Here is a 461,373-nt window from a genome sequence, read left to right as displayed (position 1 = left end):
TATCGGCAACGACAGCACCATCAACCTGATCAACCAGCAAGGCATCCTGCTGGCCCAACAGCCGTTGCTGGAACGGGACATGATCGACAAGGACCTCAGCCAACGCCCCAACGTCGCGCGCATACTGAAAGAGCGCGATGGCAACTTTCGTGGCACGTCCAGTGTGGATGAGGAGAACCGCCTCTATACCTTCTCCACGGTGGGGAATTTACCGCTGATCGTCGTGGTGGGCCTGTCCACGGATGACATATTCGCACCCTGGCAGCGTGCGGCGCTATTGATCAGCGGGGCCACCGGGGTTTTGTGCATTGGCCTGCTGTGGCTGACCGGGATGCTTTGCATGGAACTGCGCAGGCGCCACCGCGCCGAGCAGGTGCTGTCAGAACTGGCAGCCACCGATGCGCTCACCGGCCTGGCCAACCGCCGCACCCTGGACCAGCGCCTGCGCCTGGAATGGGACCGCGCCCAGCGTTCAGCCGAACCGTTGACGGTGCTGATGATTGATGTGGACCACTTCAAGGCGTTCAACGACCGACATGGCCATCAAGGTGGCGACGAGGCATTGCGTACGGTGGCGCAGGTGATCGAGGGCAATATCCGCCGCCCTGCCGATCTCGCGGCCCGATATGGCGGCGAGGAATTTGCGGTGGTGCTGCCGCATACCGACAGCCAGGGGGCGCTGGTGATTGCTGAACATATCCGCAGCAGTGTCGAACACCTGCCGCGGGTGGGCGGGGATACGGTGCCGATTACCGTCAGCATTGGCCTCAGTACCTGGACCAAAAACAGCCGCACCACGCTGGAGGAATTACTGCTCAACGCCGACCAGGCGCTGTATGAGGCCAAGCATACCGGGCGTAATCGCGTTGTTGATGCCTGCGCGTTAAAGCCGTGACGCGGAGCGTCACAGGAGGCGTTCCCACGCAGAACGTAGGGAACGATCAGGCATAAAAAAAGGCCACCCGAAGGCAGCCTTTAAAAACAAAAGGAAAGAGAGTTGTTACTTACACCGCCGCGACGGGACGCATGTAAGAGATCGGTGCGGTGCTGGCATCTTCGAAGGTCACGACTTCCCAAGCATCTGTCTGCTCAATCAACTTGCGCAGCAGCTGGTTGTTAAGGGCGTGGCCCGACTTGAAGCCTTTGAACTCGCCTATCAGGCTATTGCCCAGCAGGTAGAGGTCACCGATTGCATCGAGGATCTTGTGCTTCACAAATTCGTCTTCATAGCGAAGGCCGTCTTCGTTCAGTACACCATCCGCGTCGACCACAATGGCGTTTTCAACGCTGCCGCCGAGTGCGAGGTTATGCTTGCGCAGGTACTCGATGTCACTCATGAAACCAAAGGTACGGGCGCGGCTGACTTCTTTTACGAACGAAGTGCTGGAAAAATCCACGCTTGCACTTTGTGTGCGGTCACGGAATACCGGGTGATCGAAATCGATCTCAAAGCTCACTTTAAAGCCTTCGAACGGGACGAAGGTGGCGCGCTTGTCGCCGTCTTCTACTGTCACTTCCCGCAGAATGCGAATGAACTTCTTGGCTGCGTCCTGTTCTTCCAGGCCGGCAGATTGAATCAAGAATACGAAGGGTCCGGCGCTGCCATCCATGATTGGGACTTCGGACGCGGAGAGCTCGACGTAGGCGTTATCGATGCCCAGACCGGCCATGGCCGAGAGCAAGTGCTCCACCGTGTCCACTTTGACGTCACCGTTGACCAACGTGGTCGACATCGTGGTTTCGCCAACATTTTCCGCGCGAGCAGGAATCTGCACCACAGGGTCCAGGTCGGCACGAACAAACACGATGCCGGTGTCGACAGGTGCGGGCTTGAGGGTCAGGTATACCTTCTCCCCGGAGTGCAGACCTACACCTGTGGCACGGATAATATTCTTCAGGGTGCGTTGTTTAATCATGGCTTGGACCGCTTCAGCGCAAATTGCGAACTGGTATCAACAAAGGCTGGCGATAATAGCAGACCAGACCTTTGCTGAACACCAATCACCTTCATAGCCCTGATACATTCCATTAATCGGCCTGACGACGCAGGAAAGCCGGGATGTCCAGGTAGTCCAGGTCATCTTGCGGATTCGGGCTACGGGATGCAGCAGCACCGGCCTGAGCCTGGTTGCGCATCACGGTCGGACGATCCAGGTCACGATAGTTCACAGACGGCAGTTCCTGGCGCGCAGGCGCTGGAGCGGCAGCTTGCTGGCTGGCGTGGCTGGTATGGACGGTATTGTCGATGACCTTTACAGGCTTCTCGATTTTTGCACCCAGGCCGGTAGCAACAACGGTCACGTGCAGTTCGTCGCGCATGTCCGGATCGATAACAGTACCGACCTTGACCATGGCGTGCTCGGAAGCGAAGGCTTCGATGATGCTACCCACGTCCGAGTACTCACCCAGGGACAGGTCAGGACCGGCGGTGATGTTCACCAGGATGCCGCGTGCACCTTGCAGGTTCACGTCTTCCAGCAACGGGTTGCGGATGGCCGCTTCGGTAGCTTCGCGTGCACGGTTCGGACCGCTGGCGCAGCCAGTGCCCATCATCGCCATGCCCATTTCGCTCATCACGGTACGTACGTCGGCAAAGTCGACGTTGATCATGCCCGGACGCTTGATGATGTCGGAGATACCGCGAACGGCACCGGCCAGTACATCGTCAGCCTTGGCGAAAGCCGACAGCAGGCTGGCGTCCTTACCGAGGATGGTCAGCAGCTTCTCGTTGGGAATAGTGATCAACGAGTCGACGCTTTCGGACAGCAGACGGATGCCTTCATCGGCGATCTGCATGCGCTTGCGACCTTCGAACGGGAACGGACGGGTCACGACGGCAACCGTCAGGATCCCCATTTCCTTGGCCACTTCGGCAATGATCGGCGCAGCACCGGTACCGGTACCACCGCCCATGCCTGTGGTGATGAACACCATGTTGGTGCCTTGCAGCACTTCAGCAATGCGCTCGCGGTCTTCCAGAGCGGCTTGACGGCCGACTTCCGGGTTCGCGCCGGCACCCAGGCCCTTGGTCACGGCTGTGCCCAATTGCAGGATGGTGCGTGCACCGATGCTTTTGAGGGCCTGGGCGTCAGTGTTGGCGCAGATGAATTCAACGCCTTCAATGTTGCTCTTGACCATGTGGTTGACAGCGTTGCCGCCGCCACCGCCGACGCCGATCACTTTGATGACCGGGCTTGCGGGGATGTTGTCTACGAGTTCGAACATTTTCCCTCTCCTTTCATTTCTCTAGTTTTTTCGCCTACTACTTGAAACGGTGTTGCGGTAAATCTTTAGAAATTGCCTTTCACCCAAGCCTGCAACCGCTCGAACAACGGTGCTTTCGCTTCGTCGTCGCTTCTGTAGCTGTCGCGGTTGCTCGGGCCCGACAGGGAAATGCCGTCGGTCTGCTTTTGCAGCCCGTACAACAGCAAGCCCACACCGGTGGAATAAATCGGGTTGCGCACCACGTCGCCCAGGCCTTTCACGCCATGGGGCACGCCCAGGCGGACCGGCATGTGGAAGATTTCCTCGGCCAGTTCGACCGCGCCTTCCATCTTCGAGGTACCACCGGTCAGCACGATGCCGGCCGGGATCAAATCTTCGTAGCCGCTGCGGCGCAGTTCAGCCTGGATCAGGGTGAACAGTTCGTCGTAGCGCGGCTCGACCACTTCGGCCAACGCCTGACGCGACAGTTCGCGCGGTGGACGGTCGCCCACGCTCGGCACCTTGATGGTTTCACCAGCACCGGCCAGCTTGGCCAGGGCACAGGCGTAACGGATCTTGATTTCTTCGGCGTACTGGGTCGGGGTGCGCAACGCCATGGCGATGTCGTTGGTCACCTGGTCACCGGCAATCGGGATCACGGCGGTGTGACGGATCGCACCCTCGGTGAAGATCGCGATGTCCGTGGTGCCGCCGCCGATGTCCACCAGGCACACGCCCAGTTCTTTTTCGTCGTCGGTCAGTACCGAGTAAGCCGAAGCCAACTGCTCGAGAATGATGTCGTCGATTTCCAGGCCGCAGCGGCGAACGCATTTTTCAATGTTCTGTGCAGCGTTGACGGCGCAGGTCACGACGTGAACCTTGGCTTCCAGACGGACGCCCGACATGCCCAAAGGCTCGCGAACACCTTCCTGGTTGTCGATCACGTAGTCCTGCGGCAGCGTGTGCAGCACGCGCTGGTCAGCCGGGATCGCCACGGCTTGCGCTGCGTCGAGTACCCGCTCCAGGTCAGCCGAGCTGACTTCGCGGTCGCGGATCGCCACGATGCCGTGGGAGTTCAGGCTGCGGATGTGGTTGCCGGCAACACCGACGAATGCCGAGTGAATCCGGCAACCGGCCATCAGCTGCGCTTCTTCGATGGCGCGCTGGATCGATTGCACGGTGGATTCAATATTCACCACCACGCCCTTCTTCAGGCCCCGGGACGGATGCGTGCCGATTCCGACGATTTCCAGCGTGCCGTCGTCCGCGACCTCGCCTACCAGCGCCACCACTTTGGAGGTGCCGATATCCAGACCGACGATCATTTTGCCGCTTTGCACGTTTGCCATGGGTCCTGCCTCTTCTTAATTCTTCGCGACAGCAGGTTGCGCTGCCGTGGGCGCCGCAGGGGCCCGCCAGCCGACGGCAAGGCCGTTGGCGTAACGCAGGTCGATGCTCGCAATGTTCGTAATCTGTTCTTTCAAGGTCTTTTCATAGATGGCGATAAAACGGCGCATCTTTTCCACCAGGTTGCCGCGTCCCAGCAACAACTCGATGCCCGGGCCGGAACTGCCTGCACCCGTGGTCAAAAACCAGCTCCCCCGCTCACGCAATTCCAGTCGCGCAATCGAGAAGCCCAACGGCCGCAGCATCTGGCTCAACGCCTGGTACTGCTGCATCACTTGCTGCTGCGCCCGCTGCGGCCCGAACAACTGCGGCAGGTGCTCGTAATTCGCCACTTCGCGAGGTGCAAACGCCTGGCCCTGGTTGTTCAACAACTGTCCATCGCCCCAACGGGCCACAGGCAGTTGTTCTTCCAGGCGGATCGTTACCTGATCCGGCCACACGCGACGAACTTCGGCGTGGGCAATCCATGGCATCTGTTCCAGCTCGGAACGCATGCCTGCCAGGTCGATGGTGAAGAAGCTCGACGCCACAAACGGGGCGATTCGCTGCTGCACGGCTTGCTGGCTGATGTAGCTCAAATCGCCCTGCACACTGATCTTGGTGATCGGCCGGTCGGCATACGGCAACAGACGCTGGGCGCCTTCGTACGTACCAAACCCCAACGCCACCAGGATCACCGGCCAGAACAAAGCCTTCAGAAAACCAAAGTTGGCTTTCGGCATGCGCGCCGACATCGGCTCTTTAGCCACCATTCGGCTGGCACCACGCGGCACCGGCTTGCGGCCGGGAGCGGGTTGCTGATGACGAAGCGATGCGCCGTTCATGGTCTTAGCCTCGAGGCTCAATGCTTGCTGCCAGGATCGCCAGCACCAACTGCTGGAAATCCAAACCGGCTGCACGAGCGGCCATAGGTACCAGGCTGTGATCGGTCATCCCGGGTGCGGTGTTGACTTCAAGGAACCAGAAATTCCCTTGGTCATCCTGCATCACGTCTGCCCGCGCCCAACCGGCGATACCCAGCGCCTCACAGGCTTTCGCCGTGAGGTCCATCAATTCCTGTTCCTTGGTTGCGTCGAGGCCACACGGGATCCGGTACTGAGTATCGGAAGCCACGTACTTGGCGTCGTAGTCATAAAAGGTGTGGGGCGTGCCCAATGCGATAGGCGGCAATACCTGGCCACGCAGCGTAGCGATGGTGAACTCGGGACCTTGAATCCACTGTTCCACCAACACTTGCGAATCGTAGGTACTGGCCGCTTTCCATGCGTCAATCAATTCGGCGGCTGAGTTCACTTTAGCCATGCCGATACTGGAGCCTTCATGGGCTGGTTTGACGATCAAAGGCAGGCCCAGTTCCTTGGCTGCAGAAATACAATCGTCTTCGCTGCACAGCACGCTGTGACGCGGGGTCGGAATACCCAGGCTGTGCCATACCTGCTTGGTGCGCAACTTGTCCATGGCCAGTGCCGAAGCGAGGATCCCGCTGCCGGTGTACGGAATGCCCAGGCACTCCAGCAGGCCCTGCATGCTGCCGTCTTCACCGCCACGGCCGTGAAGAATGATGAAGGCGCGGTCGATTTTCTCGGCCTGCAGGCGCGACAGGAAGTCATCGCCCACGTCGATGCCGAACGCATTCACGCCGGCACTTTGCAGCGCTTCCAGTACGGCATTGCCGGACTTCAGCGACACTTCACGCTCAGCACTCTTGCCGCCGAACAGCACCGCAACGCGGCCGAAGTCGGCAGGTTGAATGGTGGAGAACAGGGAGCCGTAGTCAGTGGTCATTTCGACTTCCCCTGTGGGGCGGCAAACAGCGGGCTCGCCAGCAATTTAGGGGCGAGGCCGCCGATATCACCGGCACCCTGGCACAGCAGGATGTCGCCGGCACGCAGCAGCGGTTTGACGATTGGCGCGAGGTCCACACCGCGTTCGATGTAGATCGGGTCCAGTTGGCCACGCTGACGGATGCTGTTGCACAGCTTGCGGCTGTCGGCGCCCGGGATCGGCTCTTCACCGGCCGGGTAGACTTCCATCAGCAGCAACACGTTGGCATCCGCCAGTACATTGACGAAATCGTCGTACAGGTCGCGGGTACGGCTGTAGCGGTGCGGCTGGTACACCATCACCAGGCGGCGCTCTGGCCAGCCACCGCGCACGGCCTTGATCACTGCGGCGACTTCGGTCGGGTGGTGACCGTAGTCGTCCACCAGCATCACGTTGCCGCCGTCCACCGGCAGTTCGCCGTAGACCTGGAAGCGACGACCCACACCGGCAAAACCCGACAGGCCTTCGACGATGGCTTCATCGCTGACGCCTTCGTCGGAGGCGATGCAGATGGTCGCCAGAGAGTTGAGTACGTTGTGGTTGCCCGGCATGTTCACCGAGACATCCAACGGCTCGCGGTCAGGGCGCAGCACGGTGAAGAAGGTCTGCATGCCCTGCTGGCGCACATTGATTGCGCGCACGTCGCAGTCTTCGCTGAAGCCGTAGGTCACGGTCGGACGCTTCACCAGCGGCAGGATTTCGCGCACCACCGGATCGTCCAGGCACACCACGGCCAACCCGTAGAACGGCAGGTTGTGCAGGAACTCGACAAAGGTTTTCTTCAGTTTGTTGAAGTCACCGTCGTAGGTCGCCATGTGGTCGGCGTCGATGTTGGTCACCACGGCCACCAGCGGTTGCAGGTGCAGGAAGCTGGCGTCGCTTTCATCGGCTTCGGCGATCAGGTAGCGGCTGGTACCGAGCTGTGCATTGGTGCCGGCTGCATTCAGGCGGCCACCGATCACGAAGGTCGGGTCCAGGCCACCGGCGGCGAACACCGAGGCAATCAGGCTGGTGGTGGTGGTCTTGCCATGGGTACCGGCGACGGCAATGCCGTGGCGGTAGCGCATCAGCTCGGCCAGCATCTCGGCGCGCGGCACCACGGGAATGCGGCGTTCAAGAGCGGTGGCCACTTCCGGGTTGGAGGTGTTCACGGCACTGGAGACCACCAGCACGTCGGCTTCGGCAGCGTTCTCGGCACGGTGACCGATAAAGATTTTCGCGCCAAACGATTCCAGGCGCTCGGTGACCGGCGACATTTTCAGGTCGGAGCCGGACACCTGATAACCCAGGTTCAGCAACACTTCGGCGATCCCGCACATGCCCACGCCGCCGATACCGACGAAGTGGATGCGACGGATGCGGCGCATTTCCGGTTGTGGCATGGCTTTCTGATTCTCAACCATGGGCCACCTCCAGGCAGATATCGACCACGGTGCGGGTTGCGTCAGGTTTAGCCAGGCGGCTTGCGGTGCTCGCCATGCTGTTCAGTCGTTCCGGTTGCATCAAAACCTCGGTCAGGCGTGCGGCCAAATCGGCGGCGCCAGTCGTTCTTTGCGGCAGCAGGAAGGCAGCGCCCTCCCCGGCCAAATATTCGGCGTTGCGGGTCTGGTGATCGTCGATCGCGTGGGGCAAAGGCACCAGCAAGGACGGCAGACCGGCGGCAGCCAGTTCACTGACGGTCAACGCACCTGCGCGACAGACCACCAGGTCGGCCCAGCCATAGGCTTGGGCCATGTCTTTGATGAAGGGCTGCACATTCGCCTCGACGCCAGCATCGCGATAACGCGTAGCGGTCACTTCATCGTGGTTCTTGCCGGCCTGATGGAAGATCTCGGGGCGCAGCTCCTCAGGGAGTTGCGACACCGCTTCAGGCAGCAATTTGTTCAAGGGCTCCGCGCCCAGGCTTCCGCCCAGGATCAACAGGTGCGCCTTGCGACCGGCCAACGGCTGGCGGGCGATGTCCATGAACAGTTCGGTACGCACCGGGTTGCCGGTGGTACGCAGCTTGTCCGCAGCCCCAAAGGTCTTCGGAAACGCCTCGCACACCCGGGCAGCCAAGGGCACCAGCAGGCGGTTGGCGGTGCCGGCCACGGCGTTCTGCTCATGGACGATCACCGGCACACCGGCGAGTTTTGCCGCGACACCGCCAGGGCCGGTCACGTAACCGCCAAAGCCCAGCACGCATACCGGCTTCACTTCACGGATAACCTTGCGCGCCTGCCACACCGCCTTGAGCAACACGAACGGCGCCTTGAGCAGGGACAATTTGCCCTTGCCACGCAGGCCGGTGACGTTGATCAAATGCAGTGGCAAGCCGGCATTCGGTACCAGATCGTTTTCGATGCCGCGCGGCGTGCCAAGCCAATGCACGGTGTAGCCGCGGTTCTGGAACTCGCGGGCACAGGCCAGCGCCGGGAACACGTGGCCACCGGTGCCGCCTGCCATGATCAGCACGTTAGCGCCCATGGTTTGGCTCCTCGGCGAAGTCGCTTTCGCTGAACTCCATCTCTTCGCTGCCCAGGTGGGTTCGACTCTCCCACTCGATGCGCAGCAATAACCCGAGACAGGCGCAGCAAATCACCAACGAACTGCCGCCATAACTGAGGAACGGCAAGGTCAGACCCTTGGTCGGCAGCAGGCCGACGTTCACCCCGATGTTGATCAGGAACTGGCCGATCCACAGGAACGACAAGCCGTACGCCACGTAAGCGGCGAAATACTGCTTGGCCTTTTCAGCCCACAAACCGATGTACATGCCGCGTACACACACGAATACGAACAGCGCGACGGTGCACAGCGAGCCGACCACGCCCAGCTCTTCGGCGAGTACCGAGAACACGAAGTCGGTGTGGGCTTCCGGCAGGTAGAACTGCTTCTGCACGCTGTTGCCCAGGCCAACCCCCAGCCACTCGCCGCGACCGAAGGCGATCAACGCCTGGGTCAGCTGGTAGCCGGAACCGAATTGATCGGACCATGGGTCGGTAAAGGTAATCAGACGCGCCATCCGGTAGGGTTGCGCCTGCACCAGAATCGTCACAGCGGCCACCGCCAGCACCACCATCAAGGTGAAGCGGAACAGGCCCACGCCACCGAGGAACAGCATCGCCGCCGCCGCCCCCATCATTACGACGGTGGCACCGAAGTCCGGCTCCATCAGCAACAGGCCGGCCATCGGCAACAGCACGATGAACGGCTTGAAGAAGCCCATCCAGCTTTCGCGTACTTCTTTCTGGCGCCGCACCAGGTAACCGGCGAGGTAGATCACCACGAACACCTTGGCGATTTCCGACGGCTGCACGTTGAACGCACCGAAGCCGATCCAGCGCATCGAACCGTTCACCTCACGCCCGATGCCGGGCAGGATCACCATGATCAACAGGCCGAACGCGCCCACCAGCATCAGCCAACCCAGGCGCTGCCAAGTGGCAATCGGGATCATCATGGTGACGATGCACGCACCGAGACCGATCACCAGGTACACCAGGTGACGGATCATCATGTACAGGGTGTTGCCCGACTGCACGGCGGCCACTTCCGAGGACGCCGAGGTAATCATTACCAGGCCAAGACCCAGCAGCGCGAGGCAACCGGCAAGCATCGGGAAATCCAGGTCGATACCGCGCCCGGTGATGATCGGCGACGGGTACGGCTTGATGATGTTCCGGAAATTGATACTCATGCCAAGGCCTCCACGGCGCGGGCGAACAGCTGGCCGCGCTCTTCGTAGTTCTTGAACATGTCGAAACTCGCGCAGGCAGGCGACAGCAGCACCACATCGCCCGGCTGAGCCAAGGCTTTGGATTGGGCGATGGCATCGTCCAGGGACTGCGCGCGCACCTGCGGTACGGCGTCGCCCAGGGCATCGGCGATCAAGCCGGAATCGCGGCCCATCAACACCACGGCGCGGCAGTGGGCAGCGACCGGGCCTTTAAGGTCCTTGAAGTCGGCACCCTTGCCGTCGCCACCGGCGATCAGCACGACCTTGCCTTGAATGTCGGCGCCCAAACCTTCGATGGCTGCAAGTGCTGCGCCGACGTTGGTGGCCTTGGAATCGTTGTAATAGCCAACGCCATCCAGCTCGCGAACCCACTGGCAGCGATGCTCAAGCCCAGCGAATGTGCGCAGGGCCGAGAGCATTGCGTCGAACGGCAAGCCCACCGCGTGACCGAGTGCCAGCGCCGCCAGGGCATTGGCCTGGTTGTGGGCGCCACGGATTTTCAGTTCGCGCACCGGCATCAGGTTCTGGAATTCAAAGGCCAGGTATTTCTCGCCGTTCTCTTCCCGAAGGCCGAAAGCCTTGAAGTCAGGTTTGTTCAGGCCGAAGGTCCAGCACGGCAGACCTTCGCCGATCAGCGGACGGCTCAGGGCATCCTGACGGTTCACCACCACTTGCCGCGCGCCACGGAAGATCCGGTGCTTGGCCAGGTGATAGGCCGGCAGGCCGCTGTAGCGGTCCATGTGGTCTTCGCTGACGTTGAGCACGGTGGCCACTTCAGCGTTGAGCTGGTCGGTGGTTTCCAGCTGGAAGCTCGACAGCTCCATCACGTACAGCTCGACGTCGTCGTTGAGCAGGTCCAGCGCCGGAGTACCGAGGTTGCCGCCCACGGCCACGCGCTTGCCGGCCGCAGCCGCCATCTCGCCCACCAGGGTGGTGACGGTGCTTTTTGCATTGGAACCACTGATAGCCACGATCGGCGCCTTCGCGTTACGCGCGAACAGCTCGATATCGCCGGACAACTTCACGCCACGGGCCGCCGCCGCTTGCAGGGCCGGGGTCGCCAGGGCCAGGCCGGGGCTCACGTAGAGCTCATCGGCACGGCACAGAAACTCGACATCCAGCTCGCCACAACGCACTTCCACGTGCGGGTAGTCACGGCGCAGCGTGACCAGCTCCGGTGGATTTTCCCGCGTATCGGCCACGGCAAACGACGTGCCCCGGTTCGCCAGGAAGCGAACCAGGGACATGCCGCTCTTGCCGAGGCCGACAACGATGCGGAAGTGGTCTGAAGCGATCAGGGACACTCGTTTCTACCTCAGTTTCAGGGTGGCAAGGCCGAACAGAACCAGAATCACGGTGATAATCCAGAAACGGACAATCACCCGCGGCTCAGGCCAGCCCTTGAGTTCAAAGTGGTGGTGTATCGGCGCCATGCGGAACACGCGGCGCCCGGTCAATTTGAAGGAGGCAACCTGGATCACCACCGACAGGGTTTCCATCACGAACACACCGCCCATGATGAACAGGACGATTTCCTGGCGGACGATCACCGCGATGGTGCCCAGGGCCGCGCCCAGCGCCAGTGCGCCGACGTCGCCCATGAAGACTTGTGCCGGATAGGTGTTGAACCACAGGAAGCCCAGGCCGGCACCGATCAATGCGCCGCAGAACACGATCAGTTCGCCCGCGCCCGGTACATACGGGATCAGCAGGTATTCAGCGAATTTCACGTTACCCGACAGGTAGCAGAAGATGCCGAGCGCGCCGCCCACCATCACCGTCGGCATGATCGCCAGGCCGTCGAGGCCGTCAGTCAGGTTGACCGCGTTGCTCGAGCCGACGATCACGAAGTAAGTCAGTACCACGAAGCCAACACCCAGCGGGATGCTGGCGTCCTTGAGCATCGGGATGATCAGGGTGGTCTCGACCGCGCTTGGCGCAGTCGTATAAAGGAAGATCGCCGCCGCCAGGCCGAACACCGATTGCCAGAAATACTTCCAGCGGCTTGGCAGCCCCTTGGAGTTCTTCTCGATCACCTTGCGGTAGTCATCCACCCAACCGATGGCGCCGAACAGCAGGGTCACCAGCAGCACGGTCCAGACATAGCGGTTATGCAGGTCAGCCCACAGCAGCGTACTGATGCCGATGGACGACAGGATCAACGCACCGCCCATGGTCGGGGTGCCGGATTTGGACAGGTGCGACTGCGGGCCGTCGTTGCGCACAGACTGGCCGATCTGCAGGTTTTGCAGGGTACGGATCATCCATGGCCCGAGGAACAGCGACAACGACAGCGCGGTCAGCACACCCAGAATCCCGCGCAGGGTCAGGTACTGAAAGACCGCGAAGCCTTTGTGGAACTGTTGCAGATACTCAGCCAGCAGCAGCAGCATTAATGTTTCTCCGTACTTGAGCCACACAAGGCCACGACGACGTTTTCCATCACCGCGCTGCGCGATCCCTTGATCAAAATAGTGGTGTGTTTGTCTTGTTCAGCTGCGCTCAGCGCCTGGATCAGCTCGGCCTGGCTGGCGAAATGCCTGGCGCCCGGCCCGAAGGTGTCCACGGCGTGAAGCATGTTCGGCCCAACGGCGTACAGGGCATCGACCTTGCCGGCCGCGTACGCGCCGACTTCACGGTGAGACTGTTCGGCCCACTCGCCCAGTTCGGCGATGTCCCCCAGCACCAGCACCTTGCGACCGGCGAAACCGGTCAGCAGGTCGATGGCGGCGCAGATCGAGGACTGGTTCGCGTTGTAGGTGTCATCAATCACGCGCATGCCGTTGCTGGCCAGTTGCGCGACGGTACGGCCCTTGACCGGTTGCACCGCACCAAGGCCGGTGGCGATGCCGAACAACGACACGCCCAGCACATGGGCAGCGGCGGCGGCAGCCAGCGCATTGGCGACGTTATGGTTGCCCAGCAGGTTCAGCTGTACGTGCTCGTCACCTTGCGGGGTATGCAGGGTGAAGGACGGGCAACCACGGGCGTCGGCCTTGATATTCGAGGCATGAAAATCGGCAGCGGCGTTGTGCACCGCGAAGCTCAAGACCTTGCGACCGGCGGCACGTACACGCCAGGTTTCGAAGGCCTTGTCGTCGAGGTTCAGCACGGCAGTGCCGGATGCGTCGAGGCCTTCGATGATTTCGCCCTTGGCTTCAACGATCTTTTCAGGGCCGCCAAACTCGCCGACATGGGCGGTGCCGGCGTTGCTGATCACCGCGACATGAGGCTTGGTCATGGCCACGGTGTAGGCGATTTCGCCGATGCGCGAAGCACCCAGCTCAATCACCGCCGCCGTGTGTTCCGGGGCCAGTTCGAGCAGGGTCAGCGGAGCGCCGAAGTCATTGTTCAGGTTGCCACGGGTCGCCAGGACCGGACCGCGCGTGCGCAGGATGCCGGCCAGCAGTTCCTTGACCGTGGTTTTGCCGCTGGAGCCGGTGATGGCCGCCACAGGATTGGTGAAAGCGGCACGGTTCAGCGCCCCCAGTTGGCCGAGGGCCAGGCGGGTGTCAGCGACCAGCAATTGCGGCAGTGTCGAGTCAGTAACTTCGCGCTGCACCAGAGCGCCGACAGCGCCTTTGGCAGCGACGTCATTCAGGTAGTCATGGCCATCAAAACTTGGGCCGGCCAAGGCGACAAACAGTTGTCCGGGCTTAATGGTACGGCTGTCGATGCTGACGCCATCAAAGCTGCAATCAGCCGACAGCACGCAGGCCGACAAGGCCTGGGTCAGTTCGCTGAATGTGAGCGCCTTAAGCATGGGCCACCTCCCATGCGGTCAAGGCGTGATCAGCCTCGACCAGATCCGAGAAAGGATGGCGTTCGCCGTTGATTTCCTGATAGTCCTCGTGACCTTTACCGGCCAGCACCACCACGTCGTCAGCACTTGCGCTGGCGATCAATTGAGCGATGGCTGCACCGCGACCGGCAACGAACGTCGCCTTGGACGCCTCTTGAAAGCCGACACGAATGTCATCGAAAATCTGGCTTGGGTCTTCGCTGCGCGGGTTGTCGTCAGTGACCAGGACACCATCAGCCAGGCGCTCGACGATTTCAGCCATCAGCGGGCGTTTGCCGCGATCGCGGTCACCGCCACAGCCGAACAGGCACAGTAACTTGCCCTTGGCGTGGGGACGCAGGGCTTGCAGGATTTTTTCCAGGGCGTCTGGGGTGTGGGCGTAATCGACCACTACCAGCGGCTGGGTGCCTCCGCCGAGGCGCTGCATACGACCGGCCGGGCCTTCCAGCTTCGGCAGCACGCGCAGGATTTCGTCGAGGGCGTAATCCAGGCCGAGCAAGGCACCAACAGCGGCCAATACGTTGCTCAGGTTGAAACGCCCGAGCAAGGTGCTGCGCAAATGGTGCTCGCCCTGCGGCGTCACCAGGGTGGCGCGCACGCCTTCGTCATCAAAGCTGGCTTCACGGCAATACAGGTAGGCGCTGGAATCTTCCAGGCTGTAGCTGATCAGGCGACCGTCGCCTTGGGCGGCGGCCAGCTGACGACCGAATTCGTCGTCCAGGTTGACCACCCGGCACTTCAGGTCATTCCAGGCAAACAGCCGGGCCTTGGTGGCGGCATAGGCCTCCATGGTCCCGTGATAATCCAGGTGATCCCGGGACAGGTTGGTCATCACCGCCACGTCGAACGCCAGGGCAGTGACGCGCCCCTGGTCCAGCCCGTGGGACGAGACTTCCATGGCAACTGCCTTGGCACCGGCCTTTTTCAGGTCGGCCAGGGTCGCCTGCACGGCAATTGGGTTAGGCGTGGTGTGCAGGCCGCTTTGCAGCGCGCCGTAGAAACCGGTGCCCAGGGTGCCGACGATGCCGCAATGTTGGCCCAGCAGGTCAAGCGCCTGGGCAACCAATTGGGTCACGCTGGTCTTGCCGTTGGTGCCGGTCACGCCCACCAGGTTCAGGGTACGGCTCGGGTCGCCATAAAAGCGCCCGGCGATGTCCGACAGCTGCGCCGCCAGGCCCTTGACCGGAATCAATGGCACGTCGGTGATCGGCAGCACAGTGGCGCCTTCCACTTCATAGGCCACCGCTGCCGCACCGCGTTTCAGCGCGTCGGCGATATGGTCACGGCCATCGAACTTGCCACCCGGCACGGCCAGGAACAGGTCACCGGCGCGCACATTACGGCTGTCCAGGGTCAACTCGCGAATCAGCAGATCGCGGCCAGCGTGGGCAAAAATCTTGTTCAGGCTAAGGGACATCAGCCGCGCCCTCCATTGGCTTTTACAGCAGCGGCCGGCGGTCCGGCGTTCGCTTGTTGGGTCGCCGGCAGGTTGTCCGGCGTGATGTTCATCAGGCGCAGCGTCCCGGACATCACCTTGCTGAACACCGGCGCCGATACCAGGCCACCGAAGTAACCGGCTTTGCTCGGCTCATCGATCACCACAACAATGGCGTAACGCGGATCGCTCATCGGGCCGAAGCCTGCGAACAGCGAGCGGTAGGAGTTCTCGGCGTAGCCCTTGGTGCCCACGGCGGTTTTACGCGCGGTACCGGACTTGCCTGCCACGTGATACGCCGGCACCTGGGCACGGAACACGCCACGCGGTGCTTCGATCACTTGTTGCAGCATGCCTTGCATGGTCTTGGCGACGTTTTCCGGGATCACCTGGGTCGCAGGCGGCGCCTCATCCAGGTGGATCAGGCTCAGCGGCACCATGCGGCCGTTGTTGGCCAATACCGAGAAGGCGTGGGCCAATTGGATGGCCGTCACCGACAGGCCGTAGCCATAGGAAAGCGTGGCAGTCTCGGCCTTTTTCCAGTCGCGGTAGTTCGGTAGGTTGCCTACACGCTCGCCCGGGAAATCCAGGCCAGTGGGTTGGCCCAGGCCGATTTTTTGCGCGAGGTGGTAGATGGCTTCGCCGCCGATATCGAAGGCGACTTTACTCATGCCCACGTTACTGGAGTTGATCAGGATACCTGTCAGATCCAGCACCGGACCTTCGGTGCGCGATACGTCACGAATGGTGTATTTGCCCAACTGCAGGGTGCCCGGGTAGACCTCGACCTTGTCGGAGGGCTTCCAGCGCCCGGTTTCCAGGGCGGCACTCATGGAGATGGCTTTCATGGTCGAACCTGGCTCGAACACGTCGATCATGGCGCGGTTGCGCATCATCGCCGGTTGCAGGTTGCGACGGTTGTTCGGGTTGTAGGTCGGCTGGTTGACCATGGCGAGAATCTCGCCGGTCTTCACGTCCATGATCACCAGGCTGCCGGCTTTCGCACCGTTCTCGATGATCGCGTTACGCAGCTCACGGTTGGCCAGGTATTGCAGGCGCAGGTCAATCGACAACGCCAAGGGCTTACCGGCCTTGGCGTTTTTGGTGACCTGGACATCCTTGATCAGTCTGCCGCGCCGATCCTTGATGACCTGCCGTTTGCCGGGGACCCCGGCCAGCCATTCGTCGTAGGCGAGTTCTACGCCTTCGCGACCGTGATCATCAATGTCGGTGAAGCCCACCATATGGGCAGTGGTTTCGCCGGCCGGGTAGAAACGCCGAAACTCCTCGATGCCGTAGACACCGGGGACTTTAAGGTCGAGCACTTGCTGGCCTTGTTCGGGGGTGAGGCCGCGAACCAGGTAGATGAATTCTTTGTTGGCCTGGGCGTCGAGACGCTCGCTCAGGGCTTTAGGGTCCTGGCCCAGGGCGGCAGCCAGTTCCGGCCACTTGTCCTTGGCGGTCTGCATTTCCTTGGCGTTGGCCCACAGGGTGGTCACCGGAGTACTCACGGCCAGGGGCTCGCCGTTACGGTCGGTGATCAGGCCGCGGTGCGCAGGAATCGGGATATGCCGCAGGCTGCGGGCGTCGCCCTGGCCGATCAGGAAGTCACGATCCACCACTTGCAGGTCGATAATCCGCCAGGCAATCGCGCCCACCATCAGTGCCAGCAACCCCAGCACTACGCGGAAGCGCCATGGGTAGAGTGCGCCCTCGAGTTTCATCATGGCGCCACCATACGAACTTCTGCAGCGCCCGGGATGTGCATCTTCAGCTGTTCAGTGGCCAGCACTTCGATACGACTGTGGGCCGTCCAGGTGCTTTGCTCGAGGATCAACCGGCCCCACTCCGCCTGCGCCTTGTCGCGCACGCTCAGTTCCCCGTACAGGGTATTGAGCAACTGACGGTTGTAGTGGGCGCTGTAGGACACCGCAATCGCGGATACCAGGACGCCAACAAACAGCAGCAAAATAAAGAAGCTGCCGCCCGGGAGGGGCTTGGCGAAAAGCTTGCTCACCGCAACTTCTCCGCAACGCGCATGACAGCGCTACGGGCACGCGGGTTGGCCTTGAGTTCGGCTTCGGAAGCGAACTGCGCTTTGCCATGGATTTTGATTTTCGGCACAAAGGCTTCGTAACGTACCGGCAGGTTGCGCGGCAGGTTGTCGGATTCGCCCTTGACCAGACGACGCATGAACAATTTGACGATGCGGTCTTCCAGGGAGTGGAAGCTGATCACCACCAGGCGACCGCCCACTTCCAAGGCTTCCAGAGCGGCTTCGAGGCCGGCTTCCAGATCGCCCAATTCGTTGTTGACGTGAATGCGCAGGCCCTGGAACGCACGGGTTGCCGGGTTCTTGCCCTTTTCCCACGCAGGGTTGGCGACTTTCAGCACTTCAGCCAGGTCGGCGGTGCGTTCGAACGGCTGGATTTCCCGGCGTTCGACCACGGCACGCGCCATGCGGCCAGCGAAGCGCTCTTCGCCGTATTCCTTGAACACACGGGTGATTTCTTCGTGGGGCGCGGTGGCGATGAACTGCGCGGCGCTGATGCCACGGCTTGGGTCCATGCGCATGTCGAGCGGGCCGTCGTTCATGAAACTGAAGCCGCGCTCAGGGTCGTCCAGCTGTGGCGAAGACACGCCCAGGTCCAGCAGAACCCCGGCCACCTTGCCCGCCATGCCGCGCTCGGCCACTTCTGCGCCGAGTTCGGCAAAGCTACGCTGCACAACGACAAAGCGGCCGTCTTCGGCCGCTAGCGCTTGCCCGGTGGCAATCGCTTGAGGGTCTTTGTCGAACCCGAGGAGCTTACCATCCGGACCAAGCTGGCTGAGAATCAGCCGACTGTGCCCGCCCCTGCCGAAGGTGCCATCCAAATAGCAGCCATCCGCGCGTACGGCGAGAGCCTCAACGGCTTCGTCAAGCAGTACGGTGATGTGGTTAAAGCCGCTATCAATAGTCACAGGATCAAATCACGCAGTTCATCAGGCATGGCGCCCGGTTGTTGAATAGCAGCCAGGTCAGCTGCAGAAACAGCATCCCAGGCATCTTCGTCCCACAATTGGAACTTGTTCAGTTGGCCTACCAGCATCGCGCGCTTGTCCAACTTGGCGTATTCGCGCAAACGCGGTGGAACCAGGAAACGACCACTGCCATCGAGTTCGAGGTCGACGGCATTACCAATCAGCAAGCGTTGCAGGCGGCGGTTCTCTTCACGCAGTGAAGGCAGTGCACGCAACTTGGTTTCAATCAGTTCCCACTCGTCGAGCGGGTACACGCACAAACAAGGATCAACGGCATCAATGGTGATGATTAATTGCCCGGAACTTCGCGAAATGAGCTCGTCACGATACCGGCTCGGCATGGCGAGACGGCCTTTTGCATCGAGACTGATAGCGTTAGCTCCGCGAAACACAGATGCGTTTCTCCAAATTTTAGCGTTTTACGTTCAAAAAACCCACTTTGTGCCACTTTCCGCCACTTGCGCACACTATAGGAATGCGCCCACCACACCGTCAAGGCGCGGATTCAAGGAAAAGCCTTACAGAACGGAGATTTAGGAAGGTAAAAGGAGGAGAAACGAGAGTTTGACGGCGATTTTGACTCAGCAACGCCAAATAGCTCAAAGAGCTAGGGCTTAAAGTTAAAGTAATTTATTAAGAGTAAGATTTTTTCGGTATTACGAAGACGCATCTGCTGATGATTCAGCAGGGAGGGATTCTCGCGTTACTACCAGATTCCTGCCCGAGATTCGGACAGAAGGAAAAAAGGTGGAGAGTCGATCTATAAGCCGGGTTCTGTCTTGAACAGTCATTCGTCTACGATGGCCATCACTGGACATCTTTAGCAACCTACCCGGTCCCAGCGCGGGCCACGCCTTGGGACCCTATTTGGTCTTGCTCCAAGTGGGGTTTACCTAGCCACGAACTGTTGCCAGTCGTGCGGTGCGCTCTTACCGCACCTTTTCACCCTTACCGGTACCGAAGTACTTAGGCGGTTATTTTCTGTGGCACTTTCCGTAGGCTCACGCCTCCCAGGCATTACCTGGCACTTCGCCCTATGGAGCCCGGACTTTCCTCCCCCCTCTAATTTTCATAGAAGGCAGCGACTGTCCAATCGACTCTCCGCCGCGAAGGTTAACGGCACGACGGCGTTAGAACAAGTATTAAAAGACACTAATGCCATCATGTTCAGACGGAGTGCAGGCTGGAGCCCGGAACTATTCGCCCTTTTGTTTATCCAGCGCGACTTGATACAGCACGTTCTTGCGCACACCGGTAATTTCCGCAGCCAGGGCCGCCGCGCGCTTCAATGGCATTTCCTTAAGCAGCAGATCCAGAATGCGCATCGCCTCACTGCCGACCGCATCTTCACTTTCCGGCGCCGACCAGCCCGCTACCAGTACTACGCATTCCCCGCGTTGCTGATTGCTGTCGCCCTCAACAAACGCACGCAGCTCTTCCAGCGGTAGACCTTTGAGGGTTTCGAAGGTCTTGGTGATTTCCCGCGCCAGCAAGGCCAGGCGATCGCCGCCGAATACCAGCTCCATGTCCTGCAGGCATTCAAGGATGCGGTGCGGGGCTTCGTAGAAGATCAGCGTGCGTGGTTCTTCCTTCACCAACTCCAGGCGCGCCCGGCGACCAACAGCCTTGGCCGGCAGGAAGCCTTCAAAGATAAAACGATCCGACGGCAAGCCGGCTGCAGACAATGCAGCAATCAGCGCGCACGCTCCCGGAACAGGCACTACATTGATACCAGCCGCCCGTGCCTGGCGAACCAGGTGATAGCCAGGGTCGGAAATCAGCGGCGTACCCGCATCCGAGATCAACGCCACGTCATCACCCGCCAACAAACGGGTGATAAAACGACTGCCTTCTTCACGTTCGTTGTGTTCGTGACACGCGGCCAGGGGGGTCGGAATGCCAAAATGTTGCATCAACCGCTGGGAGTGCCGAGTGTCTTCGGCGGCGATCAGCTTTACGTCACGCAGCACTTTCAGTGCCCGCGCACTGATATCGTCCAGGTTGCCAATGGGCGTCGCCACGACAAAAAGCGAGCCAGCAGTGGAATTCAAAGGACCTGGAGCAGTCAAAGCGCACACCTCGATGATTGGCAAAAGCCGCATTGTAGCGCGTAGACGCCTTGAATATATGCCCTCGGGGCAGGCTCCATTTCAGCCATCTGCAGGGTCTTGCAACATTTACACGACCTAAATAGACGGTTTCACGCCAGTAACATCGCGCCCCGGCCAGTGCTTGGGTACAATTCCACGCTAATTTGATCGGTATCAGGAACACTTACATGATCGCTTGCCTGCGGCTGTTCTCTGCCCTCTGCCTCGCTGCCCTGTTGGCGGCTTGCGCCAGCTCGCCGTCGTCCAGCCTTGGCGACCTACCCCGGCCCCCGAATGCCAGCATCGAGCAACTGCTCGAACAGGCGGCTTCGGCCAATACTCCGGAAAAAGCCGCGCTGCTGCGCTTGAGTGCGGCAGACCTGGCGTTCCACCAAAACAATCCGGGACGCTCGGCGCAGATTCTTGCCCAAGTGCCACTGGACGTCCTGAAGCCGGCCGCGCAGGTATTTGCCAGCACCCTGTCGGCCGAACTGGCGATGGCCCGCAACCAGCCCAAGGCCGCGTTGACGGCGTTGAACCACCCGAGCCTGCAAAGCCTGAAGGAGCTGCCGCCTGAACAGCAGATCCGTACCGGCACCGTGCATGCCCGTGCCTATGAGGCCGACGGCCAGACCCTGGCCGCCGCTCGTGAGCGTGTCGCCATGGCCCCGCTGCTGACAGGCGACGCCTACAACAGCAACCACGAAGCCATCTGGGCGCTGATTGCCGCCTTGCCTGCCGATCAGTTGCAAGCCAGCGGCAACCCGACGCTGGACGGCTGGATCAGCCTGGCCCAAGCGGTCAAGGGCGCCGGCACTCTGGAGCAACAGCAGGCAGCCATCGACACCTGGCGCGCCCAGAACCCGGGCCATCCGGCAGCCTCGCAATTGCCGCAGCCATTGACCAAGCTCAAGGAACTGGCCAGCCAGCCGCTGAACAAGATCGCCCTGCTGCTCCCGCAGGAAGGTCCGCTGGCCGGCGTCGCCAAAGCGCTGCGCGAAGGCTTCATGGCCGCACACTACCAGGCTGAACAAGCCGGGCAGAAGCCACCGGTGATCGAGTTCTACGACAGCTCGCGCCTGACCTCCATCGACGACTTCTATGCCAAGGCCCAGGCCGCCGGCGTGCAACTGGTGGTCGGCCCGCTGGAGAAACCGCTGGTCAAGCAACTCAGCGCACGCCCGCAATTGCCCATCACCACCCTGGCCCTGAACTACAGCGAAGCCGAGCAGAACCCGGCGCAACTGTTCCAGTTTGGCCTGGCCGCTGAAGACGAGGCCCGTGAAGTGTCCCGTCGTGCTCGCGCCGATGGCCTGCACCGCGCCGCTGCCATGGTGCCGAAAGGCGAATGGGGCGAACGTGTCTACAAAGCCTTCCGCCAGGATTGGGAAGCCAATGGCGGCACCGTGGTGGGCGTCGAGTACGTTGACCAGCCGGTAGCCCTGGCCCAACAGATCGCCGACCTGTTCCAGCTGCGCAAAAGCGAAGGCCGTGCGAAGAGCCTGCAAAGCACTGTCGGTTCGGATGTTTCCGCCCAGCCGTCGCGCCGCCAGGACATCGAGTTCATCTTCCTCGCCGTGACCCCGCAACTGGCGCAGCAGATCAAGCCAACCCTGAACTTCCAATACGCTGGCGACGTACCGGTGTATGCGACATCCCATGTGTTCAGCGCCAGTGGCGACAAGAACCAGTACCTGGACATGACCAACGTGATGTTCTGCGAAACCCCTTGGCTCCTGAACACCACCGACCCGCTGCGCAACCAGGTTGCCGCCCAATGGCCACAAGCCAACGGCAGCCTCGGTCGTCTGTACGCGATGGGTGTGGATGCCTACCGCCTGGCGCCGCGCCTGGGGCAACTCAAGGCACTGCCGGATACTCGTGTTGACGGCCTGTCGGGTAACCTGGGCGTCAGCGCCAACCAGCGTGTCGACCGCCAGATGCCATGGGCCAAGTTCGTGGGTGGCGAGATCCAGCGCCTGCCTGATACCCCGCGCTGATGCCCGAGCGGTCAAGCGCACAAAGCGGCAAGGACGCCGAACTTCTAGCTCTCGAGTACCTGCAACAACAGGGTCTGCGCCTGCTGGCGCAGAACTGGTTATGCAAGCGCGGCGAGCTTGATCTGGTCATGCTTGACGGCGATACAGTAGTATTTGTCGAAGTCCGCTACAGAAAACACGCACAATGGGGTGGCGCGCTCGCCAGTATCGACGGGCGCAAGCGTCAGAAGCTGATACTCGCCGCGCAGTTTTTCCTGCTCAAAGAGCGTCGCTGGGCCGATCACCCCTGCCGTTTCGATGTGGTTGCCATAGAAAGCACTCCCCGGGGAACAGCCGATCTGAACTGGCTGCAAGATGCCTTTGACAGCTGATTCGCCGGACATCTACACCGCACACTTTTGCTCTTTGCTTTGCGGGCTGCACATTCCTGTGCCAAACAGCCGCGCTACTTAAGGTCACACAGATGGACATGCAATCCCGAATTCGCCAGCTTTTCCAGGCCAGTATCGATACCAAGCAACAGGCGATGGACGTACTTGCACCGCACATCGAGCAAGCCAGTCAGGTCATGGTCAACGCCTTGCTCAACGAAGGCAAAATGCTTTCGTGCGGCAACGGCGGTTCGGCCGGCGATGCCCAGCATTTCTCCTCCGAGCTGCTCAACCGCTTTGAGCGTGAGCGCCCGAGCCTGCCGGCCATCGCATTGACCACCGACACCTCGACGATCACCTCGATCGCCAACGACTACAGCTACAACGAAATCTTCTCGAAACAGATTCGCGCCCTTGGCCAGCCGGGTGACGTACTGCTGGCGATCTCCACCAGCGGTAACTCGGCGAACATTATTCAAGCGATCCAGGCCGCACATGATCGTGAAATGATTGTCGTAGCATTGACCGGACGCGACGGCGGCGGCATGGCCTCGCTGCTGCTGCCCGAAGACGTGGAAATTCGCGTCCCGGCCAATGTCACCGCACGTATCCAGGAAGTCCACCTGCTGGCGATCCACTGCCTGTGCGATCTGATCGACAGCCAACTGTTCGGGAGTGAAGAATGACCGTTAAACGCCTTAGCCTATTGGCAATCACGCTGTGCCTAGGCATCAGCGGCTGCAGCTCGGTAATCGAAGCGAGCCGCGACACGCCTATCCAGGACGATAAAGGCACCCGCACTTTCGGCAGCAAAATCGATGACTCGCTGATCGAAACCAAGGTTTCCGTCAACGTATCCAAGGCCGCTCCGGACTTGGGCAACGGCGCCTCGCGCGTTGTGGTCGTCAGCTTCAACGGCGTGGTGCTGCTCACCGGCCAAACCCCGCGCGCTGACTTGAAGGCCCAGGCTGAACAAGCCGCCGCCACGGTTCAACGGGTCAAGAAGGTCCACAACGAATTGCAGGTGATGGACCCGATCACCCTGCTGGCCATCAGCAACGACGCCCTGCTGACCACCAAGATCAAGACGCAGATGCTGACCGACAGTGCAATCCCCGGCTCTCGGATCAAGATCGTCACCGATAACGGCATCGTCTACATGATGGGCCTGTTGACCCAGGCAGAAGCCACCCGCGCCGCCAACCTGGTACAGGGCGTGTCCGGCGTACAGAAGATTGTGAAGCTGTTCGAATACATCGACTGAGTCATCGGCAGCCACAAAAAAGGGCGCCGTGCATTGACTGCACGGCGCCCTTTTTATTGGCTGGCGGTTACTGGTACTGCTGGTACGGGTTGCCCTGGAACTGGTTGTTCTGCTGTGGCGCCTGTTGCTGCTGGGCACCTGGCTGACCGTACTGCTGGCCAGGGATCGGGCCCAGGTTGACCTCTACGCGACGGTTCTGGGCACGGCCATTGACGTCGGCGTTGCTGGCGATCGGGTTATCCGGGCCGGCACCGCGAGCACTCAGGTTGGTCGGGCTGACACCTTGGGAGGTCAGGTAATTAGCCACGCTCTGCGCACGGCGCTGGGACAGGTCCATGTTGAGCTGACGGCTGCCCGTGCTGTCGGTGTAGCCAACGATCTGAATGGTGTTCTGGTTGAACTGCTTGAGGGAGTTCGCCAGGTTGTTCAGCGGCGTGTAGAAGCTGCTGGAGATCGCGTCCGAGTTAGTGGCGAAGGTGATGTTACCCGGCATGATCAACTTGATCTGATCGCCCTGGCGCTGCACCTCAACACCAGTGTTGGCCATGCTGGCGCGCAGTTTCTTTTCCTGCTGGTCGGCGTAGTAGCCGTAACCCGCACCACCGATACCGGCGACGGCAGCGCCGATCAGCGCACCTTTGCCGCGGTTGTTGTGGTCGATGGCGGCACCTGCCAGTGCACCCGCCAGGGCACCCAGGCCACCGTACTTGGCGGTGTTGCTCACACCAGAAGAGCCACCGCCCTGTGCCTGGCTGCCGTCATAAGGATTAGGTGAGGCGCAGCCCGACAACAGGGCTACGGCGGTAGCGACAACAAGCAGACGACGAGAAGTGAACATGAAGGAAGCTCCTACTTTTGCATTCTGTGATGCAGAGGACATTGGCAATGGACCTGTGCCGAGGTTGGAACACGACAAACGGTAAAAATTCCATCTCCACACAAGCCCGGCCGCACTCAAACCCTAGCAGAGACTTGCTGAACGGTAATTGTCATTTTTTCTATAAGGTTCGTCCGATAGTCGCCATTTGGTATCCGAAAAACTACCCCAGTTTCCCTTCACGCCCGCACGAATGGATTCTCACGCATTTCATCTCCCAGGCGTGTATCCGGACCATGCCCCGCCACCACAACCGCCGCCTCATCCAGGGTGTAGAGCCGTTGCTTGATCGAACGCACGATGGTGGCTTGGTCACCGCCCCATAAATCGGTACGCCCTACCCCACGTCGAAACAGGGTGTCACCGGCAATCAACAACTTCGCATCGGCAAACCAGAAACTCATCGAGCCCGGTGTGTGTCCAGGTGTGTGCAAGGCCACCCCGCAACCACAGGCCAGCTCTTCTTCATCCTCCAGCCAACGATCCGGCGACGGCACTGGCGTATAAGGCACGCGGAACATCTGGCACTGCATTTCCAGGTTGTCCCACAGAAACTGGTCTTCCTTGTGCAAGTGCAACGTGGCACCGGTCTTCTCCTTCAACTGCCCGGAAGCCAGAAAGTGATCGAGATGGGCGTGAGTGTGAATGATGCTGACCACTTTCAGGCCCAGCGCATCGAGTCGCGCCAGGATCAACTCGTGGTTGCCACCCGGGTCTACGACGATGGCTTTTTTGGTGACGGGGTCGCCGATGATCGTGCAGTTGCACTGCAACGGACCGACCGGAAAGGTTTCGCGGATCAGCGCGGGGGACTGAATATTCATGGGCATTCCTGCAAATTCAAAGGCACACTCTTTTGTACTGCATTCTGGCGCACAGTATGTTCGAGCGTGCACCCGATCCGAAAGCGCTCGCGAGCGCACGGCTGTCAAACCCGGCAACTGCTAAGCTACTCTGGCGCCAGTCATACAACGCGTAACGTATAGCGCATGGAGTGGGACTTATGGCGACCCTCAGCCCATTGATCATCTGCGAACACTGCGATTGCGTGTATGAAAAAGTCACGCTCGCCAAACATCAGAAGACCCTCTGCACCCGCTGCGCAGGCGTGCTCCAGCGTTACAACGGGCTGTCGGTGGAACAACGCTTGGCCCTGACCCTGACCGCCGCCGTGCTGTGGGTCTTCGCCAACTTCTACCCGGTGATGAGCATCAGCCTCCAGGGCCTGAATAGCAGCGCCACCTTGTGGGACTCAGTAGTGGCGCTGGCTCAGGGGCCGATTACTTTTATCGCGCTGGTGGCGGCCATTTCCATCATCATCGCGCCGGTCTTCCAACTGCTGCTACTGATGTGGGTGCTGGGCTTTGCGATGAAGGGCAAACGCTCGCCGGCGTTCAAGCTGTGCATGCGCTGGCTCGAAGCGCTTCGGCCCTGGAGCATGCTCGAAGTCTGCCTGCTGGGTGCCATGGTGGCGGTGTTCAAACTCGCCGGCATGCTGGATGTATTGCCCGGCACCGGCCTGTTTGCCCTGGCCGCCCTCAGCCTGTTGCTGATCCGCATTGCCGGGCGTGATATTCGCGATCTGTGGGACATTTTATGAGCCGTCCACCAACCGCCAGCGAGCTGAACCTGTGCCTGTGCCACAGCTGCGGCCAGGCCTGCGACGTCAGCGGCAACCCCGACGAATGCGAGCGTTGCAGCGCGCCCCTGCACCGGCGCAAGGTCCACTCGTTGACCCGTACCTGGGCCTACATGCTGACGGCGCTGGCGTTTTATGTGCCCGCCAATCTACTGCCGGTGATGAATACCTCGATGCTCGGCTCCGGCGCCGACAGTACCATCATGAGCGGCGTGCTGGAGTTCTGGCAGCACGGCGCCTGGGACATTGCCCTGATCATTTTCATCGCCAGCATCGCGGTGCCGGGCATCAAGTTCGTCGCGCTGACGTTGCTGCTGGTTACCGTGCAACGCAATAACCAGTGGGCACGCAAGGAGCGCTCGAAGCTGTTTCGCTTCGTCGAAGTGATCGGCTACTGGTCGATGCTGGATGTGATCGTGGTGGCGCTGGTAGCCGCCTTGGTGCGGTTCCAGGCCCTGGGCACCATCGAGCCGCGCCTGGGCATTCTGTTCTTTGGCCTGGTGGTGGTGTTCACGATGCTCTCGGCCATGAGTTTCGACCCCCGCCTGATCTGGGAAAACCCACACAACGAGGAGATGCCGGATGGCGTCGCAACCCCCTGACAAACCGCTGCCGCCAGGCTCGCCGGCGATCAAGACGCGGCGCTTCAGCGTCTCGCTGGTGTGGATCGTGCCGATTGTCGCGGTGCTGGTGGGCATTTCGCTGGTGGTGCACAGCATCCTTCAGCAAGGGCCGAGCATTACCATTACCTTCAAGACCGGCAGCGGCCTGACCGCCAACAAGACCGACGTCAAATACCGCAACGTGGTGATCGGTCAGGTGACTGACGTGGAGTTGAGCGACGACCAGAAAAGCGTCAACGCCACGATCAAACTGTCCAAGCAGGCTGAAAGCTTCACCCGGGAAGACTCGCAATTCTGGGTGGTGCGCCCGCGTATTGGCGCGGGCGGCGTTTCCGGCATCGACACGCTGCTCTCCGGGGATTACATCGGCGCCGATATCGGCCAGTCCGATACCCGCGCCAACCGGTTCACCGGCCTGGAAAACCCGCCGCCCATCACCTATGGCGAGCCTGGTAAACGCTTCACCTTGCACACCCAGGATTTGGGTTCGCTGGACATCGGTTCCCCCGTCTATTACCGCAAAATCCCCGTCGGCCAAGTGGTCGCCTATGCCTTGGACGCCGATGGAAAAGGCGTGAACATCGACGTGTTCGTGCATGCACCGAATGATGCCTACGTCACCGAGAACACCCGATTCTGGAACGCCAGCGGGATTGATGTGAGTGTCGGCGCCAACGGGTTTGCGCTGAAGACCGAATCCTTGTCGTCCATGCTGGTGGGCGGCATCGCTTTCCTGGCTCCGCCCTACAGCCCCGACGACAAGCCGGCCAGTGAGGAGCATTCCTATGAACTGTTCGCCGACCAGCAAACCGCGCTGGCACCGCCCAATGGCAAGGGGCAATACCTGATCTTGCGTTTCGATCAAGCCTTGCGCGGGCTCACCGTCGGTGCGCCGGTGGAATTCCTGGGTATCGAGTTTGGCAAAGTGGTATCGATCAACCTGGATTTCGACGAGAAAAAACGTAGCTTCCCGGTGAACGTCGGCATCGTGATTTACCCGCAACGCCTCGGCGAAGCCAACACCAAAATGCTCACGGTCCTGAAGCATGACCCTAACGATGAGGCCGGCGGTGTACGCCTGATAGGCAGCTTCATTGAACACGGCCTACGGGCCCAGGCTCGCAGCGGCAACCTGCTCACCGGCCAGCTGTACATCGCCCTGGACTTCTTCCCCAAGGCCGACAAAGTCGTGTTCGACCCGAACCTGCGCCCCGTCAGCATCCCGACCATCCCCGGCAATCTGGAACAACTGCAGGAAAAACTCGAAGGCATCGTCAACAAGATCAACCAGCTGCCGATCGAGCGGATTGCCGGCAACCTGGACGGCAGCCTGGTGGAACTGCGCAAAGGTCTCGGCCAGTTCAACGCCAAGACATTGCCGGGCGTGCAGAACACCCTGGCCGACGTGAGTAAAACCTTGCAGTCAGCCAGTTCGACCCTGGCCGAAGATTCGCCACAGCGGGAACAGTTGACCCAGACCCTGGACGAACTAAGCCGCATGTCGCGCTCCCTGCGAGAGCTCTCAGACTACCTGGCACGCCATCCCGAATCACTGATTCGCGGTCGCCCCGACAACGCTGCGCCATCGGACCTGCAAGGGCCACCGCGCAAATGACCACTGGAGCAACCACCATGGCTTTCCCACTGAAGATCACATTGCTCGCCGGGTTGCTGCTGCTGGCGGCGTGCCGCAGTGAGCCGATTCAATTTCACACCCTGACGCCGGTCCATCGCAGCACTGCGTCACTGGCCGCCGGTGGTGAGATCCGCATTGAAAGCATCACGGTCCCGCCCCAGGTCGACCGGCCGCAGATTGTCATCCGCCAGGGCGACAGCGGCGTCGCGATTCTTGAGACGCAATGGTGGGCCGCCAGCCTGGTGGATGAGCTGCGCAGCGCGCTGGTGGATCAACTCGCCAGCAACCGGAAAAACCTGGCGGTGCGCATTGAAGTACAGCGCTTTGACTCGATTCCGGGGCGGTACGCGCTGCTCGACGTCAAATGGCGACTTCGCCAGACGGGCACAGACGAACGCACGCCGCTTACGTGTCGCACGGTGGTGCAGTCGCCATCCGGCCCAACCATTGATGACTTGGTGATCGCTCAGCAAAACAACGTCAAACGGTTTGCCGCATTGCTCAGCCAGGCCGCCGACAAGTCACCGAGTGAATGCCCTGCCGCGCAGTAAACATTGAGCCAAGGATTGAGCCATGCGCACATTCTGGAAGTGGTATTTGCAACTGCTGGAAAATGATTTCAGCACCCAGGTCTTCGACAATGTGAAGAACCTGCTGGTGTGTGCGCTGCTGTTTGCCGCAGGTACCAACGTGCTGTCCGAGAAGCGTGAACTATTCCTCGGTGTCCTGGCGTCAAGCGTGGCCGGGTGGGGCTTGATCGTAGTTTCAACCTTGCTGACGGTGCTGAATGTCAGCGACGGAATCCGCAGGCTGGCCAAGCTTCGTTATCACTTGGTGCTTCAGCTGCTGCTGATCCTGGTTTATGTGCTGGTAGCAGAGCGCGTGGTGGAAATCGTTTGGGGCTTCCGGTCCCATTGATCGAGATGCCTACCCCAACAACCCCATCTCTTGTGCCCGCGCTACCGCCTGCGTACGCCGCTCCACTCCCAACTTGCTGTTGATATGGCTGGCGTGGGTTTTCACGGTGTGCAGGGAGATAAACAGCTGATTGCTGATTTCCTGGTTCGAGCAACCCTGGGCGATCAGGTGCAGCACCGCCAGTTCGCGGGAGCTTAGGGTTTCAAGGGTGTGTGGGGCTTCAACCACCGCAACATCCGGCAAGCGTGCCAGCAGGCTCTGGTTCATCTGACCATGGGTATCCCGCAAAAGCTGCTCCCGCGTCCAGTCGGGATAGCGCTCCAGCAAGCGCTGGAAAGGCTGCATCGCGCCACCGGCAGCCGCATCCAGCGCGCGGGCAAATACCGGGCGGGCCAGCGCTTCCTGACCGCCGTCCAGCAGTAACTGCGCCTGCTGGGTCAGCGCCATCAGGCTGATCATCTGCCGGCCGCTGTTATGGGCCTGTTGCGCCAGTTCCTCGAGCCGTTGCAGTGAGGCCGCCGGCTGATGCCGGATGGCGTCGAGCGCTGCCTGTTGCAGCTCGATATGTTGCGGCAGGTGCGGGTGAAACTCCGGCGCGGCTGCGGCGTGTTCACCGTTGTAGGTTTGCCCCAGCCGTGTCAGCCAGGCATCGGCCAGGTCGGTGCGACCCTGGGCCAGCCAGAGTTCGCATTTGACCAGGGTAATCATCGCCAGATAGAAAATCGGCGGCACGTCCCAGATGTGCATCAAGCGCTCGGCCTCGGCCAGCTCGGCAAAGGCCGTGGGGAAGTCGCCGCGGCGACCTTCGAAGCTGGCGATCACGCAATGGCCGATCAACACGCTGATATCCCGGCAGGCTCGCGCCTCGGTCAACCCGGCGCGCAGTCGAGCGAGCCCGGCTTCTGGCTGGCAGCGCATCAGCAGCAGGTAGCCTTCGTACAATGCCAATCGCGCTCGGACCGCGTACAGCCGTTGCGGCGCCAGGCCTTGCAAACGTTGCAGGCCCTGGCGCACTTCATCCAGGGAACGCAGGATCTCGCCACGGGCCTGCAGCACCCGCGCGCGGTCGTAATGGGCCAATGCCTCGAACAACGGATTGCCAACGCGCTGCGCCAGCTCCAGGGACTCGCGATTCAAGCCACGGGCGCGCCATAGGTCAGCGTCGACGATGGACAGGTTGGACAGGGTCGACAGGCACATCAACCGCTGGCCATAGCGTTTGTGCGGCAGGCTTTCCAGGGCCTCGCTGCAATACAACTGGGTCAGCTCGCGATCGCCACGGCCCCGAGCGATGATCCCGCTGAGGGCCAGCCATTGGGCCAACATCGATTTTTGCGCAGTGGCCGATGGCGCCGGCAGAAAGCGGCTGAGATGGCTGGCCAACTCTTGCGCTGCGTCCAGTTGGCAAGCCAACCCCAATGCCCAGCTGTAGAGCACGATCAGACGTGGCGTGCTCATCAACAGACTGTCGGGCAAGTCCATTTTCCAGCGCAGCAGCATGCCGACGTTTTGCTCCGCCAGCAGTTGCTCTTCGGAGAGGTTCTGCACCAGGTTCGCCGCCACGTCCAGGTGGCCGGCACGCAGCGCCTGCTCCACCGCCTCATCGATCAAGCCCTGAGCATTGAACCAGCGACAGGCCCGCAGGTGCAGGCTCGCAGCCGGCAACACGGCATTACTCGCGCGCCGGGTACGCAGCAGGTCGGAAAACAGGTGATGATAACGGTACCAGTGGCCCTGTTCGTCCAGCGGCACAAGGAAAACCTGGTGAGCTTGCAGGTAGCGCAGGATTTCGCTGCTGTCGTGGGCTTCGCGCACGGCGTCGCACAGTTCGCTGCAAAACCGCTCCTGGGACGCGGTGTCGTAGAGAAACGCCTGGACTTCGGCTGGCAGGCAGTCGATGACTTCTTCGAGCAGGTAATCGCGGATCAGCCCTTCCCCGCCGTGCAGGCCTTGGGGCAAGGCGCCTTCGCTGCCAGCTTCGGAGGCCGCCAGCAGCCAGAAACGCAGGCCGGCCACCCAGCCTTCACTGCGTCGGATCAGGTTATCCAGGGCTTCGCCGCGCAATGAACTGCTGTGGCGATCCAGCAGGGCCAGGGATTCGGCGTGAGTCAGGCGCAGGTCCTGCTCGTGCAGTTCCAGCAAATGCCGGGACAGGCGCAGGCGCGCCAGGTGCCAGTCGGGGCGTTGGCGGCTGGTGACCAGTACCAACAGGCCGTCGGGCAGATGATTGAGGAAAAATTGCAGGCAGCGGTCGAGTACCGGGCCCTGGGCCAGATGGTAGTCATCCAGCACCAGCAACAGCGGCGCCTGGATCGACAGGTGCACCGTCAGTTCATCCAGCAGCCCGTCGAGCCACTCTTCAAACGCAAAGGGTTGATGGCGCTGGCGCATTTTCAGCAAGCCCAGGGACTGGGCGCCCAACTGCGGGAAGTATTGCTGCAGGCCGTCGAGCAGGCGTTCAAGGAAACGTCCCGGGTCGTTGTCCCGGGGGCTGAGCCCCAACCACAGGCTTTGCCAGTGGCCCGGCAAGCTCTGGCAGAACTCCACCGCCAGCGAACTCTTGCCAAACCCGGCCGGCGCACTGACCAGCAATAAGCGCCCGGCCAATCCCTCACTCAGCCGTTCGCACAGGCGCGGTCGCAACACGTAGCCGTCAGGCAGTGGGGGTCGATAGAAGCGCCCTTCCAGGGTCGGAATCACCGCGCTGGCAGGCCCTTGAATTCGGGACAGATCAGTCATCGCCGGGCTCTTGTAGAAGGCTGTTGTCGGCATTGCAGATGTCCGCAGACTAGCGGTAAAAGCGGCAGCTTTGTAGATCTTTGCAACAATTGTCTGAAAAAGACTACAACAAAAAATATCCGGCGGTCCTGGCTCAAATATTCCAAACACCCCAAATAAAATGTGGGAGCCGGGCTTGTGTGGGAGCGGGCTTGCTCGCGAAGACGGTGGGTCAGTCACACATGTATCGACTGACACTCTGCTTTCGCGAGCAAGCCCGCTCCCACACAAGCCCGGCTCCCACCTTCGAGGATGCGGCCTCTATTACAGCAAGTTAGCGAACACCATCCTGGCGCAGAGCCGCCGGGGTGAAGTCGCTGGTGGTGGCAGTGAAGCCGAAGTCATAGGCCTGTTTCTCTTCGTTCTTCATGCCCAGTGCCAGGTAGCGGCCGGACTGCAGGTCGTAGAGGGTTTCGAGGGCGTACCACGGCACTTGCTTGTCGTAGTAGTTCTCGGCGTGGGCTTCAGCCACGCGCCACAGTTGGCCACGACCGTCGTAGTGGTCGATGACCGCAGCTTGCCAGGTGTCTTCGTCGATGAAGAAGTCACGCTTGGCGTAGATGTGGCGCTGGCCTTCCTTCAGGGTTGCAACCACATGCCACACACGGCGCAGCTCGTAGCGAGCCAGGTCCTGGTTGATGTGGCCGGCCTTGATGATGTCGACATACTTGAGCTTCGGATCGTCGAGTTTGTAGCTGTTTTCGGCGATGTACAGTTCCTTCTTGCCTTCCAGTTTCCAGTCGTAGCGGTCCGGTGCACCGTTGAACATGTCGAGGTTGTCGGAAGTCCGCAGGCCGTCTGCGGCGGTACCCGGGCCGTCATAGGACACTTGCGGCGCCCGGCGCACACGACGCTGGCCGGCGTTGTAGACCCATGCCGAACGCGGCTCTTTCACCTGGTCGAGGGTTTCGTGCACCAGCAGCACACCACCGGCCAGACGTGCCGGCGCGGTCACTTGCTGCTTGAAGTAGAACAGGATGTTGCCCGGGTTTTTCGGGTCGTAGTCCTTCATCTTGTCGCGGAACACGAACTGGTCGCGGAAGTACACCAGGCTGAAGGAGCCGTTGGTTTGCGGCGTGGCCTGGGTCACCAGGCGGGTCACGCTGCCGCCGCGATAGCGAGTGATGTGGTTCCAGATCACTTCAACGCCGCTTTTCGGAATCGGGAACGGTACGGCGGTTTCGAAGTTTTCCAGGCCGTTGCCGCCGGACACCAGGTTGGTGCTGGTGGCGTTTTTCTTGATGGCGGCGAACACATCAGCCGGCACCGTGGCGCCGCGATGGGTCGGGTAGACCGGCATCTTGAAGGTGTCCGGGTAGCGCTTGAACATCGCGTACTGCCCCGGCGCCAGCTTGTCCTTGTACTGCTCGACGTTCTGCGCGGTGATGGTGAATTGCGGTTGTTCGTTGGCGTACGGGTTGGCCAGGAAGCCACGGGCATCCACGGCGCCGGCGTTGGTGGGCAGTGGCGACCATTTAGGGATGGTGCCGGCCGCGTTGCCGGCCATTTCAGCGCCCATCGGGGTCAGGGTCGTACCGAGCTTGGCGGCTTCATCGGCCGAGACTGCCGCCATGACGCTACCCGCCATGATCGACAGCCCCAGCACACCCACCTGCAACAGATTTTTAGTTATTTTCATGTTCTGGTTCTTCCTTAAAACATACTGCTTAAAGAGAGTGTGCTTAGAAGTTCACGCCGACGCTCAAGGCGACAAAGTCGCGGTCGTCCACGGTGCTGTAGTCGCCACCAAAGAAGTTGGTGTAGGCCAGGCTCGCGGTGTAAGTGTTCTGGTACTCGGCGTCCAGCCCGAGGCTGATCGCCTTGCGGCCTTCCTCGAAGTTACCGCCAGGGCCAGGCGAGTAACCCTTAACGTCATGGGACCAGGCCACGTTGGGTTTGAGGTTGACGCCGGCAAACACATCCGGGTATTCCCAGATCGCACGGCCACGGTAGCCCCACGAAGTTGCAGTAGTGAAGCCGTCGTTGTTGCAACTGGTGTTCAGGCCGTTAGCATTGGGAAGGCCAGCACCTTGGGCGGTAGAGTTGTTCAAAGCCGCACACGCGCCGTTAGGCAGGGTACCCGGGCCAAACACCGGATCACGGCCATAGCGAACCTTGGACTTGCTCTCCAACCCACCGACATAGGTCATACCGACCTCACCCACCAGCGTCAGGCGGCTGGCGCCCATGACCTGGTCAAAGAAGTGGGTGAACGTGGTTTGGAGTTGAGTGATTTCCTTACGGCGATAACCATGCAAATCCTGGCCTGGTACACCGCTTAACAACGAAGCATCCTTGAGCACCGGGAAGCCCAGAGGGCGAACGCCGGCAAACAGGATGTCGGTGGAGTTCAACTGCACAGGCGCGTTGGGCCGGTAGCTCAACTCGCCGCTCCATGCCGTGCCGGTAGGCAACGTGGTGGAGAAACTCAAGCCAAAGAGGTGGATGTCTTCCGGATACTCAACGAAGTATTGCGAGTTGCCCGCCACCACCAGTGCAGCTGCCTGACCCAAAGGCCTGGCTCTGTCGTAGACCGACTGAGGCGCGCCGGTTGCACTGAAAATCGGCGCACGGCTGTGGTAGTTCATGTAGTAGGCGCCGAACTCGGTGTCCAGCGGCTCAAAGTTGTAGTGCATTGCGACGCCGTATTGGCCGCCGTCACGTGCGTTACGGTTCGGACCGCGGCGCACCAGGACGCCCTCGTCATTAACGTCGACGCCCAAGGCGGCCAAGCTCGGCAAAGCGGCCGGGTTGATCGTGGAACGCTTGTTCAACACCCGCAAATTATCGTTACAGCCGGTGGTAATGATGTCGGGCTGCGAGAAAAACGTGCCGCAGTTATCGGTCACGGTCTTGTCCCAACCGATCTGATAGAAGCCTTCAGCCGACAGGTTGTCGGTCAGCGTTTGCGACAGGTAGAACATGTTGACCGGAATCAGGCCCTCCTTGATCTCGGCCCCCGGACGACGGAATGCAGCCACGTCGATCGGGTTGATGGCGTTGATACCGCCACCAATGAACGTGCTCTCACCCCAGCTCACTACCTGCTTGCCCAACCGTACGGAACCCGGTTCATCACCAATCGAGTAGTTGTGGTAGACGAAGGCGTCGAGAATCTGCCCGCCGGAAGATCGGGCGCCTGTTGGGCGGTTGTTGTCGCTGATGTTCTTGAAATCGAGGTCGTCGTCTTTAAGCTTGAAGTCATACCAGTACTTGCCCCGGACAAACACGCCGGTGTCGCCGTATTTCAACTCAAGGTCATGGATACCCTTGAAGATCTTCGAGAAGGAATCACCTTTGTCGAAGTTCAGGTGACCGTCATCCGAGGTTTGCGACAACCCTCTGCCGCCGTTGTTGGCACCGATCAGGTCCTTGTTGCGACCCGCAGTCGACCAACTCGCCCCTACCGACAGGGACGAGTCGAAGCTGCCTTCGATTTCACCGATGTTGAAACTGACGCCGAATGCGGGCCCGGCGAGCGTAGAGGCGAGGCTGACGGCCAAAGGCAGTTTCGCCCGGCGCCAGAACTGGTGTGCTGAGATCATCGACGCTACTCCATGTGCATTATTGTTATGGCAGTGAGTCGTTTCTAAGGGCTTGTAACGGCCGGAATACAACAATTCCAATGCCGGGCGAACAGATGAACCCGCCAGGTTCACAGCACCGCACCTTGAAAAACTCTGGGATGAACTATAGCCAGCAGGGGGTAGCGCTTGATCCCTCTAAAGTGTGATTTGCATCACCAACCCGTCTGCCACAACCCTTTCGCCATGCTGGCGAAGACCAGCGCGGCAAGGATGGCTGAAAATTGGTAAATCACAAGTGAAGGGTTGGGCTAGAGCGCTGCCGTGCCCATGAGGGCACGGCAACCAGCGTCAGAGGGTCGAGAGGAAGGTGCTGTTGTTGGCCTGCCATTCGATGATGTCGATACGGATACGTTTTTTGTCGAGCTTGCCTACGCTGGTCTTGGGAATTTCCGTAACAACGGCGATCTGGCTTGGAATCGCCCACTTGCTCAAGTGACCCAACTCCACGAATGGCTTGAGATGTTCCTTGAGCTCCTTGGCCCCTATCACATGGCCATCACGCACCACCAGCAACGCAAACGGGCGTTCGCCCCACTGCGGGTCGGCAATCCCGACCACCGCTACTTCGCGTACCGCCGGGTGACGGCTGACCAGGTCTTCCAGCGCCAGGGAGGAGATCCATTCGCCGCCGGTCTTGATCACGTCCTTGATGCGGTCGCGAATATCGATCACGCCGAAGGCGTCGAGGGTGGCCACGTCGCCGGTGTGCATCCAGCCGCCGGCCCACAGCTCGGCGCCCTTCTCCGGCTCGTTGAAATAGCCTTCGCTGAGCCATGGCGCGCGCAGCACCAGCTCGCCCTGGGATTCGCCGTCGGCAGGCAGGAAGTTGCCGTCGCCGTCGATGATCGCAGCCTCCACCAGCGGCCCGGGCACGCCGGCCTTGATGCGGTAGGTGGTGCGTTCGTCTTCGGTGCCGGCCATCAATTCTTCATTGAGGTGGGCGCAGGACACCAGCGGCCCGGTCTCGGACATGCCGTACGCCGCCGTCAGCTGAATCCCGCGAGCCTTCGACGCTTCATACAGCGAACGATTGAGCGCGCTGCCGCCGATGACGATTTTCCAGCCGCCGAAATCCACGCCCTGGCCAGCCTTGGCGTTGAGCACCATTTGCAGGATGGTCGGTACGCAATGGGAGAACGTGACCTTCTCTTTACGCCACAACTCCACCAGGTATTCGGGGTCGTAGCGGCCAGGATAAACCTGCTTCAGGCCGAGCATGGTCGCCACATAGGGCAAGCCCCAGGCGTGCACATGGAACATCGGGGTGATCGGCATGTAGACGTCGTTGGTGCCCAGCAGGCGCACGCTGTCGACGCTGCCCATGATGGTCGCCACGCCCATGGTGTGCAGCACCAGTTGGCGATGGGTGAAATACACGCCTTTGGGATTGCCGGTGGTGCCGGTGGTGTAGAAGGTGGTGGCGACGGAGTTTTCGTCGAAGTCCTGGAAATCGTAGCGAGGGCTTGCTGCTGCCAGCAGCGTTTCATACTCACCTACGAGGTTGGGCAGCTCGGCGGTTTTGTCCGCGCCATCAGTGAGTAGCAGGGTTTTGTCGACGGTGGTGAGGTGGCCGGCGATAGCTTGGTAAAGGCCCACAAACTCACTGTTGACCAACACAAAGCGGTCCTCGGCGTGGTTCATGGTGTAGAGAATCTGCTCCGGCGACAGGCGCACGTTGATGGTGTGGATCACCGCGCCAATCATCGGGATGGCAAACATGCATTCCAGGTAGCGATGGCTGTCCCAGTCCATCACAGCCACCGTGTCACCGGCCTTGACCCCGGCCTCGGTCAGCACATTGGCCAGGCGGGCGACGCGCTCGATCAGGGTCGGATAGGTGTAACGCAACTGGTCGCGGTAGACGATTTCCCGGGTCTTCTCGTAGCGTGTCCCGGACATCAACAGGCGTTTGATCAACAGCGGGTATTGGTAGGCGCCTTCGGCGGGCGGGATAACACGAGTCTGCAACATACGAATCCCTTATCTGACTGCACGGTCTTGGCTGAAACATCTGCACTTTAGAGCGCTTATGTTTCAGCCAAATCAGCCAAAGGAATGATTTGCAGAGCCCAATGAATGCTAGCTTTGCGCCAGCATCCGGCTTATTTCATGCTGGTAAACGCCAGCTTCACACCGATCGCAATCAGCACCGCGCCCATGGTGCGGTCGAACCAGTGGCCCATGCGTGCAAAACCGGCACGCACGCGTTGCTGGCTGAACAGCATGGCAACCAGGCAAAACCAGATCGCGGTCGCCACGGCCAGGTACAGTCCGTAACCGGCCTGGATCGCCAGCGGCGTGTGGGGATTGATCACCACGGTGAACAGCGACAGGAAGAACAGCGTGGCCTTGGGGTTCAAGCCGTTGGTGACGAAACCGGAGGTGAACGCGCCACGGGCGGTACGCTCACCCACTTCCAGGTGCAGGTCTTCTTCACTGGCAGGCTTGGCCGGCTGGGCGCGCAGGGCCTTGAAGCCGATGTACAGCAGGTAGGCCGCCGCCGCCCATTTCAATGCGTTGAACAACACGATGGACTGGGACACGATCAAGCCGATGCCCAGCAGCGAATACCCCACGTGGAGGAAAATCGCCGAACCGACGCCCAATGCCGTCCAGGTGCCGGCGCGCCGGCCATGGGTCACGCTTTCACGCACCACCACGGCGAAATCCGGGCCAGGGCTGGCCACCGCCAACAGGTGAATCAGTGCCACGGTCAAGAACTCGGTGAGGTACATGCACACTCCTGGAAGTAACTGATTATTTCATCTGATAGGCTCGGCAGATTACGCCTTCGAACCTCGCCGCAAAAGGTACAGTTGATAATGAACAATCGCCGCGCCGTCTTCCTTGATCACCCTTCCCTGGACCTCGGGGACCTGGACCTCAGCGGGTTGCGGGCACTCTTCAGCGAGCTGAGCCTGCACCAGCAGACCACACCCGAAAACATTATCGAACGCCTGCAAGGCGCGCAGGTGGCGATCAGCAACAAGATCGCGCTGAATGCCGAGACCCTGGCGGCCTGCCCCGAGCTGAAGCTAATCCTGGTGACCGCCACCGGCACCAACAACGTCGACCTCGCTGCGGCCCGCGCCCACGGCGTTACCGTGAGCAATTGCCAGGGTTACGGCACGCCATCGGTGGCGCAGCATACGATCATGTTGCTGCTCAATCTGGCGACACGCCTGAACGACTATCAGCGAGATGTGCAGGCGGGGCTCTGGCAACAAGCCAAGCAGTTCTGCCTGCTGGACTATCCGATCGTTGAGCTGGAAGGCAAAACCCTCGGGCTGCTGGGCCATGGCGAATTGGGCGGTGCCGTTGCGCGCCTGGCTGAAGCCTTTGGCATGCGCGTGATCCTGGGTGCGATTCCTGGCCGCCCGGCTCGTGCCGATCGCGTGCCGCTGGACGAGTTGCTGGCGCAGGTCGACGCGCTGACCCTGCACTGCCCGCTCAACGAACACACCCGCGACTTTATCGGTGCCCGTGAACTGGCGCTGCTCAAGCCCGGTGCGTTTATCGTCAACACGGCCCGCGGTGGCTTGATCAACGAACAAGCGCTGGCGGATGCCTTGCGCAGCGGTCATTTGGGCGGCGCGGCAACCGATGTATTGAGCGTGGAACCCCCGGTCAACGGCAACCCGTTGCTGGCCGGCGACATCCCGCGCTTGATCGTCACCCCCCACAACGCCTGGGGCAGCCGCGAAGCCCGGCAGCGGATCGTCGGCCAATTGATCGAAAACGCTCAGGGCTTTTTCAGCGGCGCCCCGCTGCGGGTCGTCAGTTGATAAACTGCGCCCCTTTTCAAGGAGCAGACCATGGATCCGCGCAGTGAAGTACTGCTTCGCCAGGCCGAACTTTTTCAAGGCGACGTGCTGCTGGTGGGCTTGCCCGCCGACGACCTGCTGGGCCGCCTGCCCAACGCCCATGGCTGGAGCTGGCACGCCGGCGACCAGGCCGCGCTGGACGCGCGTTTTGCCGAGCGCAGCCAGTTCGGCGTGAACGTGCCCGAGCGTTCGTTCGACACGGCGGTGGTGTTCCTGCCCAAGTCCAAGGACCTCACCGATTACCTGCTCAATGCCGTGGCGGCGCGTTTGCCCGGCAAAGAGTTGTACCTGGTCGGGGAAAAGAAAGGCGGTATCGAAAGTGCGGCCAAGCAACTGAACCCGTTCGGCAAACCGCGCAAGCTCGACAATGCGCGGCACTGCCAGTTGTGGCTGGTCACGGTGGCCAACGCCCCCGAGCCGGTTGAGCTGGAAAGCCTGGCGCAGGTGTTCGAGGTGCCGCTGGCTGAAGGGCCGCTCAAAGTGGTGAGCCTGCCGGGCGTGTTCAGCCATGGTCGTCTGGATCGCGGTACCGCATTGCTGCTGGAGCATCTGGACAAGTTGCCGAGCGGTCACTTGCTGGATTTCGGTTGTGGGGCGGGCGTGCTTGGAGCCGCCGTGAAACGTCGCTATCCGCATAACACGGTGACGATGCTCGACGTGGATGCTTTTGCCGCCGCCAGCAGTCGCCTGACCTTGGCCGCCAACGGTCTGGAAGCCGAGGTGTTGACCGGTGATGGCATCGACGCAGCGCCGATGAATCTGAACACGATTTTGAGCAACCCACCGTTCCATGTCGGAGTGCACACCGATTATTTCGCTACGGAGAACTTGCTGCGAAAAGCGGCCAAACATCTGGCAAAAGGCGGCGAACTGCGCTTGGTAGCGAACAGCTTCCTGAAGTATCAGCCGCTGATTGAAGAGCATCTTGGCGTCTGCGCAATCAAGGCAGAAGGCCAGGGTTTCCGCATTTACCGTGCCAAGCGCGGCTGAAATCTTTTTCCGAAAGAAGGCTTGCCGAATGGATTTTGCCTAGGCAGAATCCGCTCCGTCCTAGGGGAGTAGTCTCCCACGAGCGCCACGCTCGTCCGGCATACGTCAACATACTTGGTCAACAGACCATGGCGTATGCGACCCAGGAGTCCGCACAGACGGACCGGGGTTTGACAAGACCTATGACACGAACACCTTACCCGGGGCGGGAAGGCTGTACGTGTCATAGCCGTGTCGACCCGCCCCTGGAACTTACCTGATGCTGGATTCTCTGCTCGTCCCTACCGCAATCGTTGCCTTGGCCGAAATTGGTGACAAGACGCAACTGCTCGCACTCGTTCTCGCTGCACGCTTTCGCAAACCCTGGCCGATCATCGCCGGCATCATTGCCGCGACCCTCGCCAACCATGCGGCCGCCGGCGCCGTGGGGGCCTGGTTCGGGAGTTTCTTCTCGGATGCGGTGTTGCACTGGATCCTCGCGGCGAGTTTCTGTGCCACGGCGCTCTGGACCCTGGTGCCCGACAAACTCGACGATGACGAAACCAGTACTGCACGCAAGTTCGGCCCCTTCCTGACTACCCTGATCGCGTTCTTCCTCGCGGAAATCGGCGACAAGACCCAGATCGCTACCGTGATGCTCGCGGCGCAATACCCGGAACTGTGGCTGGTGATTATCGGCACGACCCTGGGCATGTTGATTGCCAACGTACCGGTGGTGCTGGCGGGGAATTTTGCCGCGGACAAACTGCCGCTGACGCTGATTCGTCGACTGGCGGCTACGGCGTTTTTCATCCTGGCCATTGTTGCGGTGTACAAGGCCATGCAGAGCAGCGGCTGGATCTAAACGCAACCCCATATGGGGGCTGGGCTTGAGTGGGAGCTGGCTTGCCTGCGATAGCATCACCTCGGTGCAACTGACACACCGAGGTGCCTGCATCGCGGGCAACCCCGGCTCCCACACAAGCCGGGCTCCCACATTCAGATTTGCATTTCAGTCTTATAAATCAGGATTTTTTCGCCTGCTGATACAACGGCATCACCTTCGGAATAGCCGCCTGCAAGGAGGCGATCCGGCTGCTGGAAGCCGGGTGAGTACTCATGAATTCAGGTGGCGAGCCTTCCGAAGCCTTGGCCATTTTGTTCCACAGGGTAATCGCCGCGTTCGGGTTGTAGCCGGCACGCGCCGACAACTCCAGGCCGATCAGGTCCGCTTCGTTTTCATTGCTGCGGCTGTTGGGTAAGGTCATGCCGTAGTTGGCCACGGTATCAGCCAGCGCCATGCTGTCCTGACCGAGGCCGAACAACGCACCAGCCCCCTGCTTCGCCATTTCGATACCGTATGCCTTGGACATGGCTTCGCGGCCGTGTTCACGCAAGGCATGGGCAATTTCATGGCCCATCACCGCGGCGAGTTCGTCGTCGGTCAGTTTGAGATTGTCGATCAACGCGCTGTAGACAAAGATCTTGCCGCCTGGCCCGCAGTTGGCGTTCATCTCGTCACTTTTGATCAGGTTCACTTCCCACTTCCACTGCGCTGCATCCGGGCGGAACGTGGGTGCCTGGGCGATCAAGCGGTTGGCAATCGCCTGCACGCGCTTGGCGTTGGCGCTGGTCTTGTCCACCAGGCCTTTGCCGCTGGCTTCACCCAGGGTCTGCTGGTACGACTGCGCATACATCTGGTCGACTTCCTGACTCGACAACATGCTGAACATGTATTGCTTGCGCTCAACGCCCACGGCGCCGCCGCTGGTGGTGTTGACCGACTGGCAACCGGCGAGCAATACCGACACGCCCAATGCACATACCGCTACTGTCTTTTTCATCAACCTTCTCCCTGAAAACATGGCGCGTATCGTAGTCGGCCAATTGTATCGGCGCCAGATACAACAGACGTGTAGCCGCCTGATTTCAGACATATCCCACACTGCCGCAAAAAATTCATAAACCGTTGGCGACCATCCCATTTGCGACATTCGCCAATCCGGCACAGTCATTTTGAGGGGATCGCCCTCATGTCTCCCCCGCTCGTGGCCGATATAAACAAGCAGCCAATCTCCCCTGCGCTCGGAGCCGTCATGAAGTTCAAGTCCATTCAATTTTCTGTCGCAGCCCTGGCCGGGGCCATTGTCCTGAGCGTGGTAGCGGTGTTGGTGCTGTACGCCTTGTTCGCCGGCGCGCGCACCCAAGACATGGTGCAGGAACGCACCCAGGGGCAATTCGAGCAGATCATCGAGCAGCGCCTGACCGCGCTGGCGCAAACCCAGGCGACGCTGATCCAGCGTGAACTGGAAGCGCCACTGGTGACGGCCAAAGGCCTGGCCACCACCAACGCCCTGATGGGCATGAAGGACGCCAGCGGCAACCCCCAACTGGCAGTTTCCCGCGAACAACTGATCAACCTGATCCACGAAACCGTGGTGCGCAACCCGAAGATTCTCGGCGCCTATATTGGTTGGGAAGCCAACGCCATCGACCACAACGACGCCGCCTACGTGAACAGCCCGGTAGTCGGTATCGAAACCAACGGTCGCTTCCTGCCCTGGTGGTTCCGTAATGCCGACGGCAGCCTGGGCCTGGATAAACTGGCTGACGTGGCGGACCAGACCATCCTGTCCACCGGTGTGCGCGCCAGTGAGTACTACCTGTGCTCCAAGGAAAGCAAAAAGCCCTGCGCCATCGACCCGGCCCCCTACAAGGTGGGCAACGCAATGGTGATGCTCGCTTCGTTTATCGAACCGATCATGATCGACGGCACCTTCCAGGGCATCGTCGGTGCCGACCTGTCGGTGAACTTCATCCAGGAAATGCTCACCAAGGCTGATCAGAATTTGTACAACGGCGCCGGTGAACTGGCGCTGATCTCGAGCAACGGCCGCCTGGTGGCCTATACCAAGGACGCCAGCAAGCTGGGGGAAAAAGCCAGCGACCTGCTCGACAGCAACGAGCTGTCCAACCTCGGCCAGTTGAAGATCGGCGAAGTACGTTACGACGTGGATAAGGAACACGGGCATATCGAGTTGTTCCTGCCGTTCAACATCGGCCAGACCGATGCCCGCTGGACCTTGATGCTGCAACTGCCCTTGAGCGCGGTAATGGCGGACTTGCAGGCGATGCAACACGACCTGGACGCCCAGCGCAAAACCGATATTTTCGGTATGGCCGTGGCCGGTCTGCTCATCGCCGGCATTGGCTTGCTGGTGATCTGGCTGGTGGGCCACGGGATTGCCCGGCCGCTCAAGCAAATGGTGGCGATGCTCAATGACATCGCCCAGGGCGAAGGTGACCTGACCCGGCGCCTGACCAGTGATCGCGCCGACGAACTGGGGGCGATTGCCAGCGGCTTCAATACATTCCTGGCCAAGTTGCAGGGAATGATTACCCAAGTGGTGAGTTCGGTGCAGAAGGTCAGCGACTCGTCGGAGCACACCGCCGACATCGCGATTCGCACCAACCAGGGCGTGCACAAGCAAATGATCGAGATCGACCAGGTAGCCACCGCCGTGCACGAGATGACCGCGACCGCCCAGGACGTGGCGCGCAACGCCACCCAGGCTGCACAAGCCGCCAGCCACGCTGATCAAGCGGCGAGCCAGGGCATGCAGATTGTGCGCGACACCTCCACCTCCATCGGTGCCCTCGCCGAGGAAATCGGCAAGGCGGTCGGTGTGGTGCAGGCGCTGGCCAAGGACAGCGAAAACATCAACGCCATCCTTACGGCGATTCGCGGGATTGCCGAGCAGACCAACCTGCTGGCGCTCAACGCAGCGATCGAAGCCGCACGGGCCGGAGAACAGGGACGCGGGTTTGCAGTGGTGGCCGACGAGGTGCGCAATCTCGCACAGAAGACTCAGAAGGCCACTGAAGAAATCCAGACCATGATCCAGCAATTGCAGCAAGGCACCCGCGACGTGGTGCAGGTGATGGAAGACAGCCAGAACCGTACCGATGAAAGCGTGCAACATGCGGCCAAGGCGGCTCAGGCACTGGAGACCATTACCCAGGCGGTGTCGGTGATCAACGACATGAACACCCAGATCGCCAGCGCCGCCGAGGAACAGAGCGCGGTGGCCGAGGACATTAACCGTAACGTGATCAATATCGGGCAGGTGGCCAATGAAGTGGCAGGCGGGGCGGATGAATCGAGTGCAGCCAGTGCGGACCTGACCAAGCTGGCGGAGCAGCAGCGGCGGTTGATCAATCAGTTCAAGGTTTAAGTCAAGCGGCGCCCTTTCGGGCGCCTTCGCGAGCAAGCCCGCTCCCACATTCGACCGCATTCCTTCAGTTGAAATGCAATCAAACGTGGGAGCGGGCTTGCTCGCGAAGAGGCCGGCCGATTCAACACAACGCTCAACCCGGAGTCAGGCACTCCGGTCCATTCAGCTTCGGATCGTTGACCATATTGGCCAGCACTCGCTCGCGCAACGCGGAGGGTTCACTGGCCAACAAAGCCTGCAAGGTGTGCAACGGCGTCTCGGGGTTCAACCAGGCTGCCTGCCCCGCCGCATCCAGAATCAACGGCCGGCGCTGACTCTGCGCCGCCTGGGTCACCACCGCCGTGCTCAGCCACACCTGTTCCTGCACCGGATACGCTTCCCAGATCGCCGCAAAGAACAGCGTGCTGCCCTCTCCCGGCGTCAGCCAGTACGGGCGCTTGCGCTGGGTGCCGCGCCATTCGTAGAACCCATTGGCCGGCAACAGGCAGCGGCGCTGGCGAAAGGCTTCGCGAAACATCGGTTGCTCTGCCAGGGTTTCTGCGCGGGCATGGGCAGGCGTGCGCGAGAGATCGGTCAACCAGGGCGGCGTCAGGCCCCAGCGCGCTCGCGCCAGGGTGTGCTGGCCGTCGCTGAGGCGCTGGATCAGCACCGAATCATTGGGGGAGATGTTCCACTGGGCCTGCTGGTCGGCCGGAAAGCCCGGCAAGGCAGCAAACGCAGGGTTCCAGCGAAACAGGGCATAACGTCCACACATGGGGCAACACGACTCTTGGAGAAACTGGCCGACAGCCTAACAGACCAACACGTCGGGGAAGCTGTCGGGTTCATCACCGGGCAGCGGTTGCGCACCGTTGTAGGCAGTGATCAGCTCACGGGCATAAGCGGCCTGGTCGTTCTCCACCGCCAGGGCCAGCAGGCCATAAATCGGTAATTCGCCAGTGCCACCGAGCAAATCGCGCCCTACCAGATGCGCGGTGATGCCCTCGCTTTCGAGCATGCCTTGCAGCAGCTCGCCTTCCATCAGGTTTTCCGGTTCGTAGATTCGCTGCATGGGCGTACCTTTATTCGTTCTCGCTGCGCACGTTGAGCATCCATTCGTCGCCATGAACCTGCAGTTCGAAAACGATGGGCCGGCAGCACACCGGGCAATCTTCTATATATTCCTGATCGCCTGCCGACAGGTCCAGTAACGCCGTGACTACCTCGCCACAATAAGGACATTCGTACGACTCCTCTTCCATCGCGGTCTCCAAGGTGACTTGTGCGTATAATCGCCGGTCTATTTACAGGGCTATTTTTCGTCCCGGTCAATTGCCCGGACCACGCCCTGATATTTATTGTTCCAAACCTTTACTTACCCTAGCCGTTTCTAACAAGAGAGCATGATGGGCGAATTCGATACCATCCGACCTTACAACGACAGCGAAGTCCCGGCAGTGCTGGCCCGACTGTTCAGTGACAAGGCCTTTCTGGACATCCTGACCCACTTTCGCTTTCCGCGCTTTGCTGGCGCCTTCGGCTGGCTGCTCAAGCCGATGATCGCCCATAAACTGCGCCGTGAGTTTGCCGGCGTCACCACCGTGGCCACGCTACAGGACAAAGTCGAGTTTTACGTCGACCACACCATCGAGCGCGCGACCGACGGGGTGACTTATACCGGCGTCGAGCAGTTCAAGTCCGGCAGCGCCTACCTGTTCCTGGCCAACCACCGCGACATCGTGATGGACCCGGCCTTCGTCAACTACGCCGTGTACCACGCCGGCCTGCCCACGCCACGTATCGCCATCGGTGACAACCTGCTGCAAAAGCCGTTTGTCAGCGACCTGATGCGCCTGAACAAGAGTTTCATCGTGCACCGCTCGATTACCGGGCGCAAAGAGAAGATGGCGGCTTATCAACTGCTGTCGGCGTACATCAACCATTCGATTCGCAATGACTGCCAGTCGATCTGGATCGCCCAGGCCGAAGGCCGCGCCAAGGATGGGGATGATCGCACCGAGTCGGCGATCCTCAAGATGTTCCACATGAGCCGCAAGGACGAGCCGTTCGCCGAGGTCATTCAGTCACTGAACCTGACGCCGGTGTCCATCAGCTACGAATATGACCCGTGCGACGCAGCCAAGGCCCGCGAACTGTACATCCGCGCCACCACCGGCACCTACAGCAAGGCGCCGGGGGAAGATGACGTGAGCATTGCCCTGGGTATCACCGGCTACAAGGGCCGGGTGCACGTCAACTTCGCGCCGCCGATCACCCAGGCTTTCGAAGACACCAAGCTATTGGCGATCGAAATGGACCGGCAGATTCTGGGCGGTTATCGGTTGTTCCCGGTGCATTACCTGGCGTACGCCCAATGGAGCGATGCCGACCCGCAATTGCAGGTGCCGACCGCAGCCGAGGTATTCCCGGCGGACGAGCTGGCCAAGGCGAAAGCGGAGTGGGAGCGGCGCTTGAATGCGTGCCCGGCCGAGCATCGGCCGTATCTGGTGCTGCAATACGCGACGCCGGTGAGGAATCAGTATCGGGTCAAGGCCGGGATTGCCCTGTAACCCGGTACCAGCAACAGCGCAAACCTAATGTGGGAGCGGGCTTGCTCGCGAAGGCGGTGGATCAGCCAATCATGTATTGACTGACACCGCGCTTTCGCGAGCAAGCCCGCTCCCACATTTGTTTTAGGGTGTTCTTACAATCGGGTACTGAACAAGGACACCAGCAACGCCAGCCCGAGCCAGACAAACCCCAGCCGGTAGAACAGGCGATGGGTACGCTGGGTCAGCACATCAAGAAACAGCATCGGTTGATCAATGGCCCGCAGTTCGCTTTGCGCGGCAAGCCTGGCTATCGCGCGCTGTTCCCGCAGGCGTGTGACAAACAGCAGCCAAGCCGCCGGGCAGGCCAGCAACAGGGCAAGGGAATTGAGCAGTAGTGCGGTCAGCGACATCGCAAACCTCGATGTATCAGTGTCTTGGTATCAATCCAGATACAAACCTGAATGATATGCGCCGCCTGCGCGTCATTACTCCTTCCCCATTGACGGCTAATGTATCCAGTAATTTACAGCGTCACCTGAACGTCACCTTAACAAGCCACTCTGTTGCCCTTCGAAAGCCCGGGAGCTTGTCATGTTGCACGCGCAGAACCAGGATCGGCTGTATCTGATTGCCCCAAGTGATGAGCAAGAGGCGCTGGTAGGCGGCCTCGCGTTCAATGTGCAGGACCGCCACTGGCTGGTGTATTGCGCCCTCGGCGGGCATCAGCATGCCGACCTGCCGGAGCTGGATTTGCTCACTGGAGTGAGTGTGCTGGACTTTTATGTCGAAACGGCTGCATGAAAACTACAGGCGTAAAAAAACCGGGCTCATCGCTGAGCCCGGTGATCGTTCCCACGCGCCGCAAAGGAATGCCGACTGGGGCGCTCCGCGCCCGCCTGACGGTTACTGCGAGCTGAGTAGCGAACCGATGCTCGGGTCCTTGAACAGGCGCGTCAGGGCATCGCTCAACACGTCGCTGACCAGCTTGGTGTTGGTTTCCTGGTTCGGCGCCATACCGAAGCGCTGGTCCAGGGAAGCGCCGTAACGGCCGCTGTAGCGACGGGTACCGGCAGTCACGTCGGACTTGAAGGTTGCGCCGATGGTGGCTTCAGTCACGTACAGGCCTTCCTTGGGCGACTGATACTTCAGCTCGGCCAGGGTGATGGTCAGTTGTGGAGCACCTGGCGAGTTGGACGGGGTGAAGCCCAACAGGCGCACGGCCGCTTCGGCCTGGGCTTGCAGCTTGGGCAGCACGTCCGCACCGGTCACCGTAATGGCGCTGGTTTCCGGGTACAGGCCGCCACGGGTGCCGAGGGTCGGCGACGGACGCCCATCAACCACACGCACCGACACCGGCTGGCCATGGCCGACAGGCGCCAACTGGGTGGTGATTTTCGGTTGCGGGCTGAGTTGTTGCGGGCTGTGGGCGCAGCCAACCAGGGTCAAACTGGTCACAGTGATCAAACCGAACAACAGGCGTTGCAACATACTCATTTCTCCAGGACTAGATGCAAACAGGGCGCCAGTATAACGGTGAGCGCTCGCCACTCACCAGAATTCCTGAACGGCGCCTGAACTGTCGGCGAAATTACAATTTTCACACAGAACCGTCACCCCACTGTCATGCCAGACTGCCAACCTTCGCAGCATGTAACGAACCGGGTACACAACCATGCGCCTTCTCAAATCTTTGTTCTTTTCCCATGCCAGTCATCGTCACTTTGCACTGCTCGATGCCCATGGCTGCTGCCAGGCTTTCAAACAGTGCAGCCTGCCGCCCGTCGGCGAAGGCTGGGTCGAAGTCGAAGAGACTCGCCTGAGCTGGATGCACCGCCCGCTGCCGGCCAGCGCCCGCATCAACCCACGGGTTTCGCAGCCACAGCAACGGCATGTGTTGGCCTCCTGACCAGACTGCTAATAAAAGTCATTAAACACGCCCATTTGCGCGCATTTCTTCGCTACAATCTCCCCCCGATTATAAGGACGTCTCCTGATCGGGCCTCGCAGCATCGCTAATGCACTTGTGTTAGCTCCCCGCACCGCCCACAGAGAGCCGCCCACACAGATCGAGTGAAGCTGGCGAGCTTGCTGTTTTCTCTGCAAACCATCGTCTTTACCCGAATCTGCCAGAGCTGCCATGCGCTCGGCCACTTGAGTTGTTTGCCCGTTTTGCCGCTTGCCGGCAGTTATTTCGGGCCAGGTGCCAGGCTGGGGCAGCCCTTTTTTGAGGTTCACGTCTTCAAAAGAGCGTGAAAAAAACGGGTTTTCACAACTTCACAAGAGTGTGGCGAGCAAATGAATAGTTTTGCGTTTGTACAAGCACCATCAGCGTCTGGAACAGCCCCACCACACAGGACCGAGCACTCCTCAAAAACCGGAGTTTGAAGCCTGTCCGCTACGGATTTGGTTGCACGATCGGACGAGCTTGACCATAAGTCGAATTGCCACAGGTGCCCTTAAATGCGTTCATACGCAGATCAGGCCCGGTCGGCAGCGTCCGCTTGCGATAAATTGCGAAGAATCGGACATGGCGATCCTGGCCATGGGTAACCTGGGGCATCACGTGAACCGCCCCGTCACTCCTGGCAGCCATGCCGTCAATTTGGTGCTGCAGATTTTGGAGACGCGTTAAATGGCGCATAACGAAGCAGTCGACGTAGTACTGGTAGGTGCGGGCATCATGAGTGCCACCCTCGCCGTACTGCTCAAAGAGCTCGACCCCGGCCTCAAGCTGGAAGTCGTTGAGCTGATGGATTCGGGTGCCGCGGAAAGTTCCAACCCGTGGAACAACGCCGGTACCGGCCACGCCGGGCTGTGTGAGCTGAACTACACACCGCAGGCCGCTGACGGCTCCATCGACATCAAGAAAGCTGTGCACATCAACACCCAATTCGAGGTGTCGAAGCAGTTCTGGGCTTACTTGACCAAGAAAGGCACCTTTGGCTCGTCCAAGTCCTTTATCAGCCCCGTGCCGCACCTGAGTTTCGTGCAGGGCGAGAAAGGCGTGTCGTTCCTCAAGAAGCGTTTTGAAACCCTCAGCCAGCACCACGCGTTCTCGGACATGTACTACACCGAAGACCGCAGCGAAATGGCCGAGTGGATGCCGCTGATGATGCCCGGCCGCCCCCTGGACGAAAAAATCGCTGCCACCCGCGTGATGAACGGCACCGACGTCAACTTCGGCGCCCTGACCAACCAACTGCTCTCGCACCTGACCAGCGCACCGGATGCCCAGGTCAAGTACAGCAAGCGCGTCACCGGCCTCAAGCGCAACGGCGCCGGCTGGACCGTGAGCATCAAGGACGTCAACAGCGGCAACTCCCGTGATGTGGACGCCAAGTTCGTGTTCCTCGGCGCCGGTGGCGCGGCCCTGCCGCTGCTGCAAGCCTCGGGCATCGAAGAAAGCAAAGGCTTCGGCGGTTTCCCCGTAAGCGGCCAGTGGCTGCGTTGCGACAACCCGGAAGTGGTCAAGCACCACCAGGCCAAGGTCTACAGCCAGGCGGCCGTGGGTTCGCCACCCATGTCGGTGCCGCACCTGGACACCCGTGTGGTCGATGGCAAGAAGTCCCTGCTATTCGGGCCATACGCCGGCTTCACCACCAAGTTCCTCAAACACGGTTCGTTCCTTGACCTGCCCCTGTCGATTCGCGCCGGCAACATCGGCCCGATGCTGGCCGTGGCCCGGGACAACATGGACCTGACCAAGTACCTGGTCAGCGAAGTGCGCCAGTCCATGGAACAGCGCCTGGAATCCCTGCGTCGCTTCTACCCTGAGGCGAAAGCCGAAGACTGGCGCCTGGAAGTGGCCGGCCAACGGGTGCAGATCATCAAGAAAGACCCGAAGAAAGGCGGCGTGCTGCAATTCGGTACCGAGCTGGTTGCGGCAAAAGACGGCTCGTTGGCCGCCTTACTGGGCGCATCCCCGGGCGCTTCGGTGACGGTGTCGATCATGCTGGAACTGATCGAACGCTGCTTCCCGACCAAAGCGGCCGGTGAATGGGCTGCCAAGCTGCACGAGATCTTCCCGGCTCGGGAAAAGGTCCTGGAGACCGATGCCGAGCTGTATCGCAAGATCAACACGCAGAACAACATCAGCCTGGAACTGGTTGAGCAGAGCAGCGAGACCGAAAGCTACGCTTGAGCGTCGTGACGCAGAGCGTCAGTGGATGCATTCCCACGCAGAGCGTGGGAACGAAAAAACGCCCCGAATGGGGCGTTTTTTTCGTCTGTAGCAATCAGCCGCGGGCTTGTTCGATCAGCTCGATGTACTCAGCGGCGTTGCGCTGGTCCTTGATCACTTCAACGAAGGTCTGGCCATGCTCATCCTTGCCATCGAGGTCCAGGCCGGCTTCCTTGAAAAACCCCAGGAAGCGTTCAAAGTCGTCGATACGCAGGCCACGGTAAGCCTTGATCAGCTTGTGCAGGGACGGCGAAGTGGCGTCTACCGGCTCGAAATCCAGGAACAGCTTGATTTGCTCGTCGCCGATTTCATCACCAATCACCTGTTTCTTATCTTTACGCATTACCGACTCCAGCCTGCAGACATTTACACGGGAAAAGCAGTTTACCTGCGGCACAGCGGCTTCGAAAGCTACGCGAACCAATGTGGGAGCTGGCTTGCCTGCGATAGCGGTGGGTCCGCTGGCCCATCTGTTACTGATGCATCGCTATCGCAGGCAAGCCAGCTCCCACATTGACTGTATTTACACCGCCGAATCCGCGTCGGCTGGATTATTTGGGGCGAACGGCGCCGGTGTGCAAATCGGCCCAGATATGGCCATTGGCGTAACTGAGGAACTGCACATACACCGTGTCGTTGCGCAGCAAATCGACGATGACCCGGTACTGGGTCATCGGGTACGACAAGGTCAGCGTTTTGCTTTTATCGTCGAACACCGGCTTTTTCAGGCTTTTGCTTTCGGCATCAAAGTTTAGGATCACCTGGGTGATGGTCGCGCCCTTGTTCAGGGACTTGCCCTTGAGGCGGATCATCAACGGTGAGGTCACCGGAATCGGCTGCTGGGTGGATTGGCGCTGGTTACCCACCACCACCGAATACTCGGTGACTTGCAGCAATTGTTGCTGGTCCGGAGCTTCGGCGCGCAGGGTCAGGTCGTCGGGAGGCAGGAATTGGCTATGCAGCGGCGCCGGAGCGGCCGCCAGGGGCAAACTGAGGGTCAGCGCCAGGGCGGCGCAACTGCGGATCAAAAGGCGCATGGGCCGCTCCGTGGAAGATGGCCCAGCACTTTAGCTCAATCGAACTGGGCAAGCATCCAGCGCTGATACTCAGCCACTTCAGCATCGCCTTCACGGGGAGCCCAACTGGCCAGCTCACCCTCGCCCACCGGTCGATACGGTCCGGCTTTGCATTCGAACATCAAGGTATCGGGCTCCAGCACCACCAGGCCGTGAAACACACCGGGCGGCAAATCGACACCCTGGCACTCACCGCCCGCCTGCATCACGCGCTTGGCCAGCACCTCGCCGGTCTCGCTGAAAATCAACAAGCCGAGACGGCCCTTGAGCACCAGCAAGGTTTCCGCCTTATCGGCACTCAAATGACGATGAGGCGGCACATAGGTGTTGGGCTGCATCGCGACGGCCATGCGATGGCATGGCTCTTCCATCTGGTGAAAGTTGTGGTGATGCCGGCCACGAGGACTGTCAGCCGCTTTCTCGGCCAACTCCGCAAACAGCGTTTGATCAAGAAAGCTTGCCATTGATTACATCCCCTTAACGGCGTAGATCCCATTGGCATTACGCCAGTAGCCTTTGTAGTCCATGCCGTAACCGAAGATGTAGCGGTCAATGCAAGGCAGGCCCACGTAATCGGCCTTCAGGTCCGGACGGGCCTTGCGGTCGTGGTCCTTGTCGATCAGCACGGCGGTGTGCACTTTCCGCGCGCCAGCGTGTTTGCAGAAGTCGATGATCGCGCCCAGGGTGTGCCCTTCGTCGAGGATGTCGTCGATGATCAGCACATCGCGGTCGATGAACGAGACTTCCGGCTTGGCTTTCCAGAACAGGTCGCCGCCGCTGGTTTCGTTGCGATAGCGGGTGGCGTGCAGGTAGGACGCTTCCAGCGGGAATTGCAGATGGGTGAGCAATTTACCGGCGAAAATCAGGCCACCGTTCATCACGCAAAAGACCACCGGGTTGGTGTCGGCCATTTCGCGGGAGATGTGCGCGCCGACCTTGGCGATGGCCTCTTCGACTTGCGCTTCGGTGTACAGGCAGTCAGCCTCGCGCATGATTTGACGGATATGCTCGAGATCAGCGGACATGGCGCTCTCCAAGGGGGTGCTGTGGCAAGAAAAGCGGGCAAAGGTACGCATGTGAGGCGCAACGTTCAAGCCTTAATGGACTAACGTACTAGATGTCTATAGGACAACACCCTCGGATAGATTAATCTAGGCCGGTTTTTTTGCCCGCCGCCGGAGCCTTTCCCCATGCCCATCCGTGAGATCCGCCACCCGCTGATCCGACATAAACTCGGCCTTATGCGCCGCGCCGACATTAGCACGAAGAACTTCCGCGAGCTTGCTCAGGAAGTCGGAGCGCTGCTCACCTACGAGGCGACCAAAGACCTGCCCCTGGAAAACTACGAGATCGCCGGTTGGTGTGGTCCCGTCCAGGTCGAGAAAATCGCCGGCAAGAAGATTACCGTGGTGCCGATCCTGCGTGCCGGTATCGGCATGCTCGAAGGCGTACTCAGCCTGATCCCGGGCGCCAAGGTCAGCGCCGTGGGCGTGGCCCGCAATGAAGAGACACTGCAGGCCCACACCTACCTGGAAAAACTCGTACCGGAAATCGACGAGCGCCTGGCGATGATCATCGACCCGATGCTCGCCACCGGCAGCTCGATGGTTGCCACCATCGACCTGCTGAAAAAAGCCGGTTGCAAGGACATCCGCGCCATGGTGCTGGTAGCCGCTCCCGAAGGCATCGCCGCCGTCGAGAAAGCCCACCCGGACGTGCTGATCTACACCGCCTCGATCGATGAACGCCTGAACGAACACGGCTACATCATCCCGGGCCTGGGCGACGCCGGCGACAAGATCTTCGGTACCAAGCAGAAGGACGCGTGACCATGCAGGATGAATTCAACGACCCGCTTTGGCGCCAGATCCTGTCTGGCGCACAGATGCTCTTCGTAGCATTTGGCGCGCTGGTGTTGATGCCGCTGATCACCGGTCTCGATCCAAACGTCGCCCTGTTTACCGCAGGCTTGGGCACCTTGTTGTTCCAAGTGGTCACCGGGCGCCAAGTCCCGGTGTTCCTGGCGTCGAGCTTTGCGTTTATCACCCCGATCATTCTCGCCAAAGGCCAATTCGGCCTCGCGGCGACCATGGGCGGCGTGATGGCGGCAGGTTTCGTTTACACCTTCCTGGGGCTGGCGGTGAAGATCAAGGGCACCGGTTTCATCGACCGGTTGCTGCCGCCGGTGGTGATCGGGCCGGTGATTATCTCCATCGGCCTGGCCATGGCGCCGATTGCCGCCAACATGGCAATGGGCAAGGCGGGTGACGGTAGCGAGTTGATCCACTACCAAACCGCCATGCTGATCTCGATGCCGGCGCTGCTGACCACGTTGATCGTCGCGGTGTTCGGCAAAGGCATTTTCCGCCTGGTGCCGATCATCTCCGGCGTGCTGGTGGGTTTCGCCATGTCGTTCTACTTCGGTGTAGTCGACACGGCGAAGATCGCTGCCGCACCGTGGTTCGCCCTGCCCCACTTCACCGCGCCGGAATTCAACTGGCAGGCGATCCTGTTTATCGTCCCGGTAGCCCTGGCCCCGGCCATCGAACACATCGGTGGTGTGATTGCAGTGGGCAGCGTGACCGGTCGCGACTACCTGAAGAAGCCTGGCCTGCACCGCACGCTATTGGGTGATGGTATCGCCACCACCGCTGCCGGCCTCTTCGGCGGCCCGCCCAATACGACCTACGCGGAAGTGACGGGCGCCGTGATGCTGACCAAGAACTACAACCCGAAAATCATGACCTGGGCGGCGGTATTTGCCATCAGCCTGGCGTTTATCGGCAAGTTCGGCGCGCTGCTGCAAAGCATTCCAGTCCCGGTAATGGGCGGGATTCTATGCCTGCTGTTCGGCTCGATTGCCGCGGTGGGGATGAACACCCTGATCCGCCACAAGATCGACCTCGGCGAAGCACGCAACCTGGTGATTGTGTCGGTAACCCTGGTGTTCGGGATTGGCGGTGTGCTGGTAGGTACCGGCACCGGCCCGGATGACTTTGGCCTGAAGGGCATTGCCTTGTGTGCGGTGGTAGCGATTGCGTTGAATCTGCTGCTGCCGGGCAATGACGGCTGGAAGAACAAGAAGCCGGATGAGCCGTTGCTGTAAGGCTTTAGCTTTTTGGTGTTGCTGATGGCCTCATCGCGGGCAAGCCCGGCTCCCACAGGGGACTGCATTCTTTCTGACAATGCATTCCAATGTGGGAGCTGGGCTTGCCCGCGATGGGGCCTGTTCAGTCAATGAAGATTACAGCTCGCCCAACGCATCGATCAGCGCCTGGTTCTGCTCAGGCGTGCCGATGCTGATCCGCAGGAACTGGGCAATCCGCTCCTGCTTGAAGTGCCGCACGATCACCCCTTGTTCCCGCACCTTGGCTGCCAGCCCGGCAGCGTCGTGCCGTGGGTGACGGGCAAAGATGAAGTTGGCCGCAGACGGCAACACTTCAAACTCCTTGACCTGCAACTGCCCCACCAGCTTTTCACGGCTGTCGATCACTCGCTGGCAAGTGTCCTGAAAGTGCTCACGGTCTTCAAACGCGGCGGCCGCACCGACAATCGCCAGACGGTCCAGCGGGTAGGAGTTGAAGCTGTTCTTGACCCGCTCCAGCGCCTCGATCAGGTCCGGATGGCCCACGGCCAGGCCCACCCGCAAACCGGCCAGTGAGCGCGATTTGGAAAGGGTTTGGGTCACCAGCAGGTTCGGGTAACGGTCCACCAGGCTGATGGCGGTTTCGCCACCGAAGTCGATATAGGCTTCATCCACCACCACCACCGAGTCCGGGCTGGCCTTGAGGATTTGCTCCACGGCATCGAGGGCCATCAAGCAGCCGGTCGGCGCGTTCGGGTTGGGGAAGATGATCCCGCCGTTGGGCCTGGCGTAGTCCGACACGCGAATCTGGAACTGCTCATCCAGCGGCACTGCATCGAACGTAATGCGGTAAAGCCCGCAGTACACCGGGTAGAAGCTGTAGCTGATGTCCGGGAACAGCAACGGCAGGTCGTGCTGGAACAAACCGTGGAAGATGTGCGCCAGGACTTCATCGGAACCGTTGCCGAGGAACACCTTGCCCGCATCGATCCCGTAATACTTCGCCACCGCCTGCTTGAGCAGGTCGCTGTTGGGGTCCGGGTACAAACGCAGGTTGTCGTTCAGCTCGGCCTGCATGGCCGCCAGCGCCTTGGGCGATGGGCCGTAGGGGTTTTCATTGGTGTTGAGTTTCACCAGCTTGGTCAGCTTCGGTTGCTCACCGGGCACGTAAGGCACGAGATCCTTGACGAGCGGGCTCCAGAATTTACTCATGTTTCAGTTCCCCTGCTTATCGTCAACGATGCGGTATTCGGCGCTGCGGGCGTGGGCGGTCAGCGACTCGCCACGGGCCAGCACGGAAGCGGTCTTGCCCAACTCCGACGCGCCCTGTGGCGAGCAGAAGATGATCGACGAGCGCTTCTGGAAGTCATACACGCCCAGGGGCGAGGAGAACCGCGCGGTGCCCGACGTCGGCAACACGTGATTGGGGCCGGCGCAGTAGTCGCCCAGAGCTTCGCTGGTGTGGCGGCCCATGAAGATCGCGCCCGCGTGACGAATCAGCGGCAGCCAGGCTTGTGGGTCGGCGACGGACAACTCCAGGTGTTCCGGCGCAATGCGGTTGGCCACCTCGATGGCCTGCTCCATGTCGCGGACCTGGATCAGGGCGCCACGGCCATTGATCGACTTCTCGATGATCTCGGCACGCTCCATGGTCGGCAGCAGCTTGGCGATGCTCGCTGCCACCTTGTCCAGGAATTCGGCATCCGGGCTGACCAGGATCGCCTGGGCGTCTTCGTCGTGCTCGGCCTGGGAGAACAGGTCCATGGCGATCCAGTCCGGGTCGGTCTGGCCGTCACACACCACGAGGATTTCCGAAGGGCCGGCGATCATGTCGATGCCGACCTGGCCAAATACATGGCGCTTGGCCGTGGCTACGTAAATGTTGCCCGGGCCCACCACTTTATCGACCTTCGGCACACTTTCGGTGCCGTAGGCCAGGGCCGCTACCGCTTGGGCGCCGCCGATGGTGAAGACCCGATCAACACCCGCGATGCAGGCCGCTGCCAGCACCAGTTCGTTGATTTCGCCGCGCGGGGTAGGTACCACCATCACCACTTCGGTCACGCCGGCGACCTTGGCCGGAATCGCGTTCATCAGTACCGAGGACGGGTACGAGGCTTTACCGCCCGGCACGTACAGGCCGGCGCGGTCCAGCGGCGTAACCTTCTGGCCCAGCACGGTGCCGTCGGCCTCGGTGTAGCTCCAGGAATCCTGTTTCTGTTTTTCGTGGTAGCTGCGCACCCGCGCGGCCGCCACTTCCAGGGCTTCGCGCTGGGGCGCGGTGATGCGGGTCAAGGCCAGTTCCAAGCGCTCGCGGGGCAGGATCAGGTCGGCCATGGAGGCAACGTCCAAGCCATCGAACTGCCGGGTGAAATCCACCAGCGCCGCGTCACCGCGTTCGCGCACGGCCTTGATGATGTCGAGCACCCGCTGGTTGACCGAATCGTCGGACACGCTTTCCCAGCTCAGCAGATGATCCAGATGATGGGCGAAATCCGGGTCGGCAGCGTTGAGTCGGGCAATTGCAGTGGACGTGGTCATAGCGAGGGCCTCAATAGAATTGGCAAAAACTCAGGCGCCCTAAACTAGCAGTCGTTTCCGCTTGGGCACCTGAGAATTCTGGCTATGAGGCGGATAGACGGGCGCGGCTTAGGGCCGCGCGGGTGAGTCAACCGCGGTGTCGAGACTCCACTGCCTTGCGCAGGGTGTCGATCAACGCCTGGATACGGGCGTGCTGCATTTTCATGGAAGCTTTGTTGACGATCAGGCGGGAGCTGATGTCAGCGATAAAGTCCTGGGGTTCCAGGCCGTTGGCGCGCAGGGTGTTTCCGGTGTCGACCACGTCGATGATCTTGTCGGCCAGGCCGATCAGCGGTGCCAGCTCCATCGAGCCGTAAAGCTTGATGATGTCGACCTGGCGACCTTGCTCGGCGTAGTAGCGCTTGGCAACGTTGACGAACTTGGTCGCCACCCGCAGGCGGCCCTTAGGCTCGACGTCACCGACACGGCCGGCGGTCATCAGCTTGCACAGGGCGATACGCAGGTCCAGCGGCTCGTACAGGCCCTGACCGCCGTATTCCATCAACACATCTTTGCCCGCGACGCCGAGGTCGGCCGCGCCATGCTCAACGTAAGTTGGCACATCGGTGGCACGCACGATCAGCAGGCGAACGTCGTCCTGGGTCGTGGGGATGATCAGCTTGCGGCTCTTGTCCGGATTCTCGGTTGGCACGATGCCCGCTTCAGCCAGAAGCGGCAAAGTGTCGTCAAGGATGCGGCCCTTGGACAGTGCGATGGTCAACATGGGAAACGTCAGTCCTTCATCAGGCTATTGCTGTCCGGTCGCAATCGGCGCCAGACACAGATCGAGGCCATTACAGCCTCGATTTGAAACAAATCAGTTAACAGCATACATCGTCCTGTGGCGAGGGCGCTTGCTCCCGCTGGGGCGCGAAGCGGCCCTGGTCTTTATTTAAAAAGACTGGGACTGCTGCGCAGTCCAGCGGGAGCAAGCTCCCTCGCCACAATGACCGTGTTTGCAGTTCCTGGAACTAGCCCGGTACGCGGCGGATTTTCGCGCCGAGCATCTGCAGCTTCTCTTCGATGCACTCGTAACCACGGTCTATGTGGTAAATGCGGTCGATCAGGGTGTCGCCGTCAGCGCACAGCGCCGAGATCACCAGGCTGGCCGACGCACGCAGGTCGGTGGCCATCACTGGCGCGCCCTTGAGCTTCTCGATGCCGGTCACGATGGCGGTGTTGCCTTCGACCTGGATCTTGGCGCCCATGCGGTGCAATTCATACACGTGCATGAAGCGGTTTTCGAAGATGGTCTCGATCACGGCACCGGTGCCTTCAGCAATCGCGTTCAGGGAAATGAACTGCGCCTGCATGTCGGTGGGGAACGCCGGGTACGGAGCAGTACGCACGTTGACGGCTTTTGGCCGCTTGCCGTGCATGTTCAGCTCGATCCAGTCTTCGCCGGTGGTAATCTCGGCGCCGGCTTCCTTGAGTTTTTCCAGGACGGCTTCAAGGATGGTCGGATCGGTGTCCTTGACCTTGACGCGGCCACCAGTGACGGCAGCAGCCACCAGGTAGGTACCGGTCTCGATACGGTCCGGCATCACTTTGTAGGTGGCCGAATGCAGGCGTTTCACACCTTCGATGGTGATGGTGTCGGTGCCGGCGCCTGTGATGTTGGCGCCCATGGCGATCAGGAAGTTGGCCAGGTCGACCACTTCAGGCTCGCGCGCGGCGTTTTGCAGGACGCTGCGGCCGTTGGCCAGGGCAGCAGCCATCATGATGTTCTCGGTACCGGTCACGCTGACGGTATCAAAGAAGAAGTTCGCGCCACGCAGGCCGCCTTCCGGCGCCTTGGCCTTGATGTAGCCGCCTTCGACGTCGATGGTTGCACCCATGGCTTCGAGGCCACGGATGTGCAGGTCCACCGGACGCGAACCGATGGCGCAACCGCCAGGCAGTGCGACTTCGGCTTCGCCGAAACGGGCAACCATCGGGCCCAGTACCAGGATCGAGGCGCGCATGGTTTTCACCAGCTCGTACGGCGCGATCAGGGTCTTGATGGTGCGCGGGTCGATTTCGACGCTGAGTTTCTCGTCGATCACCGGCTCGATGCCCATGCGACCGAACAGCTCGATCATGGTGGTGATGTCGTGCAGGTGCGGCAGGTTGGCCACGGTAACCGGGCCATCGCACAGCAAGGTCGCTGCCAGGATCGGCAGGGCGGAGTTCTTCGCCCCGGAAATACGGATCTCGCCATCAAGACGAGCACCGCCGGTAATAATCAATTTATCCATAAGAATCTCGACGCCTTGGGGGCTCAGGTGCGCTCGGCCCAGGCCGCGCGGCTGAAAAATTTCATAGTGACCGCATGGATGCTGCCATCGGTGATCCACGGGTTCAAATGGGCATAGATCTGCTGCTGACGCTTGACCGGGCTCAATGCCGCCAGTTCATCGCTAATCACGTTCAGCTGGAAGTTGCAGCCTTCGCCCTCAACTTCAACATTAGTTTGGGGTAGCTTTCCTTCAAGGAAGCTTTTAACTTCTAGGGCCTGCATGATCAACCTCTATGGGCGCCCAGTGCGCGCGGGTCGCACATCATACAAAAAAGCCCCGCGCCTGCGAACCCCGCATAGCAGGACTCTGACGGGGGGCTTCTTTAATAATGTGTATTAAGGATGCGCCAACAGCTCGGTCAGACCGGAAACTTCAGCGATTTCACGCATGTCTTCGGGCAGCGCACGGATGCTCACCGTTTTTTTGACAGCCTGCGCATCACGCATGAAACACAGCAGCAACGACAAGCCGACACTGCTGGACTTCACCACCGCCGAGCAATCCAGCACCAGCGCGGACGCAGTGCTGGAATTGATCAGCGCTTGGCCCTGCTTGCGCAGGGCTGGCCCGGTGCTGTAATCCAGCACGCCGCTGAGCAGCAGCTCACCGGACTCGCCAAGGCGAATGGCCGACTCGGTCATTGGGCAGACTTCCCGGCAGCTTTGTCGGTTTCTTCCTTGGCCTTGGCCACTTCACCGGCCCAACCATTGATGGTTTTGTCCAGGTCGTTGCCATTGCGCTGCATGGCATCCGCGAACTGGTCACGGAACAGCTTGCCAATGTTGATGCCATTGATCACGACGTTACGCAGTTTCCACTCGCCATTGATCTTCGTCAGGGTATAGGACACCGGATACACCGCGCCATTGGTACCCTTCACGGTCATGCCAACTTCGGCACGGTCACCCGTTTCGGACTTCGGCGCGTCAACCGTAATGCCCTGGTTGTTGTACTCAAGCAATGCGTTGCCATAGAACTGGAACAGGCCACGCTTGAAATTTTCCTGGAAGCGGGTCATCTGCTCCGGGGTCGCCTTGCGCGAGTACTTGACGGTCATGATGCTTTTGGAAATGCCTTCGGCATCCACCACAGGCCCGACAATCGTGTTCAGCGCGTTATAAAACTGACTCGGGTCTTGCTTGTACTTTTCCTTGTTGGCGCTCAGGTCAGCCAACATCTTGTTGGTGGTGTCCTGCACCAGGTCATGTGCAGAGCCGCCGGCAGCGGCGTTAGCCATCAACGGCAGTGCCGCGAGCAGTACCAACAGGCCACGTCGCAAAGTAGAGATCATCAACACATTCCTCATTTGGCGTCTTTATTGACGGTATTGAGCAGGAATTTACCGATCAAGTCCTCCAGCACCAACGACGACTGTGTGTCATGAATGGTCGAGCCATCCTTGAGCAGAGCTGTTTCCCCGCCCACGCTGATACCGATGTACTTCTCGCCCAGCAAGCCAGCGGTGAGGATAGACGCAGTGGAGTCAGTCGGCAGGTTATCGACCTTCTTGTTCACTTGCATCGTCACCCGGCCGGTGAAGCTGTCGCGGTCCAGATCGATCGCCGTGACCTTGCCGATGGTTACACCCGCCATGGTCACTTTAGCTCTGACAGTCAAACCGGCGATATTGTCGAAGTAGGCGTAAAGTTTATAAGTATCGGCGGTGGGGCTGGCCGATAGGCCGCTGACTCGCAGGGCGAGCAACAGTAAAGCCAGGATGCCAGCCAGCAAGAAAAGGCCGACACCGATTTCCACAGTGCGGTTTTGCATCAGAAATCTCCAAACATCAAGGCGGTCAAAATGAAGTCAAGGCCCAGTACCGCCAACGAGGCGTACACAACGGTCTTGGTGGTGGCGCGACTGATCCCCTCTGAAGTGGGCTCACAGTCGTAGCCTTGGAATACGGCGATCCAGGTCACTACAAAGGCGAAAACGATGCTTTTAATGATGCCATTGAGCACATCACCGCTGAAGGTCACGCTGTTTTGCATATTGCCCCAGTAGGAACCGTCGTAGACCCCCAGCCAGTCAACCGCCACCCATGAACCGCCCCAGATGCCCACCACGCTGAATACCATCGCCAGCAGTGGCAGGGAGATGAAGCCGGCCCACAGGCGCGGGGCAACAATGTACTTGAGCGGGTCGACACCGATCATTTCCAGGCTGGACAGCTGCTCGGTCGCCTTCATGTTGCCGATTTCGGCCGTCAGCGCCGAACCGGCACGCCCGGCAAACAGCAGCGCAGTCACCACCGGGCCCAACTCACGTAACAGCGTCAGCGCAACCATCTGCCCTACCGCCTGTTCGGAGCCGTAGCTGGAAAGGATATTGAAGCCTTGCAGCGCCAGCACCATGCCGATGAATACCCCGGAGACCACAATGATCACCAGGGACATCACACCCACGGAGTGCAGTTGCTTGATCAGTAGGCCAAAACCGCCGCCAATACCGCCGCGGCCGAGCAACGCATGAAACAGGAAAATCGTCGAACGGCCCAGCACACCGATGATATCGATGCCGGAGCGTCCGAAAAGGCGAACCTTTTCGAGTAAAGATGTCTTGCGCATCAGCGCTTCCCCAGAAGATCTGAGCGGTAGTCCGCTGCCGGAAAGTGAAAAGGCACCGGGCCATCGGGATCGCCGGTCATGAATTGGCGAATGCGCGGGTTATCAGCGTTCATCAGCTCTTCAGGCGTGCCCTGCCCCAACACCTGGCCATCGCCCACGACATAAAGGTAGTCGGCGATGCTCGCGGTCTCGGCCAGGTCGTGGGAGACCACGATACTGGTGATACCCAGTGCGTCGTTGAGCAGGCGGATCAGGCGCACCAGGACGCCCATGGCGATCGGGTCCTGGCCAACGAAAGGCTCGTCGTACATGAGAATTTGCGGGTCGAGGGCGATCGCACGCGCCAGGGCGACACGACGCTTCATGCCACCGGACAGCTCGTCGGGCATCAAATCGATGGCACCGCGCAGCCCTACGGCCTGCAATTTCAGCAACACAATGTCACGAATCATCTCATCGGACAGCTGTGTGTGCACCCGCAGCGGGAACGCCACGTTTTCGAATACGTCGAGATCGGTAAACAACGCACCGCTCTGGAACAGCACTCCCATGTGCTTGCGCGCATCGAACAGGTCGCTGCGCGAGAGGGTCGGCAGGTTCTGGCCATTGACCCAGACTTCACCGGCGGAGGGGCGCAATTGCATGCCCATCAGGCGCAACAGCGTCGTCTTGCCGCAACCGGAAGGCCCCATAATGCCCGTGACTTTGCCGCGGGGAATGCGAATATCCACATTATTGAAGATGCTGCGCGTACCGCGCTTGAAGGACAGACCCTTCAGCTCGACCGCGTAGGCGTTATCGGCACTCATCTAAACTCCTTGGGATGCAGCCTTTCACTCAGACACCTTGTTTTCGACAAATGCTTGCGCCGAATAGACAAAAAGGCTGCGCGGACCGAACTGGCGGCGAACTATATCACTGCTGGTGCAGCGCCCCCAAGGCCGGAACAGAGCTTGTTCAGAAACAGGACAGGTAATAAATCGCAATATTAAGGGTTGCTCAGAAGCTTGACTAAATAAAGGCTGACGAACTTACGTGAGCGATTCGATCATTACCGCTATAATCGCCGACTTTTCGTCAGGCTATACGATTTCAGACATGAGCCAATCCAGCGACCTTATTCAATCCGCACAACGCACCATCCGCCTCGAGCTTGAAGCCGTAGAAGGTTTGCTGGCCCATATCGACGCGGATTTCGTACGCGCATGCGAGATGATTCTGGCCAGCAAGGGCCGCGTTGTCGTGGTCGGCATGGGCAAATCAGGGCATGTTGGCAACAAGATCGCCGCCACCCTGGCGAGCACCGGGACCACCGCGTTCTTCGTGCATCCGGCCGAAGCCAGCCACGGCGACATGGGCATGATCACCCGGGACGACATCATCCTGGCACTGTCCAACTCTGGCACCACCAACGAAATCGTGACCCTGCTGCCGCTGATCAAGCGCCTGGGCATCCAGTTGATCAGCGTGACCGGCAACCCGGACTCGACGCTGGCAAAAGCCGCTGAAGTGAACTTGAACGTGCACGTTGCCCACGAAGCCTGCCCGCTGAACCTGGCACCGACCTCCTCCACCACCGCCGCCCTGGTCATGGGCGATGCGCTGGCCGTGGCCCTGCTGGAAGCCCGCGGGTTTACCGCCGAAGACTTCGCATTTTCCCACCCGGGCGGCGCCTTGGGCCGTCGTCTGCTGCTTAAAGTGGAAAATGTGATGCACGCCGGCGACGAGTTGCCGCAAGTGGCGCGGGGCACCCTGCTTAAAGACGCCTTGATGGAAATGACCCTCAAGCGCCTGGGCATGACCGTGATCCTGGAAGACGACGGGCGCCTGGCCGGGGTTTTCACCGACGGTGACCTGCGTCGCACTCTGGACCGCAACCTCGACATCCAGACCGCCACCATCGACGAAGTCATGACGCCCCACGGCAAGACCGCCCGCCCTGACATGCTTGCAGCCGAAGCGCTGAAGATCATGGAAGACCATAAAATCCTGGCGCTGGTGGTGGTCGACAGTGACGACCGCCCGGTTGGCGCCCTGAACATGCACGATTTGCTGCGTGCGGGAGTGATGTAAATGACCACCGACCTGTTGCAACGGGGCAAAAACATCAAGCTGGCGATTTTCGACGTCGACGGCGTGCTGACGGATGGCCGCCTGTACTTCCTGGAAGACGGCAGCGAATTCAAGACCTTCAACACCCTCGACGGCCAAGGCATCAAGATGCTGATGGCGGCGGGCGTGCAAACCGGCATCATCAGCGGTCGCAAGACCCCGGTTGTGGAACGCCGCGCACAAAACCTGGGGATTCCTCACCTGTATCAGGGCCGCGAGGATAAACTGGTGGTTCTGGACGAGCTTCTTGGCCAACTCAACCTAAGCTATGAGCAGGTTGCGTACCTGGGTGACGATTTACCCGACCTGCCGGTGATTCGCCGGGTCGGCCTGGGCATGGCCGTGGCCAATGCTGCGGCGTTCGTTCGCGAACACGCCCATGGTGTAACCACCGCCCGTGGCGGCGAAGGCGCCGCCCGTGAGTTCTGCGAACTGATTCTGCGCGCCCAAGGCAGCCTTGAAGCGGCCCACGCCGCCTACCTATAGAGCGTTTTATGCTGAGTAAAAAGATTCGCAATTTCCTGATACTTGCAGTCATCGCCGCGGTTTTTCTCGCGGTCGGTTATTGGAATATCAGCCCGGAGCGCTTCCTCGACAAGCCTGTTGCCCAGGTTGACGAGAGCGCTATCGACTATTACGCCATCAACGCCCACAGCATTCAGTACCTGCCGGATGGCAAGGTTCAGTATGAAATGACCTCTGACAAGGTCGAACACTTGAAGGCATCCGAGGTCACCTTATTGACCAAGCCGGACATGAACCTGTATCGCGGTGCCGAATTTCCGTGGCACGTCACCAGCGAGCGTGGCGAAGTCAACCCGGACGGCACCCAAGTGGAATTGATTGACTCGGTTCGCGTAGCCCGTACCGACGCCAAGGACCGCGAGACCATTATTACCAGCAGTCGCATGACCGTATTCCCACAGAAGCAATATGCGCAGACCGAGCAAGACGTTAGAATTGACGGCGCTGGCGGTGTATCGACTGGCAAGGGAATGAAAGCGTATTTGAAAGAAAGCAGGATACACCTGCTATCGAACGTAAGAGGACAGTATGAGGCTCGTTAAAACCCTCCCTATTTTGCTCGGCCTGGGCGCAGCACTGGGAAGCGTGAGCGCCTGGGCTCTGCCGAACGATAGCCAGCAACCGATCCACATTCAGGCTGACGATGCGCAGCTGGATGACAAGCAAGGTATCGCGACCTACACCGGCAGCGTGATCATCACCCAAGGCTCGATGAAAGTGACGGGTAATACCGTGACACTGACTCGCACCCCGGCAGGCGATATCGACGTGGTCACTTCGGTGGGCAACCTGGCGTATTTCGAACAGCTGCAGAAAGTGGGCGACCCTACGCCGGTCAAAGGCTATGGCAAGACGATCCAGTACCACGCCCAGCAAAACCGTATCGTGCTGATCGACCAGGCCCGCGTCATCAATGACGGCAACACCACCGACGGCGAAAAAATCGTCTACGACACGGTGAAGCAGATTGCCCAGGCCGGTCGCGCCACCGGCTCGAAAATCAGTACGCCGAAGCCGCGTATCGACATGGTTATCCAGCCGAAGCAGAAACCGGGCGCAGCCCAGCCGGCGCCGAAACCCGACGCGAAGAAGGCGAATTAATGGCAACCCTGAAAGCCCAGCATCTGGCCAAGGCCTATAAAAGCCGTCAGGTCGTGCGCGACGTCAGCCTGTCGATCGACAGCGGGCAGATCGTCGGCTTGCTCGGCCCCAACGGTGCCGGCAAGACCACCTGCTTCTACATGATCGTCGGCCTGGTACAGGCCGATCAAGGCCGCGTGCTGATCGACGACCTGGACGTGAGCCACCAGCCTATGCACGGTCGTGCGCAGGCGGGTATCGGCTATCTTCCCCAGGAAGCATCGATCTTCCGCAAACTGTCGGTTTCCGACAACATCATGGCCATCCTCGAGACCCGCAAGGAACTCGACCGCGCCGGGCGCAAGAAAGAGCTGGAAAGCCTGCTGCAGGAATTCCATATCAACCACATTCGCGACAACCTCGGCATGAGCCTTTCCGGCGGCGAGCGGCGTCGTGTGGAAATCGCCCGCGCCCTGGCCACTGCGCCGAAGTTCATCCTGCTGGACGAACCATTCGCCGGTGTCGACCCGATCTCCGTCGGCGACATCAAGCAGATCATCCATCATCTCAAGGCCAAGGGCATCGGTGTGTTGATCACCGACCACAACGTCCGCGAGACCCTCGATATCTGCGAAACCGCGTATATCGTCAACGATGGACAGCTGATTGCCGAAGGTGACTCCGCCACTATCCTGGCCAACGAACTGGTCAAGGAAGTGTATCTGGGTCACGAGTTCCGCCTGTAAACACGGTGGTATCAGGCCATTCGCCATGGAGCGCGGTAGTCAATAAAAACCTCATTATTTTTATTGTTACCGCGCTCTAGGCAAAGCCCCCGATATCAGGCATATAATTTGCTTATGTTTGGCGCTCACGCGCCCTGTCGTGGATGGCGCATTGCGCCGGCGAATAAGGTGTTAAGCCCCTGCCATGAAACCATCGCTAGTCCTGAGAATGGGCCAGCAGCTGACGATGACACCGCAGCTGCAACAGGCCATCCGCCTGCTCCAATTGTCGACCCTGGACCTGCAACAGGAAATCCAGGAGGCCCTGGAGTCCAATCCGATGCTCGAACGCCAGGAAGAAGGCGACGACTTCGATAATGCAGACCCGCTGGCCGACAACATCGAGCAAAAGCCCAACCCCGACGTACAGGAACCCTCCTACCAGGAAACCGCCCCCACGGTGGACAACCTTGAGGAAGGCGAATGGAACGAACGCATTCCCAACGAGCTTCCCGTGGACACCGCCTGGGAAGACGTCTACCAGACCAGCGCCAGCAGCCTGCCGAGCAATGATGATGACGAGTGGGACTTCACCACCCGCACGTCCGCCGGCGAGAGCCTGCAGAGCCATTTGCTCTGGCAACTGAACCTGGCCCCGATGTCCGATACCGATCGCCTGATCGCTGTGACCCTGATCGATTGCATCAACAATCAGGGCTACCTGGACGAGACCCTTGAGGAGATCCTCGAGGCCTTCGACCCGGAACTGGACATAGAACTGGACGAAATTGAAGCCGTCCTGCACCGCATCCAGCAATTCGAGCCCGCCGGCATCGGCGCCCGCACCCTCAGCGAGTGCCTGCTGCTGCAATTGCGCCAATTGCCGGCCAAGACTCCATGGCTGGCCGAAGCGCAGCGCCTGGTCACCGACTATATCGACCTGCTGGGCAGCCGCGACTACAGCCAACTGATGCGCCGCATGAAGCTCAAGGAAGATGACCTGCGCCAGATCATCGAGCTGGTACAGAGCCTCAACCCTCGCCCTGGATCGCAGATCGAGTCCAGTGAAGCCGAATATGTCGTGCCCGATGTCATCGTGCGCAAGGACAACGAGCGCTGGCTGGTGGAGCTGAACCAGGAATCGGTACCGCGCCTGCGGGTCAATCCGCAATACGCAGGTTTTGTACGCCGCGCCGACACCAGCGCCGACAACACCTTCATGCGCAACCAGTTGCAGGAAGCCCGCTGGTTCATCAAGAGCCTGCAAAGCCGCAACGAAACCCTGATGAAAGTCGCCACCCAGATCGTCGAGCACCAGCGCGGCTTCCTGGAATACGGCGATGAAGCAATGAAGCCGTTGGTTCTGCATGACATCGCCGAGGCGGTAGGCATGCACGAATCAACGATTTCCCGAGTGACCACACAAAAATTCATGCATACCCCACGGGGTATTTATGAGCTGAAATACTTTTTCTCCAGCCACGTCAGCACCTCCGAAGGCGGCGAATGCTCGTCCACGGCGATCCGCGCGATCATCAAAAAACTGGTTGCCGCGGAAAATCAGAAAAAGCCGTTGAGTGACAGCAAGATCGCTGGTTTACTGGAGGCACAAGGCATTCAGGTCGCCCGTCGAACCGTCGCCAAGTACCGCGAGTCCCTTGGGATCGCGCCTTCCAGCGAGCGTAAGCGTTTGATGTGACGGGCGGGCCATAGCGTTCCAGTGACGGGTATTCCTACCCGTCGCTTTATGCACTGGCAACGAAGGAGAAGCTGTATGCAAGTCAACATCAGTGGACACCATGTAGAAGTCACCCCTCCATTGCGCGAATACGTCGAGCTGAAGCTGAGGAAGCTTGAGGGCCATTTCGACAAGATCACCAACGTGCAGGTCATCATGAAGGTCGACAAGCTTCAGCAGAAAATTGAAGCGACACTTCAGATACCTGGTGGCGAAGTGGTCGCCAATGCCGAACATGAAGACATGTATGCATCAATCGACTTGCTCACAGACAAGCTTGACCGCCAACTTAAAAAGCATAAGGAAAAGCAGCAGAGCCTTCTTCAAGGCACTGGCCGCTAACACTCCCCACCCATGATCCGACTTGAAACCATCCTGACCCCCGGCCGTTCCCTCGTGAACGTGCCGGGCGGCAGTAAAAAGCGTGCCCTCGAACAAATTGCCAACCTGATCGGCCGCGAAGTGCCCGAAATGGATACGCAAGCTGTGTACGAGGCCCTGATTGCCCGTGAAAAGCTCGGCTCGACCGGCTTTGGCAACGGCATCGCCATTCCTCACTGCCGCCTGCAAGGCTGCGAGTCTCCAGTCAGCGCCCTGCTGCACCTGGACGCCCCTATCGACTTCGATGCCATCGACGGCGCCCCGGTTGACCTGCTGTTTGTACTGTTGGTCCCGCAAGCCGCCACCGATGCGCACCTGGAACTGCTTCGACAAATCGCCAGCATGCTCGACCGCAAAGAAGTACGCGACAAACTGCGCAGCGCCCCCAGCAATGAGGCGCTCTATCAGGTTGTCCTGGATGAACAAAACGGGCATTAATCATGCGTTTGATCATCGTCAGCGGCCGTTCCGGCTCAGGTAAAAGCACGGCCCTCAATGTTCTTGAGGACAACGGCTTCTATTGCATCGACAACCTGCCCGCTGGCCTGCTGCCGGAACTGGCGGAACGCGCCCTGATTCACACTGAGCTCGCGCAACCGCTGGTCGCCGTATCGATCGACGCGCGCAACCTGCCCAGCCACCTCACACGTTTCCCGGAACTGCTCGAAGAAGTACGGGCCAAGCACATCCACTGCGATGTGCTGTACCTGGACGCCGATGAAGAGACGCTGCTCAAGCGCTTCTCCGAAACCCGTCGTCGCCACCCGTTGAGCAGTCCCCATCGTTCCTTGGCCGAAGCCATCGAGGACGAAACCAAACTGCTGGGACCGATCATTGACCTGGCCGACCTCAAGATCAACACCACCAGCCTGAACCTGTATCAACTGCGGGATGCGATCAAGCTGCGCCTGCTGAATCAGCCGGAGCCGGGCACTGCTTTTCTAGTGGAGTCGTTTGGCTTCAAGCGCGGCATGCCTGTGGATGCCGACCTGGTGTTTGATGTGCGCTGCCTGCCCAACCCGTACTGGAAGCCGGAGCTGCGCGATCAGTCCGGGCTGGACCAACCTGTGGCCGATTACTTGGCGGCGCAACCGGATGTCGAGGAGATGTTCCAGGACATTTCCAGCTACCTGCTCAAGTGGCTGCCGCGTTTTGCGGCCAGCAACCGGGCTTATGTCACCATCGCCATTGGCTGCACCGGCGGCCATCACCGTTCCGTCTACCTGACCGAACGCTTGGGCCAGGTGCTGCAACAAACCCTCAAGAACGTCCAGGTTCGCCACCGCGACCTCAGCTGAAAGGAACACCTCCGCGATGCCCGCTCTGGAAATTGAAATCATCAACAAGCTGGGCCTGCACGCCCGGGCCTCGGCAAAGTTCGTCGGCGTCGCCGGGCAGTTCCCTTGCCAGATTCGCGCCGGGCGCACTCCCGAATCCATGGTCGACGGCAAAAGCATCATGGCCATGATGATGCTGGCTGCGGGCAAGGGCACGAAGATTCATCTGAAGACCGAAGGCGAGCAAGAGCAGGAAGCGATGGATGCGCTGGTGAAGTTGATCAATAACTACTTCGACGAAGGCGAGTAAACCCGCCTTCCTGTGACCGAGTGAAGCCGAATGCGGCTTCACCCCAATGCTGTATCCATCACCATCATCAAACAGAACCCGATGCACAGCCCCAAGCTGGCAAGCTTGTCATGGCCATTGCGCCGCGACTCGGGAATGACTTCGTGAGTCACCACCAGCAGCATCGCCCCGGCCGCCAGTGCCAGCCCCAACGGCAACAGCACCTCCGCCAGGCTCACCAGCCAGGCGCACAGCACCGCAAACACCGGCTCCACCAGGCCTGACGCCGCGCCGATCAGGAACGCCTTGACCCGCGACATCCCTGCCCCGGCCAGCACCAGCGCAATCACCAATCCCTCCGGCACATCCTGCAAGGCGATGCCCATGGCCAGGCTGTCGGCATCGGGCATGCCGCCGCCTGCCGAGACACCCACGGCCATGCCTTCGGGAATGTTGTGGGCAATGATGGCGAACACAAACAGCCAGATACGCGGCGGTATCACCGGGTGTTCCGGACTGCCCACCAGCATTTCCGGGCTGGCGCCGGAGACCTTGCGATCCACCAGGTACAACCCGAACGCGCCCAGCATGATGCCGAAACTGATCAAGCCACTGGCGGCCCAAGGCGTCAGCCCCAGGCTTTGCGCAGCCGCAATACCCGGCACGATCAGCGAAAACGCCGTCGCGGCCAGCATTACCCCGGCACCGAAGCCGAGCAGCGTGTCGCTCACCGCCAACGGCATTCGGCGGATCACCAGTACCGGCACAGCGCCCAAGGCGGTGCCAAGCGCGCAAATGGCACCACCTTGCAAGGCCCGCAGAATGCGGGGTTCCAGGTCAAGCCAGGCCAGCCCTTGGGCCACCAGCAACGCGGTTCCCGCCAATAGCAGCAGCGAGCCAAACGCATAACGAAACATTCGCACGCTGCTGATCGCCAGTGTTTCAGTGCCCATAGTCGGCCTTAGATCTTGTTATAGAGGAGTGTCAGCCCAGCGCCGCCTGGTAGCGTCCGGCAACTTCCGGCCAGTTGATGACGCTGTAAAACGCATTGATGTATTCCGGACGACGGTTTTGGTACAGCAGGTAGTAAGCGTGTTCCCAGACGTCCAGGCCGAGGATTGGCGTATTGCCGCCCATCAGCGGGCTGTCCTGGTTGCCGCTGCTTTCCACCACCAGGGTCTTTTGCGGGGTCACGCTCAACCACGCCCAGCCACTGCCAAACCGGGTCAAGGCAGCTTTGGTGAAGGCCTCTTTGAACGCATCGAAACCGCCCAACTGTTCGTCGATGGCTTTGCCCAGAGCACCGTCCGGTTTGCCGCCGCCCTTGGGCGACATCACTGCCCAGAACAACGAGTGGTTAGCATGACCGCCGCCCTGGTTGATCACCGCCGCCCGCAGCCTTTCCGGCAGTTGTTGGACGCTGGACACCAGTTTCTCCACCGGCCAACCGGCAAACTCGGTGCCTTCGACAGCCGCGTTTAGGTTGTTGATGTAGGTCTGGTGATGCTTGGTGTAGTGGATCTCCATGGTTTGCGCATCGATATGCGGTTCAAGGGCATCGTAGGCGTAAGGCAAGGCCGGCAAGGTGTAGGACATATCAATGAGCTCCATAAAAAGGGCTGTTACGGGTCGACGCATCCGATGGCGCCACATTGCTGCCCAGCAGGCGGTGGGTACGTGGGTACTCACCGTGATCGCTGATGAAATTCAGCAGTTCGACGTAGGTCTTGCTGCTCTGGCGCAGGGCCGCTTCCCGCAATTGCGGGTTCAGGCGAGTGTCCTGCATGGTCTGCAACAAGCGCTGGTGAATGGCGCAGAGGTATTCCGCGCTCTCCTCCGGCTGGTTCAGGCGCAGGTGCAGGTCGGCCAGGTTGTGATGAGAAATGACGCAAGCCGCCACCGCTTCGTCGGCATCCGCCCAGCGCTCAAACAACACTTGAGCCAGCGCCAGGGCTTGCAGATAGGCCTCGCGGGCGTCTACCAGCTCGCCCGCCATAAAGCAGCGATTGGCCCGTTCGATCGTGCGTTTCCAGTGCTCCATGGTGAGCCTCCAAAGCAGGGTCGGTGATTACACGCCGCCGGCCGTGAGCTTTTCCGGATCCAGCAGGATTTCCAGTTGGCTGCGGGGCAAGTCGGTGTGTTCGAGCGCCACGTCAATCACCGGGCGGCCTTGTTGATAGGCCTTCTTGGCGATTTCGGCGGCCTTTTGGTAACCGATGATCGGGTTGAGTGCGGTCACCAGGATCGGGTTGCGCGACAGCGCTTCCTTGAGCTTGGCTTCGTTGACCTTGAAGCTGGCGATGGCCTTGTCCGCCAACAGGCGGCTGGAGTTGGCCAGCAATTCCAGGCTGCTGAGCAGATTCTGGGCAATGATCGGCAGCATCACGTTGAGTTCGAAGTTGCCGGACTGGCCGGCGATGGTGATCACCGTGTCATTGCCGATCACCTGTGCGGCAACCATGGCGGTAGCTTCCGGGATCACCGGGTTGACCTTGCCCGGCATGATCGAGGAGCCCGGTTGCAGGCCTTCCAGCTCGATTTCACCGAGGCCGGCCAACGGGCCAGAGTTCATCCAGCGCAGGTCGTTGGCGATTTTCATCAAGGACACGGCGGTGGTCTTGAGCTGCCCGGAGACCGCGACGGCGGTGTCTTGGGAGCCGATCAATGCAAACAGGTTCTTGCCCGGAGTGAACTGAACGTGGGTCAGGCTGCTCAGTTGCTGGCTGAAACGCGCCGCAAACTCCGGATGCGCATTGATCCCGGTGCCGACTGCAGTGCCGCCCTGAGCCAGCGCCTGCAAACTTGGCAGCAGGTCTTGCAGATGGCCGATATTCGCCTTGAGCTGTTGAGCCCAACCATTGAGCACCTGGCTCATGCGCACCGGCATCGCGTCCATTAGATGCGTCCGGCCGGTCTTGACGAAGCGGTGCACCTCTTCGGACTTGTGTTCGATCACCTGTACCAGGTGCAACAGCGCCGGCAGGGTTTGCTCATGCAACACCAGCGCTGCGCTGACGTGAATGGTGGTCGGGATGATGTCGTTGCTGCTTTGGCCGCAGTTGACGTGATCGTTGGGGTTCACCGGCTCGCCCAGCAAACGGCTGGCCAGGGTCGCAATCACTTCGTTGGCATTCATGTTGGAGCTGGTGCCGGAGCCGGTCTGGAAGATATCCACCGGGAAGTGCTGCATGAAGTCGCCTTCCAGCAAGCCTTGGGCCGCATCGACGATGGCCTTGCCTTGGGCTTCGCTCAGTTGTTTCAGCTCAACGTTGGCCTTGGCGGCAGCAGCCTTGGCCAGGATCAGCGCACGAATGAACTGCGCCGGCATGCGCAGGTGGCTGATGGGAAAGTTGTTCACCGCACGCTGGGTTTGCGCGCCATACAAGGCCTCGGCGGGCACTTGCAGTTCGCCCATGCTGTCACGTTCGATACGGGTGTTACTCATCGGAAGATCCTTGCACCAAGTCGGAGTGAGAAATGGATGGAAGCAATTCGCAGGTCGCCAATTGCCAGGCAAAGGTCTGCCAGCGCTTGAGGCGGCAGGCACAGTGGGAAAGTTTTTCCAGGTCGCGCAACGGGCGCCAGGCCTGGTCCAGGCACATGGACCGCCAGTGCCAGGGCAAGGCGATATCGGAGGCGGTGTCGAGCAGCAGGCGGAATGAGGTTTCGCCGATGGTCCACGGGTGGGTCGCGGTGCAACAGGCGAGGTACCGGCCTTCGGCCAGGTAATGTTCGATCAGGCGGGGCTCGTCGGGATCAAGGCCGCAGCGAATCTGACGACTCATCCAACGCCAGCTTTCCAGGTAGGGATCCTCATGCAGGACAGAACTCATGATCCACACTCATTCGGTAATGATATTTATTATTAAATGATATTGAGAATCAAAACAAGGGCCTGAGGAAATCACTCGGAATTCCAGGCACAAAAAAAGGCGCGCTATCCAATGGATGGCGCGCCTTTTTTCAGCGTTTGTCGGCGGGTCAGCTGCCGGCGACGGTCATCTTCTCGATCAACACCGAACCGGTGCGGATGTTACTGCGCAGTTCCAGGTCATTACCCACCGCGACAATCTGCTTGAACATGTCACGCATATTGCCGGCGATGGTCACTTCCTGCACGGCGAACTGGATTTCACCGTTTTCCACCCAGAAACCCGCCGCGCCACGAGAATAATCCCCCGTGACCATATTCAGGCCATGGCCCATCAACTCGGTGACCAGCAAGCCACGCCCCATACGCCGCAACAGCGCCGCCTGGTCTTCATCCCCATGGGTGATGAACAGGTTGTGCACGCCGCCCGAGTTGGCTGTGCTTGGCAGTCCGAGCTTGCGACCGGCATAAGTACCCAGCACGTAGGACACCAACTCACCGTTCTCAACAAACGGCTTGGCATAGGTCGCCAGGCCATCACCGTCAAACGACGAACTGCCCATGGCGCGCATCAGGTGCGGACGCTCATCGATGGTCAGCCATTCCGGGAACAGCTTCTGGCCAATCGCGCCCTCGAGGAACGACGACTTGCGGTACAGGTTGCCGCCGGAAATCGCCCCAAGGAAGCTGCCGAACAAACCACCGGCCAGTTCCGCCGAGAACAACACGGGCACTTCGCAAGTCGGCACCGGGCGCGCGCCCAGGCGGCTGGCCGCACGTTGCGCGGCACGCTGGCCGATGAGCACCGGGTCCATCAGCAATTCGCCCTGGCGGTTCACGTCGTACCAGTAATCACGCTGCATCTGGCCGTTGGCTTCGGCGATCATCACGCAGCTCAGGCTGTGACGCGTCGAGGCATAACCGCCGATAAAGCCGTGGCTGTTGCCATACACGCGGCAACCCTGATGAGTGCTCAAGGTGGTGCCATCGGCGTTCTTGATCCGGCTGTCGGCATCAAATGCCGCCGCTTCACAGGTCAGTGCCTGTTCAATCGCCTGCTCAGGGGTGATGTCCCAGGCATGAAACAGGTCAAAATCCTTCAAGTCCCGAGCCATCAGGGCTGCATCAGCCAGGCCCGAGCTTTCATCTTCAGACGTGTGCTTGGCAATCGCCAGGGCTGCCGCGACGGTTTCGCGAATCGCTTCCGGGCCACTGGCGGAGGTGCTGGCCGAGCCTTTGCGCTGGCCCACGTACAAGGTGATACCAAACCCCTGGTCGCGGTTGAACTCAACCGTTTCCACTTCCCGCTGGCGTACCGAAGTCGACAACCCCTGCTCCAGGGACACCGCCACTTCACAGGCACTGGCCCCCTGGCGCTTGGCCTCGGCAATGATCTGCTCGACTTGTTCCTGCAGTGCCGGTAACGCTTGCGGACCGACGCTTTGGGCTGCACTCATGGTTTTCTCCACTCAAATTCTGCTTTCGGTTAAGGCCTTCTAGCGACCGGGCCGGACAAGCGGCCCCCGACTGGTTATCATGGCGGCGTTTCTTTGCGGACTGCCACCATGGTTGATTCTTACGACGACTCCCTCGATGGGGAGAAAAGCAAATCTCAGGTCAAACGCGAGCTGCATGCTCTGGTTGACCTCGGCGAGCGCCTTACAACACTCAAGCCTGACTTGTGTGCAAAACTGCCATTGACCGACGCCCTGCGCCGGGCCCTGAACGATGCGCCCAAGCACACCGCGAATATCGCGCGTAAACGGCACCTCATGTTTATCGGCAAACTGATGCGCGACCAGGACACTGACGCCATTCTGACGTTGCTCGATCAACTCGATGCCTCCACTCGCCAGTACAACGAGCGTTTCCATAACCTGGAACGCTGGCGTGATCGCTTGATCGCCGGCGATGACGCGGTACTGGAGAAGTTCGTCATCGAGTACCCGGATGCCGATCGCCAACAATTGCGCTCCCTGATCCGTCAGGCCCAGCACGAACTGGCGCAAAGCAAGCCACCGGCCTCCAGCCGAAAAATCTTCAAGTACATCCGTGAGCTGGACGATAGTCAACGCGGCCTGCGCTGACCCTCTTCCCCGGGTGGCGACCTTCGCCACCCGAAGCTCCCGTTCCTACGACCCCGTGCCACCCACGGTGATCGCATCAATTTTCAAGGTTGGCTGGCCGACACCCACCGGCACCGACTGACCATCCTTCCCACATGTCCCCACACCGCTGTCCAGCGACAGGTCGTTACCGACCATCGAGACCTTGCTCATGGCTTCCGGACCGTTGCCAATCAACGTTGCCCCTTTGACCGGCGCAGTAATCTTGCCGTCTTCGATCAAATACGCCTCGCTGGTGGAGAACACGAATTTGCCGCTGGTGATGTCCACCTGCCCACCACCGAGGTTGGCGCAGTAGATACCGCGCTTCACCGAGGCGATGATCTCGGCCGGGTCGCTTTCGCCACCGAGCATGTAAGTGTTGGTCATGCGCGGCATCGGCAGGTGCGCGTAGGACTCGCGACGCCCGTTACCGGTACGGGCTACGCCCATCAGGCGGGCGTTGAGCTTGTCTTGCATGTAGCCCTTGAGCACGCCGTTTTCGATCAGCGTGGTGCACTCGGTCGGGGTGCCTTCGTCATCGACGCTCAATGAGCCGCGGCGCCCAGCCAGGGTGCCGTCATCGACGATGGTGCAGAGCTTGGACGCAACCATCTCGCCCATGCGCCCGCTGTAGGCCGAACTGCCCTTGCGGTTGAAGTCACCTTCCAGGCCGTGGCCCACGGCTTCATGCAGCAGCACGCCGGACCAGCCGGACCCCAGCACCACCGGCAACGTGCCGGCTGGTGCTGGAATCGCTTCCAGGTTAACCAGGGCCTGGCGCAGCGCTTCACGGGCATAGCCCATGGCGCGGTCTTCGGTGAGGAAATAACGGTAGTCGGTACGCCCGCCGCCGCCATGGCCACCGCGCTCGCGGCGGCCGTTCTGTTCAACGATCACGCTGACATTGAAACGCACCAGTGGCCGCACATCCGCCGCCAGGCCGCCATCGGTGGAGGCCACGAGGATGCGTTCCCACACACCGGCCATGCTCACGGTGACTTGCTGGATACGCGGGTCCAGGGCGCGGGTCGCCGCGTCCACACGCTTGAGCAGCTCGACCTTTTCAGCGCGACTGATCACTTCCAGCGGGTTATCCGGGGCATACAACTGGGCCACGTCCTGGGTGCTGAACGCCTGCACCGTCCCGTTTTGACCGGCACGGGAGATCGAACGCGCCGCGCGAGCCGCCAGGCCCAGGGCTTCAAGGGTAATGGCATTGCTGTACGCAAAGCCGGTTTTTTCACCGGACTGCGCACGCACGCCCACACCTTGATCAAGGTTGAAGCTGCCTTCCTTGACGATCCCGTCTTCCAGGGCCCAGGACTCGGAAATCTGCCCCTGGAAATACAGGTCGGCAGCGTCGATGCCTGGCCCGGCCAGATCGCCGAGGACCGCTTGCAAGCTTTCGATGGTCACGCCACCAGGCGCCAGGAGGTGTTCACTGACTGAGGACAACAACTCGCTCATAGGTTTGGCCTTAAATTCATCGTTCTGAAGCAGGTCGCTGCGCGCCCTGCGAGAAAAAGCGCCGGTGGCCCGCCACCGGCATGCGCGTCCGTATCGACGCCTGTTCACTGCTATCGCGCTCGGCCAACAACACCGCTTCGCCTTGATCCTGTTGTGCCAACACGCGTCCCCATGGATCGATGATCGCCGCATGCCCGAAGGTTTCCCGGGGCCCCGGATGCACGCCACCCTGGGCGGCCGCCAGCAGGTAGCACTGGGTCTCGATGGCCCGGGCACGAATCAGCACATCCCAGTGCGCGGCACCCGTCACCGCCGTAAACGCGGAGGGTGCGGTAATCAGTTCAGCACCCGCCGCGCGCAATTCGCTGTAAAGCTCCGGAAAACGCAAGTCGTAACACACTGTCAGCCCCAGGCGGCCGACCGGCGTATCCGCCACCACCACCTGGCTACCATGAGCATAGTCATCGGATTCGCGATAACGACCCCGGGCATCAGCCACGTCGACATCGAACAGGTGCAGCTTGTCGTAACGGGCAACGATTTCGCCCTGATCATCAATCAGCAGCGAGCAGGCATTGGACTTGGCGTTCGGCTGATCCTTTGGAGGCAGCGGCAAAGTGCCGGCCACTATCCATAAGGTGAGGTCGCGGGCGGTCTGTTTCAACCATGGCAGGATCGGTCCTTCGCCCAAGGCCTCGGCGCGACCGATATCGGCCACATCGCGACGGCCCATGGCGGCGAAGTTTTCCGGGAGTACCGCAAGCCTTGCACCACCCGCCGCCGCTCGTTCCAGCAAGCGCCGGGCCTGGGCCAGGTTGGCCAGCACATCGCTTTGGCTGACCATTTGGATTACCGCAAAGGACATGGGCCTACACTCCAGAAAAGGCATGAGGCCATGCTACTCCACAGGTACTCAGTTTGGCTTTTCAAATGGCTTGTCGAAGGTGATTTTCGGGTCCTTCCACGGGCCTTCTACCTTGTACTGCACGCTGGCGAAACGGGAAACACGGTCGCCAATCAGCTTGTCGATCAGGAACAGCGCACCGCCAATGGCCGGCGCGCCGACGATCAGCGCGGCAATCGGCAGGTTGTTGGTGACCGGCAGCGTCACCAGCAGCTTGGCATCGACACGATCAGCCACCAGGTCCAGGGTGCCGTTGATCTCGAGGTTGCTCGACGGGCCGGTCATGGTGATCGGCTCACGGGTCACAAACACGCCATTACTGGCCGCCAGCAAGCCCTTGACTCGGTCATAGCTCAAGCCTTTGCCGAGCAAGTCCGAGAAGTCCAGGCGCAGCCGGCGACCGATGGAGTTGAAGTTCAGCAAGCCAAACACCCGAAGCGCCTGGGCGCCGCCTTCCACTTCAACAAATTGGCCTTTGCGGAAGCTTGCGTCCAGGCTGCCGGAGAAGCGCTTTGGACCGACCCAGGCTGGCGAGCCCGGCCAGCGGCCGTCCACGTCCACATGAAACTCTTCACTGGTCACACTCGGCGCAAACCCCCAGCCCTTGAGCACGTCCCCAATGTTCTTGCCGTCCAGGCGGCCCTTGTACCAACTGCTGCTGGCGCCGGGAGCGCCCTCCCAACCGCCGGCGCCCTGGAGCAGCATGCCCTTGAGCCCCAGGTTGAGGCTGTTGAACGCCATGCCCTTGGCCGTCGGCCGCACTTTCAACGACCATGCACCTATCAGGTCAGGGCCCTGGAACAACTGGGCAATCGCGATATCCAGCGCAGGAATATCCTTGGGATTAACGTCAGCCAGCGGGTCCGGCGCATTTTCATCTGCCTGCACCGTCGGATCCACAGCAGGCAACTTCACGTACTGCAAGTTGACCGCAATCGGCGCGCCCTTGGCATCCGGCAACCCCACGGTACCCTTGGCCTGCTGGCTGTCGAACTGCAAGCCCCAGGCGGCGGGTTTGCGATCCAGTTGCAGGTTGACCTGATCGAACTGGGTGCCGAAGCCCGTCAGCTTTCCAATCTTGAAGTCCGCCCCGCTCAACAGCTGCTTGGCACTGCCTCCCGGATCGTTGCCGGCGTAGCGGTCCACGAGTTTTTTCCAGGGATCGATATCCAGCTCCGACAACACACCGCGGATACGCAAGCCCTTGCCGGCCGGCAACACCGCATCGCCATCCCCCAGGAATAGCTCGCCACGGCCATCGGCAAAACTGTCGGCCGGGGCGGCGAAGGTGAAGCTGCCCAACTCGCCATAATCGAACCAGTAACGGCGCTCCTTACCCTGCAAGGTCATGCGGAACACGCTGTCACGGCCCTGGCTCGCTGGCATGCCGAACGGCGCCGGCAGGTCCACGGCCACACCCTTGAGGTTGGAACTGACCATCAACTGGCTGTCGGCGCCGTCGAGGTTGAGCTGCAATTGGTAGGGGATATCGCCGGACACCGGCAACGGCTGGCTGACCTTCAGCCAGTCAGTCAACCGCTTGACGGTCACCTGCCCTTTCGCGGTGACGCGGGTGTTGAGGTTGCCTGGCTTGCCATCGGCGAAAATCTGCGCGGTGATCGGCCGGTCGAAGGCCTGTGCGCTGATGTTCTGGCCACTCAGGCCCTTGGCGCTGTCGAAGCGGAAATCACCCTTGAGCTGGGTCAGGTCCAGCGCAGGATCGGCCAGTTGCAGGCGCGCCTTGTCGGTCTTGAAGTCCACCACAATCTTGGGCTCGGCGTCCTTGGCCAGGGGAATATCCAGGTCCAGCTTGCCTTGCAGGTCACCCTCGCCTTTCCAGCCGGCGAAGGTCGAAGCGGTACCGATCGGCGCGTCCTGAAGAATTTTCAGCCCATCGCCCAGGCCGCCAGCAAAGTTGCCGGTGAGCAGCAGGTGACTGTCCTTGCCTTCGGGCGCATGGGGAATGTTGACGTAGATGTCGTTGACCTTGGTGTCGAGCAACTGGCCCTTGCTGGCCAGGATGCGCACGCCGCTCTCCTCGACAAACACTTCACCCTTGACCTTGCTGACGTGCGGCCAGCCCGGCTGAAACGCCAGCTCGGCATCATGCACCTTGAAGAACAGGCTGATATTACGTGAGGCGGGCAGCGCATCGTGATTCAGCGAGCCCTGGTACTGGAAGAAGCCTTCGTCCACCGCGCCCTTGAGAATCGCGGTGCGCAACCACTCATCGAGTGCCGGGCTCAACACGGCCGGGAGGTATTTGGGGGTAAAGCGGCCATCGCCATCGACCATACCGACCCGCAGGTCCATATAGTCTTCCTGGCTATGGTCGAAATGCAGGCGAATCAGGAAGTCGGCGGCGACCTTGCCCTCCTCGCCCAGCACCTTGATATACGGCGCGATCAGGGTGAAGCCTTCCTTGTCCAGCTTCCACGTCAGGCGGGCGTTGGCCTGGATGTACTGCCAGGGCTTGGCGAAGATCGGAAACAGGTGCAAGGAGAAATCCTTGCTGTCCATGCGCAACTCGCCCTTGCCCAGGTCACCGCTGATGCTGCCGCTGACATTGCGGGCGGCCGGAGCGCCGAAGTAGGCGTCAAAGCCGATGCGGTCGAGGTTGGCCGCAAAGCTCACGCGCTGCTCGGTGGTGTCTTGAGGCCGGTAATCCAGCAATACGTTGCGCAGCGTGCCGGTAGCCTTTAGATGATCCAGGGTTGTGGCCACGGCTTCCGGCAAGGGCGCCAAGGCGTGCAGCAATGGCGTGATCGGCGTCAGGTCCAGGCGATCGGCTTGCAGGTTCCAGACTTCCTGGGCCTTGTCGGTCGCCAGGGTTTGCTGAAGTTGCAGGCGCGATTCCCAGCGGGTGTCGCCCAGGTTCATCGCCAGCGAGTCAAACAGCACCTTAAGGCCGCTGTCACTGCGTTGCAGGTAGGCGGTGAGGGCCAGGTTCTCGATGTGCGCCGGCTTGCGATCGGCATAGCTGCCTTTGAGTTGCGGGGCGTTGAGGCGTACGGCAGCACTTTGCACAGTACCCTTGGCCCAGGTCAGCCAGAATTCGCCGCCGGCCTTGAATTCGGTGAGTTTCCATTGCTGGAGCAGTTTCGCCGGGATCCATTTTGCCCAGTCACTCTGGGGCAAGCTCAGGTAAGCCTGGGCTTCGCCGTCTTTCCACTGGCTGGCACGGATCCGGGTGCTCAGGTTCAACGCCAGGGGCTGGCCGTCGGGCAGGGTCAAGCGCGCGTCCAGGCGCTGGCGGTTGGCCCCGGTCTGCAGGCTCACGCCGACATAGGTCAAGGTCAGCGGCGCCTGGTCGAATGGCTGCAGCGTCACCTGGCTGTCGAGCAATGAAACCTGCCCGACCATTTGCATGCGCGTCAGCAGTTGTTCGGGATCCAGTGGCTGGTCGTCCTGCACCGGCAGGCCTTGCAGCGCCCAATGGCCGTCCTGGTCCTCCTTCACGCTGACCTGCAGGCCGCTGACTTCCAGGTGGGCAATGCGCACTTCGCGCGCCAGCAGGCTGGCCCAGATGTCCGGCACCACCTGTACCTGGTCCAGGCGCAGGGCATTGGTGCCCTCGCCGACCATCACGTCGTGGGCCATCAATACCGGGGCGAAGCCGCTCCAGCGCCCTTCCAGGCTGCCGATACTCAGGGGCATATCCAGCGCCGTGCGAGCCTTGGCTTCGATTTCGCCACGGTATTCCGCCACCAGCGGCGTCAATTCACGGCCAAGGCTCACGTACACCGCTGCCAATACCAGCAGCAAGGCGCACAGGCCGAGGCCCCAGCGGGTCAATGCGGCAAAAAAGCGTATCAGACGCTCCATGTCAGGCGACCCTCAAAGGCAATAGTCGGACGGCAGATCAAGGTCTGTCCGTCTCGTTGATAAGAGCTAACGCGAATCAGAGCAGCACCACGTCATATTGTTCCTGGGAATACATGGTTTCGACCTGGAAGCGAATGGTGCGCCCGATAAAACCCTCCAGCTCGGCCACGTTGCCGGACTCTTCATCCAGCAACCGGTCGACCACCTTCTGGTTAGCCAGGACTCTATAGCCCTCGGCCTGGTAGGCGCGCGCCTCCCGTAGGATTTCACGGAAAATCTCGTAGCAAACCGTTTCCGGAGTTTTCAACTTGCCGCGCCCCTGGCAACTGCTGCACGGCTCGCACAGCACTTGCTCCAGGCTTTCACGGGTGCGCTTGCGGGTCATCTGCACCAGCCCCAACTCGGTAATGCCGATGATGTTGGTCTTGGCGTGATCGCGCTCCAGTTGCTTCTCAAGGGTACGCAGCACCTGGCGTTGATGCTCTTCGTCTTCCATGTCGATGAAGTCGATGATGATGATTCCGCCCAGGTTGCGCAGGCGCAGCTGGCGGGCAATCGCGGTGGCCGCTTCGAGGTTGGTCTTGAAGATGGTTTCTTCGAGGTTGCGATGGCCCACAAAGGCGCCGGTGTTGACGTCGATGGTGCTCATGGCTTCCGCCGGGTCCACCACCAGGTAGCCGCCGGACTTAAGTGGCACTTTGCGCTCAAGGGCTTTCTGGATTTCGTCTTCGACGCCATACAGGTCGAAAATCGGCCGCTCCCCCGGGTAGTGCTCGAGGCGGTCGGCGATTTCCGGCATCAGTTCGGCAACAAATTGCGTGGTGCGCTGAAAGGTTTCCCGCGAGTCGATGCGAATTTTCTCGATCTTCGGGCTGACCAGATCGCGCAAGGTGCGCAGGGCCAGACCGAGGTCTTCGTAGATCACGCTGGGCGCACCGATGGTCTTGATCTGCGCGCCGATCTGATCCCAGAGGCGACGCAGGTAGCGGATGTCCATGAGGATTTCATCGGCACCCGCGCCTTCAGCGGCGGTGCGCAGGATAAAGCCACCGGCCTCCTTGATTCCTTCCAGAGCCACGCAATCGCTGACCACCTTTTTCAGGCGCTCGCGCTCGGCTTCGTCTTCGATTTTCAGGGAAATGCCAACGTGGGCGGTGCGCGGCATGTACACCAGGTAGCGCGAAGGGATCGACAGTTGCGTGGTCAGCCGCGCGCCTTTGGAGCCAATCGGGTCCTTGGTGACTTGCACCACCAGGCTCTGCCCTTCGTGCACCAGGGCGCTGATGCTTTCAACCGCCGGGCCTTCGCGCAGGGAGATTTCCGAAGCATGGATAAACGCGGCGCGGTCCAGGCCGATGTCGACGAAAGCCGCCTGCATCCCCGGCAACACACGCACAACCTTGCCTTTATAGATATTGCCGACGATCCCGCGCTTTTGAGTGCGCTCGACGTGCACTTCTTGCAGAACACCGTTCTCTACCACCGCCACGCGCGATTCCATCGGCGTGATATTGATCAGAATCTCTTCACTCATGGCTGGGTCTCGTTCAGGCGTTTTCACAATAGTGACCGATCGCTTAAGGCTTGGCGCTGGAATACGGCGTTTAGCGCACGGTAAGGTTTTGCCAACAGGGTATGCCGAATTGAGCCAGCAGTTCTGCGGTTTCGCAGACAGGCAGGCCAACGACGGCGGAGTAGCTGCCATTGAGTCCGGCGACAAACACCGCCGCCAAGCCTTGAATAGCATAGCCGCCCGCTTTGTCCTGGGGCTCGCCGCTGTGCCAATAAGTGGTGGCTTCATCCGCTGAAATCTTGCGAAACCGCACGCGGCTGCTGACCAGCCGCGTTTCGCAACGCTGGCCGTCAATCAGGGCGATGGCAGTCAAAACTTCATGTTCACGATCAGAAAGAGCCAGCAACATGGCCAGGGCATCGGCTTGGTCCAGGGGTTTGCCGAGGATTTGGCCGTCGAGGATTACCGCCGTATCAGCGCCAAGCACGCAGGCCCCAGTGGCTTCGGCCAGAGCCGCGCGACCGGCCGCAGCCTTGCCGCGCGCCAGGCGTTCTACGTAGGAAGCGGGTGTTTCATTTGTAAGGGGAGTTTCATCAATGGCGGCGCTGACGACGGTGAACGGCACGCCGATCTGTGTCAGCAGTTCACGCCGCCTCGGGGAGCCCGAGGCCAGATAAAGCGAATTCATGCAGACTCTCCCTGTAGGGTTCGATAACCAGGCAGAGCCTCGCGATCCATTCAATTGATTTTATAGCGACGACGCAACCCACGCAGGCCAAAACTGACCCAAGGCCACAACAGCGCGCTGACCAGCGCCGGCAACACCAGCGCGAGGGTCGGTTGGCGGTTGCCGGTCAAGGCACTGAGCCACAGCTGTACCAACTGCGCCAGGCCGAAGATCACCAGGATCACCAGGCACTGTTGCCACATGGGGAACATGCGCAGACGCTGCTGCAACGACAGCACCAGGAAGGTGATCAGGGTCAGGATCAGCGCGTTCTGGCCGAGCAAGGTGCCGTAGAGCACATCTTCCATCAGCCCAAGGCACATGGCCGTGACCATCCCGACCTTGTGCGGCAGCGCTAGGGCCCAGAACGCCAGCAACAAGGCGAGCCACAACGGACGCAGGATTTCCATGAATTGCGGCAGCGGCGAAACGCTGAGCAGCAAGCCGATGGCAAAGGTCAGCCAGACAATCCAGCCGTTACGCGAATGAGTACCGGCCATTATTCTTCCCTCTGCCGAGTGGTTGCCGGGGCCGCAGCCGGTGGCTTGGTGGCGGCAGGCGGTTTGGCAGCGGCAGGTGTTGCAGCCGCAGGCTTGGCCGGACGTGCGCTATGGGCTACAGGCTTGACCGGCGTCGCGACCGGCACGGCTGGCATTGCAGGAACCGCTGCCGGTGCGGCGGGTGCGGCCGGCTTTGGCACGGTCGCAGGGATAATCGGCGCCGTGCCGTTTTGCTTGTCTTCCGCTTCCTGGGCCTGGGCGGCTTCGTTGGCGCGCTCTTCCGGGGTGCGGTTGTCGCTGAACACCAGCAGCAGGTAACGGCTGCGGTTCAACGCAGCGGTCGGCACGGCGCGCACGATGGCGAATGGCTGGCCGGAATCGTGGATCACTTCCTTGACCGTCGCAACCGGATAACCCGCCGGGAAACGCTGGCCAAGGCCCGAGCTGACCAGCAGGTCGCCTTCCTTGATGTCAGCGGTGTCTGCGACGTGACGCAACTCCAGGCGTTCCGGGTTACCGGTACCGCTGGCAATCGCCCGCAGGCCGTTGCGGTTAACTTGCACCGGAATGCTGTGGGTGGTGTCGGTCAGCAACAGCACGCGGGAGGTATAAGGCATCAACTCCACCACCTGGCCCATCAAGCCACGGGCATCGAGCACCGGCTGGCCAAGGACCACGCCGTCGCGCTCACCCTTGTTGATGATGATGCGATGGGTGAAGGGGTTCGGGTCCATGCCGATCAACTCGGCCACTTCGACCTTCTCGTTGACCAGCGCGGAGGAATTGAGCAACTCGCGCAGCCGAACGTTCTGCTCGGTGAGGGCCGCCAGCTTTTGCATGCGCCCCTGCAGCAGCAGGTTTTCGGTCTTGAGTTTTTCGTTCTCGGCCACCAGCTCGGTGCGGCTGCCAAATTGGCTGGCCACACCCTGATAGAGGCGCTGCGGCAGGTCGGTGATCCAGTACGTCTGCATCAGGACCAGCGACATCTGGCTACGCACTGGCTTGAGCAGTGTGAAGCGGGCATCGACCACCATCAGCGCAACCGATAGCACGACCAGCACCAACAGGCGCACGCCCAATGAGGGGCCTTTGGAAAAAAGCGGTTTAATAAGCCGCTCCTCCCAGGCAAATGTTTTCTTTATTCATACGGCATCAAACCGGCCTGGATGCAGATTGAAGAAGATAAACGCCAACAGGCAGCACTGCAAAGTGCTGCCTGTGAGCGAAACATGGGCAAACCAGCAAACGCTTATTCGCTGGAGAGCAGGTCCATGGTGTGTTTATCCATCATTTCCAGTGCACGGCCACCGCCACGGGCGACGCAGGTCAGCGGGTCTTCAGCGACGATCACTGGCAGACCGGTTTCCTGGGCCAGCAACTTGTCGAGGTCGCGCAGCAAGGCGCCACCACCGGTCAGTACCAGGCCACGCTCGGCGATATCGGAAGCCAGTTCCGGAGGCGATTGCTCCAGGGCGCTCTTCACAGCCTGAACGATGGTAGCCAGGGACTCTTGCAGAGCTTCCAGCACTTCATTGGAGTTCAGAGTGAAGGCCCGTGGAACGCCTTCGGCCAGGTTGCGACCGCGAACATCAACTTCGCGAACTTCGCCGCCCGGGTAAGCGGTACCGATTTCCTGCTTGATGCGCTCGGCAGTGGATTCGCCGATCAGGCTGCCGTAGTTGCGACGCACGTAGGTGATGATCGCTTCGTCGAAGCGGTCGCCGCCAACCCGTACGGATTCGGCATACACCACACCATTGAGGGAAATCAGGGCGATCTCAGTGGTACCACCACCGATATCCACCACCATCGAACCGCGCGCTTCTTCAACCGGCAGGCCGGCACCGATCGCAGCAGCCATCGGCTCTTCGATCAGGAACACTTCACGGGCACCGGCGCCAAGGGCCGATTCACGGATGGCACGACGCTCCACCTGGGTGGACTTGCACGGAACGCAGATCAGCACACGAGGGCTGGGCTGCAAAAAGCTGTTTTCGTGAACCTTGTTGATAAAGTACTGCAGCATCTTTTCGCAGACGCTGAAGTCGGCAATCACGCCATCCTTCATCGGACGAATGGCAGCGATGTTGCCCGGTGTTCGGCCAAGCATGCGCTTGGCCTCGGTGCCAACGGCAACGACACTTTTCTGATTACCATGGGTCCGAATGGCCACAACCGATGGCTCATTCAGGACGATACCGCGCTCGCGCACGTAAATAAGGGTGTTGGCAGTGCCCAGGTCGATGGAAAGATCGCTGGAAAACATGCCACGCAGTTTCTTGAACATGGGAAAGGGACCCTAGGCAACGCGTGGGTAAAAAAGTGCGGCAAACTCTAACAACGACAGGGATTTTGGGCAAGGCGCCAATGTGCTAAATTGGCCGACTTTCTGTGCACCAACCCCCACAATCGCGGCCATATGACCGTAGAAATGCGGTAGTGTTCCTACAATCTAACACACGGATAGCTTCCGTTCTGTTTTCCACTGGAGAATCCCATGGCGCTTGAACGCTCCGACGTGGAAAAAATCGCTCATTTGGCCTGTCTTGGCCTCAATGAAGCCGATCTTCCACAGACCACCGCAGCCCTGAACAGCATTCTCGGGCTGGTCGACCAAATGCAAGCCGTGAATACCGACGGCATCGAGCCCCTGGCTCACCCGCTGGAAGCCAGCCAGCGCCTGCGCGCCGACGTCGTGACCGAGCGCAATAATCGCGAGGCCTACCAGTCCATCGCGCCAGCGGTCGAAAACGGCCTGTACCTGGTTCCGAAAGTCATCGACTAAAGGGAAAGAGCCTGCAATGCATCAATTGACTCTGGCCGAGATCGCCCGCGGTCTCGCCGACAAAAAGTTTTCTTCCGAAGAGCTGACCAAGACCTTGCTGGCGCGTATCGCCGAGCTGAACCCCAAGGTCAACAGCTTCATCAGCATCACCGAAGAGCTGGCCCTGAGCCAGGCCAAGGCCGCCGACGTACGTCGCGCCAACGGTGAGAACGGCGCCCTGTTAGGTGCGCCGATCGCCCACAAAGACCTGTTCTGCACCCAGGGCATTCGCACCAGCTGCGGCTCGAAGATGCTCGATAACTTCAAGGCGCCGTACGATGCCACCGTGGTCGCCAAGCTGGCTGCTGCCGGGACTGTGACCCTGGGCAAGACCAACATGGACGAATTCGCCATGGGCTCGGCCAACGAGTCGAGCCACTACGGCGCGGTGAAAAACCCGTGGAACCTTGAGCACGTACCAGGCGGTTCGTCCGGTGGTTCGGCTGCAGCAGTTGCCGCTCGTCTGTTACCTGCCGCCACGGCCACCGACACCGGCGGTTCGATCCGCCAACCGGCCGCGTTCACCAACCTCACCGGTTTGAAACCGACCTACGGTCGCGTTTCCCGCTGGGGCATGATTGCCTACGCTTCCAGTCTCGACCAGGGCGGCCCTCTGGCTCGCACCGCTGAAGACTGCGCAATTTTGTTACAAGGCATGGCAGGCTTCGATACGCAGGACTCCACCAGCATCGATGAACCCGTACCGGACTACAGCGCCAGCCTGAACACCTCGATCAAAGGCCTGCGCATCGGCGTGCCGAAAGAGTATTTCAGCGCCGGCCTCGACCCGCGTATCGCCGAACTGGTGCACAACAGCATCAAGGCGCTGGAAAAACTCGGTGCCGTGATCAAGGAAATCAGCCTGCCGAACAACCAGCACGCGATTCCTGCCTACTACGTAATCGCCCCGGCAGAAGCGTCCTCCAACCTGTCGCGGTTCGACGGCGTGCGTTTCGGCTACCGCTGCGAAAACCCGAAAGACCTCACCGACCTTTATAAGCGCTCCCGTGGCGAAGGTTTCGGCGCGGAAGTACAACGCCGGATCATGGTCGGTGCCTACGCCCTGTCGGCCGGCTACTACGACGCGTACTACCTCAAGGCGCAAAAGATCCGTCGCCTGATCAAGAACGACTTCATGGCAGCCTTTAATGAAGTCGACGTGATCCTCGGCCCAACCACGCCGAATCCGGCCTGGAAGATCGGCGCCAAGACCGGCGACCCGATCGCCGAGTACCTGGAAGACCTGTACACCATCACCGCCAACCTCGCCGGTCTGCCGGGCTTGTCCATGCCTGCAGGCTTTGTCGACGGCTTGCCGGTGGGCGTGCAACTGCTCGCCCCGTATTTCCAGGAAGGCCGCCTGCTCAATGTGGCGCACCAGTACCAGTTGAACACTGACTGGCACACTCGCACCCCTACCGGCTTCTGAGGAGAACACTATGCAATGGGAAGTCGTGATCGGGCTGGAGATTCATACCCAGCTCGCCACCCAATCGAAGATTTTCTCCGGTAGCGCCACCACGTTCGGCTCCGAGCCCAACACCCAGGCCAGCCTGGTAGACCTGGGCATGCCCGGCGTGCTGCCGGTGCTGAACCAGGAAGCGGTGCGCATGGCGGTGATGTTCGGCCTCGCCATCGATGCCGAGATCGGCCAGCACAACGTGTTTGCCCGCAAGAACTACTTCTACCCGGACCTGCCCAAGGGCTACCAGATCAGCCAGATGGAATTGCCGATCGTTGGCAAGGGCTACCTGGACATCCCGCTGGAAGACGGCACCATCAAACGTGTCGGCGTGACCCGTGCGCACCTGGAAGAAGATGCCGGCAAGAGCCTGCATGAAGAATTCAACGGCGCCACCGGCATCGACCTGAACCGTGCTGGCACCCCGCTGCTGGAAATCGTTTCCGAGCCGGACATGCGCAGCGCCAAGGAAGCCGTGGCCTACGTCAAGACGATCCACGCGCTGGTGCGCTACCTCGGCATCTGCGACGGCAACATGGCCGAAGGCTCCCTGCGTTGCGACTGCAACGTGTCGGTACGGCCAAAAGGCCAGGTCGAGTACGGCACCCGCTGCGAGATCAAGAACGTCAACTCGTTCCGCTTCATCGAGAAGGCGATCAACACCGAAGTGCGTCGCCAGATCGAACTGATCGAAGACGGCGGCAAGGTGGTCCAGCAGACCCGCCTGTACGACCCGAACAAAGACGAAACCCGCGCCATGCGCAGCAAGGAGGAAGCCAACGACTACCGTTACTTCCCCGATCCGGACCTGTTGCCGGTCGTCATCGAGGACTCGTTCCTGGCTGACGTACGCGCCACCCTGCCGGAACTGCCGCCGCAAAAACGCGAGCGTTTCCAGGAGCAGTTCGGTCTTTCGGTGTACGACGCAAGCGTGCTGGCATCGAGCCGCGAGCAAGCCAACTACTTCGAAAAAGTCGTGAGCATCGCCGGCGACGCCAAACTGGCGGCCAACTGGGTGATGGTTGAGCTGGGCAGCCTGTTGAACAAACAGGGCCTGGAAATCGACGAAGCACCGGTATCGGCCGAGCAACTGGGCGGCATGTTGCTGCGGATCAAGGACAACACCATCTCCGGCAAAATCGCCAAGACCGTGTTTGAAGCCATGGCCGCAGGCGAAGGCAATGCTGACGAGATCATCGAAAAGCGCGGCCTGAAGCAAGTCACCGACAGCGGCGCGATTTCGGCCGTGCTCGACGAGATGCTGGCAGCCAACGCCGAGCAGGTTGAACAATACCGTGCGGCGGATGAAGCCAAGCGCGGCAAGATGTTCGGCTTCTTTGTCGGCCAGGCGATGAAAGCCTCCAAAGGCAAGGCCAACCCGCAACAGGTCAACGAACTGCTGAAAAGCAAACTTGAAGGCTAAACGCGGTGAAATGGTCGGAGCGGGACCTCACGTCCAACTCTGACCCCTTGTGGGAGCGAGCTTGTGTGGGAGCAGGCTTGCTCGCGAAAGCGGTGGATCAGTCAGCCTATTCGTTGCCTGACACACTGTATTCGCGAGCAAGCCCGCTCCCACCCAAGCCCGCTCCCACATTTGTAATGGGGAAACCTTGAAAATGAAGCGTCTACTCGGCCTGTTGGCCTTGTTCTCTCTGCTCGCCGGCTGCGCCAGCGGCCTCATCGACCCCAACGGCTACGACGAAACCGGCACCGCCTCTTACTACGGCGCCAAACACCACGGTAATCGCACTGCCAGCGGTGAACCGTTCAACCAGAATGCCTTGACCGCCGCCCACCGTCGCCTGCCCTTCGGCACGCAAGTGAAGGTCACCAACCTCGACAACAACAGAAGCGTCGTTGTCCGCATCAACGATCGCGGCCCGCACACCCGTGGGCGCCTGATCGACCTTTCGCGCAAAGCCGCCGCACAGCTGGGTATGATAGGCAGCGGCACCGCGCGTGTTCGCGTGCAAGCCCTCAGCAACTGACCGACGGAGCCCAGGCCATTTCCGCATTAACCGCCCTCTCGCCCTTTAGCGTGATCGAACTCATCAGCGGCCTGCTGCTGTTGATCTTCGGTGCCGAAGTATTGGTGCGCGCCGCCGTGCGCCTGGCGGCCAGCCTCAAGGTGCGCCCGCTGATCATCGGCCTGAGCATCGTCGCCTTTGGCAGCAGTGCGCCGCAGATGGCGATCAGCTTGCAAGCCACCTTGGCGGACAACACCGACATCGCCGTGGGCAGTGTGATCGGCAGCAGTATCTTCAATACCCTCGTGACCCTTGGCCTGGCAGCCCTGATCATTCCGCTGCGGGTTTCGCGGCAGCTGGTGCGCCTGGACATCCCGATGATGATCCTCGCCAGCCTGCTGGTGTTTGTGCTCGCCGCCAATGAAGAGCTGACGCCAGTTGATGGCCTGTTGCTGTTGGTGGCGCTGGTGGCCTACCTCGGCGTGTTGCTCTACCAGACCCGCCACTCCCGTCGGCCCCGCACCCGGGACACCGTGGTGCAAGCGCCGTGGCTGAGCAGCGTGCTGCTGATGATCGGCGGGCTGTTGATCCTGGTACTCGCCGGGCATCTGGTGCTGGGCGCTGCAGTGGATGTGGCCTCTGACCTGGGCCTGTCGGAGCGTATCATCGGCCTGACGCTGATTGGCGTCGGCACTTCCCTGCCCTGCCTGGCCACCTCGTTGATCGCCGCCCTGCGCGGCCAGCGGGAAATTGCGGTGGGCAACGTGATCGGCAGCAACCTGTTCAACCTGCTTGGGGTGCTGGGTTTTACTGCCCTGGTGGCGCCCTCGCCGCTGTCAGTGTCGCCCAACGCCCTGGATTTCGACTTACCGGTGATGCTCGGCGTGGTCGCCCTGTGCTTGCCAGTGTTTTATTCGGGCTACCGCGTCACTCGGGCCGAAGGCCTGGTGTTCCTGGGCCTGTACCTGGTGTACGGACTGCATGTGGTGTCGTTCACCTTCGGCATGCCGCTGGCCAACAAGCTTGAACAACTGATGCTGTATTACGTCCTGCCAGCGCTGGTGGCTTTCCTGTTGTTCACCTCGCTGCGAGCCTGGCGCCGCCAACACAAGAGGGAATCGCAATGACCGAACAGAAAAAGCCCGGCGTTGAAGTGCGCCGCCAGGTGATGGGTGATGTGTTTGTCGATCGGGCGCTGGGCAATGCCACCGAGTTCAGCCAGCCGCTGCAGGACTTCGTCAACGAGCATGCCTGGGGCAGCGTGTGGAACCGCGAAGGGCTGCCGCTGAAAACCCGCAGCCTGATCACACTCGCCGCGCTGACCGCCCTCAAGTGCCCGCAAGAGCTCAAGGGCCACGTGCGCGGCGCGCTGAACAACGGTTGCACCGTGGAGGAGATTCGCGAGGCGCTGCTGCATTGTGCGGTGTATGCCGGCGTGCCGGCGGCGATTGACGCCTTCCGCGCCGCTCAGGAAGTGATCGACAGCTACCAGAAAGACGCCTAGATCCAGCCGCCCGCCTGCAACACGAAAATCCCGATATTCGTGGTTACCGCCGCCATCAAGGTGGTGATCACGATAATCGCGGCCGCCAGCTCATGATTGCCCTCCGCCGCCCGCGCCATCACAAAACTGGCCGCCGCCGTGGGCGCTCCGAAGTACAGGAACAGAATCCCCAGCTCCGGCCCGCGAAACCCCAGCAGCCATGCGCCAAGGGTGGCGAGCACCGGTAGCCAGATCATCTTCATCAGGCTGGCACTCAGGGCCATGTCGCCGCTTTTGCGCAGTGCCGCCAGCGACAACGTGCCGCCGATGCAGATCAATGCCAATGGCAACGTCATGTCCGCCAGGTACTGCCCGGAGGATTCCAGCCAGCCAGGCAAGCCGATCTGGAAATACGCGAAGGGCGCCGCTGCGATCACGCTGATGATCAACGGGTTGGCCAGCACGCTCTTGAAGATGCTCCACGGGTCGGACTTGATCACCGGGCTGTACACCGCCAGCACAATGGTCGACAGGGTGTTGTAGAACAGGATCACCAGCGCCGCGAGCACCGCGCCCAGGGAAATCCCATAGTCGCCGTACATGCTGGCCGCCAGGGCCAGGCCGATCACCCCGTTGTTACCACGGAAAGCGCCTTGGGCGTAGATGCCACGGTCTTCCCGCGGGCATCGGAAGATCGCCCAGCCCCAGGCCAGGGCGAAGCTCAGCAGCGTGGCAACGGCGAAATAGATCAGCAGGCCGGGCTTGAGGGCTGAATGCAGGTCGGCATGGAGAATCCCGAGGAACAGCAACGCCGGCATGGTGACGTTGAACACCAGGGCCGAGGCGATGTGGATAAAGTTGTCGTTGATCCAGTTGATGCGCTTGAGCAGGACGCCCAGGAACAGCATGGCAAACACCGGCGCGGTGATGTTCAGGGTTTGTAGGAAGATAGCCAGCATGCCGGGGAGAACCTTGGGTGGGCGTCGGTAGGTGGCTAATGATAAGCCAGCATGGCCAGCTTCGTCTGGACTACCGCTTTCGCGAGCAAGCCCGCTCCCACATTTGACCGAGTTCTACCTTTGGAATGCAGTCAAATGTGGGAGCGGGCTTGCTCGCGAAGCAGGCGACTCGGTCTTAAGTAATCGGTGCCGGATTGAACAACGTAATGTCGTTGTGCAGCTTGTGCTGCTCCGCCCACGTCTGCTTCTTGCCGCTGGCCACATCCAGGTAGAAGTGGAACAACTCCCAACCCAACTCCTCGATCGTCGCCCGCCCGGTGGCGATCCGCCCGGCGTCGATATCAATCAGGTCCGGCCAACGCTGCGCTAGCTCGGTCCGGGTCGAGACCTTCACCACCGGCGCCATCGCCAGCCCATAGGGCGTACCACGCCCGGTCGTAAACACATGCAGGTTCATCCCCGCCGCCAACTGCAATGTCCCGCAGACAAAATCACTGGCCGGCGTGGCGCAAAAGATCAGGCCCTTGCGATTGAACCGCTCCCCCGGGCCGAGCACGCCATTGATCGCACTGCTGCCCGACTTGACGATCGACCCCAGCGACTTCTCGACAATATTCGACAAGCCACCCTTCTTGTTCCCCGGCGTGGTGTTGGCGCTGCGGTCCGCCTCACCCTTGGCCAGGTAGCGGTCGTACCAGTCCATTTCCCGCACCAGCTCCCGGGCTACATCCTGGTTTTCCGCACGGGAAGTCAGCAGGTAGATGGCATCCCGCACTTCCGTCACTTCAGAAAACATCACCGTCGCGCCCGCCCGCAGCAGCAGATCCGAGGCATAACCCAACGCCGGATTGGCGGTGATCCCAGAAAACGCATCACTGCCACCGCACTGCATGCCGAGAATCAACTCCGACGCCGGGACCGTTTCCCGACGACGCAGGTCGAGTTTCTTCAGGCGGGTTTCGGCCAATGCCATGATCTGTTCGATCATTTCGGTAAAGCCGTGGCTGGAGTCCTGCAACCGATACAGCCACGGCTCACTCAGATCCACCGAGCTGTCGTTGTCGTGCATCAACTGCCCGGCCTGCAACTTCTCGCAACCCAGGCTGATCACCAGGGCTTCACCGCCCAGGTTCGGGTTACGCGCCAGATTGCGCACGGTGCGGATCGGGATGTACGCGTCGGTGGCCGTAATCGCCACGCCGCAGCCGTAGCTGTGGGTCAGCGCCACCACGTCATCGACGTTCGGGTACTTGGGCAGCAACTCGTCCTTGATGCGTTTCACCGCGTGGTCCAGCACCCCAGTGACGCACTGCACCGTGGTGGTGATGCCGAGGATATTGCGCGTGCCGACGGTGCCGTCGGCATTGCGATAACCCTCGAAGGTAAAACCCTCCAGCGGCGCCTGGGTCTCGGGCACTTCAGTGGACAGCGGCAAGCTGTCCAGCGGCGGCGCCGTGGGCATGCGCAGTTGATCTTCCTGGACCCAACTGCCGCGCGGAATCGGGCGCAAGGCATAACCGATGGTCTGCCCGTAGCGAATGATCCGGCCGCCTTCGGGGATGTCTTCCAGCGTCACCTTGTGGCTTTGGGGAATGAAATCCACCGTCACCAGGCCGTCGGGAAACTCGGTCCCCGCCGGTACGCCCTGGTCGTTGACCACAATCACCACGTTATCCAGCGCGTGCAAACGGATGGAGCGTGGCGAATCGGCATGTTCAATCAACTGCATGACGCGGGCCCCTTCAGGAATGCGCTTGGGAAAGTTTAGTCAGCTCGGGGCCGTTGGCCGGCGGCTCTTTAAGCACCACACGTTTGATCGGACCGACGATCACCAGGTAGCTGAACACCGCCAGCAACGCGTTGGCACCGACGAACACCAGCGCCCACTTGAAGGAGCCAGTGGTGCTGATGATGTAGCCGATCACGATCGGGGTGCTGATGGACGCCAGGTTGCCGAACATGTTGAACAGACCGCCGCTCAAACCTGCGATTTGTTTCGGCGAAGTGTCGGACACCACCGCCCAGCCCAGTGCGCCAACGCCTTTACCGAAGAAGGCCAGGGCCATGAAGCCCACCACCATCCATTCGATGTCCACGTAGTTGCACGCGACGATGCTACTGGAAATCAGCAAGCCACCAATGATCGGCGCCTTGCGGGCGAAGGTCAGCGAATGGCCCTTGCGCAGCAGGTAGTCGGAAATTACTCCGCCCAACACGCCGCCGATAAAGCCGCAGATCGCCGGCAAGGACGCGATGAAGCCAGCCTTGAGGATCGTCATGCCGCGCTCTTGAACCAAGTACACCGGGAACCAGGTCAGGAAGAAATAGGTAATGCCATTGATGCAGTACTGGCCCAGGTACACGCCGAGCATCATGCGGTTCGTCAGCAACTGACGGATGTAATCCCACTTCGGCCCGTCGGTTTTCTTGCCTTTGCCCTTGTCCTGGTCCATGTCGACCATGGCCCCGTTGGCAGCGATGTGCTGGAGCTCAGCCTCGTTGATCATCGGGTGCTGGCGCGGGCTGTGGATAACTCTCAGCCAGATCAGCGAGAAGACGATTCCGATGCCGCCCATCACCACGAATACGTGCTGCCAGCCGAAGGTGTAGACGATCCACCCCATCAGCGGCGCGAACAACACCGTGGCGAAGTACTGCGCCGAGTTGAAGATCGCCGAGGCAGTCCCGCGTTCAGCCGTAGGAAACCATGCCGCCACGATGCGGGCATTTCCGGGAAAGGATGGCGCTTCAGCCAGGCCCACCAGGAATCGCAACATGAACAGCGCCACGATGGCCGTGGATACACCGAATTCACCGACATAGCCTTGCAGCACGGTGAACAGTGACCAGGTGAAGATGCTCAGGGCATAGACTTTTTTCGAACCGAATCGGTCCAGCAGCCAGCCACCGGGAATTTGCCCGGCCACGTAGGCCCAACCGAATGCGGAGAAGATGTAACCGAGGGTGACCGCGTCGATGCCGAGGTCTTTTTGCAGGCTGGAGCCGGCGATGGCGATGGTGGCCCGGTCGGCATAGTTGATCGTGGTCACCAGAAACAGCATGAGCAGGATCAAATAGCGGACATGGGTCGGCTTGGTCGCTTGCATGAAGATGTACTCCCACTAATTATTTTTTTTGCGGGTAAACAAATTGTAAGCCTGTGGCGGGCACGGACCCGCCACAGGGTGTTGCCGTCAGGAACCGATGTAGCTGGTTTTCACCACGGTGTAGAACTCTTGCGCATAGCGACCCTGCTCACGCGAGCCGTAGGATGAGCCCTTACGGCCACCGAATGGAACGTGGTAATCCACGCCGGCAGTCGGCAGATTGACCATCACCATCCCGGCCTGGGAATGACGCTTGAAGTGGTTGGCATACTTCAGCGACGTGGTAGCGATACCGGCCGAGAGACCGAATTCGGTGTCGTTGGCCATCGCCAGCGCCGCCTCGTAATCCGCTACGCGGACCACATTGGCCACCGGGCCGAAGATCTCTTCACGGCTGATGCGCATCGCGGCTTCGCTGTCGGCAAACAGCGTCGGTGCAAGGAAGTAGCCTTCGGTGTCGCACGTCACCAGTTCCCCACCGCTGACCAGCCGGGCACCTTCGCTCTGACCGATGTCGATGTACTTCAGGTCCTGGTCCAGCTGGGCCTGGGAAACCACCGGGCCGATGTCGGTGCCGGTTTTCAGGGCGTGGCCGACCTTGATCGACTTCATCCGCTCAGCCATGGCCGCGACGAACTGGTCGTGAATTCCGGCGGTGACGATAAAGCGGCTGGACGCAGTGCAACGCTGGCCGGTGGAGTAGAACGCGCTCTGCACCGACAACTCGACCGCTTGCTTGAGGTCGGCGTCGTCGAGAACGATCTGCGGGTTCTTGCCGCCCATTTCCAACTGCACCTTGGCCTGGCGCGACACGCAGCTGACGGCGATCTGACGACCCACGCCCACCGAGCCAGTGAAGCTAATACCGTCGACTTTCGGGCTGTTGACCATGGCATCGCCAACCACACGGCCGCTGCCCATTACCAGGTTGAACACACCGGCGGGGAAACCGGCGCGGGAGATGATTTCGGCCAGGGCCCAGGCGCAGCCCGGCACCAGCTCAGCCGGCTTGAGCACCACGCAGTTGCCGTAGGCCAGGGCCGGTGCGATCTTCCAGGCCGGGATGGCAATCGGGAAGTTCCATGGGGTGATCAGGCCAACGACGCCCAACGCTTCGCGGGTCACTTCGACATTGACGCCCGGACGCACCGACGGCAGGTAGTCGCCGGACAGGCGCAGGCATTCACCGGCGAAAAATTTGAAGATGTTACCGGCGCGGGTCACTTCGCCGATGGCTTCCGGCAGGGTCTTGCCCTCCTCCCGGGCCAGCAGGGTGCCCAGCTCTTCGCGACGGGCGAGGATTTCGGTGCCGACTTTATCCAGGGAGTCATGGCGCGCCTGGATGCCGGAAGTGGACCACGCCGGGAATGCAGCGCGCGCAGCGTCGATGGCCGCGTGGACTTGGGCGAGGTCAGCCTTGGCGTATTCGCCAATGACATCAGACAACTCCGACGGGTTGATGTTGGCCGAGTAGTCGGCGCCGGCAACCCACTGGCCACCGATGTAGTTTTCAAAACGCTTGGCTTGGGACACGAATTCTCTCCTGACGCAAAAAGCCGCTGATTACTCAGCGGCCTTGGTGATGGGTTATTGCGCGCCTTGCTTGTCGATCAGCGCGGCCAGGGCTTCGTATTCTTCCGGCAGCAGATCGGTCAGCGGCGTACGCACGGGGCCGGCGTCATAGCCGACGATTTTCGCCCCGGCCTTGACGATGCTCACGGCGTAACCGGCCTTGCGGTTACGGATGTCGAGATAAGGCAGGAAGAAGTCGTCGATGATCTTGCCGACGGTGGCGTGATCTTCCCGGGCAATGGCGTGGTAGAAATCCATCGCGGTTTTTGGAATGAAGTTGAACACCGCCGAGGAGTACACCGGCACGCCCAGGGCCTTGTAGGCAGCGGCGTAAACCTCTGCAGTCGGCAAGCCGCCCAGGTAGCTGAAACGGTCACCGAGACGACGGCGGATCGACACCATCAATTCAATGTCACCCAGGCCATCCTTGTAGCCGATCAGGTTCGGGCAGCGCTCGGCCAGGCGTTCCAGCAGCGGCGCGGTCAGGCGGCAGACGTTGCGGTTGTAGACCACGACGCCGATCTTGACCGACTTGCACACCGCTTCAACGTGGGCGGCAACCCCGTCCTGGCTGGCTTCGGTCAGGTAGTGCGGCAGCAGCAGCAGGCCTTTGGCACCAAGACGCTCGGCTTCCTGGGCGTACTCGATGGCCTGGCGGGTGGCACCGCCGACACCGGCAAGAATCGGCACGCTGGTGGCGCAGGTATCGACGGCAGTTTTCACCACTTGCGAATATTCGCTGGCCGCCAGGGAGAAAAACTCACCGGTGCCGCCAGCGGCGAACAGGGCAGTAGCGCCGTAAGGGGCCAGCCACTCCAGACGCTTGATGTAACCCGCCTGGTGGAAATCACCCTGGGCGTTGAAATCGGTCACCGGGAAAGACAGCAGACCGTGAGAGAGGATGGACTTCAGTTCTTGTGGATTCATTATTCGAACACCCTGGGCGAAGACTTTCTGTTGAGAGATTACGGACGGTTATCTTGATGTCGTACGTCATCGTACAACTATAAAAATATTCGTCAACTGCAATTCATCGACCTTCCTACGGGTTGAGGCGTCAACGCGACGTTCTTGACGTAGGAAATTATTCCTCTATGCTCGATTTAGCTGTATATGCATACAGTTATTACGGAAGATTCCTACAACATAGCAAGGAGCTAACATGTCAGATCTTGAACTCGCCACACCTGAAAAAAGACCACCCACCCTGCGCTTCGAAGGCGGAGAACACACGGCCATCGGCGACGATACCTTGTTGCGCTTCGTCAAGGACGCCCCGGCGATTCCCGCGCGGCAGGTCGAATTGCACCTGCCCAACGGCCTGGCCCTGAGCTACGGCCAGATCATTGCCCTGGGCGGTGATTTCTATGGCATTCCCGGGCGCCCCATCAACGAGGGCGCATCGCCTGCGGACCGCGTGCAGCGCTTTACCGATGCGTTCAACTCGTTGGCGGTATTGCCGGCATCACGAGAGGAAGCGGGCAAGATCCTCGCGGTGATGCAAAAGGAGATCAATGCAGTCAACCAGGCGATCAAGGATGGCAAGCAACCCCATGAAGCGTATGACGCACTGGGTGACACCTTGTCCGAGGAATGGAACCGCATCACCGGCGGCGGCAGTGCCGTGTCGGCTCTGATTCCACTCGGACGCTACCTGAAACTGGCGGCAGACAATGCCGACCACTTCGGCGAATGGGCGTTGGCGGCGTATCTGGCGGGCCATACGGCAGCCCTGCAACAAGCCGTCGTCGCTCATCAGACCGGCACCGACCAGGCGCTGGAACTGGCTTACGCCATGAACAGCTTTGCTGATCACTTTTTGACCGACCTGTTTTCCGCCGGCCACCTGCGGGTACCGCGCAAGCAACTGGCGGCGGTGGTGACCCCGGGTGAACTGGGCTCGCTGATCAGCCGCTTCATGCACGATGAAGACAGCAAGTTCGGGCTCAATGTGCGCAATGCCTTCGGCGATCAGTGGCACGCTTACGGTGATAAACGCTACTTCGACAGCAGCGACGCGGCCAACCGAGCCATGGTCAAACGTGCCGTGCAGGCCTCGGCGGATGAGATCTTCGAAACCTTTATCAGCGGCGTAGCGCCCTCCCCGGCCAACTTCAAGGCGCCGCTGTATGTGCCGGACCTGAACGCCGCGCAAAACCCGGCGAATAACTTCTCACCGCTGTTCAAGGCAGAAGGCGACAAGGTGCTGCGGCGCAAGGACGTCAACAACCTGAATGACAAGCAGTGGACCAATGACTGGTGGGGTTGGAGCACGTATCTGTTGCTCAAGGACTACAAGCCCAACCAACCGGCCAGCTAATAGTCCAGGCAACAAAAATCAAATGTGGGAGCTGTCGAGCCCCGGCGAGGCTGCGATGGGATCGACTCGCTGAACCTGCCAGACCTCAGCGCCGGCATCGCAGCCTCGCTGAAGCTCGACAGCTCCCACATTTAAATAGGCACTAGCCGCGCTGCGCTTCTGCCTCTTCATGGGCATGGCGCAGCCGTTCACGGCTGTTGGTCAGGTGCAACCGCATGGCCGCCCGTGCCGCATCCGAATCCTGGCGAGCGATCGCTTCATAGATCTGTGGGAGCTGTCGAGCCTTGGCGAGGCTGCGGTGGGATCGACTCGATGAACCTGCCAGACCTCAGCGCCTGCATCGCAGCCTCGCTGGGGCTCGACAGCTCCTACGTTTGAATAGGCACTAGCCGCGCTGCGCTTCTGCCTCTTCATGGGCATGGCGCAGCCGTTCACGGCTGTTGGTCAGGTGCAACCGCATGGCCGCCCGTGCCGCATCCGAGTCCTGGCGAGCGATCGCCTCATAGATCTCTTCGTGTTCGCGGCTCAGGCGGCTCATGTAGTGCTGCTGGTCATCATGGGCCAGGCGTGCCGAGTTCAGCCGCGTGCGCGGAATGATGCTGGTGCCCAGGTGGGTCATGATGTCGGTGAAGTAGCGGTTGCCGGTGGACAGGGCAATCTGCAGGTGGAACTGGAAGTCCGACGCCACCGCATCACCGGCGTGGGCCGCACTTTCGTTCAGGGCATCGAGGGCTGCACGCATGCCGGCCAATTGCTCGTCGCTACGACGCTGGGCAGCAAGCCCGGCAGACTCCACTTCCAGGCTGATCCGCAGTTCAAGGATGGCCAGTACATCCCGCAGGGTAACGACAGTGGCCGGGTCTATCCGGAAACCGCTGGGGCTTGGCGTATCCAGCACAAAGGTGCCGATGCCATGGCGGGTTTCCACCTGCCCGGCCGCCTGCAATCGCGAGATGGCTTCACGCACCACGGTGCGGCTGACCCCATGGGCGTCCATGATCGCCGATTCAGTGGGCAGTTTGTCGCCACGTTTGAGTTGGCCGTCGCGGATCTGCTCGGACAACACCGTGACCAATTCCTGGGCAAGGCTGCGGCGCTTGCGGGGAAGACGAGGGGCGGCGCTGGAGTTTTCCATGATGAATCATCTGTCTCGGCGATCTGAAGCACGCATGATAGCCCATGGCGGTTGTACGATCACCGTCCTGTCATGACTTTCATCTATAACCGGCGAGGTTTTCCCCAGACAAAAAAAAGCCCCGGCATCGCCGAGGCATTTTCAACACTGGCCCGAGGGCCCGCGTCTTGTTACTTCACCACTTTCAGACTCGGCCGACCGGTTGGACGCGGTGGCTCGGAATCCGGCGGCGGCACATCATCTTCGCCTTCGAGCTCGATCGCTTCGTCATCCGCAAGGGACGACTCCAGATCAAACACCATGCCCTGGCCATTTTCCCGGGCGTAAATCCCGAGGATGGCGCCGATGGGCACGAACAGCGTATGCGGCACACCGCCGAAACGCCCTTCAAAGCTGACCGCTTCATTGTCCATGTGCAGGTGTCGCACGGCACTGGGTGAAACGTTCAGGACGATTTGTCCGTCACTGGCAAAACCTTGCGGTACCTGAACCGCGGGAAACTCGGAATTGACCAGCATGTGCGGGGTGCAATCGTTGTCCACTATCCACTCATAGAGCGCGCGGACCAGGTAAGGTCGACTGGAGTTCATCAACGGCTCCTTAAGCCTTAGCGCATATCGCGTTCGACACCAGACAGACTCGCCTGGAAAGCCTCACGCGCAAACTGGCGCTCCATGTAGTCAAGCAGCGGCTTGGCAGGCCGCGGCAATTCAATGCCCAAAATCGGCAAGCGCCAGAGTATGGGTAATAGGCAGCAATCCACCAGACTTTGTTCCTCGCTGAGGAAAAAAGGTTTGTCGGCAAATAACGGCGAAACACCGGTCAGACTCTCACGCAATTCCTTGCGCGCCTGAACCCGGGCGGCTTCTTTGCTACGTGAATCCAGAATCAGGTCCACCAGGCCACACCAGTCACGCTGGATCCGATGGATCAGCAGGCGGCTGTTGGCACGCGCCACCGGATACACCGGCAACAACGGCGGATGGGGATAACGCTCATCCAAGTATTCCATCACCACGGTTGACTCCCACAACGCCAGGTCACGATCGACCAGGGTGGGCAAGCTGCCGTAAGGGTTCACTTCGATCAGTTTCGGCGGGTGACGACCAGCCTCCACAGTAATGATCTCTGCGCTGACACCCTTCTCTGCGAGCACGATGCGTACTCGGTGGGAATAGTGGTCGGCGGGGTCGGAGTAACAGGCCAACCGATTGGTCACGCCCATGGCGGTCCTCCTCGCTTGTTGAAATTATCGGAAGCTCAAAAACGAGCGCGCCCAGTGAGCATCTCCGTGACGCCTGGATAAACCAGACTTACCTTCAGAGATGCCGCTGGGCGCGCAAGATTAACAGCAATTACTTACGGTTGGATCAATGCACATCCTTCCAGTATTCGCGTTTCAGCAGATAGGCGAACACGAAGAGGAAGGCCAGGTACAGCAACACATAGGTACCAATGCGCTGATGCTGCAGCTTCACTGGGTTGGCCGAGTAGGCCAGGAAGGTCACCAGATTCTTGACCTTCTCGTCGAACTGCTCTTCGTTCAGCGCGCCGGTCTTCGGCACTATGGTCAGCTGATCGCACGCTTCATGAGTCAAAGGCGTACCGGTGAGCGGATCATACTGCTTCTTGCCGTCTTCGACGATTTGTACTTGCTTGCATCCTACCACTTGGCGGCCTTGCAGGCCGACCAGAACGTTCGGCATACCGACGTTCGGGAACACTTTGTTGTTCACGCCGTAGGGACGCGACGGGTCTTCATAGAAGGACTTCAGGTAGCCGTAGAGCCAATCGGTGCCCCGTACACGGGCCACCAGGGTCAGGTCGGGCGGTGCAGCCCCGAACCAGGTCTTGGCGTCGGCAGGTTGCATGCCGATGGTCATGTGGTCGCCGATCTTCGCACCGGTGAACACCGAGTGGCTGAGCATCACGTCATGGGGAATGCCCAGGTCGTCGGCCACTCGCTCGTAACGCTGGAACTTGGCGCTGTGGCAGCCCATGCAGTAGTTGGTGAACGTACGCAGCCCGTCCTGCATTGCGGCCTTGTCCGACACGTCGATGTCGACTTTTTCCAGCTCTGGGCCGTGTTCAGCGGCGAAAGACAGCAGCGGCAGGGCCGCAAGAATGAATGCAACGAATAATTTTTTCATCAGCCAGTCACCCTTTCCGGTACCGGTTTGGTCTTCTCGAGCCGGGTGTAGAACGGCATCAGAATGAAGTAGGCGAAGTACAGGAAGGTGCAGACCTGCGACAGCAACGTACGCTCCGGGGTCGGCGCCAGTACGCCCAGCACACCCAGGATCACGAACGCGATGCAGAACACCCACAGCCAGATCTTGCTCAGCCAGCCCTTGTAGCGCATGGACTTGACCGGGCTACGGTCGAGCCAAGGCAGCACGAACAGCACCGCAATCGCCGCGCCCATGGCCATGACGCCCATGAGTTTGTCGGGAATCGCCCGCAAGATCGCGTAGAACGGGGTGAAGTACCAGACCGGCGCAATGTGTTCCGGGGTCTTGAAGGCGTTCGCCTGTTCGAAGTTCGGTTTCTCGAGGAAATAACCGCCCATCTCCGGGAAAAAGAACACGATCGAGCAGAAGATGAACAGGAACACCACCACGCCGACGATATCTTTCACGGTGTAGTACGGGTGGAACGGAATGCCGTCCAGCGGTACGCCGTTTTCGTCCTTGTGCTTCTTGATGTCCACGCCGTCGGGGTTGTTCGAACCCACTTCGTGCAACGCCAGAATGTGCAGCACCACCAGGCCGAGAATCACGATCGGCAAGGCCACCACGTGCAAGGCGAAGAAGCGGTTCAGGGTGATCCCGGAAATCAGGTAGTCACCACGAATCCACTGGGTCAGGTCGTTGCCGATGACCGGGATCGCACCAAACAGCGAGATGATCACCTGGGCACCCCAGTAGGACATCTGGCCCCACGGCAGCAGGTAGCCCATGAAGGCCTCGGCCATCAGCGCCAGGTAGATCAGCATGCCGAACACCCACACCAGCTCGCGGGGCTTCTGGTACGACCCGTAGAGCAAACCACGGAACATGTGCATGTAGACGACGATGAAGAACGCAGAGGCGCCGGTGGAGTGCAGCAGACGCAGGATCGAGCCGTACTCGACGTCGCGCATGATGTATTCGACGGAGGCGAAGGCTTCTTCGGCCGACGGAGTGTAGCTCATCGTCAGCCAGACACCGGTAACGATCTGGTTGACCAGTACCAAAAGTGCCAGGGAGCCAAAGAAATAGAAGAAGTTGAAATTCTTCGGTGCGTAGTACTTGCTGAGATGGTCTTCCCACATTTTGGTCGCGGGGAAGCGCGCATCCACCCAATCCATGAACTTGCTCATCAGGCTTTCTCCCCCTCGTCGACGCCAATGACAATGACACTGTCAGTCTCGTAGTGATGTGGCGGAACTGGCAGGTTCAGTGGTGCGGGTTGTGACTTGTAGACGCGGCCAGCGAGGTCGTAGTGAGAACCATGGCACGGGCAGAAATAGCCCCCGACCCAGTCCTTGCCCAGGTCCGCAGGCGCCACTTCCGGGCGGAAGGTGGGAGAGCAACCCAAGTGGGTGCAGATACCGATCAGCAGCAGAATCTCCGGCTTGATCGAGCGAATTTCCTTATCGACGTAAGCGGGTTGGTCGGAATTCTTCGAGTCGGGGTCGGACAGCTGGCCCTCGATCTTCTTCAGATTTCCCAGGATTTCCTCGGTACGACGAACGATGAACACTGGCTGACCGCGCCATTCAGCAATCATTTGCTGGCCTGGGTCGATCTTGCTGATATTCACCTTCACCGGTGCACCTGCGGCTTTCGCCTTGGCACTGGGAAACCATGACCCCACGAACGGGACCGCAGCCCCCACCGCTCCTGCAGCACCCACCACGGATGTGGCTGCTACCAAGAAGCGACGCCGGCCTGCATTCACGCCGTCATTGCTCATTCAGTCCTCTCCCATCAGCTTTGTGGCCTGTTAAATCAGGCGTCTACTAAGTGTTAAATCTGAACTTATAAAAATTTTGCCGAATGGTAATGAAAAGCCCCACGTCTGACAAGGTAATTACCCCCGGCACTGGCTCCAAGCCTTTGAGTATAGGGGCTCTACGGATGTGGCAAGTTGTCACAGAGATTTTTTTACATAAATAGCAGGCAATAAAAAACGCCCAGCTCCGTGAGGAGGCTGGGCGTTTTCTGGAACGTAAAAGCGAATTAACGCTTCGAGTACTGCGGACGCTTACGCGCTTTACGCAGACCAACTTTCTTACGTTCAACTTCACGAGCATCGCGAGTCACGAAGCCAGCTTTGCGCAGAGCGCCACGCAGGGTTTCGTCGTACTGCATCAGAGCGCGAGTGATACCGTGGCGGATTGCGCCAGCTTGACCACTTACACCGCCACCGATAACGGTGACGTAGATGTCGAACTTTTCAACGGTCTCGGTCAATTCCAGCGGCTGACGAACTACCATGCGGGCAGTTTCGCGACCGAAGAAGTTTTCCAGAGTGCGGTTGTTGATCGAGATGTTACCAGTACCCGGACGCAGGAAAACGCGAGCGGTAGCGGTTTTGCGACGGCCAGTGCCGTAATTTTGAGTCGCCGACATAATGAACTATTCCGTTAAAACTTCAGTTCTTGGGGCTGCTGAGCAGCATGAGGGTGAGCAGCGCCCGCATAGACTTTCAGCTTGCGATACATGTCGCGACCCAGTGGGCCCTTCGGCAGCATACCTTTGACCGCGATTTCAATCGGGGCTTCAGGCTTTTTGGAGATCAGGCCTTCGAAGTTCGAAGACTTGATACCGCCTGGGAAACCGGAGTGACGGTAGTACATTTTGTCTTGCGCTTTGTTGCCGGTAACACGTACCTGCTCGGCGTTGATGATGACAATGTAGTCACCGGTATCAACGTGAGGGGTGTACTCAGGCTTGTGCTTGCCACGCAGACGGCTGGCGACTTCAGTGGCCAGACGACCCAGGGTCTGACCAGCGGCGTCGACGACAAACCAGTCGCGCTGAACTGTTTCTGGTTTTGCAGTAAAAGTTGTCATTCTTTAATAGCCTCAGGGGCCGCCCTGTAAATTAGACGGCGGATCTTACTGAATAGTGCGTACTTTGACAAGTCAAAGGCAGCCGGATACAGACGCTATCGGGGGCTCGGGTCGGCGCGTCCGTTCAACGGCAAGATTCTTCGGCAGGCGGCGCATCACTTCCACTGCAGAAAGAGGTGGGCAATTATGCAGATTGCCAAAAAAATTTCAACCTGCTTTTATGATTGTTTTCCCTGAAGGAGTACCCGATGGACTATCGACAGCTGGGCCGAACCGATCTGAACGTGAGCGCGATAGCCTTGGGCACCATGACCTGGGGCGAGCAGAACAGCGAGGCAGAGGCCTTCGCACAGATCGAACGGGCCAAGGCCGCCGGGATCAACTTCCTCGACACCGCGGAAATGTACCCGGTACCGCCCAAGGCAGATACCTACGCCACCACCGAGCGCTACATCGGTAATTACTTCAAAAGCCGCGGCGACCGTGCCGACTGGATCCTCGCCAGCAAGATCGCCGGCCCCGGCAACACCATCGACTACATCCGCGATGGCAGCCTCAAGCACAACCGCAAGCACATCGCCGAAGCCCTGGACGCGAGCCTCAAGCGCTTGCAAACCGACTGGATCGACCTCTACCAGCTGCACTGGCCCGAGCGCAGCACCAACTTTTTCGGACAGCTGGGCTACAAGCACAAGGCCGAAGAAGACCTGACGCCGCTGGAAGAAACCCTTGAAGCGCTGGATGAGCAGGTCAAGGCCGGCAAGATACGCCACATCGGCCTGTCCAACGAAACCCCGTGGGGCACCATGAAGTTCCTGGCCCTGGCCGAAGCCCGTGGCTGGACCCGCGCCGTGTCGATCCAAAACCCTTACAACCTGCTCAACCGCAGCTTTGAAGTGGGCCTGGCGGAAATCGCCATCCGTGAGCAATGTGGCTTGCTGGCTTATTCACCACTGGCGTTTGGCATGCTCAGCGGCAAATACGAAGGTGGCGCACGCCCGGCCAAGGGTCGCCTGAGTCTCTATAGCCGTTTCAGCCGCTACTTCAACCCGCAGTCGGAAGCTGCGTGCAGCCGTTACGTGGCACTGGCCCGTGAGCACGGCCTGGACCCGGCGCAGATGGCATTGGCGTTTGTGACCCAGCAACCCTTCGTGACCAGCAACATCATTGGCGCCACGACTCTGGAGCAGTTGGACAGCAACATCGCCAGTGCCGATCTGAAACTGTCGGATGAGGTGCTGGCGGGGATCGAGGCGATCCAGAAGGATCATCCGAACCCTGCGCCTTGATTGATTCCTAGACCGCCTTCGCGAGCAAGCCCGCTCCCACATTCGACTGCATTCCAAAGGTGGAACCCGGTCGAATGTGGGAGCGGGCTTGCTCGCGAAGAGGCCCTCAAAAACACCAAGAATTCAAAGCGCCCGCGCAATAATCTCCTTCATGATCTCATTCGTCCCCGCATAAATCCGCTGCACCCGCGCATCTGCCCACGCCCGTGCAATCGGGTATTCCCACATGAAACCGTAACCCCCGTGCAGTTGCACACACTCATCCAGCACCTTGCATTGCAGGTCTGTGGCCCAGTACTTGGCCATCGCGGCCGTCGGCACATCAAGCTTGCCTTCGAGGTGCAGTTCCATGCACTTATCGACAAACACCCGGCCAATCTGGGTTTCCGTCGCAATCTCCGCCAGTTTGAAGCGAGTATTCTGGAAATCGATGATCGCCTTGCCGAACGCCTTGCGGTCGCGGGTGTACTCCAGCGTCCATTGCAACGCCGCCTCAGCTGACGACAGCGCACCAATCGCCACCGTCAGACGCTCCTGCGGCAGCTCCTGCATCAGATAGGCAAAGCCCATCCCCGCCTGCCCCAGCAGATTCTCCTTGGGTACCCGCACATCCTGGAAGAACAGCTCCGACGTATCCTGGGCCTTCATCCCGACCTTCTCCAGGCGCTTGCCCTTGTCGAAGCCCGGCGTATTGGCTTCCACCAGGAACAGGCTCGTACCCTTGGCACCTGCCTTGGGATCAGTCTTGGCAACAACGATCACCAGGTCCGCCAGGAAGCCATTGGTAATGAACGTCTTGGAGCCGTTGATCACGTATTCATCACCGTCCAGTACAGCGGTGGTCTTGACCCCTTGCAGGTCGGACCCGGCCCCCGGCTCGGTCATGGCGATGGCCGTGACCATCTCCCCGGAGATCAGCTTGGGCAGGTACTTGTGCTTCAGCGCTTCACTGCCGTAATGCAGGATGTACGGCGCGACAATGTCCGAATGCAGGGAGAAACCAATCCCGGTCAGCCCCAGGCGGCTGATCTCTTCGATCACCACGGCGCTGTAGAGAAAGTCCGCCCCGAGGCCGCCGTACTCTTCCGGCAAATGCGAGCAGAGCATCCCCGCCTCCCCTGCCTTGTTCCACAGGTTACGGTCGATATAGCCCTGCTTTTCCCATTGCCCGTGGAACGGCGCCGCGTCTTTTTCGAGGAAGGTGCGCACGCTCTGGCGGAAGAGTTCGTGCTCCGAGCTGAACAAGGTTCTGGGAATCATGGCTCACCTGCGTGAATTGTCGGACAAGACCGGAATCACAGAGCCTAAGCCGCGAAGGCGTCACAGGACACTGGACACATGCGACAAAAAATAAGACGATCCAGCCGTCTGGTGACCACTTTCCCCTATAAGAATAAATGAAATTATGTCTAACCAAATCTCCACGCCCTTGCGGCGCGTCAGCATTTTGGCCATTGATCGGGTATTCGCTTCAACCCTCATGCAAGCCAAGGATTTCTTCCACCTCGCGAGCCTGCGCTACGGCAAACAGCTGGGCCAGGGCCTTACTCCCGCCTTCGAAACCCGCCTGGTCAGCCCCGATGGGCAATCGGTGCGCAGCTTCAGCGATGTGATCATGCCGGTGGACGGAGGCCTCGAAAACGCCGACATCATCGTGCTCCCGGCCTTCTGGGACGACTTCGACTCGTTGTGCCAACGCTACCCACAAGTGCTGCCCTGGCTGCGCGAACAACATGCCCGTGGCGCCGTGCTGTGCGGCGAGGCCACCGGCGTGTTCTGGCTCGCCGAAGCCGGCCTGCTGGACGGCAAGGAAGCGACCACCTACTGGCGCTTCTTCAACGCCTTCAGCGAACGCTTTCCCAAGGTGCAACTGAACCAGGACAAGCACCTGACCGACGCCGACAACCTCTACTGCGCCGGCGGCACCACCTCGGCCTGCGACCTCTACATCTACCTGATCGAACGCTTCTGCGGCGCCAACATCGCTCAGGCCGTGGCCCGCGATATCCTTTACGAAGTGCAGCGCAGCTATGCGCCCGGGCGCATCGGTTTTGGCGGCCAGAAGCTGCACCAGGACGTGATCATCCTGCAGATCCAGCATTGGCTCGAAGAGCACTTCGCCGACAAGTTCCGCTTCGAAGACGTGGCCCGGGAACACGGCATGAGCATCCGCAACTTCATGCGCCGCTTCCAGACCGCCACCGGCGACAAGCCGCTGCATTACCTGCAACGGTTGCGAATCGAGACGGCCAAGGGCTTGCTGTCCGGCAGCCGTAAAAGCATCAAGACCATCAGTTATGAAGTGGGTTACGACGACGCAAGCTTCTTTGCACGGCTGTTCCGGCAGCACACCGAGCTGTCGCCCAACCAGTACCGCCAGCAATTCCAGCAGGCCGCGTAGCCAAAGGATATACACAGTAAAAATGTGGGAGCTGGCTTGCCTGCGATGGCGGCGTGTCAGGCACCAGATGCATAGCTGACAGACCGCTATCGCGGGCAAGCCCGGCTCCCACAGTTGATTTCTGTTGACCTGGAAATTTTGCATAAAAAAGGCCCGCATCGCTGCGGGCCTTTTTATTTCGAACACATCGCTTAAGGCTTGTGCGCCCGCGACAGGAACTCGTGGGACTGCATTTCCAGCAAGCGGCTCAAGGTCCGTTGGAACTCGAAGTTCAAGCGACCGCCGGTATAGAGGTCCTTGAGCTCGACTTCCGCCGAGATGATCAGCTTGACGTTACGGTCGTAGAATTCGTCGACCATGTTGATAAAGCGCCGCGCGATGTCGTCGGTGGTGACGCTCATCTGCTCGACGCCGCTCAGGATCACCGCGTGGAAGATCTTGCCCAGTTCGATGTAGTCGTTCTGGCTGCGAGGGCCGTCGCACAGTTCGCGGAAGTCGAACCAGGCCACGTCGTCGCAGGTGCGCAGCGCGATGATTTCGCGGTTTTCGATGATCAACTTGTCGTTTTCCACCGCCTGGGTGCATTCCGGCGTCAGGGCACGGAAGCTCTTGCGCAGGCTTTCCTGGGCCACTTCATTGAGCGGGAAGTGGAACAGTTCGGCTTGCTCAAGGTGACGCAGGCGGTAGTCGACGCCGCTGTCGACGTTGACGATGTCGGTGTTCTGCTTGATCAGGGCGATGGCCGGCAGGAAGCGCGCGCGTTGCAGGCCGTCCTTGTACAGGCCGTCAGGCACGATGTTCGAGGTGGCGACCAGGGTCACGCCGTTCTTGAACAGCTCTTCCATCAAGGTGCCGAGGATCATCGCGTCGGTAATGTCGGAGACGAAGAACTCATCGAAACAAATCACCCTGGCTTCTTCCGAGAAACGCTTGGCGATGATGGTGAGCGGGTTCTTCTCGCCCGGCAGGGTCTTCATCTCTTCGTGCACGCGCTTCATGAAGCGGTGGAAGTGAGTACGGACCTTTTCCTTGAACGGCAGCGCTTCAAAGAAGGTATCGACCAGGTAAGTCTTGCCCCGGCCAACGCCACCCCAGAAGTACAAGCCCTTGACCGGCGTGTGGTCTTTCTTGCCAAACAACTTGCTGAACATGCCCGGCTTGTTCTGCGAGGCCTGGACCAGATCGTCGTACAGGCGCTGCAAATGGCGCACCGCAGTTTCCTGGGCAGCGTCATGGAAGAATTCAGGGCGTTTCAGATCAGCTTGATATCGTTCTAGGGGCGTCATAATTCGTTAGCAAGGCAACAAAAACGGGCCGCCACTGTAACGACGGCCCTGAAGAATGGCAATCAACCCTTGGTCGGGTCAATCCTCGATTGGGGTCAACGCAACGCGCAAGGCTTCGATCGCGGCATCCCGCGAGGCACTGTCGGCGAACGCCGGGCTATCGGCGACAGCAGCACCTTCCAGCCATACGCTGAAGCTCAGGGCCTCGCTGCGTACATCCAGCGCCTGACCCGATTGCAGCTGCTTGGTCACCGCACCTGCGGTTTTACCGTCGGCAAAGTTACGCGACAGCAGCAGTTGCTCACCTTCGGCCGCCAGCAAACGGAAGCGGAAGCTGCCGTCGTCTTCGCGGAAGCTGACAAAACGTGCAGCTTTCGCAGCTTTTTTCTTGGTGGTGGCGGCAACGGCGACCGGATTGACGAACGAACGCAGGCCCACCGCTTCACGCAGCTCGGCCAGGAACGGTGCAGCCACGGCACGGGCTTTACGGGCACCGATCAGCAGCAGGTCTTCCATGTCCGACGGACGCGACATCAACTGGTGGTAACGCTCGCGCGCTTCACCCAGTTGGCCGTCCAGCAGTTGGAACAGACGGTTCTTCGCCTCGCCCCAGCCCAGGCCTTGCAGCAGTTCGCCGCGGAACTCTTCTTCCTGAGCCTTGGTGGCAAACGCCTGGTACAGGGTGAACAGGTGCGAGTTGTCCGGATCCTTGGCTTCGCCCGGCGCGCGGGAGTCGGTGACGATCCGCGAGATCGCGTCCTTCATGTCCTTGGCGCTGGTGAACAACGGGATGGTGTTGTCGTAGCTCTTCGACATCTTGCGGCCATCCAGGCCTGGCAAGGTGGCGACGCTTTCTTCGATCAGCGCCTCGGGCATGGTGAAGAATTCTTTACCGTTGCCGAACAGGTGGTTGAAGCGCTGGCCAATGTCGCGGGCCATTTCCACGTGCTGGATCTGGTCACGACCGACCGGCACCTTGTGGGCGTTGAACATCAGGATGTCCGCGGCCATCAGCACCGGGTAGCTGTACAGGCCCATGGTGATGCCCGCATCCGGGTCTTCGCCGTTCTCCAGGTTCTTGTCCACCGAGGCCTTGTAGGCGTGCGCACGGTTGAGCAGGCCCTTGGCCGCCACGCAGGTCAGCAGCCAGGTCAGCTCGGGGATTTCCGGGATGTCGGACTGGCGGTAGAAGGTTACCCGGTTCACATCCAGGCCGCCGGCCAGCCAGGTCGCAGCGATTTCCATGCGCGAGCGCTGGATGCGCTGCGGGTCATCGCACTTGATCAGGGCGTGGTAGTCGGCCAGGAAGTAGAAGGAGTCGGCGTTGACGTCCTGGCTGGCAAGGATCGCCGGGCGAATCGCGCCGGCGTAGTTGCCCAGGTGCGGCGTGCCGGTAGTGGTGATGCCGGTAAGGATGCGGGTACGTGTCGTCATGGGTGATCGCTTGTCATCAATTCGAAAGACGTGGCAGCACAAGATCCTTGAGATCGGTCAGCTTGCCATGAAAAAAGTGTCCGCATTCTGCCACTTTCAGCAGCTCATGGGGGCGATTCAGGGCGGCGGACCAGTCGTAGACGAGTTGTGGGTCGACCACTTCGTCGGTTTCCGGCTGGATCACGGTCAATGGGCAGCCTTGTGGCAGCACGTCGTTATCCCGCAGGCGCATCACCGCCGCGGCCACCATAAACAGGTGCGCGAGTTTTTCGCCCTTGGCTTCCAGGCGGCCGCCGAGGGTGGCCGCCACAAACCCGCCGAAGGAAAAACCCAGCAGGGTGATCGGCAGGTCGGGATGTTTTTCACGCAGCCAGGTGGCCGCGGCTTCGGCGTCGTCGACTTCACCGGTGCCCATATCGTGCGTACCGGCGCTGGCGCCGACACCGCGATAATTGAAACGTAACGTGATCAAGCCGGCATCCCGCGCGGTGCGTTGCAGGGTCGATACGACTTTGTTGAGCATGGTACCGCCCTGCACCGGGTTAGGGTGGCAGATCAGCGCCAGGCCACGTGGCTCGGGGTGATCCAGATACAGGGCTTCCAGTTGGCCTACCGGGCCATCGATCAAAACGGGGGTTTCACGCATCAGCAAGGAAGGAACTCCGTGACCTCTCAAAGGGTCGACTCGTCTAGCTAAAAGTCTGTGCATGGCATCATTGCGAGCTTAATCGCGGTATACAGCGCAGGTCCGAGCCGTTAACGTAAAGCAAAGCCGTTTATAGAGGAAGGACTCGTGGAACACTCGCTCTTAGTTTGGTTGTTGCCGACTCTCGCCTTGGTTGCCGGTGTCGCCATTGGATTCCTGGTTGCCCGCCTGCTGCCGAATGCCGCGCCTAACCGCACGCAGCGTCAGTTGGATGACATTCAGGAACGTTTTGACAGTTATCAGAACGAGGTTGTTACCCACTTCAACAGCACCGCGACCCTGGTGAAAAAGCTCACTCAGAGCTATCAGGAAGTACAGGATCATCTCGCCGAGGGTGCCAACCGCCTGGCCCTGGACGACATCACCCGCCAGCGTCTGCTGGCCGCGCTGCATTCCGATGCACCGCAAGCGCCACGGGAACGCCTGACCCCACCCCGGGAAAACCAGGAACCGCCACGGGACTACGCGCCAAAAACGCCAAACGCCCCGGGGATGCTGGATGAGCATTACGGCTTGAAGAAGTAATACCTTTTCAAGCGACATGAAAAAGCCCGGCTGATCGATGATCAGCCGGGCTTTTTTGTTGGACGCAGGTCGACCAGACAACACTGATCCAATGTGGGAGCGGGCTTGCTCGCGAAGGCGGTGGGTCAGTTAATACATCGGGTGACTGACACACTGCATTCGCGAGCAAGCCCGCTCCCACATTGACCGCGCCCTGCCTCAGGACACGGGTTGTTCTTGTAGCTGCCCGTCCTGTATCCGCACATGCCGCCCATGGAAACGCTTGAGGCTGCTGCGATGCCCGACGCTGACGATGCTCAAGCCCGGCAACTCATCGATCAACGTCTGATACAGCGCTGCTTCATCTTCCTCATCCATCGCCGACGTGGCCTCGTCCATGTACAGCCATTGCGGTTCAAACAACAACGCCCGGGCAAACGCCAGGCGCTGCTGCTCACCCGGTGACAGCATGCGCTGCCAGTGATTGGCTTCGTCCAGGCGTGGGATCAGGTGCGCCAGGCGGCAGGTTTCCAGTACCTGTGCATAACGTTCCGCCGGATACGCGCCCTCCTCCTGTGGATAACTCAACACGCCACGCAGCGTACCAATCGGTAGATACGGTTTCTGCGGCAGGAACAAATAACGCTCGGCCGGCAAACGAATGTTGCCATGGCCGTTTGGCCACAAATTGCCCATGGCCCGCAGCAAGGTTGATTTGCCGCTGCCGGAACGACCGCTGAGCATCAGGCGCTCACCTTCGGCAACCGTCAGGTTGGCGCCTTCGAGCAGATGACGACCATCCGCCAGATCCAGGCTGAGGTTATTCACCTGCAAACCGCCGCCCTGGCGCTGCAACTCGATGCCCATGTTGCGGCCTTCGTTTTCTTCCATCGCCTCGCCGAAGCTCAGCAGACGATCACAGGTCGCACGCCAGCTGGCCAACACGGTGTACGCGTCGACAAACCAACTGAGGCTGCCCTGCACACTGCCAAACGCCTGGGCGACTTGCATCAGTACGCCCAATTCGATCTTGCCGGAAAAGTAACGCGGCGCTGCCACCACAAACGGGAAGATGATCGCGATCTGCGAGTAACCGCTGGTGAAGAAATTCAGGCGCTTCTTGAGCTGCATGATGCTCCAGAAGTTGCTCCACACCCGCCCGAAACGCGCACTCAGTTGCTGGTGTTCATTGGGCTCGCCATTGAACAGCGCGATGCTTTCCGCGTTCTCGCGTACCCGCACCAGGCTGAAACGCAAGTCAGCCTCGAAGCGTTGTTGACGGTTGCTCAAGCCGATCAGTTTTCGACCAATCAAATGGGTCAACCAACTGCCCAGCACCGCATAGACCAGCGCCGCCCAGAACATGTAGCCGGGAATCGTGATGCCCCACACTTCGATGCTGCCGGACACGCCCCACAGAATCACCGAGAACGACACCAGGCTCACCAGGTTACTGATGAAACCCAGGCCCAGGCTCAGGGTGCTGCTGGTGAAGGCGTTGAGGTCTTCGGAGATACGTTGGTCGGGGTTATCGGTGTAGCCGCCGTATTCCAGGTGGTAGTAGTTCTTCTGGCTCAGCCACTTGGCAAAATAGGTTTCGGTCAGCCAGCGCCGCCAGCGGATGGTGAGCATTTGCTGCAAATAGGAGGTGAACACCCCGGTGACGATCGCCACCACGGCGATCACGCTGAAATACATCAGCAAGTGGGTGAAGGCGTCGTAGTCCTTCTTTTCCAGGGCGTTGTAGAAGTCGCGGTTCCAGCTGTTGAACCACACCGACACCGCCACACTGAACAGTGACAGCCCCAGCACCACCAGCAGCAACAGCCAGGCCTTGCCCTTCTCCTCACTGCGCCAGTAAGGGGTGATCAGCGCCCACACTTTCCTTAAAAATTGCCCACGCACCGCGTCATTGACCGCGGAATACTCAGCGTTCTGATTCATTGTTCAGGCTCGGTAGGAAAAAAATAACAGGCGTTTGAACCGATCATAGACGATCGGTTCAGGGCTCCGTGCGGCCTGACGCAGATTGTTCAGTCGCCGTTCAACGTCGAACCGGGCGTTTCTGCAACTTGCGCTGCAACGTTCGACGGTGCATGCCCAGGGCGCGGGCCGTGGCGGAGATATTGCCTTCGTGCTCGGTCAGCACCCGCTGGATGTGTTCCCACTGCAGGCGGTCCACCGACATCGGGTTTTCCGGCACCAGGGTGTCGAGGTCGGCGTGCTCGGAGAGCAAGGCGGCCAGCACGTCGTCGGCGTCTGCCGGCTTGCACAGGTAGTTGCAGGCACCCCGCTTGATCGCCTCGACGGCGGTGGCAATGCTGGAATAGCCGGTGAGGATCACCACGCGCATTTCCGGGTCCAGCTCCAGCAGCTTGGGCAGCAGCACCAGGCCGGAGTCGCCGTCCATTTTCAGGTCCAGGGCCGCGTATTCCGGCAGGTCGGCCGTGGCGATGGCCAGGCCTTCTTCGGCGGATCCGGCGGTACTCACGCGAAAGCCACGACGGCTCATGGCGCGGGCCATCACGCGGGTAAAGGTGGCGTCGTCATCTACCAGCAGCAGGTGCGGCAGTTCTTCGCCTTCGACTTGGATCTCGTCACTCATCGATGTCTCCTCGTGCGACACGGGGCAGGCGCAGCTCGGTGAGCGTGCCGCCTTCCTCATGACTATAGAGTTTCACTGAGCCGCCCGCGCGAGTCACGCTGGCCTTGCTCAAAAACAGGCCCAGGCCGAAGCCTTTGCCCTTGGTGGTAAAGAAGGGCTTGCCGATCTGCTCGGCAATCGCCAGCGGCACGCCGGCACCGTGGTCGCGAATGCTGATGGTGAAGTCTTCCACGTCCCAGTCCAGGGTCACTTCCAACCCTTCCGGGCAGGCATCGGCGGCGTTGTTCAGCAGATTCAGCAGCGCCTGGGTCAGGTCCGGCGGCGGCGCCATGCGCGGCACCGTGCCCTGGCCCAGCAGGTGGAAACGGTAGCTGGCTTCGGGACGCATCAGGTGCCAGCGGTTCAGGGCTTCGTCGAGCCACTGGGTGACGTCCTGCATCTCCACTGCCAGGCGGCGATTGGCTTCGGCGGCGCGCACCAGTTGTTGCAACGTCAGCTTGCACTGCTTGACCTGTTCCTGCAGCACACTCAGGTCGTCTTGCAGGGCCGGGTCGTGGTGGTCCTGGGTCATTTCCTTGAGCAGTACGCTCATGGTCGCCAGCGGCGTGCCCAGTTCGTGAGCCGCGCCGGCGGCCTGGGTGGCGACGGCCAGCAACTGCTGGTCCCGCAGGCCTTCTTCACGGCGAATGGCGCGCAACTCTTCCTGGCGCCGCAGCTCTTCCGCCATTCGTGCGGCAAAAAAGGTGATGACCGCCGCCGACAGGGCAAAGCTCAGCCACATGCCGTAGATCTGCAGGTTTTCCCGGGCGATGGGGAAGGTCTGCAACGGGTAGAACTGCGCCAGCAGCAGGGTGTAGAGGGTCAGGGCGATGCCCGACAGCACCACCGAATAACGCCACGGCAAGGTCACCGCCGCGATGGTCAGTGGCACCAGGTAATAAGAAACAAAGGGGTTGGTGGAACCGCCGGAGAAGTACAGCAACACACTGTGGATAAATAGGTCGCAGGCCAATTGCAGGGCGTATTCCAGCTCGGTCACAGGCCACGTGGTGCGCAGCCGGATGACGGTAAATACACACAGCACCGTGGAGAAGCCCAGGGTCACGGCCAACTGCAACCAAGGCAGCGGCAGCAGCTTGAACCAATAGGCGAGCCCCACCGAACCGGCCTGTGCGGCCAGCACCAGGGTGCGGATGAACGTCAGGCGCCAAAGGTTCTGGCGGGTGGCGGAAGTCAGTTTTACGGCGGCGAGCATGAGCTCTCCCGATGAGCGCTGCAGGCGGATCGCACGGAGTATAAACGAAGCGACAGCGCTGGCACGGCGTGTGTGGCTCTTTGACGCAGGGGTCAGGATCATGACCGTTCGTCGGCATCCGCCAACTTGTAGCGAATGTGTAAACCCGAAGAACTGAAACCTTGCGTCTACAGTCTTACCGAACACGAACATCTCAAGGAGCTTACATGTCTCGTTTCATTCGCAGTGCAGCCACCCTCACCCTCGGCGCCGCTACCCTCGCCAGCCTGCCGGCCATGGCCGCTGACGAACTGCATTACAACCAGATTTCCCTGCGTGCCGAAGTCAGCCAGGAAGTGGCGCGCGACCAGATGATCGTCACCCTGTACACCGAGTCGCAGAACACCGACCCGGCCAAGCTGGCCGCCGAAATCACCACCACCATGAACAAGGCGCTGGCCCAGGCCCGCGAAGTCAAAGGCGTGACCCTGCGCCAGGGCAGCCGCAACAGCTACCCGATCTACGACAACAAGAACCAGAAAATCACCGGCTGGCGTGAACGCGCTGAACTGCGCATGGAAAGTGCCGATTTCGCCGCCCTGTCCAAGCTCACCGGCGACATGCTGACCAACCTGAAAATGGACAGCATGGATTTCGCCATTGCCAACCCGACCCGCAAAGCCAGCGAAGATGCCCTGCTTAAAGAGGCGGTCACCGCGTTCAAGGCCCGTGCACAACTGGCCACCGATGCGCTGGGCGGCAAGGGCTACAAGATCGTCAACCTGAACTTCAACACCAACGGTTATCCACAGCCCTACGCCCGCGGTGGGATGATGATGAAAGCCGCAGCGATGGATTCGGCACCCACGCCGGAAGTCGAAGCCGGCACCAGCCAGGTCAACATGACCGCGGATGGCGTGATCGAAGTCCAGATGCCCTGATTGAGCGGTACCGGAGTTGCAATGACGCTGCCTACGGGCAGCGTTTTGCGTTCAGGTGAGAACATATCCTGCAACTCACGTCTCAATTCACCACGGAATCGATATTCCGGTTTTCGACACCCATATATACCCCCCACGTTGACAGGGATTGCTCTGCGGGTATGTGTCCAAACCACTATCGAGTATCGCAACCATGTCCCATCGTTTGTACCCGTCCCTACAGAGCATAAATACCCGATTTCTGCAGCCAGCCGTTTCAATGACGGCGCCCCCCAATCCACACCCCAGCGTTCACAACACGCTCACCTCTACCCCAGCGCAACCGCAAGGTGAAGCCGCAGCTCCCGGGGACCCAGCCCTGGTTCAGGCCTACATCGGGGCGGTACAACGTAAGGTTGAAGGTCACACACCCGGCCTGGTCAAGGTCCCCTCCCAGACGGTGTTGGGCCAGTGGCTTGAGCTGCATCGCTCGCAACTGGAACACCCGGTTATCCAGGGCTGGATGCGCGAGCGGAACATCGCCCCGTCCACCCTGTCGGTCGTGCCCTCCACCGGTGCCATGTCCGCCAACGTCAACGGCGTGAAGAAGGACTTTTCACTGACCGACGGTTCAGGCTGGGCACAGGTCTCAGGGCCCCTTCTGGCGTCCGCCCAGGTTATCGCGCCCGGCGCCGGTCAGGCGTTACGCATACGCTCAGACGAGAATACGGTGAATGTCAGCGCGAAAGTGGTCGCAAACTTCTACGGTATACCGCTCCCCGCCAACCTTGCGCAGGGCAGAACACAGCTAAGGCAGCTTGAGCACAATCAATCTTTCGGCGCCATTGCCACCGATGACCGCCTGCGGCCCGCCAACCTGCGCTCGGCCCAGGCGCTGGAAACCCAGAAGGCCAATACCGAAGCCTTTAATAGCGTTGCACCGCAGAAGCTGGCCTATTCAAACCTGGCAAACGGTGTGGCTAATGCCTTTCCCAAAGTGCACAACGAGGCCAAACAGTGGACTAAGGAGCTGATCGAAAAAGCGACCGGACAAACCAACGTCGACCCCGACAGCCTGTATCTCAACCGCTTTCGCCATGGCCAGAGCGCGTCGCCCGGTACCGCGACCGGCGCGATGCACATCAATGAAGAACCGTTCTATTCCAAACGCCTGCCGGATGCACTGCTGGATAACTTTTCCGAACATGACGGCATCCCCGGCCAAATTGACGCTGAAGCGGGTATCTATACGGCGGGGCCCGGAGAAAGTACCAAGGGCGGCTATGGTGCCCACAACCAGTTCCCCCTTGCCCCGTCGACGCTGATGCACGAAAGCTGGAAAACCGACTTTCAGGGGCGCATGACCAGCAAAATAAATGACTTCTGGAACACCCATGGGGATGCCTATCGCACCACCCTCAAGGGACAATTCGTCCAACAGGCACGCCAGCAACTGAGCGCCTATGAAACCAAGCCCCCCGCCGAAAAGAAGCTGATGCCGCCTGAGCATCAGTTCACCCGGGATGACTATCGCCTGGTCATGAAGGCGGCGTCCAACCTTCCCCAGGCCGAAAACGCGCCGCTGACCGTCGACCAACTGAAGGCTGAAGCGCCGGCCAAAGATCAGTTGCGAGCGTACCCTTTCGATATCAACGGCTGGGGTTCCAGCGACATCATCCGGTTCGCCGTCCTTGATGACGGCCAGTACAACTACCAGAACAATCGGCGTGACGGCCTGCAGATTCTCTACATTCCCGGTGCCACACCAGCATTCCTGAGGTTCGCCTCCCTGGACAAAATGGATGAGTGGGTGGTCGAGCAGGCCAAGGATCCGAAAAAGCGCGAGGCCCTCGCTGGCCACTTCTCCAAGCTTGACCGCCAGGACGGCGGCCCGCTGGGCAAATCAGGGGTCGACACCTCATTGGTGCATTTGGCCAACGGCGATTGGTCGAAGATGGAGGGCGAAACGATTGATCGCAAACCCGTGCGCATCGAAGGCGACGTCTTCAGTCAGATGCGCGTCCAGGCCAAGGCGCGGATGACCAGTGATGCGGACACCTCGATCAAATCCAACAGCGAAGTGACCCGGGATACCTGGCTCAATGACGTCTCCACTGCCCTCAAGATATTCGCCCCCATGGCGCCTGGCGGACTCGCCGCTGCCACCACCGTCGGGGTCCTGGGCGTCACGGAGCTCGCGTTAGGCGCGGAAAAAACCGCGTCGGGCGACACCCAGGCTGAACGCAGCGATGGCGCCTGGAAAACCTTCGATGGTGCGCTCAACACCTTGTTTTCCGCCGGTGCGAGCGGGAAGGTCGAAGACCCGTTTGCAGCGCCACGTGAAAACGTGACTACGCTGCCCGGCCAGGGCAACACACTCAATACGCTTGATCAAAGCCGTGCAGGCCGTGGTTTGGCTGACCGGTTACAACCTTCGCAGGCGGGCAATGTCAGTGGCCATGCGGTCGCGGATGGCGAGCGCCTGATTGCAAACCGCACGCCCAACGCCAAGGGCGTCTATCAGGTCAAGGACAGCGACGGTGTTGACCAGTGGCTGATCCGCCACACCGACAGCAGTGGTATGAGCAAGGTTTACGAGATCAGAGGGGATTTCAAACTCAGCGACAACTATGTACAGATTATTGACCCTGCTACCCGCAAACCGGTGATGACGGTGCAGTCCAACGGTGACGGCGGATGGGTGCGCGATACGCTAAAAGGAGGCTGGCCCTGGTCCCGGTCGACCTCGAATTCCCCCAGCACCCCCACAGCACTTGAACCGAAGGTTTCCCAGCTGTTTGTGGACGAAAAGGGGATTAAAATCAGTGGCGCCGAAAAGTTTGATAGCTACCTGAACCTGGCGCTCGACAAGAATCTCTTGCCGACCGACAGTGTTTATGAAGATGGCTCCACGATGAAAAGGAAGCTCAGCGTTTCCTGGACAGTCGACGACAATGAGTTCGCCGTTACCGCCAATGAAAGGGCAAGGGAATCCCCCTATTCAAACACCCAATATTCCTCCAGCTTTGCGCCTGATCTGAATCGCGAAAACTATACGATTGTGAAAACCGAAGCCGGTGTGGAATCACGTACGGAGTTGAATTTCAGGGCAAAAGATAACGATGAACACGACACCCTCAGACACCGGTTTGCCACATTTGAGGCGCAGGTGCCTGACCCGGCGCTACGCGCTCGAATTTCCGAGGTGGCCCACCAAGGTTCATCGTTACCAGCATTGCTTGAACTGTCGCAACCGTTGTTGAAGGATGATTACAGCGTCGCCGCAGGCCCGAAGAACTTTACTATCAATTACAACCCGGCAAGCAATGAACACACCGTCATCGCGGAAACGAACTGGATACTTAAATATGCAACGGAAGATGGCATGGTTATCAATCGGGACCTGGATATAAAAAGTATCCGGACATTCACGATACGTGAAAGTAATGAGGTTGATGTGGACGATTACACTATCGACAAGTCGGCGCCGACCAAAATAGAAATCTCCATGCCAACGAACATCTGATCGTGTTCCTTGCCCGTCAGGTGATGAGCCCCTACCTGGCAGCACTAAACGGCGGTAACCTCGGTAACCGCCGTTTTGTGCTATCTCTGGGGTCTCCATGGAAAGAATCACCTTAAAACCGCTGCTCCTCGCTGCCGGCCTGCTGGCGTTCATGCCTCTGGCCCAGGCGGCCAGCACCCTGGTCTACTGCTCCGAAGCCAGCCCCGCCGGCTTCGACCCCAGCCAGTACACCAGCGGCACCGATTTCGATGCCTCCGCCGAAACCGTGTTCAACCGCCTGACCCAGTTCAAGCGCGGCGGCACTGAAGTCGAACCTGGCCTTGCAACCAGCTGGGATGTGTCCAAAGACGGCCTGACCTACACCTTCCACCTGCGGGATGGCGTCAAGTTCCACACCACCGACTACTTCACCCCGACCCGTGACTTCAACGCCGACGATGTGCTCTTCACCTTCCAGCGCCTGCTGGATCCCGAGAGTCCGTTCCGTAAAGTCTATCCGTCGGAATCGCCCTACTTCACCGACATGGGCTTGAACACCACCATCAAGAACGTCGAAAAACTCGACGAACACACGGTGCGCTTCAACCTGAATAACGTTGATGCCTCCTTCGTGCAGAACCTGGCCATGAGCTTCGCCTCGGTGCAGTCCGCCGAATATGCCGCGCAGTTGCTCAAGGAAGGCAAGGCCGCCGACATCAACCAGAAGCCGGTGGGCACCGGGCCATTTGTGTTCAAGCGTTACCAGAAGGATTCGCAGATTCGCTACAGCGCCAATAAACAGTATTGGAAGCCCGACGATGTGAAGCTCGACAATCTGGTGTTCTCGATCACTCCGGACGCCGCCGTGCGCCTGCAAAAGCTCAAGGCGGGCGAGTGCCAGGTCAGCGGTTACCCGCGCCCTTCCGACATCGAAGTGATGAAGCAAGACCCCAACCTGCGGGTCCTTCAGCAAGCCGGCTTCAACCTGGGCTTTCTCGCCTACAACGTGACCCATCCGCCCCTGGACCAGCTCAAGGTGCGCCAGGCCCTGGACATGGCCATCGACAAGCCGGCAATCATCAAGGCGGTGTACCAGAGTGCCGGACAATTGGCGCAGAACGCCCTGCCTCCGGCGCAGTGGTCTTATGACCCGACGATCAAGGACGCGCCCTACGATCCGGCCAAGGCGCGGGCGCTACTAAAAGAAGCAGGGGTTGCACCAGGTACCACCCTCAACCTGTGGGCGATGACGGTTCAACGTGCATCGAATCCCAACGCCCGGATGTCGGCGCAGATGATCCAGCAGGATTGGGAAAAGATCGGCATCAAGGCCAATATCGTCAGCTATGAGTGGGGCGAATACATCAAACGCGCCAAAGCCGGCGAGCATGACGTGATGATCTACGGCTGGACCGGCGACAACGGTGACCCGGATAACTGGCTCGGCGTGCTCTACAGTTGTGCCGCGGTGAAGGGCAGCAACTATGCGAAGTGGTGTAACCCGGCCTACGACAAACTCGTGCAGCAGGCCAAGGTCAGCAGCGACCGTGAACAGCGCATCAAGTGGTATCAACAGGCACAAAAAATCCTTAAGGAACAAGTACCTATAACGCCTATCGCAAACTCGACGGTTTTCCAGCCCCTTCGAAAGGAAGTACAGGACTTCAAGATCAGTCCATTTGGACTCACACCGTTCTACGGCGTCAGTCTGAATAAGTAACAGCGACGCCCCAACCGAGTGCGCCAGACGCCTCGGTTGGGCATTACTGGTGCAGCCCTCGCACCGAAAAAACCCCTCAAAAGTGCGTAAATGTGTCTGAACTTACACATATGCGACATTCGTGTACGTTCGTACCACTGTTTAGCCGTTGTAGGCTCTCAACATCTTGCATTGGGTATGGGCCCTGCATAGTATCCGCAGGTCGACTCACGAGGTCGCCCTCACTACCAAAAATGACAACAAATCATGAGGCCAACATGCTTAAACACGCAGTCATTCCGTTATTAGTCAGCGCCGGTTTAATGGCTGCTGCACCTTTCGCCCAAGCGGCGAGCAACCTGGTGTTCTGCTCCGAAGGGAGCCCGGCCGGTTTTGACCCAGGCCAGTACACCACCGGAACAGACTTCGATGCTTCGGCCGAAACCATGTTCAACCGTCTGACCCAGTTCGAGCGCGGCGGCACCGCTGTTGTTCCTGGGCTGGCCACGACCTGGGACGTTTCCCCGGATGGCCTGACGTACACCTTCCACCTGCGTGAAGGCGTCAAGTTCCACACCACCCCGTACTTCAAGCCAACTCGTGAATTCACGGCTGACGACGTACTGTTCACCTTCAACCGGATGATCAATAAAGACGATCCGTTCCGTAAAGCCTACCCAACCGAGTTCCCGTACTTCACGGACATGGGTATGGACACCAACATCAAGAACATCGAGAAAGTCGATGACCACACCGTCAAGTTCACCCTTGGCACCGTGGACGCCGCCTTCATCCAGAACCTGGCAATGAGCTTCGCCTCCATCCAGTCGGCTGAATACGCCGCCCAACTGTTGAAGGAAGGCAAGGCACAGGACATCAACCAGAAGCCAATCGGCACTGGTCCGTTCGTGTTCAAGAGCTACCAGAAAGACTCCAACATCCGTTACACCGGCAACAAGGATTACTGGAAGCCTGAAGACGTGAAGATCGACAACCTGATCTTCGCCATCACCACCGACCCGTCGGTGCGTATCCAGAAGCTGAAGAAAAACGAATGCCAGGTGACCCTGTTCCCACGTCCAGCCGACCTCAAGGCGCTGGGTGAAGACAAGGACCTGAAACTGCCGCACCAGGCCGGTTTCAACCTGGGCTACATCGCCTACAACGTAATGCCGGTCCTCAAGGGCCAGACCGCGCCTAACCCGCTGTCCGACCTGCGCGTGCGTGAGGCCCTGGACATGTCGGTGAACAAGCAGCAGATCATCGACTCGGTTTACCAGGGTGCAGGCCAACTGGCTGTCAACGCCATGCCGCCTACCCAATGGTCCTACGACACCACCATCAAGGATGCTCCGTTTGATGTGACCAAAGCCAAGGCTTTGCTCAAGGAAGCCGGCGTCAAGGAAGGCACCGAGATCACCCTGTGGGCGATGCCGGTCCAGCGTCCGTACAACCCGAACGCCAAGCTGATGGCTGAGATGCTGCAGAATGACTGGAAACAGATCGGCCTGAAAGTGAACATCGTCAGCTACGAGTGGGGCGAGTACATCAAGCGTTCCAAAGGCGGCGAGAACCAGGCCATGATCATTGGCTGGAGCGGCGACAATGGTGACCCGGACAACTGGCTGAACGTGCTGTTCGGCTGCGATTCCCTGGCCGGTAACAACTTCTCCAAGTGGTGCGACAAGAAATTCGACGGCATCGTGAAAGAAGCCAAGGCGACTTCCGACGTAGCCAAACGCACCGAGCTGTACAAGCAGGCGCAACATATCCTCAAAGATGCAGTCCCGATGACACCTATCGCGCACTCGACGGTGTATCAACCCATGCGCAACAACGTGCAGGACTTCAAGATCAGCCCATTTGGCTTGAACTCCTTCTACGGCGTGAGCGTAAGCGGCAAGTAAGGATCGCTGGCGGCGACGTTTCATAACGTCGCCGTTATTGCATCCGCCAAGGCCGTAGGAAACAGACCACCTCCGCACACGCCGCCGTCCTACGGCAGCTAACTGCGAATCGCGGCTCCGTTACCTACAAGGTCTGTCAGATTCGTTGCATTTACTGCCCGGCTCCCGACCCATAACGTCGTGGCACGGCAGAAGCATCGTCTCTGTGGGGCAACTGCCGTTGTGGGATCAGTGTTGTCGCAAGGCCCTGAATGGCCTTGCGATTGCTCACTGACGAAAACAACAAACAAGGATCGGGATTGTCATGCGCCATACCACCGTTCTATCCGCGATATTCGGCACCAGCCTGTTGGCTGTGGCCTCGATGGGCCAGGCTGCCGAGAAAAAGAGCCTGGTGTTTTGCTCCGAAGGCAGCCCGGCTGGCTTCGACACCGCGCAATACACGACGGCCACCGATAACGACGCCGCCGAGCCTATCTACAACCGCTTGGCCGAGTTCGAAAAAGGCGCGACCAATGTCGTACCGGGCCTGGCAACCCGTTGGGATATTTCCGAAGACGGCCTGACCTACACCTTCCACCTGCGCGAAGGGGTGAAATTCCACAGCAACAAGGACTTCAAGCCGACGCGTGATTTCAACGCCGACGATGTGCTGTTCACCTTCAATCGCATGCTTGACCCCGAACACCCGTTCCGCAAGGCCTACCCCACCGAGTTCCCGTACTTCAACGGGATGAGCCTGAACAAGAACATCGCCAAGGTCGAGAAAACCGACCCGCACACCGTGGTGATGACCCTGAACACGGTCGACGCCGCGTTTATCCAGAACATCGCCATGAGCTTCGCCTCGATCCTGTCGGCTGAATACGCCGACCACTTGCTCAAGGTCGGCAAGCCCAGCGACATCAACCAGAAGCCGATCGGCACCGGGCCGTTCGTATTCCAGCGTTACCAGAAAGACTCGCAGATTCGCTATACCGGCAACAAACAGTACTGGGACCCGAGCCGCGTGAAGCTCGACCAGCTGATTTTTGCGATCAACACCGACGCGTCGGTGCGGGTGCAAAAGCTCAAGGCCGGTGAATGCCAGATCACCCTGCACCCGCGCCCGGCCGACGTCGAAGCCCTGAAGGCCGACCCGAAGCTGCAACTGCTGACCAAGCCAGGCTTCAACCTCGGCTACATCGCCTATAACGTGCGGCACAAACCCTTCGACCAGCTCGAAGTGCGCCAGGCCCTGGACATGGCGGTAAACAAGCAGAGAATTCTCAACGCCGTGTACCAGGGCGCGGGGCAACTGGCGGTCAACGCCATGCCACCGACCCAGTGGTCTTACGACGACACCATCAAGGACGCCGCCTACAACCCGGAAAAAGCCAAGGAACTGCTCAAGGCTGCCGGCGTGAAGGAAGGCACCGAGATCACCCTGTGGGCGATGCCGGTGCAACGGCCGTACAACCCCAACGCCAAGCTGATGGCCGAAATGCTGCAAAGCGATTGGGCGAAGATTGGCCTCAAGGTCAAGATCGTCAGCTATGAATGGGGCGAGTACATCAAGCGCACCAAGAATGGCGAGCACGATATCAGCCTGATCGGCTGGACCGGCGACAACGGTGACCCGGACAACTGGCTGGGCACCCTCTACAGCTGCGACGCCATCGGCGGGAACAACTACTCCATGTGGTGTGACCCGGCGTATGACAAGCTGATCAAGCAAGCCAAGGTCGTGACCGACCGCGAACAAAGGACTGTTCTGTACAAACAGGCGCAGCAACTGCTCAAGCAGCAGGTGCCGATCACGCCAGTCGCCCACTCGACGGTCAACCAGCCGTTAAGCGCCAAAGTCGAAGGGTTCAAAGTCAGCCCCTTCGGCCGCAACGTGTTCTCGGGCGTCAGCATCAACCCATAAAAAGATAACCGGATTGCGCAGGGCGAGCACTCGCCTTGCTGCAAACGTGCAGCCTTATTTCGGGTTTTACCCTTGGGCAAACGTTTGCAAAGGCTTGAACGAGTTACACACCCAATAGCCGGTTCACCTAAAAAGACCGGCATTAAAAAGAGAACCAAAGGAGCTTCACCCATGAAACTGAGCAGCAACGCGCTACTGGCCCTGGCCATCAGCAGCATCACGGCTACCGCCTACGCTGAACCTGCAAGCCAGGACTTCGTTCCAACCACATTGGCCGGCACCAGCGCCCAAAGCGAGGCCAAAGGCTTTATCGATGGAGCAAGCCTGGGCGGTACAACCCGTAACTGGTTCTCCAACGAACAACGCTTCCGTGGCAGCAAGTTCACTTACCAGAAGCACGGCGAAGCCCGTACTGACAACTACCGTACCAACTGGGTGCAAGGCACCATCCTCAACGCTACCTCGGGTTTCACCCAAGGCACCGTTGGCGTGAGCACTGAAGTGGCGGTCTACAACGCTCTGGTCCTGGACCGCAGCAAGCGCGACATCAAGGGCGGCTCCAACCGTACCCTGGCTGATTCCGACGGCGACGCTGTAGACCAGTGGAGCAAACTGGGTCTGGCCAACGTCAAGTTCCGTGTCTCGAACACCACCTTGACCGCCGGTCGCCAGAACTTCAGCAGCGGCATCGTCGACACCATCGGCAACCGTGCACTGCCTTCGAGCTTTGAAGGTGTGAGCTTCAACAGCGAAGAGTTCAGCAACCTGTCGTTCCAGGGCGGCGTGTTTGACCGCGTTTCGCCACGGACCGAGCAGAGCCTGTCGAAATTCCGTACCGAATACGGCAACGGTCGCCAGGAAACCGACAAGGTCAACACCCTGGGCGTCAACTACCAGCCGTTCAAGAGCCTGAAGACCAGCCTGTTCGCCGCCAACGTGGAAGACTTCTGGAACCAGTACTACTTCGGTGCTACCCACGAGCTGGGTGACAGCCAGACCCTGTCCCTGACCACCGGCCTGAACTACTACAAAACCGTCGACGAAGGCAAAAAGTTGATGGGCAAGATCGACAACGACACCTACTCGCTGTCGTTCGGCCTGACCCACCAGGCTCACAGCCTGACCTTCTCGTACCAGGCCGTGAACGGCGACGAGTACTTCGACTACCTGCACGAAACCAACGGCATCTACCTGGCCAACTCCCTGACGTCCGACTTTAACGGTCCGAACGAGAAGTCCTTCCAGATCGCCTACGGCATCAACATGGCCGAATACGGCGTGCCGGGCCTGAAGTTCAACATCTACTCGGCTCGCGGCTGGGGTATCGACGGTACTCACTACACCGGCGACGGCGGCCGGGCTGGCTTTGCCTACAACGGCATTCAGGCCCAGGACGGCGAGAAGCACCAGGAATACGGTGTAGGCGCGGCTTACGCGATCCAGAGCGGCGCACTCAAGGCCACCACCATTCGTGGTACCTACGTGACTCACCGTGCCAGCGCCAACCAGGCTGACGGCAACCTGCGTGAGTTCCGCCTGGTGACCACCATCCCGTTCAACATTCTTTAATCAGCGCCAGGTAGGCGGCGGGCTCAGGACGGGCCCGCCGCCTACGCTTGTCTGGTCCAATCGATTGCAGAGGGCTCTTAGATGAAAATGCTCCCGTTACAAGCTGCCATTGCCGCTGCGCTGTTGAGCGTCGCTGTCGGCATCTCGGCCAAACCGTTGGTCGTCTGCACCGAAGCCAGCCCGGAAGGCTTCGATCCGGTCCTGTACACCACGGCTGTCACCGCCGACGCCGCGGCCGAAACCATGTTCAACCGTCTGGTGGACTTCAAGCCCGGCACCACCGAAGTGATCCCGGCGCTGGCCAAGGACCTGCCGGAAATCAGCGCTGATGGCCTGACCTATACCTTTCACCTGCGTGACGACATCAAGTTCCACACCACCGACTACTTCAAACCCACGCGCAACATGAACGCCGACGACGTGCTCTGGAGTTTCCAGCGCCAGCTGGACCCGAATCACCCGTGGCACAACAAGTCCAACGTGGGCTACCCGTACTTTGAAAGCATGGGCTTCAAGGAACTGCTCAAGAGTGTAGACAAGACCGACGACCACACCGTGGTCTTCACCCTGACCCGCCCTGAAGCACCGTTCCTGGCCGACCTGGCCATGGCGTTTTCCTCGATTCATTCCGCCGAATACGCCGACCAGTTGCTCAAGTCCGGCAAGACCGACGACCTGAACGCCAAGCCCATCGGCACCGGCCCGTTCATCTTCTCGCGCTACGCCAAAGACGCCCAAGTGCGCTTCAAGGCCAACCCGGACTACTTCCGTGGCAAGCCGCCGGCTGACCCGTTGATCCTGGCCATCACCACCGACAGCAACGTGCGCCTGCAAAAGCTCAAGGCCAACGAATGCCAGATCGCGCTGTATCCCAAGCCCGATGACGTGCCGAATGCCAAGGCTGATCCAAACCTGAAAGTCGCGGAACTGGCGGCCATGACCACCAGCTACACCGCCCTGAACACCAACCACAAGTACATGAGCGACGCGCGGGTGCGTCACGCGATCAACATCGCGTTCGACAAAAAAGGCTACAACGAATCCCTGTACGGCAAAGGCAACTCCATCGATGCCACCGGCCCATACCCGCCAACCCTGCTGGGCTTCAGCGACAAGCTGAAAAACCCGCCGCGTGACTTGGACAAGGCCCGCGCCCTGCTCAAGGAAGCTGGCGTACCGGAAGGCACCGAGTTCACCCTGTTCACCCGTAACGGCGGCGGCCCGACCAACCCCAACCCGATGCTCGGCGCCCAGCGCATGCAGGCGGACCTGGCGCAAATCGGCCTGAAAGTGAACATCAAGGTCATGGAATGGGGCGAAATGCTCAAACGCGCCAAGAATGGCGAACATGACATGGTCTCCGCCGGCTGGGCGGGGGATAACGGGGACCCGGATAACTTCCTCACCCCGAACTTGAGTTGCGATGCAGCGAAAAACGGCGAAAACTACGCCCGCTGGTGTAACAAAGAGTTTCAAGACTTGATCGACAAGGCGCGCGCCATCGCTGAACCCACCCAACGCGCTGCACTCTATGAACAAGCACTGGACGTTTTCGAAAAGGACCAACCATGGATTCCCATGGCTTACCCGAAAATGTTCACCGCCATGCGTAAAAACGTCGAAGGTTTTACCCAAAGCCCTCTGACTACAAATAACTTCGCCACCACCCAGGTGAAGTAGATAAGAGACGCTCGGCACCGTCGACATTGACGGTGCCGAACCTGCCTAACCGGCTGATTGAGGTACACAACAAGATGTTTAGTTTTATTGCCCGCCGATTGGGGTTATTGATCCCCACGTTTTTCGGCATCACCTTGCTGACGTTCGCGTTGATTCGCATGATCCCTGGCGACCCCGTCGAAGTCATGATGGGCGAACGACGAGTCGACCCCGAGATGCACGCTCAGGCAATGGAACGCCTTGGTCTGAACAAACCGCTTTACGCGCAATACCTGGATTATGTCGGCAAGCTCGCCCACGGCGACCTCGGCGAATCCCTGCGTACCCGTACCAGCGTGTGGACTGAATTCACCGCACTTTTCCCCGCGACCCTGGAACTGTCCATGGCCGCCCTGTTGTTCGCCGGCATCCTGGGGCTGTTAGCCGGGGTGATCGCGGCCTTGAAGCGAGGATCCCTGTTCGACCATGGGGTGATGGGCATCTCCCTGGCGGGATATTCGATGCCGATCTTCTGGTGGGGCCTGATCCTGATCATGTTCTTCTCCGTGAGCCTGGGCTGGACGCCAGTGTCGGGACGGATCGACCTGCTCTACGACATCGAGCCGCGCACCGGCTTCATGCTGATCGACACCCTGCTGGCTGACGAGCCGGACGCATTCTGGGATGCCCTGCACCACCTGATCCTGCCAGCCATCGTGCTCGGTACCATCCCGCTGGCCGTTATCGCCCGGATGACCCGTTCGTCGATGCTTGAAGTATTGCGCGAAGACTACATCCGCACCGCCAAGGCCAAAGGCCTGTCGCCGGCGCGCGTGGTGTTCGTCCACGGCCTGCGTAACGCCTTGATCCCGGTACTTACCGTGGTCGGCCTGCAAGTCGGCACGTTGCTGGCCGGCGCCGTCCTGACCGAAACCATCTTCTCGTGGCCCGGCATCGGCAAATGGCTGATCGAAGCCATTGGCGCACGGGACTATCCCGTGGTGCAAAACGGCATCCTGTTAATCGCCTGCCTGGTGATTCTGGTGAACTTCGTGGTGGATATCCTCTACGGCTTCGCCAACCCACGCATCCGTCACCAGCGCTGAGATCATGACCATGACCACACCTACTCCCGCGGTAGCAGTCGATCAAAGCCTGCTGTACCCGTCCCCGTACAAAGAATTCTGGCAAGCCTTTTCCAAGAACAAGGGCGCCGTTGCCGGCCTGCTGTTCATGTTGCTGGTGGTGTTTTGCGCGATCTTCGCCCCTTGGGTGGCCCCGCATAACCCGAGCGAGCAATACCGTGACTTCCTGCTGACCCCTCCGGCCTGGCTGGAAGGTGGGCAGATCCAGTTCCTGCTGGGCACCGACGAACTGGGCCGTGATCTGCTGTCGCGGCTGATCCAGGGTTCGCGCCTGTCGTTGCTGATCGGCTTGTCGTCGGTAGTCATGTCGCTGATCCCGGGGATCCTGCTGGGTCTGTTCGCCGGGTTCTTCCCGCGCCTGCTTGGCCCGACCATCATGCGTCTGATGGACATCATGCTGGCCCTGCCGTCGCTGCTGCTGGCTGTAGCCATTGTGGCGATCCTCGGCCCTGGCCTGATCAACACCGTGATCGCCATCGCGATCGTGTCGCTGCCGTCCTATGTCCGCCTGACCCGCGCTGCGGTGATGGGCGAACTGAACCGTGACTACGTGACCGCCGCCCGCCTTGCTGGCGCCGGCCTGCCGCGCCTGATGTTCGTCACCGTGCTGCCGAACTGTATGGCGCCGCTGATCGTTCAGGCCACCCTGAGTTTCTCCTCGGCGATTCTCGATGCTGCCGCCCTGGGCTTCCTGGGCCTTGGCGTACAACCGCCAACCCCTGAGTGGGGCACCATGCTGGCCTCGGCCCGCGACTACATCGAACGCGCCTGGTGGGTCGTGAGCCTGCCTGGCTTGACCATTTTGCTCAGCGTGCTGGCAATCAACCTGATGGGCGACGGGCTGCGCGATGCGCTGGACCCGAAACTCAAGAATGCCGCCTGAGGAGATTCCCATGTCACTGCTAGAAATCAAGAATCTCAATGTCCGCTTCGGCGACAAGACCGCCGTGCCGGTGGTCGATGGCCTCGACATCTCCGTCGACAAAGGCGAAGTACTGGCGATCGTTGGCGAGTCCGGTTCGGGTAAATCCGTGACCATGATGGCGCTGATGGGCCTGATCGAGCACCCCGGCATCGTCACTGCCGACGCCCTGAACTTCGACGGCAAGGACATGCTCAAGCTGAGCAACCGTCAGCGTCGGCAGATCGTCGGCAAAGACCTGGCGATGGTCTTCCAGGACCCGATGACCGCCCTGAACCCCAGCTACACCGTGGGTTTCCAGATCGAAGAAGTGCTGCGTCTGCACTTGAAAATGTCCGGCAAGCAAGCACGCAAGCGTGCCATCGAACTGCTGGAAAAGGTGGAAATCCCGGGCGCTGCCAGCCGTATGGATGCCTACCCGCACCAGTTGTCCGGTGGTATGAGCCAGCGTGTGGCTATCGCCATGGCCATCGCCGGCGAGCCGAAACTGCTGATCGCCGATGAACCGACCACCGCACTCGACGTGACCATCCAGGCCCAGATCATGGACCTGCTGCTGGCCTTGCAGAAAGAGCAGAACATGGGCCTGGTGCTGATCACTCACGACCTCGCGGTGGTGGCCGAAACCGCCCAGCGCGTGTGCGTGATGTACGCCGGCCAAGCCGTGGAAGTCGGCCAGGTGCCGCAGTTGTTCGACATCCCGGCGCACCCGTACAGCGAAGCGCTGCTCAAGGCGATTCCCGAGCACAGCCTGGGCGCCACGCGCCTGGCCACGCTGCCGGGTATCGTGCCCGGCCGTTATGACCGCCCGCAGGGTTGCCTGCTGTCGCCCCGCTGCCCGTATGTGCAGGAATCCTGCCGCGCCCAACGCCCGGGCCTTGACCCGAAAAGCAACAGCCTTGCCCGCTGCTTCTACCCGCTGAATCAGGAGGTGGCGTAATGGCCGTCGTACTTACCGCCCGCGACCTGACCCGTCACTACGAAGTGTCCCGTGGCCTGTTCAAGGGCCACGCCCTGGTGCGTGCGCTCAACGGTGTGTCGTTCGAGCTGGAAGCCGGCAAGACCCTCGCGGTCGTGGGCGAATCCGGTTGCGGCAAATCCACCCTGGCCCGCGCCCTGACCTTGATTGAAGAGCCGTCTTCCGGCTCGCTGAAAATCGCCGGCCAGGAAGTGGCCGGTGCCGACAAGGCCCAGCGCAAGCAATTGCGCAAAGACGTGCAGATGGTGTTCCAGAGCCCGTACGCCTCGCTGAACCCGCGCCAGAAAGTCGGTGACCAACTGGGCGAGCCGCTGCTGATCAACACCAACCTGTCCGCCGCCGAACGCCGCGAAAAGGTCCAGGCGATGATGAAGCAAGTAGGCCTGCGCCCGGAGCATTATCAGCGCTACCCGCACATGTTCTCCGGTGGCCAGCGCCAGCGGATCGCACTGGCCCGGGCAATGATGCTGCAACCGAAAGTGCTGGTGGCGGATGAACCGACCTCGGCGTTGGACGTGTCGATCCAGGCCCAGGTACTGAACCTGTTCATGGACCTGCAGCAGGAATTCAACACCGCCTACGTGTTCATCTCCCACAACCTCGCGGTGGTGCAACACGTCGCCGACGACGTGATGGTGATGTACCTCGGCCGCCCGGTGGAAGTGGGCCCGAAGGAAGACATCTACGCACGCCCGCTGCACCCGTACACCCAGGCGCTGCTGTCGGCGACCCCGACCATTCATCCGGACCCGAACAAGCCGAAGATCAAGATCGTCGGCGAGCTGCCCAACCCGTTGAACCCGCCGTCTGGCTGCGCCTTCCACAAGCGCTGCCCGTACGCGACCCAGCTGTGCAGCACCGATGAACCGGTGCTGCGACCACTGGACAACCGCCAGGTGGCTTGCCACTACGCGGAGCAATTTGTGGTCTGACGTGCAAAAAAAATGCTCTGGAGGGTGAGTCCAGAGCATTCCAGTGTTCTACAGCCCTTCTTGTCGGATAGCGCATCTGTCCGGCAAGAGGGGCTTTCTTTTGCCCGCGTTACTTACGTATCGCTGTCCCCATCGTTGTAGGTGTCGCTGTCTTCGCCGTCATTGTCCGGGTTCTCGGCATCGTCATCGTCCTTGGAGCCGCCCTGGTTTTCGTCACCGGGCTCGGATTCACTCTTGGCCAGCTGCAAGCCACCCGCCTGCACCGTCTTCACCGCCACAAAACCCGTGCCATGGCTCTGCACCGCCGTCGTGGCCCACGCGGAAGACATACCCAATGACAACATCACCAGCACTTTGAGCAACAGCACCACACGTTGAAAGATACTCATGGTCGAATTCCGCCCAGTCAGGAGTTGAATTGCGTACGACAGCTGTCCGCCGTCGCCTTGCTTCAAGCTAGTCCCGAACTGAAGTTTTCGCCAATGAAACAACCCGGATAGCAGCCAAAGAAAAAGGCGAAGCCATCACAGCTTCGCCCTCTCTTATATCCCTAACCCTTAGTGATGCTCACGGGTCGCGCGGAATTTCACATCCGGCCAGCGCTCTTCCATCAGCGCCAGGTTGACCCGGGTCGGGGCCAGGTAGGTCAGGTGACCACCGCCGTCGATCGCGAGGTTTTCCACGGCCTTGATCTTGAACTCTTCCAGCTTCTTCTTATCGCTGCAATCGATCCAGCGCGCGGAGTACACGGTGATCGGCTCGTAGGAGCATTCCACCTTGTATTCCTCTTTCAGACGGCTGGCCACCACATCGAACTGCAGCACACCGACGGCGCCGAGGATGATGTCGTTGCTGCGCTCCGGGAAGAACACCTGAGTGGCGCCCTCTTCCGCCAACTGCTGCAAACCCTGGCGCAGTTGCTTGGATTTCAGCGGGTCACGCAGGCGTACGCGGCGGAACAGTTCCGGGGCGAAGTGCGGGATACCAGTGAAGCCCAGCGCCTCGCCTTCGGTGAACGTGTCGCCGATCTGGATGGTGCCGTGGTTGTGCAAGCCGATGATGTCGCCGGCAAACGCTTCTTCCAGTTGCTCACGCTCGGAGGAGAAGAAGGTCAGGGCGTCGCCGATGCGCACGTCCTTGCCGGTGCGCACGTGGCGCATCTTCATGCCTTTTTCGTATTTGCCGGAGCAGATGCGCATAAAGGCGATACGGTCGCGGTGCTTGGGATCCATGTTCGCCTGGATCTTGAACACGAAGCCGGCAAACTTCTCTTCCACCGGTTCAACGGTACGCTCGTTGGCAACACGGGCCAGCGGCTTGGGAGCCCAATTGACCACGGCGTCGAGCACGTGATCGACACCGAAGTTGCCCAGGGCGGTACCGAAGAACACCGGCGTCAGCTGGCCGTCGAGGAATTCCTGCTGGTTGAACTCGTGGCAGGCGCCCTGCACCAGTTCCAGTTGATCGACAAACCGGTCGTACTCGTCACCCAGGTGGGCGCGGGCTTCGTCGGAGTCGAGCTTCTCGATGATTTTCACATCGGTCCGTTCGTGGCCATGGCCGGCGGTGTACACAATGATGTAGTCGTCGGCCAGGTGGTACACGCCCTTGAAGTCGCGGTAGCAACCAATCGGCCAGGTGATTGGCGCGGCCTTGATCTTCAGGACGGCTTCGATTTCGTCCAGCAGTTCGATCGGGTCGCGGATGTCACGGTCGAGTTTGTTGATAAAGCTGACAATCGGCGTGTCCCGCAGGCGGCAGACGTCCATCAGCGCGATGGTACGTGGCTCAACGCCTTTACCGCCGTCGAGGACCATCAGCGCCGAGTCAACCGCGGTCAAGGTGCGGTAGGTGTCTTCGGAGAAGTCTTCATGGCCCGGGGTGTCGAGCAGGTTGATCATGTGGTCGCGATACGGGAACTGCATGACCGACGTGGTAATGGAAATACCACGCTGCTTTTCCATTTCCATCCAGTCGGAGGTGGCATGGCGGTCGGATTTACGGGATTTCACCGTGCCGGCCACCGCGATTGCCTTGCCCATCAGCAACAGCTTTTCGGTGATGGTGGTTTTACCGGCATCGGGGTGGGAAATAATGGCGAAAGTGCGGCGTTTCGCGACTTCGGCGGCCTGGTGGGTCATGGGAAATCGCCTGGCAGGTGAGTCAAAAAAGGGCGGCGAGTATAGCGCAAACCCGGGGTTACAGACCACCGTTCACCCCATTGGGGGTGGCTAATTGCTGCCAAGTATGGAACCTTTTAAAAGGTAGAGACGTCCACTCCCCTGCTATCGCACTCGTAACAGGGGCTGAAAAATCAGCAAGTTAGCCTGACGAGGCTGCGCTCATGGCTCGACCGCATACCGCGTTGCCGGTAGGGGCGAGCTGCTATTCGCGACCACATTCGCCGACAGCCAGGAATGGCATTGCCGCTCGGAAATGTGTTCGCCGACAAAAGAAAAAAGGAGTCCGCCTGTGGCTATTCGCTATGGCAAAGGGCTGATAGGAGGAGCGGTTGTCGTCGCTCCCCTGGCCCTGCTGGTCCACTGGATCGGCATCAACACGATCGAACTGTACCGCGACGATTTGTTGTTTTACCTGCAAGCTCACTTGATCCTCGTCCTTGTTTCAATGCTGGCCGCCCTGATCGTAGGGATTCCCGCCGGTATCCTGCTCAGCCGACCCAACATGGTCGGGCGCGCAGAACGCTTCATGCAGATCTTCAACATCGGCAATACCGTCCCTCCCCTGGCCGTACTGGCCATCGCCCTCGGTGTCCTTGGCATCGGCAGCGGCCCCGCGATCTTCGCGCTGTTCCTCGCCTCGTTGCTGCCCATCGTGCGCAACACCTATGAAGGCCTGAAAAACGTTCAAGGTTCCCTGAAAGAAGCTGCCGTCGGCATCGGCATGACGCCGCGCCAGGTGCTGTTTCGCGTGGAACTGCCCAACGCCGTGCCGATCATCATCGGCGGTGTGCGCGTCGCGCTGGCGATCAACGTCGGTACCGCGCCCCTGGCGTTCCTGATTGGCGCCAACAGCCTGGGCAGCCTGATCTTCCCCGGCATCGCCCTGAACAATCAGCCGCAACTGCTGCTCGGCGCCGCGTGCACCGCGCTGCTGGCCTTGCTGCTCGACGGTCTGGTGACCATGGCCAGCCGCCTTTGGCTGGAACGCGGGTTGCGTCCGTCTTAAGGCTTTGGCCCCGTCTTAGGCCTGAAACAGGAATTCACATGAAAAAACTGACATTGATATTGAGCTGCGTCCTGCTGTTCGCAGGGTTTGCGCAAGCCGCTGAAAAACCGGTCATCCGCATCGGCGCCCGGGTGTTCACTGAACAGACCCTGCTCGCCGAAATCACTTCTCAGTACCTGCGCACCAAGGGTTACGACACCCGTGTGACCGGCGGCCTGGGCAGCAACCTGGCGCGCAGTGCCCAGGAAAGCGGGCAACTGGACCTGATCTGGGAATACACCGGTGTGTCGCTGGTGGCCTACAACCATGTCGACGAGAAGCTCGACAGCGAACAGTCCTACGCCCGAGTGAAAGAACTCGATGCGAAAAAAGGCCTGGTCTGGCTGTCCCCTTCGAAATTCAGCAACACCTACGCCCTGGCCCTGCCAGAGAACGTGGCCAAGGAATTCCCGCAGATCAACAGCATCAGCGACCTGACCGCGGCACTGGCCGAGAAAACCAAGGAAAACCGCCTGGTGGCCCTGGACACCGAGTTCGCCAACCGTTCCGACGGCATGGCCGGCATGGTCAAGCTGTACGACATGAACCTGACCCGCAAAAACACCCGGCAGATGGACGCCGGCCTGGTCTACACCGCGCTGCGTAATGGCCAGGTGTTTGCCGGTTTGGTTTACACCACCGACGGTCGCCTGAACGCCTTCAAATTGAAGCTGCTGGAAGACGACAAGCATTACTTCCCGGACTACACCGCCGCGCCGGTGGTGCGTCAGGTTTACCTCGATGCCCACCCGCAACTGGCCGCTGATCTCAAGCCGTTGGCTGCGCTGTTCGACGACGAAACCATGCGCCAGCTGAACGCGCGGGTCGACGTCGACCATGAAAGCCCGTCCGCCGTGGCCGCAGATTTTCTGCGCCAGCATCCGATCAACTAAGAGGAGAAGACATGGAATTCCTGAACGCCTTTTCCCATCTTGATTGGGCCCAAGTCCTGCACCTGACCTGGCAGCACATCACCCTGGTCGGCATTGCAGTGATCCTGGCAATCGTCGTAGGCGTGCCCCTGGGCGTGCTGATGACCCGCTTCCCGACCCTCGCCGGCCCACTGCAAGCCAGCGCCACGGTGCTGCTGACCGTGCCGTCGATTGCCTTGTTCGGCCTGCTGCTGCCGTTCTACTCCAAGTTCGGCCAGGGCCTGGGGCCGATGCCGGCGATCACCGCCGTATTTCTCTATTCCCTGCTGCCCATCATGCGTAACACCTACCTCGCCCTCACTGGCGTCGAGCCGGGCATCCGCGAAGCCGCCAAAGGCATCGGCATGACCTTCGGCCAGCGCCTGCGCATGGTCGAGCTGCCGATTGCCGTGCCGGTGATCCTCGCCGGTGTGCGCACCGCCGTGGTGATGAACATTGGTGTGATGACCATCGCCGCCACCATCGGCGCCGGTGGCCTGGGTGTACTTATTCTGGCTTCCATCAGCCGCAGCGACATGTCGATGCTGATCGTTGGCGCCGTACTGGTCAGTCTCCTGGCCATCTTCGCCGACCTGCTTCTGCAATGGCTGCAACGCACGCTGACTCCAAAAGGACTGCTCAAATGATCGAACTTCAAAACCTGACCAAGACCTTCCAAAGCAACGGCAAGACCATCACCGCCGTTGATTCCGTAAGCCTGACCGTCAACGAAGGCGAAATTTGCGTGTTCCTCGGCCCATCGGGCTGCGGCAAAAGCACCACGCTGAAAATGATCAACCGCCTGATCAAGCCGACCTCCGGCAAGATCCTGATCAACGGCGAAGACACCACCGACCTGGATGAAGTGACCCTGCGTCGCAACATCGGCTACGTGATCCAGCAGATCGGCCTGTTCCCGAACATGACCATCGAAGAAAACATCGTGGTGGTGCCCAAGCTGCTGGGCTGGGACAAGCAAAAATGCCACGACCGCGCCCGCGAATTGATGAGTATGATCAAGCTGGAGCCCAAGCAGTACCTGCATCGCTACCCGCGTGAACTGTCCGGTGGCCAGCAACAGCGGATCGGCGTGATCCGCGCCCTGGCGGCGGATGCACCGTTGCTGCTGATGGATGAGCCGTTCGGCGCGGTCGACCCGATCAACCGCGAGATGATCCAGAACGAATTCTTCGAGATGCAGCGTGCGCTGAACAAGACCGTGATCATGGTCAGCCACGACATCGACGAAGCCATCAAGCTGGGTGACAAGATCGCGATCTTCCGCGCCGGCAAGCTGCTGCAGATCGACCACCCGGACACCCTGCTGGCCCACCCTGCAGACGAATTCGTCAGCAACTTTGTAGGCCAGGACAGCACCCTCAAGCGCCTGTTGCTGGTGAAAGCTGAAGATGCGGCGGATAACGCGCCGTCGGTCAGCCCGGAGACGCCAGTGGCGGACGCCCTGGAGCAGATGGACGAACTGGACCGTCGCTACGTGGTGGTGACCGACGCCGAGAACAAAGCCCTGGGTTATGTGCGACGTCGCGACCTGCATCGTCAGACCGGTACCTGCGGCCAATACCTGCGCGAGTTCAACGCCACGGCGGCGTACGACGAGCATTTGCGCATCCTGTTGTCGCGCATGTACGAGTTCAACCGCTCGTGGTTGCCGGTGATGGATGCGGAGCGGGTGTTTCTCGGGGAAGTGACCCAGGAGTCGATTGCCGAGTACCTGAGTTCCGGTAAGTCCCGTGGGGGCAAGACCAGCATTGTGTCGCCTGCCGAGACAGCGCTGGCCTGATAGACCGCTATCGCGGGCAAGCCCGGCTCCCACATTGAATTGCATTCATCTGTTGGAATGCATTCCCCTGTGGGAGCCGGGCTTGCCCGCGATGAAGGCAGCACAAATCCTTCAGAATTACCCCTCCCGGGGAACATCAATCCGTCATACCGGTCGGTTACATAAGTAACTGCACGCGGCCTCACGACGAACGCGTGCAAAAACGCGACATTTTTAGTTGATCTATAGCCCCTCACGTCCTAAAGTTCGCGCCGAACGTCCATGCTGGAAACGATCCATCCGGCTCAAGTACTGACGACGAGACAGCAAGGCCAAGGGAAGCGGTTGATCCCATGGCCTTTTTGCTTTCGGCGACATGCCTTGGGAAGTAGGCGAACCAAAGTGGGGATACGGAGGACGTTCATTTGCACCCATTGATCAATCTAGTTTGCCAGTAGGAGTTCCCAGCATGTCGATCCAGGTCGAAGACTATTTCGCGCGCGCCACTTTTGACAAAATGAAGGCGTTCGCTGACACCCAGGAAACCCCGTTCGTGGTGATCGACACCGCGATGATCAGCCAGGCCTACGATGACCTGCGCGCCGGTTTCGAATTCGCCAAGGTGTATTACGCCGTCAAGGCCAACCCGGCCGTCGAGATCATCGACCTGCTCAAAGACAAGGGTTCGAGCTTCGACATCGCGTCGATCTACGAGCTGGACAAGGTCATGGACCGCGGCGTCAGCCCTGACCGTATCAGCTACGGCAACACCATCAAGAAATCCAAGGACATCCGCTACTTCTACGAGAAGGGCGTGCGCCTGTTCTCCACCGACTCCGAAGCCGACCTGCGCAACATCGCCAAGGCCGCCCCGGGTTCGAAAGTGTATGTACGTATTCTCACCGAAGGCTCGACCACGGCTGACTGGCCTCTGTCGCGCAAATTCGGCTGCCAGACCGACATGGCCATGGACCTGCTGATCCTCGCCCGCGACCTGGGCCTGGTGCCTTACGGCATCTCCTTCCACGTCGGCTCGCAACAGCGTGACATCAGCGTGTGGGACGCGGCGATTGCCAAGGTCAAAGTGATCTTCGAGCGCCTGAAGGAAGAAGACGGCATCCACCTCAAGCTGATCAACATGGGCGGTGGCTTCCCGGCCAACTACATCACCCGCACCAACAGCCTGGAAACCTACGCCGAGGAAATCATCCGCTTCCTCAAGGAAGATTTCGGTGACGACCTGCCGGAAATCATCCTGGAGCCGGGCCGTTCGTTGATCGCCAACGCCGGCATCCTGGTCAGCGAAGTGGTACTGGTTGCGCGTAAATCCCGCACCGCCGTCGAGCGTTGGGTATACACCGACGTGGGCAAATTCTCCGGCCTGATCGAAACCATGGACGAAGCCATCAAGTTCCCGATCTGGACCGAGAAGAAAGGCGAGATGGAAGAAGTGGTCATCGCCGGCCCGACCTGCGACAGCGCCGACATCATGTACGAGAACTACAAGTACGGCCTGCCGCTGAACCTGGCGATTGGCGACCGGATGTACTGGTTGTCCACCGGTGCGTACACCACCAGCTACAGCGCTGTTGAGTTCAACGGCTTCCCGCCGTTGAAATCGTTCTACCTGTAAACGCACGCCCTGATCGTTCCCACGCTCTGCGTGGGAACGCATCCGGTGACGCTCTGCGTCACGCCCTTAGAGCGGACGCAGAGCGTCCAGGGCGGCATTCCCACGCAGAGCATGGGAACGATCAAGTTCAATGGCATGCGCTTGATAAATCTCGGCCATCGCCCGTATCTGCGGATCATTGGCGGCACACAACGCCTTGTGCGCCACCCGCAAGAACTTCAAATTCCCGCCCGCCAGGGCCTTGCGCAACCATTCCAGTGCCGTTTCTATCTCGCCCCGGTCCGCCAACACCGCCGCATAACTGAACTGCCCGCGAAAATCCCCGCCTTCTGCTGACCGGCGATACCACGCCACCGCCGCCTCCAGATCCCTCGGGCAGTACTGCCCTTCTTCCAGATAACGCCCCAGCAGGTTCATCGACTTGGCATGGCCCGATTGCGCCGCCTGTCGATAACACGCGAGCGCCTGGGTTTGATCCTCGGCAACCCCGCGCCCGGTCGCCAACAGGTTGGCGTAGTTGTACAACCCCCAATCCAGACCGGCCTCCGCCGCCAGACGATATTCCCGCGCTGCCGCCACGGGATCCGCCCCACAGCCCCAACCATGCTCCAGGCAACGCCCGAGCATATTGCGCGCCATCAAATGCCCGCCTTGGGCGGCGATGCGGAACCAACGCACCGCCAGTGCTTCATCGCGTTCGATGCCGCGGCCTTCCAGCAGGATTTGCCCGAGCAGCGCCTGGGCATCCACAACACCCTCTTTCGCCGCGATCAAAATCGCCTGGGCGGCGCGCACCGGGGAATCGTCGAGCATAGCCTGCAATTGCTCAACGTTGAGGACTTCTTCACGGCGCAATAAAAAGCCCATGGTCAGACCTCAACCCAGCGGCGCAGCAGATTGTGATAGGTGCCGGTGAGCTGGATCAGCGCCGGGTGGTCGGGCACGTCCCGACTCAGTTGCTGGATCGCACCGTCCATCTCGAACAGCAGCGTGCGCTGGCTGTCTTCGCGCACCAGGCTTTGGGTCCAGAAAAACGAGGCGTAGCGCGCGCCACGGGTCACGGCGTTGACTTTGTGCAGGCTGGAGCCGGGGTATAGCACCATGTGGCCCGCCGGCAACTTCACCCGCTGCAGGCCGAAGGTGTCCTGGATTTCCAGCTCGCCGCCGTCGTAGTCATCGGGGTCGCTGAAAAATACCGTGGAGGAAAGGTCGGTGCGCACCCGCTCGTGGCTGCCCTTGGACTGGCGCACGGCATTGTCGATATGAAAGTCGAAACTGCCACCGGCGGTGTAACAGTTGAGCAACGGAGGGAAGACCTTGTGCGGTAACGCCGCCGACATGAACAGCGGATTTTTCCACAGCCGATCAAGGATCGCCGCGCCGATTTCCTGTGCCAGTGGGTGGCCTTCCGGCAGTTGCAGGTTGTGTTTGGCCTTGGCCGATTGATGCCCGGCAGTGATTTTGCCGTCGGCCCACTCGGTGTGCGTCAGGGCTTCGCGGATGCGCAGCACTTCCTCGCGAGAGAACAGGCCGGGAATGTGCAGCAACATGTAGGCATTACCTGAAAACAGTGAGGCGCCAATGGTAGTGATTCTTATTGACTGTGTACAACCCCACTGCCGCGCAATAGACGAACGAGAATGTAAAAACCGTAAGCAAAAAGTGTAAAGAACGTAAATTCAGTGCGAATAGTAATGTATCGCAATTGATATAAAGTCTTGTTCTCCCTATATTCCGCGGCCTCACCTCCTTGGGGAAAGGACACTTTCATGCCGCGCACTTCGATAAAAATACCTGCCAGTTCACCGCGTCTGCTGGCCTCGGCCATCGGCGTTGCCATCAGCGCCAGCTCTGCGGCCCAACTGGCGCAAGCCGCTGAAGACACCGAGCAGAAAGGCGAGCGCAACAGCATTTCCCTGGGAGCCACCAGCATCACCGGCCAGGAACAGGACAGCACGTCCTACCAGGTCGAAAAAGCCTCTTCTCAGAAGTACACCGCGCCGCTGGTAGACACCCCGCGCTCGGTCACCGTCGTGCCGCAGCAAGTCCTCAAGGACACCGCCGCCACCTCGTTGCAGGACGCGTTGCGCACCGTGCCGGGGATTACCTTCGGCGCCGGTGAAGGCGGCAACCCGCAGGGCGACCGTCCGTTCATTCGCGGCTTCGACGCCCAGGGCGATACCTACCTCGACGGCGTGCGTGACACGGGCGGCCAGAGCCGCGAGATCTTCGACATCGAGTCCATCGAAGTCAGCAAAGGCCCCAACTCGTCATTCGGCGGCCGCGGCTCGGCTGGCGGCAGCCTCAACTTGGTGAGCAAGACGCCACAGGCGCGGGACTTCACCAACGGTGGCTTCACCTACGGCTCCGACCAGACCCGCCGCTATGTGCTCGACGTCAACCGTCAGTTCCTCGACAGCGCGGCGTTTCGCCTGAACCTGATGAGCCACGAACAGAACGTCGCCGGGCGTGATGCCGTCAACTACGACCGCTGGGGCGTGGCGCCGTCGCTGACCTTCGGCCTGGGCACTCCGACCCGGGTCAACCTCAGCTACTACCACATGGAAAGCGACGACCTGCCGGATTCGGGGATTCCGTATGGGTATAGTTCGCCGACCACCACTACCCACGTGCATGACAAACCCACCGATGGCGGCGACAGCAATAACTTCTACGGCCTGAAGAGCCGCGACTTCCGCAAGACCCGCGCCGATATCAGCACGGTCTCCATCGAACACGACCTGAACGACAACATGACGTTGAAAAACACCCTGCGCCATGGCAACACCGGGCAGGATTACGTCCTCACCCAGCCTGACGACAGCCAGCGCAACGTCAACCGCTTCGGTACGGTCTGGCGCCGCGCCAACACCCGGGTTTCCACCACTGAAACCACCACCAACCAGACTGATCTGTTTGGTAGCTTCCAAGCCCTGGGCTTCAAGAACAGCTACTCCACTGGCCTGGAGTTCACCGGTGAAGAAACCCGCGTCAGCGGCTACACCGTAACACCTAACTCAAACCCGACCTGCACCGTGGCCAAAGGTAGCCTGGGTGGCCAGTGCACCTCGCTGAGCAACCCGAACCCGGACGATGCCTGGACCGGCAGCGTCGCACGCAACTACAACGGCACCAACACCAAGGCCACCAGTCGCGCCGCGTATGTGTTCGACACCATTGAGCTGGACCCGAAATGGCTGCTCAACGTCGGCCTGCGCTACGACACTTTTGATACCGAAGCCAACACCAAAGCAGCGACCGGTCGCAGCAAGGTCAAGGACGACAGCCACAGTTCTTCAATTGGCAGGCGGGCCTGGTCTGGAAGCCGCTGGATAACGGCAGCATCTATGCCTCCTACGCTACCTCGGCATCGCCAGCCGGCGGTATGGTTGGTGAAGGTGCAGATCCGAACTCGATCCCTACAGGTATTAACACCAGCGACCTGAAGCCCGAAGAAACCGTCAACTATGAACTGGGCACCAAGTGGGACTTGGTCCACAATCGCCTGTCCCTGACAGCAGCGGTGTTCCGTACCGAGAAGAAAAACGCCCGGATCCTAGTGGACTCCAACACTTACGAAACTGCAGGCGAATCTCGCGTCGACGGCCTAGAGTTGTCGGCCAGCGGCAAGATCACCGAACAATGGCAAGTTTTCGCCGGCTACAGCTACCTGAAAAGCGAGCTGGTTGACCCGGGCAAAAACGGCAACCGCCTGGGTGTGGTGACCGCCGGCTCAAACAAAGGCAACCAGATGCCCAACACGCCGAAGAACACCTTCAGCCTGTGGACAACCTATGACGTGACACCGAAGCTCACCCTCGGCGGCGGCGCGTTCTATGTCGACGAAGTCTACGGCGATGCGGGCAACACCGTTTACGTGCCGTCCTACACCCGCTACGACGCCATGGCCAGTTACAAGCTGACCAAGAACGTCGACCTGCAGTTGAACGTGCAGAACCTCACCGACAAGACCTACTACGACAAAGCCTATGCGGCACACTTCGCCAACCAGGCAGCGGGTCGTACGGCGATGCTGACCACCAGTTTCCATTTCTAAATCGATACAAATCACCGAAAAAACCCCACGCATCGGATGCGTGGGGTTTTTGCGTGTAAAAAAGAATGTTTCTCGACAACTCGCGGCATAATGCGCGCCGTGAAACACCTAACCTGATGACGAGGCCGCACGACGTGTTGAAGAAAACCCTGTTCCAGTTGCATTGGTTCTTCGGCATTACCGCCGGGCTGGTGTTGGCCTTGATGGGGATCACCGGCGCGACGGTGTCGTTCCAGGATGAAATCATCGAGGCGTTGAACCCGACGGTGTTGACGGTGGAAAAGCGTCCAGCCGGTGTACTGCCGCCGGCTGAACTGGTGCGCCTCCTGGAAGCCCGTGAAGGCAAAGCGGTGTCGATGCTCACGGTGCAACCCGACAGCACCGACGCCGCCAAGGTCTGGTTCACCCCGCCGCCCGGTGAACGTCGTGGGCAGATGCGCTACTTCGACCCGTACACCGGCGACTACCTGGGCGACGCCGTCGGCCAGGAGTTCTTCGGCTTCGTGCTGCAATTGCACCGCTTCCTCGCCATCGGCGACACCGGCCGGCAAATCACCGGTGCCTGCACGCTGATCCTGGTGTTCTTCTGCCTCTCGGGCCTGTATCTGCGCTGGCCACGCCAAGTGGCAAGCTGGCGTGCGTGGCTGACCCTGGACTGGCGCAAAAAAGGCCGCAGTTTCAACTGGGACCTGCACTCGGTGTTCGGCACCTGGTGCCTGTTGTTCTATCTTCTGGCTGCGTTGACCGGGCTGTTCTGGTCCTACGAGTGGTACAGCAATGGCCTGACCAAACTGATGTCCGACGCTCCGCAAAACGAACGCGTGCGCAAGCGCGGTCCGGCGCCGGAAGGTCCTGCGCCGGTGGCCAATTACGATGCGATCTGGAGCAGCATCTACAGCAACGCCGGGCCCGGTTTGAGCAGCTATAACATCCGTATGCCAGCGGTCGCCGGGCAACCCGCCACCGTCTACTACTTGCTGAAGACCTCACCTCACGACCGCGCACTGAACCAGATCAACCTCGACCCGGCCAACGGCGAGGTCAAATCCCATGACACCTACATCGGCAAAAGCTTCAAGGCACAGATCCTCACCAGCATCTATGCGCTGCACACCGGCAGCTATTTCGGCCTGGCCGGCCGCATCATCCTGACCCTCAGCGCGCTGCTCATGCCGCTGTTCTTTATCACCGGCTGGCTGCTGTACCTGGATCGCCGCCGCAAAAAGCGCCAGGTGCGCGATGCGCGTAAAGGCCTGACGGACAACCACAGCGAAGCACCTGCCTGGCTGATCGGCTTTGCCAGCCAGAGCGGTTTTGCCGAGCAACTGGCCTGGCAGACCGCCGGCCAATTGCAGGCCGCCGGCTTGCCGGTGAAGGTGCAATCGCTGGGCAGCGTCAGGGAGAAAGATTTGCGCCAGGCGAACAATGCATTGTTTGTGGTCAGCACCTTCGGCGACGGCGAAGCACCGGACAGCGCCCGTGGTTTCGAACGCAGTGTGCTCGGCCAGGACCTCTCTCTCAAGGGTTTGAACTACTCGGTGCTGGCCTTGGGTGATCGCCAGTATCAACACTTCTGCGGCTTCGCCCGGCGCCTGCATTTCTGGCTGACCAACCAGGGCGGCAACCCGTTGTTCGCCCCGGTGGAAGTCGACAGCGGCGACACCGATGCGTTGCTGCACTGGCAACAACAACTCGGCCAACTGACCGGCCATGCACCCGCGGCAGCATGGGCCAGCGCGACCTATGAAAACTGGACCCTGAAGCATCGTACCTTGCTCAATCCAGACAGCAGCGGCTCCGGCGTCTATTTGCTCGGGCTCACCCCGCCAGCCCCACGGGATTGGCTGGCCGGTGACCTGGTAGAAGTGCTGCCGCGTAATTGCCCATGGGCCATCGAACATTTCCTCGACGGCCTTGGACTGGCGGGCAGCGAAGGTGTGGTGATCGACGGCCTCGCACACACCCTCGACCAGGCGTTGGCCAGTCGTCAGCTACCGGACAACCGCGCACACCTGGTGGGCCTGCATGCCCAGGCGCTGGTCAATGCACTGGTGCCGTTGAACATGCGCGAATACTCCATCGCCTCGATTGCCAGCGACGGCGTGCTGGAGCTGATCGTGCGCCAGGAACGTCACCCCGATGGCAGCGTGGGCGTGGGTTCCGGCTGGTTGACCGAACACGCACCGTTGGGTTCGACCATCAGCCTGCGACTGCGGCGCAACAGTGGTTTCCATCTGCCGACCGAGCCCGTGCCGATGATTCTGCTGGGTAACGGCACCGGCCTCGCCGGGTTGCGCAGTTTGCTCAAGGCGCGAATTGCCGACGGTCAGCAGCGCAACTGGCTGCTGTTTGGCGAACGCAATATCGCCCACGACTACCACTGCCAGGACGAGCTGCAAGGCTGGCTGGCCAGCGGTGACCTGGCATTGCTGGACCAGGCGTTTTCCCGGGATCAGGCAGAGAAAATCTACGTTCAGGACCGCCTGCGTGAGTCGGCTGACGTGCTACGCAAATGGATCGCGGATGGCGCGGCGATTTACGTCTGCGGCAGTTTGCAGGGGATGGCGGCGGGTGTGGATCAGGTGCTGCACGAGGTGCTGGGCAGTGAGGCGGTTGAGCGGTTGATCGAGCAGGGCCGCTATCGCCGGGATGTGTACTGATTTCCTCCAGACAATGAAGGTCTACTGTGGGAGCTGGCTTGCCTGCGATGGCGGTGTATCAGTTAAAAATTATTGACTGACACTCCGCTATCGCAGGCAAGCCAGCTCCCACATGTTTAATTGCATTCCAAATCAGGCGGGCTGCAGTTTCTGTTCAAACACCGAAACCCCATCCAGGTCCCGCAAAATCACCGTCAGTTCCGCCGTCTGCCCATCAATCTGCACCTCGCCAAAAAACTGGAACCCGGCAAACGGCGAGCTGTTCTGCACCGTCGGTGCCTTCTCGAACACCACTTCCGGGCCAAAGGTTTTATCCAGCGGATTAGGCCCAAAACTCCCAGCGTTCAACGGCCCGGCGACGAACTCCCAGAACGGTTCAAAATCCTGAAACGCCGCCCGATCCGGATGGTAATGATGGGCCGCGCAGTAATGCACATCCGCCGTGAGCCACACGTGATTACGCACCTGCTGCGCCCGCAAAAACGCGAGCAATTCGGCGATCTCCAATTCCCGTCCCTGAGCCGGTCCCGGGTCACCGTTGGCGATGGCCTCCCAACGTGGCACGCCAGGGCTGACCTCACCGTCGGGTACGCCGAGGCCAATGGGCATGTCGGCAGCGATGACTTTCCACTGCGCCTGGGAGGCTTTCAATTCGCGCTTGAGCCAGTCCAGTTGTTCACGTCCAAGAAACGGTTTTTCGCCGCCAAGGTTGTCGTCGTTCGGCCCGCGATAGCTGCGCATGTCCAACACGAAAACATCCAGCAAAGGGCCGTAGCTGAGCTTGCGATAAATCCGCCCACCCTGGTCGGCGCTTTGCCGGCGCATGGGCGAATATTCCAGCCAGGCCTGGCGCGCACGGCCTACCAGGGTGTTGATGTCGCGGGTCTTGTAGCGCTCATCCAGCTGCTTGCTCGGCGACCAGTTGTTGATCACTTCGTGGTCGTCCCACTGCCAGATCTGCGGCACTTCGGCATTGAAGCGACGCACGTTTTCGTCCATCAGGTTGTAGCGATAGTTGCCCCGGTATTCATTCAGGGTTTCGGCGACTTTGCTTTTGGCTTCGGTGGTGATGTTGCGCCAGATGCGTCCGTCTTCGGTGGTCAGTTGCGCGGGCACCGGGCCGTCGGCGTAGATGGTGTCGCCGCTGTGGATAAAGAAGTCCGGCAGGCGCAAGCGCATGGCTTCGTAGATGCGCATGCCGCCGATGTCCGGGTTGATGCCGAAGCCTTGGCCAACGGTATCGCCGCTCCACACAAAGCGGATGTCCCGGCGCTGTTGCGGCACGCTGCGCAGGTGGCCGAACCAGGGCTCGCTGGCCACGCCGGTCTGGGCGTCTTCGAAGTGCACACGGTAGAAAATCGCCTGGTCGACGGGCAGTCCGGTGAGTTCGACACGGGCGGTGAAATCCGTGCGGCTGTCGACCAGGGGCGAGACGAATTTGCGCGGGTTGCTGAATACGCTACGGGTATCCCACTCCACCACCATCCGCGACGGGCGGTCGCTGCGGCTCCAGATCATCGCGCGGTCGCCCAGCAGGTCGCCGGATTGCACGCCGTCGGTAAGTTGCGGGCGATCCTTGACCGAGGCGATCACCGCAGGCGCGAGGCCCGGCAACAACAGGCCGGCGCCAACGGCTTGCATCACGCGGCGGCGACCGAGATTGAAGTGGCTCATGCAGGTTCCCTCTCGAGCAGCAAAAGGGAAACTTAAGCATGAAGGGATGAAGGGGATATGACACAGACCTTATTCATAACGAAGATCAAATGTGGGAGCTGGCTTGCCTGCGATCGCATCACCTCGGTTACGCTGATACACCGAGGTGCCTGCATCGCAGGCAAGCCAGCTCCCACATGAACCGAGTTATGCCTGGGCGGGTGCGACAGAAAGCTCTACGGTCTCCGGGCGTTTGAGGAAAGCATACACCACAGCGGTCAACAAACTCCCCGCCACAATCGCCAGCAGATACAGCAGCGCATGGTTGATCGCATTCGGGATCAGCATCACAAACAACCCGCCATGAGGCGCCATCAGTTTGCAGCCGAAATACATCGACAGCGCACCGGTCAGCGCGCCGCCAGCGATGCTCGCCGGAATCACCCGCAGCGGGTCCTTGGCGGCAAACGGAATTGCGCCTTCGGAGATAAAGCACATGCCGAGAATCAACGCGGCCTTGCCGGCTTCGCGCTCGGTCTGGGCGAACTTGCGCCGCGCCAGGAAGGTGGCGATGCCCATGCCAATGGGCGGCACCATGCCGGCGGCCATGGTCGCGGCCATGGGTGCACCGCTTTGCGCCGCCAGCAGGCCGACGGAAAACGCGTAGGCCGCCTTGTTGATCGGCCCGCCCAGGTCGACGCACATCATGCCGCCCAACAAGATGCCCAGCAGCACGGCGTTGGTGGTGCCCATGGTGCTGAGGAAATCCGTGAGGCCGGTAAGCATCTTCGCCACCGGCGGCCCCACCAGGTAAATCATCGCCAGGCCCGTGAACAGGCTCGCCAGCAACGGGATGATCAGGATCGGCTTGAGGGCTTCGAGGCTCTGGGGCAAACGGATCGCACGACTGATGAATTTGACGCAGTAGCCGGCCAGGAAACCGGCGAAGATCCCGCCGATAAACCCCGCGCCCAAGGTGCTGGCCAGCAGACCGCCGATCATGCCGGGAGCCAGGCCCGGACGGTCGGCAATCGAGTAGGCGATATAACCCGCCAACAGCGGCACCATCAGCATGAAGGCCTGGTCGCCGACGGTTTTCAGCGCGGCGGCCAGGGTGCCTTTTTCTTCAAAGGCATGAATGCCGAATACGAACGACAGGGCGATCAGCAGACCGCCCGCCACCACCATCGGCAACATGAACGACACGCCGGTGAGCAGGTGTTTGTAGACACCGGTCTTCTCCGGTTTGGCGGCCGCACCACTGGCAGCGGATTCCTGCTTGCCTTCGGCCAGCGCCTTGTTGAGGGTCGCCTCGGATTGCTTGAGCGCGATCCCGGTGCCACAGCGATAGATTTTCTTGCCGACAAAGCGCTCGGTGGCGACTTCGATATCGGCGGCCAACAGCACCACGTCGGCGTCACGAATCGCCTCGGGACTCAGTGGCGTGCGGGCGCCCACCGAGCCCTGGGTTTCCACCTGCAGGTCATACCCGAGGCGCTTGGCGGTTTGCTGCAACGCTTCGGCAGCCATGAAGGTGTGGGCGACGCCGGTCGGGCACGCGGTGATCGCGACGATACGCGGCGTGCTTTTCGCCGGTGCCGCATCAGCCTCCTGCACCTGAGCCTCTTCGACCCCGCGACGCAACACCGCGTCCACATCCTGCAGCGCCTGGGCCGGCGTGCTGCGGAATACGCGTTTGCCGACAAAACGCTGCATGTCCACCGGCGTGCTGCTGACCAGCAACACCCACTCGGCGGCTTCAATGGTGGCCGCCGACAATTGACGTTCCGGGTGTTGCACATCGACCACTTCGACGCTGGTGCTCCAGCCCTGGCGCTGGGCGGCGGCGTCCAGCAAGCGGGCGCACAGCACACTGGTGACCATGCCGTTCGGGCAGGCAGTAACAATGGCTAACTTCATGACCAACCCTCTTATTGTTCTGTCAGCGGGCGCACGTGGACGCCGCTCTGCAAAGTCTCAAGCTGTGCCTCATCGGTGATGCCAAAGCCGATTTGCGTGACCGCCATCGCGGCAATGGCAGTGGCGCGGCGCAGGGTCTGCTCCGGCGTATCGCCATTGAGCAAACCGTGAAGCATCCCGGCCAACAGCGAGTCGCCGGCGCCTACGGTACTGGCCACCGTTACTTTGGGTGGCGTGGCGTGCAGCGCGGCATCCGGGCTGTACCAGCTCACGCCTGCGGCACCGTCGGAGACCACCACATGCTCAACACCTTGCCGATGCAGTTGGCTGACAGCATCCGTGGCATGACCGAGGGCATCGGCCAGTTCTTCAGTATTGGGTTTGATCAGCCATGGGCCGGCGTTCAATCCGGCGCGCAGCGCTTCGCCGCTGGTGTCCAGAGCGACTTTCAAACCGAGGTTTTTCAGTTGCTGCAGCAGGCTCTGGAACCACTGAGGGGTGATGCCGCGTGGCAGGCTGCCGGCCACGACGACAGCGTCGTGTCCCGGAGCAATCCGCGCCAACTGCTCAAGCAGTGCCTGTTGCGCCTGCTCGCTGACCAGCGGGCCCGGGGCGTTGACGTCCGTGACCCGCCCGTCCTGTTCGGCGATCTTGATATTGCTGCGGGTTTCGCCCGGTACGCGAATAAAGGCATCGGTGAAACCGCGACGGGCAATCAGCATCTCGAACGCTTGGGGATTGTCCTCGCCAAGAAAGCCGCCCACGGTCACCTGATGGCCAAGGTCCGCCAGCACTTGAGCGACGTTCACGCCCTTGCCGGCAGCATGGGTGATCATCGCCTCACTGCGGTTGACCTCACCCGGTTCCAGGCGCGTCAGGCGCACCGTCAGGTCCAACGCCGGGTTCAGCGTCAGGCTTAAAATCCTTGCCATTTACACGGCCTCCACAAGCGCACGCACTTCGGCGGGGGAACCCACCGCCAGAGCTTTTTGGGCCAGGCCTTGGGCCTCGCTCAGACTGAATTCACGTACCCGTGCCTTGACCTCGGGGATGCTGCGCGCAGACACGCTCAGCTCATCCACTCCCAGGCCGACCAGCACCGGAACCGCCAACGGGTCGGCCGCCAACTCGCCGCACACCCCCACCCATTTGCCATGGGCATGGGCGGCGCGCACGGTGATGTCGATCAGTTGCAACACGGCCGGATGCAGGCCGTCAGCCTGAGCCGACAGCGTCGGGTGGCCACGGTCGATGGCCAGGGTGTACTGGGTCAGGTCGTTGGTGCCGACGCTGAAGAAGTCCACTTCCTTGGCCAGTACCGGCGCCAGCAACGCGGCCGACGGCACTTCGATCATGATCCCCAATTGCAGGTCGGCCACCGGGATTTCCAGGCGCAGGCGCTCGGTCATGTCCCGGGCCTGGCGCCACTCATCCACGCTGCCGACCATGGGGAACATGATGCGCAGCGGACGGTTGTCCGCCGAGCGCAACAGCGCACGCAATTGCGCTTCCATGATCTGCGGGCGTTGCAGGGTCAGGCGGATACCACGCACGCCGAGGAAGGGGTTTTCTTCCTTGGCGATCGGCCAGTAAGGCAGCGGTTTGTCACCGCCCACATCCAGGGTGCGCACCACCAGTGGCCGACCGCCGAGGCCGTCGAGTACCCGGCGGTATTCGGCTTCCTGGGTGGCTTCGTCGGGCGCTTGTTTGTGCGCCATGAAAATCAGTTCGGTGCGCAGCAGGCCGATACCTTCGGCGCCCTGCTCGACTGCGCTGGCAACCCCGGCGCTTTCGCCGATATTGGCGAACACTTCTACGGCATGGCCATCGCGGGTCAGCGCCGGTTCATGGCGTTGCGCGGCGGCGGCTTGCAGGCGTTGTTCGCGGGTGTCGCGTTCGACGGTGGCGCGTTGCAAGGTGGCGGCGTCGGCGTCGACATGCAAGCGACCGCGTTGGCCATCCAGCAGCAACGGCGTGCCCGAGGCCAGCAGCAACACCGCCGGGCCTGCACCCACCAGCGCGGGAATGCCCAGGGCGCGGGCGACGATGGCGCTGTGGGCGGTGGCGCCGCCACGGGCGGTGAGGATGCCGGCAACACGCACCGGGTCCAGGCGCGCCACGTCCGAGGGGCCCACTTCGTCCATCACCAGAATGTAGGGTTCGTCCGGCTCCTGGGCGGTTTCGACACCGCACAGTTGCGCCAGCACGCGGCGGCCAATGTCACGCAGGTCAGCAGCGCGCTCGGCGAGCAAGGCGTCCTGCAGCGATTCCTGCTGTTTGGCGGCGGCTTCGATCACGCTCATCCAGGCGGCTTCGGCGCTTTCGCCCTGCTTGAGACGCGTCTCGACTTCGTCGGTCAGTTCCGGGTCGTCGAGCATCTCCTGGTGGGTGATGAAGATCTCGCGGATGGCCTTGGATTTGCTGCGCTCGATCAGGCCCTGGATATCCCGGCGCACGTCGGTCAATGCCGCGTGCAGGCGTTGGCGCTCAATCACTGGCGACTCACCGCGCAGCGGGTATTCGAAAGGTTGCAGCACCTGGATATGCGCCGGGCCAATCGCAATGCCGGGGGCGGCGGCGATGGCCTGGATCAGGCTGCCGGATACCGGGGCGCTGATCACGGGTTCGATATCGACGACGACCTGCTGGGCGCTGACCGCTGGCAGCGGCTCGACTTCTTCACCGAGACCTTCTTCCACTGCCGCCAGCAAGGCGGGCAAGGCGTCACCGGCAATGGTTGGCTCAGCGACAAACTCCAGCACCTGGCCACGCCGTGCGCCAAGGCTCAGCAACTTGCTCAGGCTTTTTACCGACACCGCGCTGACATCACCATCCACGATGCGCACACGGATTTCACCGTCAAAACTTTTCGCCAATTGCGCGAGGATCTTCGCGGGGCGCGCATGCAGGCCGTGGGCGTTGGCCAGGGCGATGCGCACGCTGGGCCAGTCGGCCGGCAGTTCACCGCCGAGCACTTCCAGCACGGCCCGGCTGCTGGTGGCGCGGCCGAGTTCCTGGCCGCGGCCTTCGATCAGCAAGGCGCACAGGCGTTCGAGCAAGGTCTGGTGAGCCTCGCCGAGGCTGGCCAGGCAGAACAGGCCGCTCAATGGCTGGCCCAGGTAACGCATCGGTTTGTCCGGAGTGACAAAGGCCAGGCCGGGACGTTTCACCGTCTGCTCGCTGTGCAGCCACCACAGGCCATCGCCCAGGGGCAGCGCATCGACTTGTTGCAGCACGGCGGCAAACCCATTGCTTACGCAATCGGCCTGGCGCAGCAGGCGTGCGCCACGCCACACCAGCTCTTCGAAATCATCAGCCGACACGCCCAACCCGATCATCTGTGCGTCCAGCGCCAGCTCCTGCGGTGCGCCTTGCAGCAGTTTCAGCAAAGCTTCGGCGGAGCTGGCGCGGCGCAGGGCCTGGCCCAGGTCAGTCTCGCCGAGGGCTCGGGTCAGCAGTTGCAGCAGGCGCAGGTGTTCGTCGGATTTGGCGGCAATGCCGATCGCCAGGTAAACGATCTGGCCATCGCCCCAATCCACGCCCTCGGGGAATTGCAGGAGGCGCACGCCGGTGGCGAACACCTGGTCGCGGGTTTCGGGAGTACCGTGGGGGATGGCGATGCCTTGGCCGAGAAAGGTCGAGCCTTGGGCTTCACGCGCTTGCAAGCCACTGAGGTAACCCTCGGCGACCAGGCCATCGGCCACCAGTTTTTCAGCGAGCAGTTGCAAGGCAGCAGACTTATCCACAGCCGTCTGGCCCATGGATATCTGCTCGTGGGTGAGCTCAAGCATGCCGTTCTCCTAGTTAGTGCGGCGTGCGCACTAGGTATTATTTTGAATAAATCAGTGCAAATGCGTTCGAAAAAATTGACTGAGTGGTCAGTTGGCAGGACCACGTTCGTCGCGATAATCGTAAAAATACGCTTGCTGAAACGTTTAATCTAGAATTTATGGCAGATTACGCGTTAATTTCCCATGATTGAAGCGCCACTCGGCTGTTGAGTTGCGACAATGGTCGTCTGCAGTAATCGGTTACGATTGGACAAAGTGTCGGGGCAAGCTCTAAAAAACAAGGAAATCCCGGTTTGAAACTCAGTGATATCGCGCGCATTGCCGGTGTGTCTGTGACCACCGCCAGCTACGTCATCAATGGCAAGGCCGAACAGCAACGGATCAGCAGCGCAACCGTCGAACGGGTGCGTGCCGTGGTTGAAGAACATGGCTTTACGCCCAACCCCCAGGCCGCCGGGCTGCGCAGCCGGCATACCCGTACCCTGGGTTTTATCCTGCCAGACCTGGAAAACCCCAGTTACGCACGTATCGCCAAGCTCCTGGAGCAAGGCGCCCGGGCGCGTGGCTATCAACTGCTGATCGCCAGTTCCGATGACGACGCCAACAGTGAACGGCAATTGCTGCAACTGTTCCGCGCCCGCCGTTGCGATGCGTTGTTTGTGGCCAGCTGCCTGCCGGCCAGCGATGACAGCTACCGCGAGCTGCAAGCCAAGGGCCTGCCGGTGATCGCCATCGACCGGGTCATGGAGTCTACGCAGTTTTGCTCGGTGGTCAGTGATGATCGCCAGGCCTGCCAGCAATTGACCAGCAGCCTGCTGCAACCGCTGCCCAAGCAGATCGTGTTGATCGGCGCCCGGCCAGAGCTGAGCATCAGTCAGGAGCGTGCCACTGGTTTCAAGGAAGCGCTGAAAGACTTCAACGGTGAAGTGCTGATCGAACAAGGCGAGTCGTTCAGCCGCGATTGTGGCCGACAGTTGATGGAGCAATTGCTGCAAAGCCTGGGGCATTTGCCTGACGCGCTGGTGACGACGTCCTACGTCCTGCTGCAAGGGGTGTTTGATGCGTTGCATGACTTCCCGCTCAAATCCCGCCCGCTGCGCCTGGGGACGTTTGGCGACACGCAGTTGCTGGATTTCCTGCCGCTGCCGGTGAACGCCATGGCCCAGCAGCATCAATTGATCGCCGACACCGCGCTGCGCCTGGCGCTGGCGGCCGTTGAAGAACAGCACTACGCGCCAGGGGTGCATGCCATCGGCCGCACGTTCAAGCAGCGGATTCACTCGGAGTAAGCGGTGTGGAGCTGACCGACAGCCACACCCATCTGGACTTTCCGGACTTCGACGCTGATCGCGCCGAGGTCCTGAACCGCAGTCGCCAGTTGGGCGTGCGCAGGATGGTGGTGCTGGGGGTCTATCAGCAAAATTGGCAACGCTTGTGGGACCTGGTGCAAAGCGACGCGGATTTATTCGCCGCCTTCGGCCTGCACCCGGTGTATCTCGACGACCATCGCCCCGCCGACCTGACGGAACTGGGCGACTGGCTCACCCGCCTGAACGGCCACCGGCAACTGTGCGCAGTGGGCGAAATCGGCCTGGATTACTTCCTCGAACAGCTGGACCGCGAACGCCAGCAACGCCTGTTTGAAGCCCAACTGAAGCTGGCAGTGGATTTCCAGCTGCCGGCCCTGCTGCATGTGCGCCGCAGCCACGCCGCCGTGATCGCCACCCTCAAGCGCATTCGTCTGCCACGGGGCGGCATCATCCACGCGTTTGCCGGCAGCCAGGAAGAGGCCCGCGAGTACATCAAGCTCGGTTTCAAACTGGGCCTGGGCGGCGCGGCGACGTGGCCGCAAGCCCTGCGCATGCACAAGGTGATCGCGCGACTGCCGCTGGAAAGCGTGGTGCTGGAAACCGACTCACCAGACATGGCGCCCGTCATGTACCCCGGCCAGCGCAACAGCCCTGAACATCTGTCAGACATCTGTGCCGCCCTGGCGGAGCGCATGGGCATCAGCCCATCAACGTTGGCCGAGGCGAGTACCCACAATGCCTGCGAGCTGTTTAACTGGTAGGCCTTTTACCTCCCGCAGCGTCAGCGTCATCCGCTGCCGGTGACGGGCGTATCGCAAGGTCAGGCAGTAAATCAGCACCGCCATCAGCGAGACATTGAGCTGCCCGGTCACGCTGATCAGCCCTATCCACTCGGCTACCAACGCCACCAGCAGCGCCACGCTGGTCAGCACGATCATGCTCGGACGCAACAGGCCAAGGTTGTCCAGAGACTTGAACTGCTTCAACTGCTTGGGGCAACTCGGTTCCACGCCTTTGTGGCAATACGGGCACTCAAAGGGTTCATGGATAGCAATGGCATTGAGCTGCCAGGGCTTGAGCTCAAAGGACATATCGCAAAGGACGCAATGCCCTCTGACACCGACAATTGCAGCGGTCATCACCGAACCTCCGCGTAAATGGATCAGACAAATTCTCACCCATTTTGACAGCGGGAAAAGATCAACGCCAAAAACAAGACAAATGCTACGCCATCCAAGAAGTAATCCTACGGCCAGCCCTCACACTCGAAAGGCACCGATCAACTGCTTCAGCTCGATCACTTGCAAGGACAACTGCCGGCTGGCCTCTTCGGTCTGGTGCGCGCCCTGCGCCGCATGCTCTCCCGCACGGTTGATCTCGACGATGTTCTGATCGATATCATGGGCCACGGCAGTCTGCTGCTCGACGGCGGCGGCAATCTGCTGGTTCTGGTCGACGATCATGCCTACCGCGCCGAGGATATTTTCCAGGGCCTGCTGGACTTTCTCCGACTGCCCCACCGTGCCATTGGCCATCTCGTGGCTGGTGCCCATGGCCTTCACCGCTGCGCCGACGCCACTGTGGAGCTTGGCAATCATCTGCTCGATTTCCTCGGTGGAGTGCTGAGTACGCCGGGCCAAAGTGCGCACCTCATCGGCTACTACGGCGAAACCGCGTCCTTGCTCACCGGCACGCGCGGCCTCAATGGCGGCATTCAGCGCCAGCAAATTGGTCTGTTCGGCGATGCTCTTGATCACTTCCAGCACGCGACTGATGGATTGGCTGTCGATGGCCAACTGGTTGATCACCCGCACCGATTGATCGATCTCCGAGGCCAACGCCGCGATGCTGCCTTGCTGGGACTGCACCAGGCCGCGGCCGCTGACAGTTTCATCGTTGACGCTGTGGGCACTGCTGACCGCCGCCGCTGCACTGCGAGCCACTTCCTGGGCGGTGGATGACATCTGGTTCATGGCAGTTGCCACTTGCTCGATCTGGCTGCGCTGGCCGGACACGGCCTGATTGCTGCTGGCCGAGACCGATTCCACTTGCCCGGCCTGGTGTTCGACCTGGTTGACGGTGTGCCCTACCCGCTCGATCAGGTCATGGATTTTGGCCACGGTGGCGTTGAACACCTGACCCAAATGCCCCAGTTCGTCGCGGCTGTGGGCAATGAAGGTAACGGTCATGTCACCGGCCGCCACCTTGTCCATCGTCGCCCCCAGGCGGCGCAAGGTGGTGCGGGTGGAGGCGTAGAAACCGGCGTACAAATAGAAGATCAGCAAAAACACCGACGCCAGGGCCGCCACCAACCCGATCATGTGCGTGCGGTTTTCTGACAGGCGTTGCTCCAGTTGCTGCTCAAGAAAGGTCAGGGTGGCGTCGTCAAGTTGATAGGTCTTGACCATCAAATTGCTGACTTCGTCGTAGAAGCCTTGCCATGGAGCGTCGAGGGTTTCGGCCACGACGACCTGCTCTTCGAACAGCTCACTGCCTTGCTTGAGGCTCGCCTTGCTCGCGTCGGCCAGGCTCGCCAAGGCTGCGTGGGCGGGCTTGCTGGAGCCGAGGGCATCTTGCAGTTTCAGCCCGTATTCGGCCTGGAGTTTTTCCAGTTGCTGCAGTAATTCGTCAAAGCGAGTGCTGGAGGACGAGTTGAGAAAGCCCTGACCCAACGAATAAGCGCCCATTGCCCGGCCTTCGCCCAGGGTTTGGGTGACGTGCGGGGTGACGCTGGTGATCAGTTCGCTGAGTTGGCGCAGGTCGCCCTGAGGGTCGCGGCTCAAGCCCGACTGACTGGCGATGATCTGGCTGAGCATCTGCGCCTGGTTGAGGAGCTTGCCGATCAGCGCGCTTTTGCTGAGCAGCGAGGTTTCCTGTTGCTGGGCCTTGAAGGCGGTGATCATTTCATCGCGCTTGGCTTCGAAGGCGGCGGCTTGCTCGGGGTCGGCAGACAGGGCGTGGAAGCCTTGCAGGCGCTGCAGCAGGTTCTCTTCCAGGGCGACGATCTTGCTTTCAATATCACCGGCTTTGCCTGATTGGCCGAGGGTTGCGTTGATCTGGACCTGGTTGTTCAGGGTTTCCAGGTCGCGGCGCAGGGCCAGGCTGCTGCCCAGCAGGTCGAGGCTTTGCAGCTCGACACGGGTGCCCTGGAATTCACGCCAGGAGTCGCGCACCAGGTAATAGTTGGTGGCCAGCATCGGCAACAGGAACAGCACGCTGATAAGGCTGAACTTCATGCCGAAGGTCAGGCGGTTCATGAACGCGACGGCGGGATAGAGCAAGCTCTTCACAGGTGAACTCCCTTTTCTTTTATTTTTATTGAGGGCGCAGGGCGGCGGCAGATAGCCACTATTTGGCGCTCTGTCTGTATAGCTCAATTCGAAAAGGAGGTTTGTAACTTAAGGTTAACGGCAGGAGCGAGTTGCTCGCCCCTGCCGGTGTGGATCAGGGCAGCACAGTCCAGATGGCAAAGCCGGCGTACCACAGCACGGCGGCGCGCAGCAGCAATTCCCAGATACGGTCGAGGCTGTTGATACCGTCAGGTCCCACCACCGGCGGCGGGATTTCAGCGGCCACCAGGCCCACCTTTTCTACCAGTTGCGCCGCGCTGATGTCCCAGCTCAGCAACTCATGCAGCATCACCCGGCCGACCGCCACGAAGTTGCCTACCAGGGCAAAACTCGCCGCCAACAGGCGTACCGGCAACCAGTCGAAGGCATGGCGCAATTGCCCGGCACGCTCGGCCACCAGCGGGTTCTGGCTGTGCTCGGTCGCCAGCGCCAGCAACCGGTAGGCCAAGGCAGCCACCGGCCCGAGGAGGAAGTACCAGAAAATCACCGCGAAGAAGCTTTGGTAGGCCTGCCATAACAGATGGCCCTGGACCCGCTCCAGCAGTTGCTCGCCACTGTCGGCGCTGATGCTCAAGTCGCGCTCGGCCACATGTTCGGCCGCTTGCAGGTCACTCCGGCGCCAGGCATCACGGAACGGACCCAATCCGGCCAGTAGATCGCCACGGCCCAGGCTGTAGATCACCACCAGCAAATGCACCGGCAGCGCCAACAAGCCATAAGCCACCGGTTCCAGCACCAACAGCAACAGCGCGAGCAACGCCACCGGCAGCAGCACCAGCAGCGCGAGAATCAGCCATGGCCGTTTGCCCAGGCTGGCGCTTGATTCCAGCTTGGCCAGCTCCCGCAGCCAACCACCATCACGTTGTATACGCTGGCGCAGGGCCGAGAATTTCTCGATCCATACCGCCAACACCAACACCAGAAAACTCATTGTGCGTGTCCTCCATCCTGCAAGGCGCTGCGAAAGCGCGCCCAATCAAAAGCGGGTCCGGGATCGGTCTTGCGTCCCGGGGCGATATCGCTATGGCCACAGATGCGCTGGCGGGTAATGCCCGTGTACACCGCCAGCAACTGGCGCGTCAGGGCGATCAGGGATTGATACTGAGCATCGGTGAAAGGCAGGTCATCAGTACCTTCCAGCTCAATTCCCAGGGAAAAGTCGTTACACGTTTCACGGCCCTCGAAGCTCGATACGCCGGCGTGCCAGGCACGGTCCAGGCACGAAACAAATTGCGTCACCGAGCCATCACGCTCAATCAGAAAATGCGCAGAAACCCGTAGGTCGGCAATACCTTCAAAGTAGGGATGTTCCGTGACATCCAGACGATTCTGGAAAAACTCATGCACCTTGCCGGAGGCGAATTGCGCCGGTGGCAAGCTGATGTTGTGCACCACCAACAGGGAAATCTCGCCACCGGGGCGCTCGTTGAAGTTGGGCGAAGGGCAATGACGGATGCCCTGGCACCAACCGCTGGCGGGGTCCAACTGCATACAGGTTCCTTGAACGAGGCTGGGGTGCCTCAGTATGCCGCGTTCCGCTGTCCGGTTGCGATCACTTGGCGCGATGAAGTTGGCGCAGATTGCCAATCACCGAGGCCAGGGCACGGTCAAACAGCAGTGCATCATCCAGGGTTCGCACCGCGCCGCGCTTGAACTCCAATGCCAGTTCAACCGGACTTTTTTCCAGGACCTTGAGGCCGGTTCGATTGACGAAAATACAGGTATTGCCGGGCGCAATAATCGCCGTCAGCTTGCAGCGCAGGGTATTTTCAGCGTCCTCCTGGAATTCGACCCAGCAACCGACTCGCAGTTGGCGAACCTTGAGCAGGTCGGGGTCATCTTCCGGCAGGCTCACCGAAACGGCCGGTGCAGCAGGGCTGAGGACGAATGCCTCCCGCACCTCAACCTGCGACAGCAAAGACTGTCCATCTGGATTGCCCCGGAAAGACAGGACATGCAGCGTCTGCAACTGCGTGAAAAATTCCCGGGTGATGAAAGGATCAAACGCGGCGCCGCTTAACCCGTCGCGCAGGGCCTTGAGCAATTCAGGCAGCTGTTCCAGCAAGCGCCGCCCCGCTTCGGTGTCTTCGCTGAGGCCGACACTCCAGATCAACTCATCCATGGTGCGCAACCCGCCCGCCCATTGCGGCGAACGCTCGCCGTGCTTCAGGCAGGCCAGCAACAGCACCTGGCTCCAGGCCTGCTGCAGGAACTGCACCACCACCTCGGGGAGCACTTTACCCATCAGCCGCAGATTAAGGGCCTCGGCCACCCGCTGACGGGCGATTTCGGTACGGGCGCGCCCCTCCTCCGCATCACGGGTACGTTGCTCCAGCAATTCGCTACGGCGCCGCTCGTCATGGGTAAACGCAGTGAACTCCGTCAGGAGCTGGGAAAAGATCGCAGGATCATCCACAAAATCGGTCAACAACCGCTGCACTACCTGCTCGATGTGCAGGTAAAGGCTGTCGCGCTGATAATCGTCGCGCTGGCTCCAGCCCATGGCCGCCGCCGCGATTTCATTGAGCAGGCGCCGCGCGGGATGGCTGGTGCGACTGAAAAAGCTCTTGTCCAGCACCGCCACTTTCAGCATCGGAATCTGCAGGCGCGCAATCAGCGCCTTGAGGGATTCCGGCACCGTGCAGTCATTGAGGATGAACTCGAAGAGCATGGCGATCAGATTGATCACATCTTCGTCCGCATCCTCCACGACCCGCGACTTACCGCTCTTGACGCTGACCCGGGTCAGCAACTGTTCAAGCTGGTTGCGCAGGTCGAAATCATCCTCCACTTCGGGCTCAGGTACGTATTGCTGCAAATGGGAGAGCAGGCGCAGCAGGTCACGGGTGGAAATTGGCTGGGTCTCGGCGCTGGCCTCTAGAGTGGGCGCCACACTGCCGCGCACGGCGGACAGCAACTCTTGCAGTGCCGCGAATACTTCCTGCCCGCTGTCGTCTGCTGGACGGCCGGTAATCGGCGGTGTGTCTTCAGGCAAATCGGCGGGAGCGACCGCACGCCGCGAGGGTACCGCCTTGAGCTCAGGCAATACGCCGGTGGCAATCAGCAATTGATTGGCTTCGCCGTACAACAGATCAGCGTCACTGAGAACGTATTTTTCAAACAGCTTGAGGATGATCAGCTTGACCCGAATTTCTACGCCAAGGCTGCGTCCCGCTTGCAGAAAGAACGCACACAGCATCGCCGGGCCCAGAGGGTTGTCCCGATCATCCATGTGCTTGTCGAGCAACGCACTCAAACGCGCCGTCAACTGCCCAAGGGCCAGGCCATCGCGGCGCAGCACCTTGCCCAGCATGGCCTCGAGCGCAACAGCTTTTTCCAGCTCATCGCCGGATACGCCGGGCACCGCCGCGTAGGACACCACCGGAATCAATTGCAGCTCACCCCGCTCCACGTTGCCAAGATTGGCAAACGCCTCGTAGAGCTGCTCCATGAAGCCGCGCTCGAAATTCTTGCGCTTGAGGCGCAAGTCGCGCATGGCCTCAAAGAAAATGCCGTGGTCGACGTTGCTGCGGGACTTTTCGGCCATTTCGAACAGCGTGTCGTCGGCGTTATCAAACAGCTCCTGCAATCCCTGCCTGAGTTGCTGCGCCGCCTTGTCACGGACCTGGAGCAATACCACCGGCAGGCGGGCGAGCGGTGACGGCGTCGCCCGTGCCTTATTGATCGGCACCACCTTCCCGTCATTGTGCATCCTGGCCTCCTGAAACGGCGGTATTCGAGTGTGTGAAGATCGGTGCGGCAACGGGGCAAAGTACCCCGGAGCACTGCGAAAAACAGACTATCACGGCGACGTCAAAGCTATGACGCCAATTGCAAGGCGCGAGATTATCTTGCAAATGAGGGTTGTTGCGCCAGCAAACTCTGTGATCACTGGATAAATGAGCAGCGCCAGTGGCACCTGTCGCCTTGGGTTCAGGCCCGCCCTGCCCCTATAATCCAGGCACTTTGTTTGTGGAGCCTGTCATGCCCAATCTTCGTCTAGCCGACCTGACCGCCGAAATCGAAGCCAACGTGCGTCGCGCACTGTTGGAAGACATCGGCAGTGGGGATATCACCGCACAACTGATCCCGGCCGAACGCCTGGCCAAGGCCACGATCATCACTCGCGATGCCGCCGTCATCAGCGGAACGGCCTGGGTGGAAGCGGTGTTTCGCCAGCTGGACCCACGCGTCGCCGTGCATTGGCAGGTGCGCGACGGTGAGCGCGTCAGCCCGAACCAGGTGCTGTTTCACCTCGAAGGCCCGGCCCGTTCGCTGCTCAGTGGCGAGCGTTGCGCGCTGAATTTCCTGCAGTTGCTGTCAGGCGTTGCCACCCGTGCCCAATACCTGGCGGATTTTGTCGCCACCACCCAGGTCAAGCTGCTGGATACCCGCAAGACCCTGCCCGGCCTGCGCCTGGCGCAGAAGTACGCCGTGACCTGCGGCGGTTGCCACAACCACCGCATCGGCCTGTACGACGCGTTCCTGATCAAGGAAAACCATATCGCAGCCTGTGGCGGCATTGCCCAGGCCATCAGCGCCGCCCACAAGATCGCCCCGGGCAAGCCGGTGGAAATCGAAGTGGAAAGCCTGGAGGAACTGCGCGAAGCACTGGCGGCGGGCGCCGACATCATCATGCTGGATGAGCTGAGCCTCGATGATATGCGCGAAGCGGTGCGCCTGAACGGCGGCAAAGCCAAGCTGGAAGCCAGTGGCGGGATCAACGAAAGCACCCTGCTGCCCATCGCTGAAACTGGCGTGGACTACATCTCCATCGGGGCGATGACCAAGGATGTGAAGGCGGTGGATTTGTCGATGCGGCTCAGTCTCTGAGACACCGTTAAATGTAAGCGCTAGCTTTTGTGGCGAGGGAGCTTGCTCCCTCGCCACATTAAGCTCGTATCAGATCGCGAGGTTGTTCATCCCGCAATACTCGTTCCAGTCGACACCCAGCACCTCGGCCGCTTCCTTGTGCAACGCCAGGCGCGCCGCCTCGAACGCCTCGGGGGTGGAGGTGTACTTCAGGGTCAATTCCCACGGCTGCAAGCCCTGGGCTTCGGCCTCATCCTCAAATGCCCATTGGATCTGGTCCCTTTGATCATCGGCGCTCAGGTCCTTGATCTCATCCAGCAGTTCCGGCGACTCCGCGACGTACTTTTTGAGGGCTGCTTCCTGCCGCGCTTCCTGGGTCATTTCTTGTGTGGTCATGTCGTTCTCTTAGATCGAGGAATGGGGATGCATCTGGGTCATCAAGGTCGCGCAGATACAAAAGAACAGGCATGAATACCGGTTCGTCTGGCCTTCAGAACCATTCTGGGATCATCTGAAAACTGTGTTGCCTTTGTGCCCGAGACAGGAATCGAACCTGCGACCTTCTACGAGCTAGTTCGAGTCACTTTAGCCTACCCGCTAGTAAGCTGCCAGCAGCCCACAAACCTCTAGACACCAAACCCCTCAATTCGAAGGCGTATGGGCTAAAAGTCCCCCTCCCCCCAAAAAAACCTCGCCCTGCACCTCAGGGTGCAATACGAATGGCTCGGGGGTCTGATTGATTCGCCATTTTTTACCAGCATTGAGGCTTCATCAACTATCCCCTGCCAGCCTGAACCGACGCTCAAAGCATTCGGCAAAGTGACTAAACTTCGCAGGTACCTACGGCTTAATCACGTAAATGGGTGTGTAATTGGCTTGGGTAAGCGTCTGCCAAAGTCTTGCTCAAAGATCAGCGTCTGTCCGGGATCGGGAGATCCCGCTCAGGTATACCCCGGCCGAGAGGGTGGTCACGGGGGTTGTGACTGGCCTTAGGTAATTCAAATCCCATACATGGCAGCCACCATCGACTAAAGCGATGGCATTAGGAACGTGTGTTGCCCGGACGGTTACGATAATAATTTGCGAAACCGTAACAAAATCCAAGGCCCGCCCTATAAAACCCATACAAAACAGATCTTAGAACCAACGATATCAACAGCCCTATAAACTCTATCAAATAGCTCAAATATACAAAGCCGACCAAACAAGCCCAGCTATATAAAACCAACCCTACAAAAACAACTACACAAAACCAACCTGCTAAAACCAACCGCATAAAACCAACCACATAAAACCAACTCCGATTAAGTTTGACACCTTAAGGCTTCTAGAACAGCATAATCAGATTCTATATGCTAGGCACGATCATGTTCGAAACGGTTAAAATTGGGTACGCAGAATTTTCAAACTCCATCGATAAGTTTGTTTCTGGCATCGATACGCTCAGAGCAGAGGAACCCTCGGACGGCAGAGACATAGTTACCTACATCCCTTGTATCACCATTGATGGTGAGCCATGGGAAGATGGTATAAATTTTATCAAAAGCCTTATGAAACCGGAAAACGGGGGATTAACTAACTACGAAACACTAAAAGGAATTGCAGATGACCTAATCACGTTCCGTAAGTTTTGTTACTCCTACGACACCGAATACACATTAGATCACAGACTTAAACCGCTCCGCCCAACTTATGCCTACTGCGACCACCTAGAAAATAGCCACTACGCGCAAAGTACAAAAAAAAGAAAAATCAATCGGATGATTAGTTTCTACCGCTGGTTGATGACATCCGGCGTGCAGTTCAAATACACATTATGGATCGAGAAGAAAAAAATTCTGCGATACGACCAAAAGGTTGGCTTATCCAGATATAAGGAAATCACCACCACGGATCTCACGCCCAGATCTAGTGCTAAGAATTCAGAAAGAATCTACGTACTAGACGAAGTAGGACTTTTTCCGTTAGATGAAGACGAACAACAGCAACTCATACACTGCTTAAAAAAAATCGACAACTATCCAGTATTTTTGACGTTTATCACCTCCTTAGTTACCGCTGGAAGAATTCAATCAGTATGCACATTAAGATCCAGTCACTTTAGTCAGCATAACGTCAAAGACACAGATACTATAAACATAGTAACTGGGCCTGGAACAGGAATAGACACAAAACATTCCAAACCAGGGGTCTTAGAGTTTCCGGGATGGCTATACAACAAGATTAAAATTTATATTTCAAGTCCAGACTACCTGTCACGTCGCAACAAACTTGCATCACAAAAACATAGGTCGACGGACTATGTATTTGTGAGCACTCACGGAAATCCATTTTACGCAGCCCAGGATGACCTATTTTATGCAGCTAGCTCATGGTCTCCAAAAGGTAATTCTATTAGGACGTTCATTCATGATCAGCTCAAGCCCATATTGCTGCAAAATGGATTCAAGCGGGGCCTACGCTTTCACGATCTTCGGGCTACATCTGCACTAAACCTATTTATGGATTACCTTCCTATGCTGGAAGAAGGGGTGATTAGCTTGGACAATTTATTAAAAATGGCGCAAGAAAAACTTGGACATTCAAAGCTTGAGGTAACACTGCAATACTTATCTCTTGCGAAGAAACATGCGCAGAAAAAAAATATCCAAGCCGCATGGGAAGATAAGATCCTCCCGCGCATGGCTGCTGTGTGGGATGCGGTCAAATAGCATGTCGACCGACATTTCATACGACGTAAGGCTTGAGGACGCGACAATAACTTGCTTCGAGAGTATTGCTGCGGCTCAGTCACCTGAAAATTACCGTATTTTATCTCCTAAAGGTAAAGCGTCCTTAAGCATCGGCGCTATCGCATATCTGCTAAGAACGAAAGCTGAAGGGCAATACACGGTAATTGAAAGTAGTTTTAATCCAGAGCGTCGCCAAGTCATATCGAAGCTAGTAATCGGCTTTCTACAAAACATTGCTCAAAATAGGCACTCAGAGATAACTATCAGAAATCAAATAAAAGAAGGTATGTTATTTATAGACTGGGCAGACCAAAATAACTACCCCGACGTATTTTCAAATGTACAAAGCGCACGGAAGGCCTACCATGAATACATATTAGAATTACGCGATGAACTATTATATGCAGGTATGAAATCCCAGACTGCTTTATTAAGACAAAGTGGTGCACTGGCAATGCTGAATCAATGGTTTGAGCGCAAAACTGCTAAAATAAGTGCAGGCATTACACCGATACGTTTTCAGAATGATACAGACCACACGAAAGTCCCAGAAGATGAGGATGTAGAAAGTGCGCTTGATCTCGCGGACAAGCTATTCCATAACATCGGTAGCTTTCTATTAGACGCCCAACCCTTTCCATATCTTCTACAGTTACCGAATGAACAGGCGTGGACACTGCCATGCTCTTGCTGGATTCTACCGAAATGGAAACTCGCAAGACGGGAACAAATGAAAAATGGAAACTGGATATGGGACTATGAAAATGGGGTTTTAAACTCTCTTGAATATATCGCCAAACGCTTTAATTACACGCCAAGCGGGGCCCGATCTAATCGAAAACGAAGTGAGCAAAGCTTAGCTAACGCAAACACTGACCCTCGGCACCCATCTAGATTGAAAATGGCGTATTGGGCGGTAAGCTCATTCCAGCTGAAAATGTTCGCAGTAACTGGGATCAACCCATCTGATCTTGTCAAGCAGATTTGGGAGCCTGAAATGGAGAATAATCCAATAACGACCCGTCAACACTTCCGAAGCTTCAAAACGAGAGCAGGTCACTTCGTGGATTTCGAAATCCACGTAAAGTTTCTTAGAGAGTTTCAGAAATACTGCAAACTCAGAAACTTCCTTGCAGCAGACAGAAATACGAACTTACTTTTTTTTCGTGAAACAGGGTCAAAATTGGTACCTATCGACCCAAATTTTTTATATACATATTTTGATTTAGCAAAAAAACAATTCAATCCAGATCTAAAACCAGTAAACGCTCGTCAATGGCGGGTCTACAAATCCGAGTGGGTAGCTAATAACTTTGGAGTAGCGGCAGCCGCAGATCAACTGCAAAACGCCGAGCGGACCATTGAGCAAAGCTACACAAATGGTTCTGAGCAACAGCAAGGTAAAGAGCTATCAGAGTATTTTCTCCAGCTTGACTCCCGAATTAAACATCATGACGCAGAAAAAATATCACAGACACCAAGTGGTCAATGCAGCACCCCATTACAGGGTGAATCCGTACTTATCGCATCAGCGCCTATAAAGCCCGACTGTAAAAACATGATTGGATGCCTGTTTTGCAAAAACTACGCAGTAGACCCATCCGCGGAGGGCATAAAGAAGCTTGCAAGCATGCGTTACTTTATTAATGAGATAGAGCAAGCAACGCATTCCGACGTTCATTTTGAAACACTATACCAAAGCACCAAGATGGCGATCTCGCAACTTATTAAGTCTATCGGTGCAATTTCACCGGAGAAAAAAGCTCTTGTTTCTAAGGTCGAGTCGGAGGTAAACGACGGCCAATTAACCGAGTATTGGAACGCGAAGCTTTCTTTATTTATCGACCTGGGATTTATCCAATGAGTGCTCTTTTTTCTATTTTACCAGCCGCAACACCTTTTTCGATACCTGATATCTTCGAATGGCGCTTGCGATCAAACTCACGACCCGAAGTCCCAAAAAACTTTGTCATAAGCCGAGACATCGATGGGAACCCTCTGTCTCTAGCTGAGGATATGAGCTGGAAACTTGGGACCTATGACAATCGAACACGCTCATATAAAAAAATCAACTTCATTTCAAAGTCATATTCAAATGATATGAATTTAATTAGCCAAGTACAATGGATTCTATTTTTACTGATGTATACACGCGAAGGTGGCCCTTCAGGAGCGGGTATCAGCGTAGGTACCTTGCAGGCATACCATCGTACACTTGGAAAAATGTCTATCTTCTGTGAATCCAAAGAAGTGGATATTTTCTACCTATTCAATACACCAGAGACTTTAGTTGAGTTTGCCGAGACTATACATTATAAAGACGATCAGTCGAGGCTTTATACATTGGCAGATCATTTGAGCACTCTAGACAGTGAACTACTCGGGTTCGAGGCACTGTCGCCGCCTGCGTATAGCCAAAAAAGAAGTTACGACGACAACGATAATCAAACTGCTGTGATCCCACCAAGAATATTTTTGAGCGGCTTATCGTGCTTGAAAAATCGTCTCTCTGACTTTTTGGGACATAGCAAGAATATCTCTGCTTTTCTAATTGAAGTAGAAGATTATTTCCACTCTACTCCTCACGAACATGCTCGCTCGCAATGGTCACCAGAATTCGTAAGGTCCCGTGCAGAAGAATATGGTCTTGACATACTTTTCAAGAAAAACTATGTTTTTTGCATTGTAAGCTTAGGGCGATACTTGCGAAGCATCCAATTCGCGTCAAAGTGTACAATACATGCTTTTTCGGGTATGAGGGATGACGAAGCTTATAGCTTACGTTATAACTGCCTAACAACAAAAAAGATCAATAATAAGAAAGTGCTTCAGCTCTTGGGGATAACCACTAAACTTTCTCGTAGCAAAAAGAGCACTTACTGGATAACCAGCCCACAAGTAAAAATCGCCATTACTGCGGCGCAACTGATCTGTAAAATTGTATCCCATCGGAAAAATGTATCACCCGACTCACTATTGTTATTTCCCAACCTTAGCAATCTAAAATTTCACACCGCCCACACGAGATTTCAAGGGGATATCAATACACCAGCCAATTTGGTGCACTGGCATTTGAATTATATTTTCGATCATGTGGATATGGTTATAACAAATGAAGACTATACCAACTTAACAAACCTTGACTTTCAGAAAAAATGGGCTGCTGATGAGAGATTCCAGATCAATAAGCGTTGGCACTTTACAACTCATCAATTCAGAAGATCTCTTGCGTTTTATGCGATTCAAAGTAATTTGGTAACATACACCTCATTAAAACGCCAGCTCCAGCATCTCTCAAGGGCGATGACTCTTTACTATGCTAGAGGTCGGAACAAATTTTCAAAACTATTTGGGTCAGATATGAATCATTTTAAAACTGAATATCAGTCAATGGCGAAATTCGTAGAGGCTTTAAACTATGAGTCTGATTTCATTTCAGATGACATCAAACTATATGGAGGTCATGGCGCATGGGTTGAAGCTAATCGGACATCAACAAACCCAGTTAATATCATTGCTTCTGACTCTGAAACTGCTAAGTCTGCCATCCATAAAGGAAAAATGGCCTACCGTGGAACTATTCACGGAGGTTGTACCAGTATTACAGCATGCGACCGCATTATGCATGCGCCTCTAACATCCTGCCTTCGGTGTGCGGGGGCCGTTATCAAAAAAGAAAAAATCGAAAACGTTATTCGCGCTCAGCGGATTTTTCTTAATATGCTTGCCGTGGGGTCTCCTGAATACTTGACGGAACTTGAAGATCTTTTGGAGTTAGAAAAGTTTCTAGATTCAATCTTGAATAAGGGAATCGAAAAATGTTAAACAATGTACTAAAGTGCTTCGAAGCTTTAGCACGATTGCAGTCCGGAAAATGCATCGTCGTTCCTAATAGCAGTAAAATAAACTTGGACACTGTAGCTACGGAAGCAAATCTTTACAGAGGTTTTATCCGAAGCTCCAACCCTAAGTTTAAGCTTTTAATAGATGCCATAAATAAAGCCGAGCACTCTAATAAAAAAGAGAATTCAAGACAATCAGAACCTCTGATCAGGCAAAAAAAGGAGGTCAGCCGATACAAAGATCTATATGAAAAATCGTTAGCTAGAGAACTGAATCTTCTTGCAAAAATCAAAAATCTCGAAAGCTCCTTGACTAGTCTTTCAAAATCCAATGTTCTTGATTTTAACAAAAAAAAACTGTGAGACAAATTATACGGTGCTACTGCATTTTGAAGTATCTTGCATCCTGATCCAAGAAGAATGGGGCTATTGAAATATTCGTTACAACGCTAAGCTCATGCACTCCGAACCCTGCGTCCTATAAATGGCTTTATTCCCAGAATCCTTCCGTCAACCCTTAAATCCGCAGCAGGTCCGATCACTTGATAATTCGATTCTAAGTTGCACTGATTTGTTAACGATTTCGAGTTAGTAATACTATTCTTCAGAGATCAACTTTTGGTTCCGAAAGCTTAATAGGGAAGATTAAATTTCCGGCAGCAATTGGGCTATTACCAAGTTTTTTTGAGGGTTGATCCGGCACGGCATCGTTGCGAATCTCATGGAGCACTATCAATGGGAAGCTGACCAACCTTACCTAGGTACATGGCTTGCTCAGCGCCTGCAAACTTGGGCAACCACTCCTTGTCTGTTTTGATATCGATCTCATACTGATAGCTAGTGGTAGAGAAAATAACCTGGGCGTTGTTACGTAGAGCAACACCTTTTAACGCCTTGATATAGGCATCCAAATCTTCCCAGTGAATTTCCTGCTGACGAGGTGTGTCAAATACAAGCACTCTGAAGGGAGAGAGTGGATCGCTGGTGCACAGCTCAAATAATGCAGCATGAAACGCCAGAACTGTTCGAGCCTTTGAGCTGCCTTTGATAATTCCGAGTTTTTCAGTTCCTAGTATGGGCTTGAGGTCCGAATCGATTCGGATGTCCCTGGAAATATTCTTGGAGTTGAGCACGTCGAGCCATTCCGCCATTTTTTGTCCAAGTTCGATCCTAAACCGAAGGATGTCTGGGGATTGTTCACGTGAACTTTGCAACGAGTCCTCAAGTGTAAGAACGATCTCTCTTCTTTTTAATAGTTCGAGGTGAATATTTTTATGTTGTTCAGATTTTTCTAGCTTATTCTTTTCTAATCCGAGTTCAAAGATTTCCGAAGCAATTCTGCTAATAGCCTCAATGAATATTTCAATGCCTGCTTCCCGCTCCGCTAAGCCTCTTTGCTGAGCAAGTTGCGCGATTTGCGACTCAATAAATCGTTTCTCTGTGGATATCGCTTCCGACTTCTGTATATTTGAGGCAGTCGATATTTCGAGATCTTTGATTTGATCTTTCAGATAAAGCAAGCTCTTACCGTACGAGTCTGCACTTACCATGAATAGCCCACATGATGGCGAGATGCATATATCAGAGAAAGAAATAAAAGCCCGCTTAGCTTCTTCATTCAAGTTAAGCGTTTCAATCTCACTCTGTATCTCTTCCCGTATTTGCGTTGAACTGGAGATTTTTGATTCGAGACCAGCCTCCTCCGATTGCAACTCACGGTGCCTCCTTCTAAGATTTCCTATAACATGGTCCAAACTTGAAAGTGAATCACTTTTTATATCTTTAGATTTTTTAAGGTCTTCTAGACGTGACTTTGACTCAGAAATAAGGCGATCAATATCTTCCATTTTTCGCGCCGGCGATGGAAGCTCCTGAGCGATACGCTCCATCAGTTTGCGGCTATCAACGATTGTTGTATCCAAATAGTCTAAATCTTTTTTAACTTCAATCGCTTTTTTCTTTTTGTCATACGAGTTCTGGGGTGGAAAATTAGTAGCTAGCCTAACCATCTCAGAAAACTGATTTTTTATAAACCCTGGGCGAGGAGGAGCATAGTATTCAGAGTATCCTTGATCCTGATCCAGATAAAATAGGGGTAGCAGCGCCGAAAAATAAGGTGTAGTAGGCGTGTTGCCGTTTGTTACAAGTCTGTCACTTCTAAGATCGAGTGACTTCAACATAAATTTTGAAAAGTCATCTTCGTTGTAAAACCGATCCTCAGTTACGTTGTCAACTCTCACTGTCAGATCGAAGGAGTCTCCCATCATTCGATCTAGGGTAAACTGTTTCCCTTTTAGGACCAATTTTAAACGAGCTAGTTTGCAGTTTCGAACAATATCCTCTCTGAATTGAACATGCAGTCCAAGGCAGAACATCATCGCTTGGATCAGCGGGGTCTTTCCACTACCGTTCTTCGCATATAGTTGAGTGATGACATCGCCAAACTCAAGCTCACCTGAGCGCCACCCATCTGGATTGTTCTGAATAATTTCAAGCGATTCAAATTTCATTCAACTTAGCCTCAATAGCTCGTTCCTTACAAATGTTGCGGTAGGCACGCTTTATCATCAGTAATGCAATACAGAGCCTGCTTTCATCTTTTAAAATGGTATCGATTAGCTTTTTCCCCGCGTCAGTTGCTTCAATGCGGGAAGTTTCTTTGTTGATGACGATAAATCCAGTATTTTCCAAAAATGTAAACGCCTTTACGGTGCGGATTCTCAGGTTCGCAGACCACCCTAGCTCTTGGCTCGACCCTTTGAAACCCGCCAGGCTTTTTTCAAAACAAACTCCCACTAGCATTCCGATCTCATCTTGCTTGGGCTTAGCTCTTGAACGCGCGAGCAGGATGATGGTTAGCGCAATTAGCGGGGTATGAAATAGACTGTCATTGCCAAGCACATCTTGGCGTCCCCTAGGACTGCCTTCGGTCAACAAGGCTATGGATTCCGTCTTGGCATTCGAGACCGCCTCGCGGAAATTCATTGCGCCTCTCCTTTTACCAATTCAGATAGAACGGCGCCGAATGCCAATTCTTCTGTGAGGTCGGATCGTCCAAGGTCATTACTGATTTGGGCTGCCAAGCATGAAATTTCTTCAGTGATTGAGTTCATGTCGGTTTGACCGACAGAAATTTTTCTCGCCACCTGTATAATTTTGTTCTTTGCTACGGCTAAGCGGAACTCCAAAAGCGCATGCCTATTAGTCCTGTACCAGGCCTCCCAGTTACATTTAAATCCTGCAAATGTGTCCACTGTTTCATCTGAAAAACCGGAACGTTTCAGCATCCTTTGTAGAATCGAGACTGACTTTATAGCTTTATCATCACCTCCAGCCTTAAGAACATAATAGGCGGATCTGGAAATGCAGAGAATGTCTAGAACATCATCCAGATGGACACTCGCTTTTGCATCTAAATCTTCTTCGGTTATACCACTGGAAAGAGGAACGGCAGATTTGTCCTCAATCAAAGACAGTAGCTGGATAATTATCTTCTTAACCTCAAGAGGATTAAGATTTATTTCGCTATACTTAAATATCTGGCTAGATGCTTGGGAAACGAAAACATCCTCTTCCTCATTGAGGATCTGCTTTCGGGGTGCCAATACCAAGTGCGACAAAAAACCCATTACATCTTCGTCGCTCTTGGTGGCGAGGGAAGGTATTAGTTTTTTGGTCTCGCTGATAAGGCTTACGGTGTTCTTAGTTTGGCTGAGTCTGCCTTTAACTTCTTGGCAAATTCGTTCGACCTCATCATCAAAATTTACGTTTGTGCAAATTTCAATGGAGCTGCATGCTTCGCCAAACTCTTCAACATGAAGCAGTAACTTCCCCGCGAAGCTTCCAGCCAAGTCATGAATAGGAGCATTTTTCGGTTTTTTCTTTAGACCGAAAATTTCAAGTATATTGTACTGATGGTTTAGTTTGCTTTTTGTTTTTACTTGAACAAATCGATAGTGCGATTTTGAGTTAACTACGTACTTGACAACATAGTCCTCGTGTACATCGCAGTACACTCTGTTTATTTCCCCATTTTCCAATAGCGCCAAGCTTTCCAAACTAGCGGCCTTGAACTGCGCTTGAAAACGGTCAATTGTATCTCGTCCGCTTTGCTCCCTAGGACTGACTTCATGGAGTTTCATATTATATGTCTTTGCATATGCTGAGATATCAGCGCCAGAGAATAAGCAGGACTCATGAAGCAATCGTTGTCATTGAGTAGTGGAGAGGCGTTGAGGACAAAGTGGGCGCAGTTAATTGAATTTAAATTGAATGCATGCCTATAGGCATTTTTACGACTGTGATCGCGCTCGTCTACTAAACGACGTACTACAGAGCTTTTGACTCGAGCACGCATGGATGGCAAGCACGAAGCGAGCAACACGCCTTGATCATTTAGAATAATACTGTCCATGCGACCTTCCATTGCCGTCTTCCACCCGCGAGAGTATCCCTTTCTTGACTCGCTGAATAGTGGCGTGATGCCATCCACAATGCAAGTCAGGTTCGTAGTATTTACCCGCCTAATTCTTCACTAGACCTGCGCAGGGTCTTCCCTCACTGAGCATGGCAATGCAGCACTTGTGCAATGTAGATATGGGAGATAGATATCCCTGATGTACCTGTCGCTGTGCTTGTGCGCGCTGTGCTTTTGCGGCTTTGGCCCAAGCGCAGGGAACAAATTGATTTACTCCGATTAATCAAAATGAAGCTAGACAGATAGCCTCGAAGAGGAATGCCGGTCAGCCAACCACCATGCGATGCCAAAAAAATCGCACCATCACGGCTCTTGATCGATGGTATCCGCGAAATTTGCTTGCTCGGCAGCTCCACCCTATCCACCGCGGGCGTGAGTCGATCAGCAGAATTCAGCCATATACTGCATTCACTGAGCTTTTACTGATGATGTCATTGTGCTATTTTTTTTGCGAGGCATGAATTTTTTGCATAAATACTACTAAATTAACTAGGTGTAAAATGACAACAAAGGCGCTACATGCTTTCCTCCAAAAAATATCAAGCTTTGATGATGACTTAGCCCTTGTTGATGTAATAAGGATAGGGATGATTAATGGCGATTTATCTAGCTCAAACTCAAAAGAAATTTTAAAGAATGTTGATGCTTCAAGGCACCCACGACTTTACAAAAGAAAGAATTCTGATAAAAGTCGAGAACTGCTAGTAAATCACCTTAGGCAGACAGTTTACTCTTCTTATGTGAAGGATATTTATGAGGAAGTCACCCAATACTTGAAAATATTGCTGGAAAAATGTACGGAAAATGGATTTAGCCCTGGGCGAATCATTGGCGAACATGCATTTAAAGTGGACGCGAAAGACATCTTAAATGCTGGGAGTTGGGAGTCAATCTCTAGGATGCTTGCAGATTCCGTATTTCAAGCGTTAGAAGCAGAGAAAAGCACGCTAAAATTATTCCAAAAAATGTCAGACAAACTGGACTTAAAAATTGATAGGTCGCTCATAGATTCGGCGCTTCCCTATTTAGAGGTTCGGCACTTCCTTGTTCATTCAGATGGAAAAGTTAGTACTGAATTCAAGAAAAAGAATCCTGACATTGTAGTAAACAAAAACTTTTATGTGCAATTAAATTTTTCATTTGTGAATCAAATGAAGGAGAAAGTCGAAGCCCTTCTCATGGCGTTCGATACAGCGATTGTTGCTGGAAAGATGCTTAAATCTTGTGACTATCAGCCCTCAAGTGCTAAAGCAAAAAAAATAGACTCATCATCAAGTCAAAAATCATAAAATAAATACCGCACTTCGTTCAGCTCGAAGACTCTTCCTCAAGGAAGTGAATTCGGGCTAATCTTAACCTATACTTATAGACTCTCCTAGGCCCTCGCATATTGCAATCGGCCAGTAGCCAACCTACGAAGTTAGTTCGAAAGCTGATATTTGGCTAACATCGTTAAGGAAAATTACCTCGTGAGTACAAGCTACGGGGAGCGAAACCTTTCTTTATCTCATATACTGACTCAGCATGCGTTTTTCATGCTTGAATATGACCGAGCCTACGTTCTATGAAATGCCCTTACGATTTTAGTTATCCCATCAACGACTGTTTTTGCGATACTTCTAGAAACCTCAAGCCCCTCTCTAGAATGAACAATACCATTCCTCAACTCAATCCAATCTTGGAGGTTTGGTAACACATCTTCACTGATGACACCGCGACTAACTGCGCTTTTTATCATCCCAATCAACGACAAGTGAAGTTTTAACGCAGTTTCGTCATCCCCAATACGCAAAACTTTTCGCAGCTCGCCTTCTAAATATGTGACAGCGGAAACGATAGCTGCGCGGTATGCCTTAACGCCAAAAAGCCGACGCGCTTCATCTAGCTGGGATTCAGCGTCGGAGGGAAGTGCCTGCTCGAGGGTTGCGACCAACTTACGAGCAAAATCCTCTGATTGAGAAGTTAAAAGATCAGGTCGGTGGATCGTCACTACCCCTTCTATCGCAGTTGGTAATTGCTGCCCCTCTCTCGTGACTACTATGAGCGTGAGCGGCCTACCCTCAAGCCTCCTGGCTGCGGCACGGTTAAGCGCCATTTTCAGCTCCACTACTGTCCAGTTAGATGATAGATCAATAACCATTGCGATTGATCTATCAATCAGCGCATCCAGTTTGGCGATGACCATGTCAGTTGGGGAAATCACTCCATCCGCCGTTATTGGGACGAGGTTGATGTCTTCAAGGGCAGGGAATACTTGATCTTTATAAAACGGTAGAACTTCTAATGGCAATGAAAAGAAACAAAGCCGTGAGGATGCTGACCTCGGTAGCGACAGCTCCTGCATTGTCCTTTCCTCGGTCGCTTTCATCACCGTGAACGCTTTGTCCCTCAGAAGCTCCCGTAGCTCATCGAACGCAGCGGCAAGGATCTCTCCATATTTGTCTCGGGTGCCTGGCAGATTTATCACCTTCACCCCACGACGCTCAAATCGGGAGACATCGGATTGATTTGCACCGACAACAATGGTGTAGGCAAATCGCCTAGTACGCCCTAAACGCTGTGAGACAACATGCCAGATCTGTCGAAAATCAGGATCGTCAAGGCTGTACCCAACCAGTACAGCTGTCTTGGTGATCAAAAGGTTCGCTAGATATGTTGCGAAGAGCGGATAGTTTGCTAAGAAACCGTCATAATCGGCCTCAGTGACTACCATCCTTCTAGGGTGGTGAAGGTCCCCATGAAGTTTCAATAAGTTTACGCCAGCCTTGGACGAGTTCAGCGACAGCTGCTCCTCTTCAAGGATGGGGTAGACGGTATTCGGCCCCAGCCGGTACTCCTGTTCCAGTAAAAAATCAAAGTTCGTTGTGCAAACGATATCGAACGGAATAGAACAAAAGCTCTTGTGTGCTTTTCCTGGCTGCGCCTCGTGGATCAGCAGCACCTGCGAGAGCTTGTCCATTAGCCTCGCACGGCCAAGCTCATGCTCATACGCTGAAATTGCGTCTAGTGCACCACTGGAATTGAACTCAATCAAGTCGTCCTCTAGAAGCTTTCCTAGCTCTCCCCAAAGCGGCGGTCTCTGACCTGACGTGACGTGCGCATTGAGTGACATTCCGGCGCCGATAATTGGCAGCCATCTACCGTTCACTAGATCGTCTAGCACGGGTTTTGGGAAGTATTTGAGGTAAGTCATGGCCACTGCGAAATCCTTTCTTGAGCAGCGTCAGACAGTATCAGTAATGTCGTTCGGACGCCAAATAAGCCCCCTTCAAAGTTGCTTGGTTGACGAACGAAGGACCAAGATCAGCCTCTTCATCGGTTGAAGAATTTGCTGGTGGGGCCAGGGTGCAAAGTGTCTGCGACCTAATCAGAAATTTACCGGGATCTAAAGATATCACGGTGTTAAGCAGAGTTGATCCGTAAGCGATCGGCAAACACTCCTACCGAACGCCCAGATTAAGGGCGATGGTGTCCGCCTATCTTAAGCGGACGCGATAGCCCTTAAATGCGCCGACCAAGCTCCTACATCAAGTCGTTCAAAGCCCAGGTTGTTCAGAAATGCCTGCAACCCGGTGTGTCGATTTCCAGCGTTGCCATCAGTCACAGCATCAATGCCATTGTGATCCGCAAGTGGCCGCCGCTTTGCCGAGATCAGCCACCCGCAACGCTGCCGGCGTTTGTTCCGGTAAAGGTCGCCCCGAAAAGGCAGGCCGAGGGCTAGGCTGTCATCGAGCTGCCATTTGGCGAGCAAACTCTCACAGTAAAGTGGCCCTCTTCCGATCCCGAAGGATGTGCCCGTTTTGTCCGGGTACTTGCTTCAGGATCCGGATCGACGCGATCTGGCTGGCCACTGAACCGATGGACATGCGTTCCGGCACCGAAAAAGCGCTCGCCCGAGTCGTCGTCTTCGGTGCGGCGCAGCCGCACTGCGCTTATCTCTTTTCCAATCGTCGAGGCAATCGCATGAAAGTTTTGGTGCACGACGGGTGCCCGAACGCTTACGTTGATCCACAGTGAGAGGAGTTTACTTCCGACGAAGGTGCTTGCTGTAACCATAAAAGACAAGATCATGCGACCCCTACCTGAGTAGGCAAGCCTCGATACAAGCCAGCCGTATCGATCTGCTGACACTGCCATTTTCAGCAGCGCTTTCGAGGTTGCGCTGGCATAGTCGTATCAGTGATTCTGTCTGCTGCTTAGCATTCACGTGGATAGAACCACAGAGAAGATGGGTTTGGAGTGTGGAATGAACCAGTATTTATTAGAAGACCCATCGTGGAATGGACCAATTATTATTGCCCTACACAGGGCTATTATCAGCGCCTTTGTAGAATCAGACTGGCACGAGATTGGACACCTCACTGGTCAGTACTCATATATTACTGGTCACAAGCGCCTGCTGCGTAGCCTGGACTGGGGCGACACTGATTACGGTGATTGCGTGTTCGATGTGATAAACCGCTTGCAACATCACAGTCCACAAGGGCTGGCAGCGCTAATTGAACACCCCAAAGTATTACCGCTTTTAGAAAGTTCCGTTCCTGAACTTCTCGATCAATTAGGACGCAGCGTGGGCCACGTTCGAGCTGTAGCGCCTTCTCAAAACGCGTCTGAGGTAGTCCGCCGTGCGCTTTCTGACGCTGATCAACTTGTCGTAACGAATGGCGCACAGAGCGCCGTGGATAGGCTTCATACCGCTATGCATGGATACCTGAGGGCCGAATGCGCTGCCGTGAGTATCCCACTCCCGGTGAACGCAACCCTTACTCAGGCGTTTAAAGCACTCCGCTCCGATCACCCAGCCTTGAACGCCTTAGGCAACCACGGGGCCGAGGTTGGTAAAGTACTTCAGTCATTCGCTGCCGTCATGGATGCGCTCAACACCATCCGCAATCATGGCAGCGTCGCCCACCCAACAGAAAATCTCATCGAAGCAGCGGAAGCTTTCCTATTTGTAAATGCTGTGAGGACGATCTTCCACTATCTTAATAACAAGCTCGGGCAGTGAGGGTACTTAATCGGAGAAGCTAGAAAATCAGCCTCATATCACCGGCATTTGATGTGCAATGACCCAGTGATTAGAGGGACTAGCTTTTTGCCCCTTAGGGTTATTCGGGCTCTGATGGCTGCAAACCAGGGATGTCTGGGCAGAATGGAACCGGAAGGCAAGAGAAAGGAGAAATATTATGGATATAATCGCGTTATTGCAGCAAGCGTTAGACGCATCAAACAAACTTCGCGACTTAGCCACAAAGTTGGCGATGCTGATTTTAAAATGCTCGTTGCGGATCTGCACTCAGCTCTTGGTGACGCTAAGCTGGAATCTGGCGAACTCAAAATGAAGCTAGCTGTGGCACAAGAGCAGATTGTCCTTCTCCAGGAGCAAATCAAGCAGAAGACAATTGGGCAGCCTACCTATACAAGTGAAGGCGTCTACAGTTTTAATGGAGTGACTGGTAGATTTTGCACTTCTTGTTGGGATGTTGATGAGCGTCGTGTGAGACTGGCCAACGTGCCATCTGATTTTTATTTCGCAGGTAAATGGATGTGCCCCAAATGCAATGCGCACTACGCAGCTGAAGAATAGTCCGGTAGGTTATGAATTGACCGCCGCAAGCAACTGCTTGGCGACTGGGTATATTTAGGAAGGCGCTGATTTTCGCATTTGTAAAATAAAAGGAATCAACAATGGGCAGGCTAACGCTGACTGATTTTGATGAGTGGCTCGACGGTGCCGTACAAACAGAAGTCGAAGACGTATACGCCCTACATGAAGCCGTTGACGGCGAAACCGACTTCGCCCAATACAAAGCCGAGCGGGCACCTAACGGACAGCTCTTCGTCTCTTACGGTGACGATAGCCCTTGGCTGAGGCTCTCCACAAATGAGGCGAAGGAGGCGTTTCTCCGTCGTATTGGCGGTCGATACGTCGGGGAGGGGTGCATGGACATCGGCGCTTGGTATGCAATGCAAATGGGATTGGCTTCAGATTGACGGAGCGAAATCTCTCCTATCGATAGCCTGAATGAAAATGGTCGTAAGGCTGGGAGCGTTTGAGTGCAGCCAAAAATGCAGATTAACTCCATTGCTGTAACGCTAAATTTTTACGTAACGCACAATGCGTTACATAAAAATTTAGCGTTACAGAATCAAAACTCAACTGTAACCGTACGGCCAAGTCATCTAACCTCATGCATGAAGGCTCAGACATCAGCAGAGTGAATCGCCCCTAATTTTGCTTCCACTCAAAGAACGCTTTTGGCCGTTCACTGCCGGTTAGGGTTGCTATGGGGGGAATCCGCTGCAAATGGCTGGTTAGGTCAATTGCAAATGAGTCTTCAAGTCAGTACTAATACCCAGGTATCAGCGGGTCTGGTAAGTGACTTCAACTAGCGGCGTGTTCAGCTAGTCTTCCCACACCCGTTACTCAAGGACGATCCCCATGCCAGATAACTCTGAAGCTAACATAGCCACATCGGACGCTCTCACACTCCTCCTACACCACCAGCACGCCCTAGCAGCGGCCCTTGAAGAAGTGACCAAATGGATCTCAGAGAATGGAGTGGAAACTGTCTTGCCATGACTAGCTGTTATAATTGCGCTGGTTTAGTGATCAGATCCTTGAGAAGCAGCATGAATGAAGAATGGACCGAAGAAGAGATGCGCCAAGCGTTATTCGGCAACGCTGAAATATCTGCGCCGGTGAGCACCGCCCCCCTAGAAGAAATCCAGCTGGACGTCGCCGCCGCGCCCGTATCAAAAGTGGCTAAAAAGAAGGCTCCCAAAACCTTTACCCCGCGGCTTCTGGTGACTCTCCGTGTGAGCAATGAGTTTGAAGGAATGACGCTTGAGATCGTCCATGAAGCCGATACTCTGAGTACGCTGCTGGCAGAGCAGGAAGCCACCAAAGCAGCCAGGAAAAAATTCCGGTATGTAGAAGTGGTATCGGTCAAGTCGATGTAAACCATGTTTCCCAGCAGGCGCCAAGCCAGGCTGCTGTTGGCCGACTCCCGCCCATCGTGACCGGCAGAGGTCGTCCGAGGTGGCCCCGCGAGCTATGCCAGCATGTGGAGCATGTCCATGAACACCGGACCTGAGAGATCACGTATCTCTTCGTCGTCAGAAACCAAGCAACCTACGGCGCCAGCGCATGACTCTTGGTCATGCGCTGGGATGTCCAAGCTGCAAATGATTCTGTAGTGGAACAGCCAGCCGCAGGCGAAGCGACCCCACAGTTCTACCATTTGGTTTGAATGTCCGGCCATCAGCTCTGGGTCGGTTACGGCCCTCGCGACAGGCAGAGATCGACCAGAAGCGGCCCCTAGTTGAACGCGGCTAATGCCTCGTCACGAGCAGCAGTAACCGGCCAAAATAGGCAATGGACATGCTGCAAGCGACTTCGTAATCTGCGTGCAGGCTATGTCGCTTTTTCTTCCCGTCTCTTGTCGCGTTTCCACCACACCTTGAGGGCTACTGAAAGAGTTACGCATGGATAAGGAACGTTATCAGATACATATTACGTTAAAAATCACCCTGCTTGCGTCGTCTAATTATAGTGAGGCCCCTGGTAGAAAATGAGTATTAATCTATTTGAAACATTGCTAGATGAAAATAAATTACATCCGTACTTTAAAGAAATTAAGGACACTCCAGAGTACTCCGAGACTCATAAAATAATCAATGAATGGAGTGACGGGATTTTTGAGCGCCAAGGGGAAGCAGCTAAGTTTATCAATGAGTTCCAGACTAGCTTCAACTCTACTTACTGGGAAATCTATCTTAACAAAGCATTCAAGCTACTCGAATTTAAAATTGACTATACGAAGGCTAGCCCGGACTTCAATTTGCAGGACAAATACAAAAGGAATATTTCTGTTGAGGCAGTAACATCTAACCCTTCAGTTCTGCCAACATTGAAGCTTGATATATCAAGCATGCCCGCAGAAAAATTCCTCGACGATGCTACTCTGAAACTATCTGGAAAAATACGTGACAAACACCAACTTTATTTGGGTGATGGCAAAGGCAAATATTCATACTCGTCTTTAGAACACGTAAAGGGTAACCCTTTTGTTCTGGCGATTGCGCCATTTGATAGTAAACTATCACAAAGCCAAAACAATACAGCCATAAATAGAGTCCTTTATGGTCTGGAGCCTCCAGTTAATTATAATGAGCCACAAACTGTAATCGCTTCTGTAAAAAACAGAAATGGCAAAGACATTGATTTGGGAATTTTCACCAATGATAGCTACAAAGAAATTAGCGCTGTTATTTTTTCCACGACAGGTACCTTTGGAAAAGCAGTGGCTTTAGCTGGTACAGCAAGCTTCGTAAAAACCACTAGACTCAGGAAAATGGGAATAGTTGAATTCTTAGCTAAGGAGGGCCTAGAGAAAATTGGTAAGACCAGAACTAAAGTGTCCGACACCTACGATATTTTCTCTGAGCGCTTCTACTCTGGTAAAGAAGTCTGCGGGCATGACGTCCATATTTGCAGCGGAAGTGAGCATAAAGAAACCCATTTAGATGGATTACAGGTTTATCACAATCAGTTTGCAATGCATCCACTATTAGAAAATGATTTCACTGCTCAAGAAATTGTTCATTATTTCTACGACGTCGAGAATACGGCCATGATGATTAAATATAATGACAACGTGATGGTTTCAAGGAACACAGTGTCATCAGTTGCCTAACAAGAGGTTCAAGCCGCTAGCTCCGCTCACTGGGATGAGCTAGGCCGCCCCCTTAACCAAGAGCAGGCGTTTACCGTCTCTGGCCGATTTCCCTGGCGCGAAGGGCAGAAACCGGCCAATTTCAGCCATTAGAGACCGGCAGTTAAGGGAGTGATTGTCGCCCCGTAAAAATAGGGCACGATCCTCGAAAAGCGGCTTTGAACATATATCAACACGTCACATCACGAGCCTCAATGGACTAAACTGTTACGTGACTATCCCCGCAGCTAATAGCGTCATTGACAGTTTACAGCTCAGGCATTTTCGGCAAAATCTTTGTTAATTTACCTACTTGCTTGTTCAAAAGAGGCTTGTTCAATCTCAATATTAGAGATTCCACGTGACGGGGGTAATCTGAGTGATCCATTCCGCCCACGTCATATGCCGAGATGTAACGAACCACAGATTTTCTATTATCAGGCACAACAGCCGTCTTAGGGAAAGGCAAGTCCACCTCTCGGGCTATCGCGCTTGTAATTTCTTTCTTTAGAGAAGCATTTGCCTTCCCAATGTAAATCAAGTTGCAAAAACTATCATAAAAAGCATACACCCCCGGGTGATCAGCATGCCCGTTAAGCATTACATTGAGCTGAGGAGACAAACTTTCATTGCAATCGTACTGGGCGTGCTCACAAACAACCTGAAACTCTGGTATCAGCGCCACTGCCATCACGTACCTCGCAGTGGAGACCCTCGCAACGACCACGTCGTCTACCCAATTTTTTATCTGCGCGTGAGTGTAGCCGGTAGCGATTGCGGCTTTTGGCATTTTCCCGTCAAAATAATTTTGAACAGCAAAACGAATCACAGCATTGCTATCAGTTTTCATGTGAACCTATTTTTTAAGGAGAATATTTGAAGGTTTAAATAATCGAACCGCCCGAGTTCCAGACCAGGACTGCGGTTTAGCATGACACTTAAAAGGCAGCCCTTGATTCTGGGGATACGCTACCTATGCTGGCCTGTAAAGCGTTCTTATCAGCATTGGACTTCAGCTTGGTCCCTTAGGCACTACGAACAAGTAGGCCTGTGCCGGGCGCCTCAGGAGGCGGCATGCCTAATGGCAAATACTCACCCCATAGCAGATCTCCGTGAAGGGCTGATCTCTGCCGCTAGCAGCCCATTGTGACAGGAAGGAATCGGGCGAGACTGTGTCTAAACGTTTTTCAGCACGATTGATGCCCAGTGTTGGACCTAAAAACGCATTTCTACGCAAAATCCAGCTCGGCTGAGCTACCGATAATTTTCAGATTTCACATAAGCGCGTGACCTTTAGCTCTGAGGGAGCGCTTTTACACGCTGGGGCCGAAAGCTGCCAATCGTGACTGGCTGCTTTCGGCCGATTCTGTTGAAAAAGTCGGCATTGGTTTCCGCAGCAGAAAAGTACGCGTCCGAGATTGAAAACTTCACTTTCAGCAGAGGTTTCCATACGCAGATTTCACGTAGCAGCGTGTAAAAAAGGCGCTTTCACCGGTCAATGATCAGGCAGTTTTGGATTACCGACTTTTTCAACAGCATTGGCCAATAGCGGACTGTAGGCAGGTGGCCGCTGATGTCTCTACGCTGGTCGGGCCCAAGCTATTAATGAGAGGTAGTTGGTGTAGATAATGCTTATAACTGCCGTAATCGCATACGAATCACTCGCGAGCTAAGTTCCTAAATAACCGTCCTCGGAAAGCGCTAAAACTACGAAATGACTGCCGAGCGGTTTAGCCAGTCTGTTGTATCGATTGGCTCAGTCCAAGTTTATAACGTAGACACTCGCTTGGCGTCTGCCCTGCCGACTAAGCGTAGCCTTAGGTGTTTTCGAAATGGATGATGATTGAGGGAAGTTCTAGTAATGCCACCAGTCTCACACCATTTGTAGGTCGGATCGTTGCGCAATTTGCAGGATCGAATATCAGCCTTACCTCGTCCCTATATCCCGTTTCAAGTCCGGAGACGAGCGCCAGTATAAAGTCGCTACCACGTTCCTTCGCACGCTTGAACTCATTATTTGATAGCTCGATTTGAGATTGAGGACTACGAGCGGTCGCTTTCATTTCGACAAACGTTTTCCATTCGAACACTCCATCTGCTCCTACTCCTTGACGCTTACGAAAATCAACAAGGCGTCGATCTGCGGATGTCTCTAGTGCCTGTACGAGTATTTCCCAGCCGCGCTGCTCGAGGTCGGCATTCGTATATGCAGCAGGGGCACTTGGGCTTGATGACTCAATCGTATCGCTCGGGCTTGGTGGTTTAGTTTTCAAAATCCCCACAGGTTTAGCTGCGGGTTTTACCCGCGTGACACCAAGATTAATGGTAGCGCCAACGACAGCACCCACCGATTCTTTGAGCGTCCGTGGCTTGACATAGGCACCACTACTTTTAGGCTGCGTGACGATAATTTTTTCTTTGAGCGAGGCATTAATCGCGGCGGCCGCCTCCTGCATCGCATCGTTACGTTTTTCGTCGCTAGCCAGTCGAATCTCGGCAGTGACTATATCCCTGCTTTTCTGCCACGCGAGCACCCACTCAGCATCGATTCTTCGGCGTCCTTCCACTGGGAACATTGACGCAATAACTTTGCCTGCCGAATCCCGGTCACCGATGTCGTCGTCTCGAAAGTGGAATGCCGGAGGACTTTCCTGCATGAAAGCCCTTAGCAAAACCAAAACACCTGGCATCGGCAAATCGGGAGATGTCGCCATTACAGGTATTAACTGTTGGTAGACCATCAATGGCAACGCTTTAAGCTCGTCCCATCCGATTGCTATACGATCTCGCAGTGCAGGCGCGCTGCGTGCCAACTCAGTCGAAAGGTGATCAAGGGCGTGAAGGAAGCGCAGTCGCGTCTGCTCTCCATATTCGACCGCTTCTTCATTTTCTGCTTCGATCTTAAGGCTCGGGCTAAGCGTTACAATGGCCAAAAACTTCATAAGATGAGTTAGGTCGCGCACATCACATGGAGCAATCCAGAATTTCAATGACAGTATATTTTTCGCGAATTGATTACGTAGCTCGGAATTTTCTACATAAAAAACCGGTCGTGCTGTAGTCCAACCGTCTTCGCAGCGAACCGGTAAGGTGCGGAGTTTGGCGCGATGCCTGGGCTCAATTAAATCTTTAATGCCTTCCATGTATCGATAAACGTCCATTAGCACCGCTTCCGCATCTGGATCATAGGGGGACCCGGCTAAATCTCGGCAGAACTGGATGCAGTCGTCAAAATCTGGCTCTTCAACACCGAGCATCACCCACAGATTGGTACAAGCGATACCACCGGGCACAAATGACTGTCGATCATGAAATATGTCCATCCCCATCATGAGTTCGTTTGGTCCACGCCATTTACTCTCGCCTACATGAATCAAGCCCCCGTTGGCTAAAAACCTCTGACGAAGCTCTTGAACACTTAATTCACCGATCCGTGCATTGTAGCTGGTCACTGGTGGGCAGCGTTTAGCGATAGTCCTATAAAGAGGTAGCGTTTGGGCATGAGTTACAACCTCACCGCTATCACGTAACTTTTCAAGCGTCGCCAATAGATCCCCGATTCGAACATCCGTAATCAAATTCAGCGAGGCTACGAGGCTTGAATTGATTTCTCTACCAACGATATCGCAAACGAAAGTCGAATAAGTAGTCTGCGTCTCAGGCGTGCGCAGCACAGCCGACTGCGGCACAACTAATTCCCCACGTCCCACAGCAATCCATCGACTGTCACGTAGCTCATTGAGCCAAGCGGCACTGATCTCGCCGCGACTGTATGTGTATTTTATCGCCATGTGCTCAGCCGGTACCGCGCTTCGCGTCGAATACACACGGTCCCAATTTCGAGACAAAGTTCGTAGTAATGCAGAACTACGTACTCTTGCATCGCGCTTGCTGAGGGCGAGCAGGCTATGCAGTACGCGACTCAAATCGGGCGAGAGTTGATCATACCTAACCAGCTCTGCTCCTTTCTGTCGCAGGTCTGCCGAACGCCTTACGCCGCCCCACCGTACGCGCTCATCCAACCGCATGACACGTGGGGCACTCTCGCCCCCCAGTAGGCTTAGAAATTTACGCGGGCCTCGTGAGACGGAGCCATCTTCACGTTTGCGCTTAGCCCATTTTCCAGCTTCTGTTTTGAGCACAGCCTCGTATCTAGCCGAAATCCACTGGATGTTGGTCGTGGCTCCTGCGGCGTCAGGCCATGTGGAGTTTTCGCCGTCGAGGGTCTTACAAAGGTAGCTTTCGGCAAGCGATACCTTCTGGCGCGATGCTTTTCCGGACTTAAATACGTGGCCGTCAACTCGTAATACGGCACCAATTTCCAGTCCTAACGGCTCCGCTTGCTGGTCCGGAATCTCATCGAAACGCGCTCGAAGATTACGCAAGTCATCATCGGTTATGTCAATTTTCTGATCTTTAAATGCCTCAGCAAAAGCTGCAAGCTCTGTCCTGGCGTCGAGGGCAGTTACGAAAGCCGCATTGGTTTCCAGCCAATTAATGACTGTTTCGCCTACGTCACCCTGAGCATATGCCCAATGGAGACGTTCCAGGAGACCCCATCGCTCAGAGAAAGGTGAAGGAGTCGCACCAAAAACAAGAGGTCTAGCAGTCTCACCAAATTCTTTGCAGGACAATGCGAGATGACGATGGGACAACAAAAATGCCCTATCGAAAAGTCCATCGTCGGGGTGATGGAGCACAAGTCGTGATCCCGACTCCACCCACCAGGATGCCGGCTTACTCTCAAACGATCCGTTTTCCAGCGATTCCAACAGAGCCTCTGTACCAAGAACACGCGATACACCTAAGGCCCTCAAAACTTGTCGCCAACGCTCTTTTATATCGCGGATGTCAGCTTCTAGCGGGTTGAGGCCTACGACCATTCGGCCAAGATCCTCTTCATCAAGAAGTCCATCGAGCACTTCATCTTCATAAACGACATTCGCGAGCGGCGAGATACCGCTACGTAGGCAGATCAACGCCTCTCTTCCTAACCAATTGCGCGCAGCCTGAAGGCCCAAAGAAAAACGCTTATGCAGCCAGTAATCATTAGTCTCACCGACCCCTTCTTCAGCGAGTGGCACCATCGCCCACGCACGCTTTGGTTCGGACGCCAATAACCCTGCTGAAATGGTCGCTACCACATCGCAGGTTCGGTCAATTAGCCAGCTGTTCCAAGCGTTCTCAATGATTGCTTCTCGAGATGTGCTGGGGTCGAATTGGGCATCAAGCGAAAATGGGAGGGAGACGGTGACCTGAGTACGAAAGCCGATGAAAAGACCAGACATTCCCTCTTGTGCGCCCAATGCAATAGAAATATTCGTCTCATCGCTTCGTGCCTTATGTGCCGGGTGCAGGTGAGTCGGGACCTGCACAGTTGCCCTCCAGATGGTCCAGTTATTTTCTGGCCCAACGACATGCCTGGATTGCAACCGCATCATCCCTTGGTGGTGGAGCGAGTAGTCGGAGTTGACCCAGGGCGAAAAAACGAGAGAGCGTTCACTGCGTGTGGTCCCGTTGATTTCGCACCAACGAAATCTACTAACCGAAGCAAGGAACATAAGCCCTTCATCACGCCAAGTGTCGAACCAATCGGAGAGGCTTTCCTCTTCAAAGGTTTCGCTCAGATCAGCCACTAATAACGTTTCACTGCTCGGCTCGTAAAAACCTGTTATCTCTGGCTCGGCATCAATTCTACCGAAGCGCTGCTGATCGCTTGAGAAGTGGTATGGAGCAGAATGTACCGCAATGGCATCAGCGACACGTTTAAGCGTTTTCATCCCGATACCGAAACGTCCACGTTGATCCGTTCGCTCTGTCTTGGATGTCAGATACGGTAACGCCATACCGAGAACGTTGTGACAAGTGACCGGTTCACCATCATGCACAATGAGCAACTGCCGACCTCTTGGACCATCTCTGAGGGCGAATCGCACTTCATTGGCGCGAACATCATCGGCGTTCTGAATAACTTCGATAACGCCTTGAAACTGAGCAACAGCCAAGTCTTCTGCACCGGCCGTTGCGCGATCAATCATCTTTTTCAACAGGCCCTTCGAGTTTCGCAACTCCTCAACCGACGCATCGATCATCGCATGCGCGAACGCCGGGCTTCTTGGATCGACCAAGGCATTCGTCGTTGGATCATCTTCCCAAATTAAACGAGCAGCCTCTCTCCCCCTCTCAAAATCCAGCTGGTAGTTGCTTTGGATGGCTGCGTTTAGAGGGGTCATATGACAGTGGCCAGTGATCGATTGATTTATGCAGGCTAGCGTAACCCACCCATGGAGTCTTTTGATTTCATCTACATTTCGGCATTGGATTGATGTGGTCTGAGATATCGATTGTCGAGACTCAAACACTCGCTAACGGAGATTACGGCTGAAGGGCTGCGCTCTAAAAGTAGCAAATGCGCAAAAATGAACAGACAACACTTTTGCCATTTCCATTTATTCTGGCCTTCGGGTGACAGGCAATGCCGTCGTGGCCCGTGGTAGATTGCGGATCTTGAAAATACTGGAAAGGTACCAAAGGTGACATCAGAGTCGAATCGAATTTCTGCTGCAAGCACGGCCTATACCGATTCGGTTTGCCGTGCATGGGGTTGGTCCTGGCAAGAAATGGGGCAGGTCGACGATGACGGTGTGGATGGGCTGATTTACTTGCGTACCATGAAGGTGGACGAGGATCGGCCAGAAGATCGGAGGTCGTGGAAACACCTTTTCACCGGCGGTTTGATTCATGTGCAGATTAAGAGCGGGGCTAGCTATGTAGCCCGCAGGGAAGAAGACTTTATTGAAATTAAAATTCCTAATATCGAAACCAAGCGAGAGCTTTGGAAAAAATCTCCCCTGCCGGTTGCCTTACTTTACGTTAAGGAGGTGGGAGGTCTATGGAAGATACCAAGCCAAGCTTGGTGGGCCGATCTCAAACTGACCGAGTCTTACACCGACAGAGGCACGGTGATCGTTCAATTAAAAAACCGATTTCAGCCAGGCATTGAGTGCCTTCGCCCTTTTTCTCGACTCGCCACCGGCCAGCATCGAGCGCTGGGGCTGGCAGAGGTAGATATGTCGAGGCAGGGTAATCTGCCAAATCGTCTCAACCTATTCTCGAAAAGTCTCAAACCTGCTGCCTGGGACTTTTATCAAATTTGGAAGGCCGAAGGTGCCTCACATCCGACACTTGGCACCGTCACCATTAACCGAACTGGTTGGTCTCACATCACTCGAGTCGGACGCCCGCTCTCTCGCATACAGGCGAGCTTTGAATTGCTACCAGTTGCAGCGCGAATCATTGAGGCAGTTGACACTTGGCACAAGCTACGACAAGGCTTGAAAACTCGGCAGTTCACCGATGGCTCATGGGCGCAATACGATTACCTGGGCGTATCGGCTATGGTGAAATGGCCAGCACGGGAGGCTTCAGAGGTGATAGTAATCCTCAAGCGCGAGACCACCCTTATTGAAGATTCAAGCGTCGAAGGCTCGGAGAGGAAGGATCGAATTCGAATCGTAGGGACCAAAACATGGTTCTACTCCGTTTACGAGCCCGGTAGGCGGAAGGGGAAAATTTGACCGGTGCGTCACTCTCAGACTGATCCAGACGTACCAGAAAACTCCAGTACCGGCAGGCTAGGTAACGAGTTAGCCACTCTCTATTGTGTGCGCACCGATCAAACAAAACGGTACCATAACCCTATTACAAAAATCCATGGATAAGCACCACCGTCAGCATTAGCTCGTTTTCTGCCCCGTCATCTATGTGAATCATGCTAGTCAAATCTGATGCAAATGATTGGTCAGCTCGAATGCAAACGGCGGGCAAATCTGTGCAATTACCCAAGGCTCTCAGTACATGCACCAAAGCGGCCTAAGTCCTATTTTGAGCAGGGGGGCGCATGCTTGTATAGGTAAGGCCACTGATACGTGGCCCCCTTAAATCTACTCATTGGCCGATCAAATTGCTCTCAACCATTCCAAGCAGGCCTTCAGCAACGGCGCCCTTGCTTCAGTTGATGCGCTATCAGCGCCACGTAGAAAATCCTCTTGTTCTAGAATGGCTTCTTCGCCTTTTTCGTGAATACCGAATACATCCTCGATACAGCCGATAGGCCATACCCACGTATTTCGGGCCAGAAGCTCTTGGTGAACTGCTTCCGCTAATTTGAGGCCATCCGCGTCCTGCGCGAAAAGCGCCCAGGTATCCGCCGCTCTCAATCCACCAGCATTGACGGGCAGACCGTTCCCACCCAACGGCACACCTTGCTCTGCTCCAATTCTGGCCAACACGTCTCTTACTTTGGCCATATCCTCACCATCTTTTGATAACCAAGACTCGGCACCACTCCTGGCGTATGTGAAAGCAAAATCCAAGTCTGCAATCACTCCACAGGTGATACCCATAGCTGAGAGCACCGAAACGCCTTTAGGGATGCTGGAGCAGCTGCCTAGCGCCACAAAGCAGATGCGATCAAGTTCTGGCCTCGATCCATAAAGCCTTTCGTACACCAACGGCAGCAGACGTTGATCGGTTTTACCTTCACAAAGAATTACCTTCTCTGCGAAGTAGATGTCAGCAACGTTGCCTAACTCGAAAAGAGTTCGCGATTGAGCCTGAGCTTCCTCCATTGCAGCAGCAACCGCTTCGCGTAACTGTGCGCGGACGACAGAGCCATCAACGGGATGCCTACGCACGATGACTGTATCTGGAGCGTTATCCCTGCTGAGCATTAGGGGGGAGTGGGTAGTGAACACAACCTGAAAGCCCGCCACCGAAAGTTGTTTAAGCGCTTCTCGAAGCTTACGGGCTCCTTGTGGGTGTAAGAAAAGTTCCGGCTCATCAATCAACAGCATCCGCCTAGAAATTCCCTGGGCGGTGGCTTGGCGCAAATCCGCGAGCAACCGAATGAGCGCCATCTGAATCGCTCGTTGTGCGCCACTCCCCACCTGATCAAATCGTCGACGGTCACCAGACGCCTCGTCAGTAACGTGTAGATCTCCCAATTTAAAGAATTCTTTTACATCGATTGAGGGGACATCTAAATCCAAGCGCAATCCAGGGAAGAACTCTCCAAGGGCAGCCGTAGCGCTATTGTCAAAGCCTGCCAATACAGGAGATCTCTGATCACCATCAACCCTCAATATGCGTCGAACTGCTTCCAAGGCTTGCGTGACTTCGATATGTGCTGTGAGGATTGGCGTCATGATTTCATCGAGCAGCCCGCGAATAGTGCTGCCAGCTTTTCCTTTTCCTAAATCCTCCGGCACATCGTCCATGGCTTGAATATGAAGAGCTTCAGGAAGCAGAGCAGAAACAACTGACGGCAGTCCTGTCGGGTAAGCGCGCCAGGTGGTAGGAATGCCAGTGGCATCCTTGTCATCAGGTTGCCAAACCTCCTGAACCGGCTTTGAGGTGCCTGTGCCTGTGGTGCGGATCCATAGCTCTCCATTAACGCAATAGGGCTCAATAGCTAGGCGGTGTCTTGGCTCTGGAATTAACGCGATCAATTCCGGAGTAATCCCAGAAATACAGGCGCTGAGGACTATTGGCAACAACGGGTCAGAAGCATCATTTTTAGCGAACGCTTTCGGCGCCAGGACAATTCGGATTGCGTCTAGCACCGTGGATTTGCCAACGTTATTTTGCCCAACTAGGGGGGTAAAGCTGCCTAGGGATAAAGAGACGTTTTTACACGCCCGAAAATTCCGAATGTGGATCTGGGTCAGTCCATGCACTTCGATTTCTCCTGATTTGCCCTGACTCTGGGGGGCCGGGGCTTTGGAGGTGGAGCGTAGAACCCATTTCTCTGGTGTGCTTTATTGATGAGGGATTTTCGAGCCGAAAAGTCGTCGATCAGCACGGAGTATCTCGAAAAATTTTTCACGTGCGAACGGCACAAAACTCCCGAGTACTAACCAGTGATAGAAACACCTAGAGTTCCGGTGGATCCCAACCCTCAAAATGCTCCGAGCGTCGAAATCATCGATCAGATTCTTTACTCGGGCTAAGCGATCTAATACAGCTTGCCGCTTTCCTGATTCGAGAAACTTCGTTTGTGGACAATGTCGTCGAAGAAACCCCGAATGCTGTTCACTTTTGCCCAGGTCTGAACCGATTCGAGTCGATTGCGGCTGTCCTGGATCGCCTTTAGCCGGCGCTTTTACTCTTCCTTATGCCTCCACTCTTCCATCTCTAACTTGTGCCGCTTTCGTTCCTGCTCGTTCCGCACTCGTTGGGTCTCAACCTTGGCAGCCAGCATCGGAGCCTCGACGATAAGCGACCTTATGATGCTCGGGATTCCGCCGACCAAATCACCAAGCTCATCTTCAACCCAGCGCTGAACCCGCTCCACATCGTAGTACGGGGAGTAAACGCAAAAATCAAATTGTTGGGATCTTCGGCGAAATACTGCAAAAACCTCAAAATCAGATCATGGCTAATGGGCCTTGCATCAAGTATTTCATTCCGGCCTTGACATAGCGTAAAACGTATGGAGAAATGACGTAGTCGCGAAATTATGTGACATGCAAGGAATAAATCATGGGCGATTTAGTACAACTTCCGAGGAACGTTAGGCGCGAATCCGTCCAAACGGAACAGATTTCACCAAGTGCGCTTGTAAGAAAAATTCTCGTACCTGGTTATGACTCTGAGGAGTTAGACACGATAGCTCACATCAAAGGTTATCTGATTTCCAGGAAAATCAAATTTTCAGCCACTAGCAAGTTTGTGTTAATTGAAAAGTCCGCACAAAAACATACGTTAGTATTCGCAAAACAAAAGTTAGTGGTTGTTTTATTTTCGCCAAAGGGAAAGGTTGATTTGCTTCCAGGGTGGAGGAAGGTCGCCGTTGAGTTCGAGCCTGCGCACGAGGTAATCGATTATTCTTCCATAATTATTAACGCTATAGAGGAGAAAAATAATGGCTGAGGTCAAAACAGATTCGGTCGGTAACCCAGCGATAGCTGGCGCCAAAGCAGCAGCGCGGGAATTTATTGATGGTTTTGAGACGGGCACCAGCACCTTCAATGAAATTGGCGGTAACAATCTTCGCAATGGCGATGCCGCTGTAATTAATCAGATTAGACAGAATCGCCGAGATGCCAAGAAGGCTTATGAAAAGCTGGACGAACTTTGATGCTAGATAAAACCGAGGGCTGGAATTTTATTCAGCCCTAGGTTTCTTATGGTCGCAGAACACGTTTAAATGAAACCTGCTTGATACAGTTTTTTCAGCTAATAGACTTCTCAAATAGCTTTAACTCAGGCTTTCCCTCTGTACAAATTCCCGAATAGCGGACTAATTAGCGGACTAATTAAATAACACCAATCAGATACTGACCTTTAATATAAAGCAATGCTTCAGCATGCAGGCATCACTACGCGGTCAAACCGCTCCGCCACTAAACTCCCCCGCCAAATAGTTTTACATCGTAAACTGCGTCATCTCCAACGCAGTCCGAATTCTACGTCTCATCTATCTGCACCGCACTGCGCGACTGGAATTTATGTATGGGCGTCTTTAGTACCCCTTGATTTCGGATGTCCGCTCCTGGCCGAAAGCTGCCAGTCGCACATTAGTAGACGTAGGATATCGTCTAAATACTTCAATCGAGAATGGGCTAGAGTCTAATGAGTGATTCATTGCAAACGACTGTGATTGTCAGGTTCCAGCCGATGGCAGCAAGGATGTCATAATCGATCTCGCTCCGGATGTCCTAGCAGCAATGAACGTCGGCACTGGTGATTCTCTGAGCATCGAGCTGGTCGACGGATCGAAGTGCTAAAGCCAATTCGTGATACTAACACGCTGTCCTGAGACAGCTTTTAGCCGATTGTGCTGAAAAAGTCGATTTTCCCAAACACTCGAATATGATGGATGAAAACACCACAGTGGACGATAATGGCTAAGCGATTTTGTCCAGTTGCGTTGCCCACTGCTTGGCTTGCACCTGGCTTCCCGATGCCCCTAGCGATGGCACCGTAGGTCTTCTAAAATAATACTTAGTAATGTGCATTTTCTGCACATTACTATTCATCCGCCTCAAACTGCCGGATGGATAAGGTATGGGGTTCACATCGCACCCGCTGCCATCCATCGATATACAAAAGCCTGCCCTTTTCTCCACAAATCTCACAAGTATTTGTAGCGTGTCGTTCTGCAAACCTTATCCATTCGTTTGCATGAGGATTACGGATCGTTACCAAAATTCGTAACGTACCCATTTTCTCAAAGGCGCTAAGCATGTGCGTCGGGGCCTGGCCCGTACGCTGATTGGCTTCGCATAATAGTGAGCAAAGTGTCCCTACGATTGCATACCATCCTTCACCGCATCTAAATGTGAATGGGCGCGCAATATCATCTTGAAAAGCCTCAGGGTAGCGGCGCTTAAGATCTGACTCAAGATCAGCTAGCTTTGCCATTTCGAGCACCTGTTAAATTAAAGATCGTACAAAATTACGGTGCGTTGAGTGCTCGGTCATTCTTCAGTCCGAAAAGTTGTCACACCATTTCGTTCCAGAGTTTCAATCGTATCTTGAACAAATGCCTCCATCCGCTTCAGATATTTTGTGTCTCCCTCTGGCCCTAATAGCTCGTGCTTCCGAGCTTTTCGGCTAAGCGGTGCAAATTTGAGTTTGTTTTCTTCGCAGCGCTTCTTCACCAAACCGAATGTCTCTACGGTTGGCGATTGCATGTGAAAAACTGGCGTTCCTGGGGATTGCGGATCAAGCCGACGGTCAGCTTGGTAGAGGTCGGCCAAATAACGCCAACCAAGAGGCGTGAAGGAAAGAATGCCATAGTCGCTCCCACTCTGAGTGGTAATCCATAAGCTATCGCCACGGGCATGAATCTGGACAATATCTGAAGTCTCAATTCGGTGACCGTCAGCAAAACCCCCAAAACCATCAGCAAGCACGTGGCTCCAAACTTCACCCGTTAACATTGCCGGAGATTTAATTTCGGCATTTGAAACGAATCCGGTGAAAACCACCCCACCGGCATTTGCTTTCAGCTTAAATATTGCTGCTTCAATTCTGTCATCCATTAAATATCACTCAATATGTGAGGGAGTCCGAGTGTGCCCGCATAGCTTGGTACGGCGACGCTAGGGAAAAAAGCGCCTAAGACATCTGGCTATCACAAGCAATATCTTAAAGATATATCTTAACATCGCCTATCGTTGATTCCAAAATACCCCACATCTCTGTCCAATGCTAGGTTTAGGCTTGGGTGATGAGTGATGGATTTCAACCAGGCGGTCGGCCGCGCATTGCAGGCGTTACGCCTCAGCAAGGGACTGACGCAAAAGGATCTTCTTGGGGCCGTATCTTCTCAGTACTTAAGCGATATCGAGAGGGGTAAACGAGCACCGTCAATCGCGGTTTTAGCCCAGATTTGTGAACGGCTCGAAATACATGCGGCTGTGCCGGTGATCTTGGCGATGCACCTTATGAAACCATCAGAACCCCTGCACCATTCGCTGCAAGAGATTGAGAGACAGCTTCGTGCAGCAGGATTTGTAGCGCCCGACTAAGCTGTTCGATCTCATTAGGTTGCATCGTTTTTATAATCCAGTGCTGTCTCGCAATTAAGCACGGCAATGAAACGAGCGTTACCTATTAAATGTGCGGATTGATCGTGTCGGGGTCTTGGAGAGGCTGACTATGGCCGAAGCTGAGAGCTGTAGGACCGCCGTGTGATTCAGAAAAGGTCTACGCAAAAAAACTAAAAATGCGTAAATGGCAAAAAACCCTATGCAACTGAATTACATAGGGTTTTCTCTCACACATTTGGTCTAGCAAGCCAGTGACCTTCGCGTTACGAGTGCGCTGCTCTACCGGCTGAGCTACACGGGCGGTGGGCTAAAGCTAGCACTGCCTTGGACGTCCGGCAACTCACTGCTTTTCGAGGGCAATCACACCTTGCACCCAAAAGCGCGGCTGCAGGTGACCGTTGCTCAGGCCCATGTAGTGCTCGCTGCGCTCCGTGAGGTGGGGCACGTCACGAATCGCGACGAATACCAGCACGCCCACGGCCACGACACTCGCTGCCATCCACACGCGGTACAACGCCAGTACCGGGGCGACCGATGGAATGCGCCACATATGCAATGCCATCAGCCACCCGACCACCAGCGCCAGCCAGAGTTGCGACACCGGCATCACGATCACTCCATCCACCTGTGCCTGAGTCAGTGAGCCGATCAACGAGGCAAACAGGCACAGGCGCAGCAGGTCCACGGGCGCCAATGACAACGCACGCTCACGCAACACACCCACGGTTGCCCAACCCGCCCACGCAACCAGCGCAATCACGCACAGCGTCGACGGTACACCCCATTCGCTGGCCCACTGCAGAATCGCCTGGTGAGGGTGAGCGGCAATGTCGTTGGCGATGTCGGCAAAATGCATCGGCCCGAACCCCAGCCAAGGACGCTCAAGAATCATGTGCCAGGCCTGCCACCAGATAGGTCCACGCCCGGACAAACTGGTAGTCAGGCGGTCTACGGCAGCGTTGGAAATTTCAATCCCCAGGTACCTTGCCAACACGCTGAACACCAGCCAGTACAGCAACAAACCGCAGGCCAGTGCGGCCAACTGCCAGACCACCCAGCGGCGACCATGCAGCCCCAAAAACATCAAGACGAAGCCCGCAACGCCCATGCCGAGCCACGTGCCGCGGGTACCACCACTGATCGCGATCAGCCACCACACACAGAGCAACGCAAACACCGCGGCCCGCGCTGGACGAGCGACGTTTGAAACCAGCAAGGGAAGTGCCAGCAATGGCAGGGTGAAGGTCTGCAACTGACCGTAGAAGCGCTTATTGGAAAATCCGGACAACAGCAAATCGGGGTCTACAACTGATTCGCCGCTGGTAAAGGCGAGGACACCTGCGTGCAGATATTGAACACTTTTAATCATGCACAACAGCAATACGAACAGGATCAAGACGCGGTCCAGGGACTCATCTCCATTGCGCCTGGCCCGGCAGAAAGCCACGGCAATGGCGCCGCAACTGATGAGCAGCGCCAGTTCGGTCAACGCCCAGAGCGGCTGATGGGCCAACAGCGCCGAAACCAGGCCCGCCAACCCAATCAGCCACACCCCGAGCACTGTCGGCCTATCGACGCATCGCTCTGCCTGCGGCAGGCAGAGCCCATACACCACCGCACAGAGCGCCACTGATATCTGCACTGCACGTTGCCAGTCATGACTACTGAACGGCGCGCAGATAGCCAGCGTCAACAGACACATCACCACGAGAAGGAATGTGTTCCCTCGCTGCTGAACAGACAACGTCATCGGCAATTTCTACTTCCTTGTGGTGGCTGTAGAGCGGTTTACGCACACGCTCTCCATTGCTGCGTAAACAGTAGACGACCTTCGGATCAGGCGCCGCCGGAAGTACAACCTTTGGCAGCGTATTGGTCTTCTGCCGTGGTGGTGCACTTCCAGCCAGACGTCGCACTACGGGTCAAGGTGATGACTTTGCCCAGGACCGGCGCGGGTGCGTCGAGGATTTCACAGGCAATCGTGCCAGCGCCGGTGGCGATGTCGCCGGTCACGTCAATCTTGCAGTTGGCCGTTGGGCTGGTCCCGCCAATCAGCGCCAGGGTTGGTGGCGTACCTTGGTTCAGTGTGTCTTCAAAGCCCGCCTTCAACGCGGAGACCTCGGCCAACCCAGCAGTGAATTTGGCCTTGGCCTGGTGCTTGGTGTACATGGGCAGACCGATAGTGGCCAAAATGCCGATGATTGCCACGACGATCAATAATTCGATCAAGGTAAAACCTTTCTGACGCATCACATTCACTCTCCAGAATAAAACCTATCGCGAGGCGCATCCTGCACCCCGTCTCGGCAACCGCGCCAGTGTACTCACCCCCGCGCAGCCAATGCTGAACAAGACGCACAAACTGACATTTTTTCGCTCAAGGCGGCCCTGCCCGAATCCGTCACCTGACTAAGCTATAAATCTTCCACTGTCTGTGTGCGGAACTGCGAAATGAATGATGTTTCAGCGATCTATGCCTGGGAAGGCGTCAACCGCAAAGGGCGCAAGGTATCTGGAGAAACCAGCGGTCACAATCCTGCATTGATCAAGGCACTGCTGCGCCAACAGGGCATTAATCCGGGCCGCGTACGCAAAAAATCCGCGGGTTGGCCGAGACTCGCTCCGTTGGTCAAGCCTGCGGACATCGCCCTCTTCACCCGCCAGTTGGCAACGCTGTTGAAGGCCGGCATTGCGCTTTTACAAGCACTGGATATTATCGCCGATGGCTTCGAAAACCGTCATATGCGGGCGCTGGTACAGAGCCTGAAACAGGACATCGCCGCCGGCAGTAGCCTGGCTATCGCCCTGCAGAAACAGCCACGCTGCTTCGATGAGCTGTACTGCAACCTGATTGCAGCGGGGGAGCAGGCGGGGGCACTCGAAGCGCTACTGGAACGAGTCGCCACCCACCTGGAAAAAAGCGAGCAACTGAAAGCCAGAATCAAAAAGGCAATGACCTATCCCATGACGGTGCTGGCAGTCGCCACCCTTGTCAGTGCGATTTTGCTGATTCACGTTGTGCCACAGTTCCAGGGCCTGTTTGCCGGTGTGGATGCGCAGCTACCGGGCTTCACCCTGGGGGTCATCAGCTTGTCGGAGTTCATGCAGCACAACTGGTGGGTACTGATTTTGGTCGCGGGTACCGGTTTCGCCGGACTGCGCAAAGCCTATCGCTCGTCAACAGGCTTTCGCCACTGGCTCGATGCCCGTTTGTTGAAAGCCCCGGTGGCAGGCACACTGCTGAAAAAATCGGCGATCGCCCGCTACGCCCGCACGCTCTCGACCACCTTTGCAGCTGGCGTACCCTTGGTGCAAGCATTGGATTCCGTGGCCGGCGCTACGGGTAATGGACTGTTCAAACAGGCAATCAATCGTATGCGGCACGACGTATCCACCGGGACACAACTGAATGAATCCATGGCCGTAAGCGGCCTGTTTCCAGGCATGGCGATCCAGATGACCGCGATCGGCGAGGAGTCGGGCACCCTCGACAACATGCTGGAGAAAGTAGCCAGCCACTACGAGGCCGACGTCGACAACCTGGTGGACAACCTCACCAGCCTGATGGAGCCGCTGATCATGGTGGTACTCGGGGGCATCGTCGGGGCATTGGTGCTCGCCATGTACCTGCCGATCTTTCAACTCGGTACAGCCTTTTGAGCACACCACTGACTGAGATTCTTGTTTATCAACCCTGGGTGTTTGTATCTGGCGCGCTGGTGCTGGGCCTGATTGTCGGCAGTTTCCTCAACGTGCTGGTATGGCGCCTGCCGAAAATGCTGGAACGCGAATGGCGAGCCCAGGCCCATGAAGTCCTTGGCCTTCCCGCCGAGCCCATCGCGGCGCCCTATAACCTGATGCGCCCCAACTCCTGTTGCCCACACTGCAATCACCCGATTCGCCCCTGGGAGAATATTCCGCTGCTCAGCTACATGCTGCTCAAGGGGCGCTGCTCGAGTTGCCATCAACCTATCGGCGCACGTTATCCGCTCACCGAGTTGGCGTGCGGGTTGATCTCGGCGGTTGTCGCCTGGCATTTCGGTTTTGGCTGGGCGGCCGGCGCGGCAATGGTGTTTAGCTGGGGCTTGTTGGCGATGAGCCTGATCGACGTAGACCACCAGTTGCTGCCGGACGTGCTGGTGCTGCCGTTGCTATGGCTGGGCCTGATCCTCAACAGCTTTGGCGCTTTTGTGTCATTGCCCGATGCGCTGTGGGGCGCGGTAGCCGGCTACATGAGCCTGTGGTCGGTGTTCTGGCTGTTCAAGCTGATCACCGGCAAGGACGGAATGGGTTACGGGGATTTCAAGCTGCTGGCCATGCTCGGCGCCTGGGGCGGCTGGCAGATCCTGCCGATGACGCTGCTGCTGTCGTCCCTGGTTGGCGTGATGGGAGGCCTGATTCTATTGCGCCTGCGCAAATCCCAAGTATCGGTTCCAATGCCTTTTGGTCCGTATCTGGCAATTGCCGGCTGGATTGCATTGCTCTGGGGTGGTCAAATAACCGACTTCTATTTGCAGTCTGTCGGTTTCAGATGACCACTCCTGTTGCAACACCCTGGATTCTTGGCCTCACTGGCGGCATCGGCAGTGGCAAAAGCGCGGCAGCCGAACACTTCGTACGGCTTGGCGTGGACTTGATCGACGCCGACCACGCCGCGCGCTGGGTCGTCGAACCTGGGCGCCCGGCCCTGGCGCAGATTGCCGAGCACTTCGGTCCGAGCGTGCTGCGACCCGACGGGCAACTGGACCGCGGGGCGTTGCGCAAGCTGATCTTCGAAGTGCCCGGCGAGCGCCTCTGGCTGGAGGCGCTGCTGCACCCGCTGATCGCCGAGGAGATTCGCAGCCATCTGGCGCGTGCCAAATCGCCTTACGCGATTCTGGTGTCACCGTTACTGATCGAGTCCGGCCAGTACACCATGACCCAGCGGGTGCTGGTGATCGACGTGCCGCAATCGTTGCAGATTCAGCGTACCCTGCAGCGCGATGGCATCAGCGAAGATCAGGTACAGGCGATTCTCAAGGCCCAGGCCACCCGCGAAGATCGCCTGCGCCATGCCGATGACGTACTGGTCAATGACCAGGACTTGGCCCGACTGCATGCCGAGGTCGAGCGACTGCACCACTTTTACCTTACTTTGCGTGGAGGCCGATCATGAGCCAACCCTTGACCGTCGAATGCCCAACCTGCGGCGCACCCGTGGAATGGAAAGCGGAAAACCCCAACCGCCCGTTCTGCTCGGACCGTTGCAAACTGATCGACCTGGGCGCCTGGGCGTCGGAAGAACACAAGATCCCGGTCAGCCCGGACGCCGAGGACGAATTGTTCTCCGAAGATTTTCAGCCCAAACACTAAGGCCGCATAAAGCCATAGTCCTGCTGGTCGTCGAGATTCTCTGCAAGGTATTGCAGCTCGTCGGCCAGGTCTTCAAAACTGCGCACGCCCTTGCTCTGCTGCACCACCGCACTGAGCATGGCGCGCAGGGTCAAGCCCGGGTCAAAGCCGATTTCCTGCGCCGCGTCCTGGCTTCTGCGTAACTCCTGCCGTGCCCACTCGTACACACTCATGATTCCGTGCTCCTGGAAATTTTGCAGAGCATGCGACCACTGGCGTGTGCGGCATTTGACCTGGATCAAGGCCGCGGATCGTCATCCTTCCAGGGCGCCGAGAGGTAGCGGGTGCGGTTGAATGTCTCCAGCCACTCAGGGCAAAACACCACCAGGGCGCTGATCACCATGCCGTTGATAAAGGCCTCGGGGAAAATGATCAGCCATAGGTAGCCGACGAAATCCTCGATCCACTCCGGCATCGCGAAACGGCCGTCGAACCACAGCAAACCCAGGCCCGCCAGCAAGCACAGCAAGGCCGACAGCGCGGCGGCGAAAAAGCCCGAACAGAAGATATACACAAAGGGATTGCGCGGCTTCGCCCGTTCCACCAGCAGCGCACAACCTTCGGTGACCAGCACCGGCAATAGAACCAGCAGCATGCCGTTGATGCCGACGGCCGCCAGGTCCTGGCGACCAAGCAACACCAGGCCAAGCTGTGCGGCAAAACCACCGACGATCGCCAGGGGCCAATCAAGCAGCAAGGTCACGGCGGTCATGCCGATGAAGTGGTAGGACACCCCTGTATCGAAATCCCGGCGTACCAGCCACAACATAAACAGCGCGAACACTGTGCCAAACAGCAAGTGCTGGCGCCGCCGGTCGGCAAACAGCTCGACCCAGGGCGAACGCAGGAGCGCCCACATCACCACCGGCGCATACAGCAGCCAGCCGATACTGAGGGTTTCCGGCGCCAGCACCGCTGCGCTGATCACGGCTGCACCTGCTCCAGGGCCTGGCGCAGTTCAGCGGCGGAATCGTATTCGTGCTGCGCCACCAACTTCCCGTGATCCAGTTGCAGCCACAGCACTTTATCCACAGGTACTCGATAGCGCGGGGTTACACGGGCATCACGGTCGAGCATGACGCGATAGTTGTAGGCCTGCATGGCCGGTACCGCGAACATCTTCGCAATCAGCCGGGGCATACGCTGGATATCGGCGAGAAACACCGTGTGCCGTGCTTCCAGATAACCCTTGGGCTGACCCTGCAGCGCCGCGTCCACGATTTTGGCGGCGTCCATGCTGCGCGCCACCAGCAAGATTTGCGCCTGGTCATCCAGGGTGTAGGCCTGGTCGAACTGGTCAAGCAAGGTCCAGGGGGCAACACGCTCCCCCACTTCGACGGCCTGGGCCCATACGGGCAAAAGACTCAAGAACAGCACCACAAAAAACTTCACTGCATACTCCTTATGCCACGGGAAACTGTCGAATGGCCAGTCTACACCGACCTTTTGACGCGGGACTTCCTGCGGTCATCATTTGGACGCTAAGCTGGTGACATGGATGACTCAGATTATTTGCGCCTGCTCACCGTAGCGGCCGAACAAGCCAACGCGTTCCTGTCCAATGCCCGCAAATGGGAGCGTGAGCGATGGGTCTGCCAGCGCCTGCTACAAGGCTTGAACGTGCCCTACCGCGCTGAAGAATTCCACGCCGCCGGGCAAGAGCCGCCGGACGTGTTGTTTCGCGACGCCAGTTTCGAAGTGTTTTTCGTACTCGATGAAGGCCGGCGCCTGAACGATGAATGGCGCGACGAACTGCTGCGGCGGCGCAGCGCGTTCTCCCTGAGCCAACTGGTTCGGCGAGAAGCCAAGCCCCGGCGCATTCCCGCCCACGAATTCCTGTTGCGCTTGGCGCCCACCCTGCGCAAGAAGGCCCACAACTATAAAGAACGCGGGATGGACCTGGGGGAGCTGGACCTCATTGCCTTCGCCAGCCTCAAGCGCGAAGTACTGGACCTCAACAGTCATTTCCCGCCTCCCACCGAGTACCTGCGCCAGGGCTGGCGCTCGCTGTCCCTCGTGGGCCCGACGTTTGCCCGTGTGCTGTTCGCGCATCCGGACGCACCGGACTTCTTGCGCAACAATCTGGGGCGCAGCATAGTGTTTGATGTGGGCATCAGCCTGTGATCGGGTCAGCGGCTATGCTTCTGGCAATGCCGCCAATCACCTGACTGTAACGTGGCGCCCTTTAGCTACGTCTACCTGACGAGGCCTTTATGACCAGCCGCCTGAACCCCGACGACCAACAGCATGTCGAAGAGTACCTGCAGCTGTCCCAGAACCAAGTCGAGCGCAAGCCTTTCCGGCCCTGGCTGCTCCTTGCCGTGGTGCTGGTTGCAGTGATCGGCCTGGGTTTGCTGAGCCGCCTTTTGAGTTACCTGACGCTATGAGCTGCCTTGCGCTCGCTCGGGTAACCGCACCGATTTCTTTTAGCCTTGCGAGATATCCCCATGACCCATCGTATTATTATCGTCGGCGGCGGCGCCGGCGGCCTGGAGTTGGCTACCCGCCTGGGTAAGACTCTGGGCAAGCGCGGCACCGCCAGCATCACGCTGGTGGACGCCAACCTCACCCACATCTGGAAACCCCTGCTCCACGAAGTGGCGGCGGGCTCGCTGAACTCTTCGGAAGACGAACTCAATTATGTTGCCCAGGCAAAATGGAACCACTTCGAGTTCCAGCTGGGGCGCATGAGCGGGCTAGATCGCGAGCAGAAAAAAATCCAGCTGGCCGCCACTCTCGACGAAGAAGGCCGGGAACTGGTACCCGCGCGAGTGCTGGACTACGACAGCCTGGTGATCGCCGTCGGCAGCACCACCAATGACTTCGGCACCGAGGGCGCGGCGCAACACTGCCTGTTCCTCGACACCCGCAAGCAGGCTGAGCGTTTCCATCAGCAGTTGCTCAATCACTATCTGCGCGCCCACGCCGGGCAGACGGATGTGGTGGAGCAGATCAGCGTCGCCATCGTCGGCGCCGGTGCCACCGGGGTCGAGCTGGCCGCTGAACTGCATAACGCCGCCCATGAGCTGGCTGCCTATGGCCTGGACAAGATCAAGCCGGAAAACATGCACATCACCCTGATCGAAGCCGGCCCACGGGTGTTGCCCGCCCTGCCGGAGCGTATTGGCGGACCTGTGCATAAAACCCTGGAGAAACTTGGGGTGACCGTCCTGACCAACTCCGCCGTGAGTGAAGTGACGGCCGACGCCCTTATCACCAGCAGCGGCCAAGTGATTCCGGCCAGCCTCAAGGTCTGGGCCGCCGGCATTCGTGCGCCAGGGTTCCTCAAGGACATTGATGGCCTGGAAACCAACCGCATCAACCAACTGCAAGTGCTGCCGACCCTGCAAACCACTCGCGACGAAAATATCTTCGCTTTCGGTGACTGCGCCGCCTGCCCGCAACCCGGCACCGACCGCAATGTGCCGCCACGGGCCCAGGCGGCTCACCAGCAGGCGTCGTTGCTGGCCAAATCGCTGAAACTGCGGATCGAGGGCAAGGAGCTGCCGTCGTATAAGTACACCGACTACGGTTCGCTGATCTCGCTTTCGCGTTTTTCGGCGGTGGGTAACTTGATGGGCAACCTGACAGGCAGCGTGATGCTGGAAGGCTGGCTGGCGCGGATGTTTTATGTGTCGCTGTACCGCATGCACCAGATGGCGCTGTATGGCTTCTTCCGCACAGCGATGCTGATGCTGGGGAGCAAGATTGGGCGAGGCACTGAGCCGCGCCTGAAACTGCACTGACAGCACCTTCCCGGATAGGACTCGGTTAGTGTGGGAGCGGGCTTGCTCGCGAAAGCGGTGGTTCAGTGCCAGATGTACTGACTGACACACCACTTTCGCGAGCAAGCCCGCTCCCACACTTGTTTTGTGGTGCGGCCAGGATTCCGCGCACAAAAAAAATCCCCGTATCTTTCGATACGAGGATTTCTAATATGGTCGGGGTAAGGGGATTCGAACTCCTGACATCCTGCTCCCAAAGCAGGCGCGCTACCGGACTGCGCTATACCCCGGTAAAAAAAAGGCGACCTCTCAGTCGCCTTCTTCGATCAGCGCTTTTGGCCTCTGATCTTAAGATTCGATTCCAGCGTTAACTGGTCTCAAAAATGGTGGGTCGTGTGGGATTCGAACCTACGACCAATTGGTTAAAAGCCAACTGCTCTACCAACTGAGCTAACGACCCAAATATGGTCGGGGTAAGGGGATTCGAACTCCTGACATCCTGCTCCCAAAGCAGGCGCGCTACCGGACTGCGCTATACCCCGGTTTTGAAATTGGCTCCGTGACCAGGACTCGAACCTGGGACCCAATGATTAACAGTCATTTGCTCTACCGACTGAGCTATCACGGAACTACATATTTCAAAGTGTTACGTTGTTGCTTGTTACCTTCTCTTCGACGCTTCCGTATCGCTACGTTAGTGTCTCTGAGGCGCGCTATTCTACAATCTTAAAAACCCCTGTCAACCCTTTAAATTGCTTTTAAGACAATGATTTGCGCTTCTTTCTGATTTCTTCTTGGGGAGAAGAAACCGTTGGGCTGACGTTGCTGCGGGGCGCACTTTACAAGCCTTTGCCTTACAGTTCAACGCCCTATCGAAAAAAAAGGCCCCGCAATGCGGGGCCTCTTCTTATAGCAGTACCACTCGAGCTTAGTGGAAGACGATTTCGTCGTTCTCCACCGTCGCCTCGACGCTGGTGCCCGGCATAAAGCTGCCCGACAGGATGAGCTGTGCCAGCGGGTTCTCGATCCAGCGCTGGATCGCACGCTTCAACGGCCGTGCGCCATACACTGGGTCGTAACCGACGGCGATCAGCTTGTCCAACGCCTCGCGGCTCAGCTCCAAAGACAACTCGCGCTCCGCCAGACGGCTGCGCAGGCGGCCCAACTGGATCTCGGTGATGCCCGCGATCTGATCCCGCGCCAGAGGCTCGAAGATTACCACTTCATCGACCCGGTTGATGAACTCCGGCCGGAAGTGGCTGGTCAGCGCATCCATCACGGCTGCGCGCTGGGCTTCACGATCACCCACCAGTTCCTGGATCTGTACCGAGCCCAGGTTGGAGGTCATCACGATCACCGTATTGCGGAAGTCCACGGTACGTCCGTGACTGTCCGTCAGGCGGCCATCTTCCAGCACTTGCAGCAACACGTTGAACACATCCGGGTGGGCCTTCTCGACCTCGTCCAGAAGGATTACCGAGTAAGGCTTACGCCGTACCGCCTCGGTCAGGTAACCACCCTCTTCGTAGCCTACATAGCCTGGTGGCGCCCCGATCAAGCGGGCCACGGAATGTTTCTCCATGAACTCGGACATATCGATCCGCACCATGGCCTCTTCAGTATCAAAGAGGAACTCGGCCAAGGCCTTGCACAGCTCAGTTTTACCCACACCGGTAGGGCCGAGGAACATAAACGAGCCGCTCGGACGGTTCGGGTCGGACAACCCGGCCCGTGAACGCCGTACCGCGTTGGACACCGCAATCACCGCCTCGTCCTGGCCGATGACGCGCTGGTGTAACAGGCTTTCCATCTTCAACAGCTTGTCGCGCTCGCCCTCGAGCATTTTCGACACAGGGATCCCGGTCCACTTCGAGACGACTTCGGCGATTTCTTCCTCGGTCACCTTGCTGCGCAGCAACTGGTTCTCAGGCTTGCCGTGCTGGTCGACCATCTGCAGGCTGCGCTCCAGATCCGGGATCACCCCGTACTGCAACTCGGCCATGCGGTTCAGGTCGCCTTTACGACGGGCGGCTTCCAGCTCCTGACGGGACTGCTCGATCTTCTGCTGGATCTGCGCAGAACCCTGCACCTCGGCCTTTTCCGAGGTCCAGATTTCTTCGAGGTCCGAATACTCACGTTCCAGGCGAACAATTTCTTCCTGGAGTTTTTCCAGGCGTTTCTTCGCCGGCTCGTCCTCTTCTTTCTTCAGGGCCTGGGACTCAACTTTCAGCTGAATCAGGCGCCGATCCAGACGGTCCAGCACTTCGGGCTTCGAATCGATCTCCATCCGAATGCGGCTGGCCGCTTCGTCGATCAAGTCGATGGCCTTGTCCGGCAACTGACGGTCGGTAATGTAGCGATGGCTCAATTTCGCCGCCGCAATGATCGCGCCGTCGGTGATCGCGACTTTATGGTGGACCTCATACCGCTCTTTCAGGCCACGCAGGATGGCGATGGTGTCTTCTTCGCTCGGCTCTTCCACCAGTACTTTCTGGAAGCGACGCTCAAGGGCCGCATCCTTCTCGATGTACTGCCGGTATTCGTTCAGCGTGGTCGCACCGACGCAATGCAACTCACCCCGCGCCAATGCTGGCTTGAGCATGTTGCCCGCATCCATCGAACCTTCGCCTTTACCGGCGCCGACCATGGTATGCAGTTCGTCGATAAACAGAATGATCTGCCCTTCCTGCTTCGACAGTTCGTTCAGCAGGGATTTCAGGCGCTCTTCGAACTCGCCACGGAACTTGGCACCGGCAATCAGCGACCCCATGTCCAGGGACAGCAGGCGCTTGCCTTTAAGGCCATCCGGCACTTCGCCATTAATGATGCGTTGGGCCAGGCCTTCGGCAATGGCGGTTTTACCCACGCCAGGTTCGCCGATCAGCACCGGGTTGTTCTTGGTGCGACGCTGCAGGACCTGGATGGTGCGACGAATCTCATCGTCACGACCGATCACCGGGTCGAGCTTGCCCTCTTCGGCGCGCTTGGTCAGGTCGACGGTGTATTTGTCCAGCGCTTGGCGAGACTCCTCGTGGTTAGGGTCATTTACCGCTTCGCCGCCACGCAGATTGTTGATGGCATTTTCCAGGGCTTTCTTGCTCACGCCCTGGCCCAGCAACAATTTGCCAAGCTTGCTGTTGTCGTCCATCGCGGCGAGCAGCACCACTTCACTGGAAATGAACTGGTCACCCTTCTGCTGGGCCAGGCGGTCTGCCTGATTCAACAGGCGCGCCAAATCCTGGGACATGTTCACGTCGCCAGTAGGATTTTGGATTTTCGGCAGTTGGTCGAGCTCTTTGCTCAACTCCTTGCGCAGGCTGTTGACGTCAAAGCCCACCTGCATCAGCAAAGGCTTGATGGAACCGCCTTGCTGCTCCAGGAGCGCTTGCATCAAGTGCGCAGGCTCAATGGCCGAATGGTCCAGGCCAACCGCCAGAGATTGGGCGTCAGATAAAGCCAACTGCAATTTGCTGGTTAAACGATCAATACGCATTAGTCACCTTCCTTTTGAGCAGGCCGGAGCTATGAACAAACACATCCTGAATGAAGAAACCTGCCAGATACCCTTATAGATGGGGTGGATTCTGGAAGATTCAAGCTACGGATAGTTGACGCAGGTCAGGAGAGTCTAGCGTTCCAGCCAGATAAGGGAGGCAAACCGACCGGTGCGCGCGTTGCGACGGTAGGAATAGAAACGGGGATCGGTCACGGTACAGAAGCCGCCACCGTACACAGCAGTGACGCCGCGGGCGGCAAGGCGCAGGCGGGCCAGTTGGTAAATGTCGGCCATGAACTTGCCCGGGTTCTGACTGGGGACGAACGCCTCAATCGTTTCCGGAAGTTGCTGCATAAAGGCTTCACGCACTTCCGGGCCCACTTCAAAGGCTTGCGGGCCGATGGCCGGGCCAAGCCAAACCAGCACTTCACCAGGTTCGTCATCCAGGCTTTCGAAAGCGGCTTCCAGGACACCCGCAGCCAGGCCACGCCAACCGGCATGGGCAGCCGCGACGCGGGTGCCGGCGCGATTGCAAAACAAGGCAGGCAGGCAATCAGCCGTCATTGATGTGCAGGCGATGCCTGGGGTGCTGGTCCAACTGCCATCGGCTTCAGCAGTTCGGCCAGGATCAGCCTCAACCACAACCACACCGTGAACCTGACGCAGCCAGGCCGGCTGGATATTGAAGGCATCGGTGAGGCGACGACGATTTTCGAGAACGGCTTCGACGCTGTCCTCGACATGATCGCCGAGATTGAGGCTGTCGAACGGCGCCACACTGACGCCGCCCGCACGGGTAGTGACGCAGGCTTTCACCCCGGCCGGCGCGGGCCAGTCAGGAATCAGCCAGTCACTCATCCGATAAACGCCTCACGATCCTGCTTGAGCAGCGACAACAACCAGACAAAATCGTCTGGAAGTGGCGATTCCCAGCTCATCCGCTTACCGCTCGTCGGATGATCCAGTTCCAGGAAGCGTGCATGCAGTGCCTGGCGCGGGAAGGTTTTCAGCGAATCAACCATGGTTGCACTGGCCGCCGGGGGAATACGGAAGCGGCCACCGTAGGCCGGATCTCCGACCAACGGGAAGTTGATGTGCGCCATGTGCACCCGAATCTGGTGGGTACGACCGGTTTCCAGCTTGACCCGCACGTGGGTGTGGGAGCGGAAACGCTCGAGCACACGGTAGTGGCTGACAGCTTGCTTGCCGCCTTCCATCACCGCCATGCGCTGGCGCTGCTGGCCGTGGCGACCGATCGGGGCATTGATTTTGCCACCTGCGGTTACTACACCGATCACGATGCATTCGTAGATCCGGCTGACGCTGCGGCTCTGCAGTTGTGTGACCAACTGCGTCTGCGCCTGAATGGTCTTGGCCACCACCATAAGGCCAGTGGTGTCCTTGTCCAAGCGGTGCACAATGCCGCAGCGCGGGACATTGATGATGTCCGGCACGTGGTGCAACAAGGCGTTGAGCAGGGTGCCATCAGCGTGCCCGGCGGCCGGATGAACCACCAGGCCTGCGGGTTTATTGATCACCAGGATGTCGTCGTCTTCATAGACGATGTCCAGTTCAATGTCCTGGGCGATCCATTCTCCCTGGGCTTCCTGCTCGGCAGTCAGCTCAAGAATCGCACCACCATGGACTATGTCTCGCGGGCGGATAACCGCTCCATCCACAGTCAGGCGGCCGTCTTTGATCCAGGCGGAAAGGCGCGAGCGCGAGTGCTCAGCGAATAATTGTGCGGCGACTTGATCGAGGCGTTGGCCGCCCAATTCGGACGGCACCTCTGCGCGAAGTTCAATTTTATCGGACATGCTCAGACTAGGCGTGGCACAGCCTTTGGTTTCGGCTGCGCGCTTGTGGTTAAATACGGCGTCTTTTGCCCCGAGGCTTTCCAAGGGGCGCTCATCATAACAGGACGGCCCCGCCCAAGACAGCGGCCGTCATAGGGACGCAAGCCGCCATGCAAGTGAAACACCTGCTGCTGATCGCCATCCTCGCCATGACTGCTGCTTGCTCGTCAACAAAGGAAGTCGTCGACGAAAACCTGAGCGAGGTCGAGCTGTACCAACAAGCTCAGACCGACCTGAACAACCACAGCTACACCAGCGCTACGGCAAAGCTGAAGGCACTGGAGTCGCGGTATCCGTTCGGGCGCTACGCCGACCAGGCCCAGCTCGAGCTGATCTACGCCAACTACAAGAACGCCGAGCCGGAAGCTGCCAAGTCCGCCGCCGAGCGTTTTATCCGCCTGCACCCTCAGCACCCGAACGTCGACTACGCCTACTACCTCAAGGGCCTGACCTCGTTTGACCAGGACGTTGGCCTGCTGGCGCGCTTCCTGCCGCTGGACATGACCAAGCGTGACCCGGGCGCTGCCCGCGACTCCTATAACGAGTTCGCCCAGCTGACCAGCCGCTACCCCAACAGCCGCTACGCGCCGGACGCCAAGCAGCGCATGATCTATCTGCGCAACCTGCTGGCTTCGTATGAGATCCACGTAGCCGACTACTACCTGACCCGTCAGGCCTATGTCGCTGCCGCCAACCGTGGCCGCTATGTGGTGGAAAACTTCCAGGAAACCCCATCGGTGGGTGACGGCCTGGCCGTGATGACCGAGGCTTACCAGCGCCTGCACCTGGACGCCCTGGCGGCCACCAGCCTGGAAACCCTGAAGCTCAACTACCCGGACCACCCAAGCCTGAAGGATGGCCAGTTCGTGCCACAGGTTGCCGAAGCGGACAACCGTTCGTGGCTGAGCAAGTACACCCTGGGCCTGATCGAGTCCCGTCCACCGCTGCCGCCGGGCGAAACCCGCGCCAACCAGGACATCATCAAGCAATACCAGGACGCCAAGGATTCGATTCCATCGGACCTCAAGCCTCGCGACGAAAACGGCGACGTGATCGAAGAACAAGGGCCTCAAGCCCTGGGCAACAACGAAGACCGCTCGTGGTTCAGCTACATGACTTTCGGTGTCTTTGACTGATTGTTGACCGCGATGCAAAAAGGGAGCTCTTGAGCTCCCTTTTTTATTGCGCAAAATTGCGCTGTGCGCCTGTCACGTCCTTGGCTAAACTGCCGCATTCCTTGTCGAGAAGCTGCCCACCATGGTTCGTCTACTGTTCTGGATCGCCGTTATTGCTGCCGCGGTATGGTTTTGGCGCAAATTCAAAAGCCCGGCCGCCAAACAGCAGCGGCCCAGCGAGCAAGGCCCGATCCAAATGGTTCGTTGCGCCCACTGCGGCCTTCACCTGCCACAGGATCGCGCCTTGAGCCAGCGCCAGGAATGGTATTGCACCCAGGCGCATCTGGAGCAAGGGCCGAAATCTATCCAACGTTGATCCGGCCTGCTGGCGCGTACGGCGCCGGATCAATGATCGGCTTACGCTCCAGCAACAAATCGGCAAACAATTGGCAGGACGCCGGCGCCAGCACCAGGCCGTTGCGATAATGCCCGCAGTTGAGCCATAGCCCATCAAACCCTAGCACCTTGCCAATATAGGGAATGCCTTCCGGCGACCCGGGCCGCAAGCCGGCCCAATGCCCCACCACCTCGGCATCGGCCAGGGCAGGAATCAGCTCTACAGCAGAGGCTTTCAGGCTTTCCAGTGCGGAATCGGTGGGCGTCTTGTCGAACCCCTCATGCTCCAGCGTACTGCCGATCAGGATGTGACCGTCTCGCCGGGGAATCGCATAACGCCCCTTGGCCAGGACCATGCACGACAGGAAGTCCGACGCGCATCTGTACAAGATCATCTGCCCCTTGACCGGCTCCACGGGCAATACCAGCCCAAGGCTACCCAGTAACTCACCGCTCCAGGCTCCGGCAGCAAGCACGACCTGATCGCCACGGATCGGCCCGAGCGCCGTAGTCACCCCGACAACCTTACCGCCCTCCTGAATAAACCCTTGAACCGCGCATTGCTCGTGAATCGTCACTCCCGGCAGGGCCAACAAGGCCGCCTTGAGGGATTTGACCAACCGCGGATTACGCACATTGGCCACATCCGCCATATAGATCGCCTGGGAAAAACCGGCACCCAGCACCGGTACCGCGTCATGGGCAGCGGAAATATCCACCTTGCTCAGCGGGCGCCCTTCGCGGGCTGCCCAGGCAAGCGCCTCGGCCTCATCCTCCAGGTCCAGCCAATACAGGCCAGTGGTGTGGACTTCCGGGTCAACGCCGGTAGCCGCGAACAGACGCGCTGCCAATTGCGGGTAAAAATCCTGGGACCAGTGCGCCAGGGCCGTCACCGCCGGGCTATAGCGCCATGGGTACAGCGGGGAAACAATACCGCCGCCAGCCCAGGAAGACTCCTGCCCGACCGCGGAGCGATCCAGCAGCACAACCACCTGCCCCTGGGACGCCAGGTTGAACGCCGTCAACAAGCCGATTACCCCACCACCCACAACCACTACTTGCTGTTGCTTAGCCATTGTTCGATCCAGCCGATAAAAAGAAAAAGGCACGCCCGGCGCCCAATCGTCCAGCTTCCTCATCATTGCCCCCAGCACGCCTTGTGCGTCATATCAGGCGCGGCGCCCGGATTGCTTCGCGCACCGGCACTGGTGAGGCTGAAGGCTGCACAGGGATCGCCCGCCATCACCGAGTCAACTGCGGGCGTGGCAAGCAGAACGAAATCCTGAGGGTTCAATGCAGGAGTGATTCTATAGCGATCGTTGCCGGCGATGACGCCAGTTGCATCAATAAAAGTGCCATTCCTCGAGTAATAACGCTCAAGGTGCTGAGCTTGCTCGGTCAGCAACCCGGCAATTTCGGCGCGATAGACCTTTTTCATATGGCTCGTATAGCCGGGATAGGCGACGCTAACCAGAAGGCCGATGATCGCCACGGCGACCAATAATTCGATCAGGGTGAAACCAGTGCAATCCTTGCTCATCGTGCTGCTCACCTATTGAAGTTGTCGCCACATGATTCGTCGAAAACGCTCACCGGCGCCGCTGCCCACGCGCGCATACACCGTCTCCAGGACGGAACGCGAATGACCGCTGATTCCCACCGACGTCACTCGATAAAGGGTGGCTTGGGTCTCTGCCGGGAGATGAGCCAAGCCCATCCCCTGCCCCAGGTTTTGAATACCGTAAACGCCATCTTTCATCCCCACCCACGTGACAGCCGACACGGGGTTCGTCCCTGGTCCCACTACCGAAACCGACTCGGGAGGGGGTGCACACGCAACAGTTGAGTGGCAAGGACGCAGGGCAAAACCAGGCGCCTGCACCACGGACTCTCCAAGCCTGAGGCCGCTTTCGGCCAGCTGAAACGACTGATTGCGCTGTCGAACGCTGCCGGTCATTTTTTCTTGCGAGATGGCCCCCTGCATCGAAGATACCCCGAGGAGCGCCAACAACAGCAGGAACACCAGGCTGATCAGCAAAACCATGCCTGCCTGCCTCGAACGAGAGCGGTTATAACCCATGGGCGAGCTACTCCAGACGATTACGTAGCGCAGCTACAACGCTGTAGGTCTGGTCTTTCACGAGCCCATTTGGGTCTTGAAGCGTCAGCAGAACCCGCACACTGCGTATAAGCGACTCGTCACCGGGGCTAGGGTCGTATCGGCTGACAACCGTTGACCCCGCCTTCCCGGCCACCCCGAAACTGATATCGAAAGCCCCCACGTTATCCACCAGTACCGCCTTGCTCGGGGCTGCCAGTGTGCTGAGCTTCAATTGCCCGCCTTCGAAGGTGTAAGTCAGCTTGCGCAGTGGAAAGCGGATCTGCCCGGGTGCCGCTGCCGGCGGGCTTCCTCCATAGGCCTGGGCAGAACCGGTGCAATCGGAAAGCACCGTCCAGTCAGGCTTGCTGCCGCCCTCTCCGACGTCAGCGGTCACCAGTGTCAGGGACCGAGAGTTGCCGGTAGAGCTCCAACCGATGGGGCGGTCGAACCCTGCGGGAGCGTTGCTGATTGATGCGGTGGACAGGCAACCGAACATGCCTGCCTGGCGTATTTCCTGAATCAGTTTGCCCAGGACAAACCGTGCATCATCCTGCAACAACGAAGCCGCGCGCTGGCTGGCATGAGTGGTACGGGAGCTGAGCGCAATCTGGGTCACCCCCATGATCAGCAGCAGGCCGAGAGCCAATGCAAGCAGCAACTCCACCAGGCTGAAACCGCGAGCAGCGCCGGTCATGGCAACCCCCTCGGGTCGACGGCGACCCGGCTGGTCAGGGTGAACGTTTCCCGGGCGCCTTGAGCCTTGGCTCCACGGGAGTCGTCCCAACTGATACTGATGGTCACCTCTCGCTGATTGACCGCAACCGAACCCTTGGCGCTCTCCCCCGCAAATCCTGCGATGTTGGCTTCAAAATCGTGCAGGTCCAGATCACGGACACTCGCGACAGAAGTACTGGGGGGCGCACGCTCGCTCTGCCCCCAGGAGTAATCAGCGCCCGAGTTGGCGCGGATCCGGTCGAGCATGTCGTACGCGATGAAACTGGCCTGGCTGGTCATCCTGGAACTGTCGGTGTATTTCAGCGCATTGAGCTGAATCACCGCAGCCCCCAGCAGGCCGACGGCGAGGATCAGCACAGATACCAGGACCTCGATCAGGGTCATCCCGGCCTGGGTCGGTTGGTGGCGAGGTGTTACGGAGCAAGCGTTCATTACCATCGTCATCCGTGTCGAAGGTCATCAAAGGCAGCGGAAAATCTGCGGTGCGAGGCAAGATTAGCGCCGGTCTCGTCTGAGCGCTGCACCCCGGAACAATGGGAAATACTTTGGACAGGATGGCCATCATTCAACGCCCCAGCCTGGGCGCTATAACTATGTCTGCCATCCGGCACTGACTGAAAAAAGCACACCGCGTCCACGGAGGGACGGCATATGAAACAACGAGGTTTCTCGCTGATTGAGCTAATTCTGGGCCTGTTCCTGAGCGGCATCCTGGCCAATCTGGCAGTGCCGAGCCTCAAGGGGTTGCTTGAGTCGCAACGACGACAGAACGCCGCCGAATCCCTCGCCGGAGGGGTGCGTTACGCCCGTACGGAAGCCATCGCGCGCAATCGAACGGTGGTTATCCATGCGCTGGATGATGACTGGAGCCGGGGATGGAGGGTAATACTGGACCTGAACGGTCGCGGCCATCTGGACGATCAGAACCCGGTGCTGCTGGAGCGCCAGGACAATGGCCAGATACCGATTGTGGGAAATACGCCGGTGAGAACCCAGATACGCTTCAGCGGCCTGGGTGAACCATTGCTCTCCGCAGGGGCTTTCAGCGCCGGCACCGTTCACGTGTGTGCGACGGACCAGCAACTGAGCCTGTATCAAATAGTGCTGGCGGCCAGCGGGCGCATCAGCCTGCGCAGTAACAAAACCGAGCAGGCGCTGTGCCGGGGATACGCTGGCACCTTGGGACTCAGAGCAGCGAACGAACCCGCAGCTCCTTGGGCATGGAGAAAGTGATGTTTTCTTCACGGCCCGCCAGTTCATCAGCGCCCGTGGCGCCCCAGGCCTGCAGTTGCTGAATAACGCCACGCACCAGCACTTCCGGGGCCGAGGCACCCGCCGTGATGCCGATGCGCTCGACGCCATCGAACCAGCCGCGCTGCATGTCTTCGGCACCATCGATCAGGTAAGCCGGGGTGGCCATGCGCTCGGCCAGTTCCCGCAGACGGTTGGAGTTGGAGCTGTTTGGGCTGCCCACCACCAGCACCACGTCGCACTCGTCGGCCAATTGCTTGACCGCATCCTGGCGGTTTTGCGTGGCGTAGCAGATGTCGTCCTTGCGCGGCCCGCCAATCGCGGGGAAGCGCGTACGCAACGCATCGATGACACGGCTGGTGTCATCCATCGACAAGGTGGTCTGGGTAACGAAGGCCAGCTTCTCAGGGTTGTGCACCTGCAACGCGGCGACGTCTTTTTCGTCTTCCACCAGGTAGATCGCGCCGCCATTGCTGGCGTCGTACTGACCCATGGTGCCTTCGACTTCCGGGTGACCGGCGTGGCCTATCAGAATGCATTCACGACCATCACGGCTGTAGCGCGCGACCTCGATATGCACCTTGGTCACCAGCGGGCAGGTAGCATCGAATACCTTCAGGCCACGGCCAGCAGCTTCGGTGCGTACAGCCTGAGAAACACCGTGGGCGCTGAAAATGACGATAACGTCGTCCGGCACCTGGTCCAGCTCTTCAACGAAGATGGCACCGCGACTGCGCAGGTCTTCGACCACGAACTTGTTGTGGACGACTTCATGGCGCACGTAAATCGGCGGACCGAAGACTTCCAGGGCGCGGTTGACGATTTCAATCGCCCGGTCCACGCCGGCGCAGAAGCCACGGGGGTTGGCGAGTTTGATTTGCATGCTGTGCCTCGTGTCTTGCCCTGTAGGAGAGAACTTGTGTGGCGAGGGAGCTTGCTCCCGCTGGGCTGCGAAGCAGCCCCAACCTGGGCAATCGAGACACATCAGGTGTATCTCGATGAACAGTTTGGAGTGCTACCCACTCCAACGGGAGCATGCTCCCTCGCCACAACAAGCTCGCGCCTACAGTAGGCCGATTTCGTTAGTTACAGCGCTTTAACGTCGATGATTTCGACATCAAAGGTCAAGGTTTTCCCGGCCAACGGGTGGTTGAAATCGATGGTCACTTGCGCGTCATCAAAGGCCTTCACCACACCCGGCAGTTCGGTATTCGCCGCATCGTTGAAGATCACCAGCAAGCCTTCCGACAGCTCCATGTCCTGGAACTGCGAACGCGGGATGATCTGCACGTTTTGCGGGTTGGGCTGGCCAAAGGCGTTTTCCGGCAGGATCTGCAGGTTGCGCTTGTCGCCGGCCTTGAAACCGAACAGTGCCGCTTCGAAACCCGGCAGCAGGTTGCCGTCGCCGACCTTGAAGGTCGCCGGGGCCTTGTCGAAGGTGCTGTCGACCGTGTCGCCATTCTCCAGGCGCAATGCGAAATGCAAAGTGACTTCCGTGTTCTGGCCGATGCGTTGCTCAGCCAATACCTGTTCAGTCATGAACGGTCTCTCCGGTTTTCTTACTTTTGAACATATCCAACGCCAGCATGATTGCACCGACGGTGATGGCGCTGTCGGCAAAGTTGAACGCCGGGAAGTACCAGCGGTTCTGCCAATGCACCAGAATAAAGTCGATCACATGGCCCAGCGCAATACGGTCGTACAAGTTGCCCAATGCGCCACCCAGCACCAGCGCCAAAGCGATGGCCAGCCAAGTGTCGTTGCGCCCCAGGCGCTTGAGCCAGACCACCAGCACGGCACTGACCACTACGGCGATCAGGGCAAACAGCCAGCGCTGCCATCCGGAGCTGTCAGCCAGGAAGCTGAACGCAGCGCCGGTGTTGTAGGCCAGGGTCCAGCTGAAGTAGTCAGGAATCACCACGATCTGCTGGTACATCTCCAGGGCGCCTTCGAAGTGAGCCTTGCTGAGCTGGTCAATGACCAGCACCAGCACGCTCAACACGAGCAAGCCCAGGCGTCCAAAACGACTGGCTTCAGGCATAGTGACGAACCTCGCCAGCGCCAGAGATATTGTCGACGCAACGACCGCAGATTTCCGGATGCTCAGGGTTCACGCCGACATCTTCACGGCAGTGCCAGCAACGGGCGCACTTGGCGAAGGACGACTTGACCACTTTAAGCTTGAGGCCCGGGACTTCAGTCGCCACGGCGTCCGCCGGAGCCTGAGTAAACGGTGCCAAGCTGGCGGTGGACGTGATCAAGACGAAGCGCAGTTCGTTACTCAACTTGGCCAGGTCGGCGGTCAGGCCTTCCTCGGCAAACAGCGTGACTTCGGCCTGCAGGTTGCCGCCTACAGCCTTCGCCGCGCGCTGCACTTCCAGCTCCTTGTTCACGGCAACCTTGACGGCCATTACGCCTTCCCAGTACTCGCGGCCCAGTTCGAAGTCAGCCGGCAATTCGGTCAGGCCTTCGTACCAGGTGTTGAGCATCACGGACTCGTTACGCTCGCCCGGCAGGTATTCCCACAGCTCATCGGCGGTGAACGCCAGGATCGGCGCGATCCAGCGCACCAGCGCCTCAGAGATGTGGTACAGCGCGGTTTGCGCCGAACGGCGTGCCTTGCTGTTGGCGCCAGTGGTGTACTGGCGGTCCTTGATGATGTCGAGGTAGAAACCACCCAGCTCCTGCACGCAGAAATTGTGGATCTTCGAGTAGACGTTCCAGAAGCGGTATTCGCCGTAGTGCTCTTGCAGCTCGCGCTGCAGCAACAGGGTACGGTCCACGGCCCAACGGTCCAGGGCGAGCATTTCCTCGGCCGGCAGGATGTCGGTGGCCGGGTTGAAACCGGTCAGGTTCGAGAGCATGAAACGTGCGGTATTACGGATCCGGCGGTACGCATCGGCGCTGCGCTGCAAGATCTGCTCGGACACGGCCATCTCGCCCGAATAATCGGTAGAGGCAACCCACAGGCGCATGATGTCGGCGCCGAGGGTGTCGTTGACCTTTTGCGGCGCGATCACGTTGCCCAAGGACTTGGACATCTTGCGACCGTTCTCGTCGACAGTGAAACCGTGGGTCAGCAGCTCGCGGTACGGGGCGTGATCGTCGATCGCGCAGCCGGTCAGCAACGAGGAGTGGAACCAGCCACGGTGTTGGTCGGAACCTTCCAGGTACAGATCGGCACGCGGGCCGGTCTCGTGACCCATCGGGTGTGAACCACGCAATACGTGCCAGTGGGTGGTACCGGAGTCGAACCACACGTCGAGGGTGTCGCTGATCTTGTCGTACAGCGGCGCTTCGTCGCCCAGCAGCTCGGCGGCGTCCAGCTTGAACCAGGCTTCGATGCCTTCTTGTTCAACACGCTGGGCCACCACTTCCATCAGCTCGACAGTACGTGGATGCAGCTCGCCGCTTTCCTTGTTCAGGAAGAACGGAATCGGCACGCCCCAGTTACGCTGGCGTGAGATGCACCAGTCCGGACGGTTGGCGATCATCGAGTGCAGGCGCGCCTGACCCCAGGCCGGAACGAACTTGGTGTCTTCGATCGCCTTGATCGCGCGCTTGCGCAGGGTTTCGCCGCTGGTCGGCTCTTTGTCCATACCGATAAACCACTGCGCGGTGGCGCGGTAGATCAGCGGGGTTTTGTGACGCCAGCAGTGCATGTAGCTGTGGGTGATGGTTTCGGTGTGCAGCAGCGCACCGACTTCAGCCAGCTTGTCGACGATCGCCGGGTTGGCCTTGAAGATGAACTGGCCACCGAAGAATTCCAGGGACGGCGAGTAGACGCCGTTGCTTTGCACTGGATTGATGATGTCGTCGTTGACCAGGCCGTACTGCTTGCAGATCACGAAGTCGTCTACGCCATAGGCAGGCGAGCAGTGAACCACGCCGGTGCCAGCGCCCAGTTCAACGTACTCGGCCAGGTAGATTGGCGACAGACGGTCGTAGAACGGGTGACGGAAGTTGATCAGTTCCAGCGCGGAGCCGGTGGTGGTCGCGATCACCGAGCCTTGCAGGTTGTAGCGGGCAAGGCACGACTCGACCAGCTCTTCAGCCAGCACCAGCAGCTTGTCACCGACGTCCACCAGGGCGTAGGTGAATTCCGGGTGCACGTTCAGCGCCTGGTTGGCCGGGATGGTCCACGGGGTGGTGGTCCAGATCACGATGGAGGCTGGCTTGGCCAGGCTCGCCAGACCGAAGGCTTCAGCCAGTTTGGCTTCGTCGGCGATCGGGAAGGCGACGTCGATGGTCGAGGACTTTTTGTCTTCGTACTCGACTTCTGCTTCAGCCAGGGCCGAGCCGCAATCGAAGCACCAGTTCACGGGCTTGAGGCCCTTGAACACGAAACCGCCCTTGACGATCTCGGCCAAGGCGCGGATTTCACCGGCCTCGTTCTTGAAGTCCATGGTCTTGTACGGGTTGGCCCAGTCGCCCAATACACCCAGGCGGATGAATTCGGACTTCTGCCCTTCGATCTGCTCGGTGGCGTAGGCACGGCACAGTTCGCGGGTTTTGTCCGCGCCCAGGTTCTTGCCGTAGGTCACTTCGACTTTGTGTTCGATCGGCAGGCCGTGGCAGTCCCAGCCCGGGACATAAGGCGCGTCGAAGCCCGAAAGGGTTTTCGAGCGAACGATCATGTCCTTGAGAATCTTGTTCAGCGCATGACCGATATGAATCGTACCGTTGGCATAAGGAGGGCCGTCGTGCAGGACGAATTTCGGACGATCCTTGCCAATCTCGCGCAACTTTCCGTACAGGCCAATACTGTCCCAGCGCTGCAGGATCTGCGGTTCGCGCTGTGGCAGGCCGGCCTTCATTGGGAAGGCGGTGTCCGGAAGGTTTAGCGTGGCTTTATAGTCGGTCATTTAAGGCTCTTCATTAGCGATGGGCGCTAGGTGCGGCTAGTGCACGGGCGGCGGCGACATCCGCATTGATCGCCGTTTTCAACGCCTCCAGGGAGGCGAAACGCTGCTCTTCACGCAGCTTTTGGTGGAAAGCCACCGTCAAACGCCGGTCATACAAATCACCGGCAAAATCCAAAAGGTGAACTTCCAGGTGGGCTTTGCCATCACCTGCAACCGTGGGCCTGACGCCTATATTGGCGACTCCGGGCCACGATTGGCCGTCGATGTCGACACTCACCAGGTAAACCCCGGTCAGTGGCACACGACGGCGCTTGAGCTGCACGTTGGCGGTTGGCGTGCCCAGTTGGCGCGCCAGCTTCTGGCCGTGCAGGACCCGCCCGGCAATCCGGAACGGGCGACCGAGCAAACGCTCGGCCAAGGCGAAGTCGGCAGCGGCCAGGGCGTTACGCACCTGGGTACTGCTCACGCGCAGGCCGTCCATTTCGACGGTTTGCGCGGCTTCGACGGTAAAACCCTGGGTAACACCGGCCTGTTGCAGGAAATCGAAATCCCCTACCCGGTCGCAACCGAAACGGAAGTCGTCGCCGACCTCCAGGTGCTGCACGCCCAGGCCATCCACCAGGATACGGTCGACAAACTCGGCGGCGCTGAGGCTGCGCAAGCGCTGGTTGAAAGCCAGGCAGAGGACACGGTCCACGCCTTCTTCAGCCAGCAATTGCAGCTTGTCCCGAAGTCGGGCCAGACGCGCCGGCGCCGTCTCCGGGGTAAAGAATTCACGGGGCTGTGGTTCAAAAATCACCACGCAGCTGGGCACGCCCAACTCAACCGCACGCTCACGCAGGCGGGCCAGGATAGCCTGGTGGCCACGGTGAACACCGTCAAAGTTGCCAATAGTGGCGACGCAGCCCCGATGCTGGGGGCGCAGGTTGTGGAGACCTCGAACCAGCTGCATAACGCGCTTCTTGCTCATAAAGTGGTCGATTATAACCACACCCGGCCCCGGACGACAGGCAACAGCGCAGGCCATTTGCGCGAATCGATAAAACAACCGCCTTATCGACGAAAAGTCTCTAGCTCAGCGACTTGCGATTGAAATCCCGTAAACGGAAGCCCATCAGCAGCAACATGCCGAAGTACACCACCACGCCAGCGACCACCAATGCACCGAGGCGCATGAAGCGCTCCAGCATATGGCCCTGATCCCAGGCAGGCATGAAGTGCATCAGCCCCAGTAGCACTGCGGCCATCGTGCCCACCGCCACCACCAACTTGAGCCCAAACGAACCCCAGCCTGCCTGAGGCTGGAACATTTTCTGTTTGCGTAGCTGATAAAACAGCAGCCCGGCATTAATGCAGGCACCCACACTGATTGCCAGCGCCAGCCCCGCATGCTTCAGCGGACCGATAAACGCCAGGTTGAGCAGCTGCGTAACCACCAGGGTGAAGATCGCGATCTTTACCGGCGTACGAATGTTTTGTTGAGCATAAAAGCCGGGGGCCAGCACCTTGATCACGATAATGCCCAGCAGGCCGACGGAATAGGCGATCAGCGCACGCTGCGTCATCGAGGCGTCAAACGCGGTGAACTGGCCGTACTGGAACAGCGCAACCGTCAGCGGCTCAGCGAGCAACCCCAAGGCCACGGCGCACGGCAGCACCAGCACGAAGCACAGGCGCAGGCCCCAGTCGAGAATCCGCGAGTACTCGTGGCGGTCTTTGCTGGCATAGGTGCGGGACAGCGTTGGCAGCAGGATGGTGCCGAGCGCCACGCCCAGTACGCCGGACGGCAGCTCCATCAGACGGTCGGCGTAGTACATCCACGATACGGAGCCCGAGACCAGCAACGAGGCAAAGGCGGTATTGATGATCAGCGAGATCTGGCTGACGGAAACCCCCAGGATTGCCGGCAGCATGTTGCGCATCACCCGCCAGACCCCGGTGTCTTTAAGGTTCAGGCGCGGCAGCACGAGCATGCCGATCTTCTTCAGGTGCGGCAGCTGGTACAGCAGTTGCGCCAGGCCACCGGCCAGGACCGCCCAACCCAGGGCCATCACGGGCGGATCGAAATACGGCGTCAGGAACAGCGCGAAAATAATCATGCTGACGTTAAGCAGGGTCGGCACGAAGGCCGGCACCGAAAAACGGTTCCAGGTATTGAGGATCGCCCCGGCCAGGGACGACAGGGAAATCAGCAATATATAAGGAAAGGTCACCCTCAACAGGTCAGTGGTCAGGGCGAATTTTTCCGGTGTATTGGCAAAACCGGGGGCCGTGGCCCAGATCACCCAGGGCGCGGCAAGCATCCCGGCGATGGTCACCAACGTCAGCACCAACGTCAGCAAACCAGAAACATAGGCAATAAAGGTGCGGGTTGCCTCCTCCCCTTGCTGCGCCTTGTATTCCGCCAGAATCGGCACGAAGGCCTGGGAAAAAGCCCCCTCGGCGAAGATCCGCCGCAGCAGATTGGGCAGTTTAAAGGCAATAAAGAAGGCATCCGTGGCCATGCTGGCGCCAAAAATGCGTGCCAGCAGCGTGTCACGCACAAACCCCAGGACCCGGGAAATCATGGTGATAGAGCTGACAGCGGCCAACGATTTGAGCAGATTCATTGAAAGAGTTTTTGCCTATAGATAAAGAGCAGGCGAACAAACGGCCCACATATGCGATACTCCGCGCCTGCAACAAGCACAGAGCCAAAGCTCGCGAGTTTACAGGTCAAGCGCCGGAAATAAATCACCCGCCTCTTAAGATCGACCACTCAGCAGTTCGCATCACACGCCCTTGACAAGACTTCAACTCATCGGCATGATTCGCGGCCTATTTTGTTTGCTATTTCCTAAAAAGTCTTTCGAGGAGCTCGACGGTGGCCAACACACCTTCCGCCAAAAAACGTGCAAAACAGGCTGAGAAGCGTCGCAGCCACAACGCCAGCCTGCGTTCCATGGTTCGTACCTACATCAAGAATGTAGTTAAAGCCATTGACGCAAAAGACGCTGAAAAAGCTCAAGCTGCTTACGTTCTGGCTGTGCCAGTTATCGACCGCATGGCCGATAAAGGCATCATCCACAAGAACAAAGCTGCTCGCCATAAAGGTCGTCTGAATGGCCACATCAAGGCTCTGAACCTTGCTGCTGCAGCCTAAGCGATAAGCTTGTTAAAAAACCGACCTCAGGGTCGGTTTTTTATTGCCTGCAATTTGAGCAAGCCAAAAAAAAGAGCCGGCATGCCGGCCCTACTTGAGACTTACTGCGCAGTAGGCCACGGCAAGATCGGAATCGCCGTCACCGCGTTCTGCGGACTGCCTTCGATCAAGCGATCGCTGTAGACCAGATACACCAGGGTATTGCGCTTCTTGTCGAGGAAACGCACCACCTGCATGGTCTTGAACACCAGAGACGTGCGCTCCTTGAACACCTCATCCCCGTCCTTCAGCTCACCCTTGAAGTGAATCGCGCCCACCTGACGACAAGCAATCGACGCCTCAGCGCGATCCTCAGCCAACCCCAGGCCACCTTTCACCCCACCCGTCTTGGCACGGGACAGGTAGCACGTCACGCCATCCACCTTCGGGTCATCAAAAGCCTCGACCACAATCCGGTCATTGGGGCCGACAAACTTGAACACCGTCGACACCTGGCCAATCTCTTCGGCCGATGCCAGCAACGGCATCGCCAGCAGTAAACCGAGCAACCCCTTCATCACGCGCATCGAGAATTCCTTTTTACTTAAACCAGAATCAGGTTATCCCGGTGAACCAGCTCCGGCTCAGCCATGTAACCCAACAGACCGACAATCGCATCAGACGATTGCCCGATGATTTTCTGCGCCTCAAGGGCACTGTAGTTGGCCAGGCCACGGGCAATCTCGCGACCGTCCGGCGCCACACACACCACCATTTCGCCACGGCGGAAGCTGCCCTGGACCAGTTTTACACCCACCGGCAGCAAGCTTTTGTTGCCTTGGGACAACGCTGAAACCGCACCGGCATCCAACACCAGGGTACCGCGCGTCTGAAGATGCCCTGCCAGCCACTGCTTGCGCGCCGCCAGCATGCCACGCTCAGGCGACAGCAGCGTACCGATGCGCTCGCCCGCCTTGAGGCGATCCAGCACCCGCTCAATCCGGCCACCGACGATGATGGTATGCGCGCCGGAACGCGCTGCCAGCCGTGCCGCACGCAGCTTGGTCTGCATACCACCACGCCCCAGGGCACCACCGACACTGCCAGCCACCGCATCCAGCGCCGGATCATCGGCACGCGCCTCGTAAATCAGCTGCGCCTCAGGGTTATTGCGCGGATCAGCGTCGAACATGCCGTCGCGATCCGTGAGAATCACCAGCAAATCGGCCTCAACCAGGTTAGCCACCAGGGCCGCCAGGGTGTCGTTGTCGCCAAAGCGAATCTCGTCAGTCACCACGGTGTCATTCTCGTTGATCACCGGGATCACTTTGAGTTCAACCAAGGCGCGCAGCGTACTACGAGCATTCAGGTAGCGCTTGCGGTCGGACAAGTCGTCATGGGTCAGCAGAATCTGCGCCGTATGGCGACCGTGCTCGGCAAAGCTGGACTCCCAGGCCTGCACCAGGCCCATCTGACCAATGGCGGCAGCGGCTTGCAACTCGTGCATCGCGCTGGGTCGCGCGGTCCAGCCAAGGCGGCTCATACCGGCGGCAACCGCCCCGGACGACACCAGCACCAACTCGACTCCAGCCTCATGCAAGGCCACCATCTGGTCCACCCAGACGCTCATGGCCGCACGATCCAGCCCCTTGCCATCCGCCGTCAGCAGCGCGCTACCGATCTTAACGACCCAACGCTGCGCACCTGTCACCTTGCTCCGCATCATCTTCAACCTTAGATAGAGGGCCGCGCGACCCAGCGCCGCCCATAACGTTATTCGTGACTACCGATTTCCAGATACCAAAACGCCGCTCGATTGAGCGGCGCTTAAGTTTACTGCAACGAATCAGTCGCGCACGTAAATGATTTCCGGACCATCTTCATCATCCACGTCTTCTTCGTCCCAATCGTCGTCACCGATGTCATGGACCGACTTGACGCCACTGCGACGCAGGGCACGCTGGTCATCCAGCGCCTGCAGCTGGGCACGGGCTTCGTCTTCGATACGCTGATCCAGCTCGGCCAGCTCTGCCTTGTAGACAGGGTCGGCGGCCAAGCGGTCAGCACGATCCTCGAGGTAACGCATGATGTCGCGAGTCAGGCGCTCAGTGCCTTCTTTGGCAATGGCCGAGATCACGTACACAGGCCCCGTCCATTCCAGGCGATCAACGATTTCCTTGACGCGCTCTTCGTGCTCTTCCTCAAGGATCTGATCGCACTTGTTCAGCACCAACCAACGATCACGCTCTGCCAGGGACGGGCTGAACTTGGTCAGCTCGCTGACAATCACTTCAGCGGCGTCCGGCGCACTGGTGTCATCCAGCGGCGCCATGTCAACGAGGTGCAGCAGCAAACGGGTACGGGACAAGTGCTTGAGGAAACGAATCCCCAGGCCCGCGCCGTCGGAAGCACCTTCGATCAGGCCCGGAATGTCAGCAACCACGAAGCTCTTCCAGCGGTCGACACTGACCACACCCAGGTTTGGCACCAAGGTGGTGAACGGGTAATCGGCGACTTTCGGCTTGGCAGCAGATACCGAGCGAATGAACGTACTTTTGCCGGCGTTCGGCAAGCCCAACAGGCCCACGTCAGCCAACACCTTCATTTCCAGCTTGAGGTCACGCTGTTCGCCAGGCTTGCCCGGCGTGGTCTGGCGTGGCGCACGGTTGGTACTGGATTTGAAACGGGTGTTGCCCAGGCCGTGCCAGCCGCCATGAGCCACCAGCAGGCGCTGACCGGCTTTGGTCAGGTCGCCGATGACTTCCTGGGTTGCGGAGTCGATCACGGTGGTGCCGACCGGAACCCGCAGTACCAGCTCTTCGCCTTTTTTACCGGTGCAGTCGGTGCTGCCGCCGTTGGAGCCACGCTCGGCATCAAAGTGCCGGGTGTAACGGTAGTCCACCAGGGTGTTGAGGTTTTCGTCGGCGATCATGTAGACCGAGCCGCCATCACCACCATCACCACCGTTAGGACCACCGTTTTCGATGAATTTTTCCCGACGGAAACTCATGCAACCGTTACCGCCGTCGCCAGCTTTTACTCGGATCGAAACTTCATCAACAAACTTCATAACAAAACGCCTCTCGCCACACGGACGAGCTTAAGAAACCAAGACATAAGACTCTTGCAAAAATGAGCGCAGCGACCTCAAGCAACGACCGCAAATCCACTGCTTTCGCCCATCACAAACAGCTTTGCAAGAGACTCACCCCACAAACGAAAAAGCCCCGTCGCGAGACAGGGCTTTTCCAGCAACTACGTAATTATGCCGCGACGACTTCAGTCTTCGGGACAATGCTCACGTAACGGCGGTTGAAAGCGCCTTTTACTTCAAACTTGATCACGCCGTCGATTTTAGCGAACAGAGTGTGATCTTTACCCATGCCAACACCGTAACCGGCGTGGAATTGGGTGCCGCGCTGACGCACGATGATGTTGCCCGGAATGATAACCTGGCCGCCATACATCTTCACGCCAAGGCGTTTGGCTTCTGAGTCGCGACCGTTACGGGTACTACCACCAGCTTTTTTGTGTGCCATGAGTCAATTCTCCTAGTGAGGAATTAGGCTGAAATTAAGCCTGAATACCGGTGATTTTGATCTCGGTGTACCACTGGCGGTGGCCCATACGCTTCATGTGGTGCTTACGACGACGGAACTTGATGATGCGGACTTTATCGTGACGACCTTGGGAGATCACTTCAGCCACAACGGTAGCGCCTGCAACAACTGGAGCGCCGATGTTCACGTCATCGCCATTGGCGACCAACAGAACGCGATCAAAAGTGACGGATTCGCCAGTAGCGATTTCCAGCTTCTCGATCTTCAGGTATTCACCTGGGGCGACCTTGTATTGCTTGCCACCAGTAACAATTACTGCGTACGACATGGTATTTCTCCGATAATCCTGCTCACCCAGCGCTTTATAAGAAGAGGTATTGGCTGGCATGGCTGCATGGGATGGACGTCCCGAATGCAATTGCGTAAGGCAGGTGCTGCCCAGGAAGTTCAGGGTGCGCGATTGTACGCAAGCTATGGAGGTGTTGCAAGTGGCCGTCTATCGCGCCTTGACACTAGGGGACGCGGGTCCTAGCATGCCGCGCAACCCTTCTGGAGCGACTGTCGCTGATGCAACCCCAAGCTTTCTACCGCGCGGTGGCGGACGATTTTAGCGCCGTCGACGGCATCATCAAGAAGCAGCTGACTTCTAAAGTGCCGCTGGTCTCCAAAATTGGCGACTACATTACGTCGGCCGGCGGTAAACGCCTGCGTCCTTTATTAGTGTTGCTGTGTGGCAAGGCCCTGGGCCGTGAAGGCGATGATCTGCGCCTGCTGGCCGCGACCATCGAGTTCCTGCACACCGCCACCCTTCTGCATGACGACGTGGTCGACATGTCCGGCATGCGCCGTGGTCGCGAGACGGCCAACGCGATGTGGGGCAACGCGCCGAGCGTACTCGTGGGCGACTTCCTGTACTCGCGCTCGTTCGAAATGATGGTCGAACTGGGCTCGATGCCGGTGATGAAGATTCTTTCACAGGCCACGCGCATCATCGCCGAAGGCGAAGTGTTGCAACTGTCGAAGGTTCGCGACGCCAGCACCACCGAAGAAACCTACATGGAAGTGATTCGCGGCAAAACCGCGATGCTCTTCGAAGCCTCGACTCACAGCGCTGCCGCCCTGTGCGAAGCGACGCCCGAGCAGAGCGAAGCCCTGCGCACCTTTGGCGATCACTTGGGCGTGGCCTTCCAGTTGGTAGACGACCTGCTGGATTACCGCGGCGACGCCGAAACCCTGGGCAAGAACGTCGGTGACGACCTGGCCGAGGGCAAGCCGACCTTGCCGCTGATCTACACCATGCGCGAAGGTACGCCGGAACAGGCCGCCCTGGTGCGAAAGGCGATCCAGAAAGGCGGGATCGAAGACCTGGAAAGCATCCGCGAAGCCGTGGAAGCTTCGGGCTCCCTCGAATACACCGCGCAACTGGCCCGTGACTACGTCGCTCGTGCCATCCAATGCCTGGAAGCCCTTCCAGCCAGCGAATACCGGGACGCCCTGGTTGAGCTGAGTGAGTTCGCGGTCGCCCGTACTCACTGATTTGGCCGCCCTGCAGGAGCCTTCCCGGCTCCTGCAACGACCCGCACCGCCCTTCCCACGCTAAAACCCTATATAATGTGCGCTTTTTAGCCATCCTGAAACCAAAGGAGCTTTAGTGAGCACGTTGCCACCCTGCCCGAAATGCAATTCCGAATACACCTACGAAGACGGCGCCCAGCTGATTTGCCCGGAATGCGCCCATGAGTGGACCGTCGGTGGCGAAGCCGAGGCTGCCAGCGATGAATCCGTAAAGAAAGACTCTGTGGGCAATGTCCTGCAGGACGGCGACACCATCACCGTGATCAAGGACCTCAAGGTCAAAGGCACATCACTGGTGGTCAAGGTCGGCACCAAGGTCAAGAACATCCGCCTGTGCGATGGCGACCATGATATCGACTGCAAGATCGACGGTATCGGCCCGATGAAACTCAAGTCCGAGTTCGTCCGCAAGGTCTGAACCGGCGGCCTCCATCTCGTGCCCTGCACGGGATGGCGCTTCACCCTCCCCCGCGTCACTTCCGCACTGGCGGCAAAAGGCCAGGCCTTTTGATCAAAAACAATATCCACACAGAAAAGTCCGGAAATCGCCAATAGGGACTTGCTATTCTACGAATAAGAATTATTCTCATTGAAACCCATCAAGGAGATGCTTCCATGACTTATTTGATCGATGCCTGGCTGGACCGTCCACACCCTTACCTGCGAATCCTCCATCGGGAAACCGGTGAAGTCTGCGCGGTGCTGGAAGAAGAAGCGTTGAGCGAACTGCAGGATCAGGGCGACCTGGACGTCAATGGCCTGAGTTCCAGTGAACCTGGTGTGCTGAAGGAAGTGGTGAGAAATCTGTTTCTGTTCTGCTATGCCCGGGCGTTGCGCCCAGTGACGGATCTCAATGGCAAGTTTCATCCATGAGCAACCGCGCAAAACACTGCAGGAGCGAGCAGGCTCGCTCCTGCAGGTAAGGTCTTACAGAACGTCGAGCAGTTCGACGTCGAACACCAGAACGCTGTGCGGCGGGATGCTGCCAACGCCTTGAGCACCGTAAGCCAGTTCGCTCGGCACGTACAGGCGCCATTTGCTGCCGGCATTCATCAGTTGCAGGGCTTCGGTCCAGCCGGCGATCACGCCGCCAACCGGAAACTCTGCAGGCTGGCCGCGCTCGTAGGAGCTGTCGAACACAGTGCCGTCGATCAGGGTGCCGTGGTAGTGAGTGCGCACCTGATCTTCACGGGTCGGCTTGGCGCCGTCACCGGCAGTCAGCACTTCAAATTGCAGGCCGGAAGCCAGGGTGGTAATACCGTCACGCTTGGCGTTTTCAGCCAGGAAAGCCAGGCCTTCGCCAGCAGCCGCTTCAGCCTTTGCAGCGGCTTCGGCTTGCATGATTTCGCGGATGACCTTGAAGCTTGCGGCCATTTGCTCTTGGTCCACACGGCTAGGCTTGCCGGCGAAAGCGTCGGTCAGGCCAGCCAGGATCGCGTCCAGGCTGACGCCCGGTGGCGGGTTGTCGCGCAGCTGGTCGCCCAACTGACGGCCAATGCCGTAGCTCACGCGGGTTTCGTCGGTGGACAGATTAACTTCGGACATGGAAAGGCTCCGCTGTAGGACGACACAGGTGTCGTCCAAACTAAAAGGGCGAGCAGACTAGCACACAAGCCACGCCCTTGATGAGCCCTGCACCCGGGCAACGGGGAGCGTCGGGCGGCAATTAATGCTTGGTAACTTTATCCAGGTAACCCATGGCAAACGCCGACACCACAAACGTCATGTGGATGATCACGTACCATTTCAAATGCTCGGGATCGACGTTCTTGGCGTCCATGAACACCCGCAGCAAATGGATCGACGAAATCGCCACGATGGACGCCGCGACCTTCATCTTCAGCGACGAGGAATCCATGGTCCCCAGCCAATTGAGCTTCTCTTTGCTTTCGTCGATGTCCAGCTGGGAAACGAAGTTCTCGTAGCCGCTGATCATCACCATCACCAGCAGGCCGCCCACCAGCGCCATGTCGATCAACGACAGCAGCACCAGGATCACATCCGACTCACTCATGGTGAACACGATGGGAATCACATGGAACACTTCCTGGAAGAACTTCAGCCCCAGTGCCAGCAGCCCCAGGGACAACCCGAAATAGATCGGCGCCAACAGCCAGCGTGAGGCATACATTGCATTTTCGATAAAGCGTTCCATTGAATCTCACACAGCTTGGCTAAAAATGGCGGCGAGTATACCAGCCGCACCCAAACGCCAGAAACCGTCGATAAAACTGATCTGTACGGCATCTGTAAAAGATTTTTTCTGCTAGTGTCGAGCTCATCAACTCGGCTCGATGATGTCGGACAGGAAAACTCAGATAATGGATGTGCGATCCCCTTTGGCCAGCATTGGCCTGTGCGCGGCGTTGCTGGTGGGCGGCGGTTGCTCCCCAAGCGATGAACACAAGCAAGCCAGCCTTGAAGAGAAAACCGCCAAGTTCGAACAGTCCCTGGACGCGATCCAGGACCCCAAGCTCAAGGACGCCGTGTCCGAACTCGGTGGCTCGCTGCTGTTGCTGGAGCGGGCACGCGCCAAGCTCGCCACCAAGCCCATCGAGGCCGAGTACAGCGAAGACGCCCTGGCACTGCTCAAGCATTACCCCACGCCCCAGGCCCTGGTGGACACCTATATCAATGGCCTGTTTGTCCTGCGCAAGGCGTCCCATTCGGACTACCTGACGGACCTGCAGCCGATCTTCCCGTTCAACTTCAACATGCCCGACCAATTCCCCTTCCCCCACGGCCTGGAATGGCAGTCAGTGACCTTGAGCAACAACAAGGTCATCCCCTTCCAGCCGGAATGGTCGGAAACCGATCCGGGTATCCAACTGAGCCCCACCAGCTCCAACCTGACCAACCCCGATGACCTGACGGTGACCTACCCGTTCATCGAAGGCATCGAGACTGAAAACAAAAGCCAGCCGCAGCCCGTCACACTCAAGGGCAAGGTGGAAGTCATCGCGCCGCGTAAAGTCTTCACCTTCGACCTGTCGAAAAAGGACGTGGGCCGCAAACGCACTGAAGACAACGTCACGGTCACGCTGCTGACCCTCGAAAAGAACTACGCCGAAATCGAACTGACCAACAGCGCCCCGCTGGCACCGGAAGTCGTGGATGAATCGCCCAACCCGCTGCTGGTGCAGGCTCGCGACACCACCGGGAAATTTCTCTCGCGCTCGGGCTCAATCAACGAGAACGCCGCCCAACTGGCGTTTTACGAGAAACAACTGGCCAAAATGCAAAAGCAGAAGGCCTGGTCCGACGCCTTTGAAAAACAGTTGGAAGACGAACAGAAAGCCTTCGAACACAAGCAGAACAGCCACTACACCAAGGTGTACTTCAACGGCCTGATCGACAACGTGCAAGTCAGCGTCCTCGACTTTTCCCAGGCGACGGTGACCCGCAAGGACCTGGACCTGCCCGTACGGCGCTTCGACAAGAACAGCCTGGAGAAGACCGTACAACCGTTGCCGATGCCCGTCACTGTGTATGACGACCAGGCTTCGGACTGGCTCAAGGACGCCACGCTTTCTGAAGACCAGTTGAAGAAAAGCGTCACCATCAACCAATCGGTGGATGACGCCAGCGCAGCACACATCGAGTTCGATCACCCCTACACCTTCAACGACGACCTGCTGGGCGAAGACCGGGGCGGCGGCGATGCCCCCGTGACCTTCCTCACCGCCAACGACGAAGGCAAGCTCGGCGAGCCGATCGAACTGCCCGCCGAAGCCTACGAGGTCGACCCGGGGCGCGGCACCATCACCTATGACCTGAACCTGTTCCCCGAAAACCCCGGGTTTGCCGTCGGGTCAATGCCACTGTTCCTGGCCACCATCGAAAAAGGCAGCCTCACGGCCGGGCAACTGCCCAAGGGCCTGGAGCTGAAGGACAACGCGCTGATTGTCGACCAGAAGCTGTTCCCGTCGGATATCTGGCGGTTCTATGCCAAGGATGCCAGCGGCAACTACTTGAAAGAAATTCTCGGCGTCAGCCACCGGGCCGAGGAGTACGGCACGGCGCTGTTCGATGTGCATTACTTTTATGGCCAGCCGACCACGCTGGAAACCTACCAGCGCACCGGTCTGGACACGGTGCAATATGGGTTTGAGGTGAAGCTGGACAAACCCGAGGCGGCCCCTGCCCCCAAGCCATAGCCCCCCCGCCCCCGTAGCAGCTGTCGAGCGCTAGCGAGGCTGCGTCGGGTGCGAACGGGGCGCTGAGTCAGACACGATGTCGGCGGTGCGGCCGACGCAGCCTCGCTAGCGCTCGACAGCTGCTACGGGGAGTGCGGTCAGCGGATATCGCTTAGCACCGTCTGCCGCCCGCCATTGAGCTGTCGCAAGTGCGCCTGCAAGTGCAGGCACCAGATCTGCGGGTCGTCCGCCAGTTCGTACCCGTGCAGGGTCAGGCTTTCGACAATCGAATCAAGGATGGTTTGTGCCACGAAAGGTCCGTGAAACGGGCCTTGGGACTTGATGGTGGAAGGCTGTTCACCGGTCATTCCGGCAGCAAACAACAAGGTCCACATCCCGGTATCCCCCGCGAGAGGGCGAATGGAACATTCGATACGAGTAACCAGGCCCAGGCACTGGCGGGTGAGGCAGAGGTTGCGCGACATGGCGGCGACCCTCGGTAGATCCGGTATTCAGCCTCGCAGGGCAAGACTGTTTCTATCCAGCGACTCCTGTGGATATCCCTTGAGCTGAGAATAGAAGAAACCCGGTACAAACCAAGGCCGGGGGACCAACGGACGACTGCCGTCACGACGGCGTCAAAAATATGCCGAAGGGACCTGAAAACAGGCCCCTTCGGTAGTTATTACACCGGTTTTGCTTCTGCCAACGCCTCCTGCGCCAGCTCCTTCTCGGCTTCCTTCAGATCATCCTCACTGATCATCTCGGCAATCGCCCGCAGACGCTCCACCACCCGCGCATTGACGCTGCCTTCGGGGAATTGCCCCTCCTCGTCGGGCGAACCCGCAGGCTCACCCACCAGCAAGCTCAAGGCCTCGTCGGCCTGGCGCACAGCGTAGACGTGGAATTGCCCGTCGCGCACGGCTTGCAACACCTTCTCGTCGAGCATCAGCGTCGCGACGTTGGCCTGGGGAATGATCGCCCCCTGCTCGCCGGTCAGCCCACGGGCTTCACAGAGGCGGAAGAAACCTTCGATCTTCTCGTTGACCCCGCCCACCGCCTGCACTTCACCAAACTGGTTGATCGAGCCGGTGATGGCAAAGCACTGCTTGAGCGGCGTCTTCGACAACGCCGAGATCAAGGTGCACGCCTCGCCCAGGGAAGCGCTGTCGCCGTCGACATACCCGTAGGACTGCTCCAGGGCAATACTCGCCGAGATCGCCAACGGGAATTCCTGGGCATACCGGCTGCCCAGGTAACCGGTGAGGATCATCACGCCCTTGGAGTGAATCGGCTGGCCGAGGTTAACTTCACGCTCGATATCCACAATGCCGCTGCCGCCCGGGTACACCGATGCAGAGATCCGCGCCGGCACGCCGAATGCCGAGTCCCCCACTTCCAGCACTGTCAGCCCGTTGCACTTGCCCACCGCCGCACCGGCGGTGTCGATCAGGATCACCCCGGCGAGCATGTCGTCGAGAATCCGCGCCGACACCCGCCCGGTGCGCGTGGCCTTGGCCTTGAGTGCACGCTCGATGTGCCCGGAGTCGGTGCGCTCATCGCCCGCCAGGTGACGAATGAAGTCCGCCTCGCTGACCAGTTGGAACAAATCACCGATACGCGCCGACAAGCGCCCCTGGTTCTCCGCCAGCCGCGCGCTGTAGGTCGCCAGCCGCGCGACCGCATCCGAGGTCAACGGCGCCATGCCTTCTTCCGAGGTGCGGGTTTTCAGCAACTGGGCGAACTGCTCCAGGCTTTCATCCACCATCGGGATGTCTTCGTCGAAGTCCACCAGCACCCGGAACATCTCCTGGAAGTCCGGATCCGCGTCCTGCAACGCGTAGTACAGCTGGCGGGAACCAATGATGATGACCTTGAGCTGCAACGGGATCACTTGCGGGTTGAGGGTCACCGTGGCCAGGCGGCCCAGTTCGCCCAACGGTGATTCCATCTTCAGCTTGCGCGATTGCAGGGCACGCTTGAGGGCGTCCCACACAAACGGCTCGCTGAGCATCTTTTCGGCTTCAAGGATCAGGAAACCGCCGTTGGCACGGTGCAACGCACCCGGGCGCAATTGGCGATAAGTGGTGTAGAGCGCGCCTTGATCGGTGCTGTATTCAATACGGCCGAACAGGTTGTCGTAGGTCGGATGCGGCTCGAACACCACCGGCGCACCACCGTTGACCGGATGGCCCACCACCAGGCTCGGGCAATACTGCTCTTCCAGCAACTTGCGGGCCTGGGCATCGGTTTTCGCGTCGTCCACCAACTGCTCGACCACGGTTTTCAGCAGGTAGACCTGCATCGCCTGCAAGTAACCGCAAACGGCCGCGTTCTCCGCATACTTCTCGGACAGCGGCGCCAACAATGGCTGCAAGGCCAATGTGATGGTTTCTTCGTTGAACTGGCGCATCTGGTTGTTGGACTCGCGCTTCCACTGGGGCAGGCTGGCGAGTTCTTCGTTGAGGCGTTCTTCCAGTTCGGAAATATCGGTGTGGAAACGCTCGCGGTCAGCTTCCGGCAACTGCGAAAACTCGGCTTCGTCCAAGGCCTTGCCGTCGAGCATCGGGGTAAAGGCAATGTTGGTGCTGTCACGGTACAGCGCCACGTCCTTTTCCAGGGCCAGGCGCTCGATGACATCCAGGGCACGGTCGTAGCGCTGGTTGAAGGCGCGGTCGATGGCGCTTTTACGCTGTTGATAGGTCGGGTGTTCAAACACGGCCGGGAAGGTCGCGACCAGGTTGTCGATCAGGCCGTTGATATCGGAGATGAACGCAGCAGCACCGCCCGCAGGCAGCTCCAGCGCGCGGGGTTCGCGAGGCTCATCGAAATTATTGACGTAGACCCAGTCGGCCGGGGTCTGCAGGCGCTTGCCTTCGGCCTTGAGGTAGCGTTTGACGAACGAAAAGCGCCCGGTACCGGGCTCACCCATCACAAATACGTTGTAACCGGGGCGTGGCATCGCCACGCCGAACTGCAAGGCTTCGACCGCACGTTCCTGGCCAAGCACACCGCGAAAGGGCTCCAAATCATTGGTGGTCGAGAAGCTGAACTGTTCAGCGGAAAAAGGACGAGTCAGCGCTTCGGGCGCTAGACGCAAGCTGGCAGCAACAGGATCAGGCATCGGGCTTCCTTACATCAGGCGGGGCAGATGACGGCATTCTGGCGCCGGGTTGGGCCGGCTGGCAAGGACGGCTTAGGGAAAGCATAGACCCGTGTTCGGGGCTGCAAAAAAACCGAGTGTTTCCGGCTTGTTTCACAAAAAGTCACGGAACCCTTGGATCGTGCCTAAACTCCAACCTGCTGCGGGTTGGACTAATAACCGACCCCTAGGGTGCTGTCAGGCACCTGAACCCTTGTCCATTGGTTTGCACACAAAGAGAACAAAGCTATGAAACGGATCCTTCTCGGTACTCTCTTCACCGTCGTCTCCCTCAATGCAATGGCTGAAGCGCCAGGTGGCCCGAACTGCGGTTGGGGCAACATGTTGTTCGAAGGCCAACGCGGCACTCCGGCGCACTTCCTGGCCTCCACCACCAACGGTACCTCGGGTAACGCCACTTTCGGCATGACCTCGGGCACCAACGGTTGCAACACCAACAGCAAGCTGACCTACGGTGGCAAATCGTGGATTGCCATGAATGGCATGATGAACGAGCTGTCCGAAGACATGGCCAAGGGTAACGGCGAAGCGCTGACTACCTACGCCGTGGTACTGGGCGTTGCTCCTGAAGACCGCGAGCACTTTGCCGCTGTGACTCACGAGCATTTCCAGCAAATCTTCAGCAAGGCTGACGTAACTGCTGATGACGTGCACAACAACACCTTGGCTGTACTGAAAAGCGACACCCGTCTGGCGAAATACGCTACCCAGGCTTAAGCTCGACCCGCCCGTGCCTTTCGGGGCACGGGTTTTATTATTTTTGGACCTGCCTCCCCTTTGGGTCTTTTTATCTCGACTTAAGTTGCCCACATGCTCAAACGCCTTGCCTACCTGGCACTCTTCGCCTGCGCCCCGCTATATGCGGCACCGCACCTTGATGATCAACGTTTGCAGCAGCTGGCCAACGACCCGTTCTGGCTTTCGCTGGGGCATTACGAGTCCGGCAAGTTCAAAGGCTGGCGCAGTTATGTCAGCGACAAGAAATTCTTCCTCGCCCCCGATGGTGCCCACCATCCGGACCAGGAGCTGAAGGCCACGGTAGAGGCGCTGTATGCCCCGGCCAGCCTCGGCGAAAAGCACGCCCAATGCGTCTACCCGGCACGTACCCGTTGGCTCAAGGACCAGTTGCACCTGACGGACTTGCCGGCGCTGGACTGCAAGGAGTTCAAGCAATGGTTCAAGGACGTCGCCCCCCACAGCGCGGTAATGATCTTCCCGGCGGCCTACCTCAACAGCCCGTCGTCGATGTTTGGCCATACCCTGCTGCGTATCGACCAGGCTGACGTGCAGAGCAACAACACTGCCCTGCTCAGCTACGCGATCAACTTTGGCGCCTACATCGAAGGCTCGGACAACAGCATCCTCTACGCCTGGAAGGGCCTGATGGGCGGCTATCCCGGCCTGTTCGCGCTGGTGCCCTATCAGGAAAAGCTCTCGGAATACCGTAGCCTGGAGAACCGCGACCTGTGGGAATACCGCCTGAACCTGACCCAGGTCGAGACCGAGCGTATGGTCGAGCACGTGTGGGAACTCAAGCAGATCCAGTTCGACTACTTCTTCTTCGACGAAAACTGCTCCTATCGCCTGCTGGAGCTGCTGCAAGTAGCCCGTCCAAGCCTGCGGCTGACCGAGCAATTCCCGCTGACCGCGATCCCTACCGACACGGTAAAAGCCGTGAAAGAAGCCGGCCTGGTGGAGAAAATCGATTACCGCCCTTCCCGTGAACGGGAGCTGCTGGAACGCGCCAAGCCGCTGGGCAGCGACGAGCAGCAATGGGTGCTGAAGATCAGCGACGACCAGAAACAACTGCAGGACCCGGCGTTCAAGGCCATCGCCAAAGACCGCCAGGCCTTGATCATCGACGCCGCCTACCGCCTTGGCCGCTACCGCGCCAACGGCCTGGAGCGCGACACCGAACGTTCCCAGCGCAGCTTCGAACTGCTGCGGGCGATCAACCAGAACCCGGCGCCGGACCTGAAGATCGAACGCCCCGGCCTGCCCGAAGACGGCCACGAATCCCGCACCTGGCAAGCCGGCATCGGCACCCGGGGCGACAAGGCCTTCGGCGAATACGGCCTGCGCATGGCCTACCACGACCTGAATGACAACGCCGAAGGCTTCCCCCTGGGCGCGCAGATCGAAATCCTGCAAATGAAACTGCGCCAGTACGAAGGCAACCACTGGCAGTTACAGCAACTGGACCTGGCGACCATTCGCTCACTGACCCCGCGCAACGAACTGCTACAACCCTGGTCATGGCAAGTCACCGGTGGCCTTGAGCGCGTACCGGGCAAGCATGACGACGAGACCCTGGTCAGCCACGTCAATGGCGGCGCCGGCGGCACCTGGCAACTGCGCGACGACATGCTTGGCTTCGCCCTCGGCACGGTGCGCGTGGAGCACAACAGCGACTTCGGTGAAGCCATCTCCCCGGCTGCCGGGTTCAATACAGGTGTGTTGTGGCGCAACCCGCTGGGCAACCTGAGCCTGGAAGCCAAGGGTGACTTCTTCACCAATGGCGAGGTGCGGCGCAGTATCAGCCTGAATCAACAGTGGGAATTGTCACGCAACCTGGGGCTGAGACTGAGTGCGCAACGGGAATACAGCCACTTGGCGACACCAGTGAATGAGGTGATGCTAGAGGTGAAGTGGTATCACTACTAACCACTGAGCCGTAGATCGTTCAAATGTGGGAGCTGGCTTGCCTGCGATGCAGACACCTCGGTGTATCAGTTACACCGAGTTGATGCGATCGCAGGCAAGCCAGCTCCCACATTTTTTCAGCGCTGCTTCAGAAGAAGGAGTGCCAACAGATTAATCACAGCCCTTTCACATCCCCCCAACGAATCGCCTTCTAAACTTCCATCCATCAGCCGTTCAACGGCCAGGGAGCGAGCGATGTGGCGGTACGCAGTAACGCTGGGCCTGATGGCCCTGCTATCGGGTTGCCAATCAACCCATGAAGATTTGCTGGCCAAGGGTTACCCACCCGCTTTCGCCGACGGCTACGACGACGGATGCAGCAGCGGCCGCCAGGCCGCCGGGGTGATCACAGGGGAATTCCGCAAGAACGTCCCTCGCTACCTGAAAGACCGTACCTATGCCGAAGGCTGGGATGATGGCTTTCGCCAGTGCAAGGCCATGCGCGAGAACGAAGACCTGAACGACTACAAGAACCGCCACTGGGACGACCGCGAACGCGCCTGGCAGCAGGAAAAGGACCGCGACGCCGCACGGGCCTATCGCTCGCAATAGGTCGCTTTCAGACATCCAGCGAAACTTAACCCCTGCGACCATGGCCCAAACTCCATAGCAGGAGAACGCCATGAGTCGAGCTTTCGTCAACGAAGACAGCGCCGCTGCCCAGGCCAGCCAACCGGTGGAACGCCAGGTCAGCGAGCAGCCCAATCACCTCACTGTCCGTGGGCTTGCGCAGTTGCAGGCCAAAGTGGCGCAGTTACAAAGCGAGCACAGCGAAGAGTCCGTCAAGGGCGAGCAGGCTGATAAACAGCGCCAGGCCGACCTTGAGCGGGATTTGCGTTACTTCAACCAGCGCCTGCAAAGCGCTCAGGTGGTGGCGCCAGCGACCTCTACCGAGAAGGTGCAGATCGGCAGTTGGGTGACTTTCGCCAATGAACAGGACGAAGAGCAGCGCATTCAACTGGTGGGTGAAGACCAGGCCGATGCCACGGTGGGCCTGATCAACTGGGGTTCGCCCCTGGGCCGCGCGCTGCTGGGTGCACAGGTGGGCGACGAGGTGCTGTGGAGGCGCCCCGTCGGTGATCAGTTGATCGAAATCCTGCGCATCGAACCCGAGGGTTAAACGATGCCCTGGGCCAGCATTGCATCCGCAACCTTCACGAAGCCTGCAATGTTGGCGCCCTTCACGTAGTTGACCCGACCGTTTTCTTCGCCGTAATGCACGCAGGCATGGTGGATCGACTGCATGATGTTGTGCAGCTTGCTGTCTACTTCGCCAGCGGTCCACAGCAGGCGCATGGCGTTCTGCGACATCTCCAGCCCGCTCACCGCCACACCGCCGGCATTGGACGCCTTGCCCGGCGCGAACAGAATGCCGGCCTCGATAAAGATATCCACAGCCTCCAGGGTGGTGGGCATGTTGGCGCCTTCGGCCACGCACACGCAGCCATTGCGCAACAGGGTGCGCGCCGCTTCGGCGTCCAGTTCGTTCTGGGTGGCGCAGGGCAGTGCGATGTCGCAGGCCAGTTCCCACGGTGCTTTGCCGGCACGGAATTCCAGGCCGAAACGCGGAGCCAGTTCGCTGATGCGCCCGCGCTGGACGTTTTTCAGCTCCAGCAGCGCTGACCATTGCTCCTCGGTCAAACCGCTTTCGCAATAGAGGGTGCCTTCGGAGTCAGACAGGGAAATTACCTTGCCGCCCAGGTCCATGACCTTGCGCGCCGCGTACTGGGCGACGTTACCGGAACCGGAAATGGCCACACGCTTACCTTCGACACGCTCGCCGTTGCGCTTGAGCATTTCCTCAGCGAAATACACACAGCCAAAACCAGTGGCTTCCGGGCGGATCAGGCTGCCGCCGTAGCTCATGCCCTTGCCGGTCAGCACCGAGGTGAACTGGTTGCTCAGGCGCTTGTACTGGCCGAACAGGAAGCCGATCTCTCGGGCGCCCACGCCGATATCACCGGCGGGCACGTCCACGTCCGAGCCGATATGGCGATACAGCTCGCTCATGAACGCCTGGCAGAAGCGCATCACCTCGGCGTCGCTCTTGCCCTTGGGATCGAAGTCCGAGCCGCCCTTGCCGCCGCCCATGGGCAGTGAGGTCAGGGAGTTCTTGAAGGTCTGTTCGAAGGCGAGGAATTTCAGCACGCCCAGGTTCACCGAGGGGTGGAAGCGCAGGCCGCCTTTGTAGGGGCCGATGGCGCTGTTCATCTGGATCCGGAACCCGCGGTTGACTCGTACCTTGCCTTGGTCATCTTCCCACGACACCCGGAACACAATCGCACGCTCCGGCTCGCAGATGCGCTCCAGGATGCCCGAGGTCAGGTAATGGGGATTGGCTTCAAGAAACGGCCACAAGCTGCGCAGGACTTCTTCCACGGCCTGGTGGAATTCCGGCTGGTCGGGGTCGCGTTTCTTGAGACGGGCAAGGAAGGATTCAACGGATTCGATCATGAAAAGTCTCGGCAAATTTATTGTCATTAAAGGAGATTTGTCCCGGACTTTATCAATTCATGTCGCACCGTGACAGGGCGAAATGTCGCTTTTGTGAATTTAAATGGTGCATAAGATATAAATAAAGGCGTTTTTGTGCACCTTAATGAGGATTTCAATCCAGGTTTTGCACCAACAAATCAACCGCTATCGCAGGCAAGCCAGCTCCCACATTTGGCCGCGTACATTCAAGATAACGCGGTCGAATGTGGGAGCTGGCTTGCCTGAGATGCAGACGACGCGGTCCACCTGAAAACACGCAAAAAAAAGCGGAGCCCGAAGGCTCCGCTTTTTCATACCACCAACCCGAATCAGGCCAGTTTTTTGTGCCGTACACGATGCGGCTGGGCAGCTGCTTCGCCGAGGCGTTTCTTGCGATCGGCTTCGTATTCGGTGTAGTTGCCTTCGAAGAACACCGCTTGCGAGTCGTCTTCGTACGCCAGGATGTGAGTGGCCACGCGGTCAAGGAACCACCGATCGTGAGAGATCACAATGGCGGCGCCCGGGAAGTCCAGCAGGGCTTCTTCCAGGGAACGCAGGGTTTCAACGTCGAGGTCGTTTGACGGTTCGTCGAGCAGCAGGACGTTGCCGCCTTCTTTCAAGGTCAGGGCCAGGTGCAAGCGACCGCGCTCACCACCGGACAGGTCCTTGACGAACTTCTGCTGGTCGCCGCCCTTGAAGTTGAAGCGACCCACGTAGGTGCGCGACGGGATTTCGTAGTTGCCGATACGGATCTGGTCGGAACCGTCGGAAATCTGCTGGAACACCGTCTTGCTGCCGTCGAGGTCGTCGCGGCTCTGGTCAACGCAAGCCAGCTGCACGGTTTCGCCGACTTCGATGGTGCCCGAGTCCGGTTGTTCCTTGCCCATCAGCATGCGGAACAGGGTGGATTTACCCGCACCGTTACCGCCGATCACGCCAACGATGGCGCCTTTTGGCATGGAGAACGACAGGTTGTCGATCAACACGCGGTCGCCGTAGCCCTTGCAGACGTTCTTGAACTCGATGACCTTGTCACCCAGGCGCGGACCGGCCGGGATGTAGATCTCGTTGGTCTCGGAACGCTTCTGGAATTCCTGGGACTGCATTTCTTCGAAACGCGCCAGACGGGCCTTGGATTTCGATTGACGTGCCTTGGCGCCTTTACGCACCCATTCCAGCTCGTCTTTCATGGCCTTTTCATGGGCCGACTGCTGCTTGGATTCGGCCGCCAGACGGTCGGACTTGGCTTCCAGCCAACCGGAGTAGTTGCCCTCGTAAGGGATACCGGCGCCACGGTCGAGCTCGAGGATCCAGCCGGCGACGTTGTCCAGGAAGTACCGGTCGTGCGTGATCGCAACTACGGTGCCCGGGAAATCGTGGAGGAAATGCTCCAGCCAGGCGACGGAATCGGCGTCCAGGTGGTTGGTGGGTTCGTCGAGCAGCAGCATGTCGGGGGCCGACAGCAGCAGGCGGCACAGGGCTACACGACGCTTCTCACCACCGGACAGGTGTTCAACCTTGGCGTCCCACGCCGGCAGGCGCAGCGCGTCGGCGGCGACTTCCAGCTGGCGGTCCAGGTTGTGACCGTCTGCGGCTTGCAGGATGGCTTCGAGCTTGGCCTGTTCTGCCGCCAATTTGTCGAAGTCGGCATCTTCTTCAGCGTAGGCCGCGTAGACCTCGTCCAGGCGGGCTTGGGCGTTCTTGATCACGCTGACCGCTTCCTCGACCACTTCACGCACGGTCTTGGTCGGATCCAGGATAGGTTCCTGTGGCAGATAGCCGATGTTCAGGTCGGGCATCGGGCGGGCTTCGCCGTCGAACTCGGTGTCGACGCCGGCCATGATTTTCAACAGGGTGGATTTACCCGAACCGTTGAGGCCGAGCACGCCGATCTTGGCGCCCGGGAAGAAGGACAGAGAAATGTTTTTCAGGATTTCCCGCTTCGGCGGAACAACTTTTCCCAGCCGATGCATGGTGAAGACGTATTGAGCCATGGTGAACCTAGCGTCAGTGACTGATGAATTAAGCGGGCGAAACCCGTGCCAGGCCATGCGCCGCGCGGGCCGTTGATGTCTATCAATGCCTGCGTACGGTAGATGCCTGATTGTCTGGGGCTGGAACGCCCTCGCGTAACCGGCAAAGCTACCTGAATGCGGGTGGGCAGTCCAGCCAGGCGGGGCTGGCACTTTGCCACAACACAAGGCATGCTAGCCGCCCTCCGGGCGTCCGGCTTATAGTGCACGTCGCGCGCCAGTCCAGCCAAACCGCAGGATCACAGTTTGTCCAACGTAACGCCGCCAACTCCCCTGCGCGCCGCTCATATAGCGCCGGGAGCGCCCCTGCACGGAACCCTGAAGGGCGCATTGGCGACGCTGGTCCTGCTGCTGCTCGCGTTATTGTTCTGGCAACTGCTGGACCAGCTGCAGCAAAACCAAAAAAACCAGCAGCAATACACCATCGACTACAGCGCCGACCTGGCCGAACAGATCAGCCTGAACATGGCCCTCAGTGCGCAGATCGCGCTGAACCTGCTGCCGATCGTCGAGCCGCCACGGGACACCGAACAGCAACAAATCCTGATGCGCACCCTGCAACGCTCCCTGCCGGAGTTGCGCAGCGTCGCCCTGCTCGCCCCCAGCGGCGCGATGATCAGTGACAGCGCCAGTGACAGGCAGGACAGCGCCTGGCTCGAAGAGCTGGTCAAGCGCAGCCACGCCCAGTCCTATTACCTGAGCAACAACAACGATGGCACCGTCATCTACCTGCTGCTGCACCAGCCCAGCGGCGGCACCAAGATGTACTGGGCCTTGCGCCTGGCGCCCAATTACCTGGCCAACCTGACCCGCCAGGACGGCCAGGGCCAGCGGCCGATGTGGGTCATCGAAAACCGCCTCAACCACCGCGTGGTCAGCCGTGACAGCGGTATGCCGGCCCAATGGGCCTCGGCATTGACCCCGGACGAATTGAACAAAAGTGTACTGGTCACGCCCCTGAGCAAAAGCGACTGGCAACTGCGTGGCCTGTTCGACCGCGCCGCCGTGCTGGAACAACTGCTGCCAGCGTTTATCGGCAAATGCCTGCTGGGCCTGGCCTTCTCGCTGATCCCGGTCATCGTGCTGTTGAACATGCGCCGCCGCCAGCGCCAGGTGCACGAGGGGCGCCGACGCTACCAGGATATTTTCGAAGGCACCGGCGTGGCCCTGTGCGTGCTCGACCTGTCGGGCCTGCGCGCGTTCTTCGACAAGACCCACTTGCAAACCTGCGAGCAACTGCAACAGTTGTTGCAAGACAACCCGGAGCAACGCCAGCAACTGCTCAAGGAGCTACGCATCACCGAGGTCAATCAGGTGGCGGTGCGCCTGCTGAATGTTGCCTCTTGCGAACAAGCCTGGGAGCGCCTGATCGACGCCTGCCCGTCGAGCCCAACCGCCATCGGTAACCAGGTGATCGACGCGGTACTGACCCAGCAAAAACAGCTCGAACTGGAAATCCAGCTCAGCGATGTCGAAGGCAACGACCAATACCTGTGGCTGGTGATGCGCCTGCCGGAGCAACAGGACGACTTCAAGGCAGTGATCCTGAGCATCAGCGACATCACCAGCCGCAAGCTGATCGAATTGTCGCTGGTGGAGCGCGAGGGTTTCTGGTCGGACGTGGTGCGCACCGTGCCCGATCACCTGTATGTGCAGGATGTGATCAGCCAGCGGATGATTTTCAGCAACCACCACCTGGGCCACACCCTGGGCTACAACAAGCCCGAGTTGCAGCAGATGGGCGAGTACTTCTGGGAGATCCTGCTGCACCCCGAAGACGCCGAGCGTTACCACGACCTGCGCCAGCAACAGCGCCAGGCCGGCTACCTGAGCCAACTGCAGTGCCAGTTGCGCTTTCGCCACCGCAACAACCAATGGCGGCGCTTCGATATCCGCGAACAGGCCCTGGCCCGGGACAAGACCGACCAGGTCACGCGCATCATCGGCGTGGCCAAGGACATCACCGACCAGATCGAGGCCAGCGAATCCCTGCGCGACAGCGAACAGCGCTACCGCATGCTGGCCGAAAGTATCAGCGACGTAATTTTCTCCACCGACAGCAAGCTGGCCCTCAACTACGTCAGCCCTTCGGTGAACGCGGTGCTGGGCTACGACGTGGACTGGATCTTCGAAAACGGCTGGCAATCGACCATCGCCAACCCGCAGCAACTCACGGGCATCTACAGCCTGGTAGAGCAAGTCAGCCGCGCCCTGGACCAACCCGAATCCCTGGCGGCCTTGCGCAACGACGTGCAGACCCAGCTGTTCCTGTTCGACTGCCTGCGGGCCGACGGGCGCAAGGTCCCCATCGAACTGCGCCTGGTGCTGGTGTGGGACGAGCACGGCGCGTTCGAAGGCATCCTCGGCGTGGGTCGCGATATCAGCCAGCAACGCCGCGCGGAAAAAGACCTGCGCATGGCGGCCACGGTATTCGAACACTCGACTTCGGCGATCCTGATCACCGACCCTGCCGGCTATATCGTGCAGGCCAACGAGGCGTTCAGCCGGGTCAGCGGTTATGCGGTGGCGGACGTGCTCGATCAGTTGCCGAACATGCTCACCGTCGACGAACAGCAGGAAGCCCACCTGCGCTACGTGCTCAAGCAATTGCACCAGCACAGCACCTGGGAAGGCGAAGTGTGGCTCAAGCGCCGCAACGGCGAGCATTACCCGGCCTGGGTCGGGATTACCGCCGTGTTCGATGACGAAGGCGACCTGGCCAGCTACGTGTGCTTCTTCAGCGACATCAGCGAGCGCAAGGCCAGCGAACAGCGGATCCACCGCCTGGCCTACTACGACGCCTTGACCCACCTGCCCAACCGCACGCTGTTCCAGGACCGCCTGCACACCGCGTTGCAGTCGGCGGAGCGACAGAAGTCGTGGGTGGTACTGATGTTCCTCGACCTCGACCGCTTCAAGCCGATCAACGATTCCCTGGGCCACGCTGCCGGCGACCGCATGCTCAAGGAAATGGCCACCCGCTTGCTGGGCTGCGTGGCGGAAGACGACACCGTGGCGCGCATGGGCGGCGACGAGTTCACCTTGCTCCTGCAACCGCGGGTCAACCGTGAGATGGCGCTGAACCGTGCGATTCACGTGGCCGAGCAGATTCTGGCCAGCCTGGTGAAGCCATTCGTGCTGGAAGGCCGCGAGTTCTTCGTGACCGCCAGTATTGGCATCGCCCTGAGCCCGCAGGACGGCAACGAACTCAGCCAGTTGATGAAGAACGCCGACACGGCGATGTACCACGCCAAGGAGCGCGGCAAGAACAACTTCCAGTTCTACCAGGCCGATATGAACGCCAGCGCCCTGGAACGTCTGGAGCTGGAAAGCGACCTGCGCCACGCTCTGGAACAGAATGAATTCGTGCTGTATTACCAGCCGCAGTTCAGCGGCGACGGCAAACGCCTGACCGGCGCCGAAGCCCTGCTGCGCTGGCGCCATCCCCGTCGCGGGCTGGTGCCGCCGGGGGACTTTATCCCGGTGCTGGAGGAGTTGGGGCTGGTGGTGGACGTGGGCGACTGGGTAATCAGCGAAGCCTGCCGCCAACTCAAGACCTGGCACCAGAACAAGGTGCGGGTGCCCAAGGTTTCGGTGAACATCTCGGCCCGGCAGTTCTCCGACGGGCAACTGGGCGAGCGCATCGCCACCATCCTCAAGGACATTGGCCTGCCGCCGGCGTGCCTGGAACTGGAGCTGACCGAAAGTATCCTGATGCGCGAGGTCAACGAGGCGATGCAGATTCTCGCCAGCCTGAAAAACCTCGGCCTGAGCATTGCGGTAGACGACTTCGGCACCGGGTACTCATCGCTGAACTACCTCAAGCAATTCCCCATCGACGTGCTGAAGATCGACCGCACCTTTGTCGACGGCCTGCCGTCGGGTGAACAGGATGCGCAGATCGCCCGGGCGATTATTGCCATGGCCCACAGCCTGAACCTGGCGGTGATCGCCGAGGGTGTGGAAACCCATGAGCAGCTGGACTTCCTGCGGGAGCACGGTTGCGATGAGGTTCAGGGCTACCTGTTCGGGCGACCGATGCCGGCGAACCGGTTTGAGGCGCAGTTCAGTAATGATGCGCTGTTCATGTTCGACTGAAATCCTGCTGTGATGCTGATGGCCTCTTCGCGAGCAAGCCCGCTCCCACACTCGACCGCATTCCCCCTGAAGGAACCCGATTGAATGTGGGAGCGGGCTTGCTCGCGAAGGGGGCCGCACAAACACCACCCATCCCCAGATGAGCCCCGCTTGTCCGCGACATGATGTCCTTTCATATGCCATCTAAAACCCATTGGGTTAGAATGCGCTTCTTTTCTGCCCCCGATCCTTGAGGACCGCCATGTTCAGCCGTGATTTGACTATTGCCAAGTACGACGCCGATCTCTTTGCCGCCATGGAGCAAGAAGCCGTGCGCCAGGAAGAGCACATTGAGCTGATCGCTTCGGAAAACTACACCAGCCCTGCGGTAATGGAGGCTCAAGGTTCGGTTCTGACCAACAAGTACGCCGAAGGCTACCCGGGCAAGCGTTACTACGGTGGTTGCGAGTACGTCGACATCGTTGAGCAGCTGGCCATCGACCGCGCCAAGGAACTGTTCGGCGCCGATTACGCCAACGTCCAGCCACACGCCGGCTCCCAAGCCAACAGCGCCGTGTACCTGGCCCTGCTGCAAGCGGGCGACACCATCCTGGGCATGAGCCTGGCCCACGGCGGTCACCTGACCCACGGCGCCAGCGTTTCCTCCTCCGGCAAGCTGTACAACGCCGTTCAGTACGGCATCGACGGCAACGGCCTGATCGACTACGACGAAGTTGAGCGCCTGGCCGTTGAGCACAAGCCAAAAATGATCGTGGCCGGTTTCTCTGCCTACTCGCAGATCCTGGATTTCCCACGCTTCCGCGAAATCGCTGACAAAGTGGGCGCCTACCTGTTCGTCGACATGGCCCACGTGGCCGGTCTGGTCGCCGCTGGCGTCTACCCGAACCCGGTTCCGTTCGCTGACGTCGTGACCACCACCACCCACAAGACCCTACGCGGTCCACGTGGCGGCCTGATCCTGGCTCGCGCCAACGCCGAGATCGAGAAGAAGCTGAACTCCGCCGTATTCCCAGGCGGCCAGGGTGGCCCGCTGGAGCACGTGATCGCCGCTAAAGCGATCTGCTTCAAGGAAGCCCTGCAGCCTGAGTTCAAGACCTACCAGCAGCAAGTGGTGAAAAACGCCAAGGCCATGGCCGGCGTGTTCATCGAGCGTGGTTTTGACGTGGTGTCCGGCGGTACAGAGAACCACCTGTTCCTGCTCTCGCTGATCAAGCAAGACATCTCCGGTAAAGACGCTGACGCCGCTCTGGGCAAAGCCTTCATCACCGTGAACAAGAACTCGGTACCGAACGACCCACGTTCGCCGTTCGTCACCTCCGGCCTGCGCTTCGGCACTCCGGCTGTGACCACTCGTGGCTTCAAAGAAGCAGAGTGCAAGGAACTGGCTGGCTGGATCTGCGACATCCTGGCTGACCTGAACAACGAAGCAGTGATTGATGCTGTTCGTGAGAAGGTCAAAGCCATCTGCAAGAAGCTGCCGGTATACGGCGCTTGATTGCAGTTGATTGAATGAAAAGCCCGGCCTTTGAGCCGGGCTTTTTTTTGGCCGATTTCAAATTGAAATAAGGTCAAATGTGGGAGCTGGCTTGCCTGCGATAGCGGTGTGCCAGTTGAGATACCTGTAACTGACACACCGCTATCGCAGGCAAGCCAGCTCCCACATATTGAGTGCATTTCAAGTCAGGGTTTGGTGGACCCGGGCAAAGCCTTCGCGGATTTTGTCTTCCGGCAACTCGTCAGCAATAAACACAATCACACTTTCCCGCGTCTCGCCTTCGGCCCATTCGGTATCCCAATCAAACCCGTAGAGCTTCAGCACGCCCTGGAACACCATGCGCCGGTCTTCCCCGGCAATGTTCAGCACGCCCTTGTAGCGCAGCAATTGCTTGCCGTGGTCTTCCAGCAGCTCGTTCATGAACTCGCTGAGCTTGTCGATATCCAGCGGCTGGTCGGTGCGCAGCACCAGGCTGGAAATCCGGTCGATGGACGGCGCCTGGCTCACCGGGCGCAGATTCATGCCGGCGTTGAGGTTGAAGCCGCGCACATCCAGCAGTTCGGCGAGGTCGATCTTGCCGTGTTCCACCACGCGAATCGGTGCCCGACGGTTAATGCGGGTCAGGCGCTCGCTGAGGGCGTCAAAAGTGGCGTCGTCCACCAGATCACGCTTGCTCACCAGTAGGCGGTCGGCAAAACCGATCTGCGCCTGGGCGATGGTCTGGGTCAGGTGGTGCTCGGCGTGGGCCGCGTCCACCAGGGTAATGATGCCGTCGAGGATGTAGCGCTCGCGCAGCTCTTCATCAATGAAAAAGGTCTGGGCCACCGGGGCCGGGTCGGCCAGGCCGGTGCATTCAATCACCAGGCGATCGAAGGCGATTTCGCCACTGTCCAGGCGCTCCAGCAGCAGGTACAGGGCCTTGGTCAGGTCGGTATGGATGGTGCAGCACACGCAGCCATTGGACAGGGTCATGACTTGCACCGGCTCGGTGCCCAGCAGTTGGGTGTCGATACCGGCGTCGCTGAATTCGTTTTCGATCACGGCGATTTTCAAGCCGTGCTCGGCCTTGAGCAGGTGGCGCAACAAGGTGGTCTTGCCAGCGCCGAGAAAGCCGCTGAGGACGGTGACGGGAATGGGAGAGGACAAAGACAGTTCTCCTTAATAACTGAAGGAACACAAAACAAATGTGGGAGCGGGCTTGCTCGCGAAGGCGGCGTGTCAGTCAGCACATACCTCACTGAAAGACCGCCTTCGCGAGCAAGCCCGCTCCCACAAGGGATCACCGCAACCCGTACTTACCGGGCTAGCAGCACTTGGGCCCACCCTTGCCGCCGTAACGGGCTTCCTGGCGTTCCCGGAAGAACGCCTTGTAGTCCATCATCGGCTTGTCCGGGTGTTTGGTTTGCATATGCTCGACGTAAGTGTCGTAGTCGGGCATGCCGACCATCAGGCGTGCGGCCTGACCGAGGTATTTACCGAGGCGACTGATGTCATTGAACATGATTGCAATCCTCTATCAAGCGTCCGGGATGGCCTGGAATGGCGCTTCTTTATCCGTACGTTCCTTTTTGCCCCAGGCGGCGATGCCGACCTTGAGCGCATAGAACAGGATGCTGAAGACCACAAACAGGAACAGCGCCGTCAGCGTTGCGTTGGTGTAGGCGTTCCAGATCACGTGTTGCATCTGGTCGATGCTCTTGGCCGGTGCGAGGATCTGGCCGGCGGCCAGGGCATCGCTGTACTTCTTGGCCAGGGACAGGAAGCCGATCGCCGGGTTGGCGTCGAACAACTTGATGAAGCCTGCGGTCACGGTGCAGATCAGCAGCCAGACAGCCGGCAGCATGGTCACCCAGATGTAGCGCTGGCGTTTCATTTTGATCAGCACAACGGTGGCGAGCATCAGCGCGATACCGGCCAGCATCTGGTTGGAGATACCGAACAGCGGCCACAAGGTGTTGATGCCGCCCAGTGGGTCGATCACGCCTTGGTACAGCAGGTAACCCCACATCGCCACACAACCTGCGGTAGCGATCAGGTTAGCGGTCCAGGACTCGGTACGCTTAAGGGCCGGTACGAAGGAGCCAAGCAGATCCTGAAGCATGAAGCGACCGGCACGGGTACCGGCGTCGACTGCGGTCAGGATGAAGAGCGCTTCAAACAGGATCGCAAAGTGGTACCAGAACGCCATGGTGTTTTCACCCGGCAGGACACTGTGCAGGATCTGCGCGATACCGACCGCCAGGGTCGGCGCACCACCGGCACGGGCCAGGATGGTGGACTCACCAATGTCATGCGCCACCGCCTGCAACGCTTCCGGCGTAATTGCAAAACCCCAGCTGCTGACAGTTTGCGCAACGGTCACCACGTCAGCACCGACAATGGCGGCCGGACTGTTCATGGCAAAGTACACCCCTGGCTCGATCACCGAAGCAGCAACCATCGCCATGATGGCCACGAACGACTCCATCAACATGCCGCCGTAGCCGATGTAACGGGCGTGCCCTTCACTGGCCAGCAACTTGGGCGTGGTGCCCGAGGAGATCAGCGCGTGGAAACCCGATACCGCGCCACAGGCGATGGTGATGAACAGGAACGGGAACAGGCCGCCCTTCCACACCGGGCCAGTGCCATCGATGAACTGGGTCAGCGCCGGCATTTTCAGGTCGGGCATGGTCACCAGGATGCCAATCGCCAACGCGATGATGGTGCCGATTTTCAGGAAAGTAGACAGGTAGTCACGTGGTGCAAGGATCAGCCACACCGGCAACACGGCAGCCACAAAGCCATAACCCACCAGCATCCAGGTGATCTGGATGCCGGTGAAGCTGAAGGCCTTGGCCCATACCGGGTCCGCGGCAATCTGCCCGCCCAGCCAGATCGAGCCCAGCAGCAACAGCACGCCGACAATCGAGATTTCACCGATGCGGCCCGGGCGGATGTAGCGCATGTAGATGCCCATGAACATCGCGATCGGGATGGTTGCCATCACCGTGAAGATGCCCCACGGGCTTTCGGCCAGGGCCTTGACCACGATCAGCGCCAGCACCGCGAGGATGATGATCATGATCAGGAAGCAGCCAAACAGCGCGATGGTCCCGGGCACACGGCCCATTTCTTCGCGGACCATGTCCCCCAGGGAACGGCCGTTGCGCCGGGTGGACAGGAACAGGACCATGAAGTCCTGCACCGCCCCCGCCAGCACCACGCCGGCGATCAGCCACAAGGTGCCGGGCAGGTAACCCATCTGCGCGGCCAGTACCGGGCCGACCAACGGCCCTGCGCCAGCGATTGCCGCAAAGTGGTGACCGAAAAGGATGTGTTTGTTGGTCGGCACATAGTCCAGACCGTCGTTGTTGAGCACAGCGGGGGTCGCCCGCAGTGGATCAAGCTGCATCACATGATTAGCGATGAACAGACTGTAGTAACGGTAAGCAACCAGATAAATGGCCACTGCTGCGACCACAATCCACAAGGCGTTGATCGCCTCGCCGCGGCGCAAGGCCACTACGCCCAGGGCGCACGCTCCTACGATTGCCAGCAGCAGCCAGGGTAGATGGCGTAGCAGGCTATTATTATTTTTCATTTTTATATTCCAGCCAGGGTGGACAGAAAGACAGCCATCCCGAGTTTAGCGCTACTGGCCTTAAAGGCCACCCCCCTACGTTGGTCTAGAGCCTTGCCGGGGCGAAAAAAGCAGAAAAAACTGCCCAATGATGGCGCACGGCTACAATTCTTTTATCCACAGAGGGTTTCACCATGAGCGAACAGCCTTCCGACCGACGCCGTTTCCGACGCATCGCCTTCGATGCCAGGACCGAGCTCACGCAAGACGGCCATGTCTGGTCGGTGCAATTGGTAGATTTGTCGCTCAAGGGCTTGCTGGTGCAACGGCCGCGAGACTGGCACGGCCATCGCTACGAATCATTCGATGTGGACATTCATCTGGACGCGGAGACCGACGTAAAGATGCAGGTGCGGCTGACCCATGATGATCATGGGCAGCTCGGCTTTGTATGCGAGCACATCGACCTCGACTCCATCAGCCACCTGCGGCGGATAATCGAGCTGAACCTCGGCGATCAGGAGGAGCTGGAGCGGGAATTCGCGGCCTTGCTGGAGACCTGAACATGTGGGAGCTGGATTGCCTGCGATGGCGGTGTGTCAGTTTGCATATCAATCAGCGGATACACCGCCATCGCGGGCAAACCCGGCTCCCACAGGGGGTGATGTGTGGCTGGCGACTATTCGAACAGGGCATCCAGCGCCTGCTCCAGGCGCGTCACCCCGATCACTTGCAGCCCCGGTGGCATTTCTTTCGGCGCATTGCCCTTGGGCACGATGGCGCGCTTGAAGCCGTGCTTGGCCGCTTCCTTCAGGCGCTCCTGGCCGCTGGGCACCGGGCGCACTTCACCCGACAGGCCCACTTCGCCGAACACCAGCAAGTCGTGGGGCAACGGCCGGTTGCGCAGGCTGGACATCACTGCCGCCATTAATGCCAAGTCAGACGCGGTTTCCAATACCTTGACCCCGCCCACCACGTTGAGGAAAACGTCCTGGTCATGGGTGGGAATGCCGCCGTGGCGGTGCAGCACCGCCAGCAACATCGCCAGGCGGTTCTGATCCAGGCCCAGGGTGACGCGGCGCGGGTTGGCCAGGTGGCTGTCGTCCACCAGCGCCTGCACTTCCACCAGCATCGGCCGGGTGCCTTCCCACGTTGCCATCACCACACTGCCTGGGACTTCTTCCTGGGCACGGGTAAGAAAAATCGCCGACGGGTTGGAGACTTCTTTCAAGCCCCGGTCAGTCATGGCGAACACTCCGAGCTCGTTGACCGCGCCAAAACGGTTCTTCACCGCCCGCAACAAACGCAACCGCCCATCGGACTCGCCTTCGAAATACAGCACGGTGTCGACCATGTGTTCCAACACCCGCGGGCCGGCCAGCGCGCCTTCCTTGGTCACGTGGCCCACCAGGAAAATCGCCGTACCGCTCTGTTTTGCATAGCGCACCAGCAGTGCGGCACTTTCCCGCACCTGGGACACACCACCCGGAGCCGATTGCAGTTGTTCGGTGAAAATCGTCTGGATCGAGTCGATCACCATCACCTTGGGCTTTTCCAGGCGCGCGGTGGCGATGATGCTTTCGATGCAGGTTTCGGTCATCACCCGCAGTTGGTCCTGGGGCAGGCCCAGGCGGCGCGCACGCATGGCCACTTGCTGCTGGGATTCTTCACCGGTGACATACAGCGCCGGCATACGGCTGGCGATGCTGCACAGGGTTTGCAGCAGGATCGTGGATTTACCGATGCCCGGGTCACCGCCGATCAGCACCACCGAGCCATCCACCAGGCCGCCGCCCAGCACCCGGTCCAGTTCACCGGAAGCGGTGGAAAAACGCGGGATTTCTTCGACGCTGACTTCGGCCAGGGTCTTGATCTGGGTTTGTTGCCCGGTCCAGCCGGAACGGCCACTGGGGGCCACGGCGCCGCCGCTCTCGATCATGGTTTCGGTCAGGGTGTTCCACGCACCGCATTCCGTGCACTGGCCGGCCCACTTGGGAAAGGTCGCGCCGCACTCCGTGCAGCCATACATGCGCTTGGCCTTTGCCATTTGAGAACCTCCAACCGAAAAACCGCGATGATAGCTCAGCGCGGCGCCGGGGTACGGATTTCACCGCTGGCCAAACGTGAAGCACTGTTACCGATCGGGTCTTCGGCATTCAGATCGGCGCCCTTGGCTTTCAGTTCGTCCAGCAGTTCCACGCGTTTGAACAGCCCGGCATACATGGCCGCCGTTTGTCCGGCGCCGTTGCGCTGGTCGGGGTTGCAGTCGGTGGCCAGCAGGCGCTGGGCGATTTTCAGCTCACCCTTGAAGATCGCGCCCATCAAAGCGGTGTTGCCGCGTTTGTCCTGCACGCAGGCATCGGCGCCGGCGGCGAGCAATCGGTCCACATAGGCACTTTCGCCGTGATAGGCGGCGAGAATCAGTGCCGTGTAGCCTTTTTCATCCTGGGTGTTCAGCGAATAGCCGGAGTCGATGAACGTGTTGAGCATTTCCACGTCGCCACGGCGGGCGGCGTCGAAGTAATAATCCTGTAGCTGTTCCTGGACCGCTTGCGGGTCAGGCGACTCGGCATGGGCGGTGAGGGCCAGCAAAGCGGTGAATAACGCGATGTAGATACGCATGGGGTTTCTCCTGCCAGGGTGTCGGCGCCCGCTCGGGCGCCGACGGGGCCAATCAGTCAGTCAGCTTTTCAGCCAGCGCCTTGACGCGGGCCAGGTCACCCTTGGCGACTTTGGTCACGCCGGTGCCGTACTCCGGATCCGCCTTGTAGAGGAACGACAGGATGATGTGCTTGCTCTCGTCATCGGTGGTGGCCAGGGAGCCGCCGAAGTTGTCGATCAAGTCCTGACGCTCTTTCTTGTTGAAAGAGCGGTACAGGTCGCCGGCCTGCTTGAAGTTCTGCTCACGCTGGATCTTCGCTTGCTGGGTACTGCCCGACAGGGCCGACTGGCTGTACCGCGCGGTTTGCGGCTCTTCCCGTGGCAGCAGGCGGCTTGGCTGGTAGTTCACGCCAGTGGTGGTCTTGCCGAAGTTCATCGCGCCGTCCTGGTTACCGTTGTTGACGGTCACCCGGGGTGCGTTGATCGGCAGTTGCAGGGCGTTTGGCCCGAGGCGGTACATTTGCGTATCGGCATAGGAGAACACCCGGCCTTGCAGCAGGCGGTCTTCCGACGGCTCGATGCCCGGCACCAGGTTGGCCGGCGCCATGGCCACCTGCTCGGTTTCCTGGAAGACGTTGGCGGGGTTGCGGTTCAGCACCATCTGCCCGACTTTGCGTTCAGGCACGTTTGGCCAGATCTTGGTGGCGTCCAGTGGGTCGAAATCAAACTTGGCCAGGTCTTCAGGTTTCAGCACTTGCACATACAGGTCCCACTTGGGGAAGTCGCCCTTATTGATGTGCGTGACCAAATCATTGGTCATATGGCTGTAGTCACGGCCCTGTACTTCAGCTACTTGTTTAGGGTCAAGGTTCTTGATGCCTTGCAGGCTCTTCCAGTGGAACTTGACGTAGTGCACTTCGCCCTTGGCGTTAATCAACTTGTAGGCGTGTACACCGTTACCGTCCATTTCCCGGTAACTGGCTGGAGTACCGGAGTCCGAGTACAACTCGGTCAACGTACGAGTGGACTCCGGAACATGGGAGAAGAAGTCAAAGCGACGGGAATCATCATCCAGGTTAGTGCGCGGGTCTGGTTTAAAGGCGTGAACCATGTCCGGAAACTTGATCGCATCGCGAATGAAGAACGTCGGGAAGTTATTACCGACCAGGTCCCAATTACCTTCGGCGGTGTAGAACTTGGTGGCAAAGCCGCGTGGGTCACGCAGGGTTTCCGGCGAATGGTTGCCGTGAACGACCGCAGAAAACCGCACAAATACCGGCGTGGCTTCACCGGCGGCAAATACCTTGGCCTTTGTCAGGTCGCTGAGGTTATCGGTGACGGTGAAGGTACCGTGAGCGCCAGTGCCACGGGCATGCACAACGCGCTCCGGAATACGCTCGCGATCAAAGCGCTGCAGTTTCTGGATCAGTTGCACGTCTTGCAACAGGACCGGGCCATTCGCACCGGCGGTTTGCGAGTTCTGATTGTCACCGACCGCCGCGCCATTGTCGCGCGTGAGGTTGGCGGCGTGTACGGACAGCGAAAGAAGACTGGCGCTCACTACAAACAGCACCTGTCGCGCAGAAATAGGCCCGCGGCTAATAGGGTTTTTCATCGAGGTATCCTCTGGTTTTTTTAGTGCACATTGAGTTGTGCTTGCCAGAGGCTAGTGACCCGGGAGTCAGAAGATAAATAGAAAAGCCGTACCAACCCGATTAAGAAAATAGTGTGGTAACCCCCTGAAATAGCGGGTATTCCGCGCGCGATTGATGGCACTTTGCAAACTATTTGCGATTTAATGTGTCGATAAAAACGGACACTGTAAGCAGTTGTGTCGCGCAAGCCGCGCCACACTGTCTTACACTGGCTTCTACCTCCTCATCTGTAACAGGGAATAACCTATGGGCGTGTTAAGTGAGTTCAAGGCCTTCGCGGTCAAAGGTAATGTGGTCGACATGGCCGTCGGTATTATCATCGGCGCCGCCTTCGGCAAAATCGTTTCCTCCTTTGTAGGCGACGTGGTGATGCCCCCCATCGGCCTGTTGATCGGGGGAGTCGATTTTGGCGACTTGGCCGTGACGCTCAAGGCCGCCCAGGGCGATGCCCCTGCCGTGGTGCTGGCGTACGGCAAGTTCATCCAGAGCGTGATCGACTTTGTGATCGTTGCGTTTGCGATCTTCATGGGTGTGAAGGCCATCAACCGCCTGAAGCGCGAAGAGGCCGTGGCGCCCACCTTGCCGCCGGTTCCGACCAAGGAAGAAGAGCTGCTGGGGGAGATCCGCGATCTGCTCAAGGCACAGAACAGCAAGCCCGAGTAAGCTCGGCAAACAAAACAAAGGCGCCTTAAGGGCGCCTTTGTTTTACCAGTAGTTTTCTACCGCGACCTGGCCCGGGCGACGGGTCAGGCTCAGTTGCATGTCACGCTGTTTCAGCAACTGGCGCGTGTCGTCGATCATCTGCGGGTTGCCGCAAATCATCACTCTGGAATGCTCAGGGGTCAGCTCGATGCCTGCGGCGCGTTCCAATTCGCCGTTCTCGATCAGGGTGGTAATCCGCCCATTCAGCGCGCCCGGATGTTGCTCACGGGTCACGATAGGAATGTAGGTGAGCTTGTGGGCGTGCTCCGCCAGGTACTCTCGTTCGCCCAGCTCATGGATCAACGACTGGTAAGCCAACTCCCTTGCTTCGCGGGCGCTATAGACGAGGATGATCCGCTCGAATTTTTCCCACACCTCGAAGTCCTGCAGGATCGACAGAAACGGCGCAATTCCGGTCCCGGTGCCCAGCAGCCACAGATCGCGACCATCCACAAACCGGTCCAGAGTCAAAAAGCCCGTGGCCTGGCGTTCCACCAGCAGGGTATCGCCCTCGCGCAGGCGGCTGAGTTCACTGGTGAACTCGCCACCCGGCACAACGATAGAAAAGAAATCCAGGTGCTCGTCAAAGGGCGAGGACACCACTGAATAAGCACGCCACACAATGCTGCCATCGGCCTTGGTCACCCCCAGGCGCACGAATTGTCCGGCGCGAAAGCGAAAGCCCGGATCTCGGGTAGTGCGCAGGGTAAACAGGCTGGGGGTCAGCGATTGCACGTCGAGCAAGGTCTGGCGGGTGTATTTTTCAGCACTGGCCGTCATGGGAAACTCCATTTGCAGAGGCCCCTAGTGTCCCTCAAAGCGCCTCCTGGAAACACCGATGGTTTGTGCTGGCATTGCCGCTGCGCCCATGGGCAACCGCTGGGCAGTACTAAATATTTGGCTATTAGCCTCCTTTCAACAAGCCATTAGATGACGGAAAGCAATTAAATATTAACAAGCGGCATTCACAGCAAGTCGTTAAAAAAAATAGAAAAATCTTATCGAGCACCTGCAACTTGTACACCGTAGTTAGTTTGTACAAATACTCCTCATCCACCACTCAGCCGAACATAACCAAATTTTCATTTCGAGCTATAGCCGTTGTCCTACACTATTTTTTCATGCCGTAAACGGGGGCCTTGGAAGTACCCCATGTAAAAAACGTGCACATGGAGAGTTACCGATGGTCAACTGGCACAACACTCGCCTGCCCAAACTCGAAGGGGAAAGCGAAATAACCAGCATGTACGAAGCTGCCCTCAACCTTACCTACGAGCTTGGCTTCCAATACTGCGCATTCACCCTTAGTTCTCATCTACCCAACAACCAAACGAAAACCGTCAACCTAAACAACTATTCAAATGAGTGGAATACGCTGTACAGACAAGAGCACTACTTTGATTTCGACCCTGTGGTTGCGCATTGCAAACGCTCGGTTCTACCGATCGTATGGGACGAGAAAACCTTTTCCTCGGTACCGGACTTATGGGCTCATGCCCAGTCCAACGGATTGAATTTCGGATGGACCCAATCGGTTCATGACTTCCAGGGTGTTTTCAGCATGTTGAGCCTGGGGCGCACCATCGGCCCAGTGGGCCCTGAAGAACTCTATGAAAAAGCCGGACAAGTACTCTGGATTTGCCACGCCATGCACGCGGTGGTGGCCAAAAAATATGCAGACAAGCCCAGTCCGCAAGCGCCCAGCAAATTGACCCCGCGTGAAACCGAAATCCTGCAATGGTCAGCCATGGGCAAGACCGCCTCGGACATCGCCACCATCCTGTGCCTGTCCGAACGCACGGTCGGCTTCCATATCAGCAGTGCGATGAAGAAGCTGGGAGTCAGTAACAAGATTGCCGCGGTGATCACGGCAGTAAAATGCGGGTTGTTTTAAACACCGCATGTAATCCAGGGGAAAAAAAAGTAACATTTGCGGCCAGTTCCGGGTGATGACGCGAGCCCCTGATGCGCCTCGCGTCGCCGCTCACCCCGATGGTTCGCTTACCCAGAGTCTCCCCCGCCATGCCCCTGCTCGACAGCCCCTTCGCCCAACTCGACCTGATCCGTCAGCCAGAACAGCACAACGACCCGCTGCAAGCGTTTGATGCAGCCGATGAGTATTTGCTCAGCTATCTGGCGGAACAACAGCCGACGCCTGCGACCCGCGTATTGGTGCTCAACGACAGTTTCGGCGCGCTGGCGGCCAGCCTCGAAGGACATGTGCAGGTCACCTCCAGCGGTGACTCGTTCCTCGGCGCCCTGGGCCTGGAGAAAAACCTCGCGCGCAACGGCAAGGCTTTCGACGCGGTAACGCTCCTGCCCGCCAGCCAGACGCCGACCGGGCCGTTCGACCGTGTACTGATCCGCGTGCCGAAAACCCTGGCCCTGCTCGAAGAACAACTGATTCGCCTGCAAGGCCAACTGGCACCCGGCGCCGAGGTGATTGCCGGGGCGATGGTCAAGCACTTGCCACGGGCCGCCGGCGAATTGCTGGAGCGCTATGTCGGCCCGATGCACGCCTCACTGGCGGTAAAAAAGGCCCGCTTGCTGATCGCCACCCAGGCCGATCGGCCACACGCCGTATCGCCCTACCCTACGCGCTACCGCCTGGAAACCCCGGCCATCGAACTGCTCAACCACGCCAACGTGTTCTGCCGCGAAGGCCTCGACATCGGCACCCGAGCCTTCCTGCCGCACCTTCCGGCAAACCTGGGGGACGCCCGCGTGGCGGACCTTGGCTGCGGCAACGGCGTGTTGGCGATTGCCAGCGCACTGCAGAATCCGCAAGCGCAGTACACGTTGGTGGATGAGTCCTATATGGCCGTGCAATCGGCGGCCGAAAACTGGCGCGCCGCCCTGGGTGAACGCGAGGTGCTGGTTCGCCCCGGCGACGGACTGGCCGATCAAGAACCGCAATCACTGGAGGTGGTGCTGTGCAACCCGCCGTTCCACCAGCAGCAAGTGGTGGGTGATTTCCTCGCCTGGCGCATGTTCCAGCAGGCGCGGGAAGCGTTGGTAGTGGGCGGCGCCCTGTATATCGTCGGCAACCGTCACTTGGGTTATCACACCAAGTTGGCGCGGTTGTTCCGCGGCGTCGAGCAAGTGGCGACCACACCGAAGTTCGTGATTCTCAAGGCGCGCAAATAAAAAAGCCCTCCATAAAGGAGGGCAATAGTTACAACGGGATGTCAGTGGGTGGTCAGGCCCGCGGCATTCATGAACATGCGCATCAGGCTGGCCACCACGAACAGGGCCAGGACGCTGCCGGTCCAGATCATCGCCAGCCAGCCCAGGCGCTGCCAGAGCGGCTTTTTCTCGGCCTGTTCGATGTCGTGCAACGAAGGTTTGCCGGACATGAGTCAATCCTCCTAGTGATAACCGTCTTCGTGGGTGACCTTGCCGCGGAACACGTAGTAGCTCCAGAAGGTGTAGCCCAGGATGAACGGGATGATGAACAGGGTGCCCACCAGCATGAAGCCCTGGCTTTGCGGCGGCGCGGCGGCGTCCCAGATCGATACCGATGGCGGGATGATATTCGGCCACAGGCTGATCCCCAGACCGCTGTAGCCGAGGAAGATCAGCACCAGCGTCAGCAGGAACGGCGTGTAGTGCGCATTGCGGGCCACGGCGCGAATCAGTCCGTACATGGTCACCAGTACCAGGATCGGCACCGGCAGGAACCAGAACAGGTTAGGCAGAGTGAACCAGCGCGACGCGATTTCCGGGTGGGCCAGCGGCGTCCAGAGGCTGACGATACCGATCACCGCCAGCACCACGAAGGCCAGGGGCCGCGCCAGGTTATGCATCTTCTCCTGCAAACTGCCTTCGGTCTTCATGATCAGCCAGGTGCAACCCAGCAGCGCATACGCCACGATCAGGGCCACGCCGCAGAACATCGTGAACGGCGTCAGCCAATCCAGTGAGCCACCGGCAAACTGGCGGTCGACCACCGGAATGCCATCGATGAACGCCCCCAGCGCTACGCCCTGGAAGAACGTCGCCGCCAGCGAGCCGCCGATGAAGGCCTTGTCCCACAAGTGACGCTTGTCGTCCTTGGCCTTGAAGCGGAATTCAAACGCCACGCCTCGAAAGATCAGCCCGATCAGCATCAGCATCAGTGGCAGGTACAGCGCCGAGAGCACCACCGAATAGGCCAGCGGGAACGCGCCAAACAACGCCGCGCCGCCGAGTACCAGCCAGGTTTCGTTGCCGTCCCACACGGGGGCGACGGTGTTCATCATCACGTCACGGTCGGTCTTGCCCGGGATGAACGGGAAGAGAATGCCGATCCCCAGGTCAAAGCCGTCCATGACCACGTACATCATGATGCCGAAGATGATGATCACGGCCCAGATCAGCGGAAGATCAATACCCATGGCTCAGTTCCCCTTGTTCAAGGTGTCGCCGTGATCGGCATCGGCACTGTCATCAGCCGCCGACAACGGACGGGCCGGTGTGCGTTTCTGCCCAGGGCCACCGTGAGTAGGCTCGGTGCTTTCGTGGGTCACAGGCCCTTTGCGCACCAGGCGCATCATGTAGCCCAGGCCCGCGCCGAACAGCGCGAAATACACCACCACAAACAACACCAACGTAATGCTCATCTGCGCAAAGCTGTGGTTGGACGAGGCGTCCGCCGTGCGCATCAGCCCGTAGACCACCCACGGCTGTCGGCCGATTTCGGTGGTGAACCAGCCGGCGAGAATTGCGATCAGACCGGACGGGCCCATCCACAGCGCCAGGTACAGGAACGGCTTGGACGTGTACATCTTGTCGCCCTTGCGCAGCCAGAGGCTGAACAGGCCGGTGAAAATCATCAGGAAGCCCAGGCCCACCATGACCCGGAAGGACCAGAACACGATGGTCGAGTTGGGACGATCCTCAGGCGGGAACTCCTTGAGGGCCGGCACCTGCTTGTCCAGGGAGTGGGTCAGGATCAGGCTGCCCAGGTAGGGGATTTCCACCGCGAACTTGGTTTTTTCAGCCTTCATGTCCGGCCAGCCGAACAGGATCAGCGGCGTGGGCTCGTTGCCGATATTTTCCCAGTGGCCTTCAATCGCGGCGATCTTCGCCGGCTGATGCTTCAGGGTATTCAGGCCGTGGAAGTCACCGATGACCGCCTGGATCGGCGCGACAATCAGCGCCATCCACATCGCCATCGACAGCATGGTGCGGATCGCCGGGTTGTCCTTGCCGCGCAGCAAGTGCCAGGCTGCCGAAGAACCGACGAAGAACGCGGTCGCGACGAAGGCTGCCGTGGCCATATGCATCAGGCGGTAAGGGAACGACGGGTTGAAAATCACGGCCAGCCAGTCGGTAGGAATCACCCGGCCATCAATGATTTCAAAACCCTGTGGTGTCTGCATCCAGCTGTTGGAGGCGAGAATCCAGAAGGTCGAGATCAGCGTGCCGACGGCCACCATCACGGTGGCAAAGAAGTGCAGCTTGCGCCCGACCTTGTTCCAGCCGAACAGCATGACCCCAAGGAAGCCGGCTTCGAGGAAGAACGCCGTGAGCACTTCATAGGTCAGCAACGGCCCGGTGACAGCGCCGGCGAAGTCCGAGAAGCGGCTCCAGTTGGTGCCGAACTGATAGGCCATCACCAGACCGGAGACCACGCCCATGCCGAAGTTGACGGCAAAGATCTTCGACCAGAAATGGTAGAGGTCACGGTAGGTGTCGTTGTGGGTCTTGAGCCACAGGCCTTCCAGCACCGCAAGGTAACTGGCCAGGCCAATGGTGATGGCCGGGAACAGGATATGGAATGAGATGGTGAACGCGAATTGAATTCGGGCGAGATCTAGCGCCTCCAAACCGAACATAAGTCTTCCTCTGTCAGGTAATACCGAATGCTGGCTGGAGGCCTGCACCCACTGCCCCCACGGATATGGAGTGTGGCGAATTCAAATTCGTTTCTTTTTATAACCAACCACGCAGGGATTCTGGCCTTGCGGCCGCCAGAGCAATCCCGGCGAAGGTTTTGATCTGGATCAAGCATTGCTGAAAGAGTAGTCCCATTTTCGAGAGAGCAAGGCGTGGTCTTTTGCCGCGTGACAGGTTGCCTCAGTGGTCACTGGGCGTTGCCTCTGGTGAGATTGGGCGTGCTTTGGGTGTATATCCGTTATTTGGGTGATGGCTGGTATTGGTTCCGCTCTTACAGCGGCTCACTTTTGAACAGCGCAAAAGTAAGCAAAACGCTCTTGCCCCACCACTCGGCTCCTCGCCTAGGCTCGGAGTGCCCTCACTCCGGCTTTGGACCGTGGGCCGCCGTCATGGGCCATCCCTGGCCCAGGACGGCTAACCTGGCGTCCTGCCAGGTTACCCACGCTCCAAAGCCTGCGTTCGGCCAGCGTGGTTTAACGGGGCGCCTAAGATCAAAATCAAGATCAAAAGCAACAGCACAGCGGCCTACCGGCCGGCTTGAGTGTTAAAAGCAAAGTCAAAATCTAAAGCGGGCACGGTCCAAATGTGGGAGCGGGCTTGCTCGCGAAGGTCGTTAACGATGACGCGGGCATTCTGAATGAACGCGGCGCTCTCAGGTTTTTCGCGAGCAAGCCCGCTCCCACAGAAAAGCAGAGCCACCCCGCCCGTAGCAGCTGTCGAGCGCCAGCGAGGCTGCGTGCCTTTGATCTTGATCTGCTTTTGATTTTGATCTGTAGGCCCCGTCAACCACGATGGCCGCAAGTAGGCACGGTGGAGCGGGTAAATCGGCAGGGATGCCGATTTAGCCGCGCCGGGCCATGGATGGCCCGTCGCGGCGGCCCGCGGAGCCGTGCCGGAGTGCGGGCATGCCGAGCCTAGGCGAGGCACCGAGTGGTGGGGCAAAGACCTTTTGGTTACTTTTGGGGCGTTTGCCAAAAGTGACCCGCTGTAAGAGCGGAACCATAAGTGGCCGTTACCGAAGAAACGGATATGTACTCAGCCAGACTGAACATATCTCCCCCCCCCAACCCACCACGCAACTATTGGTTACAAGTTGGTGATAACCTCACCCTTCCCCCACCCAGACCCGTCTCCCCGATGCCCAGTGAACCCGCGCTGCTACTACGTCACCACCGCCCTTTCATCGCGTTCTGGCTGGCGCGGATCTTCACCGCCAGCGGCTTCCAGATGCTCACCGTGGCCATCGGCTGGAACCTCTACCAACTGACCGGCAACGTGCTGGACCTGGGCTTGGTCGGCCTGGTGGAATTCGTGCCACGGGTGCTGTTCATGCTGCACACCGGCCATGTGGCCGACCGCTATGAACGGCGCAAGGTTGCGGCCATCTGCCAGACCGTTCAAGCCTTGATCGCGCTGTCCCTGGCGATTGGCGGGCTGACCGGCAACGTCACCCGCGAAATGATTTTTATCTTGGCGTTCCTGCTAGGCGCGGCGCGTTCGTTTGAAATGCCCACCACCCAGGCCCTGCTGCCGAGCATCGTGCCCACTGCGCTGTTCCCCCGCGCCGTGGCGTCGTCGCAGTCGGCACAGCAACTGGCCACCATCGTGGCGCCAGCGTTGGGCGGTTTGTTATACGCCTTCGGCAGCGTCTGGGTGTACGGCCCTACGGTGGTGCTGTACCTGATTGCCTGCGTGCTGACCCTGAACCTGCCCGCACGCCAGACGCCCTTGAACAAGGCCAAGGCGACCATGGATTCGCTGCTGGCCGGGATTCGTTTTATCCGCAGCCGGCCGGACATCCTCGGGGCGATTTCCCTGGACCTGTTTGCCGTACTGCTGGGCGGCGCCACGGCGTTGCTGCCGGTGTTTGCCAAGGACATCCTGCTGACCGGGCCGTGGGGGCTCGGGCTGCTGCGGTCGGCGCCGGCAGTCGGGGCGTTGCTGATGTCGTTGTGGCTGGCGCGGTTTGCCGTAGACCGGCACGTCGGGCGGATCATGTTTACGGCGGTTGGGGTGTTTGGCGTGGCCACCATCGCGTTCGGCCTGTCGACCTCGTTCTGGTTCTCCTTGGCCGTGCTGGTGGTGCTGGGCGCCGCGAACATGATCAGCATGGTGATCCGCGCCTCGTTCGTACAGCTGGAAACCCCGGATGAAATGCGCGGCCGGGTCAGCGCGGTCAACGGGCTGTTTATCGGCGCGTCGAATCAGTTGGGCGAGTTTGAGTCCGGAATCACCGCCCACTGGTTCGGCACCGTCCCCGCCGTGGTCATGGGCGGCATCGGCACGCTGGTGGTGACCGGGGTCTGGATCAAACTGTTCCCGACCCTGGCCAACCGCGACCGCATGCATGTGCCGGTGGAAGAACCCGCCAAGGTTTAGAAGACCTTATCGAGGGTGATGGGAAAGTCCCGCACCCGCTTGCCGGTGGCGTGATACACCGCGTTGGCCACCGCCGCCGCGACCCCGACGATCCCGATCTCGCCGACGCCCTTGGAACCCAGCGCGTTGACGATCTCGTCGTGTTCTTCGACAAACAGCACGTCAATCTCGCCGATATCCGCGTTTACCGGGATGTGGTACTCGGCCAGGCTGTGGTTCATGTAGCGACCCAATGCATGATCAATCTGGGTCTCTTCATGCAACGCCATGCCAATACCCCAGACCACACCGCCGAGAATCTGGCTGCGGGCCATCTTCGGATTAACCACCCGCCCGGCCGCAATCGCACTGACCACCCGACTGACCTTGATGGTGCCCAGGTCTTCATCCACCCGCACTTCGACAAACACTGCCGAATGCGTGGCTGAGGCGTAGCCTTCGCGCTGTTTGCCCGGTTCACAATCCACCTGAACCTCCAGCGCCTGCTCACCGCTGTCCTGTACCAGTTGCGCCAGGGAGATGCGCTGGTCACCAGCATGCAGCTGGCCATTTTCGAACCGCGCCGACTCTGCATCTTTAAAAGCCGGATAAGTCTTGCGCGCAATCTCCAGCAGCTTGGCATTCAACGCCTCACACGCCTGCTGCACCGCACTGCCCACCGACGACACGGTAAACGAGCCACCCTGCAGCGGCGCCGTCGGCAGTGAGGAGTCCCCCAACAGGAACGTCACGTCACTCACCGGAACGCCACTGGCCTGGGCCGCAATCTGGGCCATGACCGTGTAAGTGCCGGTGCCGATATCGGTGGTGGCACTGCTGACCGTGAGCTTGCCCAGGTGATCGATCCGCGCCTTTGCGCTGGCCTTCATTTGCAAGGCCTCCCACACACCGCCGGCCATGCCCCAGCCGATCAGTTGGCGGCCATCACGCATGCTTCGCGGTTCCGGGTTGCGCTGGCTCCAGCCGAAACGCTCGGCACCTTCGCTGTAACACTCGCGCAAGGCTTTGCTGGACCAGGGCTTGTCTTCGTTCTGATTGCGCTCGGCGTAGTTGATCAGCCGCAGTTGCACCGGGTCGATGCCCAGGGCGCAGGCCAGTTCGTCCATCGCGCACTCCAGGCCGATCACCCCGAGCGCCGCTCCAGGCGCGCGCATGTCCAACGGCGTGAACACATCCAGTGGCACCAGTTTGTAGGTCAGCAGCACGTTATCGCAGTGATAGAGCATGCCGCTCCATTCCACCACGTGCTCGCTGAAGTCCTCGAAGCGCGAGGTCTGGCCGATCGCGGTGTGGCCCAGGGCGAGCAAGCGACCATTGGCGGCCGCGCCCAGTTGCAGACGCTGCAAAGTGCGCGGGCGATAGCCGAAGGTGAACATCTGCTGACGCGTGAGGGTGACGCGCACCGAACGCTTCAAGGCCAGCGATGCCATCACCGCCAGCGGCAACTGGTACTGCGGCCGCAAGCCTGAACCAAAGGCACCACCGACAAATGCAGCGAAGATTCGCACCTGGCTTTTATCCAAGCCGAAGACTTTCTGCACGTAGGCCTGGCAGTTCTGCGGGCCCTGGGTCTTGTCGTGGATATGCAGGGTGCCGTCCGGCTGGTACAGCACGGTGCTGGCGTGGGGCTCCATCGGGTTGTGGTGTTCGATGGGCGTGCTGTAGTGCAGATCCAGGCTCGTGGCGGCGCCGGTCCATTCGGCCTGGAAGTTGCCGCGCGGCTTGGGCGGTGTTTGTGGCGAAGGGTGCGCCTGGTCCTGCAAGGCCAGCAGGTCGGTCTCGGAAGGTTCGGCTGTGTATTCGATCTCAACCAAAGAGCCGGCATGACGCGCCAGCTCCAGGTTATCGGCAATCACCAATGCCAACGGCTGGCCGCTGTACAGCACGCGGTCGTTGTACAGCGGGCGAAATGGCGAGCCGTCGGCGGCATCGGCATCGGCGTAGCTGTCGTCGTAGCTGGCCAGTTTCGGGCGGTTGAGGTGATCGAGCACCATCACCACGCCCGGCAGCGCCAGGGCTTTGGAAGCGTCAATGCGGATGACCCGGCCCTTGGCGATGTTGCTCGACACCACACTGCCGTGCAGCAGGCCGTCTTCGGGAAATTCCCCGGCATATCGCGCTTGCCCGGTTACCTTGAGCAGACCGTCGACCCGGTCCAACGGTTTGCCGATCGCGCTCATGATGTGGCTCCCGCAACAGCGGCATCGCTCAGGGCGCGAACGATCGCGCGGCGTGCCAGTTTGATCTTGAAGCCGTTGTGTTCCAAAGGCTCGGCGTCCTGCAGCAAGGCTTCGGCGGCGCTGCTAAAGGTTTCGCGGCTGACGGACTGGCCGATCAGCGCGGCTTCCACCGCGCGATCACGCCAGGGTTTGTGGGCGACGCCGCCCAGGGCCAGGCGGGCGTCGACGATCACATCGCCGTCCAGCTCCAGCGCCGCCGCGATGGAAACCAGCGCAAACGCATAGGAGGCCCGATCACGGATCTTCAGGTAGTGGCTATGGGCTGCCAGGTGGTCGGCGGGTAACTCGATGGCGGTGATCAACTCATCATCGGCCAACTGGTTATCCCGCTGGGGCGCATCCCCCGGCAACCGATGGAAGTCGGCAAACTCGATCACCCGCGCACCGCCCCGGCCCTGCACATGCACCCGGGCATCCAGCGCGGCCAGGGCGACGCACATGTCCGAAGGATGGGTGGCCACGCACTGATCGCTGGCGCCGAGAATCGCGTGAATGCGATTCAAGCCGACCCGCGCCGGGCAACCGCTGCCGGGCTCGCGCTTGTTACAGGGCACAGCGGCGTCATAAAAGTAATAGCAACGGGTGCGTTGCAACAGGTTGCCGCCAGTGCTGGCCATGTTGCGCAATTGCGGCGAGGCGCCGGCGAGTATGGCTTGGGACAGCAACGGGTAGCGTTGCTCGATCAGTGGGTGCCACGCGAGGTCGGCGTTGCTCACCAGGGCGCCGATCATCAGGCCGCCTTCGGTGGTTTCTTCCACATCGCGAAGCGGCAGGCCGGTGATATCGATCAGGTGCTCGGGGCGGCTGATGTTTTCTTTCATCAGGTCCAACAGGTTGGTACCACCGGCAATAAACCGCGATGCCGGGCTGACTAGGTGCACCGCCTCCTGCACGTCCACCGGCTTGCTGTAATGGAAGGGATTCATTGCTCACCTCCCTGGGTACGGCACGCAGGCAAGGCTTCTTCGATGGCATCGCGGATGTTGTTGTAGGCGCCGCAGCGGCACAGGTTGCCGCTCATCAGTTCCTGGATTTGCGCGGTGTCGTGGGCACGGCCTTCCCGGGCCAGGCCCACCGCCGAGCAAATCTGCCCCGGCGTGCAATAGCCGCACTGGAAGGCGTCGTGTTTGATAAACGCCTGCTGCATCGGGTGCAGGTTTTCCCCCGAGGCCAGGCCTTCGATGGTGGTCAATTCGGCACCGTCGCACATCACCGCCAGGGTCAGGCAGGCGTTCACCCGTTTACCGTTGAGCAACACGGTGCAGGCGCCGCACTGGCCGTGGTCGCAGCCCTTCTTGGTGCCGGTCAGGTCCAGTTGCTCGCGCAGCAGGTCCAGCAGGGTGGTCCAGGGCAATACATCCAGTTGGATGTCTCGACGATTGAGAGTCAGGCGTATCGGATGGCTGACGAACGGCTTGGCCGCCGCGCCGGTGTGGGTCGCGCTCATAAACACCTCACGGATTGGTGTGCAATCGCGGCGTTCAGGAAAGTCGCCGTCTTAGCGGTCCGACTTCCGCAGGTTATGAGCGTTCAAGACAATTGATGGGTGGCGATCAACGAATGCTGAGGGTGGTGACCAACTGGTTGCGCGGCGGGTTGATCGAGGTGTTGCTGTACTGAAACGTGCCGCCGGCTTCGACATCCAGCTGGAACGTATAGATGTAGCCCATCAACGTGCCAGCGCCGCTGCATGCCTGGCTGGTGGAACCCACCTGGCAGATGGCAGTGCTGGTGCCGGACACCGGCGCGCCGTCGAAAAACGCCTGGGAGCTGTTGCCCAGGCCGACTTCCATCACGTACACCAGCGTCTGCCCACGGTGCGTGCACATCTGGGTGCTGGCCGCCCGTTCAGGGATGGTTTCCGTGCAATTGGCCGACTGCACCTTGAACACCCGCACCTCGCTCAACGCCGGTGCAGGCGCGCCCCACGCCGGTGCTGCACCGAGCCACAGGCCGATACAACCGAACAGAGCTAGACTCCAGGCGCTGGCTTTTTTCATGCTGTCGATGACCCTGTAATAAACGTCGGCGCAGTATGCCTCAAGGCCATGATCAAGCCTATGCGCCACTGGCCCTCGGCTGCTGGTATGATGCGCCGCTTTTTCCGATCCTCTCTGGAACCACAGCCGCTTGGCGCAGTTTGTGCTTTGACTTAGAGGTCAACAAATAACGACGCAAAATAGCGTCACAGGGAGCAGGCATGCTGGAAAAGCTGTTTCAACTCAAGGCACACAACACGAATGTGCGCACCGAGATTCTCGCGGGCGTCACCACCTTCCTGGCCATGGCCTACATCCTGTTCGTCAACCCGAGCATCCTCGGTGAGACCGGCATGGACAAGGGCGCGGTCTTTGTCGCGACCTGCCTCGCGGCGGCCATCGGTTCCACCGTGATGGGCCTGATCGCCAACTACCCGATTGCCCTGGCACCGGGCATGGGCCTCAACGCGTTCTTCACCTACACCGTCGTCCTGCACATGGGCCATACCTGGCAAGTGGCGCTGGGTGCCGTGTTCATCTCGGCGGTGCTGTTCTTCCTGCTGTCGATCTTCCGCATCCGTGAATGGATCATCAACAGCATCCCGCTGCCCCTGCGCTCGGCGATTGCGGCGGGTATCGGCCTGTTCCTGGCGTTGATCGCCCTGCACAACGCCGGCATCGTGGTCAGCAACCCGGCCACCATGGTGGGCCTGGGCGACCTGAAACAACCGGCACCGATCCTCGCCACCCTCGGCTTCGCGCTGATCGTTGCGCTGGAAGCCCTGAAAGTACGCGGCGCGGTGTTGATCGGCATCCTGGTGGTGACCATCGCCTCCATCGTGCTGGGCTTTACGCCGTTCGGCGGCGTGATGTCGATGCCACCTTCGCTGGCCCCAACCTTCCTGCAATTGGACATCAAAGGCGCCCTGGACATCGGCCTGGTGAGCGTGATCTTCGCGTTCCTGTTCGTCGACCTGTTCGACAACTCCGGCACCCTGATCGGCGTCGCCAAGCGCGCGGGTCTCATGGGCAAGGACGGCCACATGCCGAAAATGGGCCGTGCGCTGATCGCTGACAGTACGGCGGCCATGGCCGGCTCGCTGCTGGGCACCTCGACCACCACCAGCTACATCGAATCGGCTGCAGGCGTGAGCGCCGGTGGCCGTACCGGTTTGACCGCCGTTGTGGTCGCGATCCTGTTCCTGCTGGCGCTGTTCTTCTCGCCACTGGCGGCCAGCGTTCCGGCCTTCGCCACCGCGCCGGCGCTGCTGTTTGTTGCCGTACTGATGACCTCGGGCCTGGCCGAAATCGACTGGGACGACATCACCGTCGCCGCGCCGGTGGTGATCACCGCCCTGGCGATGCCATTCACTTATTCCATCGCCAACGGCATTGCCTTCGGTTTCATCGCCTGGACCGCCATCAAGCTGCTTTCGGGCCGCTACCGTGAGCTGAACCCGGCGCTGGTGATCCTGTCGATTCTGTTTGTGATCAAGCTGGGCTGGTTCAACGCATGACTTTTGACGCCGCAAGCTACACCGTTCAACTGGAAGAAAAGGTCACGCGCTTGCGTGACCTGCTGGCGCCGTTCGACGCGCCAGAGCCTCAGGTTTTCGACTCGCCGTTGCAGAACTTCCGCCTGCGGGCGGAGTTCCGCCTGTGGCGCGAAGAGGGTCAGCGCCACTACGCAATGTTCTCCCAGGACGACAAGCGCACGCCGATCCTCATCGAAGAGTTCCCGATTGCCAGCCTGCGCATCAACCAGTTGATGCCGCAACTCAAGGCCGCCTGGCAAGCCAGCGCCGCCCTGAGCCACAAGCTGTTCCAGGTGGAGTTCCTCACCACCCTGGCCGGCGACGCGATGATCACCCTGTGCTATCACCGCCCGCTGGACGAGCATTGGCATACGGCGGCGAACAAGCTGGCGGCGGACCTGAACGTCAGCATCATCGGCCGCTCCAAGGGCAAGCGCGATGTGATCGGCCGCGATTACGTGGTCGAGAAACTCGACGTCGGCGGTCGCATATTCAGCTATCGCCAGCCCGAAGGCGCATTCACCCAGCCCAACGGCACCGTGAACCAGAAGATGCTCAACTGGGCGTACGAAGCCCTGGGCGATCGCAGTGATGACTTACTGGAACTGTATTGCGGCAACGGCAACTTCACCCTGCCCCTGGCCACCCGCGTGCGCAAGGTGCTGGCCACCGAAATCAGCAAGACCTCGGTGAATGCGGCCCTGAGCAACCTCGATGAAAACGCGGTGGATAACGTCACCCTGGTGCGCTTGTCTGCCGAAGAACTGACCGAAGCCCTGAACGAAGTGCGGCCGTTCCGACGCCTGCACGGCATCGACCTCAAGAGCTACGAATTTGGCAGCGTGTTCGTCGACCCGCCGCGTGCCGGGATGGACCCGGACACCTGCGAACTGACCCGGCGCTTCGAGAACATCCTCTACATTTCCTGCAACCCGGAAACCTTGGCGGCAAACATTGCGCAACTGCATGACACGCACCGGATTACCCAGTGCGCGCTGTTTGACCAGTTCCCTTGGACGCACCACATGGAATCGGGTGTGTTACTGACCCGGCGTTAAATCCCCAGCACTGCACAGATCAAAATGTGGGAGCCGTCGAGCTTTAGCGAGGCCGCGATGGCGGTAGGTCAGACAGAAAAATGTCATCAGTCCCGCCGCCATCGCAGCCTCGCCAAGGCTCGACAGCTCCCACAATCGACCGGTGTGTTGGCAAATATCTCCATCATGCCGACGGCTGGAAATACCCCGCCAACGCCCGCAGGTCCTGCTCGTTCAGCAACCCCGCAAAATACTTCAGCTGTATCCGCGCCAGTAGATACGCATGCCGCGCATCCGCCAAGTCGCGGCGTGCCGTGAACAGTTGCTGCTCGGCATCCAGCACAAGGGCGCGCTGTTTGACCAGTTCCCCTGAACGCACCACATGGAATCGGGTGTGTTACTGACCCGGCGTTAAATCCCCAGCACTGCACAGATCAAAATGTGGGAGCCGTCGAGCCTTAGCGAGGCCGCGATGGCGGTAGGTCAGACAGAAAAATGTCATCAGTCCCGCCGCCATCGCAGCCTCGCCAAGGCTCGACAGCTCCTACAATGGATCGGTCTGTTGGCAAATATCGCCATCATGCCGACGGCTGGAAATACCCCGCCAACGCCCGCAGATCCTGCTCGTTCAGCAACCCCGCAAAATACTTCAGCTGTATCCGCGCCAGCAGGTACGCGTGCCGCGCATCCGCCAGGTCGCGGCGTGCCGTGAACAGTTGCTGCTCGGCATCCAGCACAAGTGCGCGCTGTTTGACCAGTTCCCCTGAACGCACCACATGGAATCGGGTGTGTTACTGACCCGGCGTTAAATCCCCAGGACTGCAAAGATCAAAATGTGGGAGCCGTCGAGCCTTGGCGAGGCCGCGATGGCGGTGGGTCAGGCAAAAAAATGTCATCAGTCCCGCCGCCATCGCAGCCTCGCCAAGGCTCGACAGCTCCTACAATGGATCGGTGTGTTGGCAAATATCGCCATCATGCCGATGGCTGGAAATACCCCGCCAACGCCCGCAGGTCCTGCTCGTTCAGCAACCCCGCAAAATACTTCAGCTGTATCCGCGCCAGCAGATACGCATGCCGCGCATCCGCCAGGTCGCGGCGTGCCGTGAACAGTTGCTGCTCGGCATCCAGTACATCGAGGTTGACCCGTTCACCACCCGTTACGCTTTTCTTCGTTGCCGTCACCAGGGCGGTGGCCGAGCTGACTGCCATTTCATACGCCCGCACTTTGGCCGCGCCGCTGGTGTTGAGGTTGAATTGCTTGCGCAGTTCGATCAGCGTCCTGGCGGTTTGCGCGTCCAGTTCATATTGCGCCTGGGATAGTTGATTGGCGGCCTGGCGGGTTGACGCCGACACCGAGCCGCCGGCGAACAACGGCAGGCTGACCTGGATGCCGACGCTGTTGGTGTCGTACTTTTGGTTGTAGCTGCTTTCCGAATCGGAACTGGTCTGGCGGCTGCTCGCGTACAGGCTGACCTTGGGCATGTGCCCTGCGCGCTTGCGCTCCACTTCGTACTCGGCGGCGTCCAGCGCGTGGTGCTGGGATTTGAGTTCCGGGTTGTTGGCCATCGCCATATCCCGCCAGGTTTCGAAGCGATTGGGTTCCAGCGGCGGGATGGCGAACTGTCGGGTCAGAGGCGCCAGCTCTTCTATCTGTAACGGCTCACCGACTATCGCTTCGAGTTCGCGCAAGGCAGCGTCCTGGGTGTCCAACGATTCGATCTCTTCGGCCTGGGCCAGGCTCAGGCGCGCCTGGGTTTCCAGCAGATCGGTGCGGGTGCCCTCGCCGCCTTTGAGCAGCCGTTCATTGAGTTGCAGGCGCTCGGCATACGCGCGTTTCTGGGCGCGGCTCAGTTCGATCCGCTCCTGGGCCAGCAACGCCTGGCTGTAGGCGCTCAACACCCGTACCGCCAGCTCCTGGCTCTTGCCGCGAAAGCGTTCATCGGCAAACAGCGCCTGCGCCGCGCCCTGGCGATAGCGCGCATAGGCTTCGTAATCGAGCAGCGGTTGCTGCAAGGTCAGGGTCGACGCATAGCTGCGGTAATCGCGGTCACTGGTGACATTGCCCAGCGCTGTCGACTGGGTGACTTCGGACGCGTTGCGCGAGTTGTTGTAGCTCCAGGACAGGTTCGGCAGCAGTCCGGCGCGACCGATGATGCGGTTTTCCTCGCCGGCCTCGCGTTCCTGGATCGCTGCCTGGAACGTCGGATCATTACGCAGCGCCAGGTCATAGGCATCAAGCAATCCCAGCGCCTGGACCGAACCGCTACAGGCACAGCACAGGCTGAATACCAGCGCCTTCATTCTTCCACCAACGCCATGTGAGTCCGATCCAGCAAAGGTTTGAACAGGTAGTTGAGCATCGAGCGCTCACCGGTTTTGACGAAGGCTTCCACCGGCATCCCCGGGCGAATCTGCAAGCCATCGAGCTGGCGCATGCCGGCGGCGCTGACTTGGGCGCGTACGGTGTAATACGGTTCATCGGTGCGCTCGTCGACCTGGCGGTCGGCCGACACCAGCGTCACTTCCCCGGCGATGCGCGGCGTGGTGCTCTGGTTGAAGGCCGAGAACAGCAGTTCCACCGGCAAGCCCGGGTGCACTTTGTCGACCATCTGTACCGGCACCCGCGCTTCCACCAGCAACGGTTCGCCCTGGGGCACGATATCCATCAACGCCTGGCCGGGCTTGATCACACCGCCCTCTGTGTACACATCCAGCCCAACCACCACGCCGGCCGCCGGCGCGCGCACCAGGCTGTTGGCCAGTTCGAACTCAGCCGAGGCCAGGCGATTGCGCAGGTCGTCACTGCGGGTACGGGTTTCCGCCAGTTGGCCACGCAGGTCTTTCTGGAAGTCTTCGCCAAGCTGGCGGATGCGCAAGCGCAGTTCGAGGACTTGCCGTTGCAACTGGCCGATGCGGCCGAAATCCTCGGCAATCGCGCCGTCGAGCTGGGCGTAAAGGCGCTCACTTTCCAGCAGCCGATTGCGCGGGATATAGCCGTCCCGCGCCAGCTCCCGCAGGCCCTGCAGTTGTTCATTCATCGCGGTGCGTTGCAGCACTTTGCTGGCCTGGGAATCCCGCGTGCCGCGCAGTTGCGCCTCGGCCCCGGCGATGGTTTCCCGCAGGCCTTGCTGCTCCGTGGCCAGTGCCTGGGCGCGACTGCTGAACAGTTGCCGTTGCAGGCTCAAGGTGGCGGCAGCCTCCGGATCGTTCAGCAGTTCGGGAGCGAAGACGATGGCCGACAAGCCTTCACTCTCCGCACTCAAGCGCGCTTCGCTGGCCTGGGACGCAATAAACTGGCTGCGCAACGACTGCATCTGCCCGCGCAACGGTGTCTCCTTCAAGCGGATCAATACCTGACCGGCGCTCACCACCTCGCCATCGCGCACTTCGATCCGCTCGACGATCCCGCCCGCCGGGTGCTGCACCGTCTTGCGGTGCCCCGAGACCATGACCTTGCCCGACACCGCCACGCCTTTGTCCAACGGCGCCAGTGCGGCCCAGCCGAGAAACCCGGCAAACCCGCCGAGCACCAGCCACCAGCCCAGGCGCGCGTATTTTTTATCGTCCAGCGCCAGTACGTTATTCACGGGCGGCACGCCGTTGTCCGCCACAAGCACAGGTCGGTTCATGCTTTTTTTCCTTCACCGAGGCGGTAGCTCATGCTCATCGTCGACACCGGTTTGGGCGGCGCTGCCGCAGGTTTCTGCGTGGCCTCCAACACCCGAGCAGTCGGCCCGAACGCTTGCAGCTGGCCGTCCCGCAGAATCAACAATTGATCGGTCAGGGTCAGCACGTTGGTCTTGTGGGTGATCAACACCAGCGTGCGGCGCTGCGCCTTGAGCGAGGTGATGGCCTGCAACAAGGCCTGCTCGCCGGCTTCGTCGAGATTGGAGTTGGGCTCGTCCAGCACGATCAGCGCGGGCAAGCCGTACAGCGCCCGCGCCAGTGCGACACGTTGCTTCTGCCCGCCGGACAAGCCGGCACCGCCCTCACCCAACTGGGTATCGTAGCCTTGGGGCAGTTGCAGGATCAGGTGATGCACCCCGGCCATTTGCGCGGCGGCCAGGACCTTGTCCGAATCCACGGTGCCGAAACGCGCGATGTTGTCGGCGATACTGCCGGCGAACAGCTGGATGTCCTGTGGCAGATAACCAATGTGCGGGCCGAGTTGCTGCTTGTCCCACTGCGCCAGGTCCGCGCCGTCCAGCCGCACCTTGCCAGACATTGGCGCCCAGGCCCCCACCAGCAGGCGCGCCAGCGTCGACTTGCCACAACCGGACGGCCCAATCACGCCCAGCACTTCACCGGAGGGAAGACTGAAGCCGAGGTTGGCCAACGCAGGTCGACGACTGCCCGGCGCACACGCGCTCACCTGCTCGACCGTCAACTGGCCGCTGGGCGTCGGCAAGCTCATGCGCTCCGTACGTGCGGGGTTGGCCGCCAGCATCAATGACAAACGCTCATAGGCCAGGCGTGCCGAACTCCACTGTTTCCACACGCCGATCAACTGGTCGATGGGGCTCAGTACCCGGCCCATCAGGATCGAACCGGCGATCATCATCCCCGGCGTAATCGCCCCTTGCACCGCCAGCAACGCGCCCAAACCGAGGACCAATGACTGCAACGCCAGGCGCACGCCCTTGGACCAGGCACTGATGGCCGCAGTCTTTTCACTGGCCAGGTTCTGCGCCGCCAGAAACGCCTGGTGCTGGGCAAACCAGCGTGCGCGCAAGGTCGCCAGCATGCCCATGGCTTCGATGGTTTCGGCGTTGCGCAGGTTGGACGTGGCCTGCTGACTGGCGCTGATGGACAGTTGCGTGGCCTGGGCCAACGGCGCCTGGCAGATGTGCTGGTTAACCCAGGCGAAGACCACCAGGATCACCGCGCCGGCCAGGGCCAGCAGGCCGAGCCAAGGGTGGAACAGGAAGATCACCAGCAGGTACACCGGGAACCACGGCGCATCAAAAAACGCGAACAGCGCCTGGCCGGTGGCGAACTGGCGCAAGGCCGTCAAGTCGCTGAGCGCTTGCCCCGCCGCCTGGGTGCCGCCTTTCAGTTGCGCCTCGAACGCGGCGTCGTACACCCGCTGGTTCAGGCGCATGTCCATCTGCGTGCCGAGGCGGATCACCACCTGGCTGCGCACCCACTCCAGCGCGCCCATCAAGCCGAACAAGCCGAGGATCATCAGCGTCAGCATCAACAGGGTCATCTCGTTGCCGGAGGCCAGCACCCGGTCATAGACCTGCAACATGTACAGCGCCGGGGCCAGCATCAGCAGGTTGATCACCGCCGAGAACAGGCCGATGTTAAGGAAGCCGCTTTTATAGGCGGTGAGGGCGGCCAGGGTTTCGTTGCCGGCATGGCGCATCGGGGAATTCTCATGGGGGAAATCGGGAAACACCGAAAGCCGATGAAGGCGTGATCCTTCATCGGCTTGTTTCATGCAGCCAAGGCGTCAGGCGGCCAGGGCAAAGTCCTGAGGCACGTCTTGCACACCTACCAGGGCCACGTCGGCCGCCGCGAACGACGTCGAATCCGCATGCGCCACACCCGCTGCGGCCAGTTGGTCGAAGGTGGAGTTGACCGACAGGCTTGGGTCGATGTCCTTGAGCAGGGAATCGATCGCCGAGGCGAGTGCCGAACTGTCGCCGCTCATCAGGCCGTAGACGATCTGGTGCACCTGGCCAGCACGACCTTCGGACTGCAGGCTCTCAAGGCCCAGGTTGGTAAAGCTGACTTCCTGGTTGGCGAGGCTGTAGCTACCGCCGGCAGCGCCGCCCGTCAGGACAGTGCCCAGGTTGAGGGCGTCGAGCGAACCCCACAACGTGTGCGACGGCGGGTTGAACAGGGTGTAATGCAGGTCGCCGTCAGCGACCACCGCCGCATTGCTGACCGTGCTGGACACGCCATATTGGGTACCGTCGAACGGCCCAGGATTGAAACCACCAGTGTTCGAACCCTCTTTGACCGAGCCTTCACGGTGGTTCAGGTCGCCAAAGTAAGCCGACCAGTCGCTCAGGTACTCGGCAACGGTATTAGCGGCATAGGCCGTGCTGTATGAAATAGAAATGCTCATGCAAAACTCCAAGTCATGGGGTGGTAACTCCGCAGCAAGCCAGTGCCTGCTGTGGCTTTGCCCGTCACTGGGCAAAATCGGTCAGAACTGATATTCAACGGTGCCCTGCAGGGTGCGCCCACGGCCGAGGGTGAAGGCCAGCACGTCGCCCAGCGGCACCAGGTACGCGCGGTCGGTGACGTTTTCCATGGCCAGGCGCAGCGTCAACTGATCAGTAGCGCGGTAGCTGCTGTAAAGGTCGTAGACGGTGTAGGGTTTCCAGTCAGCGGGGTAAACGCCGGTTTGCGAGGTGGTCACGCCGACGCCGCCTTTTACGTAGTAACCGGCGCTGTAGCGGGCGCGGACACCCACATCCAGCTTGCGCTCGAAGAAACGCGCGCCCAGTGTCGCGGTGCCACGGTCCATCGGCATGTGCTCGGAGGAACCGAGGATGGCGTTGCAACCCACGGCGGCATTGGCCACGTCGTCCGGCACCATGGCGTCCACCGGCCTACGGTTACCTGGCCGGCTCTGGATCTTGGTCACGCCGCCGAGCCAGGCGGTGTTGCTGCAGAACTTGTTGCTGCCGAGCATGCGGGTGTAGTTGACCTGGCCATAGGCAAACCCGGCGTCGTAATCCAGTTGGTACTCGAGACCGCGAAAACGGGTGGTCTCCAGGTTGTTCACATACGCCGCATTGCCAATGTTGGCGATGCCATAACCGGGCGGCTGCACCCCCAAGGCCATATAGGAGAAGTCATCGACGCGGGTGTTGAAGTAGGACACTTTCACGCCCACACGGTCGTCTGCGAACAGCAGGTCTTCCTTAAGCACGTTGAATCCGACCTCCCACGCCGTGGACTTCTCGGGCTTCAAGTAAGGGTTGGGCAGGATCGATTCCGAACCGCCGCCATGGGGCCGGCCGCTGACCAGGGTTTCGGTCACCGCCGGAGGGCGCCAGCCCTTGCCGTACGTGGCGAACAGCTGCAGCCAGTCGACACCCGGCTTGATCGACAGGCCGAAGGTCGGCGAGAAATGCCCCTCCTCCCGGTCAACGTCATAGGCCACGGGTACGCCGATCTGGCGGGTAGTGCCGATGATGAAGGTGCGGGTGTTCAAGCCGGTTTCGCCCCGCAACCGATAGCGGTCGTAACGCAGCCCGGCATTCAGGTTCAGCCAGTCGTCGTAGTCGTAATCCAGGCGACCGAACAGGCTGCCCATCGCCCGGTCACCTTTGGGGGTGATGCTTTCCAGCGCGGAAGCCTCAACCGCAGAGCCAGCCTCCACCGGTTGATTGGAGTCCGGCCGGACCTTGTCGTAGAAAAACTCCAGCCCATAGTTAGCCTTGAGCACGGACAGCTCGCTCAAGGCAAAGGTCGAGGTGTTCTGCGCCTGAACACCATAGGTGTCGGTTTGATAGGTCACGTCATAGCCGGGTGTGCGGCCGCGGGCCAGCGTGGACTGGTCATTGCGGGTGTCGACGGCGTAGAGCTTGGCCTTGAAGTCGATCAGCGGATTGTCCGGCGTGTAGCTGTAGTCCAGCGCGAGGTTCTGTGCCTTGACGTTGCTGCTGCCGAGCTTTTCCCATAATTGAGGTTTTTCGGCGGTCATCATGTTGACGTCGTCGTAGTCGACTTCGGTCAACAGGTAGCTCAGTTGCAAACGTTGATCAGCCGGCAAGTTGAGACCGAGCTTGAGCAGACGCGAACGCATCACCGAGCCCGAATAGGCGACCTGGGTATTCTTGATGCGATCCTGGCTGGCCGGTATGAACGCCGTGCCGGTACGCAGGTCGCCGATGCTGCCCTGGGTGCCGGGGTCGTAATCCCCCAGATGCCGCTCACTGGCCGCCACCAGCATGTCCCACACATCGGTGCCGACGGCAAACGCCGAACTGCCGATAAAGTGCGTACCGTTGCTGAGCCCGCCGAGGCCCGTGGTGACACGAATGCGCCCGCCGATTTGCTTGCCGTCCTTGAGCAGGTCAGCCGCCTCCACGGTACGAAAGTTGGCAATCCCGCCAATCACTCCCGCACCGCCCATGGTGGAGGTCGCGCCCTTTTCGATCACCACCTCGGACAGCAACTCAGGGTCGACATACAGCGTGCCGTTACGTTGCTGGTGACCGCTCTGCTGATAATTCTGGCGCATGCCGTCGACCGACATGTTGACCCGGCCATAGTCCTGGATTCCGCGGATATTCACCGACAGGCCTGGGTCCTGCTGACTGACCGCCGAGTAGACCCCAGGGGCCTCTTCCAGCATCTCGGCGGCATGGCGCGGCGGGTTGCGATCCAACTGTTCGCGCCCCACCACACTGACCGAACGCGGCGATGAGTACACCCAGTCATTCTTGTGCTGGCCAGTGATCGTGGTCGTCGCCAATGCCAGCGCAGCGTTGCCCGGCTGTTCAACCCGGGTCAGGGTGACCTGGCGGGCGCCGGTAAAGCGGTATTCCACCGGGGCGGCACCGAGCAAACGGCCCAGGCCTTCGTGCACACTGAAGCTGCCCTTGAGCGCGGTGCTGCTCAACCCTTGCAGGCGCTGGCTGTCGAACAGCACCTGCAAGCCTGCCTGGTCGGCGAAGCTCAGCACGGCGCTGCCCAAGGGTTGCGCGGCGATGTCGAACATCAAGGTAGCGGGCTGCGACGCACCAGCCGGCGCCTCGGCGGCCTGCACCTGGCAGGCAGAGGCGAACAGCCCCAAGTGAATGGCAAAGGCCAACCGGCTACCGGTATTGCGCCCCTTGGTGATTGCAGACATCGACGTTATCCCTTCGCTGACCATTCTTGTTTATGCGAATACTTCTCACTTAACAGGACGTGTCAGGCGTCGGAACTCAGTAAGGTTTTTTTGAAAGTTTTTTCGAAGGGCGTAAATGGGGCCCGGCGACCCCATCAATAGATCAGGCTCAGCCCCGCCAGATCGAAGCGCTGCACCTGCAATTCTTCGGTCAGGGTACCGAGGGCGGTGTCGAGCATGTCGAGACGGAACACGCCGCTGACTTCACGGGTGCCCAGGTCGGCGTCGGTCAGCACCACCTTGCCAGGCCGGTAGCGGTTGAGTTGCTCGATGACCTTGGCCAGTGGCAACCGGTCGAAGATCAGCACGCCCCGACGCCAACTGGTGGCGCGCTCCAGATCGAGGTCATCAAGGGCGACCACGCCGTTTTCGGGACTGTAGCGCGCAGCCTGGCCTTCCTTGAGCACGGTTTCTTTCTGCGGCAGCGCCTGGAGCGTCACTGCCACACTGTGCTGCAACACGCCGACCCAGGCCTGCCGGTCATCTTCCCGCTCGACCACAAACCGCGTGCCAAGGGCGCGGGTTTGCCCGCTGGCGCTCTGCACCACGAACGGCCGCTTTTCCTCGCCGGCCATCGGCGCCACATCAAAGATCGCCGAGCCCTTGATCAGGCTGATGCGCCGCTGCACGCCGTCAAACTCCAGCTTGATTGCACTCGCGGAATCCAGTTGCACGCTGCTGCCGTCGGCCAGGTGTACGGTGCGCACTTCGCCCTTGTGGGTGACGTAATCGGCCTGCAGGTGCAGCAACGCTTCGGGCCCGCGCACCCAACCGACGCCGGCCGCCACCAGCAACAGCGCGACACTCGCTGCCACGCGCCACGGCTTGCGGCGGCGGGAGCCGCGCACCGGCGCAGAAGCGGCGGCTGGCCGCTGGCGATGCACCGTCTCATCGCGATGCACCTCGCCCAGCGCCGCCCACGTCTGCTCGGCAAAACGCAGCGCAGCTTCATGGCGGCTGTCCCTGGCGATCCATTGGCGCAACTCGGCCTGTTCCTGATCGGTCAGGGCGCCGGCGTGCAGGCGCACCGCCCAATCGGCAGCCGCCTCGGTAATGCTGTGCTGTTGCGGACCTGGGCTATTCACGTGTGAATCTCGAATTTTTCGTTATGTAACGCTGTGACGTCTGACCCCAGGTTTGTCGGTAATTCATTCGTCGGATGGCCCCGCCTCGCCTTCCTGCAAACGCTGCATGACATACGCCAGCGCCTTGGCCAGGTGCTTTTGTACCGAGCTGTCGGAAATATCCAGGTGCCGTGCGACCTGGGCATGGGTCATGCCCTCGATGCGGTTGAGACGGAAAATCTGTCGGGTACGCTCCGGCAATTCCGCCAGTGCCTGCTTCAATGCCTGCCGCTGTTGCTGCGCCATTGCCTGAGCCTCCAACCCGGCCATTTCGTCTTCAATCTCGGCCAGCGCCTCATGGGGCACGGAGTCGGTCTTGCGCCGTGCTTCCTGGCGAATATGGTCGATCAGCAGATTGCTGGCCGTGCGATAGAGATAGCCCTGGGAGTTGTCGATGCGCTCGCCGACCGGCTTTTGCGCCAGGCGCAGGAAACTCTCCTGCACCAGGTCTGCGGCCAACTGCGGGTCCCGTACCTTGCGCGCGAGATACCCGCGCAGGGTATCGGCGTGCTTGAGAAACAGGCCTTTGAGATCCACGTCCGACAAACCGACTCCCTGGAATGTAAAGGAAACAGGCGGGCATCTTAAGCGTTGTCGAGAATGATTTTCAATTGATATCAACTCTGATCTGCATAACGGTGGTTTTCATTCTGCGTTCGATAATCGAACGCTTCCCACCCAGGTGATTGACCAAATTAACCATCCAGTACATTTTATCGACATACATAAAAACAACAGTGGAGAACCCTGTATGCCGCCCATCGTGCTGGTGCTCAACGGCCCCAATCTCAACCTGCTCGGCACTCGCGAGCCCGCCACTTATGGCCACGAAACCCTGGCCGACGTCGCCGCCCTGTGTGGCCGCAGCGCCGAACAGCTGGGACTGAAAGTCGAATTCCGCCAGACCAACCACGAGGGCGAATTGCTGGACTGGATCCATGGCGCCCGCACCCGTTGCGCCGGCATCGTGATCAACCCGGCGGCCTGGACCCACACCTCGGTGGCGATCCGCGACGCGCTGGTGGCCAGTGAAGTGCCGGTGATCGAAGTGCATTTGTCCAACGTGCATGCCCGGGAAGCCTTCCGTCATCACTCCTTTGTCTCACCGATTGCCAAGGCGGTGCTGGCCGGATTTGGCAGCCATGGTTACCACCTGGCCCTCGAACATTTCAGCAAGACCTTGAAGGGATGAGCCCGGTGTCCAAACGTCGAATTCTCGCCGGCCTGATAGGCGCCGGCATCCAGGCTTCCCGTACTCCGGCCTTGCACGAGCGCGAAGGCGATGCACAGGGCCTGCGTTACCTGTATCGCCTGATCGACCTCGACCAGTTGCAAACAGATACCCGCGCCCTGCCCGACCTGTTGATGGCCGCCGAGCAGATGAACTTCACCGGCTTGAACATCACCTACCCGTGCAAGCAGGCGATCCTGCCGCTGCTGGACGAACTGTCGCCCGAAGCGCGGGGCATCGGCGCGGTGAATACCGTGGTGCTTTGCGACGGTAAACGCATCGGCCACAACACCGACTGCCTGGGCTTTGCCGAAGGCTTTCGCCGGGGCTTAAGTGATGTGGCTCGAAAGTTCGTGGTGCAAATGGGCGCAGGCGGTGCCGGCGCGGCAGTGGCCCATGCGCTGCTGGGCGAAGGCGTGGAACGCTTGAGTATTTTTGACGTGGACGCCGAGCGCGCCCGCAGCCTGGCGGATAACCTCAACCAGCATTTTGGTGCCGGTCGGGCTCAGGCAGGCAATGACTTGGAAAGCGCCATGGCCGAAGCCGACGGCCTGGTGAATACCACACCGATGGGCATGGCCAAGCTGCCGGGCATGCCCGTACCACTGGACACCTTGCGCGCCGACTTGTGGGTGGCGGAGATTGTGTATTTCCCGCTGGAAACCGAACTGCTGCGCAACGCCCGCGCCCTGGGTTGCCGCACCCTGGATGGCGGCAACATGGCGGTGTTTCAGGCGGTGAAGGCGTTTGAGTTGTTCAGTGGCGAAGTGGCGGATGCCGAGAGAATGCTCGCGCACTTCCGAAGCATGAACATCTAACTGCAGAAACGGGATCAAAAATGTGGGAGCGGGCTTGCTCGCGAATGCGGAGTGTCAGCCACCGGATGTTTTACTGACCCACCGCCTTCGCGAGCAAGCCCGCTCCCACATTTGCTCAGTGTTGAACTCAGGCCTGCAAATAGCGCAACACCGACTCGCAGATCATCGCCCGATGCCGCTGCTTGACCGACTCATCCGACAACTCGATCTGAAAGATCTCGCTGAAGGTGTGGCGGTTCGACACCCGGTAAAAACTGAACGAGTTGATCAGCAGGTGCACGTCCAGCGGCTCCAGCCCTTCGCGGAACAGCCCCATCTCCGCCCCGCGGAGCAACGTAGTGCCGAGGGCCTCGAGGATGTTGCTGTTCATCGCCTTGATGGACGTCGACTGCTTTACGTACTCGGCGTTGTGAATGTTCTCGATGCTCACTATCCGCACAAAATCCACGTTCTGATCGTGGTGATCAAAGGTGAATTCCACCAGCCGGCGAATCGCTTCCCGGGGCTCCAGGGCCGTCAGGTTCATCCGGGTCTCGGTGTTGCGAATGTCGCCGTAAAGCTTCTCCAGCACCTCGACGTAGAGCTGCTCCTTGCTGCCGAAGTAGTAATAGATCATGCGCTTGGAGGTCTGGATACGCTCCGCGATCGCGTCCACTCGGGCGCCGGACAGGCCCTGCTGAACAAACTCGACGATGGCTTCCTGGAGAATGTTCTCGCGGGTCTTTTCCGGGTTGTTCTTGCGGCTCTTGCGCGGCGCAGTGGCCGCGGCGGGAAGCTCGGAAGTCAGGGTCATGGTGCGCTCACGGCCTTAGGTGCAGGCGGTGATTATGGGCCGCGCCGCACGCCGAAGGAAGCGCCAGCACCTTACAACCTGGCCTGGCGCACCGCACCGCTGCGGGACTTGGCCATGGCCGCCAGGCGCACCGCCACGTTGGCCGCGCCGTAACCGGTGTAACCGTTCTTGCGCTGGATGATCTCGAAGAAAAACCGGCCTTCGAACGGCTCGGTGTAGACGTGAAACAGTTCACCGCCCTGGGCATCGCGGTCGTACAGCACGTTGTAGTAGGCCAACTGGCTGAGGAACTCGTCGTCGAAATCAAACCGCGCCGCCAGGTCATCGTAGTAGTTGAGCGGGATATCCAGCAGCGGCACACCGGCGTCCTTGGCCCGGCTGACCTCGGCGAAAATGTCCGCGCAGTCGAAGGCAATGTGGTGCACGCCCGAGCCGCGATAGCTCGACAACGCGTGGGAAATCGCGGTGTTGCGGTTCTCGGAAATATTCAGCGGCAGGCGAATCGAGCTGCAGCGACTGCGCAGTGCCCGGCTTTTCACCAGGCCGTAGGGGTCGGGCAGCACCACTTCGTCATCGGCTTCGAAATCCAGCAGGCTTTTGTAGAACAGCACCCAGCTGTCGAGGCTGTCGGCGGGCAAGGCCATCGCCATGTGGTCGATGCGCAGCAGGCCGCCGCTGGCAGCGCTTGCAGGTTGCAGGTTGAAGTCGGTGTCGTAGAGGCCGCCTTCGTTCTGGTCGACGAGGTAGATCAGGCTGCCATCTGGTGCACGAACGGCCGCCAGCTCCAGCTCGTTGGGGCCGACCAGCCCGCGATACGGCTGGCCCTTGTAAGCCACCGCCCGCTCCAGGGCTTTGGCGCTGTCCTTCACGCGGATCGCCGTGGCGCACAACGACGGGCCGTGGGCCTCGAAGAAGTTGTGGGCGAAGGAATAGGGTTCACAGTTGAGGATCAGGTTGATATCGCCCTGGCGCAGCAGGCTCACGCTCTTGGAGCGATGCTGCCCGGCCTTGACGAAGCCCAGACGCTCCAGCCATGAAGTGAGCTTGGCACCGAGGTTTTCATCCACGGCAAATTCCAGGAATTCAATGCCGTCGTATTCGCTGGCGGCCGGGGTTTCGAACAGAATCTCGGGGACCGGTTTGGCTTCCTCCGCCAACCGTTGGCGAGTCTTCTCTTCGAGGTACAGCAGCGAGCGCAGGCCGTCGGCGGCGTTGGCCCGGGTCGGTGCGGCGCGGAAGCCGTCGTTGAAGATTTCCAACGACAACGGCCCGGTGTAGCCGCTCTTGATGATGGGGGCGAGGAAGCCCGCCAGGTCGAACTCGCCCTGGCCTGGGAAGCAGCGGAAATGCCGGCTCCACTCCAGTACATCCATCGCCAGGATCGGCGCGTCGGCCATCTGCACAAAGAAAATCTTGTCGCCGGGGATTTCGGCAATAGCGCTCGGGTCGCCCTTGAGGGACAGGGTGTGGAAGCTGTCGAGCAACACGCCCAGGCTCGGATGATCGATCTTGCGCACCAGGTTCCACACCTGTTGCCAGGTGTTGACGTGTCGGCCCCAGGCCAACGCTTCATAGCCAATGCGCAGGCCACGGCGGCCAGCGTGTTCGGCCAGCAGGCTCAGGTCATCCAGTAGAATGCTTTCATCGCCAACGGAATCGGCTGACGCGTTACTGCACACCAGCACCAGGTCGGTGCCCAACTCCTGCATCAAGTCGAACTTGCGCTCGGCTCGTTCAAGGTTGCGCGCCAGGCGGTCGCGGCGGCAGCCTTCAAAATCCCGGAACGGCTGGAACAAGGTGATGGCAATGCCGAGGTCGGCGCACATTTGCCTGACTTCACGCGGGCTGCCGTCGTAATACAGCAGATCGTTTTCGAAGATTTCCACGCCATCAAACCCGGCAGCCGCGATGGCTTCGAGTTTTTCCGGCAAGGTTCCGCTCAAGGAAACGGTGGCGATGGAGCGTTGCATGGGGCGACTCCCGGCAGATGAAGCAGGTCTTATTTACGGCAAATTATTGGCCGCCAGGTTCATCACAGCAATTGAAATGTACGAACCGGTTAGTTTTATGGGCGATTATCGAACAGAATGGCAATCGGCGAATTGACGATTTTTTAGCCTCTGCGCACCATCGACAGCACATTGAGTCCCGCTCGGGTTGAGTGGCCTCGGTTAACCAAGACCCTGAACACACCATAAAAATTTCAAAAAAAACGGGTACTTCCTCATGCCTTCGCAAAATCCCGCCGTGGCCGTGCGCCACAGCAATCCCCATAGCGGCATCGGCGACAAAATCCGTGGCGCCATGGCTGTCGGTAAAACCCGCTGGGGCATGCTGGCCCTGGTGTTTTTCGCCACCACCCTGAACTACATCGACCGCGCCGCCCTCGGCGTGATGCAACCGATCCTGGCCAAGGAAATGAGCTGGACGGCGATGGACTACGCCAACATCAACTTCTGGTTCCAGGTGGGTTACGCCATCGGCTTTGTGCTGCAAGGCCGGCTGATCGACCGGGTAGGCGTCAAGCGCGTGTTCTTCTGCGCGGTGCTGCTGTGGAGCCTGGCCACCGGCGCCCACGGCCTGGCCACCTCGGCGGTGGGCTTTATGGTCTGCCGGTTCATTCTCGGTTTGACCGAAGCCGCCAACTACCCGGCCTGCGTCAAGACCACCCGCTTGTGGTTCCCTGCCGGCGAGCGTGCCGTGGCCACCGGGATCTTCAATGCCGGCACCAACGTCGGCGCGATGATGACGCCGATGCTGCTGCCGCTGATCCTTCACGTGTGGGGTTGGCAGGCCGCCTTCCTGTGCATGTCGGCACTGGGCGGGATCTGGCTGCTGTTCTGGGGCCTCAAGTACTACAACCCGGAAGACCATCCGAGCGTGAAGCAATCGGAACTGGACTACGTGCAGCAGGAAGTCGAACCGGAACAACCCCGCGTGCCGTTCAGCCGCATCCTGCGGATGCGCGGCACCTGGGCCTTCGCCCTCGCCTACTCGATGACCGCACCGGTGTTCTGGTTCTACCTGTATTGGTTGCCGCCGTTCCTGAATCAGCAATACAACCTGGGCATCAACGTGACCCAGATGGGCATCCCGCTGATCATCATTTATCTGACGGCGGACTTCGGCAGCATTGGCGGCGGGATTCTGTCTTCGTTCCTGATCGGCCGTGGGATGAATCCGATCAAGGCGCGGTTGTTGTCGATGCTGCTGTTCGCCTGCTGCATCGTCGGGGTGATCATGGCCGCCGGTTCCAGCCAGCTGTGGGTCGCGGTGTTTGCCATCTCCCTGGCCATCGGCGCGCACCAGGCCTGGACGGCCAACATCTGGAGCCTGGTGATGGACTACACGCCCAAGCACATGATGAGTACGGTGTTTGGTTTTGGCGGCATGTGCGCGGCCATCGGCGGGATGTTCATGACCCAGATCGTCGGCCATATCCTGACCGTGACCAACAACAACTACACCGTGCTGTTCACCCTGATTCCGGCGATGTACTTCATCGCGCTGATCTGGATGTACTTCATGGCGCCGCGCAAGATTCCGACCGTCGAGGTCTGAATTTCCTACCTGCGCCGCTGCTGCCAGGCAGCGGCCAACCCGCTCAGGCAAATCACCCCGATCCCGACCACCGTGGTCAGGTCCGGGGTGTGATTGAACACCAGCCAGCCCAACAACCCCGCAAACACGATCTGGCAATAGCCGAACGGCGCCAGCAAGGCCGGCGCCGCGAAGCGGAAGGCCTGGGTCAGCATCAAGTGCGCGGTCATCCCGCAACTGCCCAGCGCCAGCATCAACACCCCATGCCACAGGCTCGGCACTTGCCAGAAGAACGGCACCAGCGCACTCATCACCAAGGTGTTGCACAGCCCGGCGAAGAAGTTGCTGGTGGTGGACGTGTCGTACTTGCTGAGGATGCGGGTAAGCAGTTGGTAGAAGCAGAAGAACAGCGCGGACGTCAGAGGCAACAACACCGCCGGGGTGAACAGCTCACCGCCGGGGTGCACAATGATCAACACCCCGATGAACCCGCAAATCACCGCCAGCCATTGGCCACGGGTCACGTGCTCACCCAGCAGCGGCACCGACAAGGCGGTGACCAGAATCGGCGCAAGAAAGTTGACCGCCGTGGCCTCGGCCAACGGGATAAAGTGCAACGCCGCCGTGAAAAACAGGCTGGTGCCCAGCAGGCACAAGGCCCGCGCCACCTGCAGCAACGGTCGTTTACTGCGCAGTACCCGCAGCCCTGATTGCGGCAGGAAAATCCCGGCCATCAAGAGTGTGTGCACCAGGTAACGGGCCCACACCACCATCACGATCGGGTAGAACCCGGCCAGGTATTTGGACAGCGCGTCGTGGCTGGAAAACAGAAAAGTGGCCACCACAATCAGCAAAATGCCTTTGAGGGGGTGGTTGACGCCGGAAAGTGGGGTGCTGAGGGTCATTGCATTCTCTTGAGTGGCAGGCTGAAATGACCGCCGCATACCGCGGCATAATCTAGAACGGGTAAAGCGCCTCGCTCAAGAGCATAACCAAACACTGTTCGAACAGCGCACTAAATTGCGGTTTTCCAGTCCAACGCTTCACGCCGCCCCGCCCACTGCGCGTTTTTTAACCAAGGCCTTCGTACCATGAAAAAAACCCTGTTGATTCTTTCGACCCTGGCGCTGCTCAGCGCCTGCGACAAGCAAGCCGAGACCGCCAAGGCGCCGGCACCGCCCTCCGTCCAAGCGACGCTGGTACCGGAAGTGCTGCCCACCGACAAATGGGTCGGCAAATGGATTGGTGTCGAAGGCCTGAACCTGACCATCGCCAAGGACGACAGCATCGGCCGCGGCCACTATGTACTGACCATGAAATACGGCCTGGATGACGATGATTCCGGCACCTTCAAGGGCCAGGCATCCGAAGACGGCATCACCTTTGAACGCCCGGACGGCCCGCAGATCCTGAGCGCCGGCGACGGCGAAGCCACTGGCCTGAAATGGCTGGCCGACAAGAAGGACTGCCTGATCGTCGACACCGGCGAAGGCTATTGCCGCGACTGACAGAAGCTTCATACAGGCCGGCCGACACAGCGTTTAGCATCGTCAGACAGCCGGACTGGCGCCAACCCTACACACCAACAACACTGAGCTGCAGAACCATCAAGAGGATTGCCACATGCTATGGAAAAAAGGCCGACGCAGCGACAACGTGGTGGACGCCCGCGATGACAGTGGCGGCGGTGGCGGTGGCATGCGTTTTGGCGGCGGCAAGGGCCTGAGCCTGACGGCCATCGTGCTGATCGTCGGCATCGGCTGGCTGACCGGCCAGGACCCGATGCAGATCCTCGGGCAACTCAGCGGCCAGCTCACCGAGCAAGCGCCCTCCGTCAGCCCGCAAACCCGCCAGGCGCCACCGGCCAATGATGAACAGGCCGACTTCGTGCGCGCCGTCCTCGGCGACACCGAAGACACCTGGGCCCAGGTGTTCCAGGAAAACGGCCTGACCTACAAGAACCCCAAATTGATCCTGTTCCGCGGTCGGGTGAACTCCGCCTGCGGTGGCGCCACCTCCGCCAGCGGGCCGTTCTATTGCCCGGCAGACCAACAGGTATACCTGGACCTGGATTTCTTCCGGGAAATGTCCCAACGCTTCAAGGCCGCCGGGGATTTCGCCCAGGCCTACGTGATTGCCCATGAAGTCGGACACCACGTTCAGACGCTGCTGGGCATCTCGGCGAAGATTCAGGCAGCCCGCCAGCAAGGCCGGCAGATGCAAGGCGACGGCGGCCTGTTGGTGCGCCAGGAACTGCAAGCCGACTGCTTCGCCGGTGTGTGGGCCAACCGGGCGCAAAAGCGCCTGAACTGGCTGGAGCCTGGCGACATTGAAGAAGCATTGAATGCGGCCAACGCCATCGGCGATGACCGCTTGCAGCAACAGGGCCAGGGCCGCGTGGTACCTGACTCGTTTACCCACGGTACCTCGGCACAGCGGGTTCGCTGGTTTAAGACCGGCTTCGCCCAGGGCCAGATCACTCAATGCGACACCTTTACCGCCAAGAGCCTTTAAATGAATAAACGACTGGGTCTGCTGTTAGGTTTGTTGATCACCTGTTCCTCCTCCACCTGGGCCGCCGAGCACGGCGTAAAGGTGGTCAGCCCCGATCGTTTTCACCTGGATGCCGGCGACCTGAGCGTCGGCTTGAGCCAGGACTGGCGCCAGCCGCTGCCTCAAGTCACCCGCGCGCTGATCATCGTGCATGGCCGCTTGCGCAACGCCATGACCTACCTGGACAGCGGCGAAAAGGCCGCCAAAGACGCAGGACAAAACGCCAACACCCTGGTAATTGCGCCGCAGTTTCTCAACCAGACCGACATCAAGCGCAACCAGGTCGACAACCAGACCCTGCGCTGGAACAGCAATGACTGGATGGCCGGCGAGCCGTCCACCGGCCCGGGCCAGATCAGCTCCTACGGCGCGCTGGACCAGATCATCAAGCACCTGGGCAACCGCAAGCTGTTCCCGAACCTGAAGGAAATCGTGGTGGCCGGTCATTCCGGCGGCGGCCAGGTGGTGCAGCGTTTTGCCCTGACCGGGCATGATCACCCGCTGCTGCAAACCGAAGGCATCAGCTTGCGCTACGTGGTGGCGAACCCTTCGTCCTACGCCTACTTCAGCCCGCAGCGTCCGGTGAAGTTCGATGTTTCCAGTTGCCCTGATTTCAATGACTGGAAATACGGCATGCAAAACCTGCCGGCCTATGCCAAGGGGCAAAGTGCCGAGCAACTCGAGCAGGCTTACGTTTCGCGTAATGTCACTTACCTGCTGGGCCAGCAGGACACCGACCCGAATCACCCGGCGCTGGATAAGAGCTGCGGGGCTGAAACCCAGGGCGCGTATCGCTTGATTCGCGGGCACAACTACTTTGACTACCTCAAGCAGCGGCACCCGCAGTTGGGCCACAAGCTGGTGGAAGTGCCGGGGGTTGGGCATGACGGGGACAAGATGTTTACGTCGCCTGAAGGGCAGAAGGTGTTGTTTCCATAACCACTGAAGAAACCGGATCAAAAATGTGGGAGCTGGCTTGCCTGCGATGGCATCACCTGGGTGTTACTGATACACCGCGGTGTCTGCATCGCAGGCAAGCCAGCTCCCACATTTGATCTTCATTGCCTGGGGTTAGAGCATCCGGCGCAATACCGCGCAATCTTCGGCATGCCAATCCGCGAGCTCCGGCCACGGGTTATCCGGCAAGTTAACCAACACCGTCTTGGTCCCCGCCGCCCGCCCACAATCCAGATCAAAGCGGTAATCACCGACCATCACCATCTCTTGCGGCGTCACTTCCCACGCTCGCGCCAGCTTCAACAAACCACCCGGATCAGGCTTGGGCGGCGCATCATCGCGCCCCAACACATCCTCAACCGCAAAGCAGTCCGCCAGGCCGATCGCCTGCAACGTCACATGGGCCAGCTCCCACGCATTGCGCGTCAGGATGCCCAGCCGATAACCGCGCCCGGCCAATTCCCGCACCAACTCCACCGCACCGGTCGCCGCCACCGAGCCCAGCGCCAACTCGCGCTCATGCTCCAGCAGCCACGCATGCTTGGCTGCTGCTTCGTCGGCGGGCAATGCCGCCAGGTGGGTAAGAATGTCGTCAGTCGCCGGAATATCCAACGCTACGCGAATCGCCGCAAAGTCATGCACGGCCACCGTCAGGGTGCCATCCATGTCGAACACCCAATGCTTCACATCACTCAGGCTCATGCCCAATCCTTGCGATGACGAATCAAGCCTTCCTGGGTGACCGACGCCACCAGTTGCCCGGCGCGGTTGTACACGCTGCCCCGGGAGAACCCACGGGAATTGCCGGCCCACGGGCTGTCCATGGCGTAGAGCAACCAGTCATCGGCACGCAGGTCGGCGTGGAACCACAGCGCGTGGTCGAGGCTGGCGACTTGCATGTCTTTCTGCCAAACCGTCTTGCCATGGGGCAGCAGCGAAGTGGTCAGCAGGCCGAAATCCGAGGCGTAAGCCAGCAGGTATTTGTGCAGCGCCGGTGAGTCAGCCAACGCGCCATCCGCACGAAACCACACGTATTTGACCGGGTCGGACGGCTGCGGGTTGTACGGGTCTTTCTCGGTCACCGGCCGCACTTCGATCGGCTTGGGGCACAGCAGTTTTTCGCGCATGTGCTCAGGAATCAGGTGCGCGCGCTGCTGGGTCAGCTCCAGCTCCGAGGGCAGGTTTTCCGGGCCGACCACCACGGGCATGGTGGTCTGATGCTCGAAGCCTGCTTCGTCGTACTGGAACGAAGCGCTGCAGGTGAAGATCGGGTTGCCCTTCTGGATCGCCGTCACCCGGCGCGTGCTGAAACTGCCGCCATCGCGCACCCGGTCGACCGAATACACCACCGGCAACGCCGCATCGCCCGGGCGCAGGAAGTAACCGTGCAACGAATGCACATGCCGCGCCTCTTCAACGGTCTGGCTGGCCGCCGACAGCGACTGGCCGAGCACTTGGCCGCCAAACAGCTGGCGAAAGCCCAGGTCCTGGCTGCGGCCGCGAAAGAGGTTTTCCTCGATCGGCTCCAGGGTCAGCAGGTCCACCAGATCTTCCAACACTTGGCTCATAGAGCATCTCCTACAACAATCTATTGGGCATTCCGGGCTGCTTATCCGTGCAGCGTGTCCAACCATTGGGCGCGGGTGATGCGATACAACACATGATGCCGCACCGGGTCATCCGCTGCGACCTTGGGGTGTTCAAAATCTGCCAGGGGATCGTAATGCATACCGATGGCCTGCATGACTTTTTGTGATGGCAGATTGGCTTCAGTGGTAAACGAAACGATCTCGTCCAGCTTCAGCCGGTCGAAACCACAGCGCAGGGCGGTCCAGGCGGCTTCGCTGGCGTAGCCCAGGCCCCAGTGTTCCTTGGCCAGGCGCCAGCCGATTTCCACCGCCGGGGTGAACGGCGCCTCGAAGCTGACATTCAGCAAGCCGGTGAGGCCGATGAATTCGCCGCTATCTTTACGCTGCAACGCCCACAGGCCAAAACCGTATTCGGCAAAATGGCCGCGAATACGCCCGATCAGCGCAGCGCTTTCCAGGCGGCTCAAGGTGGCCGGGAAATAACGCATCACCTGCGGGTCGGCGCACATGCGCGCAAACTCCGGCAAGTCGGCATCGCTCCATTGGCGCAGCACCAAGCGTGCGCTTTCCAATTGCAGTATTGGCTCCATTGATCCCCCTCCCTTGCCATGTGCGTGAGTGTAACGCGCTGTTAAGATCCGTCGCTGGTTCCCGTCAGAAATCGCCATGCCTTTGCCACTGATCTACCACGACGACTACAGCCCCGAGTTCCCGGCGGACCACCGCTTCCCCATGGATAAATTCCGCCTGTTGCGTGACCATCTGGTGGAGAGCGGCCTGACCCGGGACAGCCAACTGCTGCGACCGGAACTCTGCCCTGCCGAGATTCTGGCCCTGGCCCATGAACCTCGGTATATCGAACGCTACATGAGCGGCGAGTTGTCCCGCGAAGACCAGCGGCGCCTCGGCCTGCCCTGGAGCGAAGCCCTGGCCCGGCGCACCGTGCGCGCGGTGGGCGGCTCGTTGCTGGCGGCCGAGCAGGCCCTTGAGCATGGTCTGGCCTGCCACCTGGCCGGCGGCACCCACCACGCCCACTACGATTACCCGGCGGGTTTCTGCATCTTCAATGACCTGGCGGTGATCAGCCATTACCTGCTGGCCAGCGGCCGGGTCAACCGGGTGCTGATCTTCGATTGCGACGTGCACCAGGGCGACGGCACCGCGCGCATCTTGCACGACACCCCGGACGCGATCACCGTGTCCCTGCACTGCGAAAAGAACTTCCCCGCCCGCAAGGCCGAAAGCGACTGGGACATCCCGCTGCCGATGGGCATGGGCGACGCGGACTACCTCAAGGTGGTCGACGATGCCCTCAATTACCTGCTGCCGCTGTATCAGCCCGACCTGGTGCTGTATGACGCCGGCGTAGATGTGCACAAGGACGACGCCCTCGGCTACCTCAAGCTGACAGACCAAGGCGTCGCCGCCCGCGATGAAAGCGTGATGCGCCACTGCCTGGGCCGCGATATTCCGGTGGTCGGCGTGATCGGCGGCGGCTACAGCAAAGACCGCCCTGCCCTGGCCCGTCGCCACGGAATCCTGCACCACAGCGCGCAGCGGGTCTGGACGTCATCAGGTTGTCATTGAGTTATGCACCTTACCCACAATCGCTGTGGAACTGCCTGTGGATAACCTGAGTGAAAGCCTCTGCAAGCCATAAGCTGTATGGCCTGCAGAAGGCTGTTCATTTTTTGATCAGGCAGGTTCGCCGTCCTCGGGTAGAATGCTCGGCCTACTTTGCCGAACCGCAGTTATCCCCATGCCCCAGACTCAAACCTCACCTCAACACGTCATCATCATCGGCGGCGGCCCCGCCGGGCTGATGGCCGCGGAAGTGTTGATCCAGGCCGGGGTCCGGGTCGACGTGTACGACGGTATGCCGTCGGTGGGCCGCAAGTTTCTGCTGGCGGGCGTCGGCGGCATGAACATCACCCATTCCGAAGCCTACCCGGCGTTTTTGTCGCGCTACGCCGAGCGCGCGCCGTTCATGGCGCCATTGCTGCGTCAGTTCGGTGCCGAAGCGTTGTGCGAATGGATACATGGGCTGGGGATTGAAACCTTTGTCGGCAGCTCCGGCCGGGTGTTTCCTACCGACATGAAAGCCGCCCCGCTGCTGCGCGCCTGGCTCAAGCGACTGCGAGACCAGGGCGTAGTTATCCACACCCGTCATCGCTGGCTGGGCTGGAATCCCGACGGTAGCCTGCTTATCCACAGCCCCGAGGGCGACAAAAGTGTGCACGGTGATGCGGTGCTGCTGGCGTTGGGCGGCGGCAGCTGGTCGCGGCTGGGCTCGGACGGGGCATGGTTGAAATTGCTGGAAGACAAAGGCGTGCCTTACGCAGCATTGCAACCGAGTAACTGTGGCTTCGAGGTCTCAGCCTGGAGCGAGTTGATGGTCAGCAAATTCGCCGGGGCACCGTTGAAAAACGTCGCCATCGGGTTAGCGGACGATAAACCTCGGCTGGGTGAATGCGTGATCACCGCCACGGGCATCGAAGGCAGCCTGATCTACGCGTTGTCGGCGCCGATTCGTGAGGCGATCAACCGGGATGGATCAGCCACGGTGCATATCGACCTGTTGCCGGGCAAGCCGCTGGACAAGGTGATTGCGGCGTTGAGCAAGCCACGTGGCTCACGCTCGATGAGCAAGCATTTGCACAGTCAGTTGGGAGTGGACGGGGTGAAGGCGGCGCTGCTGCGGGAATTGACCCCGGCCGAGCATTTCAACGATCCAGCTCAGTTGGCGGCGGATATCAAGGCGTTGCCGCTGACGCTGGTGAAAACCCGGCCGATGGACGAAGCCATCAGTACGGCGGGCGGTGTGCCGTTTGAGGTACTGGATGAACGCTTGATGATCAAGCAATTGCCGGGTGTGTTTTGCGCAGGCGAGATGCTGGATTGGGAAGCACCGACGGGCGGGTACTTACTGACGGGGTGTTTTGCCAGCGGGCGAGTGGCTGGGCGCGGCATGCTGGAATGGCTGAAGAACTGATCGTTCCCACGCTCCGCGTGGGAACGCCGCTCAGGACGCTCCGCGTCCGCTTCTGAAGCTGACGCAGAGCGTCACAGGATGCATTCCCACGCAGAGCGTGGGAACGATCCTTAAGGCTTACTTCTTCTTACGCGGCCCAGTATTAAACGCAGGAACCTTGCGCACCGGCTTGATCGACGGCTCCGCCACCGACACTTCACCGCTCTCCACCCACTTGCCCAGGTTGCGCTTGCCGCCACCGGACGCCTTGGGTTTCTTCGGCTTTTTCGGCTTCTTCACCACCTGGCCAGTGGCATCGGTATCCGGCACGCGATGCTCCGGTTCGAAGTCCTGCTCCATCTTCCGGGTCAATGTCTGACGGGTCAGCATCTCGATGGCCGACAGCATGTTTACTTCATCCGCACACACCAGGGAAATCGCCTCACCGGTGTTGCCCGCACGACCAGTACGGCCGATGCGGTGGATGTAATCCTCGGCCACGATCGGCAGGTCAAAGTTGACCACCAGTGGCAAGTCTTCGATGTCCAGGCCACGGGCCGCCACGTCAGTAGCCACCAGAATCTGCACGTCACTGCTCTTGAAGCGATCCAGCGCGCGCTGGCGAGTGGCTTGTGGTTTGTCGCCGTGAATCCCGTCGGCATTGATGCCCAGGCCTTGGAGCTTCTCTACCAGCGCATCCACGCCGTTGCGGGTCTTGGCGAACACCAGCACCTGCTTCCAGCGGCCCTTGCGCATCAGGTGCACAAACAGTTCCGCCTTGCGCTTCTTGTCCACCGGCACCACCCACTGCTTAACAGTATTGGCGGCAACGTTGCGCGGGCTGACTTCGACGGTCAGCGGATCAATCAGCATCTGCCCCGCCAACTGGCGGATCTCGTCGGAGAAGGTCGCGGAGAACAGCAAGGTCTGGCGCTTTTTCGGCAGCATGCGGTAGATGTTCGCCAGTTCTTCGGAGAAGCCCAGGTCGAGCATGCGGTCGGCTTCGTCCAGCACCAGGGTTTGCAGCTGGTTGAGTTTCAGCGCGTTCTGGCGGAACAGGTCGATCAGGCGGCCAGGGGTGGCGACCAGCACATCAACACCCTTGCGCAGCTTCATCATCTGCGGGTTGATGCTCACGCCGCCGTATACGGCGTACGTGGTCAGCGGCAGGTGTTGGGCGTACTCGGCGACGCTGGCGTGAACCTGCTCGGCCAACTCGCGAGTCGGGCACAGGATCAGCGCGCGCACCGAGTTGGCGCTGACTTTCGGCCCTTCCATGGTCAGCAGCTGCAGCAGCGGCACGGCGAAACCGGCGGTCTTGCCGGTGCCGGTCTGGGCCGCAGCCATCAGGTCGCGACCGGCCAGCACCGCCGGAATGGCTTGCGCCTGCACCGGCGTCGGGGTCTGGTAGCCAAGCGTCTCAAGGGCGCGCAGCAAGGGTTCGATCAGGCCAAGTGTGGCGAAAGTCATGGAAATACCGTAGGAAAAAGTCAGCGCAAGGTCGCAATGCGCGGCAGTTTACCTTATTTCCGGTTTCGGCTTTCGCCACTGTGGCAGGCTGATCAGCAGCACGGCGCTGATGATCACCAACATTGCCAGAGCTTCTTCCATGCCGATGGTCTCGCCGACAAACACAATCCCGAGCAACACCGCCACCGCCGGGTTGACGTAGGCATAGCTGGTGGCCGCCGCCGGGCGTACGTGCTTGAGCAGATACATATAGGCATTGAAGGCGATGATCGAACCGAACACGGTCAAGTACGCCAGGGCCAGCCAGCCTTCCAGCGGTGGCATGGCTTGCAGGTGTTCACCGCTGACGGCACTCAGCACCAGCAGCACTACACCGGCAATCAGCATCTCCGCCGCACTGGCCATGGCGCCTTGCGGCAGCGGCAAATGCTTGCTCCACACCGACCCGAACGCCCAGGCCGCCGCGGCAAAAATCAGCAAGGCCGCACCGGTGGGGCTCGATTGCAGGTTGGAGCCCATGTTGAGCATGGCGATTCCGATAATCCCCAGCACCACCCCGGCCCATTCCAGACGGGTATTACGCGCGCCCCAGAAATAACCACAGAGCAAGGTGAACAACGGCACCGTCGCCACCGCCAACGCGGCAACCCCGGACGCCACGCCCGTATGTTCGGCCACACTGACCGCACCGTTACCGAAGGTCAGCAGCAAAATGCCGATCTTCGCGGCAGCCTTCCACTGCACCCAAGTCGGCGCCGGCGCCCCGCGCCAGCGCAGGAAGGCATACATCAGCGCACCCGCTGTCATAAAGCGAATCCCCGCCAGCAACAACGGCGGCCAGTACTCCACACCAATGCGAATCACCAGGTAGGTAGACCCCCAGATCACATACAGCGCAAAAAAGGCGGCGATCAACGGTAAGGGAAAGCGACGTGGGCCAGGCATTGGGCAGCTCTGCGGCAGGACAAGGGAGCGTTATTTTAGAAATCTCCGGCCGTAAACATAAGTTACAAAACCTGTTTAAAGCGCCAGTACACTTTTCAAAACACGGTTATCAAGGCTATAAACCGTGCTTTCGAAAGCTATGGATTCCCGGAGCCTTATCATGGACAAATACGACCGCATGCTTCTCAGCGCCCTGCTGGAAGACGGCCGCGCGTCCTACGCGCAATTGGCGCGCACCGTGAACCTCTCGGCGCCCGCCGTGGCCGAGCGGGTGGCGAAACTGGAAGCCAGTGGTGTGATTACCGGGTATCAGGCCAAAGTCGACCTTTCGAAGGTGGGGCTGCCGATCCAGTGCGTGATTGAGTTGCGGTTGACCAATCATGGGAGTCAGAAGGTGTACGACGCCCTGGCGGAAATCCCCGAGTTGACTGAATGCCATCGGGTGACCGGGGATCCGTGCGTGATCATGCAGGCGGCGGTGGGGTCGATGCCGGAGCTGGAGAGCCTGATCAATCGGGTGGCGAAGTTCGGGTTCAGCAAGACCTCGATCATCTTGTCGAGCGCGATAGAGCGGCGGGTGCCGTTGGGGCAGTTGGAGGGGAATGGGAAGAATGGTGGCTGATCTATCCCCATCGCGGGCAAGCCCGACTCCCACAGTTGACCGAGTTGCCTGAAACACCCGCGCTCAACTGTGGGAGCTGGCTTGCCTGCGATGATGTCAGTAGCGTCACCACTTCCCTTTGTTCGAAGCTGCCTGGCACGGGCAGCAGCGGGCGGTGATGCTTTGGTGGGGATGGCGAAGGTGGTGGTGGATCGGTCGCTGGACTGCTTACAGCCTCGATAACACCGCAAAACTAATGTGGGAGCGGGCTTGCTCGCGAAAGCGGTGTGTCAGTAGACACATGTGCTGACTGACACGGCGCATTCGCGAGCAAGCCCGCTCCCACATTTGGATCTTCGCCATGTTGAAGAGGGCATTCGGCTTGAGCGCCTTAGAACCCGCGATGCTTCTTCAAATGATCATTGATCTTCGCCGCCGGAACCTTCTGCAAGCTGCACAGCAATTCGTGCGACAGCTCCCGCAACCCGTGGGTGCGGCGCAGTTCCTGGGCTAAATGCGCGGTAAGGTTCGCCGCCATCTCCGCATCCGCCATCGCCCGGTGAGCCTTGCCGGTGTGGGGCAGTTGGGCAAATGAGGTCAGGGTGCCCAGCTTGTGGTTCGGTGCCGCCGGCATCAAGCGTCGCGCCAGCAACAACGAACAGGCAAACTTCTGCAAACGGGTGCGCCGGATCAACCCCAACTCGAAATCCCAGAACTTCTGGTCAAACGCGGCGTTGTGGGCCAGCAGCGGTGTGGTGCCGACAAACTCGTTCACCTCATTCATCACCCGCTCCGCCGTCGGCGCGGTGCGCAGCATGGCGTTGCTGATGCCGGTCAGTTGTTCGATAAACCCCGGCACGCGCACGCCGGCGTTCATCAGGCTCTGGTAGCGGTCCACTATCTGGCCCTGCTCCAGGATGACCACGGCGATTTCCGTGGCCCGGCAGCTGCTGCTCGGCTGGATGCCGGTGGTTTCAAAGTCGATGACCGCTATACGTTCCAAACCTGTTCCAACTCCGTCGTAAATCTATTTAAGCAGCAACGCGCCTTCGATCGGCACGTAGCGGCTGGCGGCGCGTATCAGTGAGTTGGCCGTCAGCCCCGGCACGCCGTAGGCCACAGCCTCGACGCCGTGCTTGTTGATGATGCGGTCCAGCAGCATGTCGAAATCACCGTCACCGGAAGCCAGCACCACTTCGTCGACATGGGCGGCGGCGTCCATGATGTCGATGGTGATGCCCACGTCCCAGTCACCCTTGGCCGAGCCGTCGCTGCGCTGGATGTAAGGCTTGAGCTTCACGGTAAAACCGAGGTTGCGCAGGATTTGCTGGAACTGCTGCTGCTTGCTGTCGCCACGGTCGATGGCATAGGCGTACGCCTCGACAATCTGCCCGCGCTGGCTGATGTCAGCCCACAGGGCGGCGTAGTTGAAGTGACAGCCGTACGCCTGGCGCACGGTGTAGTAGAGGTTTTGTACATCGGCGAACACGGCTATCTTTTTCACCGCAAATCCTCATGACACGCGCATGGACCCCGGGCTCAAAGGCCCGGAAAGGTTGCCAGTATGCCAGCCACAAGGCAGTTTCCGAGAAAAATCAGCCCGGGGCGACGAAGCGCCCCGGCTGAGTGTGGGTCAGACGAAGGAATCGTCGTCGCCAAAGGAGGAGGAGTCGTCGGAATAGTCGTTGTCGGCGAAGCTGTCGGAGCCGTTGTCGCTGCCCCAGCTGTCGTTGCCGGCAAATTTCTGGTCGTCGTTACCCCAATTGCCGTTGTCGCTGGCCGGCGCCGGTTCTTCGCGGATGATTTCTTCCACCACTTGCGGCTGCTGCGAGTTGTGGTTGAACAGGCTGCTGATGCCCTCTGCCAGCATCACACCACCGGCCACGCCGGCTGCAGTTTTCAGTGCGCCGCCGAGGAAGCCGCTGCCGATTGGCGCTGCGGGGGCCTGTTGTGGCTGCTGGTAATTCTGCTGTGGGGCACCGTAGTTCTGCTGTGGCGCGGGTTGGCCACCAAACGACGGACGCGCCGGTTCACGCCAGCCACCCTCGGAAGATGCAGGCGCACTCTGGGCAGGCTGCGGGTCGCGGGAGCCACCACCAAAGATGCTCGACAGGAAACCGCCACTGCTCGGTGCAGGCTGCGCCGCCTGGGACCTGGCCTGTTGCAGTTCGTCCTGCAATTGCTGGATTTGTTGGGCCTGCTGCTTGTTCTGCGCATCAAGGCTCTTGATTGCATGCTCTTGCACCAGAATCGACTGGGTCATGTAGTACGCAGCGGCCGGTTGGCGAGTGACGTGCTCCTTGATCCGCGCTTCAGCCTGGGCGTCGCGGGGGGCTGAGTCCGTTTCGGCTTGCTGCAACCGTGAAAACAGTCCATCGATCAGGGTTTGCTCTTCGCTGTTCATGGCGACCTCGTTAGATTGCCGGTAGAAATCTTCGCCTTGCGCACGATGTGCAAGGTACAGCCTAGTTATGGGGCTGTTACTGATTGTTTCAATGGTCTTTACGCAAGGTTTACGTTTGCTTGCATCTGCTCATGATCGGTTAAAGTAACGCCCTTGCTTTTCGGCCTGTGAAGACCCTGATGAATCCGTTAGACGTACTGCGCGACTCCTTCTTCTTTTTCAAGCGCAACCTGGGCGCCATCGTGCAGTTGTGCCTGCCATTGGTGATCCTCGAGGCCCTGCTGCAACAGGTGCTCGACCACACCCTCGGCCCTGATGCATTTCCCGGCTACAGCGTGATCGTCGGGCTGCTGGTGTATCCGCTGTACACCGGCGCACTGATCCTGTTCCTCGACGCCCGCACCCGGGGCGAATCGCCGCGCACCCTGGATGTGCTGGCCATGGCCCTGACCCTGTGGCCGCGCTTCGCCTTGCTGACGGCAGTCAGCACGCTGCTGATCCTGCTGGGCCTGTCTCTGTATTTCCTGCCGGGCTTGTGGCTGATGGTGGTGCTGGCCTTCGCCGAATACTTGCTGGTACTGCGGGGCATGTCGGCGCTGTCGGCCATGAAGGAAAGCATGCGTCTGACCCGTGGGCATTTCTGGCGCATCCTGGTGTGCCTGCTGTGCGTCATGACCCCACTGTGGTTGCTCAAGGGCGCCAGCGTGGCAGTCTACCCGGACCCAAACCCGCTGCTTGGCCTGCTGATGGACAGCGCGCAAAGCTTTTTGCAGCTGTTCACCAGCGTAGTGTTGTTCCGCCTGTTCATGTTGATTGGTGGCGACGCCGACGCGCGGTGATATGCTCCGGGCCTTGTCCTGCAACGCCATAAGCCGAGCCGATGACCCGACTACTGCGCATTACCTTGCTGGGCCTGCTGATCCTCGCGGCCCTGCTGACCGGCTTGATCTACAGCCTGACCTGGCGCCCTGCCGACAAGGAAACCCTGCCCATCCGCTGCGTCGCGCCCCGAGCGCCGACGCTGTTGCCGGGCCAGGCGCTCAAAGTCATGACCTGGAACGTGCAGTACCTGGCCGGCAAGAACTACGTGTTCTGGTACGACACCCCGGACGGCAGCGGCCCGGACGACCGCCCTACCGTTGAAGACATGGCTTCAAGCCTGGACGAAGTGGCCCGGGTGATCCGCGACGAACAGCCCGACATCCTGCTGTTGCAGGAAGTCGACGAAGGCGCAAAGCCGTCCAGCTACCAGGACCAACTGGCCTTGCTCCAGGAACGCCTGGCCGACCTCTACCCGTGCAGCGCCCAGGCCTTCGACTGGAAAGCCGACTTCGTGCCCGACCTGCACATCTTCGGCAGCGTCGGCCGCAAGCTGGTGACCATGAGCCGCTACCAGATCGAACACGCCGAGCGCCTGCAATTGCCCGTGGCCCGCGCCAACCTGATCAGCCGTCAATTCCAGGCCAAACCCGCATTATTGCTGACCTACCTGCCGTTGAGCGACGGCGGCCAGTTGGCCGTGCTCAATACCCGCCTGGACGGCACGGCCCCCGGGCACAACGCGGTGCTGGAACAAGTGAAGGCGACCGTCAAGCTGGTGGATAAATTCGAAAGCCGTGGCACGCCATGGCTGATGGGTGGGGATTTCAACCTGTTGCCGCTGGGGCAATTCCTGCGCCTGGACGCCGGCAAACGCGGGCAATATTCACCGGACAGTGAGCTGCACCTGCTGTGGGAAAAGTACCCGATGGTCCCGAGCAACAGCCAATCCAGCGGCATTGATCGGGATAAATGGCTGACGTATTTCCCGAATGACCCGACCGTGGACGGACCGGATCGTACGCTGGACTACCTGTTCTACAGTTCGCGTATCAAAAAGGTCGAGAGCACGGTGCGGCAGAGCGATACGGTGCTTATCTCCAATCACTTGCCGGTGATTGCGCGATTCCTGTTGCCGGCCGCGCAGTAACTAACACTGCAAAATGGTGTGGGAGCTGGCTTGCCTGCGATAGCATGGCCGCGGTGCCACTGAAAAACCGAGTTGCCTGCATCGCAGGCAAGCCAGCTCCCACAGTTGATCTTCATCGCGCTTACTTTCTCGGCTTGATCCGGGCCGTCGGCTCAGCGATCAACGGATCATCCGGCCAATAATGCTTCGGATACCGCCCCTTCAAGTCCTTCTTCACCTCGGCATAAGTACTGCGCCAGAAGTTGGCCAGGTCCTGGGTTACCTGCACCGGGCGCCTTGCCGGTGACAGCAGGTGCAGCTTGACCACCTGCCGCCCGCCGGCGATCCGTGGGGTGTCCGCCAGGCCGAACAACTCCTGCAAACGCACCGCCAGAATCGGCGGCTGCTCGCTGTAGTCCAGCCGCACCGACGAGCCCGACGGCACCTTCAGATGGTGCGGCGCCAACTCGTCCAACTGCGCAGGCAACGGCCACGGCAGCAGGTTATGCAGGAAGCTGGAAATATCCAGATTGGAAAAATGGCTCAGGCGCGACACCTTGCCCAGGTACGGCATCAACCAGTGTTCCAGGCTGGCGAGCAGGGCGCTGTCGCTGACATCCGGCCATTCACTGGCCTTGCCGGTATCCAGATCACGCAGCAGCATCACCCGCGCCTGCCATTGGCGCAGCTCCGGGGTCCAGGGCAACAGTTCCAGGCCTTTGCGCCGCACCAGGTTAACCAGCGCCTGGCTGCGGGCGGATTCGTCGAGGCCGGTCAGCGGCTCGCGGCTGAGCACCAGTTCGCCGACCTTGCGCTGGCGTTCGGCCCGCAGCACGCCTTCGCGCTCATCCCAGTCAAGCTGGTCGACATTACGCACCTGCTCGGCCAACACCGAGTCAAACAGTGCCGGATCAAAATCCGCCGCGAGGTAAATCCGTTCTTCGCGCTGGCCCTGGCGGCTGCCCAGATCGGCGATCACCAGCCAGGGTTGTTTCATCAGGCTGTCGGCTTCGGCGAACAGCGCGGCGCGGCCGTTGGCGAGGCGGTATTCGGCACCGCCGGCACGGCGCTGCTGTGCGACACGGTCCGGGTAGGCCAGCGCCAGCAACGCGCCGAGCCAGCGCGGGTGATCGGGATCAGCGACCGGTTGCTCAGCCTTGCCTCTTAAATAACTACGGTATTGCCGGGCCAGTTGCTTGGCGCGCTGCACGCCACCCTGGGTGCCACGGGCTTTTTCCTCGCCGGATAACAACGCCAGGCGACTGTGCAAATCCGCACCGGCGCCGCGCAAGATATCGCGCTCCCCCAACAGTGCCGCCACGTCACAGGCCATGTTAGCCAGGCCCAAATCCTGACCTCGCAACAGCAAATGAGCGATACGCGGGTGCGCGGGTAACCCGGCCATTTTCTGGCCGTGGGGGGTCAGCTTGGCATCGCTCAATGCGCCCAATCGCTCAAGCAAATCCTGAGCCTGTGCATAAGCGGCGGTGGGCGGCACGTCGAGCCACACCAACTGAGTCGGCGCCACGCCCCAGCGGCCCAATTGCAGCGCCAGACCGGAAAGATCCGCCGAGAGAATTTCCGCGCTGGAATAGGCCGCCAGTCCTTCATGCTGATCCTCGGACCACAACCGATAACACACCCCCGGCTCCAGTCGCCCTGCCCGGCCGGCACGCTGAGTGGCGCTGGCGCGGGAGATGCGCTGGGTGTCCAGGCGGGTCATGCCGCTGCCCGGGTCAAAACGCGGGACCCGCGCCAGCCCGGCATCGATCACCACCCGCACTCCGTTGATGGTCAGGCTGGTCTCGGCAATGTTGGTGGCCAGCACCACTTTGCGCTTGCCGGCGGGCGCCGGGTCGATGGCGGCACGTTGGGCGGCCAGGTCCAGTTCGCCGTGCAGCGGGCATAGCAGCACCTCGGTGTTATCGCCCAGCGCGTCAGCCAATTGCTGATGAACCCGACGAATCTCGGCCTGCCCCGGCAGGAAAACCAGCACGCTGCCGGTTTCATCATGCAGGGCTTCAAGGATGGTCTGCACCAACCGTGGCTCGATAAATTCGCCGGGCTGGAATGGCCGACCCCAGCGCATTTGCACCGGGTACATGCGCCCTTCGCTGCGCAGGATCGGTGCGTCGTCCAGCAACCCGGCCAGGCGCTCGCCTTCCAGGGTGGCGGACATCAGCAGGATCTTCAGTGGCTGCTCGTCGCGAAACAGGTCTCGGCCATTGAGGCTCAGGGCCAGCGCCAGGTCGGCGTCCAGGCTGCGCTCGTGGAATTCGTCGAAGATCAACAAACCTACACCGTCCAGCGCCGGGTCATCCTGCAAGCGGCGGGTGAGGATGCCTTCGGTGACCACTTCGATCCGCGTATTGGGGCCGACTTTACTGTCCAGGCGAATGCGGTAGCCGACGGTTTCGCCGACCTTTTCCCCCAACTCGCTGGCCAGCCTTTCTGCCGCTGCGCGGGCGGCCAGGCGGCGGGGTTCGAGCATCAAGATGGTTTGCCCGGCCAGCCAGGGTTCATTCAACAGCGCCAACGGCACCCGTGTGGTTTTACCGGCGCCGGGCGGAGCTTCGAGCACGGCTTCATGGCGCGTCGCCAAGGCGTCACGCAGGGCGGGTAAAACATCATCGATTGGCAACGAATTCATACTGGCTCCAAAGCAGAGCGGCGAGTATAACGGCGAACTGCCGGGTGCCGGTGGTGGTCTCAACGACACGGCCCTGTCCTGACTGGAATGCGGTCAAAGGTGGGAGCTGGCTTGCCTGCGATAGCGGTGTGTCAGCCAACACACCTGACACTGAACGACCGCCATCGCAGGCAAGCCAGCTCCCACATTTGATCATCATCGCCTTGTAGACTGGCTTATAGTCACTTTCATTATGTTCAAGGAGAGTCCCATGCGTGTTGCTTCCCGTGTCATCGGCGGTGTTCTGGCCGTCACCCTGCTGAGCCAGTTGACGGCGTGCGGCTCGATTTTCTACCCCGACCGCCGTGGCCAGATCGATGGCAAGATCGACCCGGCAATTGCCGTGCTCGATGCGGTCGGCCTGCTGTTCTACGTGATCCCGGGCCTGATCGCCTTCGGTGTCGACTTCGCCACCGGCGCGATTTACTTCGAGCCTGGCAAGACCGCCCAGGTGGCCCCGGAAAAACTCCAGCAAGCCATCGGCGCCGACGGCAAGGTCGACAACGCCAAGCTGCAAACCATCATTCAGAAAGAAACCGGCCATAACCTGCCGCTGGACGACCCACGCATGATCCAGTTCAAGGGCAGCGTGCAACAGCTCGCCACCCTGGGCCTGCGACCTGCCGCTTAAGGACTGACTGACCCCATGACCACCAGTCCCGAACACGCCCGGCTGTTGCGCCTGGCCACCCGCGCTTCTGTCGGCGTGGCCTGTGTGCTGATTGTGACCAAGGCCATCGCCTGGTGGCTCAGCGGCTCGGTGAGCATGCTCGCCGGGCTGACCGACTCGCTGCTCGACGGCATCACCTCGCTGCTCAACTTGCTGGCAGTGCACTACGCGTTGCGCCCGGCCGATGACGATCACCGTTATGGCCACGGCAAAGCGGAGTCCCTGGCGGGTATGGCGCAGGCACTGTTTATCGCCGGCAGTGCGGTGTTGATCGCCTTCCAGGCGTTCCAGCGCCTGCAGCATCCGGAACCTGTGGGCGCGCCGTGGCTGAGCATCGGCGTGATCATTCTGTCCCTGGCGCTGACCGCGGCGCTGCTGATCCTGCAACACCGGGTGATCCGCGAAACCGGCTCCAACGCCATCCGCGCCGACTCGCTGCACTACCGCTCAGACATGATGCTTAACGGCAGTATCCTGGTGGCGCTGGTGATGGCGGCATTCGGTTTTCACCAGGTGGACGCCTGGTTCGGCCTGGGCATCGCGGCCTACATCTTGTGGAGCGCCATCCAGATCGCCCGGGAAAGTTTTTCGGTGTTGATGGACGAGGAACTGCCGCCGGATGTCAGCCAGCACATGCTGGAGCTGGCGTGCAGCGTGCCCGGCGTACTGGGTGCCCATGACTTGCGCACGCGGATTTCCGGCAACCACTGGTTTGTGCAGTTGCACCTGGAGTTACCGGGGGAATTGAGTCTGTCCGTGGCGCACGGCATCAGCGACCAGGCCGCCGATGCCATCCACAAAGCCTACCCGCGAGCCGAGGTGCTGGTGCACGCCGACCCGCAGGAAGTGGTCAAGGGCGAGAAGCCCTAGTACTGCACCTGATACCCGCGACTGCTCAGGCAGTTGCCCTGGGCCTGGCGGTAGGTTTGCACCACGGCCGGGTCTGGCGCGTAGGTGACGGTTCTCGGGTCAAAACCACTTTGTTGCACGGCCCAGCGATAGCAGTCGTAACCATCTTGCTGGACTTGCGCCGGTGACTGGCCGTTGGCCGGGTAAGCCACCACGTCATACCCATTGCCCTGGGGCACTGGCTGCGGCGCTGGCGCGGCAGGCGGAGGCTCGACCACCACGTACTGCTGAGTGCTTTCTTCGTAGGTGTAATAGGCTCCGGCGGCGAGGAAAAACAGCGCACTGCCTACCCATACTTCCCGCGCGTAGTCCGGCAGGTATTGCACGCGGATCCCGTAAGGTGGCGCCACTACGACATAACGCGGGCCTTGTGGGCGATACCAGTAGCCACCCGAGAAGAAGTAGTCCTGGCCACGGTACGGCACGCGGTAATTGCGGTCGGGGAAGCGGTCGACGATATAACCCGGACGGTATTGCGGGCCGGGCCCCCAGCCATTGCCGTGCCCGTCGGGGCGACCTGGCCAGCGGTGATCGTTGGGATGGTTATTGCCACCGCCATTGAAGCCGGGCCGGCCGGGGCCACCCTGGCCACCATTGCCGGCCTGCCAATGCTGATTGCCATCGTTGCGACGCGGAATGTCCTGATAGTTGCCGGGACGTGGTTCCTGGGTCTGGCGCACGGTATCCGGGCGCCCCTGAATCGGCAGGTTATTCGCCGGCTGAGGTGCCGGGTGCGGGGGTTGCTGCTGGTTGCCTTGCGGGCGACCTTGCCACTGGCCACCCCCATTAGGCCGCTCAAAATGCTCATTCTGCGGCCGTGGCTGATTATTTTCGAAATGCGGGTTCTGCGGACGCGGCTGATTGTTCTCGGGACGAGGGGCTTCGGGACGCGGTTGATTATTTTGCGGTCGAGGCTGGTTGTTCTGCGGCCGAGGCTGATTATTGCCTGGATGCCCTTCCGGGCCTTTTTCATGCTGGCCACCGCCTTCAGGGCGTGGCTGTTCGTCGGCCATCACTTGCGCACCAACGGTGACCATCAGCAAACCAACACCTGCCAAACGCCAGATGCGCTTCATGCTATTCCTCACTGCGGATTAGGGCCTACACGTAAGACTGGAAAACCGGGGCCCGGTTCTGCGACAGGTTATCAGTCACGAGAACTATTTTCGCAGGCAATAAAAAGGGGCGACCCGTCGGTCGCCCCTTGAGAACTTCGTCCTGGCTCAACGCTTTTGACGTTGGCTCACCTCACGCCGTCTTGTGGACAGTGTGCAGCCCGGGGGCCGGGGCAACCCTGTGGGGTTGGCGGCCGCAGCCGGCGGTATGAGCGGGCTGCAGTGGACTGTATGTCCGGGCGGTGATTCTGTTGATAACTTTACGCGCCAAGCCCGAGCAGATGATTGCGAAGATTGCGTCAATAAACAGTGCTTGCGCAATTTTTAACCCTGGATAGATAATTCGCCGCAATAGTTACGACAAAGGCCAGCCCCATGAGCAAACTTGACCGATACGACCTGAGTATTTTGGCGGAATTGCAGCGCGACGCGAGGATCTCCAACCAGGAGTTGGCCGAGCGGATCGGCCTGTCGCCTTCGCCGTGCTCACGCCGGGTCAAGCAATTGGAAGACGACGGCTACATTGCCCGCCAGGTCGCCTTGCTCGACCGCAAGATGCTTGGCCTGAGTCTCACGGCCTACGTACTGATCGGCATGGACCGACACACACCCGAGCGTTTCGAGAACTTCGAAGCCGCCATCCGCACCTTGCCGCAAGTGCTGGAGTGCAGCCTCGTGACCGGGATGGACGCCGACTATCAACTGAAGGTGGTGGTGCCAGACATGGATCACTACCAGAAACTGCTGCTGGGGCACCTGACCCGCATCGAAGGCGTCACCAGCGTGCGCTCGAGCTTTGTGCTGAACCAGGTGCTCAACAGCACCGAGTTGCCGCTGACCCACTTGCGTACCTAAGACCAGCGCGGAACAAATGTGGGAGCGGGCTTGCTCGCGAATGCGGTGTGCCAGGCGCCGAATGTGCTGACTGATCCACCGCATTCGCGAGCAAGCCCGCTCCCACATTTCGACTGTGTTTCAGCAGAGTGATAAGTCTGCGGCAGACCGACGCAGGTCAATGATGAGCTGATGATGCTGGCGTATACTTCCCGCCCTGTCCTAGCCGGAAACCACCCAATGAACTCGATTGATCCCGCCGTGTTTGAAGAATGGATGATGACCGGCCTGGTCAGCATCCTGATCATTTTCATGGGCTTTATCGTCTGGGACCTGGCGAAGAAATCCAAGGCCGGGCGCTTTGGCTCGATGATCCTGTTCTTCGTGCTGGGCCTGGGCGTCGCCGCGTTCATCATCAAGAGCGTGGTCATCGGCCTGATCGAGTCCGGCGCCTTATAAGCGCGCCGGCACTTCCTTCCATTGGCCTTGATCCAGGCCGTCGATCGACCAGTCACCAATGCGCACCCGCACCAGACGCAACGTCGGCAAACCAACCGCGGCCGTCATGCGCCGCACCTGGCGGTTACGCCCTTCCCGAATCACCAACTCCAGCCAATAGGTGGGCACGCTTTTGCGAAACCGCACCGGCGGGTTGCGCGGCCACAGTTGCGGCTCGTCCAGTTGTCGGGCTTCGGCGGGCAGGGTCATGCCGTCGTTGAGTTCCACGCCGTCGCGCAGGCGTTGCAGCTGTTCCTCGGTCGGCTCACCTTCCACCTGCACCCAGTAGGTTTTCGCCAGCTTGTGCTTGGGGTCCGCGATGCGCGCCTGCAACTGCCCGTCATTGGTCAGCAGCAACAGGCCTTCACTGTCACGGTCCAGGCGTCCGGCCGGGTAAATACCGGGGATGTCGATGAAATCCTTGAGGGTCGCGCGCCCGCCTTCGTCGCTGAACTGGGTCAGCACATCGAAGGGTTTATTGAACAGGACCAACTTGGGCTCAGCCGGTGGCGCCTTGGCGACACGACGCGGGGCTGACGAAGTTTGCGGACTTTTCACACCAGGGCGGCGGGAAACGGGACGGGCAGGACGGGACATGGCAAAGGAACATCTAACGGTCAGGACCGACAATGCTAGTGGCCTGACCGTTAAATAACCATCCCAACCGTTTAGCGGAACGGCGGCTCGTCGAAGCTGCGCAGTTTGCGCGAGTGCAACGAATTGAGTTCGGTGCGCAACAGATCCACCGCCTCGATGCCGATCTTCAAGTGCTGGCTGACCGCACGCTCATAGAACGCGTTGGCCGAACCCGGCAGCTTGATCTCGCTGTGCAGCGGTTTGTCCGACACACACAGCAACGTGCCGTACGGCACCCGCAGGCGGTAGCCCTGGGCGGCGATGGTGCCGCTTTCCATGTCCACGGCCACGGCGCGGGACAAGTTGATCAGCGGACGCTCCTGGGCCCAACGCAGCTCCCAGTTGCGGTCGTCGTAGGTCAACACGGTGCCGGTGCGCAGGCGCTTTTTCAGCTCCTCGCCCTTCTCGCCGGTGACGTTGGCTGCCGCTTGCTGCAAGGCCATCTGCACTTCGGCCAGGGCCGGGATCGGGATGTTCGGCGGCACCACCCGGTCGAGAATCCCGTCGCGACGCATGTAGGCGTGAGCCAGCACGTAGTCGCCGATGGTCTGGGATTGGCGCAAGCCGCCGCAGTGACCAATCATCAGCCAGCAATGCGGACGCAGTACCGCCAGGTGATCGGTGATGTTCTTGGCGTTGGACGGGCCGACGCCGATGTTCACCAGAGTGACACCGTGGCCATCGCTGGCCTGCAAATGGTAGGCCGGCATCTGGTAGCGGTGCCAGACCACGCCCGCGGCGATGGCAGACGCTTCGCCGTGGTCCATGCTCTTGTCGATGATCACGTTGCCCGGCAGCACCATGCGGATAAAGCGTGGGTCGCTGCGCAACTGCTCCAGGCCATGCACGATGAACTGGTCAACGTAGCGGTGGTAGTTGGTCAGCAAAATCCACGGCTGCACATGGCGCCAGTCGCTGCCGGTGTAATGCACCAGGCGGCGCAGGGAGAAATCGACACGGGCGGCATCGAACAGCGCCAATGGCAGCGGATCGGTGTTTTCCCAGTCGTAGAGACCGTCGGCAATGCCATCGGTGGCGGCGGACAGGTCGGTGCTCGGAAACACCCGCGCCAGCGTGGCGGCGGTCACGCCGGAGCCGGCGAGCTCGTCGCCCTGCTCCACCACGTACGGGTAAGGAATGTTCTGTTGGCTGACGCCCACTTCCACCGTCACGGTGAAGTCGTGCATCAACGGCACCAATTGCTCCAGCAGGTATTTGCGGAAGGCTGACGGATGGGTGACGGTGACGCTGTAGGTCCCCGGCAACTGGACCTTGGCATACGCTCGGGTGGTCTGTGGGACTTCGCCCTGCACCAGGTAGGTCAGGCGAAGTTCCGGGTAGCGAAACATCGCACGTTGTTCGGCGTCGGGTTCGACGCGGTCTTTGAGGTAGCGCTTGAGGGCTTGATTGAGCGCGCCAGTGGCACGCTCATGGAGAGCCGCCAGCCGATCCACGGCTTCTTCGGCGGTTTGAACGACAACAAAAGCTTCGGTCACGGTAAGCATCCTGTGTTCTGACTTGCAGGCCTTCATCTTGCCTGTATCCCTGGCGCACTGGAACACCGGAATTGGAATGCGATCAATAATGTGGGAGCGGGCTTGCTCGCGAAAGCGGTAGGTCAGTCAGCACATGTATTGTGCTGATCCACCGCCTTCGCGAGCAAGCCCGCTCCCACATTTTGACCGTGTTTGTTCAGGAAAAAGGAGGTGTCGAGCGCGCGACAATCGCTTCCACATTCACACCGCGCGGCAAGGTGCCATAGACCCGGCCAGACGACTCACCCAGTCGGCTGGCGATAAAACCATCACTCACACTGGCATTACCCGCCTCCAGCAACAACTTGGCCTGCAACGCCACGGCAATGTCCTCGGTCAGTTGTCGGGCACGGTACTGGATGTCCTGGGTGTCCATAAAGGCCGACTTCAACTGCTCGATGTGCCGCGCCAGGTGCTTGTGACCATGACCATCCCCCAGCTCGACAAACAGCGCCTCCAGCACGCCCGGTTCTTTCGACAAGGCCCGCAGCACATCCAGGCACTGCACATTGCCGGAACCTTCCCACGTGGAGTTGACCGGTGCCTCACGGTATAGGCGCGGCAGGATGCTGTCCTCCACATACCCGGCCCCGCCCATGCACTCGGCGGCTTCGTTGATCATCGCCGGGGCGCGTTTGCAGATCCAATACTTGCCCACCGCCGTTACCAGACGGGCGAATTTGGCTTCCTGTTCGTTATCCAGATGGTCCAGCGCGCGGCCCATGCGCATGCTCAAGGCCAGGGACGCTTCGCTTTCCAGGGCCAGGTCGGCCAGTACGTTTTGCATCAGTGGTTGCTCGCTGAGCACCCGGCCGCCCACCAGACGGTGGGCACAATGATGGCTGGCCTGGGTCAGCGCCTGGCGCATCAAGGCGCTGGAGCCGACCATGCAATCGAAACGGGTCATGGCCACCATTTCGATAATGGTCGGTACGCCGCGCCCTTCTTCGCCGATCATCCAGGCCAGCGCCCCGCGAAACTCCACTTCACTGGAAGCGTTGGAGCAGTTGCCGAGCTTGTTTTTCAGGCGCTGGATGTAGAACTCGTTGCGGGTGTCATCCGGGCGGTGCCGGGGCAACAGGAAACAGGTCAGGCCCTTGTCGGTCTGGGCCAGGGTCAGGAAGCCATCGCACATCGGCGCCGAGCAGAACCACTTGTGCCCCACCAACTCATACGCCTGGCCGGGGCCACCGGCGCCTACCGGGTAAGCGCGGGTGGTGTTGGCGCGCACGTCGGTGCCGCCTTGTTTCTCGGTCATGGCCATGCCAATGGTGGCGCCGGCCTTGTGGGCGATGCCGACGTTGCGCGGGTCGTATTTGGTGGCGAGGATTTTCGGCAGCCAGGTTTCAGCCAGGTCCGGCTGCAAGCGCAGGGCCGGGACGCAGGCGAAGGTCATGGTCAGCGGGCAGCCGGTGCCGGCTTCGGCCTGGCTGTGCAGGTAAGTCATGGACGCGCGGGCCACATGGGCGCCGGATTGTGGGTGGGCCCACGGCAACGACGGCAGGCCATGCTCGACGGCGGTGCGCATCAGCTCGTGGTAGGCCGGATGAAATTCCACCAGGTCGATACGATGACCAAAACGGTCATGGCTGTTGAACACCGGCTTGTTCTGGTTGGCCAGGAAACCGGCCTCCATCAGCGGCCCGCCTGCCAAGGCACCGTAGGTATCGATACGCTGCTCGGCCCAGCCGGCCCCAAAGCGCCGGGACCATTCTTGCAGGGGGAGATCGATACGGTACAGGTTGGTGCCGTCCAGGGACGGTGGCTGGTTGGTGACGTCGTGGGTTTCGGCGAACTGGTGCAGGTTCATGACGGGCCTCCTGAAAAAAGGCCACGTTCATTGAGGCCTGAATTTCAGTTAAGCACCGTCAACCGGGTTAAAAAAGTGGCATAAGCGCCTAAGTGGCGGCGCTTTCACCCTCGACCATATGCAACAACCGCAGTTGCAATACTAGCTGCAAGGCCTCGAAGCGTACTGGCTTGGCCACTCGATCAGTGACACCCACACCATGACAGCCCTCACGCTCCGGAGCTTGCAATGAAGTGCTCAAGGCGATCACCGGCAGCTCGCCACAGCCAGGCAATGCACGGATCTGGCAACACAGCGAGAACCCGCCCTCCGGCACATCCAGCAGCACCGCATCGAAGGATTCACTCTGCAACAGCGCCAGGGCGGCCGGTCCGTTGTCGACGGTTTTCACGCGGTAACCGAGCTTGAGCAACATGCCGCGCACCACCAATTGCGCCACGCTGTTGTCGTCCACCAGCAACACCGTGCACTCCTGAGGCGTACGTTGCGCCTGCGGCACTCGTCGTACGGGCTCAGGATGCACCGGGCTGACGGCCAGCTCCAGCTGGAAGCGACTGCCGCGTCGCGGCTCGGAATTATGCGTAAGGCGACCTCCGAGCAACTCGATCAATTGCCGGCAGATCGCCAGGCCAATACCCATGCCGCCGTATCGGCGAGTGGTCGAGCCATCGAGCTGGAAGAAGCGCTGATAGAGGGTCGCTTCATCGAGGTAGGCGAAACCGATGCCGGTGTCGGTGACAATAAAGGTCAGGCGCAGGGTTCCGTCCGCCTGGGGCACGCCAACCACCCGCACACGTACCGAACCCTCGTGGGTGAACTTGAAGGCATTGTCCAACAGGCAATCCAGGCATTGCGCCAACTTGCCGGCGTCACCGTTGATGCGGTCCGGCAGGTCCTCCGCCAGATCAATGGAGAACTCCAGGCCCTTGCTCTGGGCGCTGGCGGCAAACTGCTGACGCAAGGTGTCGAGCAACCCGCGCAGGCTGAACACCTGGGGTTGCGGGCTAAGGCGCCCGGCCTGCAATTCGGTGAGGGTGAGGATGCCGTTGACCATGCGCATCATCTCGCGCGCCGCACCAGCGGCGGTTTGATGGTACTGCGCAAGGTCACCCGGCAGCGGCTCGGTCTGCATCAACTCCAGGGAGCCGATCACGCCGTTCATCGGAGTGCGCAATTCGTGGGTCAAGGTGGCGAGGAATTCGTCCTTGAGCTGGTTGCTGCGAGCCAGTTGCGTGTTGAGCACTTCGAGCTTCTGGCTGGCATCAAACAGGATTTGCGCCTGTTGCTCGCGCATCGAATTGATCCGGTCGGCCAGGGCCAGGGACAGCAAGGCCACTTCGAGTGCCGAGCCGATCTGGCTGGCGTACATCGTGAGAAACACATTGGGCAGGTAGCCCAGGACCATCATGGTATTGACCACACCGCCCAACAGGAACGCGGTCCAGGCGATGATGAAATAGCGCGCCATCCGCTGGCCGCAATACCAGGCCTTGATGGCTGCCACAAAGATGGTCACGGTGAACACCAGCGCCAACCCGGTGGCCAGGCGCAACGCCAGCGCATAGCTGGTGAACAGCGCCAGCACCATCACTCCCGCGCCGCAGACGGCCAGCGCCACCAGCAGCCGGTTGATCCAGCGGCTGTAAAGCGCGGTGTGCAGGAAGCTGCGGGCAAACAGGCTGCCGAACAGCGCCGCCGAACCGATCAGGAACGGCACCGCCGCATTCGCCCACCATGGGTTGTTGGGCCAGAAGTACTGCACGGCCACGCCGTTGACCGACAGCTGATACAGGCCGAACGAGGCGATATAAAGGATGTAATAGAGATAGCTGGTGTCGCGCACGCTCAGGTAGATGAACAGGTTGTAGATCAGCATGCCAAGCAACACGCCGTAGATCACACCCAGCACATAGAGGCGCAATGGCTGTTCTTCGAGGTACGCGGTGGTCGACCAGAGGGTCAGCGGCGCCTGGATCGAGCCCTGGCTTTGCAGGCGCAGGTATAGGGTTTCTCGTTGGTCCGGCGCAAAGTCGAGCTTGAACAGGTAGTTGCTCTGACGAATTTCGCGGCTGGAAAACGGCAGGATGCTGCCGGTGCGCGACACCAGTCGATAGTTGCCGACGCTGTCGGGCTGGTACAGCTCCAGTTGGTTCAGCGGCGGATAGGCCAGTTCCAGCAGCCAGTTGCGCGAGGCATCCGGGTTTTTGGGACGGTAATGAAGGTCGATCTTGAGCCAGAACACCGAGCGTGAATAGCCGGCATTCAGGGTGGCTTTGTCATGGGGTTTGAAGCGGCTGGCCAGGATCGGGGAGCTGATATCGCCAATCGTCAGGGCACCCGTTGGGTCTTCAAGGACTTGCATCACTTGGCCCAGGGGCAGGCGGGAGGTGGACTCGTTGAACTCGACTGCGCCGGCCAGCATCGGCAGCCCGCTCAACAGTAACATCAGCAAATAGCGCATAGAGCCCCAGCGTGACCTGTCCGGTTATGTCAAAAGCCTCCATTCCTTTTGAGTAGACGTATACCGGCGATACAGTTATTGGTTTTAATCCACTCTAGCATAGCCATTACAGGCCAAAAGACACCATTGAAATAATTTTTTGAAAGGCTCTAGAGCGGGCATTACAGAGCATTTGACCTGCTTTCTACGATGATAGCAAACAGCCATTTCAGCCTATTCATCCGTTAAAAATTCAACCATCGCCCGACAGCCACCCAAAAAGCGTTTGGTGGTAAGCTCGCGCACCATGAATATCTACAGCTCTCGCCCCGTTGTCCTCTGTCTCTCCGGCCATGATCCCAGTGGTGGCGCCGGCTTGCAGGCAGATATCGAAGCCCTGCTCGCCCAGGGTTGCCATGCGGCCCCGGCCGTCACCGCGTTGACCGTGCAGAACACCGTCAACGTCAGCGATTTCCGCGTGCTGGACCGCGAGTGGGTGCTGGCCCAGGCCAACGCCGTGCTCGGCGATTCCGAAGTGGCGGCCGTGAAACTGGGCATGCTCGGTTCCCTGGAAATGGTCGACACTGTGGTCGAACTGCTCAAGGCGCACCCGCATCTGCCGGTGGTCTGCGACCCGGTGCTGCGCGCCGGTGGCGGCGGCAGCCTGGGCAAGGACGAGGTTGGCTACGCCATGCGCGAGCGGCTGTTGCCGCTGTCGCTGATTGCCACGCCGAACCTGCCCGAAGCCCGCATCCTCGCCGAACTGCCCGAAGGCTCGGCGGACGAGTGCGCCGCGAAACTGCTGCCTTTCATCAAGCACCTGCTGATCACCGGCGGCCATGGCGACGAGCACGAAGTGCACAACCGTCTCTACAGCCGCGACGGCACGCACCAGACCTTTACCTGCCAGCGCCTGCCCGGCAGCTATCACGGTTCCGGCTGCACCCTGGCCAGCGCATTGGCCGGTCGACTGGCGCAAGGCGAAGGTTTGGTCAGCGCGGTGCAATCGGCCCTCAACTACACTTGGCGCACCCTGCGTGACGCTGAACAACTCGGCCGGGGGCAATTCGTGCCTCGTCGTCTGCCGTTGGATTTCTGCTCGTAACACCAAGAGGCCTGCCCGATGAAACTACGTGGCCTTTATGCCATTACCGACAGCCAACTGTTGGCCGGCAAGTTCCTGGCCTACGTCGAAGCGGCGTTGGACGGTGGCGTGACCCTGCTGCAATACCGCGATAAAAGCAGCGACGAAGCGCGCCGCCTGCGGGAAGCCGAAAAACTGCGGGAACTGTGCTCGCGCTACAAGACGCAACTGATCATCAACGATGACGCCGAACTGGCCGCGCGCCTCGGCGTCGGCGTGCACCTGGGCCAGACCGACGGCCCGCTGACCCCGGCCCGCGCGCTGCTGGGCTCCAAGGCGATCATCGGCTCCACCTGCCACAGCCAGATCGAACTGGCTGAGCAGGCTGCCAAGGAGGGCGCCAGTTACGTCGCCTTCGGCCGTTTCTTCAACTCCAACACCAAGCCCGGCGCGCCGGCTGCCACCGTTGAACTGCTGGCCCAGGCTCGCGCGCGGTTGCACCTGCCGATCTGCGTGATCGGCGGCATCACCCTGGAAAACGCCGAGCCATTGGTAGCCCACGGTGCCGACCTGCTGGCGGTAGTCCACGGCCTGTTTGGTGCCGACAGCACCCAGGAAGTCACACGCCGCGCCCGCGCCTTCAACGAATTGCTCAAGCCTCAATAATCGATTTCAGAGAGCCCGATCATGTCCCGTTCCGAAACCCTGTTTGCCAATGCCCAGAAACACATCCCCGGCGGTGTGAACTCCCCCGTGCGAGCGTTCAAGAGCGTTGGCGGCACCCCGCTGTTCTTCAAACACGCCGAAGGCGCCTACGTCACCGACGAAGATGACAAGCGCTACGTCGACTACGTGGGTTCGTGGGGCCCGATGATCCTCGGCCACAGCCATCCCGACGTGCTGGACGCGGTGCGCCAGCAGCTGCAACACGGCTTGTCCTATGGCGCACCGACCGCCATGGAAACCGAGATGGCCGACCTGGTCTGTTCCATCGTGCCGTCCATGGAGATGGTGCGGATGGTCAGCTCCGGCACCGAAGCCACCATGAGTGCGATTCGCCTGGCCCGTGGGTTTACCGGTCGCGACAGCATCATCAAGTTCGAAGGCTGCTACCACGGCCACTCCGACAGCCTGCTGGTCAAGGCCGGCTCCGGCGCGCTGACCCAAGGCGTACCGAGCTCCGCCGGTGTACCGGCCGCGTTTGCCAAACACACCCTGACCCTGCCGTTCAACGACATCGCTGCCGTCGAGCAGATGCTCAGCGAAGTCGGCCAGGAAGTGGCGTGCATCATCGTCGAGCCGGTGGCCGGCAACATGAACTGCGTGCCGCCGGCGCCGGGTTTCCTGGAAGGCCTGCGGGAACAGTGCGACAAGCATGGCGTCGTGCTGATTTTTGATGAAGTGATGACCGGTTTCCGCGTTGCCCTCGGCGGCGCCCAGGCTTACTACGGCGTCACGCCGGACCTGAGCACCTTCGGCAAGATCATCGGTGGCGGCATGCCGGTGGGCTGCTTCGGCGGCAAGCGCGAAATCATGCAACACATCGCGCCGCTGGGCCCGGTGTACCAGGCAGGCACTCTGTCGGGCAACCCGTTGGCCATGGCCGCCGGCCTGACCACCCTGCGCCTGATCAGCCGCCCGGGCTTCCACGCCGAGCTGACCGACTACACCACTCGCCTGTTGGACGGCCTGCAACAGCGCGCCGATGCCGCCGGTATTCCATTCGTGACCACCCAGGCGGGCGGCATGTTCGGCCTGTACTTCAGCGGCGCTGACGACATCGTCACCTTCGACGACGTGATGGGCAGCGATGCCGACCTGTTCAAGCGCTTCTTCCACCTGATGCTGGAAGGTGGTGTGTATCTGGCGCCGAGCGCCTTTGAAGCCGGCTTCACCTCGATCGCCCATGGTGATGCCGAGCTGAAACTGACCCTCGATGCCGCCGAGCGCGCCTTCGCCGCCTTGAAATAAGCGGCGCAAAAATCCGACGTCGCCCCTGGCGGCGTCAGATTTGCTACTTTGCTTACAGGCATTTCCGTCTTTTTTCGAGAATTCACCTGCAATCCGGCAGATAACTTGCCCACGCAGCAGAAAAACGAGTAAAGACTTTGTAAGCAGGTGCCTGCTTATTTCATAATGCGCGCTTATTGGATCCCCCCGTGGGTCCCGCGCCCCGTCAGAGGTAAGTCGATTCCCATGAAACGCACCGGCCGCACCCTGGTTCTGGGCTGCCTGTTGCTCCTTCAGCCGCTGCTGGCGTTTGCCCAGGCAGGCGGCAACTCGTTGTTAATCCCAGCGATGGGTCGTTGCACCCTCAATACCCAGCCAGAAAGCCAGGCCGAAGCCTTGAGCGCGTGCCAGAAACAGGCCGACGGTGGGGATGCGCAGGCGCAATACGAGTTGGGCGAGTACTTCTACGACAGTAAAAACCCCGCACGCGACCTCAACAAGGCCTTGAGCTACTTCGAGAAAGCCTCGTTGCAGGGCCACGCCCAGGCGCAATTCCAGCTGGGCACCATGTTTTTCCACGGCGAAGGCGTACCGGCCAATAACGTTCAGGCGTATATCGTGCTGAAAATGGCGGCGGTCAACGGCGCCGAAGATGCACTGGACACGGCCGATGAAGTGGCCGAGCACATGCAGCGGGACGAACTGGAAGTGGCGACTCAGGTACTGGGACAGATTTTCCGCAACTACCTGCAGGAACTGCAGAGCGCAGATGGCAGCTCGCCATTTTCGCCACTGCCGGATCCTTCACGCTGATTGATTGCTCCCATCCCCCGCATGGGAAGGTTCAGCGCTCTTACTTCTCAGGCATCGGCATCGGAAACGGCATGACATTGCTCATGCCACGGGCTTCGCTGATTTTCGGCGTGCCCAGGCGCTCGACTTCATCGATGCGCACGATCGAATGCATCGGCACAAAACTGCGCACCACGCCTTCGAACTGGGCCTTGAGTTTTTCCTCGCCCGGATCGACAACCAGCTGTGTGCGCTCGCCAAAGACGAACTCTTCCACTTCCAGGAAGCCCCACAGATCACTTTGATAGATCTGCTTGGCGTACATTTCGAACACCTGGCCCTGGTTAAGGAAAATCACCTTGTAGATTGGAGCTTCACGTTTGGTCATGGTGGGCGGGTAACACATCGGGGGATATAAAAGAGGGCGCGAACTATAGCATGGCGTCCGATGCACAGTGCTAGGAACCTATCGGCATGCCCCCTATAATGCGCGGTTCTTTACCACCAGTTGACGATCCCCATGGCCAAGAAGCTTTACATCGAAACCCACGGTTGCCAGATGAACGAGTACGACAGCTCGCGCATGGTCGATCTGCTGGGTGAACATCAGGCCCTGGAAGTCACCGCCCGCGCTGAAGACGCCGACGTGATCCTGCTCAATACCTGCTCGATCCGCGAGCGAGCCCAGGACCGGGTCTACTCGCAGTTGGGCCGCTGGCGCGAACTGAAACTGGCCAACCCGGACATGGTGATCGCCGTCGGCGGTTGCGTGGCCAGCCAGGAAGGCGCCGCCATTCGCGACCGCGCACCGTACGTCGACGTGGTGTTCGGCCCGCAAACCCTACACCGCCTGCCGGAAATGATCGACGCCGCGCGCATCACCAAGCTGCCGCAAGTCGACGTCTCGTTCCCGGAAATCGAAAAGTTCGACCATTTGCCCGAGCCGCGTATCGACGGCCCGAGCGCTTATGTGTCGGTGATGGAAGGCTGCAGCAAGTACTGCACCTTCTGCGTGGTGCCCTACACCCGCGGTGAAGAAGTCAGCCGCCCGTTCGACGACGTACTGGCAGAGATCATTCACCTGGCCGAGAACGGCGTGCGTGAAGTGACCCTGCTGGGGCAGAACGTCAACGGCTATCGCGGCCAGACCCATGACGGGCGCCTGGCGGACCTCGCGGAGTTGATCCGCGTAGTCGCCGCCGTCGATGGGATCGAGCGGATTCGCTACACCACCTCGCACCCGCTGGAATTCTCCGACAGCCTGATCCAGGCCCACGCCGAAGTGCCGGAACTGGTCAAACACCTGCACTTGCCAGTGCAATCTGGCTCGGACCGCATCCTCTCGGCGATGAAGCGCAACCACACCGCCCTGGAATACAAATCCAAACTGCGAAAATTGCGTGCGGCGGTGCCGGGGATCTGCATCAGCTCGGACTTTATCGTCGGCTTCCCGGGGGAAACCGAGAAAGACTTCCAGCAGACCATGAAGCTGATCGAAGACGTTGGTTTCGACTTCTCCTACTCCTTCGTCTACAGCCAGCGCCCGGGCACTCCGGCGGCGGATTTGGTGGACGAGACTCCGGAAGCGGAGAAGAAGGAGCGCTTGAACGCGCTGCAGCATCGCCTCAACCAGCAAGGCTTCGAGATCAGCCGACAGATGGTGGGCTCGACCCAGCGTATCCTGGTGACCGACTACTCGAAAAAAGACCCTGGCGAATTGCAGGGCCGGACCGAGAACAACCGGATCGTCAACTTCCGTTGCGATAATCCGACACTGATCGGGCAGTTCGCCGACGTGCACATTGACGCGGCACAACCGCACTCGCTGCGCGGCTCGCTGGTGTAACAATAATTCGGCCACCGGGAACCCATGTGGGAGCGGGCTTGCTCGCGAAGGCAGTGTGTCAGGCAACGAATAGGCTGACTGAACCACCGCATTCGCGAGCAAGCCCGCTCCCACATTAGAACGGTGCCAGCTTCGGGATATATAAGTGCTTTCGCACACCGCCTGCTGGCGTTATCCTTGATTTCATCTTAATTGCCCCAGGGCGGCTAAAAACGACCTTGAACGCACCCATAGAACCACATCGTTTCCTCCTCGAGCCCTTTGAGGCTCGCCGTTTCGCCAATCTGTGCGGACAGTTCGACGAGCACCTGCGCCTGATCGAACAACGCCTGAGCATCGAGATCCGCAACCGCGGGAATCAATTCGAGCTTATTGGTGAACCCCAACACACCACCTCGGCAGAAAACCTTCTGCGCCGCCTCTACCGGGAAACCAAAGGTAGCGAGCTGTCGCCGGAAACGGTGCACCTGTACCTGCAGGAATCCGCCGTGGAAGACCTGGCGAATAACCCGGTAGCCGAAGCCAGCGTCGCGTTGCGCACCAAGAAAGGCATGATTCGCCCTCGCGGCTTGAATCAGCAGCGCTACGTCAAAGAGATTCTGGGTAACGACATCAACTTCGGCATCGGCCCTGCCGGTACCGGCAAGACCTACCTGGCCGTGGCCTGTGCGGTCGACGCCCTCGAGCGTGAGCAGGTGCGACGCATCCTGCTGGTGCGCCCGGCGGTGGAAGCCGGCGAAAAACTGGGCTTTTTGCCCGGCGACCTGGCCCAGAAGATCGACCCGTACCTGCGCCCGCTCTACGACGCGCTCTACGAGATGCTCGGCTTCGAATACGTGGCCAAGCTGATCGAGCGCCAGGTGATCGAGATCGCCCCGCTGGCCTACATGCGCGGCCGGACGCTGAACAACAGCTTCATCATCCTCGACGAAAGCCAGAACACCACCGTCGAGCAAATGAAAATGTTCCTGACCCGGATCGGCTTCGGCTCAACGGCCGTGATCACCGGCGACGTCACCCAGGTCGACCTGCCCAAAGGCACCAAGTCGGGCCTGGCCCAGGTGATCGACGTGCTCAAGGACGTGCCGGGGATCAGCTTCACCCACTTCATGCCCAAGGACGTGGTACGTCACCCGCTGGTGCAGCGCATTGTCGAAGCCTACGAGCGCTTCGAACACCGCGATGACCAACCGGCCAAGGACACTCGCCGCGATGCTTGAGCTTGACCTGCAGCTGGCCACCGAAGCGCCCGCCCCCAGCGAAGAACAGTTCCGCCAATGGTGCGCCCTGGCCCTGCGCCAGCGCACCGCCGACTCGGAACTGACCATTCGCCTGGTGGACGAGCCCGAAGGCCGTGAACTGAATCACACCTGGCGACAAAAAGACTACGCGACCAACGTGCTGTCCTTTCCCGCTGACGTCCCCGACGAGTTGCTGGATATCCCATTGCTGGGCGACCTGGTGATCTGCGTCGAAGTGGTCGAGCGTGAAGCGAAGGAACAGGGCAAGGAACTTGAGGCCCATTGGGCCCATCTAGTCATCCACGGCTGCTTGCATCTCTTGGGTTACGACCATATAGACGATGACGAAGCCGAAGAAATGGAAGCACTGGAACGAACGTTGCTTGCAGAACTGGGTCATCGCGACCCATATGCAGATGACGAAATAGAAACTACACCTAACTGACACAACAAAGGATTTAGAGTAATCGCTATGAGCGAAGACCGATCGAGCAACGGGCAAAAGTCATGGCTGGGGAAACTCACCCAGGCCTTTGCCCACGAGCCGAAAAACCGCCAGGAGCTGCTGGAGCTGCTGCGCGAGGCACATCAGAACAAGTTGCTGGACAGCGAAGCGCTGGCCATCGTCGAAGGCGCCATCCAGGTCGCTGACTTGCAAGTGCGGGACATCATGGTTCCGCGCTCGCAGATGGTCAGCATCAAGGCGACCCAGACCCCACGGGAATTCCTCCCGGCCGTTATCGATTCGGCGCACTCGCGCTACCCGGTGATCGGCGAAAGCCATGACGACGTCATGGGTGTCCTGTTGGCCAAGGACCTGCTGCCGCTGATCCTCAAGGAGAACGGCGACAGCTTCAACATCAAGGACCTGCTGCGTCCTGCCACCTTCGTCCCCGAATCCAAGCGCCTGAATGTGCTGCTGCGCGAATTTCGTGCGAACCACAATCACATGGCCATCGTGATCGACGAATACGGCGGTGTGGCCGGCCTCGTGACCATCGAAGACGTGCTGGAACAGATCGTCGGCGACATCGAAGACGAACACGATGTGGAAGAAGACAGCTACATCAAGCCGCTGCCCAGCGGTGATTTCCTGGTCAAGGCCCTGACGCCGATCGAGAACTTCAACGAGTTCTTCGACAGCGAATTCTCCGACGATGAGTTCGATACCGTTGGCGGCCTGGTGATGAGTGCGTTCGGGCATCTGCCAAAACGTAACGAGACCACCGAGATCGGTGCTTACCGCTTCCGCATCCTGAATGCTGATAGCCGCAGGATCCATCTGATTCGCCTGACACCTATTGCCCGCTAAGGACTGACATGCGCCGTATGATTGCACCCGGCTGGCCCGGTAACCTGCTGGCCGTGGTGGCCGGCGCCATCACTACCCTGGCGCTGGCGCCGTTCGACCTCTGGCCGTTTGCGCTGGTAGCCGTCGGGTTCTTTTATGCGGGATTGCGTGAACTGACACCACGCCAGGCCCTGGGCCGTGGCTGGTGTTTCGGTTTCGGCCTGTTTGGCGCCGGTACCAGCTGGATTTACTACAGCATTCACCATTTTGGCGGCGCTTCGGTGCTGCTGGCTGGCATGCTGATGCTGGCGTTTACGGCGGCAATAGCCTGGTTCTTTGCCCTGCCCGCCTGGCTCTGGGCGCGCTGGCTGCGCCGCAACGAAGCGCCACTGGCCGATGCCCTGGCCTTCGCGGCACTGTGGGTTGGCCAGGAAGCGTTTCGCGGCTGGTTCCTCACCGGTTTCCCTTGGCTCTATTCCGGTTACAGCCAGCTCGACGGCCCTCTTACCGGCCTCGCGCCGCTGGGCGGGATGTGGCTGATTTCCTTTGCCCTGGCGCTGACCGCCGCACTGATCTGCAACCTGCCGCGTCTGCTGGCGGCTAAGCGCAACCTGTTCATCGGTGCCGGCTTGCTGCTGTTGGTGGCGCCATGGGCCATCGGCCTGGCACTCAAGCATCACGCCTGGACCACACCCGCCGGCGCGCCGCTGACGGTGGCGGCCGTTCAGGGCAACGTCGAGCAAAGCATGAAGTGGGACCCCGAGCAGCTCAATGCACAGCTCGCCCTGTACCGCGACATGAGCTTCAGTTCCAAGCCTGTTGACCTGCTGGTATGGCCAGAAACCGCCGTGCCGGTGCTCAAGGAATCTGTTGAAGGCTACCTGGGCATGATGGGCAAGTTCGCTGCCGACCGGCACACCGCGCTGATCACCGGCGTGCCGATTCGCCAGGAAGTGCACCACCACAAGCGCTTCTTCAACGGCATCACCGTGGTGGGTGAAGGCGACGGTACCTACCTGAAGCAGAAGCTGGTGCCATTTGGCGAGTACGTGCCGCTGCAAGACATGCTACGCGGCTTGATCGCGTTCTTTGACCTGCCGATGTCGGACTTCGCCCGTGGGCCGTCCGACCAGGCCCTGCTGCAAGCCAAGGGCTATCAGATTGCGCCCTTCATTTGCTATGAAGTGGTGTACCCGGAGTTCGCCGCTGGCCTGTCGGCCCGCAGCGACTTGTTGCTGACCATCAGCAACGACACCTGGTTCGGCCGCTCCATCGGCCCGCTGCAGCATTTGCAGATGGCCCAGATGCGCGCCCTGGAAGCCGGTCGCTGGATGATCCGCGCCACCAACAACGGCGTGACCGGCCTGATCAACCCGTACGGGCAGATTACCGTGCAGATCCCGCAGTTTGAACGCGGGATTCTCTACGGTGAAGTGGTGCCGATGCACAACCTCACGCCGTATCTGGAATGGCGCTCGTGGCCGTTGATCATCCTGTGCTTTGGCCTGTTTGGCTGGGCGCTGTTGGTGGGCCGGATGTCGAAAACGGTTTAACAGGCATACTCGGATGAATGTGGGAGCTGGCTTGCCTGCGATAGCATCACCTCGGTGTAACTGACACACCGAGGTGCCTGCATCGCGGGCAAGCCCGGCTCCCACAGAAGCCCGCTCCCATATTTGCCCGGCGGTGTTACCTGTAAAACATCCGATAACCCACCTGCCCCACCGCCTCATTGAGCAACTGCCCGCTCTGCCAGACCGACTTGAATTCCGGCATCCAGCCACCCAGCGGCCGGGCGTTGTCCAGGCCCAGGAATCCCACCGGCGCCGGAACCACCGTAAACCCGGCCTTTTCGAAGCTCCAGCGCGAACGCGGCATGTGCCAGGCCTGGGTTACGACGACCACACGTTTGATCCCCTGGGGCAGCAGAATCTCTGCACTCATTTGCGCGTTTTCCCAAGTGGTACGGCTGCGTTCTTCCTTCCAGCGTACGCTCACGCCAAAGTCATCCTGCATCGACACCGCCATCACCTCCGCCTCGCTTGGTGGCGTGCCGTAGTGCAAACCACCGCTGGTCAGCACCGGCAAGCCCGAAGCCTTGGCCAAGCGGGCCGCATAGCGCTGGCGCTCAAGACCGATACCCGTCGGCTGATCGGAGCCCCACGCCGGATCCCCGCGTTCACGCCCGGAGCCCAATACCACAATGGCATCAGCCCGCTGCGCCAGGGTTGCCCATTCGTCACGCGCCAAAGGCGGCTCGGTCTCCAGGGCCTTGGCCCCCCACTGCACCACCACCGGCAGGCTCATCAACCACATCCCGCCGAACCCCAGGGCAAAGCACACCGCCGCCAGTCGCGGCCGGTTGCGACGAAACCACCAGGCAAGCGCCAGCAACAGCAACAGAATGCCGGGCGGCAACAACAATTGTTTAATGAAATAACGAATAGGCATCGGGCATCTCCAAAGATGCCCGAAGCCTAAGGTGTAACGAGGTTTAGCGACAATCTTTACAAGAACAAACGTTGAGAAGGCTACAGATCACTAACGCGGTACTTCACTTGAAACGCACGGACCGGAGTTTTTCCGGGCCGCGACCGGCCGACAGATCCTTGAGCCATACCACCTTGGCCGAGCGCGAAACCTCCTGGGCCGGCGGGGAGGCCATGCCATGGGGCGCGCGATGCTCATTTAACTCCAGATACACCTTGATCACGTCCAGCTCTGCCTGGCTCAAGCCACGCAGTTCCAACTCCAGAGGCCGCTCATCACACAATCGGCCTGCGGTTTTTGCTGCATCCAGTGCTCGACCCAAACGGTCGATCAGTCCTTCGTACACCTGCGGTTTCGTTAAAGTTCTCTGCAAATCAACCATCCCTCACCTCATTGAAGATAAGACTCACTCCCCAATAAACAGCGTAGTCCTGCTGGCCCCGCCTGCCTGACGCCGCGACCAACGGCCTCGGCCGCGCAATCAGGGTTTCCCTCGATAGAGTGGGGTCATGTATGCTACGGCGCTTCCTGTAACTCCACTTCCCGCAGGGTTTGGGCACGGACGCGCCGCTTTTTGGTGTCGATCAACCTGAACGTTGCACCGAAGAGGATTAGGCCACCCCTATTCAGTTCAAAAGTAGCCATGCACGAACAATATCAGCCCCGTGAAATAGAAAATGCCGCCCAGTCGTTCTGGGATGAGCAAAAGTCCTTTGAAGTCAGTGAACAGCCAGGCAAGGAGACTTTCTATTGCCTATCGATGTTCCCTTACCCCAGCGGCAAGCTACACATGGGGCATGTGCGCAACTACACCATCGGCGACGTCATTTCCCGCTACCAGCGCATGCTGGGCAAGAACGTCCTGCAACCCATGGGTTGGGACGCCTTCGGCATGCCGGCGGAAAACGCCGCGATGAAGAACAACGTAGCGCCCGCCAAGTGGACCTACGAAAACATCGCCTACATGAAGACCCAACTGCGCAGCCTGGGCCTGGCGGTGGACTGGTCCCGCGAGGTGACCACCTGCAAGCCCGACTACTACCGCTGGGAACAATGGCTGTTCACTCGCCTGTTCGAAAAAGGTGTGATCTACAAGAAGAGCGGCACCGTGAACTGGGACCCGGTGGACCAGACCGTACTGGCCAACGAACAAGTGATCGACGGCCGCGGCTGGCGCTCCGGCGCGCTGATCGAGAAGCGCGAAATCCCGATGTACTACTTCAAGATCACCGCCTACGCGGATGAACTCTTGTCGAGCCTCGACGATTTGCCGGGCTGGCCCGAGCAGGTCAAGACCATGCAACGCAACTGGATCGGCAAGTCCAAGGGCATGGAAGTGCAGTTCCCGTACAACGTCGACTCCATCGGCGCCGAAGGCGTACTGAAAGTCTTCACCACCCGTCCGGACACCCTGATGGGCGCGACCTACGTCGCCGTGGCCGCTGAGCACCCGCTGGCCACCCAGGCCGCACAGAACAACCCCGAGCTGCAGGCGTTCATCGCCGAATGCAAAGGCGGCAGCGTGGCCGAAGCCGACGTCGCCACTCAAGAGAAAAAAGGCTTGCCGACCGGGCTGTTCGTCGAGCACCCGTTGACCGGCGAGAAGTTGCCGGTGTGGGTCGCCAACTACGTGTTGATGCACTACGGCGATGGCGCGGTAATGGCCGTGCCAGCCCACGACGAACGCGATTTCGAATTCGCCACCAAGTACAGCCTGCCCATCAAGTCCGTGGTGCGCACCAGCTCCGGTGACACCAACCCGGCCCCGTGGCAAGACGCCTACGGCGAGCATGGCACCCTGATCAACTCCGGCGAGTTCGACGGCCTGGATTTCGAAGGCGCCTTCGACGCTATCGAAGTCGCGCTGATCAAGAAAAACCTCGGTGCCTCGCGCACCCAGTTCCGCCTGCGTGACTGGGGCATCAGCCGCCAGCGCTACTGGGGCTGCCCGATCCCGATCATCCACTGCGAAACCTGCGGTGACGTGCCGGTGCCGGAAGACCAACTGCCCGTCGTGTTGCCGGAAGATGTAGTGCCGGACGGCGCCGGTTCGCCCTTGGCGCGCATGCCAGAATTCTACGAGTGCACCTGCCCGAACTGCGGCGCCCCAGCCAAGCGTGAAACCGACACCATGGACACCTTCGTGGAGTCCTCGTGGTACTACGCCCGCTACGCCTCGCCGCACTATGAAGGCGGCCTGGTGGAAAAATCCGCGGCCGACCACTGGTTGCCGGTAGACCAGTACATCGGCGGTATCGAACACGCCATCCTTCACCTGCTGTACGCGCGCTTCTTCCACAAGCTGATGCGTGACGAAGGCCTGGTGAGCTCCGACGAGCCGTTCAAGAACCTGCTGACCCAAGGCATGGTGATTGCCGAGACTTACTACCGTCGCGAAGCCAATGGTGCCTACACCTGGTTCAACCCGGCGGACGTCGAGCTGGTGCGTGACAGCAAGGCCAAAGTGATCAGTGCCAAGTTGATCTCCGACGGCCTGCCGGTGGAAATCGGCGGCACCGAGAAGATGGCCAAGTCGAAGAACAACGGCGTCGACCCACAGTCGATGATCGACCAGTTCGGCGCAGATACCTGCCGCCTGTTCATGATGTTCGCCTCGCCGCCCGACATGAGCGCGGAATGGTCCGACTCCGGCGTAGAGGGTTCGCACCGTTTCCTCAAGCGCGTCTGGCGCCTGGCGCACGCCCATGTCAGCCAGGGCTTGCCGGGCAAACTGGACGTTGCAGCCTTGAGCGATGAGCAAAAAGCCATTCGCCGCAGCACCCACCTGGCTATCAAGCACGCCAGCCAGGATGTGGGCCAGCACCACAAATTCAACACCGCCATCGCCCAGGTGATGACGCTGATGAACGTGCTGGAAAAAGCACCGCAGGTCACCGAACAGGACCGCGCGCTGGTACAGGAAGGCCTCGAAACGGTCACCCTGCTGCTGGCACCGATCACGCCACACATCTGCCACGACCTGTGGAGCCGTTTGGGCCACAGCGGCGCAGTCATCGATGCCGGCTGGCCGGTACAGGATGACAGCGCCCTGGTACAGGACACGCTGCAACTGGTGATTCAGGTCAACGGCAAGCTGCGTGGCCAGATCGACATGCCAGCCAGCGCCAGCCGTGAAGAAGTCGAAGCCGCCGCCCGTGCCAATGAGAACGTGCTGCGCTTCACCGAAGGCCTGACGATCCGCAAAGTGATCGTGGTGCCCGGCAAACTGGTCAATATCGTCGCTAGCTAATCGGATCGGGCGCCAGGGCATTACCTTGGCGCCGAACAAAACCTCCAGGGCCTCGATAAGGCCCACATGGTTTCAAGGGGAGCATCAAAATGATCAAACGCAATCTGCTGGTTATGGGCCTTGCCGTGCTGCTGAGCGCTTGCGGCTTCCAGCTGCGCGGCACCGGCCACACCGAACTGGCGATCAAGGAACTGGACGTCACCGCCCGTAACTCATACGGCGAGACCGTTCAACAGCTGCGCCAGGTCCTGGAAAACAGTGGTGTCAAAGTCTATTCAGGCGCGGCTTACAAACTGAACCTGCTGGATGAGAAAGAAGAGCAGCGCAACCTCAGCTATGCCAGTGCCGGGCGTGCTTCGGACATCGAGCTGAGCACCACGCTCTTCTTCGAAATCCAGGGCCACGACCACCTGCCGTTGATGGGCGACAAAATCCAGGTACAGAAAGTCGTGAGCCACGACGGCAACAACCTGGTGGGCTCGGACTCCGAAACCATCCAGGTGCGCAAGGAAATGCGTCGTGAGCTGGTACAGCGCATGCTTCTGCGCCTGCAGCTGATCACCCCGGAAAAACTGGATCAACTGCAGCAAACGGCAGATAACAAGGCCAAGGCAGATGCCGATGCGCTGAAAGCGGCGCAAGAGTATGAAAATAGCCAGCCGAAACAATCGCCTGTCGAAGTCCCAGCTGAGTAAGCCAGACGGGGCGCCCCTGGCGCCCCGTTCGCCCTGCCTATGAAACTTGCCCCCGCCCAACTCGCCAAGCACCTGCAAGGCAGCCTCGCGCCCGTCTACATCGTCAGCGGTGATGACCCGTTGCTCTGCCAGGAAGCTGCGGACGCGATCCGCACGGCCGCCCGTCAACAGGGCTTCGATGAACGCCAGGTGTTCAGCGCCGATGCCAGTTTCGACTGGGGGACGCTGCTGCAAGCCGGGGCGAGCATGTCGCTGTTTGCCGAGAAACGCCTGCTGGAACTGCGCCTGCCTTCGGGCAAGCCCGGCGACAAAGGCGCGGCGGCATTGATGGAATACTGCGCACGCCCTGCCGAAGACACGTTGCTGCTGATCAGCCTGCCCAAGCTGGATGGCAGCGCGCAGAAAACCAAGTGGGGCAAGGCGCTGGTGGAAGGCGGCCAGACCCAATTCATACAGATCTGGCCAGTGGACAGCAGTCAGCTGCCGCAGTGGATCCGTCAGCGCCTGTCGCAATCCGGGCTGAGTGCCAGCCAGGACGCCGTAGAGCTGATCGCGGCGCGAGTGGAAGGCAACCTGCTGGCCGCCGCCCAGGAAATCGAAAAGCTCAAGCTGATGGCAGAAGGCGGCCAGATCACTGTCGAAACCGTACAAGGCGCCGTGGCTGACAGCGCGCGCTTTGACGTGTTTGGTCTGGTGGATGCGATCCTCAACGGCGAACCCGCCCACGCCCTGCGCATGCTCGAAGGGCTGCGCGGCGAAGGCGTCGAGCCACCGGTGATTCTCTGGGCCCTGGCCCGGGAATTACGCCTGCTGGCCAATATTGCCCTGCAATACAGCCAAGGCATCCCGCTGGACAAGGCCTTCAGCCAAGCACGGCCACCGGTATGGGACAAACGCAAACCGCTGATCAGCAAAGCCCTGCAACGGCACTCGGCGCAACGCTGGGCGCAATTGCTGCTGGAAGCCCAGCGCATTGACGCGCAGATCAAGGGCCAGGCGGCGGGATCGCCCTGGATGAGCTTGAGTCGTTTGTCACTTTTGATGTCAGGACAGCGCTTGGCGCTGCCTGCTGAATAGTCCTACGTCTCGCCGGGCTGGACAGAATCCAAACTTCGGCCGATGATTCGCACCGCATCATCAACCCGCCAAAGAGTACCTATCATGAGCAAAAAGCCATCCAAGCATGGCCCCAACAAGGCCAAATCCATCATCGCCCAGCCGTTGTTCCGCAGTCGCCAGGAACGAGCCGGCAAAGGCAAAGGCAGCTACCGCCGCGAAGCCTTCCAGTCTAATAGCTGGGAGGCTTCTTACTTTCTGGCTGCCTGAAGGCAAGCGCCCCTCTGGCATGATAAGGTCTGTACCTGATTCGTACTCCCTGGACCTGTGCATGCCCTCTAGTCTTTCCCGTCGTTGGCACCTTCGCCAACTGATCGCTGCCTCCAGCCTCATTCTGTTAGTCGCCTGCGCGGAAAAACCCACCGCCGCCGATGCTCAACCCCTGCCCCCGCTCCAGACTGCACCGGTAGCTGCGCCTGCCGTCGTTGCGCCACTGGCGGTGGACAACCTTGATATCCAGCCGACCCAGACGTTTGCCGAATGGCAGGCAGGCTTTCGCGTGGAAGCCCTGAAGGCCGGTATCACGCCCCAGGTTTTCGACACAGCCTTTGCCAATGTCGTCCCCGATATGGCGGTGATCCGTGCCGACCGCAGCCAGCCGGAGTTCTCGCGCCCGGTGTGGGAATACCTCGATGGCGCCCTGTCGCCGCTGCGCGTGCGCAATGGCCAGTCGCTGCTGGTGAAATACGCTGACACTCTGCAACGCATAGAGGACCGTTATGGCGTCGACCGCCAGGCACTGGTCTCGGTGTGGGGCATGGAAAGTAACTTCGGCCAGTTCCAGGGCAACAACTCGGTGATTCGCTCCTTGGCGACCCTGGCATATGAAGGCCGTCGCCCGGCATTCGCCCAGGCCCAATTGCTGGCAGCACTGCAAATCATCCAGCACGGCGATATCTCTGCTGACCAGATGAAAGGCTCCTGGGCCGGGGCCATGGGCCAGACCCAGTTCATTCCGACCACCTACAACACCCACGCCGTGGACTTCGACGGTGACGGTCGCCGGGATATCTGGAACAGCCCGGCCGACGCCCTCGCCTCCACCGCGCACTACCTGCAAAGCTCCGGTTGGCAGAAAGGCCAGCCGTGGGGTTTTGAGGTGCAGCAACTGCCGTTGAACTTCGATTACGCCCTGGCCGATGGCAGCGTGCGTAAAACTGTAGGCGAATGGTTGAAACTGGGAATCCAGGTGCCGCCTGGCGCCAGTGTGCCGGCCAACGTGGACCAGCTTTCCGCGGCCCTGCTGCTGCCCGCCGGCTATCGTGGCCCGGCGTTCCTGGTGCTGGATAACTTCCGCGCGATCCTCAAGTACAACAACTCTTCGTCCTATGCGTTGGCGGTCGGTTTGCTGTCGGAACGGTTCGGCGGGGGTGGCTTGATTCGTGGGAGCTGGCCGAAAGATGAGCTGCCGTTGACCCGCTCACAGCGGATTGATTTGCAGACGGTGCTCAGTGCCCATGGCTACGATGCGGGCAACCCGGACGGGATCATTGGCGCCAATACCCGCAAGGCGATTCGTGCAGCGCAGCAATCCCTGGGCTGGCCGGCGGACGGGTATCCGACGGTGAAGTTGCTCGAGTCGCTGCAAAGCCGATAGATTGGCGTATGGCTGCTACCGCATTCGCGAGCAAGCCCGCTCCCACATTTTGACCGTGCACTTCCTGAAGGAACGCGATCGAAATGTGGGAGCGGGCTTGCTCGCGAAGAGGCCTTTACCGGCGCTACAAAGTTCAGGCCTTAAACACCACATCCTGCTCCAACACCAACCGCCTCTCCCCCGCATCCAACCGCACCCTCGCGCCCATCGGCAAGGTCAGGTTCGGATTGCAGTGCCCACTGCGCCAGCCGGACAGCACAGGAATGCACAACGGCTCGAAGGTCTGCTTCAGCAAGCGCTCAAGCGCAAGGCTATCAACCCCAGCCACATCCCCCACCACCACACCCGCCACCTGAGCCAGCTTGCCGGCCAGGCGCAAATGGGTGAGCAACCGATCAATGCGGTACAACGGCTCGTTAACATCTTCGATAAACAGAATGATGCCCTCGGCGTCAATCTCGTACGCCGTGCCCATCACCGCTGCGATCATCGATAGATTGCCGCCCAGCAGACGCCCACAGGCGATGCCTGGCTCGACGGTGGTCAGCGGGTAGGCCACCGGGTGAGTCAGCTGGCTACCGGCTTTCACTTGCCCCCGCAGCATGCTGAACAGCGACGACTCGGTAGGCTGTTGCTTTTCGCCTAACAGGTCAGCGTTGTACATCGGCCCGTGAAAGGTGACGAAACCGGCATAGCGGTTGATCGCCAGGTGTAAGGCGGTGATATCGCTGTAGCCTACGAATGGCTTGGGGTTGGCCCGCAGCAGGTCAAAGTCCAGGCGGTCCAGCAGGCGTGGGGTGCCGTAGCCGCCGCGCAGGCAGAAAATCGCGTCGATGGTCGAGTCGGCAAACGCCGCGTGCAGGTCATTAAGGCGTACGTCATCACTGCCGGCGAGATAGCCATCACGCTGGCTCACGCCCGGAAAGATCCGCAGTGTGTAGCCCCGGGCGCGCATCCATTGCGTGGCCTTGTCGATATCCAGCTCGGCCGGCCCGGCAGGGGCAATCAGCCCGATCACGCCTTCGGCGCGCAGCGCAGGTACCGCACAAGTGGTCAATTGAGTCGTCATCCATGGTTCTCCTCGTGTGGATTGCCCAAGGCACTCTAAACAGCAATGGTTGCAAACAGAAGAGGAAGAGTCAGTAGCAAATGTGGGAGCGGGCTTGGGTGGGAGCGGGCTTGCTCGCGAAAGCGGTCAGTCAGTCACCGGATAGGTCAACTGATCCAACGCATTCGCGAGCAAGCCCGCTCCCATCCAGGCCCGCTCCCACAAGGGTCCTGCAGTGTCCGGCGTTCCGCGTATCAGGAAACCAGGCTGGCCTTGACCAATTTCGCCTGCTCGTCGGCGTGGTACGAGGAACGTACCAGCGGGCCGGAAGCGACGTTCTTGAAGCCCATCTTGTAGCCTTCTTCGGCAAACCAGGCGAACACGTCCGGGTGCACGAAGCGCTGTACTGGCAAGTGGCTACGGGATGGCTGCAGGTACTGGCCGAGGGTCAGCATGTCGATGTCGTGTTCGCGCATGCGCTTCATGACTTCGATGACTTCTTCGTCGGTTTCGCCCAGGCCCAGCATCAGGCCGGATTTGGTCGGAATGTGCGGCATCATCTGCTTGAATTTCTGCAGCAGGGTCAGCGACCACTGGTAGTCCGAACCCGGACGCGCAGCCTTGTACAGGCGCGGTACGGTTTCCAGGTTATGGTTGAACACATCCGGCGGCTCGGCGGCGGTGATTTCCAGCGCCACGTCCATACGGCCACGGTAGTCCGGGACGAGGGTCTCGAGCATCACGTTCGGCGACAGCTTGCGGATCTCGCGGATGCAGTCGGCAAAGTGCTGGGCACCGCCGTCGCGCAGGTCGTCACGGTCTACCGAGGTGATCACGACGTACTTGAGTTTGAGGTCGGCGATGGCGATGGCCAGGCTTTCCGGCTCGTTGACGTCCAGCGGTTTCGGCCGGCCGTGGCCAACGTCGCAGAACGGGCAACGACGGGTGCAGATGTCACCCATGATCATGAAGGTCGCAGTGCCGCCGGAGAAGCACTCGCCCAGGTTCGGGCAAGACGCCTCTTCGCAGACGCTGTGCAGCTTGTGTTTGCGCAGCAGGGCCTTGATGCGGTCGACTTCCGGCGAAACCGGGATACGCACGCGAATCCAGTCAGGCTTTTTCGGCAGTTCGGTGGTCGGAATGATCTTCACCGGGATGCGTGCAACCTTCTCGGCGCCGCGCAGCTTGACGCCGGCTTCTACCTTGGCACGCGGGGCCGGACGCTCGGTAACATCCAGCGTCGGGATCATGGTTTGCACTGCATCAGTAGTCATAATCAGTCGATTCCGCCCGTTAGGGTCGTCTGCTCAGCATAGTCGAGGTGTTTGACGAGCTGCGCGCGCAGCCGGGCACTTACCTCGGCAAATTCTAGTGGTGTTGCGTGATCGCTCAACTGGGTCATCGCCAAACCGGCGTAACCGCAGGGATTGATCCGTCGAAACGGCGCCAGGTCCATGTCCACGTTCAAGGCCAGGCCGTGAAAGGAACAGCCGTGGCGAATCCGCAGGCCCAGGGAGGCGATTTTCGCGCCCTCTACGTAAACCCCCGGAGCATCCGGCTTGGCCGCTGCGGTCACACCGTAGCTGGCCAGCAACTCGATCAGGCATGACTCCATGCGACTGACCAGCTCACGTACGCCAAAACCTAGCCTGCGCACGTCCAGCAACAGATAAGCCACCAATTGGCCTGGGCCATGGTAAGTCACCTGCCCGCCGCGGTCGACCTGCACCACCGGGATTTCTCCCGGCAGCAACAAATGCTCGGCCTTGCCGGCCTGGCCCTGGGTGAAAACCGGCGGGTGTTCCACCAGCCAGATTTCATCCGGGGCTTCGGTGCCGCGCTCGTTGGTGAACCGCTGCATGGCGTGCCACACCGGTTCATATGCCATTTGGCCGAGCTCGCGAAAGCCCAGGGTCTGTGACATCACAACACCATGTGCACGAAGCCGGTGGCCCGCAGTTCGCTGTTGATGTTGTAGAGCTGGTCCTGGTCAGTTGCAACGATGTGCAACTGAATGGTGGTGTACTTGCCGTTGGTGCTTTGACGCTCATCCACACGGTCATGGTTGATCGTCGCGTGTTTCTTGACGATCTCGATGATCTTGTCTTTGTTGCCCACACCCGTATCGCTGATCACCTTGACGGGATAGTCCACGTTTGGGAATTCGATCTTTGGCGCCTTTACTTCGGTATCGGTCATGGCGTAACGGCCTCGTAAGCGTAAGCCGTGGCGACGGGCATAACCCCGCGCCGGATCAGCGCGGGGTCATGCAGGTGCACACTATCAGTTGAACAAGCTGTAGAAGAATAGACGGATGCTATCCCACACGCGTCGGAAGATACCACCTTCGTCGACGGCGTCCAGAGCGATCAGGTCGGCGCTGTGCACCACCTTGTCGTCCAGCTTCACTTCGACCTTACCGATGACATCGCCCTTGGCGATCGGTGCGACCAGCTGCGGGTTCATGGTCATGCTGGCCACCAGCTTCTTGAGCTGGCCTTTAGGCATGGTCAGGGTCAGGTCTTCAGCCAGGCCGGCCTTGACTTGATGGGTCGCGCCTTTCCACACAGGGGCTTGAGCCAGCTCGGTGCCTTTCTGGTAGAAGGTCTGGGTTTCGAAGAAACGGAAGCCATAGGTCAGCAGCTTCTGCGTCTCGGCCGCACGGGCCTGCTCGCTGTTGGTACCGAATACCACGGCAATCAGGCGCTGGCCGTCACGGACAGCGGACGACACCATGCAGTAGCCCGCTTCGTCGGTGTGACCGGTTTTCAGACCATCGACGGTCTTGTCACGCCACAGCAACAGGTTGCGGTTAGGTTGCTTGATGTTGTTCCAGAAGAACTCTTTCTGGGAGTAGATCGCGTAGTGCACCGGGTCGACACGAATGATCGCGCGGGCCAGGATGGCCATGTCGTGAGCCGACGAGTAGTGCTCCGGATTCGGCAGGCCGGTCGGGTTCATGAAGTGGCTGTTGGTCATGCCCAGGTCGGCCACGGTTTTGTTCATCATGTCGGCGAACGCGTCTTCGCTGCCGGCGATGTGCTCGGCCAAGGCCACGCTGGCATCGTTACCGGACTGGATGATGATGCCGTGCAGCAGGTCGCTGACAGTCACCTGCGAACCGACCTTGATGAACATCCGCGAACCGCCGGTGCGCCAGGCGTTTTCGCTGACGGTCACCGGATCGTTTTCACCGATCTGGCCGCGACGGATTTCCAGGGTCGCGATGTAGGCAGTCATCAGCTTGGTCAGGCTGGCTGGGGGCAGGCGCTGGTCACCGTTGTTCTCCACCAGCACGTTGCCGCTGGCGGCGTCCATCAGGACCCAGGCCTTGGCAGCCAGTTGCGGGGAAGCTGGCACCATTTCAACCGCCCAGGCGGCCGGGGTGATGATCAGCGAAAGAAGCAGGCACGTGCGTTTGGCTAAGGTGGTGATGTTCATCCGTCTCTCGAAATTGCTTATGGAAACTTGCCCTCGCGGGCAAAACTATTCAGACAGCCCGTCGCCAGACTGTCGCGTGTTCGGTTGTACGCCCACCCCTTGCCCCTGGGTTTTTATTGTTCAACGAGCCAACAACCAAGGCTCAAACCCGCATGCGAGCCTGAGCCATCAATCCTTTGTACTGCTTATTCGGCGGTGACCACGCTGGGTTGCCCCAGGTTGGCCATGCGCACACTGTTCTGCACTTGTGCAACTTCGCTCGGCGAGCCGATCGGCCCCATGCGCACACGGTGCAAGGTTTGCTGGTTACGCACAATAGAGCTGATAAACACCGGCGCACTGACCATTCCGCTGAGCTTGGACCTTAACAGCTCTGCCGCGTCAGGGTTGGCGAAAGCGCCCACTTGCAGGTACTGGCCGCCCACGGTAGAGGCTCCCGGCGCTGCATGGGGGATGACGACCGTGTCCGGGGCATGCTGCGCCGGTGGCGGTGTCCACTGCTCGATCTTGCCGGCCGAGGCGGTAACTTGTGGTTGCGGGGTTTGCGGTTCGTTGAGCATCAACGGCGCCGGCTTGCCACGCTGGGCCCAATACTGGGCAGGGTCGATACCTTCAACCTTCACCCGCGCCGTGCCGATCTCGGCATAACCGAGCTTCTTCGCGGCGGCGTAGGACAAGTCGATGATCCGGTCCGAATAGAACGGCCCACGGTCATTGACCCGCAGGATCACCGAGCGGTTGTTGTCCAGGTTGGTCACGCGTACATAGCTGGGCAGTGGCAGGGTCTTGTGCGCCGCGCTCATGCCGTACAGGTCATACACTTCGCCGTTGGCGGTGTTCTGGCCATGGAATTTGGTCCCGTACCAGGACGCCGTACCCGATTGCACGTAGGTCTTGGAGTCTTGCAGCGGGAAGTAGTTTTTGCCCAGCACGGTGTAAGGGTTGGCCTTGTAAGGACCGGTGTGCAGGGTCGGCGTGGCATCCGGGATTTTCGACACATCCACATCCCACCACGGCGCGCCGTCTTTGTGGGCGCGGTTGATATCCAGCCCCGGTTGAGAGCGGATGGCCGTGCCACCGGACTTTTGCACCGGTGCACGACTGGTGGAGCAACTGACCACCAATAACGACAATGCGGCGTAAGCCACCAGCTTCAGGGGTTTGTACATCGGTGATACCGGCATTACTTGACGCCCCGTGCTTGGACCAGCATGTCTGACAGCTGATGCACGGCCATGGCGTACATCACACTGCGGTTATAACGCGTGATTGCGTAGAAATTCTTCAGGCCCATCCAATATTCCGGGCCATTTTCGCCTTCGAGGCGGAACGCCGTCACCGGCATATCATCGCGTGGCGCATTCTGACTCGACCAGCCCAGCGCCCGCAACTCCCCCACTGTCTTGACGGGCTCGATACCCTGGGTCAGGCCTTCGTCGGCGCTGTCACCGGTCACATCGGCGCGAATCACCACCGGCTCGCCGGCTACCCAACCGTGACGCTTGAAGTAGCTGGCGACGCTGCCGATGGCGTCATCGGGGTTGCTCCAGATATTGATATGGCCGTCGCCGTCGAAATCCACGGCGTAGGCGCGAAAGCTGCTCGGCATGAACTGCGGCAAGCCCATGGCCCCGGCGTAGGAACCCTTGAGGGTCAACGGGTCGACCTGCTCTTCACGGGCCAACAACAGGAATTCGCGCAGCTCTTTGCGGAAGAATTCGGCGCGCGGCGGGTAATCAAAGCCCAGGGTCGACAAGGCGTCGATCACCCGGTAGCTGCCGGTGTTGCGGCCGTAGAAGGTTTCGATGCCGATGATGGCTACGATCACTTGGGCCGGAACCCCGTATTCCTGCTCGGCGCGGGCCAGTACGGCTTCGTGCTGGCGCCAGAAGTCCACACCACGCGCCACGCGGGCGTCGGTCAGGAACATCGGGCGATATTCCTTCCACTGCTTCACGCGTTCGGCGGGCCGGGAGATGGCGTCGAGAATTGCCTGCTTGCGCTGGGCCTCGCGGAACACGCCCATCAGCTGTTCACCGGCGAAACCATAGTCACGGGTCATCTCACCGACAAATTCGGCGACCTGGGGCGAGCCGTCGTAGTCGCCGGCCTGCGCTTCCTGCACAGCGGCCCCCAGCAGGCCCAACAGGCCCATCCAGGACACGTGCCGAGCAGCCCAGCCGCGCATTACTTGCATTGACATCTTCACCTTATTCAAACCTGTGCGATCCACTTACGATGGGTATGGATCGACATCAAAACCCCAAACGCTGACATCAATGTCACCAGCGAAGTTCCGCCGTAGCTAATGAACGGCAACGGCACCCCAACCACCGGCAACAGGCCACTGACCATACCGATGTTGACGAAAACGTAAACAAAAAACGTCATGGTGAGGCTGCCGGCGAGCAATTTGCCGAACAGCGTTTGCGCCTGGGCAGTAATCACCAGGCCACGACCGATCAGCAGCAAGTAAATCAGCAACAGTGCGCAGATGCCCACCAGGCCGAACTCCTCGCCCATCACCGCGATAATAAAGTCGGTGTGGCTTTCCGGCAAAAAGTCCAGGTGCGACTGGGTGCCCAGCAGCCAGCCCTTGCCGAATACGCCGCCGGAACCGATGGCAGCCTTGGACTGGATGATGTTCCAGCCGGTGCCCAGCGGATCGCTCTCCGGATCGAGGAACGTGAGGATTCGCTGCTTCTGATAGTCGTGCATGAAAAAGAACCACATGGCCACGGCCACCGGCACGGCGGCGGCCAGCACGCTGAGGATCCAGCGCCAGCGCAGCCCCCCCATGAACAGCACGAACGCGCCGCCCGCGAGGATCAGCAGCGAGGTGCCGAGGTCGGGCTGGCGCACGATCAGGATAAACGGCACGCCGATCAATATCAGGCTGATGCCCACGTGCTTGAGCTGCGGCGGCAATGTGCGTTTTGACAGGTACCAGGCGATGGTCGCCGGCATCAGGATCTTCATGAATTCCGACGGCTGGAAGCGAATCACCCCCGGGATGTTGATCCAGCGGGTGGCACCCATGGCGTTGTGCCCCATGACATCCACCACCACCAGCAGCAACACCCCGGCGACGTACCCCAGCGGCACCCAGCGCGCCATGAAGCGCGGCTCCAGCTGAGCGATCACCACCATCGACAACAGGCCCAGGCCAAACGAAGACGCCTGCTTGATCAGCAGGTCCCAGTTTTTGCCACTGGCCGAATACAAAACAAACAAGCTGCCGGCCGCGAGGGTCAGCAGCAGGATCAGCAACGGGCCATCAATGTGCATGCGCTGCAGCAAGGTGGCGCGACGGCGCATCACATCCTCGCTGGAGAGGATGCGGTCAAAATTACTCTTCACGGGCCGTAGCCTCCACGCTGGATGGGGTGCCGCCATATTCGGGCTTGAGCTTGCCGTCTTCGGTCAACAGCCAGGCATCCATGACTTGACGCACCACGGGTGCTGCCACGCCGGAACCGGATTCACCGTTCTCGACCATCACCGCCACGGCGATCTTCGGGTTGTCGGCCGGGGCAAAGCCGACGAACAAGGCGTGGTCACGGTGGCGCTCCTGAACCTTGGAGCGGTCGTACTTCTCACCCTGCTTGATCGCGACCACCTGGGCCGTACCGCTCTTGCCGGCAATCCGGTATTGCGCGCCGGCCGCCGCTTTACGCGCGGTACCCCGGGCGCCGTGCATCACTTGCTGCATGCCGTGGTTGACCTTGGTCCAGTCGGACGGGTCGCGCAGCACAATGTCGGGAATCGGGTTTTCATCCACCGGGCGTTCGCCCTCGATGGTCTTGGCCAGGTGCGGACGGTTCCATACACCCTTGTTGGCCACCAGCGCGGTGGCCTGGGCCAGTTGCAGCGGCGTGGCCTGCATATAGCCCTGGCCGATCCCCAGAATCAGGGTTTCACCTGGGAACCACGCCTGTCGACGGGTTGCTCGCTTCCACTCGCGGGACGGCATCAGGCCTGGGGATTCTTCGAACATGTCCAGGGAGACTTTCTGACCGAGGCCGAACTTGCCCATGTACTCCGACAGCCGATCAATCCCCAGCTTGTGGGCCAGGTCATAGAAGTAGGTGTCGTTGGACCGCATGATCGCCGTGTCCAGGTCCACATAGCCGTCGCCGGTACGGTTCCAGTTACGGTATTTGTGATCGTAATTGGGCAGCATGTAGTAGCCGGGGTCGAACACGCGGCTCGACGCCGTGACCACACCCGAGTCCAGGCCGGCAATGGCTACCGCCGGCTTGATGGTCGAACCCGGTGGATACAGGCCGCGCAACACACGGTTGAACAACGGACGATCAATGGAATCGCGCAGCTCGGCGTAGGCCTTGAAGCTGATCCCGGTGACAAACAGGTTCGGGTCAAAACTCGGCTGACTGACCATCGCCAGCACTTCGCCTGTGCTCGGGTCCAGCGCCACCACGGCACCCCGACGCCCGCCCAGGGCCATCTCCGCCGCTTCCTGCAACTTGATGTCCAGGCTCAGCACGATGTCCTTGCCGGGCACCGGATCGGTACGCTTGAGCACCCGCAGCACGCGTCCACGGGCGTTGGTCTCGACTTCCTCGTAACCCACCTGGCCATGCAGTTCCGGCTCGTAAAAACGCTCGATGCCGGTCTTGCCGATATGGTGGGTGCCGCTGTAGTTGACCGGATCGAGGGTCTTCAGCTCTTTCTCGTTGATCCGGCCCATGTAGCCGACCGAATGCGCGAAGTGCGCCCCTTGCGGGTAGTGCCGCACCAACTGCGCCACCACTTCCACACCCGGCAGTCGGAACTGGTTCACCGCGATCCGGGCGATCTGCTCTTCGGTCAGCTCGAACAGGATCGGCACTGGCTCAAACGGCCGGCGCCCCTGCTTCATGCGTTTCTCGAAAATCACCCGGTCTTCCGGTGTCAGTTGCAGCACCTCGACGATCACATCGAGGATCTGCTGCCAATCGCCGGAACGTTCGCGGGTCATGCTCAGGCTGAAGCTGGGCCGGTTATCCGCGACCACCACGCCATTGCGGTCGAAAATCAGCCCACGGGTCGGCGGAATCGGCTGCACGTGCACCCGGTTGTTTTCCGACAATGTGGAGTGATAGTCGTACTGGATCACCTGCAGGAAATACAGGCGCGCAATCAGCACCCCCAGCAACGCCACCACCAAAATCGCGCCAAACACCACCCGCGCGCGTACAAGACGTGCGTCTTTCTCGTGGTCCTTGATGCGGATCGGCTGGGTCATCAGGCAGGGCGCAGATTATTTGTGGTAAGGGTGCCCGGACAGAACTGTCCAGGCGCGATACAGCTGTTCACCGATCAGAATTCTTACCAGCGGGTGCGGCAGTGTCAGGGGCGACAGCGACCAGCGCTGATCCGCCCGCGCGCACACTTCCGGCGCCAGCCCCTCGGGGCCGCCGACCATGAAGTTGACCGTGCGCGAATCCAGGCGCCAGCGATCCAGTTCCACCGCCAACTGCTCGGTGCTCCAGGGCTTGCCGTGCACTTCGAGGGTCACGATCCGCTCGTTGGGCCCGACCTTGGCCAGCATGGCTTCGCCTTCCTGACGGATAAAGCGGGCCACGTCGGCATTCTTGCCCCGGGTGTTGAGCGGTATTTCCACCAGTTCCAGCGCCAATTCGGATGGCAGGCGCTTGGCATATTCATGCCAGCCTTCTTCCACCCACTTGGGCATGCGTGAACCGACAGCGATCAGACGCAGGCGCACAGCCGTTCCTTATTCCTGGTCTTTGTTGAGCTTGTCGAAGTGCGCGTGGCCGACTTCAGGGCTGTGGTGCTTGCCATCCGCAGCACGGCTCTGCTCGGCGCCTTTCCACAGACGCTCAAGGTCGTAGAACTGACGGGCGTTGCTGGTCATCATGTGAACGATCACGTCGTCCATGTCCAACAGTACCCAGTCGCTGTCGCCCTTGCCTTCTTCACCCAATGGCTTGACGCCCTGGGCTTTGACCGCTTCGCGTACCTTGTCCAGCATCGCGCCGATCTGGCGGTTGGAGGTACCGGTGGCGATGATCATGAAGTCGGTGATGCTCTGCTTGTCGCGCACGTCCAGGACTTGAATGTCCTGAGCCTTCACGTCTTCCAGGGCAGCCACGGCAACCTTGACCAGCTCTTCGCCGGCCAGCTCAGGGCCGGTGTGGGCTTCTACTGGCAGAGGAGCGCTCTTGAACGTGCCTTTGCGCTTAACTTTGCTTACGTCTTTGTTCGTCATATAAAACTCGTTTTGCTCGTATGTTCGGGCGCTCGCTGCACGACTGTTCGTGCGTTCAAGCGCGCCTTTTCAGTTCGACGCACGGTAAAGCCCGTGCGCATCGATGTAGGCCAGGACCGCGTCAGGCACCAGGAAACGTACCGACTTCCCGCTGGCCAGCAGTTGACGGATCTGGGTGGCAGACACCGCAAGCGGGGTTTGCCAGACGAATGCAATATTCCCGCTCGGCCCGGTCAGGGCCAAAGGGTCACTTACCGACCGCGCTGCCAGCAGGTTGCGCAAGGCATCCGGCGATTCTGCGTCGGCATCCGGGCGTTGCAGCACCAGGATGTGGCAATGCTGGAGCAACTCTTCCCAGCGGTGCCAAGTGGGCAGGCCGCAAAACGCGTCCCAGCCCAAAAGTAGAAATAACTGGTCATCCGCGGCCAACTCGGCCCGCATCAGTTCCAGGGTGTCGACAGTGTAGGACGGTTTGTCGCGTTTGAGTTCGCGGTCGTCCACCACCAGTGGTGCGATGCCGGCCACCGCCAGGCGGACCATCTCCAGGCGCTGCTGCGCAGACACCTGCGGCGTGTCGCGATGGGGCGGCCGGGCATTCGGTGCCAGGCGCAACTCATCCAGCCCGAGGGCGTCCGCGACTTCCAGAGCACTGCGCAAATGGCCGATGTGCACGGGGTCGAAGGTGCCGCCGAGCAGCCCGATGCGTTTACCCATCAAGTGCGCACATGACCGTCACCGAACACCACGTACTTCTCGCTGGTCAGCCCTTCCAGGCCAACCGGGCCGCGTGCGTGGAGCTTGTCGGTGGAGATACCGATCTCCGCCCCCAGGCCATACTCGAAGCCGTCGGCGAAGCGCGTCGAAGCGTTGACCATCACCGAAGCGGAATCCACTTCGTTGAGGAAACGCCGAGCGTCGCTGAAATGCTCGGTGACAATGGCGTCGGTGTGCTTGGAGCCGTATTGGTTGATGTGTTCGATGGCCTGATCCAGGTCGTCGACAATGCGGATCGACAGGATCGGCGCCGTGTATTCGGTGTACCAGTCTTGCTCGGTGGCTTCAATCACGTCGCTGCCGAGGATCGCCCGGGTACGTTCGCAGCCGCGCAGTTCAACGCCCTTGTCGCGGTAGATGGCAGCCAGCGGCGGCAGCACGCGATCGGCAATGCCGGCGTGCACCAGCAGGGTTTCCATGGTGTTGCACGGGGCGTAGCGGTGGGTCTTGGCGTTGTCGGCGATGCGGATCGCCTTGTCCAGGTCGGCAGCGATGTCGATGAACACGTGGCAGACGCCATCCAGGTGCTTGATAACCGGCACCTTGGCATCACGGCTCACGCGCTCGATCAGGCTCTTGCCGCCGCGCGGCACGATCACGTCAACGAATTCAGGCATGGTGATCAGCGCACCAACGGCAGCGCGGTCAGTGGTCTCGACTACTTGCACCACTTCGGCCGGCAGCTCGGCTACGGCCAGGCCCTGCTGAATGCACGCGGCGATGGCACGGTTGGAATTGATGGCCTCGGAGCCGCCCCGCAGGATGGTGGCATTGCCGGACTTGAGGCACAGGCTTGCGGCGTCGATGGTCACGTTCGGGCGCGACTCATAGATGATGCCGATCACGCCCAGGGGCACGCGCATCTTGCCCACCTGGATACCCGAGGGCAGGTAGCGCATGTCGCGGATTTCACCGATGGGGTCAGGCAGCTTCGCCACCTGGCGCAAACCTTCGATCATGTCGTCGATGCGTTCCGGCGTCAGCGCCAGGCGATCCAGCAAGGCAGGCTCCAGACCATTTGCCCGGCCGTTGGCCAGGTCTTGCTCGTTGGCGGCGGTCAGCTCGGAGCGCGAAGCATCCAGAGCGTCGGCAGCCGCCAGCAAGGCGCGGTTCTTCTGCGCCGTGCTCGCACGGGCGATCAACCGCGAAGCCTGACGGGCAGCGCGACCCAGGCGGGTCATGTAGTCAAGAACGGACTCAGTCATGGTCTGGTGGGGTCTTGGCAAAGAGGAAAGCGGCAGATTATAGCTGTGACGCCGTCCTACGGACAGCGGTGAGGGGCGGATGGTCGAAATGAACTGTAAAAACCCGACGTTCAGCGGGAATTAAGGCTGGAGTTGTTATCATCCTGTCACATTTAGCTGCATTACCTTTGATCGCCATGTCCAGTTTTTCGCCACTGATCCCCGCCAACGCCCTGCCCGACGGCTTTTTCGACCGTGACGCGCAACTGCTCGCGCGCGAATTGCTGGGAAAAGTCATTCGCCACCGTGTCGGTGATTTGTGGCTGTCGGCGCGAATTATCGAAACCGAAGCCTATTACCTCGCCGAAAAAGGCAGCCACGCGTCCCTCGGCTACACAGAAAAGCGTAAGGCTTTGTTTCTGGATGGCGGCCACATCTATATGTACTACGCCCGTGGCGGTGATTCGCTGAACTTCAGCGCCCAGGGCCCAGGCAATGCGGTGTTGATCAAATCGGCCTATCCGTGGGTCGACGAAGTGTCCGGCCCGGCCAGCCTGGCGCAAATGCTGTTGAACAACCCGGACGCCAGCGGCAAGCCGCGCCCCTCGCAAAAGCTGTGTGCCGGCCAGACCTTGCTGTGCAAGGCGCTGGGTTTGAAGGTGCCGATGTGGGATGCCAAACGCTTCGACCAGGAGCGGCTCTACGTGGAAGACGTGGGGCTTGCGCCGGCGCAGATCATCCAGACCACCCGCCTGGGCATCCCCGGCGGGCGCGATGAACACCTGATGTACCGATTCGTGGATGCCGGGTACGCGCCGTATTGCACACGGAACCCGCTGCGCCGGGGCCAGGTCGAAGGCCGCGACTATTTTTTGATTTGAAACACACTAGCCCCCCTGTAGGAGCGAGCTTGCTCGCGAAGAACCCGAGAGCGCCGCGCAAAACCAGATAGCCCGCGTTAGCGTTAACGACTTTCGCGAGCAAGCTCGCTCCTACAGAGGGGGCAATATTCACAAAGGGAGTTTGATTGTATGGGCCCATGGCTCGATGGCATTACCGGCTGGCTGACCCTGAACCCGCAATGGCTGGCCGTAGCGGTGTTTATCGTGGCGTGCGTGGAGTGCCTGGCCATTGCCGGCCTGATCGTACCGGGTACGGTGTTGCTGTTTGCCATCGCCGCATTGGCCGGCAGCGGCGCACTGTCCCTGGGAGAAACCCTGTTACTGGGCTTCCTCGGTGGTGTGGTGGGCGATGTGGCTTCCTACTTCCTCGGTCGCCATTTCCACCAGAACATCCGGCGCCTGCCCGGCCTGCGGCACCACCCTGAATGGATGAGCGGCGCCGAGACTTACTTCCACAAATACGGCATTGCGAGCCTGCTGGTAGGACGCTTCATTGGCCCGCTGCGGCCGATGTTACCGATGGTTGCGGGCATGTGCGACATGCCCTTCCCACGCTTTGCTGCCGTGAGCCTGCTGGCCGGCGCGGGATGGTCGGTGGCGTATCTGCTGCCGGGCTGGGCCACCGGCGCGGCCTTCCGCCTGCCACTGCCCGAAGGTTTCTGGCCGGAGGCCGGGATTGTCGCCGCGTGCCTGGCGGTGCTGATCGGTGTGAGCCTCAACAGCAGCCTGCGCGGCCACCGGCGCGCCACCCTGTGGATTGGCTGCATCGGCGGCACATTGCTGCTCGCGCTGTTTATCGGCTATCCCTACCTGAACGACTTTGACCAAGGCTTGATGGCGCTGGTGCAGGAACACCGCGGCCCGGCGATTGATCGGGCGATGGTGATGGTGACCCAGCTCGGCGAGTTCAAGAAGATGTTTGTGGCCAGCGCCGTGTTGACCGGCCTGCTGGTAGTGGCGCGGCAATGGCGCCAGGCAATCTTTGTTGGCGCCACCCTGCTGGGCGCTGCGCTGATCAATACCGGGACCAAGCTGTTTTTTGCGCGGATGCGCCCTGAAGTGCTGACCGACCCGCTCACCAGCTTCAGCATGCCCAGCGGCCATGCGTCCGGCTCGTTCGCATTCTTCCTGGCATTGGCAGTGCTGGCCGGCCGTGGTCAGCCGACCCGCCTGCGCCTGACCTGGCTGGTGCTCGGCTGCATCCCCGCCGCCACCATCGCCATCTCCCGGGTCTACCTGGGCGCGCATTGGCCAACAGACATTCTGGCCGGCACTCTGCTGGCAATGACGGTCTGCGCCTTCAGCCTGACGCTAAGCCAGCACCGCAGCCCGCTGCCACCGATGCCGCCGAAAGTCTGGTGGCTGATCTTGCCGGCGTGTGGCGCGGTGCTCGGGTTCATTGCGTTTACCGGCACCTCCCACGCGCTGCTCAGGTACGCCTACTGAGTAAACAGTTCACCCTGCAACTCATCCAACAACAGCTGGATCGCATCCAGACGCTGTTGCGGGTCATCGAGTTGCAGCAGGTCGATCTTGTCAGCCTCGGTAAAGGGCAGCAGATACGCCAACTGATTGGCCAAGGCCTGCTGGCCATCGGCGTGGGTGCCCATGTCCAGGGACGCCACCATCGGGTGCTCGGCCAGGGCATGGAGCAACGCCAACAAGTCGGCGTCTTCCTCTTCCAGGGGCTGCTCGGGATGTTCGTCCAGCCATTGCACCTCAGCCACCAGCAGTTGGTCTTTCTGCACACCGGCATCACGCACACGGAAGCGCCGACCGCCCTCGACCCGAATCCCCAGCAGGCCATTGTCCTGCTGCTTGAAGTCGCGGATCAGCGCTTCGCAGCCAATCAACGCATAGCCATCCGGCGCAAGCCCGACTTCCTTGCCGTCGAGGATGCACACCACGCCAAAGCTTTCGCCCTTTTTCATGCAGCGGCTGATCATGTCCAGATAGCGGGCCTCGAACAATTGCAGGTCGAGGGTGCACCCGGGAAACAGCACGGTATTGAGCGGGAAAAGCGCCAGACTCATAAAGGTTTCCTTAAACCCGACTTAAATAACCAGCGACACGGCCAACGGCAAGAACACCGCCGTGGCCACGCCCATCAAACTCATGGCCAGCGCCGCAAAGGCGCCGGTCTCTTCGCTTTCCTGCAAGGCCACCGAGGTACCCACCGCGTGGGCGGTCATCCCCAGCGCCATGCCGCGCGCCTCGGGGCTGTGCACGCCCAGACGCGATAAATACGCCGGGCCGATCATCGCGCCGATCACTCCGGTGATCAGCACAAACACCGCCGCCAATGCCGCCACGCCGCCAATCTGCTCGGCCACCAGCATCGCAATCGGTGACGTCACGGACTTGGGCGCCATGGTCATCAGCATCATGTGTTCAGCGCCAAACCACCAGCCCAGCAGCACGCACAGGCCGGTCGCCAATACGCCTCCCACCACCAGCGTAGTAAAAATCGGCCAGAACAATTGGCGAATCCGTCGCAGATTCAGGTAAAGCGGCACCGCCAGGGCAACCGTCGCCGGGCCCAGCAGGATGCTCATGATCTCGGTGCTCTTGCGGTACTCGACGTAGGTCAGGCCGCAACTGAGCAACACGCCGATCACCAGCAGCATCGACACCAGCACCGGCTGCAGGAAAATCCAGCGGGTTTTCTCGAAGCCGGCCAGCACCAGTTGATAGGCGCCAAGGGTGATGCCGATGCCGAACAGCGGGTGATGGATGACCGCCGTCCACGCGCCGTGCCAGTCGAAGATCATTGATCCTTCTCCTTGCGCTTGACCATCTGCTGCATCAGCACGCCGACAAAGCCCATGGCAATCACCAGCGACAAGACCAACGCGCCGACGATGGCCCAGAAGTCGGCGGCGATGTCCTTGGCATACACCATCACGCCGACCGCAGGCGGCACCAGCAGCAACGGCAAATAACGAAGAAGACTGCTGGCCGCCAGGCTCAGGGGTTCACCGACTTCGCCGCGCCACACCAGAAAGGCCAGCATCAGCAGCAGCCCGATAATCGGCCCCGGCAGCACCGGGACAAACAAATGATTGATCGCCGTGCCGAGCAATTGAAACAGCACCAGCCATGTCAGACCGCGTAACAGCATCCGTTCTTCCCCCCCAAAAGCGTGTCGGCATTATAAGCACGCCGCCTCTATGGAACGGCATTCGCCAAAAGCATGGTGGGTTGACCGGGCCAAGTCCCCGTGATGATCTACATTGGTTCTCTGGACCTGTCCAAAAATACAAAACGATGAAGCCAATCGAACAAAGAAGGAGAGTCGCAATGCCCTCAGTACCCGTAGAGCAACTCAAGGATTATGTCGGCAAGGAACTGGGACGTTCCGCATGGCTCACCATCGACCAGGAGCGCATCAACCTGTTCGCGGAGGCCACCGGCGATTTTCAGTTCATCCACGTCGACCCGGTGAAAGCCGCCAAGACGCCGTTTGGCAGCACCATCGCCCACGGTTTCCTGTCGCTGTCGCTGATACCCAAGCTGATCGAAGACATCCTGATCATGCCCGAAGGCCTGAAAATGGCCGTCAACTATGGCCTGGACAGCGTGCGCTTCATTCAGCCGGTGAAGGTCGACTCCAAAGTGCGTCTGGCCGTGACCCTCACCGCCGCCACCGAGAAAAAACCCGGGCAATGGCTGCTTAAGGCCACCTGCACCCTGGAAATCGATGGCCAGGAGAAACCGGCGTATATAGCCGAGTCGTTGTCACTCTGCTTCGTCTGAGCCTGGCTGTGGTGAGCCCGTCTGCTCACCACAATTCATGTAAATTTATGTATAGATCTCGCAGCTGCGGCATACTCGGCGCTTAATTATCCGGATCCCGCTATGCGCCCACTCGCTCCCCTTGCTCTTGTCCTGTTGCTCACCGCGTGCGGCGACGGCGAATCGCTGTTGCCGCCCGATGCGCGGCTGCCCGATGGCGGTCGTTACCGTGGCGATGTGGTCAATGGCTTGCTGCAAGGCCAGGGCCGAGTGGACTATCCCAACGGCAGTTGGTACGCCGGCCAGTTCGATAAAGGCCAGTGGCACGGCCAGGGCGAATGGCATGGCAGCAACGGCGAGGTCTATAAAGGCCAGTTCCAGCAAGGCCTGTTTGACGGCCAGGGCAGCCTGACCACCGCGGGCAACAGCTACGTCGGCGGGTTCAAGCAAGGCAAGCGCAACGGCGAAGGCACCCTCAAAGAAGGGCAGATGACCTATCGCGGCGAATTCAAGGACGACCAGTATTCCGGTCTCGGCCGTCTCGAACTGGCCGACGGCAGCCAGTACCAGGGCCAGTTCGCCCACGGCAAGCCCAACGGCGAAGGCCAGCGCAACGACGACAGCGGCAACCAGTTCAGCGGCCACTTCGTCGATGGCCAGTTGGAGGGCAACGGCACCTTCAACAGCGCCGAAGGCGACATGTACATCGGCCACTTCAAACAGAACCAGCTCAATGGCAAGGGCCGTTATGAAAACGCCGACGGCGACGTGTGGATCGGCGAATTCAAGGAAGGCGCCCTCAGCGGCAAGGGTGAACTGATCGGCGTCGACGGCAGCCACTACGTCGGCCAATTCGTCGACTGGCGCTTCACCGGCCCAGGCCGCCTGAACCTCACCGACGGCAGCTTCTATATTGGCGGCTTCGACAGCGACAGCTATCAAGGCCGCGGCACCCTGGTGCTCACCGACGGTACCGTACAGGCCGGCACTTGGGTCAACGGCATGCGCGTGCGCGACGCCGATGGCAAATTATTGCCTGACCCATTGGAGATCGGCCTGTTTGCCCAGGGTCGCTTACTGGATGAGGCCCTCGCCGCCGTGCCCGCGTCCAAATCGGGCGTGGAGCTGTACAGCCTGGTGGTGGCCGGCGACGGCAAACAAAGCGTATTCCTGCGTGAAGCCGACTACGTCAGCAACATGCTCGCCACCCGTTTCGGCGCCTATGGCCAGATCCGCCTGGTGAACCATCGCGACCATATCGCCGACCGCCCGATGGCCACTCGTGAAAGCCTGCGCCGTGCGGTGCAGACCCTGGCCGAACGCAGTGGCCCGCAAGACCTGGTGTTCATCTACCTGACCAGCCACGGCACCCACGAACACGAACTGGTGCTCGACCAGCCGCGCATGGAGCTGGCCGACCTGCCGGCCGATGAACTGGCCGCCGTGCTGGCACCGCTGAAAAATCGCGACAAGATCATCGTGATTTCGGCCTGCTATTCCGGCGGGTTCATCCCGGCCCTGAAAGACGAACACACCCTGATCATGACCGCCTCGCGGGCCGACCGCGTATCGTTCGGCTGCTCTGAAGAGGCTGATTTCACCTATTTCGGCGACGCCCTCTTCGCCCAGGCCTTCAACCAGACCGACGATTTGCAGCAAGCCTTCAAGCTGGCGCAGACCCACGTGGCCGAACGTGAACAGGCGGACAACTTCGAAGCCTCCGAACCGCAGATCTGGGCCCCCAAAGGCGTGATCGCCCATTGGCAATTATTACGCAAACAGCAGGCACGAAAGGCGCTCGAAAGCGTCTCAATGAATAGCAAGGAAGCCAAGAGCAACTAAGCTGAATCTGTATAAAGGGGGAAACACCATGTACCTGACGCCTCAGCATATTTTGCTCGCAGGAGCGACCGGCCTGACCGGGGAGCACCTGCTGGACCGCCTGCTCAACGAGCCGACCGTGACCCGGGTGCTGGCGCCCAGCCGCAAGCCGCTGGCCGAGCATCCACACCTGGAAAACCCGGTGGGCGACCCGGCGGTGTTCCTGCCGCAGTTGAGCGGCCAAGTGGACATCGCCTTCTGCTGCCTGGGCACCACCATCAAACAGGCCGGGTCTGAAGCAGCCTTCCGCGCCGTCGACCTGGACATGGTCGTGGCCTTTGCCAAGCGCGCCCGGGAAATGGGTGCGCGGCACCTGATCGTGATCAGCGCGATTGGTGCCGATCCGAAATCCTCGATCTTCTACAACCGGGTCAAGGGCGAGATGGAACAGGCGCTGAAGACTCAGGATTGGCCGCAGTTGACCATCGTCCGACCTTCACTGTTGCTGGGTGAGCGGTTGGAGCCACGCCTGGCCGAGCAACTGGCCGGGCCATTGTCGCGGCTGATTCCGGGCAAGTACCACGGCATTGAAGTGTGCGAACTGGCGCGCGCGATGTGGCGGCTGGCGCTGGAAGAGCAGGATGGGGTGCGGGTTGTGGAGTCGGATGAGTTGCGTAAGCTCGGCAAGTAACCCGTAATCCAGGCCGAACACAATCAAAATGTGGGAGCGGGCTTGCTCGCGAATGCGGTGGATCAGTCACTGATGTATTGACTGACACTGCGCATTCGCGAGCAAGCCCGCTCCCACATTGGATTTCTGTTAATCCTGAGATTAAGTACTAGAGCCCGCCCGTCGCGTTAAACCCAACCCCCAACACCGTCAGCACCGACAGCGGCAACAGCAGCGTGTCGAGCAGCGCGCTGGCCGGCAGGTCCACATGGGGATAGCTCGGCGCCTCGGCTCCGAAGCGGTCCATCGCGCAGCACCCACCCTGAATGGCATACATATCCAGGCGCGTCCCGGCATACACCACCGACGCACCAGGTTGCGCCGCATCCAGCGTGCGCGCCGTCGCGCACCCCGTCAGTTGCAGCGCCAGCAAGGTCATCAGTAGTTTATTCATCACTGCTCAAATGGTGCTCGCCCCAGCGCGGCAGCATGTCCTGGGGAATGTTCAGCAGGTTGAGAATCCGCGCCACCACAAAGTCCACCAGGTCATCGATGGTCTGCGGCTGGTGATAGAAACCCGGCGACGCCGGCAAGATGGTCACGCCCATGTTCGACAGTTTGAGCATGTGCTCCAGGTGGATGCTCGAATACGGCGCTTCGCGCGGCACCAGAATCAGCTGGCGACGCTCTTTCAAGGTCACGTCCGCCGCGCGCTCGATCAGGTTGTTGCAGGCCCCGGTGGCAATCGCCGACAAGGTCCCGGTGGAGCACGGCACCACCACCATCGCGGCTGGCGCGCCGGAGCCCGAGGCCACCGGCGACATCCAGTCTTCCTTGCCATAGACCTTGATCTGCCCCGCCGCCGCACCGGTGTACTCGGTGAGGAAGGCCTGCATCATCTGCACCTTGGGCGGCAACGCAACATCGGTCTCGGTGGCCAGCACCAATTGCGCGGCCTTGGAGATCAGGAAATGCACCTCGCGGTCTTCGCGCACCAGGCAGTCCAGCAGGCGCAAGCCATAGGGCGCGCCCGATGCGCCGGTCATCGCCAGGGTGACGCGTTCCGGGCCGCTCACTTCAGGGCCTCGGCGAGTTTGCCGTGCAGGCCGCCGAAGCCGCCGTTGCTCATGATCACCACGTGAGTGCCGGGCTTGGCCTGGTGTTTCACGTGCTCGATGATGCCTTCCAGAGAGTCGCAGCAAATCGACGGCACCGTGCACAGCGCGGCGATGGCGGGCAAGTCCCAGCCGAGGTTGGCCGGTGCATACCACACAGCCTGGTCTGCATCGTTCACGCTTTCCGGCAAACCATCACGGTGGGCGCCCAGCTTCATGGAGTTGGAGCGTGGCTCGATAATCGCGATTACCTGGGCGTCACCCACGCGCTTGCGCAAGCCATCCAAGGTGGTGGCGATGGCCGTCGGGTGGTGGGCAAAGTCGTCGTAGATGGTAATCCCATTCACTTCGGCGACCTTTTCCATACGGCGCTTGACGCTCTTGAATGCGCTCAAGGCGGCGATGCCCATGGATGGCACCACGCCGACATGCCGCGCGGCCGCCAGGGTGACCAAGGCGTTGGCGACATTGTGCTGGCCCGTCATGTCCCAATCGACGATGCCTTGGGCGACGCCTTCGAACAGCACTTCAAATTTTGAACCGTCTTCACTCAGCAGCTTGACCTGCCATTGGCCGCCCGCGCCGGTGGTTTGTACCGGAGTCCAGCAGCCCATCTCGATGACCCGCTGCAGGGCTGGCTCGGTGCTCGGGTGAATCACCAGGCCTTCGCTGGGAATTGTGCGCACCAAGTGGTGGAACTGCCGCTCGATGGCCGCCAGATCGGGGAAGATATCCGCGTGATCGAACTCCAGGTTGTTCAGGATCGCCGTGCGCGGGCGGTAGTGAACGAACTTGGAACGCTTGTCGAAGAACGCGCTGTCATATTCATCGGCTTCGATGACAAAGAACGGGGTATCGCCGAGGCGCGCCGACACCGAAAAATTCTGCGGTACACCACCGATCAGGAAGCCCGGGCTCATGCCCGCGTGCTCCAACACCCAGGCCAGCATGCTGCTGGTGGTGGTCTTGCCGTGGGTTCCGGCAACCGCCAGCACCCAACGGCCTTGCAACACGTGGTCTGCCAGCCATTGCGGGCCAGACACATAAGGCAAACCTTTATTCAGTACGTACTCGACCGCCGGGTTACCGCGGCTCATGGCATTGCCGATCACCACCAGGTCCGGGACCGGGTCGAACTGCGCGGGGTCGTAGCCTTGGGTCAGCTCAATGCCCTGGGCCTGCAGCTGCGTGCTCATGGGTGGGTATACGTTGGCATCGGAGCCAGTAACATGATGGCCCAGTTCTTTGGCGAGAACCGCCATCGAGCCCATGAACGTGCCGCAAATACCGAGAATATGAATGTGCATAGTCGACCTCGTAAAACATCGAGGCAGGTTAGCGTAGGGTGGAAAAAATCGCACCCTTTAGCTAACGGGCGATCCCGTGTTTGCGCAGTTTTCTATACAAGGTGTTACGGCTAACCCCCAGTTGCTCTGCCGTATGGCTCATGTGCCAGCGCTGTTGCTCCAGGGCATTGAGCAGCGCCAGGCGCTCTGCGTCGTCCAAGGGCGAATCCGAACGGTCCTCCACTACTGCAGGCTGCGGGCGCGCCTGGCGAATGACTGCCGGCAGGTCCTCAAGCCCAATCCGTCCGTCGTCACATAACGCCGCCAACGTGCGCAATACCGTGCGCAACTGCCGCACATTGCCCGGCCAGGCAAAGGCCAACAGTGCCTGACGCGCAGGACCGTCCAGCAACACCGGCTGGTCGCCCGCCTCCTCCGCCAGCAGAAAGTCCAGCAACTGCGACTTGTCGCTGCGCTCCCGCAACGGCGGCAAGGCGATTTCCAGACCGTTCAGCCGGTAGTACAGGTCTTCGCGAAAACTGCCGTCCTCTACCCGCTCCAGCAAATTACGGTGAGTGGCGCTGATGATTCTGACGTTCACCGCCTGCGGCTCGCCGCCGATGGGCACGACGAGTCGGTCTTCCAAAACCCTTAACAGGCGCGTTTGCAAAGCGAGGGGCATATCGCCGATTTCATCCAGAAACAACGTGCCACCATCCGCTTGTTGCAGCTTGCCGCGCATGCCTTCCTTGCGGGCGCCGGTGAAACTGCCACCGCGATAGCCGAACAGCTCGCTCTCGATCAGGCTTTCCGGGATGGCCGCGCAGTTCAGGGCGATAAAGGCTTTGTCGGCCCGGAGGCTGGCATGGTGCACCGCCTTGGCAAACGCCTCCTTACCGGAGCCGGTTTCGCCATTGATCAGCAACGGCACGTCGCGCTCAAACACACGCAACGCCTTACGGAAATCGTTTTGCAGCGCCGCATCACCCAGGCAAATGCCCGGCAACCGAGGCCGTTCGGGCAAGGGCTGTGGAGCTGGCACCGGTACGCTGCGGGGCTGGCCGCGCAACACCGCGAACAACCCACGACCATCGCGGGTACGCAAGGGCCAACTGGCGCTGGCATTCGCGCTGGCACGCCCGAGCAATTCGTCCAGGGAGCAATCGAAAAACGCCTCCACCGGCTGCCCCAACAGGCCGCCACGGATCTGCCCGAGCAGGTTCAACGCACTCTGGTTCACCGCGCAAATGCGCCCTTCGCCATCGAACGCCAGCAACCCTTCGCTGAACAGCCCCACAGACTCGGCCTGCAAATGAAAGCGCAGCAACCAGTGGTGCTCAAAATGCCGCAGGAAGTAGCAGCTCTCGATCATCTTCGCCGAAAGATTGACCAGCGCCATGGTGTGGAATTGGCTCTGGCGCGACACCGCCTCCCGGGCCGAGGACACATCCAGCACCGCCAGCAGTTCGCCATGGGGGTCGAATACCGGGCTGGCCGAGCAGGTCAGGCCGGTATGTCGGCCACGAAAGTGTTCATCACGATGAATCGTCAGGGACTGGCGCTCCACCAGGCAGGTGCCGATGCCGTTGGTGCCTTCGCAGGCCTCGCTCCAGTCGGCGCCCAGCCACAGGCCGGCACGCTCGAAAATCTTGCGCTCGCTGGGGGCGGTGACGCAGTTGAGGATCACCCCACGGGCGTCGGTCAGCAGTACCGCGTGACCAGCGCCGGAGAGCTGTTGGTGCAGACTGTTCATTTCGCTGCCGGCGATGCTCAACACTTGTTGCAGGCGTTCGCGACTTTCCAGCAGGCGATCATGTTCGAGCACAGTGGGCGCGATGGTCAGCGCGGGGTCGAGGTGATAGTCCTCCAGGCAACGCAACCAGGAGCGGGCGATGGACGGATCGCTGCCGGGGCCGTGCAACGGGTCCTGCCCTCGGGTGACCGTCAGGACTTGCTGGGCATGGCGACTGAAATGATCGTTTTGCATGTTCTTATTATTCTCCCTGCGTGAACTACCGCGCGCGAGTGCCCAGCATCCTCCAGCCTCCCGACCATTGCAATCCCGGGCAGACCGACCGGTCACAGGCTGTATCGCTTATGGCACAAACTGTCACCCGAGCTGTGCCAACCCTGCCACAGCAACGGTTTGCAACAACCTCTAAACCCCTGATTTACGGGCTCTACGAGGCACTGGCCCGACCTTTGCTCTACGCTTTAACAAGCACAACCGTGCGTCCTCCAATAAACACAAAAAAGCCAGGAGATACCCACCATGCGTTACGCACACCCCGGTACTGAAGGCGCTATCGTTTCGTTCAAGGCCAAGTACGGCAACTACATCGGCGGTGAATTTGTCGCGCCGGTCGATGGCAACTATTTCACCAATACCTCGCCGGTCAACGGCAAGCCCATCGCCGAATTCCCGCGCTCCACGGCCAAAGATATCGACAAGGCCCTGGACGCCGCCCACGCTGCCGCTGACGCCTGGGGCAAGACCTCGGCCCAGGACCGTTCGCTGGTACTGCTGAAAATCGCCGACCGCATCGAACAGAACCTCGAACTGCTGGCCATCACCGAAACCTGGGACAACGGCAAGGCCGTTCGTGAAACCCTGAACGCCGACATCCCGCTGGCCGCTGACCACTTCCGCTACTTCGCCGGCTGCATCCGCGCCCAGGAAGGCAGCAGCGCCGAAATCAACGAACACACCGCCGCCTATCACTTCCACGAGCCGCTGGGCGTGGTCGGCCAGATCATCCCGTGGAACTTCCCGCTGCTGATGGCCGCCTGGAAACTCGCGCCAGCCCTCGCTGCCGGTAACTGCGTGGTGCTCAAACCCGCCGAGCAAACCCCGCTGGGCATAAACGTACTGATGGAATTGATCGGCGACCTGCTGCCGCCGGGCGTACTGAACGTGGTGCACGGCTACGGCAAAGAAGCCGGCGAAGCCCTGGCCACCAGCAAGCGCATCGCCAAGATCGCCTTTACCGGGTCCACGCCAGTGGGCTCGCACATCATGCATGCGGCCGCCGAGAACATCATTCCGTCCACCGTTGAACTGGGCGGCAAGTCGCCGAACATCTTCTTCGCCGACATCATGAAAGCCGAACCGCAATTCATCGAGAAAGCCGCCGAAGGTTTGGTGCTGGCGTTCTTCAACCAGGGCGAAGTCTGCACCTGTCCTTCCCGCGCACTGGTGGAAGAGTCGATCTACGACGACTTCATGAAAGTGGTGATGAAGAAGGTCGAGTCGATCAAACGTGGCGACCCGCTGGACACCGACACCATGGTCGGCGCCCAGGCGTCCGAACAGCAGTTCGACAAGATTTTGTCCTACCTCGAAATCGCCAAGGGCGAAGGCGCCGAGCTGCTGACCGGTGGCAAGGTCGAGAAGCTGACCGGCGATCTGGCCACCGGCTATTACATCCAGCCAACCCTGCTCAAAGGCACCAACAAGATGCGGGTGTTCCAGGAAGAAATCTTTGGCCCGGTGGTGAGCATCACCACGTTCAAGGATGAAGCCGAAGCCCTGGCGATCGCCAACGACACCGAGTTCGGCCTGGGTGCCGGCCTGTGGACCCGCGACATCAACCGCGCCTACCGCATGGGCCGGGCGATCAAGGCCGGGCGCGTGTGGACCAACTGCTACCACCTGTACCCGGCGCATGCCGCGTTCGGTGGTTACAAGAAGTCCGGTGTGGGCCGTGAGACTCACAAGATGATGCTTGATCACTATCAGCAGACCAAAAACCTGCTGGTGAGCTACGACATCAACCCACTGGGCTTCTTCTAACTCACAACCCGCTCCCACATTTGAAATGCAATAAAAATGTGGGAGCGGGCTTGCTCGCGAATGCGGTGCATCAGTTACTGAATTTTCAACTGACCCACCGCATTCGCGAGCAAGCCCGCTCCCACACTTGATCTTCACAAGACCTTGCTACTCATTCGGCTTACTTAAGTAAGCCGGGATAAAACAATAAGAAAGGGATTCCATCATGCCCAGCGAACCGAATGGCGCTCCGGCGTCCGGGTCTTCTGTCGACTTTGAAAAGGTCGGCACCGAATACTTCCAACAACGGGAACTGAAAAAAGGCGCTGCCGGCTGGGTGCTTCTGGTCGGTCTCGGGGTTGCGTACGTGATCTCCGGCGACTACGCCGGCTGGAACTTCGGCCTCGCCCAGGGTGGCTGGGGCGGCATGTTCCTCGCCACACTGCTGATGGCCACCATGTACCTGTGCATGTGTTTCTCCCTGGCCGAACTGTCCTCCATGATTCCTACCGCCGGCGGCGGCTACGGCTTTGCCCGCAGCGCATTCGGCCCCTGGGGCGGGTTCCTCACCGGCACCGCGATCCTCATCGAATACGCCATCGCCCCCGCCGCCATCGCGGTGTTTATCGGCGCCTATTGCGAGTCGTTGTTCGGCATTGGCGGCTGGATGATCTACCTGGCGTTCTACATCATCTTTATCGGCATCCACATCTTCGGTGTGGGTGAAGCGCTGAAGCTGATGTTTGTGATTACTGCCGTCGCCGCGATTGCCCTGGGTGTATTCCTGGTGTCGATGGTGCCGCACTTCAGTGTCGCCAACCTGCTGGATATTCCAGTAACCGAGGCCAAGGGCGCCAGCAGCTTCCTGCCGTTCGGCTATGTGGGCGTATGGGCGGCGATTCCCTATGCAATCTGGTTCTTCCTGGCCGTCGAAGGCGTGCCCCTGGCCGCCGAAGAAACCAAGAACCCGAAACGCGACCTGCCCCGCGGCCTGATTGGCGCCATTGTGGTGCTGACCAGCTTCGCCCTGCTGATTCTGGTGATCGCCCCGGGCGGTGCCGGCGCCTATGCGCTGATGGCGTCGGGCAATCCGCTGGTGGAGGCGCTGTCCAAAGCTTATGGCGGTTCCACCTGGATGGGCCACTTCGTCAATCTGGTGGGCCTGGCCGGGCTGATCGCGAGTTTCTTCTCGATCATCTACGCCTACTCCCGGCAGATCTTCGCCCTGTCCCGCGCCGGCTACCTGCCGCGCAAGCTGTCGCAGACCAACAAAAGCAAGGCGCCGGTCCTGGCCCTGGTGATCCCCGGCATTATCGGGTTTGGTCTGTCGCTGACCGGCCAGGGTGATTTGCTGATCCTGGTGGCCGTGTTCGGCGCGACCATTTCCTACGTGCTGATGATGGCCGCGCACATCACCTTGCGCATCCGCCGCCCCAAAATGGATCGCCCTTACCGCACACCGGGCGGCATCTTCACCTCGGGCGTCGCCCTGGTACTGGCCTGCATCGCCGTTGTGGCGGGCTTTCTGGTGGATCCACGCGTGGTGATTGGCGCCGCGATCATCTATGGAGTATTAATTGCTTACTTTGCTTTCTACAGTCGGCATCACTTGGTAGCAGGCACGCCGGAAGAAGAATTTGCGGCGATCCAGGCCGCAGAGGCCGCCTTGCACTAAACGCCGTAAACCTCGGTGCGGGCTCTTTACTCACATTCTGCCCGCGCCGACAAGGAGACTCTGTATGGCAAGCTTTTCCCACGCGGTCGGTGCATTGACCTACCGCTTCGACAGCCTCAAGGACGTGATGGCCAAGGCCAGCCCGGCGCGTTCCGGGGATTTCCTCGCCGGTGTTGCCGCGCAGAACGACGGTGAGCGGGTGGCAGCGCAAATGGCCCTGGCCAATATTCCGTTGAAGCACTTTCTCGAAGAAGTCTTGATCCCGTACGAAAGCGACGAAGTCACCCGACTGATTATCGACACCCACGATAAACAGGCGTTTTCCGTGGTCAGCCATCTGACCGTCGGGGGTTTGCGGGATTGGCTGCTCAGCGACGCGGCCGACGAACAAAGCCTGCGCGCCCTGGCGCCCGGACTGACACCGGAAATGGCCGCCGCCGTGTCGAAGATCATGCGCGTGCAGGACCTGGTACTGGTGGCGCAGAAGATCCGCGTCGTCACACAGTTTCGCGGCACGATGGGCCTGCGCGGGCGCCTGTCCACCCGCCTGCAACCCAACCACCCCACCGATGAACCGGCGGGCATCGCCGCGAGCATTCTCGACGGCCTGCTCTACGGCAACGGCGACGCAATGATCGGCATCAACCCGGCCACCGACAGCATCGCCTCGATCTGCGCCATGCTGGAAATGCTCGACGCGATCATCCAGCGCTACGAAATTCCGACCCAGGCCTGCGTGCTGACCCACGTCACCACCTCCATCGAAGCCATCAACCGTGGCGTGCCGCTGGACCTGGTGTTCCAGTCGATCGCCGGCACCGAAGCGGCCAACGCCAGTTTCGGCATCAGCCTGAGCGTGTTGCAGGAAGGCTACGACGCGGGCCTGAGCCTTAATCGCGGCACCCTCGGGCAAAACCTGATGTATTTCGAAACCGGCCAGGGCAGCGCCTTGTCGGCCAACGCGCACTTTGGCGTCGACCAGCAAACCTGCGAAACCCGCGCCTACGCCGTGGCCCGGCACTTCAAACCGTTTTTGGTGAACACCGTGGTCGGTTTTATCGGCCCCGAATACCTGTACAACGGCAAGCAGATCATCCGCGCCGGCCTCGAAGACCACTTCTGCGGCAAGCTGCTGGGCGTGCCGATGGGGTGCGACATCTGCTACACCAACCACGCCGAAGCCGACCAGGACGACATGGACACCCTGCTCACCCTGCTGGGCGTGGCCGGGATCAACTTCATCATGGGCATCCCGGGCTCCGACGACATCATGCTCAACTACCAGACCACCTCGTTCCACGACGCGCTCTACGCCCGGCAAACATTGGGTTTAAAGCCGGCACCGGAGTTTGAACAGTGGCTGGCGAAAATGGGCATCTTCACGCAAGCCGACGGCAAGGTGCACTTCGGCAACAGCCTGCCACCGGCATTCCGCCACGCCTTGGCGCAATTGGGATGAAGAAGGAACCGCCTGTGCACATCGACACCCCGGAAAACAACGTGGACAACCCGTGGCTGGAACTGCGGCGCCTGACCCCGGCGCGAATTGCCCTGGGCCGTACCGGCACCAGCATTCCTACCGGTGCGCAGCTGGATTTCCAGTTCGCCCACGCCCAGGCGCGGGACGCCGTACACCTGCCGTTTGACCATGTAGGACTCAGCAGCCAACTGGCCGAACGTGGCCGTGACAGCCTGTTGCTGCACAGCGCCGCCGTCGACCGTCACAGCTACCTGCAACGCCCGGACCTTGGGCGGCGCCTCAGCGATGAATCGGCCCAGGCCCTGCGGGACTATGCCGCAGCCAATCCCGGCGGTGTGGACCTGGCGGTGGTGGTGGCCGATGGCTTGTCGGCGCTGGCGGTGCATAAACATACGTTGCCGTTTCTTACACGTATGGAGGAACAAACCCACGCGGAGGGTTGGTCGCTGTCGCCGGTGATTCTGGTGGAACAGGGCCGCGTCGCCGTGGCGGATGAAGTCGGCCAGTTGCTGGGGGCGAAGATGGTGGTGATCCTGATCGGCGAGCGACCAGGACTTAGCTCGCCGGACAGCCTGGGCCTGTACTTCACCTACAACCCCAAGGTCGGCCTCACCGATGCGTACCGTAACTGCATCTCCAATGTGCGCCTGGAAGGCTTGAGCTACGGCATGGCCGCTCACCGCTTGCTTTACTTGATGCGCGAGGCCTGTCGCCGGCAGTTGTCGGGGGTCAACCTCAAGGATGAAGCCCAGGTACAAACCCTCGAATCGGACGATCCCGACCTGATGAAAGGCAACTTCCTGCTCAGCCCACCGAAGGACTGATCCCTGCACGATTGCGCTTTTTCTCCGCTTTAGGCAGCATCGAAACACGGCCGCTTGTGTGGTCATCCCCCATTTGGAAGTTGAGGCCTGGCATGCGGATAACTCAAGCGACCCTGGAACACCTGGACCTGTTGACTCCGCTTTTCGTCAAATACCGCGAGTTTTACGGCGCGCTGCCTTTCCCTGATTCGAGCCGTGCCTTTCTGGAAAAACGCCTGCGCCGCAAGGAATCCGTGATCTATCTGGCACTGGCCGACGATGACGACAAGAAGCTGCTCGGTTTCTGCCAGCTGTATCCGAGCTACTCCTCTCTATCGTTGAAACGCGTATGGATACTCAACGACATTTACGTGGCCGAAGACGCGCGCCGACAGTTGGTGGCCGATAACCTGATGCGTACTGCGAAGAAGATGGCCAAGGAAACCCATGCTGTGCGCTTGCGTGTTTCCACCAGCAGCGACAACAAGGTGGCGCAGAAAACCTACGAATCCATTGGTTTCCGGGAAGACACCGAGTTCAAAAACTACGTGCTGCCCATCAGCGATGACTGACATCTATTAACCAAACCTCATGCATCGGTTGTGGGAGCCCCCCTCCCACACTGACTCTGTGTCTACAATAAGATCGATGCCGCGACATCCCCCGCTACAAAACCAACACGCTTTTCACGACTCTATCCGTATAATGCGGACCTTTCAGGGTCGTAAGAAACAAGACACAACCTTGTAGCCCTTATTACCCGAAGCCTCCGCACAGGCCCGCTGAGCCAGGCCATTCACACAGGTGCCATCCATGGATTTCAACCCGCTCGACCTTATCCTGCATCTCGACGTGTACCTCGACATGCTGGTGAGAAACTACGGAGTGTGGATCTACGCCATTCTGTTCCTGGTTATCTTTTGCGAAACAGGCCTGGTGGTCATGCCGTTCCTGCCGGGTGATTCCTTGCTGTTCATCGCCGGTGCTGTTGCAGCGGGCGGCGGCATGGACCCGATATTGCTGGGCGGCCTGCTGATGCTCGCGGCCATCCTGGGTGACAGTACCAACTACGTGATCGGACGAACGGCCGGGGAACGCTTGTTCAGCAACCCCAACTCGAAGATCTTCCGCCGCGACTACCTGCAAAAAACCCACGACTTCTACGACAAGCACGGCGGCAAAACCGTGACCCTGGCGCGCTTCCTGCCGATCCTGCGCACGTTTGCACCGTTCGTCGCCGGTATCGCGAAAATGCCTTACCCGCGCTTCTTCGGCTTCAGCGTGTTCGGCACCGTCCTCTGGGTCGGCGGCCTGGTAACCCTGGGCTACTTCTTCGGCAACGTGCCGTTCATCAAGAAAAACCTGTCGCTGCTGGTGGTGTTCATCATCCTGCTGTCGCTGGTACCGATGATCATCGGCGTGTTCCGCAGCCGCTTTGGCCGCAATTCCACCGAAGCCAAGCCGCAGTAACCTGCGATGTGGTCCCTCAGCGCCTGGCGTCGCCGGCGCCTGCTGGCCAAGCACCCGATTGCCGATGAAACGTGGCAGCGGGTGCGCCATCACCTGACCTTCCTCGACGGCATCACTGCCGAGCAAGACCAGTGGCTGCGGGAAGCCTGCGTGGTGTTCCTCGCCGAAAAACACCTCACCGCCCTGCCCGGCGACGAACTGCACCAGGAACAACGCCTGCTGCTCGCCGCCCAGGCACAACTGCCGCTGATGAACCTTGGCGACCTCGACTGGTACCAGGGTTTCCACGAGATCGTGCTGTACCCCGACGACTTCCTCAGCCCCCAGCGCCATCGGGACGCCAGCGGCGTGGAACACGAATGGGACGGCGAGCACAGCGGCGAAGCCTGGCAGCAAGGTCCGGTGATCCTCGCCTGGCCCGGCGTGCTGGCCAGCGGCAACTGGGAAGGCTACAACCTGGTGATCCACGAACTGGCCCACAAGCTGGACATGCTCAACGGAGACGCCAACGGCCTGCCGCCGTTGCACCACGACATGCGGGTGCAGGAATGGGCCAGCGTCATGCAAAGCGCCTTCGACGACCTCAACCGCCAGCTCGACCGCAACCCAGACGCCGAGACTGCCATCGACCCCTACGCCGCGGAAAACCCGGCCGAGTTCTTTGCCGTCACCAGCGAATATTTCTTCAGTGCCCCGGATTTACTGGTCAGCACTTATCCACAGGTGTACGAACAACTGAGCCACTTCTACCGCCAGGATCCCCTGGCGCGCCTGCATCAGCTGCAGGCCGGCGACGTGCGGTATCAGACTGAACGCCAAGCGCCGTACGACGTCTGACGCATGGCATCGGCGTCAGAATATGCCTATAATCGCCGCCACTTTTAGGCCAATCCGGCCATGTTTCATGGCCAACTACGGGGGCAACGCCCAATGAGCTACAGCAAGATTCCGGCTGGCAAAGACCTGCCGAACGACATCTACGTCGCCATCGAGATTCCGGCCAACCACGCGCCGATCAAATACGAAATCGACAAAGACAGCGACTGCCTGTTCGTTGACCGTTTCATGGCCACCCCGATGTTCTACCCGGCCAACTACGGTTTCATCCCCAATACCCTGGCAGACGACGGTGACCCCCTCGACGTGCTGGTCGTGACCCCTTACCCGGTTACCCCAGGCTCGGTTATCCGCGCACGCCCGGTCGGCATCCTGAACATGACTGACGACGGCGGCGGCGATGCCAAAGTTATCGCAGTGCCACACGACAAGCTGTCCCAGCTGTATGTCGACGTGAAGGAATACACCGATCTGCCGCCACTGCTGCTGGAACAGATCAAACACTTCTTCGAGAACTACAAAGACCTCGAAAAAGGCAAATGGGTGAAGATCGACGGTTGGGGCAACGCAGACGCCGCCCGCGCCGAGATCATGAAGTCGGTCGCTGCCTACAAAGGCTGATACCGCTACTCGCTCTAAAAAAGCCCCGATTAATCGGGGCTTTTTTTGTGGGAAAAATATAAACATCCGAGCATTTTAATAAACGCATTTACAGCAACTGTTTAACCAACTTAGTTAACCAGTAGAACATTCCCGCAATAAGGAAACACCTACATACGGCAACTCAACGCATGGTTTATTTGATCTATTTTAACGGCCAGTAAACTCTGCGTTTATGAATACATCAGGTGATCGCTTAAGAGTGCTATTACGGGAAGTTCATCTTTCCGCTTCCGACTTCGCCAAGAACCGCGATGTTACGCCTCAACACGTAAACAACTGGTTCAAACGCGGCGTCCCCATGGGCCGACTCAACGAGATCGCAGAACTGCTGTGCGTCACCAGCCGTTGGCTGCGTACCGGCGAAGGCCCCAAACATCCACCCGTCAACTACCAACTGGACGGCCCCGATGCAGACCACTCCCACCGTATCGCCAGGGAAAGCACTGGCAACTACATCACCCACCCGGTCTCCGGCCTGGTAAAAATCGACGTGGAGATTCCCCTCCACCCCACCTTCACCTCAACCGAAAGCATCCGCCTCTCTCTGCACGCCCTTGAAACCATCGGCGTAAGCCCGGAGCGGGCACTCGGTGCCTACATGGTCGGCAACAGCATGATCGACATCATCCAGGACGGAAGTACCCTCGCCATCGACTGTGGCCGCAAACAGATCATCGACGGCGAAATCTACGCGGTACAGCACGATGGAATGCTAAGGATCAAATACCTCTACAACCGCCCCGGAGGCGGCCTGCGGATGCGCAGCCACAACAGCGCCGAGCATCCGGACGAGTTTTTGACCTACGAACAGCGGCACGAGCAGAACTTTGAGATTCTGGGTTGGGTATTCTGGTGGGCGACACTGAATAACCGCCGCCCGCCGGTGCCGCTGGATGAGCATTTATTAGGCTACGAAGGCTCTAAATCGGATCTGGAGCTGGGAAATTGAAGTGAATGTGGGTATTATCCGCCGCACATTTGGTAGGGGGTTGGCGTGAAGCCGGTCCGCCCTGCCTGGCGATGCGGAGGAGTTCCCGCTGATGCCCCATATCACCTGGATGTGAGTCTGGGTGAACGATTTGAAGGCTGGTGAGGTTTACCAAAAATAAGCTGAACCAGTCCCCGAGAAGCCGGCCACAAGCCGGCTTTTTAATGCCTGGAAGAAATGCGCTACACCTGCCAGGCATCGAGCTATTTGAGAACGCGCCAACCGCTCCAAGGCACGCAAGCCGTCTTTTCCATCCTCAGGACATTCGCCTGATACGTCGCTAAAAGCCCGTTCCAAGAACACGTTTCGCATACCTGTCGTTACCAACGACATGACATCAAGACGTGTCGCAGAAATCAAAATATAGCGACACGTAGTGCACACCCGCGAGCTGGTAGACGTCATTTTCGAACAGCCCTACTGCCGCATCAGCAACGTCGTCGACAAACAGATTGCCCAGCGTCAAGCAGCCTCCCGTTACCTCAAAGAACTAGTCGCCATCGGCGTTCTGCAAGAGGTTCAGGTTGGCAAGGAAAAGCTCTTCATCCATCCCAAGCTGATGCAGTTACTCACTCGCGACAACAACGACTTCAAGCCATACGCCTGAGGGGACAGCTTTACTCGATGACAATCGTCTGCCGGGATCTGCGCCCCTGAGCCGTGATGATTAGCATTTGGTCAGTAGGTTGCTGACCAAATGCATCGTTACCTCAGTTTCGGCTTAGGATCCTCACCTCGGCTGCAAGCAATCCAACGCCCTATCCACCACCACCTTCGACATCTCCACCAAATGCATCACCGCCCGCTGCGCGCCGTTCAGCGGCTCGGTCGACGCCTGGGCGGTCGCCACGGCGCAATGCAGCAACTCGGCAGCATGGGCCAGCGCATCTTCGAAACTCAGCTCGTCATCAACGGTAAACGGATTGGGGGACGGCTGCGCGTCCGGCGCTTTCAGGTAGTGATCAATCACTCGGCGCGAGGCGTCAGTGTCACGAAGTAAGGATTTATGGAATGCGGGTGGATCGGGGGTAACTTTGACCATGGTAGAACTCCTAGCAGTGAGTTAAACCACTAACCTCTCGCGACTAAACGATCAGAAGGTGGCAGCTGTACGCAGGTTAGTCGACCGGCCGCTAGGCACCGGCGCACCCGAAGGTGCCCTGCGCACAGCCACCATAAAGTGCAGGCGATAAATACCTGGCTTTGAGATGGCGCTGTACGCCTAGCGTTGTCCGGGCGACTAAACCCGATCACCGAATATGCAGTGACGGAACGCAGACTAGTCGCGGGATTTTGCTGGCGCAAGCGCTTGGAATTCTCTAGGAAACGTCCTGCAAATGAAAGGGATCAGTCTTCCTGGCCATTCCCAATCACCGCCTCTTCTTGACTCTCCCCCTAAGGTCACACCTCACCCTGAACCCCCAACTTTCAGGACCCCACCGCCATGAGCCAACGCATCCTGGTCATCCTCGGCCACCCTTCCAGCACCAGCTTCTGCTCCGCCCTCACCGACACCTACATCACCAGCGCCAAAACCGCCGGCCACGAAGTATGCGTCCTACGCCTGGGCGACCTGACTTTCGACCCCATCCTGCACAACGGCTACAGCCAGGCCCAGCCACTGGAACCCGACCTGCTCAACGCCCAATCCGACATCTTGTGGGCCAATCACCTGACGTTTGTTTTCCCCATCTGGTGGGGTGGCATTCCGGCATTGATGAAGGGGTTTATCGACCGAATTTTCCTATCCGGTTTCGCCTTCAAATACCGCAAAGGCAAGGCCTTCCCCGACAAACTCCTGAAGGGCCGAACCGCGCATTTGCTGGTGACCCTGGACACGCCGGCGTGGTATTACAGGTGGTTCTACCGCATGCCCGCGCTGCATCAGATGCGCAAGACGACGCTGGAGTTTTGTGGCATCCAGCCGATCAAGACATTGCAGTTCGGGCCGGTGTTGGGCTCTACGCCAGCACAGCGGGAACAGTGGCTGAAACAGGCCGGCGCACTCTTTGTGAAAAGGACTTTTCATGTACATCGGCAAAGCCGCGCAACTATCGGGCACAACCATCAAAGCGATTCGTCACTATGAGGCCATCGGCCTGTTGCCGCCGCCGCAGCGGGAAGGTCGTTATCGCATTTACTCCACGCAAAGTGTCGAGCTGCTGACGTTCATCAAGTGCGCTCAGCAGTTGGGTTTCAAGCTCAAGGAGTTGCAGGCGATTCTGGGTGGGCATCCTGGTGATGGCTTGCCCTGGGAGCTGGCGGACAAGGCAATCACCAACAAAAAGCAGGAACTGGTGAGGCAAATCGAAGCGCTGCAAAAGATGCACAAGGGATTGGTCGAATTTGAAGCCAGTCTCAAGGACGCTCAGGGTCAATGCAGCGCACCACTGAAAACGCCACTGCAGTCAATGAGCTGAATCGCTGTTTTACGTAGTGCCGGGCAGTAGCTTGGCACGGAAAAAATCGCCCTCCTCGTAAGCCCAATCTGATTTTCCGGACCACTCGTCCAGGCCCCATTTTGCTGTTGCAGACTCCGACGCCTCCCCTTTGCAGAGACGTCATGGATGACTGCTTCTTCGTCCCACATTGCCCATATCGAACACGAACTGGATGGCTTTCATCAGAGCCTGGCGGTGTATCGCCAGCAGGTGGGCGCCTGGTATTCGCAAGCGCTGGATAAGGTCAGCCATGCACCGGATTTGCCGTCGTTGCTGGGAATGGACCGGATCATTCGGGTAGGGGATTCAAGCAAGTCGGTGAGCATGGCCGATGACAACTTCTCGACGGTGGTGCGCTGTGAGGCCAGTGGCGTACTGGAGATCGAGAGCAAGTTCGAGTCGGTGTATGACGTGCCGCTGGGAGGTATCCCGATTGAGGTAATTGGGCTGGACGACGGCAGCTCTACCGTCGTCATGCTCGATGAACAGGGAAAAGGCTCTCACCATTGCCTGGCCGGCCAGCGTTACCGGATACGGGTGCAAGGCGGTGTTTCGGACGAGCACGTCGAGGCACTGTTTTCGTCATACGACGGTTTGACCGCGGACCTGGAAAGCTGGCTTCGCAAGCAATGGGGTGGTTTCCGGCCGCACTGGGAAAGGTCCACTTCAAGCGCGATTGGCAATGGCGTGCTGGCGGGAAGTTGGGCGGCGATCAGCGGGGTGTGGGACGCCATCAAGCAGGTGCAGGAGATCTTCAAAGACCCCGGCAAGCTGTTTGAAAGCCTCGGGGCGAAAGCCAGCGAATTGATGGAGCTGACTCGCACTGCGCCAAAAGTTATGGAACAGGCGATGCTGCTGGCCAGTGATGAGGCGGCGCTGTACCTGATGTTGCGCACGGCGATGATTTGGCTGTCGGCGTTGCCGCCCAGTGAGGTGGCCGGGAGTACCGCCGAGGCGGTGGCCGGGTTTGTGGTGTCGTTGCTGATCGACTTGTTGGTGGCTGCGTTGCTGACGGTTGTTTTGCCGGCGGCGGGCATCGCTTATCTGAGTTCGCGTGCGCTCAGGTATGGCGCTCGGATTGTTGAGGCAGCCATTGAGTTTGTGAAGGGTATTTTCGACGTTCTTCAGAGCTTTATGGGGGCAGTGAATCACTATAAGGCCGTGGCGGTTCGGGGCGCTGTGGAGGGGTTGAAAAAAGGTGGCGTGCAGGTGCGCTGGGGGCCGCGTCAGAACACTGTGGTTCGCGAGAAAGCGCATGTCGATGATGTTCCCTCCCCTGCGAAGAATCCCGGTGGTGACGCGGCGGCGCCCGCAGATAAGACCGCAACCAATGGCTGCCCGGTATCAATGGTTACCGGTGAGGAACTGCTGACCCTCACTGACGGCTCGTTGGAGGGTGTGCTGCCGTTTGCCTGGACGCGGCTGTATCGCAGCAGTGCCGTGGAGTTGGATTGCGGGTTGGGGTTTGGCTGGAGTCATGCGCTGGCGCAGCGGTTGGTGGTGAGCGGTGAGTCGGTGGTGTGGACCGATCACGAAAACCGCAGCACTACCTTTCCCCTGCCTTCTGCTGCACGGCCGGCCATCACCAATAGCCTGGCGGAAGCGGCGATTTATCTGGGTGCTTTGCCCGATGAGTTGGTGCTGGCTCAAGCCTCCCTTTTCTACCACTTCCGCGACGGTGTGCTGACGTCGATCAGCGACGCGTACGACAACCGGCTGCGTATTGCCCGCGACTATTCCGGACGGATTCAGCGTATCGATAACGGCGCCGGCCAAGGATTGCTGCTGCGGTATGACCGTGGACACATCGTTGCGGTCGACTATCAGGTGCAGCGGGAAATCGGCTGGGTTACCGAGCAGAACGTTGTTGCCTACACGTACGACGATGCGTGGCGGTTGATCGAAGCAACCAACGCGGTAGGCGAAAGCGAGCGTTATCGATACGACGATCAGCAGGTAATCCTGGAGCGGGAACTGGCCGGTGGGGCGAGTTTCTTTTGGGAGTGGGAACGGTCTGGCAAGGCTGCAAGGTGTGTCCGCCACTGGGCCAGCTTTTCGCAGATGGACACGCGGTATGTGTGGGATGACAACGGCACTGTCACCGTACACAACGCCGATGGCAGCCAGGAAGTCTACGTCCACGACCAGCGCGCACGGCTGGTGCAGCGGATCGATCCGGACGGCGCGCAGCACTTCAAATCCTACGATGAAAAAGGCCGCCTGACGGTCGAGCAGGACCCGCTGGGAGCGGTGACGGCCTATCAGTACGACGAAGCCGGTCGGTTGATTGCGCTGTTTCCCGGTGACGATGCACCCACGTCCTACGAGCATGACAACGGTTTCGTGCGGGTTGTACGCCGTGGTGACGCGGTGTGGAAATACCAACGTAACGATCAAGGCGATATCACCCGCAAGACCGATCCGGATGGTAACTACACCGAATACACCTACACCCAACACGGAAAGCTCACCGGGGTCTGGTATCCGGACAACAGCAGTCAGCGGCTGATCTGGGACGAACGTGGTCAGCTCATTGAGGAGAAGCTGGCGAATGGTAGCGTAAGGCACTATCGCTACGACGACCTGGGGCGGCAGGTTGCTTGCGAGGATGAGCATGGCGCGCTGACCCAGTATCAGTGGGACGCCATGGGACGCTTGCTGAAGGTGATTCAGCCGGACGGCGCCACTCGCGAATTCAGCTACAACCCCTACGGAAAAATCACTGCCGAGCGCGACGAGCTGGGCCGGGTTACGCGCTATGAGTATGCCGACGGTCTGCACCTGATCAGCCATCGGATTAATCCGGACGGCACGCAACTCAAATACCGCTACGACAATGCCCGGTTGTTACTGACCGAAATCGAAAACGAGGTCGGCGAAACCTATCGGCTTGAGTACCACGCCAACGGCCTGATCCAACAGGAAACCAGCTTTGATGGGCGCCGTACTGCCTATGTCTACGACCTCGCCGGGCATCTGCTGGAAAAGACCGAGTACGGCGACGATGGCAGTCAGCTGGTTACCGGTTATGCGCGCGATGCGGCCGGTCGTCTCGTAAGAAAAACCCTGCCCGACCGCAGCACGGTTGATTACACCTACGACCGCCTCGGCAACCTCCTCAGCGTCGACGACGGTCACTGGCCGCTCCATTACGAATACGACCTGCAAAACCGCCTCACCGCCGAGCACCAAGGCTGGGGCACGTTGCGCTATGGCTACGACGAATGCGGGCAACTCAACTACCTGCGCCTGCCCGATAACAACCGCCTCGCTTTCCACCACGAAAAAGGCGGCGACCTCGCCACCATCGAACTCAACGGCAACCTGCTCACCTCGCACCTGTTCAAATCCGGCCGCGAGCACCAACGCCAGCAAGGCCAACTCCTCAGCCACTACCACTACGACGACCAGGGCCGCCTGCACGCCCACGCCATCACCCAACAGGAACAACGCCACCAGCGCCGCCAGTACGACTACGACAAACGCGGCAACCTCACCCGCATCCTCGACACCCGCAAAGGCCAGCACGACTACCACTATGACCCACTCGACCGCCTGACCCGCGCCAACCACTCGCACGACTTGCAGGAACGCTTCGTCCACGACCCGGCGGGCAACCTGCTGATGCAAGACCGCGTCGGCCCCGGCATCGTCAAAGGCAACCGGCTCTTGATGCAAGGCGACCGTCATTACGACTACGACGCCTTCGGCAACCTCCTGCGCGAACGCCGGGGCCGCGCTCAACAACTGGTCACCGAATACCGCTACGACTGCCAGCACCGGCTGATTGCCGTCACCCAACCCGACGGCACCCAGGCCAGCTACCGCTACGATCCTTTTGATCGGCGCGTCGCAAAAGTCGTGAACGGTCAAACTACCGAATTCTTCTGGCAAGGCGACGCACTGATCGCCGAACACCGCGCCGATCACCACCAGAGCTACCTCTACGAACCCAACAGCTTCCGCCCGTTAGTTCTGCTGAAGGGCTACGGCCCGGAAGACGTAAAACCCTTCCACTACCAACTCGACCACCTCGGCACCCCGCAGGAACTCGCCGCGCCCGACGGCGAAATCGTCTGGTCCGCGCACTACCGCGCCTACGGCCAAATCGCGAAGCTGGACGTCAACACCGTTACCAACCCGCTGCGCTTCCAGGGCCAATACTTCGACCCGGAAAGCGGGCTGCACTACAACCGTCATCGCTACTACAATCCGGATGTTGGTCGCTATCTGACGCCTGATCCGGTGAAACTGGCGGGTGGGCTGAACGGATACCAGTACGTGCCCAACCCTACGGGGTGGGTGGACCCGCTGGGGTTAGCATGCGTTCCCGGGAACTGTCCGGGTAAAAAAGAAAGAACAGCCCGACAGCGTCATGAGGAAAAGCCACCAGAAACAGGTGGTGAAGTTAGATCCTCAACGTATGAACAGGCTTTAAACAAGGCTCTGAGGTGGCTGCGAGAAAATAATTTCCATGCGGAAAAGCCTAAACTTGGAAAGTTCGGCACCAGTTCGGGCAAACCCATAGGTATGCAAACAATGGATGAAAAAACTGGATTCCGCGTCGAACACGACAAAAAGAATGGTGCGCACATAAACGTTTGGTCTGAAAAAAAGAAAGGACCTCACTATCTTTTCGAGGGCTCACACAAACTAGTAATGAAAATAAACAAGAGATTCAAATAACATGAACTACTTCGATAACAACCTTGTAGAAACGCTAAATAAAAATGGCATCCTTTACGAGCGACTATCAGACAAGGAGCAGGAAGATTTTATAAATAACATTCAAAATAAAATCATTTTCGCCGGAAGCAAAATAGACTGGAAAGCTTTGGAGAACGCTACAGAACTAAGCTATATGGACAGACCTTTAGCGCTAACTATCGTTGCAGAAAAGCTTGGTAGCCTCGGAATTCAGCAAGTAATTTTCCTGAGTGACTCCGCTATTGAGCACGCTTACTCTATAAATATTAATGATATCAAGAAAGCACTCGAGATCTTTGCAGACTTCCCCCAACACACCTACATTTTTCCTCAGAGCCTACACTGGATTGCCTGTTTAGCATTTGAAGGCCAAATAGACTACGCCGACCTCACGCACGACTAAACTTAAGATCATCGTCCCCCCTCGCCCATCCATAAAGAACTCCCCCGGCCCAGCGCCAGTAATTGAGCTACAAGGAGATTACCGTCCGTCTGAATACTGCTCCCCAGGCGAATGAAGCAACATTCAAACCAAGTCATGCCCCACAACTCGGCAACGAACTTTCCATCGCGCATAGCCACACAACCGACGAAGTCATTCTGTTAAGCGGCAGTGTTGAAGTGGCCGCCGCCGGGCAACATCAGTTACTGCTGCCGGGCGAACAGTTGCGCATCGTGATGCGAGCATGTGCAAGCCCTCCAAGCTGTCGACGCAGAACACCTGCCGCCCTGGCGCAACTGCCAGCTAAGTGTGCGGGATGCACCATTAAGTGAGATGCTTGAAGAATTGGTGCGCTATCAAGGCGGCCATGTGATCTGGCTCGACGATAAAGTCGGGCAACGCACCATCAGCGCCAGATTCAATCTGAATCAGGTCGCCAGTGCCTTAGACGCGCTGATCAGCAGTCAGAAACTGCGCACCACTCCCCTCACCCGTCGGGTGTTGATCGTTCGCAGCTGACTGGACAGTGAGCCGAATAGCTCACACAATCGGCTCACCAAATGAGCCGATTAAGCCTTCTATTCGGCTCACACACCGAGTATGCCCCCATGGATCACCCGAACTGGATCTGGCAACAACCCGACTGGCCGCACTTTCACTGGCAACCTGAGCGCCTCGCAGCGTTATTGCGAGAGTGCACGCAGGCGCAAGGAAAGTTGCTGGGCATGCTCGGTTCGGTCAGCCAGGCACAGAATTCAGAGAATGAACTGGATGCGTTGCTGCAAAACATTCTGACCTCTTCGGCAATCGAGGGTGAGCAGCTGAATGTGGGCTCGGTACGTTCCTCTTTGGCCCGACGCCTGGGCCTGGAGCAATTGCAAGACGGCTCCGTGAGCCGACGTAGCGAGGGTCTGGCTGACTTGATGCTGGACGCCACGCAGCAGTTTGCTCAACCGTTTACCCTCACCCGTCTATTTAACTGGCATCGGTGGTTGTTTCCCGCCGAGGAGGCCCGCTTTTCCACCCACGGCTTGAACGTAGGCGCGCTAAGGGGGGATGAGCCCATGCAGGTTGTGTCGGGACGACTGGACCGACCCACTGTGCATTTCGAAGCCCCACCCCGCCAAGGGCTAGAGCAGTCGCTGGACGATTTCATCGAATGGTTTGAAGCCAGTCGGAATCATGCAGCCCTTGACCCATTGCTGCGCGCAGGTTTGGCGCATTTCTGGTTCGTCACCTTGCACCCCTTCGACGATGGCAACGGTCGTCTGACGCGGGCTATTACCGACCTCGCGCTTGCCCAGGCAGAGAACCAGGCGATCCGCTTCTACGCCATGTCGGCGAGCATCCTTGAAGATCGGGCGGGCTATTACCGCGCACTGGAAACCAGTCAAAAGGCCACGCTGGATATCACCGATTGGCTTGAGTGGTTCCTGCAAACGCTGCTTCGTAGCTTGCAGCAGGCCATGGTGCGGATTGACCGGGTGCTGGGCAAAACCCGCTTCTGGCAGCAGCATCGGGACCACGCATTCAGCGCAGAACAGACCAAAGTCTTGAATCGCCTGCTCGACGGCGGCGAAAAAGGCTTTGAGCACGGGATCAGCGCGGCCCAATATCAAGCAGTGGCCAAAGTCTCCAAGGCCACGGCGACCCGACATCTGGCCGATCTTCTGGAAAAAAACTGCCTGGTTCGACTACCCGGCGGCGGCCGCAGCACCCGCTATCAAATCAACACTCAAGGCGATTGATTTTCAAGGCAAATCCCCCCACTCATTTGCCCCAATCCCCCATGTCTGCTAGTGTCGCGCCGGTTTACCGTCTACCGGAATAGCCGCCATGGCCCGCAAAAAAGTTGCACTCGATTTCGAACAATCCCTCGCTGACCTGCAAACCCTGGTCGAGCGTATGGAGAACGGCGAGTTGTCGCTGGAAGACTCGTTGACCGCATTCGAGCAAGGCATCGGACTGACCCGCGACTGCCAGAGCGCCCTGGCGCAGGCGGAGCAGAAGGTCCAGGTGTTGCTGGAGCGCGACGGGGAGTTGGCCGAAGAACCTTTCGATGCGGAACAGCCTGAATGATCGACGCTTATCAGGCCGGCAGCCAGGCCCGGGTCAATGCTGCGCTGGAACCGCTGTTTGTCGCGCCCAGCCCTGAGCTGAACCGCCTGTATGAGGCCATGCGTTACAGCGTGATGAACGGTGGCAAGCGCGTTCGCCCCTTGCTCGCCTACGCGGCTTGCGAAGCACTCGGCGCTCAGGCGGAGGAAGCCAACGGCGCCGCCTGCGCGGTGGAGTTGATCCACGCTTATTCCCTGGTACACGACGATTTGCCGGCGATGGACGATGACGATCTGCGTCGCGGCCAGCCCACTACCCATAAAGCCTTTGATGAAGCCTGTGCGATTCTCGCCGGTGACGGCCTGCAAAGCCTGGCGTTCAGCGCTCTGCTGGACCCGCGCCTGAGCAACGTCAACGCCGAGATCCGCTTGCGCATGGTTACCGCGCTGGCACTGGCCGCAGGCCCTGCCGGCATGGTCGGCGGCCAGGCAATTGACTTGGGCTCGGTCGGTTTGAAGCTCGATCAAAAAGCCTTGGAATACATGCACCGCCACAAGACCGGCGCGCTGATCGAAGCCGCCGTGCACCTCGGCGCCCTGGCCAGTGGCCGTGCCGAAGCCGCGCAACTGGCGGCGCTGCAAACCTACGCGCGGGCCATCGGCCTGGCTTTCCAGGTGCAGGACGATATTCTCGACGTTGAAAGTGATACCGCAACCCTCGGCAAACGCCAGGGTGCCGATATCGCACGGGACAAGCCGACTTATCCTTCACTGCTCGGCCTGGAAGCCGCCAAGACTTACGCGCTGGAGCTGCGGGATCAGGCCCTGGATGCCCTGCGACCTTTCGACGCGGCTGCCGAGCCACTGCGTGACCTGGCGCGGTATATCGTCGAACGTCGCCACTGACAGCAGCGGCCTCTTCCACCGCATATCAGCCAAGTTCGGCGCTCTGCGTGGGCAGTTTGCGATGCTTGAGGTAAACTGCCGCCTCTTCTATACCTATAACGATTCGCCTGATGCCCACGACGTTCCAAGAGATTCCCCGCAAGCGCCCGGCCACGCCCCTGCTGGACCGTGCCAACACGCCAGCCGGTCTGCGCCGCCTGGGTGAAGCCGAGCTGGAAACCCTGGCCGATGAGTTGCGCCTGGAATTGCTCTACACGGTCGGCCAGACCGGTGGGCATTTCGGTGCCGGCCTGGGCGTCATCGAGCTGACCATTGCGCTGCATTACGTGTTCGACACCCCGGACGACCGGCTGGTGTGGGACGTGGGTCATCAGGCCTATCCGCACAAGATCCTCACCGGACGCCGCGAGCGCATGGCCAGCCTGCGCCAGAAGGACGGCATCGCCGCCTTCCCGCGTCGCTCCGAGAGCGAGTACGACACCTTTGGCGTCGGCCACTCCAGCACCTCCATCAGTGCAGCGCTGGGCATGGCCATTGCCGCCCGCCTGCAGAACAGTGATCGCAAGGCGATTGCGGTGATCGGTGATGGCGCGTTGACCGCCGGCATGGCCTTCGAGGCGCTGAACCACGCGCCGGAAGTGAACGCCAACATGTTGGTAATCCTCAACGACAACGACATGTCGATCTCGCGCAATGTCGGTGGCCTGTCGAATTACCTGGCAAAAATCCTCTCCAGCCGCACTTACGCCAGCATGCGTGAAGGCAGCAAAAAGGTGCTCTCGCGTTTGCCCGGCGCGTGGGAAATTGCCCGTCGTACCGAAGAATATGCCAAGGGCATGCTGGTTCCCGGCACCCTGTTCGAAGAGCTGGGCTGGAACTACATCGGCCCGATCGACGGCCACGACCTGCCAACCCTGATCGCGACCCTGCGCAACATGCGTGACCTTAAAGGCCCGCAGTTCCTGCACATCGTCACCAAAAAAGGCAAAGGCTTCGCCCCGGCGGAAGTCGACCCGATTGGTTACCACGCGATCACCAAGCTTGAACCGCTGAACGCCCCGGCTGCTGCGCCCAAGAAAGCCAGCGGGCCGAAGTACTCTGGTGTGTTTGGCGAATGGTTGTGCGATATGGCCGCCGCCGATCCACGCCTGGTGGGCATCACCCCGGCGATGAAGGAAGGTTCCGACCTGGTGGAATTCAGCGAGCGTTTCCCGCTGCGCTATTTCGACGTGGCCATCGCCGAGCAACACGCGGTGACCTTCGCCGCCGGCATGGCCTGTGAAGGCGCCAAGCCGGTAGTCGCGATCTACTCCACGTTCCTGCAACGTGGTTATGACCAGTTGATTCATGACGTCGCGGTGCAGAACCTCGACGTGTTGTTCGCCATCGACCGTGCCGGTTTGGTGGGCGAAGACGGCCCGACCCACGCCGGCAGCTTCGACCTGTCGTACCTGCGCTGCATCCCCGGTATGCTGGTGATGACCCCAAGCGACGAGAACGAACTGCGCAAGATGCTCAGCACCGGCCACCTGTACAACGGCCCGGCGGCTGTGCGTTACCCGCGGGGCAACGGCCCGAATGCCGTGATCGAAAAGGACCTTGAGCCTATCGAGATCGGCAAGGGCATCGTGCGTCGCCAGGGCAGCAACGTTGCCTTGCTGGTGTTCGGCGTGCAATTGGCTGAAGCCTTGAAAGTGGCCGAGAAGATCGACGCCACGGTGGTGGACATGCGCTTCGTCAAACCACTGGACGAAGCCCTGGTGCGCGAGATCGCCGGCAGCCATGCGCTGCTGGTGACCCTTGAAGAAAACGCCATCATGGGCGGCGCCGGTGCGGCAGTCAGTGAGTTCCTGGCGCGGGAGAACATCCTCAAGTCGGTGCTGCATCTGGGCTTGCCGGACGTGTATGTCGAGCATGCCAAACCGGCGCAGATGCTGGCCGAGTGTGGGCTGGATGAAGCGGGGATTGAAGCTTCGGTTCGTCAGCGCATGGCCCTGCTGGGCCTGTAGAAACGCGATTAAAAATGTGGGAGCGGGCTTGCTCGCGAAAGCGGTGGGTCAGTCAACAGATGTATTGACTGACACTGCGCCTTCGCGAGCAAGCCCGCTCCCACATTTGTTTTATGCTCACTTCAAATGCTACGGACAGCCCATGATCCGCCTTCGCCTCGCCCTGCCCCTTCTGTTACTGCCAGCCACCGACCTGCTCGCCGACAGCTTCGAACGCGACGACGCCCTCAAGCTGCCCGACGTGGTGATCAGCGCCAACCGCCAGGTCCAGGCGCGCAACGATAGCAGTGCCGCCAACACCGTCTTTACCCGCGACGACATCGACCGCCTGCAACCCACCAGCGTGACCGACCTGCTGAGCCGCGTGCCCGGCGTACAGGTTTCACAAGCCGGTGGCCGTGGCAGCCTGGCAAGCATTTACATTCGTGGCACCAAATCGGCCCAAAGCCTGGTGTTGGTCGATGGCCAGCGCATTGGCAACTCGACCTCCGGCGACAGCAACCTGCAGCACCTGAACATCCAACAGATCGAACGGGTGGAAGTGCTGCGCGGTTCGCGATCGGTGATCTACGGCAGCGATGCGATTGGCGGGGTGATTCAGATCTTTACCCGGCGCAGCAACGAGTCCGGCCTGCAACCCCGCCTGCATGTGGGTTTTGGCAGCAACCAGACGTGGGGCCGCAGCTTGGGCCTGTCCGGCGGTGACGAGAAAACCCGCTTCAACCTCGGCGCCAGCCTGGATGACACCGCCGGGATCAATCGCACGTATGCCTCGTACCCCAGCGACCGCGACCATGACGCCTATCGCAACCAGTCCACCAGTTTCAGCCTGAGCCATGCCTTCAACGATGACCTCGAAGCGGGTGTGAACGTGCTGGATAATCGTGGCAAAAGCGAATTCGACAACTCGTTCTCCCCGCAAAAGCCCTATTCCAACTTCACCGTAAGCAGCGTCAGCAGCTATGTCGACGCGCGCATCAATGACGTGTGGAAGTCCCGGCTGGAAGCGGGCCACAGCGAAAACCGCGAAGAAACCCGGGACAAGCTCAGCACCGAACGCAGCGTGTTCAACACCTACCGCAACTCGCTGAACTGGCAAAACGACCTGACCCTCAATGAGCAGAACAGCCTGATCCTGGGCGGCGACTGGTACGAGGACCAGGTCAACAGCAGCGCCCAGCTCAATGAGGACAGTCGCTGGAACCGCGCCGCATTTATCCAGCACCGTTTCCAGGCCCAATCTTTCTCCACAGAACTGGGCTTGCGCCGCGACCAGAACCAACAGTTCGGCGGCCACAACAGCTGGAGCGGCACCTTCACCCTGCCTCTCAATCCGGACAATGATCTGTTGCTGAGCTACAGCGAGGGCTTTCGCGCGCCGACGTTCAATGACCTGTATTTCCCGGACTTCAACCGCGAAAAAAGCAGCAATCCGAACCTCAAACCGGAAACCTCGAAAAGCTATGAAATACAGTGGCGCAGCCAGCTCAGCGACACCAGCCGACTGGAGGCCTCGCTGTACCGGACCGACCTGAATGACGCGATCGTATTCGACGGTAACGTCCCGCAAAACGTCAGCTCCGCGCGCATCAACGGCTTCGAAGCGGCGCTCAAGCAAGAGCTGCTCGGCTGGCAAAGCAGCCTCGGCATCGCGCTGATCGACCCACGGGACCGCGACACCGGGCGCACACTGGCCCGTCGAGCCAAGCGCACCCTGAGCCTGGACCTGGATCGCCAATTCGATCAGTTCGGCGTCGGCGCCAGCTGGCAAGCGGTGAGCAGCAGCTACAACGATGCGGCGAACCAGCAACGCCTGGGCGGGTACGGTTTACTCGGTCTACGGGGCAGTTGGGCGGTAAATCGTGAGATCAGCCTGGAAATGAAGCTCGATAACCTGCTGAACAAAGCCTACAGCCGGGCGCTGTATCAGTATCAAGGCCGGCAATATGGCTACCGGGAAGAAGGCCGGGCGCTGATGTTCGGGGTGACCTGGACACCGGAGCTCTAAGTCGTCTGCACCGGCCTCATCGCGGGCAAGCCCGGCTCCCACATTTAACCGCGTCGCATGCATGAACGCGGTCAAATGTGGGAGCTGGCTTGCCTGCGATAGCGGTCTCACAGCCCCGGTGCAATCACCTGACACAACCGCGCCACCGCTTCCAGCATCTGCCCGCTGGGCCGCTCCAGGCCCTTGTCGGGCACCACCAGCAAATGCCCGGCAGCCACCGCCGCTACCTGTGGCCACGCCTTCCAGGCATCCAGCTGCGATTGATCGCCCGCCAGAATCACCTCGGGATTACGCTGCAGCACCGACTCGATGCTGACCTGCGGTGCAGGTAATTTCAGATCATCGAACACATTGCGCGCCCCGCACACACTCAACGCGTCGCTGATGATCTGCCCGCCGCCAACGGTGTACAGCGGCTGGTTCCACACCTGATAAAACACCCGCAACGGCTCGACCCGGTGATAGCGCAAGCGCAACTCGGCCAAGCGCTGACGCAGCTGCACGGCCAATTGCCGGCCGGCATCAGCCCGCCCGAGTTGCTGGGCAATGGTTTCGACTTGCGAGGTGAGTTGTTCGAGGCTGTGGGGCTCGGCGACAAACACCGGGATGTTCAGGCGTTGGAGCTGCTCACGCTGGGCCGGGCCGACGCTGCCGGGCCAGAGCAGGATCAGGTCCGGCTTGAGGCTGAGCAGCCGTTCCATGTCCAACTGCCCGTAGTTTCCCACCGAAGGCACCTTCGCCAAGGCCTGTGGCCGCTCGCCGCCATCCAGCACGCCTACCAGCAAATCAGCAGCGCCCAGCTCAACGACGATTTCAGACAAAGAAGGAGCAAGGCTGACAACCCGCTCGACCGCCGCAACCTGGGCCGCGACGACCAGCAGGAACACCGCCAGCCAGGCGCGCATCAACCCAACTGACGCGGAATGCGATAGAGGTAGAACAGCACCAGGGTCGACAGTGCCAGCAGAAACAGCGGCACCGCTTCCAGCCCGACAAACACCGCCAGTGCGCCGACCCAGGCCGGCAGTGCAGCCACCAGCAACGCCACACGACGACGGGCCGCGAGGGTGATCCAGGCAGCCGGTTCGTCAGGAGTATCGAGGGCTTTGCCGGTGGCGATCAGTGCGTGTTTATAGCCATGGAAGTAACGCAGGCTGACAAACATCGAGGCCACGCCGGCGATGAAAAACGGCATCGCCAGCACCGGCAGCAAGGGCTCGGCCTTGCCAAACACCAGGTTGATCACAAACAATGGCACCAACGCCAACGCCAGGTATTGCCACCAGTTAAACGACAGTCGCCGCTTGACCTGGCCGCGCGTCACGCCCGGTCGACCTCGCCCTGGTGCTCGTTGCCCATCATGTGGTCGAGCTTGCTGGCCTTGGTGGCCAGGTAGAGTTTGTTGTGCGGGTTGTGGCCGGTGTGCAGCGGCACGCGCTCGGCGACGGTGATGCCCATGTCGGTCAAGGCTTTGACCTTTCGTGGGTTGTTAGTCATCAGCCGCAGGGATTTGACCCCCAGGTGCTGGAGCATCGGCAGGCAGATCCCGTAGTCACGCTGGTCAGCGGCAAAACCCAGGCGCTCGTTGGCTTCCACGGTGTCGGCGCCGCCATCCTGCAGCTCATAGGCGCGGATTTTGTTCAGCAGGCCAATACCACGGCCTTCCTGACGCAAGTACAGCAATACGCCACGGCCTTCGCGGGCGATGGCCTGCATGGCGGCTTCCAGTTGCGAGCCGCAGTCACAGCGCTGGCTGAATAGGGCATCGCCGGTCAGGCACTCGGAGTGCACGCGGCCGAGCACCGGAGCGCCGTCCGCCACGTCACCGAGGCTCAGAACAACGTGTTCGCGCCCGGTGGTTTCTTCAAGAAAACCATTCATGGTGAACGTGGCAAAAGGGGTTGGCAGCTTGGAAGCGGCAACGAAAACGACGGGCACCGTGTGCTCCTGATTTCTGATTTCACAGGGGATAGATTGTAACAGCAGGTTCCTGCAGACGCTTAAGCTGAATTGTCGCTGATAAAGATCAATAGGTTCGATTGGCCTTCAGCTTGGTTCTATGCCTTTCAGAAATGTTGATAGCCACGGATGGCGGGGGTAATGTCCTGGCCCGCCGCGTCCAGCAGGGTCACGCCCTGCCCCGCCTCGACCCGGCCGATCACATGGACCGGCGCACCGGCCGCCAGCAACGGTGCCAGTTCGGCAGGTGGCAAGGTGAACGCCAGTACGTAGTCGTCCCCGCCGCTCAACGCGGCTACCCGCGCATCCGCGTCGCCAACGAACGCCAGCAAGGCTGCCGACAACGGCAGCTTTTGCTGCTCGATCAACAAGCTGACAGCCGACGCCTTGGCGATATGCCCGCAATCAGCCAGAAGACCGTCGGAAATATCCATGGCAGACGTCGCCTTGCCCCGCAATGCCAAGCCCAGCGCCAACTGCGGTTGCGGCGACCAGTAGTGGGCCAGCAGCGGCTCGGCGACAGCGGCCTCTGCCGTGCGCTGCCCCAGTACCAGCAGCAATGCGCCCGCCGCGTTACCCAGCTCACCGCCAACACACAGCAAGTCGCCGGGCCGCGCACCGCTGCGGGTCAAGGCCTGGCCCGCCGGCACCCGGCCAAACACGGTCAGGGTCAGGCTCAACGGCCCACGGGTAGTGTCGCCACCCACCAGAATCACACCGCAACCCTGGGCCATGGCGTTCAAACCCTGCGCATAGCGTTGCAGCCAATCGGCATCAACCGTCGGGGTGGTCAGGGCAAGGGTAAACGCGAGGGGGTTGGCGCCCATGGCGGCCAGATCACTGACTGCCACGGCCAGCGAGCGCTGGCCGAGCAGAAACGGATCGCAGGGGTCGGCAAAGTGCACGCCGGCCACCAGAGTATCAGTGGAAATCGCCAGCTGTTCCCCGGGAGGAACCGCCAGCAAGGCGCAGTCGTCGCCAATCCCCAGTGCAATGCCTTCGCCGCCCTGCGCGCAGGGCGCGGCGGCGAAGTAGTTGCGGATCAGCTCAAACTCGCCCATTGCGTCAGCAAGCGCCAGTTAGCGCTTGTACGCCTTCACTTCGGCTTCACGCAGGCGCGGGGCCAGCTTGTCGAGCACGCCGTTGACGAACTTGTGACCGTCGGTGGAACCGTAGACTTTCGCCAGTTCGATCCCTTCGTTGATCACTACGCGGTACGGTACGTCGACGCGCTTGAGCAGCTCCCAGGTGGACAGGCGCAGTACGGCCAGTTCAACCGGGTCCAGCTCTTCGATTGCCAGGTCCAGGCACGGCGACAAGGCAGCGTCGATCTCCGGCAGGTTGGCCGGAACGCCGTGCAGGATGTCGTGGAAATAGCTGGCATCGGCCGCGCTGAAATCGTTGTCGACGCGAAATTGCGCTTCGATTTCGTTCAGCGAGGTTTTAGCCATGTGGCGCTGGTACAGCGCCTGGGTCGCGAGCTGACGGGCCGCACGACGCTTTTCGCTCTTCGAGGGCTTGCCGGCGTCTGCTGGGCGCGGGTCCTGGGGGTTGAACTGATCGCTGTCGTCGCTAATCACTTGGCCTCCAACTGTGCCAGCAGGCTGACCATTTCCAGGGCGGACAGGGCAGCTTCGGCACCTTTGTTACCGGCCTTGGTGCCGGAACGTTCGATGGCTTGCTCGATGGAATCAACGGTCAGCACGCCAAAGGCGACCGGCACGCCGAACTCCATGGACACCTGGGCCAGGCCCTTGGTGCATTCGCCAGCCACGTATTCGAAGTGCGGAGTACCGCCACGAATGACCGCGCCCAGGGCGATGATCGCCGCGTATTCACCCTGCTGCGCAACTTTCTGCGCAACCAGTGGAATTTCGAAGGCGCCAGGAGCGCGAATAATGGTGATGTCGCTTTCGCTCACACCGTGGCGAACCAGGGCATCCACGGCACCGCTTACCAGGCTTTCAACCACGAAGCTGTTGAAGCGGCCAACCACCAGGGCATAGCGGCCTTTGGGGGCGATGAAGGTACCTTCGATGGTCTTCAGGGTCATTCGACAAATCTCTTAAAGAGCCGGGACGCGCTTAGTGCGCGCCCCTCAGTGATATTTGAACCGCGAACAAGGGGTAAACAACGCCGGCCTTTATTCGGAGGGCACGTATTCTACTACTTCCAGGTCGAAACCGGATATGGCATTAAATTTCATTGGCGCACTCATCAGGCGCATTTTGCGTACGCCCAAGTCCCGCAGGATCTGCGAACCGGCACCGACGATGCTGTAGGTGGTCGGCTTTTTCACCGGCACGTGGTCGGCGGTTTCGCGGATATGCGCCAGCAACACGTCGCCATCCAGTGGATGGCCCAGCAGCAATACCACACCACTGCCAGCCTCGGACACCGCGGACATCGCGGCCCGCAGGCTCCAGCGCCCCGGCTGTTTGACCATCAGCAAGTCGCGCAGCGGGTCCATGTTGTGCACCCGCACCAGGGTCGGTTCTTCAGCGCAGATGGTGCCCAGGGTCAGGGCCATGTGCACGTCGCCTTCCACGGAATCACGATAGGTCACCAGGTTGAACTGGCCCAGTTCGCTGTCCAGCGGCTGCTCGGCAATCCGCTGAACGGTACGTTCGTGGATCATCCGGTAGTGAATCAGGTCGGCAATGGTGCCGATCTTGATGTTATGCAGAGCGGCAAACTCTTCCAGCTCGGCGCGACGGGACATGGTGCCGTCGTCGTTCATCACTTCGCAGATCACACCGCTCGGCTCGAAACCGGCCATGCGCGCCAGGTCGCAGGCGGCTTCGGTGTGGCCGGCGCGAGCCAGGGTGCCACCCGGTTGGGCCATCAGCGGAAAGATGTGGCCCGGGCTGACGATATCTTCGGCCTTGGCGTCTTTCGCGGCTGCGGCTTGCACGGTGCGGGCGCGATCAGCAGCGGAGATGCCGGTGGTGACACCGGTTGTGGCTTCGATGGACACGGTGAACTTGGTGCCAAACCCGGAACCATTGCGCGGCGCCATCAACGGCAGCTTGAGCAGTTCGCAGCGCTCGCGGCTCATTGGCATGCAGATCAGGCCACGGGCGTGCTTGGCCATGAAGTTGATGTGTTCCGGCTGGCAGCACTCGGCGGCCATGATCAGGTCGCCTTCATTCTCGCGGTCTTCGTCATCCATCAGGATGACCATCTTGCCTTGGCGGATGTCTTCAACCAGTTCTTCGATGCTGTTGAGCGCCACGCGGCACCCCCTTGGGTCAGGATTTAAGGTAGCCGTTAGCGGCTAAAAAACTTTCAGTGATGTTCCCGGCGGGCCCTTGAAGAGAGTCAGACTCTGCGGCCTTATCGCCCAATAGAAGGCGCTCCAGGTAACGGGCAAGCAAGTCCACTTCCAGGTTCACCCGGCGACCCGGCTGGTAAGACGCCATGATGGTTTCGCTCAGGGTGTGGGGAATGATGGTCAGTTCAAATTCGGCGCCATTCACGGCGTTCACGGTGAGGCTGGTGCCGTCGACGGTGATCGAGCCTTTGTGGGCGATGTACTTGGCCAGCTCTTTCGGGGCGCGAATGCGGAATTCCACGGCGCGGGCATTTTCACTGCGGGCAACCACTTCGCCGACACCGTCGACGTGGCCGCTGACCAGGTGCCCGCCGAGACGGGTAGTCGGGGTCAGGGCTTTTTCCAGGTTCACCGGGCTGCCGCTCTTGAGGTCGTTCATCGCGGTGCAGTCCAGGGTTTCCCGGCTGACATCGGCGGCAAAGCCGTTGCCAGGCAATTCGATGACGGTCAGGCATACACCGCTGACGGCGATGCTGTCGCCCAGTTTGACGTCGCTCAGGTCGAGCTTGCCGGTTTCAACCAGCAGGCGTACGTCGCCGCCTTTTGGGGTCATTGCGCGGATGCTGCCGATGGATTCGATAATGCCGGTGAACATGCCGTTCTCCTGAAGACGTGGCGCAGGCCGGGAATTATACGCTCGCTGATGGCAGAGGGATGGCAGTGACTCGCCAGTCATCGCCCACAGCGCGCATTTCAGTGATCTTGAGTTGGGGGGCGTCGGCCAGTTTCTCAAGCGGCCAGTCCAGCAAAGGCCGGGCAGCGGAGCCGAGGAACTTGCCGGCGACGAATATCACGTACTCGTCCACCAGGCCTTGCTGGGCGAAGGCACCGGCCAGGCTCGGGCCTGCTTCCACCAACACTTCGTTGACGCCACGGGCAGCCAGGGCCACCAGCGCGGAACGCAGGTCGACCTGGCCGTCGACGCCCGGCACCACCAGGCACTCGGGCCCGGTTGGGTATTGGTTGTCCGGGGTCACGCAGGTGATGACCAGCGCGGGGCCGGCCTTGAAGAACGGCGCATTCAGCGGCACCCGCAGGCGGCCGTCGATCAATACGCGCAGCGGCGGACGGGACATCGCCAGGGCGGTGGTTTCTTCATCCAGCCCCAGTTCGGCGGCGCGCACGGTCAGGCGAGCGCCATCGGCCAGCACCGTGTCGGCGCCGGTGAGCACCACACTGGCCTGGGCCCGCAGGCGTTGCACGGCGGCACGGGCGGCCGGGCCGGTGATCCACTGGCTTTCGCCATTGGCCATGGCGGTGCGACCGTCCAGGCTCATGGCCAACTTGACCCGCACAAACGGCAGGCCATGTTCCATGCGCTTGAGAAAGCCCGGGTTGAGCGCCCGCGCTTCGTTTTCCAGCAAGCCGCTGTAGGTCTCGATCCCGGCCTGGGCCAGGCGACGCATTCCACGCCCGGCGACTTCCGGGTTCGGGTCCTGCATCGCCGCGACCACGCGGGCCAAACCGGCATTCACCAGGGCATCGGCGCACGGTGGCGTATGCCCGTGGTGGCTGCACGGTTCAAGGGTCACGTAGGCCGTGGCGCCCCGGGCTTTATCGCCCGCAGCTCGCAGGGCATGGACTTCCGCATGGGGTTCGCCGGTGCGCACGTGCCAGCCTTCGCCAACAACCTGCCCGTCACGCACGATCACGCAGCCAACCCGGGGGTTGGGGTGCGTGGTGTACAGGCCCTTGCGCGCCAATTCCAGGGCACGGGCCATGTAATGAGCGTCGAGTACCGCTTGTTCTGCCGAAGGTGGGCTCATTCTTTTACCGGCTCACGGGCCAGGCGGTCGATCTCTTCGCGGAACTCGTTGAGGTCCTGGAAGCGTCGATACACCGAGGCGAAACGGATATAGGCGACTTCGTCGAGCTTTTGCAGCTCGCCCATCACCAGTTCTCCAACCACCAGGGATTTGACTTCGCGCTCGCCGGTGGCGCGCAGCTTGTGCTTGATATGCACCAGCGCCGCTTCCAGCCGCTCGACACTCACCGGGCGTTTTTCCAGGGCGCGCTGCATTCCGGCGCGCAGTTTTTCTTCGTCGAAGGGCTGACGACTGCCGTCGGTCTTGATCAGACGTGGCAATACCAGTTCGGCGGTTTCGAAGGTGGTGAAACGTTCACCGCAGCCAGAGGCCAGGCATTCACGCCGGCGACGCACCTGTTCGCCCTCGGCGACCAGACGCGAGTCAATGACCTTGGTGTCGTTGGCACCGCAGAAGGGACAGTGCATGGTGGCAGGCAACAAAAAATGGGAGGGCCATGGTAGCGCATCCCTGTGGCAAGACAAGCCATAGCCTTTACGGTATATAGGCTGACTATTATGTTTCATATTTTTTAAGCCACGGATTTTGTCCTTTCTGGAGCCGTACATGCAGTTACGACCACTTGTTTTGCTCACGTTGCTCGGTTTTCTGGTCGCCTGCAGCAGCCATGCCCCAAAACCGGCGGCCCCCGTTGCCGCCCCTCAACAAGAGAAAAAAATCCCGGGTGTGGAAGAGGACCTCGGCCCGCTGCCCGCCTTCCAGCGTGAAGTCAGCGGCCAGTTGAACGGCGTACCCGCCGGTGCCGAAGTCGAACTGGCACTGCTGGTGATCGACGACCGTTCGCGCCCGCAACAACTGCTGGCCAGCAGCGTGCTGATCGGCAACAACAAGCCCTTGGCCTTCCGCCTGCGTTTCAACCCCGAAGCCTTCCCGGCAGGCGGACGCGTTGAACTGCGCGGTCGTGCCAGCCAGTCAGGCCAGTTGATCCTGCACCTGCCGCCCGTGCGTATCACCCAAGCGATCACCCAGACCACCGGCCCGCTGCAACTCGTTCCCGCACCATGACGCCACCGCTGGACCTGCAACGCGCCCTCAGCGAACTGATCGGCGACGCCCAACTGGTGCCCCACCCGCTGCCGGGCACCGCGTTGTCGCTGTGGCTGCTGGACGCCGACAACATGGACCGCGCCTTCAGCCCCGAAGAAACCCGACGCATCCTGCATGAACCGCCGTACTGGAGCTTTTGCTGGGCCAGCGGCCTGGCGCTGGCCCGGTATCTGGCGGCTAATCCCGACTGGGTCGCGGGCAAGCGGGTGCTGGATTTCGGCGCAGGCTCGGGCGTCGCCGGGATCGCCGCAGTAAAGGCCGGTGCGCTGGAAGTGGTGGCTTGCGACCTTGATCCACTGGCATTGGCAGCCTGCCGGGCGAATGCGGAACTCAATGGCGTGACCCTGGGTTATTCCGCAGACTTCTTCGCCGAGGCCGACCGGTTTGACCTGATCCTGGTTGCCGATGTGCTGTACGACCGGGCGAACCTGCCGCTGCTGGACCAGTTCCTCACCCGGGGCCGCGAAGCGCTGGTCGCCGATTCCCGGGTTCGGGACTTCCAGCACCCGGAGTATCAGCGCCTGGGCATCCTCGACGCCCTGACCCTGCCCGACCTGGCCGAACCGTGGGAGTTTCGCAAGGTGAGCCTGTACCACTCGCAGCGCGCTTGAGAGCATCGCGGGCAAGCCCGCTCCCACATTTGAAATGCATTCCCCTGTGGGAGCTGGCTTGCCTGCGATTGCGATCCTGAGACCGCCCCGCTTTCAGCCAACCCCACCAACCCTTATAGTTGCCCCATCCCCTGCTTTCTTCGAGATACCCCATGAGTGAGCCCACGCCGTACATCTTCGACGCCACCACCGCCACCTTCGACCAGGCAGTGATCCAGAATTCCTTCGAAAAACCCGTGCTGGTGGATTTCTGGGCCGAGTGGTGCGCGCCGTGCAAGGCGTTGATGCCGATGCTCGCGCAGATTGCCGAGAGTTATCAGGGAGAGTTGCTGCTGGCCAAGGTCGACTGCGATGCCGAGCCAGATGTGGTCTCGCGCTTTGGCATTCGCAGCCTGCCCACCGTGGTGCTGTTCAAGGATGGCCAGCCGGTGGATGGGTTTGCCGGTGCGCAACCCGAGTCCGCCGTGCGCGCGATGCTGGAGCCCCATGTGCAGATGCCGCCGCCAGCCGCTGCCGATCCGCTGGAGCAGGCCCAGGCGTTGTTTGCCGAAGGCCGTATCACCGACGCCGAGGCCGTGCTGGTGGCCTTGCTCGGGGAAGACAACACCAACGCCGCCGCGCTGATCCTGTACGCCCGCTGCCTCGCCGAACGCGGTGAGCTGGGTGAAGCGCAAACCGTGCTCGACGCGGTCAAGAGCGATGATCACAAGGCGGCACTGGCCGGCGCCAAGGCGCAGATTACTTTCCTGCGCCAGGCCGCCGACCTGCCGGACGCCGCGGATCTCAAGGCCCGCCTGGCGCAAAACCCGCAGGATGACGAGGCGGTGTACCAACTGGCCGTGCAACAACTGGCGCGCCAGCAATACGACGCCGCGCTGGATGGCTTGCTCAAGCTGTTCATCCGCAACCGCAGCTACAGCGACGGCCTGCCCCACAAGACGCTGTTGCAGGTATTCGAATTGCTCGGCAACGACCACCCGCTTGTCACCGTTTACCGCCGCAAACTGTTCGCCGCGTTGTATTAAGCCTTACTCGATCCAACTGTACAGCGGCGTATCCCCGCCGCTGCCTACCTTGACCTTGGCACTATGGCGCAGGCGCACCAGCAGGCGCTTGCCCGCCGAGGCGCTGCCGGCCAAGCCTTCCAGTTGATCAAGCAATTCAAGGCCGTTGAGTTGCCCGGCCTTGCGCAGCAAATCCTGGGCGGCCTGCCACAGGCTCTCGTCCAGGTTACCCGGGGCCGGCGCCACCACGGGCTCGGCACTCGGGGGCTTGCTGGCCTGCAACTGCGCGCCCAGCCGGGCCCAGTCGCCGTCGTCCAGCTCCAGGGTCAAGTCCACCGGCAGGTCACCGACGGTTCCACGAATTCTCAACATCGCACTTACTCCCGCACTTTTCTGACGAGCATGCTCCCACGCGTCTTGCGCTACGCCAAGCAGGCGGTCAAACTCCTCGCAAAATTGTTATAAGATCACATAACAAAACTTTCATCTTTGTTCGGGAGTTCCACCATGCGCCGTTTGCTGCTCGCTTTGCCGTTTGCCCTGTTGCCACTGGCCATCGCCCAGGCTGCCGACGAGCACGACCATGATCACGAGCATGGCAGCCTGGGCGCCCACGAACACGGTGTCGGCCGCCTCAACGCCGTGCTCGACGGCCAGGCCCTGGAACTGGAACTGGACAGCCCGGCGATGAACCTGGTGGGTTTTGAACACCTCGCCACCACCCCTGCCGACAAAGCCAAGGTCGCCGCCGCCCGCAAGCAACTGGAGCAACCCTTGGTGCTGTTCAGCCTACCCAAGGCCGCCGGTTGCGTGATCAGCACTCAGGAACTGAACAGCCCGCTGTTCGGCGACAAACCTGAAGCCGACCACGATGAGGACGATGACGACCACGCCACCGATGGCAAAGGCGCCGCCGCCCACGAACATCACCACGACCACAGCGAAATCCACGCTCACTACCAGTTCACCTGCGCCACGCCGACTGCCCTGAGCAACCTCGACCTGACCCAGGTGTTCAAGACCTTCCCCGCCACCCAGAAAATTCAGGTACAACTCATTGGCCCGAGCGGCCAGCAGGGTGTGGAAGCGACGGCCACAGCAGCCGCCCTCAAGTTCTGAGTTCATGCCCGGTTAATGTGGGAGCTGGCTTGCCTGCGACGGCATCGCCGCGGTGTTTCTGGAGCACCGCGGCGTCTGCATCGCAGGCAAGCCAGCTCCTACAGTTGATCGGTGTCATCATCCAAATCGAGCCAGACCACTGACCTCCCTATGACCCAAGCACTTATCGAACTGTCTGACCTGGGCTTCAACTGGCCGGGTCACCCACAGTTGCTGGACATCCCGACGTTTCGCCTGAAGCCGGGGGAAACCCTGTTCCTCAAGGGCCCCAGCGGCAGTGGCAAGACCACCCTGCTGGGCCTGCTGGGCGGTGTGCAAAAGCCCAGTCGCGGCAGCATTCGCCTGCTGGGCCAGGAGCTGACCGAACTCTCGGCCGGCGCCCGCGACCGCTTCCGCGTCGACCACACCGGCTACATCTTCCAGCAGTTCAACCTGCTGCCGTTTCTCTCGGTGCGCGAGAACGTCGAGTTGCCCTGCCACTTTTCCAAGCTGCGGGCGCAACGGGCGATCCAGCGTCACGGCAGCGTCGACCAGGCCGCCGCGACCTTGCTCGCTCACTTGGGCCTGAAGGACAAGAACCTGCTGGAACGCCGCGCCGACTCGCTGTCCATCGGCCAGCAACAACGGGTGGCCGCCGCCCGCGCGCTGATCGGCCAACCGGAACTGGTGATCGCCGACGAACCGACTTCAGCCCTGGACTACGACGCCCGGGAAGCCTTCATTCAGTTGTTGTTCGCCGAATGCCGCGAAGCAGGTGCCAGCCTGTTATTCGTCAGCCATGACCAGAGCCTGGCGCCGCTGTTCGACCGCAACCTGTCGCTGGCCGAACTCAATCGCGCCGCCACGCCCGCAGAGGTTTGAGATGTATTTGTTTCGACTAGCCATGGCCAGCCTGGCTAACCGCCGCTTTACCGCGATCCTCACCGCCTTCGCCATCGCCCTCTCGGTGTGCCTGTTGCTGGCGGTGGAGCGGGTACGCACCGAAGCCCGCGCCAGCTTCGCCAGCACCATCAGCGGTACCGACCTGATCGTCGGCGCGCGCTCCGGCTCGGTGAATTTGCTGCTGTATTCGGTGTTCCGTATCGGCAACGCCACCAACAATATTCGCTGGGACAGCTACGAGCACTTCGCCGCCAACCCGCAGGTGAAATGGGCGATTCCGATTTCCCTCGGCGACTCCCACCGCGGCTACCGCGTGATGGGCACCAACGAATCCTATTTCGAACACTATCAATACGGGCGCCGGCAGAACCTTGAACTGGCCAGTGGTCGCGCCTTCGCCACCGATCCATTCGAAGTGGTGCTCGGCGCCGAAGTGGCCGATGCCCTGCATTACAAGCTGGGCGACAAGCTGGTGCTGGCCCACGGCGTGGCGGTGGTCAGTCTGGTCAAGCACGATGACAAGCCGTTCACCGTGGTCGGCATCCTCAAGCGCACCGGTACCCCGGTGGACCGCACGCTGCACATCAGCCTCGGTGGCATGGAAGCGATTCACATCGACTGGCACAACGGCGTACCCGCCCAGGGCAAAGGCCGCATCAGCGCCGACCAGGCCCGCAACATGGACCTGACGCCCCAAGCCATCACCGCGTTCATGCTCGGCTTGAACAACAAGATCTCCACCTTCGCCCTGCAACGGGAGATCAACGAATTCCGTGGCGAGCCAATGCTGGCGATCCTGCCGGGCGTGGCCCTGCAAGAGTTGTGGAGCATGATGGGCACCGCTGAAAAAGCGCTGTTCGTGATCTCGCTGTTCGTGGTGCTGACCGGCTTGATCGGCATGCTCACCGCGATCCTCACCAGCCTCAACGAGCGCCGCCGGGAAATGGCGATCCTGCGTTCGGTGGGCGCGCGGCCTTGGCATATCGCGACGTTGCTGATCTTCGAAGCCTTCGCCCTGGCGCTGTCCGGCGTGATTGCCGGTGTCGGGTTGCTGTATGTGTGCATCGCCGCGTCGCGCGGGTATTTGCAGGCCAATTACGGCCTGGACCTGCCGCTGTCGTTGCCGAGCGAATATGAATGGACCCTGCTCGGCGGTATTCTCGTCGCAGCCTTGCTGATGGGCAGCGTGCCGGCCTGGCGTGCCTACCGGCAATCGTTGGCCGACGGCCTGTCGATACGTTTATGAGGAAGCTGTTGATGCGTCGCGTCGTGCTTGCGCTGTTACTGCTGGTGACCCTGCCTGCCTGGGCTGAAGACCAGCCCAAGGACCTGTCGTGGCAGGAGATGATCCCGCCGGATGCACCGCCGGAAATCCCCAACATGAAACCGCTGCACGACTTGTCGGGCATGGCTGATGCGTTGTCGGTGGAGTCTGCACCGGCCGCCAAGCAGGACCTGCCCAACGCGCCAGTCGTACAAAGCCTGGACGGTAAGCACATCCGCCTGCCGGGCTATATCGTGCCGCTGGAAGTCAGCGAGGAAGGTCGCACCACGGAGTTCCTGCTGGTGCCGTATTTCGGCGCGTGCATCCATGTACCGCCACCGCCGTCGAACCAGATCGTGCATGTCAAAAGCGAAGTCGGCGTGAAGCTCGACGAGTTGTATCAGCCGTACTGGATCGAAGGCCAGATGCAGGTCAAACCGTCCAGCAGCGAACTGGCCGACGCCGGCTACCAGATGGAGGCCGACAAGATCTACGTATACGAGTTGCAGGAATAACCCGTGATTGCGCTTTCATTGAGCTGAGTCAAAGGCTCGATCGTTACGATCTTTACCATTGGACACAAGCAATTAATAACGTCCTCTGGAGCTCCCATGAACAAGTCCCTGCTCGGCGCGTCGCTTGTCGCGCTCGCCCTCGTCGCCCCCGTTGCCCATGCTCACGAAGCCGGCGACATCCTGATTCGCGCCGGTGCTATCACCGTCAACCCGAAAGCGGACAGCAGCAGTGTCAAGGTTGACCAGGGCCCGCTGGCCGGGACCAACCTGGGCGGCAAGGCGACCATGAGCAGCGACACTCAACTGGGCTTGAACTTCGCCTACATGCTGACCAGCCACTGGGGTATCGAACTGCTGGCGGCCACGCCGTTCGAACATGATGTGAAAATCAAGAACACCGCCCTGGCGCCAGCCAACGGCAAGCTCGGCTCGCTGAAACACCTGCCGCCGACCCTGAGCGTCGTGTACTACCCGCTGGACAGCAAGTCGGTATTCCAACCGTACATCGGCGCCGGTATCAACTACACCTGGATCTACGACGAACACGTCGGCGGTCGCGCCCAAGAGGCCGGTTTCAGCAACTTCAAGGCGGAAAACTCCTGGGGCTGGGCCGCGCAGATCGGTGCGGACTACATGATCAACGACAAGTGGATGATTAACGCCCAGGCGCGCTACATCGACATCAGCACCAAGGCCACTGTGGATAACAACGCGCTGGGCCAGGGCACTCGGGCCAAGGTCAATGTGGATGTTGACCCGATGGTGTATATGGTCGGTATTGGCTACAAGTTCTAGGTTCTACCCAAGGCCCTGTTGTACAGGGCCTTTTTTGTGAGGCTTTCCATGGAGGCAAGCGCCAATCAGAGGCCAGGCACACGCCCGTGTGCTGCGAATCAGGCTTCAGCCAGGAGTTGGCGAACTTCAGCGATGACCAAGTCAATGTTGAACGGCTTTTTCAACACCGCATTGAACAAGTCCGACCGCTCCATACCAATATGAGCCTGGGCTCCGCTGATCAGGATGATGGGCAAGTGATTGACAGCCGGTAGCGCGCGGACAGCTTCGGCAAACTCCTGGCCATCCATGACCGGCATCATGAAGTCGGTGATGATCAACGCTGGCCGCTCGCGCTCCAGGACCTCGAGTCCTTTCTGGCCATTGCTCGCTTTTACGACCATGTACCCCTCATCCTCCAGCGCATAGCCGAGAATGTCAGCGATCAAATACTCGTCGTCGACGACCAGGATGGTGGTCATGTCAGTTCAACCCGAATCAGAGACTTTGGACGTTGAGCCCGGCAGCGAAGAATCATTAGAGACAGCCAATGCATTTCTTGATGCCTTCTTCAGGTCAACGCCGTTTTCATGGATTACCACTTCAAGAAGCGAAGGATCGTAGAAGCTGTCTCGTACCTTAAGAATCGAAAGCATTCTTCTTAGTTCAGATTGAATCTCGAAGAAGCGCATCAGCAGCAGGTTGTCGACAATACTGGACAGGTCCGGGGTCGGAGAACTGACCTCCGAACCAAAAACGTCACGCATCTCCCATGAGGCAAACACCGTTACGCCACGGGCACGAAGCTCGCTCATCAGCGCGCTGTAGAAATCAGTGATACGTGCCGGGTTCGTCGACACTCGAGTCATGCCGCTCAAGCTGTCGATGAACAGGCGCTTGATGCCCTTTTCCTCAACCATTTTCAGCAGTCGTGCGCCGAGACCGTCGAGCAGGCCTTCTGTCGTGGGTTGCCAGGCAATACTCAGCGCACCACTTTCTTCCATACCCTTGATATCAATCCCCAGCGATTGGCCTTTGAGACGTAACCGCTGCGGGCTTTCATAAAAACCGAAATGCAGGCCCGGCGCTTCCACTGTCGACTCTGCGAGAAACCGGAGCCCCAACGTGGTTTTCCCGACGCCGGAAGGCCCCATGACGAGCGTAACGGAAGAACTGTGCAGGCCACCGCCGATGATGGCGTCCAGCGAACCGATGCCGCTGGTGATACGCGTCAGGTCGGCACTGTCAGGTAACGATGGATGGCTGTAGAGGCTTTCCAGACGCGGATAAACCACCAGGCCATCGTCGGTAATTTCACACTCGTGCAATCCGGTCAGCGCACCACTGCCCCGAGTCTTGCGCAGTTGAATCCGGCGCACCGAACGGCTGCCGTGAAGCTCCTCGCCCATCTCAATCACACCATCAACCATGGTGTGCTCAGGACTGCCGTCGTCCAATCGGGAACTGGTGAGAAACAACACCGTACAACCGGCGAACGCGGCGTGGCCTTGCAGCTCGGAAATGAATTTCTTGGTGTCGATGGGCGAGTCAGCCTTGGAGCGCGCATTAAGCAAGCCGTCGACCACTAACACGGTGGCCTTCTGACGACTGATCTCACGCCGAAGCAGCTTGACCACTTCATCGAGACCGTCGTTCTCAAGGGTGTCAAACGCACTGACGAACTGAATTTCAGCTCCCACCCGGGAAACATCAAAGAAGTTCAGGGTCGAGAGGAATTGAAATAAACGGTCGTGGGACTCAGCCAGCAACGTGGCCACCAGTACACGGCCCCCGTTGCGCGCATGATTAAACCCCAGTTGATTGGCGAGGATGGTTTTACCGGATCCTGGGCGCCCCTGGATAATGTAGGAGGCACCTGCGACTAGCCCGCCCTTGAGCAGAGCATCCAGCCCTTCTATTCCGCTTTGAAGGCGATTTAGCTTTTCCACAATGCAACCCTGATGTGAACAACAGGCTCTTAAGCCGAAGGTTTACGATGCTAACTCCATTTGCGCAATCGGGCTATCCGCTCATCCAGTTCAAGGGCGGGGCAAATAAAGCGTGAACGTACTTCCCTGCCCCAGATGACTCTCGACCCTGATCTCTCCCCCCGACTGTTTGGCAAACCCCAATACCTGACTGAGCCCCAGCCCGGTTCTCTGGCCTTTGCCTTTGGTGGAGAAAAACGGTTCAAAGATTCTATCGAGGCTGAACGGAGCGATACCCGAGCCATTGTCTGTGATGGACACGGCAACGAAACGCCCCTTGATAAGGGGATAGCCATGGGACGCAGGGATAAGGTCCATCGACTCAACACGGATGACCAGCTCCCCCTTATCCATCATGGCGTCTCGGGCGTTCATGACCATATTGAGAATGGCGGCTTCGAACTGCCCTGGGTCAACGTGAACGACGCAGGGTACTGCTGTGGACTCGATGCGTACGTTGATGCCTGCCCCTACTCGCACAGCAATCGTATCGGCCATGGCCAACGTGTTTGAATTGATATCCAGCGGTGCTGGATGCAGGGCTTGCCTGCCAGCGAAGGACAGCAGTTGACTGGTGAAATGAGAACCACGCTCCACCGCCTCGGAAATGGCTTCCACCAGGCGCAGCCGCCGCTCCTCTGATGCTGAAGGACGCTTCAACAGATCCGCTGAAGAACGGATCACCGTCAGCAGATTGTTAAAGTCATGCGCCACTCGGCCTGTTACCCGCCCCAGCGCGTCCATCTTTTGCGACTGAAGTAATTTTTCCTGGCTCACATCCTGAGCGGTCCCCGTCATCGCGACGGGCAGACCATCATCGGCATAACGGGGTCTCGCGCGCACGTGCAGCCAGCGAGTTTCACCGAGTGGCGTGATGACGCGGTAGTGAACGTCGTAGTCGCCACGTTGAGCGATCGAGCGATCCCACGCTTCGGCCACTCGGCGCTTGTCTTCGGCGTGCACCAAGCGCTGCATGTGTTCATAACTGAACGGTATCTGTGGTTCGAGTCCGAAGTTGAGGCGGCAAGTGGCCGAGGTCTTCAGCTCGCCCGTCGTCAAGTCCAGGCGCCATATACCAAGCCCGGCGGTACTCAAAGCGAACTGCAGGTCGTGCGCCTCCTCATACACATCATCGTGAGGCGGCGGCGAACCATTCACCGGAGAATGTGTTGCCATGATGGGTAGGGCTCCTCTTTAAGGCTGCCCATGACGAGATGGGCGAAGTCTTCTTCTGAATGCAGACTTTTGCTTTTGCTGAACGAGCCGTAAGCACAATCAATCCCTATTGGCATGGATGACCGGGCGCACCAAAGGTTTCAAATTTTTCGTATGCCGTGCCGCCCCCCGTCTGGCCAACACGTATCAACCGAATCCGTCCGGACACCGCCGCAAAAAAGGCGCCTGTTGCAGGCGCCTTTTTTATGTTTGACCGTGTCGGTAGAACCGGTCGAGCAACGCCGGCAACCCGGCCCGCCATGCCCGTGGCTTGATGCCGAAGGTGTGGAGGATTTTCTTGCAGGCCAGCACCGCGTGTTGCGGTTCATCGGCGGCATCCGGACGGGCGGCGTGGGCCTGGGCGGTCGGAGCTTCCACGGCCAGCGGGTGGAAGTTGCGCGCTTCGGTCAGGATCGCCTGCCCTAGCGCCAGCGGGGTGGTCGCTTCGTGGCCGGCATAGTGATAAGTGCCCCACAACGGCGCGGCGCAATCGAGTTGCTTGAGCACCGAAATGATCACCCGCGCAGCATCGTCTACCGGCGTCGGGTTGCCCCGGCGGTCGTCGGCCATCAGCAGTTCGTCAGGTTTTTCGGCACGGGCCAGGAAGCGTCCGAGGGTGCCGTCGACGCTGTCATCCAGCAGCCAGCCAAAACGCAGCAGCACGTGCTGCGGACAGGTGGCGCGTACGCTCTGCTCGATGCGCCACAACGCCTGGCCCCGCAGGCCCAAGGGCACGGGTTCGTCTTTTTCGCTGTAGGCGGTGGCGCGGGAGCCATCGAACACCCGGTAGCTGGACGGTTGCAGCAAAGTGATGCTGTGGTGCTGGCACAGTTCCGCCAGGCGCTCGATCGCATATTCCTGGGCAGCCAGACGCGTTTCGCTGACCGTCTCCGCCTGGAACCAGTCGAAGTAATAGGCGAGATTGATCAAGGCATCGGGACGGGTGTCGTCGAGCAGTTGCGTGAGGCTCGCGGCATCCCAGCCGTCTTGGGGCGGACGCGGGGCGAGGAAACCGATGTCTTCCTCCGCACCGAGGCGAATCAGCGCCTGCCCGAGGGCATTCCCGCCGCCCAGTAACATAAGGCGCATTCGCATAGATTGAGCAGGCCCGGTCTGTTTGGAACGATGGTTATTATCGACAGGCTTGTGAGCCATGCCGTTGGCATTTGCCAGAATCGTTGCATTTTGCGGGTTTGTAGCGCAACCGTCACTTATAAAGTGCGGGGTTGCAAGTTGCCGGGGCTGGCCGCATAAATTGGGTATGAACCTTCCAGAATCAACGGACACGGTCTTGAACGGTTTTCACCCCGCCGTCAGCGCCTGGTTCCGCAGTACGTTCCCGTCGGTGACCACCGCCCAGGCCCGGGCGTGGCCGCTGATCCGCGAGCGCCGCTCGACGTTGATTGCCGCGCCCACCGGCTCCGGCAAGACCCTGACCGCCTTTCTCGCCGTGCTGGACGACCTTGTACACCAAGGCCTGGCCAATGGCGGCAAACTGCCAGATCAGACGCTGGTGGTCTACGTCTCGCCGCTCAAGGCATTGTCCAACGATATCCAGATCAACCTGCAAAACCCGCTGGCCGGTATCACCGACCACCTGCAGCGCCTGGGCCTGCCGCCGCTGGCGATCCGCACCGCCGTGCGTACCGGCGACACCCCACAGAAAGACCGCGCCCTGATGCGCAAGCACCCGCCGCATATCCTGGTCACCACGCCAGAATCGCTTTATGTACTGCTGGGCTCGGATTCCGGCCGGCAGATGCTCGCCAGTATTCGTACGGTGATCGTCGACGAAATCCACGCCATCGCCGCCAGCAAGCGTGGCAGTCACCTGGCTCTGACGCTGGAGCGCCTGCAGGGTTTATGCAGCGAACCGTTGACCCGCATCGGCCTGTCCGCCACGCAAAAGCCCATCGAAGCGGTGTCGCGTTTTCTAGCGGGCACCGGCCGGCCCTGCGAGATCGTCGACATCGGCCACGCGCGCCCACGGGACCTGGATATCGAAGTACCGCCGGTGCCGCTGTCGGCCGTCATGGCCAACGACGTGTGGGAGCTGGTCTACGACCGCCTCGCCGAACTGGCCAAACAACACCGCACCACGCTGATTTTCGTCAACACCCGGCGCCTGGCTGAACGCCTGGCGCGGCACTTGAGCGAGCGCCTGGGCAAAACCGCCGTCGCCGCCCACCACGGCAGCCTCGCCAAGGAACTGCGCCTGGACGCCGAACAACGGCTCAAGGCCGGCGAGCTGCAAGTGTTGATCGCCACCGCGTCGCTGGAGCTGGGGATTGATATTGGCGATGTTGATCTGGTGTGCCAGATCGGCTCGCCCGGCTCGATCAACGGTTTCCTGCAACGGGTCGGACGCTCCGGGCATCAGGTCGGCGGCACGCCCAAAGGCCGGTTGTTCGCCACCACCCGCGACGACCTGATCGAATGCGCCGCCCTCCTCGACTGCGTGCGCCGGGGCGAGCTGGACACCTTGCAGATCCCGGTCGCGCCGCTGGATGTACTGGCCCAGCAGATCATCGCCGAAGTCAGCTGCCAGGAATGGCAGGAACAGGCCCTGCTCACGCTGATCCGCCGCGCCTCGCCTTACGCCGAGCTGGATGAACGTCACTATCAGGCACTGCTGCAGATGCTCACCGAGGGCTACAACGGCCGCCAGGGCATCCGCAGCGCCTACCTGCACCGCGACGCCATCACCCGCACCCTGCGCGGCCGGCGGGGCGCCAAGCTCACCGCCGTGACCAGCGGCGGCACCATCCCCGACAACGCCGACTACAGCGTGCTGCTGGAGCCGCAAAGCCTGAACATCGGCAGCGTCAACGAAGACTTCGCGGTGGAAAGCATCGCCGGGGATATCTTCCAGTTGGGCAACACGTCGTACCGCATCCTGCGGGTGGAAGCCGGCAAAGTGCGGGTCGAGGATGCCCACGGCCAACCGCCGACCATTCCGTTCTGGCTCGGTGAGGCACCGGGGCGCAGTGCCGAGTTGTCGTTTGCCGTGGCGCGCCTGCATGGGCAACTGGACGAGCTGCTGGGGGCCACGCCCGGCAAGCTGCAAACGGCGCTCGACTGGCTCACCGGCACCCTCGGTTTGAACCTGGCCAGCGCTGAACAACTGGTGGATTACCTGGCGCGGGCGCGGCTGGCGTTGAGCGCGCTGCCGTCCCAGGACACGCTGATCATGGAGCGCTTTTTCGACGAGTCCGGCGGCACCCAATTGATCATCCACACGCCGTTCGGCAGTCGCATCAACCGCGCCTGGGGCCTGGCGTTGCGCAAGCGTTTTTGCCGCACCTTCAACTTCGAACTGCAAGCCGCCGCCAGCGAAGATGCGATCGTGTTGTCGCTGTCCACCAGCCACAGCTTTGAGCTGGATGAGGTATGGCGCTACCTGAACAGCAACACCGCCGAGCACATCCTGATTCAGGCGGTTCTGGATGCACCGCTGTTCGGCGTGCGCTGGCGCTGGAATGCCGGGGTAGCCCTGGCGCTGCCGCGTTATACCGGCGGGCGCAAGGTGGCGCCGCAGATCCAGCGCATGAAGAGTGAAGACCTGATCGCCAGTGTGTTCCCGGACCAGATCGCCTGCCTGGAAAACCTCGCCGGCGAGCGGGAAGTGCCCGAGCATCCGCTGGTGGAGCAAACCCTCGATGATTGCCTGCACGAAGCCATGGACAGCGAAGGCTGGCTGGCCCTGCTGCGGCGCATGGAGCGCGGAGAGATTCGCCTGATCAGCCGCGACCTGCCGGCGCCGTCCCCCTTGGCAGCGGAGATTCTCAGCGCCCGCCCCTACACCTTTCTCGATGACGCCCCGCTGGAAGAGCGTCGTACCCAGGCCGTGCTCAACCGCCGCTGGAGCGACCCACAAAGCACAGACGACCTCGGCGCGCTGGATGCCGAAGCGATTGCCGGTGTGTGCGAAGAAGCCTGGCCGGCACCCAACGGCCCGGATGAAATGCATGAAGCGTTGATGAGCCTGGCGTGCATCGCCGAATCCGAGGTCACCCCGCAGTGGGCCGAATGGCTGCAAGCCTTGGCAGAAGGTGGCCGCGCCCACCGGCTACAGATTCATGCCGGGCAAGCCGTGTGGGTAGCGGTGGAGCGCTTGAGTTGCTTAAAGGCGATCTATCCAAATGACCTGCCACTACTGCCCGGTTTCGACGAGCCCTGGACCTTCGATGAAGCACTGGTGGAAGTTCTGCGGGCGCGCCTGAGCGGTTTTGGCCCATTGACGCTGATCGAGATCGCCGCGCCCCTGGCCTTGCCGGTGGCCGACGTGTCACAGGCCCTCGCACGTCTGGAAAGCGAAGGCTACGTACTGCGCGGCCGTTTCAGCCCCGGCGCCAGCGACGAACAATGGTGCGAACGCCACCTGCTGGCGCGGATTCACCGCTACACGGTCAAGCGCCTGCGCCGGGAAATCGAGCCGGTGGCGTTGCAGGATTTCATGCGGTTTCTGTTCGACTGGCAGCACCTGTCGGAGGGTGCCCGTGGCCAGGGCAGCGCGGTGTTGCCGCAAATCGTCGCGCAATTCGAAGGCTATGCCGCAGCCACGTCGGCCTGGGACAGCGATTTGCTCAGCGCACGGATCAAGGATTACGCGCCCCACTGGCTGGACGATTTGTGCCGCAGCGGCAAGGTGGTGTGGACGCGCCTGAGCAACAAGGCCGGCGCGACAGCCTTGCGTAGCACGCCCGTGGTGCTGCTGCCCCGCAGTCAGGTGCCGTTGTGGAGTGGGCTGACCGAAGCGCCGGACAGCAGCGAGCTGTCGCCCAAGGCACAGAAAGTCCATCAGGCACTGCGGGAAAACGGCGCGCTGTTTTTTGATGAATTGGTCCACGAAGCCCATCTGCTGCGCAGCGAACTGGAAACCGCCTTGCAGGAACTGGTGGGCGCCGGACTGGCGAACGCCGACAGCTTTGCCGGCCTGCGCGCCCTGACCACGCCCGCGAGCAAACGCCAGGCCCGCAGCAGTCGGCGCGGGCGTGGCGCGTTTGTAGGCGGGATGGACGATGCCGGGCGTTGGGCCCTGGTACGGCGGGCGCCGGTGGCGGATGGCACACGTCCGGGGGCTCACTCGGCCGAGACGCTGGAGCATGTGGCGATGACCTTGCTGCGGCGATACGGCGTGGTGTTCTGGCGCCTGCTGGAGCGCGAGGCGGACTGGCTGCCCAGTTGGCGGGAATTGCTGCGTACGTTCCACCGGCTGGAGGCCCGGGGCGAGATTCGTGGCGGGCGGTTTGTGAGTGGTTTGCCGGGGGAACAGTTTGCGTTGCCGGAAGCGATTCCGCTGCTGCGGGAAGTTCGGCGGCGGCCCCACGATGGAAGCTTGATTGCCGTGTGTGGGGCGGATCCGCTGAACCTCGTCGGTACGCTGCTGCCGGGTAGCAAGGTGCCGGCGTTGAGCGGTAATCGGTTGGTGTACCAGAATGGTTTGCCGGCGGCGGTGGAGATTGCCGGCAAGAAGCAGGTGTTGCTGGAGCTGGATGCGCAAGCGGCGGGGTTAGTGCGGGAAAAACTGATCAGGCGCTGACTCGTGTAGCGCCCGTAATGACGCCTTCGCGAGCAAGCCCGCTCCCACATTCGACCGCATTCCAAGGGTGGAACCGGATCGAATGTGGGAGCGGGCTTGCTCGCGAAGAGGCCGGTAGCCCCAACCCAAAACTATTGGGTTCTCGGCTGCTCCGTCAGCACCACCGACGAAGGCACTTCTTCTCCCGGCTCATCCACCTGCTGCCCAATCCGCTGCGGCACCATCACCTGCTGTGGATAAGTTTGCGCGAAGTGGACGAAGGCACAGTTATCCACAAGCTTTTTCAACCGCTGGTTAAACGCACGACTCACCGCATATTGCCCGCCCGACACCGTACGGAACTGCGCCGTCAGCACCACACCGTTGAGGTCCATCTTGTCGACGCCAAATACCTCCAGCGGCCCTTGCAGGTTGTACTTGAGGAACACGTCGTCGCGGATCGACTGCCCCGCCTCGCGGATCAACTCCACGGCCTTGTCGACGTCGGTGTCGTAGGTGAACTGCACCGAGAAGAACGCGTAGGCAAATTGCCGCGACTGGTTGGTAACCGCCTTGATCTGCCCGAACGGCACCGAATGCACAAACCCCTTGCCGTCCCGCAGGCGCAGGGTGCGGATGGTCAGCCCCTCGACGGTACCGGCGTGGCCAGAGTCGAGCACCACCCAGTCGCCGATCGACAGGGTGTCTTCGATGATGATGAACAGCCCGGTGATCACATCCTGCACCAGTTGCTGGGAGCCAAAACCAATGGCCAAACCCACCACCCCGGCACCCGCCAGCAGCGGTGCGACGTTGATCCCCAGGTTCGCCATGGTGGTGATCGCGCAGATCACCACCAGGATGATTTTCACCGCGTTGCGCAGCAGCGGCAGGATGGTTTTCACCCGTGTGCTGGGCTGGCGGCTGGAGCGTTTGTTGACCGGTGGCTTCAGCGCTTCCTGGATCGCGGTGTCGAGCACCACCCAGAACAGCCAGGTCACCAGCAGGATCAAACCGATGCTGCTCAGGGAATCACTGATGGCCCGGCCCACGGAATTGCGCTGGGCAAATTCAAATAGCGAAACGCCCCAGATACGCCCGAGGATTTCGATAAAAGCGATGGCCATGACGATGCGCAACAGCGCGTGCAGCAGGCTGAGGAAACGCTCTTTGTAGGCGCTGCTGCGCTGGACTGCCACCGTGCTGCGGGACTGGAACAGGTGCTGCAACACCGTGCTGAGGAACACCGTGCCGATCAGCAGGATCGTGGTGAACAGTGCGCAGCGCAGGGCTTTCTGGCTGTCGTCGCCGGCGCCGATCAGGTTGATCGCCGACACCAGCACCATCAATAGAATCGGCCAATACCACAGGCCGGAAAACACCCGCAGGGATTGCTGCACCGCCGGGTGTTTCAAGCGCTGGGCCAGGGGCCGGTTGCGGATTAAATGCGCCACCGGACGACGCAGGCGAATCACCAGCATGCCGAAAATCACCGAGGCAAACAGCCCGGTGAAGATCGCCACGCTGGCGGTGATATTGCCCCCCAATTGGCGGGCGATCTGCGGGCTGGTCAGCGCATCGCTGAGGGCCGCAAGGAAGCCGATCAGGAACAGCGGCTTGGGGCAGTAGTCACGAATAATCTGCACCGCCGGGCGCTTGTGGCCGACGTTGAACATGACGATCACGCACAGCAGCATCGAGGTGGAAAAAATACCGCTGCTGGTGGCGTAGGCAAAACACAGTGCCAGCGCGCGGCCCGCTGACGTGGGCAGGAAATGGCTGACGTAAAGCGTCAGTGGCAAACAGATCAAGGCGGGAATCGTGTAGGGAATCAAGTAGCCGAGCAACGCCTGGAGGCGCTGGCGCGGTGCGATATGTCGCTGCAGGCTCAGGCGCTTGACGATAAAGCGCCCGAGCAGGGTCAGCGCGGCGAAGGCGCCGATCCACACCCCGGACAACAACAGGAAATCCCCGGCCACACTCCATGAGGAACGCTCGGAAGGCTGGTTGACCAGCTTGTCCACCTCATCCGCCGCGCGATCGGCCCGCAGGCGCCAGGCGTCCACCAGGCTCTGGTTGAGGTCGAGTTTGTCCTGCACATGATCGATGCTGGAGCTGATGGCGCCGAGCAGGCCGCCTTCTACCAACAGTTCCGGCGTGGCCGGGGCGGCAGGCGCTGGAGCCGCGGGGGCGGTGGCCGCTTGCAGCGCGCCACTGCCGCAAAACAGCAGCGTGCCGAGCAGTAGCACAGTCTTTAAATTCAACAAAACACCGGGCTCCTTCAGAAGGGTCTGTAAGGAACTGACGGGTTTGAGGCCTGATCGTTCCCCCCGCGCGTCGATCCGTGCGTACCAGGCAAATATCAAATGCCAATACCTGTCTTTTTCCGCACAAGCCGAACCCGGAGACTGCGCTCCTGATTGAAACCCACCGGAGTTGCAGCCATGCCCATTGCCTTGCTCGCGCTGACCCTCAGCGCTTTTGCCATCGGGACGACCGAGTTCGTCATCGTTGGCCTGTTACCCACCATCGGCGCCGACCTTGGCGTCAGCCTGCCGTCCGCCGGCCTGCTGGTCAGCCTCTACGCCCTGGGCGTGGCCATCGGCGCGCCGGTACTCACCGCCCTCACCGGCAAAGTGCCACGCAAACTGCTGCTGTTGTCACTGATGGTGCTGTTCACCCTCGGCAACCTGCTGGCCTGGCAAGCGCCGAGCTATGAATCCCTGGTGCTGGCGCGGATCGTCACCGGCCTGGCCCATGGGGTGTTCTTCTCGATTGGCTCCACGATCGCCACAAGCCTTGTGCCCAAGGAAAAAGCCGCCAGTGCGATTGCCATCATGTTTACCGGCCTGACCGTGGCGTTGGTGACCGGTGTGCCACTGGGGACGTTTATCGGCCAGCACTTCGGCTGGCGCGAAACCTTCCTCGCCGTCTCGGCCCTGGGCTTGATTGCGTTTATCGGCAGCCTGCTCTACGTACCGAAAAACATCGCCCACAGCAAACCCGCGTCGCTGTTGCAGCAACTGCAAGTGTTGAAACAACCACGGCTGCTGCTGGTGTACGCCATGACGGCGGTGGGTTACGGCGGCTCGTTCATCGCGTTCACCTACCTGGCGCCGATCCTTCAGGACATCTCCGGCTTCAGCGCCGGCACCGTCAGCCTGGTGTTGCTGGTGTATGGCATCTCGGTGGCCGTCGGTAACATCTGGGGCGGCAAACTGGCGGACAAACGCGGCCCGATCAGCGCCCTGAAAATCATCTTCGCCCTGCTCGCTGTTGTGTTGTTTGTATTGACCATGACCGCAAGCAACCCATGGCTGGCCTTGGCCACGGTGCTGGTGTGGGGCGCGGTCGCCTTCGGCAACGTGCCGGGCTTGCAGGTGTACGTGGTGCGCCAGGCGGAACATCACACGCCGAACGCGGTGGACGTGGCCTCGGGCCTGAACATTGCGGCGTTCAACCTGGGGATCGCCGGCGGTGCGTGGGCCGGTGGTTTGATCGTCGCTCACATGGGCTTGATCCACACGGCGTGGATTGGCGGTTCGGTGGTGCTGGTGGCCTTGGCGCTGACCGCCTGGAGCGGGCGTCTTGACCGGTTGGGCCCGGTGTATGCCGAGAGTTCGACCCGGGTGGTTGGCGGGCACTGATCCATCGGGATAAACACAAAGCAACTGTGGGAGCCGGGCTTGCCCGCGATGGCGGTGGATCAGTGAGATATGTCTCTGCTGACACGCCGTCATCGCGGGCAAGCCCGGCTCCCACATTGGAGTGTGGTGTTGCCCAGCGCCACACCGTCTGTAGGACCGTCGAAACTTTCTCCCGATCATCACAGTCACCCTAAAACGGAGGTCACCACACAGTTAACCCACGGGAGTCATCATGGCCGCGATTCATATCGGCATTTCCGGCTGGCGCTATACGCCCTGGCGGGGGGATTTCTACCCCGAGGGCCTGACCCAGAAGCGCGAGCTGCAGTTTGCCTCACGGGCGGTCAACAGCATCGAGATCAATGGCTCGTTCTACGCACTGCAAACACCCAAGCGCTACGCCGAGTGGTATGGCGATACGCCTGAAGACTTTGTGTTCAGCGTCAAGGCGCCGCGCTATATCACGCATATCCTGCGGTTGCGGGAAGTACACAAGCCGATGGCGAATTTCTTCGCTTCCGGGGTGCTGGAACTCAAGGAAAAGCTCGGGCCGATCCTCTGGCAGTTCCCGCCGAGTTTCAAATTCGACCCGCCGTTGTTTGAAGCCTTTCTCGCCGAATTACCCACCACTACCCAGCAGGCCGCCGCCCTCGCCCGTGAGCATGAGCCGCGCCTGAACGGCAAGGCGAGCATGCAGGCTCACGGTAAAAGGCCGCTGCGCCATGCGGTGGAGATTCGCCATAAGAGTTTCGCCGTGCCGGAGTTTGTCGAGATGCTCGACAAGCACGGTGTGGCCCTGGTAGTGGCGGACACGGCCGGCAAGTGGCCCTATCTGGAAGATGTCACGGCGAACTTTGTCTATCTGCGGTTGCATGGGGACAAAGCGTTGTATGCCAGCGGCTATACGTCTGAAGCGCTCAAGCGCTGGGGCGATCGCATCGAACGCTGGAGCCACGGCAAGCAGCCCACCGATGCACAGTTGATCGACCCGAAACACAAACCCCGCGCCCGCAAACAGCGCGAGGTGTTTTGCTACTTCGATAACGACATCAAGGTGCGTGCCCCCTTCGACGCGCGCCAATTGCTCCAGCGTTTTGGCCTGGACCAGGCATTGGCCACCGAACCCGGCAAGTTGCCGGACGCGGGGGTGCTGCCATGACCCACCCGGAGCTGATGCCGATCACGCCCACCGAAACCGTCACCCGCTTCAGGGTGCTGACGGTCAATACCCACAAGGGCTTCACCGCGCTCAACCGGCGCTTCATTCTGCCCGAGTTGCGTGAGGCGATTCGCAGCGTGGCGGCCGATGTGGTGTTCCTCCAGGAAATCCACGGCACCCACGAGCGCCATCCCAAGCGCTACAGCAACTGGCCGAGCATGCCGCAGTACGAGTTCCTCGCCGACAGCATCTGGCCGCAATACGCCTATGGCCGCAATGCTGTGTATCCCCATGGCGACCACGGCAATGCGTTGCTGTCGAAATTCCAGATCATCCGCTACGACAACCTCGACATTTCCCAGAGCGGCCACGAAAGCCGCGGGCTGCTGCATTGCGTGCTGCGTTTGCCGGGCAACGTGCAGGAGGTACATGCCATCTGCGTGCACCTCGGACTGCGGGAAGTGCATCGCCAGCAGCAACTGCGCCTGATCGCGCAGCGGATCGCCGAGATTCCCGCCGACGCACCGGTGATTGTCGCCGGTGACTTCAACGACTGGCGCCAGCGGGCCGATCTTGCCCACTGCGGGCTGCGGGAAGTGTTCATCGAAACCCACGGCAAGCCTGCCCGTACCTTCCCGGCGCGCCTGCCGCTGCTACCGTTGGATCGCATCTATGTGCGCAACCTCAAGGTGCATCAGCCACAAGTCCTGACCAGCCGCCCGTGGTCACATTTGTCGGACCACGCGCCGTTGTCGGTGGAGATCGAGTTATGAACAGCGCCCCACTGGAAAAGGTCGCGGTGGAACATATCGCGACGGATCAACCGCCAGACGATGCCGTGGCCCGGGACCTGGATTACGGCTGGCAAAGCGGTAACCAGGTGGAGCTGCTGGAGAACGGCGAGGCCTACTTTCCCAAGGTGTTTGAGGCGATGCGCCAGGCTCAGCGGGAGATCCTGCTGGAGACCTTTATCCTGTTTGAGGACAAGGTCGGTCACGAGCTGAAAGGCATTTTGATCGAGGCGGCCCAGCGTGGCGTAAAGGTCGTCGCCAGCCTCGATGGATTTGGTTGTGGCGAGCTGACACCGGGGTTTCTCAGCGAATTGAGCCAGGCCGGCGTGAACGTGCAGATGTTCGACCCGGCGAGCAAGACACTGGGCTTTCGCACCAATTGGTTTCGCCGCCTGCACCGCAAGATTGTGGTGGTGGACGCCAGCGTGGCGTTTATCGGCGGGATCAATTTTTCTGCGGATCACCTGGGGGATTTCGGCCCCGAAGCCAAGCAGGATTATGCGGTGCAGGTGCAAGGCTCGGCGGTGGCCGACCTGCATCATTTCGCCCTCGCACAAAGCGGCCGGCGCGTGCGTAAACGGCGCGGCTGGCGGCGCGAGCAACGACCGTCGCCATGGGCAGCGGGCGAGGGCGAGGGCCTGGTGCGGCTGATTTACCGGGACAATCTGCAACACCGTACCGATATTGAAGAGGCCTACCTGCACGCGCTGCGCAAGGCCGAGCGGCGGGTGGTGATTGCCAACGCCTACTTCTTTCCCGGCTATCGTCTGCTGCGGGAAATCCGTAATGCCGCGCGGCGCGGCGTGCAGGTGCAATTGATCATGCAAGGCCAGCCGGATGTGCTGCTGGCCAAGCTCGCGGCACGCATGCTCTATGACTATTTGCTCAAGGAAGGTGTGGTGATCCACGAGTACTGCCAGCGCCCGCTGCACGGCAAGGTGGCACTGGTGGATGAGGAGTGGAGCACGGTGGGCTCGAGCAATCTCGATCCGCTGAGCCTGTCGCTGAACCTTGAGGCGAATGTGCTGATTCGTGATCGCGGGTTCAATCAGCAGTTGTTCGAGCGCCTGGAGTATTTGAGTCAGAACCACTGCAAGACCATGCCGGAAAACCGCGCGCCTCGCGGCTGGTTCTGGCGGGTGACCGTGGGTTTTGTGGTGTTCCATGTGCTGCGGCATTTTCCGTCCTGGACCGGCTGGCTGCCGGCGCATAAGCCGAGGTTGAAACCCTTCGTTCATGAGGAGCGCCCGGATCATGACCCAAGCTCGCACCGCTGAAGAAAGCGCTCAACCCGGTTTTTTTAAACGCTGGAAAAAACCAATGACGGTGGTGTTTTTCCTGGTGTTGATCGTGTTGTTCACCCTGCTCGCCCGGCGTATCGACTGGAGCGAAGTGCTCGACACCCTGGGCGACTTCAAGCTGCGCACGCTGCTCATCGCAGGTGCGCTGACCCTGTGCAGTTTCCTGGTGTATTCGTGCTTCGACCTGATCGGCCGCACCTACATCCGCCAGCCGTTGGGCTGGAAGCAAATTTTGCCGGTGGGCATCATCAGCTATGCGTTCAACCTCAACCTGAGCGCGTGGGTAGGTGGCATCGCCATGCGCTACCGCCTGTATTCCCGGCTTGGGGTGAGCAGCGGGAATATCGCGAAGATCCTCGGCTTGAGCCTGGCCACCAATTGGTTCGGCTACATGGCGATTGCCGGCGCGGTGTTCAGCAGCGGGCTGGTGACATTGCCGCCGGGGTGGAAGCTCAGCAGCGGCGCGCTACAAGGCGTCGGCGTGCTGTTGGTGCTGGCGAGCCTGGGTTATCTGCTGGCCTGTCGCTTGTCGAAAAAGCGCGCGTGGTCGGTGCGCGGGATTGAAATCAGCCTGCCATCGCTGCGCATGGCGGTGTTGCAGTTGGCACTCGGCGCGCTGAACTGGTCGCTGATGGCGGCGGTCATCTTCACGCTGCTGCCCAAACAACTGGATTACCCCGTGGTGCTCGGGGTGCTGTTGATCAGCAGCATTGCCGGGGTGGTCACGCATATACCCGCAGGGCTTGGGGTGCTGGAGGCGGTGTTCATTGCCCTGCTGCAGCACGAAGCGTCCCGCGGCAGTTTGCTCGCGGGACTGATCGCTTATCGCGCGATCTACTTCATTCTGCCGCTGCTGGTGGCCCTGGTGATGTACCTCGCGGTGGAAGCCAAGGCCAAGGCGCTGCGGGTGAAGAAGACGCCTACGACTGGATGATGCTCAAGCGTTCGCCCACCACCATCTCGGTAATCCAGTCCACCAGGATCGAGGTGTAGGCCTGCTGGGACACCGGGTCACTCAGGGAGTGATCCGCACCGTCGATAATCCGGTGGGTCAGCGAGTGCGTCTGCTGGCAGGCGGCGCGGTAGCTCATGATGGTGGCGTGGGGCACATGGTCGTCGGTTTCCGATTCCACGATCAGCACATCACCGGTGAACGCCGCGCAGGCATGCAGCGCGCGATTGGTTTCGGCGTGCACAAAGGTCCCGCGATAATCCATCAAGTCGGCCTTATCGAGGTCGCGCTTGGGCTTGAGCCATTCCTGGTCGCGGTACAACGCGGGCACCCGCAGCGCCAGCCAGCGTACGGGCCTCAACGAGGTGAGGATGGCAGCCAGGTAACCGCCGTAGCTGGTGCCGACCACCGCCACCGCCGAGGTGTCGATGGCCGGATGTGACAGCAGGCGGTCATAGGCTGCGAGCAGGTCCCGCAGGTTGTCTTCGCGGGTGACGCGGGATAACGGAATGCCGTTGCCGGCGTGGCCGCGAAGGTCGAATGTGAGGCATACACAACCAAGTCCGGCGATGCCTTTGGCGCGCTCCAGGTCACGCTCCTGGCTGCCGCCCCAGCCGTGGACAAACAACACCCCCGGCACTTTCGATTTGGGACTGAGGAAAGTCCCGCTCATCTGTTCGTCGTCGATATCAATGGCAATGGTTTCGCTTCTAGCCGTCATAGGATTTGACCGTCACGTACTTGAGAAGAAAGTCGCTGTTTTCTGCCGGGCCCCGGTACACCTCGATCGCGTCAGCCGGCAGTGGCTGGTCGACGTAGGTCTCTACCGAGGAGACATAAATCGCCCGCAGCCCGGGGTTATTGACGAAGCTTTGCAACGCCGCGACTTCCGCGCTGCTGGCCCCGCCCATGCGCCAGGATTGCTCCAACACGCCGCTGCGGCGCTGGCCATCGCTATCCAGGCCTTGGGCGATGTCGTAATTGCGCCGCGAGGCGTAGAACCCGGGATAGGCCTCATCCGCCGCGCTATCGAAGGTCTGCGCCTGTTGGATAGCCAGACGTACGTCATCGGGCAGCTCGAGCTGGAGCAGGTCTTCGTAGCAGCCCTGCACCACCAACAGGCTAGAACCACCATAGACCTCTTCACCCTGCCCGTCCCGGGTCAGGTATTGATCACCGCAGTAGCTGATGACGTGATCGCCGATAAAGCTCTGACCGACACTGTGGGTGACCACGTCGCGCAGGTCCTGCTCCAGCACCACGCCTTCGCTGAACAATTGCGCCGCGTCGGGCCGCGCGAGAATGGTGTCGAATTCATCGAGGCTGCGGATCACTTCCTGGCCGCGACCGGCACAGGCATGCACGGGCTTGAGGCGGATCGGACCGGTGTAGAGCAAGTGGGTCGCCGCTGGCCGCGCATCTTCCAGGGCGTGCACACTCAAGCCATCCAGCACCACATTGCGGATGCGCTCCGAAAACAGCGGCGACCAGCCTTCCGGGGCCACCGCATTTTTATTCAGCAAGCCGTGGCTTATAGCCTTGGTGCAGATGAAATCGTGGTCGACGTAGCCGCCCCACAAATCCTCAGGGCCTTTGACACCCAACTGCCGCGCCTGGGCCGCGCCGACCAGCGTCTGGGTCGGTAACAGATAGAGATCGCGCCCACTGTGCAGCTCAGGGTTATAGCTGCCGCCATATTTGAGCCCGAGGACGTGCGCCAGCCAACGGGCCAGTGCGCGGTTGGTTTCCACTTCGTGCAATGGCGCGTCCGGGCGGACTGAATGCGCCACCACGATTTTTTTGCGATTTGTCGGGGTCATGTGTCCCCCTTGGCTCTGCTGCCATGTGTGTAAGGAAACGGTAGCAGGGATCAAGCCAAGGCGGCGTTTGTTTAAACGTGCGGGGAATCAATCAGTTGCGGAAAAAGCGATAGCACTTGGCCTGTTTTATTCTGCACGGAGTGATCCCGGTGTCGCGGTTTTCTGCACGATTCAGGCTTGGGCCTTTGTTGGGGTTACGCCGAAACGGCTGCGGTAGTCGCTTGGCGCCAGCCCGGTGATTTTCTTGAAGGTGGCGCGGAAGGCGCCGGGGTCCTGGTAACCCACGGTCCAGGCAATGTGATCAATGGTGCCGTTGGTGAACTCCAGCATCTGCCGCGCCTTGCCCACTCGCAGGTGCTGGCAGTATTCGGTGGGTTTCAAACCCGTAGCGGCGCGGAACCGTCGCAGGAAGGTGCGCTCCTCAAGTCTCGCCTCTAGCGCCATGGCAGCCAACGAAACATCCACCGCACCGCTGGCCTGCAGCCAATGCTGCACCTTGAGAATCGCAGCGTCGCCATGGGCGAGGATCGGCGCAAAGTTACTCCCGCATTCACTGGCGCTGTCGCTGTGTTCGATCACCAGGAAACGCGCAGTGCTGGCAGCGATGCTCGGGCCGAGCAAACGGTCCACCAGGCGCAGGCCCAGTTCGGACCAGGCCATAAGGCCGGCGGTGGTGATCAGGTCGCCGTCGTCGACGATGGGTTTGTCGGCTTCCAGGCGAATCGCCGGATAACGGGCGGCGAATGATTTGGCCGATGTCCAGTGCGTGGTGGCGCTGCGACCGTCCAACAGGCCGCTTTCCGCCATCAGGATCGAGCCCACGCACACCCCGCCCAGAATGGTCCCGGTGCGGTGTTGCTGGCGCAGCCAATCCAGCAATTCAGCGGACGCCTGGCCTTCGGAAAAGCCGGCGATGGAGGGTGGAATCAGCAAGGCGGTCAGCCCATTCCCGCTACCGGGCTGGCTGTCGAACACACGGGTCGGCGCATGGCCTGTTTCGGCCTGCCAATGACTGATGCGCAGAGACGGCAGTTGCTCGGACTGATGCTCGGCCGCAATCCGGTTGGCGACCGCGAACAGGTCGGTCAAGCCATGCACGGCGGCCATTTGCGCACCGCTGTAGATCAGCACGCCGAGCTCGACGATCGCCATTGTCAGTTTTCCCTCTGTTATTGTCGGTGCGGCCAATCCCCAGGCGCCGCGCCAGCCAGGATACTGGACGCATCAACCCTCACAAGGAAACCAACATGGCCAAACAAGCACTCATCCTAATCGATATCCAGAACGACTACTTCCCCCAGGGCAAGTGGCCGCTTGACGGGGTGGACTCAGCGGCAGACAAGGCACAGCAAGTGCTCCAGGCGTTTCGCCAGGCGGGCGATGCGGTGATTCATGTACGTCACGAATTTACCTCCGACGATGCGCCCTTCTTCACCCCAGGTTCGGAGGGTGCGCATCTGCACCCCAAGGTGCTGAACCAGGCCGATGAGCCGGTGGTGCTCAAGCATTTCGTCAATGCGTTCCGCGAAACCAACCTGCGGGCACTGCTGGAACAACGCAGCATCACCGAGTTGGTGGTGGTGGGGAGCATGAGCCATATGTGCATCGACGGCGTGGTGCGCGCGGCGGCGGATATGGGCTACGCCGTGACGGTAATCCACGATGCCTGCGCAACACGGGACCTCGAATTCAATGGCACCACCGTGCCGGCGGCCCAGGTGCATGCGGCGTTTATGTCGTCGTTGGGGTTTGCTTACGCGAGCGTGGTATCGGCGGAACAGTTCTTGTCCGCCGATTGATCGCCCCTGTTCTTACCGGGTAGCGATAATGAAAAGGCGCGGAAACGGCAGCAACACAGTGCCATCGGCCAGCGCTGGATAAGCCTTGGTGATCCGCGCCAGGTATTCGTCCAGGAAGGCGCTCTTTTCTGACTCGGTCAGAGGCGCCAGGAACGGGCGCAATGCCGAGCCTTTGAACCACTCCACCACCGCAGCAGAACCTGCCAGCGGATGGTGGTAGGTGGTGCGCCAAACATCCACCGTGGAGCAGTGTTTGCTCAGCAGTTCAAAGTAGTAGCTCGCGGTATGGCGTTCGTTATGTTTCACCGCGCCGATCTTTGTGGCCCATGGACCGTCCGCGGCAACTTCCCGCGCCAGCTTGTGGGCCGGTTCATCGAGGTTGTCGGGCGTCTGCACCGCCAGGGTGCCGCCCAGCGTCAACTGACTTACCAGGTGCGGATACAGCGTGGCGTGGTCGGGCAGCCATTGCAGCGACGCATTGGCGAGGATGACGTCGAATTTCTGCGCCGGGTTCCAGGCACCGATATCAGCCAATTCAAAATTCAACGCAGGCAGGCGCTTACGGGCGTCGACCAGCATGTCATAAGAGCTGTCCATACCGGTGACCAACGCCTGCGGGAAGCGATCAGCCAGGACCTCAGTCGAGTTGCCCGGGCCGCAGCCCAGGTCGACGGCGGTGCGCACGTCGCCATCAGGGATGGCCGCCACCAGATCCCGGACGGGACGGGTGCGCTGTTGTTCGAACATCGAGTATTGCTTGGCTGACCAGGTCATTGCGGCGTTCCTTCTTCTGTGAGGAGTGTCGACAGCCTAAATCTTGTGATCCATGAGAACAAATGCCAGGATTGATCACCTCCCATACCTGAAAAGTATTCCATATGCTGGAGCTCAGGCAGCTTAAGGCCTTCGTCGCGATTGCCGAAGAAGGCTATATCACCCGCGCAGCAGAACGACTGGGCATGCAGCAACCGCCATTGACGCGCCTGTTGCAAAGTCTGGAAGCCGAGTTGGGCGTGGTGCTGATGGAGCGCCTGCCACGGGGCGTGCGTCCGACCACTGCGGGGTTGGCCTTGCTGGAAGAGGCACGACATATTTTGGCCAGCGTCGATGGTGTGGCCGACATTGTGCGCCGCGCTGCCCGGGGTGAACGTGGGCGCTTGGCGATTGGCTTCACCAGCTCTGCCGCCTTGCATCCATTTGTGCCCAGCGTGTTGCGCCTGTTTCGGGAAACCTTTGTCGGTGTTTCTGTTGTTTTGGAAGAAGCTGGCACGGGTGAACTGCTGGACGCGTTACTCCATGAAAAACTCGACGCGGCATTTATCCGTTCGCCGCTGAGCGGGACGCAGGCGTTGCAGGATGAACCGATTCTGGTGGAGCCGATGTTGCTGGCGCTGCCCACAGATCACCCGCTGGCTATCGATCCGTCGACACCGCTGCCGTTGGCGGCATTGGCCACCGAAGCCTTTGTGCTCTATCGGCGCCGGGTGGGACTTGGGTTGTATGACGCGATTCTGGTGGCGTGTCGCGAAGCAGGTTTCAGCCCGCAGGTTGTGCAAGAGGCGCCGCGCATGACGGCGACATTGAGCCTTGTGGCTGCAGGGCTTGGGGTTTCGATTGTGCCGGCATCCATGCAGCGGTTGCGGGGGGACGGGATTGTTTATCGAGAGCTGTCGGAGTGTCGTAGCCTGGTAGCGCCGTTGCATTTGGCAACGCGGGTGGGTGATACGTCTTCAGTGCTGGAGCGGTTTCGGGAACTGGTGGTGAGCGCCGCCTCTACTGATGTTTAGCCGGTTGCCAGCCATGAAATGAAAAACCCCCGAGGCAAAAGCCATCGGGGGTTTTCAGGTGCTACGCGACAGTTCGGGTCTCAAGCGACCTTAAAAGGGTAGTTCACATAAGACTGGAAGCGCAGGCATAGCAACCTCTGAATGCCCCCTATTATACTAGCCATCGCCCATTGAGCACAACAAAAGGAGATGAAAAATGTAAAGAACCGATACATTGCGTACGTCTTGATTCGGGAAAATCACTGCGATTCAAAACGACGTAAAGGCTACCTTTACAAACCGATCTTGCCCGACTGCTGCCTTCGTGGCGTTAGCTCGAAGGCGCTGAGCCCAGCTTGGACCTTAGGCCACATTGTAGTGGTCAAATGATCCAGAAAGCTGCGCTAAGTTTTCCGTAGGTGACCGTTGGCGCTAAGCTCTCGTTTTAGCGATCAGCGAATTCCGGAATACAAAAAGAGAGATGCCCACGCGACAGGGAGAGCCGAACTATTTGGATGCCCCTGCTGACGAGCTAACCTCTGCCCGTATGCGTGCCAATAAAGAGTCGAGGCCCCCGTCATCGCCCTTGATCTGATAAGCAGCCGTAAGGACGCTTAAAGGATGAACCTCCATGACCGATGCCAGCCCTTCAAGCTTTTCCAAAGTGGGGCATTTGAGACCGCGCTCAAGGGTGCTCAGGTATGTCCGACTGCTGATGCTTGAAAAATCTTCCTGGGTCAGCCTCTTGGAAGTTCTCAGCAGCTTAAGTGCCTGACCAAACGCTTGCTTTAGCTCCATTTCGCGCCCCACGCAAAATGGATGATCAGGCCCCATAGACCACTATAGGGCTACAATCTATAGTGGTCTTTTTGAGGTCAGCGCTATGTATATGACACGACAGGAAGCGTACGTCGATCTTTCCGCATTGGGCGCAGAAGGCTTGCACTGGCGCTACGTGGAGTACTCGATCAATGCGCCATGGTTTTACATCACGCTAACCCGTCATAACGATGGATACACCTCTCGGACGATGCTACAAACGATGGATCCAGCTGTTTTGGCCACGGTGATCTGTAGCGCCTCAAACGAACTTTCTGTAACCGACGTAATGATAGTCACCCCGCCCTACGTGAATGGAACTGCGTCATGGCAAATGGAAAAACTTTTGGAGTTTTCGCAATGCCACAGTGAAGAACATGGAAGCCTAGACTTGTACCTAGTTACAGGGAAACGCTATTACACACCCGATTTAGCGTCAGACATTGAGAACCTTAAACTGGAAAAATGCATATACTACAACGCGCTCGACATCTGAAAGATGTATAAGCAAAACAACTGTCAATCTCTAACTTATATGATTTCGCGGGGAGGGGCCTACATGCTTAGCAAAATATCACTAAATGTCCCGCTGGGCGTTTTAACCGTGCGAGAAACACTATCAAGACTGGTCAAACTCGAATCGTCGAACCAGACCGAAGAGAGCCGTCACGCGGGCTCACTTCTTACGGTGAGCGAAGTACAATCGCTTCGTGAAGAAATGGTAAGGGATGGCGCCCTTATGAAAGAATGGTTAGCCGCCTGTGAACGGTAAATGGGTCAAAAACACCATAGGTTGAGCTATAGCGAGATTGGCCTAACCGATGCATGGCGTCGGCTATATCCTTCACGGAAACGCAAAGATCAAAATATGGTCCATCCCTAGCTCATTCCTGAGCGCTATCGAGCACGGATGACCTACCCATGGCCGATCCAAAGGCAGCAGTCGATGCTGCTGACCAAAGCACTATATTGCTGCAGGCGCGAAAGCAGATCGGCTTTTGAGCGACAAAGCCCCAGACTCAGAGGAGGTCATTGCTACGGCGAAATACTCGCCATCCCCTGCCTCGGTGCTTGACCGGCCCGCTGCGTGACCTTGACTGGGAGAAGCCGGTCAGAAGCAGCCTGGCAACTATCGATGATCGGGCTTGCGCCAACGTGACCCGTTGCAGTCATTTATTATTACGGAAATAGCTGGTCAGAACCGGCCGTCAACAAAAAAGTATCGAAAAACAAAGCGGTTCGGTATTCTTTATATGGCCGGCGCCTGAAGAAAACTAAGAAAACTAAAAATCAGTACAAGCTGTTGCTCGGCACATCACAGCAAAATACATTATTTTGTAGGATTTGGACAAGGAGTCAGCATGGAAATGTTAAGCGTTACAATTTCAGGGAAAAAAATCGATTTTCCAAAAAGCCAGAAATCTCATTCTAATAAAATCGATTTATTGACCGGCCCTAATGGCTCGGGAAAAACGCGTATTCTAACTGCTTTGGCTGAAAAATTTAAAAACCGTGACAGTAGTTCGTGGCACTCAAGTCGAACCCCTGATGACGTGCATATAAACTTTACGAACGACTTTGAGCCCAGAAAAGTAATTGCGCAGACATATAGCCCCTTCTCACGCTTTCCGTCACAGATCCCAGACCGTTACTATCTCACTGAGTCTCTTACAAGCATTTTCGCCGAAGGAGTGCGCCGAAAGAGGTTTTATAGTTGCCTTGGATTATTCAGATCGACTCCAGCCATTATAAACAACATCTCAAAGCGAGCGCTAGAAACGTCCATATTCAATATAAGCGAATCTCCGGAATGCGCGACATCAATAGCCGGACTGATGCCAAACATAGGTCTCCAAGATAGGTTTATTCTCAAGTATAGATCGGGGCGAAAGTACAATGACTTCTTGAAGTCCTACAGGTATGGTGGCGTGACGGCTATTCGCGAAAGACTTGAAAGTTTTCGCCATTTTAGCAGGCGCGATCCAATATCTCGGGAGCTTCATCAATCCGACGCTAGTCAGTTTGCCGAATTGCTGGCTGAAGCTTTCAAAATTCTCGAAACTATGCAAGTGGAAAACAGAATCTATGAGGCTGAATTTGGTTCCCATAGCAGGAAAAACTCTTATGATTACGCAATAGTTCAAGTTTTGTCTTTATTCCGGCAGCTCGAGATGCTGGAGCTAGTCTCATGCAGCTTGACCGACTTCAACGACTACAAATTCGATGTAGCTCAGGCAAGTTCAGGGCAGCAACAAATGATTTGCTCCATCATGGAGTTGGCATCCTCTCTAGAAAATGACGCACTCGTACTTATCGACGAGCCAGAACTTAGCCTCCACCCGAAGTGGCAGCAAATATATCTTGATCATTTGCATGCTGCTCTTGAGCCTTTCAGAGGCTGTCATGTTTTGCTGGCGACACATTCGCCATTAGTGGTTCAGCGTGGCCTTCAGTCTGGGGCAGGCGTAATTCAGCTAGGGGCTGAGCATAACCTCTCTGCCATCAGTAAAACCGTATCTGTAGAAGGAACTCTTCTAGATGTATTTGATACCCCTGTATATGACAGTGTGTACTTGGCGAATCAGATACTTACCGCAATCGCTAGGGCGGAGGAAGGAGGGACCAAAGAAAAGGCTCTTTCGCACTACGAGCTGAAGCGCCTGGAAAAAATCTATGCACAATCGTCAGTAGACAATCAAAAACCCGTTAACCTTATCCGTCAGGCTTTACAGCTTATAGAGCCGGAGGGCCAGTAAAGTGCTTCCAATTTTAAATAGACGGAAAGCCGAAGTGCTAACCGCACTGAGCAAAATCAACCAAGAAGATCATGACAAGCTCAAAGAGCTTGGTGCTGTTGATAATAAATTTTGGAATACTAACGATTCAGATCACGCTCCCTTGGTCGCATCTTTCAGATCAGAGGTAAAAAGATACTACTGGGAAAGACAGTCGCGCATGTGCTGTTATTGCAGTAAAGAGCTTGACGAAAGCAAAGCTGCTTATGATGCTGAACACATCATCCCAAAAAATAAATTTCCTGAGTTCATGTTTGAGCTGGCGAACCTTTCAGTAGCTTGCAAGACGTGTAATGGTGTGAAAAAAAATAAAAGCGTTCTTGCTACCACGCTTTCACAGCAGGAAATTCCGAAGCTATCCAGTGACTACAGCATCGTTCATCCGCACCTTGATGAGTGGGAGGCTCACTTCTGTTTTGACGCAATAAGAAGAATAACCCCCTTAAATGGAAACGAAAAAGGCGCGAAAACCATTGAGGTTTGCGGAATCAACTACTTGAATGCCGCACGTCTCTCAGACTACTTTCTACCGGCGGATTACGGAGCTGTTCAGGCAGCACTCGAAGGTTTTTTTCGAGTCAAAAGCCGTGGATGGAAGTTAAAGTATCTGAATGTTCTTGATGGGCTAGTCGTTGATCTCAGTTACGAACCTGCGCGGAAAATCCTCGAGGCGCTAAGAGATGAAATTCAAACAGATTTTTCTTGTGCGGATAGCTAGTCAAACACACAAGAAACGCTGATGCCGTAAAGTTTTCTGTATTTCGACTTGACACTGCAAACCGTGAGCTTAACGAGCCTAACAAGAGGCCGAATCAGAGCGCTTTATTGTATATGCACCGAAGGAGTGTCTGCTGGGTGCAGACACTCGCAGGTGCTGGACGACTGCTTGGGTCGAAAGCCGCCGTTCGTGCACCGCAGCAGTCGGCCAGCGGCGAACGGCTCCGAGGACATAGCACCCTCCCTTTAAGCATAGGCCCGTGGGCTGCCGGTTTCCATCCGGATAGGGCCCACCACTCAACATCGGATGCCTCAGTCTCTCTCAAATGTCACGCTAGCACTTGCGAAAAGCAGGTACGGCCTCGTCGAGACGCTTCACAGTTTCTTCGTCCTGCCCCAATTTTCATAGCATCCATAAGCGCTGAGAGCAGTCTAGACGGCTGCTTTCTAGCTGCCCGAATACACCTCTGTAAGGCCACTGCAAGAAAGCTATAAGATTTCTTTTGAGATTTTCCTAGGTAGCTGTAAGCTGTGCTAAAGCATCGTCTCAGTCACTGTAAAGAAGGGCATTATGGCTAAGTCAGCACAAAGCATCGCCACAGATCTCAACGAGATCATGCGCAAAAACGGTAACGAGTGCGTGACCCTGAAATGGGATCAGTTTTACGAAGTCTGCGAGCGTGACCGGCTGGCTGACGTAGTCATGGAGAACATCTCGAAGCAAGTTAAAAAATTCGATCTCCACGTCATCTACGGCAACAACGTGATAGTGGTTCGCGACTTTTGCTGGCGTCCCGTGACTCTCTAAACCACAGCGATGCGCAGCCCTGTATGAGCAAAGCAACGGTTCAAAGATTCCGGCTTCGAGGTAGGGGGATCTAGCGGTTAAGAAAAACCGCTATAGAAGACTGGATCGACCAGCAAACGATGAAAAAACGCATTTGAGACGGGGACTAGCTTTGTTACTGGACAACAGAAATAACGGCCGTGTAGGACATACGCTGCGCGATCATCTCGCCGCAGGATCGAAACTGTCCGTGCTTTCAAGCCTGTTCACCATCTATGGTTTCGCAGCTCTGAAAAGGGAGCTTGCCCGCATCGACGGCGCAAGGCTTCTGTTGTCAGGCGGGGAGGGTCTCTCCGCTCAGGCGCTGATCGGCTCCGACGCTGATCTGCGCCTTGTGAACCAGCTCGACCAGAAACGCATCGCCAAGGAATGCGCCAAATGGCTCGCCAGCAAGGCTGAGGTTCGGTCAGCCAATGCTGCCCAGAATATGTTCCTCGTCGAAGACGGCGCCAAGGGCAGCTTCGCTATTCATGGCAGCTCTGCCTTCACACCTGCCGGTCTCGGAGAGGTGCAGGCTGATACCCCGCTGATGAATACCGGTATTACCGAGCCGGAAACAACCAAGCAATTGCTGACGTGGTTCAACTCGGTATGGGCGGATGCCTCCAAGGCCCGCGACATCAAAGACGAGCTCCTTCAGAAGCTGGAGTTCGTCGCTGCCGATCAGCCGGGCGACTTCATCTATTTCCTGACGCTCTACAACATTTTCAAAAACTTCCTCAATGACATCGACGAAGACAGCATCATCAAGACAAAGACCGGGTTCAAGGACACCCTTGTCTGGAACAGGCTTTACAAGTTCCAGAAGGACGGTGTGCTGGGGGCTATCGACAAGCTGGAGAAGCACAACGGTTGCATCATCGCCGACAGTGTCGGTCTGGGTAAGACCTTTGAAGCGTTGGCCGTCATCAAGTACTACGAGCTGCGTAATGACCGTGTGCTGGTGCTCTGTCCGAAGAAGCTCCGGGATAACTGGACGATCTACACCGTCAACGACAAGCGCAACCTGCTTGCCCAAGACCGCTTCAACTATGACGTCCTGAACCATACCGACCTGTCTCGCACGAAAGGCAGCTCCGGCGAGATCAATCTCGAAACCCTGAACTGGGGAAATTACGACCTCATCGTCATCGATGAGTCGCACAATTTCCGCAACAACAATCCAACGAAAGGCACCAAAAACCGCTATCGCCGCCTGATGGAGGACATCATCCAGTCAGGTGTGAAAACGAAGGTGCTGATGCTCTCCGCTACGCCTGTGAACAACCGCATGAACGACCTGAAAAACCAGGTGGCCTTCATCACCGAAGGGCGCGACGACGCCTTCAGCGATGTCGGCATCAAGAATGTGGAAACCACGCTGCGCCTGGCCCAGAAGCAGTTCAATCAGTGGGTCAAGCAACCGCTTGAAAACCGTAGTGTGGCTTCCTTGCTGGATACGATGAGTTTCGACTATTTCAAGCTGCTCGACATCGTCACCATTGCGCGCTCTCGCAAGCACATTCAGAAATACTACGGCACGGCAGATATCGGCGAGTTTCCTGTGCGACTGCCACCACAGAACATCTATTCAGATCTCGATTCGACGCACGAATTTCCGCCGCTAAAGGAAGTGAACAAGACGATCCGCAGGCTCTCGCTGGCGGGATACTCGCCCATGAAATTCGTCCGGACTGACAAGAAGGATGAATATGCCCGGCGCTATGACAACGCTGTTGGTGACGGTAAGAGCGTCTTCAAACAGGTTGACCGGGAAGAGAGCCTGACCCACCTGATGCGGGTGAATCTGCTCAAACGCATGGAAAGCTCGATCAACTCCTTCACGCTGACCTCGCAAAAGCTCCTGTCGCAGGTGGAAGTCTTGTTACAGAAGATTGACGCCCACGAAAGCGGCGACATCGAAGCCTTGAATATCGAGGATATTCAGGACTTTGAAATGGACTCGCCCGAGCTTGAGCCTTTTATGATCGGCAACAAAACCCGCGCCCTGCTCCAGGACATGGATCTCATCCGGTTCAGGCAGGAGCTGGAAGCGGATAGGGTCTTCCTGACCTCTATCGTCGAATCCGCGCAAACCGTGGATGTGCAGCGCGATGCCAAGCTGGAAAAGCTAAAAGAGGTCATTGCCAAAAAAGTCCGGGAGCCACTCAACCCCGGAAACAAGAAGGTCATCGTCTTCACGGCCTTCGCCGATACCGCGAAGTATCTCTATGCCCATCTTGTCGATTGGGCTCAGGACGAGCTTGGAATCCACAGCGCACTCATTACCGGCGGCGGCACCAACAAGACGACCTTGGCCGGAGCAGGTTCGGATCTGAACAATCTGCTAACTGCCTTCTCTCCTGTGTCGAAGGAACGCGCAAAGATCGACCCCGACGCGAAGGCTGAGATCGACCTGCTGATTGCCACCGATTGCATCAGCGAGGGACAGAACCTTCAAGACTGCGACACTCTCGTCAACTATGACATTCACTGGAACCCCGTACGGATCATTCAACGCTTTGGCCGCGTTGATCGTCTGGGCTCGAAAAACACGAAAATCCAGCTCATAAACTTCTGGCCGAATATGGAGCTGGACGAGTACATCAACCTTGAAGCCAGGGTTGCAGGCCGCATGATGCTTCTGGACGTCTCGGCTACGGGCGAAGAAAACGTCATTGACGCCAATGCCCTGGAAATGAATGATCTCGAATATCGACGCACGCAGCTGCAGCAGCTCAAAGATGCCGTAGTCGATCTGGAAGACATGGCGGGCGGTGTCTCCATCACGGACTTGACCCTGAACGACTTCCGCATGGATCTTTCAGGCTACATGAAGAAAGGTTTGCACCTACTGGCACAGGCTCCAAACGGCCTTTATGCCGCTGTCACCATTGATGCTGACCTCAAAGCCGATGGCCTGAAGCCCGGCGTCATCTTCTGCTTGAAGAGCATCAGGGACGATCATCGATCCGTCCAGGTGGATGAGAATTATCCTCTCGCGCCGTATTTCCTGGTGTACGTCACGGATGAGGCCGTCGTCGAGCTCAACTTCACCCAAAGCAAGAAGGTGCTCGACCTCCTGAAAAAGCATGGCCTCTCGGCAACATCCATTGATAGAGAGGCTGCCGGGCTGGTAAACGACCGCACAAGGAACGGTTCCGACATGGAGCAGTTCCAGCAGCTGCTGGCCGTCGCGGTGGATAGCATTGCAGGCAAGAGCGAAGAGAAAGGTGTACAGAGCCTCTTCACTAGAGGAGGCACAGTGTTGACTGCGACCAGCAGCCAGGGCATTGAGGATTTCGCCGTTGTAACCTACCTCATCATCACGGACGCTCCATAGGGCAGGGAAACGCTATGACGCCAGGTACACTGGAAGCCTTCATTGATCATCTTTCAATTCCCAGATCCTGTGAATTGAACAAACCCGTTTTTAAGAAGCTCTTTCTTGACAACGGGGTGCTGGACATCGCAGATAAAACAGCCCTGAAGGAGGATGTTGATAAGATACGCTGGCTGTATACCTTGAAGCCCTCCACGATCAACATCGCTGCCTATGTTGATAGCGAGCGCGACTTCTCTGAAATCGCGGTTCTCCAGGTAGAGCTGACGTCGGCCAAACGGCTGAAACGCATCGCGACCTTTATGCAGCGGTCCATTCCGTATCCGCTAATTCTGCTCTTTTCCCAGGAAAACCAAGTCTGCCTCAGCGTGTCTGACAAGCGCATCAATCAGGCGGACAAGGAAAAATGGGTGGTAGAGGACATTCTCTACACGGACTGGATAGACCTTACCGCACCGACGCTTGCACAGGCCGCTTTCCTGGAAGACTGCACTATCAACAGCTTTTCCTTCGCCAATTTCCTTAGTTTCTATAAAAGTCTGGGTGAACGTGTCATAGCTATCAATTGTGCCGCTTATAGTGGACGCTATGAACGGGACGCAACCGACAATATAGAAAATAAACAAAGTGAGAGTCGTCTTGAGTGGCTCCGCGAGCTTGAAAGGCTCAACCTGCAAAAAACTGAGATCGCCAATAAGCTGAAAAAAGAAAAGCAGATGGGGAGACAGGTTGAGCTGAATACCAAGATCAAACAGATCAATGACGTAATTGAAAAAATTAGAGAGAGCATTTAATGAACAAGCCCGCTATTGATTTGGTTACGCTACAAGACGGTGAAAGTGCGAACATCGTCAGCGAAAATATTGAGCAGCTCAAAAGCATATTCCCTGAAGCGTTTGGTGAGGGCGGTGTTAACTTTGACACGCTGCGGCAGATACTAGGTGATGCAGGGGTTGTTGATGAAGGCGAAGAAAAATACGGCCTGAATTGGCATGGGAAAAAGAAAGCACGTCAGATCGCGCTAGCGCCATCCACGGGTACGTTATTGCCTTGCCCTGAAGAAAGCGTTGATTGGGATACGTCAAAAAACCTGTTTATTGAAGGTGATAATCTTGAGGTATTGAAGCTGCTCCAAAAGAGCTATGCTAACAAGATTAAGATGATCTATATCGACCCCCCGTATAACACCGGTAAAGAATTTATCTATCCGGATAGATTTCAAGAAAATCTGAAGACGTACCTAAATTATACAGGTCAAGCTGATGATGAGGGAGGGAAGTTCTCGTCCAACCCTGAAACTACAGGAAGAAAACACTCTAGCTGGATGAGCATGATTTACCCGCGCCTTCAGCTTGCAAAATCGCTACTGCGCGACGATGGGCTTATATTTATATCTATTGATGATAATGAGTTCCATAATTTAAAGCTTATTTGTGATGAAGTGTTTGGGGGGGAGCGTTTTGTTGGGACGGTAGCTTGGAAAAACAAATATGGTGCTGGCGCAAAAACAAAAGGATTTATTGAGGTTCATGAATATATTTTGTGCTACTCAAAATCCGACCTGTCAAACGTTTCTTCAAAGCTCTCTAATGATCAAAGGGACGCATACAACAAAAAAGATGATAAATACCAAACTCGGGGCGGATATTTTACTCAGCCTTTGATGACCACTAGTATGGATGACAGAAAAAATCTTCAGTACACAATCGACTATAATGGTGAAACGATAAGTCCGAAAAAGCAGTGGGTCTGGGCGAAGGATAGACTTCTTCGAGCAATAGAAAATGATGAGGTCGTTTTCGCAAAAAAAGCGGACGGCTCATACAGCGTCAGATATAAAGTCTACTTAATCGATGAAAATGGTAACGAAAGAAAAGGAAAACCACTTTCCCTCCTGAATGGCCCATTTAATCAGGAGGGGACTAAGGAGGTTGAGCAGCTTTTGGGTAGCGATGTATTTAGTTTCCCTAAGCCGTCATCGCTAATCGAGCATTTTTTCGGCTTCGAAGTTAATGACGAGCCAGACAATTCAGGGATATACCTGGACTTTTTCTCAGGCTCATGTACATCAGCTCAGGCCGTTTTAAATTTAAACTGCCAAGATGGCGGCTCAAGAAGATATATAATGGTTCAGCTTCCTGAGTATATCGATGACAAATCTAACGCTTATGCGCTTGGCTATAAAAAGATTTCAGAAATCGGACGAGCTAGGTTGACTAAACTTTCTGAAAAACTGCGAGAAACTGAGTTCAATAAGATTGATCTCGGGTTCAAAAGTTTTAAGCTTTCCAGCTCAAATATAAAAGCTTGGAATCCGGATCGCGCCGACCTTGAGGAGACGCTCCTTTCTCATCAGGAGCACTTAGTCGAAGGGCGGAGTGAGCAGGATATACTATACGAGCTGTTGCTGAAGCGCGGCATTGACCTGACCGTGCCGATTGAGAGCAAGGTAGTTGCTGGGAAAAATATTTATAGTATCGGCTACGGTGCCGTTTTCGCCTGTCTTCACGAAACCATCTCTCAACATGATGTCGAGGGGATTGCCCACGCAATTCTAGAATGGCATGCGGAACTAAAGCCTGCCTCGGACACAAATGTGTTCTTCCGTGATAGCGCATTCAACGGTGATGTCTCGAAAACTAACATGGCTGCCATTCTGGAACAGAATGGCATCACTCATGTACGCAGCTTGTAAGGAGCAGACCTGATGAAGCTGCATTTTGAGGACAATCTGGATTACCAGAAGGCGGCCATAGAGTCCGTCGTTGGGCTATTCAAAGGGCAGGAAATCTCGCGTTCGGAGTTTACGGTAACATATCGTCCTGAATCTGGGGCGCAGGGATCACTTGGCCTTGCAGAAAATGAACTTGGTATTGGTAACCGTCTACAGATACATGATTTAGATATTTTAGAAAATCTGCAAACTATCCAACTAAACAGCGGCCTTGCTCCTGCCATAAAAATTTCCAGTGGTGACTTTACAGTCGAAATGGAAACGGGCACGGGGAAAACCTATGTTTATCTGCGCACGATATTTGAGCTGAATAAAAATTACGGATTCACAAAATTTGTGATTGTTGTGCCTTCTGTCGCGATTAAAGAGGGCACGAATAAAACTCTTGAGATTACACGGGACCATTTCGAGAACTTGTATCCCAAGGCCAAAGGTTACGAGTATTTCCTGTACGACTCATCCAAGCCTGGGCAAGTACGTGGTTTTGCTACCAGTTCCAATATCCAGATCATGGTAACGACGGTTGGTGCTATAAACAAAAAAGATGTCAACAATCTCTATAAGGAGCATGAAAGTACGGGTGGTGAACGCCCCATCGACCTCATCAAGGCTACTAGCCCGATCATTATCGTAGATGAGCCGCAAAGCGTTGATGGTGGTTTGCAAGGGCAGGGCAAAAAGGCACTGGATGCCATGAGCCCACTTTGCACCCTGCGCTATTCTGCAACGCACGTCGATACGCATCACATGGTTTATCGCCTTGACGCTGTCGACGCTTATGATCGAGGTCTGGTTAAGCAGATCGAGGTTGCTTCCCTTCAGGTTGAGGGGGATAACAACAAGCCCTTCATAAAGCTTGAATCTACTCATAACCGACAGGGTTCGATCACCGCCAAGATCGAAATCGATGTGCAGCGCGGCAAGAACATAAAGCGCGAGATTCTCACCGTCGAGGACGGTGACGATCTGGAGCAGATCGCCAATCGTGCAATTTACGAAAACATCCAGATCGGCACGATCACTTGCGGCCAAAATAATGAGTCAGTCCAGATAAAAGGGCCGGGTATCGACCAGGTATTACTCCCTGGTGAGGCCGTTGGGGCTGTAAATCCGGATGAGATCAAGCGCTTGATGATCCGTCGCACGATCAAGGAGCATCTCGATAAAGAGAAGACCTTTGCAGCCAACAAGCAGCCCATCAAGGTCTTGAGCCTGTTCTTCATTGACAGCGTTGAGCATTACCGCCAGTACGACGAAAACGGCAATGCGGTCAAAGGCAAGTACGCCCTGATGTTTGAAGAGGAATATACCAAGCTCGCGAAATCGTCCGAGTACCAAAGCCTCTTCAATGAGATTGATCTAGAGACGAACGCCGCTGACGTCCATAACGGCTATTTCTCCATCGACAAGAAGGAGCGTCTTGTCGATACAGCGGAAAGCACCCAAGCGGGCCGCGATAACTCCGAGCGGGCTTATAACCTGATTATGAAGGAGAAGGAAAAACTTCTGAGCTTTGATACCAAGCTCAAATTTATCTTCTCTCACTCGGCCCTCAAAGAGGGCTGGGACAACCCGAACGTATTCCAGATTTGCGCCTTGCGCGATATGGGCAGGGAGCGCGAGCGTCGCCAGACCATCGGGCGTGGCTTGCGTCTTTGCGTCAACCAGGACGGACAGCGTTTACGCGGGTCTGACATCAATACGCTGACTGTCATCGCCACCGAAAGCTATGAAGAGTTTGCCGAAAACCTTCAGAAGGAAATTGAAGAAGATACCGGGATTCGCTTTGGCATCGTCGAGTCTCACCAGTTTGCTACGGTCTTAATCGTCAATGAACAAGGCGAGGCCGCGCCGCTGGGTGTGGAGCAATCCGATAAAATCTGGAGATTTCTTAAGGCAGAAGGTTTTGTTGACGCCAAGGGCAAGGTCCAGGACAGCCTTCGTACCGCTCTCAAAGATGGTAGTTTCAAGCTGCCGGAGGAGCTAAAAGCAGAGCTGGGTAGCAAAGCGGATATAGCCGAAGAGGACATTCAAGGCATTCTGAAGAAGCTCGCTGGCAAGCTTGACATCAAAAATGCCGATGACCGCAGAACCATCAGCACCCGCGAGGCGGTTCTTCAGAGTGAAGAGTTCAAGGCGCTATGGGAACGTATCAAGTACAAAACAACGTACCGCGTTGATTTTGACAACGACAAACTGATTGCGAATTGTGCCAAAGCAATCCTGGACTGCCCACCCATCACCAAAACCAGAGCGCAGTTCCGTAAAGCCGACATCGCTATTGGCAAGGGTGGCGTGACAGCTGAAGAAACCAAAGCATCTCCGTTCACGACGATCCATGAGGACGACATTGTGCTTCCGGACATCATCACGGACTTGCAGGACAAGACGCAGTTGACCCGCAGCAGCATCGTCAAGATCCTCATCGAAAGTCGTCGTATCCAGGATTTTGCCCGCAATCCGCAACAGTTCATCTACTACGCTTCAGAGGCCATTAACCGTACCAAACGGCTGGCTCTGGTCGATGGCATCAAGTACAGCAAGATCGGCGACGAGCATTTCTATGCGCAGGAGCTATTCCAACAGGAAGAGCTGAAGGGCTACCTGAAAAATACCTTAGAAACGCAGAAATCCGTTTACACGCACGTCGTTTATGACTCGGCAGGTGTTGAGAGAAACTTCGCTGAGGCTTTAGAAAAGAACGAAGCGGTCAAGGTCTACGCCAAGCTTCCATCCTGGTTCAAGATCCCGACGCCCCTCGGCACCTATAACCCGGACTGGGCTGTGGTTGTCGATGATGACGGTAAGGAAAAACTGTATTTCGTGGTGGAAACCAAAGGCAGCACCTGGTGGGGCGATTTGCGCCACGTTGAGGGTGCCAAAATCCTCTGTGGTGAAAAGCACTTCGAGGAAGTTGCGAGCGGTGCAAACCCTGCCAAGTACATCCGTGCGGTCGATGTTGATGGCATGATGAAATACGCTGAATAGGATGCCATTTTGTGAGAACGCTGGAGTAGTCTATTGCTCTGCATTGCGTGCTCTTATAGAAACCGTCGCGCCGACGATGACCACAACGAGCACGCTACAACATTAGGAATTTGCAATGTCAGGGATTGATTACCAAAAGCAGGCGCAAGATTATTACGGCAAGGCTCCTCTCATCATCCTGGGCAGCGGTGCATCGGCTGCCCATGGTATGTCTGGTATGGGTGCGCTTGGGAAGCACCTGGTCGCAAACACCGACACTTCGGGCTTGTCTGTTGCCGAGATTGAGGCTTGGGGGAGATTTTGCCAGGTCTTACTGGACGGCGTTGATCTGGAGACGGCGCTGCATCAGGTGGCCGTTACTGAAGAGCTGACCTCCAGAATTATCACAGCGACCTGGTCGCTCATCAGCTCTGAAGACGTTCGGATCTTTCACGATAGCCTTCAGAACCAAGCGATGTTTCCACTGAGTCGACTGCTGCGCCACATGTTTAAAAGCAGCCTCACCAAAATTAATATCGTCACTACGAATTATGACAGGCTGGCAGAATATGCTTGCGATCAGGAGGGGGCCCATCATTACACGGGCTTCTCACACGGATTTTTTCGGCAGCGTGCTGCACCGAATGAAATCACGTCTGCACGCAGGGTGAATATCTGGAAGGTTCACGGCTCGCTGGATTGGTTTAAATCGCCGCTCGAAGACATTGTGGCTCTTTCAAATATTCAAGAGATACCTACTAATTACAAGCCAGAAATCGTGACTCCGGGCACTCAGAAATATCAAACGACGCATTTAGAGCCATATCGCTCAACTATTCACAATGCCGATTTAGCCATCAACGCTGCCAACTCGTACCTTTGTATTGGCTACGGCTTCAATGACGAGCATATTCAGCCGAACATCATGGCTAAATGCATTCGTCAAAATACCCCTATCTCGATTATTACCTATGCGCTCTCAAAAGCTGCCAGGAAGCTCATCCTTGACGGCAAGGCGCAGAATTACCTGGCAATAGAACGGGGAGCGACAGACGAGCAGTCCATCGTGTACTCCTCTTTGGATAAGACTCCACTGACCGTTGAAAAAGACATCTGGAGTCTTGAGGGTTACCTGTCACTCATCATGTAGGAAGAAGAGATGCCGATATTTAATTTTAGGGATGAAGACGCGCTCGGAAAGGTGGCCTCAGTCGATACGACAAACGTTATCGTGGACGTGGAAAATGTCGAGCAACTTAAGAGATTACAAGTCAACCATCTGGCCGTGCTACAAAGCAGCAGGCCTGGACAGCATCTCATCGGCCTCATCACCCAGGTGACCCGCAAGCGCGGTATCGAGGACATCGCTAACGATGGTATCAGCGAACAGGCGTCAGAACTAAACCTGTGCAAAATCGCCCTGATCGGCACGATGCTGGATGGTGACGGAGCAAGAGAAAACGTATTTCGCCGCACTCTGGAAAGCGTTCCAGAAATTGACGCGAATTGCTTTTCGCTAGAGGGCGAAAACCTTACCGGCTTTATGCGTACGCTCTCTAGCGTCTCAGCCGATGGCAATGCCCTGACGTTGGGCAAATACACACTGGACGAACATGCCGTTGCATACCTCAACGGTAACAAGTTTTTCCAGCGCCACGCCTTCATCGGTGGCAGCACTGGGTCAGGTAAATCCTGGACGACGGCCAAGATTATTGAGCAGATGGCTGGGCTTTCCACGGCTAACGCCATTGTTTTTGATCTTCATGGTGAATACTCGCCATTGGTAGGCCAAGGCATTCAGCACTTCAAGGTGGCCGGACCCGCAGATGTTGAGGCAAAACGCACCATTGATGACGGTGTGCTTTACCTGCCCTACTGGCTGCTTTCGTATGAAGCACTCGTGGCAATGTTTGTTGACCGGAGTGACCAGAACGCGCCCAACCAGGCCATGATCATGTCCCGTGAGATTAACCACGCTAAGAGAAAGTATCTGGAAGATGGTGGCCATAAGGAAATTCTGAAGCATTTCACGGTCGATAGCCCGGTTCCGTTCGATCTGAATGTCCTAATGGACAGGCTGAACGACATCAACGTGGAGATGGTTCCGGGGGCCCGCACTGAAAAACAGGGTGATTTTTTTGGGAAGCTCGCCCGGATGATCTCCCGTCTTGAGAACAAAATCTCTGATCGGCGCCTTGGGTTCATGTTCAATGGTGGCGGAGACGTTCTGGATTTTGCCTGGCTTGAAAAATTCACCACCGCCGTGCTCGGCAGCTCTGGCGAAAATGGCAAAGCTGGTATCAAGATCATCAACTTCTCTGAAGTACCATCAGACGTTCTTCCGCTGATCGTTTCTCTTGTCGCGCGGGTAACGTTCTCCGTCCAGCAGTGGACGCCATCCGAGCTACGCCATCCTATTGCGCTGTTGTGCGACGAAGCGCATCTCTACATGCCCCAGCGAAACATGGCGGAGTCCGCCGACGATATCTCGCTGGATATTTTCGAGCGCATCGCCAAAGAAGGCCGCAAGTACGGCGTCAGCCTCATCGTGATAAGCCAGCGCCCATCCGAAGTGAATAAGACTATGCTCAGCCAGTGCAGCAACTTCGTATCCATGAGGTTGACCAACGCTGAGGATCAGAGCGTTATCAAGAGGCTTTTGCCTGATAGCCTCGGTGGGTTCAGCGACATCCTGCCGACCCTCGATACAGGAGAAGCGTTAGTTGTTGGCGATGCGAGCTTGCTGCCAAGCAGAATCAGGATCGATGAGCCCATCAACAAACCGAATAGCGGCACCGTCAATTTCTGGGATGAATGGCAAAAGCCTGTCAAAGATAAGCGGCTGTTGATTGCGGTAGATAACTGGCGCAAGCAAAACATCCAGTAATGGGCGGTCTGCAAGAATGACTGGCGTAAGGTGCAGCGTCACCGCCGCACCTTATACAGGTAACCTGACAGCCAACATTCCACTTGTCCTCATATTTCAGAATCCATAGTTCCCACAGGCGGAATTGGTGTATCCAGCGGCTTGAGGATGCTGCCAACAGCTCGAAGATTGGGGAGTCCGTCCTTAGGATTGCTCGGGGTGTCAATTAGACTCATCTGAACGCCAAACCTCGCCCTGACGTTGTAAGCAATCTGCTGCCAACGCAGCAACCACCTAGCCTCTCGGTCTTTGTAAGCCTGCAACTCTCGTTCGAGCTGTTCTACTCTGATGACCAGCTCCTCGGCATTCCTCGCGGCATTCCTCTGCTTTGACGCTAAACCGCCAGCCAGTGATGCTTTTGCAGCATCGAACGCCATCTTGATCTCAAGGCGAGCATTAAGAGCCTGGCGGGTGAATCCAAACTGGTCTTCTAGCGTTTTCCAGCGCAGACCTGAGCCCAGTTCACCCAATGCCCAACGATCCAGCTCCTTGACAATAGCCTTCACGTCGCCTGGATCCATTCTTTTGCCAAATTTACTCATGGCTACGCTCCCAGTACTTTCGCCTTGATCGCATCAGCATCCATCTCGAAATCACTTAGCATGGAGGTGAGGGTCTCGATCTTCTTCTGAGAATGAGCCATCCACTGGTGGCTCTCACCTTGCCTGTTGGACTGAGATTTTGTCATAGCATTCTCGTACTGAACGACTTCGATCTCAAAGGCACGGACGATGCCAGCCTTCTTATCATCATTGTCCTTCTCCCAAGAAAAATCCGAGCATTTGGCATGGCATTCTAGATGATTTGGGCAAGGCGATTGAGAGAGGTTGCGTGTGCACATCCCGGTCCCAAGCTCGTGAACACCTGTGATTTTTGCTTTCAGATATGCTTCTTTATGCTCAACCGGAAGCTTCATGTAGTTGTCTGCTACAACCCCACCAATCTTTCCTTCACGGATTTTTTCTTGATAAATCAACGCTCGTTTTTCACGAGAGGTATGCTGATAAGCCTTTGTATCATTTGCATACTTTCGACCAAACCATTTGGTTTGAACGAAATCACTCATCCCGCCATCATTTAACAGTGTATTAATTGTGTGCCTAAAGTCATGACTTGAAAAGTTAGGCTTAATGCTGTCATCACAATGTTTAGCAGCAAGCGGTTCAAGATGATCGCGAAGAAACGTCGCGAACATTGAGTGCGTTACGGTGGTGACAACACATACGGAAACCGCTCCAGAGGACATACCTTGGTAACGGATAAAAAATAGATTCTCTTGATAGTAGGTCTTATTCGTCGTGGCTATGCGCACAGGATCATTTAATCGAGGATCAAAGGTGCTGCGGCAGTAGGCGATCAGACCCTGCTTGGTGGTGAACCGGGATGGGTTAGCCGGTCGCCGTCCTTGAGACGTCAACTTATCCGGATCTGGAAAGGTATGACCGTTCGTTGTGAGCCAGCCGGTCGGGCGCAACACGTTGAAGCTGAACCCCAGCTCCTCAAGATCGGCAATGTAAAATCTGTGATCCTCAGCATAGGGCTCAATCCAGCGCAAATCAGGACCACCCTTAGCTCGCATCACCTCCGCAGTGGAGCGCGCGGCCTGGGTGATATCTATCAGCTCAGAGACTACGTCCTCAACGATGCTAACAGCATCCGTTGGCAGCCATACCTTATCAATGGGATGAGCGTTATCGCCTTTACTCGTCTTCATCAGGAAATAACCCAGGTATCTCCTACCCTCAGCATCGACTCCTACCACCTGCACCGGCAATGTCGCTATCTCACTGAAACGCCTCCCAATGCACGCAAGCATTACAAGCATCAGAACATACATCCGATATTTATGGCCCGTTGGCACATTTTGGTAAAGCATTCCAATGAGCTGAAAAACCTCCAGATCGATGATCCGGTCACCACTGGTCTGCTCCAGATTCTGAGGTGCATCCAGTCGCGTCTGAGACACCCCACCGGCATTCGCTGGGCGCTTTAGCCCTGAGTATTTGTACTCGAACCTGATATTACAAAGCTGGTTCGCATCACAGTGCGCGGCGAACTCGTTAATTGCTTTGTGCAGATTATAGGCCGTCGACTCTTGGTAATGCTCTGATATGAGCCGACACGCATCATCCAAATCTTCAGGCATCATCCTAGAAAGGATACGATTGTTCCCCCCCACACAATGGCTTATATAACTTATAGCGGTTACAAATGACTGATGATTGCTGATCTTCTGATTTGAACGATGCGCCCTAAGGCAGAACAACGACTTGGCAGCGGACTCCCAGTCCCCTTCCAACGGATGCGCCCCTATCTTAGGAGCATGCCGAAAATAGATGCTAGGCGATCCAGATCGTTTAGCCGAGAGCAACGTCATTGGCCCAGCTGTAAAAATCCAACTAGACGCTCCCCAGACAATATTTTCAAACCCCTGCATACCAAGCATTTGGGCTTTACTAACCAACAGCACAAGATTCGTGGCACGATCTTGCTCAAGCCTACTTAAAAATGCAGCGACCTTTGCCATCAACGCGCCCCCGCCTTAACTTCTTTACACTTCTCAACAACCTGCGCTACGGCATGAATAATTTCGTCCATCTGACCTGCTATCCGTTTATCTGCCAACTTAAATTTTTCCTCACGCTGATTCATAAGATACTCCAGTACGGATGCATGATCTGCGTCAAGATAAGCCTGGAATTTTGGACATTTATAACAGGAGTATGGGGGGTGCAACGCACAGAGCGAGTGTTTTCCGCAGACACCTAAATCGATGTCTGGTGCATCATCAATATAGACAAATGGGATGTGTTTTCCGGTGTCGTCATCGTTTACTGCTTTCTGGCCAGGCATAATGAATTCGCCTTTGAAGAAGCGAAGTATCTGTGCGTACGGGCCGATAAGCGCTTTGTCTAGTAGTTCTACGATATCACCAGCGAGGTCGAAGTAAACTTGAACGTGTTGAAGGTCAGTATGATCGAGAATCTGCGCGAGCTGGCGTTGGGTAGCTCCATCCTTTACCAGACTTGTTGCTAAAGTGTAGCGAAGGCGCCTAGGACTAAGGTGCAACAGTGTATTAGTAAGAGGGGATACAATCTTCTGCCTCAATACAAAGTCTCGAAGCAGGAGCGCAAAATAGCCTGAGTCATAGTTGAAATATGCTTCACGATGCCCGGAGGCCATAGCCGCTGTATTACCTGACTTATTGAAAAATAGCGGTATATCGAATTCCCCAGCCTCACCCCCTACCCGACTCAATGCGTGAACACGGCGATTGGCGGCAATAAGATACTGAATGTAAGGAACAAACTCATTAGGGAGGTGTACTTCTACAAAGTCATCCCTAGGATTGAGCAACCGTTTTTTGATCCTTGGATATCTAATTACCCAGCATGGTTCGTCCAGTCCAGGGGCTACATTGATAAGATCACTCTCACGCAACCACGATAGATTTGCAGGATTTCTGCCATGAGCAATGAACAATGCCAGCGCAGCACGCTGCTCCTGCTCGACAATGCTACTACAGGTGGCCGTATGGAGCGCATTATAGAGCGGTTGCAGCTCATAGATGCGATGCAGAGGCCCCGCATCCACGTCTTCATTTTTAACCGCTTCGCCTTTCGGACCGCCTGGTATTTTGAGGACTTCTAAGACGCTTCCGTATTCGGCACTGAACCCCACCTCACTGAGGTACTGACACCCCCATAGATAGAATGATTTCGCGCGAGAAACTTGATAGAGTTTATGTTCCTGCCTAGTAGTGGAAATCATTTTTTCGTAACAGTTAATAAGCTCCTGCTCAAAATCGGAAATATGGGCTCGATTAAACTCGGGGTATGGCAAAAGAAGAAACCGGCAGCAGTCTACCCAAGTGGTATAGGCGTACCCCGCCGCACTGGTTTTGATCACATGAACGCAATAGCGCATCAGCGCATAGCGAAATTTTAGATTATGTATCCGCCTGAAATTAAGAGTCGCAAATTTGCCACTAGTGGTCGGCATGTGCCATTGCAAACCTGTCGTATCGACTACGTGCCCCTCTCTGCTAATAACGGATTTAGGTATGGGTTCCAGTTGGCTTACCAAATCTATCCGTGCAACCTGTGCAACCCCCTCCACTTGTTGCTTTCCGAATACTTTAATCATGACGTGAATACTCTAAAAAGCTTTGCATCAGTACATCATGGTATTTAGACTGCACAGCGGTAGCTTGCCGAACAATCTCACCTGAAATGTAAACTTCCTGAGAACGCGTACTGCTATCCCCTCGTAAATAAGCCAAAACTTGTTTGCGCTCATCTTCAGGAACACCACGCTCAGCCATATCCCGCTCAGTTCGGCTTGAATATGTATGCCGAAGCGATTTCGGTGTCAGACTAGACGGCAGCTGGTCTCTGAATCTCTCTCGAATGATCTGGAAGTAATTAGATATACTGTTGCCATGCAACGGAGCCCCCTCATCAGACACTATCAAGTAGTTATGATCTTTCCCGAAGCGCTCCATTACCTTTTCGCGGTGAACTTCAATATACTCTTCAATCAGATTTATTATGGTCGGCACTTGCATCTCTATATCACGACCATTTCTCTTAACGCTCGGGCGAGGGCTTCTTGTGTCGTCCGGATCTGCCACGCGCCTGAACACCCTCAGCGCCGTCACGCTGCCGAACTCGACATCATCGACCCTCAGTGTAAGTACTTCTGCTGGACGTAGACCGAATGTGAGCATAATCATTACAATGATAAAATTCCTAAACCTTACATGCTCATTCAAGCCATACGCGTCCGGGTTTCTAAAGTCCACACACCAAACTAGCGCGACCACTTCATGATCACGAAGCCCTTTCGTAACTGACTTATTTTGGGGCGGATTGCTAATCTCTTGATCGCGTAAGATTTGATCAACGTGTTCTTTATGCGCTTGAATACGAACAAACACCGGATCGTCGGATGCCAATTTCGCCATCTTGAATCGGAAGCACCAACCGATGAACTGACGTACAGTGATGAGGCGCAACCTGAATGTCAGAGGCGAGACGGCAACCTTGACCCCCTGCACGATAGCCGCTACACCCGCTTGGCCCGGTTCAACCTTCACTGTTAAACGCAATCTCTCACATAAGCTTCCAGCCAGCTCTGCCTCGGTAAAGATGCGGTCACCATCAATACGAGCAGGGAAATCAATGTTGAGTGATTCGAGCCATGCATAAAAAACCGCCAGCTCCCTAAGGTTTCTTGTGAGGGTGTTTGGACTGAGATCACGTCTCTGGAGGACCCACTCATTTGCGAGTGGAATTGGCAAGCCATCATCGTCAAGGAGGATTGGTAGGTTCTGCCCAGAGGGGTGTCGTACCACTCTTACGTCCATGCGCCACCCGTTCCTTTACGATATTTTATGTAGACTTTTAACTTTACACCTAGTCTTTGTGTAGTCAATTTTGAGCACCTTTACAATGGCCAAAAAAAAGCCCTCTTAGCTTTACAGCTCAGAGGGCTTTTTTTCCTGCGAAGGCATTGATTAATAGGGCTTTAGAGAGCCTTAACTCAAATAACCTTTACACTTTAGTCTTATGTAGGTTAGAACGGGATATCGTCATCAAAGCTGTCGAAGTCGGCTGCCGGCTGAGGAGCGGCCTGCTGTGGCGCTGGACGCGACTCACGCTGTGGCTGCTGGGTCGGCTGCGGACGGGACTGCTGCTGTGGACGCGGTGCCGAGTTGGACATGCCGCCCTGGCCCTGTTGGTCGCCCTGTGGACGGCCGCCCAGCAATTGCATGGTGCCTTGCATGTCGACCACGATTTCAGTGGTGTAACGCTTGATGCCGTCTTTTTCCCACTCGCGGGTTTGCAGTTTGCCTTCGATGTAGACCTGCGAACCTTTGCGCAGGTATTCACCGGCGATCTCTGCAACCTTGCCGAACATCGACACACGGTGCCATTCGGTTTTCTCGACCTTCTGGCCGGTTTGCTTGTCGGTCCACTGTTCGCTGGTCGCCAGACTCAGGTTGGTCACGGCGTTACCGTTCGGCAAGTAGCGAACTTCGGGATCCTGGCCGCATGTACCGACTAATATGACTTTGTTAACCCCACGGGCCATAACGTTCTCCTAGGCTGGGCGCGCTGTCGGCACTGGGTTGACCAGTTGCTCGAGCGTCGCGCGATCCAATAATTCGGTGTCCAATTTGATGTAGATGGCGGCTTCTTCAGTAACAACCACAGCATCCGTAACCCCAACAACGGCCTTAAGGCGCTCGACCAGACCGGCTTCGCGGATCGCTTCGGGCGATAACGGCAAGCGCAGGCTCGTCACATAGGGAGGTTCGCGCATGGTAACAGCAAAGGCTAGCCAGAGGGCAGCCAGACCTGCGCATCCCAGGAACACAACCGACAAACCGCCATGCTGGAACATCCAGCCGCCCATGATCCCACCCAGTGCAGAACCGAGGAACTGGCTGGTGGAATACACGCCCATCGCCGTGCCTTTACCGCCGGCCGGTGAAACCTTACTGATCAGCGAAGGCAACGAAGCCTCCAGCAGGTTGAACGCGGTGAAGAACACCACCGTGCCGATCACCAGCGCCCGCAGGCTGTCGCCGAACTGCCAGAAGAATAGCTCAGTGAGCATCAATGTCGCGACGGCGCCCAGCAGAACTCGTTTCATTTTGCGTTTCTTCTCGCCATAGATGATGAACGGGATCATGGCGAAGAAGGAAATCAGCAGCGCAGTAAGGTATACCCACCAGTGCTGCTCCTTGGGCAACCCGGCTTTTTGCACCAGGGCCAGGGGCAAGGCGACGAAGCTGCACATCAGCATCGCGTGTAATACGAAGATACCCAAATCCAGGCGCAGCAGGTCCGGGTGCTTGAGGGTGGGCAACAGCGCTTGTTTCGCGACGCCCGATTCACGGTGCTGCAGCGGCCCGGTGGAATGCGGCACCATAAAGGCAACGATCACGATGCCGAACAGTGCCATGCCACCCGTGGCCAGGAACAGGCCGTGCAAACCGAACGCGCGGGTCAGCAGCGGGCCAACCACCATTGCCACGGCGAACGAAAGACCAATGGTCATGCCGATCATGGCCATGGCCTTGGTGCGGTGTTGTTCGCGGGTCAGGTCGGAGAGCAGCGCCATGACGGCGGCGGAAATAGCGCCAGCGCCTTGCAGGACGCGTCCGGCGATCACGCCCCAGATCGAGTCGGCATTGGCCGCGAGCACACTGCCCAGGGCGAATACGATCAGGCCCAGGTAGATCACCGGCCGGCGGCCGATGCGGTCGGAAATGATCCCGAACGGAATCTGAAACAGCGCCTGGGTCAGGCCATAGGCGCCAATCGCCAGGCCGATCAGGGCCGGGGTCGCTCCTGCGAGATCCATTCCATAGGTCGCCAGCACCGGCAACACCATAAACATGCCAAGCATACGGAATGCGAACACCAGGGCCAGACCGCTTGCTGCGCGGGTCTCGCTGCCACTCATGCGTTCGCTGTGGGGATCGTGCATGGATAAACCTCGTGTGAACCGGCGGCGATTCTACCAGTCCCATCGATTGAGAGGGTATATGCGGCGCTTTGCCGCGCAGCTTTCATGTAAGGCTGCACCCGGCACTTTGACAGTGTATATTCATCCAGTCTTTAGCCGTATACTCCTGCATTATTTACGCCCGCCGTGCGAGGCCATCTTGGACAAGATCCTGATTCGTGGGGCTCGAACCCACAACCTGAAGAACATCGACCTGACCCTGCCACGGGACAAACTGATCGTCATCACCGGCTTGTCCGGGTCCGGCAAGTCGTCCCTGGCGTTTGACACGCTGTACGCCGAAGGCCAGCGCCGCTACGTGGAATCCCTGTCGGCCTATGCCCGCCAATTCCTGTCGATGATGGAAAAGCCCGACGTCGACACCATTGAAGGCCTGTCGCCCGCGATTTCCATCGAACAGAAATCAACGTCCCATAACCCGCGCTCTACTGTGGGCACCATCACCGAGATCTACGACTACCTGCGCCTGCTGTATGCCCGCGTGGGTATCCCCCGTTGCCCGGACCACGACATCCCCCTGGAAGCCCAGACCGTCAGCCAGATGGTCGACCTGGTGCTGGCCCAGCCGGAAGGCGCCAAGCTGATGCTGCTGGCACCAGTGATTCGAGAGCGCAAGGGTGAACATCTTTCCGTCTTCGAAGAACTGCGTGCGCAAGGTTTTGTTCGTGCCCGGATCAACGGCAAGCTCTATGAGCTGGACGAAGCGCCGAAGCTGGATAAGCAGAAGAAGCATTCGATTGACGTAGTGGTCGACCGCTTCAAGGTGCGTGCCGATTTGCAGCAGCGCCTGGCGGAGTCCTTCGAAACCGCATTGAAGCTGGCGGACGGTATTGCTCTGGTAGCGCCGATGGACGACGAGCCAGGGGAAGAAATCATCTTCTCCGCGCGCTTCGCCTGCCCGATCTGTGGCCATGCCATCAGCGAGCTGGAGCCGAAGCTGTTCTCCTTCAACAACCCGGCGGGCGCCTGCCCGACCTGTGATGGCCTGGGGGTTAAGCAATTCTTCGACATCAAGCGCCTGGTCAATGGTGACCTTACGCTGGCGGAGGGCGCGATACGCGGCTGGGACAGGCGTAACGTCTATTACTTCCAGATGCTGGGTTCGCTGGCCTCGCACTATAAGTTCAGCCTCGAAGTGCCCTTCAACGAACTGACGGCCGAACACCAGAAATTCATCCTGCACGGCAGCGGTTCGCAGAACGTCGACTTCAAATATTTGAACGACCGTGGCGATATCGTCAAACGCTCCCACCCGTTCGAAGGCATCGTGCCGAACCTGGAACGACGCTACCGCGAGACCGAATCCGCCAGCGTGCGCGAAGAACTGGCCAAGTTCCTCAGCACCCAGCCGTGCCCGGACTGCCGTGGCACGCGCCTGCGCCGTGAAGCGCGGCATGTGTGGGTCGGTGAGAAAACCCTGCCGGCAGTGACCAACCTGCCGATTGGGGATGCCTGCGAATACTTCGGCACACTGAAGCTGACAGGACGCCGCGGGGAGATTGCAGACAAGATCCTCAAGGAAATTCGTGAGCGGTTGCAGTTCCTGGTTAACGTGGGGTTGGACTACCTGTCACTCGACCGCAGTGCCGATACGCTTTCCGGTGGTGAGGCCCAGCGGATTCGCTTGGCCAGCCAGATTGGCGCCGGCCTGGTCGGTGTGTTGTACATCCTCGATGAGCCGTCCATTGGCTTGCATCAACGGGACAACGATCGCTTGCTGGGTACGCTGAAGCACCTTCGGGACATCGGTAATACGGTGATCGTGGTTGAGCACGATGAAGATGCCATTCGTCTTGCGGACTACGTGGTCGACATCGGCCCGGGCGCGGGTGTGCACGGTGGGCATATTGTCGCCGAGGGCACACCGGCAGAAGTGATGGCGCATCCTGACTCGCTGACCGGCAAATACTTGTCGGGCCGTGTGAAGATCGCCGTGCCGGCCAAACGTACGCCGCGCAACAAGAAGATGGCACTGCACCTCAAAGGCGCGCGTGGCAACAACTTGCGCAATGTCGATCTGGAAATCCCGCTGGGACTGCTGACCTGCGTGACCGGTGTATCCGGTTCGGGCAAGTCCACGCTGATCAACAACACGTTGTTTCCGTTGAGCGCCACTGCACTGAACGGCGCGACGACTCTTGAAGCCGCCGCTCACGACAGCATCAAGGGTCTGGAACACCTGGATAAGGTGGTCGATATCGACCAAAGCCCGATTGGCCGCACGCCGCGTTCCAACCCGGCGACCTACACCGGGCTATTTACGCCGATTCGCGAGCTGTTCGCCGGTGTGCCGGAATCCCGCTCACGTGGCTACGGGCCTGGCCGGTTCTCGTTCAACGTCAAGGGCGGGCGCTGCGAGGCGTGCCAGGGCGATGGCTTGATCAAGGTTGAGATGCACTTCCTGCCGGACATCTACGTGCCGTGCGACGTGTGCAAGAGCAAGCGCTACAACCGCGAAACCTTGGAGATCAAGTACAAGGGCAAAAGCATTCACGAAACCCTCGAGATGACGATCGAGGAAGCCCGAGTGTTCTTTGACGCGGTACCGGCCCTGGCGCGCAAGCTGCAGACGCTGATGGATGTCGGCCTGTCGTACATCAAGCTCGGGCAGTCGGCGACCACGCTGTCGGGTGGTGAGGCGCAGCGGGTCAAGCTGTCTCGTGAGCTGTCCAAGCGTGATACCGGTAAGACCTTGTATATCCTCGATGAGCCGACCACGGGTTTGCACTTCGCGGATATTCAGCAATTGCTGGATGTGCTGCATCGCCTGCGTGACCACGGCAACACGGTGGTGGTGATCGAGCACAACCTGGATGTGATCAAGACCGCCGACTGGCTGGTAGACCTGGGGCCGGAAGGCGGCTCCAAAGGTGGGCAGATCATTGCGGTCGGCACACCGGAGCAAGTGTCGGAAATGAAGCAGTCTCACACCGGCTTCTATCTCAAGCCGCTGCTGGCCCGCGACAAGGACTGATTGTTCAGGCCCACGAAAAAGCCCCTGTCACTTACACAGTGACAGGGGCTTTTTTGTAGCCGGAGAAATCAGAACTGCGATTGCAGGTAGTTCTCCAGGCCAATCAACTTGATCAGGCCCAACTGCTTTTCCAGCCAGTAGGTGTGATCTTCTTCGGTGTCATTCAACTGCACCCGCAGGATTTCCCGCGTGACGTAGTCGTTGTGCTGCTCGCAGAGCTCAATGCCCTTGCAGAGCGCGGCACGGACCTTGTACTCAAGGCGCAAGTCGCTGGCGAGCATCTCAGGCACCGTGGTGCCGGTATCCAGGTCGTCGGGACGCATACGTGGCGTGCCTTCGAGCATCAGGATACGGCGCATCAGCGCGTCGGCGTGCTGTGCCTCTTCTTCCATTTCGTGGTTGATACGCTCGTAGAGCTCGGTAAAGCCCCAGTCTTCGTACATCCGCGAGTGAATGAAATATTGGTCACGAGCTGCCAGTTCGCCCGTCAGCAACGTGTTGAGGTAATCGATTACGTCGGGGTGACCTTGCATCGCCCTACATCTCCCTGCTTGAAAGTCTGTAGTTTGAACCATGATGACCCGGAGGTCACGGGACCAACGGCAGAAAAGTGAAGATTTCCGGTGAAAAGTAGCTGAAATAACGCAAAAACCGCCCAAATGAGGGCGGTTCTGCTTATCGTTTAGAGTTAGTTAAGCGATACACCCAGTGCAGATGCGATCCCTTCTCCATAAGCCGGATCTGCCTTGAAGAAGTACTGCAACTGGCGCTGGACCACGTCGCTGGAAACCCCTGCCATGGCGCCGGCGATGTTGTTGATCAGCAGGGCTTTCTGCCCATCATTCATCAGGCGGAACAGCGCACCGGCATGGCTGTAGTAGTCGGTGTCCTCGCGGTGATCGTAACGATCCGCCGCGCCGCTCAGGGCCAAGGCTGGCTCGGCATACTGAGGAGCCTGTTTCGGTGCATCGGCATAGCTGTTTGGCTCGTAGTTGGGAGCCGCACCACCATTGGCGCCGAATGCCATCGAGCCGTCACGCTGGTAGCTGTTGACCGGGCTGCGTGGCGCGTTCACCGGCAGGTGCTGGTGATTGGTGCCGACACGGTAGCGGTGGGCATCAGCGTAAGCGAACACGCGACCTTGCAGCATGCGGTCTGGCGACAAGCCAACACCCGGAACCATGTTGCTTGGACCGAAAGCCGCCTGCTCAACTTCAGCGAAATAGTTCAGCGGGTTGCGGTTCAGCTCCAGTTCGCCGACTTCGATCAGCGGGAACTCTTTCTGCGACCAGGTCTTGGTCACGTCGAACGGGTTCTCGTAGTGAGCGTTCGCCCGGGCTTCCGTCATGATCTGGATGCACACGCGCCATTTCGGGAAGTCGCCGCGCTCGATAGCGCCGAACAGATCGCGCTGGGCGTAATCAGGGTCGGTACCTGCCAAGCGTGCAGCGTCAGCCGGCGCCAGGTTCTTGATGCCTTGCTTGGTCTTGTAGTGCCACTTCACCCAGTGACGCTCGCCTTTGGCGTTGATCAGGCTGTAGGTGTGGCTGCCGAAGCCGTGCATGTGGCGGTAGCCGTCCGGGATGCCGCGGTCCGAAAACAGGATGGTGACCTGGTGCAGCGCCTCAGGGGAGTGCGACCAGAAGTCCCACATCATCTGTGCACTTTTCAGGTTGCTTTGCGGCAGGCGCTTTTGGGTGTGGATGAAGTCCGGAAATTTCAGCGGGTCACGGATGAAGAACACCGGGGTGTTGTTGCCAACGATGTCCCAGTTGCCTTCTTCGGTATAGAACTTCAAGGCGAAACCACGTGGGTCGCGCTCAGTGTCAGCCGAACCGCGCTCGCCACCTACCGTGGAGAAGCGCAGGAAGGTCGGAGTTTGCTTACCCACGGACTCGAACAGCTTGGCGCTGGTGTACTGAGTGATGTCTTGGGTGACGGTGAAGGTACCGTAGGCACCCGAGCCTTTGGCGTGTACGCGACGCTCAGGGATGTTTTCACGGTTGAAGTGGGCGAGCTTCTCGATCAGGTGAAAATCGTCGAGCAGCAATGGGCCGCGTGGGCCGGCCGAACGGGAATTCTGGTTATCGGCAACGGGGGCGCCGCTGGCGGTAGTAAGGGTTTTATTCTGGCTCATGCTCAATCTTCCTCAGGTCAGTCTTGGAACTGCCGGCTAATCGGCTTGGGGGGCAGTATTGACCAGGAAGATGACACCATCAAATTCATTAAATCATGATCTTCGATAGAAATTAACTAACGAACAATCCGAACGGATAGCTAAACACGGATTAAAGAGCCGAATGACTATCCGCTCGAGGTTATTCGAGTTTTCTAACGCGCACAAAAAACCGGGCACTAGGCCCGGTTCCTCGTTACAGACTGACGTCTTACTCAGCGGATACAGCTTCACCGCCAACTGGACGATCGATCAGCTCAACGTACGCCATAGGCGCGTTGTCACCAGCGCGGAAACCGCACTTGAGGATGCGCAGGTAGCCACCCTCACGGGTAGCGTAACGCTTGCCCAGGTCGTTGAAGAGCTTACCAACGATAGCTTTCGAACGAGTACGGTCGAAAGCCAGACGGCGGTTAGCCAGGCTGTCTGTCTTGGCCAAAGTAATCAGCGGCTCAGCAACGCGACGCAGTTCTTTAGCTTTCGGCAGTGTAGTTTTGATCAGCTCGTGCTCGAACAGCGACACCGCCATGTTCTGGAACATAGCCTTACGGTGCGAGCTGGTACGGCTCAGGTGACGACCACTTTTACGATGACGCATGGTTCATTCCTTACCAAACTCACGTTCGGTGATTACGACGATCAGGCAGTCGCCTTGTCGTCCTTCTTAAGACTTGCAGGCGGCCAGTTGTCGAGGCGCATGCCGAGGGACAGACCGCGGGAGGCCAGAACGTCCTTGATTTCAGTCAAGGATTTCTTGCCCAGGTTCGGAGTCTTCAACAGTTCTACTTCGGTGCGCTGAATCAGATCGCCGATGTAGTAAATGTTTTCCGCCTTAAGGCAGTTAGCCGAACGTACAGTCAGTTCCAGATCGTCAACCGGGCGAAGCAGGATCGGATCGATCTCGTCTTCCTGCTCGATTACCACTGGTTCGCTGTCACCTTTGAGGTCGACGAACGCAGCCAACTGCTGTTGCAGAATGGTTGCAGCGCGGCGGATAGCCTCTTCAGGATCCAGAGTACCGTTGGTTTCCAGATCAATAACCAGCTTGTCCAGGTTAGTACGCTGTTCGACACGGGCGTTTTCCACCACGTATGCGATACGGCGAACCGGGCTGAACGAAGAGTCAAGCTGCAAGCGACCAATGCTGCGGCTTTCGTCTTCATCGCTCTGACGCGAGTCGGCCGGTTCATAACCACGACCACGAGCTACGGTGAGCTTCATGTTCAGGGCGCCGTTAGACGCCAGGTTAGCGATTACGTGATCGGGATTAACGATCTCGACATCATGATCCAGCTGAATATCGGCAGCGGTAACCACCCCCGAACCCTTCTTCGACAAGGTCAGCGTAACTTCGTCACGGCCGTGCAGCTTGATAGCCAGACCTTTAAGGTTCAACAGGATTTCAATTACGTCTTCCTGTACACCTTCGATGGCGCTGTACTCGTGGAGCACACCGTCAATCTCGGCCTCGACTACTGCACAGCCGGGCATTGAGGACAACAGGATGCGGCGCAGCGCGTTGCCCAGGGTGTGGCCAAAACCACGCTCGAGAGGCTCGAGAGTGATCTTGGCGCGGGTTGGACTGACAACCTGCACATCAATGTGACGGGGTGTCAGGAACTCATTTACCGAAATCTGCATGGATGCACCTATTTTCTAGCCCTTACTTGGAGTAGAGCTCGACAATCAGGCTTTCGTTGATGTCGGCGGACAGATCACTGCGAGCAGGAACGTTCTTGAAAACGCCCGACTTCTTCTCAGTGTCTACTTCTACCCATTCTACGCGGCCACGTTGGGCACACAGATCGAGAGCTTGGACAATGCGAAGTTGATTTTTTGCTTTCTCGCGAATCGCGACCACGTCACCAGCACGAACCTGGTACGACGGGACGTTAACGGTTTGGCCGTTTACGCTGACGGATTTGTGCGATACCAGCTGACGGGATTCGGCACGAGTCGAACCAAAGCCCATACGGTATACAACGTTGTCCAGACGGCATTCGAGCAGTTGCAGCAGGTTTTCACCGGTTGCACCTTTCTTGCCAGCAGCTTCTTTGTAGTAGCCGCTGAACTGACGCTCGAGAACGCCGTAGATACGACGGACCTTCTGCTTTTCACGCAGTTGGGTGCCGTAATCGGACTGGCGACCGCGGCGTTGGCCGTGGATACCAGGTGCTGCTTCAATGTTGCACTTCGATTCGATCGCGCGCACGCCGCTCTTCAGAAAGAGATCGGTGCCTTCACGACGAGCGAGTTTGCATTTTGGACCAATGTAACGAGCCATTCTTTACAATCTCCTGGATTACACGCGGCGCTTCTTCGGCGGACGGCACCCGTTGTGCGGGATTGGCGTCACGTCGGTGATGCTGGCGATCTTATAGCCACAGCCGTTCAATGCACGGACAGCAGACTCACGACCTGGACCTGGACCTTTGACGTTAACGTCGAGGTTTTTCAGGCCATATTCCAGCGCAGCTTGACCAGCACGTTCAGCAGCTACTTGAGCAGCAAACGGGGTGGACTTGCGGGAACCGCGGAAACCCGAACCACCGGAGGTAGCCCAAGAAAGCGCGTTACCTTGACGGTCGGTGATGGTCACGATTGTGTTGTTAAAAGATGCATGGATGTGGGCGATGCCATCAACCACTGTCTTTTTAACTTTTTTACGAGGACGAGCAGCAGGTTTTGCCATGATTAATTTCCTGTCGATTCGCGTGGGCGATTACTTGCGGATCGGCTTACGCGGACCTTTACGGGTACGCGCGTTAGTCTTGGTACGCTGACCGCGTACTGGAAGACCACGACGATGACGCAGACCACGGTAGCAACCGAGGTCCATCAAACGCTTGATTTTCATGTTGATTTCGCGACGCAGGTCACCTTCAGTGGTGAACTTCGCCACTTCGCCACGCAACAGCTCAATCTGCTCGTCGCTCAGATCTTTGATCTTTGCGGCTGGGTTTACCCCAGTGTCTGCGCAAATTTTCTGCGCAGTAGTGCGACCAACACCATAGATGTAGGTCAGCGAGATAACAGTGTGCTTGTTATCTGGAATGTTAACGCCTGCAATACGGGCCATTCAGTGGGACTCCAATTGACAGCTACCTACGCCCCGGAAGCCAAGAAATAGGGCGCGAGATAATATCGCTGTAATAACAAATAATCAACCCGGCAGCGCACTAGCTGCCGGGCTTCAAGCGGATCACACTCAGCCTTGGCGCTGTTTGTGACGCGGTTCCGCGCTGCAAATTACTCGAACAACACCTTCGCGGCGAATAATCTTGCAGTTACGGCACAGCTTTTTCACCGATGCACGAACTTTCATCACCAACTCCTCGAACCTTATGGGTACTCAGCGCAACATGCCGCTGCCGTAACCCTTCAGGTTGGCTTTCTTCATCAGGGATTCGTACTGGTGCGAAACGAGGTGCGATTGTACTTGGGACATGAAGTCCATCACAACCACGACGACGATCAGCAACGAGGTCCCGCCAAGGTAGAACGGAACGTTTGCTGCAACCACCAGGAACTGGGGCAACAAGCACACGGCCGTCATATATAGAGCACCGAACATGGTCAAGCGAGTCAGAACGCCATCAATGTAGCGCGCAGACTGCTCACCTGGACGAATACCCGGAATAAAGGCACCGGACTTCTTCAGGTTTTCCGCTACGTCTTTCGGATTGAACATCAACGCCGTATAGAAGAAGCAGAAGAAAATAATCCCTGCACTAAACAGCAGAATATTCAACGGCTGACCAGGAGCGATCGACTGCGAGATGTCCTGCAACCAGCCCATACCTTCAGACTGACCGAACCAGGCACCCAACGAAGCCGGAAACAGCAAAATGCTGCTCGCGAAAATGGCAGGAATAACCCCGGCCATGTTCACTTTCAGCGGCAAGTGGCTGGTCTGCGCGGCAAAGACCTTACGGCCCTGCTGACGCTTGGCGTAGTGAACAGCAATACGACGCTGGCCACGCTCAATGAACACCACAAAACCGATAATCGCTACTGCCAACAAACCGATGGCAACCAAGGCGAAGATATTGATATCACCCTGACGTGCAGACTCGAAAGACTGCCCAATCGCTCTCGGAAGACCGGCAACGATACCTGCGAAAATCAACATCGAGATACCGTTACCAACACCACGCTCAGTAATCTGCTCACCCAGCCACATCATGAACATCGCACCAGCCACAAAAGTGGATACCGCGACGAAATGGAAGCCAAAGTCACCAGTGAACGCAACACCCTGCCCGGCCAGACCAACGGACATGCCGATAGCCTGAACCAGGGCGAGGATGACAGTGCCGTAGCGGGTGTACTGGCTTATCTTGCGACGGCCAGCTTCACCTTCCTTCTTCAACTGCTCCAGCTGCGGGCTAACGGCGGTCATCAGCTGCATGATGATCGATGCCGAGATGTACGGCATGATCCCCAGTGCAAAGATGCTCATCCGTTCCAGCGCACCGCCGGAAAACATGTTGAACAAGCTAAGAATGGTCCCCTCATTCTGTCGAAACAGGTCTGCGAGTCGGTCCGGGTTGATACCTGGAACCGGGATGTGTGCGCCTATTCGGTAGACGATAATCGCCAGGAACAGAAAACGCAGACGAGCCCAAAGTTCAGACATACCGCCTTTGCCGAGCGCTGAGAGAGCACCTTGCTTAGCCATTTATTCCTCGAACTTGCCGCCAGCTGCTTCGATAGCCGAACGCGCACCTTTGGTGGCGCCGATTCCCTTGCCGATAGTGACAGCGCGAGTCACTTCACCGGACAGCATGATTTTCACACGCTGTACGTTGACGTTGATCACGTTGGCATCTTTCAGGGTCTGCACGGTAACGATGTCGCCTTCCACTTTGGCCAGCTCGGACAGACGCACTTCTGCGCGGTCCATGGCTTTCAGGGAAACGAAACCGAACTTCGGCAGGCGACGATGCAGCGGCTGTTGACCGCCTTCAAAGCCTGGAGCGATGGTGCCACCGGAGCGGGAGGACTGACCTTTGTGGCCACGGCCACCGGTCTTACCCAAACCACTACCGATACCACGGCCCGGACGATGCTTTTCGCGACGGGAACCCGGCGCTGGACTCAGATCATTGAGTTTCATCGAATTAACCCTCGACACGCAGCATGTAGTAAGCCTTGTTGATCATCCCGCGATTCTCGGGAGTATCAAGCACTTCTACAGTGTGACCGATGCGACGCAGACCCAAACCCTTAACGCACAATTTGTGGTTAGGGATGCGGCCGGTCATGCTTTTGATCAGCGTTACTTTAACGGTAGCCATGATCAGAAGATCTCCTTAACGCTTTTGCCACGCTTGGCGGCAATGGATTCAGGAGACTGCATAGCCTTCAAACCTTTAAAAGTGGCGTGAACCACGTTTACCGGGTTAGTCGAGCCGTAGCACTTGGCCAGAACGTTCTGAACGCCAGCAACTTCGAGGACAGCACGCATAGCGCCGCCAGCGATGATACCGGTACCTTCAGAAGCAGGCTGCATGTACACCTTCGAAGCGCCGTGAGCGGACTTCATTGCGTACTGCAGAGTGGTGCCGTTCAGATCAACTTGGATCATGTTGCGACGAGCAGCTTCCATTGCCTTCTGGATCGCAGCAGGCACTTCACGTGACTTGCCACGGCCGAAGCCAACACGCCCTTTACCATCACCAACCACGGTCAACGCGGTGAAAGTGAAGATACGGCCGCCTTTAACGGTTTTGGCTACGCGGTTAACTTGAACCAGCTTCTCAATGTAGCCTTCGTCGCGCTTTTGGTCGTTATTTGACATAACTTAGAACTCCAGCCCAGCTTCACGAGCAGCATCAGCCAGCGCTTTCACGCGGCCGTGGTACTTGAAGCCAGAGCGGTCGAAAGCCACTTGCGAGACGCCAGCGGCCTTAGCACGCGTAGCGACCAGCTGGCCAACCTTAGTGGCCGCGTCGATGTTGCCAGTGGCACCATCACGCAGTTCTTTATCCAAAGTCGAGGCGCTTGCCAGGACTTTGTTGCCGTCGGCCGAGATGACCTGGGCGTAGATGTGCTGCGACGAGCGGAACACGCAGAGACGCACGACTTCGAGTTCGTGCATTTTCAGGCGTGCTTTGCGAGCGCGACGCAGTCGAGTAACTTTTTTGTCGGTCATT

The 461,373-nt window shown here is 59.1% G+C and carries 420 protein-coding genes, 4 tRNA genes, 1 other RNA gene, 5 pseudogenes and 1 riboswitch (1 of these 431 running past the window's edge); of the genes and pseudogenes, 189 read left to right on the top strand and 241 right to left on the bottom strand.

Annotated elements, in window-relative coordinates; translation table 11 throughout:
• A protein-coding gene (locus BLU46_RS21670) for a diguanylate cyclase (RefSeq protein ID WP_063027214.1) crosses the window boundary here: on the top strand, positions 1-895 show its 3' portion. The gene continues 611 nt to the left of window position 1, outside the view; the window shows 895 of its 1,506 coding nt (coding positions 612-1,506); its start codon lies beyond the left edge, outside the window; the stop codon is at positions 893-895.
• Positions 896-1,004: 109 nt separating this feature from the next.
• Here the strand turns inward: BLU46_RS21670 and lpxC are convergent, their stop codons facing one another.
• The 18 genes from lpxC to rsmI all read right to left on the bottom strand — a co-directional run bounded on the left by lpxC (position 1,005) and on the right by rsmI (position 20,513).
• The gene (lpxC, locus tag BLU46_RS21665) at positions 1,005-1,916 is read right to left on the bottom strand and encodes a UDP-3-O-acyl-N-acetylglucosamine deacetylase (protein ID WP_003171886.1); all 912 of its coding nucleotides are present in this window, start codon (positions 1,914-1,916) and stop codon (positions 1,005-1,007) included.
• 112 nt (positions 1,917-2,028) lie between these two features.
• Positions 2,029-3,225, bottom strand: coding sequence for a cell division protein FtsZ (ftsZ, locus tag BLU46_RS21660; RefSeq protein ID WP_010170471.1), 1,197 nt, complete (start codon positions 3,223-3,225; stop codon positions 2,029-2,031).
• A 65-nt stretch (positions 3,226-3,290) separates the two neighbouring features.
• Positions 3,291-4,553: a cell division protein FtsA gene (gene ftsA / locus BLU46_RS21655; RefSeq protein WP_003216224.1), complete on the bottom strand. Its 1,263-nt coding sequence runs from the start codon at positions 4,551-4,553 to the stop codon at positions 3,291-3,293.
• A 15-nt stretch (positions 4,554-4,568) separates the two neighbouring features.
• Positions 4,569-5,435, bottom strand: coding sequence for a cell division protein FtsQ/DivIB (locus tag BLU46_RS21650; protein WP_029615882.1), 867 nt, complete (start codon positions 5,433-5,435; stop codon positions 4,569-4,571).
• A 4-nt stretch (positions 5,436-5,439) separates the two neighbouring features.
• Positions 5,440-6,396 carry a D-alanine--D-alanine ligase gene (locus BLU46_RS21645; RefSeq protein ID WP_010170475.1) on the bottom strand — a complete coding sequence of 319 codons (957 nt, stop codon included), beginning with the start codon at positions 6,394-6,396 and terminating at the stop codon, positions 5,440-5,442.
• Positions 6,393-7,838: a UDP-N-acetylmuramate--L-alanine ligase gene (gene murC, locus BLU46_RS21640; RefSeq protein ID WP_017477685.1), complete on the bottom strand. Its 1,446-nt coding sequence runs from the start codon at positions 7,836-7,838 to the stop codon at positions 6,393-6,395. The genes BLU46_RS21645 and murC overlap by 4 nt, the downstream gene beginning before the upstream one ends.
• Positions 7,831-8,901: an undecaprenyldiphospho-muramoylpentapeptide beta-N-acetylglucosaminyltransferase gene (gene murG, locus BLU46_RS21635; RefSeq protein WP_093205278.1), complete on the bottom strand. Its 1,071-nt coding sequence runs from the start codon at positions 8,899-8,901 to the stop codon at positions 7,831-7,833. Before murG ends, murC begins: the two co-directional genes overlap by 8 nt.
• Positions 8,891-10,114, bottom strand: a complete 1,224-nt coding sequence (ftsW, locus tag BLU46_RS21630; protein ID WP_063027210.1) for a putative lipid II flippase FtsW — start codon at positions 10,112-10,114, stop codon at positions 8,891-8,893. Before ftsW ends, murG begins: the two co-directional genes overlap by 11 nt.
• Entirely contained in the window at positions 10,111-11,457 is a 1,347-nt protein-coding gene (murD, locus tag BLU46_RS21625; RefSeq protein ID WP_093205273.1) for a UDP-N-acetylmuramoyl-L-alanine--D-glutamate ligase, read from the bottom strand. The genes ftsW and murD overlap by 4 nt, the downstream gene beginning before the upstream one ends.
• Positions 11,458-11,463: 6 nt before the next feature.
• Positions 11,464-12,546 (bottom strand): phospho-N-acetylmuramoyl-pentapeptide-transferase, encoded by a 1,083-nt coding sequence (gene mraY / locus BLU46_RS21620; protein ID WP_017477688.1) that lies wholly within the window; start codon positions 12,544-12,546, stop codon positions 11,464-11,466.
• A complete protein-coding gene (locus BLU46_RS21615) occupies positions 12,546-13,916 on the bottom strand; it encodes a UDP-N-acetylmuramoyl-tripeptide--D-alanyl-D-alanine ligase (protein ID WP_093205268.1) in 1,371 nt (456 codons plus the stop codon). The genes mraY and BLU46_RS21615 overlap by 1 nt, the downstream gene beginning before the upstream one ends.
• Positions 13,909-15,372: a UDP-N-acetylmuramoyl-L-alanyl-D-glutamate--2,6-diaminopimelate ligase gene (locus tag BLU46_RS21610; protein ID WP_063027204.1), complete on the bottom strand. Its 1,464-nt coding sequence runs from the start codon at positions 15,370-15,372 to the stop codon at positions 13,909-13,911. Before BLU46_RS21610 ends, BLU46_RS21615 begins: the two co-directional genes overlap by 8 nt.
• Positions 15,372-17,114: a peptidoglycan D,D-transpeptidase FtsI family protein gene (locus BLU46_RS21605; protein WP_167410175.1), complete on the bottom strand. Its 1,743-nt coding sequence runs from the start codon at positions 17,112-17,114 to the stop codon at positions 15,372-15,374. Before BLU46_RS21605 ends, BLU46_RS21610 begins: the two co-directional genes overlap by 1 nt.
• Positions 17,114-17,407 (bottom strand): cell division protein FtsL, encoded by a 294-nt coding sequence (gene ftsL / locus BLU46_RS21600; RefSeq protein ID WP_093205264.1) that lies wholly within the window; start codon positions 17,405-17,407, stop codon positions 17,114-17,116. Before ftsL ends, BLU46_RS21605 begins: the two co-directional genes overlap by 1 nt.
• Positions 17,404-18,351, bottom strand: a complete 948-nt coding sequence (gene rsmH, locus BLU46_RS21595) for a 16S rRNA (cytosine(1402)-N(4))-methyltransferase RsmH (protein ID WP_003216201.1) — start codon at positions 18,349-18,351, stop codon at positions 17,404-17,406. The genes ftsL and rsmH overlap by 4 nt, the downstream gene beginning before the upstream one ends.
• A complete protein-coding gene (mraZ, locus tag BLU46_RS21590; protein WP_003171868.1) occupies positions 18,348-18,803 on the bottom strand; it encodes a division/cell wall cluster transcriptional repressor MraZ in 456 nt (151 codons plus the stop codon). Before mraZ ends, rsmH begins: the two co-directional genes overlap by 4 nt.
• 355 nt (positions 18,804-19,158) lie before the next feature.
• Positions 19,159-19,512, bottom strand: an RNA gene (gene rnpB, locus BLU46_RS21585) — RNase P RNA component class A.
• Between the two features lie 95 nt (positions 19,513-19,607).
• Entirely contained in the window at positions 19,608-20,513 is a 906-nt protein-coding gene (rsmI, locus tag BLU46_RS21580) for a 16S rRNA (cytidine(1402)-2'-O)-methyltransferase (RefSeq protein WP_167410148.1), read from the bottom strand.
• 176 nt (positions 20,514-20,689) lie between these two features.
• On the opposite strand from rsmI, the gene BLU46_RS21575 reads away from it, so the two are divergent.
• The 4 genes from BLU46_RS21575 (at position 20,690) to BLU46_RS21560 (ending at position 24,136) form a co-directional block, all read left to right on the top strand.
• Positions 20,690-22,501, top strand: a complete 1,812-nt coding sequence (locus tag BLU46_RS21575) for a penicillin-binding protein activator (protein ID WP_093205260.1) — start codon at positions 20,690-20,692, stop codon at positions 22,499-22,501.
• Positions 22,501-22,872 carry a YraN family protein gene (locus tag BLU46_RS21570; RefSeq protein ID WP_063027198.1) on the top strand — a complete coding sequence of 124 codons (372 nt, stop codon included), beginning with the start codon at positions 22,501-22,503 and terminating at the stop codon, positions 22,870-22,872. Before BLU46_RS21575 ends, BLU46_RS21570 begins: the two co-directional genes overlap by 1 nt.
• A 92-nt stretch (positions 22,873-22,964) precedes the next feature.
• Positions 22,965-23,558 (top strand): phosphoheptose isomerase, encoded by a 594-nt coding sequence (locus BLU46_RS21565; protein ID WP_003216190.1) that lies wholly within the window; start codon positions 22,965-22,967, stop codon positions 23,556-23,558.
• The gene (locus tag BLU46_RS21560) at positions 23,555-24,136 is read left to right on the top strand and encodes a BON domain-containing protein (protein ID WP_063027196.1); all 582 of its coding nucleotides are present in this window, start codon (positions 23,555-23,557) and stop codon (positions 24,134-24,136) included. The genes BLU46_RS21565 and BLU46_RS21560 overlap by 4 nt, the downstream gene beginning before the upstream one ends.
• A 67-nt stretch (positions 24,137-24,203) precedes the next feature.
• Here BLU46_RS21560 and BLU46_RS21555 read toward each other — a convergent pair whose 3' ends face one another.
• Positions 24,204-24,974, bottom strand: a complete 771-nt coding sequence (locus tag BLU46_RS21555; RefSeq protein WP_026077998.1) for an OmpA family protein — start codon at positions 24,972-24,974, stop codon at positions 24,204-24,206.
• A 218-nt stretch (positions 24,975-25,192) separates the two neighbouring features.
• The gene (locus BLU46_RS21550; protein WP_010170511.1) at positions 25,193-25,837 is read right to left on the bottom strand and encodes an MBL fold metallo-hydrolase; all 645 of its coding nucleotides are present in this window, start codon (positions 25,835-25,837) and stop codon (positions 25,193-25,195) included.
• Between the two features lie 179 nt (positions 25,838-26,016).
• Here BLU46_RS21550 and BLU46_RS21545 point away from each other — a divergent pair, with 179 nt between their 5' ends.
• Genes BLU46_RS21545 through BLU46_RS21525 form a run of 5 tightly spaced genes read left to right on the top strand, consistent with a single transcriptional unit; the run spans position 26,017 to position 29,829 of the window.
• Positions 26,017-26,613: a paraquat-inducible protein A gene (locus tag BLU46_RS21545; RefSeq protein WP_093205255.1), complete on the top strand. Its 597-nt coding sequence runs from the start codon at positions 26,017-26,019 to the stop codon at positions 26,611-26,613.
• Positions 26,610-27,254 (top strand): paraquat-inducible protein A, encoded by a 645-nt coding sequence (locus tag BLU46_RS21540; RefSeq protein WP_093205251.1) that lies wholly within the window; start codon positions 26,610-26,612, stop codon positions 27,252-27,254. The genes BLU46_RS21545 and BLU46_RS21540 overlap by 4 nt, the downstream gene beginning before the upstream one ends.
• Positions 27,235-28,890: a PqiB family protein gene (locus BLU46_RS21535; protein WP_093205247.1), complete on the top strand. Its 1,656-nt coding sequence runs from the start codon at positions 27,235-27,237 to the stop codon at positions 28,888-28,890. Before BLU46_RS21540 ends, BLU46_RS21535 begins: the two co-directional genes overlap by 20 nt.
• Positions 28,891-28,907: 17 nt before the next feature.
• Positions 28,908-29,462, top strand: a complete 555-nt coding sequence (locus tag BLU46_RS21530; RefSeq protein WP_063027191.1) for a PqiC family protein — start codon at positions 28,908-28,910, stop codon at positions 29,460-29,462.
• Between the two features lie 22 nt (positions 29,463-29,484).
• The gene (locus BLU46_RS21525; RefSeq protein WP_093205242.1) at positions 29,485-29,829 is read left to right on the top strand and encodes a hypothetical protein; all 345 of its coding nucleotides are present in this window, start codon (positions 29,485-29,487) and stop codon (positions 29,827-29,829) included.
• A 9-nt stretch (positions 29,830-29,838) separates the two neighbouring features.
• On the opposite strand, the gene BLU46_RS21520 is transcribed toward BLU46_RS21525, so the two are convergent.
• From BLU46_RS21520 to BLU46_RS21500, 5 genes are all read right to left on the bottom strand, one after another.
• The gene (locus BLU46_RS21520) at positions 29,839-32,568 is read right to left on the bottom strand and encodes a LuxR C-terminal-related transcriptional regulator (RefSeq protein ID WP_093205232.1); all 2,730 of its coding nucleotides are present in this window, start codon (positions 32,566-32,568) and stop codon (positions 29,839-29,841) included.
• Between the two features lie 313 nt (positions 32,569-32,881).
• Positions 32,882-34,246, bottom strand: a complete 1,365-nt coding sequence (locus BLU46_RS21515; protein WP_003216172.1) for a DUF1329 domain-containing protein — start codon at positions 34,244-34,246, stop codon at positions 32,882-32,884.
• 43 nt (positions 34,247-34,289) lie between these two features.
• On the bottom strand, positions 34,290-36,152 hold the full coding sequence (locus BLU46_RS21510; RefSeq protein ID WP_063027189.1) for a DUF1302 domain-containing protein: 1,863 nt from the start codon (positions 36,150-36,152) through the stop codon (positions 34,290-34,292).
• 330 nt (positions 36,153-36,482) lie between these two features.
• Positions 36,483-38,165, bottom strand: coding sequence for a fatty acid--CoA ligase (locus tag BLU46_RS21505; RefSeq protein ID WP_063027188.1), 1,683 nt, complete (start codon positions 38,163-38,165; stop codon positions 36,483-36,485).
• Positions 38,166-38,296: 131 nt separating this feature from the next.
• A complete protein-coding gene (locus tag BLU46_RS21500) occupies positions 38,297-38,929 on the bottom strand; it encodes a LysE family translocator (protein ID WP_063027187.1) in 633 nt (210 codons plus the stop codon).
• 87 nt (positions 38,930-39,016) lie between these two features.
• Between BLU46_RS21500 and BLU46_RS21495 the strand changes: the two genes are divergently transcribed.
• From BLU46_RS21495 to BLU46_RS21485, 3 genes are all read left to right on the top strand, one after another.
• Positions 39,017-39,979: a 2-hydroxyacid dehydrogenase gene (locus BLU46_RS21495; RefSeq protein ID WP_256124611.1), complete on the top strand. Its 963-nt coding sequence runs from the start codon at positions 39,017-39,019 to the stop codon at positions 39,977-39,979.
• A gap of 30 nt (positions 39,980-40,009) precedes the next feature.
• Entirely contained in the window at positions 40,010-41,008 is a 999-nt protein-coding gene (locus BLU46_RS21490; RefSeq protein ID WP_063027185.1) for a class I SAM-dependent methyltransferase, read from the top strand.
• Positions 41,009-41,058: 50 nt separating this feature from the next.
• Positions 41,059-41,180: riboswitch (yybP-ykoY riboswitch) on the top strand.
• A gap of 87 nt (positions 41,181-41,267) precedes the next feature.
• Positions 41,268-41,852, top strand: a complete 585-nt coding sequence (locus BLU46_RS21485; protein WP_017477707.1) for a TMEM165/GDT1 family protein — start codon at positions 41,268-41,270, stop codon at positions 41,850-41,852.
• Positions 41,853-42,012: 160 nt separating this feature from the next.
• On the opposite strand, the gene BLU46_RS21480 is transcribed toward BLU46_RS21485, so the two are convergent.
• The gene (locus BLU46_RS21480) at positions 42,013-42,831 is read right to left on the bottom strand and encodes a M48 family metallopeptidase (RefSeq protein ID WP_093205227.1); all 819 of its coding nucleotides are present in this window, start codon (positions 42,829-42,831) and stop codon (positions 42,013-42,015) included.
• Between the two features lie 189 nt (positions 42,832-43,020).
• Between BLU46_RS21480 and BLU46_RS33575 the strand changes: the two are divergent.
• Positions 43,021-44,364, top strand: a pseudogene (locus BLU46_RS33575) (HAMP domain-containing protein); the annotation flags it as partial.
• A 15-nt stretch (positions 44,365-44,379) separates the two neighbouring features.
• Positions 44,380-45,222, top strand: a complete 843-nt coding sequence (locus BLU46_RS33570; RefSeq protein WP_408003278.1) for a methyl-accepting chemotaxis protein — start codon at positions 44,380-44,382, stop codon at positions 45,220-45,222.
• Positions 45,223-45,355: 133 nt separating this feature from the next.
• On the opposite strand, the gene BLU46_RS21470 is transcribed toward BLU46_RS33570, so the two are convergent.
• The 3 genes from BLU46_RS21470 to BLU46_RS21460 are packed head-to-tail and all read right to left on the bottom strand — an operon-like array spanning position 45,356 to position 46,463.
• On the bottom strand, positions 45,356-45,976 hold the full coding sequence (locus BLU46_RS21470; RefSeq protein ID WP_093205215.1) for an SOS response-associated peptidase: 621 nt from the start codon (positions 45,974-45,976) through the stop codon (positions 45,356-45,358).
• Positions 45,977-46,012: 36 nt separating this feature from the next.
• The gene (locus tag BLU46_RS21465; RefSeq protein WP_017477710.1) at positions 46,013-46,273 is read right to left on the bottom strand and encodes a putative signal transducing protein; all 261 of its coding nucleotides are present in this window, start codon (positions 46,271-46,273) and stop codon (positions 46,013-46,015) included.
• Positions 46,274-46,283: 10 nt separating this feature from the next.
• Positions 46,284-46,463 carry a CPXCG motif-containing cysteine-rich protein gene (locus tag BLU46_RS21460; RefSeq protein WP_017477711.1) on the bottom strand — a complete coding sequence of 60 codons (180 nt, stop codon included), beginning with the start codon at positions 46,461-46,463 and terminating at the stop codon, positions 46,284-46,286.
• A gap of 144 nt (positions 46,464-46,607) precedes the next feature.
• On the opposite strand from BLU46_RS21460, the gene BLU46_RS21455 reads away from it, so the two are divergent.
• A complete protein-coding gene (locus tag BLU46_RS21455) occupies positions 46,608-47,771 on the top strand; it encodes a 1-acyl-sn-glycerol-3-phosphate acyltransferase (protein WP_017477712.1) in 1,164 nt (387 codons plus the stop codon).
• A 134-nt stretch (positions 47,772-47,905) separates the two neighbouring features.
• On the opposite strand, the gene BLU46_RS21450 is transcribed toward BLU46_RS21455, so the two are convergent.
• Positions 47,906-48,163, bottom strand: a complete 258-nt coding sequence (locus BLU46_RS21450) for a hypothetical protein (RefSeq protein ID WP_063027179.1) — start codon at positions 48,161-48,163, stop codon at positions 47,906-47,908.
• Between the two features lie 181 nt (positions 48,164-48,344).
• Here BLU46_RS21450 and BLU46_RS21445 point away from each other — a divergent pair, with 181 nt between their 5' ends.
• Entirely contained in the window at positions 48,345-48,554 is a 210-nt protein-coding gene (locus tag BLU46_RS21445; RefSeq protein WP_008434269.1) for a hypothetical protein, read from the top strand.
• A 102-nt stretch (positions 48,555-48,656) separates the two neighbouring features.
• On the opposite strand, the gene BLU46_RS21440 is transcribed toward BLU46_RS21445, so the two are convergent.
• Positions 48,657-49,241, bottom strand: coding sequence for a YajG family lipoprotein (locus BLU46_RS21440; protein WP_003216157.1), 585 nt, complete (start codon positions 49,239-49,241; stop codon positions 48,657-48,659).
• A 184-nt stretch (positions 49,242-49,425) separates the two neighbouring features.
• Here BLU46_RS21440 and BLU46_RS21435 point away from each other — a divergent pair, with 184 nt between their 5' ends.
• Together BLU46_RS21435 and mqo are read left to right on the top strand one after the other, a co-directional pair.
• The gene (locus BLU46_RS21435; RefSeq protein WP_063027177.1) at positions 49,426-49,659 is read left to right on the top strand and encodes a hypothetical protein; all 234 of its coding nucleotides are present in this window, start codon (positions 49,426-49,428) and stop codon (positions 49,657-49,659) included.
• Between the two features lie 726 nt (positions 49,660-50,385).
• Positions 50,386-51,894, top strand: a complete 1,509-nt coding sequence (mqo, locus tag BLU46_RS21430) for a malate dehydrogenase (quinone) (RefSeq protein ID WP_093205211.1) — start codon at positions 50,386-50,388, stop codon at positions 51,892-51,894.
• A 94-nt stretch (positions 51,895-51,988) separates the two neighbouring features.
• Here the strand turns inward: mqo and BLU46_RS21425 are convergent, their stop codons facing one another.
• From BLU46_RS21425 to BLU46_RS21410, 4 genes are all read right to left on the bottom strand, one after another.
• Positions 51,989-52,276, bottom strand: a complete 288-nt coding sequence (locus tag BLU46_RS21425; protein WP_063027173.1) for a PA4642 family protein — start codon at positions 52,274-52,276, stop codon at positions 51,989-51,991.
• Positions 52,277-52,484: 208 nt separating this feature from the next.
• Entirely contained in the window at positions 52,485-52,970 is a 486-nt protein-coding gene (locus BLU46_RS21420; RefSeq protein ID WP_093205206.1) for a hypothetical protein, read from the bottom strand.
• 35 nt (positions 52,971-53,005) lie between these two features.
• Positions 53,006-53,473 (bottom strand): WbuC family cupin fold metalloprotein, encoded by a 468-nt coding sequence (locus BLU46_RS21415; protein ID WP_063027169.1) that lies wholly within the window; start codon positions 53,471-53,473, stop codon positions 53,006-53,008.
• Between the two features lie 3 nt (positions 53,474-53,476).
• Complete coding sequence (locus BLU46_RS21410; protein WP_003216150.1) at positions 53,477-54,034, bottom strand: hypoxanthine-guanine phosphoribosyltransferase; 558 nt, start codon at positions 54,032-54,034, stop codon at positions 53,477-53,479.
• Between the two features lie 165 nt (positions 54,035-54,199).
• On the opposite strand from BLU46_RS21410, the gene upp reads away from it, so the two are divergent.
• Together upp and BLU46_RS21400 are read left to right on the top strand one after the other, a co-directional pair.
• Positions 54,200-54,838 carry a uracil phosphoribosyltransferase gene (upp, locus tag BLU46_RS21405; protein WP_003216149.1) on the top strand — a complete coding sequence of 213 codons (639 nt, stop codon included), beginning with the start codon at positions 54,200-54,202 and terminating at the stop codon, positions 54,836-54,838.
• A gap of 2 nt (positions 54,839-54,840) precedes the next feature.
• Positions 54,841-56,115, top strand: coding sequence for a uracil-xanthine permease family protein (locus tag BLU46_RS21400; RefSeq protein ID WP_010170563.1), 1,275 nt, complete (start codon positions 54,841-54,843; stop codon positions 56,113-56,115).
• Between the two features lie 138 nt (positions 56,116-56,253).
• Here the strand turns inward: BLU46_RS21400 and hisC are convergent, their stop codons facing one another.
• From hisC to BLU46_RS21350, 10 genes are all read right to left on the bottom strand, one after another.
• Complete coding sequence (gene hisC, locus BLU46_RS21395; RefSeq protein ID WP_093205202.1) at positions 56,254-57,306, bottom strand: histidinol-phosphate transaminase; 1,053 nt, start codon at positions 57,304-57,306, stop codon at positions 56,254-56,256.
• 3 nt (positions 57,307-57,309) lie between these two features.
• Positions 57,310-58,635, bottom strand: coding sequence for a histidinol dehydrogenase (hisD, locus tag BLU46_RS21390; protein ID WP_093205197.1), 1,326 nt, complete (start codon positions 58,633-58,635; stop codon positions 57,310-57,312).
• Between the two features lie 127 nt (positions 58,636-58,762).
• Positions 58,763-59,398, bottom strand: a complete 636-nt coding sequence (gene hisG, locus BLU46_RS21385; RefSeq protein WP_003188599.1) for an ATP phosphoribosyltransferase — start codon at positions 59,396-59,398, stop codon at positions 58,763-58,765.
• 247 nt (positions 59,399-59,645) lie between these two features.
• The gene (gene murA / locus BLU46_RS21380) at positions 59,646-60,911 is read right to left on the bottom strand and encodes a UDP-N-acetylglucosamine 1-carboxyvinyltransferase (RefSeq protein WP_010170568.1); all 1,266 of its coding nucleotides are present in this window, start codon (positions 60,909-60,911) and stop codon (positions 59,646-59,648) included.
• Between the two features lie 23 nt (positions 60,912-60,934).
• Positions 60,935-61,174 carry a BolA family protein gene (locus BLU46_RS21375; RefSeq protein ID WP_010170570.1) on the bottom strand — a complete coding sequence of 80 codons (240 nt, stop codon included), beginning with the start codon at positions 61,172-61,174 and terminating at the stop codon, positions 60,935-60,937.
• 114 nt (positions 61,175-61,288) lie between these two features.
• Positions 61,289-61,594 (bottom strand): STAS domain-containing protein, encoded by a 306-nt coding sequence (locus BLU46_RS21370; protein ID WP_093205193.1) that lies wholly within the window; start codon positions 61,592-61,594, stop codon positions 61,289-61,291.
• Positions 61,591-62,244, bottom strand: coding sequence for an MlaC/ttg2D family ABC transporter substrate-binding protein (locus tag BLU46_RS21365; RefSeq protein WP_093205190.1), 654 nt, complete (start codon positions 62,242-62,244; stop codon positions 61,591-61,593). Before BLU46_RS21365 ends, BLU46_RS21370 begins: the two co-directional genes overlap by 4 nt.
• 11 nt (positions 62,245-62,255) lie before the next feature.
• Positions 62,256-62,723, bottom strand: coding sequence for an outer membrane lipid asymmetry maintenance protein MlaD (mlaD, locus tag BLU46_RS21360; RefSeq protein ID WP_017477724.1), 468 nt, complete (start codon positions 62,721-62,723; stop codon positions 62,256-62,258).
• Entirely contained in the window at positions 62,723-63,520 is a 798-nt protein-coding gene (gene mlaE / locus BLU46_RS21355) for a lipid asymmetry maintenance ABC transporter permease subunit MlaE (protein WP_003216131.1), read from the bottom strand. Before mlaE ends, mlaD begins: the two co-directional genes overlap by 1 nt.
• Positions 63,520-64,329: an ATP-binding cassette domain-containing protein gene (locus BLU46_RS21350; protein ID WP_003216128.1), complete on the bottom strand. Its 810-nt coding sequence runs from the start codon at positions 64,327-64,329 to the stop codon at positions 63,520-63,522. Before BLU46_RS21350 ends, mlaE begins: the two co-directional genes overlap by 1 nt.
• 289 nt (positions 64,330-64,618) lie before the next feature.
• On the opposite strand from BLU46_RS21350, the gene BLU46_RS21345 reads away from it, so the two are divergent.
• From BLU46_RS21345 to BLU46_RS21300, 10 genes are all read left to right on the top strand, one after another.
• Positions 64,619-65,593, top strand: a complete 975-nt coding sequence (locus BLU46_RS21345; protein WP_017477726.1) for a KpsF/GutQ family sugar-phosphate isomerase — start codon at positions 64,619-64,621, stop codon at positions 65,591-65,593.
• Positions 65,594-66,118, top strand: a complete 525-nt coding sequence (locus tag BLU46_RS21340) for a KdsC family phosphatase (RefSeq protein ID WP_010170579.1) — start codon at positions 65,594-65,596, stop codon at positions 66,116-66,118.
• 8 nt (positions 66,119-66,126) lie between these two features.
• Positions 66,127-66,699, top strand: coding sequence for an LPS export ABC transporter periplasmic protein LptC (gene lptC, locus BLU46_RS21335; protein WP_063027162.1), 573 nt, complete (start codon positions 66,127-66,129; stop codon positions 66,697-66,699).
• Positions 66,686-67,258 (top strand): lipopolysaccharide transport periplasmic protein LptA, encoded by a 573-nt coding sequence (gene lptA / locus BLU46_RS21330; RefSeq protein WP_023659193.1) that lies wholly within the window; start codon positions 66,686-66,688, stop codon positions 67,256-67,258. The genes lptC and lptA overlap by 14 nt, the downstream gene beginning before the upstream one ends.
• The gene (gene lptB / locus BLU46_RS21325) at positions 67,258-67,983 is read left to right on the top strand and encodes an LPS export ABC transporter ATP-binding protein (RefSeq protein WP_003216119.1); all 726 of its coding nucleotides are present in this window, start codon (positions 67,258-67,260) and stop codon (positions 67,981-67,983) included. Before lptA ends, lptB begins: the two co-directional genes overlap by 1 nt.
• 184 nt (positions 67,984-68,167) lie before the next feature.
• Entirely contained in the window at positions 68,168-69,661 is a 1,494-nt protein-coding gene (locus BLU46_RS21320) for an RNA polymerase factor sigma-54 (RefSeq protein WP_026078000.1), read from the top strand.
• A 75-nt stretch (positions 69,662-69,736) separates the two neighbouring features.
• Positions 69,737-70,042 (top strand): ribosome hibernation-promoting factor, HPF/YfiA family, encoded by a 306-nt coding sequence (hpf, locus tag BLU46_RS21315; protein WP_017477729.1) that lies wholly within the window; start codon positions 69,737-69,739, stop codon positions 70,040-70,042.
• A gap of 12 nt (positions 70,043-70,054) precedes the next feature.
• Positions 70,055-70,519 (top strand): PTS IIA-like nitrogen regulatory protein PtsN, encoded by a 465-nt coding sequence (gene ptsN / locus BLU46_RS21310; protein WP_063027160.1) that lies wholly within the window; start codon positions 70,055-70,057, stop codon positions 70,517-70,519.
• A gap of 2 nt (positions 70,520-70,521) precedes the next feature.
• Positions 70,522-71,379: an RNase adapter RapZ gene (rapZ, locus tag BLU46_RS21305; RefSeq protein ID WP_027604814.1), complete on the top strand. Its 858-nt coding sequence runs from the start codon at positions 70,522-70,524 to the stop codon at positions 71,377-71,379.
• 16 nt (positions 71,380-71,395) lie between these two features.
• Positions 71,396-71,668 (top strand): HPr family phosphocarrier protein, encoded by a 273-nt coding sequence (locus tag BLU46_RS21300; RefSeq protein ID WP_017138240.1) that lies wholly within the window; start codon positions 71,396-71,398, stop codon positions 71,666-71,668.
• A gap of 38 nt (positions 71,669-71,706) precedes the next feature.
• On the opposite strand, the gene BLU46_RS21295 is transcribed toward BLU46_RS21300, so the two are convergent.
• From BLU46_RS21295 to pmbA, 6 genes are all read right to left on the bottom strand, one after another.
• A complete protein-coding gene (locus BLU46_RS21295) occupies positions 71,707-72,600 on the bottom strand; it encodes a ZIP family metal transporter (RefSeq protein ID WP_063027157.1) in 894 nt (297 codons plus the stop codon).
• 31 nt (positions 72,601-72,631) lie between these two features.
• The gene (locus BLU46_RS21290; protein ID WP_063027155.1) at positions 72,632-73,243 is read right to left on the bottom strand and encodes a superoxide dismutase; all 612 of its coding nucleotides are present in this window, start codon (positions 73,241-73,243) and stop codon (positions 72,632-72,634) included.
• Position 73,244: 1 nt separating this feature from the next.
• Positions 73,245-73,688: a hypothetical protein gene (locus BLU46_RS21285; protein ID WP_063027153.1), complete on the bottom strand. Its 444-nt coding sequence runs from the start codon at positions 73,686-73,688 to the stop codon at positions 73,245-73,247.
• Between the two features lie 27 nt (positions 73,689-73,715).
• Positions 73,716-75,092 carry a class II fumarate hydratase gene (locus BLU46_RS21280; RefSeq protein WP_093205185.1) on the bottom strand — a complete coding sequence of 459 codons (1,377 nt, stop codon included), beginning with the start codon at positions 75,090-75,092 and terminating at the stop codon, positions 73,716-73,718.
• On the bottom strand, positions 75,085-75,480 hold the full coding sequence (locus BLU46_RS21275; protein ID WP_010170602.1) for a hypothetical protein: 396 nt from the start codon (positions 75,478-75,480) through the stop codon (positions 75,085-75,087). The genes BLU46_RS21280 and BLU46_RS21275 overlap by 8 nt, the downstream gene beginning before the upstream one ends.
• 148 nt (positions 75,481-75,628) lie before the next feature.
• Positions 75,629-76,975 carry a metalloprotease PmbA gene (pmbA, locus tag BLU46_RS21270; RefSeq protein WP_003216094.1) on the bottom strand — a complete coding sequence of 449 codons (1,347 nt, stop codon included), beginning with the start codon at positions 76,973-76,975 and terminating at the stop codon, positions 75,629-75,631.
• Between the two features lie 108 nt (positions 76,976-77,083).
• Between pmbA and yjgA the strand changes: the two genes are divergently transcribed.
• Positions 77,084-77,605 (top strand): ribosome biogenesis factor YjgA, encoded by a 522-nt coding sequence (gene yjgA / locus BLU46_RS21265; protein WP_003216092.1) that lies wholly within the window; start codon positions 77,084-77,086, stop codon positions 77,603-77,605.
• A 45-nt stretch (positions 77,606-77,650) separates the two neighbouring features.
• On the opposite strand, the gene tldD is transcribed toward yjgA, so the two are convergent.
• The 8 genes from tldD to mreB all read right to left on the bottom strand — a co-directional run bounded on the left by tldD (position 77,651) and on the right by mreB (position 88,849).
• Positions 77,651-79,093, bottom strand: coding sequence for a metalloprotease TldD (gene tldD / locus BLU46_RS21260; RefSeq protein WP_063027147.1), 1,443 nt, complete (start codon positions 79,091-79,093; stop codon positions 77,651-77,653).
• Between the two features lie 16 nt (positions 79,094-79,109).
• Positions 79,110-79,958, bottom strand: a complete 849-nt coding sequence (locus tag BLU46_RS21255; RefSeq protein ID WP_093205180.1) for a carbon-nitrogen hydrolase family protein — start codon at positions 79,956-79,958, stop codon at positions 79,110-79,112.
• Between the two features lie 48 nt (positions 79,959-80,006).
• Positions 80,007-83,822 carry a YhdP family protein gene (locus tag BLU46_RS21250; protein ID WP_093205175.1) on the bottom strand — a complete coding sequence of 1,272 codons (3,816 nt, stop codon included), beginning with the start codon at positions 83,820-83,822 and terminating at the stop codon, positions 80,007-80,009.
• 76 nt (positions 83,823-83,898) lie between these two features.
• On the bottom strand, positions 83,899-85,356 hold the full coding sequence (rng, locus tag BLU46_RS21245; protein WP_003216085.1) for a ribonuclease G: 1,458 nt from the start codon (positions 85,354-85,356) through the stop codon (positions 83,899-83,901).
• A gap of 70 nt (positions 85,357-85,426) precedes the next feature.
• Entirely contained in the window at positions 85,427-86,023 is a 597-nt protein-coding gene (locus BLU46_RS21240) for a Maf family protein (RefSeq protein WP_063027141.1), read from the bottom strand.
• 50 nt (positions 86,024-86,073) lie between these two features.
• On the bottom strand, positions 86,074-86,562 hold the full coding sequence (mreD, locus tag BLU46_RS21235; RefSeq protein ID WP_003216081.1) for a rod shape-determining protein MreD: 489 nt from the start codon (positions 86,560-86,562) through the stop codon (positions 86,074-86,076).
• Positions 86,562-87,671, bottom strand: a complete 1,110-nt coding sequence (mreC, locus tag BLU46_RS21230) for a rod shape-determining protein MreC (protein WP_093205169.1) — start codon at positions 87,669-87,671, stop codon at positions 86,562-86,564. The genes mreD and mreC overlap by 1 nt, the downstream gene beginning before the upstream one ends.
• A gap of 140 nt (positions 87,672-87,811) precedes the next feature.
• The gene (mreB, locus tag BLU46_RS21225) at positions 87,812-88,849 is read right to left on the bottom strand and encodes a rod shape-determining protein MreB (protein WP_002555108.1); all 1,038 of its coding nucleotides are present in this window, start codon (positions 88,847-88,849) and stop codon (positions 87,812-87,814) included.
• Positions 88,850-89,059: 210 nt separating this feature from the next.
• Here mreB and gatC point away from each other — a divergent pair, with 210 nt between their 5' ends.
• The 6 genes from gatC to BLU46_RS21195 all read left to right on the top strand — a co-directional run bounded on the left by gatC (position 89,060) and on the right by BLU46_RS21195 (position 94,319).
• Entirely contained in the window at positions 89,060-89,347 is a 288-nt protein-coding gene (gene gatC, locus BLU46_RS21220; RefSeq protein ID WP_003216077.1) for an Asp-tRNA(Asn)/Glu-tRNA(Gln) amidotransferase subunit GatC, read from the top strand.
• A 16-nt stretch (positions 89,348-89,363) separates the two neighbouring features.
• On the top strand, positions 89,364-90,815 hold the full coding sequence (gene gatA / locus BLU46_RS21215) for an Asp-tRNA(Asn)/Glu-tRNA(Gln) amidotransferase subunit GatA (protein WP_093205165.1): 1,452 nt from the start codon (positions 89,364-89,366) through the stop codon (positions 90,813-90,815).
• A gap of 10 nt (positions 90,816-90,825) precedes the next feature.
• Complete coding sequence (gene gatB, locus BLU46_RS21210) at positions 90,826-92,271, top strand: Asp-tRNA(Asn)/Glu-tRNA(Gln) amidotransferase subunit GatB (RefSeq protein ID WP_093205160.1); 1,446 nt, start codon at positions 90,826-90,828, stop codon at positions 92,269-92,271.
• A 193-nt stretch (positions 92,272-92,464) separates the two neighbouring features.
• On the top strand, positions 92,465-92,836 hold the full coding sequence (locus BLU46_RS21205; RefSeq protein WP_093205155.1) for a septal ring lytic transglycosylase RlpA family protein: 372 nt from the start codon (positions 92,465-92,467) through the stop codon (positions 92,834-92,836).
• A gap of 50 nt (positions 92,837-92,886) precedes the next feature.
• Positions 92,887-93,942: a calcium/sodium antiporter gene (locus BLU46_RS21200; protein WP_081253079.1), complete on the top strand. Its 1,056-nt coding sequence runs from the start codon at positions 92,887-92,889 to the stop codon at positions 93,940-93,942.
• Positions 93,939-94,319: a carboxymuconolactone decarboxylase family protein gene (locus BLU46_RS21195; protein WP_063027132.1), complete on the top strand. Its 381-nt coding sequence runs from the start codon at positions 93,939-93,941 to the stop codon at positions 94,317-94,319. The genes BLU46_RS21200 and BLU46_RS21195 overlap by 4 nt, the downstream gene beginning before the upstream one ends.
• Here the strand turns inward: BLU46_RS21195 and BLU46_RS21190 are convergent.
• The 5 genes from BLU46_RS21190 to kdgD all read right to left on the bottom strand — a co-directional run bounded on the left by BLU46_RS21190 (position 94,316) and on the right by kdgD (position 100,863).
• Positions 94,316-95,257: an AEC family transporter gene (locus tag BLU46_RS21190; protein WP_063027130.1), complete on the bottom strand. Its 942-nt coding sequence runs from the start codon at positions 95,255-95,257 to the stop codon at positions 94,316-94,318. The genes BLU46_RS21195 and BLU46_RS21190 overlap by 4 nt on opposite strands.
• 175 nt (positions 95,258-95,432) lie before the next feature.
• Positions 95,433-96,986 (bottom strand): galactarate dehydratase, encoded by a 1,554-nt coding sequence (garD, locus tag BLU46_RS21185; protein WP_093205149.1) that lies wholly within the window; start codon positions 96,984-96,986, stop codon positions 95,433-95,435.
• 13 nt (positions 96,987-96,999) lie between these two features.
• Positions 97,000-98,364, bottom strand: a complete 1,365-nt coding sequence (locus BLU46_RS21180; protein ID WP_093205144.1) for an MFS transporter — start codon at positions 98,362-98,364, stop codon at positions 97,000-97,002.
• An 87-nt stretch (positions 98,365-98,451) separates the two neighbouring features.
• Positions 98,452-99,897: an aldehyde dehydrogenase family protein gene (locus tag BLU46_RS21175; protein WP_093205140.1), complete on the bottom strand. Its 1,446-nt coding sequence runs from the start codon at positions 99,895-99,897 to the stop codon at positions 98,452-98,454.
• 54 nt (positions 99,898-99,951) lie between these two features.
• A complete protein-coding gene (kdgD, locus tag BLU46_RS21170) occupies positions 99,952-100,863 on the bottom strand; it encodes a 5-dehydro-4-deoxyglucarate dehydratase (RefSeq protein ID WP_003216058.1) in 912 nt (303 codons plus the stop codon).
• Positions 100,864-101,098: 235 nt separating this feature from the next.
• Between kdgD and BLU46_RS21165 the strand changes: the two genes are divergently transcribed.
• Positions 101,099-102,256 carry a hypothetical protein gene (locus BLU46_RS21165; RefSeq protein ID WP_063027124.1) on the top strand — a complete coding sequence of 386 codons (1,158 nt, stop codon included), beginning with the start codon at positions 101,099-101,101 and terminating at the stop codon, positions 102,254-102,256.
• A gap of 142 nt (positions 102,257-102,398) precedes the next feature.
• Here BLU46_RS21165 and BLU46_RS21160 read toward each other — a convergent pair whose 3' ends face one another.
• The 9 genes from BLU46_RS21160 to rplM form a co-directional block, all read right to left on the bottom strand.
• The gene (locus BLU46_RS21160; RefSeq protein ID WP_269458736.1) at positions 102,399-102,581 is read right to left on the bottom strand and encodes an FCD domain-containing protein; all 183 of its coding nucleotides are present in this window, start codon (positions 102,579-102,581) and stop codon (positions 102,399-102,401) included.
• A 60-nt stretch (positions 102,582-102,641) separates the two neighbouring features.
• Complete coding sequence (locus BLU46_RS21155; protein ID WP_008437251.1) at positions 102,642-103,391, bottom strand: FadR/GntR family transcriptional regulator; 750 nt, start codon at positions 103,389-103,391, stop codon at positions 102,642-102,644.
• A gap of 170 nt (positions 103,392-103,561) precedes the next feature.
• A complete protein-coding gene (locus tag BLU46_RS21150; protein WP_063027122.1) occupies positions 103,562-103,981 on the bottom strand; it encodes a ClpXP protease specificity-enhancing factor in 420 nt (139 codons plus the stop codon).
• Between the two features lie 17 nt (positions 103,982-103,998).
• Positions 103,999-104,616 carry a glutathione S-transferase N-terminal domain-containing protein gene (locus tag BLU46_RS21145; RefSeq protein ID WP_010170749.1) on the bottom strand — a complete coding sequence of 206 codons (618 nt, stop codon included), beginning with the start codon at positions 104,614-104,616 and terminating at the stop codon, positions 103,999-104,001.
• Positions 104,617-104,761: 145 nt separating this feature from the next.
• Entirely contained in the window at positions 104,762-105,541 is a 780-nt protein-coding gene (locus BLU46_RS21140) for a cytochrome c1 (protein ID WP_093205137.1), read from the bottom strand.
• Entirely contained in the window at positions 105,541-106,752 is a 1,212-nt protein-coding gene (locus BLU46_RS21135; protein WP_017477749.1) for a cytochrome b, read from the bottom strand. Before BLU46_RS21135 ends, BLU46_RS21140 begins: the two co-directional genes overlap by 1 nt.
• Positions 106,752-107,348 (bottom strand): ubiquinol-cytochrome c reductase iron-sulfur subunit, encoded by a 597-nt coding sequence (petA, locus tag BLU46_RS21130; RefSeq protein ID WP_017477750.1) that lies wholly within the window; start codon positions 107,346-107,348, stop codon positions 106,752-106,754. Before petA ends, BLU46_RS21135 begins: the two co-directional genes overlap by 1 nt.
• Before the next feature lie 266 nt (positions 107,349-107,614).
• The gene (gene rpsI, locus BLU46_RS21125) at positions 107,615-108,007 is read right to left on the bottom strand and encodes a 30S ribosomal protein S9 (RefSeq protein WP_003216038.1); all 393 of its coding nucleotides are present in this window, start codon (positions 108,005-108,007) and stop codon (positions 107,615-107,617) included.
• A 14-nt stretch (positions 108,008-108,021) separates the two neighbouring features.
• Positions 108,022-108,450 carry a 50S ribosomal protein L13 gene (gene rplM / locus BLU46_RS21120; protein WP_003216032.1) on the bottom strand — a complete coding sequence of 143 codons (429 nt, stop codon included), beginning with the start codon at positions 108,448-108,450 and terminating at the stop codon, positions 108,022-108,024.
• Between the two features lie 248 nt (positions 108,451-108,698).
• Between rplM and BLU46_RS21115 the strand changes: the two genes are divergently transcribed.
• Positions 108,699-109,739, top strand: a complete 1,041-nt coding sequence (locus BLU46_RS21115; protein WP_008437253.1) for an NADP(H)-dependent aldo-keto reductase — start codon at positions 108,699-108,701, stop codon at positions 109,737-109,739.
• A 123-nt stretch (positions 109,740-109,862) separates the two neighbouring features.
• On the opposite strand, the gene BLU46_RS21110 is transcribed toward BLU46_RS21115, so the two are convergent.
• The gene (locus BLU46_RS21110; RefSeq protein WP_003216028.1) at positions 109,863-110,999 is read right to left on the bottom strand and encodes an acyl-CoA dehydrogenase family protein; all 1,137 of its coding nucleotides are present in this window, start codon (positions 110,997-110,999) and stop codon (positions 109,863-109,865) included.
• A 220-nt stretch (positions 111,000-111,219) separates the two neighbouring features.
• On the opposite strand from BLU46_RS21110, the gene BLU46_RS21105 reads away from it, so the two are divergent.
• Complete coding sequence (locus BLU46_RS21105; RefSeq protein WP_172834601.1) at positions 111,220-112,140, top strand: GlxA family transcriptional regulator; 921 nt, start codon at positions 111,220-111,222, stop codon at positions 112,138-112,140.
• Positions 112,141-112,331: 191 nt separating this feature from the next.
• Here the strand turns inward: BLU46_RS21105 and zapE are convergent, their stop codons facing one another.
• The 3 genes from zapE to BLU46_RS21090 form a co-directional block, all read right to left on the bottom strand.
• On the bottom strand, positions 112,332-113,426 hold the full coding sequence (gene zapE / locus BLU46_RS21100; RefSeq protein WP_026078003.1) for a cell division protein ZapE: 1,095 nt from the start codon (positions 113,424-113,426) through the stop codon (positions 112,332-112,334).
• A gap of 78 nt (positions 113,427-113,504) precedes the next feature.
• Positions 113,505-114,860, bottom strand: a complete 1,356-nt coding sequence (locus tag BLU46_RS21095) for a tryptophan--tRNA ligase (RefSeq protein ID WP_093205134.1) — start codon at positions 114,858-114,860, stop codon at positions 113,505-113,507.
• Positions 114,861-114,876: 16 nt separating this feature from the next.
• Entirely contained in the window at positions 114,877-115,506 is a 630-nt protein-coding gene (locus BLU46_RS21090) for an alpha/beta hydrolase (RefSeq protein WP_026078004.1), read from the bottom strand.
• 147 nt (positions 115,507-115,653) lie between these two features.
• Between BLU46_RS21090 and BLU46_RS21085 the strand changes: the two genes are divergently transcribed.
• The gene (locus BLU46_RS21085; protein ID WP_010170781.1) at positions 115,654-116,091 is read left to right on the top strand and encodes a YhcB family protein; all 438 of its coding nucleotides are present in this window, start codon (positions 115,654-115,656) and stop codon (positions 116,089-116,091) included.
• A 198-nt stretch (positions 116,092-116,289) separates the two neighbouring features.
• On the opposite strand, the gene BLU46_RS21080 is transcribed toward BLU46_RS21085, so the two are convergent.
• The 3 genes from BLU46_RS21080 to BLU46_RS21070 form a co-directional block, all read right to left on the bottom strand.
• Positions 116,290-118,014 (bottom strand): ABC transporter ATP-binding protein/permease, encoded by a 1,725-nt coding sequence (locus BLU46_RS21080; protein ID WP_093205129.1) that lies wholly within the window; start codon positions 118,012-118,014, stop codon positions 116,290-116,292.
• A 100-nt stretch (positions 118,015-118,114) separates the two neighbouring features.
• The gene (locus tag BLU46_RS21075) at positions 118,115-118,675 is read right to left on the bottom strand and encodes a response regulator transcription factor (RefSeq protein ID WP_003216016.1); all 561 of its coding nucleotides are present in this window, start codon (positions 118,673-118,675) and stop codon (positions 118,115-118,117) included.
• The gene (locus tag BLU46_RS21070; RefSeq protein WP_063027110.1) at positions 118,668-119,930 is read right to left on the bottom strand and encodes an ATP-binding protein; all 1,263 of its coding nucleotides are present in this window, start codon (positions 119,928-119,930) and stop codon (positions 118,668-118,670) included. The genes BLU46_RS21075 and BLU46_RS21070 overlap by 8 nt, the downstream gene beginning before the upstream one ends.
• Before the next feature lie 206 nt (positions 119,931-120,136).
• On the opposite strand from BLU46_RS21070, the gene BLU46_RS21065 reads away from it, so the two are divergent.
• The 11 genes from BLU46_RS21065 (at position 120,137) to BLU46_RS21015 (ending at position 137,055) form a co-directional block, all read left to right on the top strand.
• Positions 120,137-120,850, top strand: coding sequence for an SIMPL domain-containing protein (locus BLU46_RS21065; protein ID WP_003216012.1), 714 nt, complete (start codon positions 120,137-120,139; stop codon positions 120,848-120,850).
• Positions 120,851-121,043: 193 nt separating this feature from the next.
• A complete protein-coding gene (locus tag BLU46_RS21060; RefSeq protein WP_157721308.1) occupies positions 121,044-124,355 on the top strand; it encodes a dermonecrotic toxin domain-containing protein in 3,312 nt (1,103 codons plus the stop codon).
• Positions 124,356-124,452: 97 nt separating this feature from the next.
• A complete protein-coding gene (locus BLU46_RS21055) occupies positions 124,453-126,054 on the top strand; it encodes an ABC transporter substrate-binding protein (RefSeq protein WP_093205121.1) in 1,602 nt (533 codons plus the stop codon).
• A gap of 257 nt (positions 126,055-126,311) precedes the next feature.
• Positions 126,312-127,940 (top strand): ABC transporter substrate-binding protein, encoded by a 1,629-nt coding sequence (locus tag BLU46_RS21050; RefSeq protein ID WP_003216000.1) that lies wholly within the window; start codon positions 126,312-126,314, stop codon positions 127,938-127,940.
• A gap of 364 nt (positions 127,941-128,304) precedes the next feature.
• On the top strand, positions 128,305-129,849 hold the full coding sequence (locus tag BLU46_RS21045; RefSeq protein WP_408003277.1) for an ABC transporter substrate-binding protein: 1,545 nt from the start codon (positions 128,305-128,307) through the stop codon (positions 129,847-129,849).
• A gap of 171 nt (positions 129,850-130,020) precedes the next feature.
• Positions 130,021-131,418 carry an OprD family porin gene (locus BLU46_RS21040; protein ID WP_093205115.1) on the top strand — a complete coding sequence of 466 codons (1,398 nt, stop codon included), beginning with the start codon at positions 130,021-130,023 and terminating at the stop codon, positions 131,416-131,418.
• 81 nt (positions 131,419-131,499) lie between these two features.
• Positions 131,500-133,098, top strand: a complete 1,599-nt coding sequence (locus tag BLU46_RS21035; RefSeq protein WP_093205111.1) for an ABC transporter substrate-binding protein — start codon at positions 131,500-131,502, stop codon at positions 133,096-133,098.
• Between the two features lie 74 nt (positions 133,099-133,172).
• Entirely contained in the window at positions 133,173-134,183 is a 1,011-nt protein-coding gene (locus tag BLU46_RS21030; protein ID WP_003215992.1) for an ABC transporter permease subunit, read from the top strand.
• Between the two features lie 10 nt (positions 134,184-134,193).
• The gene (locus tag BLU46_RS21025) at positions 134,194-135,105 is read left to right on the top strand and encodes an ABC transporter permease subunit (protein WP_010175067.1); all 912 of its coding nucleotides are present in this window, start codon (positions 134,194-134,196) and stop codon (positions 135,103-135,105) included.
• 10 nt (positions 135,106-135,115) lie between these two features.
• Positions 135,116-136,084, top strand: a complete 969-nt coding sequence (locus BLU46_RS21020; protein ID WP_008437263.1) for an ABC transporter ATP-binding protein — start codon at positions 135,116-135,118, stop codon at positions 136,082-136,084.
• Positions 136,084-137,055, top strand: coding sequence for a peptide ABC transporter ATP-binding protein (locus tag BLU46_RS21015; protein ID WP_003215987.1), 972 nt, complete (start codon positions 136,084-136,086; stop codon positions 137,053-137,055). The genes BLU46_RS21020 and BLU46_RS21015 overlap by 1 nt, the downstream gene beginning before the upstream one ends.
• Positions 137,056-137,168: 113 nt before the next feature.
• Here the strand turns inward: BLU46_RS21015 and BLU46_RS21010 are convergent, their stop codons facing one another.
• The gene (locus BLU46_RS21010) at positions 137,169-137,444 is read right to left on the bottom strand and encodes a hypothetical protein (RefSeq protein ID WP_063027094.1); all 276 of its coding nucleotides are present in this window, start codon (positions 137,442-137,444) and stop codon (positions 137,169-137,171) included.
• A 168-nt stretch (positions 137,445-137,612) separates the two neighbouring features.
• Positions 137,613-139,196: a peptide chain release factor 3 gene (locus BLU46_RS21005; RefSeq protein WP_017477767.1), complete on the bottom strand. Its 1,584-nt coding sequence runs from the start codon at positions 139,194-139,196 to the stop codon at positions 137,613-137,615.
• 331 nt (positions 139,197-139,527) lie between these two features.
• On the opposite strand from BLU46_RS21005, the gene BLU46_RS21000 reads away from it, so the two are divergent.
• The 5 genes from BLU46_RS21000 (at position 139,528) to BLU46_RS20980 (ending at position 144,607) form a co-directional block, all read left to right on the top strand.
• Positions 139,528-140,244 carry an ABC transporter permease gene (locus BLU46_RS21000; RefSeq protein WP_093205108.1) on the top strand — a complete coding sequence of 239 codons (717 nt, stop codon included), beginning with the start codon at positions 139,528-139,530 and terminating at the stop codon, positions 140,242-140,244.
• 38 nt (positions 140,245-140,282) lie between these two features.
• Positions 140,283-141,176: a glycine betaine ABC transporter substrate-binding protein gene (locus tag BLU46_RS20995; protein ID WP_003215975.1), complete on the top strand. Its 894-nt coding sequence runs from the start codon at positions 140,283-140,285 to the stop codon at positions 141,174-141,176.
• A gap of 11 nt (positions 141,177-141,187) precedes the next feature.
• Positions 141,188-141,841 carry an ABC transporter permease gene (locus BLU46_RS20990; protein WP_003215973.1) on the top strand — a complete coding sequence of 218 codons (654 nt, stop codon included), beginning with the start codon at positions 141,188-141,190 and terminating at the stop codon, positions 141,839-141,841.
• The gene (locus BLU46_RS20985; protein ID WP_008437274.1) at positions 141,838-142,995 is read left to right on the top strand and encodes an osmoprotectant ABC transporter ATP-binding protein OsmV; all 1,158 of its coding nucleotides are present in this window, start codon (positions 141,838-141,840) and stop codon (positions 142,993-142,995) included. Before BLU46_RS20990 ends, BLU46_RS20985 begins: the two co-directional genes overlap by 4 nt.
• 448 nt (positions 142,996-143,443) lie before the next feature.
• The gene (locus BLU46_RS20980; protein ID WP_003215969.1) at positions 143,444-144,607 is read left to right on the top strand and encodes a type III PLP-dependent enzyme; all 1,164 of its coding nucleotides are present in this window, start codon (positions 143,444-143,446) and stop codon (positions 144,605-144,607) included.
• A gap of 66 nt (positions 144,608-144,673) precedes the next feature.
• On the opposite strand, the gene BLU46_RS20975 is transcribed toward BLU46_RS20980, so the two are convergent.
• Together BLU46_RS20975 and BLU46_RS20970 are read right to left on the bottom strand one after the other, a co-directional pair.
• Positions 144,674-145,474 carry a tetratricopeptide repeat protein gene (locus BLU46_RS20975; RefSeq protein ID WP_093205104.1) on the bottom strand — a complete coding sequence of 267 codons (801 nt, stop codon included), beginning with the start codon at positions 145,472-145,474 and terminating at the stop codon, positions 144,674-144,676.
• A gap of 2 nt (positions 145,475-145,476) precedes the next feature.
• Entirely contained in the window at positions 145,477-146,157 is a 681-nt protein-coding gene (locus tag BLU46_RS20970) for a Fe2+-dependent dioxygenase (protein ID WP_093205101.1), read from the bottom strand.
• Positions 146,158-146,376: 219 nt separating this feature from the next.
• Between BLU46_RS20970 and BLU46_RS20965 the strand changes: the two are divergent.
• Together BLU46_RS20965 and BLU46_RS20960 are read left to right on the top strand one after the other, a co-directional pair.
• A pseudogene (locus tag BLU46_RS20965) lies at positions 146,377-148,664 on the top strand (TonB-dependent receptor).
• A 134-nt stretch (positions 148,665-148,798) separates the two neighbouring features.
• Positions 148,799-151,324, top strand: a complete 2,526-nt coding sequence (locus BLU46_RS20960) for a PepSY domain-containing protein (protein ID WP_093210176.1) — start codon at positions 148,799-148,801, stop codon at positions 151,322-151,324.
• A 132-nt stretch (positions 151,325-151,456) separates the two neighbouring features.
• Here BLU46_RS20960 and BLU46_RS20955 read toward each other — a convergent pair whose 3' ends face one another.
• From BLU46_RS20955 to ptsP, 4 genes are all read right to left on the bottom strand, one after another.
• Positions 151,457-152,998: an alkaline phosphatase D family protein gene (locus tag BLU46_RS20955; RefSeq protein WP_093205098.1), complete on the bottom strand. Its 1,542-nt coding sequence runs from the start codon at positions 152,996-152,998 to the stop codon at positions 151,457-151,459.
• A gap of 186 nt (positions 152,999-153,184) precedes the next feature.
• Positions 153,185-154,897 (bottom strand): PTS fructose-like transporter subunit IIB, encoded by a 1,713-nt coding sequence (locus BLU46_RS20950; RefSeq protein WP_093205095.1) that lies wholly within the window; start codon positions 154,895-154,897, stop codon positions 153,185-153,187.
• An 11-nt stretch (positions 154,898-154,908) separates the two neighbouring features.
• Positions 154,909-155,829: a 1-phosphofructokinase gene (pfkB, locus tag BLU46_RS20945; RefSeq protein ID WP_093205092.1), complete on the bottom strand. Its 921-nt coding sequence runs from the start codon at positions 155,827-155,829 to the stop codon at positions 154,909-154,911.
• Entirely contained in the window at positions 155,830-158,688 is a 2,859-nt protein-coding gene (gene ptsP, locus BLU46_RS20940) for a phosphoenolpyruvate--protein phosphotransferase (protein WP_093205089.1), read from the bottom strand. It lies immediately after the preceding gene.
• A gap of 293 nt (positions 158,689-158,981) precedes the next feature.
• Between ptsP and cra the strand changes: the two genes are divergently transcribed.
• Both cra and BLU46_RS20930 read left to right on the top strand, forming a co-directional pair.
• Positions 158,982-159,977, top strand: a complete 996-nt coding sequence (gene cra / locus BLU46_RS20935) for a catabolite repressor/activator (RefSeq protein ID WP_063027076.1) — start codon at positions 158,982-158,984, stop codon at positions 159,975-159,977.
• Positions 159,978-159,982: 5 nt separating this feature from the next.
• Entirely contained in the window at positions 159,983-160,759 is a 777-nt protein-coding gene (locus tag BLU46_RS20930; protein ID WP_093205085.1) for a TatD family hydrolase, read from the top strand.
• On the opposite strand, the gene BLU46_RS20925 is transcribed toward BLU46_RS20930, so the two are convergent.
• The 5 genes from BLU46_RS20925 to BLU46_RS20905 form a co-directional block, all read right to left on the bottom strand.
• Positions 160,706-161,137 (bottom strand): hypothetical protein, encoded by a 432-nt coding sequence (locus BLU46_RS20925; RefSeq protein ID WP_231988826.1) that lies wholly within the window; start codon positions 161,135-161,137, stop codon positions 160,706-160,708. The two genes, BLU46_RS20930 and BLU46_RS20925, sit on opposite strands and share 54 nt — an antisense overlap.
• Before the next feature lie 120 nt (positions 161,138-161,257).
• The gene (locus BLU46_RS33565) at positions 161,258-161,962 is read right to left on the bottom strand and encodes a methyl-accepting chemotaxis protein (RefSeq protein ID WP_371132334.1); all 705 of its coding nucleotides are present in this window, start codon (positions 161,960-161,962) and stop codon (positions 161,258-161,260) included.
• Positions 161,963-163,442: 1,480 nt separating this feature from the next.
• Complete coding sequence (gene ampE, locus BLU46_RS20915) at positions 163,443-164,279, bottom strand: regulatory signaling modulator protein AmpE (RefSeq protein ID WP_063027068.1); 837 nt, start codon at positions 164,277-164,279, stop codon at positions 163,443-163,445.
• A complete protein-coding gene (gene ampD / locus BLU46_RS20910) occupies positions 164,276-164,839 on the bottom strand; it encodes a 1,6-anhydro-N-acetylmuramyl-L-alanine amidase AmpD (RefSeq protein WP_093205070.1) in 564 nt (187 codons plus the stop codon). Before ampD ends, ampE begins: the two co-directional genes overlap by 4 nt.
• 61 nt (positions 164,840-164,900) lie before the next feature.
• Positions 164,901-167,060 carry a DUF1631 domain-containing protein gene (locus BLU46_RS20905; protein ID WP_093205067.1) on the bottom strand — a complete coding sequence of 720 codons (2,160 nt, stop codon included), beginning with the start codon at positions 167,058-167,060 and terminating at the stop codon, positions 164,901-164,903.
• 272 nt (positions 167,061-167,332) lie between these two features.
• Here BLU46_RS20905 and nadC point away from each other — a divergent pair, with 272 nt between their 5' ends.
• Positions 167,333-168,181, top strand: a complete 849-nt coding sequence (nadC, locus tag BLU46_RS20900; protein WP_063027064.1) for a carboxylating nicotinate-nucleotide diphosphorylase — start codon at positions 167,333-167,335, stop codon at positions 168,179-168,181.
• Between the two features lie 69 nt (positions 168,182-168,250).
• Here nadC and BLU46_RS20895 read toward each other — a convergent pair whose 3' ends face one another.
• Positions 168,251-168,556 carry a DUF6388 family protein gene (locus tag BLU46_RS20895; protein ID WP_093205063.1) on the bottom strand — a complete coding sequence of 102 codons (306 nt, stop codon included), beginning with the start codon at positions 168,554-168,556 and terminating at the stop codon, positions 168,251-168,253.
• 971 nt (positions 168,557-169,527) lie between these two features.
• Between BLU46_RS20895 and BLU46_RS20890 the strand changes: the two genes are divergently transcribed.
• From BLU46_RS20890 to BLU46_RS32900, 4 genes are read left to right on the top strand one after another with little or no spacing between them, the layout of a single operon-like run.
• The gene (locus BLU46_RS20890) at positions 169,528-170,871 is read left to right on the top strand and encodes a site-specific integrase (protein ID WP_157721307.1); all 1,344 of its coding nucleotides are present in this window, start codon (positions 169,528-169,530) and stop codon (positions 170,869-170,871) included.
• Between the two features lies 1 nt (position 170,872).
• Complete coding sequence (locus tag BLU46_RS32910; RefSeq protein WP_157721306.1) at positions 170,873-172,756, top strand: hypothetical protein; 1,884 nt, start codon at positions 170,873-170,875, stop codon at positions 172,754-172,756.
• Positions 172,753-174,717, top strand: coding sequence for a site-specific integrase (locus tag BLU46_RS32905; RefSeq protein WP_157721305.1), 1,965 nt, complete (start codon positions 172,753-172,755; stop codon positions 174,715-174,717). The genes BLU46_RS32910 and BLU46_RS32905 overlap by 4 nt, the downstream gene beginning before the upstream one ends.
• Complete coding sequence (locus BLU46_RS32900) at positions 174,711-175,097, top strand: hypothetical protein (protein WP_157721304.1); 387 nt, start codon at positions 174,711-174,713, stop codon at positions 175,095-175,097. Before BLU46_RS32905 ends, BLU46_RS32900 begins: the two co-directional genes overlap by 7 nt.
• Before the next feature lie 356 nt (positions 175,098-175,453).
• Here the strand turns inward: BLU46_RS32900 and BLU46_RS33245 are convergent, their stop codons facing one another.
• The 3 genes from BLU46_RS33245 to BLU46_RS20865 are packed head-to-tail and all read right to left on the bottom strand — an operon-like array spanning position 175,454 to position 178,876.
• Positions 175,454-177,244 (bottom strand): coiled-coil domain-containing protein, encoded by a 1,791-nt coding sequence (locus tag BLU46_RS33245; protein WP_231988825.1) that lies wholly within the window; start codon positions 177,242-177,244, stop codon positions 175,454-175,456.
• Complete coding sequence (locus BLU46_RS20870; protein ID WP_093205046.1) at positions 177,234-177,719, bottom strand: hypothetical protein; 486 nt, start codon at positions 177,717-177,719, stop codon at positions 177,234-177,236. Before BLU46_RS20870 ends, BLU46_RS33245 begins: the two co-directional genes overlap by 11 nt.
• A complete protein-coding gene (locus BLU46_RS20865) occupies positions 177,716-178,876 on the bottom strand; it encodes a dsDNA nuclease domain-containing protein (RefSeq protein WP_093205041.1) in 1,161 nt (386 codons plus the stop codon). The genes BLU46_RS20870 and BLU46_RS20865 overlap by 4 nt, the downstream gene beginning before the upstream one ends.
• A gap of 835 nt (positions 178,877-179,711) precedes the next feature.
• On the opposite strand from BLU46_RS20865, the gene BLU46_RS20860 reads away from it, so the two are divergent.
• Positions 179,712-180,500 (top strand): hypothetical protein, encoded by a 789-nt coding sequence (locus BLU46_RS20860; protein WP_157721303.1) that lies wholly within the window; start codon positions 179,712-179,714, stop codon positions 180,498-180,500.
• 266 nt (positions 180,501-180,766) lie between these two features.
• Here the strand turns inward: BLU46_RS20860 and BLU46_RS20855 are convergent, their stop codons facing one another.
• Positions 180,767-182,404, bottom strand: a complete 1,638-nt coding sequence (locus tag BLU46_RS20855; RefSeq protein WP_231988824.1) for an SIR2 family NAD-dependent protein deacylase — start codon at positions 182,402-182,404, stop codon at positions 180,767-180,769.
• Between the two features lie 312 nt (positions 182,405-182,716).
• Between BLU46_RS20855 and BLU46_RS33560 the strand changes: the two genes are divergently transcribed.
• From BLU46_RS33560 to BLU46_RS20820, 7 genes are all read left to right on the top strand, one after another.
• The gene (locus tag BLU46_RS33560; protein ID WP_093205027.1) at positions 182,717-182,932 is read left to right on the top strand and encodes a transposase; all 216 of its coding nucleotides are present in this window, start codon (positions 182,717-182,719) and stop codon (positions 182,930-182,932) included.
• Between the two features lie 68 nt (positions 182,933-183,000).
• Complete coding sequence (gene tnpB / locus BLU46_RS33555; protein WP_093205022.1) at positions 183,001-183,228, top strand: IS66 family insertion sequence element accessory protein TnpB; 228 nt, start codon at positions 183,001-183,003, stop codon at positions 183,226-183,228.
• A 229-nt stretch (positions 183,229-183,457) separates the two neighbouring features.
• The gene (locus tag BLU46_RS20840) at positions 183,458-184,219 is read left to right on the top strand and encodes an abortive infection family protein (protein ID WP_093205018.1); all 762 of its coding nucleotides are present in this window, start codon (positions 183,458-183,460) and stop codon (positions 184,217-184,219) included.
• A 144-nt stretch (positions 184,220-184,363) separates the two neighbouring features.
• Positions 184,364-184,798 (top strand): hypothetical protein, encoded by a 435-nt coding sequence (locus BLU46_RS32895; RefSeq protein ID WP_157721302.1) that lies wholly within the window; start codon positions 184,364-184,366, stop codon positions 184,796-184,798.
• A gap of 101 nt (positions 184,799-184,899) precedes the next feature.
• Complete coding sequence (locus BLU46_RS20835; RefSeq protein WP_093205014.1) at positions 184,900-185,205, top strand: hypothetical protein; 306 nt, start codon at positions 184,900-184,902, stop codon at positions 185,203-185,205.
• Between the two features lie 639 nt (positions 185,206-185,844).
• Entirely contained in the window at positions 185,845-186,174 is a 330-nt protein-coding gene (locus BLU46_RS20830; RefSeq protein WP_093205011.1) for a hypothetical protein, read from the top strand.
• Between the two features lie 611 nt (positions 186,175-186,785).
• Positions 186,786-187,910 carry a hypothetical protein gene (locus BLU46_RS20820; RefSeq protein WP_093205002.1) on the top strand — a complete coding sequence of 375 codons (1,125 nt, stop codon included), beginning with the start codon at positions 186,786-186,788 and terminating at the stop codon, positions 187,908-187,910.
• 286 nt (positions 187,911-188,196) lie between these two features.
• Here the strand turns inward: BLU46_RS20820 and BLU46_RS20815 are convergent, their stop codons facing one another.
• Both BLU46_RS20815 and BLU46_RS20805 read right to left on the bottom strand, forming a co-directional pair.
• Positions 188,197-188,778, bottom strand: coding sequence for a hypothetical protein (locus tag BLU46_RS20815; RefSeq protein ID WP_093204998.1), 582 nt, complete (start codon positions 188,776-188,778; stop codon positions 188,197-188,199).
• A gap of 967 nt (positions 188,779-189,745) precedes the next feature.
• Positions 189,746-194,161, bottom strand: coding sequence for a sacsin N-terminal ATP-binding-like domain-containing protein (locus BLU46_RS20805; protein WP_093204994.1), 4,416 nt, complete (start codon positions 194,159-194,161; stop codon positions 189,746-189,748).
• 300 nt (positions 194,162-194,461) lie between these two features.
• On the opposite strand from BLU46_RS20805, the gene BLU46_RS20800 reads away from it, so the two are divergent.
• Positions 194,462-195,505, top strand: a complete 1,044-nt coding sequence (locus BLU46_RS20800; protein ID WP_157721301.1) for a DUF4365 domain-containing protein — start codon at positions 194,462-194,464, stop codon at positions 195,503-195,505.
• Between the two features lie 381 nt (positions 195,506-195,886).
• On the opposite strand, the gene BLU46_RS20795 is transcribed toward BLU46_RS20800, so the two are convergent.
• A complete protein-coding gene (locus BLU46_RS20795) occupies positions 195,887-197,665 on the bottom strand; it encodes an ATP-dependent nuclease (protein WP_093204986.1) in 1,779 nt (592 codons plus the stop codon).
• Between the two features lie 805 nt (positions 197,666-198,470).
• Here BLU46_RS20795 and BLU46_RS20785 point away from each other — a divergent pair.
• A complete protein-coding gene (locus BLU46_RS20785) occupies positions 198,471-198,860 on the top strand; it encodes a hypothetical protein (RefSeq protein WP_093204978.1) in 390 nt (129 codons plus the stop codon).
• Positions 198,853-199,068 carry a hypothetical protein gene (locus tag BLU46_RS20780; protein WP_093204975.1) on the top strand — a complete coding sequence of 72 codons (216 nt, stop codon included), beginning with the start codon at positions 198,853-198,855 and terminating at the stop codon, positions 199,066-199,068. Before BLU46_RS20785 ends, BLU46_RS20780 begins: the two co-directional genes overlap by 8 nt.
• A 689-nt stretch (positions 199,069-199,757) precedes the next feature.
• Here BLU46_RS20780 and BLU46_RS33550 read toward each other — a convergent pair.
• Positions 199,758-199,907: a hypothetical protein gene (locus BLU46_RS33550; RefSeq protein WP_408003276.1), complete on the bottom strand. Its 150-nt coding sequence runs from the start codon at positions 199,905-199,907 to the stop codon at positions 199,758-199,760.
• Positions 199,908-200,410: 503 nt separating this feature from the next.
• The gene (locus tag BLU46_RS20765; RefSeq protein ID WP_093204972.1) at positions 200,411-200,977 is read right to left on the bottom strand and encodes a hypothetical protein; all 567 of its coding nucleotides are present in this window, start codon (positions 200,975-200,977) and stop codon (positions 200,411-200,413) included.
• A gap of 195 nt (positions 200,978-201,172) precedes the next feature.
• On the opposite strand from BLU46_RS20765, the gene BLU46_RS20760 reads away from it, so the two are divergent.
• Positions 201,173-201,466, top strand: coding sequence for a helix-turn-helix domain-containing protein (locus BLU46_RS20760; RefSeq protein ID WP_093204968.1), 294 nt, complete (start codon positions 201,173-201,175; stop codon positions 201,464-201,466).
• Positions 201,467-201,827: 361 nt separating this feature from the next.
• Here the strand turns inward: BLU46_RS20760 and BLU46_RS20755 are convergent, their stop codons facing one another.
• Both BLU46_RS20755 and BLU46_RS20750 read right to left on the bottom strand, forming a co-directional pair.
• Positions 201,828-203,237: an O-antigen ligase family protein gene (locus BLU46_RS20755; RefSeq protein WP_063027062.1), complete on the bottom strand. Its 1,410-nt coding sequence runs from the start codon at positions 203,235-203,237 to the stop codon at positions 201,828-201,830.
• A gap of 86 nt (positions 203,238-203,323) precedes the next feature.
• Entirely contained in the window at positions 203,324-203,737 is a 414-nt protein-coding gene (locus tag BLU46_RS20750; protein ID WP_093204963.1) for a pilin, read from the bottom strand.
• Between the two features lie 201 nt (positions 203,738-203,938).
• Here BLU46_RS20750 and BLU46_RS20745 point away from each other — a divergent pair, with 201 nt between their 5' ends.
• Genes BLU46_RS20745 through yacG form a run of 4 tightly spaced genes read left to right on the top strand, consistent with a single transcriptional unit; the run spans position 203,939 to position 206,839 of the window.
• Entirely contained in the window at positions 203,939-205,147 is a 1,209-nt protein-coding gene (locus tag BLU46_RS20745; protein ID WP_093204958.1) for a type II secretion system F family protein, read from the top strand.
• Positions 205,144-206,022 carry a prepilin peptidase gene (locus tag BLU46_RS20740; RefSeq protein ID WP_373568946.1) on the top strand — a complete coding sequence of 293 codons (879 nt, stop codon included), beginning with the start codon at positions 205,144-205,146 and terminating at the stop codon, positions 206,020-206,022. Before BLU46_RS20745 ends, BLU46_RS20740 begins: the two co-directional genes overlap by 4 nt.
• Entirely contained in the window at positions 206,019-206,642 is a 624-nt protein-coding gene (coaE, locus tag BLU46_RS20735; RefSeq protein WP_017477788.1) for a dephospho-CoA kinase, read from the top strand. Before BLU46_RS20740 ends, coaE begins: the two co-directional genes overlap by 4 nt.
• On the top strand, positions 206,639-206,839 hold the full coding sequence (gene yacG, locus BLU46_RS20730) for a DNA gyrase inhibitor YacG (RefSeq protein WP_063027056.1): 201 nt from the start codon (positions 206,639-206,641) through the stop codon (positions 206,837-206,839). The genes coaE and yacG overlap by 4 nt, the downstream gene beginning before the upstream one ends.
• Here the strand turns inward: yacG and BLU46_RS20725 are convergent.
• The 3 genes from BLU46_RS20725 to BLU46_RS20715 form a co-directional block, all read right to left on the bottom strand.
• The gene (locus tag BLU46_RS20725; RefSeq protein WP_003215917.1) at positions 206,836-207,051 is read right to left on the bottom strand and encodes a hypothetical protein; all 216 of its coding nucleotides are present in this window, start codon (positions 207,049-207,051) and stop codon (positions 206,836-206,838) included. The genes yacG and BLU46_RS20725 overlap by 4 nt on opposite strands.
• Positions 207,052-207,116: 65 nt before the next feature.
• Positions 207,117-207,806, bottom strand: a complete 690-nt coding sequence (locus BLU46_RS20720; RefSeq protein WP_063027054.1) for an energy-coupling factor ABC transporter permease — start codon at positions 207,804-207,806, stop codon at positions 207,117-207,119.
• Positions 207,803-208,270: an FAD/FMN-containing dehydrogenase gene (locus BLU46_RS20715; RefSeq protein ID WP_093204954.1), complete on the bottom strand. Its 468-nt coding sequence runs from the start codon at positions 208,268-208,270 to the stop codon at positions 207,803-207,805. Before BLU46_RS20715 ends, BLU46_RS20720 begins: the two co-directional genes overlap by 4 nt.
• Before the next feature lie 102 nt (positions 208,271-208,372).
• Here BLU46_RS20715 and BLU46_RS20710 point away from each other — a divergent pair, with 102 nt between their 5' ends.
• The 3 genes from BLU46_RS20710 to BLU46_RS20700 all read left to right on the top strand — a co-directional run bounded on the left by BLU46_RS20710 (position 208,373) and on the right by BLU46_RS20700 (position 210,624).
• Complete coding sequence (locus BLU46_RS20710; RefSeq protein WP_008437312.1) at positions 208,373-209,002, top strand: DUF1780 domain-containing protein; 630 nt, start codon at positions 208,373-208,375, stop codon at positions 209,000-209,002.
• Between the two features lie 89 nt (positions 209,003-209,091).
• On the top strand, positions 209,092-209,265 hold the full coding sequence (locus tag BLU46_RS20705) for a DUF3094 family protein (protein WP_010174986.1): 174 nt from the start codon (positions 209,092-209,094) through the stop codon (positions 209,263-209,265).
• Between the two features lie 60 nt (positions 209,266-209,325).
• A complete protein-coding gene (locus tag BLU46_RS20700; protein WP_093204951.1) occupies positions 209,326-210,624 on the top strand; it encodes an NAD(P)/FAD-dependent oxidoreductase in 1,299 nt (432 codons plus the stop codon).
• 192 nt (positions 210,625-210,816) lie between these two features.
• On the opposite strand, the gene BLU46_RS20695 is transcribed toward BLU46_RS20700, so the two are convergent.
• From BLU46_RS20695 to rluD, 7 genes are all read right to left on the bottom strand, one after another.
• A tRNA-Pro gene (locus tag BLU46_RS20695) sits at positions 210,817-210,893 on the bottom strand.
• 94 nt (positions 210,894-210,987) lie between these two features.
• A tRNA-Lys gene (locus BLU46_RS20690) sits at positions 210,988-211,063 on the bottom strand.
• 5 nt (positions 211,064-211,068) lie between these two features.
• A tRNA-Pro gene (locus BLU46_RS20685) sits at positions 211,069-211,145 on the bottom strand.
• Positions 211,146-211,155: 10 nt separating this feature from the next.
• A tRNA-Asn gene (locus tag BLU46_RS20680) sits at positions 211,156-211,231 on the bottom strand.
• 300 nt (positions 211,232-211,531) lie between these two features.
• Positions 211,532-214,096: an ATP-dependent chaperone ClpB gene (gene clpB, locus BLU46_RS20675; protein WP_063027048.1), complete on the bottom strand. Its 2,565-nt coding sequence runs from the start codon at positions 214,094-214,096 to the stop codon at positions 211,532-211,534.
• Positions 214,097-214,231: 135 nt separating this feature from the next.
• Entirely contained in the window at positions 214,232-214,957 is a 726-nt protein-coding gene (gene pgeF, locus BLU46_RS20670; RefSeq protein ID WP_093204948.1) for a peptidoglycan editing factor PgeF, read from the bottom strand.
• Complete coding sequence (gene rluD / locus BLU46_RS20665) at positions 214,954-215,916, bottom strand: 23S rRNA pseudouridine(1911/1915/1917) synthase RluD (RefSeq protein ID WP_003215899.1); 963 nt, start codon at positions 215,914-215,916, stop codon at positions 214,954-214,956. The genes pgeF and rluD overlap by 4 nt, the downstream gene beginning before the upstream one ends.
• 149 nt (positions 215,917-216,065) lie before the next feature.
• On the opposite strand from rluD, the gene BLU46_RS20660 reads away from it, so the two are divergent.
• Both BLU46_RS20660 and BLU46_RS20655 read left to right on the top strand, forming a co-directional pair.
• The gene (locus BLU46_RS20660; RefSeq protein ID WP_063027044.1) at positions 216,066-217,091 is read left to right on the top strand and encodes an outer membrane protein assembly factor BamD; all 1,026 of its coding nucleotides are present in this window, start codon (positions 216,066-216,068) and stop codon (positions 217,089-217,091) included.
• A 121-nt stretch (positions 217,092-217,212) separates the two neighbouring features.
• A complete protein-coding gene (locus tag BLU46_RS20655; RefSeq protein ID WP_081253077.1) occupies positions 217,213-217,446 on the top strand; it encodes a PP0621 family protein in 234 nt (77 codons plus the stop codon).
• Here the strand turns inward: BLU46_RS20655 and thiO are convergent.
• The 5 genes from thiO to pilV all read right to left on the bottom strand — a co-directional run bounded on the left by thiO (position 217,433) and on the right by pilV (position 220,734).
• Positions 217,433-218,542, bottom strand: a complete 1,110-nt coding sequence (gene thiO, locus BLU46_RS20650) for a glycine oxidase ThiO (protein ID WP_093204945.1) — start codon at positions 218,540-218,542, stop codon at positions 217,433-217,435. The genes BLU46_RS20655 and thiO overlap by 14 nt on opposite strands.
• Positions 218,543-218,604: 62 nt before the next feature.
• Positions 218,605-219,006 carry a type IV pilin protein gene (locus BLU46_RS20645; RefSeq protein WP_063027038.1) on the bottom strand — a complete coding sequence of 134 codons (402 nt, stop codon included), beginning with the start codon at positions 219,004-219,006 and terminating at the stop codon, positions 218,605-218,607.
• A 12-nt stretch (positions 219,007-219,018) separates the two neighbouring features.
• Positions 219,019-219,546, bottom strand: coding sequence for a pilus assembly PilX family protein (locus BLU46_RS20640; protein ID WP_093204942.1), 528 nt, complete (start codon positions 219,544-219,546; stop codon positions 219,019-219,021).
• 7 nt (positions 219,547-219,553) lie between these two features.
• Positions 219,554-220,261 (bottom strand): PilW family protein, encoded by a 708-nt coding sequence (locus BLU46_RS20635; RefSeq protein ID WP_093204938.1) that lies wholly within the window; start codon positions 220,259-220,261, stop codon positions 219,554-219,556.
• Positions 220,258-220,734: a type IV pilus modification protein PilV gene (gene pilV, locus BLU46_RS20630; RefSeq protein WP_063027032.1), complete on the bottom strand. Its 477-nt coding sequence runs from the start codon at positions 220,732-220,734 to the stop codon at positions 220,258-220,260. Before pilV ends, BLU46_RS20635 begins: the two co-directional genes overlap by 4 nt.
• Before the next feature lie 219 nt (positions 220,735-220,953).
• Between pilV and BLU46_RS20625 the strand changes: the two genes are divergently transcribed.
• Complete coding sequence (locus BLU46_RS20625; protein WP_093204935.1) at positions 220,954-221,535, top strand: GspH/FimT family pseudopilin; 582 nt, start codon at positions 220,954-220,956, stop codon at positions 221,533-221,535.
• On the opposite strand, the gene ispH is transcribed toward BLU46_RS20625, so the two are convergent.
• The 6 genes from ispH to murJ form a co-directional block, all read right to left on the bottom strand.
• Positions 221,489-222,436, bottom strand: coding sequence for a 4-hydroxy-3-methylbut-2-enyl diphosphate reductase (gene ispH / locus BLU46_RS20620; protein ID WP_063027028.1), 948 nt, complete (start codon positions 222,434-222,436; stop codon positions 221,489-221,491). The genes BLU46_RS20625 and ispH overlap by 47 nt on opposite strands.
• 203 nt (positions 222,437-222,639) lie before the next feature.
• On the bottom strand, positions 222,640-223,077 hold the full coding sequence (fkpB, locus tag BLU46_RS20615; RefSeq protein ID WP_003215879.1) for an FKBP-type peptidyl-prolyl cis-trans isomerase: 438 nt from the start codon (positions 223,075-223,077) through the stop codon (positions 222,640-222,642).
• A 7-nt stretch (positions 223,078-223,084) separates the two neighbouring features.
• A complete protein-coding gene (lspA, locus tag BLU46_RS20610; RefSeq protein ID WP_093204931.1) occupies positions 223,085-223,594 on the bottom strand; it encodes a signal peptidase II in 510 nt (169 codons plus the stop codon).
• Positions 223,587-226,418 carry an isoleucine--tRNA ligase gene (gene ileS, locus BLU46_RS20605; protein ID WP_063027026.1) on the bottom strand — a complete coding sequence of 944 codons (2,832 nt, stop codon included), beginning with the start codon at positions 226,416-226,418 and terminating at the stop codon, positions 223,587-223,589. The genes lspA and ileS overlap by 8 nt, the downstream gene beginning before the upstream one ends.
• 13 nt (positions 226,419-226,431) lie before the next feature.
• Complete coding sequence (ribF, locus tag BLU46_RS20600; protein WP_063027024.1) at positions 226,432-227,370, bottom strand: bifunctional riboflavin kinase/FAD synthetase; 939 nt, start codon at positions 227,368-227,370, stop codon at positions 226,432-226,434.
• 118 nt (positions 227,371-227,488) lie between these two features.
• Positions 227,489-229,027 carry a murein biosynthesis integral membrane protein MurJ gene (gene murJ / locus BLU46_RS20595; RefSeq protein WP_063027022.1) on the bottom strand — a complete coding sequence of 513 codons (1,539 nt, stop codon included), beginning with the start codon at positions 229,025-229,027 and terminating at the stop codon, positions 227,489-227,491.
• Between the two features lie 254 nt (positions 229,028-229,281).
• On the opposite strand from murJ, the gene rpsT reads away from it, so the two are divergent.
• Positions 229,282-229,560: a 30S ribosomal protein S20 gene (gene rpsT, locus BLU46_RS20590; protein ID WP_003215870.1), complete on the top strand. Its 279-nt coding sequence runs from the start codon at positions 229,282-229,284 to the stop codon at positions 229,558-229,560.
• Positions 229,561-229,661: 101 nt separating this feature from the next.
• Here rpsT and BLU46_RS20585 read toward each other — a convergent pair whose 3' ends face one another.
• The 5 genes from BLU46_RS20585 to rplU form a co-directional block, all read right to left on the bottom strand.
• Positions 229,662-230,126 carry a CreA family protein gene (locus tag BLU46_RS20585; RefSeq protein WP_063027020.1) on the bottom strand — a complete coding sequence of 155 codons (465 nt, stop codon included), beginning with the start codon at positions 230,124-230,126 and terminating at the stop codon, positions 229,662-229,664.
• Positions 230,127-230,143: 17 nt separating this feature from the next.
• Positions 230,144-231,262, bottom strand: a complete 1,119-nt coding sequence (gene proB / locus BLU46_RS20580) for a glutamate 5-kinase (protein ID WP_017477809.1) — start codon at positions 231,260-231,262, stop codon at positions 230,144-230,146.
• A gap of 123 nt (positions 231,263-231,385) precedes the next feature.
• Positions 231,386-232,609: an Obg family GTPase CgtA gene (gene cgtA, locus BLU46_RS20575; RefSeq protein ID WP_003215864.1), complete on the bottom strand. Its 1,224-nt coding sequence runs from the start codon at positions 232,607-232,609 to the stop codon at positions 231,386-231,388.
• 193 nt (positions 232,610-232,802) lie between these two features.
• Positions 232,803-233,078: a 50S ribosomal protein L27 gene (gene rpmA, locus BLU46_RS20570; protein ID WP_003215862.1), complete on the bottom strand. Its 276-nt coding sequence runs from the start codon at positions 233,076-233,078 to the stop codon at positions 232,803-232,805.
• 34 nt (positions 233,079-233,112) lie between these two features.
• Positions 233,113-233,427, bottom strand: a complete 315-nt coding sequence (gene rplU / locus BLU46_RS20565) for a 50S ribosomal protein L21 (RefSeq protein WP_003176051.1) — start codon at positions 233,425-233,427, stop codon at positions 233,113-233,115.
• Between the two features lie 239 nt (positions 233,428-233,666).
• On the opposite strand from rplU, the gene BLU46_RS20560 reads away from it, so the two are divergent.
• The 3 genes from BLU46_RS20560 to BLU46_RS20550 all read left to right on the top strand — a co-directional run bounded on the left by BLU46_RS20560 (position 233,667) and on the right by BLU46_RS20550 (position 235,547).
• Positions 233,667-234,635, top strand: coding sequence for a polyprenyl synthetase family protein (locus tag BLU46_RS20560; protein WP_003215860.1), 969 nt, complete (start codon positions 233,667-233,669; stop codon positions 234,633-234,635).
• 115 nt (positions 234,636-234,750) lie between these two features.
• Positions 234,751-235,092, top strand: coding sequence for a zinc ribbon domain-containing protein YjdM (locus tag BLU46_RS20555; protein ID WP_063027018.1), 342 nt, complete (start codon positions 234,751-234,753; stop codon positions 235,090-235,092).
• Positions 235,093-235,289: 197 nt separating this feature from the next.
• Positions 235,290-235,547 (top strand): PA4570 family protein, encoded by a 258-nt coding sequence (locus tag BLU46_RS20550; protein ID WP_003215856.1) that lies wholly within the window; start codon positions 235,290-235,292, stop codon positions 235,545-235,547.
• 54 nt (positions 235,548-235,601) lie between these two features.
• On the opposite strand, the gene BLU46_RS20545 is transcribed toward BLU46_RS20550, so the two are convergent.
• Together BLU46_RS20545 and BLU46_RS20540 are read right to left on the bottom strand one after the other, a co-directional pair.
• Complete coding sequence (locus BLU46_RS20545; protein WP_017477811.1) at positions 235,602-236,219, bottom strand: FKBP-type peptidyl-prolyl cis-trans isomerase; 618 nt, start codon at positions 236,217-236,219, stop codon at positions 235,602-235,604.
• Positions 236,220-236,340: 121 nt separating this feature from the next.
• Entirely contained in the window at positions 236,341-236,829 is a 489-nt protein-coding gene (locus tag BLU46_RS20540; RefSeq protein WP_003215853.1) for a TIGR00645 family protein, read from the bottom strand.
• Between the two features lie 166 nt (positions 236,830-236,995).
• Here BLU46_RS20540 and BLU46_RS20535 point away from each other — a divergent pair, with 166 nt between their 5' ends.
• Positions 236,996-238,831, top strand: coding sequence for a hypothetical protein (locus BLU46_RS20535; protein ID WP_093204922.1), 1,836 nt, complete (start codon positions 236,996-236,998; stop codon positions 238,829-238,831).
• 137 nt (positions 238,832-238,968) lie between these two features.
• On the opposite strand, the gene BLU46_RS20530 is transcribed toward BLU46_RS20535, so the two are convergent.
• Together BLU46_RS20530 and BLU46_RS20525 are read right to left on the bottom strand one after the other, a co-directional pair.
• Positions 238,969-239,295, bottom strand: a complete 327-nt coding sequence (locus BLU46_RS20530) for a PA4575 family protein (protein ID WP_003215849.1) — start codon at positions 239,293-239,295, stop codon at positions 238,969-238,971.
• Between the two features lie 200 nt (positions 239,296-239,495).
• Positions 239,496-241,934 carry a Lon protease family protein gene (locus BLU46_RS20525; protein WP_017477814.1) on the bottom strand — a complete coding sequence of 813 codons (2,439 nt, stop codon included), beginning with the start codon at positions 241,932-241,934 and terminating at the stop codon, positions 239,496-239,498.
• A gap of 267 nt (positions 241,935-242,201) precedes the next feature.
• On the opposite strand from BLU46_RS20525, the gene BLU46_RS20520 reads away from it, so the two are divergent.
• The 4 genes from BLU46_RS20520 to BLU46_RS20505 all read left to right on the top strand — a co-directional run bounded on the left by BLU46_RS20520 (position 242,202) and on the right by BLU46_RS20505 (position 245,796).
• On the top strand, positions 242,202-242,690 hold the full coding sequence (locus BLU46_RS20520) for a DUF3015 domain-containing protein (RefSeq protein ID WP_017477815.1): 489 nt from the start codon (positions 242,202-242,204) through the stop codon (positions 242,688-242,690).
• Positions 242,691-242,783: 93 nt separating this feature from the next.
• Positions 242,784-244,637 (top strand): Lnb N-terminal periplasmic domain-containing protein, encoded by a 1,854-nt coding sequence (locus BLU46_RS20515; RefSeq protein WP_063027014.1) that lies wholly within the window; start codon positions 242,784-242,786, stop codon positions 244,635-244,637.
• Between the two features lie 234 nt (positions 244,638-244,871).
• Complete coding sequence (locus BLU46_RS20510) at positions 244,872-245,228, top strand: hypothetical protein (protein WP_093204917.1); 357 nt, start codon at positions 244,872-244,874, stop codon at positions 245,226-245,228.
• A 70-nt stretch (positions 245,229-245,298) separates the two neighbouring features.
• A complete protein-coding gene (locus tag BLU46_RS20505) occupies positions 245,299-245,796 on the top strand; it encodes a GreA/GreB family elongation factor (protein ID WP_093204913.1) in 498 nt (165 codons plus the stop codon).
• Here the strand turns inward: BLU46_RS20505 and gdhA are convergent.
• Positions 245,793-247,130, bottom strand: coding sequence for an NADP-specific glutamate dehydrogenase (gene gdhA, locus BLU46_RS20500; protein WP_093204908.1), 1,338 nt, complete (start codon positions 247,128-247,130; stop codon positions 245,793-245,795). The two genes, BLU46_RS20505 and gdhA, sit on opposite strands and share 4 nt — an antisense overlap.
• 350 nt (positions 247,131-247,480) lie before the next feature.
• Positions 247,481-249,145, bottom strand: a complete 1,665-nt coding sequence (gene ettA / locus BLU46_RS20495) for an energy-dependent translational throttle protein EttA (RefSeq protein ID WP_003215833.1) — start codon at positions 249,143-249,145, stop codon at positions 247,481-247,483.
• A gap of 285 nt (positions 249,146-249,430) precedes the next feature.
• Here ettA and BLU46_RS20490 point away from each other — a divergent pair, with 285 nt between their 5' ends.
• Together BLU46_RS20490 and glyA are read left to right on the top strand one after the other, a co-directional pair.
• The gene (locus BLU46_RS20490) at positions 249,431-253,282 is read left to right on the top strand and encodes a sensor domain-containing protein (protein ID WP_093204903.1); all 3,852 of its coding nucleotides are present in this window, start codon (positions 249,431-249,433) and stop codon (positions 253,280-253,282) included.
• A gap of 241 nt (positions 253,283-253,523) precedes the next feature.
• Positions 253,524-254,777 (top strand): serine hydroxymethyltransferase, encoded by a 1,254-nt coding sequence (gene glyA, locus BLU46_RS20485; protein WP_063027005.1) that lies wholly within the window; start codon positions 253,524-253,526, stop codon positions 254,775-254,777.
• Between the two features lie 180 nt (positions 254,778-254,957).
• Here the strand turns inward: glyA and yjiA are convergent, their stop codons facing one another.
• From yjiA to BLU46_RS20470, 3 genes are all read right to left on the bottom strand, one after another.
• Positions 254,958-255,923, bottom strand: a complete 966-nt coding sequence (gene yjiA / locus BLU46_RS20480; protein ID WP_093204899.1) for a GTPase — start codon at positions 255,921-255,923, stop codon at positions 254,958-254,960.
• A 157-nt stretch (positions 255,924-256,080) separates the two neighbouring features.
• Positions 256,081-256,278 carry a YbdD/YjiX family protein gene (locus BLU46_RS20475; RefSeq protein WP_003176208.1) on the bottom strand — a complete coding sequence of 66 codons (198 nt, stop codon included), beginning with the start codon at positions 256,276-256,278 and terminating at the stop codon, positions 256,081-256,083.
• Between the two features lie 15 nt (positions 256,279-256,293).
• Positions 256,294-258,360 (bottom strand): carbon starvation CstA family protein, encoded by a 2,067-nt coding sequence (locus tag BLU46_RS20470; RefSeq protein ID WP_063027003.1) that lies wholly within the window; start codon positions 258,358-258,360, stop codon positions 256,294-256,296.
• A gap of 173 nt (positions 258,361-258,533) precedes the next feature.
• Here BLU46_RS20470 and BLU46_RS20465 point away from each other — a divergent pair, with 173 nt between their 5' ends.
• Complete coding sequence (locus BLU46_RS20465) at positions 258,534-258,902, top strand: PilZ domain-containing protein (RefSeq protein ID WP_093204896.1); 369 nt, start codon at positions 258,534-258,536, stop codon at positions 258,900-258,902.
• Between the two features lie 116 nt (positions 258,903-259,018).
• Here the strand turns inward: BLU46_RS20465 and radA are convergent, their stop codons facing one another.
• The 3 genes from radA to katB are packed head-to-tail and all read right to left on the bottom strand — an operon-like array spanning position 259,019 to position 262,555.
• Positions 259,019-260,386 (bottom strand): DNA repair protein RadA, encoded by a 1,368-nt coding sequence (gene radA, locus BLU46_RS20460; RefSeq protein WP_003215821.1) that lies wholly within the window; start codon positions 260,384-260,386, stop codon positions 259,019-259,021.
• 35 nt (positions 260,387-260,421) lie between these two features.
• The gene (locus tag BLU46_RS20455) at positions 260,422-260,961 is read right to left on the bottom strand and encodes an ankyrin repeat domain-containing protein (RefSeq protein WP_093204892.1); all 540 of its coding nucleotides are present in this window, start codon (positions 260,959-260,961) and stop codon (positions 260,422-260,424) included.
• Between the two features lie 52 nt (positions 260,962-261,013).
• Complete coding sequence (gene katB / locus BLU46_RS20450) at positions 261,014-262,555, bottom strand: catalase KatB (RefSeq protein ID WP_093204888.1); 1,542 nt, start codon at positions 262,553-262,555, stop codon at positions 261,014-261,016.
• Between the two features lie 286 nt (positions 262,556-262,841).
• Between katB and mscL the strand changes: the two genes are divergently transcribed.
• On the top strand, positions 262,842-263,258 hold the full coding sequence (mscL, locus tag BLU46_RS20445; RefSeq protein ID WP_010174913.1) for a large-conductance mechanosensitive channel protein MscL: 417 nt from the start codon (positions 262,842-262,844) through the stop codon (positions 263,256-263,258).
• Between the two features lie 42 nt (positions 263,259-263,300).
• On the opposite strand, the gene BLU46_RS20440 is transcribed toward mscL, so the two are convergent.
• Positions 263,301-264,077: a ferredoxin--NADP reductase gene (locus BLU46_RS20440; RefSeq protein ID WP_063026998.1), complete on the bottom strand. Its 777-nt coding sequence runs from the start codon at positions 264,075-264,077 to the stop codon at positions 263,301-263,303.
• Between the two features lie 403 nt (positions 264,078-264,480).
• Between BLU46_RS20440 and BLU46_RS20435 the strand changes: the two genes are divergently transcribed.
• Entirely contained in the window at positions 264,481-265,191 is a 711-nt protein-coding gene (locus BLU46_RS20435; RefSeq protein ID WP_063026996.1) for a helix-turn-helix transcriptional regulator, read from the top strand.
• 128 nt (positions 265,192-265,319) lie between these two features.
• Complete coding sequence (locus tag BLU46_RS20430; RefSeq protein ID WP_063026994.1) at positions 265,320-266,444, top strand: methyltransferase; 1,125 nt, start codon at positions 265,320-265,322, stop codon at positions 266,442-266,444.
• A 41-nt stretch (positions 266,445-266,485) separates the two neighbouring features.
• Here BLU46_RS20430 and BLU46_RS20425 read toward each other — a convergent pair whose 3' ends face one another.
• From BLU46_RS20425 to BLU46_RS20415, 3 genes are read right to left on the bottom strand one after another with little or no spacing between them, the layout of a single operon-like run.
• Positions 266,486-266,653, bottom strand: a complete 168-nt coding sequence (locus tag BLU46_RS20425) for a DUF2474 domain-containing protein (protein WP_003215809.1) — start codon at positions 266,651-266,653, stop codon at positions 266,486-266,488.
• Positions 266,654-266,665: 12 nt separating this feature from the next.
• A complete protein-coding gene (gene cydB, locus BLU46_RS20420; protein WP_008432810.1) occupies positions 266,666-267,673 on the bottom strand; it encodes a cytochrome d ubiquinol oxidase subunit II in 1,008 nt (335 codons plus the stop codon).
• Positions 267,674-267,676: 3 nt separating this feature from the next.
• Entirely contained in the window at positions 267,677-269,116 is a 1,440-nt protein-coding gene (locus BLU46_RS20415; RefSeq protein ID WP_093204884.1) for a cytochrome ubiquinol oxidase subunit I, read from the bottom strand.
• 1,198 nt (positions 269,117-270,314) lie between these two features.
• Here BLU46_RS20415 and BLU46_RS20405 point away from each other — a divergent pair.
• Positions 270,315-271,556 carry an MFS transporter gene (locus BLU46_RS20405; protein ID WP_093204880.1) on the top strand — a complete coding sequence of 414 codons (1,242 nt, stop codon included), beginning with the start codon at positions 270,315-270,317 and terminating at the stop codon, positions 271,554-271,556.
• On the opposite strand, the gene BLU46_RS20400 is transcribed toward BLU46_RS20405, so the two are convergent.
• From BLU46_RS20400 to BLU46_RS20385, 4 genes are all read right to left on the bottom strand, one after another.
• Positions 271,553-273,736, bottom strand: coding sequence for a xanthine dehydrogenase family protein molybdopterin-binding subunit (locus BLU46_RS20400; protein ID WP_093204876.1), 2,184 nt, complete (start codon positions 273,734-273,736; stop codon positions 271,553-271,555). The two genes, BLU46_RS20405 and BLU46_RS20400, sit on opposite strands and share 4 nt — an antisense overlap.
• Positions 273,733-274,722 carry an FAD binding domain-containing protein gene (locus tag BLU46_RS20395; protein ID WP_093204873.1) on the bottom strand — a complete coding sequence of 330 codons (990 nt, stop codon included), beginning with the start codon at positions 274,720-274,722 and terminating at the stop codon, positions 273,733-273,735. The genes BLU46_RS20400 and BLU46_RS20395 overlap by 4 nt, the downstream gene beginning before the upstream one ends.
• On the bottom strand, positions 274,719-275,243 hold the full coding sequence (locus BLU46_RS20390; RefSeq protein ID WP_063026982.1) for a (2Fe-2S)-binding protein: 525 nt from the start codon (positions 275,241-275,243) through the stop codon (positions 274,719-274,721). The genes BLU46_RS20395 and BLU46_RS20390 overlap by 4 nt, the downstream gene beginning before the upstream one ends.
• Before the next feature lie 106 nt (positions 275,244-275,349).
• Positions 275,350-275,796: a DUF4879 domain-containing protein gene (locus BLU46_RS20385; RefSeq protein ID WP_093204869.1), complete on the bottom strand. Its 447-nt coding sequence runs from the start codon at positions 275,794-275,796 to the stop codon at positions 275,350-275,352.
• Between the two features lie 200 nt (positions 275,797-275,996).
• On the opposite strand from BLU46_RS20385, the gene BLU46_RS20380 reads away from it, so the two are divergent.
• Both BLU46_RS20380 and trmA read left to right on the top strand, forming a co-directional pair.
• Positions 275,997-277,292, top strand: coding sequence for an NCS2 family permease (locus BLU46_RS20380; RefSeq protein ID WP_003215557.1), 1,296 nt, complete (start codon positions 275,997-275,999; stop codon positions 277,290-277,292).
• Positions 277,289-278,368 carry a tRNA (uridine(54)-C5)-methyltransferase TrmA gene (gene trmA, locus BLU46_RS20375; RefSeq protein WP_093204865.1) on the top strand — a complete coding sequence of 360 codons (1,080 nt, stop codon included), beginning with the start codon at positions 277,289-277,291 and terminating at the stop codon, positions 278,366-278,368. The genes BLU46_RS20380 and trmA overlap by 4 nt, the downstream gene beginning before the upstream one ends.
• A 163-nt stretch (positions 278,369-278,531) precedes the next feature.
• Here trmA and BLU46_RS20370 read toward each other — a convergent pair.
• The 9 genes and pseudogenes from BLU46_RS20370 to BLU46_RS20330 all read right to left on the bottom strand — a co-directional run.
• A pseudogene (locus BLU46_RS20370) lies at positions 278,532-278,690 on the bottom strand (TolC family protein); the annotation flags it as partial.
• A gap of 235 nt (positions 278,691-278,925) precedes the next feature.
• Positions 278,926-279,084, bottom strand: a pseudogene (locus BLU46_RS20365) (TolC family protein); the annotation flags it as partial.
• Between the two features lie 235 nt (positions 279,085-279,319).
• Positions 279,320-280,648 (bottom strand): TolC family outer membrane protein, encoded by a 1,329-nt coding sequence (locus tag BLU46_RS20360; RefSeq protein ID WP_093204858.1) that lies wholly within the window; start codon positions 280,646-280,648, stop codon positions 279,320-279,322.
• Positions 280,645-281,976: an HlyD family type I secretion periplasmic adaptor subunit gene (locus BLU46_RS20355; RefSeq protein WP_093204856.1), complete on the bottom strand. Its 1,332-nt coding sequence runs from the start codon at positions 281,974-281,976 to the stop codon at positions 280,645-280,647. The genes BLU46_RS20360 and BLU46_RS20355 overlap by 4 nt, the downstream gene beginning before the upstream one ends.
• Positions 281,973-283,715 (bottom strand): type I secretion system permease/ATPase, encoded by a 1,743-nt coding sequence (locus BLU46_RS20350; RefSeq protein WP_093204852.1) that lies wholly within the window; start codon positions 283,713-283,715, stop codon positions 281,973-281,975. Before BLU46_RS20350 ends, BLU46_RS20355 begins: the two co-directional genes overlap by 4 nt.
• 87 nt (positions 283,716-283,802) lie before the next feature.
• The gene (locus BLU46_RS20345) at positions 283,803-284,423 is read right to left on the bottom strand and encodes a heme acquisition protein HasA (protein WP_063026971.1); all 621 of its coding nucleotides are present in this window, start codon (positions 284,421-284,423) and stop codon (positions 283,803-283,805) included.
• 81 nt (positions 284,424-284,504) lie between these two features.
• Positions 284,505-287,165 carry a TonB-dependent receptor gene (locus BLU46_RS20340; protein WP_093204849.1) on the bottom strand — a complete coding sequence of 887 codons (2,661 nt, stop codon included), beginning with the start codon at positions 287,163-287,165 and terminating at the stop codon, positions 284,505-284,507.
• A 134-nt stretch (positions 287,166-287,299) separates the two neighbouring features.
• The gene (locus BLU46_RS20335) at positions 287,300-288,289 is read right to left on the bottom strand and encodes a FecR family protein (protein ID WP_093204845.1); all 990 of its coding nucleotides are present in this window, start codon (positions 288,287-288,289) and stop codon (positions 287,300-287,302) included.
• Between the two features lie 63 nt (positions 288,290-288,352).
• On the bottom strand, positions 288,353-288,874 hold the full coding sequence (locus BLU46_RS20330) for an RNA polymerase sigma factor (protein ID WP_093204841.1): 522 nt from the start codon (positions 288,872-288,874) through the stop codon (positions 288,353-288,355).
• A 205-nt stretch (positions 288,875-289,079) separates the two neighbouring features.
• On the opposite strand from BLU46_RS20330, the gene aroQ reads away from it, so the two are divergent.
• The gene (gene aroQ, locus BLU46_RS20325) at positions 289,080-289,520 is read left to right on the top strand and encodes a type II 3-dehydroquinate dehydratase (RefSeq protein WP_093204837.1); all 441 of its coding nucleotides are present in this window, start codon (positions 289,080-289,082) and stop codon (positions 289,518-289,520) included.
• Positions 289,517-290,377, top strand: coding sequence for a shikimate dehydrogenase (locus tag BLU46_RS20320; protein WP_172834545.1), 861 nt, complete (start codon positions 289,517-289,519; stop codon positions 290,375-290,377). Before aroQ ends, BLU46_RS20320 begins: the two co-directional genes overlap by 4 nt.
• A 127-nt stretch (positions 290,378-290,504) precedes the next feature.
• Here BLU46_RS20320 and BLU46_RS20315 read toward each other — a convergent pair whose 3' ends face one another.
• Together BLU46_RS20315 and quiC are read right to left on the bottom strand one after the other, a co-directional pair.
• Positions 290,505-291,170, bottom strand: a complete 666-nt coding sequence (locus BLU46_RS20315; protein ID WP_093204832.1) for a TetR/AcrR family transcriptional regulator — start codon at positions 291,168-291,170, stop codon at positions 290,505-290,507.
• Positions 291,171-291,241: 71 nt separating this feature from the next.
• Positions 291,242-293,140, bottom strand: a complete 1,899-nt coding sequence (gene quiC / locus BLU46_RS20310; RefSeq protein WP_093204827.1) for a 3-dehydroshikimate dehydratase QuiC — start codon at positions 293,138-293,140, stop codon at positions 291,242-291,244.
• Between quiC and BLU46_RS32890 the strand changes: the two genes are divergently transcribed.
• A complete protein-coding gene (locus tag BLU46_RS32890) occupies positions 293,139-293,276 on the top strand; it encodes a hypothetical protein (RefSeq protein WP_157721300.1) in 138 nt (45 codons plus the stop codon). The two genes, quiC and BLU46_RS32890, sit on opposite strands and share 2 nt — an antisense overlap.
• Positions 293,277-293,396: 120 nt before the next feature.
• Positions 293,397-294,731: an MFS transporter gene (locus BLU46_RS20305; RefSeq protein ID WP_063026959.1), complete on the top strand. Its 1,335-nt coding sequence runs from the start codon at positions 293,397-293,399 to the stop codon at positions 294,729-294,731.
• Positions 294,732-294,736: 5 nt separating this feature from the next.
• On the opposite strand, the gene BLU46_RS20300 is transcribed toward BLU46_RS20305, so the two are convergent.
• Positions 294,737-295,615 carry a DMT family transporter gene (locus BLU46_RS20300; RefSeq protein ID WP_093204824.1) on the bottom strand — a complete coding sequence of 293 codons (879 nt, stop codon included), beginning with the start codon at positions 295,613-295,615 and terminating at the stop codon, positions 294,737-294,739.
• 186 nt (positions 295,616-295,801) lie between these two features.
• On the opposite strand from BLU46_RS20300, the gene BLU46_RS20295 reads away from it, so the two are divergent.
• The 3 genes from BLU46_RS20295 (at position 295,802) to BLU46_RS20285 (ending at position 298,202) form a co-directional block, all read left to right on the top strand.
• Positions 295,802-296,218: a hypothetical protein gene (locus tag BLU46_RS20295; protein ID WP_017477865.1), complete on the top strand. Its 417-nt coding sequence runs from the start codon at positions 295,802-295,804 to the stop codon at positions 296,216-296,218.
• A gap of 115 nt (positions 296,219-296,333) precedes the next feature.
• Complete coding sequence (ypfJ, locus tag BLU46_RS20290) at positions 296,334-297,224, top strand: KPN_02809 family neutral zinc metallopeptidase (protein ID WP_003215526.1); 891 nt, start codon at positions 296,334-296,336, stop codon at positions 297,222-297,224.
• Positions 297,225-298,202, top strand: coding sequence for a hypothetical protein (locus BLU46_RS20285; protein ID WP_063026955.1), 978 nt, complete (start codon positions 297,225-297,227; stop codon positions 298,200-298,202).
• Positions 298,203-298,334: 132 nt separating this feature from the next.
• Here the strand turns inward: BLU46_RS20285 and BLU46_RS20280 are convergent, their stop codons facing one another.
• Genes BLU46_RS20280 through BLU46_RS20270 form a run of 3 tightly spaced genes read right to left on the bottom strand, consistent with a single transcriptional unit; the run spans position 298,335 to position 300,399 of the window.
• Positions 298,335-298,922, bottom strand: a complete 588-nt coding sequence (locus BLU46_RS20280; RefSeq protein ID WP_093204820.1) for an HAD family hydrolase — start codon at positions 298,920-298,922, stop codon at positions 298,335-298,337.
• Complete coding sequence (tesB, locus tag BLU46_RS20275) at positions 298,919-299,788, bottom strand: acyl-CoA thioesterase II (RefSeq protein WP_017477869.1); 870 nt, start codon at positions 299,786-299,788, stop codon at positions 298,919-298,921. The genes BLU46_RS20280 and tesB overlap by 4 nt, the downstream gene beginning before the upstream one ends.
• 41 nt (positions 299,789-299,829) lie before the next feature.
• Positions 299,830-300,399, bottom strand: a complete 570-nt coding sequence (locus BLU46_RS20270) for a GNAT family N-acetyltransferase (RefSeq protein WP_017477870.1) — start codon at positions 300,397-300,399, stop codon at positions 299,830-299,832.
• Between the two features lie 76 nt (positions 300,400-300,475).
• Here BLU46_RS20270 and BLU46_RS20265 point away from each other — a divergent pair, with 76 nt between their 5' ends.
• Positions 300,476-301,396: a histone deacetylase family protein gene (locus BLU46_RS20265; RefSeq protein WP_063026951.1), complete on the top strand. Its 921-nt coding sequence runs from the start codon at positions 300,476-300,478 to the stop codon at positions 301,394-301,396.
• 172 nt (positions 301,397-301,568) lie between these two features.
• Complete coding sequence (locus tag BLU46_RS20260) at positions 301,569-302,801, top strand: TIGR03862 family flavoprotein (protein ID WP_093204815.1); 1,233 nt, start codon at positions 301,569-301,571, stop codon at positions 302,799-302,801.
• 117 nt (positions 302,802-302,918) lie between these two features.
• Here BLU46_RS20260 and BLU46_RS20255 read toward each other — a convergent pair whose 3' ends face one another.
• Entirely contained in the window at positions 302,919-304,250 is a 1,332-nt protein-coding gene (locus BLU46_RS20255; RefSeq protein WP_017477873.1) for a DEAD/DEAH box helicase, read from the bottom strand.
• A gap of 48 nt (positions 304,251-304,298) precedes the next feature.
• A complete protein-coding gene (gene yedA, locus BLU46_RS20250; protein WP_017477874.1) occupies positions 304,299-305,195 on the bottom strand; it encodes a drug/metabolite exporter YedA in 897 nt (298 codons plus the stop codon).
• 160 nt (positions 305,196-305,355) lie between these two features.
• Here yedA and BLU46_RS20245 point away from each other — a divergent pair, with 160 nt between their 5' ends.
• Complete coding sequence (locus tag BLU46_RS20245) at positions 305,356-305,817, top strand: Lrp/AsnC family transcriptional regulator (RefSeq protein WP_010174823.1); 462 nt, start codon at positions 305,356-305,358, stop codon at positions 305,815-305,817.
• Between the two features lie 370 nt (positions 305,818-306,187).
• Here BLU46_RS20245 and BLU46_RS20240 read toward each other — a convergent pair whose 3' ends face one another.
• The 3 genes from BLU46_RS20240 to BLU46_RS20230 all read right to left on the bottom strand — a co-directional run bounded on the left by BLU46_RS20240 (position 306,188) and on the right by BLU46_RS20230 (position 308,200).
• On the bottom strand, positions 306,188-306,799 hold the full coding sequence (locus BLU46_RS20240) for a 3'-5' exonuclease (protein WP_063026945.1): 612 nt from the start codon (positions 306,797-306,799) through the stop codon (positions 306,188-306,190).
• A 24-nt stretch (positions 306,800-306,823) separates the two neighbouring features.
• Positions 306,824-307,300, bottom strand: coding sequence for an NYN domain-containing protein (locus BLU46_RS20235; RefSeq protein ID WP_017476223.1), 477 nt, complete (start codon positions 307,298-307,300; stop codon positions 306,824-306,826).
• Positions 307,301-307,429: 129 nt separating this feature from the next.
• Entirely contained in the window at positions 307,430-308,200 is a 771-nt protein-coding gene (locus tag BLU46_RS20230) for a DUF2076 domain-containing protein (protein ID WP_093204811.1), read from the bottom strand.
• 179 nt (positions 308,201-308,379) lie between these two features.
• On the opposite strand from BLU46_RS20230, the gene BLU46_RS20225 reads away from it, so the two are divergent.
• Together BLU46_RS20225 and BLU46_RS20220 are read left to right on the top strand one after the other, a co-directional pair.
• Entirely contained in the window at positions 308,380-309,039 is a 660-nt protein-coding gene (locus tag BLU46_RS20225; RefSeq protein WP_063033890.1) for a YciC family protein, read from the top strand.
• A 41-nt stretch (positions 309,040-309,080) separates the two neighbouring features.
• Positions 309,081-310,169 (top strand): endonuclease/exonuclease/phosphatase family protein, encoded by a 1,089-nt coding sequence (locus BLU46_RS20220; protein WP_093204807.1) that lies wholly within the window; start codon positions 309,081-309,083, stop codon positions 310,167-310,169.
• 121 nt (positions 310,170-310,290) lie between these two features.
• Here BLU46_RS20220 and hrpB read toward each other — a convergent pair whose 3' ends face one another.
• Positions 310,291-312,798, bottom strand: coding sequence for an ATP-dependent helicase HrpB (gene hrpB / locus BLU46_RS20215; RefSeq protein ID WP_093204798.1), 2,508 nt, complete (start codon positions 312,796-312,798; stop codon positions 310,291-310,293).
• Positions 312,799-313,048: 250 nt separating this feature from the next.
• On the opposite strand from hrpB, the gene BLU46_RS20210 reads away from it, so the two are divergent.
• Both BLU46_RS20210 and BLU46_RS20205 read left to right on the top strand, forming a co-directional pair.
• Positions 313,049-313,468 carry a polyribonucleotide nucleotidyltransferase gene (locus BLU46_RS20210; RefSeq protein WP_093204793.1) on the top strand — a complete coding sequence of 140 codons (420 nt, stop codon included), beginning with the start codon at positions 313,049-313,051 and terminating at the stop codon, positions 313,466-313,468.
• A gap of 15 nt (positions 313,469-313,483) precedes the next feature.
• A complete protein-coding gene (locus BLU46_RS20205; protein ID WP_063026935.1) occupies positions 313,484-314,377 on the top strand; it encodes a cation diffusion facilitator family transporter in 894 nt (297 codons plus the stop codon).
• Here BLU46_RS20205 and BLU46_RS20200 read toward each other — a convergent pair.
• Complete coding sequence (locus tag BLU46_RS20200; RefSeq protein WP_093204786.1) at positions 314,374-315,492, bottom strand: DUF6515 family protein; 1,119 nt, start codon at positions 315,490-315,492, stop codon at positions 314,374-314,376. The two genes, BLU46_RS20205 and BLU46_RS20200, sit on opposite strands and share 4 nt — an antisense overlap.
• A 414-nt stretch (positions 315,493-315,906) precedes the next feature.
• Here BLU46_RS20200 and BLU46_RS20195 point away from each other — a divergent pair, with 414 nt between their 5' ends.
• Positions 315,907-316,386: an Lrp/AsnC family transcriptional regulator gene (locus tag BLU46_RS20195; RefSeq protein WP_003194418.1), complete on the top strand. Its 480-nt coding sequence runs from the start codon at positions 315,907-315,909 to the stop codon at positions 316,384-316,386.
• 228 nt (positions 316,387-316,614) lie between these two features.
• Positions 316,615-316,824 (top strand): DUF2788 domain-containing protein, encoded by a 210-nt coding sequence (locus BLU46_RS20190; RefSeq protein ID WP_026077819.1) that lies wholly within the window; start codon positions 316,615-316,617, stop codon positions 316,822-316,824.
• Here the strand turns inward: BLU46_RS20190 and BLU46_RS20185 are convergent.
• The 4 genes from BLU46_RS20185 to BLU46_RS20170 all read right to left on the bottom strand — a co-directional run bounded on the left by BLU46_RS20185 (position 316,819) and on the right by BLU46_RS20170 (position 323,305).
• Positions 316,819-317,460, bottom strand: coding sequence for a pseudouridine synthase (locus tag BLU46_RS20185; protein ID WP_093204780.1), 642 nt, complete (start codon positions 317,458-317,460; stop codon positions 316,819-316,821). The two genes, BLU46_RS20190 and BLU46_RS20185, sit on opposite strands and share 6 nt — an antisense overlap.
• A 71-nt stretch (positions 317,461-317,531) precedes the next feature.
• Positions 317,532-319,031, bottom strand: a complete 1,500-nt coding sequence (amn, locus tag BLU46_RS20180; protein ID WP_172834544.1) for an AMP nucleosidase — start codon at positions 319,029-319,031, stop codon at positions 317,532-317,534.
• 160 nt (positions 319,032-319,191) lie between these two features.
• Positions 319,192-320,844, bottom strand: coding sequence for an acyl-CoA dehydrogenase family protein (locus tag BLU46_RS20175; protein ID WP_093204775.1), 1,653 nt, complete (start codon positions 320,842-320,844; stop codon positions 319,192-319,194).
• An 88-nt stretch (positions 320,845-320,932) separates the two neighbouring features.
• On the bottom strand, positions 320,933-323,305 hold the full coding sequence (locus tag BLU46_RS20170) for a hybrid sensor histidine kinase/response regulator (protein WP_093204772.1): 2,373 nt from the start codon (positions 323,303-323,305) through the stop codon (positions 320,933-320,935).
• 286 nt (positions 323,306-323,591) lie between these two features.
• Here BLU46_RS20170 and BLU46_RS20165 point away from each other — a divergent pair, with 286 nt between their 5' ends.
• The 4 genes from BLU46_RS20165 to BLU46_RS20150 all read left to right on the top strand — a co-directional run bounded on the left by BLU46_RS20165 (position 323,592) and on the right by BLU46_RS20150 (position 327,131).
• Positions 323,592-324,389, top strand: a complete 798-nt coding sequence (locus BLU46_RS20165; protein WP_063026925.1) for a hydroxymethylpyrimidine/phosphomethylpyrimidine kinase — start codon at positions 323,592-323,594, stop codon at positions 324,387-324,389.
• 18 nt (positions 324,390-324,407) lie between these two features.
• Positions 324,408-325,034 carry a thiamine phosphate synthase gene (thiE, locus tag BLU46_RS20160; protein WP_017476236.1) on the top strand — a complete coding sequence of 209 codons (627 nt, stop codon included), beginning with the start codon at positions 324,408-324,410 and terminating at the stop codon, positions 325,032-325,034.
• 21 nt (positions 325,035-325,055) lie between these two features.
• A complete protein-coding gene (gene hemL, locus BLU46_RS20155; protein WP_063026923.1) occupies positions 325,056-326,339 on the top strand; it encodes a glutamate-1-semialdehyde 2,1-aminomutase in 1,284 nt (427 codons plus the stop codon).
• Positions 326,340-326,564: 225 nt separating this feature from the next.
• A complete protein-coding gene (locus tag BLU46_RS20150; RefSeq protein ID WP_063026921.1) occupies positions 326,565-327,131 on the top strand; it encodes a tetratricopeptide repeat protein in 567 nt (188 codons plus the stop codon).
• A gap of 40 nt (positions 327,132-327,171) precedes the next feature.
• On the opposite strand, the gene BLU46_RS20145 is transcribed toward BLU46_RS20150, so the two are convergent.
• Complete coding sequence (locus BLU46_RS20145) at positions 327,172-327,498, bottom strand: DUF1820 family protein (protein WP_003215457.1); 327 nt, start codon at positions 327,496-327,498, stop codon at positions 327,172-327,174.
• Between the two features lie 132 nt (positions 327,499-327,630).
• Between BLU46_RS20145 and miaB the strand changes: the two genes are divergently transcribed.
• The 5 genes from miaB (at position 327,631) to lnt (ending at position 333,041) form a co-directional block, all read left to right on the top strand.
• Positions 327,631-328,956 (top strand): tRNA (N6-isopentenyl adenosine(37)-C2)-methylthiotransferase MiaB, encoded by a 1,326-nt coding sequence (gene miaB, locus BLU46_RS20140; protein ID WP_093204768.1) that lies wholly within the window; start codon positions 327,631-327,633, stop codon positions 328,954-328,956.
• Positions 328,957-329,174: 218 nt separating this feature from the next.
• Complete coding sequence (locus BLU46_RS20135; protein WP_003215453.1) at positions 329,175-330,176, top strand: PhoH family protein; 1,002 nt, start codon at positions 329,175-329,177, stop codon at positions 330,174-330,176.
• Positions 330,169-330,642 (top strand): rRNA maturation RNase YbeY, encoded by a 474-nt coding sequence (gene ybeY / locus BLU46_RS20130; RefSeq protein WP_017476241.1) that lies wholly within the window; start codon positions 330,169-330,171, stop codon positions 330,640-330,642. Before BLU46_RS20135 ends, ybeY begins: the two co-directional genes overlap by 8 nt.
• 27 nt (positions 330,643-330,669) lie before the next feature.
• Positions 330,670-331,509 (top strand): HlyC/CorC family transporter, encoded by an 840-nt coding sequence (locus BLU46_RS20125; RefSeq protein ID WP_003215451.1) that lies wholly within the window; start codon positions 330,670-330,672, stop codon positions 331,507-331,509.
• Between the two features lie 8 nt (positions 331,510-331,517).
• Positions 331,518-333,041 carry an apolipoprotein N-acyltransferase gene (lnt, locus tag BLU46_RS20120; RefSeq protein WP_093204764.1) on the top strand — a complete coding sequence of 508 codons (1,524 nt, stop codon included), beginning with the start codon at positions 331,518-331,520 and terminating at the stop codon, positions 333,039-333,041.
• Between the two features lie 136 nt (positions 333,042-333,177).
• Here the strand turns inward: lnt and BLU46_RS20115 are convergent, their stop codons facing one another.
• Positions 333,178-333,939: a YdcF family protein gene (locus BLU46_RS20115; RefSeq protein ID WP_093204759.1), complete on the bottom strand. Its 762-nt coding sequence runs from the start codon at positions 333,937-333,939 to the stop codon at positions 333,178-333,180.
• A gap of 103 nt (positions 333,940-334,042) precedes the next feature.
• Positions 334,043-334,360 (bottom strand): hypothetical protein, encoded by a 318-nt coding sequence (locus BLU46_RS20110; RefSeq protein WP_063026915.1) that lies wholly within the window; start codon positions 334,358-334,360, stop codon positions 334,043-334,045.
• A gap of 261 nt (positions 334,361-334,621) precedes the next feature.
• On the opposite strand from BLU46_RS20110, the gene leuS reads away from it, so the two are divergent.
• From leuS to BLU46_RS20085, 5 genes are all read left to right on the top strand, one after another.
• Complete coding sequence (gene leuS / locus BLU46_RS20105; protein ID WP_063026913.1) at positions 334,622-337,228, top strand: leucine--tRNA ligase; 2,607 nt, start codon at positions 334,622-334,624, stop codon at positions 337,226-337,228.
• A gap of 89 nt (positions 337,229-337,317) precedes the next feature.
• Entirely contained in the window at positions 337,318-337,923 is a 606-nt protein-coding gene (locus tag BLU46_RS20100; protein WP_017476246.1) for an LPS-assembly lipoprotein LptE, read from the top strand.
• 39 nt (positions 337,924-337,962) lie between these two features.
• Complete coding sequence (gene holA / locus BLU46_RS20095) at positions 337,963-339,000, top strand: DNA polymerase III subunit delta (protein WP_008436560.1); 1,038 nt, start codon at positions 337,963-337,965, stop codon at positions 338,998-339,000.
• A gap of 84 nt (positions 339,001-339,084) precedes the next feature.
• On the top strand, positions 339,085-339,249 hold the full coding sequence (gene arfA / locus BLU46_RS20090; protein ID WP_003176285.1) for an alternative ribosome rescue factor ArfA: 165 nt from the start codon (positions 339,085-339,087) through the stop codon (positions 339,247-339,249).
• Between the two features lie 61 nt (positions 339,250-339,310).
• Positions 339,311-340,636 (top strand): lytic murein transglycosylase, encoded by a 1,326-nt coding sequence (locus tag BLU46_RS20085; protein WP_093204755.1) that lies wholly within the window; start codon positions 339,311-339,313, stop codon positions 340,634-340,636.
• Between the two features lie 133 nt (positions 340,637-340,769).
• Here BLU46_RS20085 and BLU46_RS20080 read toward each other — a convergent pair whose 3' ends face one another.
• From BLU46_RS20080 to BLU46_RS20020, 13 genes are all read right to left on the bottom strand, one after another.
• A complete protein-coding gene (locus BLU46_RS20080; RefSeq protein WP_093204751.1) occupies positions 340,770-341,705 on the bottom strand; it encodes a S66 peptidase family protein in 936 nt (311 codons plus the stop codon).
• A gap of 233 nt (positions 341,706-341,938) precedes the next feature.
• Positions 341,939-342,958, bottom strand: coding sequence for a lipoyl synthase (lipA, locus tag BLU46_RS20075; protein WP_003215441.1), 1,020 nt, complete (start codon positions 342,956-342,958; stop codon positions 341,939-341,941).
• A 2-nt stretch (positions 342,959-342,960) separates the two neighbouring features.
• Positions 342,961-343,608, bottom strand: coding sequence for a lipoyl(octanoyl) transferase LipB (gene lipB, locus BLU46_RS20070; RefSeq protein ID WP_017476251.1), 648 nt, complete (start codon positions 343,606-343,608; stop codon positions 342,961-342,963).
• A complete protein-coding gene (locus tag BLU46_RS20065; protein ID WP_003215438.1) occupies positions 343,608-343,883 on the bottom strand; it encodes a DUF493 domain-containing protein in 276 nt (91 codons plus the stop codon). Before BLU46_RS20065 ends, lipB begins: the two co-directional genes overlap by 1 nt.
• Before the next feature lie 84 nt (positions 343,884-343,967).
• Positions 343,968-345,125 carry a D-alanyl-D-alanine carboxypeptidase family protein gene (locus tag BLU46_RS20060; protein WP_017476252.1) on the bottom strand — a complete coding sequence of 386 codons (1,158 nt, stop codon included), beginning with the start codon at positions 345,123-345,125 and terminating at the stop codon, positions 343,968-343,970.
• Between the two features lie 185 nt (positions 345,126-345,310).
• The gene (locus BLU46_RS20055; protein WP_063026906.1) at positions 345,311-346,309 is read right to left on the bottom strand and encodes a septal ring lytic transglycosylase RlpA family protein; all 999 of its coding nucleotides are present in this window, start codon (positions 346,307-346,309) and stop codon (positions 345,311-345,313) included.
• Positions 346,309-347,322, bottom strand: coding sequence for a lytic murein transglycosylase B (gene mltB / locus BLU46_RS20050; RefSeq protein WP_093204746.1), 1,014 nt, complete (start codon positions 347,320-347,322; stop codon positions 346,309-346,311). Before mltB ends, BLU46_RS20055 begins: the two co-directional genes overlap by 1 nt.
• 17 nt (positions 347,323-347,339) lie before the next feature.
• The gene (gene rodA / locus BLU46_RS20045; protein ID WP_050543221.1) at positions 347,340-348,443 is read right to left on the bottom strand and encodes a rod shape-determining protein RodA; all 1,104 of its coding nucleotides are present in this window, start codon (positions 348,441-348,443) and stop codon (positions 347,340-347,342) included.
• Positions 348,444-348,474: 31 nt separating this feature from the next.
• Entirely contained in the window at positions 348,475-350,373 is a 1,899-nt protein-coding gene (gene mrdA, locus BLU46_RS20040; protein ID WP_063026904.1) for a penicillin-binding protein 2, read from the bottom strand.
• Between the two features lie 15 nt (positions 350,374-350,388).
• Entirely contained in the window at positions 350,389-350,856 is a 468-nt protein-coding gene (gene rlmH, locus BLU46_RS20035) for a 23S rRNA (pseudouridine(1915)-N(3))-methyltransferase RlmH (RefSeq protein ID WP_003185785.1), read from the bottom strand.
• A 9-nt stretch (positions 350,857-350,865) separates the two neighbouring features.
• Positions 350,866-351,360 carry a ribosome silencing factor gene (gene rsfS, locus BLU46_RS20030; protein WP_003215432.1) on the bottom strand — a complete coding sequence of 165 codons (495 nt, stop codon included), beginning with the start codon at positions 351,358-351,360 and terminating at the stop codon, positions 350,866-350,868.
• Positions 351,361-351,429: 69 nt separating this feature from the next.
• Positions 351,430-352,074, bottom strand: a complete 645-nt coding sequence (gene nadD / locus BLU46_RS20025) for a nicotinate-nucleotide adenylyltransferase (protein WP_003215431.1) — start codon at positions 352,072-352,074, stop codon at positions 351,430-351,432.
• Positions 352,074-353,339, bottom strand: coding sequence for a glutamate-5-semialdehyde dehydrogenase (locus tag BLU46_RS20020; protein ID WP_063026903.1), 1,266 nt, complete (start codon positions 353,337-353,339; stop codon positions 352,074-352,076). The genes nadD and BLU46_RS20020 overlap by 1 nt, the downstream gene beginning before the upstream one ends.
• A gap of 176 nt (positions 353,340-353,515) precedes the next feature.
• Here BLU46_RS20020 and BLU46_RS20015 point away from each other — a divergent pair, with 176 nt between their 5' ends.
• Positions 353,516-354,199: a DNA-3-methyladenine glycosylase gene (locus BLU46_RS20015; protein ID WP_093204741.1), complete on the top strand. Its 684-nt coding sequence runs from the start codon at positions 353,516-353,518 to the stop codon at positions 354,197-354,199.
• 150 nt (positions 354,200-354,349) lie between these two features.
• Positions 354,350-355,666 (top strand): bifunctional DedA family/phosphatase PAP2 family protein, encoded by a 1,317-nt coding sequence (locus BLU46_RS20010; RefSeq protein WP_093204737.1) that lies wholly within the window; start codon positions 354,350-354,352, stop codon positions 355,664-355,666.
• On the opposite strand, the gene BLU46_RS20005 is transcribed toward BLU46_RS20010, so the two are convergent.
• Genes BLU46_RS20005 through BLU46_RS19995 form a run of 3 tightly spaced genes read right to left on the bottom strand, consistent with a single transcriptional unit; the run spans position 355,660 to position 357,341 of the window.
• Positions 355,660-356,253 carry an LON peptidase substrate-binding domain-containing protein gene (locus BLU46_RS20005; RefSeq protein WP_017476259.1) on the bottom strand — a complete coding sequence of 198 codons (594 nt, stop codon included), beginning with the start codon at positions 356,251-356,253 and terminating at the stop codon, positions 355,660-355,662. The genes BLU46_RS20010 and BLU46_RS20005 overlap by 7 nt on opposite strands.
• Positions 356,254-356,274: 21 nt before the next feature.
• Positions 356,275-356,991 (bottom strand): LrgB family protein, encoded by a 717-nt coding sequence (locus BLU46_RS20000; RefSeq protein ID WP_017476260.1) that lies wholly within the window; start codon positions 356,989-356,991, stop codon positions 356,275-356,277.
• Complete coding sequence (locus BLU46_RS19995; RefSeq protein ID WP_017476261.1) at positions 356,988-357,341, bottom strand: CidA/LrgA family protein; 354 nt, start codon at positions 357,339-357,341, stop codon at positions 356,988-356,990. Before BLU46_RS19995 ends, BLU46_RS20000 begins: the two co-directional genes overlap by 4 nt.
• 179 nt (positions 357,342-357,520) lie before the next feature.
• On the opposite strand from BLU46_RS19995, the gene BLU46_RS19990 reads away from it, so the two are divergent.
• The 3 genes from BLU46_RS19990 to BLU46_RS19980 all read left to right on the top strand — a co-directional run bounded on the left by BLU46_RS19990 (position 357,521) and on the right by BLU46_RS19980 (position 360,467).
• A complete protein-coding gene (locus BLU46_RS19990) occupies positions 357,521-357,976 on the top strand; it encodes a MaoC family dehydratase (RefSeq protein WP_093204732.1) in 456 nt (151 codons plus the stop codon).
• Between the two features lie 102 nt (positions 357,977-358,078).
• Positions 358,079-359,797 (top strand): C13 family peptidase, encoded by a 1,719-nt coding sequence (locus tag BLU46_RS19985; RefSeq protein WP_063026900.1) that lies wholly within the window; start codon positions 358,079-358,081, stop codon positions 359,795-359,797.
• 28 nt (positions 359,798-359,825) lie between these two features.
• The gene (locus BLU46_RS19980; protein ID WP_093204728.1) at positions 359,826-360,467 is read left to right on the top strand and encodes an oxidoreductase; all 642 of its coding nucleotides are present in this window, start codon (positions 359,826-359,828) and stop codon (positions 360,465-360,467) included.
• 148 nt (positions 360,468-360,615) lie between these two features.
• Here BLU46_RS19980 and BLU46_RS19975 read toward each other — a convergent pair whose 3' ends face one another.
• The 4 genes from BLU46_RS19975 to BLU46_RS19960 form a co-directional block, all read right to left on the bottom strand.
• A complete protein-coding gene (locus BLU46_RS19975; RefSeq protein WP_093204724.1) occupies positions 360,616-360,900 on the bottom strand; it encodes a YceK/YidQ family lipoprotein in 285 nt (94 codons plus the stop codon).
• Positions 360,893-361,522: a flavin prenyltransferase UbiX gene (gene ubiX, locus BLU46_RS19970; RefSeq protein ID WP_003219402.1), complete on the bottom strand. Its 630-nt coding sequence runs from the start codon at positions 361,520-361,522 to the stop codon at positions 360,893-360,895. Before ubiX ends, BLU46_RS19975 begins: the two co-directional genes overlap by 8 nt.
• Positions 361,519-362,868 carry a UDP-N-acetylmuramate:L-alanyl-gamma-D-glutamyl-meso-diaminopimelate ligase gene (mpl, locus tag BLU46_RS19965; RefSeq protein WP_093204720.1) on the bottom strand — a complete coding sequence of 450 codons (1,350 nt, stop codon included), beginning with the start codon at positions 362,866-362,868 and terminating at the stop codon, positions 361,519-361,521. The genes ubiX and mpl overlap by 4 nt, the downstream gene beginning before the upstream one ends.
• A gap of 61 nt (positions 362,869-362,929) precedes the next feature.
• Positions 362,930-364,834, bottom strand: a complete 1,905-nt coding sequence (locus tag BLU46_RS19960; protein WP_093204716.1) for a sigma-54-dependent Fis family transcriptional regulator — start codon at positions 364,832-364,834, stop codon at positions 362,930-362,932.
• Between the two features lie 285 nt (positions 364,835-365,119).
• Here BLU46_RS19960 and exaC point away from each other — a divergent pair, with 285 nt between their 5' ends.
• The 10 genes and pseudogenes from exaC to BLU46_RS19910 form a co-directional block, all read left to right on the top strand.
• The gene (exaC, locus tag BLU46_RS19955; RefSeq protein ID WP_003219398.1) at positions 365,120-366,640 is read left to right on the top strand and encodes an acetaldehyde dehydrogenase ExaC; all 1,521 of its coding nucleotides are present in this window, start codon (positions 365,120-365,122) and stop codon (positions 366,638-366,640) included.
• A gap of 205 nt (positions 366,641-366,845) precedes the next feature.
• Positions 366,846-368,294 carry an ethanolamine permease gene (gene eat, locus BLU46_RS19950; protein ID WP_003219395.1) on the top strand — a complete coding sequence of 483 codons (1,449 nt, stop codon included), beginning with the start codon at positions 366,846-366,848 and terminating at the stop codon, positions 368,292-368,294.
• Between the two features lie 64 nt (positions 368,295-368,358).
• Entirely contained in the window at positions 368,359-369,753 is a 1,395-nt protein-coding gene (locus BLU46_RS19945; protein WP_003219393.1) for an ethanolamine ammonia-lyase subunit EutB, read from the top strand.
• On the top strand, positions 369,750-370,598 hold the full coding sequence (gene eutC, locus BLU46_RS19940; RefSeq protein WP_063026886.1) for an ethanolamine ammonia-lyase subunit EutC: 849 nt from the start codon (positions 369,750-369,752) through the stop codon (positions 370,596-370,598). Before BLU46_RS19945 ends, eutC begins: the two co-directional genes overlap by 4 nt.
• 92 nt (positions 370,599-370,690) lie before the next feature.
• Positions 370,691-371,149 carry a GNAT family N-acetyltransferase gene (locus BLU46_RS19935; protein ID WP_093204712.1) on the top strand — a complete coding sequence of 153 codons (459 nt, stop codon included), beginning with the start codon at positions 370,691-370,693 and terminating at the stop codon, positions 371,147-371,149.
• A gap of 241 nt (positions 371,150-371,390) precedes the next feature.
• Complete coding sequence (locus BLU46_RS19930) at positions 371,391-372,047, top strand: DedA family protein (protein ID WP_008436520.1); 657 nt, start codon at positions 371,391-371,393, stop codon at positions 372,045-372,047.
• Between the two features lie 6 nt (positions 372,048-372,053).
• The gene (locus tag BLU46_RS19925; protein ID WP_093204709.1) at positions 372,054-372,884 is read left to right on the top strand and encodes a M90 family metallopeptidase; all 831 of its coding nucleotides are present in this window, start codon (positions 372,054-372,056) and stop codon (positions 372,882-372,884) included.
• 93 nt (positions 372,885-372,977) lie between these two features.
• Positions 372,978-373,505, top strand: a complete 528-nt coding sequence (gene ppa / locus BLU46_RS19920) for an inorganic diphosphatase (RefSeq protein WP_003176323.1) — start codon at positions 372,978-372,980, stop codon at positions 373,503-373,505.
• A 214-nt stretch (positions 373,506-373,719) separates the two neighbouring features.
• On the top strand, positions 373,720-374,496 hold the full coding sequence (locus BLU46_RS19915; protein WP_093204703.1) for a LexA family transcriptional regulator: 777 nt from the start codon (positions 373,720-373,722) through the stop codon (positions 374,494-374,496).
• Between the two features lie 418 nt (positions 374,497-374,914).
• Positions 374,915-375,142, top strand: a pseudogene (locus BLU46_RS19910) (Fic family protein); the annotation flags it as partial.
• A 123-nt stretch (positions 375,143-375,265) separates the two neighbouring features.
• Here the strand turns inward: BLU46_RS19910 and BLU46_RS19905 are convergent.
• On the bottom strand, positions 375,266-375,577 hold the full coding sequence (locus tag BLU46_RS19905; protein ID WP_063026882.1) for a DUF6124 family protein: 312 nt from the start codon (positions 375,575-375,577) through the stop codon (positions 375,266-375,268).
• A 402-nt stretch (positions 375,578-375,979) separates the two neighbouring features.
• Between BLU46_RS19905 and BLU46_RS19900 the strand changes: the two genes are divergently transcribed.
• The 10 genes from BLU46_RS19900 to BLU46_RS19855 all read left to right on the top strand — a co-directional run bounded on the left by BLU46_RS19900 (position 375,980) and on the right by BLU46_RS19855 (position 389,105).
• Entirely contained in the window at positions 375,980-376,624 is a 645-nt protein-coding gene (locus BLU46_RS19900) for an NAD(P)H-dependent oxidoreductase (protein ID WP_093204699.1), read from the top strand.
• Complete coding sequence (locus BLU46_RS19895) at positions 376,563-376,955, top strand: MerR family transcriptional regulator (RefSeq protein ID WP_063026878.1); 393 nt, start codon at positions 376,563-376,565, stop codon at positions 376,953-376,955. The genes BLU46_RS19900 and BLU46_RS19895 overlap by 62 nt, the downstream gene beginning before the upstream one ends.
• 147 nt (positions 376,956-377,102) lie before the next feature.
• The gene (locus BLU46_RS19890; protein WP_093204695.1) at positions 377,103-381,662 is read left to right on the top strand and encodes an RHS repeat-associated core domain-containing protein; all 4,560 of its coding nucleotides are present in this window, start codon (positions 377,103-377,105) and stop codon (positions 381,660-381,662) included.
• A 1-nt stretch (position 381,663) separates the two neighbouring features.
• A complete protein-coding gene (locus BLU46_RS19885; protein ID WP_093204689.1) occupies positions 381,664-382,086 on the top strand; it encodes a hypothetical protein in 423 nt (140 codons plus the stop codon).
• A gap of 285 nt (positions 382,087-382,371) precedes the next feature.
• Positions 382,372-382,644: a FecR family protein gene (locus BLU46_RS19880; protein ID WP_197680867.1), complete on the top strand. Its 273-nt coding sequence runs from the start codon at positions 382,372-382,374 to the stop codon at positions 382,642-382,644.
• Between the two features lie 89 nt (positions 382,645-382,733).
• Entirely contained in the window at positions 382,734-383,873 is a 1,140-nt protein-coding gene (locus BLU46_RS19875; RefSeq protein WP_093204685.1) for a Fic family protein, read from the top strand.
• 88 nt (positions 383,874-383,961) lie between these two features.
• Complete coding sequence (locus tag BLU46_RS19870) at positions 383,962-384,204, top strand: exodeoxyribonuclease VII small subunit (protein WP_003209964.1); 243 nt, start codon at positions 383,962-383,964, stop codon at positions 384,202-384,204.
• Positions 384,201-385,088 carry a (2E,6E)-farnesyl diphosphate synthase gene (gene ispA / locus BLU46_RS19865; protein ID WP_093204681.1) on the top strand — a complete coding sequence of 296 codons (888 nt, stop codon included), beginning with the start codon at positions 384,201-384,203 and terminating at the stop codon, positions 385,086-385,088. Before BLU46_RS19870 ends, ispA begins: the two co-directional genes overlap by 4 nt.
• Positions 385,089-385,198: 110 nt before the next feature.
• Entirely contained in the window at positions 385,199-387,097 is a 1,899-nt protein-coding gene (dxs, locus tag BLU46_RS19860; protein WP_093204678.1) for a 1-deoxy-D-xylulose-5-phosphate synthase, read from the top strand.
• Positions 387,098-387,239: 142 nt separating this feature from the next.
• A complete protein-coding gene (locus BLU46_RS19855) occupies positions 387,240-389,105 on the top strand; it encodes a TonB-dependent receptor plug domain-containing protein (RefSeq protein WP_093204674.1) in 1,866 nt (621 codons plus the stop codon).
• Positions 389,106-389,212: 107 nt separating this feature from the next.
• Here BLU46_RS19855 and BLU46_RS19850 read toward each other — a convergent pair whose 3' ends face one another.
• The 10 genes from BLU46_RS19850 to nrdR all read right to left on the bottom strand — a co-directional run bounded on the left by BLU46_RS19850 (position 389,213) and on the right by nrdR (position 396,631).
• Positions 389,213-390,010, bottom strand: coding sequence for a cobalamin-binding protein (locus BLU46_RS19850; protein ID WP_093204670.1), 798 nt, complete (start codon positions 390,008-390,010; stop codon positions 389,213-389,215).
• Positions 390,010-390,429 carry a hypothetical protein gene (locus tag BLU46_RS19845; RefSeq protein WP_063026869.1) on the bottom strand — a complete coding sequence of 140 codons (420 nt, stop codon included), beginning with the start codon at positions 390,427-390,429 and terminating at the stop codon, positions 390,010-390,012. Before BLU46_RS19845 ends, BLU46_RS19850 begins: the two co-directional genes overlap by 1 nt.
• Entirely contained in the window at positions 390,426-391,043 is a 618-nt protein-coding gene (ribA, locus tag BLU46_RS19840) for a GTP cyclohydrolase II (RefSeq protein WP_063026867.1), read from the bottom strand. The genes BLU46_RS19845 and ribA overlap by 4 nt, the downstream gene beginning before the upstream one ends.
• Positions 391,044-391,171: 128 nt before the next feature.
• Complete coding sequence (gene thiL, locus BLU46_RS19835) at positions 391,172-392,125, bottom strand: thiamine-phosphate kinase (protein WP_093204668.1); 954 nt, start codon at positions 392,123-392,125, stop codon at positions 391,172-391,174.
• A gap of 18 nt (positions 392,126-392,143) precedes the next feature.
• Positions 392,144-392,644 carry a transcription antitermination factor NusB gene (gene nusB, locus BLU46_RS19830; RefSeq protein WP_017476288.1) on the bottom strand — a complete coding sequence of 167 codons (501 nt, stop codon included), beginning with the start codon at positions 392,642-392,644 and terminating at the stop codon, positions 392,144-392,146.
• Positions 392,641-393,117: a 6,7-dimethyl-8-ribityllumazine synthase gene (gene ribH / locus BLU46_RS19825; RefSeq protein ID WP_003209986.1), complete on the bottom strand. Its 477-nt coding sequence runs from the start codon at positions 393,115-393,117 to the stop codon at positions 392,641-392,643. The genes nusB and ribH overlap by 4 nt, the downstream gene beginning before the upstream one ends.
• A 90-nt stretch (positions 393,118-393,207) precedes the next feature.
• A complete protein-coding gene (gene ribBA / locus BLU46_RS19820) occupies positions 393,208-394,299 on the bottom strand; it encodes a bifunctional 3,4-dihydroxy-2-butanone-4-phosphate synthase/GTP cyclohydrolase II (protein ID WP_017476289.1) in 1,092 nt (363 codons plus the stop codon).
• 16 nt (positions 394,300-394,315) lie between these two features.
• Complete coding sequence (locus BLU46_RS19815; RefSeq protein WP_003209988.1) at positions 394,316-394,993, bottom strand: riboflavin synthase; 678 nt, start codon at positions 394,991-394,993, stop codon at positions 394,316-394,318.
• 34 nt (positions 394,994-395,027) lie between these two features.
• Positions 395,028-396,164 (bottom strand): bifunctional diaminohydroxyphosphoribosylaminopyrimidine deaminase/5-amino-6-(5-phosphoribosylamino)uracil reductase RibD, encoded by a 1,137-nt coding sequence (gene ribD, locus BLU46_RS19810; protein WP_093204663.1) that lies wholly within the window; start codon positions 396,162-396,164, stop codon positions 395,028-395,030.
• Positions 396,161-396,631, bottom strand: coding sequence for a transcriptional regulator NrdR (gene nrdR, locus BLU46_RS19805; protein WP_003209990.1), 471 nt, complete (start codon positions 396,629-396,631; stop codon positions 396,161-396,163). The genes ribD and nrdR overlap by 4 nt, the downstream gene beginning before the upstream one ends.
• A gap of 139 nt (positions 396,632-396,770) precedes the next feature.
• On the opposite strand from nrdR, the gene BLU46_RS19800 reads away from it, so the two are divergent.
• The 3 genes from BLU46_RS19800 (at position 396,771) to trxA (ending at position 398,907) form a co-directional block, all read left to right on the top strand.
• Positions 396,771-397,229 (top strand): YbaY family lipoprotein, encoded by a 459-nt coding sequence (locus BLU46_RS19800; RefSeq protein WP_017476292.1) that lies wholly within the window; start codon positions 396,771-396,773, stop codon positions 397,227-397,229.
• Positions 397,226-397,882, top strand: a complete 657-nt coding sequence (locus BLU46_RS19795; protein ID WP_093204660.1) for a class I SAM-dependent methyltransferase — start codon at positions 397,226-397,228, stop codon at positions 397,880-397,882. Before BLU46_RS19800 ends, BLU46_RS19795 begins: the two co-directional genes overlap by 4 nt.
• Positions 397,883-398,034: 152 nt before the next feature.
• Positions 398,035-398,907: a thioredoxin gene (trxA, locus tag BLU46_RS19790; protein ID WP_093204655.1), complete on the top strand. Its 873-nt coding sequence runs from the start codon at positions 398,035-398,037 to the stop codon at positions 398,905-398,907.
• A gap of 3 nt (positions 398,908-398,910) precedes the next feature.
• Here trxA and BLU46_RS19785 read toward each other — a convergent pair whose 3' ends face one another.
• Positions 398,911-399,258: a hypothetical protein gene (locus BLU46_RS19785; protein WP_063026857.1), complete on the bottom strand. Its 348-nt coding sequence runs from the start codon at positions 399,256-399,258 to the stop codon at positions 398,911-398,913.
• A 135-nt stretch (positions 399,259-399,393) separates the two neighbouring features.
• Here BLU46_RS19785 and BLU46_RS19780 point away from each other — a divergent pair, with 135 nt between their 5' ends.
• The 5 genes from BLU46_RS19780 (at position 399,394) to BLU46_RS19760 (ending at position 403,461) form a co-directional block, all read left to right on the top strand.
• Complete coding sequence (locus BLU46_RS19780) at positions 399,394-400,005, top strand: DUF2796 domain-containing protein (protein WP_093204650.1); 612 nt, start codon at positions 399,394-399,396, stop codon at positions 400,003-400,005.
• Positions 400,006-400,155: 150 nt separating this feature from the next.
• Complete coding sequence (locus BLU46_RS19775; RefSeq protein WP_093204645.1) at positions 400,156-400,866, top strand: ABC transporter ATP-binding protein; 711 nt, start codon at positions 400,156-400,158, stop codon at positions 400,864-400,866.
• A gap of 1 nt (position 400,867) precedes the next feature.
• A complete protein-coding gene (locus BLU46_RS19770) occupies positions 400,868-402,133 on the top strand; it encodes an ABC transporter permease (protein ID WP_003210004.1) in 1,266 nt (421 codons plus the stop codon).
• 11 nt (positions 402,134-402,144) lie between these two features.
• A complete protein-coding gene (locus BLU46_RS19765; RefSeq protein WP_063026848.1) occupies positions 402,145-402,666 on the top strand; it encodes a DUF3299 domain-containing protein in 522 nt (173 codons plus the stop codon).
• Positions 402,667-402,762: 96 nt separating this feature from the next.
• Positions 402,763-403,461: an OmpW/AlkL family protein gene (locus BLU46_RS19760; RefSeq protein ID WP_063026846.1), complete on the top strand. Its 699-nt coding sequence runs from the start codon at positions 402,763-402,765 to the stop codon at positions 403,459-403,461.
• 98 nt (positions 403,462-403,559) lie between these two features.
• Here BLU46_RS19760 and BLU46_RS19755 read toward each other — a convergent pair whose 3' ends face one another.
• The 4 genes from BLU46_RS19755 to BLU46_RS19740 form a co-directional block, all read right to left on the bottom strand.
• A complete protein-coding gene (locus BLU46_RS19755) occupies positions 403,560-403,922 on the bottom strand; it encodes a response regulator (protein ID WP_063026844.1) in 363 nt (120 codons plus the stop codon).
• Between the two features lie 6 nt (positions 403,923-403,928).
• Positions 403,929-405,389, bottom strand: a complete 1,461-nt coding sequence (locus BLU46_RS19750; RefSeq protein ID WP_063026842.1) for an ATPase domain-containing protein — start codon at positions 405,387-405,389, stop codon at positions 403,929-403,931.
• Between the two features lie 90 nt (positions 405,390-405,479).
• Complete coding sequence (locus tag BLU46_RS19745; protein ID WP_063026840.1) at positions 405,480-406,604, bottom strand: ATP-binding protein; 1,125 nt, start codon at positions 406,602-406,604, stop codon at positions 405,480-405,482.
• A gap of 243 nt (positions 406,605-406,847) precedes the next feature.
• Positions 406,848-407,738: a sugar nucleotide-binding protein gene (locus BLU46_RS19740; RefSeq protein WP_008436463.1), complete on the bottom strand. Its 891-nt coding sequence runs from the start codon at positions 407,736-407,738 to the stop codon at positions 406,848-406,850.
• A 166-nt stretch (positions 407,739-407,904) separates the two neighbouring features.
• On the opposite strand from BLU46_RS19740, the gene BLU46_RS19735 reads away from it, so the two are divergent.
• Complete coding sequence (locus BLU46_RS19735) at positions 407,905-412,185, top strand: DEAD/DEAH box helicase (RefSeq protein ID WP_093204641.1); 4,281 nt, start codon at positions 407,905-407,907, stop codon at positions 412,183-412,185.
• Positions 412,186-412,316: 131 nt separating this feature from the next.
• On the opposite strand, the gene BLU46_RS19730 is transcribed toward BLU46_RS19735, so the two are convergent.
• Positions 412,317-414,431 (bottom strand): mechanosensitive ion channel family protein, encoded by a 2,115-nt coding sequence (locus BLU46_RS19730; protein WP_093204637.1) that lies wholly within the window; start codon positions 414,429-414,431, stop codon positions 412,317-412,319.
• Between the two features lie 177 nt (positions 414,432-414,608).
• Between BLU46_RS19730 and BLU46_RS19725 the strand changes: the two genes are divergently transcribed.
• From BLU46_RS19725 to BLU46_RS19705, 5 genes are all read left to right on the top strand, one after another.
• Positions 414,609-415,811 carry an MFS transporter gene (locus BLU46_RS19725; RefSeq protein WP_093204632.1) on the top strand — a complete coding sequence of 401 codons (1,203 nt, stop codon included), beginning with the start codon at positions 414,609-414,611 and terminating at the stop codon, positions 415,809-415,811.
• A gap of 232 nt (positions 415,812-416,043) precedes the next feature.
• Positions 416,044-416,970 carry a DUF72 domain-containing protein gene (locus BLU46_RS19720; RefSeq protein ID WP_093204628.1) on the top strand — a complete coding sequence of 309 codons (927 nt, stop codon included), beginning with the start codon at positions 416,044-416,046 and terminating at the stop codon, positions 416,968-416,970.
• The gene (locus BLU46_RS19715) at positions 416,967-417,743 is read left to right on the top strand and encodes an endonuclease/exonuclease/phosphatase family protein (protein WP_093204625.1); all 777 of its coding nucleotides are present in this window, start codon (positions 416,967-416,969) and stop codon (positions 417,741-417,743) included. The genes BLU46_RS19720 and BLU46_RS19715 overlap by 4 nt, the downstream gene beginning before the upstream one ends.
• The gene (clsB, locus tag BLU46_RS19710) at positions 417,740-419,038 is read left to right on the top strand and encodes a cardiolipin synthase ClsB (protein WP_093204622.1); all 1,299 of its coding nucleotides are present in this window, start codon (positions 417,740-417,742) and stop codon (positions 419,036-419,038) included. Before BLU46_RS19715 ends, clsB begins: the two co-directional genes overlap by 4 nt.
• The gene (locus tag BLU46_RS19705) at positions 419,016-419,996 is read left to right on the top strand and encodes a lysylphosphatidylglycerol synthase domain-containing protein (protein ID WP_093204618.1); all 981 of its coding nucleotides are present in this window, start codon (positions 419,016-419,018) and stop codon (positions 419,994-419,996) included. Before clsB ends, BLU46_RS19705 begins: the two co-directional genes overlap by 23 nt.
• Here BLU46_RS19705 and BLU46_RS19700 read toward each other — a convergent pair.
• From BLU46_RS19700 to BLU46_RS19690, 3 genes are all read right to left on the bottom strand, one after another.
• A complete protein-coding gene (locus BLU46_RS19700; RefSeq protein ID WP_003210032.1) occupies positions 419,983-420,735 on the bottom strand; it encodes an alpha/beta hydrolase family protein in 753 nt (250 codons plus the stop codon). The genes BLU46_RS19705 and BLU46_RS19700 overlap by 14 nt on opposite strands.
• On the bottom strand, positions 420,725-421,834 hold the full coding sequence (locus tag BLU46_RS19695; protein WP_093204614.1) for a DUF3182 family protein: 1,110 nt from the start codon (positions 421,832-421,834) through the stop codon (positions 420,725-420,727). Before BLU46_RS19695 ends, BLU46_RS19700 begins: the two co-directional genes overlap by 11 nt.
• A gap of 171 nt (positions 421,835-422,005) precedes the next feature.
• On the bottom strand, positions 422,006-422,986 hold the full coding sequence (locus tag BLU46_RS19690; protein ID WP_093204611.1) for a GlxA family transcriptional regulator: 981 nt from the start codon (positions 422,984-422,986) through the stop codon (positions 422,006-422,008).
• A gap of 95 nt (positions 422,987-423,081) precedes the next feature.
• Between BLU46_RS19690 and BLU46_RS19685 the strand changes: the two genes are divergently transcribed.
• A complete protein-coding gene (locus BLU46_RS19685; RefSeq protein WP_017476311.1) occupies positions 423,082-423,633 on the top strand; it encodes a cysteine hydrolase family protein in 552 nt (183 codons plus the stop codon).
• A gap of 12 nt (positions 423,634-423,645) precedes the next feature.
• Here the strand turns inward: BLU46_RS19685 and tam are convergent, their stop codons facing one another.
• A complete protein-coding gene (tam, locus tag BLU46_RS19680) occupies positions 423,646-424,407 on the bottom strand; it encodes a trans-aconitate 2-methyltransferase (RefSeq protein ID WP_093204606.1) in 762 nt (253 codons plus the stop codon).
• Between the two features lie 104 nt (positions 424,408-424,511).
• Between tam and BLU46_RS19675 the strand changes: the two genes are divergently transcribed.
• Positions 424,512-425,420 carry a LysR family transcriptional regulator gene (locus BLU46_RS19675; protein ID WP_063026819.1) on the top strand — a complete coding sequence of 303 codons (909 nt, stop codon included), beginning with the start codon at positions 424,512-424,514 and terminating at the stop codon, positions 425,418-425,420.
• Between the two features lie 486 nt (positions 425,421-425,906).
• Here the strand turns inward: BLU46_RS19675 and BLU46_RS19670 are convergent, their stop codons facing one another.
• Positions 425,907-426,197: a helix-turn-helix domain-containing protein gene (locus tag BLU46_RS19670; RefSeq protein ID WP_093204601.1), complete on the bottom strand. Its 291-nt coding sequence runs from the start codon at positions 426,195-426,197 to the stop codon at positions 425,907-425,909.
• Between the two features lie 85 nt (positions 426,198-426,282).
• Between BLU46_RS19670 and BLU46_RS19665 the strand changes: the two genes are divergently transcribed.
• The 10 genes from BLU46_RS19665 to BLU46_RS19620 all read left to right on the top strand — a co-directional run bounded on the left by BLU46_RS19665 (position 426,283) and on the right by BLU46_RS19620 (position 442,487).
• The gene (locus BLU46_RS19665; protein ID WP_093204597.1) at positions 426,283-426,714 is read left to right on the top strand and encodes a hypothetical protein; all 432 of its coding nucleotides are present in this window, start codon (positions 426,283-426,285) and stop codon (positions 426,712-426,714) included.
• Positions 426,715-427,579: 865 nt separating this feature from the next.
• Complete coding sequence (locus BLU46_RS19660; RefSeq protein WP_093204593.1) at positions 427,580-428,974, top strand: ATP-binding protein; 1,395 nt, start codon at positions 427,580-427,582, stop codon at positions 428,972-428,974.
• 34 nt (positions 428,975-429,008) lie between these two features.
• Positions 429,009-429,731 carry an HNH endonuclease family protein gene (locus BLU46_RS19655; RefSeq protein ID WP_093204589.1) on the top strand — a complete coding sequence of 241 codons (723 nt, stop codon included), beginning with the start codon at positions 429,009-429,011 and terminating at the stop codon, positions 429,729-429,731.
• Between the two features lie 570 nt (positions 429,732-430,301).
• Complete coding sequence (locus BLU46_RS19650) at positions 430,302-430,538, top strand: hypothetical protein (protein WP_093204583.1); 237 nt, start codon at positions 430,302-430,304, stop codon at positions 430,536-430,538.
• 151 nt (positions 430,539-430,689) lie between these two features.
• Positions 430,690-433,899 carry a helicase-related protein gene (locus tag BLU46_RS19645; protein WP_093204578.1) on the top strand — a complete coding sequence of 1,070 codons (3,210 nt, stop codon included), beginning with the start codon at positions 430,690-430,692 and terminating at the stop codon, positions 433,897-433,899.
• A gap of 14 nt (positions 433,900-433,913) precedes the next feature.
• Positions 433,914-434,693, top strand: coding sequence for a DUF4391 domain-containing protein (locus BLU46_RS19640; RefSeq protein ID WP_093204574.1), 780 nt, complete (start codon positions 433,914-433,916; stop codon positions 434,691-434,693).
• Positions 434,693-436,594 carry a site-specific DNA-methyltransferase gene (locus BLU46_RS19635; RefSeq protein WP_093204569.1) on the top strand — a complete coding sequence of 634 codons (1,902 nt, stop codon included), beginning with the start codon at positions 434,693-434,695 and terminating at the stop codon, positions 436,592-436,594. Before BLU46_RS19640 ends, BLU46_RS19635 begins: the two co-directional genes overlap by 1 nt.
• Before the next feature lie 12 nt (positions 436,595-436,606).
• Entirely contained in the window at positions 436,607-439,621 is a 3,015-nt protein-coding gene (locus tag BLU46_RS19630) for a type III restriction-modification system endonuclease (protein WP_093204564.1), read from the top strand.
• A gap of 115 nt (positions 439,622-439,736) precedes the next feature.
• Positions 439,737-440,750 (top strand): SIR2 family protein, encoded by a 1,014-nt coding sequence (locus BLU46_RS19625; protein ID WP_093204559.1) that lies wholly within the window; start codon positions 439,737-439,739, stop codon positions 440,748-440,750.
• Between the two features lie 9 nt (positions 440,751-440,759).
• The gene (locus BLU46_RS19620) at positions 440,760-442,487 is read left to right on the top strand and encodes an ATP-binding protein (protein ID WP_093204555.1); all 1,728 of its coding nucleotides are present in this window, start codon (positions 440,760-440,762) and stop codon (positions 442,485-442,487) included.
• Between the two features lie 89 nt (positions 442,488-442,576).
• On the opposite strand, the gene BLU46_RS19615 is transcribed toward BLU46_RS19620, so the two are convergent.
• From BLU46_RS19615 to BLU46_RS19590, 6 genes are all read right to left on the bottom strand, one after another.
• A complete protein-coding gene (locus BLU46_RS19615) occupies positions 442,577-443,068 on the bottom strand; it encodes a hypothetical protein (protein ID WP_093204550.1) in 492 nt (163 codons plus the stop codon).
• 2 nt (positions 443,069-443,070) lie between these two features.
• On the bottom strand, positions 443,071-445,053 hold the full coding sequence (locus BLU46_RS19610; protein ID WP_093204546.1) for a hypothetical protein: 1,983 nt from the start codon (positions 445,051-445,053) through the stop codon (positions 443,071-443,073).
• On the bottom strand, positions 445,053-446,672 hold the full coding sequence (locus tag BLU46_RS19605; RefSeq protein WP_093204541.1) for a tyrosine-type recombinase/integrase: 1,620 nt from the start codon (positions 446,670-446,672) through the stop codon (positions 445,053-445,055). Before BLU46_RS19605 ends, BLU46_RS19610 begins: the two co-directional genes overlap by 1 nt.
• Positions 446,665-447,894: a tyrosine-type recombinase/integrase gene (locus BLU46_RS19600; RefSeq protein WP_093204537.1), complete on the bottom strand. Its 1,230-nt coding sequence runs from the start codon at positions 447,892-447,894 to the stop codon at positions 446,665-446,667. The genes BLU46_RS19605 and BLU46_RS19600 overlap by 8 nt, the downstream gene beginning before the upstream one ends.
• A 209-nt stretch (positions 447,895-448,103) precedes the next feature.
• A complete protein-coding gene (locus BLU46_RS19595) occupies positions 448,104-448,622 on the bottom strand; it encodes a single-stranded DNA-binding protein (RefSeq protein WP_003210042.1) in 519 nt (172 codons plus the stop codon).
• Positions 448,623-448,631: 9 nt separating this feature from the next.
• Complete coding sequence (locus BLU46_RS19590) at positions 448,632-450,026, bottom strand: MFS transporter (protein ID WP_017476314.1); 1,395 nt, start codon at positions 450,024-450,026, stop codon at positions 448,632-448,634.
• Positions 450,027-450,204: 178 nt separating this feature from the next.
• On the opposite strand from BLU46_RS19590, the gene uvrA reads away from it, so the two are divergent.
• Entirely contained in the window at positions 450,205-453,039 is a 2,835-nt protein-coding gene (uvrA, locus tag BLU46_RS19585; RefSeq protein ID WP_010174605.1) for an excinuclease ABC subunit UvrA, read from the top strand.
• A gap of 68 nt (positions 453,040-453,107) precedes the next feature.
• Here uvrA and bfr read toward each other — a convergent pair whose 3' ends face one another.
• The 13 genes from bfr to rplR form a co-directional block, all read right to left on the bottom strand.
• Positions 453,108-453,572 carry a bacterioferritin gene (gene bfr / locus BLU46_RS19580; RefSeq protein ID WP_003210048.1) on the bottom strand — a complete coding sequence of 155 codons (465 nt, stop codon included), beginning with the start codon at positions 453,570-453,572 and terminating at the stop codon, positions 453,108-453,110.
• A gap of 155 nt (positions 453,573-453,727) precedes the next feature.
• Positions 453,728-455,176, bottom strand: coding sequence for a catalase (locus BLU46_RS19575; protein ID WP_063026817.1), 1,449 nt, complete (start codon positions 455,174-455,176; stop codon positions 453,728-453,730).
• A 250-nt stretch (positions 455,177-455,426) separates the two neighbouring features.
• Positions 455,427-455,813, bottom strand: coding sequence for a 50S ribosomal protein L17 (rplQ, locus tag BLU46_RS19570; protein ID WP_003210053.1), 387 nt, complete (start codon positions 455,811-455,813; stop codon positions 455,427-455,429).
• A gap of 41 nt (positions 455,814-455,854) precedes the next feature.
• Positions 455,855-456,856, bottom strand: a complete 1,002-nt coding sequence (locus BLU46_RS19565) for a DNA-directed RNA polymerase subunit alpha (RefSeq protein WP_003176403.1) — start codon at positions 456,854-456,856, stop codon at positions 455,855-455,857.
• A gap of 22 nt (positions 456,857-456,878) precedes the next feature.
• Positions 456,879-457,499 carry a 30S ribosomal protein S4 gene (gene rpsD / locus BLU46_RS19560; protein WP_003210056.1) on the bottom strand — a complete coding sequence of 207 codons (621 nt, stop codon included), beginning with the start codon at positions 457,497-457,499 and terminating at the stop codon, positions 456,879-456,881.
• An 18-nt stretch (positions 457,500-457,517) separates the two neighbouring features.
• Positions 457,518-457,907 (bottom strand): 30S ribosomal protein S11, encoded by a 390-nt coding sequence (gene rpsK, locus BLU46_RS19555; protein WP_002555466.1) that lies wholly within the window; start codon positions 457,905-457,907, stop codon positions 457,518-457,520.
• A gap of 30 nt (positions 457,908-457,937) precedes the next feature.
• The gene (gene rpsM, locus BLU46_RS19550) at positions 457,938-458,294 is read right to left on the bottom strand and encodes a 30S ribosomal protein S13 (protein ID WP_003210063.1); all 357 of its coding nucleotides are present in this window, start codon (positions 458,292-458,294) and stop codon (positions 457,938-457,940) included.
• A gap of 129 nt (positions 458,295-458,423) precedes the next feature.
• A complete protein-coding gene (gene rpmJ / locus BLU46_RS19545; protein WP_002555468.1) occupies positions 458,424-458,540 on the bottom strand; it encodes a 50S ribosomal protein L36 in 117 nt (38 codons plus the stop codon).
• A 27-nt stretch (positions 458,541-458,567) separates the two neighbouring features.
• Positions 458,568-459,896 carry a preprotein translocase subunit SecY gene (secY, locus tag BLU46_RS19540; RefSeq protein ID WP_003210064.1) on the bottom strand — a complete coding sequence of 443 codons (1,329 nt, stop codon included), beginning with the start codon at positions 459,894-459,896 and terminating at the stop codon, positions 458,568-458,570.
• Positions 459,897-460,334: a 50S ribosomal protein L15 gene (gene rplO / locus BLU46_RS19535; protein WP_003210066.1), complete on the bottom strand. Its 438-nt coding sequence runs from the start codon at positions 460,332-460,334 to the stop codon at positions 459,897-459,899.
• Positions 460,335-460,338: 4 nt separating this feature from the next.
• Entirely contained in the window at positions 460,339-460,515 is a 177-nt protein-coding gene (rpmD, locus tag BLU46_RS19530; RefSeq protein WP_003186033.1) for a 50S ribosomal protein L30, read from the bottom strand.
• Between the two features lie 2 nt (positions 460,516-460,517).
• Positions 460,518-461,018, bottom strand: coding sequence for a 30S ribosomal protein S5 (gene rpsE / locus BLU46_RS19525; protein WP_003186035.1), 501 nt, complete (start codon positions 461,016-461,018; stop codon positions 460,518-460,520).
• Between the two features lie 3 nt (positions 461,019-461,021).
• A complete protein-coding gene (gene rplR, locus BLU46_RS19520; protein WP_003186037.1) occupies positions 461,022-461,372 on the bottom strand; it encodes a 50S ribosomal protein L18 in 351 nt (116 codons plus the stop codon).
• Position 461,373: the final 1 nt, after the last annotated feature.

It is taken from the genome of Pseudomonas yamanorum, from assembly GCF_900105735.1.
GTDB lineage: Bacteria > Pseudomonadota > Gammaproteobacteria > Pseudomonadales > Pseudomonadaceae > Aquipseudomonas > Aquipseudomonas yamanorum.
This window is presented reverse-complemented; position numbering and strand designations above follow the sequence as displayed.

Bases quoted from the DNA above. Each gene is read 5' to 3' on its own strand.
- lpxC (WP_003171886.1), bottom strand. From the start codon at position 1,916: ATGATTAAACAACGCACCCTGAAGAATATTATCCGTGCCACAGGTGTA.
- ftsZ (WP_010170471.1), bottom strand. From the start codon at position 3,225: ATGTTCGAACTCGTAGACAACATCCCCGCAAGCCCGGTCATCAAAGTG.
- ftsA (WP_003216224.1), bottom strand. From the start codon at position 4,553: ATGGCAAACGTGCAAAGCGGCAAAATGATCGTCGGTCTGGATATCGGC.
- BLU46_RS21650 (WP_029615882.1), bottom strand. From the start codon at position 5,435: ATGAACGGCGCATCGCTTCGTCATCAGCAACCCGCTCCCGGCCGCAAG.
- BLU46_RS21645 (WP_010170475.1), bottom strand. From the start codon at position 6,396: ATGACCACTGACTACGGCTCCCTGTTCTCCACCATTCAACCTGCCGAC.
- murC (WP_017477685.1), bottom strand. From the start codon at position 7,838: ATGGTTGAGAATCAGAAAGCCATGCCACAACCGGAAATGCGCCGCATC.
- murG (WP_093205278.1), bottom strand. From the start codon at position 8,901: ATGGGCGCTAACGTGCTGATCATGGCAGGCGGCACCGGTGGCCACGTG.
- ftsW (WP_063027210.1), bottom strand. From the start codon at position 10,114: ATGAGTATCAATTTCCGGAACATCATCAAGCCGTACCCGTCGCCGATC.
- mraY (WP_017477688.1), bottom strand. From the start codon at position 12,546: ATGCTGCTGCTGCTGGCTGAGTATCTGCAACAGTTCCACAAAGGCTTC.
- BLU46_RS21615 (WP_093205268.1), bottom strand. From the start codon at position 13,916: ATGCTTAAGGCGCTCACATTCAGCGAACTGACCCAGGCCTTGTCGGCC.
- BLU46_RS21610 (WP_063027204.1), bottom strand. From the start codon at position 15,372: ATGTCCCTTAGCCTGAACAAGATTTTTGCCCACGCTGGCCGCGATCTG.
- BLU46_RS21605 (WP_167410175.1), bottom strand. From the start codon at position 17,114: ATGAAACTCGAGGGCGCACTCTACCCATGGCGCTTCCGCGTAGTGCTG.
- rsmI (WP_167410148.1), bottom strand. From the start codon at position 20,513: ATGCGGCTTTTGCCAATCATCGAGGTGTGCGCTTTGACTGCTCCAGGT.
- BLU46_RS21575 (WP_093205260.1), top strand. From the start codon at position 20,690: ATGATCGCTTGCCTGCGGCTGTTCTCTGCCCTCTGCCTCGCTGCCCTG.
- BLU46_RS21570 (WP_063027198.1), top strand. From the start codon at position 22,501: ATGCCCGAGCGGTCAAGCGCACAAAGCGGCAAGGACGCCGAACTTCTA.
- BLU46_RS21565 (WP_003216190.1), top strand. From the start codon at position 22,965: ATGGACATGCAATCCCGAATTCGCCAGCTTTTCCAGGCCAGTATCGAT.
- BLU46_RS21560 (WP_063027196.1), top strand. From the start codon at position 23,555: ATGACCGTTAAACGCCTTAGCCTATTGGCAATCACGCTGTGCCTAGGC.
- BLU46_RS21555 (WP_026077998.1), bottom strand. From the start codon at position 24,974: ATGTTCACTTCTCGTCGTCTGCTTGTTGTCGCTACCGCCGTAGCCCTG.
- BLU46_RS21550 (WP_010170511.1), bottom strand. From the start codon at position 25,837: ATGAATATTCAGTCCCCCGCGCTGATCCGCGAAACCTTTCCGGTCGGT.
- BLU46_RS21545 (WP_093205255.1), top strand. From the start codon at position 26,017: ATGGCGACCCTCAGCCCATTGATCATCTGCGAACACTGCGATTGCGTG.
- BLU46_RS21540 (WP_093205251.1), top strand. From the start codon at position 26,610: ATGAGCCGTCCACCAACCGCCAGCGAGCTGAACCTGTGCCTGTGCCAC.
- BLU46_RS21535 (WP_093205247.1), top strand. From the start codon at position 27,235: ATGGCGTCGCAACCCCCTGACAAACCGCTGCCGCCAGGCTCGCCGGCG.
- BLU46_RS21530 (WP_063027191.1), top strand. From the start codon at position 28,908: ATGGCTTTCCCACTGAAGATCACATTGCTCGCCGGGTTGCTGCTGCTG.
- BLU46_RS21525 (WP_093205242.1), top strand. From the start codon at position 29,485: ATGCGCACATTCTGGAAGTGGTATTTGCAACTGCTGGAAAATGATTTC.
- BLU46_RS21520 (WP_093205232.1), bottom strand. From the start codon at position 32,568: ATGACTGATCTGTCCCGAATTCAAGGGCCTGCCAGCGCGGTGATTCCG.
- BLU46_RS21515 (WP_003216172.1), bottom strand. From the start codon at position 34,246: ATGAAAATAACTAAAAATCTGTTGCAGGTGGGTGTGCTGGGGCTGTCG.
- BLU46_RS21510 (WP_063027189.1), bottom strand. From the start codon at position 36,152: ATGATCTCAGCACACCAGTTCTGGCGCCGGGCGAAACTGCCTTTGGCC.
- BLU46_RS21505 (WP_063027188.1), bottom strand. From the start codon at position 38,165: ATGTTGCAGACTCGTGTTATCCCGCCCGCCGAAGGCGCCTACCAATAC.
- BLU46_RS21500 (WP_063027187.1), bottom strand. From the start codon at position 38,929: ATGTACCTCACCGAGTTCTTGACCGTGGCACTGATTCACCTGTTGGCG.
- BLU46_RS21495 (WP_256124611.1), top strand. From the start codon at position 39,017: ATGAACAATCGCCGCGCCGTCTTCCTTGATCACCCTTCCCTGGACCTC.
- BLU46_RS21490 (WP_063027185.1), top strand. From the start codon at position 40,010: ATGGATCCGCGCAGTGAAGTACTGCTTCGCCAGGCCGAACTTTTTCAA.
- BLU46_RS21485 (WP_017477707.1), top strand. From the start codon at position 41,268: ATGCTGGATTCTCTGCTCGTCCCTACCGCAATCGTTGCCTTGGCCGAA.
- BLU46_RS21480 (WP_093205227.1), bottom strand. From the start codon at position 42,831: ATGAAAAAGACAGTAGCGGTATGTGCATTGGGCGTGTCGGTATTGCTC.
- BLU46_RS33570 (WP_408003278.1), top strand. From the start codon at position 44,380: ATGATTACCCAAGTGGTGAGTTCGGTGCAGAAGGTCAGCGACTCGTCG.
- BLU46_RS21470 (WP_093205215.1), bottom strand. From the start codon at position 45,976: ATGTGTGGACGTTATGCCCTGTTTCGCTGGAACCCTGCGTTTGCTGCC.
- BLU46_RS21465 (WP_017477710.1), bottom strand. From the start codon at position 46,273: ATGCAGCGAATCTACGAACCGGAAAACCTGATGGAAGGCGAGCTGCTG.
- BLU46_RS21460 (WP_017477711.1), bottom strand. From the start codon at position 46,463: ATGGAAGAGGAGTCGTACGAATGTCCTTATTGTGGCGAGGTAGTCACG.
- BLU46_RS21455 (WP_017477712.1), top strand. From the start codon at position 46,608: ATGGGCGAATTCGATACCATCCGACCTTACAACGACAGCGAAGTCCCG.
- BLU46_RS21450 (WP_063027179.1), bottom strand. From the start codon at position 48,163: ATGTCGCTGACCGCACTACTGCTCAATTCCCTTGCCCTGTTGCTGGCC.
- BLU46_RS21445 (WP_008434269.1), top strand. From the start codon at position 48,345: ATGTTGCACGCGCAGAACCAGGATCGGCTGTATCTGATTGCCCCAAGT.
- BLU46_RS21440 (WP_003216157.1), bottom strand. From the start codon at position 49,241: ATGTTGCAACGCCTGTTGTTCGGTTTGATCACTGTGACCAGTTTGACC.
- BLU46_RS21435 (WP_063027177.1), top strand. From the start codon at position 49,426: ATGCGCCTTCTCAAATCTTTGTTCTTTTCCCATGCCAGTCATCGTCAC.
- mqo (WP_093205211.1), top strand. From the start codon at position 50,386: ATGGCGCATAACGAAGCAGTCGACGTAGTACTGGTAGGTGCGGGCATC.
- BLU46_RS21425 (WP_063027173.1), bottom strand. From the start codon at position 52,276: ATGCGTAAAGATAAGAAACAGGTGATTGGTGATGAAATCGGCGACGAG.
- BLU46_RS21420 (WP_093205206.1), bottom strand. From the start codon at position 52,970: ATGCGCCTTTTGATCCGCAGTTGCGCCGCCCTGGCGCTGACCCTCAGT.
- BLU46_RS21415 (WP_063027169.1), bottom strand. From the start codon at position 53,473: ATGGCAAGCTTTCTTGATCAAACGCTGTTTGCGGAGTTGGCCGAGAAA.
- BLU46_RS21410 (WP_003216150.1), bottom strand. From the start codon at position 54,034: ATGTCCGCTGATCTCGAGCATATCCGTCAAATCATGCGCGAGGCTGAC.
- upp (WP_003216149.1), top strand. From the start codon at position 54,200: ATGCCCATCCGTGAGATCCGCCACCCGCTGATCCGACATAAACTCGGC.
- BLU46_RS21400 (WP_010170563.1), top strand. From the start codon at position 54,841: ATGCAGGATGAATTCAACGACCCGCTTTGGCGCCAGATCCTGTCTGGC.
- hisC (WP_093205202.1), bottom strand. From the start codon at position 57,306: ATGAGTAAATTCTGGAGCCCGCTCGTCAAGGATCTCGTGCCTTACGTG.
- hisD (WP_093205197.1), bottom strand. From the start codon at position 58,635: ATGACCACGTCCACTGCAATTGCCCGACTCAACGCTGCCGACCCGGAT.
- hisG (WP_003188599.1), bottom strand. From the start codon at position 59,398: ATGTTGACCATCGCACTGTCCAAGGGCCGCATCCTTGACGACACTTTG.
- murA (WP_010170568.1), bottom strand. From the start codon at position 60,911: ATGGATAAATTGATTATTACCGGCGGTGCTCGTCTTGATGGCGAGATC.
- BLU46_RS21375 (WP_010170570.1), bottom strand. From the start codon at position 61,174: ATGCAGGCCCTAGAAGTTAAAAGCTTCCTTGAAGGAAAGCTACCCCAA.
- BLU46_RS21370 (WP_093205193.1), bottom strand. From the start codon at position 61,594: ATGACCGAGTCGGCCATTCGCCTTGGCGAGTCCGGTGAGCTGCTGCTC.
- BLU46_RS21365 (WP_093205190.1), bottom strand. From the start codon at position 62,244: ATGATCTCTACTTTGCGACGTGGCCTGTTGGTACTGCTCGCGGCACTG.
- mlaD (WP_017477724.1), bottom strand. From the start codon at position 62,723: ATGCAAAACCGCACTGTGGAAATCGGTGTCGGCCTTTTCTTGCTGGCT.
- mlaE (WP_003216131.1), bottom strand. From the start codon at position 63,520: ATGCGCAAGACATCTTTACTCGAAAAGGTTCGCCTTTTCGGACGCTCC.
- BLU46_RS21350 (WP_003216128.1), bottom strand. From the start codon at position 64,329: ATGAGTGCCGATAACGCCTACGCGGTCGAGCTGAAGGGTCTGTCCTTC.
- BLU46_RS21345 (WP_017477726.1), top strand. From the start codon at position 64,619: ATGAGCCAATCCAGCGACCTTATTCAATCCGCACAACGCACCATCCGC.
- BLU46_RS21340 (WP_010170579.1), top strand. From the start codon at position 65,594: ATGACCACCGACCTGTTGCAACGGGGCAAAAACATCAAGCTGGCGATT.
- lptC (WP_063027162.1), top strand. From the start codon at position 66,127: ATGCTGAGTAAAAAGATTCGCAATTTCCTGATACTTGCAGTCATCGCC.
- lptA (WP_023659193.1), top strand. From the start codon at position 66,686: ATGAGGCTCGTTAAAACCCTCCCTATTTTGCTCGGCCTGGGCGCAGCA.
- lptB (WP_003216119.1), top strand. From the start codon at position 67,258: ATGGCAACCCTGAAAGCCCAGCATCTGGCCAAGGCCTATAAAAGCCGT.
- BLU46_RS21320 (WP_026078000.1), top strand. From the start codon at position 68,168: ATGAAACCATCGCTAGTCCTGAGAATGGGCCAGCAGCTGACGATGACA.
- hpf (WP_017477729.1), top strand. From the start codon at position 69,737: ATGCAAGTCAACATCAGTGGACACCATGTAGAAGTCACCCCTCCATTG.
- ptsN (WP_063027160.1), top strand. From the start codon at position 70,055: ATGATCCGACTTGAAACCATCCTGACCCCCGGCCGTTCCCTCGTGAAC.
- rapZ (WP_027604814.1), top strand. From the start codon at position 70,522: ATGCGTTTGATCATCGTCAGCGGCCGTTCCGGCTCAGGTAAAAGCACG.
- BLU46_RS21300 (WP_017138240.1), top strand. From the start codon at position 71,396: ATGCCCGCTCTGGAAATTGAAATCATCAACAAGCTGGGCCTGCACGCC.
- BLU46_RS21295 (WP_063027157.1), bottom strand. From the start codon at position 72,600: ATGGGCACTGAAACACTGGCGATCAGCAGCGTGCGAATGTTTCGTTAT.
- BLU46_RS21290 (WP_063027155.1), bottom strand. From the start codon at position 73,243: ATGTCCTACACCTTGCCGGCCTTGCCTTACGCCTACGATGCCCTTGAA.
- BLU46_RS21285 (WP_063027153.1), bottom strand. From the start codon at position 73,688: ATGGAGCACTGGAAACGCACGATCGAACGGGCCAATCGCTGCTTTATG.
- BLU46_RS21280 (WP_093205185.1), bottom strand. From the start codon at position 75,092: ATGAGTAACACCCGTATCGAACGTGACAGCATGGGCGAACTGCAAGTG.
- BLU46_RS21275 (WP_010170602.1), bottom strand. From the start codon at position 75,480: ATGAGTTCTGTCCTGCATGAGGATCCCTACCTGGAAAGCTGGCGTTGG.
- pmbA (WP_003216094.1), bottom strand. From the start codon at position 76,975: ATGAGTGCAGCCCAAAGCGTCGGTCCGCAAGCGTTACCGGCACTGCAG.
- yjgA (WP_003216092.1), top strand. From the start codon at position 77,084: ATGGTTGATTCTTACGACGACTCCCTCGATGGGGAGAAAAGCAAATCT.
- tldD (WP_063027147.1), bottom strand. From the start codon at position 79,093: ATGAGCGAGTTGTTGTCCTCAGTCAGTGAACACCTCCTGGCGCCTGGT.
- BLU46_RS21255 (WP_093205180.1), bottom strand. From the start codon at position 79,958: ATGTCCTTTGCGGTAATCCAAATGGTCAGCCAAAGCGATGTGCTGGCC.
- BLU46_RS21250 (WP_093205175.1), bottom strand. From the start codon at position 83,822: ATGGAGCGTCTGATACGCTTTTTTGCCGCATTGACCCGCTGGGGCCTC.
- rng (WP_003216085.1), bottom strand. From the start codon at position 85,356: ATGAGTGAAGAGATTCTGATCAATATCACGCCGATGGAATCGCGCGTG.
- BLU46_RS21240 (WP_063027141.1), bottom strand. From the start codon at position 86,023: ATGAATTCGCTTTATCTGGCCTCGGGCTCCCCGAGGCGGCGTGAACTG.
- mreD (WP_003216081.1), bottom strand. From the start codon at position 86,562: ATGGCCGGTACTCATTCGCGTAACGGCTGGATTGTCTGGCTGACCTTT.
- mreB (WP_002555108.1), bottom strand. From the start codon at position 88,849: ATGTTCAAGAAACTGCGTGGCATGTTTTCCAGCGATCTTTCCATCGAC.
- gatC (WP_003216077.1), top strand. From the start codon at position 89,060: ATGGCGCTTGAACGCTCCGACGTGGAAAAAATCGCTCATTTGGCCTGT.
- gatA (WP_093205165.1), top strand. From the start codon at position 89,364: ATGCATCAATTGACTCTGGCCGAGATCGCCCGCGGTCTCGCCGACAAA.
- gatB (WP_093205160.1), top strand. From the start codon at position 90,826: ATGCAATGGGAAGTCGTGATCGGGCTGGAGATTCATACCCAGCTCGCC.
- BLU46_RS21205 (WP_093205155.1), top strand. From the start codon at position 92,465: ATGAAGCGTCTACTCGGCCTGTTGGCCTTGTTCTCTCTGCTCGCCGGC.
- BLU46_RS21195 (WP_063027132.1), top strand. From the start codon at position 93,939: ATGACCGAACAGAAAAAGCCCGGCGTTGAAGTGCGCCGCCAGGTGATG.
- BLU46_RS21190 (WP_063027130.1), bottom strand. From the start codon at position 95,257: ATGCTGGCTATCTTCCTACAAACCCTGAACATCACCGCGCCGGTGTTT.
- garD (WP_093205149.1), bottom strand. From the start codon at position 96,986: ATGCAGTTGATTGAACATGCCGATTCGCCACGCTCCATCCGTTTGCAC.
- BLU46_RS21180 (WP_093205144.1), bottom strand. From the start codon at position 98,364: ATGCAAGCGACCAAGCCGACCCATGTCCGCTATTTGATCCTGCTCATG.
- kdgD (WP_003216058.1), bottom strand. From the start codon at position 100,863: ATGAATCCACAAGAACTGAAGTCCATCCTCTCTCACGGTCTGCTGTCT.
- BLU46_RS21165 (WP_063027124.1), top strand. From the start codon at position 101,099: ATGTCAGATCTTGAACTCGCCACACCTGAAAAAAGACCACCCACCCTG.
- BLU46_RS21155 (WP_008437251.1), bottom strand. From the start codon at position 103,391: ATGGAAAACTCCAGCGCCGCCCCTCGTCTTCCCCGCAAGCGCCGCAGC.
- BLU46_RS21150 (WP_063027122.1), bottom strand. From the start codon at position 103,981: ATGAACTCCAGTCGACCTTACCTGGTCCGCGCGCTCTATGAGTGGATA.
- BLU46_RS21145 (WP_010170749.1), bottom strand. From the start codon at position 104,616: ATGGGCGTGACCAATCGGTTGGCCTGTTACTCCGACCCCGCCGACCAC.
- BLU46_RS21140 (WP_093205137.1), bottom strand. From the start codon at position 105,541: ATGAAAAAATTATTCGTTGCATTCATTCTTGCGGCCCTGCCGCTGCTG.
- BLU46_RS21135 (WP_017477749.1), bottom strand. From the start codon at position 106,752: ATGAGCAAGTTCATGGATTGGGTGGATGCGCGCTTCCCCGCGACCAAA.
- petA (WP_017477750.1), bottom strand. From the start codon at position 107,348: ATGAGCAATGACGGCGTGAATGCAGGCCGGCGTCGCTTCTTGGTAGCA.
- rpsI (WP_003216038.1), bottom strand. From the start codon at position 108,007: ATGTCGGCGACTCAAAATTACGGCACTGGCCGTCGCAAAACCGCTACC.
- rplM (WP_003216032.1), bottom strand. From the start codon at position 108,450: ATGACAACTTTTACTGCAAAACCAGAAACAGTTCAGCGCGACTGGTTT.
- BLU46_RS21115 (WP_008437253.1), top strand. From the start codon at position 108,699: ATGGACTATCGACAGCTGGGCCGAACCGATCTGAACGTGAGCGCGATA.
- BLU46_RS21110 (WP_003216028.1), bottom strand. From the start codon at position 110,999: ATGATTCCCAGAACCTTGTTCAGCTCGGAGCACGAACTCTTCCGCCAG.
- BLU46_RS21105 (WP_172834601.1), top strand. From the start codon at position 111,220: ATGCAAGCCAAGGATTTCTTCCACCTCGCGAGCCTGCGCTACGGCAAA.
- zapE (WP_026078003.1), bottom strand. From the start codon at position 113,426: ATGACGCCCCTAGAACGATATCAAGCTGATCTGAAACGCCCTGAATTC.
- BLU46_RS21095 (WP_093205134.1), bottom strand. From the start codon at position 114,860: ATGACGACACGTACCCGCATCCTTACCGGCATCACCACTACCGGCACG.
- BLU46_RS21090 (WP_026078004.1), bottom strand. From the start codon at position 115,506: ATGCGTGAAACCCCCGTTTTGATCGATGGCCCGGTAGGCCAACTGGAA.
- BLU46_RS21080 (WP_093205129.1), bottom strand. From the start codon at position 118,014: ATGAATCAGAACGCTGAGTATTCCGCGGTCAATGACGCGGTGCGTGGG.
- BLU46_RS21075 (WP_003216016.1), bottom strand. From the start codon at position 118,675: ATGAGTGACGAGATCCAAGTCGAAGGCGAAGAACTGCCGCACCTGCTG.
- BLU46_RS21070 (WP_063027110.1), bottom strand. From the start codon at position 119,930: ATGCTCGCCGCCGTAAAACTGACTTCCGCCACCCGCCAGAACCTTTGG.
- BLU46_RS21065 (WP_003216012.1), top strand. From the start codon at position 120,137: ATGTCTCGTTTCATTCGCAGTGCAGCCACCCTCACCCTCGGCGCCGCT.
- BLU46_RS21060 (WP_157721308.1), top strand. From the start codon at position 121,044: ATGTCCCATCGTTTGTACCCGTCCCTACAGAGCATAAATACCCGATTT.
- BLU46_RS21055 (WP_093205121.1), top strand. From the start codon at position 124,453: ATGGAAAGAATCACCTTAAAACCGCTGCTCCTCGCTGCCGGCCTGCTG.
- BLU46_RS21050 (WP_003216000.1), top strand. From the start codon at position 126,312: ATGCTTAAACACGCAGTCATTCCGTTATTAGTCAGCGCCGGTTTAATG.
- BLU46_RS21045 (WP_408003277.1), top strand. From the start codon at position 128,305: ATGGGCCAGGCTGCCGAGAAAAAGAGCCTGGTGTTTTGCTCCGAAGGC.
- BLU46_RS21040 (WP_093205115.1), top strand. From the start codon at position 130,021: ATGAAACTGAGCAGCAACGCGCTACTGGCCCTGGCCATCAGCAGCATC.
- BLU46_RS21035 (WP_093205111.1), top strand. From the start codon at position 131,500: ATGAAAATGCTCCCGTTACAAGCTGCCATTGCCGCTGCGCTGTTGAGC.
- BLU46_RS21030 (WP_003215992.1), top strand. From the start codon at position 133,173: ATGTTTAGTTTTATTGCCCGCCGATTGGGGTTATTGATCCCCACGTTT.
- BLU46_RS21025 (WP_010175067.1), top strand. From the start codon at position 134,194: ATGACCACACCTACTCCCGCGGTAGCAGTCGATCAAAGCCTGCTGTAC.
- BLU46_RS21020 (WP_008437263.1), top strand. From the start codon at position 135,116: ATGTCACTGCTAGAAATCAAGAATCTCAATGTCCGCTTCGGCGACAAG.
- BLU46_RS21015 (WP_003215987.1), top strand. From the start codon at position 136,084: ATGGCCGTCGTACTTACCGCCCGCGACCTGACCCGTCACTACGAAGTG.
- BLU46_RS21010 (WP_063027094.1), bottom strand. From the start codon at position 137,444: ATGAGTATCTTTCAACGTGTGGTGCTGTTGCTCAAAGTGCTGGTGATG.
- BLU46_RS21005 (WP_017477767.1), bottom strand. From the start codon at position 139,196: ATGACCCACCAGGCCGCCGAAGTCGCGAAACGCCGCACTTTCGCCATT.
- BLU46_RS20995 (WP_003215975.1), top strand. From the start codon at position 140,283: ATGAAAAAACTGACATTGATATTGAGCTGCGTCCTGCTGTTCGCAGGG.
- BLU46_RS20990 (WP_003215973.1), top strand. From the start codon at position 141,188: ATGGAATTCCTGAACGCCTTTTCCCATCTTGATTGGGCCCAAGTCCTG.
- BLU46_RS20985 (WP_008437274.1), top strand. From the start codon at position 141,838: ATGATCGAACTTCAAAACCTGACCAAGACCTTCCAAAGCAACGGCAAG.
- BLU46_RS20980 (WP_003215969.1), top strand. From the start codon at position 143,444: ATGTCGATCCAGGTCGAAGACTATTTCGCGCGCGCCACTTTTGACAAA.
- BLU46_RS20975 (WP_093205104.1), bottom strand. From the start codon at position 145,474: ATGGGCTTTTTATTGCGCCGTGAAGAAGTCCTCAACGTTGAGCAATTG.
- BLU46_RS20970 (WP_093205101.1), bottom strand. From the start codon at position 146,157: ATGTTGCTGCACATTCCCGGCCTGTTCTCTCGCGAGGAAGTGCTGCGC.
- BLU46_RS20955 (WP_093205098.1), bottom strand. From the start codon at position 152,998: ATGAGCCACTTCAATCTCGGTCGCCGCCGCGTGATGCAAGCCGTTGGC.
- BLU46_RS20950 (WP_093205095.1), bottom strand. From the start codon at position 154,897: ATGAAGTTAGCCATTGTTACTGCCTGCCCGAACGGCATGGTCACCAGT.
- pfkB (WP_093205092.1), bottom strand. From the start codon at position 155,829: ATGGCAAGGATTTTAAGCCTGACGCTGAACCCGGCGTTGGACCTGACG.
- ptsP (WP_093205089.1), bottom strand. From the start codon at position 158,688: ATGCTTGAGCTCACCCACGAGCAGATATCCATGGGCCAGACGGCTGTG.
- BLU46_RS20925 (WP_231988826.1), bottom strand. From the start codon at position 161,137: ATGACCGCTGCAATTGTCGGTGTCAGAGGGCATTGCGTCCTTTGCGAT.
- BLU46_RS33565 (WP_371132334.1), bottom strand. From the start codon at position 161,962: ATGTCATCCACCGCCCAGGAAGTGGCTCGCAGTGCAGCGGCGGCGGTC.
- ampE (WP_063027068.1), bottom strand. From the start codon at position 164,279: ATGAGTTTTCTGGTGTTGGTGTTGGCGGTATGGATCGAGAAATTCTCG.
- ampD (WP_093205070.1), bottom strand. From the start codon at position 164,839: ATGCAGTTGGACCCCGCCAGCGGTTGGTGCCAGGGCATCCGTCATTGC.
- BLU46_RS20905 (WP_093205067.1), bottom strand. From the start codon at position 167,060: ATGCACAATGACGGGAAGGTGGTGCCGATCAATAAGGCACGGGCGACG.
- nadC (WP_063027064.1), top strand. From the start codon at position 167,333: ATGCCCAATCTTCGTCTAGCCGACCTGACCGCCGAAATCGAAGCCAAC.
- BLU46_RS20895 (WP_093205063.1), bottom strand. From the start codon at position 168,556: ATGACCACACAAGAAATGACCCAGGAAGCGCGGCAGGAAGCAGCCCTC.
- BLU46_RS20890 (WP_157721307.1), top strand. From the start codon at position 169,528: ATGTTCGAAACGGTTAAAATTGGGTACGCAGAATTTTCAAACTCCATC.
- BLU46_RS32910 (WP_157721306.1), top strand. From the start codon at position 170,873: ATGTCGACCGACATTTCATACGACGTAAGGCTTGAGGACGCGACAATA.
- BLU46_RS32905 (WP_157721305.1), top strand. From the start codon at position 172,753: ATGAGTGCTCTTTTTTCTATTTTACCAGCCGCAACACCTTTTTCGATA.
- BLU46_RS32900 (WP_157721304.1), top strand. From the start codon at position 174,711: ATGTTAAACAATGTACTAAAGTGCTTCGAAGCTTTAGCACGATTGCAG.
- BLU46_RS33245 (WP_231988825.1), bottom strand. From the start codon at position 177,244: ATGAAATTTGAATCGCTTGAAATTATTCAGAACAATCCAGATGGGTGG.
- BLU46_RS20870 (WP_093205046.1), bottom strand. From the start codon at position 177,719: ATGAATTTCCGCGAGGCGGTCTCGAATGCCAAGACGGAATCCATAGCC.
- BLU46_RS20865 (WP_093205041.1), bottom strand. From the start codon at position 178,876: ATGAAACTCCATGAAGTCAGTCCTAGGGAGCAAAGCGGACGAGATACA.
- BLU46_RS20860 (WP_157721303.1), top strand. From the start codon at position 179,712: ATGACAACAAAGGCGCTACATGCTTTCCTCCAAAAAATATCAAGCTTT.
- BLU46_RS20855 (WP_231988824.1), bottom strand. From the start codon at position 182,404: ATGACTTACCTCAAATACTTCCCAAAACCCGTGCTAGACGATCTAGTG.
- BLU46_RS33560 (WP_093205027.1), top strand. From the start codon at position 182,717: ATGCGCCGACCAAGCTCCTACATCAAGTCGTTCAAAGCCCAGGTTGTT.
- tnpB (WP_093205022.1), top strand. From the start codon at position 183,001: ATGTGCCCGTTTTGTCCGGGTACTTGCTTCAGGATCCGGATCGACGCG.
- BLU46_RS20840 (WP_093205018.1), top strand. From the start codon at position 183,458: ATGAACCAGTATTTATTAGAAGACCCATCGTGGAATGGACCAATTATT.
- BLU46_RS32895 (WP_157721302.1), top strand. From the start codon at position 184,364: ATGGAACCGGAAGGCAAGAGAAAGGAGAAATATTATGGATATAATCGC.
- BLU46_RS20835 (WP_093205014.1), top strand. From the start codon at position 184,900: ATGGGCAGGCTAACGCTGACTGATTTTGATGAGTGGCTCGACGGTGCC.
- BLU46_RS20830 (WP_093205011.1), top strand. From the start codon at position 185,845: ATGAATGAAGAATGGACCGAAGAAGAGATGCGCCAAGCGTTATTCGGC.
- BLU46_RS20820 (WP_093205002.1), top strand. From the start codon at position 186,786: ATGAGTATTAATCTATTTGAAACATTGCTAGATGAAAATAAATTACAT.
- BLU46_RS20815 (WP_093204998.1), bottom strand. From the start codon at position 188,778: ATGAAAACTGATAGCAATGCTGTGATTCGTTTTGCTGTTCAAAATTAT.
- BLU46_RS20805 (WP_093204994.1), bottom strand. From the start codon at position 194,161: ATGACCCCTCTAAACGCAGCCATCCAAAGCAACTACCAGCTGGATTTT.
- BLU46_RS20785 (WP_093204978.1), top strand. From the start codon at position 198,471: ATGGGCGATTTAGTACAACTTCCGAGGAACGTTAGGCGCGAATCCGTC.
- BLU46_RS20780 (WP_093204975.1), top strand. From the start codon at position 198,853: ATGGCTGAGGTCAAAACAGATTCGGTCGGTAACCCAGCGATAGCTGGC.
- BLU46_RS20765 (WP_093204972.1), bottom strand. From the start codon at position 200,977: ATGGATGACAGAATTGAAGCAGCAATATTTAAGCTGAAAGCAAATGCC.
- BLU46_RS20760 (WP_093204968.1), top strand. From the start codon at position 201,173: ATGGATTTCAACCAGGCGGTCGGCCGCGCATTGCAGGCGTTACGCCTC.
- BLU46_RS20755 (WP_063027062.1), bottom strand. From the start codon at position 203,237: ATGACGTTGTCTGTTCAGCAGCGAGGGAACACATTCCTTCTCGTGGTG.
- BLU46_RS20750 (WP_093204963.1), bottom strand. From the start codon at position 203,737: ATGCGTCAGAAAGGTTTTACCTTGATCGAATTATTGATCGTCGTGGCA.
- BLU46_RS20745 (WP_093204958.1), top strand. From the start codon at position 203,939: ATGAATGATGTTTCAGCGATCTATGCCTGGGAAGGCGTCAACCGCAAA.
- coaE (WP_017477788.1), top strand. From the start codon at position 206,019: ATGACCACTCCTGTTGCAACACCCTGGATTCTTGGCCTCACTGGCGGC.
- yacG (WP_063027056.1), top strand. From the start codon at position 206,639: ATGAGCCAACCCTTGACCGTCGAATGCCCAACCTGCGGCGCACCCGTG.
- BLU46_RS20725 (WP_003215917.1), bottom strand. From the start codon at position 207,051: ATGAGTGTGTACGAGTGGGCACGGCAGGAGTTACGCAGAAGCCAGGAC.
- BLU46_RS20710 (WP_008437312.1), top strand. From the start codon at position 208,373: ATGGATGACTCAGATTATTTGCGCCTGCTCACCGTAGCGGCCGAACAA.
- BLU46_RS20705 (WP_010174986.1), top strand. From the start codon at position 209,092: ATGACCAGCCGCCTGAACCCCGACGACCAACAGCATGTCGAAGAGTAC.
- BLU46_RS20700 (WP_093204951.1), top strand. From the start codon at position 209,326: ATGACCCATCGTATTATTATCGTCGGCGGCGGCGCCGGCGGCCTGGAG.
- clpB (WP_063027048.1), bottom strand. From the start codon at position 214,096: ATGCGTATTGATCGTTTAACCAGCAAATTGCAGTTGGCTTTATCTGAC.
- pgeF (WP_093204948.1), bottom strand. From the start codon at position 214,957: ATGAGTGACTGGCTGATTCCTGACTGGCCCGCGCCGGCCGGGGTGAAA.
- rluD (WP_003215899.1), bottom strand. From the start codon at position 215,916: ATGTCCGATAAAATTGAACTTCGCGCAGAGGTGCCGTCCGAATTGGGC.
- BLU46_RS20660 (WP_063027044.1), top strand. From the start codon at position 216,066: ATGCAAGTGAAACACCTGCTGCTGATCGCCATCCTCGCCATGACTGCT.
- BLU46_RS20655 (WP_081253077.1), top strand. From the start codon at position 217,213: ATGGTTCGTCTACTGTTCTGGATCGCCGTTATTGCTGCCGCGGTATGG.
- thiO (WP_093204945.1), bottom strand. From the start codon at position 218,542: ATGGCTAAGCAACAGCAAGTAGTGGTTGTGGGTGGTGGGGTAATCGGC.
- BLU46_RS20645 (WP_063027038.1), bottom strand. From the start codon at position 219,006: ATGAGCAAGGATTGCACTGGTTTCACCCTGATCGAATTATTGGTCGCC.
- BLU46_RS20640 (WP_093204942.1), bottom strand. From the start codon at position 219,546: ATGGGTTATAACCGCTCTCGTTCGAGGCAGGCAGGCATGGTTTTGCTG.
- BLU46_RS20635 (WP_093204938.1), bottom strand. From the start codon at position 220,261: ATGACCGGCGCTGCTCGCGGTTTCAGCCTGGTGGAGTTGCTGCTTGCA.
- pilV (WP_063027032.1), bottom strand. From the start codon at position 220,734: ATGAACGCTTGCTCCGTAACACCTCGCCACCAACCGACCCAGGCCGGG.
- BLU46_RS20625 (WP_093204935.1), top strand. From the start codon at position 220,954: ATGAAACAACGAGGTTTCTCGCTGATTGAGCTAATTCTGGGCCTGTTC.
- ispH (WP_063027028.1), bottom strand. From the start codon at position 222,436: ATGCAAATCAAACTCGCCAACCCCCGTGGCTTCTGCGCCGGCGTGGAC.
- lspA (WP_093204931.1), bottom strand. From the start codon at position 223,594: ATGCCTGAAGCCAGTCGTTTTGGACGCCTGGGCTTGCTCGTGTTGAGC.
- ileS (WP_063027026.1), bottom strand. From the start codon at position 226,418: ATGACCGACTATAAAGCCACGCTAAACCTTCCGGACACCGCCTTCCCA.
- ribF (WP_063027024.1), bottom strand. From the start codon at position 227,370: ATGCAGCTGGTTCGAGGTCTCCACAACCTGCGCCCCCAGCATCGGGGC.
- murJ (WP_063027022.1), bottom strand. From the start codon at position 229,027: ATGAATCTGCTCAAATCGTTGGCCGCTGTCAGCTCTATCACCATGATT.
- BLU46_RS20585 (WP_063027020.1), bottom strand. From the start codon at position 230,126: ATGCGCGTGATGAAGGGGTTGCTCGGTTTACTGCTGGCGATGCCGTTG.
- proB (WP_017477809.1), bottom strand. From the start codon at position 231,262: ATGCGGAGCAAGGTGACAGGTGCGCAGCGTTGGGTCGTTAAGATCGGT.
- cgtA (WP_003215864.1), bottom strand. From the start codon at position 232,609: ATGAAGTTTGTTGATGAAGTTTCGATCCGAGTAAAAGCTGGCGACGGC.
- rpmA (WP_003215862.1), bottom strand. From the start codon at position 233,078: ATGGCACACAAAAAAGCTGGTGGTAGTACCCGTAACGGTCGCGACTCA.
- rplU (WP_003176051.1), bottom strand. From the start codon at position 233,427: ATGTCGTACGCAGTAATTGTTACTGGTGGCAAGCAATACAAGGTCGCC.
- BLU46_RS20560 (WP_003215860.1), top strand. From the start codon at position 233,667: ATGCAACCCCAAGCTTTCTACCGCGCGGTGGCGGACGATTTTAGCGCC.
- BLU46_RS20550 (WP_003215856.1), top strand. From the start codon at position 235,290: ATGACTTATTTGATCGATGCCTGGCTGGACCGTCCACACCCTTACCTG.
- BLU46_RS20545 (WP_017477811.1), bottom strand. From the start codon at position 236,219: ATGTCCGAAGTTAATCTGTCCACCGACGAAACCCGCGTGAGCTACGGC.
- BLU46_RS20540 (WP_003215853.1), bottom strand. From the start codon at position 236,829: ATGGAACGCTTTATCGAAAATGCAATGTATGCCTCACGCTGGCTGTTG.
- BLU46_RS20535 (WP_093204922.1), top strand. From the start codon at position 236,996: ATGGATGTGCGATCCCCTTTGGCCAGCATTGGCCTGTGCGCGGCGTTG.
- BLU46_RS20530 (WP_003215849.1), bottom strand. From the start codon at position 239,295: ATGTCGCGCAACCTCTGCCTCACCCGCCAGTGCCTGGGCCTGGTTACT.
- BLU46_RS20525 (WP_017477814.1), bottom strand. From the start codon at position 241,934: ATGCCTGATCCTGTTGCTGCCAGCTTGCGTCTAGCGCCCGAAGCGCTG.
- BLU46_RS20520 (WP_017477815.1), top strand. From the start codon at position 242,202: ATGAAACGGATCCTTCTCGGTACTCTCTTCACCGTCGTCTCCCTCAAT.
- BLU46_RS20515 (WP_063027014.1), top strand. From the start codon at position 242,784: ATGCTCAAACGCCTTGCCTACCTGGCACTCTTCGCCTGCGCCCCGCTA.
- BLU46_RS20510 (WP_093204917.1), top strand. From the start codon at position 244,872: ATGTGGCGGTACGCAGTAACGCTGGGCCTGATGGCCCTGCTATCGGGT.
- BLU46_RS20505 (WP_093204913.1), top strand. From the start codon at position 245,299: ATGAGTCGAGCTTTCGTCAACGAAGACAGCGCCGCTGCCCAGGCCAGC.
- gdhA (WP_093204908.1), bottom strand. From the start codon at position 247,130: ATGATCGAATCCGTTGAATCCTTCCTTGCCCGTCTCAAGAAACGCGAC.
- ettA (WP_003215833.1), bottom strand. From the start codon at position 249,145: ATGGCTCAATACGTCTTCACCATGCATCGGCTGGGAAAAGTTGTTCCG.
- glyA (WP_063027005.1), top strand. From the start codon at position 253,524: ATGTTCAGCCGTGATTTGACTATTGCCAAGTACGACGCCGATCTCTTT.
- BLU46_RS20475 (WP_003176208.1), bottom strand. From the start codon at position 256,278: ATGTTCAATGACATCAGTCGCCTCGGTAAATACCTCGGTCAGGCCGCA.
- BLU46_RS20470 (WP_063027003.1), bottom strand. From the start codon at position 258,360: ATGAAAAATAATAATAGCCTGCTACGCCATCTACCCTGGCTGCTGCTG.
- BLU46_RS20465 (WP_093204896.1), top strand. From the start codon at position 258,534: ATGAGCGAACAGCCTTCCGACCGACGCCGTTTCCGACGCATCGCCTTC.
- radA (WP_003215821.1), bottom strand. From the start codon at position 260,386: ATGGCAAAGGCCAAGCGCATGTATGGCTGCACGGAGTGCGGCGCGACC.
- BLU46_RS20455 (WP_093204892.1), bottom strand. From the start codon at position 260,961: ATGCGTATCTACATCGCGTTATTCACCGCTTTGCTGGCCCTCACCGCC.
- katB (WP_093204888.1), bottom strand. From the start codon at position 262,555: ATGAAAAACCCTATTAGCCGCGGGCCTATTTCTGCGCGACAGGTGCTG.
- mscL (WP_010174913.1), top strand. From the start codon at position 262,842: ATGGGCGTGTTAAGTGAGTTCAAGGCCTTCGCGGTCAAAGGTAATGTG.
- BLU46_RS20440 (WP_063026998.1), bottom strand. From the start codon at position 264,077: ATGACGGCCAGTGCTGAAAAATACACCCGCCAGACCTTGCTCGACGTG.
- BLU46_RS20435 (WP_063026996.1), top strand. From the start codon at position 264,481: ATGGTCAACTGGCACAACACTCGCCTGCCCAAACTCGAAGGGGAAAGC.
- BLU46_RS20430 (WP_063026994.1), top strand. From the start codon at position 265,320: ATGCCCCTGCTCGACAGCCCCTTCGCCCAACTCGACCTGATCCGTCAG.
- BLU46_RS20425 (WP_003215809.1), bottom strand. From the start codon at position 266,653: ATGTCCGGCAAACCTTCGTTGCACGACATCGAACAGGCCGAGAAAAAG.
- cydB (WP_008432810.1), bottom strand. From the start codon at position 267,673: ATGGGTATTGATCTTCCGCTGATCTGGGCCGTGATCATCATCTTCGGC.
- BLU46_RS20415 (WP_093204884.1), bottom strand. From the start codon at position 269,116: ATGTTCGGTTTGGAGGCGCTAGATCTCGCCCGAATTCAATTCGCGTTC.
- BLU46_RS20405 (WP_093204880.1), top strand. From the start codon at position 270,315: ATGCCCAGTGAACCCGCGCTGCTACTACGTCACCACCGCCCTTTCATC.
- BLU46_RS20400 (WP_093204876.1), bottom strand. From the start codon at position 273,736: ATGAGCGCGATCGGCAAACCGTTGGACCGGGTCGACGGTCTGCTCAAG.
- BLU46_RS20395 (WP_093204873.1), bottom strand. From the start codon at position 274,722: ATGAATCCCTTCCATTACAGCAAGCCGGTGGACGTGCAGGAGGCGGTG.
- BLU46_RS20390 (WP_063026982.1), bottom strand. From the start codon at position 275,243: ATGAGCGCGACCCACACCGGCGCGGCGGCCAAGCCGTTCGTCAGCCAT.
- BLU46_RS20385 (WP_093204869.1), bottom strand. From the start codon at position 275,796: ATGAAAAAAGCCAGCGCCTGGAGTCTAGCTCTGTTCGGTTGTATCGGC.
- BLU46_RS20380 (WP_003215557.1), top strand. From the start codon at position 275,997: ATGCTGGAAAAGCTGTTTCAACTCAAGGCACACAACACGAATGTGCGC.
- trmA (WP_093204865.1), top strand. From the start codon at position 277,289: ATGACTTTTGACGCCGCAAGCTACACCGTTCAACTGGAAGAAAAGGTC.
- BLU46_RS20360 (WP_093204858.1), bottom strand. From the start codon at position 280,648: ATGAAGGCGCTGGTATTCAGCCTGTGCTGTGCCTGTAGCGGTTCGGTC.
- BLU46_RS20355 (WP_093204856.1), bottom strand. From the start codon at position 281,976: ATGAACCGACCTGTGCTTGTGGCGGACAACGGCGTGCCGCCCGTGAAT.
- BLU46_RS20350 (WP_093204852.1), bottom strand. From the start codon at position 283,715: ATGCGCCATGCCGGCAACGAAACCCTGGCCGCCCTCACCGCCTATAAA.
- BLU46_RS20345 (WP_063026971.1), bottom strand. From the start codon at position 284,423: ATGAGCATTTCTATTTCATACAGCACGGCCTATGCCGCTAATACCGTT.
- BLU46_RS20340 (WP_093204849.1), bottom strand. From the start codon at position 287,165: ATGTCTGCAATCACCAAGGGGCGCAATACCGGTAGCCGGTTGGCCTTT.
- aroQ (WP_093204837.1), top strand. From the start codon at position 289,080: ATGCCGCCCATCGTGCTGGTGCTCAACGGCCCCAATCTCAACCTGCTC.
- BLU46_RS20320 (WP_172834545.1), top strand. From the start codon at position 289,517: ATGAGCCCGGTGTCCAAACGTCGAATTCTCGCCGGCCTGATAGGCGCC.
- BLU46_RS20315 (WP_093204832.1), bottom strand. From the start codon at position 291,170: ATGACCCTGACTTCCGAGCTTCCCGCCGCGGCCACTGCGCCGCGCAAG.
- BLU46_RS32890 (WP_157721300.1), top strand. From the start codon at position 293,139: ATGGGGCGACTCCCGGCAGATGAAGCAGGTCTTATTTACGGCAAATTA.
- quiC (WP_093204827.1), bottom strand. From the start codon at position 293,140: ATGCAACGCTCCATCGCCACCGTTTCCTTGAGCGGAACCTTGCCGGAA.
- BLU46_RS20305 (WP_063026959.1), top strand. From the start codon at position 293,397: ATGCCTTCGCAAAATCCCGCCGTGGCCGTGCGCCACAGCAATCCCCAT.
- BLU46_RS20300 (WP_093204824.1), bottom strand. From the start codon at position 295,615: ATGACCCTCAGCACCCCACTTTCCGGCGTCAACCACCCCCTCAAAGGC.
- BLU46_RS20295 (WP_017477865.1), top strand. From the start codon at position 295,802: ATGAAAAAAACCCTGTTGATTCTTTCGACCCTGGCGCTGCTCAGCGCC.
- ypfJ (WP_003215526.1), top strand. From the start codon at position 296,334: ATGCTATGGAAAAAAGGCCGACGCAGCGACAACGTGGTGGACGCCCGC.
- BLU46_RS20285 (WP_063026955.1), top strand. From the start codon at position 297,225: ATGAATAAACGACTGGGTCTGCTGTTAGGTTTGTTGATCACCTGTTCC.
- BLU46_RS20280 (WP_093204820.1), bottom strand. From the start codon at position 298,922: ATGAGCCTGAGTGATGTGAAGCATTGGGTGTTCGACATGGATGGCACC.
- tesB (WP_017477869.1), bottom strand. From the start codon at position 299,788: ATGAGCCAAGTGTTGGAAGATCTGGTGGACCTGCTGACCCTGGAGCCG.
- BLU46_RS20270 (WP_017477870.1), bottom strand. From the start codon at position 300,399: ATGGAGCCAATACTGCAATTGGAAAGCGCACGCTTGGTGCTGCGCCAA.
- BLU46_RS20265 (WP_063026951.1), top strand. From the start codon at position 300,476: ATGCCTTTGCCACTGATCTACCACGACGACTACAGCCCCGAGTTCCCG.
- BLU46_RS20260 (WP_093204815.1), top strand. From the start codon at position 301,569: ATGCCCCAGACTCAAACCTCACCTCAACACGTCATCATCATCGGCGGC.
- BLU46_RS20255 (WP_017477873.1), bottom strand. From the start codon at position 304,250: ATGACTTTCGCCACACTTGGCCTGATCGAACCCTTGCTGCGCGCCCTT.
- yedA (WP_017477874.1), bottom strand. From the start codon at position 305,195: ATGCCTGGCCCACGTCGCTTTCCCTTACCGTTGATCGCCGCCTTTTTT.
- BLU46_RS20245 (WP_010174823.1), top strand. From the start codon at position 305,356: ATGGACAAATACGACCGCATGCTTCTCAGCGCCCTGCTGGAAGACGGC.
- BLU46_RS20230 (WP_093204811.1), bottom strand. From the start codon at position 308,200: ATGAACAGCGAAGAGCAAACCCTGATCGATGGACTGTTTTCACGGTTG.
- BLU46_RS20225 (WP_063033890.1), top strand. From the start codon at position 308,380: ATGAATCCGTTAGACGTACTGCGCGACTCCTTCTTCTTTTTCAAGCGC.
- BLU46_RS20220 (WP_093204807.1), top strand. From the start codon at position 309,081: ATGACCCGACTACTGCGCATTACCTTGCTGGGCCTGCTGATCCTCGCG.
- hrpB (WP_093204798.1), bottom strand. From the start codon at position 312,798: ATGAATTCGTTGCCAATCGATGATGTTTTACCCGCCCTGCGTGACGCC.
- BLU46_RS20210 (WP_093204793.1), top strand. From the start codon at position 313,049: ATGCGTGTTGCTTCCCGTGTCATCGGCGGTGTTCTGGCCGTCACCCTG.
- BLU46_RS20205 (WP_063026935.1), top strand. From the start codon at position 313,484: ATGACCACCAGTCCCGAACACGCCCGGCTGTTGCGCCTGGCCACCCGC.
- BLU46_RS20200 (WP_093204786.1), bottom strand. From the start codon at position 315,492: ATGAAGCGCATCTGGCGTTTGGCAGGTGTTGGTTTGCTGATGGTCACC.
- BLU46_RS20195 (WP_003194418.1), top strand. From the start codon at position 315,907: ATGAGCAAACTTGACCGATACGACCTGAGTATTTTGGCGGAATTGCAG.
- BLU46_RS20185 (WP_093204780.1), bottom strand. From the start codon at position 317,460: ATGTCCCGTCCTGCCCGTCCCGTTTCCCGCCGCCCTGGTGTGAAAAGT.
- amn (WP_172834544.1), bottom strand. From the start codon at position 319,031: ATGAAGGCCTGCAAGTCAGAACACAGGATGCTTACCGTGACCGAAGCT.
- BLU46_RS20175 (WP_093204775.1), bottom strand. From the start codon at position 320,844: ATGAACCTGCACCAGTTCGCCGAAACCCACGACGTCACCAACCAGCCA.
- BLU46_RS20170 (WP_093204772.1), bottom strand. From the start codon at position 323,305: ATGCGCTATTTGCTGATGTTACTGTTGAGCGGGCTGCCGATGCTGGCC.
- BLU46_RS20165 (WP_063026925.1), top strand. From the start codon at position 323,592: ATGAATATCTACAGCTCTCGCCCCGTTGTCCTCTGTCTCTCCGGCCAT.
- thiE (WP_017476236.1), top strand. From the start codon at position 324,408: ATGAAACTACGTGGCCTTTATGCCATTACCGACAGCCAACTGTTGGCC.
- hemL (WP_063026923.1), top strand. From the start codon at position 325,056: ATGTCCCGTTCCGAAACCCTGTTTGCCAATGCCCAGAAACACATCCCC.
- BLU46_RS20150 (WP_063026921.1), top strand. From the start codon at position 326,565: ATGAAACGCACCGGCCGCACCCTGGTTCTGGGCTGCCTGTTGCTCCTT.
- BLU46_RS20145 (WP_003215457.1), bottom strand. From the start codon at position 327,498: ATGACCAAACGTGAAGCTCCAATCTACAAGGTGATTTTCCTTAACCAG.
- miaB (WP_093204768.1), top strand. From the start codon at position 327,631: ATGGCCAAGAAGCTTTACATCGAAACCCACGGTTGCCAGATGAACGAG.
- ybeY (WP_017476241.1), top strand. From the start codon at position 330,169: ATGCTTGAGCTTGACCTGCAGCTGGCCACCGAAGCGCCCGCCCCCAGC.
- BLU46_RS20125 (WP_003215451.1), top strand. From the start codon at position 330,670: ATGAGCGAAGACCGATCGAGCAACGGGCAAAAGTCATGGCTGGGGAAA.
- lnt (WP_093204764.1), top strand. From the start codon at position 331,518: ATGCGCCGTATGATTGCACCCGGCTGGCCCGGTAACCTGCTGGCCGTG.
- BLU46_RS20115 (WP_093204759.1), bottom strand. From the start codon at position 333,939: ATGCCTATTCGTTATTTCATTAAACAATTGTTGTTGCCGCCCGGCATT.
- BLU46_RS20110 (WP_063026915.1), bottom strand. From the start codon at position 334,360: ATGGTTGATTTGCAGAGAACTTTAACGAAACCGCAGGTGTACGAAGGA.
- leuS (WP_063026913.1), top strand. From the start codon at position 334,622: ATGCACGAACAATATCAGCCCCGTGAAATAGAAAATGCCGCCCAGTCG.
- BLU46_RS20100 (WP_017476246.1), top strand. From the start codon at position 337,318: ATGATCAAACGCAATCTGCTGGTTATGGGCCTTGCCGTGCTGCTGAGC.
- holA (WP_008436560.1), top strand. From the start codon at position 337,963: ATGAAACTTGCCCCCGCCCAACTCGCCAAGCACCTGCAAGGCAGCCTC.
- arfA (WP_003176285.1), top strand. From the start codon at position 339,085: ATGAGCAAAAAGCCATCCAAGCATGGCCCCAACAAGGCCAAATCCATC.
- BLU46_RS20085 (WP_093204755.1), top strand. From the start codon at position 339,311: ATGCCCTCTAGTCTTTCCCGTCGTTGGCACCTTCGCCAACTGATCGCT.
- BLU46_RS20080 (WP_093204751.1), bottom strand. From the start codon at position 341,705: ATGACGACTCAATTGACCACTTGTGCGGTACCTGCGCTGCGCGCCGAA.
- lipA (WP_003215441.1), bottom strand. From the start codon at position 342,958: ATGACTACTGATGCAGTGCAAACCATGATCCCGACGCTGGATGTTACC.
- lipB (WP_017476251.1), bottom strand. From the start codon at position 343,608: ATGTCACAGACCCTGGGCTTTCGCGAGCTCGGCCAAATGGCATATGAA.
- BLU46_RS20065 (WP_003215438.1), bottom strand. From the start codon at position 343,883: ATGACCGATACCGAAGTAAAGGCGCCAAAGATCGAATTCCCAAACGTG.
- BLU46_RS20060 (WP_017476252.1), bottom strand. From the start codon at position 345,125: ATGAACATCACCACCTTAGCCAAACGCACGTGCCTGCTTCTTTCGCTG.
- BLU46_RS20055 (WP_063026906.1), bottom strand. From the start codon at position 346,309: ATGCCGGTATCACCGATGTACAAACCCCTGAAGCTGGTGGCTTACGCC.
- mltB (WP_093204746.1), bottom strand. From the start codon at position 347,322: ATGCAAGTAATGCGCGGCTGGGCTGCTCGGCACGTGTCCTGGATGGGC.
- rodA (WP_050543221.1), bottom strand. From the start codon at position 348,443: ATGCGCCGTCGCGCCACCTTGCTGCAGCGCATGCACATTGATGGCCCG.
- mrdA (WP_063026904.1), bottom strand. From the start codon at position 350,373: ATGACCCAGCCGATCCGCATCAAGGACCACGAGAAAGACGCACGTCTT.
- rsfS (WP_003215432.1), bottom strand. From the start codon at position 351,360: ATGACGAACAAAGACGTAAGCAAAGTTAAGCGCAAAGGCACGTTCAAG.
- nadD (WP_003215431.1), bottom strand. From the start codon at position 352,074: ATGGGTAAACGCATCGGGCTGCTCGGCGGCACCTTCGACCCCGTGCAC.
- BLU46_RS20020 (WP_063026903.1), bottom strand. From the start codon at position 353,339: ATGACTGAGTCCGTTCTTGACTACATGACCCGCCTGGGTCGCGCTGCC.
- BLU46_RS20015 (WP_093204741.1), top strand. From the start codon at position 353,516: ATGTCCAGTTTTTCGCCACTGATCCCCGCCAACGCCCTGCCCGACGGC.
- BLU46_RS20010 (WP_093204737.1), top strand. From the start codon at position 354,350: ATGGGCCCATGGCTCGATGGCATTACCGGCTGGCTGACCCTGAACCCG.
- BLU46_RS20005 (WP_017476259.1), bottom strand. From the start codon at position 356,253: ATGAGTCTGGCGCTTTTCCCGCTCAATACCGTGCTGTTTCCCGGGTGC.
- BLU46_RS20000 (WP_017476260.1), bottom strand. From the start codon at position 356,991: ATGATCTTCGACTGGCACGGCGCGTGGACGGCGGTCATCCATCACCCG.
- BLU46_RS19995 (WP_017476261.1), bottom strand. From the start codon at position 357,341: ATGCTGTTACGCGGTCTGACATGGCTGGTGCTGTTTCAATTGCTCGGC.
- BLU46_RS19990 (WP_093204732.1), top strand. From the start codon at position 357,521: ATGCCCTCAGTACCCGTAGAGCAACTCAAGGATTATGTCGGCAAGGAA.
- BLU46_RS19985 (WP_063026900.1), top strand. From the start codon at position 358,079: ATGCGCCCACTCGCTCCCCTTGCTCTTGTCCTGTTGCTCACCGCGTGC.
- BLU46_RS19980 (WP_093204728.1), top strand. From the start codon at position 359,826: ATGTACCTGACGCCTCAGCATATTTTGCTCGCAGGAGCGACCGGCCTG.
- BLU46_RS19975 (WP_093204724.1), bottom strand. From the start codon at position 360,900: ATGAATAAACTACTGATGACCTTGCTGGCGCTGCAACTGACGGGGTGC.
- mpl (WP_093204720.1), bottom strand. From the start codon at position 362,868: ATGCACATTCATATTCTCGGTATTTGCGGCACGTTCATGGGCTCGATG.
- BLU46_RS19960 (WP_093204716.1), bottom strand. From the start codon at position 364,834: ATGCAAAACGATCATTTCAGTCGCCATGCCCAGCAAGTCCTGACGGTC.
- exaC (WP_003219398.1), top strand. From the start codon at position 365,120: ATGCGTTACGCACACCCCGGTACTGAAGGCGCTATCGTTTCGTTCAAG.
- eat (WP_003219395.1), top strand. From the start codon at position 366,846: ATGCCCAGCGAACCGAATGGCGCTCCGGCGTCCGGGTCTTCTGTCGAC.
- BLU46_RS19945 (WP_003219393.1), top strand. From the start codon at position 368,359: ATGGCAAGCTTTTCCCACGCGGTCGGTGCATTGACCTACCGCTTCGAC.
- eutC (WP_063026886.1), top strand. From the start codon at position 369,750: ATGAAGAAGGAACCGCCTGTGCACATCGACACCCCGGAAAACAACGTG.
- BLU46_RS19935 (WP_093204712.1), top strand. From the start codon at position 370,691: ATGCGGATAACTCAAGCGACCCTGGAACACCTGGACCTGTTGACTCCG.
- BLU46_RS19930 (WP_008436520.1), top strand. From the start codon at position 371,391: ATGGATTTCAACCCGCTCGACCTTATCCTGCATCTCGACGTGTACCTC.
- BLU46_RS19925 (WP_093204709.1), top strand. From the start codon at position 372,054: ATGTGGTCCCTCAGCGCCTGGCGTCGCCGGCGCCTGCTGGCCAAGCAC.
- ppa (WP_003176323.1), top strand. From the start codon at position 372,978: ATGAGCTACAGCAAGATTCCGGCTGGCAAAGACCTGCCGAACGACATC.
- BLU46_RS19915 (WP_093204703.1), top strand. From the start codon at position 373,720: ATGAATACATCAGGTGATCGCTTAAGAGTGCTATTACGGGAAGTTCAT.
- BLU46_RS19905 (WP_063026882.1), bottom strand. From the start codon at position 375,577: ATGGTCAAAGTTACCCCCGATCCACCCGCATTCCATAAATCCTTACTT.
- BLU46_RS19900 (WP_093204699.1), top strand. From the start codon at position 375,980: ATGAGCCAACGCATCCTGGTCATCCTCGGCCACCCTTCCAGCACCAGC.
- BLU46_RS19895 (WP_063026878.1), top strand. From the start codon at position 376,563: ATGTACATCGGCAAAGCCGCGCAACTATCGGGCACAACCATCAAAGCG.
- BLU46_RS19890 (WP_093204695.1), top strand. From the start codon at position 377,103: ATGACTGCTTCTTCGTCCCACATTGCCCATATCGAACACGAACTGGAT.
- BLU46_RS19885 (WP_093204689.1), top strand. From the start codon at position 381,664: ATGAACTACTTCGATAACAACCTTGTAGAAACGCTAAATAAAAATGGC.
- BLU46_RS19875 (WP_093204685.1), top strand. From the start codon at position 382,734: ATGGATCACCCGAACTGGATCTGGCAACAACCCGACTGGCCGCACTTT.
- BLU46_RS19870 (WP_003209964.1), top strand. From the start codon at position 383,962: ATGGCCCGCAAAAAAGTTGCACTCGATTTCGAACAATCCCTCGCTGAC.
- ispA (WP_093204681.1), top strand. From the start codon at position 384,201: ATGATCGACGCTTATCAGGCCGGCAGCCAGGCCCGGGTCAATGCTGCG.
- dxs (WP_093204678.1), top strand. From the start codon at position 385,199: ATGCCCACGACGTTCCAAGAGATTCCCCGCAAGCGCCCGGCCACGCCC.
- BLU46_RS19855 (WP_093204674.1), top strand. From the start codon at position 387,240: ATGATCCGCCTTCGCCTCGCCCTGCCCCTTCTGTTACTGCCAGCCACC.
- BLU46_RS19850 (WP_093204670.1), bottom strand. From the start codon at position 390,010: ATGCGCGCCTGGCTGGCGGTGTTCCTGCTGGTCGTCGCGGCCCAGGTT.
- thiL (WP_093204668.1), bottom strand. From the start codon at position 392,125: ATGGGCGAGTTTGAGCTGATCCGCAACTACTTCGCCGCCGCGCCCTGC.
- ribH (WP_003209986.1), bottom strand. From the start codon at position 393,117: ATGACCCTGAAGACCATCGAAGGTACCTTCATCGCCCCCAAAGGCCGC.
- BLU46_RS19815 (WP_003209988.1), bottom strand. From the start codon at position 394,993: ATGTTCACCGGCATTATCGAATCCATCGGCAGCATCCGCGCAATGACC.
- ribD (WP_093204663.1), bottom strand. From the start codon at position 396,164: ATGAGCCCACCTTCGGCAGAACAAGCGGTACTCGACGCTCATTACATG.
- nrdR (WP_003209990.1), bottom strand. From the start codon at position 396,631: ATGCACTGTCCCTTCTGCGGTGCCAACGACACCAAGGTCATTGACTCG.
- BLU46_RS19800 (WP_017476292.1), top strand. From the start codon at position 396,771: ATGCAGTTACGACCACTTGTTTTGCTCACGTTGCTCGGTTTTCTGGTC.
- BLU46_RS19795 (WP_093204660.1), top strand. From the start codon at position 397,226: ATGACGCCACCGCTGGACCTGCAACGCGCCCTCAGCGAACTGATCGGC.
- trxA (WP_093204655.1), top strand. From the start codon at position 398,035: ATGAGTGAGCCCACGCCGTACATCTTCGACGCCACCACCGCCACCTTC.
- BLU46_RS19785 (WP_063026857.1), bottom strand. From the start codon at position 399,258: ATGTTGAGAATTCGTGGAACCGTCGGTGACCTGCCGGTGGACTTGACC.
- BLU46_RS19780 (WP_093204650.1), top strand. From the start codon at position 399,394: ATGCGCCGTTTGCTGCTCGCTTTGCCGTTTGCCCTGTTGCCACTGGCC.
- BLU46_RS19775 (WP_093204645.1), top strand. From the start codon at position 400,156: ATGACCCAAGCACTTATCGAACTGTCTGACCTGGGCTTCAACTGGCCG.
- BLU46_RS19770 (WP_003210004.1), top strand. From the start codon at position 400,868: ATGTATTTGTTTCGACTAGCCATGGCCAGCCTGGCTAACCGCCGCTTT.
- BLU46_RS19765 (WP_063026848.1), top strand. From the start codon at position 402,145: ATGCGTCGCGTCGTGCTTGCGCTGTTACTGCTGGTGACCCTGCCTGCC.
- BLU46_RS19760 (WP_063026846.1), top strand. From the start codon at position 402,763: ATGAACAAGTCCCTGCTCGGCGCGTCGCTTGTCGCGCTCGCCCTCGTC.
- BLU46_RS19755 (WP_063026844.1), bottom strand. From the start codon at position 403,922: ATGACCACCATCCTGGTCGTCGACGACGAGTATTTGATCGCTGACATT.
- BLU46_RS19745 (WP_063026840.1), bottom strand. From the start codon at position 406,604: ATGGCAACACATTCTCCGGTGAATGGTTCGCCGCCGCCTCACGATGAT.
- BLU46_RS19740 (WP_008436463.1), bottom strand. From the start codon at position 407,738: ATGCGAATGCGCCTTATGTTACTGGGCGGCGGGAATGCCCTCGGGCAG.
- BLU46_RS19735 (WP_093204641.1), top strand. From the start codon at position 407,905: ATGAACCTTCCAGAATCAACGGACACGGTCTTGAACGGTTTTCACCCC.
- BLU46_RS19725 (WP_093204632.1), top strand. From the start codon at position 414,609: ATGCCCATTGCCTTGCTCGCGCTGACCCTCAGCGCTTTTGCCATCGGG.
- BLU46_RS19720 (WP_093204628.1), top strand. From the start codon at position 416,044: ATGGCCGCGATTCATATCGGCATTTCCGGCTGGCGCTATACGCCCTGG.
- BLU46_RS19715 (WP_093204625.1), top strand. From the start codon at position 416,967: ATGACCCACCCGGAGCTGATGCCGATCACGCCCACCGAAACCGTCACC.
- clsB (WP_093204622.1), top strand. From the start codon at position 417,740: ATGAACAGCGCCCCACTGGAAAAGGTCGCGGTGGAACATATCGCGACG.
- BLU46_RS19705 (WP_093204618.1), top strand. From the start codon at position 419,016: ATGACCCAAGCTCGCACCGCTGAAGAAAGCGCTCAACCCGGTTTTTTT.
- BLU46_RS19700 (WP_003210032.1), bottom strand. From the start codon at position 420,735: ATGACGGCTAGAAGCGAAACCATTGCCATTGATATCGACGACGAACAG.
- BLU46_RS19695 (WP_093204614.1), bottom strand. From the start codon at position 421,834: ATGACCCCGACAAATCGCAAAAAAATCGTGGTGGCGCATTCAGTCCGC.
- BLU46_RS19690 (WP_093204611.1), bottom strand. From the start codon at position 422,986: ATGGCGATCGTCGAGCTCGGCGTGCTGATCTACAGCGGTGCGCAAATG.
- BLU46_RS19685 (WP_017476311.1), top strand. From the start codon at position 423,082: ATGGCCAAACAAGCACTCATCCTAATCGATATCCAGAACGACTACTTC.
- tam (WP_093204606.1), bottom strand. From the start codon at position 424,407: ATGACCTGGTCAGCCAAGCAATACTCGATGTTCGAACAACAGCGCACC.
- BLU46_RS19675 (WP_063026819.1), top strand. From the start codon at position 424,512: ATGCTGGAGCTCAGGCAGCTTAAGGCCTTCGTCGCGATTGCCGAAGAA.
- BLU46_RS19670 (WP_093204601.1), bottom strand. From the start codon at position 426,197: ATGGAGCTAAAGCAAGCGTTTGGTCAGGCACTTAAGCTGCTGAGAACT.
- BLU46_RS19665 (WP_093204597.1), top strand. From the start codon at position 426,283: ATGTATATGACACGACAGGAAGCGTACGTCGATCTTTCCGCATTGGGC.
- BLU46_RS19660 (WP_093204593.1), top strand. From the start codon at position 427,580: ATGGAAATGTTAAGCGTTACAATTTCAGGGAAAAAAATCGATTTTCCA.
- BLU46_RS19650 (WP_093204583.1), top strand. From the start codon at position 430,302: ATGGCTAAGTCAGCACAAAGCATCGCCACAGATCTCAACGAGATCATG.
- BLU46_RS19640 (WP_093204574.1), top strand. From the start codon at position 433,914: ATGACGCCAGGTACACTGGAAGCCTTCATTGATCATCTTTCAATTCCC.
- BLU46_RS19635 (WP_093204569.1), top strand. From the start codon at position 434,693: ATGAACAAGCCCGCTATTGATTTGGTTACGCTACAAGACGGTGAAAGT.
- BLU46_RS19630 (WP_093204564.1), top strand. From the start codon at position 436,607: ATGAAGCTGCATTTTGAGGACAATCTGGATTACCAGAAGGCGGCCATA.
- BLU46_RS19625 (WP_093204559.1), top strand. From the start codon at position 439,737: ATGTCAGGGATTGATTACCAAAAGCAGGCGCAAGATTATTACGGCAAG.
- BLU46_RS19620 (WP_093204555.1), top strand. From the start codon at position 440,760: ATGCCGATATTTAATTTTAGGGATGAAGACGCGCTCGGAAAGGTGGCC.
- BLU46_RS19615 (WP_093204550.1), bottom strand. From the start codon at position 443,068: ATGAGTAAATTTGGCAAAAGAATGGATCCAGGCGACGTGAAGGCTATT.
- BLU46_RS19610 (WP_093204546.1), bottom strand. From the start codon at position 445,053: ATGGCAAAGGTCGCTGCATTTTTAAGTAGGCTTGAGCAAGATCGTGCC.
- BLU46_RS19605 (WP_093204541.1), bottom strand. From the start codon at position 446,672: ATGATTAAAGTATTCGGAAAGCAACAAGTGGAGGGGGTTGCACAGGTT.
- BLU46_RS19600 (WP_093204537.1), bottom strand. From the start codon at position 447,894: ATGGACGTAAGAGTGGTACGACACCCCTCTGGGCAGAACCTACCAATC.
- BLU46_RS19595 (WP_003210042.1), bottom strand. From the start codon at position 448,622: ATGGCCCGTGGGGTTAACAAAGTCATATTAGTCGGTACATGCGGCCAG.
- BLU46_RS19590 (WP_017476314.1), bottom strand. From the start codon at position 450,026: ATGCACGATCCCCACAGCGAACGCATGAGTGGCAGCGAGACCCGCGCA.
- bfr (WP_003210048.1), bottom strand. From the start codon at position 453,572: ATGCAAGGTCACCCCGACGTAATCGATTACCTCAACACGTTGCTGACG.
- BLU46_RS19575 (WP_063026817.1), bottom strand. From the start codon at position 455,176: ATGAGCCAGAATAAAACCCTTACTACCGCCAGCGGCGCCCCCGTTGCC.
- rplQ (WP_003210053.1), bottom strand. From the start codon at position 455,813: ATGCGTCATCGTAAAAGTGGTCGTCACCTGAGCCGTACCAGCTCGCAC.
- BLU46_RS19565 (WP_003176403.1), bottom strand. From the start codon at position 456,856: ATGCAGATTTCGGTAAATGAGTTCCTGACACCCCGTCACATTGATGTG.
- rpsD (WP_003210056.1), bottom strand. From the start codon at position 457,499: ATGGCTCGTTACATTGGTCCAAAATGCAAACTCGCTCGTCGTGAAGGC.
- rpsK (WP_002555466.1), bottom strand. From the start codon at position 457,907: ATGGCAAAACCTGCTGCTCGTCCTCGTAAAAAAGTTAAAAAGACAGTG.
- rpsM (WP_003210063.1), bottom strand. From the start codon at position 458,294: ATGGCCCGTATTGCAGGCGTTAACATTCCAGATAACAAGCACACTGTT.
- rpmJ (WP_002555468.1), bottom strand. From the start codon at position 458,540: ATGAAAGTTCGTGCATCGGTGAAAAAGCTGTGCCGTAACTGCAAGATT.
- secY (WP_003210064.1), bottom strand. From the start codon at position 459,896: ATGGCTAAGCAAGGTGCTCTCTCAGCGCTCGGCAAAGGCGGTATGTCT.
- rplO (WP_003210066.1), bottom strand. From the start codon at position 460,334: ATGAAACTCAATGATCTGAGTCCAGCGCCGGGTTCCCGTCGCGAAAAG.
- rpmD (WP_003186033.1), bottom strand. From the start codon at position 460,515: ATGGCTACCGTTAAAGTAACGCTGATCAAAAGCATGACCGGCCGCATC.
- rpsE (WP_003186035.1), bottom strand. From the start codon at position 461,018: ATGTCAAATAACGACCAAAAGCGCGACGAAGGCTACATTGAGAAGCTG.
- rplR (WP_003186037.1), bottom strand. From the start codon at position 461,372: ATGACCGACAAAAAAGTTACTCGACTGCGTCGCGCTCGCAAAGCACGC.